This window comes from Comamonas sp. CMM03 (genome assembly GCF_019218715.1).
GTDB lineage: Bacteria > Pseudomonadota > Gammaproteobacteria > Burkholderiales > Burkholderiaceae_C > Comamonas > Comamonas terrigena.
This window is the reverse complement of sequence record NZ_JAHUXB010000001.1, coordinates 1,036,452-1,478,412: the sequence shown is the minus strand read 5'-3', so window position 1 is coordinate 1,478,412 and position 441,961 is coordinate 1,036,452. Positions and strand designations below refer to the sequence as shown.

The following is a 441,961-nucleotide window of genomic DNA, read 5'->3' as shown; positions in this document are numbered from 1 at the left end:
TGCAGCAGGGCACGGCCTTCGAGGTGCGCATTGACGAAACCGGCAAGACCTACCCCGCCAAGGTGCAGCGCCTGGCCGCGCGGGTGGACCCGGTGAGCCAGTCCATCAAGGTCAACGCCGCCATCCATGGCAAGTTCCCCGAGCTGATTGCCGGCATGAGTGGGCAGGTGCTGATGGCGCCGCCTGTGCAGAAGTAAGACCCCAGACCGCCGTGGAAGGAGCACCCTGTGCGCATGTCTACCAGATAGCCCGCAGCGTGCTTTGACCAAGAAAACCGGGCCGGGCCTGCTGCCACCGACACCATCGTTGTGCAGAGGGCTCCGGCCCCCCGTATTCCGTGCCAGTGCCCTTGCAAGTGCCGCCCGCGAGCCCGAGAAAGGGCCGCCCAGGCCAAAAGGAAGGATGATTCGATGACTGCCCACAACCGCCCCTTCTGGCGCCGCCTGGCGCAAGCTGCTGCCAAACCTGCGACGTCCGCAGCCGCTGCACCAAACCTCACCGCCCCTGCAGGGCTGAGCAGCAGCATGCGCCCCCTGGCGCTGGAGCAGCGCTTCATGTTCGACGGCGCGGGCGCAGCCGACGCCGCACACGCGGTGGCGGACGGTGCTGCCGCCACCGACGCGGCGGCAGATACCGCTGGCGCATTGCGCCATGCGCTGATGGCCGAGGCTCCTGCAGTCAGCAGCACGCGGCAAGAAATCACCTTTATAGACGGTCAAGTCCAGGACTACCAGCAACTGTTGGCGGGCATCAAACCAGGCACCGAGGTGGTGATGCTCGACCCCAAAGGCGATGGTCTGAAGCAAATCAGCGACTACCTGGCGGGACGCACCGGCATCGATGCCATTCATATCGTCAGCCACGGGCTGTCCGGACAGGTGACGCTTGGCAGCCTTACCCTCGATAAAGCAGGCCTGGACGCACGTGCAACCGATCTGGCACTGATCGGGCAGAGCCTCGACGTCGATGGCGACATTCTCTTCTACGGCTGCGATGTCGGCAGCGGTGCAGCCGGACAGGCGTTCGTCAACCAGATCGCCCAACTCACCGGCGCAGATGTAGCAGCCTCCAACGACGCGACCGGTTCCACCGCCCAGGGCGGTGACTGGACACTGGAAGTCACCAGCGGCTCGATCGAGGCAGTAACACCATTCTCTGCATCGGCCCAACAGGCCTTCAGCGGACGGTTGTTCGCGGGGACGCTCAATTTCAGCGGCCCGGATACATATCTCGGCATGACGGTAACGGATGGGCAAGCCAATTCCATTGACATTCCCGGTGTAGTGATCGAGATCTATTCGGCGGATTCGGGTAATACGAACAGTAACTCTCCGTGGGAGTACTACAGCAACATCTTCGGTCCAAACTCTGATGGAATCGTCGATAGCTCTGGTGACGGAACGCCGATCGTCATCATCCGCAGCCAGAGCGGAGCTGATTTCTCCTTCACCGGTATCAAGATCGTCGACTATCTGGGCACTCATCCGCAGATCACCTTCGAAGCCTTCCGTGATGGTGTCTCGCTGGGCAGCGTGACGCTGGCGACGGACAGTCTCGACTACATATCCGATTTCACCCAATCCAACGGGCTGACCGCGTCGATCTTTCAGAACGTCGACGAGATCCGTATCTCGGATCCCTCTTCCGGCGATGGCAAACTGTATGTCGCGCTCGACAACATCGGCATCGCCGATGTACCGCGCCCTGCCCTGGTGTCGGCAACGTTCTCGGACAACAACCTGAAGATCGGCGAGACTTCCACCGTCACCTTCACTTTCAACATGGCGGTGACTGGGTTCACCACTGCCGACCTGACCGTGCCCAACGGCAGCATCAACGGCTTGAGCAGCTCCGATGGCGGCCTGACCTGGACCGGCCTGTTCACGCCCAACTCAAGCGTCACCGACAGCACCAACGTCATCACCGTCAACCTGAGTGGTGTCACGGGAGTCAGTACCTCCCTTGCAGGTATCGGAACCGCTGACTCCAGCAACTACGGCATCGATACCCTGGCACCCAGCGTCATGTCGGTGACTTCCAGCACCGCCAACGGCACCTACAAGGCAGGGGATGTGATCTTCGTACAGGTGAACTTCGGTGAGAACGTCATCGTCACCGGCACCCCTCAGTTGACGCTGGAGACTGGCAGTGCTGACAGGGCAATCAACTACACCAGCGGTTCGGGCACCAATACGCTGACCTTCATCTATACCGTGCAAGCTGGCGACGCCAGTTTGGATTTGGACTACATCAGCATTGGAGCCCTGGTGCTCAATGGAGGCACGGTCCGGGATGCTGCAGGCAATGACGCCACGCTAACCCTGGCACAGCCGGGGACATCGGGCTCATTGGGAGCGAACAAAAGCTTAATCATCGATGCGGTCCCGCCGACCACCACGGTGTCCAGTATCAATTTCTCCAACGATACGGGGAGTTCAGGCAGCGACTTCATCACCAATGCTGCCTCGCAAACCATCAGCGGCACGCTATCAGCCAACCTGCAGTCTGGTGAGACGGTGTATGTCTCCATCGACAACGGCGCCACGTGGGCTGCCGCCAGCGCCACCGTGGGCCAGAGCAGCTGGTCGCTGGCTGGCGTCACCCTGAGTACTAGCAGTACCCTGCGCGTAAAAGTCAGTGATGCTGCTGGCAATGACGGCGCGGTGGGCTCCCAGTCATATACCTACGACACCACCGCACCCACTACCAGCTTCAGCGGCCTGACTTTCTCCAACGACAGCGGCACCATTGGCGACTTCATTACCAACAACGCCAGCCAGACCATCGCCGCCACGCTGAGTGCCAGCCTTGCCGCTGGCGACGTTCTGCATGGTTCACTGGATGGTGGCAGTACCTGGTCCGACATCACCAGCAAAGTCAGTGGCACGACGCTGAGCTGGAATGGCGTCACCCTGTCCGGCAGTGGCTCTTTGCAGCTGCGGGTGATTGATGCTGCCGGCAACGTGGGACCCGGGACCAGTCTGAACTACGTGCTGGATACCGGTGCGCCCAGCGCCCCATCTATGCCGATGCTGAACGGCGCCAGCGATACCGGAATCTCCAATGGCGATGGCATCACCAGCGACACCACTCCGACCTTCACCGGCGTGGCCGAAAGCGGCAGCACCGTGAAGATCTATGACGGCCCCACCTTGCTGGGCAGTGTGACCGCTACCGGTGGCACCTGGAGCTATACCTCCGCCACGTTGAGCGAAGGCAGCCACACCATCACCGCCACCGCCACCGACGCAGCCGGGAATGTGTCGGCTGCTTCTGCAGGCCGGGTGGTGACCATCGATGCGACAGCACCTTCCGTGAATACGGTCGTGGTACCCGCCAATGCCACCTATTTCACCGGCGATACCCTGAGCTTCAGCGTGAGCTTCAGTGAACCGGTCACGGTTGACACCGGTGGCGGGACTCCCCGCATTGCGCTGGTGGTGGGCAGCACCACGCGCTATGCATCCTATGTCTCTGGATCCGGCAGCAGCACCCTGGTGTTCAGCTACACCGTGGTCAACGGGGATACTGACAGCAATGGCATCACAGTGGGTGCACTATCGGGCAACGGCGGGGCACTGAAGGATGCTGCGGGCAATGATGCCACCCTGACGTTGAACAGCGTCGGCAGCACCGCTGCCGTACTGGTGGATGGGGTGCAGCCCGGCATCACCAGCGTCAGCGCCACAACCAGCGACGGCAGCTATGGTGCCGGCCAGACCATCTCCATCACAGTCAGCTTCAGCACGGCCGTGGATGTCAGCACCACCAATGGCCTGCCGACGCTGGCACTCAGCAGCGGGGGGGGGGCCAGCTATACCGGCGGGTCGGGCAGTGCCACGCTGACCTTCAGCTATACCGTGGCCTCAGGGCAGAACAGCGCCGACCTGGATGTGGCATCGACCCATGCGCTGCAACTCAATGGCGCCACCATCAGCGAAGCTGGTGGCAGCCACAGTGCAGCATCGATAGTGCTGGCTGTCCCAGGGACGGCCGGATCGCTGGGGGCGAACAAGGCGATTGTGGTTGACACCTCGGCTCCGACCGCCAGCGTACAAAACGTCTCTTTCTCTTCGGACACTGGGCCCAGTTCCAGCGATCTGGTGACCAGGGACCCAACCCAGACCATCAGCGGCACATTGAGTGCCAGCCTGGGCAGTGGCGAGTATGTGGAAATTTCGCTGGACAACGGGAACAGTTGGCAAAGCGCGTCGTCTTCTGCAAACAGCTGGAGCCTGGCTGGTCAAACATTGACTGGCAGTGGCACCTTGCAGGTGCGCGTGTCGGATGCCGCAGGCAATCACGGCGCAGCATTCTCTGCTGCTTATGTGCTGGATCAGACAGCACCTACAGTCAGCATCACCAGCAGCGCGAGCTCACTCAAAGCCGGAGAGTCGGCGACCATCACCTTTACCTTCAGTGAGCCTCCTGTTAACTTTCGTGCCGCTGATCTGACGGTGAATGGCGGCGTGATCAGCGGCTTTTCCGCCACGGCCAATCCATTGGTCTATGTGGCGACCTTCACACCAACAGCGGGAGTAAGTAACGGTTCCGCCGTGGTGTCCGTGGCTGGCGGCGGATACACCGATGTCGCGGGCAACCTGGGCTATGGAGCTGCACCGGTGGCTATTGCTGTCGATACGTTGACCCCTTCATTGGCCATCAGCAGCAATGTCGCAAGCCTGAAAGCAGGCGAAACCGCCCTGATCACGTTCACCTTCAGCGAAGCGCCACGGTGGTTTGACTCCGGTGATGTGAGCGTACAGGGTGGGGTCTTGAGCGGCTGGGCAGCTACCGCCAACCCCTTGGTGTATACGGCAGTCCTGACGCCTGTGCAGGGGGTGGACTCGGGATCTTTGACGGTGACTGTGGCTCCGGGCAGCTATACCGACGCTGCAGGCAACCCAGGCCAGGGAGGCAGCACGCCGACCATCGCCTATGACACGCTGGCCCCCTCTGCGACAGTGGTCAGCGTCCGGTTTTCCGATGATACGGGCGCCAGCAGTAGCGATCTGATCACCCGTGCTGCCAGCCAGACCATTGATGGCATGCTGTCGGCGCCCTTGGTGTCGGGTGAGTCGGTGCAAGTTTCGCTGGATGGAGGTGCCACGTGGATGTCAGCGGGGAGTGTTGGCAGCGACAGCTGGTCATTGGGCGTGGTGTTGACGGGCAGTGGTGTGCTGCAGGTGCGTGTGGTCGATGCCGCAGGCAATGCCGCTGCGGCGTTCTCCCGTGCTTATGTGCTGGATCAATCGCCCCCTACGGTGGTGATCTCCAGCAATGTGGCGACGGTCAACGGTGTGACGCCAGCGCTGATTACTTTCACTTTTTCCGAGCCCCCTGTGGGGTTTGGTGCCGGCAACATTACGGTGTCTGGAGGGAGTTTGAGTGGTTTGACGGCCACATCCAACCCCTTGGTCTATACCGCCACATATACACCGGCAAGCGGCGTCGCCAGCGGCTCGGCCACTATCGCGGTCAGTGGCTACATCGACGCTGCAGGCAACTTCGGCAGCAGTGGCGCCATTCCCTCGCTGCTGATTGATACGGTGGCACCGTCCGCAACAGCAAATGGGGTGATGTTTATCAATGACAGCGGTATCAATGGTGACCTGATTACCAACGTGGCAGTACAAACCATCAGCGGCAATTTGTCTGCCCCACTGGTTGCCGGTGACGAGGTTCAGATTTCTCTGGACAATGGGGCAAGCTGGATGACGGTGGGCACTTCCATCGGAGATACCAGTTGGTCTTTCATTGCAACGCTCAATCCAGGCAGCAATACACTGCAGATCAGGGTGAGCGATGCTGCAGGTAACCACAGTGCCGTGTATGCGCAGGCCTACGCCTATGACGACACTGCGCCAACTGCGACCGTCGTATCCCAGCAGACGGACAGCTTGATGCCCACCCTGACCGGGACGTCCGCGTTGGCCGCAGGGGACTCCATGACCGTGACCGTGGGTGGCGCGACCTACCAGGTAGTGCCTGTGGCTGGTGCCTGGAGCCTAGATCTGGCAACGGCCGTGCCCATCAGCGGTGCATTGAGTCTGATCGGCGGTCAGCAGTACAGCGTGGCCATCGCGACGCTGGATGTCGCAGGCAACCAGGGCAGCAGCAGCGGTACCTTGACGGTCCGTGCTCTGCCCCCAACGATACCGGTGACGCCCAGCGTTCCAGAACCGCCGATCGTTCCGGTGTTTCCTTCCACTCCTGTGTTGACAGACCCTTCGCTGCCCCTCGCCGTGTTCCCTCCGGACATGGCTGACACCCCCATCCCTGGGGGTCCCGCAGCACCGTGGATACTGCCGCAGTCCAGCGTGGCGAGCGATATCGGCATCAGCTGGCCAGGGCAGACGCCAGCGACGGTGCTGGACACCTTGCCGAGCTTTGGTCCGCTGTCGCCGATGCAGCAGACGCCGGATGTCGGCCTGACCTCTGCAGAGGGCTTCCAGATTGTGGCGCTGCCGGGCATGTCCGGCAGCAATGCACCGGTGGCTTACAAGCCGATCCCGGATGTGGTGGCCAGCAGCGGCGAGCGGATTGCGGTACAGATCAGCAGCGACGCGTTTGCCTACGCCGATGGCAATGCGGTGGTCACACTATCGGCCCGCATGGCGGATGGCACACCGTTGCCAGGCTGGTTGCGCTTCGATGCCCGCACCGGGCGCTTTGAAGGCACACCACCGCCCGGCTTTGAAGGTACGTTGAGCTTCAGGGTGACGGTGCGTGACAGCGAGGGTCGGGTGGCCACGCAGGTGTTCAAGCTGGTGGTCAGCAAGGACGGCAGCAAGGGCGCTTTCTGGCACGGTGATGGAAGTGCTCCGGCGGGCCGTGCGAGCCTGAGCGAGCAACTGCGCAGTGCGCGCAGTGGTGCTGCGGCGCGCCTGGCGGCCTTGTCCTGATCACAGATCCTGGCCAGCGGCACGCTGACGGTGAATTACGGCGCCCAGGGGGTGAACCGGGTCGGCATTCTGTCCGGCAACGTGGTGAATCTCAGCGGCACCAGCTTCGTCAATGAAGCCTTCTATCTCGACGCGGTGGTCTACGTACGCCGCCAGAGCCATTACGAGACCGACTGCTGGGACTGCAGCAAGACGCATTACTACGCTTCGGCCAGTACCGAGGAGGACTGGGCGCGGATGGATCCGGACTCGCCGTCCTACGACCCCGGCTATTACCGCAGCCGCTACAACCCAGCTCTGGGTTCAGACCCAGCCGCGATGGCCGCGTCCCTGACCAAGGAATCCAGCCGCTCCACCTACAAGACCATGGCCAGCGCTTACGTCTATGCCAATACGCTGAACGTTACCGGCGGCTCGGTCACCAACAGCGGCTCGGCCCGCCCGGTGACAACCACCAGCACCTCATCCACCATCCAGAGCGGTGGGAACATGAGCATCGCGGCCAAGGGGGATGCGACGTTTGTGGGGGCCACAGTGGAGTCCGGCGGCAATCTGGATGTGAGTGCGAAAAGCATTACCAACAAGGCGGCGCAAGACACCCAGGAAAAAACCACGTCCAGTAGCTCCCATCTTGCAGGGGTCTATATCGGCACGGCCGCACAGGCCAATGTGGCGGTAGAGGCCAATCTGAGCGCATCCACCGGCGTTGTGGTTGGAGGTGGGGCAGGCCACAAGGACAAGTCGGACAGCAAGGGCAGCACCAGCAAGGCCGGGGACAGCACGGCTACAGGCAGCAAGGCCACAGCCAGCACCGCCAAGACAGGCAGTGACGACAAGACCGCAGCAGCCAAGGACTCCGGTGGTCTGCTGGATGAGACGGGCCTGAAGGCGGACGCGAGTGCCAGTGCCAGCGCGGAAGTGACAGCAGGCGTGCGCTACCAATACAAGCAAGAGAGCGAAACTGAGGGCTCCGTTACCCAGGTCACGAATTCGTTCACCGCCAAGGGCAGTATTACGCGCACCGCCACCGACACCATCACCGACCAGGGAACCCAGATGGAAGCGGGCAAGAACATCAACCAAACGGCGCGCGTGATCAACGATGAAGCGGTAAGCGATTCCACCTACAGCAGCAAGGACGCGCAAAGCCATGATGCCCGCATTGGTGCGTATGCCGGCGCATCTGCCAGTGCGAGCGCCAGCGTGGAGGGTAAGGCCAGCGTGACAGGGAAGGTTGAATCCGAAAAGCCCGAAGTGGAAGCAGGGGCCAGTGCGGGCCTGGGCGTGAAGGCCAGCTACACCGGCAGCATCTCTTCCGAGTCGGAATCTTCCACCACGGCGGTGACGTCCCGCTACAAGGCCGGCGGCGATATATCTTCGACCTCGCAAGAAAAGACCACGCTGAGCGGCACAGCGATAGAGGCCGGCGGTAAGGGCGGGTTCCTTGGACTACAACGCGGCCAAGGACACCAAGACCTCGAGCAAGAACGAGCACGACATTGCCGGCCAGGCCACGGTGCGTGTCATCGGTACAGCAGGTGCGGATGTGGGGCTGAGCTATGACGGCAGCATCGAAAGCGAAAGCGCAACGACGGCGCGTGCAGGCAGCATCAAATCGGGGGGCGACACCCGCATCACCACCAAGGGGGATGCGAATTTCACCGGTACGGATATCGCCAGCGGGGGCAAGACGGCGGTGAATGCCGGGGGCGATGTCAATTTCAATGCAGCGCAGAGCACCACGGATTCGGCTTCCCATGAGATTGGCGTGAGCGTCAACGTCAGCTCGAGCAAGAAGAGCGACTCCATTGGGGCAGAAGCCAACTACGACATGTCCATTGGATCTAGCAATACGGCCAAGGGATCCAGCATTACTTCGGGAGGCGGGGTGGAGATCAGCTCGGGTAAGAGCGTCACCTTGGAAGGCACGGGCATCGAGTCCAAGGGGGATGTCAGCATCAGCGCGCGTGACAAGGTCGATCTGAAAGCGGCTGTCAGCAGTGAAACCAATGTCGGTTTGGGCATTGGTGTGGCCGTGGAGGCGAAAACCAAGAAGGAGGGCGCCGCCCCGTCCAGCGCGGACAGCAAGTCGGACAACAAGACCGGGACTGACAGCACCAAAAAGGCCGAGCCGGCAAAGCAGGAGCAGACCACCAAGGCGGCAGAAGCCGGCAAAACTGCCGAAGATGGCGCCGAAGAGGACAAAAACAAAAAAAAGGCGGAAACCGGCGTTGGCGTGGACTTCTATTCTGGAACGGAGTCCACCAGCACCTCCATCTCTTCCACCGGCAAGATCAGCATCAAGGCGGGCACTGTCGTGAACCAAGAAGCGAAGCTGGAAGGGGCTGAAGGCACGTCGGTGGCAGGCAAGCAGGTGCAGAAATCGGCGGTCAACGGCTCGATCTCGCTGGGGGTCAACGCAGGGGTTTCCACCGGGGATTGACCAACTCCGCGCGCGCTCTGCCGACAAGCCCGCAGCCTCCTGTTTGCCTTGTAGCAGGAGTGCCTGTGGGCTGTCTTCTCTGCCCGGAAGGCATTCCGGGTGGAAATGCCACATCCAAGCCCGGACACGGCCACAACGTGGCCGGTTTCGTGCGCCGTGCGGGGAGGATCGCAGGATGCCGGACACCATCGGATTGATGGTGATGGGGCATCAGCTTGGGCGTTGCACTATGTCTGGCGGATCCGGGCTGCCAGGCCACTGGTGGCGAACTCCTGAACGATGTAATCCACGAACACCCGGACCTTGGCCGGCACGAGCTTGCGGCTGGTGTAGTAGATCGACAGCGGCCGTGATTCGGCATACCAATCGGGCAGCACGCGCTCCAGCGCACCGCTTTCCAGCAGCGGCAACGCATGCGGCAGCGGCAGCAGGGCAATGCCCATGCCGGTGGCTGCAGCACGCGCCATGGCCTCGGGGTCGTCCATGACGATGGACGGGCGCACGCTGGCGACCAGTTCCTGGCCTTCCTTGCTTTTCAGGGCCCAGGGGATCAGGCGCCCGGTGGCCAAAGAGCGGCGCAACAAGCCGTGGTGGCGCGCCAGATCCTGCGGGTGCTGGGGGGCAGGATGGGCCTTGAGGTAAGCGGGCGCGGCCACCAGCAGGATACGCAGGCGCGCCAGTTCCCGCGCAATCAGTGCATCGGTCAGCTCGATACCGCCGCCAATGGCGACGTCGAACCCTGCCGCCACGATGTCGACCTGGCGGTTGTCGAAATGCAGATCGGGCAGCACGTCGGGGTAGCGGTGCAGGAATTCGCCCAGCAACGGGACAATGTATTCACGGCCCACCGTGTGGGCCAGTGCCACCTTCAGCGTGCCCGCCGGCTTGCCTGCGCCCTGGCGCAGGTCGGTCAGGGCGTCGTTGATCTCGCTCCAGGGCAGGCGCACCTGGGCATACAGGCGCTCGCCATCGGTGGTGAGTGCAAGGTGGCGGGTGCTGCGCTGGAAAAGCCGCACCCCCAGCCGGACCTCCAACTGACCCACGCTTTTGCTGATGGCGGCGGGCGTCAGCCCCAGCAGGCGTGCGGCGGCCGAGAAACTGCCTTCATCGGCCGAGGTGATGAAGGCGTCGAGGTGGCTGCGCAGTTCGGTCAACATGGCGCAATCTTATACAAATGGTTGAAATTGAATGCTTTGTTTAATGACTACCAGAAATAGGTGAGCCGGCTCACACTGCAGCCATCAACCACTCCCTTTGAAAGGAAACGCCATGAACACCACCTCCAGCCCGCCTCCGCAGCCTCTGCCGCCGTGGGCAAGCCCCTGGCCGGAAAAACGGCCTTCATCCATGGCGGCTCTCGGGGCATCGGCGCCGCCAGCGCCCGCCGCCTGGCCCGTGATGGCGCCCGTGTGGCCATTGGCTATGGAGCTTCTGCCATTGCAGCCGAAGCCCTTGTCGAAGAGATCAAGGCCAGCGGAGGCGACGCCATCGCCATCCATGCCGATGCCACCGATGCCGCTGCGCTGACCCGAGCCATCGACAGCGTTGCCCGCCGTTTCGGTCGCCTGGACATTTTGGTCAACAGCGCCGGGGTGCTGGCACTTGCACCGCTGGACCAGTTCACGCTGGAAGACTTTGACCGCACCGTGGCCGTCAACATCCGCTCGGTGTTCGTGGCATCGCAGGCCGCTGCCAAGCACATGCAGGAAGGCGGCCGGATCATCAACATCGGCAGCACCAACGCGCAGCGCATGCCGTTTGCGGGCGGAGCCGCCTATGCCATGAGCAAATCGGCCCTGGTGGGACTGGTCAAGGGACTGGCCCGCGACCTGGGCCCGCGCGGCATCACGGTCAACAACGTGGCCCCCGGCCCGGTGGACACGGACATGAACCCCGCAACCGGCGATTTCGCCGCGACGATGCACGGGTTGATGGCCATTCCGCGCCATGGCAAAGCCGATGAAGTCGCCGGCATGGTGGCCTACCTGGCCGGGCCGGATGCCGCCTTCGTCACGGGCGCGGACTTGCTGATCGACGGCGGTTTCGCGGCCTGAGGTAGGGCGGCAGCACAGCCGTACCTGCACTCCCCGCTGAATGCGTACCTGACGCTGGTCCAAAATACAAAAACCTCGCTATGCAGAACATAGCGGGGTTTCTTTATTTCAATGGTGCCGGAGACATGAATCGAACACGCGACCTTCTCATTACGAATGAGCTGCTCTACCGACTGAGCTACACCGGCAACAAGCAGAGATTATAGCGCGTTTTTATCGGCTTCGAGATGGTACCGGGTGATGCGTTCCACTTCGTTCTTGGAGCCCAGCACAACGCTCACGCGCTCGTGCAGCTGGGTGGGCTGGATCTCCAGGATGCGTTCGCGGCCGTTGGTGGCCATGCCGCCGGCTTGCTCGATCAGCCAGCTCATGGGGTTGGCTTCGTACATCAGGCGCAGCTTGCCGGGCTTGAGCGGCTCGCGCTTGTCCCAGGGGTACATGAAGACGCCGCCGCGGCACAGGATGCGGTGCACGTCGGCCACCATGGCGGCCACCCAGCGCATGTTGAAGTCCTTGCCGCGCGGGCCTTCCTTGCCGGCCAGCACTTCGTCCACATAGCGCTTCACGGGCTCGTCCCAGTGGCGCATGTTGGACATGTTGATGGCGAATTCCTTGGTGTCTTCGGGGATCTTGACGTTTTCCTCGATGAGCACGAAGGAGCCTTGCTCGCGGTCCAGCGTGAACATGGATACGCCGTCGCCCACGGTCAGCACCAGCGTGGTCTGTGGGCCGTAGATGCAGTAGCCGGCGGCCACTTGCTGGGTGCCGGGCTGGAAGAAGTCGCTGTCGTGCACGCCGGGGTGGCCTTCAGGCTTCTTGAGCACGCTGAAGATGGTGCCGATGGACATGTTGATGTCGATGTTGGACGAGCCGTCCAGGGGGTCGAACATCAGCAGGTATTCGCCCTGGGGGTAACGGTTGGGCACCACGTAGATGCCTTCCATTTCTTCCGAGGCCATGGCGGCCAGGTGGCCGCCCCATTCATTGGCTTCGATCAGGGTTTCGTTGGCGATGATGTCCAGCTTCTTCTGCACTTCGCCCTGCACGTTTTCGCTGCCGGCGGTGCCCATCACGTCACCCAGCTCGCCCTTGTTCACGGCAAAGCTGATGCGCTTGCAGGCGCGGGCAACGACTTCCAGCAGCAGGCGCAGCTGGCCAGGGATAAGGCCGTCCACGCGTTGCTGCTCGACCAGGTAGCGGGTCAGGCTGATGTTTTTCTTCATGGGTTGAACTCCTTAAAAATCCACGGGCCATCCGGCGCAAACCGGATCGCCTGGCGCAAGGGGCGGGCACGGTGCCGGCCTCTTGCGCATGTCAATGTGAGGCCTCAATCGGCCAGTGCGCGGGTGATGACTTCACGCACATCGTTGGATAGATTGGGCTTGGCGGCCACGCGCTCGATGGCGGCCTGGGCGGCTGTGCGGTAAGGCTCGGCCAGCTTTTTCCAGCGGTCCATCACCCGGGCCAGGCGGGCGGCCACCTGGGGGTTGAAGCCGTCGATCTCGATCACGCGGTCGGCCCAGAACACATAGCCCGCCGCATCGGTGCGGTGGAAGGCGCCCGGGTTGTTGCAGAAGCTGAAGATCAGACTGCGTGCGCGGTTGGGGTTCTTGATCTGGAAGTCCGGGTGCTTCATCAGCGTCTTCACGGCCGGCAGCACGTTGCCGCCGCGGTCGCAGGCGCTGCCTTGCAGGGCGAACCACTTGTCCAGCACCAGCGCATCCTGCTGGAACAGGGCGTGGAAGCGCTGCAGCGCTTGCGCCGCCAGGGGACTGGCGCTGTAGATCAGTGCGGACAGCGCGCTGGAACGGTCGGTCATGTTGCCGGCGTCCTTGCAGCGCTGGTAGGCCTTGCCGGGCCAGACGGTGTCACCGCTCTGGGCCGATGCCAGGCACAGCATGGTCAAGGCACGGCCCGCCAGGGCACGGCGTCCGGCGCTGACATGGTCGGGGCGATAGGCACCGGTGTCGCTGTGGGCCAGCCACAGGGCTTCCCAGTCGGCTTGCAGTGCGGTGGCCAGCTGCAGCTGCATGGCTTCGCGCACGGCGTGCACGCGCTGCGGGTCGACTTCGGCCAGCTGCTCGGCGATATAGCTTTCCGACGGCAGCGTGAGCACCAGGTCCTTGAAGGCCGCATCCAGCTTGTCATTGCCCAGCACTTCGCGCAGTGCCTGCATGAAAGCGGCGGGCAGCAGCTGGGCGCCGGGTTGGCTGGCGGCGTCTGCCGGTGCCGTGATGGCCTTGAGTGCGTAGCGCAGGCCCAGGCGCTGGCTGGCTTCCCATTGGTTGAACGGGTCGCTGTCATGCGCCAGCAGGGTCAGCAGCTCGGCGTCGCTGAAGTCGCATTCCAGCACCACCGGGGCGCTGAAGCTGCGTAGCAGCGAAGGCACGGGGGCTTCGGTCACGTTGGTGAAGACAAAGCTTTGTTCGGCTTCGGTCAGCACCAGCATGCGGCTCTTGGCGGCCTGTGCGGTGTTTTCGCCCTGCAGCTGCAGGGCGATTTCCTGGCCGCTGGCCGAGATCAGGCCCATCTGCACGGGGATGACAAAGGGCAGTTTCTCGGGCTGGCCCACGGTGGGGGCGCAGCGTTGCGACAGTGTCAGGGTGTAGGTCTGGGCGGCTGCGTCGTACTGGCCCACGGCTTTGAGGACGGGCGTGCCGGCCTGGCTGTACCAGCGGCGGAACTGCGGCAGGTGCTGGGCCAGTGGCGAGTCGGGGTTGGCGTCGGCAATGGCCTGCGAGAAGTCGTCGCAGGTCACGGCGTGGCCGTCGTGGCGCTCGAAATACAGCTTCATGCCCCGGGCAAAGCCTTCGCGGCCCACCAGGTTGTGCTGCATGCGCACCACTTCCGCGCCCTTTTCGTAGATCGTGACGGTGTAGAAGTTGTTGATCTCGATGTAGCTGTCCGGGCGCACCGGGTGGGCCATGGGGCCGGCATCCTCGGGGAACTGCACGGTGCGCAGCACGCGCACATCGTCAATGCGCTTGACGGCGCGCGCCGATGCGCTGCCCGCCATGTCCATGCTGAATTCCTGGTCGCGGAAAACCGTCAGGCCTTCTTTCAGCGACAGCTGGAACCAGTCACGGCAGGTGACGCGGTCGCCGGTCCAGTTGTGGAAGTATTCATGGCCGACCACGCTCTCGATGTTGAAGTAGTCGGTGTCGGTGGCCGTGGCCTGGTTGGCCAGAACATACTTGGTGTTGAAGATGTTCAGGCCCTTGTTCTCCATGGCGCCCATGTTGAAGTCGCTGGTGGCGACGATCATGAAGCGTTCCAGGTCCAGGCTCAGGCCGAAGCGCGCCTCGTCCCATGCAATGGAGTGCATGAGCGAGTTCATGGCGTGCTCGGTCTTTTCCAGATCGCCGGGGCGCACATAGACCTGCAGCAGGTGTTCGTTGCCTGCACGGCTCTTGATGTGCTGCTCGCGTGCGACCAGCTTGCCGGCCACCAGTGCGAACAGGTAGCAGGGCTTTTTGTGCGGATCGACCCACTTGGCAAAGTGGCGGCCGTCTTCCAGATCACCGGAATCCACCAGATTGCCGTTGGACAGCAGCACCGGATACTGGGCCTTGCTGGCGCGCAGGGTGACGGTGTACATGGCCATCACATCGGGACGGTCCAGGAAGTAGGTGATGCGGCGAAAGCCTTCGGCCTCACACTGCGTGAAAAAGGTGTCCTCGCTCACGTACAAGCCCATGAGCTTGGTGTTCTTGGCGGGCGCGCAGGTGGTGAAGATCTCCAGCTCCACGGGGGCATCGCCCTCGGGCAGGTTCTCCAGCACCAACTGGTCGCCTTCCATCTTGAACGAGGTACCGCCGCCGTTGACCATCACCCGGGCCAGGTTCAGCTCGTCGCCATCCAGGCGCAGGGCCTGTGCCGGTACATCCGGGTTGCGGCGCACGCGCATGCGGTTGAGCACGCGGGTCTTGGCCGGGTCCAGGTCGAATGTCAGCTCCACCGTGTCGATCCACCAGGCAGGAGCCTGGTAGTCGGCACGGTAGACGGCTGTTGCTTGTCCTTCACGCAGCATGGGGATTCCTTAAACGCCTTGCTTGAGCGAGGCTTCGATGAACACGTCCAGATCGCCGTCCAGCACCTTCTGGGTGGCCGAGACTTCAACATTGGTGCGAAGGTCTTTGATGCGGCTGTTGTCCAGCACGTACGAGCGGATCTGGTGGCCCCAGCCCACGTCGGTTTTGGTGTCTTCCAGCTTTTGCTGCTCTTCCATGCGCTTGCGCATTTCGAAGTCGTACAGGCGCGAACGCAGGCGCTGCCACGCCACGTCACGGTTGCTGTGCTGGCTACGGCCGTCCTGGCACTGCACCACGATACCGGTGGGGATGTGGGTCAGGCGCACCGCCGAGTCGGTCTTGTTGATGTGCTGGCCGCCCGCGCCCGATGCGCGGTAGGTGTCGGTGCGCACGTCGGCCGGGTTGATGTTGATCTCGATGGAGTCATCAATTTCGGGGTAGACGAACAGCGAAGCGAACGAGGTGTGGCGACCGCCGGACGAGTCGAACGGCGACTTGCGCACCAGGCGGTGCACGCCGGTTTCGGTGCGCAGCAGGCCAAAGGCGTATTCGCCTTCGATCTTGATGGTGGCGCTCTTGATACCCGCCACGTCGCCGGGCGTCTCTTCTTCCACTGTGGCCTTGAAGCCCTTGCGTTCGGCGTACTTCAGGTACTGGCGCAGCAGCATGCTGGCCCAGTCGCAGGCTTCGGTACCACCGGCGCCGGCCTGGATGTCGACGAAGCAGTTCAGCGGATCGGCTTCCTGGCTGAACATGCGGCGGAATTCCAGCTCTTCGATCAGCGGGCGCAGCTTGGCGGTTTCGGCCTCAATGGTTTCCAGACCGGCTTCATCGCCTTCTTCCCGGCTCATTTCGTAGAGTTCGGAATTGTCGGCGAGCTCGGTGGTGAGCTTCTGCAGGGTCAGCACGACGGAGTCGAGGGACTTCTTTTCCTTGCCCAGCTCCTGGGCCTTCTTGGGGTCGTTCCAGACCGCGGGGTCCTCGAGCGAGGCGTTTACCGTGCGCAGGCGTTCAAACTTGGCATCGTAGTCAAAGATACCTCCGAAGGTCCTCTGTCCGGGCGGACAGGTCTTCGAGGGCGGCGCCGATTTGGTTGATGCGTTCTGCTTCCATGGTCAATTCCTGTTCTGTTTGTAGAGTGGCAGGCGCAAGCGGCGCCTTAAAAGCGTGATTTTCGCATGGTGCACTCCCTGCTGCTGCAAGACGGCCCCACAAGAATGCGCGATACATGGATTTGCCGCCGCGACAGGGCAGCAAAACGGCCGCAGGAATGACAACAGGCCCCGCAGGGCCTGTGTGCATGGGGCGCACAGCGGCAGGCTGTGCTTTGGCGGTGCTTAGAAGCTTAGAAAGCTTCCCACTCGCCCTCATGCTGGGCGGTAGATGCCGCAGCCGCCGGGCGGCGTGGGGCGGCCGGTGCCAGGGCAGGGCGGGGCGCTGCGGCCACGCTCTTGGCGGGGGTCTTGGCGACGGGACGTGGGGCGGACACGGCGGCCGTGGCACGGGGAGCGGCCACGGGGCGGGTTGCCGTCAGATCCAGGGCGGCAGGGCCGTTGGCCAGCTTGAATACGCGCACGGTCTGGCTCAGTTGCTGGGCCTGCTCCTGCAGGGAGCTGGCGGCGGCAGCGGACTCTTCCACCAGGGCCGCGTTTTGCTGGGTGACCTGGTCCATCTGGGCGACGGCCTGGTTGATCTGCTCGATGCCCGAGGTCTGTTCGTCGCTGGCAGCGGTGATCTCGCCCATGATGTCGGTCACGCGCTTGACGCTGTCGACGATCTCGCTCATGGTCTGCCCGGCCGATGCGACCTGGGAGTTGCCTTCTTCCACCTTGCCGACCGAGTCATCGATCAGGTGCTTGATTTCCTTGGCTGCTTCGGCGCTGCGCTGGGCCAGGGTGCGGACTTCACCCGCCACCACGGCGAAGCCACGGCCCTGTTCTCCGGCGCGGGCAGCTTCCACGGCGGCGTTCAGTGCCAGGATGTTGGTCTGGAAGGCGATGCCATCGATCACGCCAATGATGTCGACGATCTTGCGCGACGAGGTGTTGATGGCGGTCATGGTGTCCACCACCTGGTTGACCACGGCACCGCCGCGTTGCGCCACCTGCGACGCACTGGCCGCCAACTGGTTTGCCTGGCGGGCATTGGCGGCGTTCTGCTTGACGGTGGAGGTCAGCTCTTCCAGCGAGGCTGCAGTCTCTTCCAGCGAGCTGGCCTGCTGTTCCGTGCGCGAGGACAGATCCTGGTTGCCCGTTGCGATCTGCTGGGTGGCTGTGGCGATGGAATCGCTGCCCTGGTGGATCTGGGCCACGATCTGCACCAGGCTGTCGTTCATCTGCTTGAGGGCTTGCAGCAGCTGGCCGGTTTCGTCGGTGGACGTGGCTTCGATGCGGCGGCTCAGGTCACCGCCAGCCACGGCCTGGGCCAGTTCCACGGCGTGGTTCAGGGGGCGCGAAATCAGACGGGCAATGAAGATGGCCAGCGCCAGGCCTGCGGCCATGCTGATGGCCACGATGGCCCAGATCAGGTTGCGGGATGCGGTGTAGATCTCGTCACCCAGCTTGTCGGCGGTGTCGGCACCCGTATTGATGTGTTCGAACAGGACATCGACCTTGCTGTTGATGCTGCGGCTGATGGTCAGCGCTTCACCACGCAACAGGGCCGTGGCTTCGGCGGTCTGCTGTTCGCGCGACAGGCGGATGGCCTTCTCATGCACCTGGTTGTACTGGCCCATGGCCTGCACGATTTCGGCGTGCAGGCGCTTGTCGTCATCGGTGTTCAGAAACTTGTTCAGCAGCTCCACGTTCTGTTGCAGACCGTCCCACAGCTTGGGCATGGTCTGCTCGTAGGTGGCAGCTTCCTCGGGGGAGGCGCTGAGCACATGCTGCTGTTCCTGCGAACGATAGCGCTGCAGCTGGTATTTGACCTCCATGGCTGTGCGGGTGGCCGGCAGCCACTGGCGGGCCAGATCCGTGCCGGTCTGGTTGACGCGGTCGAGCTGCACGATCGACAGCAGGCCGATCAGTGCGGTCAGCACCAAAATCGCAGCAAAAGAAAGCAACAGTTTGCTGGAGAGCTTGAGGTTATGAAAAAACTGCATGGTGGGGGTTGCAGCACGGGGCCGCTGAGAGTGCGCGAAGCTTTGTTAGAAACTGGAATGCCAACGCAGGCATGGGGGGACACCGCCATGACCGCACCACAAAAGCGTGTGCGGTCGGGCTGATTCTAGGGGGGCGCCAGCTTTGTAAAGGTTTGTTTGTAGGCGGCCACTTTGTTGCATGGTGCCGAGGGTGCTTGCTATCAAACCTGATGATGGCGAGGTGAAGGTGCTTGGGTGCAACTCTTTGATTTGATTGTTTTTGGTCCACCAAATGTGGAAACTACGCCATCAGTGGCGCTGATGGTTGTTGAGGCTGCGGCGCCACAGTCACCCATGCCTAAAGGTTATGACCATTTGGTAAAAATGGTCTATCAATGGGCGATTGCCCCGTTTGCTCTGTTTGATGCCGTCAAGTGCCCAACTTCCGGAGAACACCACGTGCCCTGGGAGTGTTGCTGTGGCAGACCAGGCTGCCCGTGTGCTTCGGGCGTGGCGGCATCTGCACACATGCAGCTTGCGTGTGCAGGCCATAAAAAAGGCCCCGGAACGCGATGTTCCAGGGCCAGCCCCGCACACGGGCGGACAGGTGCAGGGGCAAGGCGCATGGCACGCCTGTCAGTGGTGATCAGCTGCCGCGGGTGATAGGCACGTCGGCGTTTTTGCCATAGGTGCCGTACTTGCCCAGCTCCCACTTGGCAATGGCGTTGCGGTGGACTTCGTCCGGGCCGTCGGCAAAGCGCAGCGTGCGTGCGTGGGCGTAGTCAAAGGCCAGCGGGAAGTCCTGGCTCATGCCGCCGCCGCCGTGCACCTGGATGGCCCAGTCGATCACGTCGCAGGCCAGCTTAGGCGCCACCACCTTGATCATGGCGATTTCGGTGCGGGCCACCTTGTTGCCCACGGTGTCCATCATCCACGCGGCCTTGAGCGTCAGCAGACGGGCCATGTCGATGCGGCAGCGCGCCTCGGCAATGCGTTCCTGGGTGACGGTCTGCTGGGCGATGGTCTTGCCGAAGGCCACGCGGCTGCTGGCGCGCTTGCACATCAGTTCCAGGGCGCGCTCGGCCTTGCCGATCAGGCGCATGCAGTGGTGGATGCGGCCGGGGCCGAGGCGACCCTGGGCGATCTCGAAGCCGCGGCCTTCGCCCAGCAGAATGTTGCTGGCGGGCACGCGCACGTTCTCGAAATACATCTCCATGTGGCCGTGGGGCGCATCGTCATAGCCCATCACGGACAGCGGGCGTACCACGCGCACGCCGGGGGTGTCTGCGGCCACCAGAACCATGCTCTGCTGCGAGTGCTTGGGTGCCTCGGGGTCGGACTTGCCCATGGTGATGTAGACGGCGCAGCGGGGGTCGCCTGCGCCGGAGATCCACCACTTGTGGCCGTTGATGATGTATTCGTCGCCCTGGCGTTCGATGCGGGTGCAGATGTTGGTGGCATCGGACGAGGCCACTTCCGGCTCGGTCATGGCAAACGCGGAACGGATGTCGCCATTGAGCAGGGGCTTGAGCCAGCGCTCATGGTGTTCCTTGGTGCCGTAGCGGGCAATGGTTTCCATGTTGCCGGTGTCGGGCGCAGCGCAGTTGAACACTTCGGAGGCCCAGCCCACGCGGCCCATGATTTCGGCCAGGGGGGCGTATTCCTGGTTGGTCAGGCCGGCGCCGTCCACGCCGGCGATCTCGGCCGTGTCCTTGGGCAGGAACAGGTTCCACAGGCCTTGTTCCTTGGCTTTGTCCTTGAGGGCGTCCAGGAAGTGCAGGTGGCTCCAGCGCTTGCCGGCCTGGGTGTTGGCTTCCAGCTCGCTCCAGTAGGTGGCTTCATTTGGATAGATGTATTCATCCATGAAGCGTTGCAGGCGCGCTTGCAGCTCCTTGGTTTTGGGGGAGTAGTCGAAGTCCATGGTGTCTCCTTGAGGGTGGTGGGCGCACATGGGCGCGCGCTGCCCCCGGCAGCCGCATGCCGTTTTGCACAGTGGGGGGATGGGAAAACCGTCTGTTGCCAGGCGGAACGGATTAAGCCCGGTGTTTCTGGGCGTAGGACCAGGCCAGCTCCGCCATGGGGCGGGCCGTGTCGCCCGAGGCCTTGGCCTGGGCGCTGGATGCGGTGCCGGCTTCCACCCGCTTGGCAATGCCTTGCAGGATGGCAGCGATACGGAACATGTTGTAGGCGAGGTAGAAGTTCCAGTCGGCCTGCAGCTGTTCGGGTGTGGCCAGGCCGGTGCGCTCGCAATAGCGGCGCTGGTATTCGGCTTCGGAAGGGATGCCCAGTGCGGCCAGATCCAGCCCGCCGATGCCACGGCCCAGCGTGCTGGGGATGTGCCAGGCCATGCAGTGGTAGCTGAAGTCGGCCAGGGGATGGCCCAGTGTGGACAGCTCCCAGTCCAGCACGGCCACGGCGCGGGGCTCGGTGGCGTGAAACATCACGTTGTCCAGGCGATAGTCGCCGTGGACGATGGAGACCTTGCTCTCATCCCTGGCGCTGTCAGGCAGGTTGGCGGGCAGCCAGGCCATCAGCTTGTCCATCTCGGGGATGGGCTGGGTGATGGAGGCCACGTACTGCTTGCTCCAGCGGCCGATCTGGCGCTCGAAATAGTTGCCGCTCTTGCCGTAGTCCGCCAGGCCCTGGGCGGCAAAGTCCACGGTGTGCAGCGCCGCTATCACGCGGTTGAGTTCATCGTAGTAGGCGCCGCGCTGGGTGGGTGTCATTTCCGGCAGCGACTGGTCCCACAGCACGCGGCCTTCCTTGAATTCCATGATGTAGAAGGCGCGGCCGATGACGGATTCATCCTCACACAGGGCATACATGTGGGGTACAGGCACCTGGGTGCCCGCCAGGCCGCGCATGACCTTGAATTCACGCTCGATGGCGTGGGCCGACGGCAGCAGCTTGGCCACCGGGCCGGGCTTGGAGCGCATCACATAGCTGCGCCCCGGCGTGACCAGCTTGTAGGTGGGATTGGACTGTCCGCCCTTGAACATTTCCGCTTGCAGCGGGCCGGCAAAGCCTTCCACATGCTGCTGCATCCAGGCGGTGAGGGCCGCCATGTCGAATGCGTGGGTGTCCGAGACGGGCTTGGTTCCTACAAAGTGGTCAAATTTGCTCATAAGTCCTTACAGGTCGGTTTCCGCAATGCGCAGAAGCGCATTGCGGTCCCGCACCACCAGCCCACCTGGTTCGATGCGGATGCTCCCCTCGCGCTCCATGCCTTTGAGTTCCTGGTTCACACGCTGGCGCGATGCTCCGAGCAGCTGGGCCAGCTCTTCCTGGGCCAGCTGCAGTCCGATGCGGATTTCCTGGTTGTCCGACAGGCTGGGAATGCCATAGCTGCGTGCCAGATGCAGCAGCTGTTTGGCCAGCCTGGCACGCAAGGGCAGGGTGTTCAAGTCCTCGACCAGGCCGTACAGCTGGCGAATGCGCCGCGCCTGCAGCCACAGCATGGCTTCGTAGAACTCCACATGCGAGGCCAGAATGCGCTTGAAATCTGCCTTGGCCACACACACCAGCGTGGTCGCGCCATGGGCGTACACATCGTGCGTGCGCCGGTCCCCGTCGAAAATCGACACATCCCCAAACCAGATGCCCGGTTCCACATAGGTCAGCGTGATCTGCTTGCCCGTGATGGAGGTCGAACTCACGCGCACCGCCCCCTTGGCGCAGGCAATCCATTCCTCGGGCGGCTCGCCGCGGGCGCAGATGAGTGCACCATCCTTGAAACGTTTGACGTATGCGCATCGAAGTATGTCGTGCCGTAATGACGGGGATAGGGATGAAAACCAGCGTCCTGAGTTGATCGCTTCTCTTTCTTCGATAGTAAGAATCGGGTCGTCCATGGCCTGTCGTTTCTGTGACTGAAAACAGCTCCATTGTCGCGTCAGGGACGAGGTCTGATTTGGATCAGCAGGCCACAAACGGATGAAGTTGTCCGATACACGACAGCAGCATGGCGCGGAACGTACAAAACCAAGGGTTAACCCTTTTGATTTGGGGCCGGCTGGCCGCAGCGTGGAGCGCAAAGCCAAGGCGGGTTGTGCTCCGCCCAAGGGCGTGGCCGGTAGACAGAGCTTAGGAGAGGGCGCTGCAGGCACCCTGTAGGCAGTGCGGGATTGATTGCTAGATAAAATGGTTTGAATTGCAAATTATTTAATCTACAAAGCATTGATGCCACGCTCCACTGCCAGCCCTCGTCCCCGTGCCGTCAAAAAGTCGGCGCCCATGCCGCCTGTGGTGGGTTCGACCCAGTCCACCAAGGTGGGCCATACGCTCCCATCGAACCATGCTGAAGCACCGTTGTTCGGCTACACGCTGATGAGCCTGGGACGCCAGTGGCGCCGTGTGGTCCACCTGCGCCTGGCCGAGCTGGGGCTGACCGACGCCACCTGGGCGCCGCTGTTTCACCTGCATGCCGCAGGGCAGGGCATCAGCCTCAAGGCCCTGGCGCAGCGCGTGGGTCTGGACAGCTCTACCCTGGTGCGGGTGGTCGATCTGCTGGAAAACCGGGGCCTGGTGCGCCGCGAAACCGATGCGCACGACCGCCGCAGCAAGCTGCTGCAGGTGACCGAGTCCGGAAACGCCGCCGTGGCCGATGTGCGCGCCAAGCTGGTGCAAGTGGAAGGCCGTCTGTTGGACGGCATGGATGCGGCTACCTCGCAACTGCTGCTGCAGGGCATGCTGCAGCTACAGCAGCGCATGGCGCAGGAGCTGGGCGATGCGGTGGAGGATGCGGACGACACCGAGCCCACGATGGAGCGGGGGCGGTGATGGTGCAGGACGCTCACACATCCAGGTGGCAGCGCGGCCTGGCGGCCTGCGGTTTCCACCTGCCCACCCTGGTGTTTGCCTTGCGCACGGCACTGGCCGGTTTTGTGGCGCTGGCCGTGGCCTATGCCCTGGGGCTGGAACATCCGCACTGGGCGGCCATGTCGGCCTGGGCGTCCAGCCAGCCCATGCGCGAGCATCTGCTGTCGCGCGGCATCTACCGCTTTGCGGGCTCCGTGGTCGGTGTGGCCTTTGCCGTGGCGCTGGTGCTGATGGCGCAGGGCTCGCTCTGGGTGTTGGCCGTGGGGCTGGCCTTGTGGGGAGGGCTGTGCGCTTTTCTGGGCAATCTGCAGCGGGGCTATATGGTCTATGGCTGCATGTTGGCGGGCTATTCGGCCGCCATGGTGGTGCTGCTGCACCACGGCGGGGCCGAAGAGGTCTGGCCGTTCGCCTGGGACCGCATGCTCACGGTGGTGACCGGCGTGCTCGCCGCGCTGTGCATCTCCTGGTGTTTTGCTCCCCGGCGCAAGGCGGCGGTTCTGATCGCCCAGAGTCGCCACGCCCTGGCCGCCGTGCTGGACGCCTGCGTGGCCCGGTTGCGTGGCCACAGCGTCGCGCCAGGGCTGGACAATGCCAGCCTGCTGGTGCGTCTGGCCGAGGTGGAGGAGTTGCTGGAGCTTTACCCCGAAGGATCGCGCACCGCGCGCAACACCAGCAAGGCCATGCACTGGCAGCAGCACCAGGCGTTGGAGCTGGTCTATCAGCTGGGGCAGACGGCGCAGGACAGCACGGCTGTGACTGACGCCCTGGACCCGGTGTGGGCCTTTGCCGCGATACCTGACGACGCTGGCGCTTCGCCTGCGGCCCTGGCCGATGCACTACAGGCTTTGGCCCAGGTGCTGCGCCAGGCGCTGGCGGCCGACAGCGCGGCCGCACACCCGGTGGATGCTGCACTGCGTCAGGCGATTGCCGCTTGTGAAGCGCTGGTAGAGCGTATCCAGGCAGACGGCCATGCGGTGCAACCCGGGCTGAACGCCTTGTACCTACTGATGCAGGAGATGCGCCGCGCCGTGCGTGCCGAGCAGCTGGACCTGGGCGGACCTGCCCGTGCGGGCACGGCATGGGTCGACCGCCGGGTTGATCCCTTGCCACTGCACCGCGACTGGGTGGGCGCCCGCGAAGCCGCGATCCGCGCAGGCGGCACCTTGCTGTTTTTCGGCCTGCTGTGGGCCTGGACGGGCTGGAGCCTGATTGCCTTTGGCATGCTGGGCCTGTCGGTGATGCTGCTGGTGTTCTCGGCCTTCGAGAACCCGAACCGCACCATGGCCTTTGTGCTGCGCGGTCAACTGATAGGTGCAGCGCTGGCCCTGCTGTGCCAGTGGCTGGTGTGGCCCTGGGCACAGTCCGGCTGGCAGATGGTGTGGATGCTGCTGCCTTTTGCCCTGCTGGGCGGGCTGGTGTTTGCCCACAAGCGCACCGCCGCCGGTGCCATGGACACCAATATGGCCATGCTGATCCTGCTGGCGCCGGTCTTTCCGTATACACAGGACATGGGCAAGAGCGCAACCATGGCGCTGGCCGTGGTGTCCGGCCCGGCGTTGGCCTGGCTGGTCTATCGCTGCATCTACCCCACCAATGCCCAGCGCCGCATGCGCACGCTGGCGCAGATGATGGTGGCCGAAGTGCCTGCGCTGGCCCAGCGTATGGTTGAAGAGGGCAAGCCCGGTTTGCTGCCCAGTTTGCCGGCCAGCATGGCCGTGGCGCCCACCGGCTTCTGGCAGGCGCAATTGCACCACCGCCTGCTGCGCCTGGTGCGCTGGGCCGACAAGACCCAGCACCCGCGCCGCGCCACCTTGCCGGAGCTGGGCCTGGCCCTGCGCGCCACCCAGAGCACCATGCTGCAACTGCAGCAATGGCGGCGCGGCACCATTCTGGTCACCCCGCAGTTGCGCCGTACCGAACGCAGGGCTGAACTGGCATTGCGCCGCACGGCCCAGTGGGGTGCCGCCCACAGCCTGGAAGCACAGGCTGCAGCCGGCCAGCAAGCCGCCCAGGCCTGGCAGGCCCTGGCAGCGCAACCCGGCCTGCCGGCGCTATTGGCCACTGAGGCGCAGCGTGTTGCTCGGCGTTACTTGCCCGAGCTATGTGCGGCACGGCGGGATCTGCAGGTGCAGTAAGGGCTGCGTGAGTTTTGTGCAAAGAAAAAGGGCTTCGCAGGAAGCCCTTTTTTATGGCGTAGTGGTGGATGCGGTGATGCGGTGCATCCAAATCACCGGAGCCGCAGCTACTCATGCTTAGAAACTCTCCCAATCGTCTATGTCCTGGCCCACGGTAGCGGGCTTGGGGGCGGGCGCGCTGGCTGCCCCCGATGCGCCAGATGCACCAGAGATGGGGCGGCGCAGGGCCGGTGCAGCCGGTGTGCCGGAGCCCGACTGTGCGGGGCGGGAGAAGGGACGGACGGACGGCGTGGCGGACTTGTCCGGGACGGTGGATGGACTTGCTGGCTGGGTGTGGGCCACGGGCGTCGCCATGGCCGCCGGGCTAGGCTGCTCGTAAGCAGACAGCTTGAACACCGCCACGGTTTCCACCAACGACTGGGCCTGGGTGTTCAGGCTGCTGGCGGCGGCGGCCATCTCCTCCACCAGAGCAGCGTTTTGCTGGGTGGTCTGGTCCATCTGGGTCACGGCTTCACCCACCTGGGCCACGCCCTGGCTTTGTTCGGTGCTGGCGGCGCTGATCTCGCCCATGATGTCGGTCACCCGGCGGATGGCGGCCACCACCTCGTTCATGGTGGTGCCGGCTCGGTCCACCAGCAGGGTGCCCTGGCCCACGCGTTCCACGCTGGTGCCGATCAGCTGCTTGATCTGCTTGGCTGCGTCGGCGCTGCGGCCGGCCAGTGCACGGACTTCGCCGGCGACCACGGCAAAGCCCCGGCCTTGCTCTCCGGCGCGGGCGGCCTCGACGGCAGCGTTCAGCGCCAGGATATTGGTCTGGAAGGCAATGCCGTCGATCACGCCAATGATGTCGGAGATCTTGTGGCTGCTGTCGTTGATGCTTTTCATGGTCTCCACCACTTCGGCCACGATCTCGCCGCCCTGTGCTGCCACGGTGGAGGCGGTGACCGCCATCTGGTTGGCCTGGCGGGCGTTGTCGGCGTTCTGGCGGACGGTGGAGCTGAGTTCTTCCATGGAGGCCGCGGTTTCCTCCAGCGCGCTGGCCTGTTCTTCGGTGCGGCCTGACAGGTCGTGGTTGCCGGCCGCAATCTGCGCGCTGGCCGAAGCCACGCCCTGGGCATTGCTGCGCACGGTGGCCACGGTCTGGACCAGGCTGTGCTGCATGCGCTGCAGCGCCCCCAGCAGCAGCCCCATTTCGTCCTTGCGGTCCACATCGATCTGGGTGCTGAGGTCGCCGCCGGCCACGCGGTTCGCTGCGGCCACCGCCTGGCCCAGCGGGCTGGTGATGGAGCGCGTGAGAGCGATGGCAATCCACACGCCCAGTGCCAGGGCCGACAGCACCAGCACGCTGGCCACCACAATGGCCTGCTGGTAGGTGTTTTGTGCGTCCTTCCGTGCGGCTGCAGCACCTGCGCGGTTGAGCTCAACGTCGGCTGCGATGAGGTCGGTGGCGGCAGCAAACGCCTTGGCCGAATCCCCGACGGACAGGGCGCGGGCATCGGCAAAGCGCTCTTCGCCGGCTTCGGCCAGTTCCAGCAGTCGCTTGTCGACCGTCAGGTAGGCAGCCCATGCGGCCTTGATTTTCAGGTTCAGCTCTTGCTCTTCGGGGGAGGAGACCAGCTTGTCATAGGCCAGCATGGTGGAGTCCATCTTGGCGATGGCTTCGTCGTGTATGGCCCTTTGCGCCCGCTTGCCTTCGGGCGTCACTTCCAGCACCGAGCGCAGAGAGGCGCGGCGGGCGCTGTTGGCCAGTGCGCGCGCATCGCCCAGTGCTTGTACGCTGGGGAGCCAGTTTTCGGCGATTTCCTCGGTACCGTCATAGATTCTGGAGGCCTGGAAATGGGACGCGGCCCCCATGCTGCACAGCAGCAGCAAGATGATGGCAAAGCCTGCACTCAGGCGGGCGCCAATTTTGAAGTTGCCCAGGAAACCAGCCATGTTGAACGCCTCCAGATGAAAAATGCGCAGGCCTTGCTTGCCACGCCTGGCCCGCCAGGGTCGCGATTTTTTCGATTCTTGGGCATTTCCAAGTGGTCAGGCACTCCACTGGGAGGCAGTTGCATGGCCGACTGTCGATCTGGGGACGGGCGGCCGTACCGTTCGTGCTCCGCCTGTTGCCTTACCGCGTTAAGGCCTTTGCGCGACCGCTAGCAGTGGCCCACTGCGCGCCGTTGGTCCGTTGCCTGCCGTCCGCCGCCAGGGTGCCTGCTGGCACGCGGAATGCTGGGGTGGGTGTGTTGGGGCGGGTTTGCGCTGCCGTTCCGGGCCCGGGGTGGCTAGCGTGCCGTTGCTATCATGGCCCGCATGACGATCGTTCACCGCCGGGTGGCTGCCTGCCTGCTCTTGTGTTGGCTGTGGGTCTGGGGCGTGGCTGGCGCCCAGGCAGCGGAGTTGCGCGTGGGTTCCAAGCGCTTCACGGAGTCCTACATCCTGGCCCAGATCATGGCGCAGACGGTGCAGGCCAGCGGTACGGCGGTACAGGTGCGGCAGGGTCTGGGCAACACCGCTATCGTGTATGAGGCGCTGCGTTCGGGCCAGATCGATGTGTATGCGGAATACACCGGCACGATTGCGCAGGAGATCGTCAAGGACCCGTCCCATACCTCGCTGGCCGATCTGCAGCTTGCCCTGGCGCCGCTGGGGCTGGACGTGGGGGTGCCACTGGGTTTCAACGACGGGTATGCGCTGGCCATGCGCCGTGCCCAGGCGGAGCAGCTGGGCATTCGCACGCTCAGCGACCTGGCCCGCCACCCGGAGTTGCGCTTCGGCCTGTCCAATGAATTCCTGGGCCGGGCTGACGGCTGGCAAGGGCTGGCAGCCCGCTACCAGCTGCGCGCCCGGCCCACGGGGCTGGACCATGGCCTGGCCTATGGGGTGTTGGCCCAGGGGCAGATCGATGTGATGGACATCTACACCACCGATGCCAAGATCGACGCGCTGGGCCTGCTGGTGCTGGAGGACGATCGGCAGTACTTCCCACGTTACGACGCGGTGCTGCTGTTCCGCAAGGATTTTCACCGCCAGCAGCCTGACGCCTGGGCCGCACTGCAGACGCTGCAAGGCCGCATTAGCGAAGCGCAGATGGTCCGCATGAATGCCCAGGCCGAGCTGCAATCCCTGCCGTTTGACGTGATTGCACGCCAGTTTCTGGCCGGCGCGCAGGCGCCGCAAGGCGCGGCTGCAGCCGCGGGCGGCACAGAAAAGGCCGCAGTCAGCGGGGAAGAGGGGGGCAGGGCGGCTGCCAGCGGCGCCGCGGCGTCTGCAGTGCCCGGCGCAGCATCGCCCGGCCTGCTGCAGCGGTTCTGGCAGCGCCTGTGGGCGGACGATCTGTGGACCCTGACCGGCCAGCATCTGCTGCTGGTGCTGCTTTCGGTTGGGGCGGCGGCCCTGATTGCGGTGCCTGCCGGTGTGCTGCTGTTTCCGCATGCCCGGCTGCGGGCGCTGGCCCTGGGACTGTCGGGCGTGGTGCAGACCATCCCGTCGCTGGCGCTGCTGGCCGTGCTGATCGCCCTGCTGGGGGTGATCGGACGGGTGCCGGCGCTGCTGGCGCTGACGGCCTATTCCATCCTGCCGATCCTGAGCAACACCTGCGCCGGACTGGCCGAAGTATCGCCCGGCCTGCGGTTGGCGGGGTCTGCCCTGGGCATGACGCCTGCACAGCGCATGCGTTGGGTGGAGCTGCCGATTGCCCTGCCCACGGTGGTTGCAGGCCTGCGCACCGCCTGTGCCATCGCCATCGGCACGGCCACCATCGCAGCATTCATCGGCGCCGGCGGCCTGGGCGAGCGCATTGTCACCGGCCTGGCACTGAACGACAGCGCGCTGATGCTGGCCGGCGCCGTGCCCGCAGCGGTGCTGGCCCTGGCCAGTGAGCTGCTGTTCGAGCTGCAGCAGCGGTGGTTCCGCAGGGGCCGGAGGGAAAAATAGGGCGATTTGCAGGCCGGTTTCCAGGCCGTGGTGCAGGTGTAGGACCCCCAAGGTGGTTGGCCCAACCACCTTGTCTTCAGGGCCTCAGCCCCGGTACATCTCGCGGCGGGCTTTGCGCTGTTCCGGGGTCTCGTTCAGCAGCTCGTCCAGTACCTGCTGGCGTGTCTTGTTCGACGGCTGCTGCGACGGCGAGCTGTCGACCAGCGGGTAGTTGCTGTTGCGGAATACATTGGTGCCGCCATTCTTCAGGAACTCGGCCGTTTCCGCCTGGACCTGGGCCCGTGTCTTGTCGCTGCGGAAATGGTCGGGGTACACCACATATCCCGTCTCCGAAGTTTTCGGGTGGATGTAGCTGCTGGCAAAAGCAGTGTTGACGGCGGCCAGTGACAGGGTGGCGAATGCCATGGACAGGAGAATGGGAGTGCGTGTGGTGTGCATGAAGGTGTGCCTTTCAGTCAGGTTGCAATCACCTCGAAGCGATGGCTTGCACCATGGCTTTCGAGAGGGTTTCATTGTGAAAAGCACACGCTGACGGAAGGCACACAGGAAGATGACATTGCGGCAATGAACGCTCTGGGCGGCGTGCGGAAACAGCAAAGCCATGGCGGGTAGGCCATGGCTCTGGGGTCAGTCCGGTCCGGTCAGGACACGGACGGTCGGGAGGAGGGTGCCGTCTGCGGCAATTCCTCCTCGGACGGGTCGTGCCGGTGGACCAGGCGGTAGAGCAGCGGAAGCACCAGCAGAGTCAGTACCGTCGAGGACAGAATGCCGCCGATCACCACCGTGGCGAGCGGGCGCTGCACCTCGGCGCCGGTCCCGGTCGCGATGGCCATGGGGACAAAACCCAGAGAGGCCACCAGGGCGGTCATCAGCACCGGGCGCAGGCGCGAGAGTGCGCCCGCATGTACCGCTGCGGGGACGGCCATGCCGGTTTCGCGCAGTGCCCGGATGGACGAGATCATCACCAACCCGTTCAGCACCGCGACGCCCGACAGTGCGATGAAGCCGATGGCGGCAGAGATGGAGAGCGGGATGTCCCGCAGCCACAAGGCCAGGATGCCCCCGGTCAGTGCGAAGGGAATCCCCGTGAACACGATGAGCCCGTCGCGCACATTGCCGAACATGGCGAACAGCAAGGTGAATACCATCAGCAGGGCCAGGGGCACCACGATCTGCAGCCGCTGCTGCGCCGACTGCATGTTCTCGAACGTACCGCCCCAGCGTGTCCAGTAGCCGCTGGGCATGGGGATGGCGTCCAGCTCACGCTGCGCCTGTTCCACGAAGGAGCCGATATCGCGACCACGCACATTGGCACTGACGACGATGCGGCGCTTGCCATCCTCGCGGCTGACCTGGTTCGGCCCGGGAGACAGATCAAACGTGGCGACGGTGGAAAGAGGGACAAAGCCTGTCTTGCTGTCCGCCTGTGCAGGCAAGGCGATGGGAAGGCGTTCCAGCGCCGCAAGGTCGCTGCGCACCGATTCCGGCAGGCGCACCTGGATGTCGAAGCGGCGGTCGCCTTCGAACACGGTGCCGGCCTCCTGTCCGCCGATGGCGGTGGCAATGGTCTGTTGCACATCCCCCATGTTCAAGCCATAGCGCGATGCCTTCTCGCGATCGACCTGCACAGTGAGCATGGGCAGTCCGGTGGTCTGCTCGACCTTGACTTCCGAGGCGCCGGGCACCTTCTGCAGCATGGCAGCAATGGCCTGTGCCGTGCGCTCCAGCACCTGGGTGTCGTCACCGAAGACCTTGACGGCCACATCGCTGCGCACACCCGAGATGAGTTCGTTGAAGCGCAGCTGAATCGGCTGGGAGAATTCGTAGTTGCTGCCCGGAATGGCCTCCACCACCTTCTGCACGGCGGCCAGCAGGTCTTCGCGGCTGCGTTGCGGATCGGGCCATTGTTCCCGGGGCTTGAGCATGATGTAGCCGTCCGAGATGTTCGGCGGCATGGGGTCCGAGGCAATTTCCGCGGTGCCGGTGCGCGCGAACACGCGCTCGATCTCCGGGAAAGACTCCTTGAGGGTGCTTTCCAGCTGCATTTGCATGTCCAGCGATTGCGTGAGGCTGGTGCCGGGCACACGCAAGGCCTGGATCGCAAAGTCCCCTTCGTTGAGGTTGGGGGCGAATTCGCTGCCCATGCGCGAGGCGAGCAGCAGGCTGAGCACGACGGCCACGACAGCTGCCGCCATGACCACCACGGGGATGCGCATCACCCGGGTGAGCAGCGGTTCATAGGCTTGGCGGGCCCAGACCATGAGGCGGTTCTCCTTCTCCGCGACGCGTTTGCCGATGCACAGCGCAATGGCCGCAGGGATGAAGGTGATGGACAGCAGCATGGCGCCGGCAAGGGCCAGCACCACCGTGAGCGCCATGGGGTGGAACATCTTGCCCTCCACTCCCGTCAACGCAAAGATCGGCAGATACACCACCATGATGATGAGCTGCCCGAACAGCAAAGGCCTGCGGGATTCCCTGGCGGCGGCAAACACTTCGTGAAAGCGTTCACTGCGGGTGAGCAAGCGCCCCTTGAGCTCCTGCGCATGGGCCAGGCGGCGCACGCAGTTCTCCACGATGACCACCGCGCCGTCGATGATGATGCCGAAGTCCAAGGCCCCCAGGCTCATCAGGTTGGCGCTGATGCGGTACTGCACCATTCCGGTGAAGGTGAACAGCATGGACAGCGGAATGATGAGGGCTGTGATCAGGGCCGCTCGGATGTTGCCGAGGAACAGGAACAGCACCACCACGACCAGTGCGGCGCCTTCCACCAGGTTCTTCTTCACCGTGGCAATGGCTTTTTCCACCAAGGTGGTGCGGTCGTAGACCGTCACGATCTTCACCCCCTCGGGCATGCTCTTGCGGATGGAATCCATGCGTGCGTCCACCGCCTTGGAGACCACGCGGCTGTTCTCGCCAATCAGCATGAACACCGTGCCCAGCACGACTTCGCGGCCGTTGTCGGTGGCGGCGCCGGTGCGCAGTTCGCGTCCCAGTTCGACATCGGCCAGATCCCGGATACGCACCGGCTGGCCCTGGGCCGTGCCCACGATCACCTGCTGGAGGTCCTCGATGCCCTGGACCTGGCCGGGCGCACGGATGAGGTATTGCTCGCCTTCGCGCTCGATATAGCCCGCGCCAACGTTGGTGTTGTTGTTCAGCAGGGCCGTGACCAGCCTGTCCATCGAGATGCCATAGGACGCCAGCTTGTCCGGACGCGGCGCGATCAGGTACTCCTTGGCAAATCCGCCAATCGAGTTGATTTCCGTGACGCCGGGCACGTTGCGCAGCTGGGGTTTGATGACCCAGTCCTGGATCTCGCGCAGGTCCATGGGGGTGTAGGGCGTGCCGTCCGGCTTTTTGGCGCCTTCTTCGGCTTCCACGGTCCAGAGATAGATCTCGCCCAGGCCCGTGGAAATGGGGCCCATGCTGGGGGAGATACCGGACGGCAGCTTCTCGCGGGCCTCCTGGATGCGCTCATTGACCAGCTGGCGGGCAAAGTAGATGTCGGTGCCATCCTTGAAGATCACGGTGACCTGCGACAGTCCATAGCGCGACAGCGAACGGGTCTGCTCCAGCTGCGGCAGGCCCGCCATGACGGTTTCTATCGGGTAGGTGATGCGCTGCTCGGTCTCCAGGGGCGAATAGCCTGGTGCCTGCGTATTGATCTGGACCTGGACATTGGTGATGTCCGGCGCGGCGTCGATGGACAGACGCTGGTAGTTGAAGAGGCCGAGGATGGCCATGGCGGCCACGGCCACGATGACCAGCCAGCGCTGCTCGATGGCGAAACGGATGATGCGCTCAAACATGGGGGACTCCGGCTCAGTGCGTGTGCTCGGCAGACGCCTTGCCCAATTCGGCCTTCAGCAGGAAGGAGCCGTCCTTGACGTAGTCCTGTCCGGCCTGCAGGCCGGCGGTGACTTCGGTGGTCTTCCCGTCCGAGCGCCCCAGTTGAACGCGCTGGGCCTTGTAGCCCCCCTGCGCAGGAACGAAGACCACGTTGTCCTTGCCATTCGGGCGCTGGATGGCCTTGGCGTCGACCGCGACGGGAACCTGTGCGGCATCCGCGAGGACCTTGACCTCCACAAACAGACCGGGTCGCCACACGCCTTGGGGGTTGGCCAGCGCCACGCGGGCAGGGGCCGTGCGTGTCTGTTCCCCGATCAGTGCGCCGACATAGGCGATCTTGCCTTCTGCGGCCGACTCGAACGCCGTGGCCCGCACCGTCACAGGTGCGCCGACGATCACATAGGGTAGCTGCGGTGCCGCGACATTGATCTCCGCCCAGACGGCGCTGAGGTTCGACACGGTGAAGGAGGCGGTGCTTTCCGTCACCGATTCGCCCACGGTCAGGTGCTTTTCGACCACCACCCCTGCCAGCGGCGCGCGCAGCTCATAGCGGCTGGAGCCGCCCGATCCGCCGGAACCCGCGCCCATGGCTGCGAGCTTCTGCGAGGTGTTGGTCACGGCAATTTCGGCCTCCTGCAGGGCCTGGCGGGCCTGCAGATAGTCTTGCTCCGCCGAAATCTTCTCTTCCCAAAGCTGCTTTTCCCGCTGGAATGTGTTTTGGGCGAGCACCAGACGTTTCTGTGCCGTCTGCAGTTCGCTGCGCTGGTCCGAGACGGTGGCACTGTGGATCACTGCCAAAAGCTGTCCCTTGGCGACCTGTTCACCCAACCGGGCATGGACCGAGGCCACGATGCCGGCCACGCGCGGCACCACGTGTGCGGTGCGGTCTTCATCCAGGCGGATCTCTCCCGGCAGCAGGACTTCCTTGCGGATGGCGGCTGCACCGGCCTGGGCCAGGGTCACGCCCGCTTTCTTCGACTGTGCTTCGTTGAGCGGGACCAGGCCTTCCTCTTCTTCAGGGCCGTGTGCATCCTCCCCATGCGGGTTGGCAGCCGACGCGGTCTTCTCCTTGTCGGCCGTGTCGGTTTTGGCGTCGTGGTGTTCTTCGTCGGAGTGCTTGTCGGCTTCCTGGTGGTCGCCATGCTTTTCAGCTGGCTGGCCATGGTGTTCGCCATCCTGGTGCGCGTCGGCATCCGCGTGGCCGGACGCTGCGGCCGGAGTGGGGGTGCCCGGAGTCCGGAGGATGAGGGCGCCAGCCACCATGCCACAGGCCAGAATCGCTGCGACGGCGATCCAGTGTTTGGGAGCAGAGAGTGATGCGTCGAATTGCTTGGGTTCGGACATGTTCAGATTCCAGTGTGTGTGTCGGCCAGGGATTCCGTGCCCAGGAGGCGGTCTATTTCTGCGCGGGCTTTGTGTGATGCCATCCACTGGTCCAGCAGTTGGCGCTGGCTTTCGAACAGCGTGCGCTGGGCTTCCAGTACATCCAGGAAGCTGAACTTGCCCAGAGAAAAGCCACGTACGGCGATGTCGTAGGCAGACTGTGCGGTGGGCAGCACCTGGCTCTGGAGCAAGGACAGTTGCTGGTTGCTGCTGATCAGTTGCTGGCGTGCTGTGAACACCTGGGCCTGTAACTGCAGGCGCTGTTCCTGCAATTTCTGTTCGGCCTGGTCCACCTTGCGCAGGGCCTGGAGCTGGTTGCCTGCATTGCTGTCGAACAGCGGCAGCGGGATGCTGATGCCCAGCACCACCTGGTTGCGGCCGACCTCGTTGGCCCGCTTGACGCCCAGGCTCACGGTCGGGTCCTGCAGGCGCCTGGCGCGTTCGATGGCGGAGGCGGCCTGGCTCTGCTCCAGGGCGTGGCGCGCCTGCACTATGGCGGGGGCGGTGTTCAGCAGCGTATCCAGCTGGTCGGCTGTTGGGGCTTCCGCAGTGGCTGAGAAGTCACCGATGGCCATACCGATGTCCGCCGTCCGGCCGCCCCAGAGTGCGGCCAGATTCTGCTGCGCGACCACTACCGACGACCTGGCCTGCTGCAGTTCCAGGGCGGCATTGGCCTGTGCCACCTGGGCGCGGCTGGCTTCGAGCGGAGGCACTTTGCCGGCCTGGACGCGCTTGCGGGCTGCGTCGCTGGCCTGTGCAGCGAGATCGTGTGTCTTCGACGCGAACTGCACGCGTTGCTGGGCGAGCAGCAGTTCGTTGAAACCATTGACCACCTGGTAGCGGAGCAGGGCCTGCGTTTCGGCCACGGCGGAATGGGCTGCAGCCTTCTCGCTTTCCGCCAGGCGCATGCGCGCTGCACGTTTGCCCCCCAGCTCGATGACCTGGTTGATCTGGACCGTGCTGGAGCGGGTCTCGGAGCGGGTGTCTTCCTGGCTGAACGCCAGTTCGGGATTGGGGCGGGCCTGGCTTTGCAGCAGAGCGCCTTCGGTGGCGGCGGCACCGAAACGGGCCGCTTTCAGACCGGGGTTGGCTGCCAGCGCCCTGTTCCAGGCATCCGCCAGGGTCATGGATGTGCCGGTTTGCGCCGTGTGCTTGGGGGCTGGCGTCACCAGGGCCGGGGGCGGGTCTGTCGCGCTTGTCGTGGCGGATGCCCCGCTGGCAAGCGCCAATGCGATCCATGCCAGGGAAATCTTGCGTTGCGTACGTGCCCCGCCGGGAGCATGGGCCAGGGTTGCCATGTGTGCTTCTCCAGAAAATGGTCGCGCACACGGGCCTTCCTGCGGCCGGTACGGCTGCGGGTTTCCATGTGCGATGGCGCAGACTGTAGAAATCGCCAGCGAACACCAAGCCGTCGGCCAGATGACAAATTTGTAATCAATCGGAGGCGTGCAAATCCGGGAAAATGGGTTAGATGAGACTGCTGTTGATTGAAGACGAAGCCAAGCTGGGCGAGTACCTGCGCAAAGGTCTGGCCGAAGAGGGCTATACCGTGGACGTCGCAGTGAACGGCATTGACGGGCTGCATCTGGCGATGGAGCTGGACTACGACCTCATCGTTCTGGATGGCATGCTGCCGGGCATTGATGGCTTTGCCGTGCTGGCGGCGCTGCGGCAGTCCAAGCCGACGCCGGTGCTGATGCTCACGGCCCGTGCGGATGTCGAAGACCGCGTGCGCGGCCTGCAAAGCGGTGCCGATGACTACATGATCAAGCCGTTCGCCTTCTCCGAGCTGGTGGCGCGGATCCAGGTATTGCTGCGCAGGGCGCATGCCTACCAGCTGGCGCCTGAGCCCACGGCGCTGAAGGAGGGCGATCTGGAGGTCGACCTGATTCGGCGCAAGGCGGTCCGGGCCGGGGTGCGGCTGGACCTGACGGCCAAGGAGTTCAACCTTCTGGCGCTGTTGTTGCGCCGCCAGGGTGAGGTGCTGTCCCGCACGGAGCTGGCCTCGCAGGTCTGGGACATGAACTTCGACAGCGAAACCAATGTGGTCGAAGTGGCGGTGCGGCGCCTGCGCATGAAGGTGGACCAGCCCTTCGAGACGCCGCTCATCCATACGGTGCGGGGCATGGGCTATGTGCTGGAGAGCCGAGCCCAGCCATGAAGCAGACCGCTGGAGTGCAGCACCTCGGCAGGCAGCTTTCACGCTGGATGGCCTTGCTGTCGATGCTGGGGCTGGGGGCGGTCAGCATTGCCGTGTATCTGGTGTTTGACACCACACTGTCGGCGCGGCAGGAGGAAATGCTGGACCAGAAGCAGCAGGCGCTGGTCCATGTACTGGGTGACGACGACGTCGAACACCGGGATAAATCGCTGGCCCATGTGCTGACCGATTTTCTGGCCGGCCATGCCGACTATGCCATCCGCATTGTGGATAGCCAGGGCGCCACGCTGTTCGACAGCCGCGTTCCTGGCCTGGGGGCGGAGCATACGCTGCAGCGGACGTTCGCCGTCACCATCCAGTCCCGCACCACAGACCATGCGCAGGCAGCGACTGCCACGCTGGTGATGGACCGGCGTCCCGATGATGCCCTGCTGCGGGCGCTGGCCTGGGCGCTGTTCATTTCCATGATTGCGGGCTCGCTGCTGCTGTCCCTGTTCGGCGGCTTGCTGGTGCGCCGCAGTCTGCGTCCCATCCAGTCGCTGGTCTCGCAGATCGACGAGCTGTCGGCCAAGGACTTCGGCCGCCGCCTGGACGGCAGCGGGCTGCCGCAGGAGTTGCTGCCCATCGTGACGCAGTTCAATGCCTTGCTGGACCGGCTGGCAGACGCGTACCGGCAGCTGGAATCCTTCAATGCCGACGTGGCCCACGAGCTCAACACGCCGCTGTCCACGCTGATTTCCAGCACCGAGGTGGTGTTGCGCAAGCCCCGCACGGTGGAGGAGATGCGCGAGGTGCTGGAGTCCAACCTGGAGGACCTGCGCCGCATTGCCGCGATGGTGGGGGACATGCTGTTTCTCTCCCGGGCAGACCGGGGGGCGGGCACCCGGGAGGCCAAGGTGTTCAGCCTGGCCGCGGTGGCCGCCGATGTGGTGGAGTTCTATGAAGCGGTGGCCTTGGAGGCGGACCTGACGGTGGAAGTGCGCGGCGATGCGCAGCTGCAGTTCGATGCGCCACTGATGCGCAGGGCGCTGTCGAACCTGCTGAGCAATGCCACGCGGTATGCAGACAGCGGCTCGCGCATCGTGATCCAGATCGGCACCCAGGCGCAGCACGGGCACACGGAAGCCGTCATCTCCGTGACCAACACCGGTGCGGACATCGCCCCCCAGCACCTGCGCCATCTGTTCGACCGCTTCTACCGGGCGGATTCCGCACGTTACAACGCAGACCGCAACCACGGTCTGGGCCTGGCCATCGTGAAGGCGATTGCCAAGATGCATGGTGGAACCGTGTTTGCGCAGTCGGAAGGTGGAACGACCACGTTTGGCCTGGTCCTGCCGGTGGTGCCGGGGGCTTGAGGCCGGCGGGCGGGGGCCTGCCCGGTATCCAGCCATGCCCCGGGAGCGCCTTGCGCTGCAACGGCCTGGACCGGTTTCCCGCATACCATCGTGCCCACCCCGCCCGCTGTGCTGTGCAAGCGGCCGCGTCTTCCTCGTTCCCCCGGCACACACCACCGACTTTCACCATGGCAACCACCAAGCAACTGTTCTATTACCCCGGCAACGCCAGCATGGCACCTCACATCGTTCTGGAGGAAATCGGGAAGGCGTTCGAACTGGTGAAGGTGGAGCGCGAGGTGAATGCCCACAAATCGGCGGAGTATCTGCGCCTGAATCCCAATGGTCTGATCCCGGTGTATGTGGAAGGCAGCATGGTGCTGTACGAAACCGCCGCCATCTGCCTGCACCTGGCCGATACCCACCCTGAAAGCGGCATGGCACCTCTGCTGGCTACGCCCGAGCGTGCCGCGTTCTACAAGTGGCTGATGTGGCTGAGCAACACCTTGCAGACCGCGTTGATTGTCTATTTCTATCCCGAGCGCTGGGTGGATGCGGGCAACGAATCGGGTGCCAGGCAGGTGCAGGCCCATGCGGAATCGAAGATCGCCAGCCTGCTCGAACAGCTGGAAGCGCAGTTGCAACAGAGCGAAGGCCCTTGGCTGCTGGGGGCGCAGTACACGGTGCTGGACCCCTATGCGTTCATGCTGTGCCGCTGGACCCGGGGCTTTGCGAAGCCGGCGCGGACATGGCCGCTGCTCGGTGCCTATCTGCAGCGGATGCTGGCGCGGCCGGCCGTGCAGCGCATGATCGCCACCGAGGGACTGGCCGAGCCCCTGGTCTGACCGGGCCGCGGGGGCTGTTGGCAAGCTGGCCTTGGGCCGGCAGGGTGGCGTTTTGGCATAGTGTAGGGCTGGGAATCGTTTGCGATGAACCCGGTTGTGGCCCTACCATGCACCGCGGGCAGGGCACAGCAGGAGGCCTTGTCCTGGGGTGCGAAGGCTTGTACCTGCGCGCTGCGTTCCGGTTTCGCTTTGTGCTTTTCGTCTGTGCTTTTCGTTTGCGCTTCAGGAGGCCTTGATGAACATGAACTTGCCACGCATTCGTCCGCAATGTGCTGCGTTGTTGCTCGGTATGGCGGGGATTGCTGCCGCGTCCAGTGCCTGGGCTTGCACCCGACTGGTGTTTCACGGGGCCAATGGCCAGGTGGTGACCGCCCGCTCCATGGACTGGAAGAACGACATTGTCAGCAACCTCTGGGTGCTGCCGCGGGGCATGGAGCGCAATGGCAAAACAGGGCCCAACACTGTGCGCTGGACGTCCAAGTACGGCAGCGTCATCACCTCGGGCTACGATGTTTCGACCACCGACGGCGTGAACGAGGCCGGTCTCAATGCCAATCTGCTGTGGCTGGTGGAATCGGAATACCCCGCATTCGATGGCCGTGGCAAGCCCGGGCTGACGATTGCCGCATGGGCGCAGTATGTGCTGGACAATTTTGCGACGGTGCAGGAAGCGGTGACGGCACTGCAGAAAGAGCCCTTCACCATCGTGACAGACAATGTGCCGGGTGAGAACCGGCTGACCACGCTGCATCTGTCCATGTCCGACGCCAGTGGTGACAGTGCCATCGTGGAGTACATCGGGGGCAAGCAGGTCATTCACCACAGCCGCACATACCAGGTGATGACCAACTCGCCGATTTTTGAAGAGCAACTGGCGCTGAACACCTATTGGCAGCAGATTGGCGGCACGGTCATGCTGCCGGGCACCAACCGGGCTGCCGACCGTTTTGCACGTGCATCGTTTTATGTGAATGCCATTCCCAAGGACCAGACTCCGAACAAGAACCTGGCCAGCGTGTTCAGCGTGATCCGCAATGCGTCGGTGCCCTACGGCATCAGCACCCCGGGGCAACCCAATATTTCTTCCACCCGCTGGCGTACCGTGTTCGATCACCAGCGCAAGCTGTATTTCTTTGAGTCTGCACTGACGCCCAATACCTTCTGGGTGGATCTGAAGCAACTGGACTTCAGCCCACAAAGCGGCAAGGTGTTGAAGCTGGATCTGGGCCCGGATCAGGACCATACATTCTCGGGCAATGCCACGTCGCAATTCAAGCCATCGGCGCCATTTCAATTCCTGGGCATCTAGGCCTAGGGCACTGAAGCCCCCCAGGGCCGCCGGGTCCGGAGAGGGCGGGCGGCGGCCAAGGTCCTTTGCCCACAGCTTCGGCGGGCGAAGGGCGTGGCTATAGCTTCTTCCAGTCGCTGCAGGCCTGGGCGTCAGCTGACGGCGCCCTGCTGCAGGTCCGCATGCTGGACGATGCGGCCCTTGCCGGCATGCTTGGCGGCGTACATGGCTTCGTCGGCACTTTGCAGCAGCGTGGCCGTGGAACTGCCTGCGGTGCTGACGGAAATGCCGATGCTGATGCCGACCTGGGCCATGATGCCCTCGTGCAGGGCAATGGGCTGGCGCACTGCATCCATGCAGCGTTGCATCACCGAAAGCGCCTCCCCGGGGGTGTGCAGGTTGGCGAGCAGCACCACGAATTCATCACCGCCCAGGCGGGCCACGCAGTCGCCCGCGCGGGCCTGGGCCGTGAGCCGGGCGGAGACCACCCGCAACACTTCATCGCCGGCGTCGTGGCCCTGGGTGTCGTTGACCTGCTTGAAGCCATCCAGGTCCATGAAGCACACCGCCACCATCTGGCCGGACGTCAGCTCCTGGGTCAGGGTGTCTTCCAGCGCCCGGCGATTGGCCAGACCGGTGAGTGCATCGTGGTTGGCCAGGTGGGTGGCGGCCTGCTCGCCTTGCTTGAGGGCGTCGATGTCCACAAAGATCCACAGCGACTCGTCCGCATTCAGCAGGGTGCCGGAAGCGTCCACCCAGAAGCGCTTGCCGTCGGATGCCTGCAGCTGGAACTGCTTGTGAAACTTGCCGCGGGCCAGCAAGGAGGCGTAGGCTTTCTCGCCGATGAGCCGGTAGCTCGCATCGTCCGGATAGAACATGCGTGTGGACGCGCCATGCAGCGCCGAGGCGGGCTGTTTGAGCAGGCGGCGCAGGGCGGGGTTGGTCCACACGATGCGGCGTTCGCGCAGGCGGGCCATGCCGATCAGGTCGTTGTTGATGACCAGCTCCTGTTCTTTGCGGATGCGGTGTTCACGCTGCTGCAGGCGGTACAGGGCGACCGAACCCAAAGCGATCAGCAGAATGCACAGGCCGGTGAGCGCCCAGGCACGCCAGGCGGAGGCGCGCCACATGGCCATATAGGCTTCCGTGCCCAGCCCCGTGAACACCGTCAGAGGGTAGCCTTGCAAGCGCTGGTAGGCGGTGATGCGCTCCACGCCATCCAGCAGGGTGGGCGTGATATACCAGCCTTCCTCGCGGTCGCGGGCGATGGCGCGGTGGTATTCGGGCGAGACCGTGGCCTTGCCGATACCGGTTTCGGCATCCTGGCTGGCCCCTGGATAGCGCGCGACCAGCAGCGCCTGGTCGGTGCGCAAGGCCATGGCGCTGCTGGAACCAAACGACTGGCGCTGGAACAGATCGTGAAAGTGCTCGGACGCGACTATGGCATACACAATGCCCTGGAAGCTGCCGTCCTCGGACAGCAGGCGCCGCGCCAGCACGATGGACCATTTGCCAAAGGAGTGGCTGACCAGGGGCTCGGACACCACCATCTGGTCGGTTGTTCGAGCCTGGGCGAAATAGTCGCGGTCGCCCACCGAAAAAGGTTCGTCGATCTCGCTGGGGGTGATCAGGACCTCACCCTTGCTGTCGGTGGTGCGCAAGGCCGTGACAAAAGGGATGAGGGCGCGCTGCTCCTGCTGCATCTCGTACAGGGCCAGGTTGGCCGTGGGCAGGCCTTCGAAGCTGCGCGTGCGATAGCGGTTGGCAATGGAGGACAGGGCGTTGTCCACCAGCCGCACCTCGGCTGCCAGCTCCAGGCTCAGACTGCGCGCCTGGTGCCGGGTGACGGCAATGCCCAGGTCCATGTCGGCACGGTAATTGGCATGCATGCTGAACCAGGTGGCAAAGCACAGCAGGGCGGCCACCACCAGGTTGCCGAGCACGATGCGACGCAAAAGCGTGTGGGAGCGGAGGCTTGTCATCTGGATGCGCAAGGTCCCTGGAGGCACGCCGGGAGTCCAAACGTTTCGGGTCCCGGCCATGCTTCCAATCACCGGTTGAGTGGAAAGTCGCGGGCCGCCACTGTGCATTAAGCGGGTCTTCATCCGCAGTGGCTGCGAAGAGTTTATAAGCGAGGATGAGATTCCTTGGAAAGCCCTGTATGGGGGGAAAGCCTGCTTCCAAAATTGATTGCAGACTTTGGCAAGCCGCGGTATATCCGGCGTCTGGCCGATCCCGGCGCAGCAGCAAGGCGGTGGCCGTGTGCATGCCGCTTCCGGTCACGGTCCCGCTCCGGGGTGCGGGGCGACACGGGCGTACAGTGGGTTGCACGCCACAATCCAGGCAAAAAAAAGAGGACTTCAACCGAAGTCCTCTTGTGGCGATGGCGCTCGGGGGGGCACCGCTGCAGGTTCGCAGACCGGCTGGCGGTCAGGACTGGGCGGGCTGCGGCAGCCTTGCCATCAGATCCCGCGCGGCTGCTTGCGGATCGGGCGCATTCACCAGTGCGCGCACCACGGCAATGGAGCCGACACCGGTAGCTGCGATGTCGCCGAACTGTTCCGCGGCAATGCCGCCGATGGCCACCAGCGGGTAGGCCTGCATCAGCCGCACATAGGCCTGCAGACGGGCCACGCCCTGGGGGGCGGTGGCCATTTTCTTGAGCGTGGTGGGGAACACGGCGCCCAGGGCGATGTAGCTGGGCTGCACGGCATGGGCGCGCACCATTTCGGCGTAGCCGTGGGTGCTGACGCCCAGGCGCAGGCCGCTGGCGTGGATGGCGGCCAGGTGCTCGCCGGCCAGCGCGTCCAGGTCTTCCTGGCCGACGTGGATGCCGTAGGCGCCGGCGTCGATGGCTTCGCGCCAGTGGTCGTTGATGAACAGGCGGGCGTTGGTGCCCTGGACAGCTGCAACCGCTGCACGCACTTCGGCACGGATCGCAGCGGCGTTGTCGCTTTTGAAACGCAGTTGCACCGTGGGCACCCCGGCGCGGGCCATGCGGCCCACCCATTCGGCCGTGGGCAGCACGCCGTATAGGCCCAGCTGGCGCGGGCAGGCAGGGAAGGCTTGGGCGGGATCGGCACCGGCCAGGCCGAAGTCCCGGGGATCGTCCGGCCAGTGGGTGACGTCGAAGTGGTTGGTCCGCTCGGCCTGGCGCTGCCAGGCCTGGGCCAGGCATTCGGCATCGACCGCGATGAAGCCCAGGCGGCTGCAGGCCTGCAGGGCCGCCAGATAGGTAGGCTCCGTACGCAGTGCCGGCGGCGTGGGCTGGGGCACCAGTTCTACGGAGTTGGCATCGTGGTGCAGGCGCGCGCCAAAGGTGGCACTGTGGTGGTGGACGATGGCGTCCGCCAGGGCCTGGATCTCTGCAGTGTGCATGGTGTGGTCTTCCAGCGAGGGTCAGGCGTGGTGCCAGAACGGAGTGCCCAGCACCGGGGTGCTGGGCTGGGCGGCACGCTGCTCGGCCATGGCGCCAGCCAGGTAACCGTCGCGGCCGGCCTGCACGGCGTCGGCAAAGGCACCTGCCATGCGCACGGGGTCTTCCGACAGGGCCACGGCTGTGTTCAGCAGCACGCCGTCAAAGCCCCATTCCATGACGGTGCAGGCGTGGGAGGGGCGGCCCAGGCCGGCGTCGACGATCAGCGGCACGTTCAGGCGCTCGCGCAGTGTCTGCATGGCATAGGGGTTGGCGGGACCGCGGCCGGTGCCGATGGGCGCGGCCCAGGGCATGACGGCCTGGCAGCCCACATCGACCAGGCGCTGGCACAGCACCAGATCTTCGGTGCAGTAGGGCAGCACCTGGAAGCCGTCCTTGATCAGGATGGAGGCGGCCTCCACCAGGTTCAGGGTGTCGGGCTGCAGGGTGTAGTCGTCGCCGATCAGCTCCAGCTTGATCCAGGGGGTGTCGAACACCTCGCGCGCCATCTGGGCGGTGGTGACGGCTTCCTGGATGGTCATGCAGCCAGCGGTATTGGGCAGCACGGGCACGTTCAGCTTGCGCAGCAGCTCCCAGAAGCTGGCGCCGGTTTCGGCCACTTCGGCGGCGCTGCTGCCCTGGCGGCGCAGCGAGGCGGTCACCATGGCCGGTTTCGCACGGGCGACCGCCGCTTCCAGCACGGCGGGTGAAGGGTAGCGCGAGGTGCCCAGCAGCAGGCGGCTGTGGAAGGTCTGGCCGTACAGCGTCAGGCTGTCAGCGGAGGATGCGGTGGTGTCGGTCGACATGAAATACTTCTGTGTTGGCGTAGGGCTCCGGCGCCTGCTGGGCGAGGGAGCGGTCCATTGGACGCTGAATGGGGCCCGAGTCTGCGGTCAGCCGCCGGTCACGGGGGCAATGATTTCGACCTGGTCGCCTTCGGCCAGCGCATGGGCCGCATAGCGGCCACGGGGCACAAAGCCGGTGTTCACCGCCACGGCAAAGGGCGGCTTGGCCTGCCACTGGGCCACGGCATCGGCCACGGTGGCGTTGGCAGGCAGTTCCACGGATTGCTGGTTGATGGTGATGTGCATGGGCTCTCAGGTCGGGGCAAAAAGGCAAAAATCTACTACGGGTTAACCCGTGGAGGAGGCGGCGATATCGCTGTAAGGGCTGGATCAGGCCGCCTGGGCAGTGGTCTGGGCAGCGGTGTGCGGCAGGTGCACGGCCACATCGAATTGTCGGGCCAAGTCGGTGGCTCCGCTGCGCAAAACCTGCAATGTGATGTCCAGCATGGCCGGGGAGATCATGAAACCGTGGCGGTACAGGCCGTTGACCTGCAGCACGCGATCATCCAGCCAGCGCAGTGCGGGCAGGTTGTCGGGCAGGGTGGGGCGGCACTGGGTGGCGATCTCCAGAATGCGTGCCTCGGCAAAGCCGGAGTGCACGGTATAGAGGGCGCTGAGCAGTTCCATGGTGGAGCGCACACTGGCCGGTCCCATGTCGTCGGACTCGATCTCGGTGGCTCCGATCACAAACACATGGTCCTGCTTGGGGGCGATGTACAGTGGGTAGCGCGGGTGCACCAGGCGCGTGGGGCGCTGTAGCGTGACTTCGGGGGCGTGGACGCGCACGACCTCGCCGCGGATGCCGCGCAGCGCGCTCCACTCTGTGCGGGCGCCCAGGCCGCGGCAGTCCAGCACCAGATCGGGCTGGCCGGCACTGCCCGGGGCAAAGTCCGTGGTTTCACGGGCGGTGTGCCAGTGGAATTGCACGCCCAGGCGGGCCAGGGTGGTTTCCAGTGCGGCCAGCAGCTGGCGGTTGTCCAGCTGGCCCTCGCCGGGCAGGTACACGCCCTGCTGGAAGCGGCCCTGCAGTGCCGGCTCCACGGTGGCCATCTGGGCGTGGCTGACGCTTTCCAGCGCCGGCAGCGTGGGATTGATGCGGCGGTTCTTCTCGAACAGACCGCATAGGCGGCTGGCATCGGGTGCATCCTGGCGGTGCCAGACCACGAGGGTGCCGTTCTGCTGGAAGTAGACCGGAGCGTCGAGCTGGGCAATCAGCTCGGGCCAACGGGTGAGGGCGTATTGGCCCATGTGCACCACGCCGGGCTCGGTGATGGCCGATTCGGCCAGCGGGGCCAGCATGGCGGCGGCCACGCGAGCGGCGGCGCCGTCGGCTTCGGGGCCCTTGGCCTCGAACACTTCCACGCGGTGCCCTTCGCGCGCCAGCTCCAGGGCCAGCAGGCGGCCCATCAGGCCGGCGCCCAAAATGGCGATATGGGAAGGTGCAGTCAGAGCAAGCATGGCGGTGTCGTTTCGTCCAAGGCGGTTAGAAGGCAATCCAGGGACCAAACGGGGTGGCATAGCCTGCAGAGGGCGGCCACCGGCTGTGAAACTCCCCACGCCAGCATGACCTGGATCGGGTGTCGGGGTCGTCTGTGTGCCGGGTCGGCATCCAGGCGGCCCCAGGGTCTGTTCTCAGTCGCATGCGGCCCGTGCCGCTGTGCGGCGGGCCGATGGACACCCCTGTTTCGTCCGTGAGCAGGAATTACAGCACAAGCCGCATACCTGGGATGGCCTTGTCGGCACAAGCCTTGGCTTGGGTCATAATTTTTGCCCTATGACCCCTCAGACATCTTCTGCGCCGCACCCAACTTCGCGTTATGTGCGTGTGCTGTCCATTGCCGGCTCCGACAGCGGCGGTGGCGCCGGCATCCAGGCCGACCTCAAGACTTTCAGTGCCCTGGGCTGCTATGGCATGACGGCCATCACGGCCATTACCGTGCAGAACACGCTGGGCGTGACCGGCATCCACAGCATTCCGGTGGATATTCTGCGCGGCCAGATCGACGCCGTGGTGGAAGACATCGGTGTGGATGCCGTCAAGATCGGCATGCTGGCCACGCCGGAAGTGGTGCGCACGGTGGCTGACGCCCTGCGCCGCCACGGCCTGCAACAGGTGGTGCTGGACCCGGTGATGGTGGCCACCAGCGGCGACCGCCTGATTGCCGAAGATACCAAGGACGTGCTGGTGCGGGAGCTGTTCCCGCTGGCCACGGTGGTGACACCCAATCTGGACGAGGCCAGCCTGCTGATCGGCCGCCCCATCGATGGCATCGACGCGCTGGAGGCTGCTGCCAGCGACTTGCTGGCGCTGGGCGCGCCGGCCGTGGTGGTCAAGGGCGGACATTTGCCCGGTGACTGGGTGGTGGACCTGCTGGCTGCGCAGGACGGTCTGCGCCGCACGCTGGAGTCGCCCCGCATTGCCACGCACAACGGCCATGGCACGGGCTGCACGCTGTCGTCGGCCATCGCGGCCCATCTGGCCCTGGGCCTGCCGCTGGCCGATGCCGTGGCGCACGCGCGCAGCTACATCCTGGAGGCGATCCGCGCCGGTGCGGCCGTGCGTACCGGCCATGGCCATGGGCCGCTGAACCACGGCCACGCGCCCGTGGCCCAGATCATTCGCGCCAACTGAAAGCGTGCAGCGGCGCAGGGCGCCGGTGAGCCACGCTGTGGCGGACACGTAAAAACACCCCGCAGGCTGCGCGCCATGCGGGGTGTTTTTTGGTGGCCTGCGCAGGCCCAGGGGCAGGTGGGCTTATTTTGTGACAGGGTCGGTCACAAAACCGATCTTGCGCACGCCCGCAGTTTGTGCGGCAGCCATGGCCTGTGCCACGCGCTCGTAGCGCACTTCCTTGTCGCCGTGGATGTGCAGGTCGGGCTGCGGATCCTTGGCGGCTTCGGCCTGCAGGCGGGTTACCAGTTCCTCGTCGGAGATGGCTTCCTTGTTCCAGTGGTACTTGCCATCGGCAGTGATGGACAGGCTCACGTTCTGCGGTTTGACCTTCTCGGGCTCGTTACTGGCGCGGGGCAGGTCGACGTTGATCGAGTGCTTCATCACCGGGATGGTGATGATGAAGACGATGAGCAGCACCAGCATGACGTCCACCAGGGGCGTCATGTTGATTTCGTTCATGACTTCATCGCTGTCGTCTTGGGTGCCGAAAGCCATGGCTTACGCGCCTTTCTTGATGGGAGAGACGTTGTGGTGGCCTTGGCCGCTGTCCACGCGGGCGCCGGTCACGAAGTAGGCGTGCAGGTCGTGGGCGAAGGTGTTCAGGCCGTTGAGCACGTTCTTGTTGCCGCGCACCAGGGCGTTATAGCCCAGCACGGCGGGGATGGCCACAGCCAGACCGAAGGCGGTCATGATCAGTGCTTCGCCGATGGGGCCGGCCACCTTGTCGATGGAAGCCTGGCCCGAGGTGCCGATGGCCACCAGGGCGTGGTAGATGCCCCAGACGGTGCCGAACAGACCCACGAAGGGGGCGGTGGAGCCCACTGACGCCAGGATGGCCAGGCCGGCTTGCAGGCGGGCGGTGAACTCATCCACGCAGTAGCGCAGCGAGCGGGTCATCCAGTCGCTGATGTCCAGCGCGTCGTGCAGGTGGGCGCTGGTCTTGCGGTGGTGGGACTGGGCTTCACGGCCTTCCAGGGCCATGTAGCGGAAGGGGTTGGAGGGGTCGGTGTCCAGCTTGCTCAGACCGGCGCTGAAGTCTTCGCTGTGCCAGAAGTCCTTGGCCTGGCGGGCTTGCTTCTTGTACTTCACCAAGGCCAGGGTCTTGATGATGATGACCGCCCAGGAGGCGATCGACATGATCAGCAGCAGGATGGCCACGCTGCGCATGACGAAGTCACCTTGTGCCCAGACGTGGGCAATGCCGAATTGGGATTCCATGAAAACTCCTGAGATGAATGTTTATTCGAGAACGAAATTGATGGGGACGATGTTCCACATGCCTTCGGGGACGCCGTTGCGCTTGCCGGGCACGAATTTCCATCGCTTGACGGCTTCCAGGGCCGCCTTGTCCAGGCGTTCGAAGCCGCTGGACTTGTTGATTTCGAGCTGCTGGGGCTGGCCTTGCTCGTCAATGAAGACGCGCAGCACCACCTTGCCCTGTTCGTTCATGCGGCGGCTGATCGCCGGATAGGACGGACGGGGATTGTTCAGGTAAGCGGCGTTGCTGGACGGCAGCTGGATGGCTGGCGGCGCGGGCGGTGCCGGTGGTGCGGGCGGAGCCGGGGGGGCAGCCGGTGCGGCCGGCACGGGTTTGCTGGGCTCGCTGTCCAGCGTGCCGGTGGGCGCGTTGGGGGAGGGTGTGGGGTCCGCGATGGCCTTGGGCAGCGGCTGCTTTTGCACCGGTTTGGGGACCGGTGCCGGCTTGGGTGTGGGCTTGGGCGGTTGGGGTGTCGGGGGAGCCGGTGGTGGAGGGGCCGGAGGCTGTGGCTCGGGGGCGGGCGGCGCAATGAACTCGGCAATCACCTCGGCGGGCACGATCAGCGGCTCGGGAGAGTGGGTCAGTGCATGTTGCAGCGCCCAGATGCCGGCCACGTGCAGTGCTAGCACCGAGCCGGTGATGACCGCATTGCGGTGCATATTGCCGGTCGGCGCGAAACGTTCAGATGAAGACATAGGGATCAAAAAGCCGGCCACGAGGCCGGCACTTGCACAGGGTCTGGTTCACGACCCCTCGAAGACTAGCGGATTGCGGACCCATTCAGGTCAACATGGCGCAACCCGAGGAGATGGGCTAGCGCCGGAAAATCCACAGGGAGCACCCCAGGACCAGGATCAGACTGCCAGTGACGGTTGCGAGGAAGGCCATGCTTTGCTCTCCAAAATAGAGGTGGCAAGCTGAACCGGCTTGGCAGATTCATTGTGAATCGCAGCATGCGTGCCGCTGGAGCAGCATTTGTCCACCACGTCACGGGCACAGCTTTCGCAGCGTCCGCACTGGGTGGCCACGCCGAGTTCGAACTGAATCTCGTCGAAAGACATGCCCGCATGTGCGTGGCGTGCGATTTCGCGGTCAGAAACCCGGCGGCAAACACAAACAATCATGGTCTCAAGCAGATGTGGCTGGCTGTTAAAAGATGGGAATGATTATAAATAGGAATCTATCGCATTTGCAATGTCTATCTTGTTCATAGTCGTTGCAGAGGTTCCTGAAAGTGGAAAAGCGGGGGGAGGTGCCGCCCCCAGTGGGTGCGGTGCTCCTCTCTTCTATATAGGTAAGGGGCTGGAATGGCCCTGTACGTCCCAGGGGCGGGGCTATGGCGGGGGATGCCGGGGTCTGCGTAAATCTTAGGTAAATGAGAGCTATTTTTATTTGTTGGCCCTAGAATCGAGGGCTTCGTGGCGCAGGGCAGGGTCCGTGCGCACGCCATCTTTTTGTGTATGCAAGCCTCCCCTTCTTCCCAACGTGCCTACTGGTTGAAAACCCTGCATGAATGGCACTGGGTCAGCTCCGCCATCTGTCTGGTGGGCATGCTGCTGTTTGCCGTGACGGGCTTCACCCTCAACCATGCCGGCCAGATCGAGGCCAAGCCCCGCGTGGTCTCCCGCCAGGACCGGTTGCCTGACTCTCTGCTGCCGGTGCTGCAGCAGGCGGCCGAGGCACAGAAAGCCCAGCCGCAGGAAGGCGCCAGCCTGCCGGTCACCGTGCAGACCTGGGTGCGCGAGGTGCTGGGGGCAGAGACCCGCCAGCGCGCTGTGGAGTGGAGCGAGGACGAGGCGTATGTGCCACTGCCCCAGCCGGGCGGCGATGCCTGGCTGCGCATCGGCCTGCAGGACGGCGAGGCCGAGTACGAGCACACCGACCGGGGCTGGATCTCTTATTTCAATGACCTGCACAAGGGCCGCCACACCGGCACCGCGTGGAGCTGGTTCATTGATGTGTTTGCCGTGGCCTGCTTGGTGTTCTGCATCACCGGCCTGTTTATCTTGCAGATGCATGCGGGCCGCCGGCCCATGACCTGGCCCATGGTGGGGCTGGGACTGCTGATTCCCGCCTTGCTGGCCATGCTGCTGGTGCACTGAACATTGACCGAATCACTTGAGAGGGACATTCCATGACAACAAAAATCTTGCGATTCACGGCCGTGCTGAGCGCCGTGGCTGGCCTGCCCGCCATTGCCGGCAGCATGAATGTGGGCGTGGAAGTGCCGCGCCTGGACGTGGCCGAATACCACCGCCCCTATGTGGCCGTGTGGGTGGAGCGCGCCGACAACTCGGTGGCCGCCACGCTGTCCGTGTGGTACGACACCAAGATGCGCGATGCCGAAGGCATCAAGTGGCTCAAGGACATGCGCCAGTGGTGGCGCCGCACCGGCCGTGAACTGACCATGCCCATCGACGGCGTGACCCAGCCCACCAAGCCCGCCGGCAAGCACGCGCTGTCGTTTACCGAAGGCCGCAACCCGCTGCCCAAGCTGGCTCCCGGTCAGTACAAGCTGCAGGTGGAAGCGGCCCGCGAAGTGGGCGGCCGTGAACTGGTGACCATTCCGTTCGAATGGCCCGTCAAGCAGGCCACCAACCTGAACGTCAAGGGCAAGAGCGAGCTGGGCGACATTACGCTCGAACTCAAGCCCTGATCGGCCTGATCCGCTGTCTTTCCGCGCTGCTACCCAGCCTTGCTTCCCGGGTTTCCCGCTTTCTCTGTTTCGACCATCTATTCCAAGGAGTCACCATGTTTTCTGCTTCCCGCCTTGCCCTTGCGCTGTCGTTGGCCTGCGCTGCCGTGGGCGCCCAGGCGCACAATCTGTGGCTCAAGCCGTCGAGCACCGTGCTGTCCAAGGCCGACTGGGTGACGGTGGATGCGGCCGTCTCCAACGACATCTTCTTCTTCAACCACCGCCCCCTGGCCGTGGACAAACTGACCATCACTGCGCCCGACGGCAGCACCGTGCAGCCCCAGAACGTGGCCAAGGGTGAGCTGCGCAGCGTGTTCGACCTCAAGCCGGAAAAAGCCGGTACCTACCAGCTGAGCATCGTCAACCAGGGTGCCATGGGTTCGTACAAGGACGCCGCAGGCCAGATGAAGCGCCTGCGTGGATCGGTGGAAGACATCGTCAAGCAGATCCCTGCCGACGCCAAGGAGGTGATGGTGGCCGAAAGCGCCAGCCGCATCGAAACCTTTGTGACCATGGGCAAGCCTTCGGCACTGCGCCTGAGCGGCAAGGGCCTGGAGCTGGCCCCGGTGACCCACCCCAACGATCTGGTGGTGGGTGAGGAAGCCACATTCGCCTTCCATGTGGACGGCAAGCCTGCTGCCAACGTGGAGGTGGTGCTGGTGCTCGAAGGCAAGCGCTACCGCGATGCAGTGAACGAGATCAAGCTGGTGACCGACGCCAAGGGCCAGTTCAAGGTGAAGTTCCCCGTGGCTGGCATGTACTGGCTGGATGCCGACGTCAAGGACAACAAGACTTCGGTGCCCCAGGCCAAGGAACGCCGTCTGGCCTATGTGGCCACGCTGGAAGTGATGCCCTGATGGCGGGTTGCCATCTGCTCACGTGACAGTGGGCAGATGGCCCTTGTCTTGTGCAGCCCGCATGAAGTCCCCCGCACGCGCTCTGCCGGATCCTGTGAAGCCCGGCGTTCGCCAGGTGCCGCGCGTGCATTTCGGCAGCGGCATCTGGCAGCGCCCGGCACCGGCGGTGGCTGCTGTGCCTGCTGCCACAGCGGTGCCTGCGTCGTTTGCCACTGCTGGCTGGCAGGCCGCCGGAGCGCAGCGCATGCAGCTGCAGCAGGACCGCAGCCTGCAGACCCTGGGCGGTGCCACCATGGGCACCACCTGGTCGCTTCGGCTGGTCAACCCCGACTATGCACCGTTGGCGCCCGTATACGCCCTGGTCCAGTCCACCCTGGACGAAGTCATTGCGCAGATGAGCAACTGGGAGGCGGATTCCCGGCTGTCGCGCTTCAATGCGGCCGCACCCGGCAGCTGGCACGAGCTGCCAGCGGAGCTGGCCCAGGTCATCGATGCGGCCCTGCACTGGGCACAGGTATGTGATGGCGCCTGGGACCCGACGGTGGGCGCTCTGGTGGCGCTGTGGGGCTATGGCCCGCGAGCGCAGCCGCAGCAAGCGCACAGCGGGCAGCTGCCTTCGGAGGCCGAGGTCGCCCAGGCCCTGCGCCACTGTGGCTACCAGCGGTTGCAATGGGAACCTGCGCAGCGGCGCCTGCTGCAGCCGGGTGGCCTGCAACTGGATTTGAGCGGCATTGCCAAGGGCTTTGCCGTGGACTGGGTGGCTCAGCGCCTGCAAGCCGCCGGCTGGCAGCATGGGCTGCTGGAGATTGGGGGCGAGATCCTGGGCTGGGGCCAGCGCCCCGATGGGCAGCCATGGCGCGTGGCCGTGGCCGGTCTGCCGCCCGAAGCGCAGGGTAGTGCCACCCCGGAAGCCGTGCCCTTGCAAGGCGGTGCCCTGGCCACCTCCGGAGACCACTGGCATGTGTTCACCCAGGGCGGGCGGCGTTACTCGCACACTATAGACCCGCGTACCGGCCAGCCGGTGGCGCACGCCCTGACCAGCATCACCGTCTTTCACGCGGCCTGCATGCACGCCGATGCCCTGGCCACGGTGCTCACCGTGCTGGGGCCGCAGGCGGGCTGGGATTTTGCGCTGGCACAGCATGTGGCTGCCGTGTTCCACACCCACCCCGATGCGGCGCATCCCCAGGGGCAGCGGCGCAGCACGCCGGCATGGGATGCGCGTTTTGCCTCCGCTGGAGGCCTTGGACAATAAGTGTCGCCAGCGCACTGTGGAATGCCATACCCGGTGGCTAATGGATGGGGTTCTCTGCGGCAGGTGTACACACAGCTATGGTTTTGAGATCAGCATGATGGATTGGATTGTGACCCCGGCGCGTCTGGGTGGTGCGCTGGCGCTGGTGCTGGGCTATGCGGGCCTGTGCTCGGGCGTGGCCTGGCGGCTGCGACAACAGCGCCATGCGCTGCAGCGTGAGCGCCGCAGCCTGCAGCAAGGGGGCGGCGCTGATGGTGCGGCCATGCTGGTGGTCTACGCCAGCCAGACCGGTCAGGCCGAGGCCCTGGCCCACGATACCGCACGCACCCTGCACGCTGGCGGCTGCCCGGTGCAGTTGGTGCCCGTGCAGGAGCTGACGCTGGCGCAGCTGCAATCCTGCCGCCACAGTCTGTGGCTGTTGTCCACCACGGGCGAGGGCGATGCGCCCGACCAGGCACTGCCTTTTGTGCAGCAGTTGCTGCCCCAATCTGCGGCACTGCAGGGTCACGATGCCCGCATTCTGGCGCTGGGTGACCGTGAATATGAGCAGTTCTGTGCCTTTGGCCTGCGGGTGCAGGCCTGGCTGCAGGGCCAGGGTGCCCAGACCCAGGTGGTGTGCATGGACAGCGGCCATGCGCCGGCCCAGGCCCGTGCGCTGGCGGACTGGCAGGACGGCGTGGGTGCGCTGCTGCACGCTGTCACGGGCCAGGCGGCGGCCGGTTGGCAGTCGGCAGACAGCAGCCAGCATTGGGTGCTGCGCAGCCGCACGCATTTGAACCCGGGCAGCCAGGGCGGGGCGGTGTACCTGCTGGAATGGGCGCCCGAGAACGGCCAGCTGCCGCAGTGGGAGTCGGGGGATCTGGTGTCGCTCTGCCCCCCGGGCGAACCGGATGCGCCGCGCGACTACACCATTGCGTCGGTGCCAGCCGATGGTTGCCTGCAGCTGCTGGTGCGCCAGAGCGTGCGGGACGATGGCGAGCTGGGCGTGGCATCCCGCTGGCTGTGCGAGGAGATGGCGCTTGGCGCCACGCTGGCGTTGCGCATCCGCGCGCACAGCGGCTTCCGGCTGGAAGGCAATATGGACCGCCCGGTGGTGTTGATTGGCAACGGCACCGGTCTGGCGGGGCTGTACAGCCATATCAAGGCGCGGGTGCAGCAGCAGCAGTTTGACCACTGGCTGCTGTTTGGCGAGCGCAGCCCCGAACACGACAAACTGCTGGATGCACAGCTGCAGCAATGGGTGGCGCAGGGGCAACTGGCGCGGCTGGACCGTGCCTGGTCGCGCGATGTCGCGCAGCCTGGCTATGTGCAGCAACTGCTGGCCCAGCAGGCCGACCGCCTGCGCCACTGGGTGGAGCGTGGTGCCGCCATCTATGTGTGCGGCAGCCTGCAAGGCATGGCCAAGGGGGTGGACGATATGCTGCGTGAGCTGCTGGGCAGCGAACAGCTGCAGGCCCTGGCCGCCAGCGGCCGCTATCGGCGGGACGTGTACTGACGGGCCAGGCCTACGCCTGCACCCTGGTACGGTTCAACGCGGCTGCCACAACAGGTCGGCGCCGATCTGCCGCAGCTGGGCGCACCCGGTCTGGGCCATGGCCAGCTCCAGTTCGGAGCGCAGCAGGTACAGCATGTGCGCCGTACCCAGCGTACCGGCCACCGCCAGGCTGTGCAGTTGCGGCCGGCCGATCAGCACGGCATTGGCGCCCAGTGCCAGGGCCTTGAGCACGTCGGTGCCCTGGCGGATGCCGCTGTCCAGCAGCAGCGGCAATTGCGGGCCGACGGCCTGGCGTACATCGGCCAGCACATCGATCGGGGAGACCGCCGCATCCAATACGCGTCCACCGTGGTTGGACACCACGATGGCATCGGCTCCCAGTGCCGCCGCCTGGCGTGCTGCGCGTGGCGACAGAATGCCTTTGACGATCAGCGGCAGATGGGTGTGTGTGCGCAGCCATTCCAGATCGCTCCAGCGGGGTGCGCCGGTGGCCAGCGGTGTGCCAAACAGGATGTGATCGTCCATCAGGTCGCCGGTCTGCTGTGGCTGTGGCATGCCGCGCAGATTGACGGCTTCCACGCCGGGGGGCAAGGGGTAGCCCGAGCGTTTGATGTTGGCGTCCACCGTCCACACCAGGGCCTGGTAGCCGGCTGCTTCTGCGCGGCGTACCAGGGACAGCGTGTGCTGGCGGTCGGGCTGGCTGTAGAGCTGGAACCACAGCGGGGCCGTGCGGCCCAGTTCCTGGGAAGCGGCGTTGGCCGCCTGGGCGATTTCTTCCAGCGTGTAGCTCGACAGGGTGCTGACCACCATGCCGGTGCGCATGGCCATGGCTGCGCGCACGCTGGCAATTTCGCCTTCCGGGTGGGCCAGGCGGTGGTAGGCCACCGGAGCCAGCAGCACCGGCCAGTCGAAAGCCTGGCCCAGCAGCTGCAGGTGGGTATGGGCCTGGGACAGGTCCGGCAAAGGCTCGGGCAGCAGGCGGATGCGATCCAGTGCCTGGCGGTTGTGTGCCAGGGCCTGGGCCTGGTCGCAGCCGCTTTCGATGTGTGCCCAGGCATGGGCTTCGATATGGTGGCGTGCCTGGCGCGCATAGTCGGCCAGCGCACCGATATCGGAGGGGATGCGCGACAGCGCCGGCTGCACTGCCTGGCCCAGCGCGTTGAGCACGGGCGCTGCGGAAGGCATGTCTGTCATGCTTCGGACCACATGCGCAGCAGGTTGTGGTAGGTGCCGGACAGCGTGGACAGTCGGGGGTGCGCAGGCAGTTCGCTGCTGAGCTGCTGGATGGTCTGGTCCAGATCGAACAGCAGGCGGCGCTGTTCGGCCGACTTGATCAGGCTCTGGGTCCAGAAGAACGAGGCATAGCGTGTGCCGCGCGTGACCGGGTTCACGCGGTGCAGACTGGTGCCGGGGTAGACGATGGCGTCACCTGCAGCGAGCTTGACGGTCTGCTGGCCGAAGGTGTCTTCCACGACCAGCTCGCCGCCTTCATATTCCTCCGGCTCGCTGAAGAACACGGTGGTTGACACATCGGTGCGCACCTTGATGGCCGTGCCGGGGATGGTGAACAGGGCATTGTCGATGTGGTTGCCGTAGGTGCCGCCGCCTTCATAGCGGTTGAAGCGCGGCGGCAGCACCTTGCTGGGCAGGGCGGCGGACAGATACAGCGGATGGTGGCCCAGGCGGTCCAGGATCAGACTGCCCAGGGTCTTGCCCGTGGCACTGTCCAGCGGCAGCTGCAGATTGTTTTTGACTTGGGCGGCCAGGAAGCCGGCGGTGGTGCGGCCATCCTGCCAATCGGCTTGTTCAAGCGCTTGGCGGCATTGGCGCACATCTTCGGCGGACAGCAGGGCGGGAATACGCAGCAGCATGGCAGGAATAATCCTTCAAGACGGGACAGGGTACAGGCCGTAAGTGTGAATGCAAAAAGCCCCGTGGGCATGGTGGTCCACGGGGCTGTGACGGCGGCCTGCGCTACATCAAGTGCGCAGGCGGGTCAGGGGGCTCAGTACGTGAACTTGAGCGAAGCCACGGCAGAGCGGCCAGCCGCAATGTTGGCGTAGTGGGGCGAGCGCACGCCGCTGTAGTACACCTTGTCGCCCAGGTTGTACAGGTTCAGCTGGAATGCCAAGTTGCGGTTGATCTGGTAGCCCAGCATGGCGTCATAACGCGAGTAGCCGCTGACGCCCTTGGTCACGATGCCGCCACCAGGAGCGGTCGACAGGGCATAGCTGGCGTTGACGCTGCTTTGTGCATACACACCCAGACCCAGGGTCAGCTTGTCCGTGGGCTTGTAGCTGGTCCACAGGCTGAAGCTGTGCTTGGGGGTGTTGGGGAAGGCTTGGCCGTTGGCGGCATTGCCTGCACCCATGTCCTTTTGTTCGCTATCCATGTAGGTATAGCCGCCAAAGACGCTCAGGTTGCGCAGGATCTGGCCGGTAAAGCCCAGTTCAATGCCGTTGACCACCTTGCTGCCGGCCATGTAGTCCACGCCACCTTCGGTGATGCGAGCATTGGTCACTTCATTGCGGAAGACTGCGGCGGTCAGGCCCAGCTTCTTGTCCAGCAGATCCCACTTGGTACCCAGTTCCATGGAACGGGTCTTTTCGGGCTTCATGTCGGCTGCCCTGGCAGTCGTCATGACCATGTCTTCATTGGCATTGCCCAGAGCATTGCCCACAGGGCGGGTGGAAGTGCCGATGTTGGCGTAGATGCTGCCATTGGGTGCCGGCTTGTAGACCAGGCCCAACTGGTAGTTGAACAGGGTGTCGGAACGCGAGATGTCGTAGGCCGGGTAGGTGTTCGGCGCACGGCCACCGGCAGGGCCCGAAGCCGAGGTCTTGTAGTGGTCGGCACGCAGGCCCAGGTTCAGCAGCCACTGCTCATTGAACTTCAGCGTGTCGAAGCCATACAGGGCGATGGTGTCGACCTGGTTGGTCGTGGCTTGTGCTGGCAGGCTCCAGGCGAATGTCCAGGGGGCATTGGCACCGCTGGGGTTGCTCAAGGTGGTGCACCATGGGGCGACCGCCGAGGTGCAGGTACCGCCGCTTTGGATGGCGGCAGAACGGACTTCGGCTTTTTCCTTGGACAGTTCCAGGCCCAGTGCAAAGCTGTGGCCCACGGAGCCCGTCTGGGCCTTGCCCGTTAGCTCGGTCACGTTCTGCAGGGTAGTGGTTTCCGAAACGCGTGCGTTGCCGCGGCGCCAGACATAGCCATTGATGGCATTGCCCTTGCTGTCGTCGGGCTGCGTCCAGATGTAGTCCTGGTCGGTCTTGCTGTAGCGCAGGCTGTTGCGGATCTTGTTGGTGTCGGTGAACTTGTGTTCCACGGTGGCCGTGAACAGGTCGCTCGTTTCTTTTTCGTAGTCACGGTGGGTCAGGCCGTACCAGTTGGCGCGGTCATTGCCATAGGTGGGGCGCACCGTGCTGCCACCAGGCAGTTTGGCCATGGCCGTGTTGCTGTAGAGGTAAGGCACGCCACCGTCGGGAATATTGTCTGTCTTGAGGTGTTGCCAGGACAGCGTGACTTCGGTGGGCGTGCCCATGCCGAAGGTCACGGTAGGAGCAATGCCCCAGCGCTTGTTTTGAGGACCATCGCGGCCGGGAATGTCGGCGTCGTGCGCCATGGCATTCAGGCGGAAACCGGTGGTTTCACCCAACTTGCGGTTCAGGTCCAGCGTGGCGCGCTTGTAGTTGTCGGTGCCCAGGCCCACATCGCCGGAGACGAAATTGTCGTTCTTGGCTTTCTTGGTGGTCAGGTTGATGGAGCCACCCGCACCGCCACGACCGGCGTAGGCCGAGTCAGCGCCCTTGATGACTTCCACCGATTCCAGGTTGAACACTTCGCGGGTGCCGGCGGCGATGTCACGCATGCCGTCCACGAAGGTGCTGGCCTGGGAGTCCATGCCGCGGATGAAGGGCTGGTCACCGGAGGGGTTGCCGCCTTCGCCATTGCCGAAGGTGATGCCGGGGGTGGACTTCAGCGCATCTTTCAGGCTGGTGGCGCCGGTTTGCTTGATGATCTCTTCGCCGATCACCTGCACGGTCTTGGGGGTGTCCACCAAGGGGGCCGTGAACTTGCCCTGGGGCGAAGTCTGGGGGTTGAAGGGAGCGTCGGCCGTGGCGTTCACCTGCACGGAAGGCAGGGTGACTTCTTGCTGGGCCAGCGCGTTGCCGCCCATCAGGCACAGGCCAGCAGCGACCACGATCTGCGTGAGCTCGCAGTGCAGTGCGTTGATGTCTGTAGGTGTGTTTTTGAGTGTAGACATGTGAGCAAAGGTAGAGAAAATCCGGTCTCGGGTCGGCCCGAGGACGCTGGATTTTAGACACTACTGATAATTGTTCTCACTACTATTGCTGGGTTTGGAATGTAAACCTGATGTTTGTTGCCACTCTGCAACAAATGGCGGAAAAGCAGACTGCGATCCGGCTGGGGTTGGTGCTTGCTTTCTTTGTGAGTTAAGTCACACGGCGCTGCATGGAGCAGCGGCTGAGTACGCCGCATGACACGGTATGACAGACAGGGGTAAAACCATCACAGATCGCTGGGCACGGACGGGCCGGTGGGCGGTGGACGCACGGGGGCGCGCCAGACGCAAAAAAGCCGGCACAAGGCCGGCTTTTCGAATCCAGTGAAGGACGCTTTATTTGACGTGCTTGCCGATCAGGCCTGCCATCTCGAACATGGAGACTTGGGGCTTGCCGAAGACTTCCTTGAGCTTGGCGTCGGCGTTGATCATGCGCTTGTTGGCAGCGTCTTGCAGGTTGTTGGCCTTGATGTAGACCCACAGCTTGCTGATGATTTCGGTGCGTGGCAGGGGAGTGGAACCGACCACGGCAGCCAGAGCGGCGCTGGGGGTCAGGGGTTTCATGAAGGCTGCGTTAGGGGTGCGCTTTTTTGCAGGTGCTGCCGGTGCAGCGGTTGCCTTCTTTGCAGTTGCCATGGTTGCTTGTCCTTGTTGAGGAAGTGTGGTTCTCTTCGCCACGCTGCGGTCTTGCAGCAAGGCATCAGCAAATCCTACTGGGAAAATTTGCCCATTCCAAGCTGACTGGCCCCTTTTTTTGCCTCGAATTGTTGTGCAACGTCACTTTTGGCGGGTTTCCGGCACTGGCGGCACGCCCGAATGGTTGTTCAGGACGCCATGGCGACAAAAAAGCGGTGGCGGCTGCGCTAGCTTACGGAGGCAATTTCCAGGGGCGAAGGGCAGCGCTGGCGGCCCAGGAAGAGGTGGCTGGCGGACATCTGTGGAAGACTGTGGCCTGTGTTGTCGGGAGCCTGTCAGCGGCTGCCGGGATGATAGGGCTGCCCCTCCCGGTGGCTTGCACGTGCTGCCTGCGATCTGCCGTCGGCTGTCGTTTGCCGGCTTGCGTGTGGTCGCATGCTGCCCCTCTGTCAAGGGCCTCGGCGCCAACGCCGGGATCCGCCATCACGGGCGGCCCTACGGGTGATGACTATTGTTTTGGAGCTTTTTTCATGCGCACTGCCTCTGCCCACGGTCCTCAGGTTGCCACCTGCGATCTGTGCGATGTGTACAAGAACGACGAATCCGGCCAGTTCCGGGTGCTGCCGCCGGTCTTCCCCAGCTTTGGCGGGGTGGAGTCCTTTGCCGGCCCGGCCTTCACGGTGAAGTGCTTTGAAGACAACAGCCTGGTCAAGGCGGCGGTCGACTCCCCGGGCCAGGGCCGGGTGTTGGTGGTGGATGGAGGCGGCTCGGTGCGCCGTGCGCTGGTGGGCGGCAATCTGGCAGCAGCAGCCGGCCGCAACGGCTGGGCGGGGGTGGTGGTGTATGGTGCCGTGCGTGATGTGGCCGAGTTGCGTGCCGCCGCCGTGGGCATACGCGCGCTGGCGCTGATGCCGCTGCCCACGGAAAAGCGCAACGAAGGCCAGTCCGGCGTGGCCGTGCAACTGGCCGGGGTGACGGTGCGTCCCGGGGACTGGGTGTATGCCGATGCCGATGGCGTGGTAGTGGCCGACCGGGCAATTCACCCCGGAGCCTGAGCGTTCCGTCGCGGCGGCGTCCTGCGGGGCGCATGACGCTGGCGGTTGCTGGCGTCTCCTGCAAAGATGCCGAAGAGGTATCTGGGGGCGCCAGAGTGACAGATATTGCCCCTGGCGCTTCAGGCCGCGCGGTGTGCCACCCGCTGCAGCGGCAGCGACAAGGTCGCGACCAATCCCGGTGCGTCCGGAGCCAGGTGCAACTGGCCGCCAACGCTTTCGGCGATGCGCTGCACGATGGTCAGGCCCAGGCCGCTGCCCTGGGTGGCTGATGTCTTGCGCCAAAAGCGCTGCAGGGCCTGGGCGCATTCCTCGGCGCTCAATCCAGGGCCATGGTCCCGCACCTGGATCTGCAAGGTGGCGGTGGCAGTGCTGGCACAGGCCTCCACCCCTGTCGTGCCCGCCGTTCCGTGGCTTGTTGTGCCATGGGCCGGGTCGAGCCCTTCATCAACGCCATCGGTATCGCCAGCTGTACCCGTGCCGGCAGGCTGCAGGCTCAGTTGCAGGGTGATGGGTTGCTCGCCCAGGTGGTGGCGCAGGGCGTTGTCTACCAGGTTGGTGACGGCGCAGGTCAGCAGGGCGGGGGCCAGCGGCAGCTCCCAGTCGTGCAGTGCGGCGGGTTCCAGGTCGGTCTGCAGCCTGGGCGTGGGGGTGTCGCCCTTGTTGGCGCGCTGCAGCGATTGGCGGCAGGCCAGGTGCAGGGCCTCGGCGATGGCAGTACCCTCCGTGCTGGGGGGCGTGCCGGTGCTGGCGCTTTCCACGCGGGCCAGTTGCAGCAGCTGTTCCAGTGTGGCGTGCATGTGGTCAATGCCTTCACTGGCCTGCTTCAGAGCCTGGCTGGCGGGGTTGCCCGGGCTGCCTGGGCCGGGTGGTGCGTGGCGTTCCAGCACCAGCTGTGCCACCTGCACATGGGTTTTGATGGCGGTCAGCGGGGTGCGCAGCTCGTGGGCGGCGTCGGCCGTCCAGCGGCGCTCGTGCTCGATGGCGCGGTTCATGCGGCCCAGCAATTGGTTCAGGCTGCCCACCAGCGGGGCCAGCTCGGCCGTGTCCTGGCCGGTCTGCACGGGCGAAGGGTCCTGGGGTGGGCGGTGCTGCAGCTCTTCCCCCAGGCGGTGCAGCGGCTCCAGACCCAGGGTGCAGATCCACCAGGTCAGCAGCACCACGCCGGCCAGGGCCAGCACAAAGGGCACCACCAGGGTATAGACAAAGGATTGCACCAGCTGTTCGCGCACGTCCAGCCGGTCGGCGGTGGCAATGCGGATGCCGTTTTCCTCCAGCACATAGGTGCGCCAGGATTTACCGCCTTTTTCAATGCTGCCAAAGCCGGAGCGGGTGAGCGGGGTGAAGTCGGGGCTGTTGCTGGTCTTGGCCAGCGGCAGGATGTCCACCTCGCTGCGCACCAGGCTGACCTCGCAGGCCACGCCGTCGCGGGCAATCACCGACAGCAGGGCGTTGTTAGCGGGTGTGATGGCATCCACCTGCGCCGGCTGGAACTGGTGGACGATGCCCGACACCATGCGGGCGCTGGCGATCAGCCGGTCGTCCAGCATGGTGCGCAGCTCACGCTGCATGGTGGGAAACATCCAGGCCGCCACGCTGCCCCACAGCACGCACAGCGTCAGGCTCAGTCCCAGCACCAGGCGCAGGCGCAGGCTGGTGGGGGCCGGGGAGCGGCGCAACAGTTTCATGCCGGATCCTCAGAGACCGGGCTGGCAGTAGCGCGCGCCCAGCCGAAAGCCGATGCCGCGCACGGTGTCGATGATGTCGCTGCCCAGTTTCTTGCGCAGATGGTGCACATGCACATTCACCGTGTTGCTGCCCACATCCAGGTCAAAGCCGTACAGGCTGTCGTGCAGCTGGGCCAGGTTCAGAACCCGGCCTCGGGATTGCAGCAGCGCCGCCAGCAGCGCCCATTCGCGGCGGGACAGCTCCACCAGCTGACCGTTGCGCCAGACCTCTCCGGTGCCGGTGTTGACCTGGCAGTCGCCCAGCGCCATCAGATCGGTGGCACGGCCGCCGGCCCGGCGCAGCAGGGCGTGCAGTCGCAGCACCAGCTCCTGCAGGTCGAAGGGCTTGGTCAGGTAGTCGTCGGTGCCGGTCTGAAAGCCGGCCACCTTGTCTTCGATGGTGCCGCGCGCAGTCAGTATCAGCACCGGCAGCTGCAGGCCGGCGGCGCGCCAGCTGCGCAGCAGGGCCAGGCCGTCACCGTCGGGAAGGCCCAGGTCCAGCACGCAGGCGTCGAAATGGCCGGCGGTCAGATGGCGGTCGGCCAGGGCCAGATTGGGGGCAATGTCGCAGGCAAAGCCGTGCAGCTCCAATCCGGCCTTGATGCCACTGGCCACCAGGCTGTTGTCTTCCACGATCAGTATGTGCATGCCGCTGCCCCTGCGCGCCCGCGCGCACAAAAAAACCAGTGATTCTATAAATGCAGGGTTATCGCAGTATTAAGGGCGGGGTGCGGGGGCGGAATCTGGAAGCGAGTTAAGTGGCCGGTGCGGTGGCGCCCTTGCTGCTACACCCTGCAGCAATTGCAGGCGGCGGCAGCCTTGTCATCTTCCAAACTGTCCGCATGTGAAGGACGGGTTGCGTGGCATGTCGCTGCGGGACCGTCTGCCGGGGGAAAGAAAGGTCTGCCATGTGGAAGCTGGGTCGTCTGCTGTCGGTGTTTCGCAAGGAGCTGCGGCTCGCCTGGGCGGTGCTGCGGGATCCGCGTGCGCCCAAGGCTGCCAAGCTGGCCACGGTGCTGGCAGCGTTGTACGTGGTCAGTCCTGTGGATTTTGTATCGGACTTCATCCCCGTCCTAGGCTGGCTGGATGACGGTGTGATCGCCTATCTGCTGCTGCAGCTGGCCTTCAAGTTCCTGCCGCCCGAGCTGCTGGCCACGCTGCGGGCCCGGGTGGGGCAGCGCAGCCCCGGCAAGGCCACGCCCTGAGGCCAGGCGGCGCGTGCCTGCGCCCCCCTGGTGTTCCGCTTTATCGACGTGATCAGCCCACGGCGCGCGCCAGGATGGCTTTGGTCTGCTGTGCCAGCGGTGCCTGGTACTGTAGTGTCAGCTCGGGGCCGGGTTGGATCCGTCCGGGTTGGGTGGCCGTGGCAGGCGCGCCCGGCAGAGCCCCCAGCTGAAACAGCGCTGGCCGGTCCAACTGCTCTGCCCAGGCGCTGTAGGTGCGCCGCGCCGTGGCGTGCAGCAGCGCCAGGTGCTGGGGGAGCTGGGCCAGAATCTGCGGTGCGCGCTGCACGGCGGGGCCGGGGGCGCGGCGCAGTTCGTCCTGGCCTTCGCTGCACCAGGCGCGGACACTGTCCTCCGTGACTTCCAGGTGGCCCTGGAACGCCCAGTGGCGGCCATGCACAAAGCCCTTGTTCAGACAGAACGCGCCGTACATGCTGCGCGAGGCGCCTTGGGGCAGCTCGAACGTGTCGTAGTGCCAGTTGAACAGCGTGATCCGGGGCGGCAGCTGCATCAGGTCCTGCGCCTGGCGCGTGACCCATACGTTGCTCCAGCCGATGTTGGGGCAGGGATTGCGCCACACCCGCGCACCCATGGCGCGTGCCAGCATCTGTGCGCCAAAGCAGTGGCCCAGCACGGGCACATCGTGCGCCAGCGCGTTCTGCAGCAGGCAGCGCTCCTGTTCGATCCAGCGCAGCTGTTCGTTGGCACAGTGGTTGCTGCCCAGCACCACCACCCCGCGGTAATCCGCCGCCCGCACCGGCGCGTGGCCTTCCTGGCAGGGACTGATCAGTTCACAGGCAATGCCTTGCTGTTGCAAATGTTCCCAAAGCACCCCGGGGCCTTGTGCGGCTTCGTGCTGGAGGATGGCGACTGGTTTCATACGTCAATTGGCTGGGTGCTCCAGCCTGTGGTGGCGATGGCTGAAATCTAGGCATTCGGGCATCAAGCCCGTGTCGGGATTGCGCAGTAGGCCATCAAGATGGTGTCAAGCTGGCGCGGCCAGGCAGAGGGGCCGCAGGCCTTGCGCCAGGCCTGTCTTGCCCATGGCCCTGCTGGCGCGGTAGGCATTGGCCGGGCAGAGGTGATGAATCTGTATAAAAATACAGTTGCCTAACCGTTCCCGCCACTTTCTGTCATTTCCCGCCCGTGACTGCGCCGCAGCCTGCTGCCTTCCCGCCCCATCGCCTGTATTACCTGCACAACTTTCAGCGTGCGCTGAACTGGTTGGGGCAGCGCTATGGGGACCTGCTGGGTGAAGAGGAGGCCGGCTTTCTGGCTGGATTTGCCCTGCTGCCGGAGCCCACGCAGGCTCTGCTGGTGCGCATGGTGATGCGCAAGGGGCCGTGGTTTCGGGCCAGCAAGCTGGTGTATGCGGAAATCGGCGACAGTGCCCAGGCGGCCGTACCGCTGTTGCAGATGGGCTGGCTCAGCACTTCTGAGCCCATGGCGCTGGGTGAACTGTTTGGCCTGCACACCAAGTCCGAGCTGCTGGACATCTTGAAAGGCGCCGGGTTGGCGGCCACGTTGCGCAAGGCCGACATGCTGGCCGCGCTGGACGGGCAGACTGACCCTCAGCCCTATGCCGCCTGGCACCCCCAGGCCACGGACCCCGTTTGGCGCGTGATGGTGGGTGAGGTGTGTGAGCGGCTGCGGCTGATGTTCTTTGGCAACCTCCACCAGGACTGGTCGGAGTTTGTGCTGTCCGATCTGGGCATCTTCCGCTATGAAGCTGTGGCGCTGGATGCCGCCTCACGCGCTTTCCAGAGCCGTGCCGATGTGGACTTCTACCTGGCCATTTCCACCAGCCGCCAGGCACTGGATGCAGGGGGCGATGCCGGGGCGCTGCTGCAGTCGCTTGGGCAGCTTGAAAGCCCCCACCGCTGGCTGAACCAGCGCCGCGCCAAGCTGCTGCTGCGCCTGGGGCAGGCATGCGAGCGGGCGCAGGACTGGGAAAACGCTGCCCAGGCCTACACCGCCAGCGCCTACCCCGGCGCCCGCCACCGGCATATCCGCGTGCTGGAGCATATGCAGTGCTTCGGACAGGCCCTGGACCTGGCGGCCCAGGCCCAGACGGAACCTGAAAGTGAAGAGGAATCCCAGCGCGTGGCCCGCATGCTGCCGCGCTTGCGCCGCAACGCGGGCCTGGGCGGAGCCCCCCGCCAGGCTGCGTTGGCTCCGGCCGTGGCTGCGCTGTGCAGCGAGGTTGTGCTGGCGCGGCCAGCCCAGCCGGTGGCCGTGGAGTACGCATTGCGCGACCACTGGCACCGCGGCGAGGCACCGGTGTTCTATGTGGAGAATGCGCTTATCAACTCGCTGTTCGGCCTGCTGTGCTGGCCGGCGATTTTCGCGCCGCTGCCGGGCGCGTTCTTTCACCCCTTCCAAAGTGGACCGGCCGATCTGGGAGCCCCCGACTTCGTGGCCCGCCGCCAGCCCCTGTTCGATGCCTGTCTGGCCGAGCTGCAAGATGGCCGTTACCGCAGCACCATCCGCGGTCGTTTTGCCGGCAAGGCGGGCACGCAGTCGCCCTTTGTCTTCTGGGGCACGCTGAGCGACGCGCTGCTGGAGCTGGCGCTGGACTGCATTCCCGCCGCCCACCTGCAGCGGCTGTTTGACCGCCTGCTGCGGGATGTGAAGGCCAACCGCACCGGCTTTCCCGATCTGGTGCGTTTCTGGCCTGACCGCGCAGAGGGCGCAGGACGCTACGAACTGGTGGAAGTCAAAGCGCCGGGCGACAAGCTGCAGGACAACCAGATCCGCTGGCTGGACTATTGCGCCGCCCACGGCATTCCCGCGCGCGTCTGCCATGTGCAGTGGCAGGGGATTGGCGAAGGCGCATGAGCGACGCCGCTGCCCCGCCGACGGTGGCCGTGCGAGCGTTGTGCGAGTTCACAGCCCGCACGGGTGATCTGGATCTGCGCTTCACCCCGGCGCCCAGTGCGCTCGAAGGCATGGAGGGCCATGCCGTGGTGCAGCAACGCCGACAGGTCCAACCGGACAGCAGATATGAAGCCGAGGTCGCGCTCAGTGGCCAGTTTGAAGGCCTGCAGGTGCGCGGCCGGGCCGATGGCTTTGATGCGGCGGCGCAGCAGCTGGAAGAAATCAAGACCTACCGCGGCCCGCTGGACGCGGTGCGCCCCCACCACCGCGCATTGCACTGGGCCCAGGCCAAGGTCTACGGCCATCTGCTGTGCCAGGCACGCGGACTGGCGCGGTTGAACGTGGCGCTGGTGTATGTGCACACGCCCTCTCTGCAGGAAACGGTGCTGGTGCAGGACTGTAGTGCCGACGAGTTGCAGCAGTTTTTTGCCATGCACTGCCGCCGCTACCTGGACTGGGCGCGCAGCGAAGCAGGGCACCGCCAGCAGCGCAATGCGGCGCTGGCGGCAGCGGCCTTTCCCATGGCGGCGTTTCGCACCGGGCAGCGGCAACTGGCGGTGGCGGTCTACCGCACGGCCCGCAGTGCCGGTGGGGGCCGTTGCCTGATGGCCCAGGCCCCCACCGGCATTGGCAAGACGCTGGGCACCATCTTTCCCATGCTCAAGGCCATGGCGGGGCATGGCGCAGCCAGCGCTTCGAGCACTTGCAGCGGGTTGGACAAGCTGTTTTTCCTGACCGCCAAAGGCACGGGCCATGGGCTGGCATTGCATGCGCTGGAGCACATGCAGACGGCATTGGCCCAGGGACAGCACGAACCGTTGCGGGTGCTGCAAATGCGTGCGCGCGACACCAGTTGCGAGCACCCGGACAAAGCCTGCCACGGTGAGTCCTGCCCGTTGGCGCAGGGTTTCTTCGATCGACTGCCAGCGGCACGGGCTGAGGCCGTGGCCCTGTCCGCATCTGCGGAGCCGGTGCTCTGGGATGGCTCCACCGTGCGCCAGGTGGCGCTGCAGCATGGCATCTGCCCCTACTACCTGTCGCAAGAGCTGGCACGCTGGGCCGATGTGGTGGTGGCCGACTACCACTACTTCTACGACAGCGCTGCCATGCTGTATGCCCTGGCGCAGCAGCAGGGCTGGCGTGTGGGGGTGCTGGTGGACGAGGCCCACAACCTGCTGGAGCGCGCCCGCAGCATGTACACCGCACCGCTGTCGCAGTTTGATCTGGCGGCCGCCCGCCGCTCGACCACTTCAGCCACGGGGGCCGTCAAGAAAGCGCTGGATGCGCTGCAGCGCCAGTGGAATGCGCTGAACAAGGCGCAAGCCGTCCTGCCGCAGCGGGCAACGGATTCCGAAGCCGATGGGGCGTCCGGTGCACAGAGCCTGCCGCTGTTTGCCCAGGCGGCCGCGCAGACCGTGTCCGGCCTCCGTGAGCCCCGCCACACCGCCAGCCACACGGCCTACCAGAGCTATGCCGCCATCCCCCCCGCGTTGCTGGCGGCCGTGCAGCGTGCCATCGGGGCGATTGCCGATGTGCAGGCTGACCAGGCTTTGCCTGCTGGCGACCCGGTGCTGACGCTGTACTGGGCCTTGCTGCATTTTCAAGCCCTGGCCGAACAGTTTGGTCCGCATGCGCTGTTCGATGTGCAGCTGGCGCCGCCGCTGCTGGCACGCGGCGGGCAGCCACGCACACCGGTTTCCACGCTGTGCATACGCAATGTCGTCCCCGCACCGCACCTGGCTGCGCGCCATGCTGCGGCCCAGGCCACGGTGCTGTTTTCCGGCACGCTCAGTCCGCCGCAGTTCTACCGTGATCTGCTGGGGCTGCCGGCCGACACCGCCTGGCTGGAGGTGGACGCGCCGTTCGCCGCCCACCAGCTGCAGGTGCGCATTGCCCGCCACATCTCCACACGCTGGCGCGACCGCGAGGCATCGCTGGCGCCCCTGGCCGACCTGATCGCCCGGCAGTACGCCGGCCAGCCCGGCAACTATCTGTGCTTTGTCAGCAGCTTCGACTACCTGCAGCGCGTGGCTGCCAGCCTGCAGCGCCTGCACCCGCAGCTGCCGTTGTGGCAGCAGGAGCGCAGCATGGACGAAGCCGGGCGTGCGGCCTTTCTGGAGCGTTTTGTCGAAGGCGGGCAGGGGGTGGGCCTGGCCGTGCTGGGCGGCGCCTTTGCTGAAGGGGTGGACCTGCCTGGCACCCGCCTGATTGGTGCTTTTGTCGCTACGCTGGGGCTGCCCCAGGTCAATCCCGTCAATGAGGCCATGCAGCGCGCCATGGATGCCGCCATGGGTGCCGGGCGGGGCCATGACTACACCTACCTTTACCCCGGCTTGCGCAAGGTGGTGCAAGCCGCTGGCCGCGTGATCCGTACCGAGCAGGACCGGGGCGTGGTGGTGCTGGTGGATGACCGCTTCCAGCGCGCCGAGGTCAGGGCCTTGCTGCCGTCATGGTGGCGGGTGGAGTGAGCCACAGGAGCTCCAGCTCTGGTCAGGAAGTTCTGGGAATACAGCCGACGCGCTTGCGCCATTGCAAGAGATATTTGTTGGCGCGGCTGTTCCCTGGCACGACCTACCTGGCTAATTTTTAGGCGAATCCGGCATCACTGTGCGCTTGGATTCAGGGTCCTGGGGAATGTCTGGTTCGGTGTCTGGCGAGAATGGCGGATGGGGCGGATCATCGCCATCCTTCTCCTGCTCGGGGTATGGCTTGCCAACGGGATCCATTTCTTCGTCCTCGGGAAATGAGGGCTTGCGTGTGCTTGGTGTAGCCATACCTCACTCCTGGTTGTTTTTCCCGGACTTCGGTGCATGCACAGAAGGGGGGCTTCCCTTGGGCACGGATTGGGGGCCGGTATTGGGCTTGCGGTGTTGCTCGGCGATGATGGTCGGTTCGGCCGCTATACCTTCTCCGGGCGCGCGCTTCGGCGAACGATGCTGGCTGGCATCGGTGCTGCTGGTTTTCGTTGACATATTTGCCTCCTTCCTGAGAGCCGCTCACACCACCCCATACCCTGTTTCAGCTTTGTCGTACGAAGTGCGCTGCCAGCGGCTTTGTGCCCCGTCTCGGTTGCAAACCTGCGGTTCGAGGGGGACGTGTTGGCCACTCTGAGAAGCCGGCCCGGCCGGCTGCCGGGCAAAAATTAGCGCTGAGGCTGGTTTGGCTGGTCCTGCCCAGGTTGCTGGCGATTCGGGTTTTGCTGCTGCTGTTGGTCAGAGGGCTTTTGTCCAGGCTGTTGCTGACCAGGCTGCTGTTGGTTGGGGTTCTGCTGTTGATGTTGGTCAGGTTGCTGTTGATTGGCATTTTGCTGATGGGGTTGCTGCGACATGTCTTGAGCTCCTTCGGGTGAAACAACAGGTCGGGGTGACCTGCCTGTCCGTCAGCATGGAGCGCTGGCAGCAACTGATCTGTAGTCACAATCTGACAATGCGCTTCAGTTATGTAAGTGGATGCTCTTGGTTTATGCATTGGTATGCCTATAAGGGATTGAGTGCGCTTCTCACAGGTTGAGGTGCTTTGTAGACTTCTCTTACGTCAACGCTTTCATGCTCGGGTTCTAGGTGCCGTTCCTGGTGCGTCGTTGCCCGTCTTACCGTACGGGTTGCAGTGCTTGCGGTCTCAAGCTCCTTGTCTTGATTGAGTCCTGCTGCTCACCGGGCCGTGCTAGCCGTTCTAAGTGGACTGTGAAAAATGGATGACCAATGAAAAAAGCCCGCAAATGCGGGCTTCGGTATTCGGCGTTTCAGATAATTTACAGGTATGGAACTCCGTAATAGTCATTCACACGGCGGCGGTTTTCATCGGTGTAATCCCATTCCATACCGCGCGTATAACTTGGAGCGTCTTCCAGTTGTTCCTTGCTTACAGAGACAACGTAGCCGCCCATATTGGGTTCGTACTTCAGGCTGCTCCAGGGAATAGGGTAATTGTCGGTACCTATTCCCAGGAAGCCGCCAAATTCCATCACGGCGTAACGGACTTGGCCGCTGATCTTGTCGATCATCAGAGAGTCAATCGAGCCGAGCTTTTCGCCATTGGGGTTATAGACATTGGTCCCATTGACCTTGTCGGAGGAAATGATGCTCGATGCAGTATTGGGTGTAACCATGGCTATCTCCTAGAGGGGTTTACACACAAACGCTGAGGAAATGCGATGCCATCAAGGTGGCGATGCGAGGTGCGGACAATGTTGTGGAGAGAGCAATTTCTCTCTATTGATCCGCTTCAGCGCTTGGTACTTGCGAAGCAGAATGGCTTCTGGGTACAGATTAGGTCGCTCGTCGACGATAGGGAGTAGTCGATAGGTGTGCAGGACTGTAGGATCAGCACCTGCTCAAACCTGTCCAATGATATAACCATCTTTCGGCTGTAACTTATTGCATGGAAATGCGTGAAATGATCTCTGTCGTTTGGAAAAATAGTTCTCATACAGAAAAAATGAAGGGCTGTGAGCGCTGCAGCTATTGGGAGAAATGGGTGAAATTAATGCGGAAATTTTTTACAACCATTTTTCTTGCATGGGTCTGTGGAGCATCAGCGCAGGCAGACGGTGAGCCTGCAATCAATGAGGCACTTCTGCGCAATGCGTTGGGCGAAAGACTGAGTGGTACGGAAAGCGCCGAATTGAGGGCGCTGGAAATCATTGAAAGCAAAAAAGAGAAGGGCGATTTTCAGATATGTGGTGAAATAAAGGTGGGTGACAGCGGCACTTATACGCCTTTTCTGGTGTACATCGTCAATATGGAAAAGTACTCTGTGCTGGATATTTCGCCCAATGCGCGCAAACTGTGCACATTGGTCAAGAACGGAGATGTCTAAAGTTGCACAGCGCTCCTCGCACAAAGCATTGGCGGGGAGGTGGTGTACTCAGCCACTGTTTCATTTGGCTGCGCTTGTATCAGTCAAGGTTGTGATCGACCTACATCCATGGCGTGGCATTGGACGTACTCTGTACAGACTGTTCACCACACGAAGGAGTACACAATGAAGTTGTTTTCCCCGAATGCATCGACCATTCAGCGCGACCTGACCCGCCTGCTGCAAGACACGGGTGACGTGCTTGCCGCGCGCGCCAAAGAGGAACCCAAGTTGAAGGAGGCGGTGCAGTTCCTGGATCGTGGACTCAGTCGCGCTCGAAATGCGGCCAACGGAGCCGTGGATTATTCGAGGGATGTTGCTCGCAACACCGATGACTATGTCCATGATTCACCATGGCAGGCCATTGGCGGTGCATTGGCCGTGGGGGTTGTCATCGGCATGCTTTTGACCAGACGGTAAGTCCCACTCTGGTGTTGAATTTTTGTGAATAGAAAAGCCCGCATCATGCGGGCTTTTCTCTATATCGTGACCACAGACCGTATTCAGGTCCATGTGGTGCGAATGTTAATAAAGAATTTTATGGACGTGTGAGATTAAGGGCGAACCACAATGCTGTTCCTCACCCCCATAACACCTTTGGTGTTGCGTGTGATGGATTCTGCTCGATCTTTTTCTGCCTGGCTTTTGGCAAAGCCGGAGAGCTGAACTACACCCTTCATGGTTTCCACGCTGATGGAGGTGGCAGCAACAGTTTTATCCTCTGCAAATTTTGCCTTCACCGCTGTGGTGATGCCAGAGTCATCCATATAGGACCCAACGCTTTGTTGATTGCGGGCCACAGAGCAGCCAGTGACAGCCAAAACACCAGAGCTGAGTGCAATGGCGACAATCAGGGCGCGAGATGTGTTGCTTGCTTTCATGACGATTCCTTTCTGGGTTGGATGTCGGAAGTTATTTCTTGTTGATCAAACTTACGACGAATGTAATTACCGCAATCGCGATAAAGACAAAGAAGAGAATTTTCGCAATATCCACTGCACCTGCTGCGATCCCGCCAAATCCCAAAACGGCAGCGATCAGTGCAATGACCAAGAAAATAACAGCATAACGTAGCATGTTTGCCTCCTGTACTTAATTTTTATGCTGGGACGAAGAAAATATTTGTAAGGTTATTCAATAAATAGATGAAAGATATGGACTACACCATACGGAATTATCAGCCTGAGATCACTGTAATCAATATTACATTTACGCCTGCATAGTTCTTATAATAGATCTTCAAGTATGAAAATAATTGAATTTTCAAAGCAATAGCATTAGTGCGAATTTTATCAACCTTGCTTGGTTAATAGGCGTTGACGCAAAGACATGAAAGGAATCACCGCGATGAAAGACCCAAACAAGTGGAAAAAATCTGAGCGACCTGCCGATGCCGATGCCGATGCCGATGCCGATGCCGATGCCGATGCCGATGCCGATGCCGATGCCGCTGTGCAACGCCAACAAGTTATTCAGGCGACGCAGGATGCAGATGACCGCCAGGCTCCCACACGTAATGCGCGTGCAAAGCCAAAAGCCAAAGGCGCTCCAGGTCCGGGGCATGCCGAGCCGGCGCCTCCGTTGCCATCGCAGACGCTTGCCAAGCCAGGGCTGCAGGCCGACATGCCACTGCAGCCTCGGAGCCTTGCCAAGGACTATCGTGGCAGCGGCAAATTGGAAGGCAAGGTGGCAATCATTACAGGGGGCGATTCAGGCATCGGTCGGGCGGTCGCGATTCTCTTTGCACGCGAAGGTGCCCACGTCGCCATTGCCTATCTGAACGAAGACGAGGATGCCCAAGAAACCTGCCGCCTGGTGGAAGCCGAAGGTGGCACATGCCTGCCCATCTCGGGGGACGTACAAGATGCCGCATTTTGCGAGGGTATGGTTGCCAAGGCGGTAGCGAAGTTCGGCGGCATCAATGTGTTGGTAAATAACGCTGCTTTTCAGGAGCATGCCGAACACATCGAAGACATCACGGAGCAGCGACTCGAAGAGACTTTCAAGACGAACGTCTTTGGCTACTTTCATATGGTCAAAGCCGTGCTGCCTCATCTTGGTCAGGGCGACTGCATTATCAACACCGGTTCTGTGACAGGCCTTCGCGGCAGTAAGAACCTCTTGGACTATTCGGCCACGAAGGGCGCAATCCATGCGTTCACCAAGGCGCTTGCAAGTAACCTGGCCGAGCGCAATATCCGCGTGAATGCCGTCGCACCAGGTCCTGTCTGGACGCCGCTCAATCCTGCGGACAAAACAGCCGAAGACGTGGTGCAGTTTGGGGCCAAAACCGACATGCGGCGACCCGCACAACCTGAAGAAATCTCGCCGGCCTATGTTTTCCTGGCGTCTCAAGCGTGTTCCAGCTACATCACCGGCGTTGTGCTTCCCATCACAGGAACGGCTGCAGAAGGCTGAAATTGGGCTATCCAGCACTCCAGCCACCGCAAAGGCACGACCGTCCGTGCCGCATGCCTTTGCGTCGTGTGGTGCTGGCTTAAAGCCGGGCAGCTTGGCCTCAATTGACCATTGCCTGGCAGGCTTTAGCGCAGTGCTTGCATGCGTCAGCACACTGCTGGCAATGGTCATGTGCATGCTGCGAGCATTCGTTCGCACAAGCCAGGCAGACTTCGCTGCACACACGGCAAAAATGCCGAGCCATTTCACTGTCGCGGGCCATCGCATGCGCTGCAAGGCTGCAGATGGCTGCGCAATCGGTGTCGAGTGCAATGCAGCGCCGCATCATTTTCACGTCGTCTTCCTTGAGGCAAGCAGCCAGGCAGGCATTGCAGGCGGCAGCACAAGCGTTGCATGCGTCGATACAAGCCTGATATCGGGTGTGAATATTCATTGCTCAATCTCCAGTTCTCTGTTGACGATGCGATCCAGAGCCGCAGAAACTCTGTTCCATCCGATCTATTCGGCCCTGCCAGTGGTGCCAAGACCGAGCGCACGGTGACTCCGTAACCACTGGTGGAAGGCGCTGGCAGGGCCTGTACATCTCGTTCACGCAAGACTGCGCAATGCGGGCTCACGTTCCCAAAAGCGAGATACCGCGGCCTTCACAAACGCTTTGGTGTCACTCGGGTCCACTACGCCGGCGTCGGGCTTTACTCCAGCAGCGTCAAGGATGGCGTGTGTGCCCTTGCAGGCTGCGATAGCTTTAAGGTGACCAAAGGCATCGCGAAACCAGTTCTGCGCTGCCGCATGCTTGGCCAGTTTTTTGCCAGACTCCAGCGGGATGATGGAAGCCACCGCATCAAACTGGGCGGAGGGCGATCCGGCCAGTTGCCCATCGATGGCGGCTTCTTTGCCATCACTCAGCGTGATGCCACCCAGGCGCGGGGCAATCAACTTGACGCTGGCCTTGGCTGCCTCCAGCGCCTTGCGCATCGCGGCAACGGACTCGGCATTCGACCCTTCATCCACCAAAATGGCGACGCAGCGGCCTTCCAGCGTGTGCTTCATTCGGTCGATGATGCGGGTGGCCGGGCTGACCGGCAGGTCCTGCACGGGGACGGCGGGCTGCACTGCATCAGGCACCGGCGACAGGCCCAAGCCCTTGGCCACGCGCTGGCCCAGTTCCTCGTCAATCACGCGCAGCTGGCTGACCACCGCGCTGCGCACATGGGGTGTCTGCACCTTTGAAAGCTCAAAAACCAAGGCGCTGGCGATGTGGGCCTGCTCCAGGGCACTTTGGCTGCGGAAGAACATGCGTGCCTGGCTGTAATGGTCCGCGAACGATTCGGGGCGTACACGGCCTTTGCTGCCTACCGCAGCTTCGGCAAATGAGCGAGAGCCCTGAGCCAGCGAAGCACGCGGGCTGTCGGGTTGCAGGCTGGACGGTTCATAGGCCACGCGACCCTTGGGTACTTGCATTTGCATATGTCCGTCGCGCTGGTGATGGGCGAAGGGACATTTCGGCGCATTGATGGGGATTTGCGCAAAATTGGGCCCACCCAGGCGCGAGAGCTGCGTATCCAGATACGAGAACAAGCGGCCTTGCAACAGCGGGTCGTTGGAGAAATCGATGCCTGGCGGCACGTTGGCTGGGCAGAAGGCCACCTGTTCGGTCTCTGCAAAGAAGTTGTCGGGCCAGCGATTGAGTACAAAACGGCCGATTTTTTGCAGCGGCACAATTTCTTCCGGAATGATTTTGGTGGGGTCAAGGTGGTCATAGGGCAGTTTGCTGGCCTGCTCCTCGGTGAACAGCTGCACGCTCAGCTCCCAGGCAGGCGCTTGGCCGGCCTCCAGGGCTTCAAACAGGTCGCGGCGATGGAAGTCGTTGTCGGCGGCTTGCAGCGCCAGCGCTTCGTCCCACACGGTGGACTGGATGCCCAATTCGGGTCGCCAGTGGAACTTGACAAAGGTGCTGTCGCCCTGGGCGTTGATCAGCCGGAAGCTGTGCACACCAAACCCTTCGATGGTCCGCAGGCTGCGGGGGATGGTGCGGTCGCTCATGATCCACATCACCATGTGCATGGACTCGGGCATCAGCGAGATGAAATCCCAGAACGTATCGTGGGCCGAGGCCGCCTGCGGAAAGCCGCGATCGGGCTCCATCTTCACCGCGTGTACAAGATCTGGAAACTTCATCGCATCCTGGATGAAGAACACTGGCACGTTGTTTCCGACCAGATCCCAGTTGCCTTCGTTGGTATAGAACTTGATGGCGAAACCACGCACGTCGCGCGGAGTGTCCACGGAGCCAGCACCGCCGGCCACGGTGGAAAAGCGCACGAAGATGGGTACCTTCTTGCCCGTTTCGGTGAGCACTTGAGCCGTGGTGTATTTGGCCAGGGACTGACTCAACTCGAAGTAGCCGTGGGCCCCAGTGCCACGGGCGTGGACGATGCGCTCGGGGATGCGCTCGTGGTCGAAGTGGGTAATCTTCTCGCGAAGGATGAAGTCTTCGAGAAGGCTGGGCCCACGCTCATAGGCCTTGAGAGAGTTCTGGTTGTCAGGGACCGGGATGCCTTGCTGGGTCGTCATCGCCGGGTGGATGCCCCCGGCTTGCTGCTGCAGCTCGCCGGCATTCCCGCGTAGGTCGGTCACTGACGGCTTGGCACTGCTCTTTTTCGCTGCTGGCTTGGTCATACAAACTCCTTTGCTGGTGGGAGCTGTTAACTATGCAGCGCTGAGCTGTCAGCGGGGTAGGCGTGGGGGAGGCATTGCTGGGGGCGATTGGACTACAAAGGGGCTCCTGGAGTTCTCGTCCCTCAATGGTCCCTGTGAGCCCTCCGCACCGAATCGGCCAGAGTTGTGCAGCTGGTTTAACGCTCCTGTTTCCATCAGCACAGCAGTCTTGATGCACTGTTGGCGCTACTTCGAACAGATGGCTTCTGGCAAGCCAAGCCAATCCAATCCGGAAAGCAAGCGCGCCGTTGGCAATCGCTGGCCGTATGACCCGCGCCGGGCATCACTGGGGCGGGTGGTGCCAGTGGATGACCGTTCTCAGCGCGCAGATGCGGTCACCGCTGCCACCATGGTGGCGGGTGGCGGGTGGCGGGTGGCGGGTGGCGGGTGGCGGGTGGCGTGGAACGCTGGAATGGCCTTCACGGGTCCGCGCTAGAAATCGATCACCACCGATGGTGCGCTGCGCCGGGCCTCGCCGTGGTACACGGCTTCGATGTTGTTGCCATCGGGGTCCAGCACAAAGGCCGCGTAGTACCCAGGGTGGTAGGGCCGCTCGCCCGGAGGGCCGTTGTCGCGTCCGCCATGCGCCAGCGCCGCTCGGTGAAAGGCCTCCACCATGGCCTGGTTTCTGGCCTGGAAAGCCAGGTGGCAGCGGCCTGTCAGCACCCCCAGCGCGGCCGGGCTGCCGGCCGAGGACACCACCAGTTCGTCCGCCCAGAAGAAATCATCACTGGTGCCGATGATGGGGATCTCCAGCACAGCCAGGACGGCGGTGTAGAAGTCCTGGCTGGCTTGGAGGTCGCTCACCACCAACTGGATGTGGTCGATGAGGCGTCCGCGGTGCAGTTGGTTGGTTTCCATGGTCATCCTTTCACGCTCAATGTCAGGGTTGCAAGCGCAGTTGCCGGGCCAGCGCCGCCTGTGCGCGCGCCCCGGAAGCAGCATCGACCTGGCGGGTCATTACCTGCACCACCTGCTGCAGCTGGCTGGGCGTCAGTCCGGTGTTCAGGCTGATGCGCATATGGGCCTGCAATTGGCTGTCGACACCGGGCATGGCCGCCAGCATGCCGACGGTGGCGATTTCGCGGCTTTGCCAGTCCAGGTTGTCACGCGCAAAGATGTCGCCGAACAGGTGTGATTTTAGGAACACATCGATGGCCGGTGCAAAGTCAAACAGCGGGCCGGTGACCGGGCCTCCGGCAAGCCGGGTCTGGTTGGCGGTGCCCAGTGCCAGCAGGGCGTCGCCGGTGGGGACCACTCCGGGCTCTTGGCCCGCGGCGTCTTGCACGCCGCGCTGCCTGCGGGCATCAACCAGCTGCATCAGCTCACCCAGGGCATTCAGACTGCGTGGAAAGCCGGCATAGGCATAGACCTGCACCAGCAGCTCCTTGGCCTCCTGGATCGACATGCCGGCATCCAGCGCCTGCTCCAGTGCGGTGCGAAGTCGGGGCATGTCGCCCACTGCCGCCCAGGCGGTGACAGGCGCTATGGCCAACTGGCGGCCCGTCAGGCTGGTGCTGGGGGGCGCGTGCTGGGTGGTGGTTGGTTGCATGGAGGTCTCCTGTGCGTGGGAGGGGCTGGCCGATAGCGCCAGCACGGTGCCCAGCGCCATGACCAGCGGGGTTGCATGCGGGCGGGGAGTGGGGTGGTGGCGCTTCATGGTGCAGCGGTGCCGTGGTTTGTGCCCGCAGTGGCAGCAGCGATGGTGTCGGCACTCTGGTGCGTCTGTGCTTCTCGGTACTGTGCGTCGGTGACGTGCTCCATCCAGTCCACATTCTTGCCGTCGCTGTCGGCCGGAGTGACGGCCAGGTGCGTGAGCGCCGTGAACAGGCCCGCACCATGCCAGTGTTTGATGCCCGGCGGGCACCACACCACATCGCCCGGCTGGATGCGCTGGGCGGGCTTGCCCCATTCCTGGGTCAGTCCCACGCCGCCTGTCACCACCAGGTACTGGCCCTTGGGGTGGGTGTGCCATGCCGAGCGGGCCCCGGGTTCGAAGGTGACGTAGGCACCGGAAGCGTTGACCTGTTCGTTGGCGGCATACAGCGGGTCAATGCGTGCCCGGCCCGTAAAGAACTGGGCAGGCCCTGCCATGGCGTGCTGGCTGCCTGCTGCTGCAATGCGCTGGGCCGTCGGCAGGACGGCGGAAGCAGCAGCGGCGGCCGGGGCGGGCTCTGCGCTGGCCAGTGTGCTCAGGCCTGTGGCCAGCAAGGCAGTGGCAATGGGTTTCATGGAGCGCTCCTTTCTTAGTGCGGTCTGCGTGCAAACCTTGAAATCGTGCGATTCACTGTAGAAGGCGCTGGCTTGATTGAATAGACGGCAAAATCTGCATGAACTAGTGAAACTGACTCAACAATGATGTCCGAGAACCTGAATGACCTGCAGGCCTTTGTTGCCGTGGCGCGTGCGCAGAGCTTTACCAAGGCGGCGGCGCAGATGGGACTGTCGCGTTCCGCGCTGAGCCACAGCATGCGGGCGCTGGAAGAGCGACTGGGGGTGCGCCTGCTCACCCGCACCACACGCAGTGTGTCGGTCACGGAGGCGGGCGAGCGCCTGCTGCACACGCTGGCGCCCCGGCTGGACGACATCGATGCAGAGCTGGCCGCGCTGGCGGCATGGCGTGACAAGCCGGCGGGCACGGTGCGGATCTCCACACACGACCACGCCATCACCACCGTGCTCTGGCCCAGGCTGGTGCCGCTGTTGCATGCCTATCCCGATATCCAGGTGGAGTTTGCGGTGGACTACGCCATGACCGATATCGTGGCCGAGCGCTTTGATGCCGGGGTGCGCTCCGGCAACCAGCTGGACAAGGACATGATTGCCGTGCGCATCAGCCCGGACCTGCGCATGGCGGTGGCGGCATCGCCGGCCTATCTGGAAGGCCGCCAACTGCCACTCAGTCCCGCTGATCTGACCGGGCACCGCTGCATCAATCTGCGCCTGCCCACCTACGGAGGGCTGTACGCCTGGGAGTTTGAAAAAGGGGGCCAGGCACTGAATGTGCGGGTGGCGGGGCAGGTCACGGTGAACAACACGTTCTGGCTGCTGCGCGCCGCACTGGATGGCATGGGGCTGGCCTATGTGCCACTGGATCTGCTGCAGCCCCATTTTGAGCAGGGCACCCTGGTCCCTGTACTCCAGGACTGGTGGCCCAGCTTCCCGGGCTATCACCTGTATTACGCCAACCGCAGGCAACCCTCGCCGGCGCTGACGCTGGTGATCGAAGCGCTTCGGATGGAGAGCCGTTGACCCCATCCCGGATCCAGTTTGGGCCCGTCATGGCTTCGGGCTGCCGGGGCATGCCGGCCGTGCCGCGCCTGTTCAATCCCCGCTGACAAATCCCGCCTTCGCATGGCTGCCGTCACAAAACGGCTTGTTCGCGGAGTGCCCGCAGCGGCACAGCCAGGTGTCGGTCACCCGGGTGATGGTGCGGCCTGTGCCGCTGACCACTTCGAGCGGGCCGCTCACCTGCAGCGGGCCGTTGGTGGTGGGGTCTATCTGCAACGGACCGTTGCGTCGGGGCAGCGGGTTGGATTCCTGTGTGGACGGCTCCCCCGTGGCGGTGAAGCCGGCGGCAGTGTGGCTGCCGTCACAGTAGGGCTTGAGCTGCGACGCGCCGCAGCGGCACAGTGTGGCGCGCAGGCCGTCGGGTCGGCCGGCCACCACCAGTTCCGCATGGAAGGCCAGCGGCCCGTTCTCGCGCACGCGCACGGTGTTGACCAGCGGCGGCAGCTCCATGGCCGTGCCGTCCGGGTGCTGGCACTGGATGGCTCCGGAGGGGCAGTTGTGTGCCAGCTCCAGCACTTCATCTGGGGTGGCACGTTCGGGGTGGATCCAGGCGCCCTTGACATTGGGCACAAACACGTCCGGGCGGTCCAGCACGCAGTGGCGCGAGTGGATGCAGCGCTGGCCGTCGAAGGTGACGGTGACGTTGGTGGAGGAAACGGTTTCGCGGCCCATGGTGAGCTCCTGTTCTGGTCGTGGGGTGTGCGCTGCCGGCCCGTCCCGCGCCATGTCGCCCGGGCAGGCGCGAGTGCACCTGTCCATCGTAGGCAGGCACGCGCTGCAGCAGGCGTAGGCCTGTGCCGCTTGCAGCCCGATGTGGCACCGGCATGCACCGGCCTGTAGCGGTGGCAGACGGATGGCGGACGGGAGTGAGGGGAAGTCCCCAAGCTCTGTGGGTGCCCGCCCATGCCAGCATGGCGGCTGTGCGGCAGGTGGGGCCTGTTGTGTTGCGCCCTGTCCCATTTTTTCCTGCTGCCGGTGTGATGGAGGAGCTGGTTCATGTCTGTACTGCAAGTCCCTGTTTCGGCCCATGACCATGTCCATGGCCCGCGTGATGCCGCCGTGGTGCTGGTGGTCTATGGCGATTACCAGTGCCCGTATTGCGGCATGGCGGAGCCGACCTTGCAGCGCATTCGCCAGGAGCTGGGTGACCGGGTGGCGGTGGTGTTCCGCAACTTTCCACTGCCCATGCATGCCCAGGCGCTGCCGGCGGCCTTGGTGGTGGAGTTCGCGGGCCAGTACGACCGTTTCTGGAAGGCGCACGACTGGCTCTACAGCCACCAGGCGACCCTGGGACCACCGCTGTACGGGCGCTTGCTGCAGACGCTGCAACTGAATGCGGAAGAACTGGGGCCGGCCATGGCCGGCGGGCACCTGGAAGCCCGCATCCGTGCCGATATCGACGGCGGGGAGCGCAGCGGGGTGGACGGCACGCCAGCCTTTTTTCTGAACGGCGAAGCCATCCATATCCAGCACAGCCATGACGAGCTGTATGAGCAGGTCTTGCGCGCGCTGCGCTAGGGGAGCCCGATACGCACGCAACCGGATGTCAGGGCTGACCGTGTGCAGGGTGATGTGGGCGGAAGACGGCTTCGTCTCAGGCGCCCCACATGGTTCGATTCCAAGGTCAAGACGCCTGCCGTGGACAGGGCTGCACTGTGGCTTTTGCCCTGGGGGCGGTCAGGCATGGCACCATGCGGGTTTTGGATCTGGAGTGAGCGATATGAAGTTCTGGCTGGCAGGGGTGCTGGGTGCCCTGGTGGTGGCAGGGTGTGCAAGCAAGCAGGCACTGGTGCCGCAGGTGCAGCAGGGTGTGGATGCCAAGGGCGTCAAGACCGTGACCGTGGCTCCCGAGAAGGTGCAATGCAGCCGCCCGCAATGCCCCACGCTGGCGGCATCCTGGACCGCCGCCAAGAAGGGGCAGGCCGTGCTGAGCATTGGCTTGCCCAACCAGCAGGCTGCAGTGACGGGGGCGGATTTCCACTTTGGCAGCGGCGAAGTGCTGCGCGTGCGTTCGCGCTCGCAGACTGCAGCCATGCAGCAAGGCTATCCGGCCACGGCGTTTGACGTACCGCTGCGCACCATGGAGCGCCTGGCCTATTCGCCACGTACCTGGGTGCGCGTCTACACCGAAGGCGGCAATGTGGATGAAACCATCAACAGCGGCGAAGAAACCAGCCGCGCCTTCACGGCCATGAACTATTTCATGGGCGGCGTGGAGGCCGCTACCGGTCAAGGCCCCAGTGCCGATGTGAACACCGGTGGGCTGATGGACCGCCTGGGCTTGGGCGAAGACAAGGACAAAGAGCGCAACCGCTAATCGCTGAGCGGTGCCGCCTTCCGCGGTGGTATGCAAACATGGCGCCCTGTGTGGGCGCTGTGTGTTTCTGGAGGGTGGTTGTGCCAACTGAAGCGATTGCCCTCACTTCAACGGCCATGCCAATGGCAATGGCACCGGGGAAGCCACTGCGCATGGCCCGCAGGGGCGACCCACAGCCGCCGCTGCTTAATCCGGCATGCTGCTGGGCAGTTGCAGGCTGTCGCCGGTGACATAGAACTGGCCACCGGCAACATAGTGCAGGGTGCGCAGGTCGTCCGGCGCGGCATCGAATTTCCAGCGACCCTGCTGGAACACGCGTTCGTCGGCCCAGGCAGCCGTCACTTCGCCAATGAACAGGTCGTAGGCCTGCTGGTTGTGCGGCTCGGGGATAAGGCGGCACACCAGCCAGCCGGCGCAGCCGGCCACCAGCGGGGCGCCGGGTGCTGCGGGCGGGCGGAACAGCTCCACGCCGTGGCGCTGCAGCTTGTCCGGGTGCTGCACGGCGCTGTCGGTGCCCACATCCAGTGTCAGCCGGGCCTGGGCGCGGGTGGGCAGCTGCAGCACGAACTGGCCGCTGGCCTCCACCAAAGCCCGGGTGCGGGTCTGCTTGTCCAGCACCACCGTTACCTTGGGCGGAGCAAAGTCCAGCGCGCAGGCCCAGGCGGCGGCCATCACGTTGGCTTCGCCCGCGTGCGCGGCCGACACCAGCACCGTGGGTCCGTGGTTCAGCAAGCGGTAGCACTTGTCCAGTGGCACGCTCTGGCAGTGGGCGGGCAGGTGCAACGGGAGATCATCAAAGGAAGTCATGGCAGTGCGGGAAAGGGCGACAAAGCCAGCAGTGTAGGCGGCTGCCACTGGTGTGCCGTGGGTGGCGGGCAGGTGCTGGAAAAAGCCCGTCTGTCAGACCGGCAGGGCAGCGCCTGGGCGCATGGAGCGCAATGGCAGGCACCATGCGGAAATGCTCCACGGTGGCGTAGCCAATTCGGAGCAGCTATCGCGCATATTCAGGAGAAGCAGGACATGGGGGACACTATGGTGGCGCCCATATCCATATGGCTGCACTGTGCCTGATCACCTGCGGGTCTATGTGCACCACGAGAATTTGTATCGAGCTGCGGAATTTTCCGTGGAATACCACAAGTCGTGCTTTTTCGCCACAGCCAGATACCTTGCACTTCATTCCAAGTTGCGCACGTTATAGTGCTTTCATGGGTTCATGCTCGGGCCTGTTTCTTCCTTGTGGTGTGCCATATAGGAGAACGGATAGATTTTCAGTTTGAAAATGGCCCCGTATGCGGTTCCGTGTTTGGAATTGCACAGCTGTAGCGAAACCAGGCAGCCAGCTCGTTGCGGTATCTGGACGGCGCACAGGCAGGGTTTGAGCGTGGCACCATTTCATGGTGCTAGACTTTTGATTTTGAAACCCCATAATCAAGGACAAGTATTTTGGATACACCCATTTTGCAAACACTCACCAGCCTGATTCCCATGATGCTGATTCAGGGGATTTATGCCATCTTTGCAGCACAAGTTGCAAAGAGAACCCAAAGAAGCGTACCGCTGTTTGTCATTCTCACCCTGATTCCATTTTTGGGCATGCTCCTGTTTGTTTACGTCATCTGGTCTACGACTTTGTACGTACTGGATTCAATCAACGAGCTCAAAGAAAAATCGTGAATGCGCTGGCATGCGGTCTTGGAGGGTCCAAGATCGCATGCCTTGGCAGAACCGGGGTGCCCACAGGTGCTCATGGCTGCCCGGCCTGCCGGTGCAGGCGGTGCTTGCTGCGCCCGATTCGCTGCGCCTGGTAGATGCCGGCATGCCCGGAACACAGATAGGCGCTCACACAGGCAATGGCGGCAAATGGACCGATCTGCGCGCCGAACAGCTCCAGCGCCATCAGGATGGTGGTGATGGGGGTGTTTGCAGCCCCCGCAAACACGGCGACAAAACCGAGGCCGGCCATCATCGCAAGCGGCATGTGCAGCAACGGGGCCAGCGCATTCCCCAGCGTGGCACCAATGTAGAACAGCGGCGTGACTTCACCGCCCTTGAACCCGCTGCCGACAGACGTGGCGGTGAACAGCAGCTTGCCCAGGAAGTCCCATGGCCGGACGGGGGCGTGAAATGCCCGCAGGATGTCGGGGATGCCCAGGCCGATGTAGCGGTAGGCATCCAGCCCCCACACGGCCGTTGCAATGGCGATGCCGCCGATGAACGGGCGCAGCGGGGCAGAGGGAACGCGGTGTTTCATGAAGGCGCCGATGGCGCGGGTGGTTTTTGCAAACAGCATGCCGACGAGCCCGAAGAGGGCCCCGGCGATGGCAACGGCCAGCACGCTCCACCAGCCCACAGGCACGACGTCCAGCACCGCATAGTGGGTATGGTGGATGTCCCAGGCAAGCCCCACCTGGTCGGCCAGAATGGCAGCGACCACGCACGGGAACAGCGCGTCGTAACGCATGCGCCCCATCGCCAGCACCTCCAGGCCAAAGACAGCGCCCGCCAGCGGCGTGCCGAAGACCGAGGCAAAGCCTGCGCTCAGCCCTGCCATGAGCAGGATGCGCCGGTCGTGCGGTGCCAGCCGGAAAACAGCGGTCAGCTGGTCGGCGAGTGCGGCGCCCATCTGGACGGCGGTTCCCTCGCGGCCTACTGAGGCGCCGAACCCATGGGACACCACCGTGCTGGCCAGCACCAATGGCACCATGCGCAGCGGCACCACTTTTTCCGGCGTGTGGATCTCATTGAGGATGAGGTTGAGGCCGCCATCGACCGACTGGCCCACCTGGCGGTAGAGCATGCCCACCGCCAGGCCGGCGAATGGCAGCAGCCATACCACCCCATGGTGGGCATCACGCCAGGTGGTGGCATGGTCGAGCGCAAAAAGAAAAAAGGCGGAGGCGGTGCCGGCAAGTGCGGCCACCACACTGGCCAGGGCGAGCCACATCCCCATGCGGGGCAGCAGTGCGAAGGAGACGGGTGGGAAGAGTTTGGGCATTGGTCAACAAGGCGAAGGAATCGGCCTGACCAATGGGGGGACGTATACGCGAGCGCCTACAGCCCCGACCCAGGTCAGGTTCTGTAGACGTCATCAGCTGCATGCCGCAGCGGTTGAGGAGGAACGTCATCTCCTTGGCCGCCAGTATAGCGGCGCCAGCGGTGTGTGCTGGCTGTCGTTTTTTGAGGCCACTGGCTCACAGCCAGCGGCGCACCTGCTGGCAATAGCGATCGAACGCGGCCCCGAAACGCGCGCGCAGCGCGGCTTCTTCAGGGCGAATCTGGAAATGCTGCAGGTAGGCCATGAACACCATGACCGCGAGCAGCCCGGACAGCTTGCCCAGCCCTAGGGCAAAAGCCAGCAGCAGCAACGCAAAGCCCAGGTACATGGGGTTGCGTGTCAGGCGGTAGACCCCGCGCACCACCAGCGCCGAAGATGCGGCAGGGTTGACCGGGTTGACGGTGGTGCGTGCACGGCGGAATTCCAGCACGCCAGCCAGGCAGAAGCCTCCGCCCAAGACGGCCAGCACGGTGGCGGCCACCCCGGCGCCAGGCCGCCGGATGGGCAGCAGGTCAGGCAGCAGCCAGATGGCAGCGGCGAACAGTGCAAACAGTGCCAAAGGGGGGACGCGCAGAGAGAGCCAGGAGGTCGGCTGCGGTGAGGAAGGGCGGGTGGGCATGGGCGAGTCGATGAAGTGGTGGTGAAATCTTTGTGCTGCAAGCATAAAGATTTAAGTTACTTCAATGTCAACGGCTGTGATGACGTTGCAAACCTGCCGGGCGCCAATGGAAGGTGCATGATCGCCAGAGCAAGCCCCGCTGGGGCCGGTGTGCTGGGCATGCAAACCTTCTCCAGGACGCAGCAAGGCGCATGGGAGTGCCGTCGTGAACTTTGGCTGCAGCCCGCGCCCTGTTGTGCTTCAATGCTCAGCCCAGCTTTTGTTTTCTTCTGCCATGGCGAATTCCTGCGCCCTGGTGTGGCTGCGGCGCGATCTGCGCTGCGATGACCATGCCGCGCTCTATCACGCGTTGCGCCGCTTCGAGCGGGTGTATTGCGCCTTTGTCTTCGACACCGACATCCTGGACGCGCTCCCCCGCAAGCAGGACCGGCGCGTGGAATTCATCCACGCCAGCGTGCTGCAGTTGCACGGCGCGCTGCAGGCCTTGTCTGCCAGTGCGGGCGTTCCGGGTGGCGGGCTGATCGTGCGGCATGGCAGCGCTGCTCAATGCATTGTGCAACTGGCCCGCAGCCTGGGCGTGCAGGAAGTGCTGACCAACCGCGACTACGAGCCTGAGGCCATTGCACGGGACCAGCGGGTGGCCCAGGACCTCAGCGGGCTGGGCATCGCTTTCAGCGACTACAAGGACCAGGTGCTGCTGGACCGGGACGAGGTGCTGACGCAGCAAGGCCAGCCCTACAGCGTGTTCACGCCCTACAAGCGGGCATGGCTGCAAAAGCTGGACGCCTTTCAGCTCAAGCCATACCCGGTGGCGCGCTACGCCCGCCATCTGGCCCCGATCCCTGTGGAGGAACGCTTGCCGGCGCTGGAGCAGCTGGGGTTTGAACGCACCAATCTGCAGACCTTGCCTATGCCGGCGGGCATGGACGGTGCGCAGCAGCTGTTGCAGGACTTTCTGCCGCGCATGCATGCCTACCAGGAGGCGCGGGACTTTCCCGGCCGCAAGGGCGTGTCCTACCTTTCCGTGCACCTGCGCTTTGGCACGGTGTCCATCCGGGCGCTGGCAGGTCTGGCCCTGCAGCGTGCCGTACAAGGGGATGAGGGCGCACAGACCTGGCTGTCCGAGCTGGCCTGGCGTGATTTCTACTTCATGATTCTGTGGCACCACCCGCATGTGGTCACCCAGTCTTTCCGCCCGGAGTACGACCGCGTGCTGTGGGACGACGCGCCGCAGCTGTGGCAGGCATGGTGCGAGGCCCGCACCGGCTACCCCTTGGTGGATGCTGCCATGCGCCAGCTGCACCAGACCGGCTATATGCACAACCGCTTGCGCATGGTGGTGGCCAGCTTTCTGACCAAGGACCTGGGCATCGATTGGCGCCGGGGCGAGCGGCACTTTGCCGAGCACCTGAACGACTATGACCTGTCGGCCAACAACGGCGGCTGGCAGTGGGCGGCGTCCACGGGTTGCGATGCGCAGCCCTGGTTCCGCATCTTCAACCCCGTCACGCAGTCACAGCGGTTTGACCCGGATGGCCGCTTCATCCGCCGCTATGTGCCGGAGCTGGCCAGGCTGCCGGACAAGCACATCCATTTCCCGGCGGGAATGAAGCCGCTGGAGCTCCAGGCCTGCGGCGTGCAACTGGGCGTGGACTATCCGCACCCTGTGGTGGACCACGCCAGTGCCCGGCAACGGACGCTGATGCGCTTTCATTTTCTGCAAAGCGACCGGTAAGGCGAACGCGAACCCTGCGCAGAGCGAACGGCAGGGCGCTGCGGCGGTGAAACAAGATGCAAAACAAATCTTATACAATGAGATTAATTCTCATTAACGATTTGTACGCTGCGGATCTTGGGCCACAGCTACGCGAAGGGCATTGTGGGCACCGCAGAGTTCACGCTTCAAGGACAGGTCAAGACCTTGTACACCAACCACCATGGTTGGTTGCACGGCTGGCTGCGCTATAGCCTGAATGATGCGACAGATGCCGCAGACCTGGCGCACGACACCTGTGTACGGCTGATCGCCCGTCCCCGCAGTTTCACTACCGGCCCGGAAGCACCGGCCTATCTCCGCACCGTGGCCAACGGCCTGTGCATTGACATGTGGCGCCATCGCGAGATCGAGCGGGCCTGGCATAAAACCTGGTCACCCGGCCAGCGGGGCATGCACCGTCCGCCGAAGTGCATGCCGCTTGACACACCAGGAAGCCGCCCGCGAATGGGGCGTGTCTTCTCGCATGGAACCATTTTGATATGAAGTCCACTTTGACATCTCGCACTCCTTGGCATGCCGTGCTGCGCATCGCCGCTGCGGTCCTGGGAGGCTACATGCTGACCTGGGGCTTTATCGCGTTGGCGACGGCCGGCATGTTCGCGCTGGGCATGGAATTTCACGATGCAGAGCACCTCAGCTACCTGCTGGGGATGCTGCTGTATCTGACCGTCTTTCTCTGGGCGTTCGCAGCACCACGGCTGTCGCGCGTGTGGTTGGTTCTTGCTGGTGGTGGCGCACTCATGGCCGTGCTGGCTTCGCTGCTGCAATCGCAGTTGACTTAGGAGTGGAGCTGATGTTTCAAAGTTTTCGCCATGCCATGACCTGGCTGCACACATGGTTTGGTCTGGCCCTCGGATTTGTGCTGATGGCGTGTTTCTTTTTCGGATCGCTGTCGGTGTTCGACCGGGAAATTGACCGCTGGGCCATTCCGGCCTCGCGTTTCGCACCGCAGCCCATGCCGTCTTTTGACAAGGTGCTGCGACCGGTATTCGAGGATATGAAGCCCAGCCAGCAAAGCATCGAGTTCATGCGGGACAAGGTGAACGGGCCCATGCCCGAGCGTTTCGATACCGTGCGCAACTGGGGGGCTTACACCACGCACCGGGACCCGATGCTGAGCCTGTTTGCGGGCTATGTGGTGCCCAATGCCAAGAATCCCGATGACGGGGTCCGGGGCAACCGCACCATCGACCCACGCAGCGGCGGGGCTTTGCCGGATGACCAGCTCAAGGTCGGCAGCGGTTTCCTCTATCCCTTGCACTACAGCCTGACCTTCTACTGGAAGGGACTGGGTTTCTGGATTGTCGGATTCGCGGCCCTGATGATGCTGGTGGCACTGGTGACCGGCGTGGTCATGCACCGCAAGTTCTTCCGCGAGTTCTTCACTTTCCGCCCCAAGAAGGCGGTGCAGCGCAGCGTGCTGGACCTGCACAACATGATGGGCGTGCTGGCGCTGCCGTTTCACTTCTTCTTCGCCTTCACCGGGCTGGTGATCTTCGCAGGGATCTATTTCCCTGTGTCGCATACCCAACTGGAGCCGCTGCATGAGTTGCACGAGCAGCATGAGGCGCAGACCACAGGGCTGCCGCATGACCGTGCCGGCGTGGCGGCGCCGCTGGCTTCGGTGGATGACATGGTGCGTGAAGCCCAGCGGCGATGGGCCGCCAAGGGCATGGCCGGCGAGGTGGGGCTGCTCTCGCTGCGCCACGTGGGGGATGCCAATGGCTATGTCAGCGTCTTCCGTGCCGGTACGGACCGCATCGCGCTGGTGGGCGACGGCATCCATTTCAAGGCCAGTACCGGGGAGGTGCTGCGTGAAGACCCGCCCCGTACCGCGGTGGACAGCCTCAACACCTTTCTGACAGGGCTGCACCTGCAGCACTTCCGCCACTGGCTGCTTCGCTGGCTGTACGTGCTGGGCGGGTTGATGGGCTGCGTCTGCATTGCCACGGGTTTCATTTTCTTTGTCGAAAAGCGCAAGAAGCAGCATGCCAAGCAAGGTCGGCAGGGCAGCCGCATTGTGGATGCCCTGGCGGTGACCACCGTCACGGGCATGCTGATTGCCACCTGCACCATCCTGATTGCCAACCGCCTGCTGCCCGCATCACTGCCCAGCGGATGGCCGCCCCGAGGCGATCTGGAGCAATACCTGTTCTGGGCCGGATGGGTGGCAGCGATGGCGCACGCCTTCTGGCGCAGCGCACCCGTTGCCAGCGGACAGCCGAACCCTGCCTGGCGTGAGCAATGCTGGGCCGTTGCCGCCATGGCGGTGCTGGCCGTGGGACTTAACTGGATCACGACGGGAGACCACCTGTTGAAGACCGTGGGCGAAGCCTACTGGCCGGTGGCGGGCGTGGACCTGAGCCTGCTGGTCTGCGCGGCCTTGGCCGTGGTGGCTGCCCGCAAGCTGGCGCTGCGTGCAGCTGCCGTGGGTTCGGTGAACCGTCTGGAGGCCGCCCATGCTTGAAGGGCCGACGGCTGCGCTGTTTTTGCTGGCAGCCTGCCTGGCCTGCTGGGCGGGCATGGGCTGGTTGGCCCTGGCGATGGACGGGCATTGGGAACAGGTTTTCCAGGCAGAGCAGCCACAGAGCGTGGTGTGGCGGCTGCGTGCCCAGGGGGCGGCTGGGCTGGCGCTGGGCTTGGTGCTGTGCCTGCAGGCTGACCATGCATCGATGGCCGCATTGGTGTGGGTGATGATGCTGGCCGCTGCGGCCTTGTCTGTGGCCATGACGCTGTCATGGCGTCCGGGCTGGCTGGCATGGCTGGCCTGGGGGGCGCGCAGAGCCTAGAGGCTGCAAGCGGCGGGATCGGCCGCAGGCCCGCATGCGGGCGATTCCGGGTGTGAGAAGGGATGGTTCTCCCATCCAGCCAGGCATTGCTGCGGCCTGGCGAGGTAGCCAACAATGGAAAGGCCGGTGGTGCGCGCCATCCGTGCCGTTAGCAGCCATGCGCGCTTTGCTCCGATGTGATCAGGGCATTCACCCCTGCGCATGGCCTCAGCTCACTTTGCGGACCTCGGTGGCGGCAGGTTGCAGCACCGTGCCATCCGGGGCGTGCGGTGCCATGGGGGGCACCGGCTGGCCCGTGCGCTTGTCGATCAGCACCGAATGGCGTTCGCTGGGTGCAAACAGGTGCTGTTCGCCCCATTGGCGCAGCGCCACCACCACGGGGAACAGGCTTTCGCCCTGCGGTGTCAGCACATATTCCTGGTAGGCCGAGCCATCTGAGGCGTCCTGCATGGCCAGGATGCCGGCATCGACCAGCTTGCGCAGCCGGTCGGACAGGATGTTTTTGGCCATGCCCAGGCTGCGCTGGAAGTCGCTGAAGCGGCGCATGCCGTCGAAGGCATCGCGCACGATGAGCAGGGACCAGCGATCCCCGATCAGGTCAACAGAGCGCGCAACGGGACAAGGTTGCTGGTTCAAGGATTTACGGGCCGGCATGGTGTCTCCTGCAGGGTGGGCGGCAGCGGATTGTTTGGTTGCATTTTAAAACTACATGCCTTACCATCATTTTGGTTTTATTTTGAAACCAGATTGATTGAGCTTGGACCATGAAGGCCTGCACCGCACCACCATCACCCCCGCCGTTGCCACAGCGCTGTGCACCGGCGCAGTCTGCAGACATGCCCCGCGGCCTGGTCTGGCTGTTCGCCGTAGCCAGCGGCCTGAGCGTGGCGAATGTCTATTACGCGCAGCCCTTGCTGGATGCGCTGGCGCAGGACTTTGGCATCAGCCATGCGGCGGTGGGCGGTGTGGTCACGGCCACACAAACCGGGTGTGCGCTGGCGCTGCTGCTGCTGGTGCCCCTGGGCGACCGGGTGGAACGCCGCCGCCTGATGGCCCTGCAGTTGCTGGCGCTGACCGCGGCGCTGGTGGCCGTGGCCATGGCCCAGTCGGTTCCCGCATTGCTGGCGGGCATGCTGGCAGTGGGTTTGCTGGGGACGGCGATGACGCAGGGGCTGATCGCCTATGCCGCCAGCGCGGCAGCGCCCCAGGCGCAGGGGCGTGTGGTTGGCGCGGCACAGGGCGGGGTGTTCATCGGCCTGCTGCTGGCCCGGGTGTTTGCCGGGGGCATCAGCGATGTGGCGGGTTGGCGTGGCGTGTACCTGTGCGCCGCCGCGCTGATGCTGCTCATTGCCCTGCCGCTCTGGAGGCGGCTGCCCGTGTTGGCCGCAGCGCCCGATGCGATGGGCTACTGGCGCCTGATTGCGTCCATGCTGACGCTGCTGCAGGAAGAGAAGGTGCTGCAGGTGCGCGGGGTGCTGGCACTGCTGATGTTTGCGGCATTCAATATCTTCTGGAGTGCGTTGGTGTTCCCGTTGAGTGCGCCGCCCCATGGCTTCTCCCACACCGCCATCGGCGCGTTGGGCCTGGTCGGTGCGGTGGGGGCGCTGGCCGCCACGCGCGCCGGGCAATGGGCGGACCACGGCCATGCGCAACGTACCAGTGCCGCAGCGCTGGTGGTGTTGCTGCTGGCATGGTGGCCGCTGTCGCTGATGGAGCGTTCGCTGGGTGCGTTGCTGGTGGGCATCGTGCTGCTCGACATGGGAGGGCAGGCGCTTCACGTGACCAACCAGAGCATGATTTTCCGCACCCGGCCGGAGGCCCACAGCCGGCTGGTCGGCCTTTACATGCTGTTCTATGCGGTCGGCAGCGGCCTTGGGGCGATTGGCACGACGGTGACCTATGCCCGCGCAGGCTGGCAGGGCGTGTGCCTGCTGGGGGCAGCAGTCAGTGGGCTGGCGCTGCTGTTCTGGTGGGTGACGCGGCGGGTCACATCGCAGGAAATGCAGCAGGGATCGCCGCAGGCGCCGCTGCCGACCACGAAGCAGGAATGAGGCAGGTATGAAACAGGAAGGGGAGATGCTCCAATGAACGAACTGGAACTTTTGGCCCATGCCGATGTGCGCGGGCGCCGCTACACCGAAGGCAACGGCCAGCGCCGCGTGTTTCCGTCGGAAGAAGCGATTGCCGCCTTGGCGGCCTTTGATGAGTCGCTGCCCGCCCTGGGTTTGCAGGCGGAGGCGACGCTGGCGTTGCTGGACGATGTGGGGTCTCCTGCGACCACGGCATCCAACGGGCCGCGCTATTTCGGGTTTGTGATCGGTGCGGCATTGCCCGCCGCTGCGGCGGCGGAACGGCTGATGCTGGCGTGGGACCAGTGTGCGTCGACCTTCGACAACTCTCCGGTGTCGGCCACGGTGGAGCGTGTGGCCGCCCGCTGGGTGCTGGATGCTCTGGATCTGCCGCGGGACAGCGCCGTCGGCTTTGGCACCAGCGCCACGGCCTGTACCTTGACCGCCCTGGCAGCGGCACGGCGCGAGCTGCTGGCCCGGCAGGGCTGGGATTTCGACGGCCAAGGGCTGCATGGTGCGCCGGAGATCCGGGTGGTGGTGTCCGCGCTGGTGCACACCACGGTCAAGAAGGCATTGCGCGTGCTGGGCTTCGGGCTGAACCAGATCGTCCATGCGCCGGTCGATGCCCAGGGACGGGTGGACGTGGCGCAGCTGCCGGCACTGGATGCACGCACCCTCCTCTGCCTGCAGGCCGGTGAGGTGAACACCGGCGCCTTCGACCCCTTCGCGCAGATCCTGCCGCATGCCAGAGCGGCGGGGGCGTGGGTGCATGTGGATGGTGCTTTCGGCTTGTGGGCGCGGGCCTCCTCGTTGGCCCACCTGACCCAGGGCGTCGAGCTGGCCGACAGCTGGACGACCGATGCGCACAAATGGCTCAATACCCCTTACGACTGCGCCATGGCGATTTGCCGTGATGCGCGGGTGCTGGCCGAGGCCATGAACAGTGATGCGGCCTATTCCAGCGCCAGCGTGGATGCCCAGAAGAATCTGACGCTGGAGTTTTCACGCCGGCCCCGCGGGATTCCGGTGTGGGCGGCATTGCGCAGCCTGGGCCGGCAGGGCATTGCCGAACTGGTGGAGCGGCATTGTGCGCAGGCGCGCCGCATCGGGGAAGGCCTGGCACAGGCCGGGTTCGAGGTGCTCAACACCGTGACGCTCAACCAGGTGCTGTTCCGCTGCGCCACTGACGCACACACCCATGCGGTGCGCGCTGCGGTGCAGGCCTCTGGCGAGGCATGGTTCGGCGGCACGTTGTGGCAGGGGCGGCCTGCCATGCGCATCAGCGTGTCATCCTGGCGCACGCGGGACGAAGATGTAGAGGCACTGCTGGCCTTGCTGGAGAGGGTCGGCCGGGAAAGCGCTGTGGACCGGTGAACGGCCATGGTGTGCCGCCCGGCCAGTCAGGTCCAGGCGCTCCGGAAGGAGCGGGCTGGAGCGGTGTGCCCCGGCTGTGCCTTTGCTACTCCGCCAGTGCGTTCACGAGATCGGTTTCCAGCTCCAGCTGGGCGGTGTTGTTGCCCAGGGTGGGGCCCTGGATCAGAAAGCTGTCCTCCACCCGTTCGCCCAGGGTGCTTACCTTGGCCAGCTGCACGCTGACTCTGTGCTCGGCCAACACGCGGGCCACGGTGTAGAGCAGACCGGCACGGTCGCTGGCGGAGATTTCCAGCAGCCAGTGCTGTGATTTTTCGTCCGGCTGCAGCACCACGCGCGGCGGCATGGGAAAGCTGCGCACCCGGCGCGAGACACGGCGGCGCGCCGGGGGGGGCAGGGGGCCTTCGGCCTCGATGGCGTGGGGCAGGCCTTCCTCGATCAGCGCAGTCAGCTCGCGCCAGTGCACTTCCAGCGGCTCGCTGGTGATGACCTGGAAGGTGTCCAGCGCGTAGCCGTTGCGTGCAGTGTGGATGCGCGCGTCCAGAATGGAAAAGCCCGAGCGATCGAAATAGCCGCAGATGCGGGCAAACAGGTCGCTGCGGTCGGGCGTGTAGACCATGACCTGCACGCCTTCGCCGGCCAGCGACTGGCGCGCCCGCACGATGGGGGTGGGCGTGCCCACATAGCGACCCAGGTGGCGGGCGTGCCAGGCGATGTCGGCGGCCTCGTGGCGCATGAAGTAGCTCACGTCCAGCGTGTTCCACAGCAGCTTGTGCGATTCGTGTGGCTGGGCGCTGAGTGCCAGCTGCACCAGGGCTTCGCGCTTGCGCGCTTCCACCAGGGCCTCGGCGTCGGGCGCCCGCCCGCCCAGCATGCGCACGGTGGCGTGGTACAGGTCTTCCAGCAGCTTGCCTTTCCACGCGTTCCACACCTTGGGGCTGGTGCCGCGGATATCCGCCACGGTCAGCAGGTACAGGGCGGTGAGGTGGCGCACCGAGCCCACGCGGGCGGCAAAGGCGCGGATCACATCGGGGTCGGTGGTGTCCTGCTTTTGCGCCACCTGGCTCATGGTCAGGTGTTCGCGCACCAGGAATTCCACCATCTGCGCGTCGTCCGTGTCCACACCGTGCTGGCGGCAGAAACGCTTCACCTCGATGGCGCCGATCTGCGAATGGTCGCCGCCCCGGCCCTTGCCGATGTCGTGGAACAGGGCGGCGAGGTACAGCAGCCAGGGCTTGTCCCAGCCGCTGGCCAGCTGGGAGCAGAAGGGGTATTCGTGCACATGCTCGGCCATGAAGAAGCGCCGCATATTGCGCAGCACCATCAGCGTGTGCTGGTCCACGGTGTAGACGTGGAACAGGTCGTGCTGCATCTGGCCAACGATGCGGCGGAAGGCCCACAGGTAGCGCCCCAGCACCGAGGTCTGATTCATCAGCCGCATGGCGTGGGTGATGCCGCTGGGCTGCTGCAGGATCTGCATGAAGGTGGCGCGGTTGACCGGGTCGCGGCGGAAGGCGCCGTCCATCACGCCGCGCGCCGAGTACAGCGCGCGCAGCGTGCGCGCGGACAGGTCGCGCAGGCCGGGAGAGGTCTCGTAGGTCAGGAAGGTGGCCAGGATGGCCTGGGGGTCGCGGCGGTACAGGTCGTCGCTGGCGACCTCGACCAGGCCGTCCTTGTCGAAGAAGCGGTCATCGATGCGCACCATGGCGCCCTGGCTGGCGGGGTACAGGCGTTCCTCGATGTTCAGCAGCAGGATCTGGCTGAGCTGGGTGACCGCCTTGGCCGCCCAGTAGTAGCGGCGCATCAGGCCTTCGCTGGCGCGCACCGGCATGCGCTGGCCGGGGCGCTGGTGGCTGTGAAAGCCCAGCTGTTCGGCCACGGTGGTCTGCAGGTCGAACAGCAGGCGGTCTTCGTGCCGGCCGGTGGCCGCGTGCAGGCGGGCGCGGATGTGGCTGATCAGCGCTTCGTTGCGCTCCAGCTGCTGGGCTTCGAAATGCGTGGCGATGCCGCTCTGGGCCAGTTCCTTCCAGCTGCTGCCCAGGCCGGCGGCCTTGGCCACCCAGAGGATGGTGTGCAGATCGCGCAGGCCGCCGGGCGATTCCTTGCAGTTGGGCTCCAGCGCGTAGGCGGTGTTTTCGAACTTGTTGTGGCGCTGGCGCATCTCCAGCATCTTGGCGGTGAAGAAGGCGCGCGGGTTGAGCAGGGCGCGAAAGCGCTGCTGCATCTGGGCGAACAGGGCCAGATCACCGTCGATCAGGCGCGATTCCAGCAGCGCGGTCTGGATGGTGACGTCGGCCGCGGCCTCGTCCACACATTCCTCCACGGTGCGCACGCTGGAGCCGATTTCCAGCCCGGTGTCCCAGCAGGCACCGATGAACTGCTCCAGCTGGGCCTTGAACGGGCTGTCCTCACCGGCGGGGTGTTCGGGCACCAGCACCAGCACGTCCACGTCGGAGGCGGGAAACAGCTGCGCACGGCCATAGCCGCCCACGGCGATCAGGGCCACGCAATCCGGCAGGCCGGTCAGCTGGCGCAGCGCCTGCAGCTGCTGGTCGGTGCGCTCGGACAGCTTGTGCAGCAGCGGCCGTACGCTGCGTTTGGCGGGGGCAGGCTGCTTGAACTGCTCCACCAGCGCGGCCTTGTCCTGGCGGTAGGCGTTGCGCAAAGCGGTCAGATCGGAGGGGGCGGGGGCGAGCGTGGTCATGTTGGCAATGCAAGCAAAAAACGTGCGCAAATGGTGCGGCGCTGGGCAGGCGTGCACCGCACACGTGCACTGTAGCGGCTCTGCGGGGCGACGGGTCTTTGGCGCAGGCACTGGCCGGTCTGGCGGCGCAAAAAAGCCGCTGGACCCCCGAAAGGGTGCAGCGGCGGGCCGGGCAGCGCAGCAGGGGGCTGCGCGCAGCCGGGCTGGATCAGGTGCGCAGCGCGGTGATGAAGTCCGGCGGCGTGGGCGAGCCGTCCGACCAGGTCAGGATGTCGTAGCCGGTCTTGGTGACGGCCAGCATCAGCTCCCACTGGGCGGTCAGGCTGTGGTCCTTGGTGATCACGGTCCAACCGTCGGGCATGGCCTTGATGTCCTTCTTGCCCAGGTTGAGCATGGGCTCGATGGTGAAGACCATGCCTTCTTCCAGCACGACACCGGTGCCGGGGCGGCCGTAGTGCAGCACCTGGGGCTCGTCGTGGAACACCTTGCCGATGCCGTGGCCGCAGTACTCGCGCACCACCGACAGGTTGTGGCCTTCAGCGAAGGACTGGATGGCGTGGCCGATATCGCCCAGGGTGGCGCCGGCCTTGACCTGCTGGATGCCCTTCCACATGGCTTCAAACGTCAGCTGGCACAGGCGCTTGCCGGCAATCGTGCCGTCGCCCACGATGAACATGCGGCTGTTGTCGCCAAACCAGCCGTCGTCGGTGATGATGGTCACGTCCACATTGACGATGTCGCCCTTCTTGAGCGGCTTGTCGTTGGGGATGCCGTGGCAGACCACGTGGTTGACCGAGGTGCAGACATAGGCCGGGTAGGGCGTCATGCCCGGCGGCTGGTAGCCCAGGCAGGCGGTCTTGGTGCCTTGCTGGGCCATGCGTTCGGCGCACAGATCGTCGATCTGCTGGGTGGTGATGCCGGGTTTGATGTGGGGGGTGATGTAGTCCAGCACATCCGAAGCAAAGCGGCCTGCGACGCGCATGCGCTCGATGTCTTCGGGGGTCTTCAGTGTGATGCTCATGCTGCCAATTATCCCATTGCGGGCTTGAACCTGCAGGGGCAAGGGGCGGGAGTGCTTCGGGTTAGTGCTAGGCACGGTAAAATCAGAGGCTCACCGATTCAGCGCTTTGGCCGGCCCCTTCGCAACAGGGGGCGGGCCAGGGCGCCCTTCACCAGCCTTCACATAAACAGGCCGCCACGTGACATTGCATCTGACACAGTTTGAGGGTGGAAACGCCCTGAGCTCGTTCCGCGCCCAACAGCTTCTGACCGACCTGGTCGCCATCCACCCCAAGATCACAGGCGTGTCCGCACGTTTTGTGCATTTGGTGGCCACCGAGGGGACGCCTGTGCCCGCATTGGAAGAGCGCCTGTCGGCGCTCTTGACATATGGCGAGCCCTTTGAAGGCAGCGCCGATGGCGTGCCCTTCATCGTCACCCCCCGCATGGGCACGATCTCGCCCTGGGCTTCCAAGGCCACCGACATTGCCCGCAACTGCGGCCTGGAAGTGTTCCGCGTGGAGCGCGCCACCGAGTACCGCGTGACCCTGAAGTCGGGTCTGCTGGGCGGCACGCCCGAGCTGAGCACCGAGCAGACGGCCCAGATCGCTGCGCTGCTGCACGACCGCATGACCGAGTCGGTGTTTGCCACCCGTGCCGAGGCCGAAAAGCTGTTCTCGGCCCTGCAGGCCGCTCCGATGGAGTTTGTCGATGTGCTGTGCGGTGGTCACGCTGCGCTGGAAACCGCCAACAAGCAGTGGGGCCTGGCCCTGGCCGATGACGAGATCGAGTACCTGGTCAACGCCTTCAACGGCCTGAAGCGCAATCCCACGGACGTGGAGCTGATGATGTTCGCCCAGGCGAACTCCGAGCACTGCCGCCACAAGATCTTCAACGCCAACTTCACCATCGATGGTGTGGCGCAGGAGAAGTCGCTGTTCGGCATGATCCGCAACACCGAGGCTGTGTCGCCCCAGCACACGGTGGTGGCGTACTCGGACAACGCCTCCATCATGGAAGGCCACCAGGTCGAGCGCTTCATCGCCAAGTTCGATGCCGCTACCGGCACGGCACAGGCCCCCAGCTACCAGAAGCACAGTGCCACCAACCATGTGCTGATGAAGGTGGAAACGCACAACCACCCCACGGCCATTTCGCCCTTCCCCGGCGCATCGACCGGCAACGGCGGTGAAATCCGTGACGAAGGCGCGACCGGCCGTGGCTCCAAGCCCAAGGCCGGCCTGACCGGTTTCACGGTCTCCAAGCTGTGGGGCAGCGAAGTGGGCAAGCCCGAGCACATTGCCAGCCCGCTGCAGATCATGATCGAAGGCCCGCTGGGTGGCGCGGCTTTCAACAACGAATTCGGCCGCCCCAGCCTGACCGGGTACTTCCGTGAGTACGAGCAGCAGGTCGGCGATGTGACCCGTGGCTACCACAAGCCCATCATGATTGCCGGTGGTCTGGGTGTGATCGACGCCGAGCTGACCCAGAAGATTCTGTTCCCCGCCGGCACGCTGCTGATCCAGCTCGGCGGCCCCGGCATGCGCATCGGCATGGGCGGCGGTGCGGCCAGCTCCATGGCGTCGGGAACCAATGCCGCCGAGCTGGACTTCGATTCGGTGCAGCGCGGCAATCCCGAGATCGAGCGCCGTGCGCAGGAAGTCATCAACCACTGCTGGCAGCAGGGCGCGCAGAACCCCATCCTGGCCATCCACGACGTGGGTGCCGGTGGCCTGTCCAATGCCTTCCCCGAGCTGACCAATGACGCCGGCCGTGGCGCGCGCTTTGATCTGCGTGCGGTGAATCTGGAGGAATCCGGTCTGGCGCCCAAGGAAATCTGGTCCAACGAATCGCAGGAGCGCTATGTGCTGGCGATTGCCCCCGAGTCGCTGGCCCAGTTCACCGCTTTCTGCGAACGCGAACGCTGCCCGTTTGCCGTCATTGGCACGGCCACCGAAGAGCGCGAGCTGGTGCTGGAAGACACGGCCGTCGAGTCGGGCGACCAGAAGTTCCCCGTGAACATGCCCATGAACGTGCTGCTGGGCAAGCCGCCCAAGATGCACAAGGACGTGAAGACGGTGGAGCGCGAGCTGCCCGCCATCGACCTGACCGGCGTTCCGCTGGAAAAGGCCGTCATCGAAGTGCTGGCCCACCCGACGGTGGCATCCAAGCGTTTCCTGATCACCATCGGAGACCGCGCTGTGGGCGGCATGACCCACCGCGACCAGATGGTGGGCCCCTGGCAGGTGCCTGTGGCCGACGTGGCCGTGACGCTGGCGGACTTCCAGGGTTTCAAGGGCGAAGCCATGGCCATGGGCGAGCGCACCCCGCTGGCGGCCATCAATGCGCCCGCATCGGGCCGCATGGCCGTGGCCGAAGCCATCACCAACATGCTGGCGGCGCCGATCGAGCTGTCCAAGATCAAGATGTCGGCCAACTGGATGGCCGCCTGCGGCGAAGCCGGCGAGGATGCCGCCCTGTACGCCACGGTCAAGGCCGTGGGCATGGAACTGTGCCCGGCGCTGAACATTTCCATTCCCGTGGGCAAGGACAGCCTGTCCATGCGTACGCAGTGGAACGACAACGGCGTCACCAAGAAGGTTACTTCGCCTGTCAGCCTGATCATCACCGGCTTTGCATCGATCGACGATGTGCGCAGCACGCTGACTCCGCAGCTGGACGCCACCGAAGACGACACCACCCTGGTGCTGATCGATCTGTCGCGCGGCAAGATGCGCATGGGCGGCTCCATCCTGGGCCAGGTGCTGAACCAGTCCGGCAACGAAACGCCCGATCTGGACCAGCCCAAGGACCTGATCGGCATGGTCGATGCCGTGAACGCCTTGCGCGCCAAGGGCCAGATTCTGGCCTACCACGACAAGGGTGACGGCGGCCTGCTGGCGACTGTGGCCGAAATGGCCTTTGCCGGCCATGTGGGCGTGGCACTGAATGTGGACATGCTGATCACCGAAGGCGACGGCATCAGCGACAGCCGCATGGACAGCGGCGAAGGCAAGAACTGGGGCAACCAGGTGTCCGGCCGCCGCGAAGACCTGACGCTGCGCGCGCTGTTCAATGAGGAACTGGGTGCGGTGCTGCAGATCAAGACGGCAGACCGTGCCGAAGTGCTGCAAACCCTGCGCGAGCATGGCCTGGCCACCTGCAGCCACATCATCGGCAAGACCCGCCCTGTGTCGTCTGCCGTCGACATGGGCAAGGGCGAGCTGCAGGTCTGGCGCGATGCCAAGAAGGTGTTTGGCGCCACGCTGAGCGATCTGCACCAGGTCTGGGATGCCGTGAGCTGGAAGATTGCCCAGCAGCGCGACAACCCCGCCTGCGCCGACAGCGAACACGCTGCGGCGGGTGTGCCTGCAGACCCCGGCATGCATGTGCACCTGACGTTCGATCCGCAGGACAACGTGGCGGCGCCGTTCATCAACGTGGCGGCCAAGCCCCGCGTGGCAGTGCTGCGCGAGCAGGGCGTGAACTCCCATGTGGAAATGGCCTATGCCTTCACCGAAGCCGGCTTCGACGCGGTGGACGTGCACATGACGGATCTGCAGACCGGCCGTGCCCAGCTCAAGGACTTTGCGGGCGTGGTGGCCTGCGGCGGCTTCAGCTATGGCGACACCCTGGGTGCCGGCATTGGCTGGGCACGCTCCATCACCTTCAATGACCGCCTGTCGGCCGAGTTCCAGCAGTTCTTTGGCCGCACCGACACCTTTGGCCTGGGCGTGTGCAACGGCTGCCAGATGTTTGCCGAACTGGCCGACATCATTCCTGGCGCACAGGACTGGCCGCGTTTCACGCAGAACCTGAGCAACCGCTTTGAAGCGCGCCTGTCGATGGTCGAGGTGCTGGAGTCGCCCAGCCTGTTCCTGCAAGGGATGGCGGGTTCGCGCCTGCCGATCGCCGTGGCACACGGTGAAGGCTATGCCAACTTCAAGTTCCGCGGCAACCAAGCCCAGGTGCTGAAGGCCATGCGCTACGTGGACAACCACGGCCAGGCGACCGAACAGTACCCGTTCAACCCCAATGGCTCGGCCGGTGGTCTGACGGCAGTGACTACGGCCGATGGCCGCTTCACCGCCATGATGCCCCACCCCGAGCGCGTGTTCCGCAATGTGCAGATGAGCTGGACGTCGGGCGACAAGGCCGAATTCAGCCCCTGGATGCGTGTGTGGCGCAATGCGCGCAAATGGCTGGGTTGATCTGATCAGCGCCTGTCCATGAGAAAGCCCCGCAGTGTGAAAGCTGCGGGGCTTTTTTGTTGCCGCCAGCATGCGGCGAAGCATGCTGTGTTTGGGACGTGCAGTGTTAGTTGGATGAGCACGAGTGACTATTGCATTGGGCGTGGTGGTTTGGCATACACCAGCAAACGCCCCTTGTAGCCTGCTTGCAGTTCGGTCTCCGTGCGGTCCAGCCGGGTTTCCGTCACGCCATAGCCGCGTTCGGCCATCTGGCGGCTGAAGGCGGCGCGGTTGCCACGGTCAGGGTCGATGATCCAGATCTGCGCGCTGGCGCTGGCATGCTCGCAGATGTAGTTGGGCAGGCGCGCAAACTGATCCCGTTCGTACAGCAGGTCGCTGCCGATGATGAGATCGAACACCCCACGCACTGGAAGATCTGCCACGGGTGCAACAAAGCCGCCCGGCAAGCTACCCGCCAAAGCGGTGGTCTGGGCAGCTGCATCGAAATGGGCGGTGGCTTCGGCTGCTGCGGCAATCGATTCCAGCGCCCCCCATTGGCCCGCGCGGTATTTCATGGGCGGCAGGTCGTTCAGGCGCAGGTTCTCTTTCAGAAAGTCGCCTGCCAGCGGGTGGCAATCGCTGGCCGTGATGTCCGCCCCCATACGGTGGCACACCAGGCTGGCCAGACCCAGTCCACAGCCCAGCTCCAGAATGCGCCGGCCTTGGATCACGGGCTGCTGTGCCATGTGGTTGGCCAGCTCGCTGCCGGAGGGCCATAGCAGACCGAACAGCGGCCAGATGGCATCCGAGATGCCCAGGCGCAGTGCGGCGCCGTCGGGGTCGAAGAATTGTTGCCGGTCCAGCAGGGAGCGAATTTGCATGTCCTGCGCGCCATCGATGCGAATGGACTCTTGTTTGGTCAGATACCCGGGCATGGGGTGCGGCGCGTCAAAACGGCAGCCGCTCAAGTGAAGGTGTCTGCAGTATGCGGTGTGAATGGCAAAACCGGACACCTGGCAGCGAATGTCCTTGGTGTGGGGAAAGCACGTTGCGGAACATGTCCCGAGTTCCACCACCGGCAGTCGCCTTGAAAAGACACGCCATGGCCGGGCTGGGCTTGCCCATGCTGTTCGGCGGTGTGGCGGCCTTGGGGGACGATATTGCACGGATGACCAAAACGGAGGCTGGCAAAAGCACGTCCGTCCTGGACGATGCGGCCACTCAGACCCGGGTGGCCATGCCAAAGATGGCAGGATTGCCGGCAGGCGTGTATGGCGCAATGCGCTCAAGTGGCTGGGGTGATCCGGCATCCGGGATGCGTCGCAAGCAAAAGCCCCGCAGTGTGAAAGCTGCGGGGCTTTTCATAGGGGCACGGCGGGCTTTGTGCTAGCGGCCCTGCCCATGGCTGGCGGTCATGCGTCGCGCACGCGCAGTGCGGGACTGTGCCGGACCGGGTCTAGTCCGCCAGCACCACCCCGAGCTTGGCGAGTTTGGCTGCCAGCACATCACGGCGGCGGGCTGCTTTGGCTGCGGTTTCGCTGACGGTGGCGATGGTTCTGGGGCCTTTGGAGGCCGCGGCTTTCACCAGTTCCGCCTTTCGAGCGGCTTCGGCCGCGACTTTGCGGTAGCTGGCGATCAGTTCTGCGTGTGCAATGGGTTGGGTCACAGGATGTCTCGTTCAATGGGGCGCCCATTGTCACGGCAAAACGCTGCAAGCGTGCGGGGCGGGTTGCCTGGCGGCGTTCAGCCGCCGCAGCAGCGCCGTTTGAAGGCATGATGGCGGATATCGAAACCAATGGGGGCGTGTGATGGCGGGTGCAGGTCTGTTGATGTTGCTGGACGATATCGCCACGCTGCTGGATGACGTGGCGCTGATGAGCAAGACGGCGGCGGGCAAGAGCACGGCCATCCTGGACGACGTGGCCACACAGAGCAAGGTGGCCATGCAGAAGACGGCCGGGGTGCTGGGCGACGATCTGGCGTTGAATGCCGAGCAGGTGACGGGCGTGCGTGCCAACCGCGAACTGCCGGTGGTCTGGGCCGTGGCCAAGGGTTCGCTGCTGAACAAGGCCATTCTGGTGCCTGCGGCACTGCTGATCAGCGCGTTTGTACCCTGGCTGATCACGCCGCTACTGATGGTGGGCGGCGCCTTTCTGTGCTTCGAAGGTGTGGAGAAAGTGCTGCAGATGCTGCACAAGCGCCAGCAGCATGGTGTGCAGGAGGCGGTGCACGACGCCCAGGAGGCGGCTGAGAAGGGGGTAGCTCCGTCATCGGTGCATGCTGCCCGCGCAAAAGCCATGGATCCGGTGGCCTATGAAAAGGAAAAAGTCGCAGGCGCCGTGCGCACGGACTTCATTCTGTCTGCCGAAATCATGGCCATTGCGCTGGGCACGGTGTCGGCCAAGCCGCTGTGGGAACAGTTCACGGTGCTGGTGGCCGTGGCGCTGGCGATCACGGTGTTTGTCTACGGCATCGTGGCCTGTATTGTGCGGATGGACGATGTGGGCGAATGGCTGATGCGCAAGCCCGGTGCGGCTCTGCAAGGACTGGGCCGGGGGCTAATCGCTTCCACGCCCTGGCTGATGCGCGGCCTGTCCATTGTGGGCACGGTGGCCATGTTCCTGGTGGGCGGCAGTCTGCTGGTGCATGGCATGGCACCCATTGAGCACTGGCTGCACACCCATATCGAACCTTTGGGCGGCGCGGCGGCGGCCATCATCCCTTTGCTGGTGCATGTGGGGGTGGGGGCCGTGATCGGTGGCCTGGTGGTGGTGGTGGTGCACCTGTGGCACCGGCTGCGCGGTACGCAGCCTGCACACTGAACCCGGGCCTGTGGCGTGGCCCTGCTGTGGGAGGCTGGGGCCGCTTGGGTGTTGCACTGTCTTGGAGTGTTGCGGCTGTGCAACGCCCTGTGCGGGTGCCGCACAGGGCTGGAAAAAGCTTGAGCTAGGGCAAATGCCAGTTGTCAGCACTTTGTTTCAATCAAGTCCAAGGGGAAACCACCCCGATTCAGTGACCCAAAGGAAACACCAAGATGAAGAAGACTCTGCTGGCAATTGCCGCTCTGACTGCCCTGACCTCCGGTGCTGCAATGGCGCAGCAGCAAGACGGCAACTGGATGGTGCGCGTGCGCGCCGTTCACTTGGACAGCGCTAACAAGGACTCCACCGGTCTGGGCTTGTCGATCAACAACAAGACGATGCCCGAGTTCGACATCTCTTACTTCTTCACGCCGAACATCGCTGCAGAGCTGATCCTGACCTACCCCCAGAAGCATGACGTGCGTTCCAGCGCACTGGGCGGCAAGATCGGTACCCTGAAGCACCTGCCTCCCACCCTGCTGGCCCAGTACCACTTCACCAACTTCGGTGCCTTCAAGCCTTATGTGGGCGCTGGTATCAACTACACCCGCTTCTCCAGCGTGGACATTGCTGACGGCGCTGCCGACGTGAAGCGCAACAGCTGGGGTGGTGCCCTGCAAGTGGGTTTCGACTATGCGCTGGACAAGAACTGGTCCATCAACTTTGACGTGAAGAAGCTCTACCTCAAGACCGACGTGAGCCTGGCTGGTTCCAAGATCGGCACTTTCAAGGTCGACCCCGTGCTGGTCGGCGTGGGCGTGGGCTACCGCTTCTAAGCTGTACGCTGGATCCTTCCAAAAACCGCTGCCTTGGCAGCGGTTTTTTTATGCCTGCGCTGCCTCTCGCGGTCGGAATGCCCTGAGCCCGTAGAAATGGGTCGTCACGGTTTGGCGAGCAGTCGAAGTGCCGGTGATGGATTGGGGAAAGGCTGGTGGCGTGGGGATCAGGCGGTTGCTTTGGACAAGGTTGCCAGGCACACCGCCGACTTCAAACGCCCAGTGCCTGACCGACCAGACACAGCCCGCTGACCACCAGCAGGCCGCAGATCACCCGGCGCAAGGCGCTGGGGGAAACGCAGCGTGCTAAGCGATTGCCCAGCAGCACGCCGGCGACGGCTACACCCATCAGCAGCAACCACCGCTGCCACAGTTCGGCCTGTGACAGGCGCCCGGATGCGCCCATGGTCAGCAGCACGGTGCAGGCGCTGGCGGCAATCACCACCGGTGTGGTGGCACGCAAGGCCTGCATGTCGGGCAGTCGGCGGCTGAGCCAGGCGACGACCAAGGGGCCGGCCGTGCCAAACAGCATTTCCACCAGGCCGATGGCGCCACCCATGGCCGCAGCCCAAGGGGTGGAGGCTGCGCTGCCCGTACGCAGAGGGGCCGGAGCGGCGCGCAGTGCGTGCAGACCCACGGCGGCCACATAAGCCCCCAGCACCAGCAAAGGCCAGCGTGCCGACAGCACCTGGCTGAGCCACAGGCCGGCCAGGGCGCCGGCGACCAGGCCCGGCAGCAGGCGGCGCAGTTCGGTCATGTTCACCTGGCGCAGATTCAGCCCACCGTGCAACAGGGATGCAGGCACATCCAGCAGCAGGGTCAGGGCCACTACCTCCGGCAGCGGCCAATGCCAGGCCAGCAAAGGCACGATCACCAGGGCCGAGCCAAAGCCGGTGATGCCCAGCACCACATAACCCGCCAGCACGACGGCGGCGGGGTAGAGCAGCTCGGGCATCAGGCCACAGCGCCAGAGGTCATGGGCGGCATTGCAGCGGGCCAGCTCTCTGCCTGCTCCAGCCCGACATCGGCATCCAGCGGGTACATCGGACGGGGCAACTGCTGGAAGGGGAACAGGCTGTAGTCCGAGCTGCAGACACCCGGACCGCTGACCAGCACGATGTGCCTGGCAAACGGCTCAAAGCCGGCGCGGAAATGCTGGCGCGACTTGAGCAGCACGTACCTGGCCTGGGCTGGATCCACGCCGGCATGGGTAAAGACGCCGGTGTCGTAGGGCTCCTGCGGGCGCTCGGAGATGAAGATGCGCACCGTGCCTACACGCAGCACGGCCGTGCGGCCCAGGCTCAGGCGCATGCCGGTGTACATGGGGCCGGTGACGGTGTAGTCGCCATCGGTCAGCCGCTCCACCACTCCGCACAGCCGCAGTGGCTGGCCCTGCAATTGCAAGGCAGGCATATCGGTCTTGCCGCCCACGTCCAGCGTCACTTCGGCACCCACGCCGGCGTCAAACAGTGTGGCCACGCTGGCCGGGTCACAGAACGGGCCCGCCACCACATCTTCCAGGCCCTGTGCCAGCACTTCCTGCAGCACCGCCATGATGTCGGTGGTACCGCCGGCGCCGCAGTTGTCGCCGTGGTCCACCAGGATCACCGGGCCCTGCGGCAGGCGCTTGGCCTGGGCAATCGATTCGGCCACTGGCGCGGCGGGAAAGACAAAGTCCGCGCGGCGCGCCCAGGCCAGGGTGCATAGCTCGTCCAGCAGTTGCTGGCCTTGCGCCAGGCGATCGCGCTCGGTCACGATGACCACGGAGAAGCCGGCGCAGGGAATGTCGGACAGCGGAAAACCGCCAAACACCGAGGCGTTGCAGACCTCGCCGTCACGCTCAGCCTGCATGGCGCGGTCCATGATGTCTTTCATGGGCTGCATGGCCGGTGTCTGGCGCAGCATATGGGTCAGCATGGGCAGGCGGCGCCACAGCAGCACCGGGGCGCTGCGGCGCTCCAGCAGCGCGCGGATGCTGCGGCCCACGCGGGCCCCGGTTTCGTACACATCCACATGTGGGTAGGTGCAGTAGCCGGCGATGGCCGTGGCGTGGCGGATGAGTTCGCGGCTGAAGTTGGCATGGAAGTCCAGCGCCACGCCGATGGGCAGGCCTGCCGGGGTGCAGGCGCGCAGGCGGCGCAGCAACTCGCCTTCGGCGTCGGCATAGCCGTCCACCACCATGGCGCCATGCAGGTCCAGCAAGATGGCATCGCAGCCTTGCTCGGCGCTGTGCACCACGGTGTCGCACAGGTGCTCAAAGGCTTCGCGTGTCACCAGGCCGCTGGGCACAGCGTTGGCGCAGACGGCAAAGTCCACGTCAGCGCCCATGTCGCGGGCCAGATCGAGGTAGGCGGCGGCAGCGCTGTTGGTGCCCTCGCAGGCCATGCGGGCGGCATCGCCGTAGGCGGGGCCGTTCAAGGTGGTACCGCGGCGAAAGTCGCTCAGCTGCGTGGGTACGGGCGAGAAGGTGTTGGTTTCGTGGCGAATCAGTGCAATGACGAATTTCATGTGTCAGCCCGTTGCTTATTGTTTTTCCAGACCCGATTTCTCGACCAGCGCGCCGTAGCGCCTGGTTTCCTGCTGCAAGAAGGCCTTGGCCTTGGTGGGCTCCAGCAGCACGGTGTCCAGGCAGAGCATGTCCATGGTCCTGGTGAAGTCCTCCTCTTTGGCGCCGGCCTTGAGGATGTCGTAGAGCTTGTCGATGACGGGCTGGGGCGTGCCGCTGCGCATGACCACGGACAGGTTGGACTGCACGTTCAGTGCCTTGGGGTTCTGCTCACTTTGGGCTGTGGCCTTGGGAAATTCCTTGAGTGTGCGGCTTTGCAGCACGGCCACGGGCAGCACGCGGCCGCTGCGGGCGTGGGCGACGGAGGAGCCGACCACGTCCACATGCGCATCGGTGTGGCCGCCGATCAGGTCGGCCACGGCAGGGGGCGATCCGCGGTAGGGCACGATTTCGAACTTCAGTCCGTTTTCGCGGCGCCAGCTGTCCAGGGCCAGATAGGCGGCTCCGCCAATGGTGTTGACGCTGATGGACACCTTGCCAGGCCGGGCCTGGATGGCCTGCACCAGGTCGTCCAGGCTCTTGTAAGGCCCCTGTCCATTGACGATCAGCCAGTGCGGGTAGGTATTGAGCACGGTCACCGGGGTGAAGTCGCGGTCGCCGTCGTAGCGCGCGTCCTTGAGCAACCAGCGGTTGATGTTCAGCGTGTTGTCGCTGGCCAGGAACACGGTGTGGCCGTCGGCCGGCTCGCGCATCACGGCCAGGGCGCCGGGTACGGTGGCACCACCGGTGACGTTCTCCACCACCACGCTCACCTTGGGGAAGGCTTTGCCCAGCTTGTGGGCCACCAGGCGGCCCATGACGTCGGCCGTGCCGCCTGGCGGGTAGGGCACTACCACCTTGATGGTGCGGCGGGGCCAGTCGGTTTGCGCGTGGGCAGCGGACATGCCCAGCACGGGAGCGAGGCAGGTGGTGAGGGCCAGGCCAACAATTTGGCGGCGAGAGGGGTGCATGCGTGTCTCCTTGTTATGTATTGCCGGTATGCGAGGTAGGCAACGCGGCGGAGTATAGAAACGCATGTCGATAAGGTCTAATATATATAAGGTCTATTGTTTATATAAAAACTATATGGATGAGCACCGTCTGAAATGCTTTGTCGCGGTTTACGAGCAAGGCAGTGTGTCGGCTGCGGCCGAGCGCCTGCACATGACCCAGCCGCCTTTGAGCATCTTGCTGCGCAAGCTCGAGGAAGAGCTGAAAGTGAGTCTGTTCGACCGTAGCGGCCATCGCCTGGTGCCGACCGCCACGGGAGAGCTGTTCTATCTGCGTGCCAAGGCATTGCAGGCCAGTTTGCAGGCCGTGCGGCGTGAGCTGCGCGAGGCAGAACAGGGATCGCGCGGCACCGTGCACGTAGGCTGTGCCACGGCGGCCAGCCTGTTTCTGATGCCCCGGGTGATGGAGCAGCTGATGGCGTGTGATCTGAAGATCACCGTGCATGTGCACGAGGGCGAGACGGGCTACATGCTGCAGCGTTTGCGGGAGCGCAGCCTGGATCTGATCATCTGCCGCAGCCAGTACACGGCGCCGGAGCTGCAGAACCTGGAGATCATGAACGAGCCGCTGCGGGTGGCGCTGCCTCCACAGCACCCGCTGTGCGAACACGCGCAGGTGCCGCTGGCGGCGCTGCGCCATGAACGCTTTCTGCTGCACAGCTCACTGCTGGGCACGGGCATTTCGGACATGTTGCTGCGCGCCTGCCAGCAGGCCGGATTCACCCCGGAAGTGGCATATTGGGGCGTGGAGACCCTGCCCATGCTGTTGATGGTGCAAAAAGGATTGGGCGTGGCGTTTGCCCCCGAAAGCTTTGCCCAACTGGGTATGCAGGGTCTGCCCGCGCTGGTGCCGCTGCAGGATGCCGGGCTGCGCACGCACCTGAACCTGATCTGGCAGCGCGCGCATGCGCTGCCCCCCGCGGCCGAGCGGCTCAAGGCGCTGATTCTGGCGCAATGCGGGGTGCAGCCGGCAGGGTGAGGGGCGTGTTGCTCGGACTGCCGGCGCAGGGTGCGCGCCCATAAAAAAGGCACGCCGTAGCGTGCCTGGGTGTGGGTCCCTCTGCGCATGCAGAGGGTGGCCGGTGTGCCGCTTACTCGCGTTCGCCGCCCATGATGCCCAGCAGGGCAAGCAGGCTCTGGAACACATTGAAGATGTCCAGGTACAGCGACAGCGTGGCGCTGATGTAGTTGGTTTCGCCGCCGTCGATGATCTGCTTGAGGTCATACAGCATGTAGGCGGAAAAGATGCCGATGGCCAGCATCGAGATGGCCATCATGCCGGCGGTGGAGCCCACGAACACGTTGATGACCGAGCCCACCAGCAGCACCATGGCGCCGACGAACAGCCATTTGCCCATGCCCGACAGGTCGCGCTTGATCACGGTGGCCAGCGAGGCCATCACGAAGAACACGCCGGCCGTGCCCGCAAAGGCGGTCATGATCAGCTCGGAGCCGTTCTTGAAGCCCAGCACCATGGCAATCATGCGCGAGAGCATCAGGCCCATGAAGAAGGTGAAGGCCAGCAGCACGGACACGCCGGCGGCGGAGTTCTTGGTCTTTTCGATCGCGAACATGAAGCCGAAGGCACCGACCATGAACACGATCAGGCCCAGGCCGCCGGAGAGCGAGCGGGTGATGCCGGTGGACACGCCGATCCAGGCGCCCAGCACGGTGGGCAGCAGGCTCAGCGCCAGCAGCCAGTAGGTGTTGCGCAGCACCTTGTGGCGCTGCTGCTGCGAGATGGCAACGCCAGCAGTGTCCCAAGAGGTGACGTGATCATTCATGGATAGGTTTCTCCTGTGTGTGGCTGCCGTTCAGGCAGTCCAGTGAATATGAGGGTGGAGGAAGGAAAGCGCAAGGGCCATGCGCTGGCACCCGTGGATGGACCTGGGCATTTTTAGGTTGTAATGTTTTGCGCTCAGGGTCGCTTTCGGTCCGGGTTTGCACATTATGCTGGTTGCTTCCTACTCAGCGCAAATTTCTGCCTTACAGACCATGAAGACCAAGCACGAACTCGAACTGTCCGACGTCAAGAAGATCGCCGCCGCCGCCGAGGCCGAGGCCCTCAAGAACAAGTGGGCTGTGACCATCTCCATCGTCGACGATGGCGGCCACCTGCTGTGGCTGCAGCGCTTGGACGGCGCCGCGCCCATCTCCTCGCACATCTCGCCTGCCAAGGCCCGCACGGCCGCCGTGGGTCGCAAGGACACCAAGGCGTTTGAAGACATGATCAACAATGGCCGCACCGCTTTCCTGAGCGCGCCGTTTGTCGACGGCCTGCTGGAAGGTGGCGTGGCCATCGTCAAGGACGGCCAGGTGCTGGGCGCCGTGGGCGTGTCCGGTGTGAAGGCCAGCGAAGATGCACAGGTGGCCAGCGCCGGTATTGCGGCCCTGGGGCTGTAAGCAGCCAGGCTTTCCGCCTCGCCGGCTGCTGTGCGCTTTCAAGCGCACCGGCGGCCACCAACAAAAAGAGCGCTTCGGCGCTCTTTTTGTTGGTGGAGGCATCTGGGAGGCGGCGGTCATGGCCGGAAGGCCGCCCGATGCGCACTACATACCGCGTAACGGCAGCTTTATCCCGCAGTCCGCAGGCGTGCCTGACTGGCGTGGTTGACGTAGCTGGCGCGGCGGGTGCAGCCGTGAAGCATGGTCAAGCATGAAAAAAGAGCGCCGAAGCGCTCCTTATGGGGAGGGCGGGCAGGGCGCTCTCAGACCTGGGCCAAGGCCTGCTCCAGATCGGCCAGCAGGTCGTCGATGTGCTCAATGCCCACGGACAGGCGCACCATGCCTTCGGTGACGCCGGCCTTGGCCAGCTCGGCGGGGTCCAGCTGGCGGTGGGTGGTCGAGGCCGGGTGGGTGGCCAGCGACTTGGCATCGCCAATGTTCACCAGGCGCGTGAACAGCTGCAGGGCATCGAGGAAGCGCGCTCCGGCGGCACGGCCTTCGCTGCCCTTGAGGCTGAACGACAGAATGCCCGAGGCGCGGCCGCCCGACTGCTTTTGCACGATGGCATGGTCGGGATGGTCTTTCAGGCCGGCATAGCGCACCCATTCCACCTTGGGGTGGTTTTGCAGTGTTTCTGCAATCTTCTGCGTGTTTTCGCAGATGCGGTCCATGCGCAGGGCCAGGGTTTCAATGCCTTGCAGGATCTGGAAGGCGTTTTGGGGCGAGATGGCGGCGCCCATGTTGCGCAGCGGCACCACGCGGGCACGGCCGATGAAGGCGGCGGGGCCTAGCGCCTCGGTATAGACCACGCCGTGGTAGCTCACGTCGGGCTCGTTCAGGCGCTTGAAGCGGGCCTTGTGCTCGGCCCAGGGGAATTTGCCGCTGTCCACGATGGCGCCGCCCACGCTGGTGCCGTGGCCGCCCAGGTATTTGGTCAGCGAGTGCACGACGATGTCGGCGCCATGCTCAAACGGACGCAGCAGATAGGGCGAGGGCACGGTGTTGTCCACGATCAGCGGCACGCCATGCTGGTGGGCCACATCGGCCAGTGCACGGATGTCGGTCACGTTGCCCAGCGGATTGCCGATGGATTCGATGAACACGGCCTTGGTCTTGCCGTCGATCAGCTTGCCGAAGCTGGCCGGATCGCGCGGATCGGCGAAGCGCACCTCGATGCCTTGCTGCGGAAAGGTGTGGGCAAACAGGTTGTAGGTGCCGCCATAGAGCGTGCTGGCGGACACGATGTTGTCGCCGGCTTCGGCCAGGGTCTGGATGGCGGCAGTGATGGCGGCCATGCCCGATGCCACGGCCAATGCGGCAATGCCGCCTTCCAGGGCCGCAACGCGCTTTTCCAGCACGTCGGTGGTGGGATTCATGATGCGGGTATAGATATTGCCCGGCACCTTCAGGTCGAACAGATCAGCGCCATGCTGGGCGCTGTCGAATGCGTAGGCCACCGTCTGGTAGATGGGCACAGCCACGGCCTTGGTGGTGGGGTCGGGGGCGTAACCGGCGTGAACGGCAAGGGTCTCGAGGCGCATGGATGTCTCTTTCTGGTGGTCTGCGAAAAAGGAGTGGATCCAGGTATCGCACCGGCCGCGAGGGCCTGCTGTGACCGCTGGTCCGGCATAGCTGCGGCGATTATGCAAGGGGCCCTGCGCAGAACGAACCAAGCTTTAGCTATGTGCTTATGGCGCTGGCCCCACGGTCTTTCCGGATGGGTGGCAGCACTTGGATACACTTGTTTACCTTCTTCCTTCTGTGCAGGCCCTGCATCGGTGTTCTCTCTGCCCGACCGCTATTTCGCACTCCTGGTACCGCTGTGCGTGCTGCTGCTGGCAGCGGCACTGGTGGTGTGCTGGGGAGTACTGCGCCAGCAACGCCAGCAGCGCTATCTGCTGTGGCTTGCTGCGGGCTATGCGCTTAGCGCCATTGGCCTGGGCTGGCAGAGCCTGCTGGACAGCGCGCAGTTCGCCTTCTGGGCCCCCGTGACCGGGGTGCTGTACCTGGGGGGCGCGTGGTCGCTGGCGCGTGGCATTGCCGGGCGCTATGGGAAATCGGCCCACCCGCGCACGGCGCTGCTGATCGCCATGGTGGTGCTGGCCGCTTTGTACTACTACGGCCATGTGCAGGACAGGCTGCTGGTGCGCATGCACTGGCTCAATGCCGGCCTGGGTCTGATGCAGATTCTGCCCATGCGCGGCATTTTGCGCAGCCAGCTGCCGGGCAACCGGCTGGAGCGGGCCCTGCGCATGTCCTTTCTGGTGTTTGCCTGCTACACCATGGTGCGGCCCTTGCTGATCATGTTGCTGGTGCCGGGATTGCAGGGCAACGACATTCCGCGCTCGGGCTATTGGCTGATCACGCTGGCGGGGACACTGTTGTTTGCGCTGTGGTTCACCATGCTGGTGGTGGCCTGCACGGTGCGCGATGTGTTTGCCCAGCTGCATGAAGAGCGCAGCCGTGACCCGCTGACCAGGCTGCTCAACCGCCGGGCGTTCATGGAGACCGCCGAGGGAGTGCTCCGCGACCGCCGCAGCGGCCCCTGGGCCGTGGTGGTGGGCGATATCGACCACTTCAAGCAGGTCAACGACAACTGGGGCCATGCCTGCGGTGACCGGGTGCTGCAGCAAATCAGCCTGGTGCTGCAGCAGCAAGTGCGCCAAGGCGATCTGGTGGCGCGCTTTGGCGGTGAGGAGTTTGTGTTGCTGCTGCAGCGTGCCAGCCTGCTGGATGCAGAAAGCGTGGTGCAGCGCGTGCGCCAGCAACTGGACTCCTCCGATGTGCCTGGCCTGCCCAATGGCCGGCGGGTGACGGTCAGCTTTGGCATTGCTCCGGTACAGAGCCTGGAGCACCTGAGCAAGGCCTTGTCGCGTGCCGATGCCCTGTTGTATGAGGCCAAGCAGGCCGGTCGCAACGGGGTGCGGGTGGACGCCGAAGCCCAGGCTGCCGGCATGGTGGCGCCATAATCGGACTGACGGTGGAGCAATGAATGGCCGTGGCGATCGCTCTTGAAACAAGAGCTGCTTGTGCTTTGCTGCAGGGCGCTGAGGCGTCCAAAGCCTGCAGATTCTTGGCGCGCTGACAGGGGCTGCGACCGCGCCAGGACTCGCACGGGGAATGGGCGCCGACGCCAATGTGCACTTGTACAAGATCAAAGGCAGATGCGGTAGGGCACTCTTGCGCAAAGATACACTCAGATACATAGGGCTTACAAAGCCTGCGCCCCTTTTTCCACCGCCCGCATTGCCTGTGAATCTGCCTGCTGACCAGTACTTTGCCTTGATTGCACCCGCTTGCGTGATCTTGCTGGGCGGCGTGCTGCTGGCCTGCTGGTGGGTGCAACGCAACCAGACCCGTGCGCGGTTTCTGCTGTGGATGGCGGCCGGCTATGTGCTGCCGGCGCTGGCGCTGGGCGCGCAAAGCCTGATGACCAATGCCCAGCTGGGCCGGTGGTCGCTGGCCACCGCTGTGCTGTACCTGGCAGGGGCCTGGGGGCTGGCGCAGGGCATGGCGTTGCGCTGTGGCCAGGCGCACATCAACCGCTGGGTGGGGGGGCTGGCCGTGGTGGGTACGCTGGCCGTGCTGTATTACTTCTCCTACGTCGATGACGACCTGTGGGCACGGGTGCAGTGGCTGAACGTGGGGGTGGGTGTGCTGCAGTTCCTGCCCACACACAGCCTGCTGCGTGGACCGCGCGCTCGGGACCGGCTGGAAACCGCGTTGCGCTGGACCTATTTCTTCTTTGCTTCCTATACGCTGCTGCGCCCGTTGGGGGTGTGGCTGGTGGTACCCGTCGAGCATGTGGGTGAACTCACCCGCTCGGGCTACTGGCTGCTGACGTTGGCGGGCACCTTGCTGTTCACGTTGTGGTTTTCGCTGGTGCTGCTGGCCTGCGTGGTGCGTGATGTGTTCACCACGCTGCGCGAGGAGCGCAACCGCGATCCGCTGACCCGCCTGCTCAACCGCCGCGCTTTCATGGAGGCTGCCGAAGGCGTGCTGAACGACCGCCGTGTGGCACCCTGGGCGGTGGTGGCGGGGGATATCGACCATTTCAAACGGGTGAACGACAGCTGGGGCCATGCCTGTGGTGACCAGGTGTTGCAGTCCGTCAGCCAGGTGATGTTGCAGCAGGTGCGTGCGGGCGATCTGGTTTCACGCTTTGGCGGCGAAGAATTTGTGCTGCTGCTGCAGCGGGCCAGCCTGGACGACGCGGAAGGTGTGGTGGAGCGCATCCGCCAGCAGATGGCGTCGCCCCAGGGACCCTGTCTGCCCAATGGCCAGCAGGTGACGCTCAGCTTTGGCATTGCCCCTGTCCATAGCCTGCTGCACCTGACCAAGGCATTGTCCCGCGCCGATGCCTTGCTGTACGAGGCCAAACAGGCTGGTCGCAACCGCGTGCATGTGGACCGTCTGCTGCCGCCTTCGGTGCTGAACGATTTTCAGGCGCTGAAACGCTGACACCACAGCGCGGATCGCTGTCCCTACCGCGGCTCAAAGGCATGCAGGGCTTGCAATCCTCAGGAGCCGGTCCGGCTCAGCTTCGGCGGGGCTGGAAAAGCGCTGCAATGCGGCTGCGGACGGGAGCTGCACCTTGCATGCTTTGCGGGTCTTGTGTGCCAGATGGTGGTGCCAGGGCGGTGGGCTGGAGCCCGGACGACGGCTGCGGTGTGGTCGCTGGTGGGGCGGACTGCATGGGGGCCGACCCGGGTGCGCGGGGTGCGCGAGGGTGCCGGGGCGGGCGGGCCGCTGCAGGCGCGGGTTGGCGGGCCTGCCAGGCGGGCAGGGCGGCATGAACGACGGCCGGCCCGTGGGCATCGTTGGCCGCATAGCGCAACTGGCCGGGGCTGTACTGGCGCGCCGCCCAGTTGGAGGTGGACATCTTTTTGGACTTGTGGAAGTTCTGCCCCAGCACCAGCGCTACGGCCGCACGCACACCGGTGCTGTTGCCGTACCCGTACTGCTTGAACACCCGGTCCAGGTCCACCACGTTGTGCAGTTCACAGCCCAGGCGGCGCGGCAGGGTGGCTTTGTCGTTGTCCAGGCCAAAGCCCACCTTGCAGATGCCGGGGTGGGCCAGCAGTTCGCGGGCCAGCTCCAGCGCCTGTGGATGGTGCAGCTGCAGCAGCCAGGCTGCATCCGTGGTCGCCAGCTGCACCAGGTGCGGGCCGGTGTCGACCTGCTGGGTGCTGAATATGGGCTTGCTTTCCGTATCAAAACCCAGCGCGCTCTGGGCCAGCAGGGCCGTGCGGGCGGCGGCAAACTCGGCCTCGGTGGCGGGCAGGTGAATGGCGCTGTCCGGCAGGGCTGCAAACGCAGGCAGCAGCTGGCTTTCTTCTTTGGAGGGCGGTTTGAGGCGAGGCATGGTGCGCAATTGTCGCAGCTGCACCGGGCAGGCGCCGCGCAGATGCGCGGGCTGCCGGGCAGCCTGGGTTGGTGGCGTTGTCGCCCGCAGAGCTGCTTGCGCGCTTCGCTGCGGCGCGCGTACGGCCTTCACCGGGAGAGGCTAGTCAGGCCTGGGGCTTGGGCATCGGCGCGGGGCGTGTGCGGTAGAACTGCATGGGGTGTTCCTGCATTTCCTTGGCATGCTGGTTCAGCACCGATTTCTTCATCTTGCCCACCACGTGCATCTCGCAGGGTTTGCAGTCGAAGCGCAGTGTGAGCTTTTCCTTGCCGTTGATCAGCTGCAGCGGCTCAGCCTTGATGGTGCCCTTGACGCCGATCACGCCCTTGGCCTGCTTGGGGCACAGGCTCATGGAGAAGCGCACGCAGTGCTTGGTGATCATCAGCGAGACTTCGCCTTCTTCTTCCTTGCTTTCATAGGCGGCGTCCACCACCTTCACGCCATGCTTCACATAGAAGTCATGCGCCTTCTGGTTGAACACATTGGCCAGATAGCTCAGCGTGTCCTCGGGGAAAGGGGTGGGCGGCTCCACCGGCTTGGCGCGCGGCAGGCGGATCAGGCCGTCGGCGCGGGCCTGTTCCAGCCCGGCCAGCGCATCGCGGCGCAGCTGGTTCAGGGCCGAAGCGGGCACAAACCAGGGCTGGCTGACGCTCAGCGCGATGTCGTTGACCGCGAAGATGCTGGCGCCAAAGCGGCCCAGCTGTTCGCGCAGCGTGGCTTCGGCCTTGGCCGTGTCTGTGGCGGCCTGGTGGGCCTGTTCGATGCCGGCGGTGGCGGTGAAACCGTCTTCGTCGGTCAGCGTCAGCGCAAAGCCCGCAGCAGTTTCCTTGAACTCGGCCCACAGGCCGATGCGGCGTTCGCTGGACTTCTTCTCCAGTGTGCGCACCCAGTCCATATCGCGGTTGCGGTTGATTTCCAGGCCCTTGCGCAGGTCCTTGAACTCGGCAATCTCGTTTTTGGGAAAGACCCGCCAGATGCCTTTCTTGGCATGCACGCATTCGGCACGGTTGATGTGCACGCCCACCAGTTCCTTTTGCAGGTCGTAGTAGCACAGGCCGTCGCCGTTGTGCAGCTCGGTGGCCTTGTCGCTGGCTTCGATTTCGAACCACTTGTCGCCCACCTGGGTGACCCAGCCAATGGCACGGCCGGGGGTCTTGGGGGTGTCGAAGGCGCCGATGTCGTCCTTGCGTCCGTTGACAAAGTAGTCGGTGAACTCGCGGTTGAAGTTCTGGTCGGGATCGGGCTCGAACGTGAACGTGGTGCGCCCGGAGGAGGAGCGCGCCAGCGGCTGGTCGGAGAATTCGCGCTCTTCGATGATCTCGTCCAGCAGCTTGCGGTAGTGGGCCGTGATGTTCTTCACATAGCCCATGTCCTTGTAGCGGCCCTCGATCTTGAAGCTGCGCACGCCGGCGTCGATCAGGGCGCGCAGGTTGTCGCTCTGGTTGTTGTCCTTCATGGACAGCACATGCTTTTCGTGCGCAATGATGCGGCCGCCTGCATCCGTCACCTCATAGGGCAGACGGCAGGCCTGGTTGCAGTCGCCACGGTTGGCGCTGCGGCCTGTGTGGGCGTGGCTGATGAAGCACTGGCCGGAATAGGCCACGCACAGCGCACCGTGCACAAAGAATTCGATCGTGGTGCGGGCCGGGTCGGTGGCGGCGCGCACGGCGGCAATCTGCTGCAAGTCCAGCTCGCGCGCAATCACGATCTGGGACAGGCCCACATCCTGCAGAAACCGCGCTTTTTCGGGGGTGCGGATATCGGTCTGGGTGGAGGCGTGCAGCTGGATGGGGGGCAGGTCCAGCTCCAGAAGGCCCATGTCCTGGATGATCAGCGCGTCGGCCCCTGCGTTGTAGATCTGCCAGGCCATGTCGCGCGCGCCCTGCAGTTCATCGTCGCGCAAGATGGTGTTGAGCGTGATGAAGATGCGGCTGCCAAAACGGTGGGCATGCCGGATGAGCCGCTCCAGGTCGCGGATGTCATTGCCTGCCGTGGCGCGTGCGCCAAAGGCCGGGCCGCCGATGTAGACAGCATCTGCGCCATGGTTGATGGCTTCAATGCCGATATCGGCGTCGCGGGCCGGGGACAGGAGTTCGAGCTGGTGGGGCAGGAGGGACATAGGGCGCGGATTATCCCAGGGCCATGCCGGGAGCGGGCGAAAGCGGGGAATTGACCGTTCATCGGCAAAAATACCAAAAACCAGGGATGTGCACGTGTACGAGATTTACCTACAGTGGCACTGCCACCTTCGCGGGTGGAGTGGTGCCGGCCGCAGCCGCTGACAGGCGGTGCACGGTGCGTCCAAGAGAGCCCATTGTGGTGTTGACGGTCTGCTTGCCTGGTCTGTAGACCGTCACTGTCCAGGGGGAGGGGAGGCGCGCTGAGGACATTGCCTGTCGGGGGCCGCGGCCGGACCACTGTCTCTTTCAATAAGCTTGACGGGCGCCTTCGGGCGCCCTTTTTTTGTGCCCCCCGGCACATGCAGGCTCCAGGCTGGGCGGGGATAATCGCCGGCACATGCCTGCTTCGCCTCCGCTCCCCCCCGACGCTTCCGACGCCGCCGTCGATCACGCCCACTGGATGCGCCATGCCCTGCGCCTGGCGCAGCAGGCGGCGGAGGCGGGCGAGGTGCCCGTGGGCGCCGTGGTCGTGTACCAGGGCCAGATCGTGGGGGAAGGCCGCAATGCCCCGATTGCCAGTGGCGACCCCACGGCCCATGCCGAGGTGCAGGCGCTGCGCGATGCGGCACGCCGCCTGGGCAATTACCGGCTGGAAGGCTGTACCCTGTATGTCACGCTGGAGCCATGCACCATGTGCAGTGGCGCCATGCTGCATGCGCGCGTGGGTCGGCTGGTCTATGGCGCAGCCGAGCCCAAGACCGGTGCGGCGGGTTCGGTGCTGAATGTGTTCGGCTACCCCGCCATCAACCACCAGACCCAGGTGCTGCGCGGTGTGCTGGCCGAGGAATGCGCCGCCTTGCTGGCCCGTTTCTTCCAGCAGCGGCGCCAGGCACACCGGGCGGCGGCCGTGCACCCGCTGCCGGATACCGCGCTGCGCGTGCCCGACCGTGCGTTTGCCGATCTGCCCGACTGGCCCTGGCAGCCCCGCTACCGCAGCGACCTGCCCAGTGGGCAGGGACTGCGTCTGGCCGCCGTGGACGAGGGGCCGCAAGGTGCCACGCTGACCTGGCTGTGCCTGGCCGCCAGCCCGGGCTGGGGCTGGGCCTTTCGCCACCTGATTCCCGTTTTTCTGGCTGCCGGCCACCGTGTGGTCGTGCCGGATCTGCCGGGCTGGGGCCGCAGTGACCAGCCCAAAAAGCCCCAGGCCCACAGCGCCGCCTGGCACCAGCAGCTGTTACAGGAATGGGTGGAAGCACTGGATGTGCGCCACGCCGTGCTACTGGGGCAGGGCGATGCCGCCCGGCTGGGGCTGGCCGTGGCCAGCCAGCAGCCGCAGCGCTTTGTAGGCGCCTGGCTGCACGATGCATGGCCTACAGATGCCTTGCCCCCGGCCTGGTCGGACTGGCAGTTGCAGGCGGCTCGCAAACCCCGGTGGCCGGTGGGAGCGCAGCTGCAGCAGGCGTGGGGGCTGGCCCCCTCGGCGGTGGAACAGGCCGCATTCGATGCCCCGTTTGCGGCGGCCGGCCACCGCGCGGCACTGCAGGCGGCGCCACAGTGCCGCGCCGCCTTGCCCGCTGTGCCGGCCGGGTTGCTGCACGACTGGCTGGCGCAGGGCCGCTGCTGGGTCACCCGCACGCCGCAGGCCGCGATGCAGCACCCGGTGTGCAGCGCATCCGAATACGAGGCCGCCTGGAAGCAGGTGCTGCCTGCGCTGGCCGGGCACCCGCAGGCCATGCCGTCCAACCCCGGTCTGGACTGGGGCCGGTCGCAGGCAGACGGCGGCGCACGCCGCGCTGTGGAATACTTCCGTCCGTAGCCCGCAGGCCGTGCCTGTGCGGCGTGGGTGCCTTGCTGCTGTGGCAAGACCCTCTCTCGCATTCCCCTTTTTCACGGAGCGCGCCGCCTGCTTGCGGTGCGGACAAGCTTTGGCGACCACCCGCAAATCCACCGGAACCTCTCCCAGCCCATCCCCCCGCAAGACCCCGGCCACGGTGGCTCCGGCCGCTGCTGCTGCACCTGCCTATACCGCGGAGCAGACACCGGCACAGGGCCTGGGCATGGGGCATGCCTGTGGTGCAGACTGCGGGCATGACGGCCATCACGACCACGGTCACGATCATGGCCATGCCGACCATGTGCATGCGGCCGACGGCAGCTGCTGCGGCCACGACCACAGCCACGGTCCCAAACATATCTATGTGTACTCGCCCTCGGGTGCGGTGCGTGACAAGGCCGCATTCAAGCGCGGCATCCGGCAGCTGGAAGCCATGGGGCACCAGGTGGAAGTGGATGCCGATGCCCTGGCCAGCAGCCAGCGCTTTGCCGGAGACGATGCCACCCGCCTGGCCGCCATCCACCGCGCGGCCGCCAGCGGGGCCGATGTGGCCCTGATCTCGCGCGGCGGCTACGGCCTCACGCGCATCCTGCCGGGCATCAAGTACAAGACCGTGGCCAAGGCCATTGCCAAGGGCACGCAATTTGTGGGGCTGAGCGATTTCACCGCCTTCCAGCTGGCCATGCTTGCCCAGACCGGCGCCACGACCTGGGCGGGCCCGGTGGTCAATGCCGACTTTGGCGTGGACACCCGGGATGGCGGCGAGGTGGATGACATCATGCTCGACTGCTTTGCCGATCTGCTCAGCGGCCAGGGCGAGGGTGCCGGCTGGCAGATGCCCAAGGTGGGCGAGCTGCCCAACGGCAAGCCCCAACTCAAGGACTTCTATGTGTCCGGCGGCGCCACGCTGTGGGGCGGCAACCTGGCGGTGCTGGTGTCCCTGCTGGGCACGCCGTATTTCCCGCAGATCGAAGGCGGGGTGCTGTTCCTGGAAGATGTGGGTGAGCACCCCTACAAGATCGAGCGCATGCTGAACCAGCTGCTGCTGGCCGGGGTGTTGCAAAAGCAGAAGGCCATCGTGCTGGGGCAGTTCACCGAGTTCAAGCTCAACACCCATGACAAGGGCTTCAAGCTGCAGACCGTGATTGACTGGCTGCGCATGCAGCTCAAGCGCCCGGTGCTGCAAGGCCTGCCGTTTGGCCATGTGCCGACCAAGGTGCTGCTGCCCGTTGGGGCGCAGGTGTCGCTGTCGGTGGAAGGGCGCGATGCACTGATCTACTGGGGGCATACCCACTGAATTGCTTCCGGGGCCGGCGTACGCATGGTCCCAAGCAAGGTGCCCGTTGGCGGGTGTGGGGTGATGGATGGTTCAGAGGGGACAATCGATGTGGGAATTTGCGGCCTATCCGTTGCTGGCGCTGGTGTTCGTGGGAATCTTCAGCCGGGAAGTGATTGCCCCGGCATCGCGCAACCACTGTGACCGGCGCTGGCTGTTGATGTCCAGCGCGCTGGCCTGCAGCACACTGCTGGTGACCTTGCTGGTGGGACATTGGTTCTCGGACAGCATCCGCGCCGTGGCGCTGTTCGATGTGGGCCAGCGCTGGCCCGCGCCGCTGGTGGGCCTGGCCAGCTTCGGGCTGACCAGCTTTGTCTTTTACTGGTGGCACCGTGCCACGCACCGCTGGGATCTGCTGTGGCGGGTGTTCCACCAGCTGCACCACAGCGCCCCCCGGGTGGAGGCCTTGACCGCTTTCTACGCCCATCCCATGGACACGGCAGCAGCGGTGCTGCTGAGTGCGCTGTCCAGCTACTGGGTGCTGGGCGCCAGCCCGCTGGCGGCGGCGTTCGCCATCGGCCTGACCGGTGCCTTTGACCTGTTTCTGCACGCGGACATCCGCACGCCGCGCTGGGTGGGTTACCTGGTGCAGCGCCCGGAGATGCACACCGTGCACCACCAACATGGCCACCATGCGCAGAACTACGGCCTGCCGATCTGGGACCTGCTGTTCGGCACCTGGGCCAACCCGCCCGAGCGCGTGCAGCGCCTGGGCTTTGACGACGAAAAGGCCGCGCGCATCAGCGACATGCTGCGCTGGCAGGATGTGCACAAAAAACGCTGAAGGGTGCTGGCGCATGGCGCGCCGTTCCCTTCGCTTTCCATTTTTCCAACCAGGACAGACACCGCATGGGCAAAGCCGCACTGCAATGGACTGACGCGATGCTGGCCCAGCTGGGTCAGGAAAAAGACGCCGTGCTGGCCGAGCGCTGGGGTACATCGGCCAAGACGGTCAACCTCAAGCGCAATGCGCTGGGGATTCCCGCTGCGGGGCATTTCCAGTGGACGCCCGCAGCCCTGGCGCTGCTGGGTCAGCAGCCGGATGCGGCCGTGGCACAGCAACTGGGCATCAGCAAGGCCAGCGTGGTCGCCAAGCGCACGGAGCTGGGGATTGCCCCGGCCTCTGGCGCCACGGCTGCTACTGCTGCCTACGACTGGACACCCGAGGCCGTGGCCCTGCTGGGCACAGCGTCTGACGCCAAGGTGGCGGCCCAGTTGGGAATCAGCCGGCTGACGGTCTACCACGCCCGCGTGCAACGAGGCATTGCGGCAAGCCAAGGAAGCCGCAAGCCGGCGGATGCCAGCTGATACCTGCCTGATTTCTGCTGGGTGCGTGTCGGATGCCGCTGGAAGCGGTGCGGTGGCGTGCCGCATCAGGCTCCCTGCTGGAGATAAGGGCCAGCGCGCGGCCTGCCGTTCGGCCCAGACCACGGCGCAGGCGATGATGCCCAGGCCCAGCCATTGCCCGCCATCCAGGCGCTGGCCCAGCAGCAGCCCTCGATCAGCAGTGCCACGGCGGGGTAGAGGTACTGCAGCAGCGCCACGCGGCTGGTGGGCAGGCGGGCCATGCCGGCGTAGATCAGCATATAGGCCAGGGCCGTGTGGGCCAGTCCCAGGCCGGCCAGCCACAGCCAGCTGGCGCCCGATGCGGGCCAGCCGTGCTGCAGCGGCCAGACCCACAGCAGCACGGTGCCCAGCAGGCACTGCCACCAGGCCAGGGTGCTGGCGGTGACCGGCTGGTGTCGCTGCAGCCCCTGGGCGATCAGCGTGACGGCGGCGGTGCACAGTGCGCCCAGCAGGCACAGGGCTACGCCCAGCAGGTAAGTGGGGCGGGTGGCGTGGGCCTGGTCCTGCCACAGTGCCGACAGCGTGCCTGTGGCCAGCACCAGCCCCAGCAATGCCAGCAGCACGGCTGCCACGCGCTGGCGGCTGATCCGTTCCTGGCCGCGCAGGGCGCTCCACAGCAGCAGCCACAGCGGCTGTACATGGAACAGCACCACTGCCATGCCGGTGGAGGTGGCGGGAATGGCGGCAAAGAACAGGACCCAGGCCAGCACCATCAAGGAGCCTGCGGCCAGCACCCCGGGGGCGGTTTGGCGCGTCAGCCGAAGCTGGCCGCCCTGGCGACGCTACAGCAGCCACAGTGTCAGCCCCAGCAGGCCGAAGGCGCTGCGTGCCCAGGTGGCGGTCAGCGCACCGGCCTGGGCCTGGTGCAGGAACAGCCCGATGCTGCCCAGCAGGGCGTTGCCCCACAGAAAAGGTGCAGCCCCCGAGGCGCGGTGGACACCGGATGGGGTGGAGGCCGCAAGGGCCGTGGTACAGGCTGAAGAAGAGGAGGAAGGTGGCGACATGCCGCGCAGTGTGCGGTGCGGCATGCATGCCGAAAAGCGCATAATTTTGGCAATAGCTATTCGATAAACGAATGTAAGGAGACGGCTGTGGCCCTGCGGGATCTGCAAATCGACTGGCTGCACTGCCTGGTGGCCGTGGTGGATGCCGGTTCGCTGTCGGCTGCGACGGTGCAGTTGCACCGTTCCCAGTCTGCGGTGAGCATGCAGCTCAAGAAGCTGGAGGATGCCGTGGGCCACCGCCTGCTGGAGCGCGGGGCGCGCAGGCTGGAGCTGACGTAGCAGGGCCGGACCTTGCTGGGCTATGTCCGCCGCATGCTGGACCTGCAGACCGAGGCCCAGGCGGCGCTGCAGCCTGCGGTGCTGAGCGGCCGTGTGCGCCTGGGCGTGCCGGATGACTATGCGGCCACCTACCTGACCCCGGTGCTGCGCCGCTTTGCGCCCCGGCACAGCGGCGTGGAGATCGAGCTGAACTGCGAGCAGTCCACCGCGCTGATTCCGCGGGTGGAGCGGGGGGAGCTGGATCTGGCGCTCATCTCGCGCGACCACGCGCGGCGCGGGCGCTTGCTGTTCCATGAGCCCATGGTCTGGGTGGGCTCCCCCCTGCTGGAGCTGTGGCGGCGCGATCCGCTGCCGATTGCGGTGTACGAAGACATCAGCCTGGCACGGCGGGGCGCCATCCATGCGCTGGCGTTGCAGGGGCGGCGCTACAAGGTGGTCTACCACAGCTCCAGCCTGGCGGGGCAGCTGGCGGCGGTGGAAAGTGGACTGGCTGTTGCGGCCCTCACGCAGTGCAGCGCGCCCGCGCAGCTGCAGGTGCTGGGGCGGGAACAGGGGCTGGGGCCGCTGGCACCGATGCAGGTGGCGGCCTACCGCAGCAAGGCATCGCGGGGAAATGCAGCCGTGGACGAACTGGAGCGCCTGCTGGTGCAGACGCTGCGCATGGCGCGCGGTGTAGGCTGAGGTGTTCAGCCCCCCTTGGCGTGGCAGTGACTAGGGCCCTGATGGGGGCGTAGCTCCACCAGCCCCACCTGCATCACCCTCGGTACTGGCCTGCCAGCCGCCGCCCAGGGCTTTGTACAGCTGCACGCGGTTGTCCAGCTCGGCCTGGTGCAGGCGCACCACCTCCAGCTCGGCCGCATAGAGGTTGCGCTGGGCGTCCAGCTCCTCCAGGTAGCTGGCATAGCCGGCTTCATAGCGGTCATGGGCATAGCCCAGGGTCTGGTGCAGCACATCACGGCGCTGTGTGGCGTGCAGTGTCTGCTGGGCCAGGCGCTGGGTGCCAGTCAGCGCAGACTCCACATCGGCAAATGCGGCCAGCACGGCGCCGCGGTAGGCGTAGGCCGCCTGGTCGCGCTGGGCGGTTGCGGCGTCCAGCTGTGCCTGCAGACGGCCGCCGTTGAACAGCGGGGCCAGCAGGCTGCCGCCCAGGCTCCACACGGTCAGCGGGTTGTAGTTGAGCGAGTTGACCAGCAAGCTGCCCACGCTGGCACTGAGGTTCACCTGCGGCAGAAAGGCGGCGCGCTGGGCCTGCAACTGGTGGTCGCTGGCGGCCAGCAGGGCGGCGGTGCGGGCGATGTCGGGGCGGCGTTCCAGCAGCTGCGATGGCAGGCTGGACGGCACGGCGGGCAGCTGCAGATCCTGCAGGCGCTGCGTGGGTGCTGCGGCCAGCGCGGTGTTGCCGCCGGCCTGGCCGAGCAGCAGGTTCAAGGTGGCCAGCTGTTTGTCGACCTGCCATTGCAGCTGCTGCACCTGCTGCTGCACGCTTTCATGCTCGGCCTGGGCCTGGGTGACCTGCAGCTGCGAGATATAGCCCACGCGCTGCTGGTCCTGGGCCAGCTGCAGTGCTTTTTCCCGTGAGGCGACGGTGGCCTGGCTGATGGCCAGTTGCTGCTGCAGCGCGCGCAGGCCCACATAGGTTTGCACCGTGGTGGCGGCCACCGTCAGCTGCACCGCAGCGCGGTCGGCCTGGCTGGCCTGCAGCCGGGCGGCTGCGGCCTGGCTCTGCTGGGACAGCCGCCCCCACAGGTCCAGTTCCCAGCTGGCCTGTAGGCCGGGTTGCATATTGCGCGACTGGCTGGGGCCCAGCACGGTCAGGCTGCGGCCGGCCTGGGCGCCCAGTGTGGCGTTGAGCTGCGGGCTGCGCGCGGCGTCGGTGGCGGCCAGGTTGGCCTGGGCTTCCTGCACGCGCGCCGCGGCGGTCAGCACATCGGTGTTGTTCGCCAGCGCCTGCTGTACCAGTGCGTTGAGTTGGGTATCGCCCAGCTGCTGCCACCACTGGGCCGCGATGGGGGCGGTGCCGGCTTCGGCCGCTGTACTCCACTGCGCAGGCAGCTGCGGCCGGGCGTTGTCGGGCGCGGCGGGAGGCAGAGGGGCGCAGGCGGACAGCAGGGCGGCGGCCAGCACCGCCGCCAGCGTGGCTGTGGCTGGGGTGGAGCGGCGCATCATGGCTGCGGACCCTCTGCGGCGGGGACCGCCGGGGCCTGGGGCGCGGCAGCAGTATCCACATGGGCGATCACGGACATGCCGGGGCGCAGGCGCGCCGCGTCGGGCTGGCCGGCATCGATGGCGATCTTCACCGGCAGGCGCTGTACCACCTTGGTGAAGTTGCCGGTGGCGTTGTCGGCCTTGAGCACGGAGAACTCCGAGCCGGTGGCGGGCGCAATCTCCAGCACGGTGCCGGTCAGCTGTGCGCCTTCCAGGCCGTCCACGGTGAAGCGGGCGGGCTGGCCGATGCGCACATGGGCGGTCTGGGTTTCCTTGAAATTGGCCACCACCCATAGCTGGGGCGGCACCACGTACAGCAGCTGGCTGCCGGCGGCCACGTACTGGCCCTTGCGCACCGTCACTTCGCTCACCTGCCCGTCACTGGGGGCGTGCACCGTGGTGTTGTCCAGGTTGATGCGGGCCTGCTGCACCTGGGCTTCGGCCATCTGCACGGCGGCCTGCAGGGCATCGCGGTTCACGGTGGTGGCCTTGATGGCTTCGTTGCCGATGGCGATGTCGGCCCGGGCCTTGTCCACATTGCTGGCGGCCAGGCGGGCGGTGGCGCGCACCTTGTCGCGCTCGTTCAGCGACACCGAACCGCGGCTGGCCAGGTCTTCCACGCGGCGCAGTTCGGCCTGGGCACGTTCGGATTCGGCCTGCGCGGCCGACAGGGTGGCTTGCTTGGCCCCCAGTCCGGCGTGGTTCTGCGATTGGGTCTGGGCCGAATTCGCCAGCTGCGCCTTGGCATTGGCCAACTGGGCCTGGGCCTGGGCCAGCGCGGCTTCATAGCTGCGGGTGTCGATCTTGACCAGCGGCTGGCCGGCAGTGACGCGTTCGTAGTCCTTGACCAGCACTTCCGTCACATAGCCGTTGACCTGGGGCGCCAGCACCGTGACCTGGCCGCGTACATAGGCGTTGTCGGTGGAGATGTCGGCCGTCTGGAACGGGCCCACATTCCAGGCGCGCAGCACCAGCGTGATGCCGAGCACGCCGATCACCACGGCCATCAGCGCGCTGCGCAGCGTGGGGCGCTCTTTCTTGGGAGTGGGGGACGGGCCCGGGGCCGCGGCGGCAGGGGCTGCGGGCGGCGTGGGGGCAGAAGTCGGTGTGGAAGTGGGAGCGGTGCTCATGTTGTTGGGTTCGGTTATGGGGAGCAAAAAGGGGCCGGCGCAAGGCGCCGCAGGCATCAGCGGGCGTCTGCGGTGGCGGGTGGCGGCCGGGCCGCAGAGGCCGGTGCGGCAGCGGGTGCGGGGACGTCATCGGTATCGTCACCGTCATCGTCCGGCGTGGCATTGGCGGCGTCGGTACCGACTTCGCTGGCACTGTCCTGAAGGCTGCGGGCATGGCGTGCCGCCCGCGCGGCTGCGCGCCGGGCCTGGCCGATTTCCAGCAGGCACCAGGCCAGGTAGACAAAAGCCACCAGGGCGACGACGTGGAACACATCGTTGTAGGCCAGCACATTGGCCTCGCGCCGCACGGTGGCGGCCAGCTGGGCCGTGCCCTGGGCGGAGCGCAGCACGGGATCGGTGATGGTGGGGGCCAGAGCCTGCTGCTGCAGCTGCAGGCGTTGCGCCACCAGCGGGTTGGCCGGGTTGATCTGCTGCACCAGATCCACCGAATAGGACTGTTCGCGGTAGGTCTGGTAGGTGCCCAGCAGCGAAGATCCGATCAGTCCGCCCAGCGCCTGGGTCATGGAGATGGTCAGAATGGCCGTCAGCATGTGGCTGGGGCCATTTTTCAGGCCCTGCACCACGCCCAGCAGCATCAGCGGGCCCATGAAGATGCCCGAGCCCACGGCCAGCAGGAACTGGCTGAGATAGAAGTCGGCCGGGCGGTCCAGGCTGGTGCGGTGAAAGTCCAGGAAGGCGCCTGCCGCCAGCAGCACCAGGGCAGCCAGCAACTGCTTGGCAGCGTTGTCCAGGCCGAAGGTGGCCGACGACAGCACAATGCCCAGCAGCGTGCCGAAGAAGATCACCACGAACAGCGGCTGCATCTGGTCGGGCGTCATGCCCAGCGTGCGCATCAGGCCCACCACGCCATAGCTTTGCTCGGTGGTCAGAAAGCGCAGCACGATGGCACCGATCACAAAGCGGATGGTGGCGCTTTGTGTGAACCAGCGGGTGTAGAGCAACGGATTGGGGCGGTGGTGTTCCAGATAGAGACCGGCAAAGAGCAGGACGATGGCACCGCACAGCAGCCAGGCCAGCTCGGGCGCATTGAACCACCAGCGGGTGGTGCCTTGCACCAGCACGGCCACCAGCAGGCCCACGCCGGGAATCAGCAGTGCCATGCTCAGAAAATCGCGCTTGCCGAAGACCTGGATGTGCACCCCCGCCGGCAGCTTGAGCAGCACCACGGCGGCAAACGACAGCAGCGCCAGGCCGGCTTCCAGCATGTACAGGTTGTGCCACTGGCCGTGGTTGAGCAGGCTGGGCGACAGCATCCAGGCCAGGGGCGTGGCCAGCTGGCTCACGCCCACGCCCAGCACCAGCAGCTTGAGCACATAGGTGCGCGGCAGCGCCTGCAGCATGTACAGCGTGCCCAGCGAGGTGCAGGCTGCTGCTGCCAGGCCGCTGGCACCGCGCAGCCACAGCAGGCTTTGCGGGCTGCCCAGCAGCAGGTGCAGCACGCACAGCAGGGCGTACAGGCCCAGGCCGATCTCGGCAAACAGGCGCATGCCGTACTGCTGGCGGAATTTGTAGACCAGCATGTTGGCGGTCACATTGAAGGTGACGTAAGCGCCGGACAGCCAGGCAGCCTCGCTGGGTGTGAGCCCCATCTGCCCCTGGATGGTGGGCAGGTTGGCGGTGAACAAGGCATTGCCCAGGCCCCCGGTCAGCCCCACCAGCACGGCCACCAGGGCGTAGCAGACTCGCTCCCACGGCGCATGCCAGGGCATGGCGGGCGAACCGGGCAGGGCCGGTTTTTCGTGCTCCTCCCAGTCGGGGGGGCGGCGCAGGTAGACGGTTTCGGTCATGCGGCAGAAACGGCTGAAGCGGCAGAATCCACCGAAGCGGCGGCTGACGCGGCAGAGGCGGCCGCGGTGTCGGCATCCGGCTGCAGGCCGCGGCGCACAATGCCCAGCGCCTGGCGGGCCAGGCGGCGGCGTTCGGCGTCGGTGTTGCCCCGCAATGCTGCCCCCAGCATGCTGGACAGCAGGGAAATGTCCTGTGCCTGGATATCGGCGCGGATCAGACCGCTTTGCTTGCCGCGTTCCAGGGCCGGGCCGAACGCCGACCAAACCCGTTGGCGCAGGGCGTTGACGCGCGGGTCGTCCAGCTTGGCGGTGCGCCAGTAATCCGACAGCGCGGGCGAACCCACGATGCGGGCGGACAGGTATTCCAGCAAGGCGAAGAAGGCGTCCGGTCTGTCCTTCAGCCGATCGGCCTGGTCATGCAGGCGCTGGGCCGAACGTTCCATCAGGGCCAGCAAGATGGCGTGGCGATCGGGGAACTGGCGGTACAGCGTGGCGCGGCCCACACCGGCCTGTTCCACCACCAGCTCCAGCGGGGCATTCACGCCGTGTTGGGTGAACACGGTGTCCGCGGCATCCAGCAACTGGGCGCGGCGGGTGGCGGCATCGGGGCGTTTGGTGGGGCAGGAGGTCATGGGGGTGAATTTTCGGACAATTTTGTCCGTTTTGTTTTAGCGCCTGAGCAGCCATGGCGCGAAGCGGGTTATTGCCGGACCTGCCAGGTCCGAGGTGGATCTGCCCAGGGTGGTGGGCTACTGGGCTACAGGGCTACCGGGGCCAGTGCGGCCAGCGCGCCACAGCGGCGCAGAAAGTCGCCGCAGCGGTTGCTGCGCGGGCACCGTGGGTCCTGCCGGAGCGCCGCCGAATCACTCCTGCAGCTGCTGCAGTTCCGTGCGTCTAGGGCGTGCCACCAGTCGGCACCCGTGCGTGCGAGTCGGATGGGGCCGGGGTAGGGCGCGGTCAGCACACGCTGCACCGCGTGCAGATGCAGTGCAGCAGTGGCTTACGGCTGCAGGTCGCTCTCGGGCACCCGGGCGCAGCGCCGGACCAAAGCCAGCAGCTCGTTCGGTGCGTAGGGCTTGGTCAGGAAGGCCTGTGCCCCGGCGTCGATGGCTTTCTGGCTCACCGGACCGGCTTCGTGGGCGGTGAGCATCACCACCGGCAGCTGCTTGCAGCGGGCGTCGGCGCGCACGCGGCGCAGCAGTTCCAGGCCGTCCATCTCGGGCATTTCGATATCGGCCAGCAGCAGGGCCGGCAACTCGCCGTCTTCCAGCAGCTGCCAGGCCAGCAGGCCGTCGGCGGCGGTGGCCACGCGGTATCCCTGGGTCTGCAACAGGTGCTGGGCCAGGCGGCGCACGCTCATGGAGTCGTCGGCGATCAGCACCAGAGGCGGTGGCACTTCCGGGGCGCTGGCATTGTCGCTGGCGGCCACCGGCTGGGCGGACTGCAGCAGGCGACGCGCCTCGTGCGCTGCCAGGGCCGCATAGGGGTCGTACACCTGCAGCACCTGGCCGCTGGGCTGGGCAGCGGTGCCCAGCAGGCCGGGCAGGGGCACGGCCACATCGGCGGGGGGCTGCAGCGCCACTTCCTGTGTGCCCAGGACTTCATCCACCTGCAGTGCCCAGCGCGAGGTGTCGCTGCGCACCACCAGGGCAATGGACTGGCCGTCCACCGGCGGGGCAATGCTGCGGGCGGATTGCTGCCACACGGCACCGGCCCAGTACAGGGGCATGGGGCCGGTCACATCGTCGGGCAGCATGCCCTGGGCGACTGCCTCGTCCATCTGTGCGGCGGGGATGTGGCGCACGGCTTCGATGCTGCGGGCTGGCAGGGCAATGCTCCAGCTGCCGGCCCGCAGGGCCACGACCTGCTCCACCTGCGGTGGCGCGGGCAGGGTGATGGTGAAGGTGCAGCCCAGTCCGGGCTGGCTGTCGATGTGCAACTGGCCGCCGAGCTGCTGCACGCCGGCCTGCACGGCGTCCATGCCAATGCCTCGGCCGGAGAGTTCGGTGATCTGGGCGGCGGTGCTCAGGCCCGGATGCAGGATGAGTTCGGCTGCGCGCCGGGCGTCCACGGTCTCGCCCGGCTGCAGCAGGCCCAGGGCGAGAGCCTTGGTCTGGACGCGCCCCACCTGCAGGCCGGCACCGTCATCCTGCACGGTCAAGGTCTGGACCGGGCCCTGGGTGTGCAGGCGCACCGTGATCTGGCCTGCGGCGGGCTTTCCGGCGGCCTGGCGCCGGGCCGCAGGTTCGATGCCATGGTCCACACAGTTGCGCAGCAGATGCTCCAGTGCCGGTGCCAGCTGGTCGGCCACATTGCGCTCCAGCAACTGGTCGCCGCCTTCCAGTAGCAGCTGGGTGGGCTTGCCAGTGTCGCTGGCGGCCAATTGCACGGTGGCCAGCAGGCGTTCGTGCAGCTGGGCCAGCGGAGTCAGGCGCGCGTACAGCAGCGTGTGCTGCAGCGCGCGCAGGTGGCCGGCCTGGGTGGTGAGGGCGGTGTCCGCCGTCGCCAGGCCGTGCTGCAGCTGGCGCTGCACGGTGCCGATGTCGTCCACTCCGTCGCTGAGGCCGTGGATCAGATCGTGCAGCTCTTCATGCCATTCATAGGACAAGTCCATATCGCCGTGCAGCACCAGGGTGTCGGCCCAGGCGGCGCAGTCCTTGAGCTGGGCGCGCAGGCGCTGCAGGCAGCTTTCCATCTCGGCCAGCATCTGGTGGTTGTCGGCCACGGACTGCTGGGTTTGCTCGTGGGTGCCCCACAGCGCCTGGGCGTGGCGGCCCACGGTGTCAATGGGGCTGGCGCCCCAGTGCTGCAGCGAGCGCTCGGGGTGGCGCGCCGCCAGCTCTTGCTGCAGGGCGACGAAGGCGATGCGCAGCACTTCCAGGGGCTGTTGCAGGGCACTGGGGCCCAGCGGCCCGTCATTGGGTTGCGCCAGCAGGGCCAGGTCTTCCAGGGCATGCACCTGGCTGGCCCAGGCGGCGGCACCGGCCAGGCGGGCGCTGCCCTTCAAGGTGTGCAGGCTGCGCAGCAGGGTCTGGCGGGGCGTGCCCTGCTCGGCAGGTCGCTCCATCCACTGGTGCAGTGCGGTCTGCAGCGCAGGCCAGACGGCAAGCACCTCTTCCTCGAACACTGCAAAGCGCACGGGTTCGAGCTGGTCCACGCTGGGCAGGACCGAGGCCGGGACTGGCACGGCGGCAGGCACTTCTTCGTGCCCGATGGCCTGGTGGGTGGCCGTGCCGTCGATGAAAGTGGTGTGGCGGTCGGGGGCTGCCCCGTCGGCGTCGGTTTCGTCTTGGGCCGGACGGGTTTCGCTGTCCGGCGCTGGTGGTGTGGATACCGTATCTGCCAGGATGTGGTTCAAGGCTTCCAGCACCTGGGGGTGGGGGCGGCGCATGAAGCCGGCGGCAAACTGGTGCAGCAGGCGCAGCACTTCGTCGGCGGCATGCACACAGGCCTGGCGCTGTGCAGCCGTGGCGTTGCGGCGCAGGCGCTCCAGCACCATCTGCAGGGTGTGGGTGAGCAGCGAAATCTCGGTGCAGCCAGCGCCCCAGGCGCTGCGGGTCAGCGCGCGCGCCTGCTCTGCGGCTGTGGGGGGCAGGGGGGTGTCGCTTTCTGCCGCCCACGCGGTGATCTCGGTCTGCAACTGCTGGCTGAGGCCGTCGGCTTCGGTCAAAAAGCCCTGGTTGGGTTCTGCCCGGGGCTGACCGGCCGCACCTTGCAGCAGGGCGGCACCGGGTTGCAGCTCGGGCACGGCGGCTGCGGCCAGGCGTGTGGCCAGAGCGGTGCGGTCGTCCATGGGGGCGGCAGCCTGTGCCGCAGCGTCCTGCGGCGGTGGCACATCGGCGCTGGTACTGACGGCGTCTGCGGTGTCGGCTGTGGTTGCCAGTTCCGTGGGGAATGCTGTGTTTCCATCGTCTGCCGGGCGTTCTGCCTGCGCACTGTCCGTCACTGATTCGGAACGCTCCTGAGCGGTTTCCACTGGGGGAGCATCGGTGTCGGTGTCGGTGTCGGTGTCGGGTGCGCTGTGCTCGCCGCTGGCGGCTTCGGCTGTCGTGGTGCTCCCAATGCTGTCTGCAGGAGCGGCGGATGTGGCGTGCTCCTGCTCGGCAAGGGTTGCATCGACAACGCCTTCCGGCATGTTGGCGGGGTGCGGTGTGATGGCCTCGGCGAGCAGAACAGGCTCAGTGAGAGGCTCTGCTGCCGCTGGCGTGTTCGCTGCAGACACGGCCGCCACGGAGGCGATCTCGCTTGGCCCGGCTGCGTGGGGTACTACGGAAGATGCTGCCGCTGCAGGGGTCGCTGTGTTGTCCAGGGCGGTCGCACTGTGCGGTACCGCCGAAGTGTCCATCGCTTCGACGACGCCTGCGGTGGCGGGCAGAGCAGCATCGTGCGCTGCGCTGGTGGCAGCCGAGGCCGGGGTGGCGATGGAGAGGTCCCCGGCGGTTTGCGCCACCGGCTGTGGTATCGGTGCCCGCGCGGCGGGCGGGGCGGACGGTTCAGCGATGTCGGCCGGTGCCTCCGACGCTTCGGGCTCGTCGCCGAACACCAGGTGCGAAAGGTTCAGGCCTGCATCGTCTGATGTGGCAGATGGGCCGGCTGCAGGCGTGGTGGAGCGGGGCTCTGCCAGTGGATCGTGCAGCGGCGCAGCCACAGTGGTGGGGATGGCCAGGGCTTCGGCTCCGCGGCCCAGGTCCAGGGTCAGTGTGGTGTCACCGGGGGGCGTGACAGCCTGTGTGACCCGTGCCGGAGCGTCTGCGGGCAGCAGCTGGCAGCTGTGGCAGATGGCCTGCAGCACGGGCGGCAGGCCGTCCATCACCATGGCGGCGGTGTCGGCGGCCTGGGCGCAGTAATACAGCAGATCACGCACCAGGGTGTCGGGCGGCGGGGTGAAGGCGGAGTCGCCGGCCTTGGCCACGCTGGCGTAGTGCATCAGCACGCGCGAGGCCAGGCGCTTGGTGTAGAGGTCTTGCTCCAGCAGGCCATGGGCCGTGGCGTCAAAGCAGCCGGCCGCTGCCTGCCAGAAGGCAGTGTCGGCCGGTGCCGCGCAGGTCTGGGCCAGGCCCAGGCACAGGTCGCGCAGGCGGGCGGCAGCTGGGGCGTCGGCGTTCTTGACCACGGCCAGCACCTGCTGGTCCAGCAGAGCGCGGGTGGACGGGGCCACCCTGTGGGGCGGTACCTGCAGCGCGGCGGGCAGCGGCGCGGGAACGGGAGCCAGTTGCCAGAGCAGCTCCCACAGGTCGGCCGGGTGGGCGCTGTCCTTGCCGCCGAGCTTGCAGACGGCGCGGTAGGCCGGGAAAAGGTGGGCCACCTGTGCGTTGCGGCCGGCCTGCAGAGTCTGCAGGTGGGCCTGGGCGTCCTTGGCGGCCAGCAGCAGTACATCGCGGGGGAGCGGGCTGCCTGGCGCCGTGCCGGTCGGTGCGACGGGCTGGCGCAGCGCGGTTTCCATGGCCCGCAGCAGCCGGGCCAGGCCGGGTTGCTGCACCACGTCCAGTGCGCGGGCGGTCTGGTGCAGCAACTGGGCGGCCTGGGACGGCGCCAGGGGATAGGTCGATTGCAGCAGGGCCGGCAGCTCCTGCAGCATGGCGCCCAGCGAGGGCGGCACCTGAACACGGGCTCCTGCCAGGTTGGCAGAGGCCGGGGTGGGTGCAGCCGGGGGCGTCAGGAGATCGGTCATGGCAGTGGGGAGGCAGGCCTGGCGGCATGCAGCACAAAGTCGGGGGAAGGCAGGCGGCAGCTATGGTACGCGCCTGCGGGCAGCACGCAGGCAAATCCATGCAAGCTGCAAGCGTAGCGCGAGATGGGCGTGTAGACCGCTTCCTCCGAGCAATTCGCTGCGCCACTGCAGACCGTGGGCAGGGAAGTCAGGTCGCTGGCCGGCCCGGCATGGGCATCCGCGCGATCTGTTGGGGCTGTCAACCCGGGGTTGACCGGGGTGTAGCGGCCGCGCCGGGGCGGCTTATTCCGCGTACTTGCCGTTTTCCTTGCGCCGCTCGCGCATACCTTTGCGGATGAACAGGTTCACACCGGGCAATGCCAGAAAGGGCTGGCCCATGCCGCCGGCCACATGGGCGGCCAGGCGTTGGGGCAGATCGGCCAGCGTGGCCTGGATGGCGGGGACTTCGCTGGCATGGGGGTGTTCGTCCACAAATTCCTGCAGGTACTGCTGGACTTCGCGTTCCAGCCATTCCAGGTTGGAAGGCAGGGCGATGTAGGTAGGCTGCTGCTCGCCTTCGGCCTCGAAGCCGAACAGGTAACAACCGATGAAGTGGCGGAAGGTTTCGCCCACATCGGGGCCGCGGGAGAGCTTGCGCAGCAGATCAAAAGGCCACATGGCAGGAGGGTGTCCGTGGTGGGGCGCTGGCAGCATGGCTGCAGGGCCTGCAAAAACAGGAGCGCACGGGGCGCGCCGGATGGGAAAAATGGATGCCCAATGTAGCGCAAATGCCGCGTGCGCAAACACAAGCCGCGGCATGGGGCATAGGGCGGTATGAGACAGGCGCCGCGTTCAGGGCTGGCGCACAAGACGGCTGAGCTGGTCGAGCAACAGGTGCAGGTGGCGTGTGCGCAGGGTGTCGCCTAGCAGATCCACCTGCAGCAGGCTGTTCCAGGTGGCGGCGTGGTCGACACGAAAGCTCGACAGGGCGGAAATCAGGTAGTGGACGTCGACCGCCGTTACATCGGCGCGGAACACGCCTTGCGCCACGCCGCGCTGCAGAATGCGCTCCACCGGCTCCAGTGCGGCCTTGCGCAGCAGCTCGGTGTTGGAGACCTGGCCCAGCAGCTGGGCCCCCTGAAAGTTCTCCTGCAGCACCAGGCGGGTGAATTCCTGGTTCTGTTCGTGGTACTCGAAGCTTTTCTGCGCCAGCGCGTGCAGGGCCTGCAACGGCGGCAGGGCGTCGAGGTTGAGCTGTTCTTCCGAGGCCCGGATATCGCTGTAGCACTGGGCGATGACGGCCAGGTACACATCCTTTTTGTTGCCAAAGTAGTAGTACAGCATGCGCTTGGCGCAGCCCACCTTGGCCACGATGCGCTCCAGCCGGGCGCCGTCAAAACCGTAGTTGGCGAATTCGGTGCGGCCCGCTTCCAGCAGGGCCCGGCGCATGTCGGCGGCGGAGTCTGCCGCTGCATCGGGGGGCGGGCGGCCAGTGTCGCTGAGGTCGCTGGCATGGCAGGGTGCAGCCTGGGGTGTGGCCGGCGCCATGCCGTAAGCCTTGTCACTGTTGTGCTGCGCGTTCACCACCATCTCTCTTTGCAAGCTGTCGTCCACCAAAGCCTGCCAGCGTAGCACGCGCAGCGGCAGCGGGCGCCAGAGACAAAAAAAGCCATGACCCTTGCAGACCATGGCGTCGGGGAGCTGGCGCTGCGCGCATTCCGTGGAACAGAAAGTGCGCGCAGGGCCGGGGCTTACCTGGCGGTGCCGTCCGGCAGCGCGTAGGCGATCACATAGTCGCCGCGGTCGGGCGACTGGCGGGCACCGCCGGCCGAGATCACCACATACTGCTTGCCGGTCTTGGGCGACTTGTAGCTCATGGGGCCGCCCTGGCTGCCCACGGGCAGGCGGCTCTTCCAGATTTCCTTGCCGGTGGCCGTATCCCAGGCGCGCAGGTAGTAGTCCTGCGTGCCGGCAAAGAACACCAGGCCGCCCTGCGTGGCCAGGGTGCCGCCCAGTGTGGGTAGGCCCACGGGCAGCGGCAGGCGCATCTTGATTCCCATGGGACCGGTGTCCTGCACCGTGCCCACAGGCACTTGCCAGGCCACTTGCTGGGTCTTCATGTCGATGGCGGTCAGCGTGCCGAACGGCGGCTTCTGGCAGGGAATGCCCAGCGGCGACATGAAGCGGTCCTTCATCACCGCGTAGGGCGTGCCGCCCAGCGGCACCTGGCCCATGCCGGTGTTGGGTGCTTCGCCGCCGTCGGACAGCGCGGCATCCTTCTTCTGCGGCACCATCTGCACCCACAGGCCCAGGCGCATGTCGTTCACGAACAGCAGCTGGTTGGTCGGGTCGGCCGACAGGCCGCCCCAGTTCATGCCGCCCAGCGAGCCGGGGAAGCTCAGCGAGACATCGGTATCCGGCACGGTGAACAGGCCGTCATAGCGCATGGACTTGAACTTGATGCGGCACATCAGCTGGTCCAGCGGCGTGGCGCCCCACATATCGGCTTCGGTCAGTGTCTGCGTGCCGATCTGCGGCATGCCGACGGACAGCGGCTGGGTGGGTGCATATTTCTCGCCCGGGATGCTGCCGGGCTTGACGGCCACGTCTTCCACCTTGGTCAGGGGCTGGCCGGTCTTGCGGTCCAGCACAAAGATCTGTCCGGCCTTGGTGCCGACGACCAGTGCGGGCGTGGTGGCACCGTCGGGGTGGGGAAAGTCGATCAGCGTGGGGGCCATGGGAATGTCGAAGTCCCACAGATCGTTGTGCACGGTCTGGTAGACCCATTTTTCCTTGCCGGTCGCGGCGTCCAGCGCCAGAACGGAGGCGCCGTATTTCAGGTCGGCTGCCGAACGGGTGGCGCCATACAGATCGACCGAGGGCGAGCCCATGGGCAGGTACACGGTGTTGGAGCTGGGGTCGTAGGTGGTGCCCGCCCACACGTTGGCGGACGAGCGGGTGTAGGTCTGGCCGGGGCTGAGCAGCGCGTTCGGCGTGGCCGAGCCGGCGTCAAATGCCCAGCGCTGGGCACCGGTCACCACGTCGAAGCCGCGGATCACGCCGCCGGGCATGTCCACCTGCACGTTGTCGGCCACACGGCCGCCGATGACGATGGTGGTGCCTGCCACGGTAGGGGCCGAGGTCAGGGTGTAGTAGGCGGGGTTGGCAATGTTGCCCAGGCCCTGCTTGAGATCGACCACGCCATGGGTGCCAAAGTCATCGCACAGCGCGCCGGTGTCGGCGTTCAGGGCAAACAGGCGCGCGTCGATGGTGTTCATCAGAATACGGCGCTTGCAGCTGCCGGTGGCGGGCAGAGCCACGGCCTGCACCGGTGTCGAGCCCGGGACGCTGGGCTGGGCCAGGGGGGCTTCGGCATCGAAATAGGCCAGGCCGCGGCAGCGTTCCCACACGCCGCCCACATGGGAGTTGGTGTCATGGCGCCACAGCTGCTGACCGGTGTCGGCATCGAGTGCGATCACATTGTTGCTGGGCGTGCAGAGGAACACCTTGTCGCCCACCTGCAGCGGCGTCAGCTGGTCTTCGGCGCCTGCGCCGGTAGATTTGGGTACATCACCGGTGTGGAAGGTCCAGGCCACCTGCAGCTGGTTCACGTTGTCCACATTGATCTGGTCCAGCGCGGCAAAGCGGTCGTTGTTGCTGCTGTTGCCGTAGTGGTTCCAGTCCTTTTGTTCGCTGGCGGCATCCACGGGCTTGCGCGTGGCTGCAGCGGCCTGGGGGCTGACCTCGGGATGGATTTGGAACATGGAGGCAAAAGCGGCCAGACCCGCGATCAGCAGCACTCCGGCCGTGGCCAGGGGCGCTTTGGCGCGGGAGCCGGCAGGCACACCGCCCTGGCGCAGCAGCGGCATGCTGGCCAGCACCACCACGGCGCCAAAGGTCAGCGCCAGCAGGCGGGAGATCAGGCTCCAGTAATCCAGACCCACTTCGCACAGTGCCCAGACCACGGTCGCCGCAAAGGTCAGCAGGTACAGCCATGCTCCGCTGCGGTGGCGGCGAACGGTCTGCAAGCCGGAGGCCAGCAGGCCGATGCCCGCCAGCGCAAAGTACCAGCTGCCTCCCAGACTGATGAGCTTGGCACCGCCAACCACGAAGGCCAGGCCGGCCACGGCCAGCACTGCCCCCAGGATCCAGAGCCAAACACGCGCCGCCACCGGCCGCGCCTGCGCTTGATGAGTCATATCGAACCTCGCATGAAAACGGGCCTGGGCATGGAACCATGCAGGCCATTATTGTTGTGGGAAAAAAAGTCCATTCTTCATGGGAAATAAAGTCCATGTCGTGCTGGCGTGTACCGGATATTTCAGAAATTTGTGAAATTCAATGGCGGCGACCGCTGCTGGCGCATGTGCGCGATGGGCTGTCACGGGTTGGGGCGGGCGTGCCTGCGTTTGCGCGGCGCTTCGCTGGCGCCATGGACGGACGCGCACCCTGTGATGCCGCTAGCCGGGCCGTCTGGCTGCTGATACTGGCATGGGGACGCGTTTGGGAGGCAGGCTGTGCGTCAGTTCGTCAGTTGCCCGGCTGGAAATGCTGCTCGATGGCCCAGGCGCTGCGCAGCAGCAGCGGGCGCACGGTGTGCTCGACAAACTGCGGCGTCATGGTGCGGATGTCGCCCGAGGCGCTGAGAACCATCATGGGCATGCCCTTGCCCACGCGCAGCGGGGTGGCGATGGCACCGACCTCGCCCCGCCATTCCGAGTACGAGGTGCAGCAGTCGGTGGCTTCGTACTCTTCGCCGGCGCGGGTGATGGCGCGCTCGATGTCGGCATAGCCCTCGGGGTTGAGGTTTTTGACCCGCTCCATCACCGATCTGCGGGCTGCCGGGCGCGAACCGGCCAGGTAGGCGCGGCCCATGGCGGTGGTGTGCAGCGGAATGCGCGAGCCCAGGTTCAGCCGGATTGTGATAACCGAGGCATCGCTGCGTGCCGTTTCCAGATAGAGCATCGACATGCCTTCGCGCATGCCCAGGGCGATCAGGCAGCCGGTCTGGTTGGCCAACTCCTGCATGACGGGACGGCTGATTTCGCGCGCGTCCAGCCTCAGGAGCGTGGTGCCGCCCAGGGACAGCGTGGCCATGCCCAGCCGGTAGCGGTTTTGCACGCTGTCGTGGTGCAGAAAGTCCAGCAGCGTCAGGGTGTGCGTGAGCCGGGTGACGGTGGATTTGGGCAGGCGGCAACGCTGGGCGATTTCCTGGTTGCCCAGATGCTCCTCGCCCGAGGTGAAGCATTTGAGCACCTGCAGCCCCCGCGCCAGCGCAGTGACGAACTGGCGGTCTTCCTTGTGGTCGTCAATGGGCATCGGCAGTTTTCCGATGTCGCGGGAGGGCGTGGGAGGGCGCATGGGCAGGAGAGGAAATGCCATGTCCCTGGCTCCTGGCTGAAAGGCGTGGGCTGGGACATGGCTGGGCAAGCGGGCAATGCCGCGATTTTCAGGCGGATGTGCCGGCGTCCACCATGGCACGCAGGCGGCCGTTGATCAGCTCGTCGGTGGCTTCGCGCATGATGCGCTCGATCAGCTCGGCCACGCTGGGGATGTCGTGGATCAGGCCGGCCACCATGCCGCAGCTCCAGGCGCCGGCATCGACATCGCCCTGCACCATGGCCTTGGGGTAAATGCCGCCCACCAGCTCGCGGATGTCCTCGATGGTGGTGCTGGCGCCCTTGGCGGCTTCGATCTCCAGCAGCTTCTGCACGCCGGGGTTGTTCAGCACGCGTTCGGTGTTGCGCAGCGGGCGCATGACCAGGCGGGTGTCCAGCTCGCTGGCGGCAACGATGGCGTTCTTCACGTTCTGGTGGACCGGGGCTTCCTGGGTGCACAGAAAGCGTGTGCCCATGTTCATGCCATCGGCGCCCAGCGCGAGTGCCGCCACCAGGCTGCGGCCGTCGGCCATGCCGCCGGAGGCGACAAACGGGATCTTCAGCGCACGGGCGGCTGCGGGCAGCAGAATCATATTGGGCACGTCGTCCTCGCCGGGGTGGCCGCCGCATTCAAAACCGTCCACACTGACGGCGTCACAGCCGATGCGTTCGGCCTTGAGCGCATGGCGCACGGCGGTGCATTTGTGGATCACCTTGATGCCGGCGGCTTTCAGGGCGGGCATATAGGCCTCGGGGCTGCGGCCGGCGGTTTCCACCACCGTGATGCCGCCTTCGCGGATGGCGGCGATGTATTCCTCGTACGGAGGCTGGGTGAAGGAGGGTAGAAAGGTGAGGTTGACGCCGAACGGCTGGTCCGTCATGTCCCGGGTCTTGGCGATTTCCTGGGTCAGCTTCTCGGGCGTGCCCAGCGTGAGGGCGGTGATCATGCCCAGACCGCCGGCGTTGGAGACGGCTGCCGCCAGCGGCGCCAGGCCCACATAGTGCATGCCGCCCTGGATGATGGGGTGGCGGATGTTGAACAGTTCGGTGATGCGTGTCTTCATGGTGTGTGAGGGCGTGGAAAGGGTGTTGCAGGTGCGCCCCGTCAGGGCCGGGGCAGCGATGGTGCAGCGGGTGGAGCAGGGCGTCAGCTGCCGGAACGCTGGGCCAGGATTTCTTCTTCCACCTCGCGCAGGCGGTCCTTGCCGAAGAACATCTCGCCGCCGACAAAGAAGGTGGGACTGCCAAAACAGCCGCGCTCATAGGCCTGCTGGGTGTTGGCCAGCAACCGGTTCTTGACCTCGGGTGTGGCAATGGCGGCGGTGATGGCTGCTGCGTCCAGCCCGGCCTGCTGCAGCACGCTCTGGAACAGCTCGGGCTCGGCCATGTTCAAGGCACGTTCCCACATGGCGGCAAACATGGCGTCCACATAGGGGTCCAGGCAGCCCATCTGCTGGGCGGCGATGGCGCCGCGCATCATCATCAGCGTGTTGACCGGGAAATGCGGGTTGCGCTGGTAGCGGTGCAGGTCGTGCTTGCGGATGAAACGCTGGATCTCCAGCTGGTCGTAGGCGCGCTTGGTGGGGATGTCGGCAAACGCCTCCATGGGCGAGCGGTTGTTGGCCAGCTTGAAGATGCCGCCCAGCAGAATGGGCACATAGGTCACGGGCTGGCCGGTGCGCGCGGCGATGGCGGGCAGCACCTGGTGGCAGAAATAGGCATTGGGGCTGCCAAAGTCGAACAGGAATTCCACGGTCGGTTGGTGCATGGTGCAAGCTCCGGTCTGGGGATGGTGGTGACGGGGGGCGGCGGTTTACCAGCTCTCCAGCCAAGGGCGCAGTTCGGTCTCGTGCGTCCAGGCGTTGCGCGGCTGCTGGTGGATGGCCCAGTAGGCGTCGGCAATGGCTTCGGGGCTGACGATGCCGTCCTGCTTCTTGAGCGCATAGCGTTCGGGGAAGTTGCTGCGGATGAAATCGGTGTCGATGGCGCCATCGATGATGGGATGGGCTACATGGATGCCCTGGGGCCACAGCTCGCGTGCCATGCTCTGGGCCAGGGCGCGCAGGCCGTGCTTGGCGCCGGCGAAGGCGGCAAAGCCGTCGCGCCCACGCAGGCTGGCGGTGGCGCCAGTGAACAAAATTGTGCCCCGCCCGCGCGGCAGCATGCGTTTGGCGGTCTCGCGCCCCATCAGAAAGCCGGCAAAGCAGGCCATTTCCCAGACCTTGAAATAGACGCGTGCCGTGGTCTCGGTGATGCCAAAGCGCACATTGGCCCCGATGTTGAACACCGCCACTTCGATGGGAGCGATCTGGCTTTCGATGTGCTCGATCAGGCTGACCATCTCGTCTTCCTTGCGCGCATCGCTGCCAAAGCCGTGGGCTTCACCACCTGCGGCGCGGATCTCCTGGACCAGCGGCTCCAGCTTGTCGGCGCTGCGGCGGGTGACGCAGGCGATATAGCCCTCACGGGCAAAACGCTTGGCAATCGCGCCACCCGTGGCGTCTCCGGCGCCAATCACGAGGATGGCTTTCTTGTCACTCATGGCTTGTCTCCTGTGTGTGCAGATGCAGTGCAGCCGGTGGGGCATGCATGTGCCGCCATCCTTGCCACTGGGATCGATTGTGGAGGGCGTGGACCGTTTGCAACCGCCGGCGGCACAGATCAAGTTCCGCACAGCGGTTTTGCAGCGGCATGGACAGCTGCAGTCTGCCGCCCCATGAACCGGTCTGCGGCACAAGATGGTGCCTGTGCCATTAGCGCAGCGATGGCCAAATGACAAGGGTGTCTTTCTGGAGGTGATGTTCCGCATGGCGGTTTTGGAAAAGAGCCCACCGGGCCGGGGGCGCTCCTACACTTTTCCAGCGCAGCAGCCATGTCGGACCGCTGTGACCCCCACCAGACAGGAGACACCATGCCCGCAGACACTGTGGAGGCCGGCTTGACGGCCCCGACCCTTTCTTCAGCGCCGCGCCGCATCCATGAGGCGATTGCCCCCTGGGTGCAGCGTCAGCCCAGCCATCTGGCCGTGCAGGATGCCCAGCACTGCCTGAGCTACCAGCAACTGTGGGCGGCGAGCGATACACTGGCCCAGCAGCTGCAGCAGGCCGGGGTGGGCCCCGGCGACCGCCTGCTGGTGGTGGGCGAGAACTGCGTGGCCGCCTGCGCACTTTTTGTGGCTGCCAGCAAGTTGGATGCCTGGTCGAGCATCGTCAACGCGCGCTTGTCGGAGCGGGAAATTTCCCAGTTCAAGGAGCATTCCGGTGCCCGCCGTGTGGTCTACCTGACCCATGTCTCGCCCGAAGCTGTGGTCCATGCCCGCCATGCGGAGGCGGTAGGCTGGGACACCCCGGTGGGGGCACTGGGTCTGGGCCCGCTGAACGCACAGGCCCAGGCGGAGCCTTGCAGCGCCGATCCGGCAGAGCAGGTGGCGGCCCTGGTCTACACCTCGGGCACCACGGGCCATCCCAAGGGGGTGATGCTGACGCACGCCAACCTGCTCTTTGTGGCGCAGTCGGCGCGCGAGATCCGCGAGATCGGCCCGCGCGACCGGGTCTATGGCGTGCTGCCCATGGCCCATGTGGTGGGGTTGTCGACCCAGTTTCTGGGCAGTCTGTGCGCCGGCGCCAGCCTGCTGCTGGAAGCCCGCTTCAGGCCGGAGGCCGCCGCCCGGGCGCTGGGGGAGCAGGACGTCACCCTGTTCGTGGGCGTGCCGGCGCTGTTTGCCCGGCTGCTGGAATGGAGCCGCTCGCAGCAGCAGACGCTGCGTGCACCGGCTCTGCGCCTGATCGGGGTGGCAGGCTCACCGCTGACGCCCAGCCTCAAGGCCCAGGTCGAGCAGGCGCTGGGCCAGACGCTGCACAACGGCTATGGTCTGACCGAAACCGGCCCCACCATTGCCCAGACGCGCGGTGCGCCGCGTGCGGACTGTGCCGTGGGCCAGCCGATTCCGGGCGTGGAGGCCAGCCTGCGTGGCCCAGGCGGCCTGCCGGTGGCGGCAGGAGAGGTGGGCGAGCTCTGGGTGCGCAGCCCGGGACGCATGCGTGGCTACTACCGCGACGCCGTCACCACCGCCCAGGTGCTGGATGCTGCGGGCTGGTTCAACACCGGCGACATGGCGCGCCAGGGGGCGGATGGTGCGCTGGAGGTGGTGGGGCGCAGCAAGGAGCTGATCATCCGCTCGGGCTTCAATGTCTATCCGGTGGAAGTGGAGCAGGTGCTCAACAGCCATGCAGCCATTGTCCAGTCGGCCGTGGTGGGGCGCGAGGTGGCGGACAACGAAGAGGTGGTGGCCTTTGTCGAGGTGAAGGCCGGCATGGACCCCGACCTGCAGGAGCTGCGCCAGTGGCTGCGCGCACAGCTGTCGCCCTACAAGGTGCCCAGCGAGATCCGCATTGTGCAGGCGCTGCCGGCCGCACCCACGGGCAAGATCCTCAAGCATGTGCTGAAGCACTGGGCCGGCGGCCCGGCGGTGTGATACCGGCACCCGCAAACGGCAGAGACACACCACACCGAGACGCGCTGCACAGGCCTGCACACCTGAGCCGCACACCTGGGCGGCGCATCTGGGTGGCGCATCTGGCGCGCATTGAGCGCATCCCTTTCATAACTGGAGACCTTCCATGACCGATTCCCGCATGAGGCAGGGCCGCCGCCGCATGGCTGCTGCACTGGTGCTGAGCCCTTTGCTGGCCCCGCTGGCCGGACTGCAGCCCGCCCGAAGCTGGGCTGCTGGCGCCGCTGCCGGCTACCCGCGCAAACCGCTGAAGATTGCCATCGGCTTTGCGCCGGGTGGATCGACCGACGCCCCCATGCGCGTGCTGGGCGAGCAGGTGGCGCGTATCCTGGGCCAGCCGGTGGTGATCGAGAACAAGCCCGGCGCCGGCGGCGTGCTGGGGGTGCAGGGCATCCTCAACGCGCCTGCCGATGGCTATACGCTGGCGATTGCACCGGCCGGCATCTACCGCCTGCCGTACACCCAGAACATCCGCTGGAGCCCGGATACCGATCTGACCTATATCATCGGCCTGACGGGCTATGCTTTCGGCATCGTGGTGCCGGCGAACTCGCCGCTGCGGACCTTGCAGGACTATGTGGCCTACGCCAAGGCCCACCCGGGTGAGTTGACCTACAGCACGCCGGGCATTGCCACCACCAACCACCTGACGATGGAGCAGCTCTCGCGCCAGTTCGGCATGGTGCTGAACCACGTGCCGTACAAGGGCTCGGCCGACTCCCTGCAGGCGCTGCTGGCCGGGCAGGTGGCGTCGGCGGCTGAGACGTCGGCCTTTGTCCCCTATGTGGAGTCAGGCAAGCTGCGGCTGCTGGCGGTGTGGGGCGACAAGCGCATGGCGCGCTTTCCCGGCGTGCCCACGCTACAGGAAAGCGGTGCCGACATTGTGCAGAAGTCGCCCTGGGGGCTGGTTGGCCCCAGGAACATGGATCCGGCGATTGTGCGCACGCTGCACGATGCCTTCCACCAGGCCATGCAGAGCCCGGCATTTGTCCAGGTGCTGGAGCGCTTCGACATGGCGCCGGACTACCGCAGTCCGCAGGATTTCCATGCCTTTGCCCAGGCATCGATGCGCAAGGAGAAAGCCGTGGTCGAGATGCTGGGCCTGCAGGCGAAATAGCGGCCTGCTGGAGGCCGCAGGCTTCAATCGGCGGCGGTGCAGAAATCCTCGATCAGCCGCGCCACGGCGGCGGGTTGGTCGTGGTGCAGCATGTGGCCGGCGTCTTCGACCCGCGCCAGGCGGCAGTCGGGCACGGACTGCAGGCGCTGGTGGTATTCGGCCAGCGTGTAGCGCTCTTTCCACCAGCCGGCCAGGCTGTCGTCGCTGGCTTCCACCGCCAGCAGGGGCGCGGTGATGGCCGCGTAGTGGGCCAGGGCCTCGTCCACACGGAACAGCTGGGGGTTGACAATCTTGTGTGCAGCGTCGCCCAGGATGGCCCAGCGGCCATCGGCCTGCGGGGCCGACCAGTGCTGGGCCAGCCACAGGGCCTTGTCGGCCGGCAGGCGCGGGTTGGTCTTGCGCAGGCGCTGGGCCACCTCTTCCACGCTGGCATAGGTTTTGAGGGCGATGGTGCCGCTCTCAAGTTGCTGCAGCTCGTCCAGCCACTGGGCGGTGCGCCTGGGGGCCTGGGCGGGGCGGCTGGCAGGCATGCCAAAGCCTTCCAGGTTCACCAGGCGGCGAATGCGTGCCGGACGGGCGCCAGCGTAGAACATGGCCACATTCCCGCCCATGCTGTGTCCCACCAGATCGATGGCACCGTCTCCCGGCACGCAGTGGCGCAGCAGCGCGTCCAGATCGCCCAGGTAGTCGGCGTAGTGGTAGTTGTCGCAGGGCGCGGGCATGGGGCTGAGCCCGAAGCCGCGCCAGTCCGGGGCGATGATCTGCCGCCCCTGTGCAAACGCCTGGCTGAAGGCATCCACCACAAACTGCCAGGAGGCGGAGACATCCATCCAGCCATGCACCAGTACCAGGGGGGCGCTATCGGGCCGGGGCTGGCCCCAGGTGCGCACATGGTAGGAGAGGGTGCGCACCGGAAGGTGCTGGCTGGTGGCGGCGCGTTGGGGCTGGTACATGTCGGTATGTCGGAGCAAAGGCGGTACGGCTGTCAGATAAATGCCCGTGGAAGGGGTGAACGGTGCACGCGCCGGCGGTTGCGCGCACTACAGTAGCTGCAGCAAATCCTATAGCAACCGATGCGGCACGGGTGGGCGGGACTGTCCGGCGCGTGACGCACTGCGTGACATGGGGGGCCGGAGTGGAGAGACCAGTCAAGCTTGCCAGTTTTCGATGGGCTGCGGCCCTTTTTCTGTGCCTGTGCAGCGGCTGGCCGCCGGCACTGGCACAGGCCAAGACCGTGACGGTGGTGAGCTCGCTGTCGCAGGAAATGATGCGGGCCTACCGCCTGGCGTTCGAACGCCAGCATCCGGGCATCCGCCTGGAGATCGTGGCCAAGAGCACCGCCGAGCTGTTGCGCGAGGTGGAGCAGCGCCCGGCGGGCAAGCGGCCGGATATTGTCTGGGCCTCGTCCATCGAAGCCTTTGTGCTGCTGGCGCGCAAAGGGCTGCTGCAGCCTGCCCCCGAGCTGCGCAACCCCCAGGTGCCAGCCAAGGTGGGGCCGCATGCGCTCAACGATGCGAGCGGACGCTATTTTGGCCAGTCGCTGTCGGGCTACGGCATCATGTGGAACAGCGACTATCTGCGCCAGCGCCAGATCCGGGAACCCCAGGAGTGGCAGGATCTGGCCCAGCCCGCCTATGCCGGACATGTGGTGCTGAGCGCGCCTTCGCGCTCCGGTACCACCCACCTGATGGTGGAAAGCATGCTGCAGGGCCTGGGCTGGGAACAGGGTTGGGCGCTGCTGCTGCAGCTGGCGGGCAATGCGGCGGAGATCTCTCCCGACAGCTATGCCGTGCCCCGGGGCATTGCGCGTGGCAGCTATGGCGCCGGTCTGGTGATCGACGCGTTCGGCCTGGCGGCCAAGTACTCCGGCATGCCGGTGGATTTCGCTTACGCCACCATGGCCCCGGTGCTGCCGGCCAGCATCGGCCTGGTGGCCGGGGCGCGCAACCCGGACGAGGCCAAGCGCTTCATGGCCTTCACCCTGTCGCCACCGGGGCAGCAACTGTTGCTGGACCCCCGGATCAACCGCCTGCCGGTGCTGCCGGCCGCGGTGCTGCACGTGCCGGCGGGCTACCCGGACCCTTACCAGCAGGCCCAGCGCTCGCGCCTGCAGTTTGATGTGGAGCTCTCCAGCACGCGCTACCAGCTGGTGAGCCGACTGTTTGACCTGGTGGTGACGGAACCCCTGGCCGAGCTGCAGGCCGCGACCCGTGCCATCCATGCCGCAGACCGGGCCTTGCGCAGCCGGTCCAGCCGGCAGGGTGCGGCGTTGCTGGCATCGGCCCGCAAAGTGGCCTATACGCCGGTGGTGCCGGCCATGGAGGCGAGCAGCCGGCAATGGCTGGCGGCGGCGGGTGCCCCGGCCGATGCCCAGTGGGAGCGGCTGCAGGCCATCTGGAGCGAGACGGCACGCAACAACTACCGGCGTGCGCGCCAGCTCGCGGAACAGGCCCTGGCGCAGGCCCAGGCTGCCCCCTGAAGCCATCTCGCGGTACGGATTCCGCCCGGTTTGTCTGCAACCGGGCTGCCAGCTCCTTACACTTGAACACTATTGTGAAGAGCAGGAAAGCAAGCATGCAGCATGTCGAACTGGGCCGCAGCGGCCTGAAAGTCAGCCCCATCTGCCTGGGCACCATGACCTTTGGAGAGCAGGTGAACGAGGCGGATGCCCACCGCATCCTCAGCCGTGCGCTGGAGCGTGGCGTGTATTTCTGGGACACGGCCGAGATGTATGCCGTGCCGGCGCGCGAAGCCACCTACGGTGCGACCGAGACCATTCTGGGCAACTGGTTCAAGGCCAACCCCGGCCAGCGCGACAAGGTGGTGCTGGCCAGCAAGGTGGCCGGGCCCTCGCGTGGCATGCCCTGGATCCGCGAAGGCACGGGCCTGAGCAGTGCCGACATCGTGGCCTCCTGCGAGGGCAGTCTGCGCCGTCTGCAGACCGATGTGATCGACCTCTACCAGATCCACTGGCCGGAGCGCCATGTGCCTGCCTTCGGCGCGCTGTACTACGAGCCGGCCAAGGACAACTCGGCCACCCCGATCCGCGAACAGCTGGAGACACTGGCCAAACTGGTGCAGCAGGGCAAGATCCGCCATGTGGGCCTGTCCAACGAAACGCCTTATGGCGTGCACGAGTTTGTGCGCCTGGCCGAGGAATATGGCCTGCCGCGCGTCGCCAGCGTGCAAAACCCCTACAGCCTGCTGAATCGCAGCTGGGAAAACGGCATGGACGAGAGCTGCGACCGCCTGGGTGTGGGTCTGCTGGCCTATTCGCCGCTGGGCGTGGGCCTGCTGTCCGGCAAGTACGACGCCATGGGCACGCAGGCACCGGATTCCCCGCAGGGCCGCATTGCCAAGTATGAATCGGTGCGCAAGCAGCGCTGGGGTCGCCCCGAGGTGCTGCCCGTGGCCCGCCTGTACAACGCACTGGCGCGCCAGCACGGCCTGACGCCGTCGCAGATGGCCCTGGCGTTCTGCTTCACCAAGTGGCAGGTGGCCAGCACCATCATTGGCGTGACCAGCCTGGCGCAGCTCGACGAAGACCTGGCGATCTGGGGCACGCAGCTGTCTGCGGAACTGCTGGCGCAGATCGATGCCATCCGCTGGCAGCACCGCGACCCGGCGCAGTGACAGGGCGCCGCGCCCGCTGAAGCGGCGCTGCTTGCCTTGCGTACTTGCGCACCTGCGCTGCAAGGGACAGGGCTGTGTGCCGTACGGTGCCCAGGGCCGGCTCCCCTGATTCCATCGGTCTTCCACGCGCTTGTCGGGCGTGTGGGAGGCGAGGCTATCCATTCAGAGAATATGGCAAAAAAAGACAAAGCCCATGTGAGCGAGACCCCGGCCACACAGTTGCTCAAGGCGCACAAGGTGGAGTTCACCGAGCACCCGTATGAGTACGTGGAGCATGGTGGCACCAGTGAATCGGCACGCCAGCTGGGGCTGGACGAGCATGCGGTGGTCAAGACCCTGGTGATGCAGGACCAGGATGCCAGACCGCTGCTGGTGCTGATGCATGGCGACTGCACCGTGTCCACCAAGAATCTGGCGCGCCAGATCGGCGCCAAGAGTGTCGAGCCCTGCAAGCCCGAAGTGGCCAACCGCCACAGCGGTTATCTGGTGGGCGGGACTTCGCCGTTTGGCACGCGCAAGGAGATGCCGGTCTATATCGAGTCCAGCATCCTGGATTTGCCGCGCATCGCCATCAACGGCGGGCGCCGTGGTTTCCTGGTGCAGATCGCCCCCCGGGTTTGTGTGGAGCTGCTGGACGCCAAGCCGGTGCAGTGCGCGCTGGCACAATAAGCGCTTCGCGGACCGGCCCTGGCCGGCCCCGCCAAAACCGGAAAAACAACAAATACCAGCCGCCTGCCTTGGAGGGCAGGCAAGGATTTCTCTCTTGAACGCATTGCTTCCCTCCCTGGCCACCGTGCTTGCCTACCTGATCGGTTCGCTGTCGTTTGCCGTCATCGTCAGCCGCGCTTTCGGCCTCAGTGACCCGCGCACCTATGGCAGCGGCAACCCCGGCGCCACCAATGTGCTGCGCTCGGGCAGCAAGAAGGCGGCGGCCGTGACGCTGTTGCTGGATGCGCTCAAGGGCTTTGTGCCCGTGGTGCTGGTGAAATATGCCGGCCCACAGTTCGGGCTGGAAGAGGGCACGCTGGCGCTGGTGGCCATTGCGGCCTTCCTGGGCCATCTGTTCCCGGTGTTCTTCCAGTTCAAGGGCGGCAAGGGCGTGGCCACGGCGCTGGGTGTGCTGCTGGGCATCAGCGGCTGGCTGGGCCTGCTGGTGCTGCTGACCTGGCTGGCGGTGGCGGTCATCAGCCGCTACTCCTCGCTGTCGGCCCTGATCGCCTCCATTGCCGCGCCGGTGTACTACGTGCTGCTGGACGGCAGCCTGTGGTCGGCAGAAAAGCCGCTGCTGGCCGCCATCATCGCCATGTCGGCCCTGCTGCTGTGGCGCCATGCGCAGAACATCGGCCGCCTGCTCAAGGGCCAGGAAAGCAAGATCGGCAGCAAGAAAGACAAGGCCGCAGCCGCCAAGGGCAAGGCCGCCAAGCACTGAGCCTGGCCTTCCACCACCCCACACCGAAGCCCTGCAGCCTGCGCTGCGGGGCTTTTTGCTGGTGGGGGCGTCGCGGGAATGCCGCGGTGCAGGCGGAGGGCGGTGGGCCAAACCTATAATCAAAGGTTGTTCCGTGCCGTAGCAAGCAATTCGGCTCCTGGCACACCGAAACCCCCATATCCATGAGCACTCCCACTTTCTCCGTTGCCGACATCCGGAAGACGTTTCTGGACTTTTTCGCATCCAAGGGCCACACCATCGTGGAATCGAGCCCGCTGGTGCCGGGCAACGACCCCACCTTGATGTTCACCAACTCCGGGATGGTCCAGTTCAAGGACGTGTTCCTGGGCACGGACAAGCGCCCCTACAACCGTGCGACCAGCGTGCAGACCTGCCTGCGCGCCGGCGGCAAGCACAACGACCTGGAGAACGTGGGCTACACCGCACGCCACCACACCTTCTTCGAGATGCTGGGCAACTGGTCGTTCGGTGATTACTTCAAGCGCGAGTCGCTGAAGTGGGCGTGGGAGCTGCTGACCGAGGTCTACAAGCTGCCGGCCGACAAGCTGCTGGCCACCGTGTACGCCGAGGACGATGAGGCCTACGACATCTGGACCAAGGAGATCGGCCTGCCGCCCGAGCGCGTGATCCGCATCGGCGACAACAAGGGCGGCCGCTACAAGTCCGACAACTTCTGGATGATGGCCGACACCGGTCCCTGCGGTCCCTGCTCGGAAATCTTCTACGACCACGGTGCGCACATTGCCGGCGGTCCTCCCGGTTCGCCCGATGAAGACGGCGACCGTTTCATTGAAATCTGGAACAACGTGTTCATGCAGTTCGACATGGACGAGCAGGGCAACGTCAAGCCGCTGCCTGCGCCCTGCGTGGACACCGGCATGGGCCTGGAGCGTCTGGCGGCCATCCTGCAGCATGTGCACAGCAACTACGAGATCGACCTGTTCCAGCACCTGATCAAGGCGGCCGGCCGCGAGACCCATACCGCCGATCTGGAAAACCCCTCGCTGAAGGTGATTGCTGACCACATCCGTGCGACCGCCTTCCTGGTGGCCGACGGCGTGATCCCTTCCAACGAAGGCCGTGGCTATGTGCAGCGCCGCATCGTGCGCCGCGCCATCCGCCACGGGTACAAGCTGGGCCAGAAGACCCCGTTCTTCCACAAGCTGGTCAAGGACCTGGTCGCCACCATGGGCGATGCCTATCCCAAGATCCGCGAACAGGAAGCCCGCATCACCGAGGTGCTGAAGGTCGAGGAAGAGCGTTTCTTCGAGACCCTGGCCCACGGCATGGAAATCCTGGACAGCGCACTGGCTGGCGGCACCCAGGTGCTGCCTGGTGATGTGGCCTTCAAGTTGCACGACACCTATGGCTTCCCGCTGGACCTGTCCAACGACGTGGCGCGCGAGCGTGGCCTGTCGGTGGACGAGGCCGGCTTCCACGCGGCCATGGAGCAGCAGAAGAACCAGGCCCGTGCGGCCGGCAAGTTCAAGATGGACCGTGCGCTGGAGTACACCGGCGCTGCCAACACCTTCACCGGCTACGACAAGCTGGCCGAGCCGGCCACGATCGTGGCCCTCTACGCCGATGGCGTCAGCGTGAACGAGCTCCAGTCCGGTCAGTCCGGCGTGGTGGTGCTGGACACCACCCCGTTCTACGCCGAATCCGGCGGCCAGGTGGGCGACCAGGGCGTGATCGCCGCTGGCGACGCACGCTTTGCCGTGGAAGACACGCAAAAGATCAAGGCCGATGTGTTTGGTCACCATGGCCAGCTGGCAGCCGGCAGCCTGAAGGTGGGCGACGCCGTGCAGGCACAGGTGGACACCCAGCTGCGCGCAGCCACGGTGCGCAACCACTCGGCCACCCACCTCATGCACAAGGCCCTGCGCGAAGTGCTGGGCAGCCACGTGCAGCAAAAGGGCTCGCTGGTCAACGCCGAGCGCACCCGTTTCGACTTTGCACACAACGCGCCGGTGACGGCCGAGCAGATCCGCGAGATCGAAGCCCGCGTGAATGCCGAGGTACTGGCCAACAGCGCCACCGATGCCCGCGTGATGGACATCGAAAGCGCCCAGAAGACCGGCGCCATGATGCTGTTCGGCGAGAAGTACGGTGAAACCGTGCGCGTGCTGGACATCGGTACCAGCCGCGAGCTGTGCGGCGGCACCCACGTGCACCGCACGGGCGACATCGGCCTGTTCAAGGTGGTGGGCGAATCGGGTGTGGCTGCTGGCGTGCGCCGTATCGAAGCGGTGACGGGCGAGAATGCGCTGGCCTATCTGCAGTCGCTGGAATCCACCGTGGACCAGGCTGCGGCGGCCTTCAAGGCGCCCGCTGCCGAGCTGACCCACCGCATCGGCGGTGCGCTGGAGCAGATCAAGGCGCTGGAAAAGGAAATCGCCGCCCTCAAGGGCAAGCTGGCTTCCAGCCAGGGCGATGAACTGGCCACGCAGGCCGTCGAAATCAACGGCGTGAAGGTGCTGGCGGCCAAGCTCGATGGCGCCGACGCCAAGACCCTGCGCGACACCATGGACAAGCTCAAGGACAAGCTGGGTGCGGCCGTGATCGTGCTGGCGGCCGTGGACGGCGACAAGGTGCAGCTGGCTGCCGGTGTGACCAAGGCCGAAACCGCCAAGGTCAAGGCTGGCGAGCTGGTGAACTTTGTGGCCCAGCAAGTAGGCGGCAAAGGCGGCGGCAAGCCCGACATGGCGATGGCCGGTGGCTCGGACGCAGCGGCAGTGCCGGCCGCTCTGGCCTCGGTACAGGCCTGGGTGTCCGAGCGTCTGTAAAACATCGTCGCTGCGGCAGCGGAAAACCATGTTTTCCGGCCATGCATGAAAAAGCCCGCCATGCGCGGGCTTTTTTTCGTTATCGTTCTGGGTTTTGCTGTGACGGCCCGGGGTGAGGCTGCACGCGCCAGGAAACTCCACGATGCGATTGATTGCCCGCCTTGCGCTGGGATGTAGTAAGACACAGGACTGTCTGCGCCAGTGCGGGAGCTGGGCCGCTTTGCGTGCCATGACGACATGCCTGGCATTGCTGCTGGGTGTCGCGACGGGGGCGGCGGCGCAGCGCGTGACCTTCATCAACCCGGGAAAGAGCAGCGAGGGCTACTGGGTGACGGTGTCGCAGGTGATGCAACAGTCGGCACGCAGCCTGGGCATGGAGCTGGAGATCCTCTATGCCGAGCGCAATCGCCTGATGCCGATCACGCTGGCCAAGGAAATCGCACAGCGGCCGGCGCGCAGCAAGCCGGACTACCTGGTGGTCACCAACGACTACAGCGTGGGCCCCGAAATCCTGCGCTCGCTGGAAGGTGCCGGGATTCCGGTGTTCATGGTGTTCAGCGGCATCCCGGAGGATCTGCATGCCCAGACCGGCCGCCCGCGCGAGCGCTATCCGTTCTGGCTGGGCAGCATGGAGCCGCGTGCGGAAGATGCGGGCTATATGACCGCCCGGGCGCTGATCCAGAAAGCGCGCACCATGCCGCAACTGCGCGGCGCTGACGGCAAGCTGCACTTCATCGCGGTGGCCGGAGACCGCTCCACCACCGCCTCGGCGGCACGGAACAGGGGCATGCTGCGTGCGGTGCAGGAAGCCAAGGAGGTGGTGTTCACCCAGCAGGTCTATGGCGAGTGGCTGCGCGAGCGGGCGCACGAGCAGGCCAAGGTGCTGTACCAGCGCTATCCCGATGCCCGCCTGGTCTGGGCCGGCAGCGACCAGATGGCTTTTGGCGCCATGGAGGCCTGGCGGCAGCAAGGCGGCATGCCTGGCAAGGATGCCTTGTTCAGCGCCATCAACACCTCGCAGGAGGCCCTGGATGCCCGCAGGCGTGGGGAGCTGACGGCGCTTGCCGGCGGCCACTTCCTGGCGGGTGCCTGGGCGTTGGTGATGCTCTACGACCATTTCCGGGGCATCGACTTCGCCTCCGAGGGGCTGGAGCTGCATTACCCCATGTTCATGCTGCTGAATGAAGCCAATATTCCGGCCTTCGAGTCACGTTTTGCACAGGTGCAGACGCGTGTGGACTTCAAGGCCTTCAGCAAGTTTCACCAGCCGAAATTGAAGCGCTACGACTTCGACATCGGCCGTTTGCTGCGCTAGCCCGCGGCCTCTTCATGTCGTCTGCAGACACCACGCGCTTTCGCTCCATTTCCACGCTGCTGATCCAGCGCATTGTCTGGCTGTCGCTGGGCTGCATGCTGGCGCTGGGCGGGCTGCATGCCTGGATCGAGTTCCGGCATGAACAGGCCAGCTTCGAGCGGTCCATGCGCCTGCTGGCGGACAACAGCATGCGCAACCTGTCGATGGCACTGTGGGACATCGATCCCAGGGCCGTGCGTGAACAGGTCGACTGGATGGGCGCACTGCCGGAGGTGGCCCAGGTGCAGGTGCAGGCGCTGGCCACGGGCGAGACCTTCAGCAGCGGCCGGAATGTGCGGGACGTGCCGGCCACCGTGACGGTGCAGATCATGCCGCCGGACGGACAGGCGATTGCACTGGGGGTGCTGGAGATCTGGGCCGACCCGCAGTACTTTCTGTCCACCATGGCGCAGTCCACGCTGCGCGTGACCTTTGGCTATGCGCTGTTCACGCTGCTGATCTGCGTGATGGTGGCCTGGGTGCTGGGGCGCGAGCTGCGCCAACCGTTGTCCCAGATTGCGCGCTTTGCCGCCGGGCTCAAACCCAACGCGCTGAGCAAGCCGCTGCAGCTGCAGCGCCCGCAGCGCGCGCAGTCCGATGAGATTGACCTGGTGGTCCAGGGCTTTTTGCAGCTGCAGGGGGACGTGCGCAGCCACATCGACAATCTGGACGGGTTGGTGGCCGATCGCACCCAAAAGCTGGAAGTGCTGGTGGATGAGGTCAAGCGCCTGTCACTGACCGATGCCTTGACGGGCTGTTTCAACCGCCGCGCACTGGATGAGCGCCTGCCGTCCGAGCTGGAGCGCAGCCTGCGCTATGGCCGGCCGCTGTCGCTGGTGTTTGTGGACATCGACCATTTCAAGGCCATCAACGACCAGCATGGCCACGGCGTGGGGGACATCGTGCTGCGGGAAGTGGCGTTGCGCCTGCAGACGCATCTGCGCAGCCAGGTGGACTGGGTGGCGCGCTATGGGGGCGAGGAGTTTCTGCTGGTGATGCCGGAAACCACGGCCCGCGAGGCGCTGGAATCGGCGCAGCGGCTGGCCGATTTTGTGCGTACCGACCCTGTGTGGGCGCAAGGCGTGGCGCTGCAGGTGACAGCCAGCTTCGGCATTGCCCAGCTGCGTGGCCGTGAGACGCTGTGCAGCCTGCTGGAGCGGGCCGACAGCATGCTCTACCAGGCCAAGGCCGATGGCCGCAACTGCATCCGCATGGCGTTGTAAGTTGTTGCCCAGCGCATGGTGCTGCTGGAAAAGCAGCAGATTGAAAGCAGTGGGTGGGCGTTCCAGGAGGCTGCGGGGCGAGGCTAGAAAAGCTCGACGTCGTCGTGTGCCACCTGGTGGCCCAGGGCGCCTTCGGCCACCAGGCTCTCGTAGTGGCAGACCTGGTTGCGGCCGTGCTGCTTGGCGTAGTACAGGGCCTGGTCGGACTGTCCCAGGATTTCCACCGGCGAGCACAGGCGTGTGCTGGTAAAGCCCAGGCTGACGGTGATCTGGCCCAGCTGCGGGAAAGCGTGGGATTCCACGGTCTTGCGAAAACGCTCGAACACCTGGTGCGCTTCCTTCAGCGAGGCGGCGCGCAGCAGGATCACGAACTCTTCACCGCCAAAGCGGAAGATGCGGTCCTGGGTGCGGAACGAGGCGCGCAGCAGATTGGCCACCAGGATCAGCACCTCGTCGCCGAACAGGTGGCCGAAGCGGTCGTTGACCTGCTTGAAGTGGTCGATGTCCACCACCGCCAGCCACTGCTGGGGAACCTCGTCGCTCAGGCTGTGCGGCGCAGCGGCGACGCTGGCATTGGCTTCCAGGCTGGCAAAGCGGATGAACTGCTCGTCAAAGGTCTTGCGGTTGAGCAGGCCGGTCAGTGCATCGCGTTCGCTGTAGTCCAGCAGGCTCTGGTAGTTCTGGTAGACGCGGAAGATGCCTTGCAGCACCTCGATGCGTTGGGTGCTGAAAGGGCGGGACTGGGTGATCTCGAGGCAGGTGCGCGCCTTGTTGTGCATCCACACCGGCAGCCACAGCACATGGTGGTGGGGACCGTCGCTGTGGCGGGCACTGCTGCGGGCCTGCTGGATGCACTCGGCCAGCGGTGGCAGCGTGTGCAGGGGCTGGCCACGCTGGTCGCTGGAGGCTTCGCAGTCGGAAGACAGGATCTCGCCGTCCTGCAGCCAGGTGCGGGGGCGGATCAGGGTGCCTTCGGCCTGCTCGGACAACTCCAGCGCGCGCACATTGGTCACGTGGGGCAGCTGCTGCATGGTGGAGAGTACCGACACTTCCAACCGCACATGATCGCGGTGGCCGGTCATCTCAACCAGGTTCTGAAGAATTTGCATGCTGCCTTGTCGGACTCAATGAACTGGGGGGGCTATACGCGGCGGAAAACGACGTCCCACACGCCATGGCCCAGACGCAGGCCGCGGTTTTCGAACTTGGTCAGCGGGCGGTAGTCGGGTTGCGGCGCATAGCCTTCGGCAGTGTTGCGCAGCAAAGGTTCGGCGTCCAGCACTTCCAGCATCTGTTCCGCATAAGGCTGCCAGTCTGTGGCGCAATGGATATAGCCACCGACTTTCAGACGAGCGGTCAACTTGGCCACAAAAGCGCTCTGGATCAGACGCCGCTTGTTGTGTTTCTTCTTGTGCCAGGGGTCCGGGAAGAAGATGTGGATGCCGTCCAGGCAGCCTTCGGGCAGCATCTGCTCCAGCACTTCCACCGCATCGTGCTGGAGGATGCGGATGTTGGTGATGTCGTGCTCGCCAATGCGCTTGAGCAAGGCGCCCACGCCAGGCTCGTGCACTTCGCAGCACAGGAAGTTGTCATCCGGGCGGACACGGGCGATGTGTGCCGTGGCTTCGCCCATGCCAAAGCCGATTTCCAGAATCAGTGGCGCGGTGCGGCCAAAGGCGGCCTGCGCGTCCAGCGGGGCGTTCTGGTAGTTCAGCAGATAGCGGGGGCCCAGGTCTTCAAACGCCTTGGCCTGGCCGGTGGTCACACGGCCGGTGCGGCGGACGAAGCTGCGGATGGTCTTGGGGTGGAGCACACCGGCAGGCGCCTGGCCTTGCGGGGTGGGGGCTGCATCAGGGGCAGCGGGGGTATGAGGAGTATCGGTCACGGGCCGCATTGTAAAAGCCCTGCCAATTCAGGACCCATGTGTGCAAGGCGTCCGGGATTGTCGCGGGGCTCTCCACGGGCGACAAGCCCAGTACAGAGGCGGCTTGATATAGCGCAAACAATGGGTCGCTGAGATCCAGTGGTGTGGCGCCATGCTGCTTGGAGAGTTTTTCTCCATCGGGCATCAGCACCAGTGGCGTGTGCAGATAGGCCGGTGTCGGCACGCCCAGGGCATGCTGCAGCAGCATCTGGCGGGGGGTGTTGTCGGTCAGGTCTTCGCCGCGCACCACATGGGTGATGCCCTGCAGCGCATCGTCCACCACCACGGCCAGCTGGTAGGCATACAGGCCGTCGGCGCGCTGCAGGATGAAGTCGCCCACGGCCTCGGCGGGATGCTGGGTTTGCAGGCCCAGCCGCCGGTCCTGCCAGCGCAGGCAGCCATCTTCCAGTGCAAAGCCGGCCGGTGTAGCCCCGGCCGCCTGCCTCGCAGGCCAGTTCCGCACATATTCATCGAGCCGGAAGCGCCAGCTGCGTGCCGGTTTGCCGTGCAGGCCGTGGCGGCAGGTGCCGGGATAGGGGCGCTCCACATGGCGCACATGGACCACGCCCTGGGCCGCCCAGGCGGCTTCCAGGTCACGGCGTCCGCAGCCGCAGGGATAGGCCAGGTCGCTGTGTCGCAGCTGCTCCAGCGCGGCGGCGTAGTGCGCCTGGCGCTGCGATTGCCAGACCGGAGGGGCGTCGGGATACAGGCCGCACTGGGCCAGCTGCTGCAGGATGTACTGATCGGCCCCGGGTTGGCAGCGTGGTGGATCGATGTCTTCGATGCGCACCAGCCAGGTGCCGCCATGGGCGCGGGCATCCAGCCAGCTGGCCAGGGCGGCGACCAGCGAGCCCTTGTGCAGCGGGCCGGTGGGGGAGGGTGCAAAACGGCCGCAGTAGGGAGCGGCCGTGGTGGGCAAGGAGGCCGCAGCAGCGGCCGAAGGTGGGCAGGCAGAGTCAGGCATGTGCGGGCACAGGCCTGGCAGGCGGCACCATCACAGGGTGCCGGCCCGCAGGCCGCAGGAGATCAGGCTGGATTGTCCACCTGATCGGCAATGGCCAGCGCCAGATCCAGGCCGGAGAGGAATGCGTCTTCGACGCGCATGCCCACGCACCAATCGCCGCAGACGCCGAACTGCTCGTGCGAGTCCCAGGCAAACGACTGGCCCAGCGGGGTGCTGGTGCGGGCGTGGGGCCACAGACGCACATCCATGTGGCTGGGCTGCACGCGGATGCCCGTCACTTCGGTGAAAGCCTTGTGCAGCTTGGCCAACACGCGGGCCGGGCTGTCATTCTGGTGCTTGAGCGACCATTCGGCGCTAGCGTGCACGGTCCAGCGTTCCTTGAGCGAGCGGCCGGGCTTGGACGATTCGCGCGCCAGCCAGGCAATGCGGTGGTGGGTGCTGCTGGCCACGTTCCAGTCCGGGCCCAGTGTGGTCACGCCGGGCTGCATGGCCTGGGGGAAGGACAGCATCATGGTCCAGCAGGGCTCCATTTCCACTTCCGACAGCGGCAGGGTCAGCGGGCTTTGCACGCCGCTGCCGCGCAGCAGCAGGGTGGCTGCCGGCGCGGGGATGGCCAGCACCACGGCGTCGAAGCCGGCATAGACATTGGGGGCGTCATCCGGGCTGGAGACGCGCAGCTGCCATTGGTCCGGGTGCAGGCGGTCGCGTTCCAGGGCCTGCACCTGGGTGCGGGTGTGCAGCATGCCATGGCGCTCCAGCGGGGCGGCCCAGGTGCGCACCAGATCGCCCATGCCGGGGCAGGCCACCCAGTGGTGTTCCTTGCCATTGGGGCGGGCGACTTTCTTGCCGGTTTCGTCCAGCACCACGATGGTGGTGGCGCTCCAGGGGCGGCACAGGCCCGGTACGGTCACGTCCAGTGCCTGGGCAAAGCGTGGGTCGCGCACGGTGAAGAACTGCACGCCGGCATCGAAGCTGCCGTTGGCGGTGTCGACATGGCCCATGCGGCCGCCGGCCTGGGCTTCCTGTTCGAAGACCGACACGCGAAAGCCGGCCTGCACCAGGGTGCGGGCGCAGGCAGTGCCGGCCATGCCGGCGCCGATGATGGCGATGTGATAGGGGCGGGAGGGAGCGGGCAGAGGGGTGTCGTAGGCTGCGTTGCGCGGCATGGAGAGTCTCCGTTATGGGTATGGGGTGCGCGGCGCTGGGCGTGCACTCCGGTTCACACTCTACACTGCATCCGACCCGCCGCCGGGCAGGTGGGGGTGCCGTGAATGGGCCAGCAGGGCGTTGCGGGTGGTGGGGCTTTCCAGCTGTTCCAGCCACCACTGCAGGGCCCGGCCGGGGCGGGTGTGCGCCGAAGGTGTCCACGCATAGCGCAGCCGCATATTACGCGTGGGGCGGGCAACGTCCTTGACGCGGAGCAAGCCGGCTGCAACATAGGGCGCGACCATGCTGTCGGGCAGAAAGCCGCAGCCCAGGCCGCGGATCTGCGCCTCGATCTTGGCGGGCATGCTGCCCACCGTGAGGGTGTCCTGCCCGCCGAGCAGGCCCACGCTGGCAGCGTCGCGCACGCCGGAGTCCGCCACCACGATCAGCCGGTGGGCCAGTAGGGTTTCGTCGTCGATGGGTTCGGCGGCATTGGCCAGCGGATGGTGGGGTGCCACGGCAAAGCGGAAGATCATGTCGCCCAGATCACGGGTCTGCAGACTGGCGGTGTCACTGGACTGCACGCTCACGCCGATGGCCAGGTCGGCGCGGCCAGAGGTGAGGGTCTCCAGCGTCCCGGACAGAATGCCTTCCACCAGCTTCAGGCGCGTCGGAGGGTGCAGGGCGTAAAAGGCTTCGACCAGGTCCAGCAGGGTGGCACGGTGGATCACGCCGTCGACCACGATGGTCAGCTGCGGTTCCCAGCCGGTGGCCACGCGCTTGACGCGGTGGGCTACGGCGTCCATGTCCTGCAGCAGGCGGTCGGCTTCCTGCAGCAGGGCCTGGCCGGCTTCGGTGGGCTGGGCCTGGCGCGAGCGGCGGTCGAACAGCAGCACATCCAGCGCCTCTTCCATCTGGCGCACGCGGTAGGTCAGGGCGCTGGGGACCAGGCCCAGGGTGCGCGCGGCGGCGGCAAAGCTGCCGGTGTCGGCAATCACCTGCAGCATGGACAGACTGTCGGGGGTGAGCACGTCGCGGGGTTGGGGCATGGCAGTGCAGGATGCAAAAGATTTGAATGATGCCATCAAACCCATGTTGCCCCCTGCAACAGCCCCCGCCCTACAGTACATCCATGGGTTGCACAACAGCGCGCAGCCCGCCATTCACACAAGGAGCACCGCGATGATCCGCATCCACAAATCCGCCGACCGGGGCCACGCCGACCATGGCTGGCTGGTGTCCCAGCACAGCTTTTCCTTCGCCAGCTACTACGATCCGGCCCACATGGGCTGGGGCAATCTGCGCGTCATCAATGAAGACCGCATCGCTCCCGGCACCGGCTTCGGCTCCCATGGTCACCGTGACATGGAAATCGTCAGCTATGTGATGTCGGGCCAGCTCTCGCACAAGGACAGCATGGGCAACGAGCAGGTGATTGCGCCGGGCGAGGTCCAGCGCATGACTGCCGGCAGTGGGGTGGTGCACAGCGAGCACAACCACGCTGCCGGCCAGACCACGCATTTCCTGCAGATCTGGCTGCTGCCGCTGCGCCAGGGCATGGAGCCCGGCTACGAGCAAAAGCGCTTCACCAATGCAGAGAAAACCAATATCCTGCGCCTGGTGGCATCGCCTGAAGGCACCGAGAACTCCGTGCAGCTCAACGCCGATGCCCGTATCTACGCCACGCTGATGGACGGTTCCACCGCACTGCACCAGGCCCTGGATGCACAGCGCAAGGCCTATGTGTTTGTCGTTTCGGGCGCGGTGTCCATCAATGGACAAAAGCTGACAAGTGGGGATGCTGCGCTTATCGAGAATGAATCCAGTCTCACGCTGGACCAGGCCAGCCAGGCCGAGGTCTTGGTGTTTGATCTGGCCGCCTGATTGGTACAACTAGGAGCACGCAACATGATGTGGAATTCTTCTCAGAACGTCTTTGCGCTGGTCGGGCGCATCCTGATGGCTTTTCTGTTCATCCCGGCCGGATTCGGCAAGATCAGCGGCTTTGCCGGGGCTGTGGGCTATGCCGGGGCCATGGGCATGCCGATGCCCACGGTGGCCGTCGGCATCGGTCTGCTGATCGAGCTGGTGGGGGGCATCGCCCTGCTGCTGGGCTGGGGCACACGCTGGGCGGCCCTGGTGCTGGCGTTCTTTACGCTGGTGGCCAGCTTTTTCTTCCATGCCTACTGGGGGCTGCCGGCCGATCAGGCAGGCATGCAACAACTGCTGTTCAACAAGAACGTGGCAGTGGTGGGTGGGCTGCTGGCCTTCGCCGCCTTCGGTGCGGGCGCCTTCAGTGTGGATGGCCGTCGCCGTACCCTGTAAGCTGTGCTGCGCAATGCCGCCTTGCGGCGGTGTTGCCCACTTTCCAAAGGCGCCCACTGGGCGCCTTTTTTGTTGTGCGGGCGGCAGCACTCCAGGCGTGCTGATGGGTGCTGATGGGCAATGGACTGGTGGCCGGGGCGCATGGTCTGCCGCAGAGCCGCCATGCAGAGCCGGCCTGCACGCGATTTCGGGCGGTGGTGCTGGCGCCGCCGCGGGCAGTTTGGCATGCCGCGCCGCCCAAGGGTTGTGACGTGCTTTCAAGCCTGCTGCAATAAAAAAACGGTGCAGATAACTGCACCGTTGTTCTTGAGCGCTGGGGCTGGAGGCCGCTCAGGCGTACTCCACCGGGGTCAGCATGGTCTTGATCTTGTTGGCCAACTGGGCCACGGCCAGGGCTGCCGGGCAGCCAGGCATGCTGTGCAGCAGCAACTGGCGGCGCATTACCGATTCACGCACGGCCTTGTCGGCGGGAATGTCGCCCATGTGGATCAGGCGCATGGGGTTGCCGGATTCCGTGCTGACAAAGCGGTTGAGCACCTGTTGCAGCTGGCCAGTGATGGCGCGGCCGTCACCGGGGCGTGCGGCCTGGTTGATCACCAGGCGCATGTTGTGGCGCTTTTGCTGGGTGGTCAGCACCTTGATGGCGGCGTAGGCATCGGTCAACGAGGTGGGTTCGGGCGTGGCCACGATCAGCACTTCGGAGGCCAGCGACACGGAGAACAGCACCACGTCGGAAATGCCGGCGCCGGTGTCGAGCAGCACCACGTCGTAGCGGGGTGCCAGCGTGTCGATCACATGCATCAGCTGGTTGCGGATCTCCGGGGTCAGGCGGGAATATTCCACCATGCCGGAGCCGGCCAGCAGCACCGAGAAGCCACCGGGCGCGGTGATCACCGCTTCGTCCAGCGTGGCTTTCCCGGTGAACACATCGTGCAGCGTGACCTTGGGGTAGAGGTTCAGCACCACGTCCAGATTGGCCAGACCGAGGTCGGCATCCAGTACCAGCACACGCAGGCCGTGGCGGGTGAGGGCTGCCGCCAGGTTGGCGGAGACAAAGGTTTTCCCGACGCCACCCTTGCCACTGGTGATGGCAATGATGTGCGCACGCGAACCACGCGAAGACGGTACATGCGTGGACTGGGCAGTGGCTAACGGGGAAGGGGGGGACAGCACGTCGCTCATCTTATTGCTTTCAGTTGACGCTGCCGGCAGGCTCATCCACGGCGTTCCACGCCGCGGCATCTTCGGATACATCCGCCCAAGTGGACGGCATGTGGGTCAAAGGCCCAAATAGTAAGCTTTTTTCTTCTGCAGAAACGGTACTGTCCGGTTGTTCTTCGATATGCACGCAGTTGCGACCGCCACTTTTGGAGCGGTAGAGCTGTTGGTCCGCACGTTCCAGCCACAGTTTGCGGGTGCTGCGGATCCATTGGAGCGCGAAAGCGCCGCCAACACTCACAGTGACCTGCAGCTCCTGGGTGGGGGAAATGGGCACGCGCACGGCTTCGACCGCCCGGCGGATGCGTTCGGCCACCGATTTGCCGAACGCGGCATGGCAGGCCGGCAGGACGATGGCGAATTCCTCGCCACCAAAGCGCACCAGGGTGTCCATGGGGCGCACGCTGTCGGCCAGCACGCGGCTCACGGCTTGCAGCACCTGGTCGCCAGCCACGTGGCCATGGGCATCGTTGATGTTTTTGAAGTGGTCGATGTCCAGCATCAGCAGCAGGGCTGCTTCGCCCGAACGGGCCACCCGGTCCAGTTCACAGTCGATGACCGTGAAAAGCTGGCGGCGGTTGGACAGACCGGTGAGTGGATCTTTGAGCGACAGCTCGCACAGACCATCAATGAGGGCCTGCAGATAGCGAGCAGGCTCAGCGTCTGCAGGCAGCTGGCCGGCACCTACCAGTGCGCGCGCAGCTTCCAATTGCAGATCCTGCAGGGACACCATGGGGAAAGCCTTAGATCCAGTCACGAAAATTGTTCGAAAGTGTGACGGGAGTGTATCAGCCTCGCGCATACCCTGGCGGCACCGACGTTTTTGGCGTCGGAGTTGAAGGGGCCAGGGACGAGAGAGCTTGGGCATCGGTTCGGTACAGCACCAGGTCATCGCCGGGCACCAGTGCTCCGGCACGTACCAGTATCTGTTCCACGGGGAGTTTCATTCCCCCGATATGCAGGGCAATTCCCTGCTTTTGCAAGGACCGCCGCAGGCGCACGAACATTTCGACGCCTGTCACGTCGATGCGGTTGATGGGCAAGGCGGCCAGATACAGGATGCGGATGTCCGGGCGCTGTGCCAGCTGGTCGGTGATGTGGCGCTCCAGCGACTGTGCGGAGGCGAAATCCAGCTCGGCATCCATGCGCAGGGCCAGCACCTCCGGGGCGATGGCGGGCAATTGCCAGAGGTGGCGGTCGCGCAGGCTGCCGTCGGGGTGGGGTGCCACTTCGATGATGCGGGGGTGCAGGCGCTGGTACAGAAAATAGCCCAGGCTCAGCACAATGCCGGCAAACACCCCCCAGTACATCTGCGGTGCGGTCAGCAGCGTCAGCAGCAGGGTGGCCAGGGCAATGCAGCCTTCCACCCTGGAGATCTGGAACAGGTAGAGGATGGCCCGGGGCTTGATCAGGTTGACCACGGCCGTGATGACGATGGCCGCCAGCGCGGCCTGCGGCACATGGTAGAGCGCGGGAATGAACCACAGCACCACCACCACCACCAGCAGGATGGCAAAGAGGTTGGAGTAGCCGGTCTTGGCGCCGGCCAGCAGATTGACGGCCGAGCGCGAGAACGATGCGCTGGTGGCAAAGCTGCCGAACAAGCCGGCGCTGATCTTGGACAGGCCCTGGGCGATCAGGTCCTGGTTCTCGTTCCAGCGGGTGCCTGCCTGCTGGTGCTCGACCTGGGCGCTGGACGCGGTTTCCAGGAAGCTGACCAGCGAGATCACCAGCACCGGCAGGATCAGCGCGCTGAATTCCTCCCAACTGAGCATGCCGGGCCATGTGAGCTGCGGCAGGCCGCTGGGCAGATGGCCCACCACATCGCCACCGGCATCGGCATACCCCGTGGCCCAACTGACGATGCCGGTGAGGGCGATGATGACAATCGCCGACGGAAAGGCCGCGCGCCAGCGCTTGGCCAGCACCAGCAGCGCAATGCTGCCCACGCCATAGGCAATGGCGTGTCCATCAAAGTGCTGGAGCGAGGGTGTGTTCCAGACGGCACTCCAGGTGCTGCGCAGGCCCAGCACCGCTGGCAGCTGGGAAGCCAGGATCAGCAGCGCAGCCGCCTGGGTGAAGCCGGTCAGCACCGGGGCGGTGACCAGGTTGAGCAGCCAGCCGGCACGCACCAGCCCCAGTGCGGCCTGCACCAGACCGGCCAGGATGGCCATCCAGGCTGCCAGCAGCACCCAGTGGGCGGATCCGGGCTCGGCCAGCCCTGTCAGTGAAGCACCGATCAACAGCGCACTCAGGGCGGTGGGGCCGACGCCCAGCCGGGGAGAGCCGCTGAACAGCACCGCGACCAAAGCCGGGACAATGGAGGCATAGATGCCGGTGATCAGCGGCATGCCTGCCAGCGCAGCGTAGGCCACGCCCTGGGGAAGCAGCATCAGCCCGACCGTCAGGCCGGCCCAGAACTCCCCTTGCAGCAACGCGGCGGTGGGCCGGGGCCAGGCCAGAAAAGGGAAGTAGCGGGCGAGAGAGGTCAGCATGGCCCGATTGTGCGTGGTTTCACAGCAAAGCGCTGATGCGCGCTCGACAGGAGCGCAGTTGCTGCTATGGAATTGGATAGCACCATCCATCGGTTTTGTAGGTGTTTGTCCTACTCGCTGCTGAGAGTGCGCCTCACTCCATGCCATGTGGTAACCACGTAGAGTAGGCTGGCATGGCCTTGCGCCATTCCGATGAACTGTCAGAACGAAGGAGCAGACACCGTGAATAAATCGACCCAACGCATTGTGCAGATCATTGCCGTTTCGGCCCTGGCCTTTGGCCTAGCGGCCTGCAACAAGGCTGCTGACGAGGGGCAGACCGCAGGCCAGAAGCTCGACAGCGCCATCGCCAACACCGAAAAGGCGGCAGACAACGCGGCGGCCAATGCCTCCGCTGCCGCCACCAATGCCGCCGATGCGGCCAAGGACGCCGCCAAGGAAGCTGGCAATGCCATGGTCTCGGCAGCCGACTCGGCTTCGATCACGGCCGCAGTGAATGCGGGCCTGATCAAGGACTCCGAGCTGAGCGCCATCAAGATCAATGTGGACACCAAGGACGGTGTGGTCACGCTGACGGGCGAAGCGCCCAACCAGGCGGCCAAGGACCGCGCCGGTGACATCGCCAAGGCGGTGCAGGGGGTGAGTTCGGTGGCCAACAACCTGACCGTGAAGGCGGGTTGAGCCGGCTCTGCCTTGCCCCTGCTGTACCGGCATGCCGGTGCAGCCACAAAAAAAGCTGCGATGCGTCGCAGCTTTTTTTTATTGGCCAAACCCAGTTCAGCCCAGCCGCCATGGCCGGGCGGCTGGCAAGGGCGTGGTTAAAGCTCTTCGACGCGGCGTGCGGGGTAGCTGTCCCAGCTCTGGCAGCCGGGGCAATGCCAGAAATGGGTGCGGGCTTCAAAGCCGCAGGCGGCACAGCGATAGCGCAGCAGCGGTTTGCTGGCATGGTCCAGCGCTTTTTGCACGGCGGGGTGGAACTGTTCCTGCTCCAGCTTTTCGCCTGCCAGCCACTTGGTGGCCGCGACCAGCGAGGGTTCGCGGGACAGATGCTGCACATACCAGCTGCGGGCGTCGGCCTGGGCTTCGCTGTCTTGGGGCGATGCGGGGGCTGCCCCCAGCGCGACCAAGGCGTCCAGCAGGTCCAGCGACGGTGTCTGCTGGTAGTGCTGGCGCAGCAGGGCTGCGGCATCGGTGGTGTGGTTGCTGGCAGCCGCCACTTCCAGCAGCAGCGGCGCGGCCAGTGGCAGGCCCTGCGGTGTTTCGCGCGACAGCGTGACCAGGGACTGGAAGGCGTCCTCGGAGCGTTGCAGGCGGTGCAGCACCTTGGCCAGTTCGATGCGTGGGCGGATGGACTGGGGGGCGATGGCCACGGCTTCATGGAGTAGGTCCATGGCGGGCTCCAGCTGGGCGTGGGCGGCTTTTTCGCTGGCTTGCTCGCACAGGTAATGGGCCAGGCGGGCGCTGAAGTCGCCCTGGTTGGCGGTCTGCATGCGGCGGGCAATGTCCGCAGCCAGCGGCCAGTCGCGTGAGCGTTCATAGATGGCCAGCAGCGCCAGGCGGGATTCGGTCTCGTAGGGCGTGCCTTCCAGGCGGCGCAGGGCTTCTTCGGCACGGTCCAGCAGGCCGGCTTTCAGAAAGTCCTGGGCCAGACCGTGCTGGGCACGTTCGCGGTCGGAGGCGCTCAGGTCTGCCCGTGACAGCAGGTGCTCGTGCACGCGCACGGCGCGGTTGTATTCGCCACGGCGACGGAACAGATTGCCCAGTGCAAAGTGCAGCTCGGTGGTGTCGGGGTCGTTCTGCACGGCCTCGATGAAGGCATCGATGGCTTTGTCCTGCTGCTCGTTGAGCAGGAAGTTCAGGCCTTTGAAATAGGCCTTGGGTGCCTGGCGGTTTTCCGCGCGGATCTGGCGCAGGTCCAGGCGCGAAGCCAGCCAGCCCAGGATGAAGGCCAGTGGCAGGCCCAGCAGGATCCAGCTGAGGTCAAATTCCATGGATGCTCGAGGAAATGGTGTCGGAAGAGGTCACAGGTGCTGGCGTCTCGGCATTGGTGGGCGCCGGGGCTGGTTTTTGGGCGTGGGCCGCAGCCTTGCGGTGCTTCCACCAGCGCGGCACCATGCCGAGCACCCCGGCAATCAGGCCCAGGCCGAAGGCAGACAGTACTACCAGGACCAGAGGGGCCCGCCATTGCGTGCCAAAGAAGAAATGCACCGTGACTTCTTGCTGGTTGTTCAGCGCGAAGGCGAAGAGGGTGAAAAAAATGGCTGCCTTGAGCAGCCACAACAGGTATTTCATGCGCGCCCTTGTAGTGACGCTCTGATTCTAGAACCTTCGCTGCGCTTTTTGAGCCAGCGCAGCATGCGGATGCAAGGGCTCAGGCCTTGCGTTGCAGGAGGGTAGCGGTGTCGCTAGTGGCCACGGGCACGGGATGGTCCACATCTTCGCGCAGCGCCTTGCCGGGCTTGAAATGGGGAACGCGCTTGGCGGGAATCTGCACGGCTTCGCCGCTGCGGGGATTGCGGCCCAGGCGGGGGGGGCGGCGGGTGACAGAGAAGCTGCCAAAACCGCGGATCTCAATGCGCTGGCCACGCACCAGGGCGTCGCTCACGGCGTCCAGGATGGTTTTCACGGCCAGTTCGGCATCGCGCTGGGTCAGCTGATCGAAGCGGGCGGCCAGTTCCTCGACGAGGTCAGATCGGGTCATCGCACAAAAGTGAGGCTAGGGTGAAAAGCGCAGCGGGCGCCGAGAGAGCGCCCGCTGCTTGCGAATCCTCAGTGTTAGCGCAGGGCTAACACTGTGGGATTACTTGTCGGCGTCCAGCTTGGCGCGCAGCAGAGCGCCCAGGCTGGTGGTGCCGGCGTTTTCCTTGGAGGATTGGGCCGACAGGGAAGCCATGGCTTCTTGCTGTTCAGCTTGGTCCTTTTGCTTGATGGACAGCTGGATGTTGCGGGTCTTGCGATCCACGTTCACCACCACGGCGGTCACTTCGTCGCCTTCCTTCAGCACGGAACGGGCATCTTCCACGCGATCGCGGGAGAGTTCGGACACGCGCAGGTAGCCGATGATGTCTTCGCCCAGATCGATTTCAGCGCCACGTTGGTCCACGGTCTTGACCTTGCCGGTCACGATCTGGCCCTTGTCGTTCACGGTCACGAAGGTCGTGAAAGGATCGCTGTCCAGTTGCTTGATGCCCAGGGAGATGCGCTCGCGCTCCACGTCCACGGCCAGCACGATGGCTTCGACTTCCTGGCCCTTCTTGTAGTTACGAACAGCGGCTTCGCCGGTTTCGTTCCAGGACAGGTCGGACAGGTGCACCAGGCCGTCGATACCGGCAGCCAGACCCACGAACACGCCGAAGTCGGTGATGGACTTGATGGGGCCCTTCACGCGGTCGCCGCGCTTGGTGTTCTGAGCGAATTCTTGCCAGGGGTTGGCCTTGCATTGCTTCATGCCCAGGGAGATGCGACGCTTGTCTTCGTCGATTTCCAGAACCATGACTTCCACTTCGTCACCCAGGGTGACCAGCTTGGAAGGAGCAATGTTCTTGTTGGTCCAGTCCATTTCGGACACGTGCACCAGACCTTCGATACCGGGTTCCAGTTCCACGAACGCGCCGTAGTCGGCAATGTTCGTGACCTTGCCGAACAGACGGGTGGCCGAAGGATAACGGCGCGACACGCCCATCCATGGATCGTCGCCCATTTGCTTCAGGCCCAGGGACACGCGGTTCTTTTCGGTGTCGAACTTCAGGATCTTGGCAGTGATTTCCTGGCCGGCAGTCACCACTTCCGAAGGGTGACGCACGCGGCGCCATGCCATGTCGGTGATGTGCAGCAGACCGTCGATGCCGCCCAGGTCAACGAACGCACCGTATTCGGTGATGTTCTTGACCACGCCTTGCACGATGGCGCCTTCCTTCAGGGTTTCCATCAGCTTGGCGCGTTCTTCGCCCATGGAGGCTTCGACCACAGCGCGGCGCGACAGCACCACGTTGTTGCGCTTGCGATCCAGCTTGATGACCTTGAATTCCAGGGTCTTGTTTTCGTAGGGAGTCAGGTCCTTGATGGGACGGGTGTCGATCAGCGAACCGGGCAGGAAAGCGCGGATGCCGTTGACCAGAACGGTCAGGCCGCCCTTGACCTTGCCGGAGGTGGTGCCGGTCACGAATTCGCCGGATTCCAGCGCCTTTTCCAGCGACAGCCAGGAAGCCAGACGCTTGGCGGTGTCGCGCGACAGGATGGTGTCGCCGTAGCCGTTTTCGATGGAGCCGATGGCCACGGACACGAAGTCACCCACTTGGACTTCGACTTCGCCCTGGTCGTTCTTGAACTCGTCCAGAGGCACGTAGGCTTCCGACTTCAGGCCAGCGTTCACCACCACGAAATTGTGCTCAACGCGCACGACTTCAGCGGTAATGACTTCGCCAGGACGCATTTCGGTGCGTGTCAACGACTCTTCAAAAAGGGCTGCAAAAGATTCAGACATGTAGTTCCTTGACTGCAGACAGGTTTCCGACGGCACCATTGCCGACGTTTTTATGGCTGTAAGCAGAGGCTTGCAGGTGTCACCCTGCGGGTTAAAAGGTTGCAAACCGCAGCACCAGTGCGCATGAAAAAGGCGCGAATGTGGTGTGCGGACCCAGTGCTCAGCCTTGTGCGGCGGGCGCAAAAGGCTGGCGCGCTGCCCACCAGTCCATCACCTGTTGTACGGCTTCTTCGGCCGTGCCGGTGGAATTGTCCAGTTGCAGCGCGTCTTCTGCGGGCTTGAGGGGGGCGGCTGCGCGATGCATGTCGCGCGCATCCCGGGCTTCAAGGTCCGCAAAAAGCGCCTGCATATTAGCAGGAAGTCCCTTGGAAATCAACTGCTTATACCTACGCTCGGCGCGGCATTGCACGCTGGCCGTGAGGTAGACCTTCAGCGGTGCGTGCGGGAAGATCACGGTGCCCATGTCGCGGCCGTCGGCCACCAGTCCGGGCAGGGCGCGAAAGGCGTGCTGCACGCCCACGAGGGCGCTGCGCACGGCCGGGAAGGCCGAGACCTTGGAGGCGTTCATGCCGGCTTCCTCGGTGCGGATGGCCAGGGAGACATCTTCACCGTTGACCAGCACGCGCTGGTCGGAGGTGAATTCCAGCTGCTGCGCGGCAATCAGTGCGGCAATGCGTTCGGCGTTGGTGGCTTCCAGTGCCATGCCGGCGCGGGTGGCCACCAGACCGGTGATGCGGTAGAGCGCGCCGGAATCCAGCAGCCGGTAGCCCAGGCGTTCTGCCACCTGGGCCGCCACCGTGCCTTTGCCGGAGCCGGAAGGGCCGTCTATGCAGATCACCGGAATCTGCTGTGCCGGGGTGTCGCACACGGCAAACAGCGATTCAAAGAAATCCGGGAAGGTCTTGCCCACGCACTGCGGGTCTTCGATGCGCACCGGCAGGCCGGCCGGATTGAAGGCGGCCAGTGCGAAGCACATGGCCACGCGGTGGTCGTCATAGGTGTGGATGCTGGCGGCTTTCCAACCGGTGGCACTGGCGGGCGGGGTGATGCGGATGTAGTCCGCGCCTTCCTCCACCGTGGCGCCCAGCTTGCGCAGCTCGCAGGCCATGGCGGCGATGCGGTCGGTTTCCTTGACGCGCCAGCTGGCGATATTGCGCAGCGTGGTCGTGCCATCGGCATACAGCGCCATCACGCCCAGCGTCATGGCGGCGTCGGGAATGTGGTTGCAGTCCAGATCGATGGCCTTCAGCGGCCAGGTGCCACGGCCGACCTGCAGCCAGTTGGGGCCGCTTTCCACCTGCGCGCCCATGGCCTGGGCGGCCTCCACAAAACGGATGTCGCCCTGGATGGAATCCTTGCCCACGCCCAGAATCCGCACGCCCGTTTGGCCTGGCGTGGCGGCTGCCAGGGCGCCGAGTGCGATGAAGTAGCTGGCGGACGAGGCGTCGGCCTCCACATGGATGGCGCCCGGCGACTGGTAGCGGCTGCCGGCGGGAATCACAAAGCGCTGCCAGTTCTCGTTGTGCACCTGGATGCCAAAACGCGCCAGCAGCTCCAGCGTGATGTGGATGTAGGGCTTGGAGATCAGTTCCCCCACCACCTCGATGGTGATGGCCTTGTCTGCAGCCTGCAGGGGCAGGGCCATCAGCAGCGCGGTCAGGAACTGGCTGGACACGTCACCGCGCACCTGGATGGGGGCATCACTCCAGGCGCTGAAATCCGGTTGGCCGATTTTCAGCGGCGGGAAGCCTGCGTCCTTGAGGTAGTCGATCTGGCAGCCCAGCTGGCGCAGCGCATCGACCAGGTCGCCGATCGGGCGCTCGTACATGCGGGGCACGCCCGTCATTTCAAAGTTGCCACCCAATACGGCCAGGGCCGCAGTCAGCGGGCGCATGGCGGTGCCGGCATTGCCCAGGAACAGGGTGGCCGCCGTGCCGGCGGGCAGCCGGCCGCCAATGCCGGTCACGGCAATTGGCTGGCCGGGGGTGACGGCATCGGGTGTGATGGTGCAGCCCAACTGCTTGAGTCCGGCCAGCATCACGCGGGTGTCGTCGGAATCCAGCAGGTCGTGGATAGTGGTTGTGCCCTGGCTCAGCGCGGCCAGCAGCAGTACGCGGTTGGAAATGCTTTTGGAGCCGGGCAGGCTGACGGTGCCGCCGGCCGTGGCCAGCGCGGGAAGGTCCAGGAATGCGGTGCGGTACATGCAGGAGGAATTATCAAAAATACAGTCAGGCCGGCGTGCGGGCCGCCGGGGGCTGACCCATGGTCCAGTGCAGGCGGGCATCGCTGGCGTGGGTCAGCAGGGCTTGCAGCGCCTGGTCGTCATCGGCCAGCATGGCCTGCTCCAACTGCTGCAGCGCCTGCTGGAAGTGGCGGGACTGGGCCAGCACTTCTTTTTTGTTGGCCAGCAGCACATCGCGCCACAGGCGGGGCTCGCCGCCAGCAATGCGGGTGAAGTCCCGAAAGCCGGGGCCGGCCAGCGACAGGAAGTGGGCCGCTTCCGGCTGGGCCAGCACGCCGTTCATCATGGCAAAGGCCAGCAGGTGCGGCAGGTGGCTGACGGCGGCGAACGCGGTGTCGTGTGTTTCCGGTGCCATGCGGGTCACGCGGCAACCCAGTGCCTTCCACAGTGCTTCGGCATGCTGCAACTGGGGCGCCAGGGTGTGCTCGGTGGGGGTCAGCACCACCAGGGCATTGCGGTACAGGTGGACGTCGGCGTGTTCGACGCCGGCCACTTCCTTGCCGGTAATGGGGTGGGCTGGCACAAAGCTGCCGAAGCTGTTGCCCAGTGCACTGCGCGCTGCGTGCACCACATCGGTCTTGGTGGAGCCCACGTCCATTACCAGCGTGCGGTGGGTGACCTGCTGCTGGATGGATTGGAGCGTGGCTTCGGTGGCAGCCACCGGCATGGCCAGCAGCACCAGATCGGCACCGGAGGCAGCCATGGCTGCGGTGGGGGCGATGTCATCGATCACGCCCATCTGGCGGGCGCGTTCGGTGGTGGAGGGGGATTTGCTGTAGCCGACTACGCGCTTCACCAGACCGGCTTCTTTCAGTGCCAGCGCAAACGAGCCGCCCATCAGGCCGCAGCCGATCAATCCCAGTTGTTCAAACATGCGGGCGTGTCCTCAGGCTGCAGCCACCGGGTAGGTGCCCAGCACCTTGTAGAAGGCGCTCAGGCTCTGCAGCTCGGCCAAGGCCTTGGCCATGTTGGGCTGGGCGGGGTGGCCTTCCAGGTCGATGTAGAAGTAGTACTCCCACTGGCCGGTGCGGGCCGGGCGCGATTCAAAACGCGTCATGGAGACGCCGTGCGTCTTCAGCGGAACCAGCAGATCGTGCACGGCGCCGGGGCGGTTGGGCACGGAAATCACGAGGCTGGTGCAGTCCTTGCCCGTGGGGGCCGGGGTGGCCAGGGTGTGTGGCAGGCAGATGACGGCAAAGCGCGTGCGGTTGTAGGCGTCGTCCTGGATGGCGTGGCTGACGATGTGCAGGCCAAACTGCTGTGCGGCGCGTTCGCTGCTGATGCCGGCCCAGCCGGGGTTCAGCGCCGCGAGCCGGGCGCCTTCGGCGTTGCTGTCGACCGGGCGGCGTTCGGCGTGGGGCAGGTGCTTGGATAGCCAGGCGTGGCACTGTGCCAGGGCCTGGGGGTGGGCCGCCACCACCTCGATGCCGTCGAGCGTGTTGCTGGAGCGCAGCAGGTTGTGGCGGATCAGCATGCTCACTTCGCCCACGATGTGGCAAGGCGAGTTGCGGAACATGTCCAGGGTGCGGTTGACCACGCCCTCGGTTGAGTTTTCCACGCCCACCACGCCGTACTGGGCGCTGCCGGCGGCGGTGGCATGGAACACTTCTTCAAAGGTGTTGCAGTACAGGAAGTCGGCGGCGCCGCCAAAGTACTGCACCGCGGCCTCTTCGCAGAAGGTGCCTTCGGGGCCGAGCACGGCCACACGCTGGGGCGATTCCAGCGCCAGGCAGGCGGACATGATTTCGCGCCAGATGGCGGCCACATGCGCACCCTTCAGCGGGCCGGGGTTGTGGGTCTTGATCTTTTCAATGACTTGGGCCACGCGGTCGGGGCGGAAGAAGGTGGAGCCTTCCAGCTTCTTCAGGTCACCCACTTGCTCGGCCACGCGCGCGCGCTGGTTGACCAGCTCCAGCAATTGCTTGTCCAGGCTGTCGATTTCGTTGCGCAGCTTCAGCAGCTCGGGGCTGGCTTGGGGTTCTGTGCTCATGGCATCCTCAAAATGCAAAAGCCGCCTGTACGCATGCAGGGAACAAACGTTTGCCGCAGAGTGTTGCGGCAAATCGTGGTGCTGCACGCACCGGCGGCTTGTTTCTTATCTGTGCTGGGTGGTGGAGGTCAGGCGTCAGGCGCTGGTGCGCTCGAATTCACGCATGTAGTCGACCAGTGCCTGCACGCCCGCCAGCGGCATGGCGTTGTAGATGCTGGCGCGCATGCCGCCCACGGACTTGTGGCCCTTGAGCTGGAGCAGGCCGCGTGCCTTGGCGCCGGCCAGGAAGGCGTCGTTGCGGCTTTCGTCACGCAGCAGGAACGGCACATTCATGCGCGAGCGGTAGGCCTTGTCGACCTTGTTCACGTACAGCTGCGAGGCATCGATGTAACCGTACAGCAACTCGGCCTTGGCGATGTTGCGCGCCTCCATGGCGGCCACGCCGGTCAGGCTGCCTTCGGTCTGGCGCTGGAGCCATTGGAAGGTGAGACCTGCCATATAGATGCCCCAAGTGGGCGGCGTGTTGAACATGCTTTGGTTGTCCGCCACGGTCTTGTAGTCGAACGCCGTGGGGCAGACCGGCAGGGCGCGGCCCAGCAGGTCTTCGCGCACGATGACGATGGTCAGGCCGGCCGGGCCGATGTTCTTTTGCGCGCCGCCAAAAGCCAGGCCCACGCGGCTCCAGTCCACCGGGCGCGAGGCCACGTGCGAGGAGAAGTCGATCACCAGCGGGGCGTTGCAGCCCAGGGCTTTCAGGTCGGGCAGTTGCTGGAACTCCACGCCGTGGATGGTTTCGTTGCTGCACAGGTGCACATAGGCTGCATCGCTGCCCAGCTTCCAGCTGGCGGCGTCCGGCACGCTGGTGAAGTTGCTGGCTTCGCCGCTGGCGGCCAGGCGGTTGCTGGCGTACTTGCCGGCTTCCTTGAAAGACTTCTGGCTCCAGCTGCCGGTGACCACGAAGTCCACCGCACCGCCTTGCGACAGGTTCAGCGGAACGATGGCGTTTTCGGCCAGGCCGCCGCCTTGCATGAACAGGATTTTGAAGTTGGCGGGCACGGCCAGCAGACTGCGCAGGTCGGCTTCTGCCGCTTCGTAGATGCTGATGAATTCCTTGCCGCGGTGGCTCATTTCCATCACGCCCATGCCGGAGCCTTGCCAGTCCAGCATCTCGGCAGCGGCTTGCTGCAGGACTTCTTCGGGGATGGCGGCGGGGCCGGCGGAAAAGTTGTAAGGGCGCGTCATGGTCGGCTATCAAATCGGGCTGCAGCGCCACGGTAGTCGGCGCAGTCAGCTATCAAAAATGCAATGTTAGGCGAAAAAACACCCCACAGCTTGCGCAGTGGGGTGTGGGGCTTATTCCGCCGAGGGGGCCTCGGGGGTGTCATCGCCTTCGGTGGCTTCCCCGGGGGTGGCTTCCGGGTCGCCTTCGGCGTCGCTGTTGGCGTCGTTTTCGGCAATCCGCTGCAGGCCGCTGAGCTTGGCGCCTTCGTCCAGTGCAATCAGTGTGACGCCCTGGGTGGCGCGGCCCATTTCGCGGATCTCCGCCACCCGGGTGCGCACCAGCACGCCGGTGTCGGTGATCAGCATGATCTCGTCTTCGGTGCCGACCAGGGTGGCGGCCACGACCTTGCCGTTGCGTTCGGACTGCTGGATGGCAATCATGCCCTTGGTGCCGCGGCCGTGGCGGGTGTACTCACCGATGTGGGTGCGCTTGCCGTAGCCGTTTTCGGTGGCGGTCAGCACGCTTTGCGAGCCTTCGGCCACGTTGCCGGTGCCGTCGTCGGCTTCGGCCACCAGCATGGCGATCACGTTTTGCGTGTCGTCGATGTTCATGCCGCGCACGCCACGGGCATTGCGGCCCATGGGGCGGACATCGTTTTCGTCAAAGCGCACCGCCTTGCCGCCGTCAGAGAACAGCATCACGTCGTGCTTGCCATCGGTGAGTGCGGCGCCAATCAGGAAGTCGCCTTCGTCCAGGCCCACGGCAATGATGCCGGCCTTGCGCGGGTTGCTGAACTCTGTCAGCGGCGTCTTCTTGACGGTGCCCATGCTGGTGGCCATGAAGACGTAGTGGTCTTCGGGGAAGCTGCGGTTGTCGCCGGTGAGCGGCAGCACCACGTTGATCTTCTCGCCTTCCTGCAGCGGGAACATGTTGACGATGGGGCGTCCGCGCGAGCCGCGCGAGCCTGCAGGCACTTCCCAGACCTTGAGCCAGTACAGGCGGCCACGGTTGGAGAAGCACAGCAGGTAGTCGTGCGTGTTGGCGATGAAGAGCTGGTCGATCCAGTCGTCTTCCTTGGTAGAGGTGGCCTGCTTGCCGCGGCCGCCGCGCTTTTGCGAGCGGTATTCGGACAGCGGCTGGCTCTTGATGTAGCCGGTGTGCGAGAGCGTCACCACCATGTCGGTGGGGGTGATCAGGTCTTCGGTGGACAGGTCTTGCGCGCTGTACTCGATGGTGGAGCGGCGCATGCCCTTCTTGGATTGGCCGAATTCGGTCTTCAGCGTGGTCAGTTCGTCACCGATGATGGTGGACACGCGGGCGGGCTTGGCCAGGATGTCCAGCAGGTCTTCGATGGCGGCCATGATCTCGCGGTATTCGGCGACGATCTTGTCCTGCTCCAGGCCGGTGAGGCGCTGCAGGCGCATTTGCAGGATTTCCTGCGCTTGCGTGTCGGACAGGCGGTACAGACCGTCCTGGCCCAGGCCGAATTCGCGTTCCAGCGATTCCGGGCGGTAGTCGTCGGCATTGACCACCCCGCCGTCTTCGCGGGTGCGGGTGAGCATTTCGCGCACCAGCTTGCTGTCCCAGCTCTTGGCCATCAGCTCGGCTTTGGCCACCGGTGGGGTGGGGGCGTTGCGGATGATGGCAATGAAGTCATCGATATTGGCCAGCGCGACGGCCAGGCCTTCCAGCACGTGGCCCCGGTCGCGCGCCTTGCGCAGCTCGAACACGGTGCGTCGGGTCACCACTTCGCGGCGGTGCTGCAGGAAGACCTGTACCAGATCCTTCAGATTGCACAGCTTGGGCTGGCCGTCGACCAGCGCGACCATATTGACGCCGAAGGTGTCCTGCAGCTGGGTCTGCTTGTACAGATTGTTCAGCACCACTTCGGGCACTTCGCCGCGCTTGAGTTCGATCACCAGGCGCATGCCGGATTTGTCCGACTCGTCCTGGATGTGGCTGATGCCTTCGATCTTCTTTTCGTGCACCAGTTCGGCCATGCGCTCTTGCAGGGTCTTCTTGTTCACCTGGTAGGGGAGCTCATCCACGATGATGGACTGGCGCTGGCCCCGGTCGATGTCTTCAAAGTGCACCTTGGCGCGCATCACCACACGGCCGCGGCCGGTGCGGTAGGCTTCCTTGACACCATTGATGCCGTAGATGATGCCGGCGGTGGGGAAGTCGGGCGCGGGCACGATTTCCATCAGGTCGTCCACGCTGGCTTCCGGATTGCGCAGCAGGTGCAGGCAGGCGTCCACCACCTCGTTGAGGTTGTGCGGCGGAATATTGGTAGCCATGCCCACGGCAATACCGGCCGAGCCGTTCACCAGCAGATTGGGCAGGCGGGCGGGCAGGGTCAGCGGCTCGCTTTCGGAGCCGTCGTAGTTGGGGCCGAAATCAACAGTTTCCTTGTCGATGTCGCCCAGCATTTCGTGTGCGATCTTGGAGAGGCGGATTTCCGTGTAGCGCATGGCAGCGGCGCTGTCGCCGTCCACCGATCCGAAGTTGCCCTGGCCATCGACCAGCATGTGGCGCAGGGAAAAATCCTGGGCCATACGCACGATGGTGTCGTACACGGCGCTGTCGCCGTGGGGGTGATATTTACCAATCACGTCCCCGACGATACGCGCCGATTTTTTGTAGGGGCGGTTCCAGTCGTTATTGAGCTCGTGCATGGCATAGAGCACACGACGATGCACGGGCTTCAGGCCATCGCGCGCATCAGGGAGTGCGCGGCCCACGATCACGCTCATTGCGTAATCGAGGTAACTGCGGCGCATCTCTTCTTCTAGGCTGATGGGAAGTGTTTCTTTGGCAAACTGGGTCATGTACTCTTATACGGTGACGGCGAGGAGCGGTCATTTTAGGGTGAATGGCGTGTTGCTGCCAGGCAACACATGTCCGGTATTAGGCTTTTGTCCTACTGTTGGTGCCCAAGGGCCTTGGCTTTTGCTCTGTTACGTATGGCACAATCAAAACCAGCGTTCTTGGTGATGGTCACTAATGACGTCCTCAATTCCGTGGTCCGGCCACGGCTCAATCCCCAAGAGGAGAACCATGAAGAAACTGAACAAAGTAGCGATGCTGTTCGCAACCGCCGCCCTGGCAACTGCCGCTGGCGCTCAAGTCAAGGCAGCTAACGGTGGCAATGTCATCGACAACTGGCAGAACGGCACGGGCGAACACGTCTGGAAGAACGGCACGAACGAACTGTGCTGGCGCGATGCCAACTGGACGCCTGCTACTGCTGCTGTGGGTTGCGACGGTGCTCTGCAACCCGCTCCTGCTGTGGCTCCTGCTCCCGCTGCTGTTGCTCCCGCTCCCGCTCCCGCTCCCGCCGTGGCTTCGAAGGTGACCTTCGCTGCTGACGCTTTCTTTGACTTCGATAAGGCTGTTCTGAAGCCCGAAGGCAAGGCCAAGCTGGATGACGTGGCCTCCAAGGTCAAGGACATCAACCTGGAAGTCGTGATTGCTGTGGGTCACACCGACTCCATCGGCTCTGACGCTTACAACCAGAAGCTGTCGGTGCGTCGCGCTGAAGCCGTGAAGGCTTACCTGGTGTCCAAGGGCATCGCCAAGGACCGCGTGTACACCGAAGGCAAGGGCGAAAAGCAACCTGTGGCCGACAACAAGACCAAGGAAGGCCGCGCCAAGAACCGTCGCGTGGAAATCGAAGTGGTCGGTACCCGCGCCGCTCAGTAATCTTCGGATTGCCTCTAAAAAGCCCCGGCAACGGGGCTTTTTTTATTCCTGCTGATATGCCCGTGGATGGGTGACAATCTTTCACTATGAGCCAAAGTACCAATGTGGATCCAGCCGAGCTGGAGAAATTTGCCAGCCTGGCCCACCACTGGTGGGATACAGAGAGTGAATTCAAGCCTTTGCACCAGATCAATCCGCTGCGCCTGGCGTGGATTGACGGTCTTGCCTCGCTGAAGGGCAAGCAGGTGCTGGATGTAGGCTGTGGTGGTGGCATCCTGGCCGACTCCATGGCGCGCAAGGAGGCGCAGGTGCTGGGGATCGATCTGGCTACCAAGTCACTGCGCGTGGCGCAGTTGCATGCGTTGGAAGCCGGCACCACGGGCGTGCAATACCGCGAGGTGCCGGTGGAGGTGCTGGCGGAAGAGAAGCCGGGCGCCTTTGATGTGGTGACCTGCATGGAGATGCTGGAGCATGTGCCGGATCCGGCCTCGGTGGTGCGGGCTTGCGGTCAGTTGGTCAAGCCGGGTGGCTGGGTGTTTTTCTCCACCATCAACCGCAATCCCAAGGCGTATGCCTTGGCCATTGTGGCGGCGGAGTATGTGCTCAAGATGCTGCCGCAGGGTACCCATGAATTCGACAAGTTCATCCGCCCCAGCGAGCTGGCGCAATTTGCCATGGATGCGGGCTTGGTCGTTGATTCGGCCAAGGGGATGGAGCACAACCCTTTGACGGGGCGTTACTGGTTGAGTGGCGACACCAGCGTGAACTACCTGCTGGCGACACGCCGGCCCGTCCTGTGATGGCGGCGCCCTGGAATGGCGTGCGCGCCGTGCTGTTTGACCTGGACGGCACGTTGCTGGACAGTGCCCCGGATCTGGCCGCTGCAGCGAATGTATTGCGTCGCGATGCGGGCCTGGATGATTTGCCGCTGTCGCATTACCGGCCTTTTGTGGGCACGGGCGCACGCGGAATGCTGCGCATTGCGCTGGGTCTGCAGCCGGATATGCCAGAGTTCGAGCTGCGCCGCGAAGAGTTCTTTCAAGCCTATGAGGGTTTGCTGATGCAGCATTCGGGCCTGTTTGCCGGAGTGCCGCAGCTGGTGCAGGGGTTGGAGCAGCAAGGCCGTCCCTGGGGCATCGTGACCAACAAGTCCGAGCGCTTTACGCTGCCGATCGCCCGCCAGGAGGCGACGCTGGGTCGGGCGGCAGTGGTGGTCTGTGGTGATACCACCCCACATGCCAAGCCGCATCCGGCACCTTTGCTGCATGCATGTGAGCGTCTGGGCATCTTGCCGGAGCACGCCATTTACGTGGGGGACGATGAGCGGGACATGCAGGCGGCGCGTGCCGCAGGGATGCGCGGTGTGGCTGCGGATTACGGCTATCTGGGCGGCGTGGACAGTACAGCCGGCTGGAATCCGGATGCTGCAATTAAAAATCCCCTGGAGCTCTTGAAGTTGCTGGGTATGGACTAAGATACGGTCTATGGGGCTGTCCTGGTTTCGACGTGGGTTCGGGATCAGCGCGGTGCATGCCGAGCTTGAGTGACGCTCGTAAATCTCCATTCAAAAAACTAACTGCAAACGACGAACGTTTCGCACTCGCCGCTTAATCCGGTGAGCCTTGCAACAGCACGTTGATGGGCTGGGCAAGGGGGTAGAAATACCTCCAGGCTGCAAGGGAATTTACATCAGCTGGTTCTGCGCCGGGTACCTTGGTGTGGAACAAGAAAATAGGGTACTGGCCTTGTTTGCAGCGTGCGCCTGCGCGGCAAACCGGGTGAGATTCAAAACAGAACGCTAAGCATGTAGATCTGTCTGACGAAGGCTTGCGGACGCGGGTTCAATTCCCGCCAGCTCCACCATTCACAGCAACGCCACACAATGAAACCCATTGTGTGGCGTTATCTTTTTCAGCCCTGAATTGCCTCAGATTGCGCTGAAATTCACACCGATTTCACACCGATTTCACACCGATCCTGGAAGTGTTTTTGGTCGCTGGTAATCCTCGCGGATGAATTTGCCGTAGGTGCGGAAAACCATCTCCACATCCTCATGGCCCAGCTGCTGGGCCACGTACCAGGGGTTGGCGCCGGCCGTTAGCTGGGTAGAGGCGTAGGTGTGGCGGATCTGATACGGGTTGCGGTAGGGGATGCCGGCCCTGGCCATAAGTGGCAGCCATGCGGTTTTGCGCACCTGGGCATCCGTGGTCCAGGGGGCCAGCGTCACGGTGTTGAGCCACACACGCTTGCCGCGGTCGCCGCTGATGGCTAACTGATCGCGCAGGGCCTGCATGGCTTCGTCGTTCAAGTCCACCTCCCGCTTGCCTGCTGCGGTCTTTGGGCCCTTGATGACGCCCGCCACCTGGTTCTGGACGATGCGCGCGACACGCCGCTCCCAGTCAATGTGCTCCCATTCCAGGGCCTGCAGCTCACCGGGGCGCAGGCCCGTGTTGAACCAGAACAGGAAAGTTGGGCGCTCATCGGTGCGGCACGCATCCAGGATGGTCATGCGTTCGGCCTGGGTGAACGGCTGCACTACGTAATCGCTGGCCTTTGCGGTTTGGCGGATCAGCTTCACAAGGGCGATACGTTCAAAAGGGTTGAACTCGATGATCTCGTCGTTCAGTGCGTCCTCCAGCACCGAACGGAAGGGCACCAATAAGTTGCGGATCGCTTTGGTGGTGAGATCCATCTCGCTGATCCAGTCGCGCAGCAGCGAAGGTGTCACCTCGGCCGGGTGCATTCCATCCCATCGCTGCATGCGCTTGCTCAGGATGCTCTTGCGGTAGCCCTGGTAGGTGGACTTGGACATGTGGCCGTTCTCCACCTGGCGCTTGTAAATAGAGAGCTGGCGGTCCAGCAGCTTCTCCATCGTCAGCTCTCTGTCCTGCTCGGTGCGGGCCCGGCTGCTGTCCGGAAAGTAGGCTGCGTATTCGAACGTTCCATCGTCGATCTTGCGGCGGATCTCTGCACGCAGGTTTGCCGCATAGAGGATGCTGCCTTTGTTGATTGGCCCGGGCGGCAGCAGCTCACGGCACTGCTTGCCTTGCCAGGTGAATGCAATCTGTAGCCGCGATCCGCCCACCAGTTCGCGGATCATCACGCCTGCAGGGGTTACGAGAGTTGGTTTCTTATCCACTGGTCTGCTTCCTTCACATTGACATACAGGCGGCGCAGCACAACTGCGCAGTGCTGCCCGTCGCGCCAGATACCTGCGCGGCGGCGGTTATGGATTGCCATGGGCGTCACGCCCGTGAGCTGCTCGTATTTCTCGGCCAGAACCCACTCGGGATCTGCACCATTGCTGTTTGGTGTCGTGCTCATGGCTTCCTCAGTTCGGCGCCCTTGTGGCGCGATTGGTTGTGGGTGTGTCGATCCCATCACGCAACTCCCTGTGTTGAGATGGCCGCAATGGCTGCCGGTCGCATGGATGGCGCGGCGTCTACCAGTTCACCCAGCCACTCCTGCAGCACGTCTTCCTGCTGGTGGTGCTGCATGATTTGCAGGCCCAGGCGCTGGGCGATCAGGTATTCCAGGCTGGCGCCCTTGGACTGCTGCCAGCCGGGCAGCAGGTAGATGGCGTGGCAGGTCATCAGCTGGCTGACGCCCATGCGCATGTATGCGGTCCAGTGGCAGCTGGCGTCTACGTGTGGGTCGGGGTTTTCGGCTGGGTTTTCCACGTGCCATCCCTTGGCGCGCAGGCGGGCGGCGGCTTCGTGGAAGGCGGTGTAGTTCATATCCGGCAGACCAGACATGGGGCCGGCCACATAGATGCGCTGGTGCGGGCTTTCGTGCATCAGCCACATTTGCAGCGTGCTGATGCAGTGGAATTCGCCGCGGCGGACGAAGAAGCCGCCCAGGCGCTGGCATTCGTCCACGATCACGCGATGGGCCATGCGCCAGCCGGTGAAGAAGCTCAAGAACAGCATTGCGGGCATTAGTGCTGCGCGAAAAATCAGAATGAACATGGGTGTCGCTCCTGTGGTGTGGTCAGACCGTCAGCGGTTCGATGCGCTCCACGCGCAGCACGCCTTTGCCGCTGGCCAGGTGGGCCTGGGCTTCGGCATGGGTGGCGTTGGCTGCCTTGACGCGGATGGTGGGCAGCAGGCCGTCCTCAGCCAGGCCTTCCAGTGCTGCGGCGTCGGCGTTGGCTGGGATCAGGATGGCGCGGTAGCTTTTCAGCTCTTGGACGTTGTGTGCGGATTGCATGTGTGTTCCTTTGTTGCTATTGATTTGGTAGCGTCAGGCAGCGCCTGCCGCTTTGAAGGGCAGCACCTGGCCGCCGGTTTCCAGATCCAGCCGGGCCTGGGCGCCTTCCGCGGCGTTCTTGGCCAGGGTCAGGCGGCGGCGGGCGGCGGCAAACGTCTTGCGCAAGTCGGTGCTCACGGAGTTGACGTACTTGAAGCCAGCGCTCTGGTGCGTGGCGTTTTTGCTGGGCTCAGTGCGTTTTGCGGGCATGGGTGGGGCCTCCTGTGGGTGTCAGGTCAGAAAAACGGGGTGGGGGTGGTGCCGAGTGCGCGCCATTCGGCGTCGGATCGGGTGGGGGAACCGGGTGTCCAGTCCTCTTTTTCGTGTCGGCCGCGTCCAAAAAGCTGCCGGTGGAGGGTGTTCGTCAGCCGGGCCGTACAGTTATTGAAACGAGTCCAAGCGGGCGCCAGCGGCGCCCGGTCTGTGCCCTGCGCGGGTTCGGGGGCGGCCATGTCCAGCTGGGGCGCACCAGCGGCTGCAGGGGCTGCGCCCAGGGCTTCCTGCACAGCCGGGCGCCACGCCATGCGGCGGCTCACCAGCCAGCGGCCATGGCGGGTTTCAAGTCCCACCACGCGGCCCTGGCCTTCCTTGATTTCTTCGCCGTAGGCGTTGGTGGTGCCTGCCGGCACCGGGCGGCGGGCCAGGCCCATGTGCCACTGGCCACGCTTGCGGCAGTGCCCGCCCATGGATTCCATATACCGGCACCAGTCGGCGCGGATCACGCCGCCGCCTTCCACGGTGCCGGGTTCCTTGCCCCAGCGATGGCAGGCCAGCCAGGCGCGCCATGCGGTCGTATCGCCGTCACGGCCCACGCGCAGGTCTTCGATCTGGTCTTTGCTCACGCGGCGCAGTTCGCGCCAGACGGACACGCTGGGCATACCGATGGCCTGAAACTGGCGGATGCCCCATGTGGCGGCCCAGGCGTCCACCCGGCGGTGGCCGGGCATGTCGCAGGTTTCCACGTCGAACAGCTCACCCTGCACCACATCCAGGTGGTCGGCCAGGGCCGCGTGGCCCACGCTCTTGGCGATGTACTTAGCCACATAGCCCGCCGCACCGCCGCCGGTCATGCGCTTGATGTTGATGCGGTTGGTGCCGGCGCCCGGTTCGTCGCCGTCATCGCTCAGCCAGTAGCGGTGCAGGGCGGCCACGGTCTTTTGCAGCTGCACTTCATCCTCCACCCACACCATGGCGTGCCAGTGGGGCGTGGCGTCGTGGTGGGGTTCTGCCACGCGGATGCCGTAGAGGTGCACATCCCGGCGGCCCAGGTGGGAGCGTAGCTTGGCCCACATGCCGCACAGCCAATCCTGCGCATCGCGCGGGGTGCTGCGGCCGTCGTAGCGCTTGTTGGGCAGGGGCTGGCCATGGCGGCCCAGCTTCACCGGGTGAAAGCGGCTGGGGGTGGTCAGCGTCAGAAACAGGCCAATGTGCTGGCGGCGGTCGGCGTATTCCTCAGCGCCGCGGATGCGCGTCATCAGCTCACCGCCACGGATCACCGGGTTGGAGTTGGACAGGGCGGCCAGCTCACCCAGGTTGAACACCTGGCCTGCCTCGTTCCGGTACAGCGTGCGCTTGAGGGTGGCCGCATTGCGGGTTACCTGCTCGGTGCGGCGCTGCAGCCCCTTGTTGCTGACATAGCCGCCGTCGCGGCGGTTGACCAGCCCCAGGCGAATGGCCCCGGCTTCCACCACGCGGGCCACATGGCGGCGCAGTACACGGCGCCACCACGCAGCATCCAGCGTGCGCTTGATGCCGGCCTCACCGGCCAGGGGGCCGTGCTCACGCACACCCACGGCGCGGATCAGCATGTAGATGCTGTCCACACGTTCCTGCAGGTTCAGGCCTTCGCGCAGGGCGCAGGCGTCCAGCGTGCCCACTTCATAGGCCAAGGTCTTGGCCATGGTGCAGATCTGGCCGTCATTCAAGTCCCAGCGGCTGGCCTGACCAAAGTCCGCATCAAAGCGCTCCACGGCCTGCAGTGCGTCGTGGGCGTTCAGCCATTCGGGGCCGTCGTTGTCCATCTGGCCCAGGCCCGCCTTGTCCAACGCGGTGCGCCACTGGGGTGGCACCACCTTGCGCAGCACCTGCAGCGCACGGGTAACGTGCCAAGCCTGGGGCTTGTTGCGCTTCCAGGCGTCCAGGCTGTGGGTAGGGAGCTTGCGGGCCATGCTTACCGTCCTGCCAGGCTGGTGACTTTGGCCATGGCCGCGCGCATGGCGCGTACCTGGCCCTTGATGGCATTGCGCTCAGGCGGCGGTACTTCGCGCCAGTGGCGGTCTGCCAGGGCTGAAAGTCCGTCAAAGTCATCACCCACGCCGGCCAGGATCAGCAGGCAAACGCGCACGCCCAGGTCCATGGCGGCCCATTCGCGGGCCTCCACGTCGTCCCAACGGCCGCGGCTGGCGCGGCTGAGGGCTTCGTTCTGCAGCACACGCAGGCGGGCGCGGCAGTCTGCGGGCGACAGGCCGCGCAGGTGCTCGGCCACAGGCTCTGCAGGCATCAGGGCCGGCGCCAAGCTGGGGGCGTGCGGCGCTTCGCCACGCTGCACGCGCAGCATCAGGTCGGTGAATTGGCCCAGGGTGACTTCGGACAGGTTCACGCCGCACCCCCAACGCGCACAGCGGCCACATACCAGCCAAGGCCGTAGATGCTTTCCACGCTGGCCAGGGCCTGCACGCGGTTGGCGGCCAGCACCTGCATGCGGCGGCGCTGGTGATTGTGGTCAATGTGAGTGATGCGCCAGCTCATGCTGCACCGCCTTGCTTGGCGTTTGCGTGCTCGGCCTCACTGGCTTCACACATCAAACGCGCTGCCAGCTCAAACGCTTCACCCGGGGTCAGTTCAATCCAGAACATGGCGCTACGCCGATTCACCCCGGAGTAGCAGAGGTCGATAAACCAAGGCTTCACACCATGGCGCGTGCGGCCAACTTTCATTTCTTCGCAGCGGTTGCCGGTCTGGCTGCTTGGCAGCTCAGCAATTTGCAGGGCTTGCGTCATCGCTATGTGCTCCAGTTTTTGGGCGTAAGAAACCCCGCAGCGCCTGGAAACAGGCTCTGTCGGACGGGGTGGCAAAGGGGGAAGGGGGAGGGCGCTTTAGGCGCTGGTGGTGTCAGTCAGGGGGCGGCCCTCCGACTGGGAACAGGTCGCCTGTCACTGGGCGGGTGAACTGCGTGGCGTGCTCTGCGCTTGCTGCGTGGTCCAGGGTGGCGCGCAGCATGTCGCGGCGGACGTGGCTGGACAGGGGCAGGTTCACGCTGGGGTCTGGCGTGGCGCTGGGGCTGAGGGTGCGCACCACTTCGGTCAGCGCCACAAAGGTGTGGCCGCATTCGGGGTTGGTGCAGGCATAGGTGGATTCGCGGGTCAGCACGGTCATCTGCGCGCTGGTGCGGATGAAGCTGGGTTCCTTGCAGTGCGGGCACTGCAGGCGCATGGCTTCCTTGTGGCCGGCGCGGGCACGGGCGCCAACGGCAGCAGATCGCAACGCACTGTTACAGCCCTGCAAGGCTTTGCCCACAGTTTGCGTAGGTGGCTTTACCTGGGCTACGGGCTTGCCGCCGACGTAGACCGTGCGGGTGACGGCACCAGAATGAATGCCAGAGGGAGAGATAGCTTTCATGACTGCGGCCTCCATCACACCCGTGCAGCCTGGGCGGACTGCACGGTCCAGGCCAGCACATCGGCCGCCAGGCGTTCCATCACATGCTCGGGCAGTTGAAGCACACCGGTGCGGCGGTGCAGCTGTTCGCCCATGCGGTACAACAGGCGCGCATAGGCGGATGTGGAGAGGTCCAGGCCATCCGCCACTTCATGGGCGCGCTGGGTATCTGCCTTGGGCAAACGCAGCGGGATGGGCCTGTCGTGCTGGAGCAGGTCCAGCGAGCCGGTGCGGCGGCGCGAACGACGCGCAGGACTAGCGGTGGCAGTCATGTACTATTGGGATTGAATTGTTACAACGTAAGCGGATCATTGCTCACAATTGTGAGCGTGTCAATAGATGACGGATAACTTTAGTAATCCATATGGCGAACGGATCAAGTCCGAGCGCCTTCGCCTCGATATCCAGCAGCTGGCCTTTGCAGAGGCATGCGGGGTTTCGCGTGGCGGTCTACTGAAGTGGGAGAAGGGCGAGGCATCACCTAATGCAGCCGCACTTGCGGCGATGTCCGCCTTGGGCGTAGATGTGCTTTACGTTGTGACAGGTCAACGTGCTGGCGATGTTGAAACCACGCTGGCGCCTGCGGAGCGAGAACTGCTGCAGGCGTGGCGCCAGAGTTCAGAGCAGGGGCGTGCCCTGCTATCGGCAGCGGTCGATGTTTTGAAGCCCGTGTAAGTCACGGGTGACTGCAGCGCCCACGGCACAAAGAGGCCGGGGCGGGAGAGGGGAACTATGGCGTTCAAGCCATGCAAGGTATGCACGACAGAGGCAGCGCCTTTGTCACGGATTGCCCGTACTGCCGACCCGTGCACCAGCGATGCGCAGTAAGTCGCTGCTGACCGCTTTTCTGCTGGTCTTTCTGGTAGGCGCGATGGGTCATGCCCATGCCCGCAACTACCCCTGTTCTGGCAAGAAGGGCGGTGTTTCGCACTGCGCGGGCGACACCTTTGTGTGCAATGACGGATCTGTCAGCGGCAGCAAGCGCAGCTGCAGCGCGGAAATGGGCGGCGGCACCAGCCCGCGCCAACTGCTTACCCAACCCCAACGCAACAGCGCCACACCAGGAGACTGCAGCTGCCGCAGCGGCAACGTCTGCACCGGCCCGCGCGGCGGGCGCTATTGCATGACGGATGCGGGGAACAAGAGCTATCTGAAACGGTGATTTACCAGGCCATGGCACTGGTATGCCGTGGCGCACATTGAAGAGAGGGAAAGAAGCATGTCGCAACGTCTACTGGCCTGTCTTGTTTTGGCCATTGCAGCCACCGGCTGTTCCAAAAGCAACCCCGACGCTGCCAGCGCCACGCCGCTCAGCGAAGCGCCTCGCACGGTTGCCCAGTTGGATGAAGCCGGTTTGATAGCTGCTGTGGGCAGCCCAGCTGTGTATGAATACCCGCTGGAGGATGGGCGTGGCCTGAACTTCCGCGCCAAGGACTGCACGCCCCAGGATTGCCAGCCACCGTTCAAGCTGGAGTTTCGCAAGGGCCGCATCAACCTTTCATGGGAGCAGATCAGCGGCGATGCCAAGCTGGAAGCCCTGAATGCACAGAACGTGCAGTGGGCCGACCAAGTGCTGACCTATGCGCTGGGCAAAGAGGCCACCGCCAAGATCAAGGCCAGCATTGCAGCCGACACGCCACTGCGCGGTGAGGTGCTGCAGGGGCATAAGGTGAATGTGATGCCGGGTGGTGGGAAGCAGGTGCTGGTGACGATTACGCTTTGATGGCGGAGAGAGGTTGCAGAGTCTGCGGGCTGCATTCGGCCGTGACTATTCTGTTCATCTTTGGTCTTTGACGGCTCACTACAAGCTTTAATCTTGAAATTTTCCAGTTGCCCAAAAGCTTTGCTTATGATTAATCACCTTCATCATCTTGAATAGATTATCTCTTGGGTGAACTACAAGCATTTTCACCTATCGTATAAATGTAGTCAGGTTTGTGGAGGCAATATTGAAGCGTCTTGAAACGGTCCAATCTCATCGATTTTTACCTCTGGTGCTGGATCTCGAAGGACTCCGAGAGATTCTCACAGCCCTTGAGCCAGCGGAAGAGGTGAAACTTGTCGCCGATGGCATGGAGTACGATAGCGTCGATGAGCTTGCAAGCCATTTGCTTGGCAAGAGCCCGCGGGAGTTAACGGTGACCGCTCGTCGCCCGTATCTCACTGTCGAGCTATCACCCACAGCGACTCGCCTTTTCGCTGGCAGTAATGACCTAGCGTCATACGGTATGTTTGCGCGTGTCGCTGCTGTCCTTTCCTCCGCAGAGAGATCCCCTAGGTCGCTGTACAAAGATTTTCATGTCCTGTTGGTCTTTGTTGGTTTGCAAGCCCTATCTTACGTTCCTATATTTAAGACCTTTCAGTTGGGCTTATTCTGCGTCATGGGGCTGGTAATTAGTTGGTACTTTTGGATTTGCTTTATTCAGTTGCGTAGGCACGGATTACTACTCACTCATGAATCTAAAGATGGCAGAAGCTTCTACCAGCGCAATGCAGATAACATTCGTCTCGCGGTTGTATCCGCAATCCTTGGGGCGGTGCTAGGCGCTGCAGCCACAAAGCTTGCAGATCGACTCATGCCCACCGTTCAACCTGAAGCTGCACCGCATGCTTCCACTACATTGCAGCCTAAGGCCTAACAATTTGCTCACACCGTCGCCACTGTGAGAAGATGCTTGACTCTAGCGTTAATTAAACGGCCTTTACTACCAATTCTCTGGCCTTCTTAGCCAACTCCACAAGTTGATATGCATCTCCATTTCTGAGATGGTCTATTAAAGCGATTTTTCTCTTAAACCCGTTTAATGATGCGCCCATAACAACCCCAGAGTTGTTATCGGAGTTCAGCCAAAATCGGTCGTGAAATTCCGATGTTTTGATATCTTCAATTTCAATTTCAGAAGAGACGCGTTTTATCGCTTCATGCATTGCCGCAACGCCTTCGGGAGAACGTTTTTTAGGATCTGCAAAAAAGGTCACACGTTCTAGGTCGCGAGACAACTCTCGAATCATTTTCTCGAATAGATTTACTAGTTCTGGATCACCTTGGTGGTGATAGATATAGGCATCAGTGATGAATAAATTTTTGACACCATTCAACTTACGGACAAATCTCAGAACTAGGTCTTCAACCTCATCAATAGTAATGCCCGGATGGCTTACCGAGTCACACGTTATATGTGTCCAGAACATGCTGGAAACTCCATTCTCAGCAATGTGCTCTTTCACTAAGTCACCTACTGCGTACACATTTCCCTTAGAAACGATGTAGTTTTGGCTTATCTCAGGCGTACTTCGAATTAAATCAAAGAAACTAGATTCCGTTTTCGCTTGGGGAAGTCGTGAGACAAAGACTACTTGTGTTTTCATCTAAAAAACCTTTTTAAAGACTTTAAAATTAAAAATTGATAAGCATAGATTATCAATAATCAAATACTGCTATAGGTCCATTGCTGCCGGCGGATCAATCAAATTTATCGGTCTCTTCAAGCCGGGAGACAGGCTTGGACACAACAGCCACCTTACCGCGCCACTGGCACCTGATCCAGCTGGGTGGTGCACATGCCTGTGCGGCGCTCTTGCCGCATGCCCCAGGCGCCCACTTGCACCGCACTGCCCACCGCCACGGCGCCTTTGCCCCAACGCTGGTTGATGCGGTCCATGGCTTCCATCAGCGCGCTGTGGTTGCGGCACTTGGCGGAGGTTTCTTCAGGCAAAGGGAAAAGGTTGCTTACTGCCAAAAGCAGACAATCTTCGATGAAAGGTGAAGCCCGACGCGGATCATCCGAGCGGGCTTGCTTACGCTTTCTGCCAGTTGCACGGTCAAGCTCAGTCAGAGGCGAAACCTCTTATGGCTAAAACCATGATTTGTTGTGCGTATGTTCATGACAAATCACGACTTGGCTTCTACTGGAAGCCTAAACGGAGCCCCCAGTCGGTTGAACGCGTTCATTGCGGCGATCGTAATCGTGAGGTCAACCAGGTCTTTGGGCGCGAAATGTGCCGAGGCTGCGGCATATGCCTCATCTGATGCATGTGTTTCGCTGACATTCGTCACTTCCTCGGCCCAGGCCAGCGCAGCGCGTTCCTCTTCAGAGAATAGATGGTGCACTTCGTCCCATACGGGAAGCAAGGCAATCTTTTCGATTGACATGGTTTTTCTCAGATCGCGGCTGTGCTTGTCGATGCAATGGGCACAGCCGTTGATCTGCGAAACGCGTAGAAATACGAGGTGCACGAGCTCCTCTGGAAGGTTCGTCTTACTCGTGATGTAGTGGTGGATGCCAAATAACGCCTTCGCGCCATCAGGTGCAAGTTCTTGCCAATTCAAGCGAGTCATTTCTGTGCTTTCTGTTGTTGAAGGTTTGTCAAATCGCGGCCGGTGCTCGAAGTCACCACAGCCTCGTACCTCACCGCTAAGTTACCCTTGCAGGCAGCGGAAAAACAGGCCCAAAAACTGCTGAAATGACTGACCCAAGATGACTGCCCAAAATACGCCCGAAGTGCTTTCCATCCAGCTGGACGGCTCCTCCGTCGTACATATCGGCGATCAGATTCATGCAAGCCTACGTCAGGCGATCATGGATGGAAGGCTTGGAGCGGGCCAACGTTTACCTTCCGGTCGAGACCTTGCCAGGCAACTTGGCGTCGCTCGAGGCACCATCCGTGTGGCTTACGACCGGCTGATTGCCGAGAACTTGGTCTACGGCGCGGGCTCTGCAGGCACACGTGTATGCGCTCGGCAGTTTACTGACCGAAGTGACGACGAGTCTTCATTCGCCGGGCCTTTGGCTGGATTCACCCGCCCATATTCGAGTGCCCCGCAACCATTCCAAATGGGTGTACCCGCTGACGATGCATTTCCAGCAAAGCTCTGGGCCCGAATGAGGGCGAGGGCCGTCCGTGCCGATGCCAACAGCTACACGACCTACTCTGACCCGCGCGGCGAACCAGCGTTGCGCACGCAGATTGCGAGCCACTTGGCCGTCAGCCGACAAATGCGATGTCATCCGGATCAGATCATCGTCACCAGTGGGTATCGGCAGGGCATGATGGTCGTGCTGACGGCGCTGTGCGCGCACGGGCGCAAGGCGTGGATAGAGGAGCCTGGTTATCCTCTTGGAAGGCGTGCGCTGGAGCTGTTTGGGGTGGCGTTAGAGCCCATACTTGTTGACGCAGAGGGTCTGCGCGTGAGCGACGGCATCGCACGTGCACCCGAGGCTCGACTAGCGTTGGTCACACCTGGTCAACATGCGCCTCTGGGCGTGACCCTATCGCCGGCCCGCAGACACGCACTGCTGAGTTGGGCGACTGAAAGGGAGGCCTGGATCATCGAGGACGACTATCTCGGAGAACTTCAACTCGATGGGCGTGCCGCACAGGCTCTTGCCGCTGGTGAAGGTGCCGAGCGTGTGATTCATGTCGGCTCGTTCAGCAAGACGTTAAGCCCGGCGCTGGGTCTTGGTTTTGTGGTCGCACCTCTCTCTTTAGCTGAGCGATTCGTGGAGGTTTGCGCCGCGTTGTCACCGGCTCCAAATCGAAGCACGCAGTTGACACTTCTGGAGTTTCTGGCGGACGGGCATTTCCTGCGGCACCTACGCCAGATGAAGGACCTATACACCGAGCGGCGCGAGCTTGCGCTGGCGCATGTCAGCGAGTTTCTGCCGGGCTCAATGGCGGCAGGCTTAGGCGTGATTGCACCGCTTCCAGGGCTCACCAACGACAGGTCTTTTGTCGCCCTTGCCAAAGCGCAAGGCTTAGCGCCTTCGGCCCTCTCTGCCTGGTATCTGGACCGCACCCATGCGCAGCACGGTTTGCTGCTGAGCGTGACGAACCTGCACCGCGACAACATTGATGCTGCGTGCACAAAACTTGCGAATATCGTCGCAGCTCATTGAGTACCAGCCTGAACACACATACCGGTGGTGGAGGCAGAGTCGTTATGACCACTGCGCCAAGCTACTTATGGTCGCTAATTGTCGATTGCAGCCAGCAGACCAATCGATGGGGCAGGGATCCTCAATGGAGGATGCGTCAAGTTTCACCCTAGCGCGCCACCGGCACTTGATCCAGCTGGGTGGTGCACATGCCGGTGCGGCGCTCTTGCCGCATTCCCCAGGCACTCACTTGCACAGCACTGCCCACCGCCACGGCGCCTTTGCCCCAGCGCTGGTTGATGCGGTCCATGGCCTCCATCAGCGCGCTGTGGTCCCGGCCCGCAGGCTCTGCCTCTTCGGGCAGCAGTGAGGGCTGGTCCCGCGTCTGCGGGCTCAGGTCCAGCAGCATGACGCCGGCCTTGGCCAGCCGGTAGCCGGGCTGGTAGATCTTGCGCATGCCGCGCTCTGCTGCGGCCACCAGCACGCTGGTGTCGCTGCTGGGCTGCACCAGCTGCACGGTGGCGCTTTCTGAAAACCGGGGGTCATTGGCCCTGAATGGGCTGCTGTGCGCAAACACCAGAACGGCGCCGCAGCGGCTTTGCTGGGCGCGCAGCTTTTCTGCCGCCCGCTGGGCAAAGTGGCTGACGGCCTCCACCAGGGGCGCAAGGTCTGTCACCGGCCGCCCGAATGAGCGGGTGCAGGCGATCTGCTGCTTTGGGGGTGGGGCCAGCTCCAGGCTGATGCAGCTTTGACCGGACAGCTCAAGCACGGTGCGTTCCAGTACCACACTGAACTGGGCCCGGGCCATGGCCGGCGGCATGCGTGCCAAGTCCAGCGCAGTGCAGATGTTGTGCTCTGCCAGGCGCTTTGCAATGCGGCGGCCCACGCCCCACACTTCGCCCACTGCGGTCTGCTGCAGCAGTTGCTGCAGCGTAGCGGGCGGTAGCTCTGCCAGGTTGCACACGCGGGCCAACTCTGCCGGGTAGCTGCCGGGCTTGCGTTCTGCATCCTTGGCGATGTGGTTGGCCAGCTTGGCCAGGGTTTTGGTGGGCGCAATGCCTACGCAGGTGGTGATGCCGATGCCGCGCAGCACGCGGTCCCGGATGGCCCAGGCGCGGCGCGTGGCGTCCCGCACGCCTTGCAGGTTGATGAAGCACTCATCAATGCTGTAAATCTCTTGCTCAGGCCCCATGCCGGCGGCCAGGCTGTGCATGCGGTCGCTCATGTCGCCGTAGAGCGTGAAATTTGCACTGAGGGCGACCAGGCCGGCCTGGTCATGCAGGTGGCGGATCTGGAAGTAGGGGGCACCCATTTTGATGCCCAGGGCCTTGGCCTCTTCACTGCGGGCGATGGCGCAGCCGTCGTTGTTGGACAGCACTACCACGGGCAGGCCTTTCAGGCTGGGGCGGAATACGCGCTCACAGCTGACATAGAAGTTGTTGCCATCCAGCAGGGCAAACATGGCATGGTCTCATTCCGTGCGAAAGAGCTTGACAGCGCTGGTGACGACGCCCCAAACCTCAATGCTCTGCCCGTCCTTTGGCCTGATGTCGGGGTAGGTGGGGTTTTCCGGGCGCAGCATGAACTGGCCGTTGCGAATGTGCAGGCGCTTGCAGGTGAATTCCCCGTCCAGCTCGGCAATCACGATGTCGCCGTGGATTGGCTTGAGGTATTTGTCCACCACCAGCAGGTCGCCGTCAAAGATGCCGGCGCCTTCCATGCTGTCACCGGACAGCCGCAGGATGAAGGTGCACAGGGAGTGCTGCGTCAGTTTCCTGGCCAGGTCGATGCGGGTGACAGCAAAGTCCTCTGCCGGGCTGGGGAAGCCGCCACGCACGGGCGATACCGCCATGGGCAGCGGCATGGCGGTAACGATGGCTGGCACGGGCAGGCCGGCAAGTAAACGATTGCTGTACATGCATACAGTGTATGCGGATTCGCAAGCCTTCACTCACAGGGCCGCACGGCTGGTGCCCGGAAGGTGTGCGCCAAGCCCTTGCGGGCTTGGTAGCTTGCTCCGAATTGAGTAGGGCAGCAGGGCGAATGGGCTTCATGTCATGGACAGCAGCGGGAGGCCTAGCCAGACAAGGCCGCTGAGGATGACCAGCAGCAGGATGGTGATTGTTAGGTCCGGCTTCTCGTGCGCCATGGCGATGATGTTTTCAAGTGACTTCAAGCTGTTCTCCTCCTCTTTGGGTTCTGAAATAAGAAACGCCCCGCAAGCGGGGCGTTGTGGTTGGCTCTGCATGGAGCAGGGCGGCGTAGTGGATACGCTCGGTGGTTCAGGAAGTGATGGCGCAAGATTCCAGAGCAAGCCAATGATGGCGATCAGCACAAGAGTGACCAGCGTGGTGAAAGGCTTTTTGTGTGCCAGAGTGGTGATGTTTTCTAGGCGTTGCAAGGTTGATACCTCCTTTAGTTAGGTTCTGAAATGAAAAGAGCCCCGAAGTGGTGCCTTCGGGGCTCGGTGGTTGGAAGGAGCGTTGTTTACCTTCGCTATGTACTGCAACGCTAAGTCGCCCGCCTTCTCTATGGAGTGTCGGTCTATTAAATTAGCGAGGTTTGAGCCAAAGAGGTGAGCATGCGCCAGGTAGGAACGATCTGTGTTCCAGCGATGCTCTTGTGACTTGGAGGTTGGGCAGGCTGACGGCGTCGCTCTCCCATACATGACACTCTAAAGCGGGGAACGTGTTCTATGGCCCTTGCGGAAGGGGCCTGGGGTCTTGGGGGTTGAAGTGGGCCTCCTTTCAAGTGGAAATGAAGAAGGCCCTGCAGCAGAGCTTGCAGGGCCTTGGCGATGGAGAGCGGCAGCTCTTCTACTAGTCAGGGTCAACTGGAAAAGCGCAGTGGTTCCCGATGGTGTGGGTTAATTGAATGCACAAGGAGACCTTGCCACCCTGTTTCATCTGCGCTTGACTGCCTGGGCAGCAGTCGGTGAGCGTGTGGCAGACCGCTTTCACCTATCAGTCAAGTCCTATATGACTGGCTGAAGGGACTGACGCTTATCTCCTCCATGGAGTGTGACTCTAAAGCGAGGAGACTTCGCGACGACGGGTGGCCTTTGCGGTGGAGAAATGCGGTGCTTCCTATTGCGGGGGTCAATAGGCAAGCAGCTCTCTCCATAACAGGTCGTCCTAAGCGGCCGTAGCTGCTTCGCCACCACGCTCCATCTGCGCTTTGCTGGCCAGGCCGGCGTCTACTTGCTTCTTTCTATACGTGTCTCAATAAAACGCGTGGCGTTTCTATCTCCTTGTACGTGTTCCTCTAAAGTGCGTGTCGTTTGGATAGCTCAATACGAGGTGGTCTATTTAAAAGCGCAGATTTTTTTCCATCCCTTGCTGAATTTTGTCGATGGAGAGCAGCGGTTCTTCTATTGGCAGGACCCATCTGTGCGTGCGCCGCAGTTCACTAATAGTGCGGGTTAATCGGCCTTGGCGGCTTCGCCACCGCGTTCCATCTGCACCTTGCTGCCCAGGCCGCCGTCGCTGAGGGTGTGGCAGACCTCTTTGACCAGCCAGCCCTGGCCGTCGATGTCTTCCTTGAAGCCGGTCACGCGCACAGGGCTTTGGGGCATCAGTTCTGGGCGGCCCAGGGCCAGGGTCAGTTCGAACGTGGCCATGCCGCGCTCCAGGCGCTGGCGTTCGGCGCGGGCTGCGGTCAGGGCGTCCTGTTCGCTGGCGTAGGTTTCTTTCAGGGTTTTGACGTTGCGGGTTTTGTCGCCGGCAATGACTTCCTTGCGTTTGCCATTGACGCGGTCTGACCACCAAGCGCGCACGCCGTCGAATGCCTCGCGGGTGCTGCTGCTCCAGCGGTGCTGGTCCCCGCTGGCCCGGGTGATGTGGATGGTGGGCAGGCTTTCGCCCTTGCTGGTGGTGGTGCCGTTGATGGGCATGAACAGCAGGTGCTTTTTCTTGACGGTGGCCATGGCGTCGTATTTGCGCGCCAGGCGGGTCAGGAAGTGCATGTCGCTTTCGTTGGTCTGATCCTGGTGTGCAACTGCGATGGCTGCCAGCTTGGCGTCCACCTTGTGGCTGAGGCTGTTGCGTTTGGCCACTTCGGCCAGGATGGTGCCCAGGGTGGTGTTGTGCCAGCTTTTTTCTGCGCGTTTGCGGATCTCGCCACCCAGGTCCGCCGCGCGGGCGCGGATGGTGACTTTGTCCGGGGTGCCGGTGTGCTCTACCTCGTCCACCACAAAAGTGCCTTTGTCGATCAGCGGCTGGCCCTGCCAGCCTAGCTGCAGCTCTATTTCGGCTTCCTTGCGGGGCAGGGTGAGCTGGCCGTCACTGTCGTCCAGCTCCAGGTCCAGCTGGTCGGCGGTGTTTTCGCGCCCTTCTGTGAGCGTGAGGCTGATAAGCCGGGCATCGACGGTGGGGGTGATGTCTTTGCCGGCCACCACCAGGCGGTAGGCGGGGGCGGGGTGGCGGTAGCGTTCCTGGTCTGCCATGGTGGTGCTGGGTTATTCCTCACCGGCGGCCACGTATTGGCCGGTTTCGTCCACATCCACCTGCTGGCCGCCGGCTTCGTCGTCCACGCGGGTGAGTTGCAGGTCAAAGGCGATGCGGCGGGGCGTACCGTCTGGAAAGTGCAGGGTGCCGATTTCGTTGAGGCTTTCGATCACGTACTGGCCAAACACTTCACCGATGCCGGCCACCACGGCAAAGGCCTGGCCGCTGTCGCCCATGGCGCGCAGTTCGGCCACGCTGGCGTAGGTGCCGCACAGTTCTGGCGACACCCAGCCGCTGAGGCTGATGGTGTCGTCCCCCACGCCCACAAACTGGCGGGCCGCCCGGGCGCCCACCCGGCTGGTGCTGGGGTGGCGCCATGTGTTGCTGCGCTTGAATTCTTCATAGGCCAGGGTGTCCAGGCCAAACACGAATTGGCCCAGGGCCAGGAGCATGGATTGATTCATGTGGGTGGGCCTGCGTCAGTTTTGGTCATACAGGCCGCTGCGGCGGCGGGCGCCGGCGGCGCGTTCGCGCTTGTCCAGCTCGGCAGTCACGGCACGGGCAACGTCCTCGGGTGTCATGCCTGGGGTTGCGTGGATGACGATGTTGTAGTTGCCGCCGCCACCCGCCGCCGGCGCGACGGACAGGCTGGGTGCCATGGGGGTGCCGCGGCTGACCACGGGCATGGCGCCCGCCCCGTCTGGGCCGCCAGAGCCAACAATCGGGCCGTCTGCCTGGGCCACGGGCACCAGGGCGGCACCGGCCACTGCCAGTGCAGCGGTGCGCACGGCGGCCTGGCCTTTTTCCATGCCCACGGCGGCGCCTTCGCTGATCCAGCCGCCGAATTCGGTGAACACCTTGGAGGGGCTGGCGATGCCCAGCTTTTCCTTGAACCAGCCGGCCACGGCGGTGGCTGCACCCACCACGGTGTCTTTGAGGGCGCCCAGCTTGTTGGTGATGCCGCCAATGAGCCCATCCACGATGAAGCCGCCCAGCGACATGAACTGCTGCGGCACTTGGATGCCCAGCGCACCCAGCGCCATGGTGATGGCGGACCACAGCACACCCAGCGGGTTGAAGTTGAGCAGGGCCTGCAGCCACGCACCCACGCCATCGGAGAAGATGCCTTGGACCATGCTGACCATGCCGTTCCACAGGGTGCTGAGCGCGGAGACCAGGCCGGTCCACAGGCGCAGGCCGCCGGCCGCAATGGCATCCCAGTTCTGATAAATGAGCATGCCGGCGGTAATGAGCAGGCCGATGGGTCCCAGGAACCGCAGCAGCACCGGGCCAAAGCGCATGAGTACTGGCAGCAGCTTGGCGCCCCAGGTGAACATGCCGCGCAGCAGGGTGAGCGGGCCGGACGTGACGCCGATCTGGGCCAGCATCCAGCGCACGGCCATGCCCTTGGCGACGATCAGGCCCAGGGGGATGAGCAGGGCGCCCGTGGCGGCCAGGAAGGCGGCCAGGGCCAGCGCGCCCATGCCCAGCCAGCGCACCAGCTGCTGGTTTTCCTGCACCCACTTGTTGAAGTTGCCGCTGGCTTCGCCCAGCCAGTTGACCAGATCCTTCAGATCCGGGGCCATGGCCTTGCCAATGCTGGCCAGGGCGTTGGTGGCAGAGCCCTGGGCGGCTTCCACTACGTTGGTGAAGGTGCCCAGCTGTTCGTCCACGCGCTTCTGCAGGTCGGCCTGGTCGCCCATCTTGGCGGCGATTTCTTCATACCCGGCCTTGCCCTTGTCCATCATGGTGTTGAGCACCTGCAGGGTTTCGGCGTCATCGCCAAAGAGCTGCTTCATCACCGAGGTCTTGAGCACGGCGTTGTCGCCCAGGCCTTTGAGCTTGTCCAGCTGGGCGAACAGGTTGTCCATACCCAGGAATTCGCCTTTGTCGCCTGTGAACTTCAGCTTGAAGCCTGCCTTGGCGTCGCCCAGCAGGTCGTTGGCCTTGTCCAGCTTCTTGGTGTCCAGGCCGCCCTGGAACACCTTGCGGATGGCGTTGCCAGCGGATTCGCCGGCCATGCCGGTCTGGTCCATCATCACCAGCAGCGGGGCCATGCTGTTGGCGAATTCCAGTCCTTCCTGCCGCGTGATGGACATGATGGGGGACAGCTTGCTGAAGCCGTTGAGCATGTTGCCGCTGTCCACGCCCAGGTAGTGGGTGCGCTGTATGGTGTCCATCAGGCCCAGCATGTCTTTTTCGCTGGTGCGGGTGGAATCCTGCATCTTGGCGGCGAACTCTGCCGCCGCGGTGACCGGCATTTGCAGCTGCACACCCAGCAGGGCAGCGGCTTCGCCCGTGCCGCCCAGGATGCTTTGGGCAGACAGGCCCTGGCGGCGGAGCATGGTCATCATCTCGATGAAGTCCGCTGTGGTGCCGGGGAGGCGGTCCCCCAGCTTGGTGGCCAGGTCGTTGATTTTTTCAAACTCTTCGGGCACTGACCCGTCGGCCTTCATCATGCTGGCCTTGAGCTGGGTGGTGGCGTTTTCCTGTGGTGCAAATGCACCCATGGCCGCAGACACCGGGCGGGCCACTTGCTTGCCGGCATAGATGGATGCGGCACCAGCAACGGCCATGCCGCCGCCAATGGCCGCACCCTTGGCGGCCTGCTGCTGGATCTGAGCCAGCTTGCGCTGCTGATCGCCCTGGCGTTTGAGCGATTCGGTCTGCGCCTTGATGCGGGCTGTGGTGGCCGCGACGTCTGCGCCCATGCGCTTTTGCGCTTCGCTGACGCTGGTGATGCCCAGGGAGGTGAGGTTGGAACGCAGTTTGAGCAGGGTGGCCTGCTGTTCCTTGAACTTGGCTGTTTGCTTTTCGACGGCCTGCTGGCTGGCCTTGATCTGTGCCGTAGTGCCAACACCTGATGCACGCAGGGTCTGCAGGTTTTGAGACAGCACCTTGAGCTGGTTGCTGGTTTCCCGCAGGGCCTGGGATTGCTTTTGGAAGTTGCCCAGCGCCGCCTGCTGGGTGTTGAGCTGTTTGAGCTGTTCCCGCGCAGCCTTGAGGGTGGCCGCGGTTTCCTTGCTGCCCTGGCCGATACGCTTGAGCGGGGCCATGGCCTTGTCCACCAGGTCAAGGACCACGCGCAGGCGCATGTTTTGGTCGGCCACTGCTTATTTCTCCGGGGTGTTGAGGCGGTTGTGGATGGCAATGGCGCTTTCACGGCAGCGCATCAGCTCGGCGGGGTCCATTGCGTCCAAGACAGCGGGGGGCCAGTGGAAGAAGAAGGCCACCACGTCCATGGCCTCTTCAATCCGGTCGGGGAGCTTTAGCTGCGCTCCTTCCTCGGCACGAAAAAACTCACCAGTTCCGTGCCCAGCTTGACCAGGTCCACCGGGTCGATCAGGTCGAAGTCGGGTTTGACCAGTGGGGGTTCCGTGACACGGGGAAGCACGGTGTGCAGGGCGTCGGTGTTCAGGCTGAGCAGATCCGACAGGGCGATGCGGCGCAGGGGGCCGCCCATGGGTTTGCGGATGGTGATGACTTCGATCCGCTGGCCGCTGGGGCGGGTGATGGGTTCTTCCAGGGTGACGATGCGGATCTTGTCGTCCTGGGCGGCGGTGGACTGGGAGGAATCGATGGCTTGGGTGGCTGCGTCTTGGGTGGTGGTGTCTTTGGCGGGCATGGTTGGGGCTTTCTGGAAAAGGGGATTCAGGGGAGGGCGGGCATCAGATGCCCAGCAGCTGGCGCACGACGGCGAACTGGTCCACGCCGGCGAATTTTTCGATCATGCGGATGGCGTCGATCTCGATCAGCTCTTCACCGTCCCAGGTGAGGCGGTAGTAGTTGAGCGCGACCTTGCACTTGAATTCGGACTTGTCGCCGGCTTTGCCGCTGCCCATGTCGATTTCTTCCCAACGGCCACGCATGGAGACTTCGACCGCGCTGTATTGGCCGTCGTCGTCGCTTTGCACGGTGCCCACAAAGCGGATAGGCACGGCGTTCACACCGGCGGCGCCAAACTGGCGAATCACGTCTTTCATCCAGCCGCCGAAGGTGATTTCCGCTTCCAGCGCTTCCATGCCCATATCCGTCTTGGCGGGCAGGTTCATGCCGCCGGAGCGGTATTCCTCCAGCTTGCGGGTGAGTTTGGGGAGGACGATTTCCTCCACTTCGCCGGTGTAGTTGAGGCCGTCGGCAAAGACGGCAAAGTGTTTCAGGACTTTGGGCATGCCCATGGTGGTGTTCTCCTGCTAATCGGTGGTGGGCATTCAGGCCGCGGCCTGGACGTTGGCCGCGAAGTCAGCGAAGTAGCGGTCTGTGATGCGCTGCTTGAATGTGAGGTTTTCCAGCGGCGGCACGGGGGTGTAGTCGTAGTCGATGAGGGCCTGGCCTTCTTTCAGTGTGGGCGCTTCATTGACCGTGGCGTCAAACCAGGCGCTGCCGCCCAGCAGGTAGCCGCCGCCGATCAACTCACGGAACTTGGCGTTGACGCCATCCAGGATGTCTTTGATGAGGCTGGGGTGCAGGGGCTTGTCCACGGCCCACATGTGGGCCTCTGCAATGCTGTCGGCCAGCACATGCGCGGTGCGAACGGCGCTTTCAAATGCAAACAGCGGTTCGTCGCTGCAGGTGCGGCTGCCCCAGAAGCGGTAGCCGTCGCGGTTGATGAGGGTGGTGATGTCCGCACCGTTGAGCAGGCCGGCATCGGTGGCCGGGTTCTGCAGATCCCAGTAGATGTCTTTGTTGATGCCGGTGACGCCGTTGACCGCCACGTTTGACAGGGTCTTGTGCCAGCCGGTTTCCAGATCGATCTTGGCGCGCAGGCCCAGGGCATAGGCTTCGGCCCAGGCGTCCACGGTGGCATTGGATACGGTGTCCCAGCGCTGGAAGTCGCCATGGATCAGCATCAGTTCGCGCTTGCCGAATTCGCCGCGGTACAGGATGGCGTCGCCCACGGTGTCCTGGTAGGTGCCGCAATAGGCCATGCCGCGCAACTGCTCACCCAGCGTGGCCAGGGCCGTGGCCACCGGCTGGGTGGACAGGCCGGGTGCGCCCAGGATGCGGGGTTTGACACCGAGCTTGCCCTGCGCCGCCAGCAGGGCCTTCATGCCGGTGTAGGTGCCGTCCGCCGCCACGCCGCCAATGACGTTGCTGGTCAGGCTGGCGGCCTTTTCTTCCGGGGTTTCGCCTACGCCATCGGCCACGCGCACCACCACGGTGATGGGCAGGCACTGCTCGGCAATGGCATCCAGCGACTTGGCCAGGGTGCCCAGAACGCCCGCCTTGGCGATGGCGTTGCGCACGTGGGTGATGAGGACTGGCTTGTTCAGCGGGAAGGTTGCGTCATCGGCATCGGATGCGGTGGCAACCATGCCAATCACAGCCGTGGATACGGTGCGGATGGTGCGGATGCCTTCGGTGATTTCGAGGACACGCACGCCGTGGTGGTATTCGGTGGACATGGGCGCTTGAGGGGCTGGAGTTTGCGACCCCTCAATGGTCGCGGCCCGCCCGCGTGCGCGCCAGCGCGGGAGGGTGTAGGGGAGGGGTCTACATCACAAAGCCGGGGCGGGCTCGGTTTGGCCGTTGCTCCAGCCCTGCATCACGTCGTAGCTGGCCAGTTCTGCACGGGCCTGCGCCTCATCGGACCGCGCCGCCGCGACGATGGCGCCAATCTCTTCTTCATGCCATTGGCGAACACCGGTCAGAAAGCCGTGCATGCCCTGGAATTGCGCGTCCAGGGCAATGATGCGCTGGGCCAGTTCCTCACGCGGCATGCCGCGGGTCTGCGCACACGCATCCAGCCATGGCGTGGCTGCAGCAGAGCCGGAGACAACCGCCTGGGCCTGGGCAGTCTGGATGTACCAACTGCTGCGTTCTTCCTCGGGATACTTCGCGGTAATGAGGCCCATTTGGCGCTTGTATTCGGCATCGACCAAGGCCTGCAGGCCCGCAGCGATCACAGGAATAGGGTGGATGGGGTTCTGATGTGCGGCAAGCTCATCCGCTGACATAGGCGCGAGGTCGCGGGCTGCAATTTCTGCATCCTGCGAACCGTCTGCCAGAAGGGCAAACACTTCTCCGCCGGGGGATTTGAAAAATTTGTGCACCGGAATCATGCGATGACCTCGATCTGAAATTCACCCATGCTCGAGCGGACGACTTTGAAAGTCTCACCTTTGAGCAAGATGACGGATGCGGAAACAAAGCCCACCGTCAGAGGGCTGGAGGCAATGGCTTTTGCAATGCCATTGACGTGAATCTGTGCGCCGCCATTGGCTGCGTTGGTGGTTCCCATTACACGCACCTCACAAGTCCGCTGCACAGGGTTGGGGTATGTGATGTTTTCAAGGTAACCGGCGCCGGCTGAGCGGGTTTGCCCGTCACCCAGGGCTTTTTGCCGAGTTTCCAGCGCAGCGCCCAGCCCCTCCGGCGTGACGGCCACATCTGGGCGCACACCTTCCTTGGATTCGTCCACGGTGGCCAGTTTGACCAGGCCGCGTTTTTGCGGGGAGGCCACCAGGCTTTCTACCCAGGCACGGCTGGCAATGGCCACGGCCGGGTCGATGTTGAGCTTGACGGTGGCGGTGCTGCTGATTTCAACCACCATGCGCATGACCATCTCGCGGGCGGCACCTTCGGCCAGCACGGGCTTGTAGGTTTCCGGGTAGTTGCCCACGGCAATGCACTGCGCGCCATTGGCGCCGCCGTAGATGGCGGTTTCGCGCACGGTCCAGCCGCCCACGTCGCTGGGGACCACGGCTTCCACAATCAGCCAATTGGGGTTGTCGGGGTGTTGGGCAATGTCGGTGATGGCGAGGCGGTGCACTTCGCGCTTGAGGGCGGTCTGCGTTTGCATCGGAACCACGGGGGCGCCGCCGCCGTCGCCCAGGCACATGTGCGTCCAGGGCACGGTGGTTTGCGTGACTTGGGCATTGGCATGCAGTGCAGCGCCCAGGTTGGTGAGGAGGGTGTAGTAGGTGCTCACGGCTTAGTGCATGGGGTAGATGGTGGTGGTCAGGGCGTCATGCGCGGCAAAGGCCCAGCCTTGCGCAATCGCTGCGGGCGTGATGTCTTTTGACTGCATGGGGTAGACGGTGGTGGTGTCGCCAGCCAGCAGCTGCATGCCCACGGTGACGGTGCCGCGGGTTTGCAGGCTGGTGCGCAGGGTGCGCAGCACGCAGGCCTGGCGCTTGTATTCCTGGATCAGCGCGGCGGCGCGCTCCATGGCGGCCTGGGTGAGAGGGCGGTCCACCACGGCCACATCCACGTCGAATTCCGCCCAGTGGGCACCCTCGGGGTGTTCAATGACGCGCACGCTTTCCAGGCCGCTGCGCAGCAGGGCTTCGCGCACGGCCCAGGTGGTGCCCTTCTTTTGGTGCAGGCGCATGGACGCGGCCACCATGGCGCGTTGCTGGGCCTCGGTCCAGGCCAGGTCCCATTCGTCCACGCTCCAGGCCCAGGCCAGCCAGGGCAGCAGGAGGAGGGGACAATCCCAGGGGCTCCACAGCGTGCGGATGACTTCCGGCGTGTGCCGCAGGCGACCGGCCCTGGCCATGGCCCGCTCCAGCGGGGTGGCGTTGGGGGGTAGCAGGTGAGCGTCAGACATAGCTGCCCTCTGCAGGCTGGATGTCCACGCTGGTGCAGTAGGCCACCTGATGGGGCAGCACCACCACGTCGGCAACCGGCGTTGCCAGTGCTACCTTTTGCACGCCTTGTACATGCAGGGCGCCCAGGACGCCGCTTTCTGCCACGTCGTACCCCAGGCGGCGACAGCTGGCCAGGTAGGCAGCCAGGACGGCGCCCGCACGTTCCAGCGCGGATGCACTGGCGGGACCGGGATACAGGCGCAGCAGCGCCTTGACGGCGAAGTGCAGCACTTCGGCCGAGGCGACCTCTACGGTGTCGTTCTGGGGGCGCACATCGTCCGGGCTCAGGGCTGCAAGGACTTTCTGCAGCAGCTCTGGGCTGGCAGTTCCATCGCCCACACGGGAGAGCACGTACACCCGGACGGTGCCCGGGGTGGTGGTGATGGGCATGGCGTCCAGCACATCGGCATCCGCGCCCAGGGCGTGGAAGATGTAGCTACCGTGGCTGCCGGCGACGGTCAGCCCTTCAAACGCCATTTGCGCGCGGCGGCGCAGTTGGCCGTCGGTTTCACCCACCAGGCGCTGGACGCCGTTGTTGGCGGCGGCCACGTCCAGATCTTCATCCACGGCATAGGCCAGCATGACGGCCTTTGCGCTGTCGTTGATGCGGGCCTGCATGGCCACGTTTTCATAGGCCCAGCGCTGCAGGATCTTGGTGGCGGGTTCGGATTCCAGTTCCAGCACGTCGGCCATTTCTGGATAGTCGTCTGCCATGTCTGCCACCACCTGGGCTTTGAGGCGCGCAAATTCGGCTTCAAAGTCCAGCGGCAGCACCACGTTGGGGGCTGGCAGTTGGGACAGATCCACACTCATGCAGCACCCCGCAGCGGTAGGGCAGCAGACAGGCTCACGCTGCGGCCCTTGTAATCACCCTCCAGAGCCAGGATGGCCTGGCCGGGCTCCGGCCCGAAGTCCAGCCCCACGCGGGTGACGCGCAAGCGGGGTTCCCAGTTCATCAGCGCACTGGCAATGGCGGCGTAGCAGCGCAGGCGGGTGATGGAGTTGGCGGGGGCATCAATCAGGCTGAGCAGGATGCTGCCGTAAGTGCGCCGTTCCAGCCGGGAGCCGAGCGGGGTGGTCAGGATGTCCACAATGGACTGGCGCAGGTGCGCAATGCCGGTGATACGGCGGCCTGTAGTGCGGTCCATCATTGCGGGCCCCCGGTGTTGCCACCGTGCGCATCGGGGTGGGTGTGGGTGCTGCCGATGTTCTTGCCGTCGTGGGTGATCTGGCCGCCTTCAAAGTCCATGCCGCCTTGCACAGAGTTTCGGCCGCCGCCGCCGGCTTTGCCCGCTATGCCGCCATTGAATGTGAGCAGCTTTTGCACGGTGACAGCGCCGGTGAAAGTGGTTTGCGCACTGTCCACCGTGTATTCGGGCGTGGTCAGCGTGGTGCCTTCCGGCGTGATGTGCAGGGTGGACGCACCCACCCGCAGAGTGATGGCCTGGGCAATGTCCAGCACCAGGGTGCCGGCCTGGCGGTTGTGTTCCCAGTAGTCGGTGGCGCTGAAGTCGTGCCGCTCCACATCGGCGCTGTCGGCGCCTTGGGGCATGTCTTCACTGAAGCTGCCCACCAGGGCGGATGCTTGGCCCAGATCGCCGCCCGGAGAAAACAGCAGGCAGGGTTCACCAATGGCCGGAACGCGCCAGTGGCGGGTCTGCTGGCCGCCGCCGGCGGCCAGGCTGATCCAGGGCACCCAGTTGGTCAGCAGTTCGCCGGCGCGTACCCGGCAGCGTGCAGGGCGGCCAGGGCGCACTTCTTCCACACGCCCCTCACGGATGAGGTTGGCAAGCAGGCGGTACAGCTCTACCGGGCTGTGTTCTGGCGCTTGATCGGACATGCCAGCCATGGTGCCCAGCGCTACGCGCGGGCGCCAGCGCGCGCGCATGTAGCGGCAGGGTCTACACAATCAGCTGCCGGCGAGGCGGTCCAGAATGATGTCGCGCAGTTGCTCCAGCTGGTCCTGGCTGATGCCCAGAAGCGGGCGCTCCGGGTAGCTGTACTCGGCGCCACCTGGCGCCACGCGGTCGCGCAGGCCAAAGTGGTGCACGCGGGCAATGCGTTCTGCCCGGCCAATGAACTGCACCACGGCAGAGTCTGTAAATGCCTTGGTGCGCAGGTGGCGCGCCATGCGCATGCGGCGGAACATGGGGCCTTGGCGCAGGCGGCCTTTGGCATCGCGGCTGCGATTCTTGCGTGGTTCCCAGGCCTGGCCGTCCGGGCTTTGCTGGGCGGCCATGGATTGCTGGTTGGCCTTGCGCACGCTGATGGCCACTTCCCGGGCAAGTTGGCGGCGCTCTGCTGGTTGCAGGCGTGCAATCAGGGGGCTGAGCCAATCCTCCAGCCGGAGCAGATCGTCTGCCATGGGTCAGGGCGCCAGCGCTGGCCAGGCAGCCAACTGCTGGCCGTTAAGGTAGAGCGAGGTGACCGGGTCGTGCGGCATGTCTGCCGGGCCGGGTGGCTCTGCCCGGTGCAGTAGTTCAAACGCACCAGGTGCACCGCCTTCCAGGGGGCGGGCGTGTACGGATTCGGTGAGCTGCAGATCCAGCACCAGATCCAGCGCCTGGGTGTTGAGGTATTCCGCCTGTATGCGGATGGCTTGCCCCTTGGACTGGGGGTTGTTCAGCAGGTCGGACTGGTGGGCACGGAGCCAGACAAGGATGGGGCCCACCGCCGCGTCTGGGTGGCCGGTGAAGTCGCACAGCACGGTGCGCAGGGTGTAGTGCCACTGCCAGCCCAGGGCGGCGGTGCCGGTGGTGGCAATGCGGCCGTCCAGCACGAACATCATCAGCCGTTCGGGGTCGCGAGCGAATTCCGGCAGCGCGGCGGTAAGGTGGGCACGCAGGCTAGGGGGTTTGCGCATGGTCCAGCTCCTGCAGCTTCTGGCGCCAGGCGGTGAAGGCCTGCTTTACTTCGCCGTACTGGGCAATGCAGTGGTTGAGTTCGCGGATGGCCTGGTCCCCGTCGTGGCTGATGCCGGCAAGACTTGCTGCTGCCGCTGGGTCAAGTTCGGCGTACGTGGGGCCAGGTTCAGCGCCGGAAAGTCCGGGGGGCTGTATTCCAGCGGGCTGACAGCTGGCGGGCAGGACGACAGGGACGTGCACGCGGACAGTGCCAGCGCCAAGGCCAGCAAGATGGGTGTTGTGGGCTGCATCGGCTTCTTTCTGGTCATCGGTGAGCTGGTTTTCCAAGGTGGTGATGCGGTGGCGCAAGCTGGCTTCGGCCTCAGTGCGTTCGCCGCGCAGCCAGACGGTGGTGCGGGCGTGGCGGCGCTGCAGGTCTTGCAGTTCGACCGCGGCGGCACGGGCCACGCGGCGGCCTTCAAACAGCACGCCGGCGTAGAAGGACGCCAGCAGCACGGCGCAGATCAGGACGGCAACAGCCAGGCGGTCGGTAGAGGGGCGCAGCATCACAGCACCCCCGTGCATGCGGCGTGGCGCGCGAGCTGGCGGGTCCACACCCCCATGCAGCGCTTGTTGCCCGGGGTGCTGCAGTCATACCCGGCTGCGAACTTGTAGCGCAGGTAGGCCTGGCAGGCCGGGCCGTAGTTGCCGGCCACGTACTGGGCGCGCATGGTGCTGTTCCACCAGTTGGTGCAGCCGTACTGTCCAGCGAAGTCCACCGCCTGTTCAAACTCCACGGGGTGCATGGGCGTGTCGCCCAAGCTGCGCTTGACGCAGGCCACGTAGGTGTTCTGCAGCAGGTTGGCGGCCAGCTCACCCGCACGCTGGCGGGTGATGGGCGGATCTGCCAGGGTGACGCGGCGGCCATCTTCATAGTGGGTGGCACCGTGGCCGATGGTGGCCACATCGCCCTTGGTGGGGATGGTGGGGGCGGCAGTGAAGCCTTCATGCCCGATCCAGGCGACCAGGATGGCGGCGGTCAGGCCCAGGGCGGATGCAGGGGTGCGCTTATTCATGGCATTCCCCCTGCAGTTTGCGCATGCGGGCTTCGTGTTCCCGCTGCTGGCGGGCGTTTTCTTCGCGCTTGAAACCGGCTTCCACACGGCGGTAGTGCCAGTTGATGAGCAGGCCCACCACGGCAATGACCAGGCCGGCCACGGCAGCGAATTCGCTGGAGAAGAACCAGCCACCAGCGGCGCCCACTGCGCCACCGGCGGTGATTTTCTGGCCAAAGGCGGCGCTGCCAGCGGCTTCCACAACGGTGTCTGTTTTGAGTCCCATGGTTGCTTTCAGTCCCACAGCTGCACGGTGGGTTTGGTTTGGGGCACCGGAATGTCCGGCATGGTGACCAGCAGCCCCTGCGGCAACACCAGGCCGTGGCGGGTCAGGCCAGGGTTGGCCTGCATGACGGCTTCCACCACGGCGCGGGTGCGGCCGTAGTGGCGCCAGCACAGTGCGTCTACCGTTTCGCCTTGTTGGGTGCGGATTTGCGTGGCCATGGCTGGCGGGGTTACAGCAGATCCACGGTGCAGCGCGGGCGGGCCAGCAGATCTGCAATGGCCCAGCGCTGGTTGCGGCGGTGCTGGTCTACCTGGATGGCCAGGTCTTCCAGCACGCGGTCTGCCTTACCGGAGCCGGCGGGGATGGTGGAGAGGTTGCGGTAGGCGTCTGCCAGATCTGCCTGCAGGCATGCGTGCACAGCGCGGCGGTAGTAGAGGACTTTGGCGCTTTCGCCACCCATCTGGGGCGCAGGCACATTGGCCAGGCAGGCATAGCCCCAGCGGGTGCGTTGTTCATCCGCCCAGTCCTGCAGCTCTGCATTGACGCTGAGCATGGCGTCCATCAACGCAGGGCGCAGGCGGTCGGCCGTGACAGTGCCATCCAGCCGGCAGGCGTTGCGCACCTGGGCCGGGTCCATGTCTGGGAACCAGGTGCCATTGCTGACCACGGGCTCTTGCAAGGCCGCTGGCGGGTTGGCTGTGACGATGAATCCATTCATGGTGCAGGGCGCGGCGTTGCGGAGGGACAGGTGGGGTGGCGGGTTGAGCGGGTGGGCGGTGGTCCAGGACGTTGGCCGTGCGCGGCGGTGCCGGCGTGGCCGCGGCCCTGGAGCCGCCCGGCGCGGGGTGCGCTCAGTCGGGCGCCTGGTCGGCTGGGGCCTGCGCTTGCAGTTCCTTCCAGCGGCGTTCCAGGCGTTCCACATCTTTTTTGACGCCAATCTGCACATGCAGGGCGATGGCGCGCTGCAGCTGGGGCAGGGCAATGGCCACTTGCTCACGCTGCAGCTGCTTGGTGTCCACGTCATGCGTGGCGGTCTTGCCCATGGCAGCCCAGCCGATGGCCTTGTGCAGCTTGGCGCGGGCCTGGTCGTGGGTGTCGTGGTCTTTGGTGAGTTCGTCCACCTGGGCCAGCGCTACCATGGCATCGGTTCCGGCCAGCTTGCCGGCAATGGCGGCTTCGCTGATGTCGTCCAGCAGCAGGGTGGGCAGGTTGCGCTGGTACTGGTCGGGCAGTTGCAGGCCGTGGCGCAGGCAGTAGCCGGCCAGCTGCAGGCCCTGGCGCCAGTTGCCCACGTCCAGGTGCCACACCAGCAACGTGGTGACCACGGGGTCCTGGGCGCCGGCGTCTGCATCCAGCACGCCGTCCAGGTAGTTATCGAAGTCGGCCAGCATGGTGCGCTTGGCTTCGATCTTCTTTTCCACGGACTGAATGGCCTTGAGGGTGCGCAGGTGGGCGTGGAGCTGGGCCAGCATCAGTTCGTGTTCAGCCCCCTGCATGGGGCCATGGGGGTCTGCAGCCGCCGCCTGGGCGGCCTGCTGGGCAGCAAGGATGCGGGCGCGGTGCCGCTGGGCGGGTGTCTGGGGCATGGTGTTGGTGTGTGCGGGTCAAAAAAGGGCCGCCGCGCCGTGGCGGCAGCGGCCCAAGGGGACAGCGGGGGCGTCAGGCAGCGGATTGGATGTTTTCCACCAGGGCGCATTGGCCATATTTCTCGACCACATAAGCGTCATTGCTGGATTCATAGAACTCGACGCGATCGCGTTCCATCACATCCTTGATGCCGCGGCGGCGAGCACCGTTCTGGAAGTAGATGGATAGGTTGTCGAGGCGAGTCACCAGTACGGAACCTGGGGGGAAGTAGGGCGCCACGAGAGCCTGCAGGCCCCCCAGGCGGCGCTGGCTGACCACGATGTCAGCGGCCAGGCGCTCGGTGGGGGCGTCGTTCTTTTCCATCAGGGGAAAGAGCTTGTCGTGCATCAGGTCGCGTCCCACGATGGCGACCAGCCGTGGATCCTCTTGGCACCAGGGATCCAGCAGGGTCTTGGTGGCGTCATAGACCAGGGCATCCAGGTGGGCGTAGTCGCCACCGTTGCCTACCGTGATCTTGCCTTGCACTGCACCGTCTTTCAGCACCCGTTCCGGGGCTTTGGTGCGGATGTGCTCCAGCCAGCCGATGTTCACGTCCTGCAGCAGGGGGTATGTTTCGCGGTCGGTATCTGCATCGGCACGAACGCCATTCCAGCCAGTCATGATGCGGTCCAGGGCGCACTGCTGCATCACGTAGTTGCTGATGCGGGGCTGGAAGTCTTTGAACTGAGCCCATGCGTCCAGCGTGGCGTAGCGGAGGTGGGTGTCGTAGTTGGTTTGGACGCACTCATATTGCTCACCGGTCAGCCCGGCGACATCACGCGTTTGACGAGACTTGTTGCCGCTGGTGTTGGTGCGGCTGGCGATGGGGCCGCTCACTCCCAGGGCAAGCTTTTCGCCCTTCATATCTTTCACGCCGATGATGTTGATCATTCCCAGGAACGCGCTGGATTCCTGCAGCTTGCCTTCCAGCTTTTGCTGAACGCTGGGGGCGACGTTGAATTTGTCGGCAGCGCTGCCCACGCCGTTGTTGCGGGCTTGCTGGTCCATGTAGCCAGCGAAGTGCTGGCGGGTATCGTTGTGCATAGGGTTCCTTGGAATGGGGTGTGGAGGGGGGCGGGCCGGGCTCAGTAATCGGCCACGTCGCGACCAGCGCCACCGGTGGCGGCAGGGCGATGCGGGTCTGCGGACTGGGTGCTGAGTTGCTGCACCAAGGCGTCGTGCTTGCCTTCCAGCTTGGCCAGGCCTTGGCTGAACTTTTCCGATGCATCGGCAAAGGCCTGCAGGGTCTGGGGCACGGCGGCCAGTGCTGCGACCACTTCGGCTGGCAGGGCGCTGTGTTGCTGAACGGCAGGGGCGGCCGGGGCGGCAGGCGCAGCAGGCGCGGACTGGAACTTGTCCAGCAGGGCGGTGAACTTGGCCAAAGCTGCGGTCAGGACGCCGGTATCCGGGCTGGCGGGTTGCTCGGGCTCCAGCTCCAGGGCGAATTCCACGCCAGCCGTAAACAGCGTGTTGGGGTTGGTCTTACGGCCTGCCAGCGGGTTGGCGTTGGGGAGTTGGGCTGCGAACTGCAGCATTTCAGTGCCCAGGCTGGCCGGGGAGTCGGTGACGGCCAGGCCGATCAGGTAGGCCTCGCCGGTGCCGGCGAACTCAGGGTCCACCTCGATCGAGGTGTAGAGCTTCTGGCCCTTTTTGTTCATTGCCACCAGGGATTCCAGCGGCTGGATCTGCGCGAAGAGGGCCAGCTTGCCGTCCTCCACGGTGCGGGCCTGCACGCCCAGCACGTCGCCCTGGGCGGCAAAAGCGCTTTCGGGCAGCATGCCGCGCATGTGCTCGATCCAGACGCGGGCGCCGTACTTGGCGGGGCTGAAGTTCTTGGCCATCTGGTCGATCCAGTGGCGCTCGATCTTGCGGCCGTCAGTGGTGGCGCCTTCGGTGGCCACGCGGAACCATTTGGACTTGGACATGTGTGTGCTGCTTAGAGGGTGGTTGTTCGGTCCCTCTATGGTCTGAGCCTTGCCTGTAGGCGGCCAGCGCTTGGCGCTGTAGCGGCGCACTGCACATAAATGCGTGGGTGCGCCCGCGCGTTATGCCGCCCAAACTGCAGCCCTATGACGGCCACCAAGGACCGGCGGGCGCGTGTGCGCAGCGGTCAGCACAACCCTTTTCCCATTGCCAACACCCAGCAGCCTGATGCCCCGGCGCAGGAGCTGGATGTGCTGCGCGCGCTGACGGACCGCAGCCAGGACAAGCGCCGTTCAGCCCGCGCGCTGTACTGGATGGGCTGGCGGGTGACGCACATTGCCGAGCACCTGGAGGTGCCGCGCACCACGGTGCACGAATGGAAGAAGGCGGACACCTGGGAACAGGCCACGGCGGTGCAGCGCGTGGAAGGAACGCTGGAGATGCGCCTTTGCACGCTGATCAACAAGGACAGCAAGACCGGCGGCGACTTCAAAGAGATTGACCTGCTGGGGCGCCAGATTGAGCGCCTGGCGCGCGTGCAGCGCTACGAGAAGACGGGTAAGGAAGCCGACCTGAACCCGAACATTCTGGAGCGCAATGCCGGGCCGAAGCGCCCGCCTGAGCGCAACCCGCTGGGTGATGCGGCGCTGGAGAAGCTGAAGGCGGCATTCATTGACAGCCTGTTCAAGTACCAGCTGACCTGGTGGCAGAACAGCCAGGAACGCACGCGGGTGATATTGAAAAGTCGGCAGATTGGCGCGACTTGGTACTTTGCCCGCGAGGCGCTGATTGATGCGCTGGAGACTGGGCGCAATCAGATCTTTCTGTCTGCCAGCCGGGCGCAGGCGCAGATCTTCCGCCAGTACATCGTGGCGTTTGTGCAGGAGGTGCTGGACATTGAGCTGAAGGGCGACCCGATTGTGTTGCCCAACGGCGCCACGCTTTATTTCCTGGGCACGAATGCGCGCACGGCCCAGGGCTACCACGGCAATTTCTACTTTGATGAATTCTTCTGGACGCACCGCTTTGAAGAACTGAACAAGGTGGCCAGCGGCATGGCCATGCACAAGCACTGGCGCAAGACCTACTTCAGCACGCCCAGCAGCTTGCAGCACCAGGCCTACGCTTTCTGGAGCGGTGCGCGCATCAACCGCAAGCGCGCCAAGGCGGACCGCATTGAGCTGAACCTGACCCACGACTGGCTGGCGGGTGGCTTTACCGGTGAGGACAAGATCTGGCGCCAGATTGTGACGGTGCTGGATGCCGCCGCCGGTGGCTGCGATTTGTTCGACCTGGACGAGCTACGCTTTGAGTACAGCGACGAGGAATGGGACAACCTGCTGATGTGCGGGTTTGTGGACGAAAGCTTCGCCGTGTTCCCGCTGAGCATGCTGATGGGCTGCCATGTGGACAGCTGGGATGCATGGGCGCAGGACTTCAAACCCTTTGCCCTGCGGCCCTTTGGGCGCAAGCCGGTGTGGATTGGTTACGACCCCAGCCACACGGGCGACGCCGCTGGCCTGGTGGTGCTTGCACCGCCTGACGTGCCTGGCGGCAAGTTCCGCGTGCTGGAGCGCCTGCAGTTCAAGGGGGCGGACTTTGAAGGTCAGGCGGAGCAGATCCGCAAGCTGACCGAAAAATACAACGTGCAGCACATCTGCATTGACACCACGGGCCTGGGCCAAGGGGTCTACCAGATCGTGAAGAAGTTCTTCCCTAGCGTGAAGGCCTTGCAGTACAGCGTGGAGGTGAAGACCCGCCTGGTGCTGAAGGCGCAGAGCGTGATGCGCGCGGGCCGCCTCGAGTTTGACGCCGGGGATGTGGACCTGCAGCGCAGCTTCATGGCGATCAAGCGCGAGATGACGGCTAGCGGTCGCAACGTGACCTATGCCGGTGGCCGCAGCGAGGAGGCTGGCCACTCTGACCTTGCCTGGGCCTGCATGAATGCTTTGGACAATGAGCCACTGGAAGCGGTTGCCCTGGGCGGCAACGGCGGTGGCGCCACCATGGAGTTTTACTGATGACCACCCTGATGCCCGCAGCTGCGGAAGCCACAGCCCTGACCACCACCAGCCCGGCACGCATGGAGGCCTTTTCTTTTGGTGACCCGGAAGCAGTGCTGGACCGCCGGGAGATTCTGGACTATGTGGAATGCTGGGTGAATGGCGAGTGGTATGACCCGCCCGTCAGCTTTGACGGGCTGGCCCGGTCGTTCCGTGCAGCCACACACCATGAGAGCGCCATCCATTTCAAGGCCCAGGTGCTGGCCAGCACGTTCACCCCGCACAAGCTGCTGAGCCGGGCAACCATGCGGCAGTTGGCCACGGACTATCTGGTGTTTGGCAATGCCTACCTGGAGCGGCCGCGCAACATGCTGGGCGACGGGATGCAGCTGAAGCACGCCCTGGCCAAGTATGTGCGGCGCCACCAGGATCTGCAGCGCTTTGGCTTTGTGCGCACCTGGCAGCAGGCGCACTACTTTCCCAAAGGCAGCATCTGCCATGTGCTGGAGCCGGATGTGCACCAGGAGGTGTATGGGCTGCCCCAGTACCTGTCATCCCTGCAGGCAGCGCTGCTGAACGAGAGTGCCACGCTGTTCCGTCGGCGCTATTACACGAACGGCAGCCATGCGGGCTACATCCTGTACCTGACCGACCCGGAAACGAACCAGGGCGACGTGGATGCGCTGCGGCAGGCGCTGAAAAGCAGCAAGGGACTGGGCAACTTCCGCAACCTCTTTTTCCACAGCCCGAACGGCAAGGAGAAGGGGATCCAGCTGATCCCGATTGGCGAAGCCGCGGCCAAGGACGAATTCTTCAACATCAAGAACGTGAGCCGGGACGACCAACTGGCAGCCCACCGGGTGCCGCCCCAGCTGATGGGCGTGGTGCCGGCCAATGCCGGCGGCTTTGGCGATGTGGTGGCCGCGGCCCGGGTGTTTGCGCGCAATGAGGTGTACCCGCTTCAGGCGCACATTGGCAGTGCGATCAACGACTATATGGGCGAAGAGATCTGCCGCTGGACACCTTATGTGCTGCCCGGGGTGGACCAGGCTGGGCAGGGTGGGGTTGGTGTGATGCACTGACGGCCAAGCCCAAGATATGACAGAGAGCCCCGCACCGCGGGGCTTTTTTGCTTTCAGCCGGCGGCGGCGCAGTCTGCCAGTGTGCCGGCGGCCAGATCCAGCCTGCGCGAGAGCGGTTGCAGCAGGGTGTGAAGTGCATCTGCACTGATCTGCCCTTGCTGGGCTGCGGCCAGCAGCTCGCACAAGGCCGCCATGGCTGCGCTCACATCGTCTATCTCTCTCTGTAGCCGCTCATTTGCTGAGTTCTTGGAAGGCATGGATGCTCTCTAAACACTGTATGTTTATACAGTATATGCAGGCTAACTACATGTGAGCAAACGCTTTTCCTACTGTATGAAGCACGCATAGCCACTGGCCCTCCACCTGTGCACCCAGGGGCCGCCCGGCCCAGCTGGGGCCATCCAGGGGCCATCCAGGGGCCATCCAGGGGGCAGGAGGGCAGAGGGGGCAGGGGGGCGACCGGCGGGCACCCCAGCCATCCCCCCACAGCGCGCGGTCGAGACCCCGCCGCGCCTGCGCGCTTAATGTGTCACTTCCGACGGCACCGCCGGCCATGGGCACTTACGCGCCTAGCTTGATCCCGAACGGGATTGGAGGCACTGTGAGATTGACGGGTTTTGACGGGAAATACTCACACGACTCCTTTAGAGTTGCCGAAGGTGGAAGACTGGTGCTTCACCTGGCGAGCAAGGAGCGGAATCCGGCGTAGTAGACCGCCTGTGCTTGTTGTGGCTGATTGTCTGTGGCTGCTTGGAGCGCCAAGAAGAATTCACACCGATCTCACATATGAGAGTCCAAGCCATTGTTTGGGAATGATCGGACGCGGATTCAATTCCCGCCAGCTCCACCATACAAGACACCGCCACACACTGGAAAGCCTAGTGTGTGGCGGTTTTTTCTTGCCCCAAAGGGTCGTGTGGTGTCGCCAAATTCGCACCGATTTCGCACGGGATTCGCACCGATCACTCCCCGCTGACCAGGCGAAGTTCAGCCTCGGGCTTCTGGTGAACTTGTCGTAGGCGCGGACCACCATCGCTACGACCCCATAGCCTAGGTGTCGGGCTGCCTGCCAACGGCTGGCTCCAGGGTGGATGCAGGGTTGCGTCAGATCTGGCATGGGTCCGGAGCGCAATTGCCGGCCGCTTAGCGATCGCGGCGGCCATGCCGACTTCAGTGTCCGAGCGTCGCTTGCTCAGGGCCCAGGCGTATAGAACAACTCGTTGCTGCGCTGGTCGCATTGGTCGGCGCATCTGTGCTTGCGCTAATGAAGCATCTCGGAGCCAAGCTGATTCGGCGCAAGGGTAGCGTGGGAAAGTGGCATCAAAGACGGATGTCTTTGGCGGGGCTGGATTTTTGCTTTTTTAAAAGTTGATCCTTAGCCCATCCAGCTGACTGATTGCCTTGGTTGGCCCGGTCAAGTCAAAACGCATCACGGTAAAAGATCCACTTTGCACCGGCATGGTGAAATAGAGGATCCCAGATGACAATGCGTTATCCGTTCAAGATAAAGATGACTTCATCTTCTCTGTGACTTCTGGCGCTGGTTTGGGGTGACCAAACAGGAAACCTTGGAACTGAGAGTATCCGATATCAATGAGCATTTCGTGCTGGCTGTGTTCTTCCACGCCCTCAACAATAGCTTCCATTTCTAACAGTTCGGATATTTCAAAAATCTTCTTCAGCAGATTTTTGGAAGATTCGTTGGACTTGGCATCTCGAATAAATTGCTTGTCTATCTTTATTTTCTGCACCGGCAATGTCTTGATGATAGAAAGCGATGAGAATCCAGATCCGAAGTCATCAAGAGCCCATTGGACGCCGAAATCTTTAAGTTGCTGGATTTTTAATATCGCTTGCTCGGCATCGATGATCAAGGCTGACTCCGTCAGCTCAAGTTCAATCAGCTCAGGCCTGACCCCGAAATTTTGAACCACTTCGATGACGGTAGCGACGAAATCTTCATCAGCAAGCTGCACCGGACTCACATTGACCGCTATATATTTGTCTTTAAGCGAAGAATCATTTGACCATTCTGCAAGCAAACGACAGGATTGACGTAAAACCTCAAGCCCAATATCACGGATGACAAGGCTCTCTTCGGCCAATGGAATAAATTTATCAGGAGATAAAAGGCCTCGTTCTGGGTGGTTCCATCTTACCAATGCCTCAGCTCCCAAAGGCTTGCCTTTCGCATCCACTTGAACTTGGTAGTGAACCACTATTTCATTTTTTACCACGGCTTGAGCCAGGCTGAATGCGAGATCAACTTTCTCGTTTAAATTTTTGATGTAGATTCTTATTATGGATGCCAGTATCAACGTGGAAAATGTGTAGTTGCTGACGCAACCTATCATTCTAATATTTTCTGGCGGAGAGAAATTGGAAGAATCTATATCAAAAAGTCCTACTCCGAAAGCGGCAAAAAATACCAAACAAAGTCTGGGGAAAATAATTCCCATGTATTTGTCTTTGGGGTTAAATATAAATACAACTCCAATGGCGAGAGGGAGGAAATATACATGGGCAGAGCGCGGAATGTTTTCAAGAGGGCTGTCTATCAAAGATATCAATGTCACTATCAGCAAGAGTGCATGCGCCATTCCTGCAAGATATGCATAACTGAAATTTCTCGCGGAATAATATGAACATATTCCCACAAGAAAAAGCCCCAAAAAAATCAGCGCAAGGTCATTTCTGGAATACAAAAAATAACATGCAGTCCAGAATATACCCAAAACCGTACAAGCGATGGTATTGAGCTGCAAAAGGAGCTTGATTTTTATGACTTTATCACTTTGGGGAAATTTTTTCCCCAACCACTCTACCTCTCGGTAGTGGGAGGCTTTTGTATTATATTTATTAGTCAACGTACTTGCGCCTTGTAAATTTAAAGCAGTTGATATTTATTTTTAACAATGAGCGGCGCATTGTAAATTACAATTTGTTTCAATGCATTTGTTTTTGACTATAATTATAGTTGTTTTGATAGTTTGTAATTTTTATAGAAAAATAATTCTATTAATTACTAGCCCGGTGAAGCAGTGGTGGTTCTGATCGGCCGATAAGGCGCGCAGTCATTCTGTAGGAGGACTTCATGGGTTTCAACCCATCGCGCCAGCATCAAAAAAAGCCACGCAGCGGTTATGCTGTGTGGCTTGATTTGTTGCTCAAACGTTCCAGATGGCTATCAGAGTCAGCTTGTCTTTGGCAGTGCTTTCGGGTGCTGGTAATCCTCGCGGATGAATTTGCCGTAGGTGCGGAACACCATTTCCACGTCCTCGTGCCCCAACTGCTGTGCCACGTACCAGGGGTTGGCGCCGGCAGTCAGCAGCGTTGAGGCGTAGGTGTGCCGGATCTGGTACGGATTGCGGTAGGTTATGCCGGCCCTGGCCATCAGCGGCAGCCAGGCGGTTTTGCGCACCTGAGCATCCGTGGTCCAGGGGAGTAACGTCACTGTGTTGAGCCAAACCCGCTTGCCGCGGGCGCCGCTGATGGGCAACTGGTCGCGGAGGGCCTGCATGGCCTCGTCGTTCAAATCCATCTCCCGCTTGCCGGCGGCTGTCTTCGGACCCTTGATGACACCCGCCACTTGGTTCTGGACGATGCGCGCGACGCGCCGCTCCCAGTCAATGTGCTCCCACTCCAGCGCCTGTAACTCTCCAGGCCGAAGGCCCGTGTTGAACCAGAACTGGAAGGTCGGGCGCTCATCGTTTCGGCAAGCGTCGAGGATAGTCATACGCTCGGCGTAGGTGAATGGCCGAACGACGTAGTCACTGGCTTTGGCTGTTTGCCGGATCAGCTTTGCCAATGCAATGCGTTCGAACGGGTTGAATTCGATCACGCCGTCATTCAGTGCATCTTCGAAAACGGAACGCAGAGGGATGAGCGTGTTTCGGATGGCCTTTGAAGTGCAGTCCATCTCGCCAATCCATTCGCGCAGCATGCCGGGGGTGATCTCGGACGCCTGCACATTGTCCCAGCGCCGCATCCGGTCGCCGTTTATCACCTTGGCATAGCCGTTATAGGTGGATTTCGACATCTGCCCGTTTTTGACTTGGCGCTCGTAGGTCTCCAGCTGGTTTTGCAAGAGCGTTCTCATCAGTCCGGCGTTTTTCCTACTGACACCGGCCTTCGGGCTGTCGGGAAAGAATGCGGCGTAGTCGAAGTCACCGGCCTTGATTTTGTCGCGGATGTCTTCTCGCAGAACTGCTGCTCGTTGAATGCTGGACTTGTTGATAGGCCCAGGCGGTAGCATCTCGCGGCACTCTTTGCCCTCGAATGAGAACGCAATTTGAATGCGGTCACCGGTGACAAATCTGCGGATGGTTACGCCGGGTGGTGTTTCGAGCTTTGGTCTTTTATCCATTGGTCTGCTGCTTTGATGTTGACGTAGAGGCGACGGGAAACGACAGCAACCTGCTGGCCGATCTTCCAAGTGCCGGTCTTCTTCCGCTGCTTGACGGTTTCGCGGGTGACGCCTGTCAGCTCTTCGTACTTGCTCGCCAGCACCCATTCGGGGGCACTAGCGGCGGCGGGATTCTCGTGGGTGACCACGGTTGCCTGGTGGGTTGCTTGGTGTCTCATTGACTGCTCCAGAAAAGACAAAGCCCGCCGGGCATGGGCCGGGCGGGCTGGGGTTCAGGGAAATCAGGACAGGCGCAAGTCCTGTGCTCATGCCCCTGGTGGGGCGAGTGTCGCCCCGGCCGAAGCCAGGGCGGCTGGTTTACGGCTTGAATTCCAAGCCGTTGCGCACAGCATCACGCATACGCTGGTCCCGCACATCACCGGGAACCGGCTTGCTGTTGCGATCCTCGATGCTGGTGCTGGACTCCGTGAAGGCCGGGACCTGGCTGCGCTGCACCGTGCCCTTGGGGGCATACGACGGCTGGGCCATGTTGTAGATGGCCGCCAGGGCCAAGGCGGCCAGGAAGATCCAAACCTTGCGCAGCTTGATGCCCAGCAACAGGCCGGCGGCCACCACAAGGTAGGGCAGAAGGTTCAGCAGCAGGATCATTTCAGCTTGACCATTGGGGTGGAGTCGCCCAGGGTGGTGGTGGGCAACTGACCATTCCACTTATCGATCCAGGCGCGCTGATTCTCCAGCTTGCGCAGCTCCAGCACGCGGCCGTCCACCGACTGGGCCAGGACGGCTTGAGCCATGGCTTCAGTTTCCGCCTTCTCTTTTTCGATGGCGCGGTTCAGGCGGGCTTCCTGCAGCTCGCGCTCTAATTGGGCCTTGCTGATGGCCAGCTGAGCCTCTTCCTTCTGGATGGCTTCGCGACGCTCGGCTGCAGACTCCTGGGCGTCGGTGATGATCTTGGGGTACTTGAAGTTCGTGATGCCCACATAGCGCACTGAGAACGGGGTGCGCGCCTCGATCACTTTGCCCAGTTGCAGGCGCAGGTCAGCGTTGATCTTCTCGTTGCTCGAGGCAATTTCGCTGATGCTGAACTTGCTCAGGTACTCGCGCACCTCGGCCTGGATGATCTGGCTGGCGTAGGTGCGGTACACCTGCTCATTGCCAATCACAGAGATATCGCCATCATTGCCTTCAGGGCTGATCGCGTTGAACAGCTCGCCCGTCTTGGCCGGGTTGATGCTCAGCGTGGCGCGCACCGCGACTTCCAGGTTCAACTTGTCCTCGGGAATGAAGATGGACAGAGCTTCCTGGTAGGCCTTGTCCGAGACGTCCAGTAGGACGAGGCGGTCGCAGTAGGCCCAGCACGCGGAGAGGCGGAATTTGGACGTGGGGATCAGGGCCTCCTGGTAGCCGTCCTTGGTCATGATTTTGCCCACATGGGCGGGCGGCACTTCGACCTTGCTGCCGCAGGCCGCCAGGGTCGCCAGGGCAGCAACAGCCAAGAACAGTTTGAGCTTGCGCATAGTTCGCCGCCTCCTTCGCGGCATGAAAAAACCCGCTCGCTGCGGGTGATAAGGGGAAAGGCGGCCGGTGTTATGCGGCCGGGGTGATCAGATAGGCCTCACGGTCCTGACCACGAATCCACACTGGCTCCTTGCCGCGCCCGGTCCAAGTATCACCGGTTTCCGGGTTGCGGTACTTGGCCGGCACAATGCTGGTGATGCGTGGCTCGGCCTGGCTGGCGTTCGGGCGCGAGAGGGCGGAGGTCAGGCCGTGGCCATCACTCCTTGCAGGTGCTTGATCATCGCCCCCAGGATGTGCGGCACGCTGCCAGCAGGGTAGTGCTTGGCGGCCTTGATCGTCGTGGCCACAAAGCCGAGTTCAGCCAGGCCGGCGGCGTCAACTTTGATGGGCGCAATCAAGGCGTTGATTTGACCCAACGTCATCGTCCGGCCATCGTCGCTCGCTGCTGCAGCAGCACTGGTTTGCGCCGCAGCGATGGCATGCCGCGTGTCGATCTCGGCCACGCCGCTGTCTCGCAGGCCTTTGGCCAGTGAGCTTAGGTCATCCAACAGCGGGCCTGGCAGTTCATCGGCAGAACGTGCTTCATCAATACCGGCCTGCGCCTGAGCTTCGGCCTGAATGAGCTTCTCCCGCATTTCTGCATCGGCGCGCTGCTGCTCCTCCTGGCGAATGAGCTCGCGTTCAGCCTCTATCCGCTTGGCCTCGGCCGAGCGATGGTTTCCGATGCGCAGCGCGGCCAGGGCGTGGAAGTCCTCTGCGGCCTTGGTGCCCACGGTGGCGAAGTCGGCAAACAGGGCGATCCAGTCGCCGTCCTGTTGCACCAGGTGTGCGCGGTTGGCCTCCAAGCGCTGAGCCAGGCCGTTGGCCTGTGCCTTGGCGTTGGTCACCGCCACAGCTACGGCGTCCTGCATGTTGGCCAGGGACTTTTTTCCCTTGATGGTTTCCGCAAATCCGCCGGCCATTCGTGGCAGCCAGTCGGCACCCAGGCGCTTGTTGAGCGCTGCCACGTGCTGGTCCAGGTCCTGCTGGGCATCGGTCACCACTGCCAAGCGGCGGGCGTCTTTCTCGGCTGCCACCAGCTTCTCGCGCGCCAAGCGGGTGGTGCGCATCAGGTTGGCCAAGTCGTTTGCGGTGCGCGTGAAGGCCTCCACATCGCTGACCTGAGCCAGGGCGCTGGCCACGGCCGCCTTCATGGCTTCCTCGCCAGACTTCAGTGCCTTGCATTCAGCCTCGGCGTCAGCGAATTCCTGATCGGTGGAGGGCTTGACCACCATGCCGTCGATGAACGCGCGCACGGCTACTGCCACTTTGTCCAAGTTGGACACTACGACCAGGCTGCCCTGGAGCTGCACTGCCACGGCCGGCAGGCTCTCCACGGGCTCGGCCATCACGGCTGCCGGGCGCTCGGCGGTGGGGTCAAAGGCCGCCACGTCTTTCTCCAGCTGTTCCCAGCCGGCCACGATCTGGGAGCGCAGGGTTGGGTTCGGCTCATACCAGCAGTGGCGCTCCTCAACCAACGCCCACTCGCCAGTGTCGGCGTCCAGGCGCCACTCGCTGGCCATGAACAGGATGCGATCGCAGCCCGACACCATGGCTTGGTGCTCCATTTGCACCTGGTACTGCAGCGGCAGGTCGGCGCCGGTACAGCCAGGCGCCATGGCTTCGCGCAGGGTGTTGTTGAGCGCCTTGTGCTCGAAGGCCGTGTCGTTCATGAAGGTCAGCCCGTCGAACGATGCGCTGTCCTTGCCCACAGTGCCCACACAAGGAGAGAGCTCGTCGCCGATGATTTCCTCCGCCAGCGGCCGGGCCAGTGCCTCGAACTGGTGGCCGGCGTCGAACCGCCGCTGTGTGGGCGCGTCCACTTCCGGGGTGACGCCGGTTGCCAGTTCCTTGACCAGCTGCGCGCGGGTCTTGTAGCTGCTGCAGGCCATCATGGCCGGGGCATCGCTGGCGTTGAAGTGCGCACGGCGGTGGGCGTGCCATTCAGGGGTGCCCTGCACCAGATTCACTATTCGCATGCTCATGGCTGCTCCAGTTGCGCCACGCGGGCGTCAAAGATATCGGTGATGCGCAGTCGCTGCGCTTCGTCTGTGATGGCATCGAGCAGGCCGCCCAGCTCGTAGAGCTTGTCCAGGTCGGCGCAAGCCTGCAGATCTGCGGCCAGCTTGTCTGGGTCAACAGCAGGGGCGCCGGGCGTAGCCCCTTGTGCCGAGGCGGTCGGCTGGAGCTTGGTCGCCTTGTCGCGCAGCTCTTTCTCCTGCTCGGCCGTGACCTTGCCCTTGCTGCCTAGCCAGGCCAGCGCGTCATCGACGGTTTTGCCTTGGGCGATGCCATCCAGGATCTGCGGCAAGCGCGCTGCCCACTTGTCAGCGGGCCATTCGGGTTGGACTACCTCGGCCGGCCCCATGTGTCGTTCAACTGGCGCAGGGTTGGCCGCCATGTCCTCCAGTTCCTCTGCCACGGGCATGCCGCGCAGCACATCAGGGAACACGTCGCGCAGCGCAAAGGCACGCGCACGCATCTGACGCATACGCTTCGGGTACTGCGTCCAAGGGCCTTGCTTGTTGGTCAGCCCGGCCTTCTGTGCATCAGCCATGCTGAAGCTGCGTACCTGCTCAGGCCCACCCTTGCGCTTCACGCGGCAATAGGCTGTATTGCCGTCGTCATCTTCGGTGACGTACTCGCAGACGGGGCTGGCCAAGACCAAGGCAATGACCGCATCACCCCACAGTGCCGGCCGGCCGTTGATCACGGCCAGGTTCTGCAGCGACTGCAGAGGCTTGAGCCCCAGCTCAGCACCCCACTGCATGGCGATCAGGCAATTGCCCGGCTTGCCCTTGAAGTCCTTGGGCACCAGATCGCTCTCAGCCAAGTAGTTGGAGAAGGTCAGGGCCTGCTCAAAGTTTTGCGGGCTCAGATCGAACTGTGCGGCAGGGCGAAGGCTGCCTGCAGCTTGCTGGGGGGCGAGCGCATTGCTCATGGGATACCTCGATTCGTGGTGATGGTCAAAAGACGATGGCGGCGGCAGCGGCCAGCGCGAGTGCGCTGATGCCAAGCCACTTGAGCAGGTCCAGAAAATAAGAAACCCGCAACGAGGCGGGCTGATGGAGGGGAGTGGTGGTGTTCATGCAGCACCTCGCACACCGGCGGTGGTTATGCCCGCGATGACGTTGCCGGCGCGCAGCAGGCCGGCGGTGTAGGCCGCGTCACGGGTGCTGAAGGTGGCAGCACTGGGCTGGCCGTTCACGATGTAGATGAAGCGCATTGGATCTCGGCGGCCAGGGCGGCGACGATGGCCAGGGCCAGAATGAACAAAGCCCGCTTGATGGCGGGCTTCTTCTTGCGGCGCGGCAGGCGCTGGAGTTGGATGGTTGGACGCATGCTGGCTCTCAATCAGAGAAGCCAGCCCGGCGTTCCACCAGGGCATCTGCGCGCAGGGCCTGACGGTGCACGTCGTAGGCGATGAGGATGGCCTCGTCGATGCTCGGCTCCAGCAGCGGGGCGATGTTCACGCCACGGTGCCAAATGGCCGAGACAGACAGGTCAAAGTCATCGCCGTAATGGATCAGCGTGTCCAGCGTGACGCCCTCGACAGTCACCTGAAAGCGTGCAGTGTCGGGCTCATAGGGCGGCAGGCCATTTGCGTCGGAGGGTATGGCGCGCAGTGGGAGTCGTGCGTTCATGAATGCTCCTGTTTGAAAGCAAAAAGGTCCGCCGAAGCGAGCCGTTGAAATGAAAAATCCCGCTTGGAGCGGGCTGGGTTGTACAGGCACCGTTGCCTGCAGATACAGATATGCCAGGTGAACTAGAAGGACGGCGTGCGTAAACGCGGCCTAGGCCCTGCACCAGAGGGTAGGTGTTCAGTTCACTGGCTTGAACGGATGCGCTGAATCAGTCTCAAGCGTGACCTCCGGACAACATTTGCGCTTGTCTTGCCGCACGTCAAGTCGGACCATTGCGGCCGCTGATAGCGGGATCACAATCGAAGATAGAGGCTTGATAGGCAGTGAATATCTCTTGTCGTACGCTTGCCTCACCTCAACAACAGCAAACTGACGGGACCCATCTTGAGCAATCATGGTTCGCATATGAAGAGCATCCGTTTTGTTGACCGTCTGATAGATGGAGTGGTAACAAGTCTCATTCGGTCTAGGCAGCTTTTGCTTAAAACTGTTGTCGGCGTTTTTCTAATTGCTTCCATACTTATAGCGTCCACTTGGCATAACCTGCGCGAGTCGCGTGATTACCACGTTCAACGTGGCGTGGACGCCTCCATCAATCAGGCCCGCTTGTTGAGCTACGAGCTCAACACCGAGATGCGGCTGATCGATAACGCACTATCGACTATTGCGCACGAATTCCATCAGGCCGGGGCAACTGTACAAACATTTGAATCGGCCGTGACCAACCAGGCTGCTTTGCTTCCCTTCTCCAAAGCAGTGCGTGTGGCCGATGCCAATGGCATGGTGCGCCTGGGCCTTTTGCCGAATGAGCAGCCTTTTTCGATTGCAGACCGGGCCTACTTTGAAGAGGTCAAACGCTCTGACAAGATGGTCATCTCAGAGCCTTTGGTCAGCCACTCGTTTAAAGAATGGAGCGTGGTTCTTAGCCGAAGGCTGGAGGGTGAAAACGGTACCTTCAAGGGTGCTGTGTTCGTCGTCCTGGATGTAGAGCATTTCCGCAAACTTTTCCAGAAACTGACCCCTGGCGAAGACAGCGCAACCACTCTACGCTCGGCCGAAGGCCGTTTGGTGGCCCGTTACTCGCAAGCAGATCCAACCTCGCATATTGGCGTTGGAGGCACGCTGACCTCTACCGCGCTGAAGCAAACGGTGCGCCGTAACCCAGATCATGGCTGGTTCATTACGCCAACTGCGCTGGACGGCATTGAACGCATAACGGCTTACCAACGTCTTTCCTCCCCGTATTCGCTGACGGTCTACACCGGCATCAGCACCGAAAGCTACCTGCGACCTTGGCGAAGCGAAGCTGTACGGGCCTGGAGCCTGACGGGGCTTTGCGTGCTGCTCATGGCGCTTGGTGCAGGGAGCCTGTTTCTGCATCAGCAGCGAGAGCTGACTGACAAGTTGCGCAATGCAGAGTTGCTGAAAGAGCAGAACTTCTTTGTCGAAAATGACTTGATCGGCATGATCAAAGTGCGCGACCGGAAAATACTCTGGGCCAACAAGGCCATGGCACGCATGCTGGGAAAGCACGTGTCTGATTTGAACCAGCAATCCAAGCTTTGCATCTATCCAGACAAAGAAACATATGAGCAAATCGGGCGACTGTCTAGCGAAGCGCTAAGTCATAACAAGCACTTCCGCACAGAGGTGCAGTTGAAAAAAAGCAATGGTCAAACCTTCTGGGTGGACGCCAATGCCGCGCAAATCACGGAAACGGATACTGTGTGGATTTTTGTGGATGTTGACGCCCACAAAAAGCTCCAGCAAGAGACCGAGCACCAAGCCACCCACGATGCGTTGACGGGCCTGGCCAACCGTCGGCTTATGGTCATGCAGATGGAGCGCTTCATTGCACTTGCCAACCGCCACCTGAGCTCAGTTGCCGTTTGCTTTATCGATCTGGACGGGTTCAAGGCTGTCAACGACACCTACGGGCACGATGCCGGCGATATCGTTTTGCAGACCGTAGCCAAACGATTGAAGGGGGCAGTGCGTGAATACGATTGTGTTGCACGCCTTGGAGGCGACGAGTTTGTCGTTGTGCTGACTGGGCGTAACGATCGCGAAAGCGTTGTACACACTATGCAGCGCTGCCTGCAGGAGGTACTGGTTCCTATTGTGGTGGAAGACATTCATACAACCAAAGTGGGATGCAGCATCGGTATTGCCTACTATGAATTTGATAACGAGTCATGCGATTCGTTAATTGAGCGCGCTGATGAAGCCATGTATGTGGCAAAGCACGCAGGCAAAGGGCGCGTCATTGAATCGAACAGACGGCCGCTTGGTGAGAACCCAAATGAGAATTCGACAGCTGCCACATAGCGCTGCAAAAGGGTGATGGCTGCCGTGTACGCCCCGGTTTTTTTGCACTCAGTCACGAGAGACGCTGACTTCCACGGCTTGCTGGTGGGCAACTTCCAGTCACGCCATCAAGGAAGCCACTGGGCTTGCTTCATGGCCCTGCATGCGCTGCAGGAGGCGGCGTTTAATGCCCGCATGGCTACTGAGTTACGGTTTCTTTTTAATTACCGCTCGCCGCGGCTTTAAGCCCGATTTTTGAGGCTCTGGCAAAGGGGGGGCACCAGCAATCATCGGTCTTGGCGGTAGCTCGGAAATTGGCCGAGTAAATATTATCCCAATATCACGCCAAAATTCAATATTTAACTTATATGCAAGTAGTGAGAACATATAGACCTCCGGTCTATTTCGGCTGCAATTTGGGGACCGCCTTGTCCCCACCATATTTTCTAGTCAAATGTGCAGCCGACTATTTTGAACACATCTACTTTTCGCGTTTTCACTGTTTGCCGTAAATGGAGCCACTTTGTGGGAATTAGCCCCCTAGGTCGTCGGCTTCAAAAAAGTGAGAGTCCGACTTGGAATCACAACTTAGCGCAGAGGCTGGTCATGTTGTTCTTGCCCTGGCTGCGGCTGGTTGGGGTTTTGCTGTTGTTCACCCGGATTCGGTTGATTCAATTGCTCACTCATTACCGCTGCTTCTATTAAGGCCAATCGAAGGATTGACCTAACCTATTAGGGCCATTTAAAGAGTGAGGTGATGTAGGACAAGTAGTAGAGTAAAGCACTATATCGTAAGTAGACGCTACCAAAAATTAATTTAGGGAGGCGCGAATTCGCTGCATACAGTCCACTAATGGATCATTTCTTTGAAGTTCAACGGACCTGTTGGCATGCACTTGCAAGTCGGTAATTATCTGATCAATTTGTAAGAGTGCTAGTGCCATGTCGGGATGGCCATCTAAAACACAATCGAGAATCAGCCTTAACGAATTGGCTTCTAGCTGCAGGGGAGCAGATATCGCAATGCTGACGCTAGACATGATTCCTACCTTAGCATTCAAAGTATTTAGCAGATGCTGGCTTATAACTAACTTTGTTGTTTTTCTTTCACGCCAGGCTCTTTCTCTCTGTCCCCTTGCTGGCGCTCTACTTTTTCATGTGGCTCCGGTGCATCTTGTCTTACAGGTGCAGGCGAAGTAGGCGGAGCGACAGGCTCGGATTTCACCGGTGTTTTCGTCTCAATCATGGTTTTGCCTCCACGCTTTCCAAGAAGATCAAAAGCCCGCTTAAAGCGGGCTCATTAACTGCTGACCCTGAAGGCCGTGCAGTGCCCCCGAAAATCGAGGCGTTAGCAACTTGATTGCTTATTTGTGCTGCCCACTTGGCTTTTGGGCTGGCTGGCCTTGTTGAGGGGTCTTGGGGGAGGACTGTTCGGCTTGGCCGGGTTTTTTGCTCGGGGTCTGGCCGGGTTGTTGGTTGGACTGAGTCATTTGGATATTCCTTAACCATTTGCAGCGCATCGGGATGACTTGCTGCATCTTCACAATGAGGCTTTAGGGATAACCACGCTGTACCAATGCGTTACGGCCTAAGCCTTCGAGGATCAATAGTCCTCTTCTGCAGTTTTCTCGCGCTGCAGTTTGCGGACCTTTTTTATGGTTACTTTGGGTTGTTTGCTCGGGTCGACAAGCATGGTCAGTACATGCCAGTTCGGCTCGAACACATAGTCGTCACTCGAAGCTGTGTGACTGTCAAAGTCTGGTAGTTGGGGCAATCTGTCGCCTAAATAGGCTGCAGATTTCGAGGGGGGTGACATTTAGACCTCCGGTCTATCAAGGCGGATCAGGGCTGATCGCCTTTCTTCAGGGTACTCTCTTTCAGGAGCAAAAACCGTTCTGAGAGAATACTTACATTGTTCACCCCCATGGCCCGTGGCGCCTTTGGTGAGCGGGCCCTGGTCTTCGCCCTGGTGTTGCTAAGGGTAAGGCGTTGCACCAGATGGCTTTTTCCCCTTTTTCCGCGCTGTGTCGACCATGCTTGATGCTTCCCAGGAGGGAGGGGCGCGTGGGCCACCTTGATCGCGACCAGTGGCAGTTGCCCCTTGACCTCCAGCACCACAGACTGCACCGCTTATCTGAGGAGTTGCCATGCGCACAGGACATGACAAGGTGGATTGGTCCAAAGCCCCAAGGCTTGCGCGTTGGTGGGCTATCAACCAGGACGGGGTTGCACACTGGTACTGCGCGCCCGACATTGCTTGTTACTCGAGCTTCTGGTTTTCTGATGCGGTGCCAGCTCCCGCATTCAATTTCCGTGGCGACTACAAGAAGTCTCTGACTTCGCGGCCAGAACGGCGTACTTATTTTTGAAAATTCGCCTTGGGATTTTTGCCCGCTTCACCTTCTAGCGCACGGCTGCAGAAAACGATGCAGGCAAACGCTCAGGCCACAGCAAGGCATAAAAAAGCCCGCGACTTGCGGGCTATGCGGGAAGTGTGTGAGCTTTAAATAGCGAACGATGCGCGGTCTTTGTCGGCAATCCACTTCGGGGGTTTGCCGCGGCCAGTCCAGGTCGCACCGGTGGCGGGGTCACGGTACTTGGGGGCCACAGTTCCACGGGGGCCGGTTGCGGCCTTTTTGCCACCAAAGACATCATCAGCAGTCAGGCCGAATTGCGCCACCAGTTCACGCGCTTGCTTCACCGCGTGGGCCAGTTCGGCTTTACGCGCCTCGGCGATCTTGGCTTCCAGTTCGGCTTTTTGTTGAAGCAGGCTTTTGTAGGTGCTCATGTTGGAGATCCCCTTGTTTGAGAGTTTGCAGTTGCCGTTAGAGAGCTGCGCGTATTGCTCGCGCTTGGGCTTTGCCTTGTGTGCCTTCATTTAAGAAGCAGTGCCCATTCAGTGATTCCTAATATTATTAAGAATTCTTTAACTTGTGAAGTGTAGGGCATTCCATAATAAATCGTTCACCAAACCAGAGTATTTGCTTGACAAGTGCTCTGGTTTGGCCCGGGTTGCCCCGGGCGGAAGGTTTCGGGAATCAGGCTGGCGTGCACAAAGCAGGGCGTGTTTTGAACGGCTTCGCGTCCTTGGCGTCCGGCTGCACGGTCACCCACAGGCCCTTGGTGGTTTCGATGATCTCCTGCACTTTGCCGGCAATCGTGGCGGTGCCACGGATGGTGCGAGCTTTCACAGACTGGCCTTTTTTCAGTTGAGTCATGGTTGAGTTTCAAATTGCAGGGGAGGGCCGCCCTGCTATCGGCGTAAAAAAGCCAAGCGCTCTCTGGTGAAAGGGCTTGGCTTTTCCCCGGTGACCCGGGTGGATGGGTTGCCGCGCGTCCTTGGCTATCGATACCTGCTGTCCCAGGTGCAGGCGTGCGCGGCGGCTGGCATATCCCGAAGAGGGCCGGTACCAGCGTCCTGATTTACCGCTCAGGCGGGCGAGGGGCATGCTGTTTTGATCTGGCCCAGCTGGGCCTGGCTCGCGAGTGTTGGTTCTCGCGCCACCTGTCTTTTGCTTTCTGCCGACAGATCACAGGGGCAGGGCCTTTCGGCCTGTTCATCCTTCGCAGAGCCTCAAGAGCAGATTGAATGGGGCGGTCGTCTGAGATACTTGTCCTGGGTGCTGATAACACCCGCTGCGGCCATCAACCGCTTAAGGTGACAAGGTGCCAGCCACCGGATGGATATCCGGCTGCTCAGGAAGAGCCGGCTTGTGCTGTAAGCCGAACGTTTGCGATCAATCCTAGGTAGACCGCAGGCCGCGCTAGCAACGGCGCGTAATAAAGTCGAAGCGGGTTTTTGACCCGTGGCCACGGGTCTTCACCGGAGAAATCCATGAAGACTTACGTGCGTGTGAGCATCACCATCGATGTCGCCAAACGCCTGCGTGCAGTTGTTTGGCTAGTCGTGTTCCTCGTGATGCTGTGACCGAGTGGGGCAGGGCGGGCAACCGTCCTGCTTCCCGCTGAACTTCTTGCGCTCACTCATCGACCACCCCAATCAATCTGTTCTCTGGCTCGGTTTTTAAAGACCCGAGGTGCTGGCTAGATCACTTGGCACCCATCGCGTCTGCAACTCCTGTCTGCGCTCCCTTGGGAGCTAACCCCGCCTTTGCGTCCTGTCGGCTTCGGCCCCGTATCGCTGGGCCTTGGGTGTCTCGCGGTGTGTTGCTGCGATGGATGAATTTAACCACGGTTAAATGGTTGATGTCAACCAAAGTTCAATACTTATTAACTTTGGTTGTTGCTTGGAGCGACTAAGTGGGCATAGCAGAAAAGACGACACATCCAGGAGCGGACAGGTAATCCCGGCGGAGGGTAGGGGGCTGCACGGGAACAAGGCGGTTTGCTCGTCGCATCCGAGCCGGGTAAGGGCGGTGCGACCAAGAAAAAAGCCCCGACTTGCGGGGCTAACCTCTCAGAGCGAGAGGAGGGAGAACAGGAGACGGCTCACATTGTGCAGGGTCCTGAAAGTTGCGAGTCGGCCATTGATCGCGTGTGAGGGGGTGGCCTACAAAGTGAGGATGCGCTATATCTGCGCATAAAAAAGCCCACGTGGAGCGGGCTTGCTGTGGCTTTATATTGGAAGCTGAAGAGTATCTCTGTGACTAGGTCGCATTCCTTTAGAACACTATCAAGTCAGCCCAAACAGAGCTGCCGTAGGCAAAGCCGTGGCGCCAGGGAGAGCGCTTCATCAGTCCTTCCCTGAGCCAGCCTTCGGATCGGGCTTGAAGCTTCCAAAGTCAGGGATCTTTGGCGCAACCTTCTTTAGCTCTTTAGAAAGCTCTATGTCCGAGACCTTCCACACTGTCCCATCCTTCAGGCGCACTTGGCGGACATAGGCAATGGCCGTGAACGTTTCTTCATCACGGAAACTAATGGTTCCGTCGCTGCTACTCGCTCCGGGTTCAAGAGGGCTCCAGTCAGCGCTGTTCTTTCCCGTTACTACCCAGCGCGACCCAGTCATTCGTGAGTCGAACGCGTCGTACTTCAAGACGACAATCTCGAAAGCTACGACAGGTTGAGCGCCGATGTTCTTCCAGTCTGCATTCATTTCCATTCGAGAACCAGTACGGTCTCTTTGGACATTTCCAAAGCGAAAATTGGTGATCTCAACGTACGGCGACAAGTTCACCACATGCTCATTGCGGTCGATGAAGTTCGACATCGCTGCATTACTAGCTTGGTGCAGCATGCTGATAGTCATTGCTATCGTGAGCAGTATTTTTTTCATCCCTCTTTCCTTTTTTGCTTCTCTTGCTTACTTCTGGCGCCTGAATTTACGTCGGTGCTCCAACATGGTCCCAACAACAATCAAATGCTGCTCGTCGCTACGAAGCGTGGGGTAATCGTCGTTTAGGGGCACTAACTCAAAGACCTCCTGTCCGGCCTCACCAATGCCGCGCACGCGGTACTTCTTGAACGTGGCTTCTTGCTTGGTGTTTCGGGCCGCCACAAAGTCGCCAGGGCGGGGCTGCACCTCGGGGTCAATCAGGACGCGGTCACCTGGCCTGAACTCGGGCAGCATGGAATCGCCTTCAATTTCCAGATAGAAGGCCCATGGGGAGGCATCGTCCTCCCCGAACTCCACAGCGAATCCGTCGCCTGGCTCATATGGGCAGACCATTTCCTTCACCTTACCGGCCTGGATCTTGGAGATAACAGGATACGTACGCATGCCAGGGGGGGCGGGGCGTACGTTGGTATCGAAGGCGGCAGCTTTCTGGCCTTCGCCGGTCGCAAGCCAACCAGGATTAAGCCCAAGAGCATTTGCTGCCTTGATGTTGTTCTTGCTGCCGAATGAGCCTCCATCGCGAACTTTCGCGACAGCTTGATAGCTCACACCAATGGCATCAGCGAACTGCTGTATGCCCCATTTTTTTGCGTCAAGAGCTGGCTTGAGCCTGTCCCAGTATGTTGCAACCATGGTTGTAATGCTATCCATCCTTGCTTTAACTTGGGTTGACATTTGATGTTTAACCGTGGTTCAATTTGGCATGCGCAAAGTTGAAGCCATCAAACTTTTAGGCGGCTCGGTATCCGCCGCTGCAGACGCCGTCGGCGTCTCGTATCAGGCCATAGGTAAATGGCCGGAAGTTCTCCCAGCCCGGATCGCAGACCGCGTTCAAGCTGCCCTGTGGCGCATGCAGCAGGCCACGCCCGCCGCTGAGCCCGCCACCACCCAGGAGGTGAGCCATGGCTAGCCACAAGCCTCCCGCAGTGGATATGGCCGCAGTGCGGGCAGGAGAGCAGGGCGCACTAGCCACTGCTGTTGCTGCATGTGCTGCGCGCTGGTTCTGCATGGCTGATTCCCACATCGCATTTCGGCACCACGTATCCCACGTTGCGCGCGAGGCAGGCTCACCCAAGGCAGGCCTTCTGGCTGCGGCCATGGATCTGCGTGAGCTACTGGCCCAAAGCCCGGATGGTCGGCAAGCCCTGCGTGATTTCGGTTTTGAGCCAGTCCTTCAGGACGTCGAAGGTGAATGACATGCCGGGTTTGAGTACGTTTGCTTTCGCCTTCTTCCAGAGCGTTTCGTCGCGGATTGCGTCCGCGAATTCGCAGCCACTCCAAGTGAGGCGGAAAACAAAGGCGGCGGCTCCTTCGTCCATGTACTCGCTGACTGCTGCATGGACCAAGCCTGCTTCTTTCATCCATATGACGTGGAGCGAGAAGACATCCTGCTCCACATCGTCCAGGCCATCCAGCGTTTCGCCAATCGGCAAATCTTCCGCTGCAAGCGCAATGCGCCTGATCAAGTCCATGTCCCGCTTCATGCCCGCCCTCCCTGGTGATGGTTGTGTAGGAACTCCCATCGTAGCCCGGAGCAGGGCGGGCACCCGTTCCAAGCCAAACGCCAAGGAGGTGAGTCATGGCTGACCTGTACGCCGCTGCTAAAGCTTCTCGCGCCGCGCAATCTCGCTGTCCACCCGCTGAATGCCATCGAGAAGCATGAAGTACGCCTCTTCGAATGCGGCCGCAACGATGGCTGGAGTGAATTCGCTGTGCTCGTCTTCGAGGTTCGACAGCAGCGCTGCAGCGAGCGTTGCTGTTGGACCTATCAATTCCTGTTTCATGTCCGCTCTCTCTGGTGTTGGTTGTGTAGGAACTTCCATCGTAGCCCAGGGCAGGGCGGGCACCCATTCCACGCCAAACGCAGAGGAGACCCCCATGGCTGACCCGTACCGCTTTGGCGGCTCCACTTTTGAGTCTGTGCGGCGGCTGAAGAAGTGCCGCGAGAGGCATGGCTCCAGCCCGTTCGCTAGGGTGACGCGTGGTCGGAAGGCGGCTGCTGCAGTGTTGTCTTCGCACTTGCACTCTGCTGCCCCCGAAGCGTCTCGAGCATGTGAAGGGCGCGGTCCTTCTCGGTCTGCATCAGATCCAGATACGAATTGCTGACTCCGGTGGGTATGTGCATGTTCTCCCAAGATTCGAATCTGATCTCCACGTCCTTGCTGATTTCTTCCGCAGGGATTCGGGCCAAGAGGCTCATCACCAATAGCCGCAATCCATCGATCTGCGCTTGCAGTTCTTCTGGTTTTGTCATGTCCGCTCTCCCTGGGGTTGGTTGTGTAAGCCGCACCAGCATAGACCAGGGCAGGGCGGGCACCCCTACACATCGCGTTGCCCCAGCGCGATCGCACGCAGCGCGCGTGCCTCAATCCTTCCAAGCCACTTCTCGGCCCGTTCAATGGCTGCTTGCACCTGCTCTGGTGTCAGCGCTTCGGGCTTGGGCGGTTGTGGCTTGGGTTCCATCTCTCTCTTTCTTCGTTGGGCCAAGTGTCGGATCTACCCCGAGCGGCTGCAACGTCCGTTTTTCTGGAGCCCGGACATGAACTCCCTTGATGCATTACGGCGCATGGTTGCCAACTACCCGGGAGGCCGGGCAGCCCTGGCTGTGCGCCTGGGCAAATCTGATGAAGTGCTGCGCAAAGAGCTGAGCGGCGCCTCTGCTCACCACAAGATGGGCCTGGCTGATGCTGAGCAAATTGCCGAGATGTGCCGTGAGGCCGGCAGCCCGGAGGCCCATGCCCTGGGCACGGTGTTTTCGTTCAAGGCAGGGGTGCTCTCGCTGCCGGTGATGGATATGGGAGAGGGTGGCTTGTGCCTGTCCAGGACCACGGCCCACGCGGTGCACGAGACGGCTGATGTGCTTCTGGCCGTGACGCGCTCCAAGGCGGACGGGAACATCAGCGACAACGACAAGCGCGAGGTGCTGACTGAAATTGGCCAGGCGGTCTCTGCCCTGCAGGCCGTGGCCGCCGCGCTGAAGGCCGAGCACGCGGCCGACAACCGCAGCCGGGTGGAGTAGGGCCATGAATTACTACCCGTTCCACATTGGCGACTACCGCAGCGGGACCATGCACCTCACCAACGGGGAGGACTTGGCATACCGCCGCGCGCTGGATTGGTACTACGACACCGAAAAGCCTATCCCACTGGAAACCCAGTGGGTTTCCAGGCGTTTGCGAGTGGATACCAAAGATCTCGAAACAGTGCTCCAAGACTTCTTTGTGCTTACTGAAGACGGCTGGGTGCACGAGCGTTGCGACCAGGAGATTGCCCGGTTCCAGCAAATGCAGGCCAAGAACCGGGCCAATGGTGCCAAAGGAGGGCGTCCCAAGAAGCCAAAGGAAACCCAAAAGAACCCAGTGGGTTTGCAGTCGGTTAGCGATGGGGTAGCGGTCGAAACCCACTCGAAAGGCAACCAAGAACCAAGAACCAATAACCAAGAACCAGATATCCCCCCAACCCCCCAGGGGGTGGCGGGCGGTTTTCAGCCACCCGTGAACGATCCACCCGAACCGCACGAGCTGCCACGCCCCACCGGTGACAACAGCCACCCGCTGGCCGGCACGGTGTGCCAGCTGATGAAGCGGTTGGGGGGGGGGGTGGTCAACCCGGGCAATGCCAAGCTCAACGCGCTGCTGCACGCTGGCGTCACGGTGGGCCAGCTCGAGGACGCGGCGCACAAGGCCTTGGCGGCGGGCAAGAGCTTCAGCTATGCGCTGGGGATTGTGGAGCGCGAGGAGCGGGAGGCGCGGGATCTGCAAAAGCAGCTGAGCAAACCCCGCGTGGCTGGCGTGGACCCGCATGCACCAGTCGAAACCTTCGCTCAACGGGCGGCCCGGCAGCGCATGGAGGAGGTAGCGCCCATGGCGGCGCGCAAGGCTCCCGGCGCTGTGAGCAGCTTCGACATGGCCCAGAGCTTCATGAACGGTGGCGACGTGATCGACGTTGCGCCCAAGCAGGTTGCGATCGGAGGCCGGCATGCAGGATGAATCATTCCCCCGCGTGATCGACGCGATCTTTGCCAAATTGGCCGTTCGCTACGGGGCAACCTGGTTGCGGCAATGGGACGGCGTGGACATGAACCTGGTCAAGAGCGACTGGGGCAGCGAGCTTTCTGGCTTCGCGCAAAACCTAGAGCCGCTTCGCTATGCGCTGCGTCACCTTCCCGAGCGCTGCCCGAACGTGAGCCAGTTTCGAGCTTTTGCCAACAACTGCCCGCTGCCGGAGTTCCATCGTCTGCCGGCCCCACTGGCCAATGAGCGAGTGGTTGCAGAGCAGATCGCCAAGCAAACCGAACTCAAGCAGGCGCTGGCTCCTCGCATCGATCCCAAGCAGTGGGCAAAAACGTTGATCAATCGCCACAAAGCAGGAGAGAGGCTCAGGCCTGCTCAACTGCGCTTTGCGTGCGAGGCCCTGGGCATGGAGGTGGTCGCATGAATGCGGCAATGGAACAAATCAAGAGCCGCTGCCGTGTCAATGGCGGCTGCTGGATCTGGCAGGGCGCGCTGATTCGCCAGCGCCCTTATCTGAGCGTGCACGAGGGCGGGGTGCGCTTCAACCGCCGGGTGCACAAGCAGGTGCTGGAGCTGAGCGGGGTGATGGTGCCGGAGCAGGCGCGCATCACGCAGCGCTGTGGCAACCCCCTTTGCTGCGCGCCGGCGCACCAGATGCTGGAGGCACCGCGGGTACAGGCAGCTTTTTTGCAGGCCCTGCAGGGCAACCCCTGGGCGCCTTTGCTGTGGAGGGCAGCCCGTGTCTGAGAAGCTGGAGATCGATCTGTTCAGCCGGCAGCAGGCCTGGGTGGCCATCAAGGCGCAGCTGTTCCCGTTCTTGCGGAGCGCACTGCAGGGTTCCGGCCGCTGGATGCTGACCGTGGCGCGCCGCAAGCGCACCCGGGCGCAGAACCGCCGCTATTGGGGCAACGGTGTCCTGGCGCAGATTGCGCAGCAGGCGGTGGTCAACGGCCGGCAGTTCGACGCCGAGACCTGGCACGAGCTGCTCAAGCGCAAGTTCATCGGCGTGGTGGAGCTGCCCGATGGCTCCGTGGTGGGTGCCAGCTCCAAGAGCCTGAGCACTGCTGAGTTTGCTGAGTTTTGCACCCAGGTGGAGGCCTATGCCGCATCCGAGCTGGGCGTGACGTTTTACGACCTGTGGGAGGGCGCGTGATGACCTTCCGCCGCACACGCTGCCCGCACTGTAAGGGCAAGCTGGAGCAGGGCCAGCGGATCCACCCGGGCTGCATTGACGGGTACGCCGAGGCCCAGGCCGCCAAGGTCGCGCGCGCCGAAGAGAAGAAGGCCCGCATGGCGGCCAAGGTGGAGCGGGCCGAGACACGCAGGCGCAAGGAAGCACTGAAGACTTTGCCGGACCTCATCAAAGAGGCGCAGATCGCATTCAACGCCTTCATCCGTGAGCGCGACCGCCAGGCCGGCCATGCCTGCATCAGCTCCGGCCGCCCGCTGGACTGGTCCGGTAATGCCGTGGACGCAGGCCACTACCGCAGCACTGGTGCCGCATCGCACCTGCGTTTCCACGAGGACAACTGCCACGCCCAAAGCAAGCACGACAACCAGTTCCTGGCCGGCAACGCCGTGGACTACCGCATCCGCCTGGTCGCGCGCATCGGCCTGGCCCGAGTGGAGGCGCTGGAGGCAGACAACCAGGTGCGCAAATGGAGCCGGCAGGGGCTGATCGAGATCCGAGAAACCTACAAGACCAAGTTGAAGCAACTGAAAGAGAAGGCCAAATGCTGATGAAGACCAAGGGCTACGTTGACTACCAGCGAATTGCACCGGAACACGCTGCCATCCACGAGCGGCTGCAGAACTGGCGCCGCTGGGTGTCCGGCAAAGGCGCCTCCTGGACCGCGCACCCTATGTGGCGGCACCTGAAGGAAAAAGAGGAGCGCGAACGCGGCTCCATCACCCTGGCTGTGGATGCCATCGACGGGCATCTGATGGAGAAGGCGGTGTATGCGCTGCCGGAGCGGCACCGCTTTGCGATCCGCTGGTGGTATGTGTACAGCGGCAATCCGGTGAAGGCAGCGCGGCAGGCAGCGGTGAGCAAGGAGCGCCTGGCCGAGCTGGTGAAAGAGGGGCGGTCTATGCTGTGCAATCGCCTGCGGGCTGTTGACGGCATGGAGAATTTCAGATAACGTACGCGCATCGTTAGCACCAGCAAAGAACGAACCCGGTTTGCGCCGGGTTTGCTGCGACCTCTGGTTTCATTCGCAAAAGCCCGCTAGGTTCGCCAGCGGGCTTTTTATTTTTGCAGTCATTTTCAGAGATGTTTTCGCGATTACTCAGAATAGTCTTGCGAATCTTCGTCCGAATTATCAACTAAAGTGAATATTAGGGTGCCATAGCCGTAGTCCGAAGAAAAATCGATATCAGCTCGAAAGAGCTGAATCCCAGGATCTCCAAGACCATCTATGAACTCTGTACGAACGTAAAAACTCTTTTCTTTCGGGTGACGAGGTAGAGTTAGTACGGTCGAAAAATGTGAATTTTGGTCTAAGTAATCAGTATTTTTTCTAGAAAAATTTTCACTAATGCCAATGGTGAAAATGCGAAAATTAGTACATTTGTGGCCATAATTTATAATCTTAATAGTGTGCTGGCTTTCCGAGCCATGGCTCCCACCTATTGAAAAAGTGAAGCTCGGTTGAGCGCGGCGCTTACGCTCGATCTCCTCTCGCTTGGCCTTCTCACGCTGCTCCTTCAGACTTTCCAATTCGGCTTCCAGTTGACTCCGAGCCACATTCGCCAGGATCGTTTGTTGCTCGACCGAGTTTTTTAACTCTGCCGCCTGAAGATGCAGGGCTTCACTGTTTTGTCTGAGTTCTATTCCTTGCTGAAAATAACCGAGAACTAACCATAAAATGGCCAGCGGGCCAAATGAGCCTGCAAGGAAGTCTCCAAGCTCGTTGAGCGGCAACTCTTGTAATTTAGGCCAACGTCCGTGCGTTAGCCAAGCGAGGCCTCCGAGGTAGGCGATGGTAAAAAGCGCACCTATCCACCCAAGTATTCGTCCCATCCCTATTTCCTTTTGGTGTAAGTTTTTTAAAAACAGTTTATTGCAATCATAGTTTAACCATGGCTGCATCCGAAAATACCCAAGGCGTACCTGTGTTTTTGAGTGATCTGTCGCAGATCTAGAGTTAGGCAAAGTGCATTGCCTGCGACTCTGTCAGCAGTCCGTATGAGAGGTCATGTATGCTGATGCTTTTCGTAGCAAGAAGGATAGGTATGTCAGCGAATGGAGTTATTGAGGCGGCATGGCGAAAGGCATCCAACTCTCAAAGGCATGTCCGTGATATCAAGCTCAAGTATGCCGAGGTGCTGGTGGGGCTAGAGGAGGTGGCGAGCGAAGAGGCTCAAAATGTCCCTGATCTCTCTGTAGTTACGGAACAAGGGAGTGGCTCGGCTGTCGTGAAATCTTTTGCCGGTGAGTCGAGGATCCGGCTTGCTTGGGCTGTCAATAATGAACGGCTTGGCGGAGTGGCTGTTGTAGCAGCGCCCCTCAGAGGCGGAGACGGTGAGCACACGCTTTTGCATGTGCATATCCCAGCATATGACGATCCATACATAAATGTAGATGGCGGGGAGCGGGTGGTGTATTCGCCATTTCGGCCGAATGACTTCTTCTATACGGTCCTCATGACTATCGTGCGAAAGCAAATTGACATCAGTACGCTGCCGCAGGAAAACTGACGCTAGGCCACCTCCGGGTGGCTTTTTATTTAAGGTCCTGTAATGGCAACAAAACCGGAAAAGGCAAAGCTGGTTGCCATGAGCGGCATCGGCTGGCGCCCATATCCCATACTCAATCTTGACCGTTACGAGCCCGCCCATGGGGTAGCACAGTGGGTGCAAGAACACATCATGGCGAGTGATGGGCTGATCCATAACGAGGACCACGCCCATCTAATCGACGCTGACTTGGTGTTTCTCTGGGCCCCAGGTGGATTCATCAAGGCGACGAAGACCGTGATCGGTCAGGCCGAGGAAGTGATGATCCGCGCAGGAGGCTGGCAGAAGGGCCGGCAGGAACAACAGCTCTGCGACTGGTTTGGCCGGGTGCCCAGCTTCATGATCACTCTGGACGCCAGCTACTGCGCCCAGTGCTCGGATGCCGAGTGGTGCGCACTGGTAGAGCATGAGCTCTATCACATCGCCCAGCAGCTGGACGAGTTTGGCGCTCCCAAGTTCTCCAAGAGTGGTCTGCCCAAGCTCCAGATTCGAGGCCACGATGTGGAAGAGTTCATCGGCGTGGTCAGGCGATACGGTGCATCAGCTGATGTGCACAAACTGGTGAGCGCCGCGAACGCCGGCCCCGAGCTGCGATTGGGCAGCATTGCTCACGCATGCGGCACCTGCCTCAAGGCTGTCGCATAACACCCACCAACCTTAGACGGAGCCCGCATATGGCAAAGCTCAGTGAGGCGGAGAAGCGCTTCATTGTGCAAGCGCTCGCCTGTTACGACACCCCCAGCCAAGTCGCTGAGGCGGTGAAAGAGGAATTCGGCACGGTCATTGATCGCGGCCATGTGGGGTGCTACGACCCCACCAAGGCTGCCGGCAAGGACTTGGCCAAGAAGTGGCGCGACCTGTTCGATGCGACCCGCGAGGCGTTCAAGCGGGATGTGGGGCAGATTCCAATTGCCCAGCGTGCATACCGCTTGCGGACTCTGCAGCGGATGGTGATGAGGGCCGAGGGCATGAAGAACCTGCCCCTGGCCATGCAGATGCTGGAGCAGGCGGCGAAGGAGTGCGGCGACATCTATGTGAACCGCAAGCCAGAGGCAAGCGACGGCCAAGGCGGCGACGCGCCCCAGCCGGTCAAGGTCATCGTGCAGGTGCAGGACGCCCGTGCAGATGCAGACGGTTAGCCCGCGCCTGAATGTCCCGCAAGCCAAGTTCCTGAACCTGCCTCACAAGTACCGTGCCTTCGTGGCAGGGTTTGGTTCGGGCAAAACCTGGGTGGGATGCTCCGGGCTGGCATCGCACGCCTGGGAGTGGCCGCGCATCAATGCCGGGTACTTCGCTCCGAGCTATCCGCAGATCCGGGACATCTTCTTCCCGACGATGGAAGAGGTGGCGCACGACTGGGGCCTGCGGGCCGACATCAAGGAGTCGAACAAAGAGGTTCATCTCTTTTCCGGCCGGCAGTACCGCACCACGGTGATCTGCCGGTCGATGGACCGGCCCCAGGCAATCGTGGGCTTCAAGATTGGCCATGCCCTGGTCGACGAACTGGATGTGATGGCGGCCACCAAGGCGGAGCAGGCCTGGCGCAAGATCATCGCGCGGATGCGCTACAACGCCCCAGGGCTCAAGAACGGTGTGGACGTAACCACAACGCCCGAGGGCTTCAAGTTCACCTACCAGCAATTTGTAAAGGCGCTGCGGGACAAGCCGCAACTGGAAAGCCTGTATGGGCTGATCCAGGCCAGCACCTACGACAACGCCAAGAACCTACCGGCGGACTACATCCCGTCGCTGTTCGAAAGCTATCCGAAGCAGTTAATTGATGCCTACCTGCGTGGGGTGTTCGTCAACCTGATGTCGGGCAGCGTGTACCCGGAGTTTGACCGGGTGCAGAGCCACTGCTTTGAATCCATCCAGGAGGGCGAGCCGCTGCTGATCGGGATGGACTTCAACCGTCTGCATATGGCTGCTGTGGTCTATGTGGTGCGGGATGGTTGGCCGGTGGCGGTGGACGAGATCACAGACGGGCGGGACACGCCCTACATGGCGCAGCTGTTCAAAGACCGCTACGTCAGCAAAGGCCATGCTGTGACTGTCTACCCAGATGCCTCTGGCCAGAACAGCAGCAGCAAGAACGCCAGCGAGTCTGACCTGTCGATCCTGCGGGAGCATGGGTTGAGCGTGCGGGTGAATCCGACCAATCCTGCGGTGGCCGATCGCATCAACGCCGTAAACGCCCTGATCTTGAATGGAGAGGGGCATAGGCGTCTGAAGGTCAACACGCTGCGCTGCCCGAAGCTCACCGAGGCTTTGGAGCAGCAGGCATACGACAAAAACGGGGTGCCGGATAAGGCGAGCGGGGTGGATCACATCCTGGACGCTGCCGGCTACCCCATTGCTTACCAGTGGCCCATCGTCAAGAAAGTGGCCCAGGTGCAGCAATTCCGAATGTGAGGCCACGATGGCTCTGAAAGTAGATGAGCGCGATCCGAAGCTGGGCGCGATGGCAGCGCATTGGCCAACGATTGCAGCGCTGCTGGGCGGTACCAAGGCGATGCGCGCCGCCGCCAAGAAGTTTCTGCCCCAGCAACCGGCGGAGAGCAACGACGACTACCAGTACCGCCTGGAGACTTCCACGCTTTTCCCGGCCTTCGAGCGCACCTGCGGGGTGATGGCAGGCAAGCCTTTTGCCAAGGAGCTGACGCTGACCGGTGTGCCGGCGGCTGTCGAGGCGCTGGTGGGCGATATCGATGGCCAGGGCCGTAGCCTGCATGCCTTTGCATCGGAGTGCTTCGACCAGGCCGCGATCAAGTATGGCTATGGCGGGATCCTGGTGGATTGCCCCAAGACCCAGGGCGAAGCCAAGACGGTGGCCGACGAAAAGCGCCTAGGTGTGCGGCCTTACTGGGTGCACATCAAGCATGACCAGATCCTGGGTTTCAAGACTGCCAGCGTGGGCGGCAAGGTGGTGCTGACCCAACTGAGGCTGTCGGAGACGGCCGAGGTTCAGGATGGTGAGTACGGCACTAAGACAGTAAGGCGCGTCCGCGTGCTGAGCCCTGGCAAGTGGGAGCTGTGGCAGGAGGATGCCAAGGGCTACAGCCTGCAGGAGGAGGGGACTACCTCCCTGGGCCATATCCCATTCGTGCCGCTGTATGGCCTGCGGGCCGGCTTCATGCAGGGCTTGCCGCCACTGTCCAGCCTAGCTGACTTGAACATCAAGCACTGGCAGCACCAGAGCGATCAGGACGATAGCGCCCGCTTTGCCCGCAAGCGCCTGCTGGTGTTCACGGGTTTGACCAGTGAAGACAAGGTGACCATCGCCAGTGACATGGCTTTGCGCCTGCCGACCAATGCCGACGCCAAGGTGGTCCAGGGCTCGGCCGAGTCGGTGACGGTGGGGCGCTCCGAGCTGGAGGCCCTGGAGGCGCAGATGATCCAGACCGGTGCTGAGCTACTGGTGGCCCAGCCGGGCCAGCGCACAGCGACGGAGGCCAGCAACGATGCAGAGGCCAACAAGTCCATGCTGCAGCGGATCGTGGAGAACTTTGAAGATGCCTTGGACCTGGCGCTGCAATTCACTGCGGACTGGCTCAAGGTCGGCGAGGGCGGCACAGCCAGCCTGTTCAAGGACTTCGCGGCCAACAGCCTGAGCGACGCATCGGCTCAATTGGTGGTGACGATGGCGCAGGGCGGCCTGATCACCAAGGAAACGGGTCTCAAGGAGCTTCAGCGCCGCGGCGTGTTGAGCCCTGACCTGGATGTGGCGCAGGAAGCAGCCATGGCCAAGGAAGCCGAGCCGGCGCTTGGGACTGTGGGAGTTGAGTGATGGATTCCGTGAACGACCTGCTCTTGCAGGAGCACATCCGGCACCAGGTCGATCTGCAGGGGTACACCACCAACGTGTTGAGCCGCATCCTGGCCGTTCTGAACCGGTCGGACAAACGACTGGCTGCAGAGCTAGCAGTAGCGCTCGCGAGCTTGGACGCCACGCTGTTCTCCATGGAGCGCCTGGAGTCGCTGCTGACCAGCATCCGCAGCCTGAGCGCCGCGGTCTACGCCGAAATGGGGTTGGAGCTGACCAAGGAACTCAAGGAGTTTGTGGCCTACGAGGTGGCCTACCAGCAGCAGATGCTGGTGTCGCATCTCCCTGTGAGCGTGCACGTTGCCTCGGTGAGCGCCGAAGCCGTCTATGCCGCGGCCATGTCCCGGCCGTTCCAAGGCGTGCTGCTCAAGAACGTCTGGAGCGAGCTGAACGCCACCAAGATGAAGAGGGTACGCCAGGCCATTGCCCAGGGCTTTGTGGAAGGCAAGACCACAGAGCAGATCATCCGGGAGCTGCGAGGCACCCGGGCGAAGAGTTTCGAGGATGGACTGATCCAGAAGGACCGGCGCGATGTTGAGGCGGTGGTGCGTACAGCGCTATCGCATACGGCCGGCGTGGCCCAGGACAACGTGATGGAGGCCAATGTCGACCTATTGAAGGCCTTGCAGTGGTCGGCCGCGCTGGATCTGCGCACCAGCGCGATGTGCCGTATTCGTGACCGGTTGCTGTATTCGCCTGGCACTCACAAGCCCATGGGCCACAAGGTGCCGTGGCTGGCTGGCCCAGGGCGCCTGCACTGGCGCTGCCGCTCCGGCCAGGTGCCGGTGCTCAAGAGCTTCAAGGAGCTGGGCATCGACATCCCGGAGATCGAGGTGAGTGGTAAGACCCGAGCCAGCATGGATGGCCAGGTGGCGGCGGACACCAGCTATGCGGACTGGCTGAAGAAGCAAAGCGCCAAACGCCAGGACGAGGTGCTGGGCGCGACCCGGGGCCGGCTGCTGCGGGACAGCAAGCTGCAAATGGCAGACCTGTACACCGCGCGGGGTGAGCTGCTGACGTTGGAAGACTTGCGAAAGCGTGATGCAGAGGCTTTCCGACGGGCAGGGCTGTAGGCACAATGGAGTGATGCCGCTTGAGCTTGTTCCTCCCACACCGCCAGATCGCCTTACCGCCATGGTTGAGCGCATCAAGGCGATTGCACGCCCTGATGGCGCACTGATGTGCAATAAGTGCGGCGGCCTGGACACGATGATCATCCGCAACGGCGATCGCATCGTTGGAGGCAGGATCAAGCCTGGCACCGTAACGGACCACGGTGTCTGCCCGCACTGCTGGAAGCGGGGTATCTATAGCAATATGATTCCCGATCGGCCCAAGGTCGTGAAAGAGCCCAAACCGAGGCGGATCAAGCCAAAGGTAGTGAAGTGAAGAGAACCCAATACGAACAGATCCACATAAGAACGGCCGTTTGCCCTTGAATAGCTGTACTTCTACAGCGGCAGGCGGTCGGTGGAGTCTGTATGTTTCCGAAAGACCAAAGCCGCGCTGAAAGGCGCAGTCATGTCGCGCGCTTGAAAGCTGCAAGAGCCTCATACTGGGGCAACCAAGATGAGGGGTTAGAGCCTCGTCGTCTTGGAGCTGTTGTGCAGCATCCCTGTATCTGCTCCTGCTGGATGTGCGGCAATCCTCGTAAATGGTTCGGAGAGCGAACCATCCAGGAGCGCCGCTTTATGCAAGACCAAAACTAACCCCTGAAGCCAGCCTGTACCGCTGGCTTTTCTTTTTCCGCCCGCCTGGAGCAATCCCGGCGGGCTTTTTCTTGCCCAGAAGCTGGATGGCTGAGGGCGCAAAGGGCTGGATGGCCCACTCCACTGAGGCCGGATGGCCATATCACCTATGAAACTGAAGCTTGATGATCAAGGCCATGCAGTCCTGCAAGACGGCAAGCCCGTGTATGTGAAAGACGACGGCACCGATGTGGTGTTCGATGCCCTGGGCACCACCCAGACCATCGCGCGACTGAATGCCGAGGCCAAGTCCCACCGTGAGCGGGCCGAAACTGCTGAGAAGTCCCTCAAGGGCTTTGAAGGCATTGCAGACCCGGCCAAGGCGCTGGAGGCGCTGCAACTGGTGGCCAACCTCGACGCCAAGAAGCTGGTGGATGCCGGCGAGATCGAGAAGGTCAAAACCGAGATCGGCAAGGCATTCCAGGCGCAGCTGGACACAGCGAATGGTCAGGCCGCCAAGCTGGAGCAGCAGCTGTACGCCGAGATGATCGGTGGCAGCTTCGCACGCTCCAAGTTCGCTCAGGAAAAGCTGGCGATTCCGCCCGACCTGGTGCAGGCCTATTTCGGCAAGGCCTTCAGCATCGAAGAGGGCAAGGTCGTGGCCAAGGACGCGAACGGCAACAAGCTGTACTCGGCATCCAACCCGGGCGAGCTGGCCGGCTTCGATGAGGCCTTGGGCATGTTGGTCAACCAGTACCCAGGCAAGGATCACATCCTCAAGGGCACAGGGGCCAGCGGCGGCGGTGCTTCAAGTTCCGGTGGTGGCGGTGGGAAACCTCAAGGCAATTTCGGCGGCAGCAAAGCCGAACGGGTTGCCGCAATCAAACAAATGACATCCAACGCCCAGTAATGGGCAGAAAGGCATAGCCATGTCCTTGTCCGATATGAAGGTCTTCAACCAGCACCTGAAGACCGCGACCATCGAAACCCTGGCGCAAGACGTCGCCAAGTTCAACGCCGCATCCGCTGGCGCCATCCGCCTGACGACCCAAGGCATTGACGGTGATTTCCTGCAGGAAAGCTTCTGGGCCGGCCTGCACGGTGCACAGCGCCGCGTCGGCCGTTACGGCTCCAACGAAGAGCAGGCAGCAACCCCGCTGGCCCAAAAGCAGCACGATGCGGTGAAGATCGCCGGCGGCTTTGGTCCCATCCTGTGGGAGCCGGCCCAGATGAGCTGGATCCAGAAGTCTCCGGAAGAGGCGCTGGAGGTCATCTCCCGCAACCTGTCCGAAGCCATTGTGGCTGACCAGCTGAACACGGCCATTCGCGCTTTGGTGGCGGCCCTGGGCAACCAGCCTGCTGCTTTGAACGATGTGTCGGCTACCGCCGGGATCTCGTATGCAGCCATCAACGCCGGCCACGCCAAGTTCGGTGATGCGTCGAACCGCCTGATCGCCCAGGTGATGACCGGCGAGGTCTTCCACAAGCTGATCGGCCAGAACCTGGCCAATGCCCAGCAGCTGTTCCAGGCCGGCAACGTGACCATCGTGGACATCCTGGGCAAGGCGGTCATCGTGACCGATGCGCCGGCGCTGTATGCCGCGGGAACACCCAACAAGCAACGGGTGCTGTCCTTGGCCAATGGTGCGGCCGTGGTGACCGATGGCTCGGACCTGATCACCAACATCGAGACCGCCAACGGCAAGGAGCGCATCGAGACCTCCTTCCAAGCCGATTACAGCTTTGGCCTGAGCATGCTGGGTTACACCTGGGACACGGCCAATGGCGGCAAGAGCCCAAGCGATGCGGCCCTGGGCACCGGTGCGAACTGGGACCTGGTTGCCAACAGCATCAAGGCAACGGCCGGCGTGCTGACGGTGGGCGACGCGGCCAAGTAATCACCAAAGGGGCTCCGGCCCCTTTCTCTTTGGAGATTTGCATGAGCAAAGACGAAAAGCCCATCCACTACGAGCCGCACCCGGTCAGCAAAGAACGCAAGGCCGAGCTGATCGCCCAGGGCGTGCGCATTGTGGATGCTGCCTATGCGCCTGCTGGTTGGCAGCAAAACGATCATGTCGATAGCCTGGAGGCAGGCACCGGCAAGGCCTCCGTTTCGGAGCTGCGCGAAGCCCTGGCCGCCGCCGGCGTGGATTTCGACGTCAAGGCCAAAAAGTCCGATCTGCAGATGCTGCATGCGGCATTCGAGCGCTCTGGTCTGACCGGTGCTGAGTGGAACAACCTGGCCGACGAAGACAAGGCCGCCCGCACCGAAGGCTAAGCCATGGCACTCATCGTCGCGCCTGAAGATGGCTTCAATTCGCTGGTGGGCCTGGAGGATGCGGCGCAATACATGGCGGACTTTGGGCACAACTGGCCGGCTACCGCTGTGCCGCAACCTCCCGAAGGTGATGGAACTGCAGAGCCCGATCCAGCTGAGGTGCGCAAGGCCGAGGTGGCGCTGCGCCGCGCTACGCAGTACGTCCTGAGCAACTACGCCATCGATCCACAGTATCTCGCCCCAGTGGCCCATAAGGTCAAGGACGCCTGCTGTGAGGCCGCCTGGCGCGCGGCAAAGGGCGAGCTGCTCAAGGACACTGATGGCCGCGTTGTGACTGAAAAGACCGTGGACGTGATCACCACCAAGTACGCAGAGGGCAACCAAGGCGGCCAGATGCGCTACCCGGTGATTGATGCCTTGCTCAAGGGCATGACCATAGGCAGCGGCCTGGGCCTGAAGTTGGTGCGAGGCTGATCATGGCCTTTGACTACAACGAAGCCGCCGCCGATGCGCTGGAGGCTTTGGAAGAAGCTGGCCAGCCGGTGGTGGTGCACAAGCCAGGCGCCGGCGGCGGCTACGTCCCTGGCGTGGGCGTGGTGCCGGTCGAGCCGGCGCGGAACTTCGACGGTACTGGAGCCCTGTTCGGCTACAAGGCCCTGAACATCGACGGTGTGAGCGTGCTGCAAGGCGACCAACGATTGCTGTTGGCCCCGCAGATCGCGAAGCCGCCCCAGGTGGGGTGGGCAGTGACGGCCTCTGGCACCATGTACAGCATCGTGCGAGTAGAGCGCGTGGCTCCAGCAGGTGTGACGGTGCTTTACAAGCTGCAAGTGCGGGGTGCGTGATGGGCTTTGCTGCAGATCTCAAACGCCTGTGCGATGCGGCGGGCGACAAGGCTGAGCACGTGGTGCGCAAGGCCGCTCTTGACTTGGGCGGGCAGATGATCGACCGCTCACCGGTGGACACCGGGCGCTTCAAATCCAACTGGATGACGGGGATCGGTGTCATGGATACCAGCACCACAAGCACCTACGACGCCAATGGAGAGCAGGCGCGCAGGAAGCTGGTTGCAGAGGTCGCTGGCTGGAAGCCGGGCCAAACCATCTGGATCGTCAACAGCTTGCCATATGCCTATCGCCTTGAGCATGGGTGGTCGCAGCAGGCGCCGGCCGGCATGGTGCGCCTGGCCGTGCAGAACTATGCCGAAGCCGTGGCCAAGGCTGCCCGGGAGCTGAAATGAACTCCAACATCATCGACGCTGCCCTGGAGCAGCATTTGCTGGCCCTGCCGGATCCACCGCCCATTGCCTGGGAGGACGTGGCCTATACGCCCGTCACTGGCCAGGCGTACCTGCAAGTCAATCAGCTGCGCAACAAACCCATCGAGCACGGCTTGGCGCTGGATGTTCGTGAGGACCGCGGCATTTTGCAGGTGACGGTTGTTCATCCGGCAGGGCAGGGGAAGGTCGGGGCCATCGACCTGGCGCAGAGGGTTGCCGAGCACTTCAAGGCCGGCCTGGTGCTGGAGCTTGGGGCGCATTACCTGTTCCTGGACGCACATCCGGCCATTGCCTCTGGCTACCCTGATGGTGGCTGGTACCGCGTGCCGGTGTCTATCGCCTGGCAAACGTTGCCGCACTGAACCTCTCCGGCCTCTATTGCAGCGCCACCTTCGGGTGGCTCTGTATTTCCACTTTGCGTCCGCCTGGGCGCCTCTATGCCCACTTTGGGCGCAACTTCAACCCGCTTCGGCGGGTTTTTCGTTTCTGAAAGGGCCTGAAATGGCACGCACTCCCAATGGCACCGTTCACTCGGTAGCCACTGTCCTCGCCGCAGCGAAGACCATCACCGCCATCACCAATGCTACCGAGGCATCGTGCTCCAGCACGGCCCATGGCTACAGCGTGGGCGACATCCTGCTGATCTACAGCGGCTGGGGCCGGCTGAACTTTCGCGCTGCCCGCGTGAAGTCGGTGACCACCGATGCCTATGTGCTGGAAGGCATCGACACCAGCAACACCGAGCTGTTCACCCCAGGAGGTGGTGCCGGCTCTGCCCGCAAGGTCAGCACCTGGGTGGATCTGGATCGCACCATGAACCACAGCTCCAGTGGCGGCGATGCCAAGACCGTGAACGTCAAGTTCATCGAGTCTGATGTGGAAATCGTCCTGAACGATGGCTTCAACGCGGTGCAACGTACCTTCGACATGGACGCGGACATGATCGGCACGCCCGCGTACACGGCGCTGAAGATGCTGTCGGACACCAACGCCGACACCGTGGTGCGCCGCCGCGCCAAGACCGGCGCTACCTCGTTGATCCCCGCCAAGGTCTCCTTCAATGAAGAAGAAACCCTGACCGAAGGCCAGGCCGTGACCGTGAAGGGCACGTTCAACGCCCAGAACGTTTCCACGCGCTACGCCGGCTGATCCCTGCCTGCATTGCGCGGGCCTCCTCCTTAGCCCTAAGGGCACCCCCGCACCGACTTGGCCCTGTTCGCTCTTCGCTAGAGCGGCAGGGCCAGGCACGGGCATTCCTTCCTCTAGCGAAAGACACACATGAGCAAGACCGATCAAAAGTCCATCCCCGCAGTGAGCCTTAAGAGCCTGGGCGGCGCAGCGCCCGAGTTCTCCATGCCGGTGCAGATCAACCGCCGCGATGGCGCCTTGGTGGCCATCGCCTTCACCATCAAAGGGCTGCGCAAGTCCGAGTGGGCGGCACACCGCGACGCCTATCTAAAGTCCATCCGTGCCGAAGCCAAGCCTGAAGACTCGGAATTCAGCTTCGCAGGCCTGGTCAGCAGTGGCGTGAATGAAGCCGCGGACCTGATCCTGAAGGCTGCAACAGGCTGGGATCTGGAAGATGCGATGGACGCGAAAAACATCGTCGAGCTGGAAGACATCCTACCGGGCACTATCTCTGCCACGCTGAACAAGATCGACGGGGCTCTGTTCCAAGGCCGCCTGGGAAACTGAAGGCCATCGCTCGCGCCCTGTTTGAGCCGCCGGTTACGGAGTCTGAGGCGCGAAGCGAGGGGTTCGAGCTGGAGGACTACGAGACGGAGATCGTGGAGCTCTGGCCAGACAACACCCAGGTCTACGAGCTGTTCCGGCGCGTCGGCACGCGCTGGAGGCAGCCACCCATGGGTGGCGTACCCATTGGACTGCAGTGGGAGGCCATCTACCCGCTGATGGACCGGCTTGGCCTGGAAGATGAAGCCTGGAACGACCTGCACGAGTCGCTGATGTCGTTGGAGAGCTTTGCGCTGGAGGTGATGCGGGAGTTTGCGCCGAAATCTGAGTAGAAGACGATCTATCAGCGCGTTGGAGCAGCTCGAAGTGACTGGCTGTTCGGGTGGCATGAAGCCAAGAATTGACGCGGAGTTTTGAGCAGAATTTCTAGTCTAAGTATATTTTCTTGCGCAGCATTCTAGAGATGCGCACTAAAGGATGGCGCTCGCTCCTTGACGTTGCAGGAAAGATGTTTTGCTTGGCAGTAGGGTTCTCAACTAATCTTGATCTTCATCATTTCCCTTACTATCGATATGGAAGCTGTTTTCCATACCAGGATGTGATCAAGGGAGGTGATGATCTTGGGACTCTTAAATATAAAAATTGGAAAACGCTTGGCGTTTTCTTTCGGGGTGGTATTGGCAATTACTGCCGTTATATCTGCCATAGGCGTTTGGCGTTTGCAAGAGCTGGAAAAAGTAACTCAGCAGCTGACGCAAATAGATAATGAAAGAGTCAAAGCTACATCGGACTGGCGTCAAACAGTTGAATTAAATTGGGTGCGTACTCGGGCAGCAGTCACGACCACTGACAGGCGCCACTTTGATGCTCTGCTTGCAGAGATGGACAAGACGTCTCAAACAACGAATGCTGCACGGACCGTTGTGGAGCGATTGATTCGCACAGATGCTGGCCGCGAATTGGTTGCAGCGATCGATAAAGCCCGCGAAGCTTATCGTGGCCCTAGAAGCGATCTTCTGAAACGCAAGGCGAACGGGGAAGATGTAACTGACGATCTTGAGAAAGTGATTGCGCCTCTTGCCGAGGCATATAACAAGTCACTACAAGAGTTTGAAGCACGTCAGCAGATGCTGTATGAGCGAACTAGAGATGAAGCAACCGCACAAGCCAAACAAGGCCGGATCATCATCATCGTTTGTACTGTGATTGCATTAGTGATTGGCGTTGTGGCAGCAAGACTGTTAAGCCTCTCTGTGACGCGTCCTCTGCAGGTTGCAGTCCGAAGTGCAGAAAATATTGCGAATGGAGATTTGACACAGCCCATTCATTTTGAAGGCCGTGACGAGACTGCTGAACTGCTTAAAGCTCTGCAGAATATGCAAGCTAAATTGGCTGATGTGGTGGCAGGCGTGCGCTCTAATGCCGAAAGTGTTGCCACTGCGAGTGCACAAATTGCGCAAGGAAATAGCGACCTGTCTACCCGCACTGAAAGCCAAGCGAGTGCGCTGGAAGAGACCGCAGCTTCGATGGAGGAGCTTGGTTCGACCGTGCGTCAGAATGCCGACAACGCACTCCAAGCCAATCAACTGGCTCTAAAAGCTTCCACGGTAGCTGCCCAGGGCGGAGAGGTTGTCGCCCAGGTCGTGGATACGATGAGAGGTATCAATGACAGCAGCCAGAAAATTTCCGACATCATTGGAGTGATCGACAGCATTGCCTTCCAGACCAACATCTTGGCACTAAACGCCGCGGTGGAAGCGGCCCGTGCGGGTGAGCAGGGCCGTGGATTTGCGGTGGTGGCTTCCGAGGTGCGTTCGCTGGCCAGCCGCAGTGCGGAAGCGGCCAAGGAAATCAAACAGTTGATATCCGCCAGTGTTGACCAGGTGGCGAAGGGCTCCCAGTTGGTTGATCAAGCGGGCAGCACGATGACGGAGGTGGTCAGTGCTATTCGGCGGGTCACTGACATCATGGGTGAGATCAGCGCCGCAAGTAATGAGCAGAGCCAAGGCGTAGCTCAGGTTGGTGAAGCCGTTATGCAGATGGATCACACGACCCAGCAAAATGCCGCTTTGGTCGAGGAGAGCGCCGCCGCTGCTGGAAGCTTGAACTCTCAAGCTAGCCAGTTGGTGGGTGCGGTTTCCGTGTTCCGCCTGCCTGGTGGCCAGGCGCTGCAGCTGCTAAGTTCTGACCGTCAAGGTTAAGGAATAAAAAGCCCCTTTCGAGGGGCTTTTTCATTCATGCAATCTTATTGATTTCCCCAAATATTTCAGATGAGCGATTTTCTAGTTTGAAGAAATCGAACTCGTGAGCGTGAAATAGTCGATCGGTCCTCCGGGGCTGTGCGGAACTATCAGTGTACATATATATATGAAGGCGTCCTTCCGGCTGTTGTTGTGCGTGAATGCGTAGTTCCGCTAGCGTCATTAACCAAATTTTTTCTGTCGACAAATCTACCAGCGCTATGTAGTGTGCTGGCGAGTCGTTCGGGATCCACCAATCAAGAGCAAGCTTCCCCTTCCCCCCGCCAGGCTTCGACTTCAGGTTGGTCTTTACTTGAATAGTAATGGGGTGGGGAATGCGAGGGGAGTATGTCACTAAATCAATCCCAGTGTCTGTACTCATAGGCGCTGATTCAATGCCGCGTAAAAGCAAGTGATACTGCACAAGTAATTCCCCGCACTTGCCAATTTGTGCTTTAGCTAAAGACATAGATACTTGGATTGATGTGGGCTAAGAAGATATACAGGGCGAGAGACGCTGAGCTTCGACCGGGCAGTCCTACTGTTCCCGGGCGGCATCGTTGACCTACCAGAGGCAGATGTCGTTATCGTTATCTGGATTGAGAAGAGGTCAAGCTGGTGTCACCATGTGCACGCATCACGAAATGGTTTTGGGTTGTTTCTTGTGCTTATTGTGGGCGTATGCCCGGAGGTGGTTCCTCGCCGTGATTTCTGGCCGAAGGCCTCCCAACCACGTTTCTCTGGGGCCTTCTGGCAGATAGATGATGATGTTGTCGTCATCGACAAAGTCCCACTCTGCCTCGTAATTTGTGCCTTCGTAAAGGTAGCTAATCAGGTTCATAGTCACTCTTTTGCCTGTGGCTTTGTCAAGAAGTTGCTGCCGGTTGTGATAAGTGAACCTTAGCGATATGTTTCGTTAGATTCTTGAAGCGTACTAACACTCCGCAATGAGGGCAGGGGTGCATGTCGTCGTGGTCTTGCTGACGCAACGTTGGTCGCACGGCTTTGGCCGTGCCATTGAAAGACGTCCAGGTTGACGATTTCTTCATCGGCTCGTCATAGCCAGAATGCTGCTGGTCAGTCCGCGCGATGCCGTCCCAGGTGCACCAAGTCTGATCAATCGTATTGAAGTCAAGAATCGAGAGGGAGAACTTGCCGCGTCCTGTCTTGCGGATTCTCACGATTTCAGCCATGACGATCTCATTAGCTTTGAAATAGAAAGAGCACTCGCGGTCGGTAACGAACCCTGAAATTCGGTAGATCTCTTGAACTGGGGAGATCTCATGAATTGATGCACGCGTGAGCGGTTGCCACTCATTGAGGTGCCAAGACTTATGTGAGTCTGTTTTGCGCGAGGCAGCTGCGTTATCGGTGCAAGGGTGCTTAGGCCATGGCGGCCCGAGATCGTCGAAGAAAACGCGGCCCCCATAGGGTGACTGGTAGAAGTACACCGTATCGCCACAGACGGGGCATTTCGCTGCAGGTCTTGTGAAGCCCCCTGCCAAAGGTTGAGAGGTTCCATGCTGGAAGCCCAACTGGCGTGGCCTAGGCGTATTGTCCAAACGCCTTTGCATCGGATCAAACGATCCATAGCCACTCCAGCCCCCGCGAAATGCACAGCTACAGCCAGGAGGGTGGTTGTATCCGTTGCAACTCATGTAGATGGCGTTTGCAGCAAAAGGTGGGCGAGCAATGTCAGTTCTGACTTGACTGCTAACTAGATCTAGACGACTTCGAGATTTTTTTTAAAACCAGTGTCGGCATTGAGGGTGGATGAAGGAAGTTCTCAAGTTCCTCGATGAGGATCAAGCCGCTCTCCGCAGTTAGTAATGCGCTGGCATCAACCTCACGCTGCACATTTGTTAGCAAGTCTTTTGCATCTTTGATATCGGTTTTGCAGCGAGCTGCTAGCTCTAGAAGTCGCGCCTTGTGATCTGGCTTCAACTGCTCTTCTAAAGCGGGCGATTGCAAAAGCAAGGTGAGTGCTTCACTTAGGCTGTTCAAGTTAAGTTTCAAGACGCCTTTCTCTAGCGCAGCTTGACCCAGAGCATCTTCAAGAGTTTCAAGTATTCGGGGAACACTCTCTCTAGCAACTGATGAGGCGTTGAAGCTCCCCTCCAGCCGCGCCACGATTTCAGCGTTCATGGAGCGGCCTGACTGCTTGGATGCAGCTTCGATCTGGTCTTTGAGATCGGCCGGCAGCCTGATCTTCATTTGTGGGTCTTCACGGCTCATTGGCCGATGATAAACCACAGTGATCCACGTGGGTATTGCGCTGATGGATCACCGTGGTGCATACTGTATTCAGTGGATCACGGTGGTTCATTGAAAGGGAAGCATGCAAGGTAACAAATCACGAGCACCGTCCCCGGTGCGCATCCCCGAAGAGCTCAAGCAATGGTTAAAGCACAAGGCGGTCGACAACTTCCGTTCTCTGAACGGGGAGATCGTTGCCCGCCTAGAGCGAAGCCGCAAGGAGGATGAGGCCCAACATGCAAGCGTGGCCTGAAAAGAGTGAAGCCCTGACGGCGGCAACCGGCAGGGCTTCGAGTGAAGTAACCCAAGCTATCAAACAAGGATCCAACGTGATCAATTCTAAAGCACTGACCATCGGAACAACAAGTGTCCGCCAAGTGGGTGAGCTGTACTCGTTGAACGACTTGCATCATGCGAGCGGTGGAGCGGACAAGCATGCACCCCATCAGTTCACGCGGCTGGAGCAGACACTAGCCCTGATTGCCGAGATTAAATCCGCAGATCAGCGGAATTGCATCGAGACACGCCGTGGAAAGCGCGGCGGCACCTACGTCTGTAAGGAGCTCGTCATCGCTTACGCAGCCTGGATCAGCGCTGCATTCCACCTCAAGGTGATCCGCGTGTTCTTGGCGGCGGCCACGCCATTTAGCGTCCACGCCGACCAGACCCTGAGCCAAGAGCAAGCCGACACCTTGCGCAACATGCTGACCGGCAGCGTCAAGAAGTTGCCCCAGGCCAAGCAGGCTGGTGCGATGGTGAAGGGCTGGAGCAAGCTGAAGTCCCACTTCAAGACTGACTACCGCCACATCCCGGCGGTGGAGTTCCACGAGGCCGTGAACATCCTGGCGCGGCACATTGCCGAATGGGAGGTGGTGGACGACGCGCCGCAGCCGGTCACGGACAACGAGAAGATCAAGCATGCCTATGCCCTGGCATCCGAGGTGGCAAAGCAGGCTGCGATCACGGTGTTCAATGCAGTGGTGGATGACCAGGATGTGCACAAGCACGACCGCTGGATGTTCCACATGGACTGGCATGCACGCGATGGTGCGCCGGCGGCGTGGGCGAAGCCGGTGGAGGGGAGTGCGATGGTTGTTTCCATGGCCGACTTGCCCCGCAGACTGCTGGAGCCAAACGGCATGCTGCCGACGAACAAGGAGCTGGCCGACCTGGCCACGGCGTGCAACCAGCGCCTGGCGCAGCGCTTGCAGCATGAGGCTTCTACCGCATCGAGGCTTGCAGCATGAGCGCCGTCATCTACTCCTTCGCCGCGGCGAAGCGGGCTCAGGCCCGGAAGCGACGGCAGCCCAGTGCTGCGGAGGTAAGGCGCTGGCAGAGAGCAAATAAGAGCAGGGCTTGATCTTGTAACATCCCCTTCGAGTTTTATTTGGAGGGATGATGGAGTACTTGATAGTCTGGATTGCGTTGTGCTGCGCTGTTGGATATTGGGCGCACACAAAAGGCCGATTTGCTTTTGGCTGGGGGATGGTTTCGTTAATGTTATCCCCGCTAGTTGGAGGTCTGATTGTGGCTCTCTTGCCAAAAGCTGGAAAGGCTGCGTTGCCTAGAGACGAGTCGGGCCAGCCCATTACCTCGGAGACGCATGTGCGCTGCCCGGAGTGCCGTGAGGTTGTGCGGCGCGACGCGCGCAAATGCAAACACTGCGGATCAGCATTGAACCCCCAGTAAAAGACTCTCGCGACTAAGCCACCCATGGGTGGCTTTTTCATGCCCGCACGGTTCGTCCTGCGGGCATTTTTATTGGCTCGCTTCGGCGGGCCTTTTCCATTTTTGAGGCGCGCATGACAAATGAAGTGACAAGCATCGGCGTCGGCATGGAGACCGATGGCATTGAGCGCGGCATTAAGTCCCTCAAGACTCTGGCAGAGCAAGGGCCGAAGGTCGAGCAGGCAATGGCCGGCGTGGAGCGAGTGGTCAAAACCGCCGGCAAGACCTTGGAAGGCCTGCGGCAGTCAGCTCCGGACCTCAGCGGCGTAGCAGCTGGTGCGGCCAAGGCAGGGGCCGCCCTTGGCGGGCTGGGCAATGCCGCACGCAGCACCATCAAGAACTCGGAGGATCTGCGCCGCGCTCTTGATTCGCTGGGCGCGACGGAAGAGCAATACATCCGCAAGCTGATGGAGGAGGCCAAGACCATTGGCATGGGCCGCGGCGACCGCGAGGCTTATCTAGCGCAGTCGCGTGGGATGAGCGCGTCTGCCCAGGAGGTTGCGCGCGCTATCGGGAACAAGATCCAAGCTCTCAAGGCAGAGCAGGCGGCTACCGTTGGCGCAGTCAAAGGCGCGAAGGAGATGGCGTCTGCCAACGAGGTCCTGGCCGCGAACATGAAGTTGGCTGTTCGGGGCGTTCAAGCTTTGCTTGGTCTGCAGGTGGTTTCGTGGGCCAAGGAATCGGCAGTGGCCTTGTTCTCGGCCAGCGCTGCCGCCGAGCGTCTGCGCACTGGACTGGACTTCTCTTCTGCGCGTGGCAGCGCTGACGAGATTGCCTACTTGCGCAAGACAACGCATGCCCTGGGGCTGCAGTTCCAGAGCACGGCCCTGGCTTATATGCAGTTTCAAGCGGCTGCCAAGGGGACCTCGCTCGAGGGAGAGAAGGCGAGGGCCGTATTTGAGTCCGTTGCCAAAGCATCGACGGTTATGGGCCTGTCTGCCGAGCAATCGAGCGGGGTCCTGTTGGCCTTGCAGCAGATGGTGTCCAAAGGCACGGTGCAAGCTGAGGAGTTGCGTGGTCAGCTGGGCGAGCGACTGCCTGGCTCGCTCCAGATCGCTGCGCGGGCCATGGGCGTTACCACCGCCGAGCTCGGCAAGATGCTGGAGCAAGGGCAGCTCCTGGCAGATGACTTCCTGCCCAAGTTTGCCAAGGAGCTGGAGAGCAGCCTGGGAGGCGCCGCAGAGAAGGCTGCCCACCGGCTTGATGCGGCGACCAACCGGTTCATCGATGCGTGGGACCGTCTGAAGCAGAACGTTGGCGACAGCGGAGTAAGCAAGGCCGCTGCAGAGGGCATGAGTGAGTCTGCCGAGTCGCTGAATGCGATTTCCTTGGCGATGGAGCAAGCACGCATTCAAGGCGCTGGCTTCTGGGGGCAGATGGGCGCCGCCATTGGCGTGATGCACGATCTCACGAGCGTCACGGAGCGTGCCAAGGTCAACATGTATGACAACGCCGTTGCCACAGCGGAGGCCCAGAAGGAGCTTGAGCGCCTGCAGCGCATTGCAGCCATTCAAGGCACCAGCGCCTGGTTGCTCAAAGAAATCGGCAACGTCCAGCGGTACATAGGCGAGCTGCAGCAGGCCAGGCGAGAGAAAGAAGCCTTGCAAGGTGGCGCGCTTGTTGGCGCCTATACCGAAGGCATGGGCAACAGCAAGACCATTGTCCAGCAGCGCGCGAAGTTTGAAGCGTCTGAGCAGTTCTTGCTGTCCAAGTCGGCTGAGACCAGTGGGGTCACGAAGAAATTCATCGATGACCTGGCAGGCTACGCCGCGGCGCTTGATTCGGGAGCCATGTCTGCAACCGCATATGCAGCAGCCATCACCGACCTGAACAAGAAGCGCTACGAGTCCTCTGAAGCAGGCAAGGCTGAAGCCAAGGCGCTCAAAGCCGGCGCGGGTGAGGCAAAGGCTGCGGAAAACAGCTACCAAGGCCTGCTCAAGGCTGTGAATGAGCACATGGCTGCCGTCAAACTGCAGATGGACGGATCTGCCAAGCTGACCGAGAGCCAGAAGCTGCAGATCAAGTACGACGAGCTGCTGGCGCGCGGAAAGCAGGGCGCCAGTGCGGCGACCATCGCGCTGGTCCAGGCGCAGATCGCTGCGCTGGCCGTGCTGGAGAAAGAGCAGAAGGCCATCAAGCTGAACGTGGCCGGCTACCAGGAATACCTGGCATTGCAAGACGAGCTGGCAGACGATTACGTGAAGCAGGCCAAGGCGAAGGAGAACCTTCGTCTGGCGAGCGACCGGGCCGACCTGGAATTGCAAGATCAGATTGCCCGTATAGAGCTGGAAGCCCAGATGCTGGGCCGCACTGCCGAAGCGCGCCAGATTGCCGTAGCCCAGCTTGATGCAGAGATTGAGCGCCGCAAAGAGCTGGAGGCGCTGGCCAAGAATCTGGACCTTGACGAGTCGGTTCGTGAGGAAGAGCGCATCCGCATCAACGAGCGCTACGCCAAGAAGGTGGCGCTGGCTCAGCGCAAGGCGTATGTCTCGGAATGGGACAAAACATCCCAGCTCGTCGGCGACACCTTGTCCGACTACATCATGTCCGGTGGTAAGGATGCGGCCACGTACTTGAAGCGCCTGTTCAGCACGCTGGTGCTGCAGCCGATTGTGAAAGCCGGGGTCTCCAACGTGATGGGGGCGATTGGCCTGGGCGGAAGTGCTTCAGGAGCAAATGTCTCGGATCTGTCTACGGCCGCAAGCATGGTGCAGAACGGTCATTCGCTCTACAGCGCGCTGACTGGGTCCATGACCTATGGCCTGGGCACTTCGCTTGCCAGCGTAGGGACCATGATCGGCTCCAGCGCGGCCACTTCGTTTGGCGCGGGCATGGCTGCATCTGGCTTTACCGCCAATGCGTTCAGCACAGGAGCGGGGGTGATTGCGGCGGGGAACACTGGTGCTGGCCTGGGGATGATGGCGGGTGCGGCGATGCCATGGGTGGCGGGGGCACTTGCCATCTACAGCATTGCCAAGGCGCTGGACAACGGCGGTACGCCGCACGTGGGTGCCGGTGCTATCTATGACGATGGGGTGGTGACGGGCGACCGCAGCACGGTCAACGTCAACCAGGCTAAAAACTGGTCCGGCACCACGCAGACGGGGATCTCTTCGCTGGCATCGACGCTGGGCGGGATGTTTGACAGCCTGTCCGAGGCATTCGGGAAAGACACGGGATGGCGTGTCGAGACCGGTTTCTCTGGTGATGGTGACGACAAGTCGCGTGGCTTGCTGAGCATTTCCGATGCAAATGGCATCGCGATTGCAGGCTGGGGCGGCAAGTCGGGGCGCTACTCTTCAAACGTCGAGAAAGCCTGGGGCCAGTATCTGGAGGAAGTCTCGGGCAGCACGCTGGTGGCTCTGCGCAATATCGCGCCCGCCTGGGGCGATGCCATCATCGATGGGGCGACCGCCGAGTTAGACAAGCTGTCCGGTACCGACAAGTTCGAAGCCATTGCTCAACTGGCGCAGCAGATCGCCAATACCAAGGCGCAGCTGCTGGGCCTGGGCGATGCCATGGCCATGTTCAAGGACATGACCGATGCGGTGGAAGGCACGCTGCTGTCGGTGTCCGGGGGGATTGATGCTTTGGTGGCTAATGCCGGCCAGTTCTACGACCTCTATTACTCGGATGCTGAAAAGCAGGCGAGGACGATGGCACAGCTGCAGGAGGTGTTCACCAAATACGACGCGGAAGTGCCGGCCACTCGCGAGGAGTACCGTGCGCTCGTTGAGGCACAGATGGCCGCCGGGGAGAGTAGTGCAGAGTTTGCGGCCGTGCTGCTGGGGCTGTCTTCGCAGTTCGCTGCGATATCGGACACCTGGGCGAAAGAGCTCTCGGACATGTCGAGTTCCGTATCGGACTTCTTCTCGGACCTGCATGAGTCGCTTGCTTCTGCCCAGGCGGATGTGGCTGGTTCGCGCAAGGACATTCTTCGCGGCACTGGCGTGATGTCTGCTGATGAAATCGCTGCTGCGATTGCAGGTATCAACACCGTGGGCCCCAGCCAGGCGGAGATTGGTGCGGCTGATGTTGCTGCATCGGCCGCCGCAGCGGCTGCATCCCAGGCGCAGTCTGTGCGTGATGCCTATGCTGCGGCTGCCGGCCAGCAGCAGTCCACCTTGAGTGGTTTGCAGACCCAGCGCAGTGACGCGCAGGCACAGATCGACGCTGCCAAGAAAAATGCCGACAGCACTCAAGCGTGGGCGATGGACCAGTGGCTGAACCGTAGGGGAAGCCACAGTTATCGCAAGTACACAGTCACACAGATTCGTGACGATGCCCAGGCGGCATACGAGCGCACGCTGCAGCAAATGACCGGAGTGATATCCGGCCTGGATGCCGCGATTGCCCAGCAACAGGGTGTGTATGACAGCGCGGCAGCTTCCGCCAAGGCCTATGCGGACCAGTTGGCAGCGGCCCAGGCAGTGCTGGCGGCCACCCAGCAGGCCCAAGTGCAGGCACAGGTGGACTATGCGGCTGCAATGAGCGACTGGGTTGTGGAGGCAGGCAGTAGCGTTACCAAACTCAGTGAGCTGCGCGGCGAGGTTGTGGACTTCTACGAGGCCCAGGCTGCGGCCGTGCAGGCCATGTTGCAAAGCGCGGGGAACCTGCGCTCCGTCGTGGATCAAGTCCGCCTCGGGCAGCTGGATACAGCGCAGACGGCGACGGAGCTCGGAAACCGGTATGCGGTTGATTACGCCATGGCCTTAGCCACAACCGGCTCCACAAGAGCCGGGTACATGGACTCCATGGCGGGGAACCTGCAGAGCTTGTCTGAAGCACTCAAAGCCGAAGCGGTCACCGGTGCGGAATGGCGCATACAGACAGCAAAGCTGCTGGCGCAGGCCAGCAATGCGGCGGGGCTCCTGGAAGGCGATGCAGGGGCCGACGACTACCAAGATGTTGCCCTGGGGTTGCTGGACAGCATCGACACCGCACTGGAAAGCCTGAGCGCAGCCACCATTTCTGCCGAGCAGGTGATTGCGGATGCGATCAACGCCGGCACCGCGGCGCAGCTTGATGGACTGCGTGCCATCGTGGCAGCGCTGAAGGGCGACCCGATTCCTGCATTCGCCGCAGGCGGCTATCACGCCGGTGGTCTGCGGTGGGTGGGTGAGAACGGGCCCGAGCTGGAGGCCACGGGGCCAAGCCGCATCTGGAACCAGAGCCAACTGGCCGGCGCGCTGGGTGGAGGCGGGGGCAGTGAAGTGCTGGTAGCCGAGATCCGCGCACTGCGTGAAGAGCAGCGCGCCCAGGCAGCGACGATCGTGCGGCTGCAGCAGGACAACAACCGCTTGCTGATGCGCTGGGAAACCCAGGGTCTTCCAACAGAAAGGAATGAGGTATGAGCCTGGTGGTTGTGAAACCGCAGGTCGTCACCTCGGCGATGCTGGATTCCAGTATCCCGGAGGACGACTACGCAGCTTGGGAGGCGGGGACGGTATACGCAGCTGGAGACAGGGTTGTCTACGTCCACAAGGTGTGGGAATCCGTGCAGGCCGCGAACACCGGTAAGCCGCCACCGACTGACGCGACCTGGTGGGTGGAGATCGGGCCAACGAATCGCTGGAAAGCGTTTGACCTGTCCCATTCCACCAAGACGCGCTTTTCCGCAGCGGCCTGGTTTGAGATCACCCCAGGGCGGGCAGTCAATTCCGTGGCCCTGCTGGAGTTTGATGGGCTGCGTTCGGTGCGCGTGCGCGCAATCGACCCTGCATACGGGGTGGTCTACGACAAGACCACCCTGTTGTGGAGCACACCTGGAGCCTCTGGCTGGTACCCGTGGACCTTCGGTGAGCGGCGGGAGCGGCGCAACTTCCATGCGCTGGATCTACCGAGTTACCGCGGTGCCACCATTCGCATCGACCTGGAGGCCGCGAACGATGCCGGCATCGGTGTGATTCTGGTCGGCCAGCAGCAAAGCATCGGAATGGGTGTCATGTCCGGCGTGCGCATGGGGATGCTGGACTACTCGCGCAAGGTGGTGGACCAGTGGGGCGATGTCGAGCTGCAAAAGCGTGCATTCGCCCGGACTCGGTCGATCCAAGTCCTGGTCGACAACACGCAGCTCGACAACGTCGATCGCGTTCTGTCTGCCCTGCGGGCGACGCCACTTCTTTGGCTGGTGTCTGAGCGTTATGAGCAGACGAACGTGTACGGCTGGTACACCGATTACGACATAGGGATTCAGTACTCCCAATACAGCGAACTATCGCTGAATCTGGAGGGACTCACAGAGTCCTGACCCAACTTCCCCACCACAACCCGCTCCGGCGGGTTTTCTTTTTTTCTGAGGATGAATATGGTCACTCAAATTGACCCGATCAGCACGCCACCGACTCCGGCGGATACACCGGAAGATTTTGAGCAGAAGGCCTCTCAAGTCTGGGCAGATTTGTACGTGGCTGTGCCCAAAATGAATCTGCAGGCGCAGGAAGTTGAGGCACTCAGCCAAGCGACCGCATCTTCTCAGTCCGCTGCAAAGACGAGCGAGTCAAACGCTGCAGCGAGCAAAACTGCCGCGGCGAATTCGGCCACAGCCGCAAAGACCAGTGAGACAAACGCTGCATCGAGCAAGACCGCTGCAGCAAATTCCGCCACGGCAGCGGCGTCTTCTCAGACTGCAGCCAAGACCAGCGAGACGAACGCCAAGTCGAGTGAGACGGCGGCAGGTGCTGCACAGACTGCTGCGGCGAGTTCGGCAACGGCTGCTGCAGCCTCTCAGACCGCTGCCAAGACCAGCGAGACGAATGCTGCGTCGAGCAAGACCGCTGCAGCAAATTCGGCCACGGCAGCGGCCAGCTCTCAAACCGCCGCAAAGACCAGTGAGACGAATTCCAAGGCAAGCGAGACGGCTTCAGCAAACTCGGCTACTGCAGCGGCTTCAGCTGCAACACGTGCAGAGGATGCCGCCTCGGCAAACGTGAATAGCGTGCAGCGGACCGCTGCGGATGGCGCTGCTGTCTTTCCAGAAGGGGGAAACAGCCGCCGCCCAGGGGTGGATGCCACAACGGGTGGAATGCCTGCATCGGGTCTAGTCGCGCGCGGCAATACCCAAACCGCAGGCGACTACATAGCCGAGTACTGGGACCGGGCGGTGTCGGCATGGCGTACGTTCGCATCGCGCGAATGGGTGAACACGCTTGTCAATGCCGCAGTGGGTTCTGTCTATGTCTACCCCAATGGCGGCACCCAGGCCGCGCCGGCGAATGTGGCGCTCTACAGCCGCTACGTGAACGGAAACCCTTTCCCTGGGAAAGCTGTTCACTGCCGAGTGCAAGTGCGGGTCAATGGTGTCTGGGGTGAGCCGGGTGGATACATCTATGGCAACGGCGGTGGCGTAGATGCGGGCTATGGAATTTTGACGCGCCAATACGGTGACGAAATCATCACTCAGACAGGCAACGCTGCTTTGATGGCCGCTTCCCATCTTGACGGCAACCCGTTCGGCCTCACGACCAACATCGGCTCCTTGCCTTGCCGAATTCTTGTCACTCAAGCTAGGGGGTAATCATGGAAGAGGAAGAGCCTGTTTTTGTTTTCGCAATGCTGGGCGACAGCTTTCAGCAAGTGGGCGGCAAGTGCCCTGGTGGCTGGATCGTCATGGCGGGGCCGCGTCCTGGCGTTGGGTTTGTCGCACAGGCTGATGGGACTTGGGCAGAGCCTCCGTCCTTGGTGCCGGCATCCTGCACGCGTCGCCAGGGCCTGCTGGCGCTGCTGGCTTTCGGGTTCAAGCGCGCCGATATCGAGGCCCAGATTGCAGCCATCAACGATGAAACTGAGCGCGAAGAGGCGCAGATCGAGTACGAGGCCAATGTCTGGGATCGCGCCAATCCGCGCTTGCAACAGATGTGGGCTGCGCTCGGCGGTGCCCCGGCTCAGCTCGATGACCTGTACCGCCTCGCTGTGACGCTGTAAACGGTCAGGAACCACACCACCCGCCTCGGCGGGTTTTTTTACGCCCGGGGAGGGGTGATGGACGACTTCGGAAACGAACTGCCGGCACTGACGGCCCAGCAGGTGAACGAGCGTTTTGACAAGGGGAGCGAGCGCATGGCCGCAATTGAACGGGAACTGGGCAAGACACGCCAGGAGCTGGGAGAGCTCAAGCAGCAGCTGGCTGATCTGCTGGAATTCTTCACTGCAATGAAGGGCGCTTTCAAGGTGCTGAACTGGCTGGGCAAGCTGGCTCGGCCCACGGCCGCCATCGTGGCGTTGGGGGTCGCACTGACCGCGGCATGGAATGCGGCCCGGGGGATCTACCCGAAATGAACTACAAGCAGAAATTGATCGCCGCCATCGGGGCGGCCGCCGCGGCGGCCGTGGTGCCGTTCGTGGCCACGCATGAGGGCACCGTGCACCGCACGTACCGCGACCCCATCGGCATCGTGACGGCGTGCACCGGGCACACCGGACTCGAGCTGCGTATGGGGCAGACCTTCACGCGCGAGCAGTGCGAAGCCATGCTGTACCAGGACCTGGCCCAGCATGCCGATGCCCTGGGCTGTATCCGCCAGCCGCTGACCGATGGCCAGCGCGCAGCCTTCCTGTCGTTCGCCTTCAACGTGGGGGAGGGGGCTTTCTGCGGTTCCACCCTGGTGCGCAAGGCAAATGCCGGGGATATGGGGGGCGCCTGTGCGGAGCTGAGCCGCTGGACCTATGCCGGCGGCAAGCAGCTGCCCGGCCTGGTGCGCCGCCGGGCGGCCGAGCGCCAGCTGTGCGAAGGGGGCATTGCATGACGGGCCGCGTCAAAACCATCGTGGCCGCCCTGGTGCTGGCCGGAGCCTTTGCTGCCGGCTGGACCGCCCAGGGCTGGCGGGCAGATGCCGCAGCGGCCCGGGTGCAGGCAGAGCAATCGGGCAAGGCCGTGACGCAGGCACAGCAATCGCAGGCGGCCACGGAAAACAAAGCGGGCGCGCTGCTGCAGCATGCCCACGATCAACAGGACAACACCCATGACTACACGCAAAAACTGGCGCAGCTGGAGGCTGGCCGCGCTGCTGACACTGCCCGCATTGCAAGCCTGCAGCGCGCCGTCAGCGCTGCCGCCACCCGCGGCGCACAGCTTGCCGGTGACGCCGCTGCCTGCCGAGATCTCGCAGATCGACACCAGCAGCTCGCTGCCCTGGCTGGAGAGGGCGGAGCAGTGGTTGCAGGCCTTGCAGGCCTGGTCCGGCAGCGAGACGCTCAAGTAGAGCTGCTGCAGGGCCAGGTGGTGGAGGACAGGCTGCTAATTGATGAGTTGAAATAACAAAGCCCTCATGTGGAGGGCTTGACTTGTTGAGAGTTTTCTCAAGGGGAAGGTGAGAAGTGCGGAGTCTTCTGGACTATTACGGGGTGTCCATGGAACTCACGAGGCAAGTCATCCGGTACGCGCGCATTTGAATTCACCCAGACACGCAAAACGAACCCTGTTTTGGGCTCTGGCTCGGCAAAGATAGACACCGCACCAATAGGGGCGTTGATCTTTGCGAGCAGCAACTTTGCAATGTCTGTAGGAGTCATACGTCTAGCAATTATGGCCCGACACAAGTTCAACGTTAAACCTAGTCAGGATTGAGCGCAAGGGCAGGATCAATGAGCGCTTGCCGCCAGCTGCGCTGCTATCTGTCGAGCCTGCGAACACGATTCCTACTGCATGTCGCTTACCGTTGGCATCAACGTGAGTCACAAGGCTGCCAGAGTCGCCGCCGTCAGAAAACACATCGCCAATCCCATACGCAACGAACACATTCTCAAAATAGGCTGGACCTGAAAATCCATATTGCTGTGCTACATAGTTGACGGGTATTACACCGACAATTTCACCCATGATTGTTCCGTGTGTGTGGCCGGTCGTTCGACCAACCTTTTCAACTTTCATTCCGGTGGTGAGGTTTGCAACAGACGTTGGAGTGTCGTATGAGCCCCTTTGCATGGAGCTTATTAGCTGAGGCGCCGTGATTCGTATCAATGCTGCGTCACTATTTTGAGTGTGGTCAACTCCACTCGGATCGCCAAACAGCATTGGCAAATTTGTATGGTGAACACCGATAGTGAATGGATACGGATTGCCAGGGGTCACATCCAAGATGCCTGGAGCCATGACCGGCAATCCAATTGGTGCGTAGCTACAAGCTCCAGAAACGTGGTTATTCGACAACCCAAAAAGATCTCCGTTCGCATCTTTCACAAGACAACCGAGAGTCCCGGCCTCTCGATTGTTCCCTACAGACACAGAACTGCCGCATGTGTAGTGGTTCCCTGCCTTGGATGCATGTAGAGCGCAAGTGTTAGTTTGTGCAGCTACCGCAGCTGGAGAGACACTTTCAGTGTTGCCCTGGTGATAGCTAATCGTATGACCATTACAGAGCAGAGGGAGTGACTTTAGCTCCTTCACTGTTGGCGCCGCTTTGCGGAAAAAGATTGAGACTTTCTTTGCATCTTCGTCGATGCATAAGAACCTGATCTGTCGGTTCCGAAGTGTATTGATTGCCGAGGCATCAATACTTTGTCCAAAATTTGGCTCTGGATGGGAATCTTTGGGAAAGTAGGCATCCTCGGCAAGAAGGCCTTTATCGCGCGCCCAAGAGAGTATTTGAAGCGCCGTTTCTCGTGCTGAGAACTGTGGAATTACTGGCAAAGCTACTGGCTGTTGCAATACCGGTGGGGTTAGAGTGTGGATGGCTGCCGTCATGATTGAGAATGTTTGTTTCCATGATGTTACAACATCAATCTCTTTTCATCTATTGCACTTCGGTGCACTGCTAAACAGGGGAAAAAGTTTGGTGGAGATTCAGGCGAGCGGACGGGCAGCCATGGGGATTGGCCGGCCTGTGGAACACATGGGTAGACCATGCCACGGGAGAGGTGCACGAAAGCTTCACGATGCTGACCATCAATGCGGACGCGCACCCGCTGATGCGCCGCATGCACAAGCCTGACCCTAAGCTGCCGCCGGATCAGCAAGACAAGCGCAGTGTGATCCCGATTGAGCTTTCGGATGTGGATCGATGGCTGGCTGGCGCAGTCCGGGACGCGCAGGCCCTGCTCAAACTTGCCCCGCTGACGTGTTTGACGCAGAGCCTTTGATTTCGCCGTGAGCCTATGGCTGCCCGTCTTCGTTGATCATCGACCGCAGGGTCGACTGATCTTCGCACCGGCCGGCGGTGAGCAGGTGGCTGTGCCAGCTGCGCATGAACGAGTAGAACGTGCAGAAGTCGGTCTCCGTGCTTGGGAAGCCGGAGGGGTGGTCCTTCTCTGTTGTCCACAGCAGCCATTGGCTAAGCACCGCCGACCTGGCTGCGTCGCGCCGGGATAGAGCTGATTCGCTTCGCATGGCTGTACTGTAAATATATACAGTATTGTTGTGTCAAGAGCAGGGAATGGCGGTATAGGCCAGCGAAAGCAAAGAGCCCGGCACCGCAGTTGGTGCAGGGGCTCTCCTCGCTTTTGGTGTCAGTAGGTGTCGGTCGGTTTTTTAAATTCGCACGGCTTTCGCACTGATTGAGCGAGAACCCGCATGCAGCCTAGTGCGGACGCGGGTTCAATTTCCGCCAGCTGGGGCCATAACGTTCGAGGGCGTTCACTGATTTCCAGTGAACGCCCTTTGTCTTGGGTCAACCAACGTGCAACCCTCAGCATCCGTTGGCGTTGGTACCCGTGGTGCCGATCAAAGCGGATCGGCATCAAGCGCCAGGTGCACGGGGGCTTCTGGCGGATCTCAAAACACTGCGGTGGTGCTTAGAAGCTTTCCCACTCGTCGGTGGCGTCTGCGGTCTTGGTCAATGCCGCAGGCTTGGCGGGCGCTGGGGGCGCAGTTGGTGAGCTGCCCTCGATCTTGAAGGGGGCAGGGCGCGCTGAAGGTGCCGGCTTGCGGGCCTGTGGGGCCGAGCGTGGTGCTGCGGTGGATGGCGTGGTAGTCGCCGAAGCCTTGGTGGTCTGGGCTTCGCTGGGGTGGAGTTTGAAAACGGCCACGGCCTGCACCAGGTCCTGCGCCTGGCCATGCAGGCTGTTGGCGGCGGCCGACATTTCTTCCACCAGGGCGGCATTTTGCTGCGTGGCATGGTCCATCTGGGTGACCGCATCGCCCACCTGGATGACGCCGGCGCTTTGTTCCGAGCTGGCGGCGCTGATCTCGCCCATGATGTCCGTGACGCGGCGGATGCTGCTCACCACCTCGTTCATGGTGGAGCCAGCCTGATCGACCAGGGCCGTGCCTTGTTCCACGCGCTGCACGCTGGCGGTGATGAGTTCCTTGATCTCCTTGGCGGCTTCGGCGCTGCGGCCGGCCAGAGTGCGCACTTCACCTGCCACCACGGCAAAACCCCGGCCTTGCTCGCCTGCGCGGGCCGCTTCGACGGCGGCATTGAGGGCCAGGATATTGGTCTGGAAAGCGATGCCGTCGATCACGCTGATGATGTCGGCAATCTTGGTGCTGGATTGGCTGATGCCCTTCATGGTGTCCACCACCTGGGCCACCACCTGACCGCCTTGCACCGCCACGCTGGACGCGCTTTGGGCCAGCTGGTTGGCCTGGCGGGCATTGTCGGCGTTCTGCTTGACGGTGGAGCCCAGTTGTTCCATGGATGCCGCCGTTTCCTCCAGGGCACTGGCCTGGCTTTCGGTGCGGGCTGACAGGTCGAGGTTGCCCTGGGCAATTTCGGAGCTGGCCGTGGCCACGCTGTCCGAGCCCTGGCGGACGGTGCGCACCACGCCCGACAGGTTGTTTTGCATGTCGCGCAAGGCTGCCATCAACTGGCCGATTTCATCGCTGCTGGTGATGTGCACTTCTTGGCTCAGGTCGCCTGCGCCAATGCGCTGGGCGGTAGCGCGCGCGTTGTCGATGCCAGAGGCAATGCCACGCGACAGGCGCCGGCTGATGAAGACCGCAATGGCGATGGCCAGCACCACCAGGGCAGCACCCACCTGATAGAGCTGCAGGAACATGGCCTTGACCTCCGCCTCGGCGGTGGAGACGTTGCTGACTTCCGCATCGACCAAGACCTGGATGGCATCCACATAGGCATTGGTGGCGGGAATGAAGCGGTTTTGGACGAATGCCTGAATCGTCTGGTTGTCGACGGAGGCTTTCATCTGGTTCACCTCATCGCGGGTGCTCAACCAGACCTTGCGGACATCCACGACCTTGTCGGCAAGCTGTTTGGATTGTGGGTTTCGGACTTTTTCGAAGAATGCGCTTTGCTTGGCATTGGTCTCGCGGGTGGTGGCGGCCATGGACTCCTTGAAGAAGTCCAGCATGGCCGTGCCATCAGAATAGGCGACAGCCAGAGAGCGTGCCGAGTTCTGGCGCACGTCGCCCTGCCAGGCACTGGCGATCTTTAGCAGTTCGGCCGAGCGCTCCATGCGCACGGTGGCCTGGGAAATCATTTCCACACGCCAGGCCGTGGCGGCGGACAGCAGCAGCAAGATGGCAATCACGAGCGTAAAGCCCAGATTGAGCTGGCTGGAAATCTTGAGATTTTTCATGGTGTGGCAGCGAGTCTGTTCTTGTAGTTATGCGTTGGCTGGCGTCAGGCTGCTCAAGCCCATGTCCGCGCTGGTGACGAGTTTCTCGATGTCCATGAGAATAAGCATGCGGGTCTGATCGGCCTGTTCCACCGTGGCAATACCCATGATGTGCTGCGAGGACACGGCGCCATTGAACTCCGGTGCAGGCTTGATGTCTTGCGCTTGCAAAGCCACAACGTCCTGCACCGCATCCACGACCATGCCAATCACCCGGTCCGCCACATTCAAAACGATGGTGACGGTTTGGCTACCGTAGTGCACATCGGTCATGCCGAATTTGATGCGCATATCCAGCACTGGAACAATCACACCCCGCAAATTCAATACGCCCAGAATGAAGGCGGGGGCATTGGCCAGTCGGGTGGAAGGCTCATAGCCGCGAATTTCCTGGACTTTCAGGATATCAATGCCGTACTGCTCTTCTCCCAGCTGGAAGCTTAAAAATTCATTGTTGTTGGATTTCATGTCTCTGTGTGGTTGGGTTTATTGATTGCACGCAGAAGTATCCACGCACCGGGTGGTGTGAGAGCGGCGGATCAAAGAAGAAAAGGCGGCCCAATATGGCCCATGTGTGCTGCATGCACGGACCGCCTCTCACCGCCACCATGGCCATGGATGGTGTCTCCACCATGAAAAAGCTTTACTGATCCACAGCGCCGAATGACACGGGGCACCAGGTTTTGCTTCTGCGTGTAAAAGCCGAGAGGCTACGGTATCCATGGAGCGCATTGCGCATATTCCAGATGAATAAACTGTAACTTTCAGGCGATCAATTTTTGGCTATTGCCACAGGCCCTGGCGATGCCATTTTCTAAGAACAGTCCCCTGAATGGCTGCGTAGCGCCGCCATGGAATCTGGTGTGTGCGCTTTGCTTCGATATGGTTACTCTCCCGGCTGGCTGCCGCCGCCAACTACTTGGCCGGGCTGCGGCCGCAAGGGACGCATGAACCAGGATGGCAGGATCAGCACTCCGGGGCGCGACGACTGGGGTCAAGGAGGCCGGTCTGACCGTGTGGATAAGCCCCCGGCCCCCGGGGTATAGGGCCTTGCCTGCAGAGTGTGCGAAATCACATTAAAATCCTGGCAGTGGTCGCAGGTTTGCACGCTTGGCTGTGCAGACGTGGGTTGATTCCCGTTTGCGCCACCATTTCACAAAGCGCCACACAGCGTATTCGCTGGCGTGGCGTTTTTCATTGGCTGCTGCGCTGTCTGTGCCAACAGTACGGGCACCGGCCAAGGCAGTGGCCATGTATGTAGGGTGTGATACACCCACAGCAGCTATGGCAGCTGTTGATACGTACACTGTCAGGTTACGCGCCTGCTCCCCCACGGATTCGCACCATGAACGCCCCCATCGACGTCTCATTTTTTGAACGCGCAGCCAAGCCGCTGACCAGCTACAAACCGTACTGGGCCAAACGCTTTGGTCCGGCGCCGTTTCTGCCCATGAGTCGTGCGGAAATGGACCAGCTCGGCTGGGACAGCTGCGACGTGATTCTGGTCACGGGCGATGCCTATGTGGACCATCCCAGCTTTGGCATGGCCGTCATCGGCCGTGTGCTGGAGGCGCAAGGCTTTCGTGTGGGCATCATTGCCCAGCCGGACTGGACCAGTGCCGAGGCGTTCAAGGCCCTGGGCAAGCCCAATCTGTTCTGGGGCGTGACAGCGGGCAATATGGATTCGATGATCAACCGTTACACGGCTGATCGCAAGATTCGCAGCGACGATGCCTACACCCCTGGTGATGTGGCCGGCAAGCGCCCGGACCGGGCCGCCATCGTCTACTGCCAGCGCTGCCGCGAAGCCTACAAGGATGTGCCCGTCGTGTTGGGCGGCATTGAAGGGTCGCTGCGCCGTATTGCCCACTACGACTACTGGAGTGACAAGGTTCGCCGCTCCATCGTGGTGGACAGCAAGTGCGACATCCTGCTCTACGGCAATGCCGAGCGCGCGCTGGTGGAAGTGGCGCACCGCATTGCCGCGCGGGAGCCGGTGGAGCAGATCACCGATGTGCGTGGGACCTCGTTCTTCCGCCGCGCGTCCGAAGCGGGCTGGTTCGAGGTGGATTCGACCACGGTGGACGAGCCGGGCGAGGTCGAGCCTCATATCAATCCCTACATGACGACCAGTGAGCAGGCCGAGGCGCAAGGCCAGAGCTGCTCCAAGGAAGAGGTTGCGGCCGGAAATGCCGCAGGCAGCGGGGCTTCTGCCTGCGCCAGCGGTGCCGGCGATGCTCCCTCGGTCGCCAGCGTGCAGCCGATCCAGTTCGTTCCCAATCTGTCGCTGCGCAGCAAGTCCAAGCTGCCTCCGCGTGACCGTACTGTGCTGCGTCTGCCCAGCTACGAAGAGGTCAAGAGCGACCCGATTCTGTATGCCCACGCCAACCGTGTGCTGCATCTGGAGACCAACCCCGGCAACGCCCGCGCGCTGGTCCAAGCCCATGGTGAGGGCACGACGGCCCGCGATGTGTGGATGAACCCGCCTCCGATTCCGCTGACCACGGCCGAGATGGACTGGGTCTTCGGTCTGCCCTATGCACGCAGCCCGCATCCGGCCTATGCCGATGAAAAAGGCAGCCACGAAGGTGCCACCAAGATTCCGGCCTGGGAGATGATCCGCACCTCGGTGAACATCATGCGCGGCTGCTTTGGCGGCTGTACCTTCTGCTCGATCACCGAGCACGAAGGCCGCATCATCCAGAGCCGTTCGGAAGACTCCATCATCCAGGAGCTCGAGGAGATCCGCGACAAGGTCAAGGGCTTCACGGGCACCATTTCGGATCTGGGCGGGCCCACTGCCAATATGTACCGCCTGGGCTGCCGCGATCCCAAGATCGAGGCGGCCTGCCGCAAGCCCAGCTGCGTGTTCCCGGGTATCTGCCCCAACCTGCACACCGACCATGGCCCGCTGATCAAGATCTACCGCCGCGCGCGCAAGCTGCCCGGCATCAAGAAGATCCTGATCGGCTCCGGCTTGCGCTACGACCTGGCCGTCAAGTCGCCCGAGTACGTCAAGGAACTGGTGCAGCACCATGTGGGCGGCTATCTGAAGATCGCGCCCGAGCACACGGAGCAGGGGCCGCTGGGCAAGATGATGAAGCCCGGCATTGGCAGCTATGACAAGTTCAAGCAGCTGTTTGAAAAGTACAGCGAAGAGGCCGGCAAAAAGCAGTTCCTGATTCCCTATTTCATTGCGGCCCACCCGGGCACCAGCGATGAAGACATGATGAATCTGGCCATCTGGCTCAAGAAGAACGGTTTCCGCGCCGACCAGGTGCAGACCTTCTATCCCAGCCCCATGGCCACGGCCACGGCCATGTACCACAGCGGCCGCAATACCTTGACCCGTGTGCGCCGCCAGATGCGTGACGAGGCCGAAGAGCGCGTGGACATCGTGCGTGGTGAAAAGCGCCGCCGCCTGCACAAGGCCTTTTTGCGCTACCACGATCCGAACAATTGGCCGCTGCTGCGCGAGGCGCTCAAGGCCATGGGCCGTGCCGACCTGATCGGCAATGGCAAGCAGCACCTGATCCCGACCTTCCAGCCGCTGGTGGATGGCAGCTACCAGAGTGCGCGCAAGAAAAACAGCACGGCCACCAAAGGCGGCGGCACCGGTCTGGGCTACACCACCAACAAGGATGGCAAAGCCGTGGCTGTGCGCCAGCGTGTGCATAGTGCGCAGGAGCCCCAGGGTGATGTGCGCTTCCGCCGTGCCGAGCCCAAGCCGGGTCGCATGCTGACCCAGCACATCGGGCTGCCACCGCGCCCGGGCGTGGGCAAATCGCTGGGCGGCAAGAAACGCTGAGTGACCGAGAAGCCGCTTTTCTGCAAAGAGAACGCGGCTTTTTTTGTGGGTAGGGGCTGGTCGGATGCGGCAGCGGGCGGTGATGCAGCCGCCGCCCCAGCACAGCGCGTGAACAGCGTTTTATGGTGTGTCCTGGGACGCTGTGCCGAAACGCTTGGCACCTTGCGTGCTGGCGGCCGCAAAATATTCGTAGTTCCACGGCATGGGCTTGGCGATGCAGAAACCTTGTCCGTAGTCGACCCCCATTTTGCGCAGCGCATCGATGGTGGCCTCGTTTTCCACAAACTCGGCCACCGTGCGCTTGCCCATCATGTGGCCGATCTGGTTGATCATCTCCACCATCGCGAAATTGGAGGGGTTTTCCAGCATGTCGTGTACAAAGCCGCCATCGATCTTCAGGTAGTCCACGGGCAGGCGCTTGAGGTAGTTGAAGCTGGACATGCCGGCGCCAAAATCGTCCAGCGAGAAACGGCAGCCCAGGGCCTTCAACTCGGTAATCAGGCGGATGGCATTGTCCAGGTTGGCAATGGCGCTGGTTTCGGTGATTTCAAAGCACAGAATCTGCGGCGGAACGTGGAATTCCTCAATCTGCTGCTGGAGAAAGCCCAGCAGGGATTCATCGCCCAAGCTCATGCCGGACAGGTTGATGGCGCAGGTGTGTATCTCGCGCAGCTGTTTGGGGTAGCGTGCCAGGGTGTGCAGCGCATGGGTGACCACCCAGCGGTCCAGCGCCGGCATCAGGCCGTAACGTTCGGCTGCGGGGATGAAGTTGCCGGGCGGAATGATCTGCCCGTGTTCATCGGTCATGCGCAGCAGCACTTCAAAGTGCAGGCCGTGCTCGGCCCGGGTCTGGAGAGGCGCCAGGGTCTGGGCAAACAGGCAAAAGCGGTTCTGGTCCAGCGCGGTACGGATGCGCTCCACCCAGTCCATCTCGCCCATGTAGCGCTTGAAGGCATGGTCTTCGTGCTCGTAGGCCAGGACTTTGTTGCGGCCGCTTTCCTTGGCGCGCAGACAGGCCATATCGGCCATGCGCAGTAGATCCTGGGCGCAGGCATCCACACCGCTGATATGCACCATGCCAATGCTGACGCCGGTGCGCAGAATGCGCGTGCCCCACTGCAGGTGCAGGCTCTGGATGGCATGGCGCAATTTCTCTGCCACCACACTGGCCTGCTCCGGCGTGTAGTCGTGCAGCAGCACGGCAAATTCATCGCCGCCCAGCCGGGCCACGGAGTCGCTGTCGCGCGTCAGGCGGCTGATGCAGTGGCAGACTTCGCGCAGCACTTCGTCGCCCGCCGTATAGCCGGAGGTATCGTTGATCAGCTTGAACTGGTCCAGGTCCAAGTGCAGCAGGGTGGCCGGGCGCGACTGGTTGCGTGGCACGCTGAGCAGGCGTTCCAGGCGGGTGCGGAATTCGCTGCGGTTCTCCAGCCCGGTCAGCGTGTCGTGGCGGGACTGCCAGTTGAGCTGGTGCATGAAGTTCTGTTCGCGCGTGACGTCGTGCAGTACCAGCACGGCGCCGGCCAGCTGGCCTTCCTGCTGGATGGGAGAGCCCATCAGCTTGACGGCCAGTTGCTGCTGGTCGTTGCTGCGGCGTATCCAGCGTACGGCCTCATCGCGGAAGGGGTGGGGGGACTCCATCAGGCGCACAAACACCGGATCGCGGCCTTCCAGTTCGGTGCGCTCGAACACCAGCACCTTCTCCAGGGCCTGCCCGAGCAGGATGTCGGCGGGCTGACCCAGCAGAATTTCTGCCGCAGGATTGGCATAGACGATCAGCCCCTGGTCGTTCAGCGTGAGCACACCATCGCCCAGTGCCGCCAGCGTGGTGTAGCCGCGCTCGCGTTCGGAATGCAAGGCGTTTTCCACCGTGTGGCTTTGCGTCAGCAGCTTGTTCACAAACCACAAAATGGCCGAAATCAGCAGCAGCGCCGTGCCGAAGTTGATGGCCAGCAGCACCTGGGTGATCCTGCGGGAATGCACCCCTAGTGAGTCGCTGAAGGCCTGGCTCAAGGGCGCGATGCTTGCATCGATGTGGCTGATTTCCAGGTGCCAGGCCCTGCGCTGCAGCAGATCGATATTGCGCGGGTTGGTGGTGCGGGCAGTGCGGATTTCCATCGACAGCGTGACCAGCTGGTCCAGATAGGTGTCCGCAGCGCGCCACAGGCCTATCGTCTTGCGCATCCATTCCATGTCCCAGGTGAGCCGCAGAATGTCCGTGGCGGTGCCGATGTCGTCGCTGTGGACTTCTCCGCGCAGCAGCCCTTCACGCACCTGCTGGGTGTTGGTGGGGGAGCGGTCCAGGGCCAGTCTGGCCAGCCGGTCCCCCAGGGGGATCTCCAGCGCCTGGCGGAATTGCTGGTACGCCTCTTCATCGCCCTGGGCTGCGTAGCGGTCCAGATACAGGATGGCGTCTTTCTGGGCCTTGGACCAGGTGCTCTCGCCCGCCACGATGATGCGCGTGCCTGACAGCAGGTAAATGCTCGCGGTTGCCAGCAGCAGCTGCAAACAAATGGCCAGCACAAAAAGCCAGGTGCGGGCCAGGAGACTGCGTGCTTGGCTCCGGATGATCATGGGTGGGTGCGGAGGAATGGGCAGTGAATGGGCATGGGCGTGCTTACCTCGGCGACAAGGCGGTGCGCCCGGTCGCGTGGCTGCTGTGTTGCAGGGTGTTGTCGGTCTGGAAACCCGCCACCAGATGGCTAAGCCGCTGCGCCTGCTGTGCCAGTGCCTGTGCGGCGTGGCTGGATTGCTCTACCAGAGCCGCATTCTCCTGGGTCAGCGTGTCCACCTGCTGTACCGCCGAGCTGGCATGCTGCAGCTGGGTGGCCTGTTGCTGTGCGGTCTGACTGATTGCCTCGATCAGCGTGGCGACCTGCTGGGAGTGGCTGACCAGTTGGTCCATACTGTGGCCTGCCTGGCCCACCAGATTGGCTCCATGGTCGGCGTGGCCCATCGATTGTTCGATCAACTGGCGCACATCCCGGGCGGCACTGGCGCTGCGCTGGGCCAGGGCCCGTACTTCGCTGGCCACCATGGCAAAGCCCCTGCCTTGTTCCCCTGCGCGTGCGGCTTCCACGGCGGCATTCAGTGCCAGGATATTGGTCTGGAAGGCAATGGAGTCGATCAGCCCCACGATGTCACCGATCTTGCGCGCACTGCTGTGAATGGCTTCCATGGTGCTCACGACATTGCGCACCACGCTGCCGCAGGCATGTGCGCTGCTGGTGGCATGGCTGGCCATGGAGCGGGCGCTGTCGGCTTCGGCGGCGCTGTGGTGGGCACTGCTGCGGATGGCGTCCATGCTGGCAGCCGTCTGCTGCAACTGGCTCACCGCGGATTCAGCACGCTGGCCCAGGTGCTGGTTGCCTTGGGCGATGGTGTTGCTGGTCTGCAGCACCAGTGCGGCGGCGGCATGGGTTTCGGCCACCACCTCGTGCATGCGCGCCAGCGCATGGCGCACGGATTGCGCCGTGGGGCTGGTGACGGGCTTGTGCTGCACGTTCAGCGACAGCTCGCCGCTGGCGGAAGGCTGGCACAGGCTGCGCAGCTCGGCCGATTCCACTGCGTCGGTGCGCATGCGCAGCGCAATGCCCACTTCCACCGCTGTCTGTACCACCACAAACACTGCGTGCAGGACCACGCGCCCCACATCCGGCTGGGTCAGGCAGAACACGGGCAGGCCCAGCCACTGCAGGCGGTCAAAGGCCACATGGTGCACGGCAATGGCGGCGGCTGCCACCACGATGGGGCGCCAGTCACGGTAGACCAGCAAAAATGCCAGAAAAACGAACACACCGAAGTGCAGCTCGGTTTGCCCCATCGACAGCTGGATGTGCAGGGCCACCATGCCCATGCCGCACACTGCCAGCGTGCACCGGGACAGCATGGAACCGGGTGCCAGACGGTAGGTCACGGCAGCGATGGCCAGCAGAAGCAGGGCGGCGGTACTGCCGGCGCCCAGGGCGCCATAGATGCCACCCAGCGCTGCCGCGGCCACCGCCCCCAGACTCAGAATGCCCAGCACGGTCACATCCGCGCGGCATGCCATGGCATGCATGCTGGCATGCACTTCGTCCCGGGCTGGCTGCGTGACAGTCTTCATGGATGTCCCTTGTAGAGTTCCCTGCACCGCATGGAATGGGCGAGGGAGCCAGGACATTCACTGGTGCATGCTGTGGTGCACCGGCGCAACCCTCATCCAAGAGCAGGGCGGAATACGCCCCCCATGCAGCCCAGGGGCCGCTTGATTGGTACCGGCTGTGCGCAACTAACGCACGGCTTCAGTCCATTATTTGTTTCTATCTGCAAGGACATGTAGGGGAATGTCCTTTTCTACGGACAAGCGTTCTAAATCTGTACCAGCGGTGGTCTGCAGGAAGCGGGCGATTTGGTCGTGCACCGCCGGTGTGCGCATGGCCTGCACGCTGCCGTCGCACTCCACGCCTGCCAGGGCGCAGAGCTGGCGGGCAAAGTGGGGCTCCAGGGCGGCTACGGCTACATGCCCGTCGGCCGTGGCGTAGACACGATAGCCGGCATGGGCCCCGCCCACATCGCCGTTGGGAGTGGTCAGGCCCCAGTGCAGGGGCTGGGCCAGCCAGTGGGCCGCCTGGGCCAGGCCCACGTCGCGCACCACGCCGGTGCCGCTGCGTTCACGCTCCAGCAGGGCTTGCAGCAGGGCTTCGGCCGCGCTCAGGGCGCCGGCCATGTCGGCGTGCAGGCTGGTGGGCATGTGGCCGGGGCTGACCAGGCCGGCTTCGGCCTGGTAGGTCAGGTCGTGGCCGGGTTGGCTGGCTGCTTCGGCATTCAGATCCCCCTGGATGCGCACCATGCACAGCTGGGGGTAACGGGTGTGCAGGTGCTCCCAGTCCACTCCCAGCTTGACCAGGGCGCCCGGGCGGAAGGAGGTGATGAGCACATCGGTGACCAGCAGCTCCTGCTGCAGCAGCAGCTGGCCTTCCTCGGTTTTGAGATTGGCGTGCAGCACGCGCACACCCTGGTGCAGCTCGCGGTAGGCAGCAGGGCTGTACTGGGCCATGGGGTCGGCGCTGCTGCTGCCCTCGGGCGGTGGAGGCTCGAGCTTGGTGCAGATGGCGCCCATCTGGTGGCAGCGCAGCAGGGCGGCCGGCCCCGGCAGATTCAGCGCCAGGCTGAGGACGCGGATGCCTTGAAGTGTGGGGTGGTGTCTCATGGTGATCTTGTGGTTTTGATAAGGGCGGCAACGCTGCTGCGGATGGCTATCCGTCTTTATAGCCGGTATGCTGGCGCTGGCGTTCAGCCGCAGCGACAGCGTTTGCTCTGAAAATATGAGCCGCCTGTGCCCTGTGCAAGGGCTGTACAGGGCAAAAAACACATGGATTTCCCTGAGGCCGGCGCGGCACAGAGAGGTCTGCCTGCGCAATGCCGGGGGCGCAGGCATAAAAAAAGCCGCCCGAAGGCGGCTTGGCAGAACACGACCGGCTGCAGCGCAGTGCGCCGCAGCCGTCGCATCTTCAGATCACGGCAGCAATGGACTTGCAGACGTGGTCGATGTTCTTGCTGTTCAGTGCGGCCACGCACATGCGGCCGGTGTCGGTGCCGTACACGCCGAATTCATTGCGCAGGCGCACCATCTGGTCCTTGGACAGGCCGGAGTAGCTGAACATGCCGATCTGGGTGGTGATGAAGCTCATGTCTTGCTGCACGCCGGCAGCCTTCAGGCCGTCCACCAGCTTCTGGCGCATGGCCTTGATGCGCACGCGCATCTCGCCCAGCTCGGCTTCCCACTGGGCACGCAGCTCGGGGTTGTTCAGCACGGCGGCCACCACAGCGCCACCGTGGGTGGGTGGGTTGGAGTAGTTGGTGCGGATGACGATCTTCAGCTGCGACAGCACGCGGGCTGCTTCTTCCTTGTCGTTGGCCACCACGGACAGGGCGCCCACGCGCTCGCCATACAGGCTGAAGCTCTTGGAGAAGGAGGTGGAGACGAAGATGTTCAGGCCAGCGGCCACGAACTTGGCGATCACGGCGCCGTCTTCGGCCAGGCCGTAGCCAAAGCCTTGGTAGGCCATGTCCAGGAAGGCGACCAGGCCCTTGGCCTTGACCACTTCGATCACTTTGTCCCACTGGGCGGGGGTGATGTCATAGCCGGTGGGGTTGTGGCAGCAGGCGTGCAGCACCACCACGGTGCCGGGGGCTGCTGCGCTCAGGTCGGCGATCATGCCTTCGAAGTTGATGGCGCGGTTGGCGGCATCGTAGTACTTGTAGCAGTCCACTTCAAAACCGGCGTTCTGGAAGATGGCGCGGTGGTTTTCCCAGCTGGGGTCGGAGATCAGCACCTTGGCGTTGGGGTTGAGCTTCTTCAGGAAGTCTGCGCCGATCTTCAGGCCGCCCGTACCGCCCACGGCCTGCACAGTGGACACGCGGCCGGACTTGACCACGTCGGACTCGGCGCCGAACACCAGGGCCTTCACGCCGTTGTCGTAGGCAGCGATGCCGTCGATGGGCAGGTAGCCGCGGGCGGTGGGCTTGTCCATCATGGCCTTTTCAGCAGCCTGCACGCACTGCAGCAGGGGCAGCTTGCCGTTATCGTCGAAATACACGCCCACGCCCAGGTTCACTTTGTTGGGGTTGTTGTCGGCGGCGAATTGATCATTCAGGCCCAGGATCGGATCGCGGGGAGCCATCTCGACGGCGGTAAACAGAGACATGAAAAGTCCTTGATGGTGGAAATAAAGCGAGGAGCCCCCAAGTACTGCGGTAGTCTTGAGAGTTGCCCCGTTATTTTAGCCCCGGGCAGCGTCATGCGTTGAGCACATAACACCATGCAAGAAGCTATTGATACCGCGCCAGAAGGCACTTTTGTGCATTTCCCCGATTCGCCCTTCGAGCTGTTCCAGCCGTACCCGCCGGCAGGAGACCAGCCTGCGGCCATTGCCAAGCTGGTGGAAGGCATTGAGGACGGTGAGACTTTTCAGACCTTGCTGGGGGTGACAGGTTCGGGCAAGACCTTCACCATGGCCAATGTGATTGCCCGCATGGGGCGGCCGGCCATTGTGTTTGCGCCCAACAAGACGCTGGCTGCACAGCTGTACAGCGAGTTCCGCGAGTTCTTCCCGAACAACGCGGTGGAATACTTTGTCAGCTACTACGATTATTACCAGCCCGAAGCCTATGTGCCGCAGCGCGACCTGTTCATTGAAAAGGACAGCGCCATCAACGAGCACATCGAGCAGATGCGGCTGTCGTGTACCAAAAGCCTGATGGAGCGGCGCGATGTGGTGATCGTGGCCACCGTCTCGGCGATCTACGGTATCGGCGAGCCGGAGAGCTACCACCGCATGGTGATGACACTGCGCACCGGCGATACGCTGAGCCAGCGCGATGCGATCGCCCAGCTGATCCGCATGCAGTACCAGCGCAACGACCAGGAGTTCACGCGCGGCAAGTTCCGCGTGCGCGGGGATACCATCGATGTGTTCCCGTCGGAAAACTCGGAGCTGGCGCTGCGCATCGAGCTGTTCGACGATGAGGTGGAGAGCCTGCAACTGTTCGATCCGCTGACCGGGCGCGTCAAGCAAAGCATCCCGCGCTTTACCGTCTACCCCAGCAGCCACTATGTGACGCCGCGCGACAAGGTGCTGGCGGCGGTGGAGACCATCAAGCTGGAGCTGGCCGAACGCCTGAAGCAATTGGTGGGCGACGGCAAACTGGTGGAAGCCCAGCGCCTGGAGCAGCGCACGCGCTTCGATCTGGAAATGCTGTCCGAAGTGGGGCACTGCAAGGGCATCGAGAACTACACGCGCCACCTGTCGGGCTCGAACCCGGGCGATCCGCCCAGCACGCTGACCGACTACATGCCCAAGGACTCGCTGATGTTCCTGGATGAGAGCCACCAGATGATCGGCCAGCTCAACGCCATGTACAACGGTGACAAGGCGCGCAAGACCACGCTGGTGGAATATGGCTTCCGCCTGCCGTCGGCGCTGGACAACCGTCCACTGAAATTCGAGGAGTTCGAGCAGCGCATGCGCCAGGTGGTGTTTGTCTCTGCCACGCCGGCGGACTACGAAAAGACGCACTCCGGCCAGGTGGTGGACCAGGTGGTGCGGCCCACCGGACTGGTCGATCCGGAAATTGAAGTGCGTCCTGCCACCCACCAGGTGGACGATGTGCTGCAGGAAATTCGCAAGCGGTCGGACGTGGGGGAGCGGGTGCTGATCACCACGCTGACCAAGCGCATGGCCGAACAGCTGACCGACTACCTGACGGACAACGGAGTGAAGGTGCGTTATCTGCACTCGGATGTGGACACGGTGGAGCGTGTGGAAATCATCCGCGACCTGCGCCTGGGGGCTTTTGACGTGCTGGTGGGCATCAATCTGCTGCGCGAAGGCCTGGACATTCCCGAGGTGTCGCTGGTGGCCATCCTGGATGCGGACAAGGAAGGCTTTCTGCGTGCCGAGCGCAGCCTGATCCAGACCATCGGCCGCGCGGCGCGCAATCTTCACGGCAAGGCCATTCTGTATGCGGACCGGATCACGGATTCGATGCGCAAGGCCATCGACGAAACCGAACGCCGTCGCGTCAAGCAGATGGCGTACAACGAAGCGAATGGAGTGGTTCCGCAGGCCATTGTCAAGAGGGTGAAAGACCTGATTGATGGGGTCTACAGCGAAAAGAGCGGAAAAGAGGCCAAGCAACTCGAAGTACGCCAGCGTCAGGTCGAGGAAGTGCAGGAACTTTCCGAAAAGGAAATGGCCAAAGAAATCAAGCGTCTCGAGAAGGAGATGCTGGAGTTTGCGCGCAACCTGGAATTCGAGCAGGCCGCCCGTGCGCGCGATCAGTTGGCTGCGTTGAAGACGCGGATGTTGGGTGTCTAGGCATGCCGCCTGTCGGGGAAAACCGCGGGGCCGAGAAGGTCTCGCTATGCCCGCAAGCGACAAAACCATGGTATCCGACAAATTTGATGGGGTTTATGCTATACTCCTGTCAATAACTCAACAACAACACTCTTCGAAACAAAGAAGGGCTCTGGACCTTTTATAGGGCGGAGTAAGGGCGGAGACGGTGTCGGTACCAGGCATCCACTTGGCCGACGTTTCTGTAACCACAAGCCTGATTGAAGGAGCTCGCGATGCGTCTCACTACCAAAGGCCGCTTTGCGGTCACTGCCATGATCGACTTGGCCCTGCGCCAGAACAACGGTCCTGTCACCCTGGCGGCCATCAGCCAACGCCAGCAAATTTCGCTCTCTTATCTGGAGCAGTTGTTCGGCAAGCTGCGCCGCCATGAACTGGTGGAGTCGACCCGTGGTCCTGGTGGTGGATACACCCTGGCGCGCAAGGCGGCCGACATCACCGTGGCCGACATCATTGTGTCGGTGGACGAGCCCATTGACGCCACCCAGTGTGGCGGCAAGGAAAACTGCATGGGCGAAGCCGGCCGTTGCATGACCCACGAGCTGTGGGCCGCACTGAACCAGCGCATGGTCGAGTTTCTGGACTCCGTCACCCTGCAAAAGCTGGTGGACGAGCAGATCGCCAAGGGCGTTCAGATCGAGGACAAGCCGGTCGTGCGCCGTGCGATCTCGACCGCGCCGGTGGTCAAGCCCATCCGCGTGAACGCCCCGAATTCGGTTTTTGCCCTGGGCAACGCCTTCGCAAAATCCTGATTCGGCGGGTGCGTGCTGGTCCTTCGGGAGCGGCGCCCACCCGGACAACGGCCAATTATTTCGGCACATTCATTTCGGCATATTCAATTGCCAGCCTGATTTCATAGAGCCAGCCATGGACATGACCCCGCACTTCCCCATCTACCTCGACTACGGCGCCACCACGCCTGTGGATCCCCGCGTCGTGGACGCCATGATCCCGTGGCTGCGCGAGCATTTCGGCAACGCTGCCTCGCGCAGCCATGCCTGGGGTTGGGAGGCGGAGGAAGCCATCGAGAAGGCGCGCCAGCAAGTTGCAGACCTGATTGGCGCCGATCCGCGTGAAATCGTCTGGACCAGCGGTGCCACAGAATCCGACAATCTGGCCATCAAGGGTGCGGCCCAGTTCTACAAGGGCAAGGGCAAGCACCTGATCACCGTGAAGACCGAGCACAAGGCCGTGCTGGACACCATGCGTGAGCTGGAGCGCCAGGGCTTTGAAGTGACCTACCTGGATGTGCAGGAAAACGGTCTGCTGGATCTGGAGGTCTTCAAGGCCGCCATCCGCCCCGACACCATCCTGGTGAGCGTGATGGCCGTGAACAACGAGATCGGCGTGATCCAGGACCTGAACACCATTGGCGGGATCTGCCGTGAGAAGGGCATCATCTTCCACGTGGATGCTGCACAGGCCACGGGCAAGATGCCGCTGGACATGCAGACCATGCCCATCGACCTGATGAGCCTGGCTTCGCACAAGACCTACGGCCCCAAGGGCATCGGCGCTCTGTATGTGCGCCGCAAGCCGCGCATCCGCCTGGAAGCGCAGATGCATGGTGGTGGCCATGAGCGCGGCATGCGCTCGGGCACGCTGCCCACCCACCAGATCGTGGGCATGGGCGAGGCCTTCCGCATCGCCAAGGACGAAATGGCGCAGGACCTGGAGCACGCCAAGCGCCTGCAGCAGCGTCTGCTCGACGGCCTCAAGGATGTGGAGCAGGTCTTCGTGAACGGCGATCTGGAGCACCGCGTGCCCCACAACATGAACATCAGCTTCAACTACGTCGAAGGCGAGTCGCTGATCATGGGGATCAAGGGCCTGGCGGTGTCGTCGGGTTCGGCCTGCACCTCTGCCAGCCTGGAGCCCAGCTACGTGCTGCGTGCCCTGGGTCGCAGCGATGAACTGGCGCACAGCAGCCTGCGTATGACGATCGGCCGTTTCACCACGGAAGAGGAGATCGACTATGCCATCAGCACCATCCGCATCAACGTGGAAAAGCTGCGTGAACTCAGCCCCCTGTGGGAAATGTTCAAGGATGGCGTCGATCTGAGCACCATCCAGTGGGCCGCGCACTGAAGCGTCGCCAGCAGCACAGCACATACTGAAAATTCAAGAGGTAGACACCATGGCTTACTCTGACAAAGTTATTGACCACTATGAAAATCCCCGCAACGTGGGCTCCTTCGACAAGGGCGACGATTCGGTGGGTACCGGCATGGTGGGCGCTCCGGCCTGCGGCGACGTGATGAAGCTGCAGATCAAGGTCAATCCTTCGACCGGCGTGATCGAAGACGCACGCTTCAAGACCTACGGCTGCGGCTCGGCGATTGCCTCGTCGTCGCTGGTGACCGAATGGGTCAAGGGCAAGACGTTGGACGAAGCGGCTGCGCTGAAGAACAGCCAGATCGCTGAAGAACTGGCATTGCCGCCCGTGAAGGTGCACTGCTCCATCCTGGCAGAAGACGCCATCAAGGCAGCGGTCAACGACTACCGCACCAAGCACACTGCCACTGCGGAAGCCTGAAATGGCCATCACGCTGACAGAAGCGGCCGCACGCCATGTGGGGCGTTATCTGACGCGCCGCGGCAAGGGCATCGGCGTCCGCCTGGGGGTCAAGACCACGGGCTGCTCCGGCTTGGCCTACAAGCTGGAGTATGTGGACGGCGTGGAGGCCGAGGACATCGTGTTCGAAAGCCACGGCGTCAAGGTGCTGATTGATCCCAAGAGTCTGGCGTACATCGACGGAACCGAGCTGGATTTCGTGCGCGAAGGTCTGAACGAAGGCTTCAAGTTCCACAACCCCAACGAACGTGATCGTTGCGGCTGTGGCGAGAGCTTCCGCATCTGACGCGCTGTGAACGGCCTGCAGGCAGGCCGCCCATTCCTCCAAACCGCCACCGCAGCCGTGCTGGCGGTTTTTTATCGACATGAATCTGCAGTCTGACGATTTTGAACTGATGGGCCTGCCGCGCCAGTTTGCCCTGGATCGTGCACAACTGGATGCGCGCTGGAAGGAACTGCAAAAGCAGGCGCACCCGGACCGCTTTGCGGCCGAGGGCGCGGTGGCGCAGCGCGTGGCCATGCAATGGTCGGTGCGCATCAACGAGGCCTACCAACGCCTGAAGCAGCCACTCAAGCGTGCGGCCTATCTGTGCGAGTTGCTGGGCGCGCCGGTGCGTGCGGAAGACAACACCGCCATGCCGACGGCTTTCCTCATGCAGCAGATGGAATGGCGTGAAGCCCTGGATGATGCGGCCACGGAGGCGGACATCGACCGCCTGGAGCAGGAAGTGGCCGACTCCAAACGCGCCATGCTCCAGCGGTGCGAGCAATTGCTGGTGTCTCCCGAGGGAGCACAAAAAGCCGTGCAGGAGGTGAGATCCCTCATGTTCGTTGAGCGCTTTGCCCAGGACATCGATCGCCGCCGCGATCAACTGGGACAATAGGCTTCCTTCTTTTGTCGCAGCGCTGCAAGCGCGCTGCACATCTCTGTGGGGCAAGGGGGCACGCCGTGCCTGCCTTCCCTTGTGATTGCGAAGAATCCATGGCGTTACTGCAAATTTCTGAACCCGGCCAGTCTCCTGATCCGCACCAGCGGCGCATTGCCGTGGGCATTGACCTGGGAACCACCCATTCGCTGGTGGCTTCGGTGCGCAATGGCGTGGCCGAATGCCTGCCGGATATGCAGGGTCGTGTGCTGCTGCCTTCGGTGGTGCGCTATGCGCCCGAAGGCAAACGCCAGATCGGTTATGAGGCCCGGGGCCATGAGGTGGAAGACGCTGCCAACACCATCGTGTCGGTCAAGCGCTTCATGGGCCGCGGCCTGGCGGACATCGCCAACGCCGCACAGCTGCCCTATGTGCTGGAGCAGCCCGAAGACCAGGGCATGGTGGCCCTGTCGACACGGGCAGGCCGCAAGAGCCCGGTGGAGATCAGTGCCGAGATACTGGCCACCTTGCGCTACCGTGCCGAAGACAGTTTTGACAACGATCTGTACGGCGCGGTGATCACCGTGCCGGCCTATTTTGACGATGCCCAGCGCCAGGCGACCAAGGATGCCGCCCAACTGGCAGGCATCAACCTGCTGCGCCTGATCAACGAACCCACGGCGGCGGCCATTGCCTATGGCCTGGACAATGCCAGCGAAGGCGTTTACGCCGTCTACGACCTGGGGGGCGGCACGTTCGACATTTCCGTGCTGCGTCTGACGCAAGGGGTGTTCGAGGTGATTGCCACCGGTGGCGATTCTGCCTTGGGCGGTGACGACTACGACGCTGCGCTGGTGCAGTGGGTGCTGGAACGTACCCCGGTGCAGCCCGCCCACGGCGAAGACCGTGCAGCCCTGCGTGTGGCAGCCCGGGCGTGCAAGGAAGCCCTGACAGACGCAGACAGCGCCGCATTTGCAGCCACGCTGTCGGGGGGGGCGCAGATCGCCTTGGAGGTGACACGCGCCGATTTCGATGCCGCCACTGCACACCTGACCAAGCGTTCGCTGGCCGCCGTGCGCCGCGCCTTGAAGGACGCGGAACTGGTGGTCGAGGATGTCCAGGGGGTGGTGATGGTGGGGGGCTCCACCCGCATGCCCCAGGTGCAGCAGGCGGTGGGCGCTTATTTCAACCAGACGCCGCTGACCAACCTGAATCCGGATGAGGTGGTGGCGCTGGGCGCCGCCATCCAGGCCAACCAGCTGGCAGGCAACAACAGTGCCGGCGATCTGCTACTGCTGGACGTGATTCCACTGTCGCTGGGGGTGGAAACCATGGGCGGGCTGGTGGAGCGCATCGTGGCGCGCAACGAAACCATTCCCTCGGCCCGTGCGCAGGACTTCACCACCTACAAGGATGGTCAGACCGCCATGGCCATCCATGTGGTGCAAGGGGAGCGCGATCTGGTGGCCGACTGCCGCAGCCTGGCGCGTTTCGAGCTGCGTGGCATTCCGCCGATGGCGGCCGGTGCGGCGCGCATCCGCGTGACGTTCACGGTGGATGCCGATGGTCTGCTGTCGGTCAGCGCCAAGGAACAGCTCAGTGGTGTGGAAGCGCACATCGACGTCAAGCCGTCCTACGGCCTGTCGGATGCCCAGGTGGCCCAGATGCTGCAGGATGGCTTCAACACTGCTCAGGAAGACATGAAGGCCCGTGCGCTGGTGGAAGCCCGCGTGGACGCCGACCGCATGCTGCTGGCCACGCACAGTGCGCTGGCCGCCGATGGCGATGTGCTCAGCGCTGCCCAGCGTGCCGAGATCGACCAGTTGATGGACGCTTTGAGCCAGGCCAAGGGCTCGGACGATGTGGCCGTGGTGGAAGCCGCCACGCAGGCGCTGGCCAAGGGCACGGAAGCCTTTGCCGCCGAGCGCATGAACCGTGGCATCCGCGAAGCCCTGGCTGGCAAGAACGTGCAATCCATTTCCTAAAATCTGACCCCATGCCTGTTATCAAAATTCTTCCCCATCCCGAATACTGTCCTCAAGGCGCCCAGGTGGAGGCGCCTGCCGGTACCTCCATCTGCGAAGCCCTGCTGGACAACGGCATCAAGATCGAGCATGCCTGCGACATGAGCTGCGCCTGCACCACCTGCCACGTGATCGTGCGTGCGGGTGGGGCGTCGCTGAATGAAGCCGAGGAGGAAGAGGAAGACCTGCTGGACCGCGCCTGGGGCCTGGAGCCACAATCACGCCTGTCCTGCCAGGCCATCCTGGCGCAGCAGGACGTGACGGTGGAGATTCCCAAGTACTCCATCAACCACGCCAAGGAAAACCACTGATATGTCACGGCTGATCGTTCTCGATACGGAAACCACGGGTCTGTCGGCCGTCGACGGCGACCGCATCGTGGAGCTGGGGTGCGTGGAGCTGGTGAACCGCAAGCTCACCGGCAACAACCTGCACCTGTACTTCAATCCCGAGCGCGACAGCCATGAGGAGGCCTTGCGCGTTCACGGCCTGACCACCGAGTTCCTGCGTGACAAGCCCAAGTTCGCCGAGAAGGCGCAGGACATCCTGGCCTATCTGCAGGACGCCGAGCTCATCATCCACAACGCGCCGTTCGACGTCGGTTTCCTGAACAAGGAGCTCGATCGCCTGGGGCTGAAGCCGCTCAAGAGCTATGTCAGCGCCGTCACCGACACGCTGGCGATGGCCAAGGAGCTGTTCCCCGGCAAGCGCAATTCGCTGGATGCGCTGTGCGACCGCCTGGAAGTGGACAACAGCGGACGCACCTTGCACGGCGCCTTGCTGGATGCGGAGTTGCTGGCCGACGTCTACATCAACATGACCCGCGGGCAGGATGCGCTGCTGATCATGGAAGACGAGGCCCCTTCGGCTTCCCAGGTGAATACAGAGCTTGGCAGCCAGCAGCGTGTGGACCTGTCCCGCATTGCGCTGCAGGTGCTGCGCGCCAATGAGCAGGAGCTGGCCAGCCATGAGGCGGTGCTGGCCGAGCTGGACAAGTCCAGCGACGGCAAGACCATCTGGCGCACTGCGGAGCAGGCCGCCGCCTGATGCACACTGCGGTGTGCTGCCCGCGCGGGGTAGCATGCCGTGCCGCCATCGGCGTCAAATACCGCTGCTGCGCGTAGGCGTTCGCGGCAAAGCGTCCCAGGCAGGCTAGGATGCGGGGCTTATGACCGATACCCGCTCCCGCGATCTCATCACCCAGATCGTTCACCACCCCTACGTTCCCCCGGCCGATTTTGTCGCCCCCCAGCCGCCGGTGCACAAAGGCTCCACGGTGCTGTTCCCCAATGTGGCGGCCATGCGCGAGCGCCGCTGGCTGGACAAGAGCAGCTACACCTACGGCCTGCACGGCACACCCACCACCTACCAGCTGGAAGAGCGCCTGTGCGCACTGGAAGGCGGCTTGCAGTGTCTGTTGGTGCCCAGCGGCCTGTCGGCGCTGACCACGGTGTCGCTCGCGTTGCTGAATGCTGGCGATGAAGTGCTGGTGCCTGACAACGCCTACGGTCCCAACAAGGATTTCACCGAGATCGAGCTCAAGCGCCTGGGCATAGCCCATGCGTTCTACGATGCCATGAACCTGGCCGATCTGGAGGCCAAGATCACGCCCGCCACCAAGCTGGTGTGGCTGGAAGCACCCGGCTCGGTGAGCATGGAATTTCCGGATCTGGCGGCCTTGGTGCGCCTGTGCCGCGAACGTGGCGTGAAGACGGTGCTGGACAACACCTGGGGTGCGGGCCTGGCCTTCCGGCCCTTCGACCTGCTGGCCGACGGCGGCAGCCTGGGGGTGGACATCACGGCCCATGCGCTGACCAAATACCCCAGCGGCGGAGGCGATGTGCTGATGGGCAGCATCATCACCCGCGATGCCAATCTGCACATGCGCATCAAGCTCACCCATATGCGTCTGGGCATTGGCATTGGTGCCAACGATGCGGAACTGCTGCTGCGCTCTCTGCCCAGCGTGGGTCTGCGTTACCAGGCCCACGATGTGGCGGCGCGCGATCTGGCGCGGTGGCTGGGCCAGCAGCCGGCCGTGGTGCAGGTGCTGCACCCGGCGCTGGAAGAGGCTCCGGGCCATGTGCACTGGAAGGCGCTGTGCGGAGCCGCCCACGGCGGCCAAGGTGCCGCAGCAGGCCTGTTCAGCGTGGTGATCGACCCCAAGTACGGGCAGGACGCCGTGGACCGTTTCTGCGACAGCCTGCAGCTTTTCAAGCTGGGTTACAGCTGGGGCGGCCCCATCAGTCTGGTGGTGCCCTATGACATCGAGCGCATGCGCAGCCAGCCGCATGCGCAGCTCAAGACCGGGACCGTCGTGCGCTTTTCGATCGGTCTGGAGCAGGTCGACGACCTGCGTGCCGACCTGGCGCAGGCGCTGTCTCAGGCGTTTGCCTGATTGCACTGAGCGTGCGCCGCAAAAAAAGCCGGGCATTCATTGCCCGGCTTTTTTGTGGTCGCTGTCCGTGCCGTGTTCAGCGGCTGCCGGAGAGGTCCATTTCTTCGTAGCGCACGATGCGGGTGCCTTTGGCCCATTTGTAGCCGAACCAGATCAGCAGAAACAGCGGCAGGCCGATGTAGGTGGCGATGACGCCGGTCCAGTCGATGCTGTCCTTGGTGAAGGCTTCGTAGTTCTGGCCCAGGGTGATGACCAGGCACAGCACAAAGGCAAAGATGGGGCCGAAGGGAAAGGCTGCTGCGCGGTAGGGCAGCTGGTCCAGCTGGTAGCCCTGTGCTTCGCAGCCTTTGCGGAAGCGGTAATGGCTGATGGCAATGCCCAGCCAGGCCACAAAACCGCACATGCCCGACAGGTTCAGCAGCCAGATGTAGACCGCTTGCGGGCTGAAGATATTGGTCAGAAAGCACAGCGCGGCGACCACGGTGGTGGCGACCAGGGCCATGATCGGCACACCGCGGGCATTGACGTGGGCAAACAAGCGGGGCGCCATGCCTTGCTGGGCCAGCGCATACAGCATGCGGGTGGAGGCATACATGCCCGAGTTGCCGGCCGACAGCACCGATGTCAGCACCACGGCATTCATCACGGCCGCGGCACCCAGCAGGCCGGCGCGTTCAAACACCAGGGTGAAGGGGCTGACGCTGATGTCGCCCACATCGTTCTTCAGCAGTTGCGGATCGGTATAGGGGATCAGCAGGCCGATGATCAGGATGGAGAACACATAGAACAGCAGGATCCGCCAGAACACCTTGCGCACGGCGCGGGGCACGTTCCTGGCCGGGTCTTCGGATTCGCCGGCGGCAATGCCGATCAGCTCCGTCCCCTGGAAGGAAAAGCCCACAATCATGGCCACACCGATCAGCGCGGCAAAACCGCCGGCGAACGGCGCATCTCCGGCGCTGAAGTTGGCGATATTGCCCCACAGGCCTTCGGGCGCACCGCCTTGCAGGATGCCCAGGATCATCAGCAGGCCCACCGCAATGAAGACCAGCACCGTGGTCACCTTGATGGCGGCAAACCAGAATTCCGACTCGCCGAAGCCCTTGGCCGACAGGGCGTTGAGCCCCACCATCAGGGCCAGAAACAGTGCGCTCCACAGCACGCCGTTGCTCTCCGGGAACCAGTAGGCCATCACCAGCTGGGCGGCCACCAGGTCCACGGCAATCGTCACGGCCCAGTTGTACCAGTAGTTCCAGCCCAGGGCGAAGCCAAAGCCTTCGTCCACATACTTGGCGCCATAGGTGGCGAACGAGCCGGAGACTGGCAGGTGCGAGGCCATCTCGCCCAGGCTGGTCATCAGGAAGTACACCATCAGACCGACGACCATATAGGCCAGCAGTGCGCCGCCTGGGCCTGCTTGCGAGATGGTGGCGCCCGAGGCGACAAACAGGCCGGTGCCGATGGAGCCGCCGATGGCAATCATCGACATATGGCGCGGCTTGAGGCTGCGGTGCAGCGCGGAAGGCTGGCCGGAAGAGGAGGAATCTGCTGCCATGGGTGATGCAGTCGTATCGTCAAAAAAAGCAAGATCCCAGGCGGTGGCCTGGTTGCCCGCACCAAAGACAAAGGCCGCAGACAATGCGGCCTTGAAAGCTGGAACGGGGGCGTTCGGAGTCAGATTGTGCGCGATGGGGTGCATCGCCGGAGACGATGGGGTTAATGACCCTACAGGCAGTTTAGAGCTGCTAATGCCCGTCGCGTGCGTGCTGCCTGGGGCCCGGGGCGTGGGCACAACGCAGCGCTGTGGGTGATCCTGCTGGTTGCGGGCCGTGCTCTGCGCCGGCCATGAACGTTACGGCCCCTGGATGGCTGCCGCAGGGACCCAAACGCGGTTTAATCGCTGCATTGGCAATGCCCCCTGGGCTGGAGTTTTGCATGACCGATCACACGGCTTTGGAGATTCAACGCATCGCACCCCGCAGCAGCGACCTGGGCGAAGGCCTGATGGTGGCGCGCACCTTGCCCAGCCGGGCACGCCGCATGGTGGGGGCCTGGTGCTTTCTGGACCATATCGGCCCGACGCATTTTGCGGACGGCCAGGGTCTGCACGTGGGAGCGCATCCGCACACGCGGCTGCAGACCTTCACCTGGATGATCGAGGGTGAAATCCTGCACCGCGACAGCCTGGGCAATGAGCAGGTGATCCGACCCGGACAGGTCAATCTGATGACGGCGGGCCATGGCATTTCCCATACGGAGGATTCGGCGCAGCCCGGTCAGCGTCTGCATGCGGCCCAGCTGTGGATTGCCTTGCCCGATGCGGTGGCCGAATGCCCGCCGAACTTTGCCCATTACCCGCATCTGCCCCAATGGAACGACGCCCAGGCGCCCGCGGTGCGTTGCGCGCTGATGGCCGGTCAGTACGCCGGCCATACTGCGCCCACGGCGGTGCATTCCCCGTTGCTGGGGCTGGAGTTGCGCAACACCGGCAGCACGCCGGTCACGGTGGCACTGGCATTGGCACCGGGTTTCGAGCATGGGCTGATGGCGCTGGAAGGCGGCTTCACTCTGGCAGGCCAGGACTTTGCCATGGACGAGCTGGCCTATGTGGCCCCCGGGCCTGACCAGGCTGCGCTGCAGCTGGCGCCGGGCGCGCGCGTGCTGCTGCTGGGCGGCACGCCGCTGGGCGAGGCCGTGACCATGTGGTGGAATTTTGTCGGTCCGGATCTGGCCAGTATCCGGGGTTACCGCGCCGAATGGGAAGCGGCCAGCCCGCGCTTTGGCAGTGTGCCCGGCGGGGAAGGGCGGCGCATTGCGGCCCCTGCCTTGCCGTGAGCCACCCTGACGCCACACAGCAGGGGGGACGCCGTGCCCTGTGGCGCACCCAGCTGGGCATGGCGCTGTTCTGGCTGGCGGCGCTGGGTGCGCTTTACCTGGCCATGGACCGCTGGCTGCAGCCCGCTGCGATCACCGTGCAGGCCGATGGCAGCGTGCAACTGCAGCGCCACCAGAACGGGCATTTCTATGCCGCTGGCCATGTCAATGGCCAGCCGGTGCAGTTCATGGTGGACACCGGCGCGACGGCGGTGGCCGTGACCGATGCCCTGGCCGAAGCCGCCGGGCTGCGCGGCGGGCGGTCCGCCACTTTTTCCACCGCCAACGGCGACCGGCAGGGCCGGCTGGTGCGTGCCGACACGGTGGCCGTGGGGCCGCTCACGGTGCACCAGCTGACCGTGGGCACGGGCTACACCGGTGCCACACCGCAGTCCGCGCTGCTGGGGCAGAATTTCCTGCGGCACTTCGACGTGCGCATGCAGGGCGATGTGATGGAGCTGCGCCCACGCTGAGCCCACATTGAGTCCACATTGAGTCCACATTGAGCCTGCGCTCGCCGTGCGGCGGCGCTGTGAGGCCTGGCCGAGGATGGGGCTGCAGGGGCTGGCGCCCGGCTGAATGCGGACCGTTGGCATCCATGCCCGTGGGGTCTGCGCGTGGGGGCGGACATGCCCGCGCCATCATCACCCACCCTGCCACTTGCCATTAGCGGCATGAAAAAGCAGCCCGCAGGCTGCTTGGGATGGGGCGCAGGGGACGGATCAGCCCAGCAGCAGGGCGTCGTCCGCCAGTTTTTCGCCGCGCACCTTCTCGAACATGTGCAGCAGATCGGGCACGTCCATCTGGGCGCGCTCTTCGCCGCTGACGTCCAGCACCACGTTGCCCTGGTGCAGCATCACGGTGCGCTCGCCCACGTCCAGAGCCTGGCGCATGCTGTGCGTCACCATCATGGTGGTCAGCTTGCTCTCGGCCACGATGCGGGCGGTGAGTTGCAGCACGAAGTCGGCGGTGCGGGGATCCAGTGCGGCAGTGTGTTCGTCCAGCAGCAGGATGCGCGAGGGCTGCAATGCCGCCATCAGCAGGCTCACGGCCTGGCGCTGGCCGCCCGAGAGCAGACCGATGCGGTCCGTGAGGCGGTTTTCCAGGCCCAGGCCCAGCGTGGCCAGGCGTTCGCGGTACAGCTCGCGGTTCTGGGCCTTGACGGCGCTGCTCAGGCCGCGCGATGTGCCGCGGCGGTGGGCCAGGGCCATGTTTTCTTCAATGGTGAGGTCCTCGCAGGTGCCGGCCATCGGATCCTGAAAGACGCGGGCCACCCGGTGGGCGCGGTCCCAGACAGGGCGGCGCGTCATGTCTTCGCCGGCAATGTGGATGCTGCCCTTGTCCACGCTCTGGTCGCCGGAGATGGCGTTCAGGAAGGTGGACTTGCCGGCCCCGTTGGAGCCGATGACGGTGACAAACTGGCCGTCCGGAATGTCCAGCGACAGGCCGCGCAGCGCGCGGGTTTCGATGGGCGTGCCGGGGTTGAAGGTGAGTTCGAGTTTTTTGGCGCTCAGCATGGGTTCACAACTTTCTTCAATGGTGGGCGCATCAGGGCTTGCGGCTCCACTTGCGCTTGAGCTGGGGAATCACCAGCGCCACGGTCACGAGCAGGGCGGTCACCAGGTTCAGATCCTGGGCCTTGAGGCCTATGAAGTCGCTGTTCAGCGCTGCTGCAATGAAGAAACGGTAGACGATGGCACCCACCACCACGGCCAGCGTGCACCAGACGATCTTGCGCGAAGGCAGGATGGATTCACCCACGATGACGGCGGCCAGGCCGATCACGATGGTGCCGATACCCATGGAGATATCGGAGCCGCCCTGGGTCTGTACGAACATGGCGCCGGCCAGGCCCACCAGGGCGTTCGAGATGGCCATGCCCAGCAGGATCATGCCGCCGGTGTTCACGCCCTGGGAGCGGGCCATGCGGGCGTTGGAGCCGGTGGCACGAATGGCCAGGCCGCGTTCGGTGGCGAAGAACCAGTCCAGTGCCAGCTTGGCCGCGACCACAATCGCCAGCAGCAGCAGCGGGCGGAAGATGTAGTCGTCAATGCCCTCGGGCTGGAGCATGTTGAAGATGGTGGGGTCGTTGATCAGCGGGATGTTGGGGCCGCCCATGACGCGCAGGTTCACGGAGTACAGCGCAATCATCATCAGGATGGAGGCCAGCAGGTCCATGATCTTCAGACGCACATTCAGCCAGCCGGTGATCAGCCCGGCCACGGCGCCGGCCGCGGTGGCGGCCAATGTGGCCAGCCAGGGATTGATGCCGGCGGCAATCAGCACGGCGCAGACCGCGCCACCCAGAGGGAAGCTGCCGTCCACGGTCAGGTCGGGAAAGCGCAGCAGGCGGAACGAAATGAAGACACCGAGCGCCACGAGGGCGAAGATCAGGCCGATTTCGATGGCGCCGAAAAATGAGAACAGGGACATGGACGGGGGCAGGCGCCGGGCGCCACACTTGGGGGGGAATGAACAAAGGCAGGGCCAAGTGTACTTGGCGCCTGCCTTGGGTCTGCCCGGCAAGGGCAGACAACACTCAGGGGATGGAAGGGCCCGAAAGGGCTTACTTCACCACCTCAGCGGCGGACTTCACCAGTTCGTCGCTCAGCTTGATGCCTTGCTTCTCGGCAGCGCCGGGGTTCACGAACAGTTCCATCTTGGTGCTGACTTCAGGCTTGATGGCGCCGGGCTTTTCACCCTTGAGGATGCGCACCACCATGCGGCCGGTCTGCTCGCCCAGATCGCGGTAGTTGATGCCATAGGCAGCCACAGCGCCGCGCTTGACGGAGTCGGTGTCCGAAGCCACCAGCGGGATCTTGGCGTCCTGGCCGACCTTGACCAGCGATTCGTAGGCCGACACCACGTTGTTGTCGGTGTTGGTGTAGATCACGTCCACTTTGCCGATCAGCGAACGGGCGGCGCTGCCCACGTCCACGGAACGGGGGGCGGCGGCTTCCACCAGGGTCAGGCCCAGGGTGGGCAGCAGCTTCTGCAGTTCCTTGACCACGACCACCGAGTTGGCTTCGCCGGGGTTGTAGACCATGCCGATGCGCTTGGCGTTCGGTGCGACCTTCTTGACCAGCTCCATCTGCTTGTCCAGGGCCAGCAGGTCGGACACGCCGGTCACGTTGGTCTTGGACGGTTCCCAGCTGGGCACCAGCTTGGCGGCCACGGGGTCGGTCACGGCGGAGAACACCACGGGCACGGTCTTGCTGGCGGCGACCACGGCCTGGGCCGAGGGGGTGGCGATGGCGACGATGGCATCGGGCTTGTCACCCACGAACTTGCGGGCGATCTGGGCGGCGGTGCCGGTGTTGCCCTGGGCGCTTTGGTACTGCCACTTCAGGCTCTTGCCTTCTTCGTAGCCGGCGGCCTTCAGCGCGTCCTTGACGCCGTCACGCACGGCGTCCAGGGCCGGGTGTTCGACGATGGCAGTCACCGCCACGGACTTTTGCTCGGCCGCTTGTGCGGGGGCGATGGCAGCGATGGCCAGTGCCATTGCACCCAGCGGTGCCCAGGTCAGATGCTTCATGTAGCTATCTCCAGCTTTTGTTGGTTTGGAATGCCTGCTGTGTTTGCGAGAAGGGGCTGCGCAGGACCTTGCTGCTCCTCGGCGGGCAAGTCTAAAGCACGACCGTGCCTAATGGAGTGCGGCGAAACACTGGTTTGTGACGCTTTTCTGACGGCGTGCAGTTTTCCTGCAGGCCACGCTGCGGGTTTGCACTTAGATACAAGGGCTGCGCAAAAAAACACACGAAAAAATGCCCGTGCAGCCATATCTATGCTGTGTCAGAAGCTATGGTTTTTTCTGGTGCAGCCCGGGGTGTGCGGTGCACCAATCTGCTGCAATTTCCCGCAGTTCACGCACTCTTTGATGCCAGGCGCAGCGCGCGTGAGCGATGGTGGTGCGCGCGGAGCCGACCGCTGCTGGAGAAGATGGTCGCCGTGTCCGCCCCGGCTTTTTTGCACTCAGACAAATGAGACGCTGACTTTCACTGCTTGCTGGTGGGCAAATACCAGTCACCCCATCAGCAAAGGCCGCAGGGCATGCGCAGAGAAACAGGCATGGAACGGTGGCCTTTGCTGATGCGCCGCCTGTCCATCCGGGACTTGATGGCAGGCAGCATATTGTGTAAATGGCGTTCGGGGGCATGGAGTTCCCCGGGCGCGATGATAAACGGCCGCCATGGGCTGGCCGCCGCAGCCGTGCGCCGCTTCAGCGGTGCAGCTCGTATTCCAGCGCCCAGAAGTAGTCCCAGACATGGTGTTGACTGCGGTAGGCCCAGGGGGCCACGGCGGCCAGCAACTGCTCGCGGCTGGGGAAGTTCTTCAGCACCCGGTGCACCGATCCATCGGCCAGCGGGCGCAGCTGGTAGCTGTTGCCGGCTGCGTCGCGCTCGGCAATCGGGGTGCTGCTGCCGGGCACATACCGGTTGTCCATGAAGACTACGCGCGCGCCGGGTTGCAGCACCGCGTGCAGGCTCTGCAAAAAGGCGGGAATGCGCTCCAGCGGAATGTGCGACCACCAGAAACCGGCCAAGGCCGCCTCAAAGGGCAGGCCGCTGGCATCGTGCGCGGGTGGCTGGTAGGCATCGCCGATCTGCAGCTGCACCTGCGGAAAGCGTGCCGCTGGCATGCGCGTGCGGGCGATCTGCAGGGTCTCGGTGGCGCTGTCGATGCCCAGCACACGGGTGGCGTGGGGCGCGTAGAACGGTGTCCAGTAACCGGTGCCGCAGGCGATCTCCAGCACCGAGCGGCCGCTGAACACGCCGGGCAGCCAGGCTTCCATCTGGCGCAGATCGGCCTGGCGCTCAGGCTTGCGGTAGATCTGGTCGTATTCGCCGGCGCGGGCGGCGTAGTAGTCCTGCATGCCTTCCTCCTTCTGGTTGATTCTGGTGCATCCCTCCCGCACGCGCCACCCAGCGTGTTGCGTTGCGGTGGATGCCTGATTTCGGGCGAAAAAAAGGCCTGCAGAGCAGGCCGGGTGTGCACAGAGTGCCTGGGGTTTACATCCCCGAGTAGTTGGGGCCGCCGCCGCCTTCGGGCGTGACCCAGACGATGTTCTGTGTCGGGTCCTTGATGTCGCAGGTCTTGCAGTGCACGCAGTTCTGGGCGTTGATCTGCAGGCGCTGGGCATCGCCGCCCTTGTCGGTGTCGGCCACGAATTCGTAGACGCCGGCCGGGCAGTAGCGCGCCTCGGGGCCGGCAAACTTGGCCAGGTTGACGTTGACGGGCACCGAAGCGTCCTTGAGCGTCAGGTGGGCGGGCTGGTCTTCGCTGTGGTTGGTGTTGCTGATGAACACGCTGGACAGGCGGTCAAACGTCAGCTTGCCATCGGGCTTGGGATAGTCGATGGGGGTGCACTCTGCCGCGGGCTTCAGGTACACGTGGTCGGGCTTGTCGCGGTGCAGTGTCCAGGGGATGTTGCCCTTGAGGACGAACTGCTCCAGGCCGTTCATGATGGTGGCGGTGGACAGGCCCTTCTTGAACCAGGTCTTGAAGTTGCGGGCCTTCCACAGTTCGTCGTACAGCCAGCTGTTTTCGAAAGCGGTTTCGTAGGCGCTCAGCACATCGCCCTGGCGGCCGGCGGTCACGGCGTCATAGATGGCGTCGGCCGCCATCATGCCGGTCTTGATCGCGGCGTGGCTGCCCTTGATGCGGGACACGTTCAGGAAGCCGGCGTCGCAGCCCACCAGCGCGCCGCCGGGGAACACGAACTTGGGCAGGCTCAGAATGCCGCCGGCCGTGATGGCGCGGGCGCCGTAGGAAATGCGCTTGGCCGGCTTGATGCCCTTGGCCTCATCGCCTTCCAGGTAGTAGCGGATGTTGGGATGGGTCTTCCAGCGCTGCATCTCCTCGAACGGAGACAGGTAGGGGTTGGCATAGTCCAGACCCACCACATAGCCCAGCGTGACCAAGTTGTCTTCCAGGTGGTAGAGGAAACCGCCACCGTAGGTCTTGTTGTCCATGGGCCAGCCGCCGGTGTGCAGCACCATGCCGGCCTGGTGGCGGGCAGGGTCGATTTCCCACAGTTCCTTGATGCCGATACCGTAGGTTTGCGGGTCCTTGTCGGCGTCCAGCTGGTACTTGGCAATCAGTTGCTTGCCCAGGTGGCCGCGTGCGCCTTCGGCGAACACGGTGTACTTGCCGTGCAGCTCCATGCCCAGCTGGAATTCACCGGTGGGCTCGCCATCCTTGCCCACGCCCATGTTGCCGGTGGCCACGCCCTTGATGGAGCCGTCTTCGTTGAACAGCACTTCGGCCGCGGCAAAGCCCGGGAAGATTTCCACGCCCAGGGCCTCGGCCTGGTCGGCCAGCCACTTGCTGAAGAAGCCCAGGCGCACGATGTAGTTGCCTTCGTTGTGGAAGCACTGGGGCAGCAGGAAGTTGGGGGTGCGCAGCGAGCCCTTTTCGCTCAGGAACACCATGGCGTCGGTGGTGACGGGCTGGTTCAGCGGTGCGCCTTTTTCCTTCCAGTCGGGGATCAGCTCGTTCAGCGCCTTGGGGTCCATGATGGCGCCGGACAGCGTGTGCGCGCCGGGTTCGGAGCCTTTTTCCAGCACCACGACAGAAATGTCCTGGCCTTTTTCGGCGGCCAGCTGCTTGAGGCGGATGGCGGTCGACAGGCCTGCAGGGCCGCCGCCGACCACCACCACGTCGTATTCCATGGCCTCGCGTGGTCCGTACTGGGCCAAGATTTCTTCGTTTGTCATCGGGGTGTCTCGCTTATAAATAGTGAAAATCCGGAGGGCCTGAAGCCGCTGCTGCAGCGCCGCAAATTGCGGCTGATTCTATGCGTGCTGAAGGCATCTCCCAATAACTTGCGCGGCACTTACGGGGAGTCAACCCTGAAATATGACGGCTTGTCGGCATTTTTCTGACACCTTGGTGACGCATGGCGGTGGCCGCCTTGCCGCATTGCGAGGGGTTGCCTGCGCAGGATGCGAAGGTGGCGGGCCGGGGCAGGGGTTGTCCGCCGGCTGGCCCAGGGCATGCTGCCATAGGACAAGACAGTGCCATGCGCGGTGTCCAAAGCCGCACCGCACACCGTGCCGCACGCCGTGGCAGGTTTCCCCACAAAGAACGGGGAAGGCGAAGACCATCCATTGTGGGCAGTGACTGCAATAGAATGAATAAGAACCATTCTTGTTTGATTTGCAGCGGACCGACCGGCTCCTATATGCCTTCCAGCCTCCCACCTTCTTCGCGGGACATCGCCACCCTGTATCTGGACCACCACAGCTGGTTGCTGGCCTGGCTGCGCCGGAGGCTGTCGAACGCCTGCGACGCCGCGGATCTGACCCAGGACACTTTTGTGCGCATCCTGGGAGCCAGGGAGGTGGCTGCGATCGAGACGCCGCGTGCCTACCTGACGACCGTGGCCAAGGGCGTGCTGGTGAACTGGTACCGGCGCCAGGCACTGGAGCAGGCGTACCTGGAAGCCCTGGCGCTGCTGCCCGAGCCACAGGCCCCTTCACCCGAGCAACGCGCGCTGGTGCTGGAGACGCTGCAGGAGATCGATGCCATGCTGGACACGCTGGCGCCCGTGGTGCGCCGCACCTTCCTGCTGTCGCAGCTGGAGGGTATGAAATACGAAGACATTGCCCTGCAGCTGGGGGTGTCGCTGACCAGCGTCAAACGCTATATGGCCCAGGCGTTCCGCCAATGCCTGCAACTGGTGGAGTGAACAGGTTCATGGCCGGTGATGCAATGGATGCGCGCATTCTGGACGAGGCGGCCGATTGGCTGGTGCTGTGGCACGACCAGGGAATGACGGAGGCGGAATGCGCGGACTTCGAGCGCTGGCGCGCCCGCAGTCCCGCCCACCGCCAGGCGTGGGCCCGCGCAGAGCTGCTGATGGGGCGGCTGGGTGATCTGCCCCGTGACTGGGCCATGCCGGTTCTGGACCGCCCGGTACGCCATGCCCGCCCTTCACGCCGTCAGGTGGTGGCCAAACTGGCAGCCTTGCTGGCCGTGGCACCAACGGCCTGGCTGGGCTGGCAATGGGCGGGGGAGCAGGGCTGGACGGCCGATGTGCGCACCGCCACGGGCGAGCAGCGCCGCCTGACCCTGGCCGATGGCAGCCAGCTGCTGCTGGATACCCATAGCGCCGTGGACATTGTGTTTGATGGCCTCCAGCGTACGGTGCATCTGCGCACAGGGGCGATTGCGGTGGAAACCGCGCCGGACGCCAACGGCCTGCAGCGTCCTTTTGCTGTGCACATTGCTCTGGGACGGCTGCGGGCACTGGGGACACGTTTCACGGTGCGCCAGGAAGATGCGGTGGTGCACCTGGCGGTGACCGAGGGCGCGGTGGAGGTCACGCTGCACGGAGAGACGGCACCCCGCACCGTGGTGCCGGCGGGACAGCAGACGGTGCTGACGAAGCAGGGCGTCAGCGCACTGGCGCCGGTGTCGGTGCAGCAGCAGTCCTGGGTGCACGGCATGTTGATGGCCGATGCCATGGCGTTGAGCGATGTCTGCGCCGAGCTGTCACGCTACCGCAGCGGCATTTTGCAATGCGCGCCGGAGGTGGCGGGCCTGCGGGTGTCCGGAGCCTATCCACTGACGGATACCGACCGTGCGCTGGCCATGCTGCAAGCAACGTACCCCATCCAGGCGCACCAGCGCTGGCGTGGGCACTGGGTCACGCTGCTGGCGCGTTAGGGCGCGCGGCTTGCAGGGCTGCAGCGGCCTGCACGCCCTGGACAAAAAAATCTGCCCGTCCCCTGAGACTTTTTTTCGGCTCGCTTGTCAAGGGAAGTGAAACCGCTTTTTGCCCTTCACTTTTTTGCCAAGGACCGCTTTTCATGCCCGCATTTCAGGCTTCACGCCCTGTCTTCCACCCTGTTGCCCACGCCGTACGGCTGGTCTTGCTGGGCTGTGCCCTGGCGGCCGGTGCGGCCCATGCGGCGGACCCCGTGCCTGCAACCACGCCCATGGCTGCCCAGAGCTACCAGATCCCTGCAGGCCCGCTGGGCCGTGCACTGGCCGAGGTGGCCGCAGCCGCGGGTGTGGCGCTGTCTTTTGACCCGGCATTGACCCAGGGACTGAGCAGTCCGGGCGTGGCGGGCAGTTTCACGCCCCAGGCGGCTTTGCAGCGCCTGCTGGCGGGTAGCGGCCTGGAGCTGGTGCCGCGCCCTGGCGGCAGCTATACCCTGCAAAAACAGCCGCAGCCGAGCAGCCGCAACCAGGAGGGGGCCACGCTGGCCGAAGTGCGCGTGACGGCGAATGCCGAGCCCAGGGACGCCACGGAAGGCACCGGCAGCTACACCGCCCGGCGGATGCGTACCGCCACGCCCCTGGCGCTGTCACCGCGCGAGACCCCGCAGGCGGTGTCCGTGGTTACCAGCCAGCAGATTGAAGACCGGGGGCTGGTGTCGCTGGCCGACGCCGTGCAGGCCACCCCCGGCCTGACGGTGAGCAAGTGGGGCGGCGAGCGCTACCGTTTTTCCTCGCGCGGCTTCCAGATCAACAACCTGATGGTCGACGGCTTGCCCATGGAATATGAGGAGGCGGCGCTGTCCACAGGCGCGCTGTCCATGTACGACCGCCTGGAAGTCATGCGCGGCGCGGCCGGCCTGAGCGAGGGGGCGGGAACGCCGGGCGGCTCCATCAACCTGGTGCGCAAGCGCCCGACACGCGAATTCCAGGGTTCGGCCACGGTCAGTGCCGGCAGCTGGGACGATTACACCGGTTCGGTGGACCTGGGGGGGCCGTTGAACGAAGCCGGCACGTTGCGCGGGCGTGCCGTGGTCAGCCGCCAGGACCGGCATTCCTTCATTGATGACTACCAGAACCGGCGCACCCTGGCCTACGGCATTCTGGAAGCGGATCTGGCACCTTCCACCACCGTGAGCCTGGGCGCTTCGTACAGCAACGAGGACAATCCCGGGGTGGACTGGAACGGTCTGGGCACCATGCCCGACGGCAGCTTTCTGCCGATCCGGCGTTCCACGCGCATGAGCCCCAGCTGGTCTTTCTGGGACAAGCGAAGCACCACGGTGTTTGCCGATGTGGAGCACCGCCTGGGCAACGGCTGGAAGGCCAAGTTCGTGGCATCGGCCATCGACAGCGAGATGCACATGCTGGGGACCTATCTGCGTTCGGCCACCATCGATGCCGGCGGCCAGCCGCTGTTCAGCCTGGGTGGTGGCGGTTACGACTACGAGCGCACACAGCGCAGCTTCGATGGCCAGCTCTCGGGCGTGGTCACCGCCTGGGGCCGCAGCCACGATGTGGTGGTGGGCGCCAGCCACCGCCGCAGCCGCTGGGACGATGTGGGCGGTGGCGCCACCATCGACGGCAGTTTCACCCTGGCGACCTTCAATCCGCTGAACTGGGACCCGCGCAGCGTGCCCCTGCCCACGGTGGGTGCGTACGGCCTGTGGCGGCGCAAGGCCGACATGGAGCAGACCAGCGTCTACGGCATGACCCGCCTGGCCGTGACCGATGCGACCAAGCTGATCGTGGGATCGCGCCTGGACTGGTATGAGCGCAACCAGGTGCAGTTCGACGGCGACTATCCCTATGGAGAAACGCACCAGAAGGCCAGCCACAAGTTCACGCCGTATGCCGGGGTGGTGCATGCGCTGAGCCCGACCCATGCCGTGTATGGCAGCTGGACACGCATCTTCAATCCGCAAAGCTACAACACGGCCGATGGCGGCACGCTGGCGCCCGAGCAGGGCCGCAATCTGGAACTGGGGATCAAGGGCGAATACCTGGACGGCCGCCTGAACGCCAGCGCGGCGCTGTTCCAGATCGATCTGGAAAACCTGCCCGACGCGCTGCCCAGCTCCGCATGCACGGGACAGCTGACCACCTGCTACCAGCCTGCGGGCAAGGTGCGCAGCCGGGGTGTGGAGTTCGAGGTGGCGGGCGAGCTGGCGCGTGGCTGGCAGATGTCTGCCAGCTATACCTATGCTTCGGCCAAGCGGGTGGCCGCCGCCTCGGGCTACGACCCCACGGGAAGCTACAGCGTCGGGTCACGCTATGCCACCAATATGCCGCGCTATCTGTTCAAGCTGGCCACGAGCTACCAGCTGTCGGGGGCGTTGCACCGTTGGAAGGTTGGTGGTTCGGTCCATGTGCAGGACAGCATCTCCAGCACCTGGAATGTGCGCCAGGGAGGCTATGCCCTGGTCGGCCTGCACGCGGCTTATGCACTCAGCCGCCAGCTGGACCTGAGCCTGAATGTCAACAACCTGTTCGACCGCAGCTATTACTCGGGCATTGGTGCGGACAACGGGCCGAACTTCTTTGGCGACCCGCGCAATGTGATGCTGACGGCACGCTACCGCTTCTGAGCGCGCTGGCTGCGCCGCAGGATCACCTGCTGTGGGTGGTTCTCGGTACTTTGCTGGTTTCAGCAGCCGATGGGGCGTGCGGGCATTCCCTGGGCAGGATGGGGCGGTAAGCGCCTGCGCGGCAGGGGGCGTTGCCGGTTCCGGCGCCAGCGGGCCAGCGCGCAGGGGCCAGGCCCGTCCCGGACAACCCCCTTGGCCCGAATAAGATGGCCCTTTTTTCGATCTCGCGTGTCATAGCCTGAGAAGGGGGTATTTGCGCCCCCGTTTTTTCTGTCTGTTTCTCGCTGAGGGATTGTTGCGCCATGTCGCTTGCTTTGACCGCCCGTCCGGGCTTTTCCATGCTGTCGCGCGTGCTGGCCGCCGCGCTGGGGGGCTATGCCGTAGCCAGTGCCGTCGCCGTGCTGTTGGCTGCGGTTTTGCCCGTGGCGCGCGCGGAAGCGGTGCTGGCAGGCATGCAGTGGAGTTTTGTGGTCTATGTGGTGGCGGCGATCTGGGCGTTCTCGCCCGTGTCGCTAGCCCGTGTCTGGGGTGTGCTGCTGGCCACCGTGGCACTGCTGGTGCTGGTCAGCTGGGTCTGCGCCCGTGCCGGGACAGGGGGCTGAGATGGCCAAATCACCTTCTACCAGCGGCGTGGGTCGTGGCAGCTTTCGCCAGGCCCAGGCCTGGCTGCACACCTGGTGCGGGCTGTGGGTGTCATGGCTGCTGTTCGCGGTGTTTCTGACCGGCACGCTGGCCGTGTTCGAGGAGCCGATCACCCACTGGATGACCCCAGAGCACCATGCCGAGGACGCCGCGCAGGCGGCGGATCCGGCGGCTGAAGCCGGGGGCAACCTGTCCCAGCGCCTGGCCTGGGGGCTGGCCTATATGGAACAGCACCATCCCGACGCGGAGATGTGGGAACTGTGGCCGGCCGATGCCGAGGGCGCAGGGCGCCTGACCGTGTACTGGTTCGATGCCGCGCGTGCTTATGCAGAGGCCAGGCTGAACCCTGCCACCGGGGAGCCGCTGGGTGCCGTCGCGCGCACGGCCCGTGACACCCTGGGCGGGCACCATTTTGTGGACTTCCATTACCAGCTGCACGCTGGCAGGGCGGGGCTGTGGGCCGTGGGCATTGCGGCCATGGTGATGCTGGTGGCGCTGGTCAGCGGGGTCATCACGCACCGGCGCATTTTTCAGGATTTCTTCACCTTTCGCCCCCGCAAGGGCCAGCGCAGCTGGCTGGATGCGCACAACGCCACAGGCGTGCTGACGCTGCCGTTCCAACTGATGATTGCCTATACCGGGATCGTGATTTCGGGTCTGAGCTTCATGCCGGCCGGCGTGGTGACCTTCTACGGGGCGGGCAGTGAGGGGGTGCGGGCGCACATGGCGGCGCTGGAGGAGGGGGGCAAGCCCCCACGTTCCGGCCAGGCCATGGCGGTGCCCGATCTGGAGCCGTTTGCCCTGCGCGGCCAGCAACTGATGGGCCAGCCGGTGCGGGCCGTGGTGATCAGCCATCCGGGCGATGCCGCAGCGCGCATTGGCGTGTATGGCTGGAACCAGGAGGACAGCATGCGCCAGCGCCTGAGTGCCACCAGCGGCATGGTGATGTTCTCGGCCGCGACGGGCGAGGTGCTGCAGGTGCGGCTGCCCGGTGGGGTGGACGGTGGCGGTGCTTCGCTGGCGCAGTCGGTGCTGGGCGGCCTGCACCGGGTGGAGTTTGGGGGGCTGGCGCTCAAGTGGCTGTACTTTCTGTGTGGCCTGGCGGGCAGCGCCATGGTGGCCACCGGCGCCGTGCTGTTCATGGTCAAGCGCCGTACCAAGCTCCTGGGCGAGTTTGGCCGCGCCACCGCCCGCGTGTATGGGCTGATTGAAAGCCTGAATGTGGCGGCCATTGCCGGGCTGGCGCTGGCCTGCATCGGCTACCTATGGGCGAACCGGCTGGTGCCCGTGGAGCTGGCCCACCGCCATGACTGGGAACTGGCCACCTTCTTTGGCCTGTGGCTGCTGGCGCTGGTGCACGCGCTGTACCGCCCGCCCGCCAGGGCCTGGAACGAGCAATTGGGCGCGCTGGCCGCGCTGTGTCTGCTGCTGCCGCTGCTGAACTGGATGACGGTGGGCGACCAGCTGTGGGCCCAGTTCCTGCGCGCCGACTGGGAAAGCATGGGCGTGGAGCTGGTGGCACTGGCCTGTGGTGGTGTGGCCCTGCTGGCACTGCGCAGGCGCACCCAGCACCGGCCGGTCGCCACAACGCGCAAGGCGGCAGGGGGAGGCGTTGCCGCGGCTGGCGTGTCCGTACCTGCATCGGCTACCCGTGCCAAGGAGGCCGCATGAATACCGGACTGGCTTTTCTTCTGTCCTGGGCGCTTGCGCTGGCCGGCATGGCGGCACTGGCGCTGGCGATCGACCGCCACCACGAGCAGCTCCACGGCGACGGAGAGTTGTCCCGCCGGCGTGCCGTGCTGCTGCAGGTGGCGGGGGTGTTGCTGCTGGCAGCTGCCGTGGTGCCTTGTGTGCAAGCCTGGGGCGGCACGGTGGGGACGGTGGCCTGGTTGGGCTGCCTGTCAGTCGGCGCTTTGACGGTGGCCTGGGGGCTGAGCGTGTCCCCGCGCACCGTGGCTTGGCTGGCCCTGTTGGCGGCACCTGTGGCGCTGGCGGTGTGGCTCGGGTGCGGTGGGCGGGCGGCGTGAAGGTGTCAACGCGTAAAAAGCTGCAGCCAGGGCCGCAGCGGTGGCTATACCGTCTGTAATCCTGGCGACTGCCGGCTAGGGTATGCACGCCTGAAACCGCAGCGCCCGCTTTCTACACTGGCTTCTCATCCATCTGGAGGAGGCAAGTGCATGAAGCAATCTCGGCGTGGAGTTCTGGGCTGGGCCTTGGCGGCCTGCGGGGCGACGGTTGCGTCCGGGCCTGTGGCGGCTTGGGCACAAGGGGCGTATCCGAACCGGCCCATCAAATTCATCGTGCCCTGGCCGGCCGGCGGCAGCGCCGATATTGCCGGGCGCCTGTATGCCGACTTTCTGTCCAAAGAACTAGGCCAGTCCGTGGTGGTGGAAAACCGGCCCGGCGCAGGTGCCAATCTGGGGGTGGGTGTGCTGGCCAAGTCGCCGGCCGATGGGTACACGCTGGGCCAGGTGTCCATCGGCACCCAGAGCATCAACCAGTTCATCTATCCGGCCCTGGGCTTCGATCCGGTGGGCAGTTTCGAGCACATCGGTCTGCAGACCAAGCAGCCCAATATCCTGCTGGTGAAAAAAGACTCGCCTTTCAAGACGCTGCAGGAGCTGGTGGCCTATGCGAAAAGCAACCCGGGAAAGCTGAACTATGCATCGCCCGGGATTGGCTCGTCGCTGCACCTGAGCGGGGCGTACCTGGCTTCGCAGGGCGACTTCCAGTGGACCCATGTGCCGTTCAAGGGCAGCGCGGAATCGATCCCGGCACTGATCGGCGGGCAGGTGGATGCGGTGTTCGACAACCTCTCGTCCTCGCTGCCCCATGTCAAGGACGGCAGCAAGGTGCGGGCACTGGTGGTGACTTCGCAGCAGCGCGTGGCTGACATTTCCCAGGTGCCCAGCGTGCTGGAAACTGGGATTCTGAAAGACCCCATTTATTCGTGGTTCGGCATTGCCGCACCCAAGGGCCTGCCGCCCGAGGCGCTGCAGCGGCTGGTGGCCGCATCGGCCAGGATCTTTCAGCACCCGGATTACATCCACAAGCTCAAGGCCATCGGTGCCGAGCCCGGCGGGCTGCAGGGGGCGGATTACCTGAAGTTCCAGGTGGCTGAGCGCGCGCGCTGGAGCAAGGTGGTCAAGGACAACCAGATCAGCATCCAGAACTGAGCGTGCGCACATGTTCCGAGATGCCGCCGTGCGCCAGCTGCGCGGGCCATTGACGCCCGGGCGACAGACGGACTAGTCTGTCCCCAGGCACGCTTTAGGCATTGGAGGAATATCCTCCCGCGCTTGCTGCATGTGCGCAAGCAGCTATGGATTTGAAAGGAAACAAAAGATGAACGGTGCCGATCAGCTGTGTGACACCTTGCTGGCCAACGGGGTGGATGTGTGCTTTGCCAACCCCGGTACGTCGGAAATGCACTTTGTGGCCGCGCTGGACCGCAAGCCGCAGATGCGCTGCGTGCTCGGTCTGTTTGAAGGCGTGGTCACCGGCGCAGCCGACGGCTACGCGCGCATCACCGGCAAGCCGGCTGCCACGCTGCTGCACCTGGGCCCGGGCCTGGCCAATGGCCTGGCCAATCTGCACAACGCGCGCCGTGCACGTTCGCCCGTCGTCAATGTGGTGGGCGAACATGCCACCTACCACCAGCAGTACGATGCACCGCTGACCTCCGATATCGAATCGCTGGCACGCCCTATGTCGCACTGGGTGCACCGCATTGCAGCGCCGCAGGCGGTGGGCAAGGACACGGCCCGCGCCGTGGGCGAGGCACTGCGCAAGCCCGGCCAGGTGGCCACGCTGATCCTGCCGGCCGACTGTGCCTGGGGCGAGCTGCCCAAGGACACCCGGCCGGTACAGGCTCGCCTGCTGGCTGCACCCGCACCGGATGTGCAGCACATCGAACATGTGGCCCGTGCCATGCTGCGCGCCATCCAGGCTGAAGAGCAAGTGGTGCTGTTCCTGGGGCCACAGGCGCTGGAGCCCGAAGCGCTGCAGATTGCCGGCCGCATTGCCCAGGCCACCGGCGCGCGGTTGATGACGCCCACGGCATTTCGCCGCATGCAGCGCGGCCGCGGCGCCGTGGCGGTGGAGCGCCTGCCCTATGTGGTGGATGCCGGTCTGCAGGCCCTGGCCGAAGTGCAACAACTGGTGTTGCTGGGCGCGCCCCAGCCGGTGGCCTTCTTTGCCTACCCCGGCAAGCCCAGCACGCTGGCGCCGGCGGGCTGTGCCATCCACACGGCGTGCAGCCCGGAAGAGGATGTGCTGCTGGCGCTGCAGGCGCTGGCCACTGCGCTGGGCGTGGACCGCAAGGCGCCATTGGCCGTGCAGGCTGCCGGTCACATCCATGCGCCCACCAGCGGGCCGCTGACCGCCAGCGCTGTCAATCTGGTGGCGCTGCAGGCCTTGCCGGAAGGCGCCATCGTGGTGGATGAATCCATCACCTCCGGCCGCGACATTGCGGCGCACAACATGCAGGCCGTGCCCCATGACTGGCTGGTGATCACCGGTGGCGCCATCGGCCATGGCATCCCCACGGCGGTGGGGGCGGCCATTGGCGCACCCAGCCGCCAAGTGGTGGCTTTCCAGGCCGACGGCAGCGCCATGTACACCTGCCAGGGCCTGTGGACCCAGGCGCGTGAAAAGCTCAAGTGCCTGACCATCATCTACGCCAACCGCAGCTATGCCATCCTGCATAGCGAGATGAAGGCCGTGGGCACCCAAACCCCCGGTGAGAACGCACAGCGCATGCTGACGCTGGACCAGCCCGCCATCCGCTGGACCCAGCTGGCCGAATCCATGGGTGTGCCGGCGGTGCGCTGCGAGACGGTCGAAGAATTCAGGAAGGCCCTGCAGGCCGGGCTGGCGGAAAACGGCCCGTTCCTGATTGAGGCCGTGATCTAAGCTGGAGGGGGCTGTCGTCTGGAAGACGGCGGCAGTGCCTAGGGCCGGCGGCTCGCGCCTGGAGCCGCCTCGCATAAGGCGATCTCTCAACCCTTGGGGTCAGCCCGGAGGCCGGGAACCGCCTGGCGGGCTCGCCCGGAATTCGTCAAGGGCCGATGAATTCGCAACCCCCAGGGGTGGGCACACGGCCAGCAGCCGGTGCGCGGCTCTGCAGGTTGCAGGCAAGCCAACCCGGAAGCTCCGATGGATGGAGGGGCTTTGCAAACAGAAACCCCTGGGCTGCCGGATAGCCCAGGTCCTTGAGCAGGTTGCGCTGCGCATCGGTTTCCACCCCTTCCGCCACCACAGACAGGTGCAGGCTTTTGCCCACGCCCAAAATGGCGCTGCTCAGCGAGCGTGCCGCTTCGTCATGCTGCAGGTCGGCAACAAAGCTGGGGTCCAGTTTCAGTTCGCTGACGGGCAGGCGGCGCAGGTAGCTCAGGCTGGAATATCCGGCGCCAAAGTCCTTCATGGAAAGCCGCACCCCCTGCCTGTGGATGTCGTGCAGTGTTTTCAGCGTGGCGGGGTTGGCATCCTGCAGAATGCTTTCCGTCAGTTCCAGGGTGAGGTCCTGCGGTTGCAGGCCATGGCGGTGCAGCGTATCGGCAGTCATCTGTGCCAGATCGAGGTGCTGAAAATCCGTCGGCGAGAGATTGACCGACACAGCCGGCACGCCGACGCCTTCCCGGCGCCATTGCGCTAGCTGGCGACAGGCTTCATCCAGGGCCCAGCGGCCCAGCTCGGCCGTCAGACCGTGTTCCTGTGCCAGCGCGATGAACTGCGCAGGAGGAATTTCGCCGATCTCCGCATGCGTCCAGCGCGCGAGTGCCTCCACGCCGTAGAGTTCGCCGGTCGCCAGATCGATTTGCGGCTGGTACTGCAACCGCAGGCGCAGTTGCCGGCCTTGCAGGGCGCTGCGCAGTTCCATCTCCAGCATCAGCTTCTGCTGTGCCACACGGTTCATTTCGTGGCTGAAAAAACAGAACCTGCCCCTGCCCGTGCTTTTGGCCTGGTACATGGCCATGTCGGCATGCTGCAGCAGTGTCTCCAGATCCTGTCCATCGGCGGGAAAGAGGGAAATTCCGATGCTGGCAGAGATGGTCAGGCTGGTTTTCTTGATGGTCAGCGGTTCTGCCAGCAGCACCTGCAGGCGCTCGATCGTGCTGGTGGCATGGTCCGCATCGCATTGCGTCAGCACTGCGGCAAATTCATCGCCGGACAGGCGACCGACGATGTCGTTGGCGCGCAGCACCTGTTGCAACCGGGCCGCCATGGTGCGCAGCAACTCGTCACCGGCTCCATGGCCCAGGGAGTCGTTCACCTGCTTGAAGCGGTCCAGGTCAATAAACAGCACGGCCAGTTGCTCGTGGTTGCGCGCAGCCGAGGCGATGGCCTGGTCCGCCTTGGCGCGCAGCAAGGCCCGGTTGGGCATGCCAGTCAGCCCATCGTAGAACGCCAGCTGGCGAATGCGGTGCCGGTCCGATTCGCGCTCCAGTGCCAGGGCACACAAATGCGTACAGGCGTCGATCAGCTTCTGGTGAAAGTCCTGCGAAGCCTCGGCCCGTGGTTCCCGAAAATAGAAGGCAAACGTGCCAATGGGCTGGTGCTGGCTGTTGCGGATAGGCGTCGACCAGCAGGCCTGGTAGCCCAGCGGCAGCACCAGATGCCGGTACTCCTTCCAGAGCGGGTCCTGGGCGATGTGGTCCACGATGACCGGTGCATTGCGCCAGGCCGCCGTGCCGCAGGAGCCGGCGGCAGGACCGATGGACTGTCCGTCCAGAAGCTGCGAATACGATTGGGGCAAGCTCGCGCCCGCCAAGGGGTGCAGCAGTCCCTGGGCGTCCACTTCCAGAACCGAGGCCGTCACTTCCGGCGCAATCCGCTCGACTTCCTGGCAGACCAGTTCCAGAACCTCCGTCAACGGACGCTCGCGTGCCAAGGCCTCCAGGACGCGGTGCTGCAACGCCTCGTGCATCTTGGAGCGGGTGATGTCCGTGAGCATGGAGACGGTGTATATCCATGCACCCTGCGCATCCTGGATGGGGTTGCTGATGACCTTGACCCAGTAGCGCTGACCGCTTTTGCCCACCACAATTTCTTCCCGCTCCACGGACGTCCCGGCACGCAATGCGCCGTGGTAGTTTTCTGAAAATTCGGGCGGCAGGTGCGGTGCCAGCAGGCCGATGGGGGCCTTTCCCAGCGCTTCTTCGTTCTGCCAGCCAAACAGACGGGTGAAACCGCGGTTCACATGCAGGATGCGGGAGTCCTTGTCGCTGATGATCAAAGCCGCATCCGAGGTGTCCGCGATCAGCGTCAACCGCGTGAGATGCTCCTGCTGTGCCTGCTCTTTGACGTAGCGGTCCGTGATGTCGGTCGCAATCTTGAGAATATGCTGCACCTGACCCTGTGCGTTGAATACGGGGGAATAAGTGGCGTCCAGCCAGCAACTGCGGCCATCGTCGCGTATGCGCTCCACGGGACCGGAGAAGGGGTTTCCGGCACACAGATTCGACCAGATGGTGCTGTAGCGTCCGCTGTTGAGCAGGGCTTGCGGGCAGAAGCTGCGGTGCTTTCTGCCCCGCGCCATGTCATGCGACAGGCCAAACAGCTGCAGGTAATTGGCATTGGCATGGCGCAGCGTGCCATCGAGCTCGAACTCTGCAATGGCCATGACCCTGTCGAGTGCCATCAACTGCTCCGCGCCCAGATTGCGAGGAAAGTCATCCAATGGGGTTTCACCTTTCATGCGCTCCTCCGACCGAACCTTCTGGTGCCGACAACACACGCCACATGCACGAACTCCGCGTAAGTGGGCATTCATGTTAGGAGGGTTGTCAGAGCAGCAAATACCATTTAGCCATGGATAGGAAACGGGTATCTACGTGAAGAGCCCCATAGCCTGTGCGCGGCACAGACCGCAGGATGTGGAATGCATATGACTCTGATCGGCCTTCTCAGGCAGTGCTCCATCCGGCCAGGCTATGGGGAGACATGGGCACTGTGGACAGCATAAAAAATCCCGGACTCTCCGGGATTTGCTCTGGATACCTTTGGCGTGTGAGGATCGCTCCAGTGAGTGCCGTGCGCGGCGCGCAGCGTGCCGACGCTGATATGGGTCTATTCTGTTTCCAGCGCTCCAAACTGCCGGTACCCGCCGGTTTCCGGAAAGCTTCCCGCACGCTTTTGCTGGCCGGCCTGGAGGGCTTCCATCACATGGCGGTTGCTCCAGATGCCGGACTGCAGCCAGCCCATCTGGCGCAGGCTGTCCTGCACGCTGTGGTCGCGTGCGTAATGCAGGGCCTGCTTGGTGCCCCAGATGGTCACGGGTGGGTGCCGGGCAATCTCCCGGGCGCAGGCCATGGCGGCTTGCAGTGCGGCGTCAGGGGTGTCGAGCACGGCATTGACAAAGCCCTGTTGCAGGGCCTGGGCTGCGGGCCAGCGGCGACCGGTGTAGGCCAGCTCCTTGACAAGCCCCATGGGCAGCAGCTTGGGCAAGCGCTGCAGGCTGCCGATGTCGGCCACCATGCCGATGTTGATTTCCTGTACGCAGAAGAAGGCATCGTGTGTGGCGTAGCGGATGCAGGCACAGGCCACCATGTCCAGCGCGCCGCCAATGACGCCGCCTTGCAGCACGGCAATCACCGGCAGGCGCAGCTCTTCAATGCGGGTGAGTGTGGCCTGCATGTCCCACAGCATTTCGGCGAGTGCGGCGCGGCCTTCGGGTGTGCGGTCGTCCGGGGCGAAGCCGGGGTTGGCAAAGGTCTCCAGGGCCATGCCGGCCGAGAAGTGCTTGCCGGTGCTGCTGATGACCAGGGCGCGGGCCGTTTGGGCTTCCGGGCTGTGTTGCAGGTGGTGGAGCACGGCATCCAGCTCGCGCCAGAAGCCGGGGCTCATGGTGTTGAGGCTGTCCGGGCAGTTGAGCTGCAGGTGGGCAATATGGTCCTGCAGCGTCCAGCGAAAGTGGCGGAGAGCGGGAAGGGGTGAGGCAGTGGCGCCGGCTGCGGCGGTTGCTGCGGTGTTGGAGGCGGTCGATGTGGTCATGCGCTGCACTCTAGGCGGCGCTGCGGCAGTACACCACTGGCGTAAACACCGGATGTGCACCGGCCGTGCCAATCGCTGTGGTGCGGAAGACGCGCCTGCCGGTTGCGGCCCTCCGGCAGGCGCGTGGGCGACAGGCTGGCAGCAGCCTGTCTGCTGCGCAATCAGGCCGGGTCGATCTGCACGGTGAAGCCCTTGCCGGTGGCAATCACCTCGAGCAGGCGGTCGATATTGGGGTGCGCGCCGGGGCGGGCCTTGGCGTCTTCGGTGTGCTCGGCAAAGATCTGCAGGCCTTCTTCGGCCGCTGCCACATTGATGCTGCCGTGCTTGGCCGCCAGGGCGTTGTACACGGTGACCGAACCAGCCTTGCCCGGGGCGTTGGGGATGGTGGCGACCACGGCGCCGCTGTCGTCCAGCAGGTGCAGGGCGGCAATGTGGGTGATGGCGGGCAGCTGGCGCAGGTTGTCGGCAAAGGCCATGGTCAGGGCTTTCAATTCAAGAGGTCTGGAAAAACGCAGCCGCTGGAATCCAGGGCTGCGGCCGCTATTGTGGCCCGGAGTGGGGCAGCGGTTGGCGAAGCCCGGGGTCGTCTGGGTATATGCCGTTCATGAACCAGATCGTGGGGCTCTCGGAGAGGGAGACTTCGCTGGGTGGGCTGCTGGCTGCGGCCTCAAGACACCAAGACATAGCCCAGGCCTGCAGCCAGCAGCACCACCGCCACGGGCGGCACACGGGCCACGGCCAACAGCGCCAGGTACAGCAGGGCCAATGCGCAGTCCTGCCGGCTGTGGATGGCGCTGGTCCACACCGGGTCGTACAGGGCCGCCAGCAGCAGGCCTACCACCGCGGCGTTCACCCCCGCCAGCACGCGCTGGGCCACAGGGTGGGCGCGCAGCGCTGCCCAGAACGGCAGCGCGCCCAGCACCAGCAAGGCGGCGGGCAGAAAAATGGCCACCAGGGCCAGCAGGCCACCCAGCCAGGCCGACCATGCCCCCGATCCCAAGCCGAGCGGCAGCAGCGCACCCAGATAGCTCGCCAGCGTGAACAGCGGCCCCGGTACGGCCTGGGCGGCGGCGTAGCCGGCCAGAAACTGCTCGCTGCTCAGCCAGCCGGGCTGCACCACGCCGCCTTGCAGCAGCGGCAGCACCACATGGCCGCCGCCAAACACCAAGGCGCCAGCCTGGTAGAACACGCTGACGGCCTGCCACAGCGGTGACCGGGTGCCGTGGGCCAGCAGCGGCAGAACCAGACCCAGCAGCAGGCACAGCAGCAGCAAGGCCGCGCCGGTGCGGCGGGAGATACCAGTGTCGGGAGCGAGGTCGGTGACCACCGACGCGGGCAAGGCCGGCCGTACCCAGCGCCAGCCGATCAGCGCGCCCAGTGCAATCAGCAGCAGTTGCACGCTGGCGCCTAGGTGGGCGGACAGCCCCAAGGTCAGCACTGCCGCGCCGAACGCCAGGGTGGCGCGCAGCCGGTCCGGGCACAGGCTGCGGGCCATGCCCCAGACGGCCTGGGCCACCACCGCCACGGCCACCAGTTTGAGTCCGTGCAGCACGCCGTGGAACGCGCCCTCCTGCCCTACTGCGTGCGACAGGCCCAGGGCCAGGGCGATCAGCAGCAGAGCCGAGGGCAGCGTGAAACCCAGCCAGGCCGCCAGCGCGCCCCAGCCACCGGCACGCAACTGGCCCAGGGCCATGCCTACCTGGCTGCTGGCCGGGCCGGGCAGGAACTGGCACAACGCCACCAAGTCTGCATATTGCGCGTCGCTGAGCCATTGGCGCCGCTGCACGAACGCTGTGCGGAAATAGCCCAGATGTGCCGCTGGCCCACCAAACGAGGTCAGGCCCAATTGCAGAAAGACGACGAACACTTCCAGCACCTGGCGCCAGCGTGCGGGCGGCCGCGAGGTGGAGGCTGCGGGAGGAGATGGCATGCCATCGCCTGGAGTGTTGGGGTCCTGGGGCCCGGCTGTGCGGTCAGGATGCAGCGGCATTGCGAAGGTGACCGGGGCCACGGCGCGTGGGGGAGTAGAGGGGTAGGGCATGGCGGCACGAGAGAAGACGGCACCAGCATAGCGCCGACATATGAAAGTCCAGGGTCCGCTGTGCGGACGCGACCGCGGCGGCTGTGCCGGGGGGCATGGTCTTGCAGCAGCTTCTTTCCGGCACGGCCCTCGCTGGCCGCGCTGGCCACCGGGTGTGCGCACAGAGGTCGCATGCGGCGTGGCGCGGGTCACTCTGTTTCGGAACCGCTTTCTTTGCGCAGGCCTCCCAGCCCCATGCCGACGCCCATGCCTCCCATGCCACCGGCAGCCGCACCGCCACCACCACCTGCGCGGCCCCCGCCGGTTGCCGCGCCCGTGCCGCCTGCAGCACCGGTTGCGCGCCGGGCGTTGCCACCACTGGTGCTGCTGCGCGTGGGGCCCTGGTTGGGAATGGTGATGTGGGCGGGAATCGGCTCCAGGTCCAGTGCCGCACGGATGAACTGGCGCAGCGAGGCCACCAGCGGCGCGGTTTCGATGGCGCGGCCGGCCACCATGTCCTGCGCCGCCTGGGCGGCCAGACGCACCTGCTCTTCGGTGCCCAGCAGGATCACATCGGACAGGGCCGCTTCCACGCTATCGCGCGTGCGGCGCTGGCGTTCGCTACTGCTCAAGGTCGGGATGTCCTCACTGTCTTCGCCGCTGCCGTCTTCCGCTTCGGCGGCATCTGCCATGGTTTCCGCCCGGCGTGCGGCAGCGTGCACCTCACGCAGATGCACGGGGCTGACGGCCAGTTGCCCGGTGAAGCTACCACCCAGTGTCTTGTAGGCGGCCATCAGGGTTTTGAGCCGCTCGTTGATCTGGCGGTTTTCGCGTTCACGGCGCTTCTGGATGGTCTGCATGAAGACCAAGCGTATGCCCACCATCAGCAAGGTGATCAGCAGCAGGCTGGCCACGGTGGTGAGGATGGAGGACCAGGAACTGAAATCGATCATGCCGCCGCGCATGGTGTCTCCTCAGGTTGCAGACTGCAGCAGCACGCGCTGGATGTAATCCCATTCTGCCGGGGTGACTTCAGTGATGGACAGACGATTGCCCCGTTGCAGCACACGCATGCCCTGCAGCGCGGCATGTTCGCGCAACTCGGGGATCAGGATGGGACGGGTCTTGCGCAGGGCCTGCACATCCAGCAGCAGCCAGCGGGGCCGGTCGGGGCTGCTCTTGGGGTCGTAATAGGGTGAGGCTGGGTCGAACTGGCTGTCGTCCACGCGCAGACCGCCGGCGATGCGGGCCAGGCCGTAGATGCCGGGTTCGGCGCAGCTGGAATGCCAGTACAGCACACCGTCGCCCACGCGCATCTGGTCGCGCATGTAGTTGCGCGCCTGGTAGTTGCGCACACCATCCCAGGCAATGGTCTGCCCGGGGGCTGCGAGGGCGTGGTCGATGGAGTAGGCATCAGGCTCGTTCTTCATGAGCCAGTAGCGGGGCGTGGAGGCATCGGTCATGGCTGCAATGATCGCCGATTTGGTGCCGCAGGGGTGGGTTGGTGCCGCACGCGCCATGGGCGAAAAAAAGCAGGTGTACCGGGGTACTCCTGCTGTGGGGGCAATGACTACCGGGCCGCAGCGCCGGCGGCGGCCGTTGGTCGGCTCAGCGGGCCTTGCTGCGGACCAGGTTGTAGATGAACAGCAGGACGACTGCGCCGATGACGGAGGCAATCCAGCCGGCGGCTTCACCCTGGGCGTACAAGCCCATGGCTGCACCCAGATAGCTGGCCAGGAACGAGCCGGCAATGCCCAGCAGGATGGTCATGATCCAGCCCATGCCATCGTCGCCCGGTTTGAGCGCGCGTGCGATCAGGCCCACGATCAAACCCACAATCAAGGTTCCAATTAGCGACATCATCTTTGATCTCCAAAAGCAATAGGGGCCACTCTAAAGAGCGCGCGCAGCGTGGGTTGTCGGACAGGGGCTTTTTGATGGTGGGGCGCACCGCGCGTGTGCATTGTGACAAGGCCGGTGCAGGGACAGGCCGCCCAGTATGTCAAGAAACGTCCTGAGACCCAGGTCCCTATGGAGCGGATTGCTATCGAACAGGATAGAGGCGGGATGGACAGTCCGTCCGGCGCAGCGGGCGCAGGCCCGCTGCCTGGCTGCTGCTGTGCGCGTGCTCAGGCCGTGCAGGACTGCGGGGCGGTGTCGGTGAGCAGTTGCTGGTGGGCGTAGTGCGCAAAGCGCGGCAGCAGGCGTGCGGCCCAGGGCGTGCTGCACACGGGCCACTCGCTGGTGTCGGCGCTGGATAGCGCGTGGCTGTGCAGGCTGTGGCGCACATGGTCCACATAGGCTTGCATCACCAGCGCATCGAATTCCGGGTGGAATTGCACACCCCAGGCATGGGCCCCCCAGCGAAAGCCGTGGTGGGGTTCGTGCGGGTTGGCTGCCAGCACCTGGGCACCAGCAGGCAGGCGGCGTACCGACTGGTAGTGCACGGCATGGGCCTGAAAGCGGGCGGGGAGGTCGTGCCACAACGGATCCAGCGCGGCGGCGCGCTGCGCGTCAACGCGTACGGTGCCCAGCTCCAGGCCGGCGGGGTGCGGGGCGACCTGCCCACCCAGGGCCTGGGCCAGCAACTGGTGGCCAAAGCAGATGCCCAGCAGGGGCAGATCCTGCTCGGCCAGGCTGCGCAGCCAGTCCTCGCAGCGCAAGCACCAGTCGGCACCGTCGGTGACCATGTCGTGCGAACCCGTGATGACCAGGCCGGCCATGGCGCTGCGCTCCGGCCATTGCCAATTGGCTGCGGTGCAGGCGTGGGCATCCAGCACGCGGATGTCCAGCGGTGTGCCGGCCAGACCCTGGGTGATCCAGTCTTCAAAATCGCCATGCGCTGCCGCGAGCGCGGGCAGGGTGGACCCGGTTTTGAGGATGTACAGAGCTGGTGTGGCGGATATGGCAGGCATGAAGCATTCCCAGAACGTGTCAGATATGCATTTTTTGCATGCAAGAATCATGCCGTTTGTCTGCATGCCAGATGTCCGCACGCACTGGGGCAAGGGGGCAGTCGACCGGCAAAGAGAGCAGCCACTGCGCCAGTGCATCGCGCCAGACGGCGGGCTGACCCAGAAAGCTGGCGGTGTCCACGCGTTGCAGCTGTACCGGGGCATCCGGCGCGGTCTGCCATTCCAGCACCCAGGTGGGAAAGCCCTGGCCACCGGCGCGCTGCAGCCACTGGCGGCTGTCCAGAATGTGGTCGATCGTGCGGTCGCCCAACTGCATCACATAGGCCGCTGCAAATTGCTGGGGGTCCAGCCCGGCCTCGGCGGCGATCTGCTGCAAGGTGTCGGCATCGCTGATAGTGCGGCCTTCCACGTAGTGCGCGTGCTGGATGCGGTGCAGCAGATCCAGGGCGTGGACTTGTGGCTGGTCGCTGGCTTGGTCCATGGCCTGCACGGCCAGCAGGGCGGTGATGGGTGGACCGGAGTCCAGCGGCGTGCCCACCTGGTTCAGCAGGACGTCGGTGTAGGCCGAGCCAAAGGGTTGGCCGGTCAGCTGGGCAATGCGTTGGTCGTGCGGTAGCACGTGGTCGCGCCAGTCGGCCGTGATGCGCCGTGCGTGCGGGCCTGCCAGCATGCCGCCGGCATGCCACTGCACGACCAGGCCGGGCAATTGGCGTGCGGCATCCACCAGCGGTGCGGCGCCATAGCACCAGCCGCACAGTGGATCAAAGATGTAGTGCAGGGTGAGGGCGGTTCGGGCGGAGGTCATTCAGCTATGGGCGAGGGGTGGAGATTGCCCGCAGTATGGCCCAGCAGACATCACCCGCCACAGCGCAGCCTGCATGGGGCTGCACCGGCGGGGTGACATAGCCGATGCCCTGGATGCAATCGCTGCCACGCAAAGCCCACTCCGCAGGCAGCCCGAAGCGGCAGGCAGTGCGCAAGCATGCAAGCAGACGGGATGGCCTGTCGGCGCATCCGCTTGGCTGCGCGCACCGCCACTTTGCACCGCTTTCGGGCGACTGGTATGGACATTGTGTTGCACCTGCTGGGCCGTGTGTCCAGCTTTTTGCTGCGCTTGCAGGGGTTTCAACTGCTCTTTATTTGGCCCGGCTGGCTGGTGCTCAGGTTGCTCACACTGGGACGCTATCCGCAATTTCTGGGTCCGCGGCGCAATGCCACGGCATGTGAAGACGTGGAGCTGGTCAGCTGCACAGGGCTGGTTACCAGTGCAGCTGACCCTGGTGTGGTGGACGCACTCTGGGGCCGGGTAGCGCCGTTGGCTGCAGCGCTGCCAGCCTGTCGGGGTCTGGTTGGTGAGGGCCTGCGCCGAGGTAGATCGGCCTGGTGGGGCAAGGGCCTGCACAGGCCCTTTTTGGTACTTACAGCTTGCGCAGCCGTTCCAGTGCAGCACGCAGGGTGTCGTCCTGCTTGGCAAAGCAAAAGCGCACCACCTTCTGGTCGAAGCCGTCGCCGTAGAAGGCCGACAGGGGAATGGCAGCCACGCCCACTTCCTTGACCAGCCACTGGCAGAACTCGGCCTCGTTCAGATCGCTGATGGCGGAGATGTCTGCACACTGGAAGTAGGTGCCGGCCGTGGGCAGCAGCTTGAAACGGGTCTGGCTCAGACCTTCGGCAAACAGATCGCGCTTGCGTTGGTAGAACGCAGGCAGTTCCAGGTACGGGGCCGGGTTCTGCATATAGGTGGCCAGGCCGACCTGCATGGGGGTGTTCACGGTGAACACATTGAACTGGTGCACCTTGCGGAATTCGGCCGTCAGTGCGGCGGGAGCGGCCACGGTGCCGACCTTCCAGCCTGTCACGTGGTAGGTCTTGCCAAAGCTGGAGACGATGAAGGTGCGTGCAGCCAGGCCCGGGTAGCGCGCCGCGCTTTCGTGCTGGGCACCGTCAAACACCATGTGCTCGTACACCTCGTCGCTGATCAGCAGCACATTGGTGGGAGCCAGCAGGTCTTCGAGCTGCTGCATTTCTGCCGCCGTCCACACCGTGGCGCTGGGGTTGTGCGGGGTGTTGACGATCATCAGCCGCGTTCTGGGCGTGATGGCGGCGGAAATCTTGGCAAAGTCCGGACGGAAGGTGCCGGGCGTCAGCGGCACCCGCACGATGGTGCCGCCGGCCATCTCGATATTGGGGGCGTAGCTGTCGTAGCAGGGGTCCAGCACGATCACTTCATCACCGGCCTGCACGGTGGCCAGGATGGCGGTCAGGATGGCCTGGGTGGCACCTGCGGTGATGGTGATCTCGGTCGCCGCGTTGTACTGGCGGCCATGGAGGGTGTGGATTTTCGCGGCCACCGCTTCGCGCAGCTGGGGCATGCCGGCCATGGGCGGGTACTGGTTGTGGCCGGCGCGCATGGCATCGTTGACGGCGTCCAGCAGCGTGGGGTCGCAACCAAAGTCCGGAAAGCCCTGGCCGAGGTTGACGGCCTGGTGTTCGGCGGCCAGGGCCGACATCACGGTGAAGATGGTGGTGCCCACATGGGGCAGGCGGCTGGGAAAACTGGGGGTGTGCGCGGTGGTCATCGCTCAATCGCAAAAAGGCAAAAGCCCGGGGGCTAGGGGTCTAGCGCCGGGCTGGGGAAGGTCTCTGAGTGAACTGTACGCTCACAGTTCGTAATCGTTGACGTGGCCGGTCATTGCCCGCGCGATCAGGTCGCGGCTGAGGCGGTCGCTCAGGGTTTCGGCAAACTTATAGACGAAGTTGCGCAGGTAGGCGCCGCGCTTGAAGGCCACACGCGCCACGCTCTGACCGAACAGATGGCCGACGGGGCGGGAGACCAGGTCCACGCCCGGATCGTCACGCATGGCCATTTCGGCCACGATGCCGATGCCAAGGCCCAGGCGCACATAGGTCTTGATCACGTCCGAATCAATGGCTTCCAGCACGATGCGCGGGGTGATCTTGCGCGTGGCAAAGGCGGTGTCGATCTTGTTGCGACCGGTGAACGAGGGGTGGTAGGTGATCAGCGCTTCCAGACCGATGTCTTCCAGACCGATGCGTTCCTTGGTGGCCAACGGGTGGCCCTTGGGCACCACCAGCACGTGCTGCCATTCGTAGCAGGGCAGGGTGACCAGGTCGGGGTAATCGGCCAGCGATTCGGTGGCCATGCCAATTTCGGCCACTTCGTCCAGCACCATGCGCGCCACTTCATGGGGCGTGGCCTGGTGCAGGCTGATGGTGACCTTGGGGTAGGCGTCGCGCAGCTTGGCCACCGCATTGGGCAGCACGTAGCGCGCCTGGGTATGGGTAGTGGCAATGCTGAGGGTGCCGCTGTCCTGGGCACTGAACTGCTCGCCGATGCGCTTGAGGTTGCCGACTTCGCGCATGATCAGCTCGATGCTTTTGAGCACATGCTGGCCGGGCTCGGTGATGCGCTTGAGGCGCTTGCCGTGGCGGGCGAAGATGTCCACGCCCAGTTCTTCCTCCAGCTCGATGATGGCCTTGGAGACACCGGGCTGCGAGGTGTGCAGCGCTTTGGCGGCCTCGGTGAGGTTGAGGTTGCGGCGGGCGGCCTCTTGAACGAAGCGGAATTGGTGCAGATTCATAAGCGGATGTCGGCTGGCGTGGACATCATTATGAATGATTTATCTAAAGTTTTGGTTCTTTATATATGTGCTGCTGTGCGATTTGCGCCAACAGGCCGATGACCCGGGGGTCTTCGCCCACGGGGGTGGCGCTGTCCAGCTGCACGCCGGGGTGCTGCTGGCGGGCTTGCTCCAGCAGCAGGGGCAGGTCTTCGCGCGCGTGGCGGCCGGTGCCCAGAAATAGCGGCAGCACCGTAATGCGGGTGCAGCCCTGGGCGACCAGTTGCGCAATGGCGGCGGGCAGCGAAGGGCTGCTGATCTCCAGGTAGGCGCACAGGCAGAGCGCGCCCGGCTGTTCTGCCAGCAATTGATCGCGCACGGCCTGCATGGGGCGGTGCCACAGCGGGTCGCGCGAGCCATGTGCGAACAGCACCAGGCCCGCTCCCGGAGCGGCGGGGCCGGCGTCGCTGTGGGTAGATGGGTTCATCGCCGCAGCACCAGCCAGGTGAATGCACCCAGAGACAGCAACGAATAGATCACCCCGGGGGCTGCCGCTGTCAGCATGGGCTGCCAGTTGTTCAGATTGCCGGCGTAGCCAAAGACGTTGTTGAGCAGGAAGAAGCTGATACCGGCCATCACACCGCCGAACACATAGCCTGCCAGTCCGCCGGAGCGGAAATGCAGATAGGCAAAAGGCAGGGCCAGCACCACCATCACCAGGCAACTGAGCGGGTAGAACAGCTTGCGCCAGAACTCGATCTCGTACTTCTGCGCCGACTGGTCGTTGCTCTGCAAATGCTGGATGAAGCGGAACAGCTCAATGGTGGGCATACGATCGGGCTTGTGCACGGCCGCTGCCACCATGTTGGAGGTGAGGTTGGTGGCGAAGTCGTATTCTGCTTCGGTGTAGCGCTGCAGGCGCGCCTGTGTGGGTTCGGGGTAGCTGAACTCGGAGCGGCGCACCTGGCTGAGCTTCCACAGGTCGTTGTCCTTCACCTCGGCTTTTTCGGCATGGATCTGGCGCAGCATGCGGCCATCGGCATCGAACTCGAAAATACGCACGCCCAGCAACTCGTCGTCACGGATGTTGCGCACATTGATGGCCAGGGTCCTGCCGTCCTTGCGTTCCTTCAGCCAGGCTCCTGTCGCCCCGGAGGTGACGGTGCCGCCCTGGAACTTGGCCTGGGTGGCCGATGCGGCGCGTTCGGACAGCGGAGCGATGTAGTCCCCTATCAGAAAGGTAAGCACCACAAAGCCGGCGCCAATGGTGACCAGGGTGCGCAACGCCAGCCAGGGGCCCAGGCCGCTGGTGCGCATGATGGTGAATTCCGAGCTTTGCGCCAGGCGGGCCATCACGTAGATGGTGCCGATCAGCACGGTGATGGGCAGCAGCTCGTACAGGTGATTGGGCACTTCCAGCAGCACCACCAGCATGGCCTGGGGGACGCCGTACTGCTCGTAGCGGCCCACATAGCGCATTTCGTCGAGAAGGTCGAAGAAGAAGAACAGCGCCAGGAAGGCCAGGGTCACAAACGCCACCGTGGTGATGACGTCCTTGAAGATCATTTTGCGCAGTGTCTTCATGCCGAAGCTCCTTGCGGTACTTGGGCGCGGCGTTGCAGCAGTTGTCGGGGCGACCAGCGGTGGTGGCGAGTCATCAGGGTGGCCAGGGCGATCCCCAGGACCGCGCCGTGCAGGCCGAGCAGGAAGCCCAGCATGGACATGCGGCCGGAGACGACCCAGCTTTGGCCCACGGTCATCAGGTTGTAGTAGACCACGAATGCCAGCAGCGCGACGGCCAGGCTGGTGCTTTTGGCGGCACGCGGGTTGGCGTTGGTGATGGCCAGGGCCAGCAGCACAAAGTTGAGCGCTGCCAGGGGCAGGCCCAGGCGCCAGCCCAGCTCGGCCCGGTCCTTGGGCTCGTCAGAGGCCAGCAGCGCCGCCGTGGGCTGGGATTTGGTGGCCAGGGCTTCGGCGCTGGCGCTGCTGCCGTCCGACAGGCGCAGTGCGTATTCCTGAAACTGGCTGATGCGCAGCCCCGCGCCGTCGGGCTTGGTCTCGATGCGTTGGCCATCGGTCAGCACCGCCATTCTCACGCCTTGCTGCACGCGCAGATGGGCGCTCTTGGCAGAGGTCACAACCTCTTTGCCATTGCTGTTGTCGACGATGAAGACATTGCTCGCAGATTCGGAGGACACGGATTCCTTGTCGATGAAGAAGACCCGCTGGCCGTCCGAGGATTCCTGGAACTCTCCGGGGGCGATGCGGTCCACATCGCTGCGCTGCTCGAATTGCTCACGCATCTGCTGCACCTGCTGGTTGCTCCAGGGCCAGACCCATACGCCCAGCACGGCAACGATCAGCAGCACCGGCCAGGCAAAGCGCAGCAGCGGCTTGACCAGACTGGCCAGGCCGCGGCCGCTGGCAAACCAGATCACCATTTCGCTGTCACGGTACATGCGGGTGAGCGTGCCGACAATGGAGACAAACAGGCTCAGCATCAGGATGGTGGACAAATGGCTGAGCACGGTGAAGCCCATGACCAGCAGCACGTCGGATGGGCTGACATTGCCTTTGGCGGCCTGGCCTAATGTGCGGATCAGCATCATGGTCATGACCACGGTAATCAACACCACCAGGGTTGCGCCAAAGCTGCGGGCCAGCTCCTTGCGTATGGATGAATCGAATAACATCGGCGTTAAAGGAAAACACCGATTATGAACTTTGATCTCAAGGCCTTGAACTTGGCGGGTGCTGCCGCTGAAAAATGTGATGCGCTGGTGCTGCTGGTGCCCGACGCTTTCAAGCCCGGCAAGGACGCGCTGTCGCAGTGCGTGGCGCAGGCGCGCAAGGCAGGGGATCTGGACAATGGTGCCGGCAAGCAACTGGCGCTGTACCAGCCCGCCGGTGTGGCGGCCCGCCGCGTGCTGCTGCTGGGCGCGGGTACGGCCTCCGCCAAGGAAGTACGCACCGCGCTGACAGCGGCTGCCAGCACCCTCAAGGCCACGGGCTGCAAGCGTGCGGTGGTGTGCCTGTCGGCCCTGCCGGACGCGGCGGCGGTGACGGCCGCTGCCGTGCAGACGCTGGCCGATATCAGCTATGTGTACACAGCGACCAAGCCCGAAGCCAAGGCCCTGGCCTGGACACGTACCACCGTGGCCGTGCCCGACAAGGCTGCGGCTGCACCGACATTTGCCCTGGGCGAGGCCTTGGCCTCTGGCGTGGGCATGGCCCGCGAATGGGCCAACCGCCCCGCCAACCATGCCACGCCCACCATGCTGGCGGCGGCGGCCAAGGCCTTGGCCAAGCACGGCGGTATCCAGTGCAAGGTGCATGGCCCCAAGGAAGTGGCCAAGCTGGGCATGGGCGCTTTCATGGCGGTGGCCCAGGGCTCGGCCCAGCCGCTGCAGTTCATTGAACTGCACTACAACGGCGCAGCCAAGTCGCAGGCGCCGGTGGTGCTGGTGGGCAAGGGAATCACGTTCGACACCGGAGGCATCTCGCTCAAGCCGGCAGCGGGGATGGACGAGATGAAGTTCGACATGGGCGGCGCCGCCAGCGTGCTGGGCGTGTTCCGCGCGCTGGCCGAGCTGCGCCCCGCCATCAATGTGGTCGGCCTGATCCCGGCCTGTGAGAACATGCCTGACGGCACTGCCGTCAAGCCCGGGGATGTGGTCACCAGCATGAGCGGCCAGACCATCGAGATCCTGAACACCGACGCTGAAGGCCGTCTGGTGCTGTGCGATGCGCTGACCTATGCCGCACGTTTCAAGCCTGCCGCACTGGTGGACGTGGCAACGCTCACCGGTGCGTGCGTGATTGCCCTGGGCGGCATCCGCAGCGGCATGTACGCGACCAGCGATGCGCTGGCCGATGCCTTGCAGAAGGCGGGCGATGCCGCGCAGGACCTGTGCTGGCGCATGCCGCTGGACGACGACTACGCCGAAGGTCTGAAGACGACGTTTGCCGATGTGGCCAATGTGGCAGGCCGTGCAGCGGGCTCGGTGACCGCCGCCAAGTTCCTGCAGCGCTTTGTGGGCGACATTCCCTGGGCGCACCTGGACATCGCTGGCACCGCATGGAAAGAAGGCGCTGCCAAGGGCGGCACCGGCCGCCCTGTGGGGTTGCTGGTGCACTATCTGCTGGGCCAGGTGGCCACGGCAGCCAAAACAGCCAAGCCGGTGAAGGCCAAGGCGCCCCAGGCGGTGGTTGCGGACAAGGTTGTCAAGAGCGCTAAGCCGGTGAAAGCCGCCAAGGCAGTCAAAACCGTCAAGGCCGTCAAGGTGGCGCAGCCTGCTGCGGCATCCGACACGGCGCCGACGGCCAAGGCCGCGCTGACGCCAGTGGAAGCTGCGCGCGATTGAGAAGGCGGGTGCTGTGATGACCGAGGTGGCTTTTCACTTCAACGCGCCGGACAAGTTGGGCTATGTCTGCCGGTTTGTGCGCAAGGCACTGCGCCATGGGGCGCAGGTGACTGTCACCGCCCAGCCGGGCGTGCTGGCCCATCTGTCGGCACGGCTGTGGAAAAGCGCACCCAGCGATTTTCTGGCCCATGCCGGCCCTGGCGCTGATCCGCAGGTGCAGGCCTTGTCGCCGGTGGTGCTGGTGCAGCAGGCTGAGGCCTCGCCGCACCGCGACATCCTGCTGAATCTGGGCGAAACCGTGCCCGAAGGGCTGGAAGGTTTTGCGCGGGTGGTGGAGGTGGTGTCGCTGGACGATATGGACCGCGCCATGGCCCGCAATCGCTGGAAAGACTATGCCGCACGTGGTCTCGCCATCCAGCGGCATGATCTGGTGCTGAAAGGAATGTGATGGAGCCGTTTGGCCGCCAACCGCCGCGCTTTGTGCCGACGCTGACCGATGTGGTGCCGGAAGGCCTGCCGCTGGCGAAACCTGCGCAGCAGGAGCCGGTGCAGGAAGACCGCCTGGACACGCCGGGATTGCCGTCGGAGTCTGCCGCCGGCATGCCTGCGGGATCGGAGGACGTACCGCAGGCGGGTGCTCAGCCAGCAGCAGGCTCCGTGTCAGAACCCGTGCTGACGTCATTCGCGCCAGCTGGTACGGCAGGCATGTCCGTGCCTGCACAGAGGGACCCGGTGCTGGTGGAGCCGCCTGCGGACTGGCTTGGTGGGGAAGCGGATGCTGTGGCGGGTGGGTATGCCGATATGCCTTTGGTGCTGGATCTGCCCGAGCCCGCGACGGAGCCTGCATCCGTGCCAGCGTGGGATGCTGCAGCCCTGCACGAGATGCTGGTGGAGCGCATTCTGGCGCGGGTCCAGCCCCAGCTGGAGGCGCATCTGCGCGAAGTGGTGGCCGATGTGGTGTCCATGCATGCCCAGGCCATGTCGCGCAGCCTGCATGCTGCCGTCGAAGATGTGGTGCAGCACGCCGTGGCCGATGCGATCACTCAGGAGCAGATCCAGGCCCAACTGGGGATTCAGCCCCCTCTGTAGCGCCGAAGGTGTGCTGGTGGTGGGTGGTTCGTTGCTGCTCCGAAAAACAAAAAAGGCCTGCTGATGCAGGCCTTTTTGATAGGGACGTGGTCCCGTGGAATGGCTCAGCGCGGACCAAGCACCTCGGGGTTGACGATGTTGGTCGGCTTGCCTTGGACGAAATTCACCACATTGTCAAAAGCCGCGCCAAAGTACAGTTCGTAGTTGTCCTGCTCCACATAGCCGATGTGCGGCGTGCAGATGCAGTTCTCCATGCGCAGCAGCGCGTGGCCTTGCAGGATGGGCTCGGACTCGAACACATCCACTGCGCCCATGCCGGGGCGGCCGTGCTGCAAGGCCGTGGCCAGTGCGTCTGGCTCCACCAGCTCGGCCCGCGAGGTGTTGACGAACAGGGCAGTGGGCTTCATCAGCGACAGGTCGCGCAAGGTGATGCAGTGCTGCGTGTCGGGCGTGAGCTTGAGGTGCACGGACAGAATGTCGCAGGTGGAGAAAAAGTCTTCGCGCGAATGGGCCACCTGGTAGCCATCGGTCAGTGCCTTGGCTCGGGAGGTCTCGCGCCCCCAGACCTTGACGCCCATGCCAAAGGCCTTGGCGTAGCCGGCCACGATCTGGCCGATGCGGCCATAACCCCAGATGCCCAGGGTGCGACCGCGCAGCACGGTGCCCAGGCCGAAGTTGGAAGGCATCGAGGCCGCCTTGAATCCGGACTGCTGCCAGGCGCCATGTTTGAGGTTGGCGATGTACTGCGGCAGGCGGCGGCTGGCCGCCATGATCAGTGCCCAGGTCAGCTCGGCAGGTGCAACCGGGGAACCCACGCCTTCTGCCACGGCAATGCCGCGCTCGCTGCACGCCTGCAGATCAATGTGCGGGCCCACGCGGCTGGTTTGTGAAATCATCTTCAGCCGGGGCAGCTTCTCCAGCAGAGCGCGGGTGATGGGCGTGCGTTCGCGGATCAGCACAATGATGTCGGCATCACGCAGGCGCACAGCCAACTGGCCCACGCCTTTGACCGTGTTGGTGAAAACCTTGGCGTTGAAAGCGTCCAGACGGCTGGCGCAGTGGAGCTTGCGAACTGCGTCTTGGTAGTCGTCCAGGATCACGATATTCATGGGAGCGTGGCCTTATCAAACCGGGAGAAGTGAAACGCGTGGCAGGCAGCCGCAGTAGCGAATCTGCCGCACAAATGTGTATTCTCTTCCGAAACGTGCGTTAAAACCATGTGAAACCGGTGTGTGCACGTAAAACCGTGCGCCATGGATGCGGTGGATGTCAGCCGGGTGACAGCGGCGTGCACCGGCTGGGCTACAGAAGGCCGCAGAAAAGCTGTGCCCTTGGCAGCACAAATGCGCTGTTGGCTGGCAGCGGGCGGCGAGCTGGCCTGCTACGTTGGGCGGATGCAAAGTTGGAATCGATCGCAATGGCGCGCTGCCGCGCTGCAATGTCTGGCAGGCGTGCTGCTGGGAGGGCTGGGCGGCTGCGTCAGTGCACCGGCGCCGCTTGGAGCGGTGCAAGGGGAGAAATTCTCGGCTGAAGAGATATGGCAGTCCGACAGCAACCGCATGGTGACGCTGGCGATGCGCGACAACCTGGAAAGCCTGTGGCTGCTGGCGGACAAGCTCTATCAGCGGAACCCAAGGGAGTGGAAAAAGAGTGCCTCCAGCCGCGAAGCGGCAGTGGCGCAATTGCGCAAGGCGGTGCTGGAGCGTCAGCCATGGCCCGATCTGCAAGGCCAGCGTGATATCGCGGCCTTGTCGCTGGCGCTGCAGCCGCAATTTGCTGGGGACCGCGTGGCGGGCTTTGTCTATGCGGCAGCAGATACGGTGATCACCGCACATGGCAACAAGACCCGTTTCACTCTGGTTGATGGCCTGGATGCACAGCATGTCTTCAATGCCGCGCGCAATCTGGAAGCGGCCAACTGGATCCTCAACAGCCGGCGCAATGCCGATGGTTCATCGTTGCTGCTGTCCAACCACATCGACGACAGTCAACGCAATCTGAGCTTCGAGCGGGAGATGGGCAAGATCATCGGCAGGCTGGATCTGGTGGCCAGCTATGCCACGGAGCGTTACCGCCGCTCGGTCATCGGGTATGGGCAGGGGCTGGTGGCCGGGCCGTTTCTGCAGTTTCTGCCGGTGCGCTGAATGCGTGGCATACCAGTGGGTGCGCCGTTCGGTGGCAGAGACCGGCTGGCAGGCGTGCCACAATCGCTGCATTGCAAGGACAGACCGGTGCAGCCATTGCCCGGTTCTGGCGTTTGTATCGAGGCTCGATCGACTCCCTTGCGCCATGCCGGCTTGCCGGGGCGCAACACCGCTGCTGCATTGCTGCACCGGGTCGATCGTTCCGGGGCCGGGCGCCTGCTGTTGTTCTAACGCTTTGTCCCGTGTCACACCGCCAACCCATACGCGTCGCTGATATTGCGCAGTTTGACGCCATCATCGACGCCCGCACCCCGGCCGAGTTCGCGCTGGACCGCATTCCGGGCGCCATCAATTGCCCCGTGCTCAGCAACGAAGAGCGCGTGACCATCGGCACCATCTACAAGCAGGTCAGCCCTTTCGAGGCCAAGCGGCTGGGCGCCGCCATGGTTGCCGCCAATCTGGCGGGCCATCTGCGTGAGACCTTCGCCAATCAGCCGGCACACTGGAAGCCGCTGGTGTACTGCTGGCGCGGCGGGCTGCGCAGTGGCTCCATGGTGACCTGGCTGAGGCTGGTGGGCTGGGACGCGCAGCAGCTGGCCGGCGGCTACAAGGCGTTTCGCGGCCATGTGATTGCGCAGCTGGAGCAGCAGGTGCCCCGCTTGCATCTGCGGGTGCTGTGTGGTGCCACCGGCAGTGCCAAGACCCGCGTGCTGCATGCCCTGCAGGCGCAGGGCGCGCAGGTCCTGGACCTGGAGGGCATGGCCAGCCACAAAGGATCGCTGCTGGGAGGCCTGCCTGGCGTCGAGCAGCCCAGCCAAAAGCATTTCGACACCTTGCTGTACACCCAGCTGGCACAGCTGGATCTGACGCGCCCGGTGTTTGTGGAAGGAGAAAGTCCCAAGATCGGTCGCGTGGCCCTGCCGCTGGCGCTGGTGGAGCAGATGCGCCAGGCACCGGTGGTGGAGGTACGTGCCACACCAGAGGCGCGGCTGGCCTTTTTGCTGCGTGATTACGTCTATCTGGGCGACGACGCCGCGGGTCTGGCCTTCAAGCTGGGATTTTTGAAGGAGCTGCAAGGCCGGGAACGCGTGACGCGCTGGCAAGGCTGGGCACAGCAGGGCGATCTGCCTGCACTGTTTGCCGAGTTGATGGCGCTGCACTACGACCCGCAGTATGAGCGTTCCCAGTCCAAGCATTTTGTGCAGTGGGCGCAGCGGCAGGTGCTGGAAACAAACGATCTGACCGCACAGGGCATTGCTGCGCTGGCGGGTCAGATGTATGCCGGTCAGGAGTGAAGCGCAGCGAGGACGTTGCTGACGACACGCTGCCGCTGGCGCAGGGCCACGCGCAGCAGGTTTGGGGCGATGGCAATGGACAGCGGCGGGTGGCATGCAGCCACCGCCACTGGCCAGGAGCTCCTGGCATGAACAGCGCCGTGCGCGGGAGTAGGAGCGGGGCTGGTCTTGCGTTCCGTGTTCAATCGCGCTTGGCGCGGATCACCCGGCCGTCGGCCGCATCCACCTTGACCTCCATCAGCACGCCATCGGCCTGCAGCACGTTGACCTGGTAGCTGGTCGTGCCCCAGTGGTTGTCCAGTTCGGCACTGACTGCGGTGCCGGGGGTATGTGTGGTGGCAGACTGGATGGCTTGGGGCAGGCTGGCTTTGGCACTTTCCAGGCGCTGCAGGTCTTTGCGTTTGGCCTTGCCGTCGTTCTTGTACGGGGTGGCCTGGCCGGTCACGGCATTCACCCAGACCTCGACGCTCTCGCCATTGGGGGTGATGACTTCCAGCTCGTAACGGGCTCCTGCCTGATCGCCTTTGTCCAGTTCGGCTTCGATCACTGAGCCCGGCACGGCGCGGGTGGCGTTGTCGATGGCCTGGATCAGGCTGAGCTTGGATTGCGCCGTGAGCTGAAGCCATTCCGCGCCCGATTTGGCGCTGGCCAGGGTGCAGAACGCCGCCGTGGCAAGGGCAAGAGCGGAAATACGAGGTGGAAAGCGCATGCGGGGACTCCTTGTGCAGTGCAAAAAGAAAGGACAAGCTTAGGCGTCGCTGGCGGCCGGGGTGTGTCAGCCTAGACCGGCAATTGGCTCGCTGCAGGCGGGCAAGCAGTGCGGCAGCCGCATCCTCGCCTCGGAAATGCGTGCATCAGCGTGCCGGCGCAGGCGCTCGATGGTGTGGCGCTGACTTCAGTACAGCGCAACGGCCAGGATGTCGTGCGCCCTGGCCGTGCAATGGTCCGAAGAATGGCGGCGCCGTGCTTACAGCCCCAGCGCCTTGGCCACGTAGTCCGCGTCCTTGTCGCCGCGGCCCGACAGATTGACCAGGATATGCTGATCGGAGCCCAGCTGCGGCGCCTGGCGCATGGCCCAGGCCACGGCGTGGGCACTTTCCAGTGCAGGAATGATGCCTTCCACGCGCGACAGCGTCATGAAGGCGTTCAGGCATTCCTTGTCGGTGACCGACTGGTACTGCACGCGCCCCAGGTCTTTCAGATAGCTGTGCTGCGGGCCCACGCCAGGGTAATCCAGGCCGGAGGCGATGCTGTGCACGGCGGCAGGGGTACCGTCGGCATCTTCCAGCACATAGCACTTCATGCCGTGGATTTCGCCGGGCTTGCCCACTGACAGGGTGGCCGCGTGGCGGCCGGGCTGGTCTACCCCTTCTCCGGCAGGCTCTACGCCCACCAGTTGCACGCCGGCATCGTTCAAGAAGGCGGTGAACATGCCCATGGCATTGCTGCCGCCGCCCACGCAGGCGCTGACGTAGTCGGGCAGGCGACCATGCTTGGCCAGGAACTGCTCGCGCGCTTCACGGCCGATGATGCTCTGGAAGTCGCGCACCATCATCGGAAAGGGGTGGGGCCCGACCACCGAGCCAATGGCGTACAGGTAGTCGGTGGGGTTGGTCAGGTACTCGTCGAACGCGCTGTCCACAGCCTCCTTGAGGGTGGCCGCGCCGCGCGTGACGGGCACCAGCTTGCAGCCCAGGATGCGCATCTTGGTGACGTTGGGGTGTTCCTTTTCGATATCGACCTGGCCCATGTGGATTTCGCAAGGAATGCCCACCAGCGCACAGGCCGTGGCCAGGGCCACACCGTGCTGGCCGGCTCCGGTTTCGGCAATCACTTTCTTCTTGCCCATGAACCTGGCCAGCAGTGCCTCGCCCAGGCAGTGATTGATCTTGTGGGCGCCGGTGTGGTTCAGGTCTTCGCGCTTAAGGTGGATCTGTGCGCCGCCCAACTGGGCCGACAGGCGTTTGGCATGAAAGATGGGGCTGGGGCGGCCCACATAGTCGGCAAACAGGTCAGCCAGCTCATCCTGGAAGTCCTGGCGCTGGGTGATCTGCGCATAGGCGACGTTGATGTCGTCCATGGCCTGCTTCAGGTGCGGGGGCACCAGTTGGCCGCCATAGGGGCCGAAGAAGCCCTGTTCGTCGGGCATGGAAGAAAAAGCGGGCAGAGCGTTCATGAAGTGACGGCAAGAGTGGGTGAAAAGATCCCCATCTTGATAGCACGCCATGCTTACAGCAAGCCATGCGAGCTTGCCCGGCTTGTCAACGTGTGGCGATATCAGGTGATCAAGCCATCGTGGATTCGGGCGGAATCTCAGCTTCCACCAGCAACGCCAGCAGTTGCAGCGACTGTTGCCAGCCCAGGTAGCAGGCTTCTGCAGGAATCACCTCGGGCACCCCTTCCTGCACGATGTGGACCTCGGTGCCGCAGACCACGGCACGCAGGTCGACCGTGGTGGTCATGGAGCCGGGCAGGCTGGGGTCGTCAAACTGGTCGCTGTTGCGGATGCGGGTGTTGGGTACCAGTTCCAGGTAGGTGCCGCCAAAGCTGCTGCGCTCGCCGGTGCCCAGGTTGACGAAGGCCATCCGAAAGCGCCCACCCGTGCGGGCATCCATTTCCAGCACCTCGCAGACGAAGCCATGGGGCGGCATCCATTTGGCCAGGGCCGCAGGGCTGGTGAAGGCGCGGTAGATGCGCTCCGGCGGAGCCTGGAGCACGCGGTGCAAGCGGATGGTGTGGGCCATGTCCAGCTCCTGTGGGCGGTGTGAAGGCGCTCAGCCTAGCGCTTTGTCGCAGGTGTGGCGAGCCAAAGCCCTGGCTGTGCCGTGGCAAAGCGCACCGGCGGCCCAGGTGGGTGATGCTGGGCGGTGCGCCGGGAGCTGTCGCCTGCAGGACGGAAGGGCAGGGTTGCTGCCAGGGTTGGGGGGCGGGGCGCGCTCCTACAGTGTCCAGAACGTGCCGGCGATGGCTGCAATTGCGCAGCGAAGAGAACAGCGCCTGCACGTTGCAAAGGGGTAGTCCGCCAGCGGTGGCGGGGCCCATGTGAAAGGCAAGAGCATGCAACGCAGAACCCTGATCGCCCTGTGCGCTTCCCTGGCCGCAGTGGCCACCATGCCCCAAGCGGGCGCACAAGGCGCATACCCCAACCGGCCCATTACACTGATCGTGCCCTATGGCGCGGGCGGGGTGACCGATGTGATCGCCCGTGCGCTGGCACAGGGCATGTCCAAGCCGCTGGGTCAAACCATCGTGATCGAGAACAAGCCTGGCGCCGGTGCCTCCATGGGCGTGGTCGACATGAAGAACGCCAAGCCCGACGGCTACCGCCTGACGCTCACGCCGGTGGGCATCTTCCGCCAGCCCCATATACAGAAAGTGAATTTCGACCCTGTGGCCGATGTCAGCTATGTGGCGGCCTTCATGACCTATGACTTCATTCTGGCTGTGCCGGCCAATTCGCCCTTCAAGAGCGTGAAGGATGTGGTGGATGCTGCCAAGCGCGACCCAGGCAGCGTTGACTACGGGACCCCTGGGAAGTTCTCGGCCAACCACGTGACCATGGCGCAGCTGGAGCAAAAGACCGGAGCCAAGTTCACTCATGTGCCGTTCAAGGGAGATGCGGATTCCATCAACTCCCTGCTGGCCGGCCACACCAAGACGGCCGTGTTTGCCAACAGCGTGCAGCCGTACCTGACCAGCGGCAAGATGCGGGCGCTGGCCATTGCCTCCGACAAGCGCACCGAAGCCTTTGCCGATGTGCCCACCTTCCGCGAGCTGGGCTATGCATTTGACGTACCGTCGCCGCTGGGCATTGCAGGTCCCAAAGCGCTGCCCGCCGAGATCACGCAAAAGCTCGAAGCGGCCATCCAGTCCGCCATGCAGGAGCCCGCCTTCAAGCAGGTGGCTGCCAACTACGGCATCCGCCTGGAATACCGCAATGCCCAGGAGTACAGTGCCTTTGCCAAAAAGGCCTTTGCCGAGGAGAAGGACATCGTCAAAGCGATCGGACTGGACTGATGATTCCTGCGGGCTGCTGGGTGGTGCGTTCTGCACTGCCCGGCGGGCGCCGGGTCGGCATCCGCTGTCGGATCGCGAGGCCTTGCAGTGAAGGCCTTCCAAATCCCCAGGACATTGCTTGCTGCTATAGTGTGGCGCACTGCAGCAAGGTCCATGGACTGCTGGCAGCACATTCTGGCCTTCCGCTGGCACCGTACGGCAAGCGCTCCAAGGCCCATCGCATCAGACGATGACTGTACTTTCTGTCCTGCGGCTTCTGATCCGCTGGTCTTCCCGCCCTGAACCTTCCAGGGGCCGGAAAAATTTCTCCCTCGCACCCCAACGCGTTGAGCGGGCTTGCTTTTGAGTCCTTCCTTTTTGTACCGGTGTTCTTGCACCACGTTCTGTTGTTGAACCACTCCTTCTCTCTTTCCCAGGTCGTCGGTAAATACCTTCTGTCTCCTGGTTCGGTGCCCATGCCCGACGGGCACTACACCGCCTCCCTTTCGATTCGCAGCGGCCACGGCACGGCCACCCATGACCGGGTGTTCCGCTTTGTGCCGCAATTCCGCTCCGCCCAAGCTGCCGTGGCCTACGCCATGGAGCAGGGGATGTGTTTGTTGCGCCAGCCTGGTCTGCCGGCCTGAGCGCACAACACCTTCGGGATAGATCCCCCCAGTTTCATTCAGTCAGAGCCCTCATGTCGAAAGAAGATCTCATTGAAATGCACGGACAGGTGATGGAAGTGCTGCCGGACTCACGTTTTCGCGTGACGCTGGACAACGGCCATTCCCTGGTTGCCTACACCGGTGGCAAGATGCGCAAGTTCCGCATCCGCATCCTGGCGGGTGACAAGGTTTCGCTGGAGATGTCGCCCTACGACCTCACCAAGGGCCGCATCACTTTCCGCCATATCGAAACACGCTCCGGCGGCGCTCCTTCGGGACCGCGGCGCCGCTAAGTTCCGGGCGGTGCGTTCCTGTAGGGCGCGCCGCCCACCCTATGTCCATTGCAGCATCTGCTGCACGGTCATTTTTCCCCTGAAAGTTCAACCATGAACAACAAACTCTACGTCGGTAACCTCTCTTACTCCATTCGCGACAACGATCTGGAACAACAATTCGCCCAGTTCGGCAACGTGGCTTCCGCCAAGGTCATGATGGACCGCGACACCGGTCGCTCCAAGGGCTTCGGCTTTGTGGAAATGGCTTCGGAAGCCGAAGCACAAGCTGCCATCGAAGGTCTGCACGAGCAGTCCTGGGACGGTCGCAACATGATCGTCAACGTGGCCCGTCCTCGTGAAGAGCGTCCTGCCGGCTTCGGCGGCGGCGGCTTCCGTGGCAACAACGGCGGCGGCGGTTTCCGCGGCGGCAATGGCGGTGGTTACGGCGGCGGCCGTGGCAACGGCGGCGGCTACGGCTACTGAGCGAAGCGCTGATTGAGCGCCTGCAACACACAGAGAGATCTGGAATACCTGGTACTCCGACCTCTGTGCAGGCGCCAATGGGCCCGCAAAAAAGCTCCCCTGGTGGGAGCTTTTTTCATGGGTGCGTGGCAGGCGGCGCCATCTGAGATGTCGGTCGCAGCGGTGCACAGAAAGTCATTTCAGCGCCGTGCCGAGCCGCGTGTGGCGGCTCGCATGCCCGTGAGCCCGGGCATGGCGGCACGCATGGCATCCAGAAAGCAGCGCAGCCGTGCAGGGTAGAAAGCGGCCTGCGGGTAGACCAGGGAGACGGGCAGTGGCGCGGCCTCCCAGCCCTCTACCAGATGCTGCAGCCGGCCGGCGCGCAGATCGTCCTGGACCATCCAGGCCGAGGCAATGCCGACCCCCAGACCGGCCAGTGCGGCGCTGCGCAGGGCATACAGGCTGTCGGTGGACAGCCGGGGCTGGATGGCAAAGCGCTGCATGCCGTGCTGGGCATGGGTCAGACACACTTCGCGCTGGTAGAAGGTGTTGAGTGCCATCCACGGCCAGTCTGCCAGGTCCTGTGCGGCAGTGGCTGGCGGGTGCTGGGCGACCAGGGGCGGGGCTGCCACCACGATGCGGGGGACTTCGGCCAGACGCAGGGCGATGGCTGCAGGGTCCAGCACCTGGCCAACCTGGATGGCGCAGTCAATGCCTTCGGCAATAAAGTCGGCACGGCGGTCATGCAGCAGCCATTCCACCTGCACCTCGGGGTAGCGGCGCAGGTAATCTAGCAGCGGCGCCATGAGCTGGTCCTGGCCAAAGGCGTGGGGCACCAGCACGCGCAACTGGCCGCGCGGTACATCCTGCACGCCGCGCAGATCGGCCTCCATGGCCTCCCATTCATGCACCAGCGACTTGGCATGGGCGTAGCAGCGTTCGCCGTCCACGGTCAGCTTCATGCCGTGGGTGGAGCGTTGCAGCAGACGCAGGCCCAGCGTGCGCTCCAGTTGCTGCAGGCGGCGGCTGACGGTGGGTTGGGTGGTGCCCAGCTGCAAGGCTGCGGCCGAGAGGCTGCCTGCTTCCACGATACGCACCAGCGTGTGCATCAGCGCAATGCGGTCGCTGCCGGCAGAGAGAGTTGTTTCCATACGTAGAGCGTATAGCAGATCTGCATGCCAGACCACTACACAAGCGCCTGCTGACTCCAGATACTACGCAGCATTCGAAACAAAACCACAGATGGACACCATGTCATCCATTCAATCTACGTATGAAGAGCGTCCTACCGGCGCTACCGCGGCACCTGCTGCAGCCGTGCCAATCCCTGCACCACAGGCCATTGGCGCGCCGTTGCTGCTGTTGCTGGCTGCGGCCGCTGGCGTCAGCGTGGCGTCGCTGTACTACAGCCAGCCCATGCTGGGCCTGCTGGGGGCCGATATGCAGGCGTCCGCGAGCACTGCCGGCTGGGTGCCCACGCTGACGCAGCTGGGCTATGCGCTGGGCATTCTGCTGCTGGCCCCGCTGGGGGACCGGTATGACCGCCGCCGCATCATTCTGGTCAAGGCCGTGGCCCTGGTAGGGGTGCTGCTGGCCAGCGGACTGGCGCCCGGCATGGGCAGCCTGCTGGCAGCCAGCCTGGGCGTTGGCCTGGCTGCCACGATGGCGCAGGATGTGGTGCCTGCTGCAGCCACACTGGCCCCTGCCGCCCAGCGTGGCCGCATGGTGGGCACGGTGATGACCGGGCTGCTGCTGGGCATCTTGCTGTCCCGTGTGGTCAGTGGCCTGGTGGCCCAGCTCTGGGGCTGGCGCAATATGTACCTGCTGGCGGCATCGGCCATGGCCGTGCTGGTTGTGGCGGTGTGGCGCGGCCTGCCGCACTTTGCGCCCACCACCCAGCTGGGCTGGCTGGCGCTGATGCGTTCCATGTGGGAACTGTGGCGCCAGCATGCTGCCTTGCGCCGCGCGGCCCTGGCACAAGGCCTGCTGGCGGTGGGGTTCAGCGCCTTCTGGTCCACGCTGGCGGTGATGCTGCACAGCCAGTTCCAGCTGGGTGCCGCCGCTGCCGGTGCGCTGGGACTGGCCGGCGCGGCGGGCGCCCTGGCCGCGCCACTGGCCGGGCGCATGGCCGACCGCCGTGGCCCCGAACTGGTGACGCGCGCAGGCGCTGCACTGGCAGCGGCAGCCTTCGCCAGCATGGCCACCGCGCCCTGGCTGGGCGCACAGGGCCAGTTGCTGCTGATCGTGGCGGCGGCCGTGGTGTTTGACTTTGGTGTGCAGGCCGTGCTGGTGGCTCACCAGACGATTGTCTATGGCATTGCGCCCGAGGCGCGCAGCCGCCTGAATGCGCTGCTGTTTACCGGCATGTTCGTGGGCATGGCCGGTGGTGCAGCCCTGGGCAGCTGGGTGCTGGACCATGCGGGTTGGTTGGGCGTGGTGGCGCTGGCCACGGTGTCTGCCCTGGCCGCCCTGGCGGTGCGCTGCTGGCCCCATGCCCGTTGAGTGCTGCGGAAACCCTCGGCATGCGCCGTGAGGCCGCCCCGGGCGCATGGCGTGTGCCTTGTTCTCACGGGGCAGTGTGCGACTCTGCACCAAGGGTGCTATCGGTCTCAGGCCGGGCGGGGTAAGGTGCGCAGCACCTCGGCCAGCCGGCGCACGCCGGCTTCGAGCTCCATGGGGCTGTGGGCTGCAAAGCCCATCAGCACGCCCTGGTGGCGCGGTGTGCCGCTGTAGAGCGCAGACAGTCCTGCCAGGGTGATGCCGGCACGCGCTGCGGCAGCCACCAGCTGCGCTTCCGGCAGCCCGCCGCGCAGGTGGCAGGCCATTTGCATGCCACCTGCGGGCACCTGGGGCTCCAGCCAGTCGGCCAGATGCGTGCGCAGCAACCGGGCCAGCACATCGCGCCGGTGGGCGTAAACGGTGCGCATGGTGCGGATGTGGGCACCCAGGTGACCGCCTTCGATGAAGCGCGCCAAGGTCAGCTGGGCCAGGGGAGCGCTGTGCCCGTCCTGCAAGGAGCGGGCCACGGTCATGGGGGCCACCAGCGCGGGCGGCAGCACCATATAGCCCAGGCGCAGGCCTGGAAACAGCGATTTGCTGAATGTGCCGATATAGAGCGTGCGCCCGTGGGCATCCAGCCCCTGCACACAGGCCGTGGGCTTGCCCGCGTAGTGGAATTCACTGTCGTAATCGTCCTCGAGGATCCAGGTCTGGTGTTCCCGGGCCCAGGCGATGGCGGCCAGCCGCCGCTCCAGCGACAGCGTGGCACCGGTGGGGTACTGGTGCGACGGGGTCAGAAACATGGCCTGGGCGGAGGGTGCGGCAGCAAGGTGCTGCATCTGCATCCCATCGGCATCCAGCGGGACGGGTTGGCAGACCAAGCCGGCAGCATCAAAGGCCCTGCGTGCACCGTGGTAGACCGGGTCTTCGATCAGGATGCGGTCACCCGGGTCCAGCAGTACCTGAGCGCACAGGCCCAGCGCCTGCTGTGAGCTGGTGAGGACCAGCACCTGTTCGGGTGTGGCGCGGGCTCCGCGCTCCAGATTCACATAGTCGGCAATGGCCTGTCGCAGGGGCAGCATGCCCTGCGCCGGGCTGTGCTGCAGGGCGCGGTGGCCGTACTCCTTGAGCACCTGGCGCTGCAGCCGTTCCCAGGCTGGCAATGGAAAGTTGCGGGTCTCGGGCACGCCGGGCACAAAGGCATGGGGCGCCGGAAAGTCGCTGACGCCACCGGCGGCCAGCATGGCCTGGCCGCGCCGGCTCAGCTGTGGTGCTGTGGCGGTGGGGGGCACTGCGGGGCGGACAGGCAGGCTCCGCGCCTGCTGGGACACCCGGCTACCGCTGCCCACGCGCCGGGTAATGAAACCTTCGGCGTGCAGCTGGCTGTAGGCCGTTTCCACCGTATCGCGCGAAACCGCCAGCGATTGCGCCAGCGCGCGGGATGCAGGCAGGGGGCGCCCTGCTGCCAGCAGGCCATCGAGGATCAACTGCCGCAGGCCGCGCTGCAGGCGGGCGTGCAAGGGCAGGGCATGGTGGGCCGGATCGGCCATCCAGGCTTTGACGGATTCAAGCAAGGCGTGTTTGAACAATTGGTCTGGCTATTCGTGAAAAAGTGGTTGGAATCAGCATGCCATTGGGATTTTATAAACGGCGCATGCCCAGGCCACCGTCCAGCCAGGTTCCAGCTGCCGCACAGGCCAGGGCGCATTTGATCTGTTGGAAAGTTGTTCAGGCATGCCTCATATCCCGGCTCCCGTTTCTGTGTCCACGCGGCTGCGGCTGCGTGATGTGTTCCACCCTGCCGTGGCGGGGCTGGTATCGGTCATCGTCAACTACGGCGGTACCTTCATTCTGGTGTTTCAGGCGGCCCGGGTGGCCGGGCTGGATGCCGCGCACACGGCTTCCTGGGTGTGGTCGCTCTCCATTGGCGTGGGTCTGACGGGCCTGCTGCTGAGCTGGATGACACGTGCCCCCATCATCACGGCTTGGTCTACGCCGGCGGCGGCGTTTTTGGTGACGGCATTGGCCAGCACGCCCTATGCCGAAGTCGTGGGCGCTTACCTCGTATCGGCTGCGGCCTTTGTGGTGCTGGGGCTGTCGGGGGGCTTTGAGCGTGTCATCCGGCTGATTCCTCCGGGCGTGGCCACGGGGCTGCTGGCGGGGATTCTGCTGCCCTTCGGCATGCGGGCCTTTGGCGGCATGGCGGTGGAGCCGACACTGGCGCTGCTGCTGATCGTGGCCTATGTGGTGCTCAAGCGCATTGCCGCGCGCTATGCAGTGGTGGGCATTCTGCTGCTGGGGCTGGCGTTCCTGGTGCTGCAACAACGCGTGGACCTGGCGGGGCTGTCGCTGCAGTTGGCGGCACCGGTGTATACCGCACCGGCCTGGTCGCTGGACAGCCTGCTGAGCGTGGCCCTGCCATTGTTTCTGATCACCCTGACGGGGCAGTACATGCCGGGCATGCTGGTGTTGCGCAACGATGGCTTTGCCACCAGTGCCAACCCGATCGTGACTGTGACCGGTCTGGGCTCTTTGCTGATGGCTCCGTTTGGTGCGCATGCCTTCAATCTGGCGGCCATCACGGCAGCCATTGCCACGGGGCGCGAAGCCCATGAAGACCCGTCCAAGCGGTGGATTGCGGGAGTGACCGCAGGCCTAGCTTACTGTCTGGTGGGGGTGTTCGGGGTAACGCTGGCTGCCGTCTTCATGGCCCTGCCGGCTGCGTTCACCACCACGCTGGCGGGACTGGCCCTGCTGGGCACCCTGGGCGGCAGTCTGGCGGCCGCCCTGGCCGATGCCCGTACCCGCGAGGCGGCGCTGATCACCTTTCTGGCTGCAGCGGCCAACATCCAGTGGCTGGGCGTTGGCGGCGCGTTCTGGGGCCTGGTGATCGGTCTGCTGGCCCATGCCGTGCTGCATGGCCGCATGCCCTGGCGCCCGGGGAGTGCTGCACCGCTGGCAGCGACCTCCTCTGTCACCAAGGCCTGAACCTATGTCGGCTCCAAATTTCTTTCCCCCTGCGACCCGCACCGGCCATGACCAGCATGGTCGCTATCCCCAGGCCCTGACTCTGGCGGACTTTCAACACAATCTGGCTGCGGTCCAGGCCCGCATGGCGGCGGCCTGCCAACGCGCTGGGCGGGATGCGGCCAGCGTGCGGCTACTGCCGGTGAGCAAGACCAAACCCGAAGCCAGCCTGCGCCTGGCCCATGCGGCGGGTTGCCGGATGCTGGGCGAAAACAAGGTGCAGGAGGCCTGGGGCAAATGGGAGTCTTTGCAGGACCTGACCGATCTGCGCTGGTCGGTCATCGGCCATCTGCAAACCAACAAGGCCAAGCTGGTGGCGCGCTTTGCCAGCGAATTCCAGGCCCTGGACAGCCTGCGCCTGGCCGAGGCCCTGGACCGCCGCCTGCAGGTAGAAGGGCGCGCGCTGGATGTCTTTGTCCAGGTCAATACCTCGGGCGAGGCCAGCAAATACGGGCTGGCACCCGAGGCGGTGCCAGCGTTTCTGCGCGCCTTGCCCGCCATGTCTGCGCTGCGGGTGCGCGGCCTGATGACGCTGGCGCTGTTCTCCCGTGACAGCGCGCGGGTTCGCCAGTGTTTTGTGTGCCTGCGCGGGCTGCAGGACCAGTTGCGGCACAGTGCACCGGCGGGCATGTACCTGGACGAGCTGTCCATGGGGATGTCAGGTGACTTTGAAATAGCGATCGAGGAGGGCGCTACCGTGGTGCGCGTGGGCCAAGCCATTTTCGGTGCCCGGGCGGTGCCGGACCAGCTCTATTGGCCTGGACTTGCCGGTCCGGTGGAGGTGGAGGGGGGGGCAGGGCAGCCGCTTCACCCGAACTGAATGCCCTGGGCCAGAGGCAGCTCGCGCGAGTAGTTGATGGTGTTGGTGGTGCGGCGCATGTACTGTTTCCAGGCGTCGGAGCCGCTTTCGCGGTCGCCACCGGTTTCCTTCTCGCCGCCAAAGGCGCCACCAATCTCGGCCCCGCTGGGGCCGATGTTGACGTTGGCAATGCCGCAGTCCGAGCCGGCGGCCCCGAGAAACGTCTCCACCTCACGCAGATCGTTGGAGAAGATGCAGGAGGACAGGCCCTGGGGCACGCCGTTGTTCCAGTCGATGGCCTGCTCCAGCGTGTCGTAGGTCAGCACATAGAGCAGGGGCGCAAAGGTCTCGTGCTGCACGATGGGGGTTTGCGCCGGCATGTCCACCATGGCCGGGGCCACGTAATATCCGTGGGGGAACTGCTCTGCCAGCACGCGCTGGCCGCCGGTCAGCACGGTTCCGCCTTGGGTCTGTGCCTGGGCAAGGGAATGCTGCATCGCATCCCAAGCGGCACGGTCGATCAGCGGGCCCACCAGTGTGCCGGCCTGCAGCGGGTCGCCGATGCGCAGGCTGGCATAGGCTTTCAGGAGCTTTTCCAGCAGTGCGGCCTTGGCACTGCGGTGCACGATCAGTCGGCGCAGCGAGGTGCAGCGCTGGCCTGCCGTGCCCACGGCGCTGAAGACTATGGCACGCACCGCCAGATCCAGATCGGCCGCGGGTGTGACCACCATGGCGTTGTTGCCCCCCAGCTCCAGAATGCGCTTGCCAAAGCGGACCGCCACCTTGGGGCCCACGGCGCGGCCCATGCGGCTGGAGCCCGTGGCGGACACCAGAGCGATCTGCGGGCTGTCCACCAAGGCCTCGGCCACATCGCTGTGGCCGAGCACGATCTGCGCCAGACCCGGCGGAGCACGGTCGCCAAAACGGGCGATCGCCCGCTCCAATGCCTTGAAGGTGGCCAGGCCGGACAACGGGGCTTTCTCCGAGGGCTTGAAGACCACCGGGTCGCCGCATACCAGGGCCAATGCCGCGTTCCAGGCGAACACCGCGCTGGGAAAGTTGAAGGCGGTGATCACAGCGACCGGCCCCAGCGGGTGGTACTGTTCCATCATGCGGTGGCCGGGGCGTTCGGACACGATGGTCTTGCCATGCAGCTGGCGTGACAGGCCGACGGCGAACTCGCAGATGTCCACGCCTTCCTGTACCTCCCCCAGACCTTCCTGCAGGATCTTGCCCACCTCGCGCGAGACCACCTGACCGATATCGGCCTTGCTGCGGCGCAGCTCCTCGCCCCATAGCCGCACCAGCTCGCCGCGCACTGGGGCGGGCACCAGGCGCCATTGCTGAAAGGCCTGGGCCGCGCGATCGATCACGGCCGGCATGGCTGCCACGGGCAGTGCGGCCAACTGGGCCAGCGTTGCGCCGTCGATTGGGGAGCGCACGGTGATGTCATCGCCCTGGTGGGCGGCCAGATCGATGCCGCAGTGCGACAGTACGGTGGAAAAGTCGGTGGCAGAAAGCGCGGTCATGGGTGTTCCGTGGAAGAGGGGTGGGTGGGCATGTGTGGTGGCACGGGTTTCAGCCCGTGGTAGAAGGTCCAGGCCGCTGCGAGGTAGACCAGGGGGTAGGTCAGCGCGTAGGCCGCCAGTTCCAGGTAGGCGGGCAGGCTGTCTGCTGCAAAAAGCAAGGTGTGTACCAGTGCCGCCAGCAATGCGACCGTGTATGCCAGCAGCGCCAGATAGGCTGCGGCCGTGGCCGCCAGCAGCATGGCGCGCCGTCGTACCGGGACCTGCAGGGCACCGGCACGCAACTGCCGGGGGATGTGCAGCAGGCGGTAGACCGCCAGCATGAGCAGAAATGGCAGGGCGATGGCGGGCAGAACAAACATGGCAGCGGGCAGAAAGAGGCAGACCCCGGCAGGGTGATCAGGCGACGGTGTTGCCGGGCGGCGCGGAAGCGGGCAGCAGGGCTTCAACGTAGCGCCCCACACGGGTGTTGCGCAAGGCGGAAAGCGTGCATTGCTCCTGTCGCACAAAGCCTTGTTGCGGCAGCAGGCCCTGGGCACACAATTCCACTGCAGCCAGCGCGCCAGCGGCTGTGGTCAGTTCGATGGCGGTGCGCTGCTGCCCGCGCAGCGGTGCGCCGTAGAGCCGGGTGTTGTGCGTGAGCTGTTCCAGCCGACCGCTGCGCATGCCCGTGGCCGTGGCGGCCATCACCACCATGTCGTCGCGGCTGTGGGGGACAGCACCATCCAGCACCTGGCGCAGCAGATCGCGCCGCTCGATCAGGCGCAGACCGTGCAGCAGCAGGTGCATGGCGTCGCGGTGGCCCGGGTGGCGAATGGTCTTGTAATTCAGATTGCGCACGCGGCCGGCCAGTGTTTCGCACAGCGTGCCCAGGCCGCCAGAGGTGTTGAAGGCCTCGAACACCTGCCCGTCGAGGCTGAGGTTTTCCAGGCCTTCCAGGGGTTGCAGATTGGCGAGCTGGCCGCCCACGATGGCGTCACAGGGGTTGCAGTATTCGTTGATGACGCCGTCCACGCTCCAGGTGAAGTGGTAGCGCAGCGCATTCAGGGCGTGCAGCGTGATCGCGCCCACGCGCAGTTGCAGGTCATAGAGCTCGTCAAACTGCCCGGCCAGATGGCCACCCAGCATGCCGATCAGCCCCGGTGCCAGCCCGCACTGCGGCATCAGCACTGCCCGTGCCTGGGGTGCCAATGCGCGGATGGTGCGGGTGGCCGCCACATCCTCGGTCAGATCAAAGTAGTGCACGCCCCGCTGCGCTGCAGCCGTGGCCACGCGTGCTGCGCAGAAAAATGGCAGGGCATTGATCACCAGAGGGTGCTGGTTCAGCACCGAAGCGAGCGCCGCATCATCCTGCACATCCAGCTGCAGAGGATGCAGCTGAGGATCACCATGGGTCGAGGGGGGATGCATATCGGCCAGCGTGACCTGCGTGCCATACAACTCCACCAGCATGTCGGCGAGGGTGGCGCCGATCTTGCCGGCACCGAGGATCAACACCTTGTCCAGAGCAAACTGCATAGCAACTCCTTGTCCAAGCCACCCACCATCCCGGCGGTGGGGTGACGGCGCGCATGCCGTGCGTGTCAGCCCAATGTAGCGAGGGCCACGAAAAATGCAGACAGGGTCGTGGGGATAAATTTTCTAATGGGGTGTGAGAGCCGCTAACTGAATGAATTTGAATGGATGCTTGAAAGGGAACGCCAGAGAACAGGTGCCGCCGCACCGGTGCACAACGAAAATGCCACCCAATGCAGATTGGGTGGCATCGGCAGGCAAGCAAAGCCGACGGCTACGCCATCATTTCTTTTGCAGCATCTTGATCACGCTGGAGAAGTCCTCCCCTCCATGCCCCGCAATGCTGTGTGCGGCGTAAATGGCGCGGGCCATGCCGCCCAGTGGGGTGCTGGATTTGGTAGTGATGGCGTTTTCCTGGGCCAGCCCCAGGTCTTTCAGCATCAGATCCGTGCCAAAGCCGCCTGCATAGCCTTTGCTGGCGGGCGCGTTTTCGTGCACGCCGGGAAAGGGGTTGTATTTCTCCAGTGCCCAGTTGCCGCCGGAGCTGCGGCGCATGATTTCGCTCAGGACCTTGGGGTCCAGGCCATTGGCTACGCCCAGGGCAATGGCTTCGCTGGTGCCCACCATCAGAATGCCCAGCAGCATGTTGTTGCAGATCTTGGCAGTCTGGCCCGCACCCACGGCTCCGGCGTGGAAGATGTTGGCGCCCATTTTTTCCAGCAGGGGGCGGGCGCGGTCCAGCTGGGCGTCGCTGCCGCCGACCATGAAGGTCAGGGTGCCGGCAATGGCACCGCCAGTGCCGCCGGAGACCGGGGCGTCGATGAAGTCAATGCCCGCTGCTTCAGCGGCCTTGGCCACTTTCTGGCTGGTGGCAGCGGCTATGGTTGAACTGTCGATCACCAGCGCGCCCTTGGCGATGTGCTGCAGCAGGCCGGGGGCGTTGCCGTTGCCCAGGAACAGCGCTTCCACATGCTGGCTGGCGGGCAACATGGTGACGATGGCCTCTGCGCCCTGCACGGCGTCCTGCGCGCTGGTGGCGACATGGCCGCCGGCCGCCACCACCTTGGCGATGGCGTCCTGGCTCAGGTCAAAGGCTTTGACACTGTGGCCGGCCTTGACCAGGTTGATGGCCATGGGGGCGCCCATATTGCCGAGGCCGATGAATGCGATTTGCATGGTGCTGTCTCCTTGGGTGTGTAGGTATGGAAAAGGTTGGCGGTCGGTTCAGTGGTGGCTCACGTGCGGTGGCGTGCTGCCGCCTGGGGGGGGGGAGTGCGGGATGGAATGCTTTCGCCATCCGGGGTCAGTCCGCGGCGATGGCCGCGCCCTTGTCGGCCAACAGCGCGCGCAGGATGCTGCGGTGGCAGCGGGTTTCGTCGTCGCAATAGCAGCCAATGGCAAAGCTGGCCTGTTGCGACAGCGCGGCGAGCAGTTGCAGTGTGCGGTCAGCGCCGGCCTCGGCCATTTCCTTGCGGAAGGCTTTGTTGAACTGCTGCCAAGCCTTGAGATCACCACTCTTTTGCGCGGCCTGGCCCAGGGCCATGGTGTCGGCGCTGGGGGACAGCTCGGGGTACCAGCAGTCGTAGTAGTCGCGGCTGGCAAATTCCGCCTTGGGCACGCCCCGTGGCGGGCGTCGCACGGTACCAATGCGCAGACCTTCGCCCGGGGTGCGGGGGGTGCCGAGTTGGACGATGCGAAGGGGCATGGCGGGGTTCCTGGGGCTTGGCGGGTGAAAGTCTGGGATCGGCTGAACGCGGTGGGCGGGATGGCGGCGGCTTACATGTCGTCGTCATCAAACACCGAATGCTTGCGCGGCGTCACCGTTTTTCGGCTGCCGGTTATTGCAGGTGTTTTGGGCTGCTCAATCGCTTCTGGTGCTCTGGAGGTGCTCTTTTTTATAGAGCGCTTGCGTGCTGCGGCACCGCTTGTCTCTGCGGTGTTCCCCGCAGCGGTTTTCGGTTTGGCCTTCTTGGGGGTGGCCTTGGCCAGCGGGTTGAAGGCCAGGGCCGCGTCAATCCAGTGCTGCCACTGGGCGCGCGTGGCGTAGGCGGCGGGGCCCACCAGAAAATAGCCATCCATCAGCCCGCGGCTCGACAGTGGCCGCACACCCGGTGTCTCTGCGACTTCGGCGTGGGTTATGGGGGGCAGGCGCACCAGCAGCTCGTCATGCTCCACGCCCAGGCACATCTTGCCGTCCACCATGAACACATGGCAGCCGAACATGCGCTTTTCCTCCACATCGCTGCCTTGCTCGGCCAGGGCCTCGCGCACGGCGTCAATCAGTTGCAGCGTATCGTCGGACAGGGGGCGGGCGGGCATGGTAGGGGGGAACGGCTTCTACGGTATGGAAAGTGCGCAGGCGCACGCTACAGAAGGCTGCAGCGCAGCGCTTCAGCGGATGGCCTCGCAGGCATCGCCATCCAGCATGCGCCGGGCAATGATCACACGCATGATTTCGTTCGTGCCTTCCAGGATCTGGTGTACGCGGGCATCGCGCATCAAGCGCTCCAGCGGGTATTCGCGGATATAACCGTAACCGCCGTGCAGTTGCAGCGCTTCGTTGCAGACCATGAAGCCGGCGTCCGTGGCAAAGCGCTTGGCCATGGCGCAGTAGGTCGATGCGTCGCGCGCGCCGGCATCCAGCTTGGATGCGGCCAGACGCACCATTTGCCGTGCGGCGACCAGTTCGGTCGCCATGTCGGCCAGCTTGAACTGCAGGGCCTGAAAGCTGGCAATGGGTTTGCCGAACTGCTTGCGCTCCTGCATATAGGTTTGTGCCTGGGTGAGGGCGCCTTGGGCGGCTCCGACCGAGCAGGTGGCGATATTGATGCGGCCGCCATCCAGCCCCTTCATCGCGATCTTGAAACCTTCGCCCTCGCGGCCCAGCAGGTTCTGGGCAGGAATGCGCACATTGTCGAAGCTGATCACGCGGGTGGGCTGGCTGTTCCAGCCCATTTTTTCTTCCTTCTTGCCGTAGCTCACGCCGTCGGCATGGGCGGGGACGACAAAGGCGGAGATGCCAGAGGCGCCGGAGCTTGCGTCACCGGTGCGGGCCATCAGGACCAGCACGTCGGTGGCGCCGGCGCCGCTGATGAAGGCCTTGCTGCCATTGATGATGTATTCGTTGCCCACCAGCTCGGCCCGGGTCTTGAGCGAGGCGGCATCAGAACCGGCCCCGGGTTCTGTCAGGCAGTAGCTGGCCAGTTTGTGTCCGCTGGTAAGCGCCTCGCCCCATTCGCTGCGCACGGCATCGGTGGCCCAGGTGCCCAGCATCCAGGTGGCCATGTTGTGGATGGTGATGAAGGCGGTGGTGGAGGGGTCCACGGCAGCCAGCTCTTCGAACACCAGCGTGGCATCCAGCCGGGGCAGGGCCAGGCCGCCGGCATTTTCGGGCGCATACAGACCGCAGAAACCCAGCTCGCCTGCCTTGGCAATGGCTTCGCGCGGGAAGGTGGCTTCGCGGTCCCACTCGGCCGCATGGGGGGCCAGTTCGCTTTGGGCGAAGGCTCGGGCGGTGTCGGCAAAGGCGCGTTGGTCTTCGGTGAGTTCAAAGTCCATGGCGGGTGTCTCCGTTTCGTTGTTGTTCTGGGGGCGTGGCCAACGGATCAAAAGTCCGTGGGTCGCAGTTGGTCGCGCTGCCTGGATCCGTTCATTGCGGCGGCCTTTCGCCATGGTGCAGCCAGTGTTTCAGCGCGGTATGGCATGCTTCGGTGGCAGCCGTCAGGCAGCGGTGGTAGCGCGCCGGCCAGTCGGCCCGGTCTTCGTCGGCCGCATGGCGGGCCTTGCAGTCGCGCGTGCGCTGCCGGCTCCAGGCGGCTTGGTCCTGGCGCAGGGCAGGGCGTTCATGGGCGGAGAGGGCGCGCATCACGTCGGCATAAAGGATGTTCTGGGCCGTGTCCACTTCCTGAAAGTGCTGCACGGCGCAGGCGTTCAGGCTGGCAACGGCGGTGGATTGCGGGTCGCAGGCCGCACCGGCTTGGGCCCGTGCAGTGCCAGGGCACAGCGCAGAAACGGTCAGCAGGCTGGCGGCACACAGGCTGGCGAAGGACTGCAGCGGCTGGCCCGTGCTGGGAAATGCAGGCAGAGACATGTCTGCATCATCCCAGATTCCATGTGGCCAGCCGGACTTGCATGCCCGGCCCATGGACTGCAGTTGCTATCGTTTCTGCTGCTGCCGGCTTACTTCAGGCTGATGGTGGTGTTCACCCCGTGGCTGGTCGTGCTGTCGTCGAACCAGCGTGCGGTCACGGTCTTGGTCTGGGTGTAGAACATCACCACTTGCTTGCCATAGGGGCCCAGGTCGCCCAGCTTGGAGGCGCGGCTGCCGGTGAACGAGAACAGTGGCACGGGCACGGGGATGGGCACGTTGATGCCGACCTGGCCCACGTCGATTTCCTCCTGGAACTTGCGCGCAGCGGCGCCGCTCTGGGTGAAGATGGCCGTTCCGTTGCCATTGGGGTTGGCGTTGATGAAAGCGATGGCTTCATCGATGTCCGCCGCTTCGGCAATGCACAGCACGGGGCCAAAGATTTCCTGGTCATACACGCTCATGCCGGGCTTGACGCCGCTGAAGACGGTCGGGCCAACGAAGTTGCCTTTTTCATAGCCCTTGACACTGGGCTTGCGACCGTCCAGCTCCAGCTTCGCGCCATCGGCAATGCCGCGCTCGATCAGGCCTTCGACGCGCGACAGGGCGGCGCAGCTGACCACCGGGCCCACATCGGTGCCGGCTTCGGTGCCGCCCGAGACCTTGAGCGTCTTGGCCTTTTCCACCAGTTCGGGGATCCATTTCTGGGCGTCACCGACCAGCACCACCACCGACAGCGCCATGCAGCGCTGGCCTGCGGCACCGAAAGCGGCACCGGCCAGGGCGTTGAGCGACTGCTCCTTGTTGGCATCGGGCATGACGATGGCGTGGTTCTTGGCGCCCATCATGCATTGCACGCGCTTGCCGTTCAGGCTGGCGCGGTTGTAGACATGGGTGCCCACCTTGGTGGAACCCACGAAACTGATGGCCTTGATGTCGGGGTGGTCGCAGATGGCGTTCACCGCGTCTTCACCGCCGTGGATCACGTTCAGCACGCCAGGGGGAACGCCGGCTTCCAGCGCCAGTTCGCACAGGCGCATGGTGACCATGGGGTCTTGCTCGGAAGGCTTGAGCACAAAGGTGTTGCCGGTGGCAATGGCCATGGGGAACATCCACAGCGGAATCATGGCCGGGAAGTTGAACGGCGTGATGCCGGCGCACACGCCCAGTGGCTGGTTCAGTGTGTAGGTGTCGACGCCATTGGCCACGTTGTTGGCCAGTTCGCCTAGTTGCAGATTGCCGATGTTGGCGGCGTGCTCCACCACTTCCAGGCCACGGAAGACATCGCCTTCCGCATCCGGCAGGGTCTTGCCCTGTTCGGCGGTCAGGATGGCCGCCAGTTCCTTCATGTTTTCGCGGATCAGTTGCTGCAGCTTCAGGAAGATGCGGGCACGCGTGCCGATGGGGGTCTTCTTCCAGGTCTTGAACGCTTCCTTGGCATTGCTCACCGCCAGGTTGATTTCCTCGGGTGTGGCGAAGGGCACCCGGGCCAGCACTTCCTGGGTGGCGGGGTTGACCACATTGCGCCACTGCGTGGTCTTGGATTCGACCAACTGGCCGTTGATCAGCAGCTTGACGGTGGGGGCCAGCACGGCGGACTTGTCAGGGGCGTTCATGGGTGTCTCCTGGAATGGGTGTGAAGCCGAAGCCTGCCGTCCATGTCGGACAAGCCCCGAGGTGGATCCCATGTTAGATGTGCAAAATACTGCAAACAAGTGCTATTCATGCACTTAGGGTTTGCGTTTTTGCACAGGCTTTTCGAGAGAGATATCCGCTGTATGGCGCACAGGCCATGGCCGTGTGAGTTGATGCCGCACGAGGGGAGAACATGGATTGGGAGCAACTGCGCCACTTTGGCGCCTTGGCCCGGGCGGGCACGCTGGCAGGCGCGGCCCGCAGCCTGGGGGTGGAGCACACCACGGTGGCGCGGCGCGTGCAGGCGCTGGAAAAAGCGCTGGGCAAAAGCCTGTTTGCCCGGGGGGCGGACGGTCACCAGCTGACCGAAGCAGGCCGGCAGCTGTTGCCGGCCATCGAAGCCATGACCCAGGCGGCCCGCCAACTGGAGCATGCGGCCGAACTGGCCGTGGATGATGCCGAGGCCCCGAGCGGCCTGGTGCGTGTGGGCACCACCGAGGGCCTGGGCACGCAACTGCTGGCGCCAGCCCTGGCCAGGCTCACGCTGCAGTGGCCGCAGCTGTCGGTGGATTTGCTGGCGCTGCCACGCCTGCTGCACCTGTCGCGGCGCGAGGCAGACATCGTGATTTCCCTGGAGCGGCCCAAGCGCGGGACGGTGGTGGTCAGCAAGCTGGCGGACTACCGCCTGTACCTGTATGGCGAGCGTGAGTACCTGGCCCGCCGCCCGCTGGTGGCCCAGCGCGAGGATTTGCGCCACCACCGCTTCATCCATTACGTGGACGACCTGCTGTTTTCCAAAGAGTTGCAGTTGCTGGACCAGCTGTACCGGCCGGAGCGCTTTGCCTTTCGCTCGACCAGTATCACTGCCCAATACGAGGCGGTGCGGGCCGGCGCCGGGTTGGCGGTGCTGCCGGCGTTTCTGGCGGACCGGGACCCGACCTTGAGCCGTGTGCTGCCGCAGCAAGCCTGCTTTACGCGCACCTTCTGGATGAGCATGCCGGAAGAGCTCAAAGGCTTGCCACGCATCCAGACGGTGTGGCGTTTCTTGAAGGAGGCGGTGCAGCAGAAGCAGACCTGGCTGGGCTGAGGGTGGTCCGTTGGGGTGTTTTTCACCCGGGTGACCGCCCATCCGCACAACACCTAGGTTGATTCAGGTCATTTCTGTTTCAAAGTGTTGACGTTTTAGATAGAAAAGTCATCAATTCCGCCGTTCAACAACATAGAAAGGCACTATGCTTTTAAGTGGTCCACAGTTTTAGCCGCCTATCGTCTTATTCGTCTGTGTGATCTTCTCCTCCCCCTTCATGGCAGTTGCTCCTTCTTCGCGCACGTGGGTATCGGTCTGGCTGTTGCCAGGGGCTGTGCTATGCGGTGGTGGCTTGCTGAGCCTGGTGCTGGCGTGGATGCTGCAGCGCACGGTGCAGACCATGGCGCACGAGCGTGCGGTACACCGCATCGATACGCTGGTGCAGGGGCTGGAACACAGCGTCAACTCGTACGGCGAAATCGTCAAAGGCCTGCAGGCGCGCTTTTCGGTCAAGCCGTATCTGAGCCGTCAGGAGTTCGACGCCACCATGGTGGAGATGGATGTGCCGCGCCGTTACCCCGGCCTGCGCGCACTGACCTTCACCCGCATCCTGGCCCCGACCGAACTGGCCCACTTTGAAGCCAGCCTGCGCGCCGATGGCCAGGTGGCGCGCCAGGATCTGCGCATCCGCTTTGCGGCCGACCGCTCGGAGTACGCCGTGGTCGACTATGTCTGGCCGCTGCGTGGCAACGCTGCGTTGGCCGGACTCGATGTGTATCTGCAGCCCGAAAGCCTCTCGAGCCTGTTGCAGTCGCGTGCCACGGGCAAGGTGTCCATGACAGCGCCGTTCACTCTGTTGCAGGACGACAAGGATCCCACCGGGGTGCTGATCCGTGCACCGGTGTTTGTCACGCCTGCAGGCCAGGGTGAGCCGGTGTTCCAGGGGGCTGTCAACATCAGTCTGCAGACGCGCGAGCTGCTGCTGCATGCGCTGGACGCGGTGCAGCTCGATGGCGTGGCTGTGACGGTGGAGGACCTGGGGCGTGCCGATCAGCAGCCTGGCGGGGAAAACCTGCGCCGCACCATTTACCGTACACCCAATTGGGAGGTCTCCAACGCCACGCTGGCCCCGGTGTTGCGTGACATTGCCGTGCACGACCGTATCTGGCGGGTGCAGTTGCTGCCGCGCAGTGCGTTGCTGTCCCAGGTGGAGAGTGCCCACCCGTGGCTGATGGGGGCCGGCGGCCTGGGCGCGAGTGCCCTGCTGGCGCTGCTGGTGGCCTTGCTGGCCCGCCAGCGCCAACAGGCCCGCCAGGAGGTGGAACACACCCAGTCGGCATTGCAGGAGAGCATGGACCGCTTTCACGATCTGTTCCACCACTGCGGCATGGGGGTGAGCAAGGTGTGCTCGGAAACCGGGCGCCTGCTGCAGGTGAACCAGCGCTACTGCGAGATTCTGGGTTTCAGCGAAAAAGAGCTGCTGCGCACCAATGTGCTGGAGCTGAGTGCGCCTGAGGATGTGGACGACACGCGCCGGCTGCTGAGCGAGCTGCGCCAGGGCCTGATCTCCAACTATCTGCAGTCCAAGCGCATGCGCCGCAGCGATGGACAGCTGATCTGGGTGGAGGTGGCGGCTTCTCCGTTGTTGGATGGCCAGCAGGAGCTGCTGGGTCAGCATATTTCGGTGGTGCAGGACGTGTCCGAGCGCCGCCAGCTGCAGGCCGCACTGGAGCAGCGCGAGGCGCGGCTCAGCGCCATGCTGCAGGCGCTGCCAGTAGGCATGCTGATGGTGGATGCGCAGCAGCGCATTCTCTCCATCAACGACCGTTTCACCGCGCTGACCGGCTATGGACCGCAGGACTTGCAGACATTGGATGACTGGTGGAAGGTGATCCAACCCGATGCATCGCAGCGCCAGACCAGCCGGGCCTGGGTGGAGTCTGCCCGGCGCGAGGCCATGGTGCAGGGGGTGATGCCCTGCTGCGAGCTGGCCGTGCATTGCAAGGACGGCAAGATCCGGGCCCTGGAGCTGTCTGGCAGCCCGGTGCAGAGCGATTTTGTCTTTACGCTGATGGACCTGAGCCAGCGCAAGCAGGCCGAAGAGAAGATCCGCAACTTGGCGTTGTTCGACATGCTGACCCAGCTGCCCAACCGCCGCCAGTTGCTGGAGCGGGTGCATGACGCGCTCCAGCACTGTCCGCGCCAGAACTCTGCTGGGGCCTTGCTGCTGCTGGACATCGACAATTTCAAGACCCTGAATGAAACCCAGGGCCATGACCAGGGCGATGCGCTGCTGCTGCAGGTGGCGCAGCGCCTGTCGCACTGTCTGGCCCAGGGCCCGCATACGGGTTACACCCTGGCCCGCCAGGGCGGGGACGAATTTGCCGTGGTGCTGGAGAATCTGCCGGCCGATCCGCTGCAGGCCGCCCAGCAGACCGAAAAACTGGGGCGCCGCATGATGGAAGCGCTGCGCGAGCCTTTCATCCTGGGTACTGCGCCTTGCCACGTCACTGTCAGCATGGGGGCCACCACGTTCCATGGCACCGGCGAGACGGTGGAAGAGTTGCTCAAGCGGGCAGACCTGGCGATGTACGAGGCCAAGAGTGCCGGACGCAACGCGCTGCACTTCTTCGACCCCAGCATGCAGTCCGCGATCCGCGCCCGTGCGGAGATGGAAGCCGATCTGCGCAACGCGATCGAGCAAAGCCAGTTCGATCTGTATTACCAGCCCCAGGTGATGCACGAGCAGGTGGTGGGTGCTGAGGCACTGCTGCGCTGGCGGCACCCGGTCAAGGGTTTCATCTCGCCTGCACTGTTCATTCCGCTGGCCGAGGACAACGGCATGGTGCTGCAGCTGGGCCGCTGGGTGCTGCACACGGCCTGCCGCCAGCTGGCGCAGTGGGCGCAGCGCCCGGGCCTGGCGGAGTTGGCGCTGTCGGTCAATGTCAGCCCGCTGCAGTTCCAGCAGCCGCAGTTTGTGCAGGATGTGGAGCAGGCACTGGCCTCGCACGGCGTGCGCCCTGACCGCCTGAAGTTGGAGCTGACCGAAGGCATGCTCCTGTCCGATGTGGAGGACACCATCCGCAAGATGGAGCAACTGCGCGGCCTGGGCGTGGCCTTCTCGCTGGACGACTTTGGTACCGGCTATTCCTCGCTGTCGTATCTGAAGCGTTTGCCGCTGGAGCAGCTCAAGATCGACCAGAGCTTTGTGCGGGAAGTGCTGACCAATGCCAACGACCAGGCGATTGCCAAGACCATCGTCGCCCTGGCCAGTTCGCTGGGGCTGCGGGTGATTGCGGAAGGCGTGGAAACCGCAGCACAGCGCGATTTTCTGGATGCCAACGGCTGCCATGCCTGGCAGGGCTATCTGTTCAGCCCGGCCGTGCCGGTGGCGCAGTTCGAAGCCTGGGTGGCCCAGTTCAGCGAGGTGGGGCACAGCGCCATCGCCTGAGTGGCGTGTTGGCAAAGGGGACGGTGACTCATGGTTGACGTCCTGCTACTGGCTGCGTCCGGGCCTGCGCTGCACCGCCAGGCTGCGCAGCGGTTGTGTGATCACCTGCATGTGCTCCTAGGGAAATCAGTTCCAGCGGCTCTTTCCATCAGCACTGCATGCTATGGTTTGTGCATTCCTTTTACACCGGACGCCACCATGTCGTGGCGGTTCTGCCTTTCCCATGCGCACATTTGCCCTGTACCTGCTGACGGCCCTGGCCGAAATCGTGGGCTGCTATCTGCCATGGCTGTGGCTGCGCCAGGGAGGCAGCGCCTGGCTGCTGTTGCCGGCGGCTGCCAGCCTGGGCCTGTTCGCCTGGCTGCTCACCTTGCATCCCGACGCCTGCGGGCGGGTGTACGCCGCCTACGGCGGGGTGTATGTGACGGCAGCACTGCTGTGGCTGTGGGCCGTGGACGGTGTGCGGCCCAGCGCCTGGGATGTGGTGGGTGGTCTGGTCTGCCTGGGCGGCATGGCCATCATTGCCTTTGGGCCGCGCAGCGCCTGATTCGCCGCCCCTGGCGCAGGCTGCGCGGCTGTCCTGGGCTGCCGCGCCATGGCCGTGTTCGGGGTGGAGCCGGCACAGAGGAGCACGATGCAGTGCGTGGCGCCCAGGCATGAAGCCAGAAAAGTCCCGCCCAACGTGCAGTGACGTTGCTTCCGAATCGATAGCTGCTTGTCTTTTCTGTGAAAGGATAAAGCGCACATTTGGCTTGAAGTATGTTGGCGCGACCCCTGCGGTTGGCCTGCAGCCAAGCGCGGTATCATGCGGGCCTGTTTTCCGCTTCGCACTCTCCCATACCATTTCTCTGCCACCGATCTGACCCGTGCGCCTTAATTCCATCAAGCTTGCTGGCTTCAAATCCTTTGCCGAACCTACCAACTTTCTGCTGCCTGGGCAACTGGTGGGCGTGGTGGGGCCGAACGGCTGCGGCAAGTCCAACATCATGGATGCGGTGCGCTGGGTGCTGGGGGAGTCCAAGGCCAGTGAGCTGCGTGGCGAGTCCATGCAGGATGTGATCTTCAACGGCACCACCCACCGCAAGCCGGCCAGCCGCTCCAGCGTGGAGCTAGTGTTCGACAACGCCGACCACCGTGCTGGCGGTCAGTGGGGACAGTACACCGAAATCGCCGTCAAGCGTGTGCTCACGCGTGACGGCAACAGCAGCTATTTCATCAACAACCAGCCGGTGCGTCGCCGTGACGTGCAGGACGTGTTCCTGGGCACCGGTCTGGGCCCGCGCGCCTACGCCATCATTGGCCAGGGCACCATCAGCCGGATCATTGAATCCCGCCCCGAAGAGCTGCGCCTGTTTCTGGAAGAAGCGGCGGGCGTGTCCAAGTACAAGGAGCGCCGTCGCGAGACCGAAAACCGCCTGTCCGACACGCGCGAGAACCTGACCCGCGTGGAAGACATTCTGCGCGAGCTGAACGCCAACCTCGAAAAACTGGAAAAGCAGGCCGAAGTGGCCGCCCAGTACAACGCGCTGCAAGGCAGCGTGACGCTCAAGCAGCAGCAGCTGTGGTTCCTCAAGCGTGCCGACGCCGAGGCCGACATGGCCAAGATCCGTACCGAAGGGCTGGAAGCAGTCAACGAGGTGGAATCGCGCATGGCCGAGCTGCGCAACATCGAGGCCGATCTGGAGACCATCCGCCAGGCCCACTATGCGGCCGGCGACACCGTCAACCAGGCCCAGGGTAAGCTGTACGAAGCCACGGCGGAAGTGGGGCGGCTGGAAGCCGAGATCCGCTATGTGGTGGAAGGCCGCCAGCGCGTGGAGCAGCGCCTGCAGCAGCTGGGCGAGCAGATTGCCGCCTGGGGCACGCGCCGCGAAGAGGCCGAGATCGAACTGGAAACCTTGGCCGGCCAGGGCATGGATGCCGAAGAGCAGGCCGAGATGCTGGCAGCCCAGCTCGAAGAGCAATCGATGCAGCTGCCCGATCTGGAGGATGCGCACCGCACTGCCCAGACCAAGGCCAACGAGCAACGCCAGCTGGTCACCCAGGTACAGCAGCAAATCCAGGTGCTGGCTGCCGAGCAGCGCAGCACCAGCGAACAGTCTCGCCAGCTGGAGACCCGGCACGAACGCCTGCGTGCCGACCGCAATGCGCTGGCTGCACCGGACGAAACCCGCGTCACCAACCTTCGCCAGCAGTATGAAGAAGCGGCCGAGCTGGCCGAAATGGCCGAAGCGGCGCTGGTGGAGCTGCAGGACAGCGTGCCTCAGCTCGACGATGAGCGCCGCCAGCGCCAACAGGCGCTGAACCAGGAAGGCGCCCGCCAGGCCGATCTGGCTGCGCGCATGGAGGCCCTCAAGGCGTTGCAGGAAAAGGTCAAGACCGATGGCAAGCTCCAGCCCTGGCTGGCCAAGCACGGGCTGGACAGTCTGCAGGGGCTGTGGAGCCGCCTGCATGTGGAGCCCGGCTGGGAAAACGCCCTGGAAGCCGCACTGCGTGAACGCATGGGCGCACTGGAAGTGGGGCGCCTGGACATGGTGCGTGGCTTTCTGGGCGCCGGCGGGCACGATGCGCCGCCCGCCCGGCTGGCCTTCTACAACAAGCCATCGGACACCGCTGCGCAGAACGGACAAGGCGTCAACCGCCTGTCTGACCTGCTGCGCATCAGCGATGTCGGCCTGCAGGCCGTGCTGGTCGATTGGCTGACCGGTTGCTACACCGCACCGACGCTGGACGAGGCGCTGACCCGCCGCGCCAGCCTGCAGCCCGGTGAAACCATTTACGTGCCCACCGGGCACGCCGTGACGGCACACAGCGTGAGCTTTTACGCCCAGGATTCCGAGCAATCCGGTCTGCTGGCCCGGGCGCAGGAAATTGAGCACCTTGAAAAGGAGCTTCGTGCACAGACGTTGATCCACGAAGAATCCCGCATGGCCCTGGCCCGCGCAGAAAGCGCCTATGCCGACGCGTCGCAGCGCCTTGTGACGGCACGGCGCGAAGCATCGGAGGCCAAGCAAAGCGCGCACGAGTTGCAGGTGGAATCGCTGCGACTGAGCCAGCTGGCCGAGCAGGCGCGTGCCCGCACGGCCCAGCTGGACGCGGACCTGGGGGAAGTGGCGTCCCAGCTCGAAGAGCTGCAGGAGCGCTCCTTGGCGGCCGAGGCCCGGTTTGAAGAGCTGGACATGCAACTGGCCGACAGCCAGGAGCGCCATGCCCAGCTGGACGAGCGCGTGATCGAGTGCGAACGCAAAGTGGCCGAATGCCGCGAACAGCAGCGCACGTTGGAACGCCGCGCGCAGGAAGCCACTTTCAGCCAGCGCAGCGTGGAAGCGCGCAAGGGCGAGTTGCAGCGCACCATGGAAACTGCGATGCAGCAGAGCAAGGCCCTGGCCGAGGAGCGTGAGCGCGCCTTGGCCGAGCAGGGGCGCTTGAACGATGCGGCAGCCCAAGGCGGTCTGCAGGATGCATTGAATCTGAAGATGGAGCGCGAGCAGGCCCTGGCTGCCTGCCGCAGCGAATACGACGACCTGACCAACAAGCTGCGTGCCAGCGACGAGCGCCGCACCCAGCTTGAGCGCAGCATGGATCCGCTGCGCCAGCGCATCACGGAATTCCAGCTCAAGGAGCAGGCCGCACGCCTGGGGGTGGAGCAGTTCGAGGGCTTGTTGACCGAGGCCAATGCCGATCTGGCCGCCGTGGCCCAGTCCATTGCGGAAGGCAATGTGCGCCTGCATGGCCTGCAAGGCGACATCGACCGCCTGCACCGCGAGATCACCGCCCTGGGGGCCGTCAATCTGGCCGCACTGGAAGAGCTGCAGATCGCCCGGGAGCGCAAGACCTTCCTGGATGCGCAGATGGACGACCTGACCCGTGCCATGACGACGCTGGAAGACGCGATCAAGAAGATCGATGGCGAAACGCGCGAGCTGCTTTCGGGCACTTTCGACACGGTGAACCGCCACTTCGGCCGCATGTTCCCGGAGTTGTTCGGTGGCGGCAATGCCAAGCTGATCATCACCGGCGACGAAATCCTGGACTCGGGCGTGCAGGTCATGGCCCAGCCACCGGGCAAGAAGAACCAGACCATCCACTTGCTGTCGGGCGGTGAGAAGGCGCTCACCGCGATTGCGCTGGTGTTCGCCATCTTCCAGCTGAACCCGGCGCCGTTCTGTTTGCTCGACGAGGTGGATGCCCCCCTGGACGATGCGAATACCGAGCGCTATGCCAAACTGGTGGCCAGCATGAGCAAGGGCACCCAGTTCCTGTTCATCAGTCACAACAAGATCGCCATGGAAATGGCGCAACAGCTGATCGGCGTGACCATGCAGGAGCAAGGTGTCTCCCGCATCGTGGCCGTGGACATGGAGTCCGCGCTGTCCATGGCCGAGGCTTGAAAACGAAACAGACCCATTCATGAGTACCCTGCAAATCAGTCTGGCCGTCGTGGGCGTTGTCCTACTCGGCCTGATCGTGGCCTACAACGCATGGAACACCCGCCGCCACGCCCCCAAACGCGCGGACCGGGACGAACAAGCCCGCCAGGGCGCCGAAGATGCGGCCCGCTTCGAGCCTGCGCTGGACGGTGTGGACGTGACGGATCTGCCCCCCCATATGCGCCCGGCCGCCACCCAGCCGCTGAGCACTCCGCTGCACGATCCGCTGCTGGATGCCATGCCGGACAAGCCGGAATTCGAGGCACCCATCGCTGCGCCGCAGCCGGACAAGGCCGTGGCCCCGGTGACCCATGGTGCAGGGGTGGAGGAGCCATCTCCGACACAGACTGCAGCTGCGGCGCCGGTGCACCAGCCATTGCCGGCCGAACGCAAGCTGGCGCTTGATGGCCTGATCGATGCCATCGCGCCCATCCAGATGGAGCAAAGCGTCTCCGGCGAGGCGGCACTGCAGGTGCAGCCCACCACGCGCCGGGCGGGCAGCAAGCCTTTCCGCATCGAAGGCTTTAACGAGGCCACGCGCGACTGGGAAAGCGTGCGTGCCGGCCAGCGCTACAACGCCTTCCAGGCGGGCGTGCAACTGGCCAACCGCACCGGTGCACTCAACGAGATCGAGTTCTCCGAATTTGCCGCCAAGGCCCAGACCTTTGCCGATGCCCTGAACGGCGCGCTGGAGCTGCCCGACATGCTGCACGAGGTGGGCCGGGCGCGCGAGCTGGACCAGTTCGCCAGCGAGCACGATGCGCAGCTGAGCTTCATGCTGCGCGCCCGTACCGCCGCCTGGAGCCCGGGCTATGTGCGCCAGCATGCCGGTCAGCTGGGCTTTGTGATGACCAATATGCCGGGCCGCATGATGCTGCCGTCGCCGGTGCCCGGCAATTACCCGCTGCTGGTGCTGGCGTTCGATGCCCAGGCCGCCCAGGCCGCCGATCTGGACCGCACTGCCTTCCATGAGGTGATGCTGAGTCTGGACGTCCCCCAGGTGCCGCGCACCGAGCAACCGTTTGCCAAGCTGCGCGAAGTGGCGCAGGCACTGTGCGAGGCCATGGATGGCGTGCTGTGCGACCAGAACGGCCAGCCGCTGCACCCCCAGGTGCTGGAGCCCATTGCCGGCGATCTGGAGCAGCTGTATGACCAGCTGGACCAGCGTGAACTGTCGGCCGGCTCCATGCTGGCGCGCCGTTTGTTTAATTAAGGCATCCACCTGAGTCGCACGCAGCGGCGTCCTTCGCACCTGCATCGCGTGGCGATAGAGGTCTGGGGCTGGCCGCGTCGCTGCGCCGCGGTCCTTGCGTGCGTCTCTGGCGAGACCGCACTCGTTGCGCAGGGCCGGCCCGGGCTTTACGCCACCGCTCTTTCGGGCGAGGATGGGGGAGCCCGCATGCCTGCCGCGCGCAGCGTATTGAACCATTGAAGTCTGATGACCGAAAATTTTGACCTTTTTTCGGGTGAAACGCCCAGTGCAAGCGCTACGCCGGCTCCCAATGCGGTGGTGGCCAAGGTGCAGGCGCTGCGTGCCCAGTTGCAGCAGTGGGCGCATGAATACTATGTGCAGGATGCACCCACCGTGCCCGATGGCGAATACGACCGCGTGTTCCAGCAGTTGCAGGGCCTGGAAGGGGCGTATCCGCAGCTCATCACCCCGGATTCCCCCACGCAGCGCGTGATCGGTGCCGTGCTCGACGGCTTGACGCCGGTGCGCCACGTGGTGCCCATGCTGTCCATCCGCACCGAGACCGATACCGAAGCCACAGGCGCCGAAGCCTTTGATGCCCGCATTCGCCGCGAACTGGAGCTGGACGACAGCGCGCCGGCGGTGGAATATGTGTGCGAGCCCAAGTTCGACGGCCTGGCCATGAGCCTGCGCTACGAGCAGGGCAGCCTGGTCCATGCCGTCACGCGCGGGGACGGCGAGGTGGGCGAGGAGGTGACGCACAACATCCGCACCATCCGCCAGATTCCGTTGACCCTGCCGACAGGTGTGGGCGGCGTACCGCCGGTACTGGAAGTGCGCGGCGAGGTGTATATGCGCCGCGCCGACCTGGAAAAGCTCAATGCCCGCCAGGAGGCCGCAGGTGCCAAGCTGTTTGCCAACCCGCGCAACGCCGCGGCCGGTGCCGTGCGCCAGCTTGACAGCAATATCGCCGCCCAGCGCCCGCTGTCCTTTTTTGCCTACGGCATGGGGGATGTCACGCCGGTGGCGGAAGGGGGGCCACAGTTTGGCACCCATTACGCCCTGCTGCAGCAGCTCAAGGCCTGGGGATTCCCGGTGGCGCCGCAGGTGCAGATCGCCCATGGTGCTTCCGAACTGGTGGCGTTTCATGCCCGCATGGGGGCCGAGCGCGCCACGCTGCCGTACGAGATCGATGGTGTGGTCTACAAGGTCAACAGTCTGGCCCTGCAGCGCCAGTTGGGCTTTGTCACGCGCGAGCCGCGCTGGGCCGTGGCCCACAAATACCCGGCGGAAGAGATGCCCACCGTGATGGAAGGCATCGATGTGCAGGTGGGGCGTACCGGCAAGCTCACCCCTGTGGCGCGTCTGGCGCCGGTGGCGGTCGGTGGGGTGGTGGTGACCAATGCCACTTTGCACAACCTGTTCGAGACGCGCAAGAAAGGCGTGCGCGTGGGGGACACGGTGATCGTGCGCCGCGCGGGGGACGTGATTCCCGAGGTCGTCGGCAGGGTGCCCGGTACGCGGGCCGCCTATGTGCCCAATTTCCGCATGCCCGCTGCGTGCCCTATCTGCGGCAGTGCCGTGGTGCGCGAAAAAGGCGAGGCCAACCACCGCTGCACCGGCGGGCTGTTCTGTGCTGCCCAGCGCAAGGAAGCGCTGCTGCATTTTGCCGCCCGCCGTGCCATGGACATTGAAGGTCTGGGCGACAAGCTGGTGGACCAGCTGGTGGATGGCAATTTGGTGCGCACGCTGCCCGATCTGTACAAGCTGGGTTTGACATCGCTGGTGGCACTGGACCGCATGGCCGAAAAGTCGGCGCAGAACGTGCTAGATGCGCTGGAGAAGTCCAAGTCCACCACGCTGCCGCGTTTTCTGTTCGGGCTGGGCATCCGCAATGTGGGGGAGGCCACGGCCAAGGATCTGGCGCGGCACTTCGGCCTGCTGGACGCCATCATGGACGCCAGCGTGGAACAACTGCTGGAGGTGCGTGACGTGGGTCCCATCGTGGCGGACAGCATCCATACCTTTTTTGCGCAGCCCCACAACCGTGAGGTGGTGGAGCAGCTGCGTGCCTGCGGGGTGCACTGGGAAGAGGGCGCACCGGCCGAAAAGCCGGCACAGATCCTGGCTGGCATGACGGTGGTGCTGACTGGCACCCTGCCCACGCTGACGCGCGATGCCTCCAAGGACATGCTGGAAGCTGCGGGTGCCAAGGTGGCCGGCTCGGTCAGCAAGAAGACCAGCTACGTAGTGGCCGGGGCAGACGCCGGCAGCAAGCTGGCCAAGGCCGAGGAGCTGGGCGTGAAGGTCCTGGACGAAGCAGGCATGCTGGCCTTGCTACAAGGCGGCAACGCGGACGGAGGCGCCTGATGGCACTGACCCGGCGTACTCCCAAACTGGGCCTGGCGCTGGGCAGCGGCTCTGCCCGTGGCTGGTCGCACATTGGCGTGCTGCGGGCGCTTCGGGATGCGGGCATACAGCCCGATGTGGTCTGTGGCAGCTCCATCGGCGCGCTGGTGGGTGCCGCCTATGCCGGTGGCGAACTGGAGCGCTTTGCGGACTGGGTGCAGGGCCTGGGCATGCGCGATGTGTTCGGCTTCATGGACTTCAATCTGGCCGGAGGCATGCTCAAGGGGGAGAAGCTGATCAGCTTCTGGCGCCGCAATTTCGCCGATTTCGATATCGAGAACTCTCCCATTCCGTTCGGGGCCGTGGCCACCGACCTGCATTCGGGGGCCGAGGTGTGGATGCGCCAGGGCTCGATCGCCGATGCGGTGCGTGCTTCGATCGCACTGCCCGGTCTGTTCACGCCAGTGCTGCGTGAAGGGCGCTTGCTGGTGGACGGTGGTCTGGTCAATCCGGTGCCCGCATCGCTGGCGCGTGCCATGGGGGCCGACATTGTGATCGCTGTGGATCTGAACGTTGATCTGATGCAACGCCACATGCAGCCACTGGCGGTGCAGGAGGCGCCGCCACCGATTCCATCACCACGCCACCAGCAGGTGGAGGATGGTGACGAGGAGGGAGGCGACATGTTGAACAGGACGCCGCCTGACCCTGTGCCACCAGCCGGTGGCACGGCGGGGGAGGAAGGTGGTGCTGCCGTGCCGCCCCCTGGCAAGCCCTGGTCCCGGCGGCTGACCTCCTGGATCCCTGGCTTGGGTGCGCCACCGGCCGTTGCCAACAGCCCGCTGGTGGATGGCATGCGCATTCCGTCGGTGCTGGATGTGGTGATGACCAGCGTCAACATCATGCAGATGCGCATCACGCGCAGCCGCATGGCCGGTGACCCGCCCGAGCTGGTGATTGCCCCGCGTCTGGCACATCTGGGTCTGCTGGACTTCCACCGCGCCAAGGAGGCGATGGATGCCGGCTATGCCGCAACGCAGGCCGCGCTGCCGGGCTTGGCTCACTGGCTGCGGCAGTAGGGCATTAGGACGGTATTAGGCTCCAAATGTGGAGGGCTGGCGCCGCGCACCGCGTGGGTGCGCTGGCGGTGCATCAGGCCAGAACCTGGCGACGGGCACGCACTTGCTGCGTGGCCGCACCGATGGGCTGGCCCGATGCCGGAACGGCGCGCTCCCGTCCCCAGGCCCGGATGCTCTCGATCTGCTCCGGCGCTGTCTTGGACAAGGGCACCACATTGGTGAAGCTGCGGCGGAAAAGCTCTGCCGTCACGACCTCGTCACCGCGCAGGTAAGCCTCCTTGACCACTTCGCGCACGGCCGACTCCAGGTCGGAGCCGGCAAAGCCATCGGACAGTTCCACCATTTCGTCCAGCAGCGCCGCAGGGACTTCCTGTCGCAGGCCGCGCTGGGTGTAGATGCCGATGATCTCGCGGCGCTCTGTCGGGGTGGGCAGATCGACAAAGAACAGTTCATCAAACCTGCCCCGGCGCAGCAGTTCCGGTGGCAGCTTGGACACATCGTTGGCAGTGGCAACCACAAAGACGCGGGCCAGGGATTCCTGCAGCCAGTAGAGGAACTGGCCGACCAGGCGGGTGGCCGTGCCGCCATCGCCGCTGCCTCCGGCGCCTGCCAGGCCTTTTTCAATTTCGTCGATCCACAGCACGCAGGGCGCCACATGATCAGCGGTGCTCAGCGCGTCCTTCAGGCGGGTCTCGCTTTGCCCCAGGTACTGCCCATGGATGGTGGACAGATCCAGGCGGTACAGCGGCAGCCCCCAGTTGGCCGCAATGGCCTTGGCGGACAGCGATTTCCCGCAGCCGGGCACGCCCACCAGCAGCACGCCACGAGGTGGCCGGATGCCGCGCTCACGCAGATCCGCGGTGAGAAGGGGCTGCTCCTTGTCCAGCCAGGCTTTCAGGCCTCCCAATCCCCCCACGTTCAGGCTGCTGCTGCGCACATTTACACGCTCGATACCGGAGATGTCGGCAAAGATGCGGTCCTTGGCATGCATCACCTCGACCATGTCGGCCTTGGTGATGCGGCCGTTGGCCAGCAAGGTCGCAATGATGTTCTCCGCTTCGATGCGCGACACCCCCGCGAGTGCGGCGGCGGCACGGCGCTCGTCGGCATCGTCCCATTCGATGGGGAAATGTTCCCGGTAGGCGTTGAGGTTGTCACGAATGATGCCGAGCATCTCATCTTCAGTGGGGGCGGAGAGCACCAGCGACATGCCTGCGCGCTGCAACTGACCCCAGACCGGCTTGGTGGTGATCACGATGACCGAACCGCTGTTCTCGGCCGCCAGCATCACGACATCCAGCAGGTGGCGCGCCGCCGGTGTGTCGTCCTCAATGTCCGAGACTTCGGTCAGGGTCGCGGTGAGATTCTGGCGCTGGGCGAACTGCTGGCTGGCGAAGTCCACAGCACCCGTCACGGAGCGGTCGTCGTTGACGGAGCGGTTGCTGCCAAGCTCGCGTGTTCCCTGGGACAGCGTGTGCACATAGATCGGAGCCTGCAGCGTGGAGCCGACGTCGCGCAGCAGTTCCAGGACCCGGCTGCGCTCGGCGCTGCGGATGGAGATGAAGGGGATGCGGGCCTTGAGATAACGCGTCAGCGTGGCTTTGAATTCAGCGGTGTCGCTCATGGAAGCAATGGTCAGTTCAGGATGTTGCGCCTGCGGGGTGCAGCCGCTGTGGCAGGGGACAGGGTGGCGGCTGTCGGCGGCGCGGTATGAAGGGGGCTGGAGGACGCAGGGGTGCGGTCATAGCCTGTTAACGGGTTGTTGCGCAACAGGGTGGCCAGTTGTCCGCTGCGGTCGGCCTTGGCCGTGTCTTCCAGCGATTTCTGTGCGCGCTCGGCAAATCTGAGAATTTCACTTTGCAGGTGCTGCTGCGTAGCCGCGGGTAGCACCGGCAGTTGGCACAGCCGGTGGACAAAACCCAGTTGCACGCGCCCCTGGAGCACGGCGCGCACGATCAGGGTTTCCTGCGCCCCCAGCCGCAGATCGCGTGCCAACCGGTCGGAGCAGCGTTGCAGCCGGCGCTGGACTTCTTCGCTGATCCGTTTGCCCAGCATGGGGGCCACCCCTGCAGTCCATTCCAACTGGCCATTCTCGAGCTGCTGCAGGCAGGCTGCATCGTTGTCCTCTTTCGCCAGGGCATCCAGGCACTGGCTCCATTGGGCATAGGACTGCGGGGCATCGCCCGCAGCCGGTTCTGCCGCAGACGATGCCGTATCAGCAGGGCGGGAGAACCAGCCCCGCATCACTTGATGCGGCGCACAAAGGGCGAGCCTGGCAGGAGATCCCAGTCAGGCAGCGCTCCCGCCAGTGCGTCGCGATCGGTTTGTGGTTCGACGGGCTGCGGTGCGGGCGCTGGGTGTGCGGAAGGGGCCGCGCGGGGAGCACTGGAGGCGTTTGGCACATCGGGTGTCACGGTGGACAAAAGGTCTCGGGGCATAGGGAATCCTGGTGTGATTAGGCGGCCATGACGCGGCGCACATTGTCGTGACCGGACAGCAGGTGCTGCGCGGGGCTGATGCTTTCCAGCAGGGCTGTCACATTCGCAGAAACGCCATCGCGCTGTGCCAGGTCGCGGCGCAGCTCCACAGTCTCTGCCATGCAGGCGCGCAGTGCCTGCGCCGACTGGGTTTTCAGGCGCGCGAAATCCTCACGGATCTTGATGCGCAGCTTCTGCACGGTGCGGTGGCCCAGATAAGCCCAGCCCAGTGCTGCCAACCCCAGCACCAGCGAGACCATGCCGTAGGACACGCTCATCAGTACCAGAACGGCACCGATGGCAACGGCGCCCCAGTGCTTGAGTCCCAGCTTGGCGCCTGCCAGCGCCTCGGCTTCGCGTTGGTCCAGATGCGAGGCCAGGCTGGCCAGCAGCTCGGCCTCGTTTTCTCCGGCACTGGTCTGGCCGCTCCAGTCTTCAAGCTGCAGCTCAATGCGTTGTGGCACTTTCTGCCGCGCCTTGGCCGTGACATCGCTGTGGGCATCCAGAATCCAGTCGCGCGAGTGTGCAATCGCAAAGCGTTGCGTGGCCCGCGTGACATGCGAGGTTTCGGGGTGCATGGCTGCATTGGTCAGCAACTGGGTGAAGTCCACCTGCGTGTCCAGCGTTTTGCTTTGCAGGTCGTAGCGGCTCTGGGCGGCACGCTTGTCGCCGCTTTCCTCAATGATCAGCCGGCACAGCTCTTCCTGGCGGCGCAGTGGAAGCTCCTCATCGTCAAAGCGGGTGACCAGCTTGGTCAGCAGGTCGTCCACTGCCACCAGCACGCTGCTGGCAGGCTTGATCTCCCCTTGGAAGACCTGTTCGAAATGCTGCAGCACCGCCGATTGCATGGAGGCTTCGTTGAGCGACGTGCCCAGCGCACCCCAGGTAGGACTGAAGCGCGACAGATGGGGATAGTCGTCCGCATGGTCTGCATGGGGGGTCTTGGAGCGCAAGGCGTCGCTCCACTGGCTGCGCTGCGCCTCGGCAAATCCCGCCTGCTGCGACAGTTCTTCGATCCAGGCGGTGATGCGCTTGGAGCACAGCTGTGTGGTGTCGGCGTTGAAGACACCATTGGCCATGGCGTCGACCATCACCACGGTCTGGCGGTCGAGCTGGTGTGGATTCTGGAGTCCGAAGTAGCGGTCCAGCCAGGTCCGGTTGGCTTCGCTGCGGCCGGCACGGCGGGAGATCAGGGCAAAGAACAGCGAGGTCTTTTCGTCGTCACGGCGCACCGCTTCGGCCAGTGCACGCTGGGCCAGGTCGCGATTGTCTCCCAGCCAGGCGGCCAAGGCCACCAGGGCCGGTGCCAGCCAGTAGCGGGGGGTGGAGAGCATCAGCTCTTCCGTCGCACCCCGGATGGTTTCCTGGCGCACCAACTGAATGTCGGAGGCTTGCAGGATGCCGGTGGCCTGGCGGCGCACCACGGCATTCTGCCCGAAGGTGTTTTCGATTTCCTGGCGGATCTTCACCTGGCGGGTTTCGGCCAGCGACAGTTCCTTGGCCTTGAGGTCGGCTTCGACGAAGTCCGCGAAAGCCTGCTCCAGGCGCGACAGTTCGGCACGGGTCTGCGACAGGTCGTGGCCGACGTTGTCCACCTGGTTGGAGACGGTGCCGATATCGCTTTGCAGGGAGCGAAGCGACCCGAGAATCAAGGACAGGTCTGCAACCTGGATGATGCGTTCAGAACTCATAGGGCAAGCAGGAGGAGGTCAAAGGTCAATGAGCGCGGTCTGCCCGGACGAGCTGACCGCGATAAGGCGGGATCCATACACTTCAATGAAGGCGTAAGCCGGGTGCTGGGCCAGGCTGCGCGCCCGCTCCAGCGTAGCGGGCAGGCTTTCATGGGTCTTGTAGTGCTGGATGATGCTGCCGCTGCAGTCCAGGGTATGCACCTCATAAGGTGCGCCCAGATAGCAGCGGGACACGATGCCAAAGGGCAGGGCATCGATCGAGACATCGGGCAATTCATTGCGGATGGCATCGATCAACGCCTGGGTGGCGGCTGGGCTGTGCACATGGCCGCCGGCATCGAGCTGCGTCACGGCCTGCACATAGGCCGAGGAACGCTTTTGCCGCAAGCGGGCCTGCAGCGCGGCACCGTTCAGGGGAGTCTGTAGCGGGGTGGTGGTGGACAGCTCCAGCGGGGTCTGGGAGGCTGCAGGGCGAAGTCCGAGCAGTGAACGGGCCATTGGGCAAACATCAGCCGTGCCAACAGCGGCACGGCCTAGTTTGTAACATAACGTGCTTACCGAATCGTGTCGAAACGGGGTTTCAGGCGTTTTCTTCCCTGCCTGGATGGCGATGTGCGTCTGCAGCAGCCGTTGCACTCGCCTGCCCCTGCAGCGTGTGCAGCAGGGCCGCTGCACTCAGGCACTGGATCAGCAGGCTGCCGCCGTTGGCCTTGACCAGGGCATCCACCAGCCGGTGCTGGGAGGGGGCCATGGCGGGCGCAGGGATGACCTGGCTGTCGGCAAAGCGGGCCACGCCCTGCAGGTCGCTGACCAGCAGGCCCAGGCGGCGCCCGGCATGCTCCAGCACGACGACCTGGCTTTGCGCGGTGACGCGGGTGGGTTTGCCGTGCAGCAGGGCGTTCAGGTCGAACACCCAGACATAGCCGGTCAGCGCACCGCGGCTGCGGCGGGCCATGGTGCCCACACAGTGGGGAATGCGGCCGGCCGACACCGGGGCGATGGCGGCGGCGGGCAGGGCTTCGAGCACGCAGGCGGCGTCCAGTGCCATCAGGCTGCTGCCGACGAAGAAGGTGGCCATCTCCCGCAGCTGCTGGCCTCCTTGGGCAGGCGCCATGGAATCGATGCAGGTGCTGCGGCGGCGCACGGCGGCGATGGCATCTTCCTGTTCGGCCCCGAAAGGCTGGACGGCCACGGCCAGCACCTCTTCGCGGTAGCCGTCGCTGCGCTTGAATTCACGGTAACCGCTGCCTGCCGTGGCGGCCACGATGCAGTACTGGCCTGCGTGCACCATGGCGCGTGCGGCGCTCTGGCCGGCAGGCAGCTGCAGCAGGTCGACTGGCAGGGGCATGCGGCTGCCCACAGGCTGGGCCGTGTCGGTGGAGGCCAGCACCTGACCCAGGCGATCCAGGTAGAGCACGCGGGTGGCGCTGTCAGCAGTCGCTGCGTTGTGCGGCGCGGCACTGTCCAGCATGGACTGCAGCTCGCGTTCGGCATTGAAGACCAGACCGATGCCGCCCAGCACCTGCCCGTCGTCGCTGCGCAAGGCCGCGTGGTAGGCGTAGGTGGGGGCCTGGCTGCTTTCGAGGGCGCTGGGCCGCCAGGGGCTGACGTGGTAGGCCTGCGGGCCAGACAGGGCCAGTACCTGGGTGAGTGTGTCGGCCTCGATGCTTTGGCCCAGCAGTGGATGCTGCAGGACGTCGTCGGTGGTGTTCTGCCAGCCGGCAGGTGCTCCTGCGGGTGTTTCGCCCCGCAAGCTGGTGGCCACGATGCGGCCGCTGCGGTCATACACCACCAGCTGGCTGTAGACGGTGTAGAGGCTATGGATGTGGCTGAGCTGGGCACAGACTTGTTGCACCTGGGTGTCCGTGGTCTGGCCGCGTTGCACGGCCAGCAGCAGCGCAGGCAACTGGGGCGTCAGCGCCCACCAGCGGCAATCGTTGGCGCGCTCGTACAGGTTGCGGTCCAGCAGGTCCACCAGCAGGCGGCTGAGCAGGGTGTTGTCGCGCAGAGCTGCATTCAGCACCGTGTCGTACAGCGCGCGGATGGACTGGGTGAACACCTCGTTGGTGCGTGCCCCGGTCTCGCCGATCTGCTCCAGCACGGCCTGCAGACGGGTGCCGTCGCTGCCGTTGTCGGGCGTGTCGCCGGCGGTCATCACCTGGCCATTCCAGACCACGCGGCGGATGGTGTCCGCCGCCGTGATGATGGCATGCAGCGGCGGGCAAAAACGGTGGGCATGGGCCAGCAGACCCTGAGCCACATAAGGGTCCAGATGTTCCAGCAGATGCTGGCTCTGGTTGGCAAAGGCCTGCTCCACTGGAATCATGATCTGGCCTTGCCAGCCGTCAGGGCCAGGGTAGCCCTGGTAGCCGGCCGATGCGGCGGTCTGCACCAGGTAGGTGCGTCCAGCATGGATGTGCAGACTTGGCGCACTGTTGTGGTACGTCGGGACAGGGCTGTCGGCACCAATCCAGTGCGGGTCGCTGCTGGCCAGCACCTGCCCGCTCCCATTGACCAGCAGGCCCACGCTGCGCACGCCATTGTTGCTGCCTTGCAGACCAGCGGCGCGTGCACCGAAGATGCCGCGCATTTCGCCATCGAAGTCAAAGCTGAGGCACAGCACGCCAATGGGTTCACCCGTCTGTGGGTGCAGCATGCGCTGGGAATAGATCAGCGCGTGGGTCTGGTGGGGACGCAGGTCGGTGGCGCGGAAGGTTTCCACATAGCTGCTGCTTTGCAGCGTGCGCGCCAGCAGCGGGTCCTGGCTGCCTTCCACGGGCGAGTCGCCATCGGTCTGGGCCAGCACCGTTCCGTCCAGGCCTACGAGCAAGATCTCGTTATAGACCGTGTACTTGCTGCGGTAGGCGCGCAGGCGCTCCTGCACGCCCACACCGTCGGCCAGGCCGGCCACGTAGCGGCAGAGCATGCTGTCGGTGGCCAGAAAGCCCACGTCGGCCGTGCGCTCGTACAGGTTGCGCACCAGGGTATCGATCACGTTCTGGGCCTGCGTGGCCAGGGCGGCCATCACCCCGGTGACGGACTGGTGGACCATGGAGTGCACCAGATCCTGTTCCAGCTGCTCAAAGCCGGCACGCGTGGCGGCCATCATCGGCAGGATGGCATGGGCTTCCTGCGGGCAGTTCATCTTGGCTGACGACTCGATCAGCCGCCACATCAGGTTCAGCTCGCGCAGCGAAGCCTCGCAGCGCGTGACATTCCGCATATAAGGGATGAAGGCATCGGTGTGCAGCTGGGGGGCTGCAGAAGATGCGGCGGCATTGTGGCTGGAGGTCGTCATACGGGTCCTTGTCTCTTGTTGGTGTGTGCCTCGGTACGCGTGATCTGCATCAGCAAAAGCCGGGCCTGGGGTAAACCCATGTCAAGAAACTGCCAGCAATGTGAGCAGCATGCGCAGGGTGATCTCGCGGGTTTTGTCGCCGTGCCGTGTTCGGGTGCCGCCAAGCCCCTTACCATCGGCGCCTATGAGTTCCCAGTACGAAAACCTGCCCCAGCCGGGCGATTACGCCGCCTTCTTCAAAGTGAGTCCTGCGGAGGTGCCTGCGGAGCGCCTGGTCCGTGCCAACCGTCTCAGCGGCATGGTCCGTGCCGTGGCGCAGCCCGTGCCGTCGGACGCCACGGTGGCCGGTGGTGCTGTCGAGGCGGCACCCCCTCTGGAGTCGAGCGTGGCTGCCGCCGCCGATGCGGTCCCGGCGGCCAAACCCAAGGCCCCTCCCGTGCAGCGCGAATGGGTGCCGGCACAGTTCGGTTTTGTGGCGCACTGGGTCAAATCCGCATCAGATGCCCGACTGCGCGCGCCCAAGCAACTGGTGGCGCGCAACGACACGGTATCCACCGTGCAGGCCTATCGCGACGCCTGGCTGGCTGGGCAGCGCTGCATCATTCCGATGCAGGCGTTCTTCGAGGACGATCTGCGCAGCGGAAAACCGGTGTCCACCCGCATCTCGCGCGTGGATGGCGAGCCCATGGGCGTGGCCGGAGTGTGGTCCCGTTGGCAGGATCCGGACAGCGGCGCGGAACTGATCAGCTACGCCATACTGACCGTGAACGCCAACAGCCATGCACTGATGCACCGCTACCAGCACCCGGGAAGCGAAAAGCGCATGCCGGCGATTCTGAACGAAGGCTCGTACGACGCCTGGCTGACTGCCCGCCAGGACAAGGCGCGCGAGTTTTTGCGTGCCTATCCGTCCAACTGGTTGACGGCCAACCCGGTGGAGCGCAAGCAGGACAAGAAGCCCAAAGGCTGGCTGGGCTGAAGAGGCCATTCAACGCGGTACAGGGGCTCGCCACGGAGCGCTGTGCCGCGGCCGTCGCCGCCAGATTGCAAGTTCCTGCCATGGTGTACCTAGGGCAGTGCCCGGCGTTGGGTGGACGGACATGAAAAAGCCCGCAGGATTCCGGCGGGCTGGTGCAGACGGTTGTGAGTGGACGATCAGACCAGATCGATGGCGTGCACCTGGTCGCTCATGCCGTTGTCGCGGTCGGCAAACCAGCGCTGCAGCGTGGTGCTCACGGTGCGAAAAGCAATTTCGTCCCAGGGAATATCTTCTTCGCGGAAGAACCGTGCCTCAATGGTTTCCGGCCCTGGGTTGAGTGCTTCGCTCAGCACTTCGGCGGTGTAAAACAGGTGCACCTGGCCTACGCGCGGCACATTGATGACGGAAAACAGCCGCCCCATGCGGATCTGGGCGCCGGCTTCCTCATCCGTCTCGCGTGCTGCGCCCTGGCTGGTGGTTTCATCCAGTTCCATGAAGCCGGCCGGCAGCGTCCATTTGCCCCAGCGTGGCTCGATGTTGCGCTTGCACAGCAGCACGCGGCCATCGGCCAGCACGGGAATGGTGCCCACCACGTTCAGCGGGTTCTCGTAGTGGATGGTGGCGCATTGCGGGCACACGGCGCGGGCACGCGTGTCGCCGTCGTCGGGCACGCGGTAGGTCACGGCATGGCCGCATTCACGGCAGAACTTGATGGGGCTGCGCAAGGTCATGTCTGGAATAGAGGGGAAGTGTGGCTGTGATGCTTGCTGCGTGAGCGTTAGTAGCTATGAAAACATGAGTTCTCGGCTGCGCTGACGTGCCCAAATGGACCGCGGGGCCCGGCAGATCGCAGGGATCGCCGGTGCACCACGAAGACGCCGCACGAAGCCGCAGACGTACGGGACGGTACGCTCAGCTTCGCAACGACGTCTCCAGGGTGGGCCGCGTTTACGCCATGCGCACGCGGATGGACTCCAGTCCGTCCACGCCGCCGGCCATCACATCGCCACGCACCACGGCACCCACGCCTTCGGGCGTGCCGGTCATGATGAGGTCGCCGGGTTGCAGCTCCCAGGCTTGCGACAGGATGGCCACGGTCTCGGCAATGTTCCAGATCAACTGGTCCACATTGCTTCGCTGGCGGTCGGCGTCGTTCACTTGCAGCCAGATGCCGGCAGTGGTGACGTCACCCGCTTGGGCGACTGGCGTGATGGGGCCGATGGGAGCGCTGTAGTCGAAGCCCTTGCCGATGCACCAGGGACGGCCCTGCTTCTTCATCTCGCCTTGCAGGTCGCGGCGCGTCATGTCCAGGCCCACGGCGTAGCCGTAGATATGCTCCAGCGCCTGGGCCACGGGAATGTCCTTGCCACCCTTGCCAATGGCCACCACCAGTTCGATCTCGTGGTGCAGGTTGTCGGTCAGCGTGGGGTAGGGCATGTCCACCGTTTGGCCGGCGGGCACGGGCAGCACGGCGTCGGCCGGCTTCATGAAGAAGAACGGCGCCTCGCGGCCGGTAAAGCCCATTTCCTTGGCGTGTTCGGCGTAGTTGCGGCCCACGCAGTAGACGCGGTGCACGGGAAAGAGCGCTTCGCTGCCGGTGACGGGCAGGCTGGCAACAGGAGCAGGGGGGAGAACGTACTGTTGGGACATGGTTGTTGGTCAATCTAACGTGTTGTCTCGGGGCACGGGCAAAGTGGCGCTGCGGCCTTTCTACCCTGCTTGCAGTGTGCCACGGCGCCAGCACGGTGCAGCCCAAAAGGCGACACGGCCTGCGCTATGCTGCGGCCCATGCAGCTCTACAACTACTTCCGCTCCTCGGCCTCGTTCCGTGTGCGCATTGCTCTGGCACACAAGGGGCTGCCGTATGACTACCACGCCGTGCATCTGGTGCACGGCGCGCAGCGGGCGCCGGATTACCTGGCGCACATGGGAGACAGTCTGGTGCCGGCCCTGGACATCGGTGGCGGTGCCGCCTGGTTGAACCAGTCCATGGCCATCATCGAGTACCTGGACGAGACTCATCCCCAGCCCAGCCTGCTGCCAGGCGATGCGCTGGCCCGTGCACGCATCCGCGGTCTGGCGCAGATGGTGGCTTGCGATATCCATCCTTTGAACAATCTGCGGGTGCTGCGCTGGCTGGTGCATGAAGGCGGTTTGAGCGACGACACCAAGAACCTGTGGTACCACCACTGGGTGCGCCAGGGCCTGGAGGCTTTCGAGCGCGAGCTGGCGCTGCTGGCGACCGAGCGCGCGCGCCTGGGTATGGCGCCGTCCACGCTGTGCTGGGGTGACAGCCTGACCTTGGCAGATTGCTGTCTGGTGCCGCAGATCTTCAATGCCCAGCGCTTTGGCGTGCCCCTGGACGGCCTGACTGCTACCCTGGCCGCCTATGAAGCCGCGCTGGCGCAGTCCGCCGTGCAGGCAGCGCAGCCCTCGGCCTGCCCGGATGCGCAGCCTTGAACGGCGGTGTTGCGCCGAATATGGAGCTTGAATGTGGTGTGTGAACGAGAAGAATGACGATGCGTGAGAGTGCGATGATGCCTGGGTCCCACCCCTGGCTGGTGCCCGAATGGCCGCAGATCGCGGGTGTACAAGCCCTGTTCACCACCCGTGCAGGCGGGGTGAGCCAAGCACCGTTTGGCAGCCTGAACCTGGGTGACCATGTGCGCGACGACCCTGCCGCTGTGGCTGCCAACCGCCACATCCTGACCGAAGCCATCCAGCGCAGCAGCCCAGGGGCGCGCCCGGTGTTCTTGCAGCAGGTGCATGGCTGCGATGTGGAGGCATTGCATGCCCATACCACCGACGGAGTAGCAGCAGACGCCTGCGTGAGCGATCAACCGGGCGCGGTGTGCACCATCATGGTGGCCGATTGCTTGCCGGTGCTGCTGGCCCACCGCCATGTGCCGGTGGTGGCCGCAGCCCATGCGGGCTGGCGCGGACTGGTGGGGCAAGACGGTGTGGGCGTATTGGAGACGGTGTTTGCCCGTTTTGCAAGGCAGGTACAGGCACGTCAGGCACATCTGGCGCCTGCAGCCCTGCCACGTGCTGCTGAAGCAATGTCGGTGCAGACGGTGGCTGACATCGCAGCCGATACCCAGGTCTGGCTGGGGCCGTGCATCGGCCCCACGGCGTTCGAGGTGGGCAGCGAAGTCCGTCAGGCGTTCGTCACTGCATCCGCGCAAGCGGCCAGTTGCTTCACCCCTGGCGCGGTGTCGGGAAAATGGTGGGCCAACCTGCCAGGACTGGCCCGCCAGCGCCTGCAGGCGCTGGGTCTGACGGGTATCTATGGAAATGACGGCAGCACGCCCTGGTGCACGGTCACCGACAGCACCCGCTTTTTCTCCCATCGCCGTGATGCTGCGGTGCTGGGCAGTACGGGAAGGATGGCAGCATGCATCTGGCTGGAAGGGCAAGCGCCTGCAGCGCGAAGCTGAGGATCATCATGCCCAGCCGGCTGGGCTACCCCGGACACCGTGGCGCCCCTTTGGGGCGTGATCGCAGCGATTGATCGCCGGCCCTGCGCCGGTGGGTACGCACAGTTTTCAATTGCTTGCAACTTGCCTGGATGGCCCGGGCGCACTGTGGCGTGCGCGCTGCAAGTGGCATGCCGTTGGTCGGCATCCGTCTTTCAGGGGGGCTGTTCTGTCGGGGTGGTGGCGTTCGCTGGCCGGACCTCGGCAGGGACAACGGGAGCGGAGTCAATGCCCGTCGTGGCCGGCACCTCGATCGTTCCGGTCGGTGTGGGCTTGGTGGTGGTTGCAGGTGGCTCTTGGGCAGCATCCCAGGCTTGCTGCTCGGCTTCGCGCCGGGCTTTCAAGCGGCGTTTTCGCTCGGGGGTGGCCATGATGTAGCCCACGATGGCCATGGGGAGCAGGCCATACAGCACAAACGTCACGATGCCGCCCAGCACCGAACCCACGGGGTTGGTGGCTTCGGCAATGGCCATCATCAAGGTGACATAAAACCAGGCAATCAGGATCAGGTACATGGCGCCAAGCATAGGGCAGAGGGCGGTATGCACACCGGAAAACGCCGTGAATCGGGCTTGATGTCTGTCAACGTCTCTCCAAGCAAGGCACAGTGCGGCGCTGGGTTGCGTTGTCAGCGCCTGCCGCCTCGGCAACAATGGATGCAAGCCCGTTGGCGACACACGGCATGCGGGCTGACAGCGACAGCAACACCAAGGGGACAAGGCAGGCATGAATTCTGAACCTATCTGGGGCCAAAGCGCCCAGGCTTTCCAGCAGTTCTTTGGCGAGCATTGGGCCAAGACCCTGCAATCATTCCAGCAGATCGATCCCAAGGCGCCCGGCCCCGTACCGTCGGTGCAGTTCGAGCCGGGCAAGCTGCAGGCGCTCCAACAGGAATACGTCCGGGAAGCCACGGCCTTGTGGGCCGCCGGCATGAAGGCCCCCGTGCCCAAGGACAAGCGCTTCAGCGCCGCACCCTGGGAACACAACCCGCTGGCGGCGTTCTCGGCTGCCAGCTATGCGCTCAACGCCAAGGTGCTGACCGGCATGGCCGATGCGGTGCAGGCGGACGAAAAGACCCGCCAGCGCATCCGCTTTGCCGTGGAGCAATGGGTGGCGGCCATGGCGCCCAGCAACTTTCTGGCGCTGAACCCCGATGCCCAGCAAAAAGCCATCGAAACGCGTGGTGAGAGCATCGCCAAGGGCGTGCAGAATCTGCTGCACGACATCCAGCAGGGCCATGTGTCCATGACGGATGAGAGCGTGTTCGAGGTGGGGAAGAACGTGGCCACCACCGAAGGCGCGGTGGTGTATGAGAACGAGTACTTTCAGCTGATCGAGTACAAGCCGCTGACGGCCAAGGTGCATGAGCGCCCCTTCCTGATGGTGCCTCCCTGCATCAACAAGTACTACATCCTGGATTTGCAGCCCGACAATTCATTGATCCGCTATGCCGTCAGCGAGGGGCACCGCACCTTCGTGGTGAGCTGGCGCAACCCCGATGCGGCCATGGGCGACCGCACCTGGGACAACTACATCGAAGACGCCATCCTGCGTGCCATTGCCGTGGTGCAGGAGATTGCCGATGCGCCCAAGATCAATGCGCTGGGTTTCTGCGTGGGAGGCACCATGCTGGCCACCGGCCTGGCGGTACTGGCCGCGCGCGGAGAGCACCCGGTGGCCAGCGCCACCTTCCTGACCACGCTGATCGACTTCCAGGATACCGGCATCCTGGATCTATTCATCGATGAGAACTTCGTCAAATACCGCGAGATGCAGATGGGCCAGGGTGGGCTGATGGCCGGTCAGGACCTGGCGTCCACCTTCAGTTTCCTGCGCCCCAACGACCTGGTCTGGAATTACGTGGTGGGCAACTACCTGAAGGGTGAAACGCCTCCCGCGTTCGATCTGCTGTACTGGAACAGCGATTGCACCAATCTGCCGGGTCCCTGGTACGCCTGGTATCTGCGCAACTTCTATCTGGAGAACAACATGGTGCAGCCGGGCAGGCTGACCGTGTGCGGCGAGCAGATCGACCTGCGCAAGCTCAAGCTGCCGGTGTATGTCTACGGTTCACGCGAAGACCATATCGTGCCCATCACCGCGTCCTATGCGTCCACCCAGGTCCTGCCCGGCCCCAAGCGCTTTGTGATGGGAGCCTCCGGTCACATTGCGGGGGTGATCAACCCGCCTGCCAAGAAGAAGCGCAGTCACTGGATTCGGGAGGACGGTGCACTGCCGCCCACCCATGCTCAGTGGCTGGAAGGGGCGCAAGAGCAGCCCGGCAGCTGGTGGGAAGACTGGGCCGGCTGGCTCAAAGGCCACGCTGGCAAGCAAATTGCTGCGCCCAAGCGCTACGGTCAAGGCACCAAATACAAGGAACGCATGCCAGCACCCGGCAGCTACGTGCTGCAAAAAGCCTGAGGTTTCGCTGCCGCAGCCCTGGAGGACAGGGCAGAATGTTGCGGTGCAATATCTGAAGCAGCCGCTGCACGGCCCTCGGGCTGTCGTCGGCTGCGTAGCTCAACCACCCCGATACGGAAAAACACAAGAGGAAGACCATGGAAGACATCGTTATCGTTTCTGCTGTCCGCACCCCCGTTGCCAAGTTTGGTGGCGCCCTGGCCAAGGTGCCTGCCACCGAGTTGGGCGCCATCGTCATCAAGGAGGCTCTGGCCCGTGCCCAGGTGGGCGCTGACCAGGTGGGCGAAGTGATCATGGGTCAGGTGCTGACCGCAGGCGTGGGCCAGAATCCCGCTCGCCAGGCCATGATGAAGGCCGGTGTTGCCAAGGAAACCCCGGCGCTGACCATCAACGCCGTGTGTGGCTCCGGTCTCAAGGCCGTGATGCTGGCCGCCCAGGCCGTGGCCACGGGTGACAGCGAGATCGTGGTGGCCGGTGGCCAGGAAAGCATGAGCCTGTCGCCCCATGTGCTCAATGGTTCGCGCGACGGCCAGCGCATGGGTGACTGGAAGATGAGCGACACCATGATCGTGGATGGCCTGTGGGATGTGTACAACCAGTACCACATGGGCATCACGGCCGAGAACGTGGCCAAGGAAAACAGCATCAGCCGCGAGCAGCAGGACGCGCTGGCGCTGGCCAGCCAGCAAAAGGCGGCCGCAGCACAGGACGCCGGCAAGTTCAAGGACGAAATCGTTCCCGTGGTGATCCCGCAGCGCAAGGGCGACCCCGTGGTGTTTGCGGCCGATGAGTACATCAACCGCAAGACCAATGCCGAAGCCCTGGGCGGCCTCAAGCCTGCTTTCGACAAGGCCGGTACGGTGACCGCGGGCAACGCCTCGGGCCTGAACGACGGCGCTGCTGCCGTGGTGGTGATGAGTGCCAGCAAGGCCAAGGCCCTGGGCCTGAAGCCACTGGCCACCATCAAATCCTACGCCACCAGCGGCCTGGATCCCGCCACCATGGGCATGGGCCCGGTGTTTGCCACCCGCAAGGCGCTGGACCGCGCCGGCTGGTCTGTGGGGGACGTGGATGTGTTCGAGCTGAACGAAGCCTTCGCAGCCCAGGCCTGTGCCGTCAACCATGTGTTGGGCATTGATGCCGCCAAGGTCAACGTCAACGGTGGCGCCATCGCCATCGGGCACCCCATTGGTGCGTCCGGCTGCCGCGTGCTGGTGACCTTGCTGCACGAAATGCAGCGCAGCGGCGCCAAGAAGGGCGTGGCCGCGCTGTGCATCGGTGGCGGCATGGGCGTGGCCATGGCGCTGGAGCGTTAAAGGCTGGCCTGCACACGCGATGCGCAGTCGCTGCGGCCTGGCAGCAGCCAGGCCGTGGCGGCGCACCATCGGGTATGTCCCGGTGGGCAGAGGGGGAGGCTTGAGCCTACTGTCTGCTCTGGTGTTGATAGCGCGAAATCCAATCTAATTGCCGTGATTGGTACTTACCTCAAGGTTTCCCTGCGCCAAAGCAGGTAGAGTGTTAGTGGAAAACTATCGATTAACAGGAGAATATGTATGAGCCAGAAAGTAGCGTATGTGACCGGAGGTATGGGTGGCATTGGTACGGCCATCTGCCAGCGCCTGCATCGTGAAGGTTTCAAGGTCATTGCCGGCTGCGGCCCGACACGCGACTTTCAAAAGTGGTTGGATGAGCAAAAGGCACTGGGCTACAACTTCCACGCGTCGGTTGGCAATGTGGGTAACTGGGAGTCGACGGTCGAGGCCTTTGGCAACGCCAAGGCCGAGCACGGCAGCATCGATGTTCTGGTGAACAACGCCGGTATCACCCGCGACCGCATGTTCCTGAAGATGACCCCCGATGACTGGCAGGCGGTGATCGAAACCAATCTGAACTCCATGTTCAACGTGACCAAGCAGGTCGTGGGTGACATGGTGGAAAAGGGCTGGGGTCGCATCATCAACATCAGCTCGGTCAACGGTGCGAAGGGCCAGGCCGGCCAGACCAATTATTCGGCCGCCAAGGCCGGCATGCATGGTTTCACCATGGCCCTGGCGCAAGAGCTGGCCAACAAAGGCGTGACGGTGAATACCGTGAGCCCGGGTTATATCGGCACCGACATGGTCAAGGCCATCCGCCCTGACGTGCTGGAGAAGATCGTGGGCACCATCCCCGTGAAGCGCCTGGGTGAACCCGGCGAAATTGCCTCCATCATCGCCTGGCTGGCATCGGACGAGGGCGGTTATTCCACCGGTGCCGACTTCTCGGTCAACGGCGGTCTGCACATGCACTGAGCAACTGGCGGTCTTTCCGGGCCGCTTGTATGCGTGGGGGAGTTGGACATGTCCAGCTCCCTTTTTTTTCTGTGTGGATGGTCCTGGCTTGCAACATGACATCCTGCACGGTGTGCAGCAGATGACCTGGCCAGCAGGACACACATGAAAAAAGCCCACGCAAGTGGGCTTTTTTACAGGTGGAACAACGTTGAAGACGGCGCAACACTCAAAGAACAGATCCAGGGCATCCGATGGGCGAATGGGGTTCCCGGGATCGGGCCAGCGTCATGGCCGCTCAGCCTGCAATCGGATTACAGGCGTGCGGGTGCGCGCTTGCGGTCACGTTCGTCTTCAGGCCATGCGGACAGGATGTCGGTCAGGTTCATACGGTTTTCACTCCTTGTGCATCTTTAACGCGTGGCCCGCAGCACGGGTTGACGGTCAGGATGCAAGCAGGTGCATGCAAAAGTGAACGAGTGTGTAAACGCCCCAGGTTGGTGGGATGCCGCGCACCATCATGGTGCCAGTGGCGTTGTCGTGTGACGTGGTAACGGTGGTGGCGCTGAAGTTTTGTCGTCAGCGGTGGTGTGTGCTTGTCCGGTAGCGACAACAAAAAACCCGCCAGAGGCGGGTTTCAGAGTGGGTAGTGTGTCGTATCTCAGCGCACAAACTGTGCAGCGGCAGCGGTCGGCAAGTGCCGGCACGGCATTTGCTTACAGACGTGCAGGTGCGCGCTTGCGATCACGTTCGTCGTCAGGCCAGGCAGACAGAATGGCGGGGGTTTGCATACGAATTCACTCCTTGTGCTGCTTTAACGTCCGTTATGCAGGCCGGGTTGACACACTGCGCGCAAAAGAGCGTCGAAAATGACAGGGGAAAGGTGAGTAGATCTGGCTTTCAGGGCCGGCATCGCCCGCATCTTGCTCTGGCGCCGGTGGATGGCGTTGTGTGTTGCACCAGCTCGGCACACTGGCAGGCTCCATGAAGCACAAAGCCCGCCGAAAGCAGGTTCAGGCGGGCTGGGTTGTGTAGCAAGGTGCGCGTAGAAAGTGGTGTGCCGGGCAGGGAACGCGCTCCCTGGTAAGCAGCCAGCATGCACGTGCTGGCGCGGTGCCTGTGGCAGGCTGTCAGAAGCGGGCTGGTGCGCGCTTGCGATCGCGTTCGTCGTCAGGCCAGGCGGACAGGATGGCGGTGGTATGCATCTGGGTATTACTCCTTGTGCACCTCACAACGCGGCCCCGATCACCCCGGTTGACACATTTTGGAAATATTTCGTTGCTGATATAAAAATTTTTAAACTGTATACAAATACAGTTCGCTGCAAAGCATTGGAACAGGCCGCCGCCTACAATCCACGGCTGTAGCTGGATAGGCATTTCCATGCGCTGCTGTCAGCGTGTTGCTTGATGCGCCTATCCGTCCCCTGTGTTCTGCCAGGCGGGTGCCGCCTTGCATGGCGCGCTGCGCTGGCGGTTGGAAGTTTCCATGTCTTTGCATACCTGGTTGTTGTTTGTTTCTCTGGCAGGCGCCGTGATTGCGGCGCCCGGCCCGTCGGCGTTGCTGTGCGTGACGCATGCGGCACGCCATGGGGTGCGTCCGGCACTGGCCACCATCGTGGGCGGGATGACGGCGTCGATGACGCTGATGGGCCTGTCCGCGCTGGGTCTGGGGGCGGTGATTGCCGCATCGGACACGCTGTTTCACATCATCAAATGGGCAGGGGCCGCCTATCTGCTGTATCTGGGAATTGCCACCTGGCGCAGCCATGGTAGCGGCGCAGCGGATGATGCCGCTGTGCAGACGGCCGCCAACGCCAGTCCTGGCGCTCAAGATCACCAGCAGGCCGACCGGTCCATGTGGCGCACCTGGCGACCCCTGTACCGCAAAGGCCTGATCGTGGGCATTGGCAATCCGAAGGACCTGCTGTTCTTCAGTGCGCTGTTTCCGCAGTTCATGGACGCCAGTCTTCCCATTGCAGGGCAATTGGGCGTGCTGGCGTTGACCTGGCTGGTGCTGGACGGCGCCATCATGCTGGGCTATGTGCTGTGTGGTGCCACGTTGCTGGCGCGCCTGCAGCAGGGCAGCGCGGGCCGCTGGTTCCAGCGTGTGACCGGCGGCGCTTTCATTGCAGCCGGTGGGGTGCTGGCTGCGTCCCACCGCTGAAGGCGTTGGAGAGGTGGCGCTGAGCGAACTGGCAGCGCCTGTCAGGGGATTGCCACCGGGCGATGGCAACAGGCCAGCAGCCCGGAACTGGACATCTAACCAGTCCCGGTTGCAGGCCTCGTGCCTCAGGCCAGACCCGCGGCCTGGGTCAGCCCTTCGATTTCTTCGGTCAACTCCAGCCAGCGCTCTTCCAGCGCGTCCAGCTCGCTGTTGATGCTGCTGAGCTGCTTGCCTGCTTCCACAATGTCGGCACCGGACCGCCCGGGCATGGCCAACTCGGCTTCCAGCGCGTCGCGCTGGGCCGTCAGCTGGGGCATTTTCTTATCGATCTGCTCCAGCTCTTTCTTGAAAGGCTTGGTCTTTTCCGACAGCTGCTGGCGTGCGGCGGCAGCCAGCTTGCGCTGCTCCCGCTGGTCGCCTTGCGGGGCAGGCGCCGCAGATGGTGCCGCGGCGATTTCCACAGGTGCTGCCACCGGAGCCACCACGGCAGCGGCTGGAGCCGGTGCCGCAGCTGCCTGCTGCGCCTGGGCTTCTGCATGCTTGGCTTCTTCGCGCAGGCGCTTGGATTCTTCCAGCAGGTAGCGCTGGTAATCGTCCAGATCGCCGTCGAAGGGGCCGACCACGCCGCGGCCCACCATCCAGAAGTCTTCGCAGACGGCACGCAGCAGGTGACGGTCGTGGGACACCAGCATCACCGTGCCGTCGAAGTCGTTCAACGCCATGGCTAGGGCTTCGCGGGTTGCCAGATCCAGGTGGTTGGTAGGTTCGTCCAGCAGCAGCAGGTTGGGGCGCTGCCAGACGATCATGGCCAGCACCAGGCGGGCTTTTTCACCGCCGCTCATGGTCCCCACGGTCTGCTTGACCATGTCGCCGCTGAAGTTGAATGTGCCCAGGAAGTTGCGCAGATCCTGCTCGCGGCTGGGTTGCTTGGCATCCGGACCCAGATCGCGTGCCAGGCGGATCATGTGCTCCAGCGGGTTATCGCTGGGGCGCAGCACGTCCAGCTCCTGCTGGGCAAAGTAACCGATGTTCAGGCCCTTGCCTTCCGTCACTGAGCCGGCCAGCGGCTTCATGGTGCGGGCAATGGTCTTGACCAGGGTGGATTTACCCTGACCATTGGCCCCCAGAATACCGATGCGCTGACCTGCCAGCACCGAGCGGTTCACGCCGGTCAGGATGGTGGTGGTCTGGCCCTCGTCGTCGGTATAGCCAAAGGCCGCATCGCTGATGGCCAGCATGGGGTTGGGCAGGTTGGCGGGCTCCTTGAATTCGAAGGTGAATTCGGCCTCGGCCAGCACCGGGGCAATCTTTTCCATGCGTTCGAGCTGCTTGACCCTGCTTTGTGCCTGCTTGGCCTTGCTGGCCTTGGCCTTGAAGCGGTCGATGAAATGCTGCAGGTGGGCCATCTTTTCCTGCTGCTTGGCAAAGCTGGCAGCCTGCAGTTCCAGCTGCTGCGCGCGCAGTTCTTCGAACTTGCTGTAGTTGCCGCCGTAGCGCGTGAGCTGGCCCTGCTGGATCTGCAGCGTGACGTTGGTGATCGCGTCCAGGAACTCGCGGTCGTGGCTGATCACGATCATGGTGCCCGGGTAGCGCTTGAGCCAGGCTTCCAGCCAGACCAGGGCGTCCAGGTCCAAGTGGTTGGTGGGTTCGTCCAGCAGCAGCAGATCCGACGGGCACATCAGGGCGCGCGCCAGCTGCAGGCGCATGCGCCAGCCGCCGGAAAAGCTGTCCACAGGCTGGTCCAGCTCGCTGGTCCTGAAGCCCAGACCCAGGATCAAGGCCTGGGCCCGTGCCTCCGCGTCGTGGGCGCCGGCATCATGCAGGTCGGAATAGGCCTGGGCAATGGCCATGCCGTCGTCGCTGGCCTCGGCTTCTGCCAGCTGGCGCTGCACTTCGGTCAGGCGGGTGTCGCCCTCCAGCACAAAGGCGGTGGCGCTCTGGTCGGTTTCTGGCATGTGCTGGGCGACTTCGGCCATGCGCCAGCTCGACGGAATGTGGAAGTCACCGCTGTCCTCGTGCAGCTTGCCGCTGAGCAACGCAAACAGGGACGATTTGCCGGCCCCATTGCGGCCGACCAGACCCACGCTTTCGCCGGGATTGATGGTGGCCGAGATATTGTCCAGCACCACTTTGGTGCCTCGGCGCAGGGTGACGTTGCGAAGGGTAATCATCAGCGAGTACGAAAAAACGCACCCGCCGGCGAGCTGTGCTCACGGCGGGTGGAGGGGTTGTGCGATGGGGCGCAGGCCTGGCAGTGGCTGCGCCGGGCTTTCCGGCAGGCCTGCCGATCGAGGTTCCAGCGGGGCTGCGCGGTAGAGCGATAGCCTCTATTGTGCCAAGAGCTTGGCCTGGGCGAGCAACGCGGCGCGGGTAACCAGCAGAACCTGGTCCTCGCCAGCGCTGGTGTCCAGCCAGAACACCGGCAGCAGCGGGAAAGCCGCTTCAAAAAATGCGCGTTCGTTGCCGATTTCCAGCACCAGCACCGCGTCTTCCGTCATGGCGGCGGGCGCCGCGGCAAACAGGTCCCGGATGAAATCCATGCCGTCGGTGCCTCCGGCCAGGGCCAGTTCGGGCTCGGCACGGTACTCGGCGGGCAGCTTGGACATGCTGTCCGCATTCACATAGGGCGGGTTGCACAGGATCAGATCCCAGGGGCCGGGGACTCGGGACAGGCCGTCGGTTTCCACCAGCGTCACGCGCTCCTGCAGTCCGTGTTTGTCGACATTGATGCGGGCCACGGCCAGTGCATCGGTGGACAGGTCGGCGCCAGTCACTTCGACTTCGGGGTAAGCCATGGCCGCCAGACAGGCCAGTGAGCCGTTGCCGGTGCACAGGTCCAGGACCTTGCGCGTCTTGTCAGAGAGGAAGTGGTCGATGCTGCCGTCGGCCAGCAGCTCGGCAATAAAGCTGCGCGGAACGATGGAACGCTCGTCGATGTAGAAAGGCACACCCACCAGCCAGGCTTCTTGCGTCAGGTACGCGGCGGGCTTGCGGCTGGTGATGCGCTTGTCAAACAGCTCGGCAACCTGTGCGCTCTGCTCGGCTGTAACAGCTTGGTTGTCGATGGCGTCCTGCTCGTCTTCCAAAGGACTGTCGATGGGCAGGCCCAGCTGCCACAGCACCAGCCACGTCGCTTCGTCGTGTGCATTGGCTGTGCCGTGGCCAAAGCCTACGCCGGCCTGGGTCAGACAGCTGGTGCCGCTGGCAATCAATTCACCCACGGTGGTGCCGTGGGGCAGGGTATAGGAAGTCGTCATGTCAGAAAGTAAGGTGCGCGCAGCTTATTCGGAGGCTGGCGCGAAGGCTTTTTCAGCGGTGTGGGCTGCCAGTGCCTGGGCATGCAGGTTTTCCAGCGTGCGGCGGTAGATGTTGGTCAGCGGCTGCACATCGGCGATGGCAATGTGTTCGTCAATCTTGTGGATGCTGGCATTGGGCGGGCCCAGCTCGATCACCTGGGGGCAGATCTGGGCGATAAAACGCCCATCGCTGGTGCCGCCGGTGGTGGAGAGTTCGGTGGTCATGCCGGTTTCGGCGTGGATGGCGGCCTGCACGGCGCCGACCAGATCGCCCGGGGTGGTCAGAAAGGGCTCGCCGCCCAGGGTCCATCCCAGGTCGTATTCCAGTCCATGGCGGTCGAGCACTGTCTTGACGCGCTGCTTGAGGGATTCGGCCGTGCTTTCGGTGCAGAAACGGAAATTGAAATCCACCACCACTTCACCCGGGATCACATTGCTGGCACCGGTGCCGCCGTGGATGTTGCTGATTTGCCAGCTGGTGGGCGGGAAGAAGGCATTGCCCTGGTCCCAGGTGGTGGCGGCCAGTTCGGTCAGTGCCGGCAGCGCCTGGTGGATGGGGTTGCGTGCCAGCTGTGGGTAGGCAATGTGACCCTGGATGCCGTGCACGGCCAGACGTCCGCTGAGCGTGCCACGGCGTCCGTTCTTGATCATGTCACCGGTCTGGTGGACGGCAGTGGGTTCGCCCACGATGCAGTAGTCCAGCTTTTCGCCGCGCTGCTTGAAAATCTCGACCACGGCCTTGGTGCCATCGATGGAGGGGCCTTCCTCGTCGCTGGTGAGCAGGAAAGCGATGTCCAGCAGGGGCTCTGGGGTGGCCGTCAAAAACTCCTCCACTGCCACTACGAAGGCGGCGATGGAGGTCTTCATGTCGCTGGCGCCGCGTCCGTAGAGCTTGCCGTCGCGGTAGCTGGGAATGAAGGGCTGGCTGCTCCACTGGGATTCCGGTCCTGTGGGCACCACATCGGTGTGGCCGGCAAACACCAAGGTCTTGACCGCCGCTTGGCCGCCTGCCGCGGGCTTGGCCGACCGTTTGGCCCACAGATTGTGGACACGGAACGTGTCCGGGCCACTGTCCAGGCGCTCGCAGGCAAAGCCCAGTGGCGCCAGGCGTTCGGCCAGCAGTTCCAGGCAACCGAGGTCTTGGGGGGTGACAGAGGGTCGGCTGATCAGGGCTTCAGCCAGCTGCAGGGTGGGGGACATGTCGAAAACGCTTCCTCGAAGCCCAGGCCCCGGGCGCACGCACTCAAGGTCTGGGCATATGGGTATCCAGCACGATGTCGCTGACCGGGGCCGCAGGGGCGGCGTCGGCGGCAGGGGGCTGGAAGCTCGGTACGGCCTGCTGCACAGAGGCCGCGGCAGCCGTTGGGGGGTCATTTTGCAGGCGCCACATCAAGTTGGTGTGCGAATCTGCATTGGACAGACCTTCCTTACGGTCTATTTTGCCGCTCAAAACGAGCTGTGCGAGGCTATCTTCAAAGGTTTGCGAGCCTTCGTCCATGGATTGATCCATCGCATCCTTGATTCCGGTGAAGTCGCCTTTCTCGATCATGGTGCGCACCTGGGGGGTGTTCACCATGATTTCGGCGGCCGGAATGCGGTGTCCATCGGGCTGGCGCACCAGGCGCTGCGTGACCACGGCGCGCAGCGCCGAGCCCAGATCGCCCAGCAGGGAGGCGCGCTCCTCCACGGGGGAGAAACCCAGAATACGTTGGAGCGCGTGGTAGCTGCTGTTGCCATGCAGCGTGGCCAGGCACAGGTGGCCGGACTGTGCGTAGGCAATGGCGGCGGACATGGTCTCGCGGTCGCGGATTTCACCGATCAGGATCACATCCGGGGCCTGGCGCAGCGCATTCTTCAGCGCAATCTGCTGGCTTTGGGTGTCGGTGCCCACCTCACGCTGGTTGACGATGGATTTCTTGTTGCGCAGCTGGTATTCGATGGGGTCTTCAATGGTCAGGATGTGGCCGGAGCACAGCTCGTTGCGCCGGTCGATCATGGCCGCCAGCGTGGTGCTCTTGCCCGATCCGGACGCGCCGGCAATGAGGATCAGGCCATGCTTTTCCATGACCAGATCGCCCAGGGCAGGCGGCATGTGCAGGCTGTCGAGCGAAGGCACCTGCTGGGCCAGAAACCGCACCACCACCGCCACCGAGCCGCGCTGGTGCATGGCGCTGATGCGAAAGCGGCCCACGCCCTGCAGCGGCACGGCCAGGTTCAGCTCGCCGGTGTTGGCCAGCACATCCATGTCCTGGGGGGTAACGATTTCAGCCAGCAGTGTGCGGGGCGCCTCGGGGGTGAGGATCTGGCTGTTGACGGGCATGCATTCGCCGTCAATCTTGATCAGGGCCGGGGAATTGGCGGACAGATAAACGTCCGATGCCTGTTTGTCGGCCATCACGCGAAGAATGCGCTCCATCATGCTCATGGGGTGAACCTCGGAATCCGGTGGTCTGCACCGTGCATCGCTGTCGTGGCGTGCACGCTCCCTTGCATGTGAAGCCCCGGTACGGTCGCAGCGTCAGCGCACGACCGGGAGAGTCAGGCATGCCCTCCTATGGTGCCTGAACACCATGGAAGGCAGCAGCGCGGCGATCAGTCGCGCAGCAGATCGTTCAGGCTGGTCGTGGAACGGGTCTTGGCGTCCACCGTCTTGACGATGATGGCGGCGTACATGGAATAGTCCTTGCCGTCCTTGGTCTTCTTGGGCAGGTTGCCCGACACCACCACGGAGCCCGCAGGCACGCGGCCGAAGGTGGTTTCGCCGGTTTCGCGGTTGAAGATGGGGGTGGACTGGCCGATGTACACGCCCATGGAGATCACGGAGTTCTCTTCTACGATCACGCCCTCCACCACTTCGGAGCGGGCGCCGATGAAGCAGTTGTCTTCAATGATGGTGGGGTTGGCTTGCAGGGGTTCCAGCACACCACCCAGGCCCACGCCACCCGACAAGTGGACGTTCTTGCCCACTTGGGCGCAGGAGCCGACGGTGGCCCAGGTGTCAACCATGGTGCCTTCGTCCACGTAGGCGCCGATGTTCACGTAGGAAGGCATCAGGATCGCGCCCTTGGCGATGAAGGAGCCGCGGCGGGCGACGGCAGGGGGCACCACACGCACGCCGGTGGCGGCGATTTCGGCTTCCGACAGACCTTGGTACTTGGTGGGAACCTTGTCGAAGAAGTTCAGCGCGCCCGACTGGATCAGGGCGTTGTCCTTCAGACGGAACGACAGCAGCACGGCTTTCTTGAGCCACTGGTGCACGGTCCACTGGCCCACGCCTTCACGGGTGGCTACGCGCATGCGGCCTGCATCCAGTTCGGCGATCACATGTTCGACCGCGTCCACCACTTCCTTGGGGGCAGAGGCGGCCGAGATGGAAGCACGGTTTTCCCAGGCGGAATCAATGATTTGTTGGAGTTGTTGCGTCATAGCTTGTGCTTAGTTGGAATGGGAGTGGATGAATTGGACGATGCGGCGTGCAGCGTCCACGCATTCGGCGGTTTCGGCCACCAGGGCCATGCGTACGCGGCCGGCGCCGGGATTGTGTCCCTGGGCGTCGCGGGCCAGGTAGCTGCCGGGCAGCACGGTCACATGCTGCTCGGCAAACAGGGCACGGGCGAATTCGGTGTCGCTCATGCCCAGCTGGGCAGGCACGCCGGCCCACAGGTAGAAGCTGGCGTCAGGCAGACGCACGTCCATCACATCGGCCAGCAGCGGGGTCACGGCCGCGAACTTCTCGCGGTACATGCGGCGATTGTCTTCGACATGGGCCTCGTCACCCCAGGCGGCAATGCTCGCCATTTGCACGGTGGGGCTCATGGCCCCGCCGTGGTAGGTGCGATACAGCAGGAAGGACTTGAGCAGTTGCGCATCACCGGCCACAAAGCCGCTGCGCAGGCCCGGCACATTGCTGCGCTTGGAGAGGCTGGTGAAAGCCACCAGGTTGCGGAAGTCGCTGCGGCCCAGCTGCTTGGCCGCTTCCAGGCCACCCAGCGGTGCGTCATCGCGGAAATAGATCTCGCTGTAGCACTCGTCCGAAGCAATCACAAAACCATAGCGGTCGGACAGCTCGAACAGCTTTTTCCATTCGTCCAGCGGCATCACCGCGCCGGTGGGGTTGCCGGGGGAGCAGACAAAGATCAGCTGCGTTTGGGCCCAGACCCCGTCCGGCACCGCATCCCAGTTGACCGCGAAGTTGCGGCCGGCCTCGCTGGCGGCGTAGTAGGGCGTGGCCCCGGCCAGCAGGGTGGCGCCTTCGTAGATTTGGTAGAAAGGGTTGGGGCAGATCACGGTGGCGCCGGCACGCGTAGGGTCGATCACGGTCTGCGCAAACGAGAACAGTGCCTCGCGCGAGCCGTTGACTGGCAGCACCTGGGTGGCTGCATCCAGCTGCACGCCATAGCGGCGGCCCATCCAGTCCGCACAAGCCTGGCGCAGGCGGATATCGCCCGCCGTGGCCGGATAGTTGGCCAGACCACCCAGGTTGGCCGTCATGGCTTCCTGGATGAAAGCCGGTGTGGGGTGGCGGGGCTCGCCCATGCCCAGGCTGATGTGGGGGAGGGAGGCGGGCGGGGTCACGCCCGCGAACAGTTGGCGCAGCCGCTCGAATGGGTAGGGCTGCAGTGTGGAGAGCAGGGGGTTCATGATCGAAGCATTATCGGGTGCCCTCCGGCGGGGCGCGGAGACTTTTCCCGACACTAACGACGTTTTTTATCGCCATTACGACAGTGCTATTGCGGAAAACCCCTGCGCCCAGGGGTTTGCGCCGCTGTGCACAGTCGCGTACAAACAGGCGCACACGATACAAGAAACATAAAGAAACATCCAAGGGGGACACCATGGCTCGGCTTTTCTTTGCACCCGCTTTGTGGCTGCTGCGACGCATGGGGTTGCGGGCCAAGTTTTTTGCGCTGGGGCTGTGCGGGCTGCTGGCGCTGGGCGTGGTGCTGTGGAGCGGCAACATGATAGCCGGGCCGACCGTGCAGTCGTTGCTGGCGGTGGCAGTGATGCTGGTATTCCTGTACGGTGTGGGGGCGCTGTATGTGGACCTTTCCCAGGGCTTGCGCCGACTGTTGCAGGTGACAGCACAGGCCACCGAAGGTGACTTGACCAGCCGAGCCCAGTGTGACGGCCGCGATGAACTGGCGGCCCTGGGCAGCCAACTGGACAAGATGGTGGTGTCGCTGTCGGCCATGGTGGCCGATGTGCGCAGCAACGCCGCACTGGTGGCCCAGGCCGGTCACCACCTGACGCAGGACCAGCATGCGCTGTCGGTGCGTACCGAACAGCAGGCCGCCAGTGTGGCCCAGACCGTGGTCAGCGTGGAGCAGGTCACGGCTGCCGTGCAGAACAATTCCGACGTGGCCAAGACGGCCGACCAGCATACGCTGGAGGTGCGCAAGGCCGTGGAGCAAGGTGCGCAGGCCATGGAGCGTGCGGTGCACTCGGTGGAGGCCATCGAGCAAAGTGCCGGCCGCATGAATGAAATCATTGGTGTGATTGACGGCATCGCCTTTCAGACCAATATCCTGGCACTGAATGCGGCTGTGGAAGCCGCCCGCGCCGGTGAGCAAGGGCGTGGTTTTGCCGTGGTGGCCGCCGAGGTGCGCACCCTGGCGCAGCGCTCGTCCGAAGCGGCCAAGGAAATCAGCCGGCTGATCGGCAATTCCGTCAGCCAGGTGGGTGCCAGCACCACCATGATCCGCCAGGCCGGCAAGGAAATGGGGCACATTGCCGAAGGGGTGCGAAGTGTGGCCGGTCATGTGACTGCCATCACCGAAGCCGGCGCCCACCAGGGGACGGGGCTGGCGCAGATCAGCCAGGCCGTGCATGAGATTGACCAGGTCACCCAGGACAATGCCCAGATGGTCGGCCACGCCGTGCGCCAGGCGCAGTCGCTGGAAGAACGCGCCATGACGCTGACGCGTGCTGTTGCACGCTTTCGCCTGCAGCAGGGCACGGCCGAGGAAGCCGTCACGCTGGTGGAGCGCGCCCAGGCCTTGCGTCGCATGGGCATGCCGCTGGAGCGTTACTGGGCATCGTTGACCGACCCCAAGCAACCGTTCCACGACCGGGACATGTATGTGTTTGTGCTGGATGCCCACGGGAAGTACATGGCCTTCGGTGGCAATCCCGAGCGCGTGGGCACCCGCGTGCAGGATGCCAAGGGGGTGGATGGTCAGCAACTGCTGAACGACATCATCCACCAGGCCGAGCAAGCGCCCGGCTGGGTGGAATACGCCTATGCTCACCCGGTGAGCGGCGCGATCCTGACCAAGATGTCCTTTGTCTGCAAACAGGATGGCGTGTACCTGGGCTGCGGGATCTACAAGGCGTTTACGGGAGCGTGAATGGCCCCTGCCCCTTGGCGTTGCGGCTGGGGCCGGCAGACTGAAATGTGCAGACCGGGCTGAAGAGGCCTGAGACACGTCAACGGCCCGGCGGTTTGGTGCTGTTGGCCTATGGCTTGGATGGTTTCCCTGACACAGCTGTAGCAGCAGGTGCACGCAGTGCCCGTGCCTTGGCCAGTGCCGCGGCGATGGCGGCTTTCTTCGGATCGACCACATGGGCAGAGCTGGTCGCCGTGTCTGAACTACCTACCGCACTGCCTTCCGCATTGACTGCGCCGCTGATGGATCCTGAACTTTCCTCCGGCGTGTCGGGTTGCGCGGTGGTTACGGGAGGCTCCGGGCGTGTGCTCACTGCCGTGGTGGCGCGTTTGGCGGCCAGCCGCGCGCGGTGCACGGCATAGCGTGAGCGGGCATGGTCGGCCTGTGCGGTGGACCAGGCTTGCCATCCCGTGGCCTCCCCGCTGACCACATCCAGCTCGATGCAGTCCACCGGGCACACCGGCAGGCACAACTCGCAACCGGTGCAGTGGGCACTGATGACGGTGTGCATATGCTTGTTGGTCCCCAGGATGGCGTCGGTCGGGCAGGCCTTGATGCACAGCGTGCAGCCGATGCACCAGGCTTCGTCGATGCGGGCCACGGTCAGCGGCCCCTCCACCCCAAAGCTGCGGTTCAGGGGCTGGACGGCCTGGCCGGTGAGGGCGGCCAGGCGCTGCACCCCTTCCATGCCGCCAGGCGCGCATTGGTTGATGGGAGCGCCGTCTGTGGCGATGGCCTGCGCATAGCTGGCGCAGTCCGGGTAGCCGCAGCGGGTGCACTGCGTTTGCGGAAGCGCCTGGTCAATGAAAAAAGCCAGTCCCTGCAGGGCTGGCTGTGGAGGAGAGGGCTCGGCCATGGGCCGGTATTATCGGCGGCTGCGGCGCTTGCTGTGTACAGGCGTGGCGGTGACGTTCAGCGCTGCGGGGGTTTCCGGGGATTCGGCCTTGGTGCGGGCTGGACCTGCAGCCAGCGCGATCTTGGTGGTGGGTGTGCCGGCCTGGTGCTGCAGCACGAAATCGCGCAGTGCCGGGTAGACGTTTTCGCGCCAGCGGCGGCCGCTGAAGATACCGTAGTGGCCGGCGCCAGGCACTTCCAGGTGCTTGCGCTGGTCGGCAGGAATTTGCGTGCACAGGTCGTGTGCGGCACGGGTCTGGCCGGAGCCGGAGATGTCGTCCAGCTCGCCTTCCACCGTCAGCAGGGCGGTGCCGCGGATGTCCTGCGGGCGCACGCGCTCGGTTTCCCCGGCAGGGTTGACCACATCCCAGGTGCCATTGACCAGCTTGAAGTCCTGGAACACGGTGGCAATGGTTTCCAGGTAGTAGTCCGCATCCATGTCGAGCACGGCGTTGTACTCGTCATAGAACTTGCGGTGGTGTTCCACGCTGGCGTCGTCGCCCTTGATCAGGTCCTTGAAGTAGTCATAGTGGCTGGTGGCGTGGCGGTCGGGGTTCATCGCCACAAAACCGGCGTACTGCAGGAAGCCGGGGTAGACGCGGCGGCCTGCGCCCGGGTAGTTGTCGGGCACGCGGTAGATCACATTGTTCTCGAACCACTCGAAGCTGCGCTGCGTGGCCAGGTTGTTCACCGACGTCGGTGAGCGGCGCGCATCGATGGGTCCGCCCATCATGGTCATGGTCAGCGGCGTGGTTTCGCCGCGGCTGGCCATCAGTGACACGGCCGCCAGTACCGGCACGGTGGGCTGGCAGACGCTGACCACATGGCAGTGCCCGTACTTGCCCTGCAGGTGGCGGATGAATTCCTGCACATAGTTGACGTAGTCGTCCAGGTGGAATTCCCCTTCGGACAACGGCACCAGACGGGCATTCTTCCAGTCGGTGATGAAGACCTTGTGGTCACCCAGCATGCTGTTGACGGTGTCGCGCAGCAGGGTGGCGTAGTGGCCCGAGAGTGGGGCCACGATCAGCACGGCGGGCTGCTCCAGCAGCGTATCCAGCGTGGTGGGGTCATCGGAGAAGCGTTTGAAGCGGCGCAGCTCGCAGAACGGCTTGTCGATTTCCACGTGTTCGCGGATGGTCACATCAACGCTGTTGACCTTGACGGAGCGGATGTCGAATTCCGGTTTCTCGTAGTCTTTGCCAAGGCGGTAGAACAGATCGAAGGCCGCCACCATGCGCTGCGAGTACGGCAGCTTGCTGTAAGGCAGCATGGGGTTGCTGTAAAGCTTGGCCGTTGCCTGGGCGAAGTCGGCAAACGGTTCGACAAGGGCCCGCTGGGTTTCGTAGAGCTGGTAGAGCATGGGGCAGTCGCTTTATGGATGTTGCACTGCAATATATCAGTACTTTCAAACGGCGTCAGGCCGTAATTACCCCGTTTTGCCGTCGCGGTAGAGACAAAAGGATTGCCAGAAAACTGCCTGGGGTCTAGAGCAGCTTCCTTGTCAGGGCTTGGTGTTTGCGATAGCAAACACTTCGCGGGCGGAGAGTTGTTTGAGGCGGTGGTCGCTCCACACCTGGCGCCAACGGCGGGCGCCGGGCATGCCGTGGCGCAATCCCAACATGTGGCGGGCGATGGAATACCACCCCGTGCCGTGCTTGGCCGCTTCCTGCTCCATATAGCGCACCATGGCCTCCTCCACTTCCACGTGGGAGAGGGTGCTGGGTGCGGCGCCAAAGTACAACTCGTCCCAGCGGCTGAGCCACCAGGGGTTGTGGTAGGCCTCGCGCCCCACCATCACGCCGTCGACATGCTGCAGCTGCTCTTGCACGACGGCATCGGTGGCAATGCCTCCGTTGATGGCAATGGTGAGCTGCGGGAAGTCGCGCTTGAGCTGGGCCACCACGTCATAGCGCAGCGGCGGGATCTCGCGGTTTTCCTTGGGCGACAGGCCTTTGAGCCAGGCATTGCGCGCGTGGACGATGAAGACATTGCAACCGCCTTCGGCCACGGTCCCGATGAAGTCGCGCACGAAGCCATAGCTCTCGTCCTTGTCGATGCCGATGCGGTGCTTGACGGTGACAGGCACATCCACGACATCCACCATGGCCTTGACGCAGTCGCGCACCAGCGTGGGCTCATGCATCAGACAGGCGCCGAAGGCCCCGCGCTGCACACGTTCGCTGGGGCAGCCACAGTTCAGGTTGATCTCGTCATAGCCCCATTGCGCACCTAGCCTGGCCGCCTGGGCCAGGTCGGCTGGTTCGCTGCCACCCAGCTGCAGGGCGAGCGGATGCTCCTGCTCATGAAAGCGCAGATGGCGCGGCACATCGCCGTGCAGCAGCGCCCCCGTGGTGACCATCTCGGTGTAGAGCAGGGCATTGCGGCTGAGCAGACGGTGCAGGTAGCGGCAATGCCGGTCTGTCCAGTCCAGCATAGGAGCAACACTCATGCGCCATGGCGATGTAACCTGTTGATTTTTATCTGTATTGTTTGTGTTCATTGTGAATTTCGGATGCCGGGCAGCACCGAAGTAGCGCCCCGGAAACCACCCAAGTCCCGATGTCTGGCATGCCGTGCTGCAAAAACGATGGGCAGCACCGGGGCAGTGGGTGCCATCACCGCCTGAAAAAGGGGAACCGCGCAACTGCGTATGCAGCGCAGATCCGTCTCAAGGAGAAGGGCGTTATTGTGCACACCGGGAGGCAGATTTTCATGCGCAAGGCTTTGGGCCGGGAGTGGCCAAAGCGCAGGGGGCGGAGTTGTGGCATGCCCGTGCAATATGAATGCTGCGCCAAGATCACTGTGCGAGAAGGGGCTGCATCCGAGATATGTGGGGTCATCTCCCCAACTTTTCACAGCAAGCTCCAGGCAGGATATCGCCGCCCCCGTATTCGCTAACGTGGATAAGCAGTGCAAGCCTTTGCCATGCCCCAAAAAGAAACCCCGCACGGGTGGCGGGGCTGGAGAGATAGAGGACACGGTCTCAGTGCGCGGACTGGCCCATGCGTGGCGGAGCAGTGGGCAGCCGGGCCAGCTTCTGAGAGCAGTCACCACACACATGGCATGCATGAAAAAGGCGGGCACCAGAAGCCGGTTTCTTTTGGCTGCATTGGATGCAGTCGATGGTGTGGGCTAGGTCTTGAAGCCGCATGGGGGGCTGGCCTTTCTTGGGACTGCGCATGGATCTCCTTTGGCTTGTGCGGCGGCAATGGCGCGTTGAATGCCGCAGTGGCGGGGTTGCTTGTTGCCACGGTGGCGCGGGCTTGTTACATGGCTGTGACTGGCGGGTGTGGGTTGGTATTCGCAGTGCAGCAAAAACAATGCCCGCGCGGCGTGGGCCGGGCGGGCTGGTGGATAAACGCAGAGGTAGTTCTGGTTCCAGCTCTAGCGCTTGTGCTTGATATATGGACTGCGATCTAGGCAACTATCTTGCGGCGGTCCTACCACCACATCACGCGCTGTCATTCAGCTTCGGGGGGCAGGCTGCCGTCTGTGGGCCGCGCTTTCGCGCGTCATCACAGGCATTGCCTGTGATGACGCGGTGAAGCCGGTCAGCCTTTGTGAGCCCTGCGCTTGCCAAATGCTGCAGAGGTCATCAGAACAATGCCCAGTGCCAAAAGGATAGGGCCCAGCGTCCACTGCCCGGCCCATTGCATTGCGCCCAGCCATCGGCATAGGCCGTGCGGTGTCTGGCATTGGGCTTTGCCATGCGGGGCGGCTCGGCAGGGACTCGCACCTCCCGGGCGCAGGGAAGGGGGGAACGCTTCAGTACAAGCGCGGGCCGAAGCAGAGAGGCTGACGACTTCCCCGCAGCCCAAAGCACCCATGTGCGGCGGTGGGCACACATTGACCAAGGAGCGGGAGCGCTGTTCTTCCTATGCAGGGCGAAACCGTGCCATTGCCGTCCAGCTTTTTGCGTCCGGGTCTTTGTGGAAGCCGCTGTGGCCCGGTGAAAGCCTGGCCTGTGGACGCTCGGCAGATGTTTCTGGATTGTGTCCTTTATGTATCAATTTTGATAGCTAAAAATGCAGTCTGAATAAGCTTTTCGGTTCATATAATGAATTGTTTTGTGAGGGAGTGAGGAAGAGAAATGCGTGTGCGATGGTTCCATGTGGGGGTGCTGTCTGCCTGTCTGGCGGCGGCCTTGGGGGCACAGGCCCAGCCCAGCGAGACGGTCAGCGCCGCAGAAGCCGGACAGCCCGTGGCCCAGTTTGAGCTGGGTTCCATCTACTTCAATGGCAAAGGCGCAGAGCGCAACCCCAAGGAGGCATTGCGCTGGTTCCGTCTGGCGGCCGAGCAAAACCATGCCCAAGCCCAGTACATGCTGGGCCTGGTGAAACTGCTGGGCGTGGGAGGGGTGGAGAAAAACCTGAAGGAGGGCATGGCCTGGATTCAGAAATCCGCTGCCAACGACAATGTGGATGCACAGAACATGCTGGCCAGCCTGTATCTGCAGGCCAAGGATGTGCCGCGCGATCCCGCTGCTGGAGTGGCCTGGCTGGAGCGCGCAGCGCAGCAAGGATCGTTGACAGCGCAGAAAAACCTGGGTTTTGTGTACCGCAAGGGGGAACTGATCCCGCAGGACCTAAAGAAGTCTTTCCAGTGGAACATGGCCGCAGCCCAGCAATCCGACATGCTGGCCCAGTTTGTGGTGGGAGAGATGTACTACCTGGGCGAAGGCGTGGAACAAAACCATGCCGAAGCCGCGAAGTGGCTGACACCGCTGGCCGACAAAGGGGCGCAGAACGCCAAGCTGATTCTGGGCAAGATCTACTTTGAAGGGCAGGGCGTGCCCCCGGATTACAAGCGCGCCGTGCTGTTGCTGCACGATGTGGCCATCCGCGGATCGGGCCAGGCCTTTTTTGAACTGGGCCGCCTGTTCGAGCAAGGAGAAGGCGAGTACCGCAACGAAAAAGAAGCGGTGGCCTATTACACCCAGGCGGTCAAGTACAAGCACACCGCGGCCGCGAAACGGCTGGCCGAAATTTCTGCCGAATCACCCAGCTCCGGAGAGATGGTCCAGTCCATGGAATACGTGGAGAACCTGAACTCCGCTGTGCGGGGCAACAAGCTGGCGCAGTACAACATTGGTGTCTTCCAGTATCTGGGCAAGGGCTTTGAACAGCCCAATTACGCCGAGGCGGTGAAATGGTTCACTTTGGCAGCCAACCAGGGATATGCCAAGGCCCAGTACAACCTGGGCACCATGCACGAAAACGGTGAAGGCGTGACCAAGAGTCTGGCCCAGGCCCTGAAGTGGTACCGCTTGGCCGCTGAGCAGGAAGATGCCCCGGCCCAATATGCCCTGGGAACCATGTACCGCGACGGCCTGGGGGTCAAGAAGAATGCCAAGCAGGCGCGGCGCTGGCTGCAGCGCGCCGCAGACCAGGGCTATGGCCCAGCCAAAAGCGCTTTGGCACGCCGTTGAGCACCTGGGAGCGATGCCGCACGGTCCATAGGAAGCAGGGCAGCCGAATCCAGTCGTACTGCCCACGGCATGGAAATGACCGTAGCAGTGAAGAGGGGCTCCGCGTCAGATCATTGCGAGAGATCTTGCCAACCGTGCGGCGCACGCAGGGCTTTGCATGCGCACGTGCACCAGGCCAGGCCAGGCCTGAAATGCGAAGTGGTGGGGGCTGTTGGCAACCGGGTGGAGCCGCACAGCTTGCATCTTCCATGGCTTGCGCTGAGGCTCGCATGCTGCGGGCTCTTCATCCTTGGGTTCTTTCTTTTTATATTGAATACAGCTTACATGAAATGTATCAAAGCACTCAAAACCCACCGAACCTCATTCCAAGTCCACAAACTGCTGCAGGTGGCCTAGAGCATGAGGGGTCTTCAAGCCGGCACGTTGCAGCACCTCCGCCTGGGGCAGGCCGGATTGCAGCCACTGCACGATGACGGTGTTGCGGATCACCTGAGGCCCCATGCGAGGCGGCCGTTCCTGAGAAGAGCAGGCGCTGGCAGCCTTCAAGGTCTTGCTGACCAGATGCAGCACGGTGTGGGTGGAGAGCGCGGGCGCCTTGCGCGTACAAAACAGGGCGGGTTGCTGTGCCATCGGTGAATAGCCTGCCCGGTAGCCCAGCCAGACCCGCAAGGCCTCGTCCAGCTGTGATGGAACCTCGAGCGTGCGGGATTGCATGGCGCGCAGCCCGGTGATGCGCAGACCGTGAATGCGGGCGGAAGACGCCTTGGCGGCTCCTTTGTCCGCATGGTTGGCAGGCTGAGCCAACGTAGCGCCTGCTTTGGCAGAGGCATCCCCCCACAGCACATCCTCCAGCACCAGGGCGCGCACCTCTTCGGAGGAAAGCCCCAAATGCACCAGCACCAGCAACACCGCACGGTCACGGGCGGAAATCAAATCGGTGGCGGCAGGAATCTGGCGCAGCAAAGCATGCCATGTCCGCGGGCTCAGGATCGCACCCTGCGGGTCTTCGCTGGGAGGTTGGTCCAATTCGGACACCGCATCCAACGGATTGTGTGCGATCCAACCGTGCAGCAGCGCATGGTCGTAAATGCGCTCCAGAACACGCCAGTAGCGGCGGCGGGTGATGTCGCTGGGCAGATCCAGTTGCTTTTGGCTGCGCGTGGACTGGTTCAGAAACTGCAGTACCTGTACCGCCTGGGCCTGCTGCCAGGGTTGGAGTGCCTTGCCTTCGGCTGGCCGTGTGGCATCGGCCGATGCTGCCAGCAGTTTGAGCCACGCGCCCCAGATAAAGCGGTAGGGCGCAGCCGCCGCCTCGCTCAACGGTGCCCAGGGGTCGGCGCTGCAGGCTGACAGCCAGTGCTGAAACAGCGCATCGCCAGTCGGCGCGTCAAAGGCTGGAAGGAGCTTGCGGGGCTGCATTCCTCTATTTTAGGAGCGCGTAATTCAAAGTATGCATAAGCTGGAGCCCGATTTCACGGAAATTTCTGAAAGCAAGTGCCACCTTGGGCAGCTTAGCTTACCCAGAGATAGGTCTGCCATCGCCTGCACGCCCTTGCGGGCGTTCAGCGCCGTGTTGCCCACCAGTGTTGCAGCAGCATGCCGGCCAGCATGGCAGCCACAAAAAGCCAGACTTCAGACTGCAGCGTAGCCAGGTTCATCACGGCGGGTCCGGGGCAAAAACCTGCCAACCCCCAGCCGGTGCCAAACAGCGCCGCGCCAGTCAGCAGGCGACGGTCCACGGCCGAGGCTGTGGGCAGCTGCATGGGCTCGCCCAGCAGGCTGGTCTTGCGGTGCTTGGCCCAGGTGAATGCAACCAGGCCCACGGCAATGGCGCCGCCCATGACCAGGGCCAGCGATGGATCCCAGGTGCCGAAAAAGTCCAGAAAGTTCTGAACCTTGGCTGGATTGCCCATGCCTGACAGGATCAGTCCCAGGCCAAACACCAGGCCTGCGCCCAGGGCCACCAAAGAACGGGTGATGTTTCGCATGGCAGCTTGGAATTGCTGTGATGGCATAGCAGTCTTTTAGGCGATGTGGAGTACATGGCGCAGCACAAACACCGTCAGCGCACCGGTGAGCATGAAGGTCAGCGTGGCGGCCAGTGAACGTTGCGACAGGCGAGACAGCCCGCACACGCCGTGGCCGCTGGTGCAGCCTGACCCCAGGCGCGTGCCAAAACCCACCAACAGGCCGGCCAGCACGATCAGCAACGGGTTGCGTGGCAGTTCCATGGCGGGCAGGGGGGCAAACCACTGCCACACCAGCGGTGAGCCGATCAGACCCAGCACAAAAGCCAGGCGCCAGCCCCAGTTGCTGGTTTGCCGCCAGGTAGTCCATTGCAACAAGCCGCCCACAATGCCGCTGATACCGGCAATACGGCCCAGCAACACCACCATCAACGCGGCGGCCACACCGATAAGCACGCCTCCGGCCAGCGAGGATCCGGGCGTGAATGCGTTCCACAGAATTGTCATGCCTGCTCTCCAGGGGCGCAGAAAAGTTGGTGAATGGCCTGCATCAGCTGCAGAGCTCGGTTGTCGGCCAGTTGGTACCAGATGAATTTGCCTTCGCGCCGCGTGCTGACCAGGCCTTCGCGGCGGAGCACTCCCAGCTGCTGGGACAGCGTGGGCTGGCTGATGCCGGTCAACTGCTCCAGCTCGCCCACAGTGCGCTCCTGCTGTGACAACTGGCACAGCAGCATCAGCCGGTCTACGTTGCCCAGTACCTTGAGCATTGCCACTGCCTCATCGGCATGGGTACGCAATGCATCCTGATCCAGCGTGGCAGTGACAGACAGCTCAGATGCAGCAGGAGGGGGTGAGGCTTCGTTCAAGGACATGGTCGGCAGCAGGGCAACATGCGATGGATCAATACTATATAAAAAAGTAAATTGTCATGGAGCACCAGGCGATAGCCGCCTTCGATACCTGCAGGGCAACGCCGCGTGTCCGGAGGCGGTGTCCATGGGAATCCGCCGCCGGATTGCCTCCGCGCCAGCCCCAGACAATGACCAGGACTGGCGCGCTGCGCCTGCATGGACGCATGGCCGGGATGAACTCCCACCCCCGGCATCGACCACGGACTGCCTCCGAATTCGCAGGGAACGCGGTCCATCGCTTCCATCGGTTCAGGGTCTTTTGAAGCGGGGCGCAATGGAGGCAATGAGTCATGCACGGCCGTGCATGCCGCCACTTTGCGCGAGGGCCGTGTCTATGGGTTACATCGCGCCCGGGCTCATCGCTTGCAACTGCTGATGCCCAGCAGCGGATATGCCGGGCAGAAGCGAAAGATTCCGGTCAACAAGGGCAGTATGCCCAGCCAGCCCCACCATCCCACCGTGCCGGTGGCAGCCAGGGCAATCAGTACCAGGCCGATGGCGATGCGCAGAATGCGGTCCAGGCCGCCTACATTGAACTTCATGGTCTTTTCCTTTCAAGGATGGCTACAAAAAATGGGTGGACGCAGGGCAGGGCCTTGACAGCACGGAGGTCCCAGCGGCATCGCCAGACAATATGTTTTTGTATATTATATAAAAACATAAATTAATCAAGCGATCGCTGACCTCGTTGCTACAGCCCACTACCATGCCGGCATGCAGTGCGCGCAGAGCACCGCTCCCCCAGCCAACCTCAGAGCTGTCATGACCACTGAACGCATGCATATCCAAGGCTTCTATGACCCTGTCACCGGGACCATCAGCTATGTGCTGGCCGATCCCCAGGCCTGTCAGGCCGCGGTGATTGATGCCGTGCTGGATCTGGACCCCAAGTCTGGCCAGCTCTCCACCACTTCGGCCGATCGCATTGCCGATTACCTGCATGCCCAAGGTTGGCAGTTGCAGTGGATTCTGGAAACCCACGCCCATGCTGACCACCTCTCGGCTGCGCAGTACCTGCGCCACCAACTGGGAGGCCAGGTGGCCATGGGTGAACGCATACGCGATGTGCAACGGGTGTTCCGCAGCGTGTTCCACTTCGAGCCAGGCTTTGTGCCCGATGGCCGCCAGTTCGACCGCTTGTTTGCGGCCGGCGAGGTCTTTCAAGTGGGGCAACTGCCTGTGACGGCGCTGTGGGTGCCGGGCCATACGCCAGCGGACATGGCCTACCAGGTACAAGGCCGCCAGGGCGAAGCCTCTGCTGCCTTTGTAGGGGACACACTGTTCATGCCGGATGTGGGCACAGCCCGGGCCGATTTCCCTGGCGGCGATGCAGCCCAGCTGTACCGTTCCATCCACCGGTTGCTGGCTTTGCCGGGCGATACGCGCTTGTTCATGTGCCATGACTACCCCCCGGCAGGCCGCGGACCGGCCTGGGAGTGCACGGTGGACGATCAGCGCCGCAGCAACATCCATGTGCACGACGGTGTATGCGAGGCCGACTTTGTGCAGATGCGCCAGGCACGGGATGCCACGCTGACCATGCCCACGCTGATCCTTCCCTCCGTGCAGGTGAACGTGCGCGCCGGCAAGCTGCCGCCTGCACAGGACGATGGGCGCACCTACATCCAGCTGCCCGTCAATGCGCTGGGTGCCGGGGCAGGCCTGCCGCTGCCTCCGGGCCTGGGGCAAGGCCCCGGTGCAGACAGTTGAAGTGGTGCACACGCAGGCGCAGGTCAGCGGCTACGCACCTGTGATCGGTCAGCGCTTTCTCCACTTTGGAAGGCGCAGTCAGCGCCAACACAAAGAGTTCGTTGCTCTGGCCATTCGTATGACCCAGCTGCGCCCGGGCTGCATGCACTCTCACTTCAAAAGACTACGCCTCCCGCCTGAAGCTGGAGGCAATGCTGGCGGTTGGCATCTACAGAGGCGCGCCCCGGAGCGGAGACATGCCACCGCGGCCGGGAATGCCAGGGAGAGGATGCTTGGCCGATCACCGCCTGAACATGCCCTGGAGCAGAAAGAGAACAGCCCCAGCACGCCATGCGCGCTTGGGCTGTTCTTTGGCGGGTCCACGTGCTCAGCGCTTGGCCTTGCGTGTATCCGGCAACAATACAGTAGCCAAGCCTAGCAGCGGCAGGAATGACACCAGACCATAGACCCAGACAATGCCATGCGTGTCGGCCAGCTCGCCCAGGCCAGCGGCGCCGATGCCGCTGATACCAAACATCAGCCCGAACATCAGGCCAGAGACCATGCCCACGCGGCCGGGCACCGCTTCCTGCGCATAGACCACCAGTGCGGCAAAGGCGGATGACATCACCAGGCCGATCAGAATGGCCAGCACTGCAGTCCACACCAGTCCCACATGGGGCAGGGCCAGCGCAAACGGTGCCACACCCAGGAACGAAATCCAGATCACTGCCTTGCGGCCGATGCGGTCGCCCACCGGGCCGCCAGCAAAAGTGCCTGCAGCCACGGCCGCCAGAAAGACAAACAGATAGAGCTGGCTGTGCTGCACGCTCAGTCCAAAGCGCTCCATCAGATAGAAGGTGAAATAGTTGGTGAAGGCGGCGATGTAAACGAACTTGGCAAACATCAGCAGGCAGATCACCACCATGGCGCGCACCACGGCAGCGCGGCCCAGGCCTTGCTGGACACCTTGCCTGGCCAGACCTTTGGCGGTGGCTGTGCCGTGCTGCAGCACCCAGCGGGTGAGGCGGTACAGCACATAGATGGCTGCCAGTGCCACCAGCATGAACCAGGCCACTGCACCCTGACCGTAGGGGATGACAATGGCCGCGGTCAGCAGTGGGCCTATGGCCGAGCCGGTGTTGCCCCCCACCTGGAAAGTGGACTGCGCCGTGCCAAAGCGCCCGCCAGAGGCCAGCCGTGCAATGCGCGAGGCCTCGGGGTGAAACGTAGCCGACCCCACCCCCACCACGGCGGCGGCGGTCAGCAGCATGGCGTAGCTGCCTGCCGTGGCCAGCAGGGCAATGCCGATCAATGTCATCACCATGCCGCAAGGCAGCAAATAGGGCTGGGGGTGCTTGTCGGTATACAGGCCGATCCAGGGCTGCAGCAACGAGGCTGTGACCTGGTAGACCAGGGCGATCAGGCCGATCTGTCCAAAGCTCAGCGCGAAACTGGTTTTCAGCAGCGGGAAGATGGCCGGCAGCATGGCCTGGATCAGGTCGTTGAGCAAATGGGCCAGCGCGGCGCCGCCTACGATGGGCAGCAGAAAGCCCTGCGGGCGCGCGAGTGCGGCAGGGGCTGGGTTTGCCTGGGGTGATTCAGCAAGGGTGGCGGAAGGGGGAGTCATGGCGCAAACAGCTTGGGACATGCAGGGGGCACGATGGCCTGGCCCGCACGGCCCGGGGTTCCAAAAACCGTGTCTGCCGGCATGGCAACCCACGGAACTGCCAGCGTAGTGCGCTACAGCGTGGCTGTCGCACGCTTATCTGCCAATTTCTGTAGAGTTTCTGCCATGAGCGCAGATCCATCGCACCACTACCTCGCCTATGACCAGCTCCCCCAGCCGGTGGTGGCCATGGAAAGCCGCTGGCGCCACGGCATGTCCACAGGCTGGCACAGCCATCCCCGGGGGCAGCTGCTGTACGCCACGGAAGGCGTGATGGTCATCCACACCGATGCCGGCTCCTGGGTCATTCCGCCCAACCGGGCGCTGTGGATGCTCACAGGCCTGCGCCACTGCGTCACCATGTCCGGTGATGTGGTCATGCGCACGGCCTACATCAATGTGGATCAGGTATCCGCCATGCCCGCGCAAAGCTGTGCCATCAATGTGTCACCGCTGCTGCGCGAACTGCTGGTGGAAGCAGTTCGCATTGCCCCAGGTACTGCGCCATCGCCACGCCATGCCCGTGTACTGGAGTTGCTGATCGACGAGATACAGGTCTCGCCCACCTTGCCCCTGCATCTGCCACTGCCGCAGGACGCGCGGCTGCACCGCATCTGCACTGCATTGATGGCGCACCCGGCCGATGCCGCCAGTGCCGCGCAATGGGCCGCCAGCATCCAGGTGGCAGAGCGCACCTTGCACCGTCTTTTTGCGCAGGAAACCGGCATGACCTTTGCCCAATGGCGTGAACAGGCCCGGCTGTTGCACGCGCTGCGGCGTATTGCCTGCGGAGACAAAGTGATCGACATCGCGCTGGACTGTGGCTACGCCAGTCCCAGTGCATTCACCGCCATGTTCCGCCGGCACTTTGGGGTGACGCCTTCCGGCTTCTATCGCTGAGCAGCAACGGTGTTCTGAGTTCAACTCGAAAAGTTGGCCAGCAGGCTTTAGGGATGAATGGCTCTGGAGAGCCTTTTTTATTTCTGAGTTCTTCCATGCAAAGTGAATAGTTTTTTCACTTCCAAGACATGGCGTTTCTGTATCTTTTACATCCACGCCAATATTCCTCCTCGGCCAATGCAGTAGCAACTGCATTGGATGCTTTATAAAGAAAATTTATCAAAATATAAAAGTTAATTGGCGGAATCATTAATTGTAAGATATTTTGATTTAAATCAAAATATCTTCTTGTGTTGTAAATAATCTCTTCTGCGCATCATGAAGTAAAAATTGAATTTCAGAGAAAACTGAGTCAAAATGAAAAATGTAATTAAAGTTTAGGCGTATCTGTTTCGGTTTTTATTTTATTTTTCGTTCGGTACACGAACCGTTATCTGAAATACGCTACGTTGTAATAGTCAATAATCCTCACAACCTTATGTGCCTACAGTCTATCCCGTCAACCCTAAAACAGCAGGAGTAAAAAATGACGGTTCGTCATTGGGGCGGATATGTCTCAGTAGATTTTGACTGCGATGGAAATAACATTGAACCGTTACTATGGTGCTTGAGGTTTTTGATTGTAGACCACTTGCCTTTAGATTATTGGTTGAGTCGAATTTTCCCTGCCATAGAGAAACGTTATGCAGGAGGAGATCCTGGTTGGGAAATTACTAATGTTGACTTAGATACGGGGGATGTGCTGTGTGATTCGAGGGGGAGAATAGTTTATCGCGTATGGATTGATGAAGCTATTAGTTATCTTGAGTCGGGTGTTGGATTTTATGAAGAGGATATCGTCAAACATCATGTACGCCGCACACTAGAAAATTTCCGTGCTGTGCATCCTGCTTATTCAATCGAAATTGATGCGCTAGTGCGAAAGTATAAAATTTATTAATCTGAGAGTCAGTTCTATATTAAAACACTGGATACACAGATATTCAAAGACAACAGTACAGCTATTAATCTCGCAGTCTTGAAAAATCCAGTTGGCGCTACAGGGACTGCGGCAGCTAGAGTTGATGGTACTGCATCTCTCAGACTTCTTCTTACTGATAGTAATTATTTTGACTAGCACCTAAAGTTTGGTTCTCAAAAAGTAGCTGAAAAGTTATTTACTGATGTTCTTGGCAGCACACCTTCAGCTGCTGGAAGAGCTTTAGCGATGATTGATTTGGCTGGAGAGGATAATGCATTCGTTGAACGGATAATAATTGATCTCTTTGGAATGTCTAAAGACAGTAAAGATAAAATGAAGAAAACGATACATTTGGCTTTCTTATTAATAGGAGTTATTATTTCCGTATGCTTTTTTAATGGATGGGGAAATTTTTTTGGGTACTTAGGACTATTATTATTTTCCGTATGGAATATTTATGCATATACAAACTTAAAAAATATGATTTCTTTGCCAATGATGGCTGAAAATGTCAAGATAAACGGAAGCTCGAGTGCTAGACTTTTTTTGTTCTTATACTCATTAATTACGCCGATAATTCTATTTTTTGCATATATACACAAAAGTATTGATGCATAGTTAATTACTCAGTATATATCGTGGCTTAGTGATGTAAAGCATATGCGATTTTTTGAGATGCTGAATTTTATAAGTCTGCGCCAGACAAAAAAAAGCATGGTACAAACACGACACTCCAACAGCAATGGGATCGCGCAATGAATGGCGTAAATCCTCAAGCAGGTGGATCTGGATCTAAATCAGATACATAAAATTTTTTTATGACACTGACATGAATGACGCCATCGAAAAGGCGGAAAATGTATGCTGAAAATCCTGATTATTACCCTTCCAGATTTAAACGTTAGTTATGTCATGCCTGATCTCTTGAAAATTGGTGTTAACAGATGATTGATATCAGTTTGAAGCACGCTGCTTCTATTGTTAGGCCTCTAGATGAAGAAGTTGCATTAAATTATGGATATTATGATGAGCTTTCATCACTAAATTTAAGCATAAAAGATGAAGCTGAGTATGCAATTAAAAAATGGCTTGTCCCCAGCTACTTAAATTCTGAAAATTACAGAGAGACGGAGCATGGTCTTTTTTTGAGAAAAGAGGCATGTCGATTTCGAATTACTTTAAATCATCCATTTGGGGCAGCGTGGCTTCCAGGAATTGATATTTCTGGAGATGTTTATGTAAAAGATGTTTGCGCACGAAGAAAATATCAAAATGATTTAATGAAATTTCAACTGCTTCTATGGGAGCATAGATTTCCAAATGAGTCATTCAAAACTGCAGACTTGGAAAATTATCGCAATCGCATAGACTCAGGATTTAAAGATTTTCCAGATTATCCTGAAAAATGGGGAGAGCCTGAGTATGCGGCTTGGCCGTGGAAAGATCTGGTTGCTTGGATTCAAGATGACAATTGATATTTTTTCTTCGATAGGATAGCCTCTAAGGCTTCAAAGAGATATGCATGTTAACTATGAGTTAAATTATTAAAAAAATTAGATTTTTGTGATTGATAATGAACGATTATAGTTTTGAAAGAGTAATCAGAATAGCTTTATAGTTGTAATTGATTTGGTTCGCTGAATCCTTCGGGCGCCAGCCTGATAAGCAGAAGATTAGTTATTGACAGGCACCATAATATTGGTAGATATATGGCGAATTTCTTGCCTGTACTAATGTAATATTTATATATTATGATGATTCCAAAAAATATAGCACACTCTCTTCAAGATGCATTGTATTTGACGAGTTTAGATGGCTACTGTCCAGATTTGTTTGTAGGCGGTCGTTCCGATAGAAGACCAGATAATTCCAACGATATATGGGAGTCTAGTGTCGAGTTGATTTATCGATGCTTGAAATCTAACCTTCTGCGTATCGACCCGGGGTGGATGAAAGCAATGGACTTTGGTGACTTTAATTTTTTTGTCAAGAGACTGGCGCAACATGATCCATTTGATTTTTCAGATTTCAATGAAAATGGAGCAACCTACTGGTTGGACCCTCTTTTATATGCAACGGAAAGATCTGAAATATTGCTTTCAAGATACCATATAGATGATTTAGGGAAAGATTTGTGCTCCAATTTTATTGGAGAGATAGAAGATATTTTTCTAGGAAATAACGTTCCCTGGGGACGTAATTTTGTATTTAATAGCTACAGGTAACTTATATAAATTTATGAAGAAAATAGTATTTTTTTGCTTCCTCGCTGCACTCTTAAGCGCTTGCGCCAGTAACCCTCCTACCAGTCAAACTGACTACAACCCCAAAGAGCAGTCCCGCATTCGTCTCTATGGTCAAAATGGAAAGCCAACGCTGATGCGCTATAGCCTCAATGGCCAAGAGATCAAAGTTAATGTGGGCGGCGGCATGGGGGATGCTTTCAGCTCTTTTGTCGGTACGGCCAAAAGTCAAAGCATTGGAATTCCATCCACCCGGATCAGCAACAATGTGGGGGATCAGAATGGAATTCTGACCAAAGCTTTTTACAAGGAGTTTGCCGTGCCCAGCACCAGCGCGCTGCGGATTCAAAGCAATTTGATTGGTATGGCCAACTTCAGTCCAAGCGGGCAAGCCGTTTCCTACAGCCCCCGCTGCAGCAGCAAGGAGTTCTCCTTCCAGCCAGAAGCGGGTAAAGATTACGAAGTGGCTTCCATCGTGAACCAGCAAGGCTGTGCTGTGGTGGTTTTTGAAGTGCAGGCGAATGGGGAAATCAAGCCAATCACCCGGTAGGACTGAAGAGGTGCAAAGTCCCGCACAAAGGGCTGTGGTGGTCGCCACAGTCCTTTTCTGGCAAGTTGTCTGAAGCACAGGCTTCATGCCGGTGTCCACTGTCCTGCTGGCGGTATGGCACATAGGTGCTCGCCCACCTCAACGAAATTCAGGCTTCAGGGAGAAGGGCCGGCCGCAATTCTGGTGGAGGAGCGATCATGGCGATCGCATCTAGTACCGCTGCAGCCGTTGATGGATAGGCCGCAACCCACAGCAGACTTCAGCGCACCAGGTGAATCAGCCATTCACCGGCTGCGCCGGTGTGTCCAACAGCAGAGAACACCAGGTCAGCCAGCCGCCAAATTTGAAAGCCGCCTGTGGCAGGTTGCCCACCAGGGCAAAGCCCTGCTTTTCATGCCGCGCACGGTGACCTGTGTTGGCGGTGTTGATGGCGCCAATCTGCGCCTGTATGAGGTCAGCCCTGACCACGCCCAGTTTGGATAACCGAATTGCTCTACCATGTACTTTGTGGGTCAATTAAGAGTATTGACCTGTAACATGCAATGCTAAAAGGCCTTATTGCAACATCTACCAGGATGTTGGGCAAGCTCGACATCAATCTAGTTATGAAATTTTTTTCGGTTTGAGATCGGTGCCGCATATCATCTCTGGATGATTAACCGAGAGTTGATAAAATTATTAATGACCAAGTGAAAGTAGAATACAGTATCAGATATGGACTGGCTCCCAATATACCAGGAATTTATTGATGAAATTAACATTTACATGGGAGAAAATATCAGGTGATATTGATCCCTTCTGTGAGTCTTCCGATAAAAATGAAGATGGAATCAGTCTTCTTGCGTGTTTGCTCATGGATGATGGAGGGCGAAGATATATAGAAACACTATCATGGGTCCATGATGGAATTTTAAAGGTTGACTCTGTCACGCGAGGGTATTTATCAAACTCAGATTGGGACCGCGAGGCATGGGGTGCAAAAGTAGATGGTAATGAAGTAAAAATTTATTCTTTGCATAATGAATATTATTGCGAATTAGTTGCTGTTTCTACATTCCGCATGGCATTAGAAGCTTGGGCGAATTTTATTCAATCTGCCCCTGATATGGCGGTAAAAAAAGAAATTTCACTATAATTATTATTTAGGTAATGCTATTAATAGCTGGCGTATCAATAATTTGATTGGAATGAATAAATTCAGCCAACGCGGACATGAATTTAAAGACAGTATGCAGCCGTAGTAAAGGATTTACTTTATGGCCGAAAACTGGTAAATATTATATGAATGGACCCAGCATCAGTTATTACGGTCGTGCTATTTTTTAAAAGCTAAGAGGGATGGACGTTACTAGCGGTGTGAAGATCAGCATGAAATGCTGTGGTTGTTGTGGCAAACTGTCCTCTAACAGCTTCTTTGAAGCACTAATTCTATGCTAGCCTATAATTATCTTGTTAGCAGCACGCAACATAGGCCATCCGGAGGCATGCGAGATATCTGGTTTGAGGACTCCGTTATGCGGAAATTAGGCATTTCTTCAAAATTCCAACTAAAAGGTGGTGGGTATGGATATTTTTATTGGGGAAAGAGATAAGTTTCAAATACACATGAGAGATATAATGACTGATGGATGTTTTACATACAGTGCATCAAATAAGGTTGTATTGCATAGTAATAATATTGTCAAGGCATATGATGAAATACACTCTCAAATGGATGTGAATCTTATCCGATATGGTCAAGAAGATTTTTCATTTCTTTCAAATGAGATTATAAAAAATACTCCTTTTATTGTGTATTCAGGTAGTGATGGATCATTTGAAAATTTATTAGCACAAGACAAATTATTTATGATTGATGCCATATGTGGCGCAAAGAAAAACAATCCTTTATTTAATTTGGATTTAGAAGAGTCAATATATGAAATAAGCTATTTGAATAATAAATGTTTCCCTGCTGTCATATTCGATTTGTCATCTTCAAAATATGATTTATTAGGACCTTTTATATATAAATTAGGAGAGGCCGGAAAAATTATATGGAATTGCTTTGGCGAGTTTTTTGAAGTGGATATTGATCTTTCCTATTTTTACGCTGTTTATTATAAAGTAGCAGAGATAATTAATTTGAAGATGAATACTTAGAAGTTTTCAAAAGAATTCTATGAAAGCTCAATAGGAAATGTGAAATTTATTCCTGTGGAGATTGATGGGGAGATATTCAATTAGGGGTTGTCGGACGGTTTGCTGCATAAAAATTGATTTTTGCTAAATGAAACAAAAAAATGTCTTCGAGTCGCTTAGGTTGGACCATCTCATCGCTATATTTTTACTTAGCACAATTTGCATTGTTTTTATTATTGAGTTGATAGTAGGTCCTTTTATCAAGATCATATTTTTTAATGAGTCATATCATCTTCCATCTTTAGAAAGATTTTTAGGTTAGTATTATTTATTGTATTTACAAGTGTTTCGTCTGGATTGCTTTGTTGGATTTATGAAAAATTTTATCTAAGATAATAAATGCAGAGACATTAATACAGGTGTTAGCTACGCGACTTTGGCAATTCCGGGAGGTGTTGCAGGGGGCTTATAGGCACTGGATTACGGGCATCAGGTCGAAGCGAATTAACCAGTAGATCAGCCATGGATGAGATTGTTAAATTTGGCTCTCAGGAGGCTGCATAAAAATTCATTGCAAATGTTTTATGCATTCTGTTAATACTGCGATCAGAATTAATTCTAATGTCAATCGTTCTGCTGACTGGGATGCATTTGTGAAAATAGTAAATAAGACCTATTAGGTGAAAAGATGAGAAAAAATAAAAAATATTTTAAATATATAACTATCGCAATGGGGGCGTTTTTATTATTTGTTTTTTTGCTTGCGAAGTTTAATTTCGGCGAGTATATATTGCTGACATACTGGTTTTATATTTGTGGTAAGAATATTCACGGTTATTTTTATGATGGAAGGATGTTCGCATTTGGTGGGGCTGATGTTTCAAAGGGTGAAAATAATGATGAAGCAAGAGTATTTTTTCTCTATATGACATTGATATTGTATTTTGTCCTTTTGTCGAGTATAGTTTTCACGTATTGGTGAGTCCAATTTTCAATGGCGTTGTTGCATAAATCGCCTGCTAGGGTCAGGTAGCCTCGGGCGATGAGTCAGTCCCGCAGTCCAAGCCTCGCTACCGCACCACCACTGAAAGCAATACAACACAGCGCTCAAAGCTCGTGGTTCCCTGAGCATCTGCCTGGATAAGACCATTTTCTGGTTTGCCGCTGCCAGCGGAAAACGCGGGCGCAGCCCGCAGTTCTCGGATACAGCGATTCAGTTCTGCCTGACCATCAAGAACCTCTTTGGATTTGCCTTGCGCTAGGCCACAGGCTTTGTGCAGTCACTACTGGCGTTGTCTGGACTGCCGTGGCCAGTTCCCGACTTCAGCATGCTGTGTCGCCGCCAGCGCAGCCTGGATGTGCAAGTTGCATACCGACCGAGCTCGGCAGGTCTGCTTCGGCTGGTCGACTCCACAGGCACCAAGTTCTTGGGCTAAGGCGAGCGGAAATGCAAAAAGCATGGCCGGAGCGTCGCCGCCAGTGGCGCAAGCTGCACATCGGCATCGATGCCCAGACCTTGCAGGTGCGGGCCATCTGCGAACCCTCCAACAACGTCACTGACGCTGCAGTGCTGCCACCGTTGTTGGAGCAAATTCCGGGTGATAAGCCACTTCTGATGGTGGCGGGCGATGGCGGCTATGACACCCAGCCCGTACAAGCGGCGGTCATTCAGCGCAATGCCACGCCCATCATTCCTCCGGGAAAGAATGCCAGGATGCGTAAGGGCGATTGCCGCATGCAGGTGCTTCGGTCGCAAGCGCTGGAAAGACTGGAGTGATTACCACCGACGCAGCCTAGTGGAAACCAAAATGAATTGCATCAAACGGCCGGGTGAACGGGTGATGTCATGTTCGTTTGAGCGCCAGGTCAACGCGCTGCACATCCGCGCAGCCATCCTCAATCGGTTTATTGAACTGGGCTGCCCGCAGACGGTGGCTGTTGTAAGCCATGTCTGGGGTTGGGGAAAGTCTGGCCTGGGGCTGATTTATGCAACAGCGCCCGCTGACTCCATGGCAGGCAGGTCGCAACCCACAGCAGACTTCAGCGCACCAGTGAATCAGCCATCCACCGGCTGTAACGGTGTTTCCAGCAGCAGCTGGTAGAACACCAGATCCAGCCAGCCGCCAAATTTGAAAGCCACCTGCGGCAGACTGCCCACCAGGGCAAAACCCAGCTTTTCATGCAGCGCACGGCTGCCGGTGTTGGCGGCGTCGATGGCACCAACCAGTGCGTGCACATTGCCGCGCGTGCGGGCCTCGTCGATCAGCGCGTGCATCAGTTGCCGGCCCAGGCCACGCCCGCGCTGGGTGTGGTGCACGTAGACCGAATGTTCCATGGTGTATTTGTAGGCCGGCTGTGGGCGAAACGGTCCGTAGCTGGCGAAGCCCAGCAGGGTTCCTGCAGCGTCTTCCAGACCCAGCACAGGCAGGTTGCCGGTGTGCTTGCTGGCAAACCAAGCGGCCATTTGCTCGGGTGGGCGCGGGTGGTAGTCATACAGCGCTGTGGAGGTGGCGATGGCGTGGTTGAAAATATCCAGAATCGCGCCAGCGTGGCGTTCGGGGGTGCAGGGCACCAGGTGCAGATCGTTCATCGCAAGGTCCTGGCAGCGGAGGCTGCCGTGAAAGAAGGGGATGCCACCGTCAATGCCAGCACATAGCGGGCAGGGCGGTCGCCGGGGTTGGCAAAGACGATGGGCTGGTTGACCGCCATGGCTAGGCAGTCGCCGACCGCCAGTGTCCAGGTCTGGTGGCCTACGGTCAGCGTCATCCTGCCTTCCAGCAGCCACAGTTGCTGATGGGGCGCAAGGTGCGCGGGCAGGTGGGTGGCGTTGTCAAAGGTCACGCTCTGGCCGGCAGGAAAGGTCACTTCCACCAGTTCCAGCGGTGCCCCCAGGCCGGACGGCGTGAGGTGGCGGCGTTGGTAGCCGCTGCCAGGGTCGGTCCAGCAAGCCTGTTCGGCATGGCGGGCCAGCGGTGAGGGGGGTGTGTCGGCGGGCACGGCATCGAACAGCGTAGCCAGCGGCACATCCAGTGCAGAGGCCAGCTTGCTCAGCACTGCTGCCGTGGGACTGGTTTGGCCGCGCTCGATCAGGGAGATCATGGAGCGGCTCACGCCGCTGCGCTGTGCCAACAGATCCAGTGTGGCGCCCCGTGCCTTGCGCAAGCCACGCACACGGGCAGCGAGAAGGGTGTCGATGTCCATGAATCCATTATGCAAGAAATAAATTCCAACATCATGGAATTTTCCGCCCGATGACTTGCGTGCGCGTACCGGGGCTGCAGAGATCTTGGCGGGCAGGCAACCGTTGACCGCGCCAGCGTGAAAAGTTGCGCAGGCCTGGCTCGCAGGCACCGCTGTGCTGTTGTCCCGGCAACGCGTGGCAGTGCCTGCGCTTTGCATGGCAGCAGACCATGCTGGAGCGACTGTCTCGCCCAGCTTCTTGGAGCCCCAATCTCCAGGGCTGAGCATGGCAAGACGTCTGCGTGGCCCATTTCCCAATTTCCAGCCGCATCTGTCACCAGCAAGACAAAGCCGTCGCACAACAGATAATGCGCTGCACCAGCCTGGTGCTACGATTTATCGTGAATATGCGCAGACATATTCATTCAAAAATAATCGGATTGGAGACAAATCACCATGCTATTGCGCTATCCCCTGAATGCCGTATCTCTGGCCTTGCTTTCAAGCTTCTGTACAGCTGCCATGGCCGACGGCCTGCCCAATGTGCACAGCAAGGAACGTATTGGTACCGTACAGCAGGTGTACGACGGTGCACTGCTGCCGGATGTGCAGGCCAACACCTTCCGCAATATCGACCGTTTGTTTTCAACCCGCACCATCCACAAGGGGAAGACGGTTTATCCGCTGCCAAAATCCGATGTACAGCTGAAGAATTTCAGCTTTGCATCCAATGGCAAGAACTACGACTTGTACGATTATGTTTCGATCAACCGGGTCAGCGGCTTGCTGGTGATCAAGAACGGCAAGATCGCATTCGAAGACTATGAGCTGGGCAACAGCGATCAAACCCGCTGGATGTCCATGTCGGTGGTCAAGTCCATCACCGCAACGTTGGTGGGTATTGCCATTCAAGACGGGTTCATCAAAAGCATCGACGATCCGGTGACCCGGTACCTGCCCGAACTCAAGGGCAGTGCCTACGACGGTGTGTCGGTGCGCAATCTGCTGCAAATGGCTTCCGGCGTGCAATGGAACGAAACCTATACCGACCCGGCTTCCGACCGCCGCAAGATGCTGGAAGTGCAGAACGCCCAGACGCCCGGGGCCGTGCTCAAGCTGATGGCCCAGTTGCCCCGTGCAGCGGCCCCCGGTACGCGCTGGAACTACAGCACCGGCGAAACCCATGTGGCCGGCGCCCTGGTGCGCGCAGCCGTGGGCAAGCCTGTGGCGCAGTATTTGTCCGAGCGTGTGTGGGCCAAGTTTGGCATGGAGTCCGACGCCACCTGGTGGCTGGAATCTCCCAATGGCCTGGAAGTGGGGGGCAGCGGCCTGTCGGCCACGTTGCGCGACTATGGGCGTTTTGGCCTGTTCCTGATGGGGGGCGGTAAAGTGGGCAGTGAGCAGTTGTTGCCTGCCGGCTGGGTGGCCGATGCAGGCAGCCCCAAGATGGTGGACGGCAAACCGGTAGATTACGGCTACATGCTGTGGCCCATTCCCAAATCCCAGGGCACGCCCAACGAGGGTGCCTTTGAAGCACGCGGCATTTTTGGCCAGCATGTCTACATGAACCCGCGCGAAAACACGGTGATCGTGGTGTGGGGTGCCTTGCCCAAGCCCACGGGCAAGAACACCATCAATGACAATGATTTCTTTGCTGCAGCGGTGCAGGCCTTGCGGTAAGGCATCGGCTAACAATGAAAAACGCCCGAAAGGGCGTTTTCCTGTTTTGAATATAATTATTGCTGGTTCTTGTAATTTTAAATATTAATCTTTTGAGAATATGTGTAAAATTAATTTACATGACATATGTGAATCAAAGTATTATATATTAATTTAAATTGCTTATTTCACTGAGATTGCTCTATATTGATTAATGCCATCGCGGATAGTGAATTATGATTCACGGTGTCGTTGTCTATTGTTAATTCATGGCTGAATGCAAGCTAGTATCAAGAATATAAATGCAGCATCTGGTTTTTCTCATGCACTGAATAATCCGATACATGTTGCATTGAAAATGCAGCCACCAACGCCTCAAGCGCGCGTGCCAGGGGCACCTGTGGATTCATGGCCTGTTCCGATGGCTGGTGCACTGGCCAACAGCAAGCATCGGTGTACGGCGAATCAACAGCCGCCCACACTTTCCAAGGCTTGCTATTTGCCCTCAGGTCTTACACTCTGATCGTTTATTACGCTGAGCGACTGTGCCGCAACGGGCCGGCGCAGCTTTTCCGATCCCTATGTGAGCAAAGTGCTGTCCCGCGGGCCGGGGCGCTTTGCGGCGGCAGTTCTGTACAGGCCCTACTTGGTACCCCTTCACTTTTCCATGGTTGCAACCATTCTTGTCGGCATGCTGTGTGCACACCTGCTGTGCTTTGCAGCGATGTTCCTGCTCATCAGCAAGCGCTTGCATGGCAAGAAGATGGGGCTGGACTTTTTTGCCGTGGGCAATCTGCTGTTGGGGTTGGCCTATGTGCTGCAGCTGGTGGAGGGGGGGCCGGCCTGGAGTGTGATGAGCGTGGTCAATCACACGCTGACACTGGCGTCCCCGGTGGCCTTCTGGCTGGGGGCCATGCGTTTCTTTGGGCGGCCCGTACCGTTGCTGAGGCCGCTGCTGGTGTTTGCGGCCCTCTACAGCCTGGCCCAGGTGTTGGTGCAGTGGAGCCTGGGGCCGGTGGCGCGCTACGCCATGCTGTCGGGCGTTTCGGCACTGATGTTCCTGTTGATGGCCGGCACCGTGGTCTATGGCGTGCGCACCTTTGCCAAGGACCTGTACGGCGAGATGGTGTTTTTTGCGGCACTGATCTTCGGCATCTGTGTGCTCAATGCAGTCAAATTCGTCAAATTGCTGAGTGGCGGACTGGCTGCGCTGCAGATGGATGCCGATTTTCAGCTGGTGTTCTATATCTACATGTCTTTTCTCGCGACGGTGCTGCCGCCATCCATCATCTGGCTGGTGCTGCGCAGGCTGACCGATGAGCTGCGCAATCTGGCAGCGCGCGACCCTATGACGCAACTGCTCAACCGCCGTGGGCTGAATGATGCGCTGCAGCTGTATTTCAACTCCCGCAAGGCCGTGCCGGCGCATGCGCTCATGGTGGACGTGGACCACTTCAAGCGCATCAATGACCGCTACGGCCACCAGGCGGGCGACACGGTACTGTGCCATGTGGCGCAGGTGTTGCGCCACACAGTGCGCCGTGGCGATCTGACCGGGCGCATTGGGGGTGAAGAATTTGTCGCCATCTGCCTGGACAGCGATGTGGATGGCGTGATGCAACTGGCAGAACGCCTGCGGGCCGCCATCGAAAACCAGGCCGTTGCCATGGCGGGCGGGGAGCAGATGCTGCACTGCACGGTCACCGTGGGGGTGTCGCACCACTTCATGGGTGCGCAAGGTCTGGAGGCGGCCATGCAGGAGGCCGATGCCGCCTTGTACCGTGGCAAGGCAGCCGGGCGCAACCGGGTGGAACTGGCCGCCTGCGCCCAGAATGGCTTGCCCGTCCAGCGCACAGACGGCCCATCCGACACAACCAAGACGGTGATGTAGCCTGCGCGTTGCACGTCCTGTGGGGCGGACGGCGCAGGCGTTATTGAGTCACAGACTCCGGCAGGGCGGGCGAGGCAGCGGAAGGCGCGTCGGTGTCAGGCACCGTTGCCTTCAGCAATGGCTGCAGATGCTGGGCCAATGTCGCGGTAGAGAGCTCGCCCACGCGCAACGCGCTCTGGCGGCCTTGGGCATCGACAAACACCGTGGTGGGCAGCGCACTGCTGCGCAGCAAGCGGCCCAGTTCCTGGCGTTCATCCAGCAGCACCTGGGCGGGAGGTAAGCGGTGCTGGGCCGCGTACTGCAGCACGGTTTCCGGGGACTCTCCCTGATTGACCCAGAGAAAGCGCACGTCCGGGTGTTCACGCTGGGCTTGCAGCAGGGCAGGCATCTCGCGGCGGCACGGCGGGCACCAGGTGGCCCAGAGGTTGATGACCAGGGGTTGGCCTTCCTGCTGGGCCAGTTGATCCAGCTGCACGGTGCGTGCGTCCAGCGCCACGGCGGAGAAGGTGGGCAGGGGTGCCTGACCGGGCGCCATGGCCTGACGCAGCCCTTGCGCACCCAGCCACAGCACCAGAGCACCGGCAATGCCCACCATGGCGGCGGGGGCCAGCGCATGGCGCTTCAGCCACAGCGTTGCCCCATACAGCAGTACGGCGACCATGCCCACGCTGGCAGTCCAGCCTCCGTCGCGGATGTCAAATGCCGCCCAGGCAGGCTGGGCGTAGTGGGGCGCGAACTCCAGCACAAAGGCGGCGCGCGCCGCCAGCAAGCCGCAGACCAGCAGCAGCCAGCCATGCCAGCCCCATACCTGCTGGCTGCGCGCGGCGCGCCGCTGGGCCAGTGCATCGCCCAGCCACCAGGCGGCAAACAGTTGCAAGGGGGCAAGGGGCAGGGCCAGAGGGCCGATGCGCAAGACTTCTTCCATCACATATCCGGGTCAAGAGGGAGGGGCGGGCGGGGAGCCCGGCCGCACAGCCTACCGTGGCACACAAAGCAGGGTGCTGCGGCATGGATTGCAGTGCACCCGCCGCCAGCCGGCAAAGGGCGCAGAGCTTCAGCAGTGGTCGTGGCGTCAGGCGGCAGCTGGCGTGGGAATGCAGCTGGCGCGGCGGCCGTGCCGAAGCGCATCGCAGACCAGCGGGCCATAAAAAATCCCCCGGCCCAAGGCGACCGGGGGGAAGCACAAGCGTCAGCCTGGACGCTGCCCACCATGGGTAGGCGCCAAGCTGGCGGGCAGATTGGGCCCCGCTTGCGTTATGGGGAGATTAAGTACCGATCGCACAAGCCTCACTACGCCTTTGCCCAGCCTGGTTCAGGACCCAACCAAAGCTGGGATGCAGCGCGTGCCAGCGGCTTCAAAGTACGGGGTGTGGCCTGCGCTCCGGGCGTGTCTGCTGGCCCGATTCGGGCTGCCCCGAGCCAACCACCCGTGCCAAGGGAGGCGATGAAGGCCCGGCACCCGCCTGACCCAGCCAATACAGGCCAGTCGTTCAGATGCCCTTGCCCAGCAGCTTTCCGTTGACTTCCACGCCGTACAAGGAATTGGGGCTGTTGTGAAAGACCTCGCGCGTGCGGGCGATATCCCCATTGAAGCGGGGATCCTGCGGGCGCTCGAAGCTGTTGATGAAGGTGGCCACCTCCCAGGCTTCCTGCTCGCTCAGGTCGTTGTGCAGACCATATGGCATGTTGGACTTGATGAAGCTGGCCGCCTTGTCGATCTCGTGCATGCCGGCTCCCCAGTTGTAGGAGTCCTTGCCCCAGAGGGCCGGAAATACCGTCACGCCGTCTTTCTTCTGGCCCTGGCCGCTGTCGCCGTGGCACAGCGCGCACTTGGCCGCATAGACCTTCTGGCCCGCTTCAAAGGTGGGCGCCACCTCGGCTTGGGACAATTTCTGGAAGCCGGCGCCGGGCAATTTTTCGCCAAGGGGGGCTTTTTGCGCCATCCAATAGGCATAGGCTTCCACCGCTACCAAAATGTCGTGGCCATCGTCCGGTGCCTTGCCGTTCATGGAATACATGAAGCAACCACGCACGCGTTCGGCAAAGGTGTCGACATGGTCCGTCTTTTTGCGATAGGCCGGGTACAGCGGGTAGGCCCCCCACATGGGCGCCGCGTTCTTCAGGCGACCGGCGTCCAGGTGGCAGTTCACGCAGTTGAGCGAATTGCCGGAAAAGCCTTTGGCATTCTCGGGCGTGCGCAGGAAGATGGCTTCACCGCGCTGGATCCACTCTCCCATCTTGCTGTCCGGAATCGCGCGCGCATCGGGCACGCTGTATGCCGCCGGTTGCAATACGGCTTGCGCGGTCTGGGCCTGCTTGGCGGCCTGGGCGGCTTTCTCGGCCGCAGCGCGTTGTGCCTTGGGGGTGTCGGGGAGGCTGTAGGCAATGCCGCCGATGGCGGCCACCAGCGGGATGGCGCAAAAAGCCACTGCCAAAGCAGCGCCCAGCGTACCGCTGGCGTGCTGGCGGTCTGCCGTGGTGTGCACAGAAGAGTCCGTGGTCATATCCGGGGTCTGCCTTTCAGTGGGAAGCGGCAGCGCTGCCGTGCTGTTGTTGGTAATAGGCCGCAACGTCCTGGATATCCTGGGGGCTGAGCTTCTGGGCAATGGAGCCCATCAGGCCCAGCGGGCCGGCCTGGCGGCTTTTGTTCTTCCAGGCATCCACCTGGGTTTGCATATAGGCCGCGCTCAGATGGCCGATGGCGGGGAAATCCACACCCACGCCAGTGCCGCCCGGTCCATGGCATTTGGCGCAGGCAGGAATGCCGTCTTCCCAACGGCCGCGCTCCACCAGCCAGGCGCCATTGCCATCCTTGGCTTTGGGCAGGGGACCCACTTTGCTCTGGATGGGGAGTTTCAGACTGGCGTAATAGGCCGCGACGTCGGCTTTTTCCGCGTCGGTCAGCGCACGGGCATTGGGCTCCATGGTGGGTGCCTTGCGTCGGCCGGCCGCAAAGTCGTGCAACTGGCGTTCCAGATAGCCTGCAGACTGACCAGCCAGCGGCGGGAAGGAGGCCGTGCCTTCACCGTTGCTGCCGTGGCAGGACGCGCAGGCGGCAGCCCCCTGGGAGCCACCGTTGGCAGCAATCTTGGCGCCGGCGTTGACATCGGCAGCCCATGCGGAAAAGTGGCAGGCTGCGAGCAGGGCGAGGCAGGCCAGCCCGTGGGGAGGGGCCTTGGGGACAGACATAGGGATGACAGAATGGAGAGAGGGGAGAAAAGCAGGGGCCAGCCGCGTGGCGGGAGCCCCAGGCGTGTGCATGCCCCGCAGGCGCACAGACACCCGACAGGCATTGACCCGTTGAAGGTTAGGGGTAAGGGATTAAGTGCAGATTAAGGGCCGTGCACTCGGTCCGAATGTGCCGCTCACCTCGCCGGGCCGGACACAAGGATGGTCCTGGCTGTGCACATCAGCGTGCAGCTGGCCGGGCGGATGGTCCCCATGCTTCCAGGATGCATGGTCCGGCCGGTGCCGGGTGCCATCGTCCCGCGCATCACCGGCCGGGGCTGTATAGGCCTGCGCGCCATGGCGGCAGGCAGGAAGTGGCACTATTTGGCGGCCGGCACACTGGCCGCGCGCCCGGGTAAGGGCACCGTGGCCACCAACACGCTGGCCAGTGCAATGCCCAGGGCCAACAACTGCAGCGGCTGCAGCGATTCACCCAGCAGCAGCACCCCGGTGAGGGCGGCACTCACCGGCAGCAGCACGGTGAAAATACCGCTTTGCGAGGCGGGCACGGTGCGCAGCCCCGTCATCCACAGCCACACGGTCCACATGCTGGCAGCCAGCGCGTACAGTAGCAACAGCCACCACATGCCGCTGGCCACGGCAGCAAAGTCAAACTGCAGCGCCATATAGATGCCCATGGGCGTGGACAGCGCCAGACCCCACAGATTGATGATGGCCGTGATGCGCTTGGGTGGTAGTGCCGCCGTGAGTTTTTTGCCGATGACGGCATATGAGGCCTCGCACAGCACCGCGGCAACCAGCAGCAGATGCCCGATCAGGCTGCGGCTGCCTTCCGTGGACAGGCTGTTGCCATCCGCCTCCGTACCATGTGCACCCGGGTGGCCAGGTGTAAGTGCCAGCAAGGCAATGCCGGCCACCGCCAGCGCAATCGCCCACCAGGTGCGGGCGTTGGCTTTTTCCTTCAGAAAGATCCAGCTGAACACGGCCACAGCAGCCGGGATGGCCGCCATGATGACGCCGGCCGACACGGCACTGGTCAGGCTGACGCCGGTGATCATGCACAGCGTGAACAGAAAATTGCCGAAAAAAGACTCCAGGAACAGCAGCCCGCGCGTCTGGCGGGTCATCGGCACTTCCACCCCGGTCTTGCGCAGCCACGGCGCCATGGCCACGGCGGCAATCCCGAAACGCAGCCAGGCCAGCAAGAACACAGGGATGGCTGCCACCAGCGGTTTGGTCAGTGCCACGTAGCAGCCCACCATGGTCATGCTCAGGCCCAGACAGAAATAGGCCACAGGTTTGGAAGGCGGATGGGACATGGTGCAACGGGGCGAAGGCAAGGGAGAGAGACCGTGGGAGGGCGCCAGAAGGCGGTGCCGGGCGAAAAGCGGATCCCTGGTGTAGGGAACAAGCCGGACTGTTGCCATCAGGCGCAAGCAAAACGCCTGCCATCATGCCGCAAGCGGTCAGGGCCGTGGGTCTCCTGCGTGCGTGTGCGCCTTGCGTATGGGTGGCTTGGTGTCTGGTTCAGCGCATGCGATCGTCCGACTGCGCCGTCGGCAGCCGTTGCAGCCCGTGCTGGAACCAGCCAATGCGTTCGGTATGGCGCACATCCAAAGCCGGCACGTAGGGTTTGATGTCCAGCACCGGCGTGCCATCCAGCATGTCGTTGCCGGTGAAATGCAGGCAGCCTTGCTGCACGCGTTCCAGGTGCACGATGGACAGTCCCAGCCAGTTGGGGCGCGCCGGCGCCCGTGTGGCAAAGACGCCGTGGCTGTGGTCATCCATGAAAGGCACGACCTCCAATTTTTCGACTGCCTGGTGCAGATGGGTGATGAGCATCAGTAACTCAAAGCCTTCGATGTCGCGCAGGCCGGGCTGGTAGTGCGCCAGCAGCTCCAGTTGCCCTGGGACATTGGCCGCCTCCACGGTCTGGATGGGCATGCCCTGAGGGCTGTGAAAGGGGCTGCGCACAAAGCCGATGGGCTGCAGAGTGATGGGGCAGGAAAGCGTGTCAGGAGCGGTCATCGATGGCAGAGGTGGTTTGCGCAGCGTGTGGTGTACGGACCGGCGATGCAGTGGCGGCGCGCTTTGGTCGAGTGAAATGCAGCGGATTATTTCGCTATTCTTATTTTGAATAGCGAAGGGTATTATCGCCCTCTATCAAAGGAATAGGGGAGATAGCAGGACATGTGTCACACGGCCCGCCGAGCCCCTTGGAACGCCCAGAACCTGCGCTGCAGCATGTGCGCGCGTATTTTTTGCATGACCGATATCCACCGCAAGCCACGCAAACCTGGAAGCGGCCGCAAGGCCATCTACGATGCGCCCATGGGCCGCGTCAATCTGCCGATGACCGCTGTGCAGCGGGCAAAGCTGATGCGCCTGGGCGGGGCCGCCTGGGTGCGCCAGCAGATCGATGTATCACCCGAGCCGCCGCGCCAGGAAGCTGCAGGCTGAACGCATGCCATGCGTTCGGAATGACGCCCCGCCATGGCGTGGTATGGCGGATGCTTGGGGCTTGTGCCACCAGAGGAGATGCAGAGGGAGAGCGGCTGCATCGCAGCCTGCCCGACCCAGGCGGCCTCGGGTGCGCATGGTCCCCAGCGACGCAGGTGCCCGGAGCTCTCGCTCTAGCTGTTCAGAAAGTCCAGTAGCACCTGGTTGAATTCCTTGGCGTGTGAGAGGTTGCAGCCATGCGGCCCGCCCTGGATCACATGCAGCTTGCTGCCTGGGATGGCCTGATGCGTGCGTGCACCGCTGGCTTCCAGCGGAACGATCTGGTCGCTGTCTCCGTGCAGTACCAGCGTGGGAATGCGGAACTGGGCTAGATCGTCCCGAAAATCGGTGCGCGAGAAGGCGCCAATGCAGTCGTGCGTGGCCTTGGGCGAAGCCATGGCGGCAATCAGTTTGGCGTATTGGCGCTGGGCTTCGCTGACCAGCAACTCACCGCCCTTGGGGGTGAAGAATTTCTGCGTGAATTCATCCAGAAACGCCAGGCGGTCGGCGCGCACGGTGCGCTCGCGGTCAGCAATGTCCTTGTCGGTGCGCAGACCGTCGGGGTTGTCGGCCTTCTTGAACAGGCAGGGCTGTACGGCCGCCGCAAACACGGCCTTCGCCACCTGTGCCGTACCATAGGTGGCCACGTAGCGGGCCACTTCGCCGCCGCCCATGGAAAAGCCCACCAGCGTGGCGCCCTTGAGCTCCAGTGCCGTGATCAGCGTGTGCAGGTCCTGGGCCAGCGTGTCGTAGTCATAGCCTTCCCAGGGCTGGCCCGAAGCGCCGAAGCCGCGCCGGTCATAGCTGATGACACGGTAGCCGGCCTCGACCAGCGGCATCATCTGGGCTTCCCAACTGCGGCTGCTCAGTGGCCAGCCGTGGATCAGCACCACAGGCGGGCCATCACCGACATCTTGGTAGTACAGGTGCAAGCCGGGCTGGTTGGAAGCGGTAAGAGGCAGATACGGCATGGCGAACTCCTTGCGGGCGGAAAGGAACGCACAGCGTTGCAAACCACGGGCCGATCGTCTGTAGGCCATTCCTGACAGTGCGCTGCAGCAAGGCTGTGCGCTTGACCGTTGGACATCTCTCCCAGGTTGCGGCCCTGGTCAGTCTGCGCTGTGTTGTGCGATTTTTTCTGCACCTCTCCTTAGGTGGTCTGCCGCGCCTGCGCATGGTTGTGCAGCACGCCGCCTGAACAGGGGAGGCGGCGTCTGCATGGCGTGGTGCCGAACAGCGGCACTCAGTAGCCGCCTTCCTGTACATACGCACGGTTGGCCCGTTCCCAGGCCGCGCGGATGGGGTGCTCGGCATCCGGCCATTTCAGCCGACTGTGGGCATGCTCGGCATCCCAGCGGCGCTCCCATTCCTGGCGGGTGTAGCTCCATTCCTCATGGCCCTGGCCGCTCTTGCGGCTGTGGTACCCGGCGCGATAGGCCGGAGCGTAGTCATCGTAGGTGTAGGCGTCCGAGTAGTACGGTTCATGCTGGTAGGCATCGCGCCAGTAGGTCTCCTCGGCATCTGGCACCAGGGCCTGGGCCACGGTGTTGCCCGCCAGTCCGCCCACGACGGCCCCCACCACGGATGCCACTGCCGCCGCCCACGGGCCGCCAGCCAGGCCCACTGCGGCGCCCAGGGCCGCGCCACCCGCCACGCCCAGTCCCGTGCCGACGGGGTGATCGCGGCTGGGCTCATCGGTGACCAGATCCACGGGGCGGCGGTGCGAAGTATGGAGATATGTCATGACAGCCTCCTTGCCGGGCCCTGCACGCACGCTGTGTGGCAGTGTCCTGGCTCCATGCTACGCCTGTGGCGCCGCCATGGCACAGCTCCCTTGTTAGGTGAGGTTGCTTGTGTGGCCGCTTCCGGGCCATGTTCCTGTATCGGCGTATCTTTGCTCGTCGGACTACAGCTTGTCCGCTGCGGCATGGAGAGGTAAGAGCGCCGGCCTACATGCCGGGCGCAGGCACAAAAAAGCCCGCCAAAGGCGGGCTGTGGAGGTTGCATGCAGCCAGTGCTGCCATGTGCAGGGCCTCTCTCAGGCGTGCTTCAGGCGGAACACGCTGACCATCTGCGACAGATCGCCGGTCTGCTGCTGCATGGACTGCGCAGCTGCGGTGGACTCCTCCACCAGGGCCGCGTTCTGCTGGGTCACCAGATCCATTTCGGCTACGGCGCGGTTGATCTGCTCGATACCGGAGGTCTGCTCCTGGCTGGCCGCAGTGATCTCGCCCATGATGTCGGTCACACGCTGCACGCTGCTGACGATCTCGTCCATGGTCTGGCCGGCCTGGCTGACCTGCAGGCTGCCTTCCTCGACCTTGTCCACCGAAGCCTGGATCAGTTGCTTGATTTCCTTGGCCGCTTCGGCACTGCGCCCGGCCAGCGAGCGCACTTCGGATGCCACCACCGCAAAGCCACGGCCTTGCTCACCCGCACGGGCTGCTTCCACGGCGGCGTTCAAGGCCAGGATATTGGTCTGGAAGGCAATGCCATCGATCACGCCGATGATGTCGGCAATCTTCTTGGACGAGGTGCTGATGGCGCCCATGGTCTCCACCACCTGCGACACCACCAGACCGCCCTTGACGGCCACGTCCGAGGCGGACAGGGCCAGCTGGTTGGCCTGGCTGGCGTTGTCGGCGTTTTGCTTGACGGTCGACGTCAGTTGCTCCATCGAGGCGGCCGTCTGCTGCAGCGAACTGGCTTGCTCTTCGGTGCGCGAAGACAGATCGTGGTTGCCCGAAGCAATCTGGCTGGATGCGGTGGCAATGCTGTCGGTGCCCTGGCGCACCTGGCCGACCAGACGGCCCAGGCTGGCATTCATGTCGTGCAGGGCCTGCAGCAGTTGGCCGGTCTCATCGGTGCCAGTCACGCGGATGTCGGTGCTCAGGTCGCCATCGGCCACACGGCGGGCCACGGTGACGGCATTGCGCAGCGGGGCGGTGATGCCCTGCGTCAGGCGCCAAGCGCTCACGGCACCAATGGCCAGGGCCAGCACGGCCAGAATCACGAAATAGGTCTGGCTGGTGTTTTCAATGGCCTGCACTTCGGCGGCCTTGGCGTCCAGGCCGGAGCGCTGCAGGCTCAGCAATTCGCTCAGCAGCTTCAGATAGCCCTGTGCAGCAGGCACAAAGGCGTTGACCAGCGTGGCTTCGGCTTCCTCCGACAGCCCCTCGGCCTTGAGCTGGCTGACCTTGTCGCGGCTGGCGATATAGGTTTTGCGGATGGCCATGATCTTGTCCATGATTTCGCGCTCGGCCGGCAGGGAGATCAAAGGCTCGATCTGCTTGAGCACGTCGGCCGTACCCTTGGCCGTAGCGGCGGCATCGGCAGCCAGGAAGGGCACCAGGCTGGCATCGCTGCTCTTGGCAATGGCCGTGGTGCGGGCCACCGCCACGCTGACATTGCTGTTCCAGTCACTGATCAGGCGCTCCTTGGTCAGCGGCTCCTGCATCATCTGCTGCGTGGCTTTGCCCACGGAGTGCAACTGCCACATGCCGATGGCCGTGATCACCACGGCAAATGCCAGCACCACGGCAAAGCCCAGGCCCAGGCGGGCACCGATATTGAACTTGGAAAAATTCATCGCTTCCATCCATTCCAGAAAAGAAGTCCGCGCAGCCTGAAAGAACACCGTTACGTTGACGGTAGTGGCTGTGGAGCGGAGGGGGAAAAGTTATGCGGAATGGCAGACGCCTACCGCAAAAGTAACAGAACGTTATAGGGATTATCCCGTGAATTGCTTGTGGTGCGATGAAATTTTGCGCTGCATCAAAAATCACTATGGATCACGCAGAGGCCCATAGAAAAGCACAAAGCAGTTGAAAGCCATGCAGGCACAGCATTTGTTTCCGCCTATTCAACCCGGGCAGTTCAAAAACGTCATGAAACACCGATGCGGCGGCGTGGAGAAAAAGAGCCCCCTAGAGCACTGCCCTGCCTTCATGCGAGGCACTGGCATAAAAAAGCCCGCCAAAGGCGGGCTGTGGAGATGGCATGCAGCCTGTGCTGCCAGGTGCAGGGCCTCTCTCAGGCGTGTTTCAGGCGGAACACGCTGACCATCTGCGACAGATCGCCGGTCTGCTGCTGCATGGACTGCGCAGCTGCGGTGGACTCCTCCACCAGGGCCGCGTTCTGCTGGGTCACCAGATCCATTTCGGCTACGGCGCGGTTGATCTGCTCGATACCGGAGGTCTGCTCCTGGCTGGCCGCAGTGATCTCGCCCATGATGTCGGTCACACGCTGCACGCTGCTGACGATCTCGTCCATGGTCTGGCCGGCCTGGCTGACCTGCAGGCTGCCTTCCTCGACCTTGTCCACCGAAGCCTGGATCAGTTGCTTGATTTCCTTGGCCGCTTCGGCACTGCGCCCGGCCAGCGAGCGCACTTCGGATGCCACCACCGCAAAGCCACGGCCTTGCTCACCCGCACGGGCTGCTTCCACGGCGGCGTTCAAGGCCAGGATATTGGTCTGGAAGGCAATGCCATCGATCACGCCGATGATGTCGGCAATCTTCTTGGACGAGGTGCTGATGGCGCCCATGGTCTCCACCACCTGCGACACCACCAGACCGCCCTTGACGGCCACGTCCGAGGCGGACAGGGCCAGCTGGTTGGCCTGGCTGGCGTTGTCGGCGTTTTGCTTGACGGTCGACGTCAGTTGCTCCATCGAGGCGGCCGTCTGCTGCAGCGAACTGGCTTGCTCTTCGGTGCGCGAAGACAGATCGTGGTTGCCCGAAGCAATCTGGCTGGATGCGGTGGCAATGCTGTCGGTGCCCTGGCGCACCTGGCCGACCAGACGGCCCAGGCTGGCATTCATGTCGTGCAGGGCCTGCAGCAGTTGGCCGGTCTCATCGGTGCCAGTCACGCGGATGTCGGTGCTCAGGTCGCCATCGGCCACACGGCGGGCCACGGTGACGGCATTGCGCAGCGGGGCGGTGATGCCCTGCGTCAGGCGCCAGGCGCTCACGGCGCCAATGGCCAGGGCCAGCACGGCCAGAACCACGAAATAGGTCTGGCTGGTGTTTTCAATGGCCTGCACTTCGGCCGCATTGGCGTCCAGGCTGGAGCGCTGCAGGCTCAGCAGCTTTTCGAGCTGCTGCAGATAGGCCTGGGCCACCGGCGCGTAGTCATTCGCCAAAGCTGCATCCGCCTCGCTGGTCAGGCCTTCGGCCTTGAGCTTGCCCACTTTGTCGCGCGTGGCCAGATAGGCTTTGCGGATCTCCAGAATCTTGTCCAGGATCTCTCGCTCGGCCGGCATGGAGATGCGCTTTTCAAACTGATTCAGCAGCTCCACCGCGTTCTTGGAGGAGGCAGCGGCCTCCGCCGCAAAGAAAGGCACCAGGCTGGCGTCGCTGCTCTTGGCGATGGCCGTGGTGCGCGTCACCCCCACCGTGACAAATTTGCTCCAGTCGCTGATCAGGCGTTCCTTGGTCAAGGACTCTTCCAGCATCCGCTGCGTGGCTTTGCCCACGGAGTGCATCTGCCACATGCCGATGCCGGTGATTACCACGGCAAACGCCAGCACCACGGCAAAGCCCAGGCCCAGACGGGCACCAATGTTGAGCTTGGAAAACTTCATCGCATTCATCCATTCCACAGAAGACGTTCACGCAGCCGGAACGGGAACCATGCCATCGGCGCAGGAAAGAGCAGGAAAGCGCAGCAAGCTGTGAATTACCGCAAAAAGTAACTGAAAGTAATACCGATTATCAGAGAATTGCGTAAAGAATGGCGATGAATGGTGTCGCGCAGGCGTAAGCCTGTCTGCTTGCGCTGTGGAATGGCATTGCGTGTCCGCAGGCGGAGCCTGCCCAGGAACACAGTCCAGCGATGCGGCCACTGTGCCAGTCCGATAAACGCACTGCCCCCGAGTGCTTCCGCCATAGCATATCTGTGCGCGGCAGGCCTGGCGTTGCACGGTGCAAGACAGGGGGCCAACTTCGCCGTGTGCCGCTGCGATCAGACAAAAAACGGCCCCCGGCACCAGATGGCGGCGGGGGCAGAGTAGGTGTGGAGGCGCTGCCGGCTGTTCGCTCAGCATTGCTGCGCCATCGGTGGAGCCACACCGTCTGGTCCGGCCCTCAGAACAGATCAGCGCAGGCCGGTGCCCTCGCCTTGGTCGTCCTTGCGCTCGATCAGTTCGATCTTGTAGCCATCGGGATCCGTCACAAAGGCAATCACGGTGCTGCCGCCCTTGACCGGGCCTGCTTCACGTGTCACGTTACCACCGGCAGCCTTGATCTTTTCGCAGGCGGCATAGGCGTCGGGCACGCCCAGCGCGATGTGACCGTAGGCATTGCCATGGTCGTAGCTTTCGGTGCCCCAGTTGTAGGTCAGCTCGATCTCGGCCTGACCCGGGTTGCCGCCTTCAAAGCCCAGAAAGGCCAGCGAATACTTGTACTCGGGGTTTTCCGAGGTGCGGATCAGCTGCATGCCGATCACGTTGGTGTAGAAGTCAATCGAGCGCTGGAGGTTGCCCACGCGCAGCATCGTGTGGAGGAATCGCATAGTCATGCTGCACATTGTGCCTGCAGTCGTCTCATCCATGCTGCGCCAGGGCTCCGTCCAAACAAGCAGGCCGCGGCACCGGGGATAAGGTGTCGCGGCCTGATTCAGGTGCTTCGGCGGGGAAGTACTTCACATCTCCATATGCCGACGGTTTATCAGCGCTGTCATGTGACTGGTGTTGCGGCCATCGTCAGCGCCGCTCCCATGGCTTTCAGTGTGCGCCGGATGCTACAGAAAATGTTGCTTCAAATTTGCAGATTGCCGACCGCTACAGAATTTTGTTTTGTATATTTCAGATAAGCCGTAAAATTTTCTAATGGATGCTTTGGATCGAAAAATTCTGGCGGTATTGCAAACCAATGCACGCGCGAGCCTGCAGGAGGTGGGGCAGGCCGTCGGGCTGAGCGCTTCGCCATGCTGGAGCCGCATCAAGCGCATGGAGGAGGCTGGCGTGATCGAGGGCTACACCGTGCGCCTGAACCCCCAGGCGCTGGGTCTGGCCGACACGGTGCTGGTGATGGTCACGCTGGACAGCCATTCCGACAATACGCTGGAAAAATTTGGCGAAGTGCTGGCAACCATTCCCGAAGTGGTGGAAGCGCACCTGGTGTCTGGTGAGTACGACTATCTGCTGCGCGTTGTGGTCAAGGACACCCGCGATTACGAGCGTCTGCTGCGCGAAAAGCTCTACAAGATCAAAGGCATACGCCACAGCCAGTCCAGCTTTGTGCTGCGTACGCTCAAGCGCTCCGACCTGCCCTTGGGCGTGTGAAGGGCGGGGCGTGGGAGGCGGCTGCGCAGGCTTCAAGCCCAATCGTTTGCCAGCACCATCGGAGCTTGCCAGGCATGCTCACAAAAATTTGCAGAAACCGTTCGGCTTGTCATTGCTGGAGGGTGGGGGCTGTGCTGAAATGGCTGCGCGCCGGTCATCGGCGTGATTGCACACAACACACACCATGAAAAACTGCATCGTTCTGTCCGCACTGGTTCTGGCTGCTTCGCTGGCATCTGCTGCCGACAAGGCTCCCACAGCCCAGCAAAACCTGATGGGCACCTGCAATACCGAAGCCGCTGGCAAGAAGGGTGATGAACGCAAGGAGTTCATGAAGTCCTGCCTGTCCGACGGCAAGAAGCGCCAGCAGGAACGCATGAAGTCCTGCAATGCCGACGCCACCGGCAAGAAGGGCGACGAACGCAAGGCCTTCATGAGCGAATGCCTGAAGAAGTAAGCGGCGCAGTCGGCGCCTCTACGCCCCCCACCGTATCAGCGGTTTTTCAGGGGGCGGCTATTCTGTCGCCGGGGCGGGCGTGATGCCACTGCCCGCGGGCCTGACCGGGTGTTGTGCGAGGCGGGCAGCAGCCAGCAGAGTGGCCGCCGTGTGCCCCTGGCGCGGGTAAAGCGCCCAGCCACAGCTGGCGGACACCTGGATCACGATGGACGACAGTTCCACAGGCAGCTGCAGTGCACCGATCAGGCGGTTGCACATGATGTGCAGCCCTTCCTCATCCTTCAGCCCTGCCAGCACCACGACCAGCTCATCACTGCGCCCCCGTGCCAGCGTGTCTTCGCCACGCAGGTAGCCGCGGATGCGGTAGGCCACCTTTTCCAGCAGCTCGTCCCCCACACTGCGCCCATGAATTTCATTGATGCGGTGGAAATGGTCGAAATCGATGCTGATCACTGCCAGCTGCGTGCTATTGCGTTTGGCCGAAGGGATGGCGTGGGCGATGTGCTCGATCAGCAGCAATTCATTGGGCAGACCGGTCACGCTGTCATAAAGGGCTTTGTGTTCCAGCGCCAGCTGGGCGCGGGGGTGGAGGCTGACATCGCTGATCACCGCCACATAGTGTGTCAGGCGCTTGTGCTCATTGAGCACCGCGGTCAAGGACAGGCGCTGCGTCCAGTCACTGCCATCGGCGCGGGGCAGAACGACTTCACCTTGCCAGTTGCCATTGGCTGTGACCGCCTGCCAGATGGCCGGCATATTAATGGCCGGCTTGGCACCCTGGTACAGCGCATCGAACGGCGTGTGTACACATTCTGCGCGCGACAAGCCGGTCAGATGGACAAAGGCCGGATTGGTTTCCACTACCAGGTGGTTGGCGTCAATGATGGCAATGCCTTCGCAGGTGTGGTCAAACACGCTGGCGGCAATGCGCAGCTGTGCCTCGGTGCGTTTGCGCTCGGTCAGGTCATAGGCAAAGCCCACAAAGACCGGCCCGTCCGGGGTATCGGCCTGGCCGATGGACAGGCGCAGCGGGATATGGCGTCCATTCTTGTGCATGCCCAGCACTTCGCGGCCGGTGCCGACGATGCGCCGCTCACCGTTCTGGTGATAGCGTTCCAGATAGCCATCGTGTTGTTCCGCCAGGGCGGAGGGCATCAGCAGCTTCAGATTGCGGCCGATGATGTCGCTGGCTTTCCAGCCGAAGATCCGTTCGGCAGCGGGGTTGAAGCTTTGCACCAGACCCTGGCCATCGATGGTGATGACGGCATCCACTGCGGTGCTGGCCATAGTCTGCAGACGTGACTCGCTGCGCTGCACCTGCAGCCACAGACCGCGGTAACGCAATGCAGCACTGGCCAGTGCCATCAGGCCGAACATCACTGCGCAGATACCGATGACCAGCAAGGCCAGGCCATGGCTGAAGCTGGTATCGTCCAGGCCCGGCTGCACGGTGTTCCCCACAAAGCGGGCTGCCGACATGGAGATGTAGTGCATGCCCGTGATGGCCCCCCCCAGCACCACCGACGGCAGCACCAGCCGCTGCCAGATGGGGCTGTGGCTGCGATGGACCATGCGGTTCCACAGCACCAGTGCGCTCACTGCCATGAGTATGGCAACGGCCAGCGAAGCGGCGAACAGCCAGGGGTCGTAGCGCAGATCGGCGGACATGTGCATGGCCGACATGCCGCTGTAGTGCATCAGCGCAATGCCCATCCCTACCACCACGCCGGCCGCCAGCAGCCGGAGCAGGCTGGACTGCGGGGCCAGCAGGTGGCGCAGCGCCAGCCAGGACGCAAACAGCCCGGGGAGCATGGATGCCAGGGTCACGCCCAGGTGGTAGTGCACATCCACCGGCAGCTCCAGGGCCAGCATGCCGATGAAATGCATGGACCAGATGCCCAGGCCCAGCGTGCCGCAGCCGCACAGCAGTGCCACCTGCCGTTGGAAGCGACCCGGAGCATGCATGCCGGCCTGCACCAGGTACAGCGCCAGCACCGAGGCGGCAATCGCCACGGCAATCGACAGAATCACCAGCAAAGAGTCATGCCGCACATGCAGCAAATGCTCCGGCTGGCCTTGCAGCAAAAAGAAATTCGAAAGCAACGTGACTCCTTGGTGCAGTGGCATGTATGCGGCACGTGCAACGTGGCGTCCAGGTCCTGCAGCGCCGCACACAGCATGGCCCACACAGTGTCCACATGGCGGTGCGTGCGCGGGGCGCAGGACGGGACGTCGCTCGGCAGCAGCAGTGCCAGCTTAGGGGTGGGCAAGAAGGGCGCCAATCCCGTCGGGCCGAATGGATGCCCGAGATGACAATTGGTGGCATTTACCGCGTGACGACGCAGCCCACAGGCAAAAAGCAGTCTGTCAGGCGGCCGCGCGCAAGCCGTTGCGGAAATGCAGTTGCATGGCCCGGCGCGCGCCTTCGCTGTCGCGCTGGTGCAAGGCCTGGAGAATGTTGCGGTGCTCCTGCAGGCTGTCGTGGATGCGGCCGGTCTTAAACAGGGACTGGTGGCGGTTGAGTTTCATCACCTTGCGCAGGTCATCCACCACCTGGTTGCGCCAGCGGTTGTTGGCCACAGTGAGCAAGGCCATATGAAAACGCTCGTTGACGGCAAAGAAGTGCTCCGCATCGTCGACAGCGGCCTCCAGCTCATCGTGCAAGGCCTGCAGCTCTGCCAGCTGGGCAGGGGTGGCCAGGGTCGCAACCACGCCGGCCGCATCGCTCTCCAACAAGGAGAGCAGGTGGTACACGTCCTTGAGATCGGTCTCCGAGACCTCGGTCACATAGGCGCCGCGGCGAGGCTTCATGGTCACCAGGCCTTCGGCGGCCAGCACTTTCAACGCTTCGCGCAGCGGCGTGCGGCTGATGCCGAATTCCTCGGCGATCTTGAGCTCATCGATCCAGCTGCCGGGTTCCAGCGCACGTTGAAAAATGCGCTGCCGCAATTGTTCGGCAACTTCAACATACAGAGCACGGGGAGTAAACAGGGCAGGGGAATGGGACATGTGCCGCTAATTGTAAAGGCTCGTCAGTTTCGGTTCGGGTTGTGCATTCATAATTATGAATAATGTACACTCTCGCGCATTGAGCGATTCACTGCAACCTTTTTTGGATCATCGTTTCCCATGAGCCACGATTCCCAAGCCGCGCAGGGCGCAGCCCAGCCTGACGATTTCACCCAATCCAGCCTGAGAGACTGGGCCAAGGCCGCTGCCAAGGCGGCTCCTGGCGGCGATGTGGAAGCCCTGAACTGGGTGACGCCGGATGGCATCACGGTCAAGCCCTTGTATACGGCCGAGGACACGGCGGCCTTGCCCTATACCAATACGCTGCCGGGTTTCGAGCCCTATATCCGCGGCCCCCAGGCCACCATGTATGCCGGCCGCCCCTGGACGATCCGCCAGTACGCAGGCTTTTCTACCGCCGAAGAGTCCAACGCCTTCTACCGCAAGGCACTGGCAGCCGGCGGTCAAGGCGTGTCGGTGGCTTTCGATCTGGCCACGCACCGCGGCTATGACTCCGACCATCCCCGCGTGACCGGTGACGTGGGCAAGGCCGGTGTGGCGATTGATTCGGTCGAGGACATGAAGGTGCTGTTCGACCAGATCCCCCTGGACAAGGTGTCCGTCTCCATGACCATGAACGGTGCCGTGCTGCCGGTGCTGGCCGGCTACGTGGTGGCGGCAGAAGAGCAGGGCGTGAGCCAGGACCAGCTGGCCGGAACGATTCAGAACGACATTCTGAAAGAGTTCATGGTGCGCAACACCTATATCTACCCGCCCAAGCCTTCGATGAAGATCATTGGCGACATCATCGAGTACACGAGCCAGAACATGCCCAAGTTCAACTCGATCTCGATTTCGGGCTATCACATGCAGGAAGCCGGCGCCAACCAGGCGCTGGAGATGGCTTTCACGCTGGCCGACGGCAAGGAATATGTGAAAACGGCCATTGCCAAGGGCATGGACGTGGATGCGTTTGCCGGTCGCCTGTCCTTCTTCTGGGCCGTGGGCATGAACTTCTACCTGGAAGTGGCCAAGATGCGTGCCGCGCGCCTGCTGTGGTGCCGCATCATGAAGGGCTTCGATGCCAAGAACCCCAAGAGCCTGATGCTGCGCACGCACAGCCAGACCTCGGGCTGGTCGCTGACGGAGCAGGACCCCTACAACAACGTGGTGCGCACCACGATCGAAGCCATGGCCGCCGTGTTTGGTGGCACCCAGTCCCTGCACACCAATGCACTGGACGAGGCGATTGCCTTGCCCACGGAATTTTCTGCCCGCATTGCCCGCAACACCCAGCTGATCATCCAGGAAGAAACCCACATCACCAATGTGATCGACCCCTGGGCGGGTTCTTACATGATGGAAAAGCTGACCCAGGAAATGGCTGACAAGGCCTGGGCCATCATCGAGGAAGTGGACGCCATGGGCGGCATGACGGCCGCCGTGGATTCCGGGTGGGCCAAGCTCAAGATCGAAGCCGCGGCGGCCGAAAAGCAGGCCCGCATCGATTCCGGCAAGGAAGTCATTGTCGGCGTCAACAAGTACAAGCTGGCCAAGGAAGATCCGGTCGACATTCTGGAAGTGGACAACGTCAAGGTGCGTGACAGCCAGATTGCCAGCCTGAAGAACATCAAGGCCAAACGCGACCAGCAGGCGGTGGATGCCGCCCTGGCCGCGCTCACCGCGGCGGCAGACACCGGCAACGGCAATCTGCTGGACCTGTCCATCAAGGCCGTGCGCCTGCGCGCCACCGTGGGTGAAATCTCCGACGCGCTGGAAAAGTCCTTCGGCCGCCACCGCGCCGATACGCAAAAGGTGACCGGTGTGTACGCTGCCGCTTACGACTCGGCCGAAGGCTGGGACAAGCTCAAGGAAGAGATCAACACCGCTTCCGGCGCCCTGGGCCGCCGTCCCCGCGTGATGATCGCCAAGCTGGGCCAGGACGGCCATGACCGTGGGGCCAAGGTGGTGGCCACCGCCTTTGCCGACCTGGGCTTTGACGTGGACATGGGTCCGCTGTTCCAGACTCCGGAAGAGTGTGCCCGCCAGGCCATCGAAAACGATGTGCACGCCGTGGGTGTGTCCACGCTGGCAGCCGGCCACAAGACCCTGGTGCCGGCCATCATTGCCGAATTGAAAAAGCAGGGCGCGGACGACATCATCGTCTTCGTCGGCGGGGTGATCCCGGCCCAGGACTACGACTACCTGTTCAACGCCGGCGTCAAGGGGGTGTATGGCCCCGGCACGCCAATCCCTGCCAGCGCCAAGCATGTGCTGGAGCAGATCAAGCAGGCCCACAACCTGTAATCTGTCGCTGATACCGAGACAGAGCAAAGGCGATCTGCTGTGACCCCTGAGCAAATGCAAGACGGCATTCTGCGCGGCAATCCTGCCGTGCGGCGCCGCGCCATGGCCAAGGCCATC

Annotated in this window: 403 protein-coding genes, 1 tRNA gene, 1 other RNA gene, 4 pseudogenes and 1 riboswitch (1 of these 410 running past the window's edge); of the genes and pseudogenes, 174 read left to right on the top strand and 235 right to left on the bottom strand. The window is 63.2% G+C overall.

Annotation, left to right across the window (positions count from 1 at the left end; genetic code table 11):
* From KW830_RS06720 to KW830_RS06705, 4 genes and pseudogenes are all read left to right on the top strand, one after another.
* A pseudogene (locus KW830_RS06720) lies at positions 1-197 on the top strand (efflux transporter periplasmic adaptor subunit); the annotation flags it as partial.
* A 327-nt stretch (positions 198-524) separates the two neighbouring features.
* Positions 525-6,905 carry an Ig-like domain-containing protein gene (locus KW830_RS06715; protein ID WP_218332565.1) on the top strand — a complete coding sequence of 2,127 codons (6,381 nt, stop codon included), beginning with the start codon at positions 525-527 and terminating at the stop codon, positions 6,903-6,905.
* Positions 6,906-6,935: 30 nt separating this feature from the next.
* Entirely contained in the window at positions 6,936-8,468 is a 1,533-nt protein-coding gene (locus KW830_RS06710) for a hemagglutinin repeat-containing protein (protein ID WP_218332564.1), read from the top strand.
* Positions 8,350-9,348 carry a hemagglutinin repeat-containing protein gene (locus KW830_RS06705; protein ID WP_218332563.1) on the top strand — a complete coding sequence of 333 codons (999 nt, stop codon included), beginning with the start codon at positions 8,350-8,352 and terminating at the stop codon, positions 9,346-9,348. The genes KW830_RS06710 and KW830_RS06705 overlap by 119 nt, the downstream gene beginning before the upstream one ends.
* A 227-nt stretch (positions 9,349-9,575) precedes the next feature.
* Here the strand turns inward: KW830_RS06705 and KW830_RS06700 are convergent, their stop codons facing one another.
* A complete protein-coding gene (locus KW830_RS06700) occupies positions 9,576-10,505 on the bottom strand; it encodes a LysR family transcriptional regulator (protein ID WP_218332562.1) in 930 nt (309 codons plus the stop codon).
* 153 nt (positions 10,506-10,658) lie between these two features.
* Here KW830_RS06700 and KW830_RS06695 point away from each other — a divergent pair, with 153 nt between their 5' ends.
* Entirely contained in the window at positions 10,659-11,402 is a 744-nt protein-coding gene (locus KW830_RS06695) for an SDR family oxidoreductase (RefSeq protein WP_218332561.1), read from the top strand.
* Between the two features lie 112 nt (positions 11,403-11,514).
* Here the strand turns inward: KW830_RS06695 and KW830_RS06690 are convergent.
* The 8 genes from KW830_RS06690 to KW830_RS06655 all read right to left on the bottom strand — a co-directional run bounded on the left by KW830_RS06690 (position 11,515) and on the right by KW830_RS06655 (position 22,363).
* Positions 11,515-11,590: transfer RNA gene (locus KW830_RS06690), tRNA-Thr, on the bottom strand.
* A 12-nt stretch (positions 11,591-11,602) separates the two neighbouring features.
* Positions 11,603-12,625, bottom strand: a complete 1,023-nt coding sequence (locus KW830_RS06685; RefSeq protein WP_066534869.1) for a class 1 fructose-bisphosphatase — start codon at positions 12,623-12,625, stop codon at positions 11,603-11,605.
* A 104-nt stretch (positions 12,626-12,729) separates the two neighbouring features.
* Positions 12,730-15,438 carry an aminopeptidase N gene (gene pepN / locus KW830_RS06680; RefSeq protein ID WP_218332658.1) on the bottom strand — a complete coding sequence of 903 codons (2,709 nt, stop codon included), beginning with the start codon at positions 15,436-15,438 and terminating at the stop codon, positions 12,730-12,732.
* 3 nt (positions 15,439-15,441) lie between these two features.
* A protein-coding gene (gene prfB / locus KW830_RS06675) for a peptide chain release factor 2 (RefSeq protein ID WP_115594698.1) occupies positions 15,442-16,546 on the bottom strand; the annotation gives its coding sequence in 2 pieces (ribosomal slippage) (positions 15,442-16,464 and positions 16,466-16,546; 1,104 coding nt in all).
* Between the two features lie 232 nt (positions 16,547-16,778).
* The gene (locus KW830_RS06670; RefSeq protein ID WP_218332560.1) at positions 16,779-18,533 is read right to left on the bottom strand and encodes a methyl-accepting chemotaxis protein; all 1,755 of its coding nucleotides are present in this window, start codon (positions 18,531-18,533) and stop codon (positions 16,779-16,781) included.
* Between the two features lie 625 nt (positions 18,534-19,158).
* Complete coding sequence (locus tag KW830_RS06665) at positions 19,159-20,433, bottom strand: acyl-CoA dehydrogenase family protein (RefSeq protein ID WP_066534862.1); 1,275 nt, start codon at positions 20,431-20,433, stop codon at positions 19,159-19,161.
* A 112-nt stretch (positions 20,434-20,545) separates the two neighbouring features.
* On the bottom strand, positions 20,546-21,637 hold the full coding sequence (locus KW830_RS06660; RefSeq protein ID WP_066534854.1) for a phosphotransferase: 1,092 nt from the start codon (positions 21,635-21,637) through the stop codon (positions 20,546-20,548).
* Between the two features lie 6 nt (positions 21,638-21,643).
* Complete coding sequence (locus KW830_RS06655; RefSeq protein ID WP_066534849.1) at positions 21,644-22,363, bottom strand: Crp/Fnr family transcriptional regulator; 720 nt, start codon at positions 22,361-22,363, stop codon at positions 21,644-21,646.
* Between the two features lie 328 nt (positions 22,364-22,691).
* On the opposite strand from KW830_RS06655, the gene KW830_RS06650 reads away from it, so the two are divergent.
* Positions 22,692-23,291: a MarR family winged helix-turn-helix transcriptional regulator gene (locus tag KW830_RS06650; RefSeq protein WP_255578123.1), complete on the top strand. Its 600-nt coding sequence runs from the start codon at positions 22,692-22,694 to the stop codon at positions 23,289-23,291.
* Complete coding sequence (locus KW830_RS06645) at positions 23,291-25,465, top strand: FUSC family protein (protein WP_218332559.1); 2,175 nt, start codon at positions 23,291-23,293, stop codon at positions 25,463-25,465. The genes KW830_RS06650 and KW830_RS06645 overlap by 1 nt, the downstream gene beginning before the upstream one ends.
* 117 nt (positions 25,466-25,582) lie before the next feature.
* Here the strand turns inward: KW830_RS06645 and KW830_RS06640 are convergent, their stop codons facing one another.
* On the bottom strand, positions 25,583-27,400 hold the full coding sequence (locus KW830_RS06640) for a methyl-accepting chemotaxis protein (protein WP_218332558.1): 1,818 nt from the start codon (positions 27,398-27,400) through the stop codon (positions 25,583-25,585).
* A 366-nt stretch (positions 27,401-27,766) separates the two neighbouring features.
* Between KW830_RS06640 and KW830_RS06635 the strand changes: the two genes are divergently transcribed.
* Positions 27,767-29,389, top strand: a complete 1,623-nt coding sequence (locus KW830_RS06635; protein WP_218332557.1) for a glycine betaine ABC transporter substrate-binding protein — start codon at positions 27,767-27,769, stop codon at positions 29,387-29,389.
* A gap of 84 nt (positions 29,390-29,473) precedes the next feature.
* Here KW830_RS06635 and KW830_RS06630 read toward each other — a convergent pair whose 3' ends face one another.
* From KW830_RS06630 to KW830_RS06615, 4 genes are all read right to left on the bottom strand, one after another.
* Positions 29,474-29,794, bottom strand: coding sequence for a DUF4148 domain-containing protein (locus KW830_RS06630; RefSeq protein WP_218332556.1), 321 nt, complete (start codon positions 29,792-29,794; stop codon positions 29,474-29,476).
* Positions 29,795-30,030: 236 nt separating this feature from the next.
* Positions 30,031-33,204, bottom strand: a complete 3,174-nt coding sequence (locus tag KW830_RS06625; protein ID WP_218332555.1) for a CusA/CzcA family heavy metal efflux RND transporter — start codon at positions 33,202-33,204, stop codon at positions 30,031-30,033.
* A gap of 13 nt (positions 33,205-33,217) precedes the next feature.
* Positions 33,218-34,588 carry an efflux RND transporter periplasmic adaptor subunit gene (locus tag KW830_RS06620; protein ID WP_218332554.1) on the bottom strand — a complete coding sequence of 457 codons (1,371 nt, stop codon included), beginning with the start codon at positions 34,586-34,588 and terminating at the stop codon, positions 33,218-33,220.
* 2 nt (positions 34,589-34,590) lie between these two features.
* Positions 34,591-35,925, bottom strand: coding sequence for a TolC family protein (locus tag KW830_RS06615; protein ID WP_218332553.1), 1,335 nt, complete (start codon positions 35,923-35,925; stop codon positions 34,591-34,593).
* Between the two features lie 173 nt (positions 35,926-36,098).
* Here KW830_RS06615 and KW830_RS06610 point away from each other — a divergent pair, with 173 nt between their 5' ends.
* The 4 genes from KW830_RS06610 to KW830_RS06595 all read left to right on the top strand — a co-directional run bounded on the left by KW830_RS06610 (position 36,099) and on the right by KW830_RS06595 (position 40,279).
* Complete coding sequence (locus KW830_RS06610) at positions 36,099-36,788, top strand: heavy metal response regulator transcription factor (RefSeq protein WP_066534828.1); 690 nt, start codon at positions 36,099-36,101, stop codon at positions 36,786-36,788.
* A complete protein-coding gene (locus KW830_RS06605) occupies positions 36,785-38,146 on the top strand; it encodes a heavy metal sensor histidine kinase (protein WP_218332552.1) in 1,362 nt (453 codons plus the stop codon). Before KW830_RS06610 ends, KW830_RS06605 begins: the two co-directional genes overlap by 4 nt.
* A 167-nt stretch (positions 38,147-38,313) precedes the next feature.
* Positions 38,314-38,970, top strand: a complete 657-nt coding sequence (locus tag KW830_RS06600; RefSeq protein WP_218332551.1) for a glutathione S-transferase family protein — start codon at positions 38,314-38,316, stop codon at positions 38,968-38,970.
* Between the two features lie 235 nt (positions 38,971-39,205).
* Positions 39,206-40,279, top strand: coding sequence for a linear amide C-N hydrolase (locus KW830_RS06595; protein ID WP_218332550.1), 1,074 nt, complete (start codon positions 39,206-39,208; stop codon positions 40,277-40,279).
* Between the two features lie 131 nt (positions 40,280-40,410).
* Here the strand turns inward: KW830_RS06595 and KW830_RS06590 are convergent, their stop codons facing one another.
* The 5 genes from KW830_RS06590 to thiO form a co-directional block, all read right to left on the bottom strand.
* Positions 40,411-42,240 (bottom strand): diguanylate cyclase domain-containing protein, encoded by a 1,830-nt coding sequence (locus KW830_RS06590; protein ID WP_218332549.1) that lies wholly within the window; start codon positions 42,238-42,240, stop codon positions 40,411-40,413.
* Between the two features lie 448 nt (positions 42,241-42,688).
* The gene (gene thiE / locus KW830_RS06585) at positions 42,689-43,636 is read right to left on the bottom strand and encodes a thiamine phosphate synthase (protein WP_218332548.1); all 948 of its coding nucleotides are present in this window, start codon (positions 43,634-43,636) and stop codon (positions 42,689-42,691) included.
* 21 nt (positions 43,637-43,657) lie between these two features.
* Positions 43,658-44,479, bottom strand: coding sequence for a thiazole synthase (locus KW830_RS06580; protein ID WP_066534803.1), 822 nt, complete (start codon positions 44,477-44,479; stop codon positions 43,658-43,660).
* A gap of 87 nt (positions 44,480-44,566) precedes the next feature.
* A complete protein-coding gene (gene thiS, locus KW830_RS06575) occupies positions 44,567-44,764 on the bottom strand; it encodes a sulfur carrier protein ThiS (RefSeq protein WP_066534798.1) in 198 nt (65 codons plus the stop codon).
* An 84-nt stretch (positions 44,765-44,848) separates the two neighbouring features.
* Positions 44,849-45,976 (bottom strand): glycine oxidase ThiO, encoded by a 1,128-nt coding sequence (gene thiO, locus KW830_RS06570; RefSeq protein WP_218332547.1) that lies wholly within the window; start codon positions 45,974-45,976, stop codon positions 44,849-44,851.
* A 316-nt stretch (positions 45,977-46,292) separates the two neighbouring features.
* On the opposite strand from thiO, the gene thiD reads away from it, so the two are divergent.
* Entirely contained in the window at positions 46,293-47,150 is an 858-nt protein-coding gene (thiD, locus tag KW830_RS06565; protein WP_218332546.1) for a bifunctional hydroxymethylpyrimidine kinase/phosphomethylpyrimidine kinase, read from the top strand.
* 123 nt (positions 47,151-47,273) lie between these two features.
* On the opposite strand, the gene KW830_RS06560 is transcribed toward thiD, so the two are convergent.
* From KW830_RS06560 to KW830_RS06545, 4 genes are all read right to left on the bottom strand, one after another.
* Positions 47,274-47,687: a biopolymer transporter ExbD gene (locus KW830_RS06560; RefSeq protein WP_066534792.1), complete on the bottom strand. Its 414-nt coding sequence runs from the start codon at positions 47,685-47,687 to the stop codon at positions 47,274-47,276.
* A 3-nt stretch (positions 47,688-47,690) separates the two neighbouring features.
* Positions 47,691-48,410, bottom strand: a complete 720-nt coding sequence (locus KW830_RS06555) for a MotA/TolQ/ExbB proton channel family protein (RefSeq protein WP_218332545.1) — start codon at positions 48,408-48,410, stop codon at positions 47,691-47,693.
* Positions 48,411-48,431: 21 nt separating this feature from the next.
* Positions 48,432-49,145 carry an energy transducer TonB gene (locus tag KW830_RS06550; protein WP_218332544.1) on the bottom strand — a complete coding sequence of 238 codons (714 nt, stop codon included), beginning with the start codon at positions 49,143-49,145 and terminating at the stop codon, positions 48,432-48,434.
* 159 nt (positions 49,146-49,304) lie between these two features.
* The gene (locus tag KW830_RS06545; RefSeq protein ID WP_083520358.1) at positions 49,305-49,574 is read right to left on the bottom strand and encodes a bacterioferritin-associated ferredoxin; all 270 of its coding nucleotides are present in this window, start codon (positions 49,572-49,574) and stop codon (positions 49,305-49,307) included.
* 336 nt (positions 49,575-49,910) lie between these two features.
* On the opposite strand from KW830_RS06545, the gene KW830_RS06540 reads away from it, so the two are divergent.
* From KW830_RS06540 to KW830_RS06520, 5 genes are all read left to right on the top strand, one after another.
* On the top strand, positions 49,911-50,552 hold the full coding sequence (locus KW830_RS06540; protein ID WP_218332543.1) for a PepSY-associated TM helix domain-containing protein: 642 nt from the start codon (positions 49,911-49,913) through the stop codon (positions 50,550-50,552).
* A 32-nt stretch (positions 50,553-50,584) separates the two neighbouring features.
* Positions 50,585-51,106, top strand: coding sequence for a DUF2271 domain-containing protein (locus tag KW830_RS06535; protein ID WP_218332542.1), 522 nt, complete (start codon positions 50,585-50,587; stop codon positions 51,104-51,106).
* Positions 51,107-51,201: 95 nt separating this feature from the next.
* Positions 51,202-52,002, top strand: coding sequence for a DUF4198 domain-containing protein (locus tag KW830_RS06530; protein WP_218332541.1), 801 nt, complete (start codon positions 51,202-51,204; stop codon positions 52,000-52,002).
* 61 nt (positions 52,003-52,063) lie between these two features.
* Complete coding sequence (locus tag KW830_RS06525) at positions 52,064-53,257, top strand: FAD:protein FMN transferase (RefSeq protein ID WP_255578119.1); 1,194 nt, start codon at positions 52,064-52,066, stop codon at positions 53,255-53,257.
* 94 nt (positions 53,258-53,351) lie between these two features.
* A complete protein-coding gene (locus KW830_RS06520; RefSeq protein WP_255578118.1) occupies positions 53,352-54,752 on the top strand; it encodes a sulfite reductase subunit alpha in 1,401 nt (466 codons plus the stop codon).
* Between the two features lie 33 nt (positions 54,753-54,785).
* On the opposite strand, the gene KW830_RS06515 is transcribed toward KW830_RS06520, so the two are convergent.
* The 4 genes from KW830_RS06515 to KW830_RS06500 all read right to left on the bottom strand — a co-directional run bounded on the left by KW830_RS06515 (position 54,786) and on the right by KW830_RS06500 (position 59,694).
* Positions 54,786-55,937 (bottom strand): alpha-hydroxy acid oxidase, encoded by a 1,152-nt coding sequence (locus tag KW830_RS06515; protein ID WP_218332540.1) that lies wholly within the window; start codon positions 55,935-55,937, stop codon positions 54,786-54,788.
* Positions 55,938-55,942: 5 nt separating this feature from the next.
* Entirely contained in the window at positions 55,943-56,623 is a 681-nt protein-coding gene (locus tag KW830_RS06510) for a Fe2+-dependent dioxygenase (RefSeq protein ID WP_218332539.1), read from the bottom strand.
* Positions 56,624-56,757: 134 nt separating this feature from the next.
* Complete coding sequence (locus tag KW830_RS06505; protein ID WP_218332538.1) at positions 56,758-59,019, bottom strand: TonB-dependent siderophore receptor; 2,262 nt, start codon at positions 59,017-59,019, stop codon at positions 56,758-56,760.
* A gap of 375 nt (positions 59,020-59,394) precedes the next feature.
* Positions 59,395-59,694, bottom strand: coding sequence for an SWIB/MDM2 domain-containing protein (locus KW830_RS06500; RefSeq protein ID WP_066534759.1), 300 nt, complete (start codon positions 59,692-59,694; stop codon positions 59,395-59,397).
* Between the two features lie 530 nt (positions 59,695-60,224).
* Between KW830_RS06500 and rraA the strand changes: the two genes are divergently transcribed.
* The gene (gene rraA, locus KW830_RS06495) at positions 60,225-60,749 is read left to right on the top strand and encodes a ribonuclease E activity regulator RraA (protein WP_218332537.1); all 525 of its coding nucleotides are present in this window, start codon (positions 60,225-60,227) and stop codon (positions 60,747-60,749) included.
* 119 nt (positions 60,750-60,868) lie between these two features.
* Here rraA and KW830_RS06490 read toward each other — a convergent pair whose 3' ends face one another.
* Together KW830_RS06490 and KW830_RS06485 are read right to left on the bottom strand one after the other, a co-directional pair.
* Positions 60,869-62,434 carry an ATP-binding protein gene (locus KW830_RS06490; RefSeq protein ID WP_066534753.1) on the bottom strand — a complete coding sequence of 522 codons (1,566 nt, stop codon included), beginning with the start codon at positions 62,432-62,434 and terminating at the stop codon, positions 60,869-60,871.
* 9 nt (positions 62,435-62,443) lie between these two features.
* Entirely contained in the window at positions 62,444-63,121 is a 678-nt protein-coding gene (locus tag KW830_RS06485) for a response regulator (protein ID WP_218332536.1), read from the bottom strand.
* A 260-nt stretch (positions 63,122-63,381) separates the two neighbouring features.
* Here KW830_RS06485 and KW830_RS06480 point away from each other — a divergent pair, with 260 nt between their 5' ends.
* Positions 63,382-63,678, top strand: a complete 297-nt coding sequence (locus KW830_RS06480; protein WP_066534748.1) for a YkvA family protein — start codon at positions 63,382-63,384, stop codon at positions 63,676-63,678.
* Positions 63,679-63,730: 52 nt separating this feature from the next.
* Here KW830_RS06480 and KW830_RS06475 read toward each other — a convergent pair whose 3' ends face one another.
* Entirely contained in the window at positions 63,731-64,576 is an 846-nt protein-coding gene (locus KW830_RS06475) for a type 1 glutamine amidotransferase (protein ID WP_218332535.1), read from the bottom strand.
* 266 nt (positions 64,577-64,842) lie between these two features.
* Here KW830_RS06475 and KW830_RS06470 point away from each other — a divergent pair, with 266 nt between their 5' ends.
* Complete coding sequence (locus tag KW830_RS06470; RefSeq protein WP_218332534.1) at positions 64,843-66,534, top strand: VRR-NUC domain-containing protein; 1,692 nt, start codon at positions 64,843-64,845, stop codon at positions 66,532-66,534.
* Positions 66,531-69,041: an ATP-dependent DNA helicase gene (locus KW830_RS06465; RefSeq protein ID WP_218332533.1), complete on the top strand. Its 2,511-nt coding sequence runs from the start codon at positions 66,531-66,533 to the stop codon at positions 69,039-69,041. The genes KW830_RS06470 and KW830_RS06465 overlap by 4 nt, the downstream gene beginning before the upstream one ends.
* A 309-nt stretch (positions 69,042-69,350) precedes the next feature.
* Here KW830_RS06465 and KW830_RS06460 read toward each other — a convergent pair whose 3' ends face one another.
* The 3 genes from KW830_RS06460 to KW830_RS06450 all read right to left on the bottom strand — a co-directional run bounded on the left by KW830_RS06460 (position 69,351) and on the right by KW830_RS06450 (position 70,681).
* Positions 69,351-69,545, bottom strand: a complete 195-nt coding sequence (locus tag KW830_RS06460) for a hypothetical protein (RefSeq protein ID WP_218332532.1) — start codon at positions 69,543-69,545, stop codon at positions 69,351-69,353.
* A 170-nt stretch (positions 69,546-69,715) separates the two neighbouring features.
* Positions 69,716-69,901 carry a hypothetical protein gene (locus tag KW830_RS06455; RefSeq protein WP_218332531.1) on the bottom strand — a complete coding sequence of 62 codons (186 nt, stop codon included), beginning with the start codon at positions 69,899-69,901 and terminating at the stop codon, positions 69,716-69,718.
* Positions 69,902-70,324: 423 nt separating this feature from the next.
* Positions 70,325-70,681: a PRC-barrel domain-containing protein gene (locus tag KW830_RS06450; RefSeq protein WP_218332530.1), complete on the bottom strand. Its 357-nt coding sequence runs from the start codon at positions 70,679-70,681 to the stop codon at positions 70,325-70,327.
* Between the two features lie 287 nt (positions 70,682-70,968).
* Here KW830_RS06450 and KW830_RS06445 point away from each other — a divergent pair, with 287 nt between their 5' ends.
* Together KW830_RS06445 and KW830_RS06440 are read left to right on the top strand one after the other, a co-directional pair.
* Positions 70,969-71,391, top strand: a complete 423-nt coding sequence (locus KW830_RS06445) for a hypothetical protein (RefSeq protein WP_218332529.1) — start codon at positions 70,969-70,971, stop codon at positions 71,389-71,391.
* Positions 71,392-71,556: 165 nt separating this feature from the next.
* On the top strand, positions 71,557-71,850 hold the full coding sequence (locus tag KW830_RS06440; RefSeq protein ID WP_172591818.1) for a YqjD family protein: 294 nt from the start codon (positions 71,557-71,559) through the stop codon (positions 71,848-71,850).
* Between the two features lie 134 nt (positions 71,851-71,984).
* Here KW830_RS06440 and KW830_RS06435 read toward each other — a convergent pair whose 3' ends face one another.
* Together KW830_RS06435 and KW830_RS06430 are read right to left on the bottom strand one after the other, a co-directional pair.
* Positions 71,985-72,311 (bottom strand): BON domain-containing protein, encoded by a 327-nt coding sequence (locus KW830_RS06435; RefSeq protein WP_083520355.1) that lies wholly within the window; start codon positions 72,309-72,311, stop codon positions 71,985-71,987.
* 31 nt (positions 72,312-72,342) lie between these two features.
* Entirely contained in the window at positions 72,343-72,507 is a 165-nt protein-coding gene (locus KW830_RS06430; RefSeq protein WP_083520354.1) for a DUF1328 domain-containing protein, read from the bottom strand.
* A 252-nt stretch (positions 72,508-72,759) separates the two neighbouring features.
* Here KW830_RS06430 and KW830_RS06425 point away from each other — a divergent pair, with 252 nt between their 5' ends.
* Positions 72,760-73,848, top strand: coding sequence for an SDR family oxidoreductase (locus KW830_RS06425; RefSeq protein ID WP_255578117.1), 1,089 nt, complete (start codon positions 72,760-72,762; stop codon positions 73,846-73,848).
* A 100-nt stretch (positions 73,849-73,948) separates the two neighbouring features.
* On the opposite strand, the gene KW830_RS06420 is transcribed toward KW830_RS06425, so the two are convergent.
* From KW830_RS06420 to KW830_RS06400, 5 genes are all read right to left on the bottom strand, one after another.
* Positions 73,949-74,281 carry a four-helix bundle copper-binding protein gene (locus tag KW830_RS06420; RefSeq protein WP_218332528.1) on the bottom strand — a complete coding sequence of 111 codons (333 nt, stop codon included), beginning with the start codon at positions 74,279-74,281 and terminating at the stop codon, positions 73,949-73,951.
* A gap of 155 nt (positions 74,282-74,436) precedes the next feature.
* Positions 74,437-76,527 (bottom strand): catalase, encoded by a 2,091-nt coding sequence (locus tag KW830_RS06415; RefSeq protein ID WP_218332527.1) that lies wholly within the window; start codon positions 76,525-76,527, stop codon positions 74,437-74,439.
* Positions 76,528-76,998: 471 nt separating this feature from the next.
* Positions 76,999-77,427: a VOC family protein gene (locus KW830_RS06410; protein WP_218332526.1), complete on the bottom strand. Its 429-nt coding sequence runs from the start codon at positions 77,425-77,427 to the stop codon at positions 76,999-77,001.
* A gap of 22 nt (positions 77,428-77,449) precedes the next feature.
* A complete protein-coding gene (locus tag KW830_RS06405; RefSeq protein WP_255578116.1) occupies positions 77,450-78,118 on the bottom strand; it encodes a carboxymuconolactone decarboxylase family protein in 669 nt (222 codons plus the stop codon).
* A 104-nt stretch (positions 78,119-78,222) separates the two neighbouring features.
* Entirely contained in the window at positions 78,223-78,798 is a 576-nt protein-coding gene (locus KW830_RS06400; RefSeq protein ID WP_218332525.1) for a cupin domain-containing protein, read from the bottom strand.
* Positions 78,799-78,921: 123 nt separating this feature from the next.
* On the opposite strand from KW830_RS06400, the gene KW830_RS06395 reads away from it, so the two are divergent.
* On the top strand, positions 78,922-79,818 hold the full coding sequence (locus KW830_RS06395) for a LysR family transcriptional regulator (RefSeq protein ID WP_218332524.1): 897 nt from the start codon (positions 78,922-78,924) through the stop codon (positions 79,816-79,818).
* Between the two features lie 72 nt (positions 79,819-79,890).
* Here KW830_RS06395 and KW830_RS06390 read toward each other — a convergent pair whose 3' ends face one another.
* Entirely contained in the window at positions 79,891-80,529 is a 639-nt protein-coding gene (locus KW830_RS06390) for a CDGSH iron-sulfur domain-containing protein (RefSeq protein WP_218332523.1), read from the bottom strand.
* Positions 80,530-80,853: 324 nt separating this feature from the next.
* Between KW830_RS06390 and KW830_RS06385 the strand changes: the two genes are divergently transcribed.
* Positions 80,854-81,375, top strand: coding sequence for a thioredoxin domain-containing protein (locus tag KW830_RS06385; RefSeq protein ID WP_218332522.1), 522 nt, complete (start codon positions 80,854-80,856; stop codon positions 81,373-81,375).
* A gap of 202 nt (positions 81,376-81,577) precedes the next feature.
* Entirely contained in the window at positions 81,578-82,174 is a 597-nt protein-coding gene (locus KW830_RS06380) for a hypothetical protein (protein WP_218332521.1), read from the top strand.
* Between the two features lie 186 nt (positions 82,175-82,360).
* Here KW830_RS06380 and KW830_RS06375 read toward each other — a convergent pair whose 3' ends face one another.
* Positions 82,361-82,951 carry a flavin reductase family protein gene (locus KW830_RS06375; protein ID WP_370626099.1) on the bottom strand — a complete coding sequence of 197 codons (591 nt, stop codon included), beginning with the start codon at positions 82,949-82,951 and terminating at the stop codon, positions 82,361-82,363.
* Positions 82,952-83,620: 669 nt separating this feature from the next.
* Here KW830_RS06375 and KW830_RS06370 point away from each other — a divergent pair.
* On the top strand, positions 83,621-83,851 hold the full coding sequence (locus KW830_RS06370) for a hypothetical protein (protein ID WP_192333202.1): 231 nt from the start codon (positions 83,621-83,623) through the stop codon (positions 83,849-83,851).
* A 70-nt stretch (positions 83,852-83,921) separates the two neighbouring features.
* On the opposite strand, the gene KW830_RS06365 is transcribed toward KW830_RS06370, so the two are convergent.
* Together KW830_RS06365 and KW830_RS06360 are read right to left on the bottom strand one after the other, a co-directional pair.
* The gene (locus tag KW830_RS06365) at positions 83,922-85,172 is read right to left on the bottom strand and encodes a voltage-gated chloride channel family protein (RefSeq protein ID WP_218332519.1); all 1,251 of its coding nucleotides are present in this window, start codon (positions 85,170-85,172) and stop codon (positions 83,922-83,924) included.
* Between the two features lie 77 nt (positions 85,173-85,249).
* A riboswitch (Fluoride riboswitch) is annotated at positions 85,250-85,315 on the bottom strand.
* A gap of 53 nt (positions 85,316-85,368) precedes the next feature.
* Complete coding sequence (locus KW830_RS06360) at positions 85,369-85,851, bottom strand: isoprenylcysteine carboxylmethyltransferase family protein (protein ID WP_255578114.1); 483 nt, start codon at positions 85,849-85,851, stop codon at positions 85,369-85,371.
* 274 nt (positions 85,852-86,125) lie between these two features.
* Here KW830_RS06360 and KW830_RS06355 point away from each other — a divergent pair, with 274 nt between their 5' ends.
* The 5 genes from KW830_RS06355 to KW830_RS06335 all read left to right on the top strand — a co-directional run bounded on the left by KW830_RS06355 (position 86,126) and on the right by KW830_RS06335 (position 90,417).
* A complete protein-coding gene (locus KW830_RS06355) occupies positions 86,126-87,586 on the top strand; it encodes a deoxyribodipyrimidine photo-lyase (protein WP_218332517.1) in 1,461 nt (486 codons plus the stop codon).
* Between the two features lie 186 nt (positions 87,587-87,772).
* Complete coding sequence (locus tag KW830_RS06350) at positions 87,773-88,111, top strand: sigma factor (RefSeq protein ID WP_255578113.1); 339 nt, start codon at positions 87,773-87,775, stop codon at positions 88,109-88,111.
* Positions 88,108-88,410 (top strand): iron uptake protein, encoded by a 303-nt coding sequence (locus KW830_RS06345; protein WP_066534670.1) that lies wholly within the window; start codon positions 88,108-88,110, stop codon positions 88,408-88,410. Before KW830_RS06350 ends, KW830_RS06345 begins: the two co-directional genes overlap by 4 nt.
* 11 nt (positions 88,411-88,421) lie before the next feature.
* Positions 88,422-90,095: a PepSY domain-containing protein gene (locus KW830_RS06340; RefSeq protein ID WP_218332516.1), complete on the top strand. Its 1,674-nt coding sequence runs from the start codon at positions 88,422-88,424 to the stop codon at positions 90,093-90,095.
* Positions 90,088-90,417, top strand: coding sequence for a DUF3325 domain-containing protein (locus KW830_RS06335; protein WP_066534668.1), 330 nt, complete (start codon positions 90,088-90,090; stop codon positions 90,415-90,417). Before KW830_RS06340 ends, KW830_RS06335 begins: the two co-directional genes overlap by 8 nt.
* A 207-nt stretch (positions 90,418-90,624) precedes the next feature.
* Here KW830_RS06335 and KW830_RS06330 read toward each other — a convergent pair whose 3' ends face one another.
* Complete coding sequence (locus tag KW830_RS06330) at positions 90,625-91,071, bottom strand: helix-turn-helix domain-containing protein (protein WP_218332515.1); 447 nt, start codon at positions 91,069-91,071, stop codon at positions 90,625-90,627.
* A gap of 110 nt (positions 91,072-91,181) precedes the next feature.
* Between KW830_RS06330 and KW830_RS06325 the strand changes: the two genes are divergently transcribed.
* Together KW830_RS06325 and KW830_RS06320 are read left to right on the top strand one after the other, a co-directional pair.
* Positions 91,182-92,468 (top strand): MFS transporter, encoded by a 1,287-nt coding sequence (locus KW830_RS06325; RefSeq protein ID WP_218332514.1) that lies wholly within the window; start codon positions 91,182-91,184, stop codon positions 92,466-92,468.
* A gap of 33 nt (positions 92,469-92,501) precedes the next feature.
* Positions 92,502-93,860, top strand: coding sequence for an aminotransferase class V-fold PLP-dependent enzyme (locus tag KW830_RS06320; protein WP_218332513.1), 1,359 nt, complete (start codon positions 92,502-92,504; stop codon positions 93,858-93,860).
* A gap of 85 nt (positions 93,861-93,945) precedes the next feature.
* Here the strand turns inward: KW830_RS06320 and KW830_RS06315 are convergent, their stop codons facing one another.
* On the bottom strand, positions 93,946-96,561 hold the full coding sequence (locus KW830_RS06315; protein WP_218332512.1) for a [protein-PII] uridylyltransferase: 2,616 nt from the start codon (positions 96,559-96,561) through the stop codon (positions 93,946-93,948).
* A 208-nt stretch (positions 96,562-96,769) separates the two neighbouring features.
* On the bottom strand, positions 96,770-97,582 hold the full coding sequence (gene map, locus KW830_RS06310) for a type I methionyl aminopeptidase (protein WP_192333220.1): 813 nt from the start codon (positions 97,580-97,582) through the stop codon (positions 96,770-96,772).
* Between the two features lie 178 nt (positions 97,583-97,760).
* On the opposite strand from map, the gene purL reads away from it, so the two are divergent.
* Entirely contained in the window at positions 97,761-101,771 is a 4,011-nt protein-coding gene (gene purL / locus KW830_RS06305; RefSeq protein WP_218332511.1) for a phosphoribosylformylglycinamidine synthase, read from the top strand.
* Between the two features lie 128 nt (positions 101,772-101,899).
* On the opposite strand, the gene KW830_RS06300 is transcribed toward purL, so the two are convergent.
* Positions 101,900-102,685 (bottom strand): methyltransferase, encoded by a 786-nt coding sequence (locus tag KW830_RS06300; protein WP_066534646.1) that lies wholly within the window; start codon positions 102,683-102,685, stop codon positions 101,900-101,902.
* A 521-nt stretch (positions 102,686-103,206) separates the two neighbouring features.
* The gene (locus KW830_RS06295; RefSeq protein WP_066534643.1) at positions 103,207-103,416 is read right to left on the bottom strand and encodes a hypothetical protein; all 210 of its coding nucleotides are present in this window, start codon (positions 103,414-103,416) and stop codon (positions 103,207-103,209) included.
* 142 nt (positions 103,417-103,558) lie between these two features.
* Between KW830_RS06295 and KW830_RS06290 the strand changes: the two genes are divergently transcribed.
* Together KW830_RS06290 and KW830_RS06285 are read left to right on the top strand one after the other, a co-directional pair.
* Positions 103,559-104,572: a DUF808 domain-containing protein gene (locus KW830_RS06290; RefSeq protein WP_066534640.1), complete on the top strand. Its 1,014-nt coding sequence runs from the start codon at positions 103,559-103,561 to the stop codon at positions 104,570-104,572.
* A gap of 212 nt (positions 104,573-104,784) precedes the next feature.
* On the top strand, positions 104,785-105,387 hold the full coding sequence (locus KW830_RS06285; protein ID WP_192333224.1) for an OmpW family protein: 603 nt from the start codon (positions 104,785-104,787) through the stop codon (positions 105,385-105,387).
* A gap of 211 nt (positions 105,388-105,598) precedes the next feature.
* On the opposite strand, the gene KW830_RS06280 is transcribed toward KW830_RS06285, so the two are convergent.
* Genes KW830_RS06280 through KW830_RS06270 form a run of 3 tightly spaced genes read right to left on the bottom strand, consistent with a single transcriptional unit; the run spans position 105,599 to position 108,903 of the window.
* Positions 105,599-106,342: a sulfite exporter TauE/SafE family protein gene (locus tag KW830_RS06280; protein WP_218332510.1), complete on the bottom strand. Its 744-nt coding sequence runs from the start codon at positions 106,340-106,342 to the stop codon at positions 105,599-105,601.
* On the bottom strand, positions 106,342-107,895 hold the full coding sequence (locus tag KW830_RS06275) for a M81 family metallopeptidase (protein WP_192333227.1): 1,554 nt from the start codon (positions 107,893-107,895) through the stop codon (positions 106,342-106,344). The genes KW830_RS06280 and KW830_RS06275 overlap by 1 nt, the downstream gene beginning before the upstream one ends.
* A 15-nt stretch (positions 107,896-107,910) precedes the next feature.
* Entirely contained in the window at positions 107,911-108,903 is a 993-nt protein-coding gene (locus tag KW830_RS06270) for a tripartite tricarboxylate transporter substrate binding protein (RefSeq protein WP_218332509.1), read from the bottom strand.
* A 115-nt stretch (positions 108,904-109,018) separates the two neighbouring features.
* Here KW830_RS06270 and KW830_RS06265 point away from each other — a divergent pair, with 115 nt between their 5' ends.
* The gene (locus KW830_RS06265) at positions 109,019-109,921 is read left to right on the top strand and encodes a LysR family transcriptional regulator (protein ID WP_066534628.1); all 903 of its coding nucleotides are present in this window, start codon (positions 109,019-109,021) and stop codon (positions 109,919-109,921) included.
* Positions 109,922-110,033: 112 nt separating this feature from the next.
* Here the strand turns inward: KW830_RS06265 and KW830_RS06260 are convergent, their stop codons facing one another.
* Positions 110,034-110,726 (bottom strand): Bax inhibitor-1/YccA family protein, encoded by a 693-nt coding sequence (locus KW830_RS06260; RefSeq protein ID WP_218332508.1) that lies wholly within the window; start codon positions 110,724-110,726, stop codon positions 110,034-110,036.
* Between the two features lie 211 nt (positions 110,727-110,937).
* Here KW830_RS06260 and KW830_RS06255 point away from each other — a divergent pair, with 211 nt between their 5' ends.
* Positions 110,938-111,345, top strand: coding sequence for a heme-binding protein (locus KW830_RS06255; protein WP_218332507.1), 408 nt, complete (start codon positions 110,938-110,940; stop codon positions 111,343-111,345).
* 302 nt (positions 111,346-111,647) lie between these two features.
* On the opposite strand, the gene KW830_RS06250 is transcribed toward KW830_RS06255, so the two are convergent.
* Positions 111,648-112,925, bottom strand: a complete 1,278-nt coding sequence (locus tag KW830_RS06250; RefSeq protein ID WP_192333229.1) for an O-acetylhomoserine aminocarboxypropyltransferase/cysteine synthase family protein — start codon at positions 112,923-112,925, stop codon at positions 111,648-111,650.
* Between the two features lie 237 nt (positions 112,926-113,162).
* Here KW830_RS06250 and KW830_RS06245 point away from each other — a divergent pair, with 237 nt between their 5' ends.
* Together KW830_RS06245 and KW830_RS06240 are read left to right on the top strand one after the other, a co-directional pair.
* The gene (locus tag KW830_RS06245) at positions 113,163-114,353 is read left to right on the top strand and encodes a GGDEF domain-containing protein (RefSeq protein ID WP_272970105.1); all 1,191 of its coding nucleotides are present in this window, start codon (positions 113,163-113,165) and stop codon (positions 114,351-114,353) included.
* 283 nt (positions 114,354-114,636) lie between these two features.
* Entirely contained in the window at positions 114,637-115,845 is a 1,209-nt protein-coding gene (locus KW830_RS06240; RefSeq protein ID WP_172591816.1) for a diguanylate cyclase, read from the top strand.
* Positions 115,846-115,921: 76 nt separating this feature from the next.
* Here KW830_RS06240 and KW830_RS06235 read toward each other — a convergent pair whose 3' ends face one another.
* Positions 115,922-116,749 carry a 3'-5' exonuclease gene (locus KW830_RS06235; protein ID WP_218332505.1) on the bottom strand — a complete coding sequence of 276 codons (828 nt, stop codon included), beginning with the start codon at positions 116,747-116,749 and terminating at the stop codon, positions 115,922-115,924.
* A 145-nt stretch (positions 116,750-116,894) separates the two neighbouring features.
* Positions 116,895-118,907: a U32 family peptidase gene (locus tag KW830_RS06230; RefSeq protein WP_218332504.1), complete on the bottom strand. Its 2,013-nt coding sequence runs from the start codon at positions 118,905-118,907 to the stop codon at positions 116,895-116,897.
* 398 nt (positions 118,908-119,305) lie between these two features.
* On the opposite strand from KW830_RS06230, the gene tadA reads away from it, so the two are divergent.
* The 4 genes from tadA to KW830_RS06210 all read left to right on the top strand — a co-directional run bounded on the left by tadA (position 119,306) and on the right by KW830_RS06210 (position 123,386).
* Positions 119,306-120,724 (top strand): tRNA adenosine(34) deaminase TadA, encoded by a 1,419-nt coding sequence (gene tadA, locus KW830_RS06225; protein WP_218332503.1) that lies wholly within the window; start codon positions 119,306-119,308, stop codon positions 120,722-120,724.
* 241 nt (positions 120,725-120,965) lie between these two features.
* Positions 120,966-122,039, top strand: coding sequence for an LD-carboxypeptidase (locus KW830_RS06220; protein WP_218332652.1), 1,074 nt, complete (start codon positions 120,966-120,968; stop codon positions 122,037-122,039).
* A gap of 88 nt (positions 122,040-122,127) precedes the next feature.
* On the top strand, positions 122,128-122,862 hold the full coding sequence (locus KW830_RS06215) for a sterol desaturase family protein (RefSeq protein WP_255578111.1): 735 nt from the start codon (positions 122,128-122,130) through the stop codon (positions 122,860-122,862).
* Between the two features lie 65 nt (positions 122,863-122,927).
* The gene (locus tag KW830_RS06210; protein ID WP_218332501.1) at positions 122,928-123,386 is read left to right on the top strand and encodes a hypothetical protein; all 459 of its coding nucleotides are present in this window, start codon (positions 122,928-122,930) and stop codon (positions 123,384-123,386) included.
* 65 nt (positions 123,387-123,451) lie between these two features.
* Here KW830_RS06210 and KW830_RS06205 read toward each other — a convergent pair whose 3' ends face one another.
* Complete coding sequence (locus KW830_RS06205) at positions 123,452-124,135, bottom strand: DMT family transporter (RefSeq protein WP_280000478.1); 684 nt, start codon at positions 124,133-124,135, stop codon at positions 123,452-123,454.
* A 72-nt stretch (positions 124,136-124,207) separates the two neighbouring features.
* Entirely contained in the window at positions 124,208-124,429 is a 222-nt protein-coding gene (locus KW830_RS21275; RefSeq protein ID WP_255578110.1) for a hypothetical protein, read from the bottom strand.
* A gap of 87 nt (positions 124,430-124,516) precedes the next feature.
* Here KW830_RS21275 and KW830_RS06200 point away from each other — a divergent pair.
* Positions 124,517-125,389 (top strand): annotated as a pseudogene (locus tag KW830_RS06200) (LysR family transcriptional regulator).
* Positions 125,390-125,419: 30 nt separating this feature from the next.
* On the opposite strand, the gene KW830_RS06195 reads toward KW830_RS06200, so the two are convergent.
* The 12 genes from KW830_RS06195 to KW830_RS06140 all read right to left on the bottom strand — a co-directional run bounded on the left by KW830_RS06195 (position 125,420) and on the right by KW830_RS06140 (position 143,460).
* On the bottom strand, positions 125,420-126,871 hold the full coding sequence (locus KW830_RS06195) for an efflux transporter outer membrane subunit (protein ID WP_218332651.1): 1,452 nt from the start codon (positions 126,869-126,871) through the stop codon (positions 125,420-125,422).
* Positions 126,871-128,043: an HlyD family secretion protein gene (locus tag KW830_RS06190; RefSeq protein ID WP_218332500.1), complete on the bottom strand. Its 1,173-nt coding sequence runs from the start codon at positions 128,041-128,043 to the stop codon at positions 126,871-126,873. The genes KW830_RS06195 and KW830_RS06190 overlap by 1 nt, the downstream gene beginning before the upstream one ends.
* A 56-nt stretch (positions 128,044-128,099) precedes the next feature.
* Positions 128,100-129,890, bottom strand: a complete 1,791-nt coding sequence (locus tag KW830_RS06185) for an MFS transporter (RefSeq protein WP_218332499.1) — start codon at positions 129,888-129,890, stop codon at positions 128,100-128,102.
* On the bottom strand, positions 129,887-130,522 hold the full coding sequence (locus tag KW830_RS06180) for a TetR/AcrR family transcriptional regulator (RefSeq protein ID WP_218332498.1): 636 nt from the start codon (positions 130,520-130,522) through the stop codon (positions 129,887-129,889). Before KW830_RS06180 ends, KW830_RS06185 begins: the two co-directional genes overlap by 4 nt.
* A gap of 368 nt (positions 130,523-130,890) precedes the next feature.
* Complete coding sequence (locus KW830_RS06175) at positions 130,891-135,561, bottom strand: response regulator (RefSeq protein ID WP_218332497.1); 4,671 nt, start codon at positions 135,559-135,561, stop codon at positions 130,891-130,893.
* A 282-nt stretch (positions 135,562-135,843) separates the two neighbouring features.
* A complete protein-coding gene (locus tag KW830_RS06170; protein ID WP_218332496.1) occupies positions 135,844-136,218 on the bottom strand; it encodes a hypothetical protein in 375 nt (124 codons plus the stop codon).
* 174 nt (positions 136,219-136,392) lie between these two features.
* On the bottom strand, positions 136,393-137,124 hold the full coding sequence (locus KW830_RS06165; RefSeq protein ID WP_370626095.1) for a TetR/AcrR family transcriptional regulator: 732 nt from the start codon (positions 137,122-137,124) through the stop codon (positions 136,393-136,395).
* Between the two features lie 167 nt (positions 137,125-137,291).
* Entirely contained in the window at positions 137,292-139,739 is a 2,448-nt protein-coding gene (locus KW830_RS06160) for a membrane-bound PQQ-dependent dehydrogenase, glucose/quinate/shikimate family (RefSeq protein WP_218332495.1), read from the bottom strand.
* A 331-nt stretch (positions 139,740-140,070) separates the two neighbouring features.
* Entirely contained in the window at positions 140,071-140,922 is an 852-nt protein-coding gene (locus KW830_RS06155; RefSeq protein WP_218332494.1) for an IclR family transcriptional regulator, read from the bottom strand.
* Positions 140,923-140,989: 67 nt separating this feature from the next.
* Positions 140,990-141,982, bottom strand: a complete 993-nt coding sequence (locus tag KW830_RS06150; RefSeq protein WP_066534583.1) for a nitronate monooxygenase family protein — start codon at positions 141,980-141,982, stop codon at positions 140,990-140,992.
* Positions 141,983-142,065: 83 nt separating this feature from the next.
* Positions 142,066-142,686, bottom strand: a complete 621-nt coding sequence (locus KW830_RS06145) for a 2-hydroxychromene-2-carboxylate isomerase (protein WP_066534581.1) — start codon at positions 142,684-142,686, stop codon at positions 142,066-142,068.
* A gap of 45 nt (positions 142,687-142,731) precedes the next feature.
* Complete coding sequence (locus KW830_RS06140) at positions 142,732-143,460, bottom strand: SDR family oxidoreductase (protein WP_066534574.1); 729 nt, start codon at positions 143,458-143,460, stop codon at positions 142,732-142,734.
* Between the two features lie 369 nt (positions 143,461-143,829).
* On the opposite strand from KW830_RS06140, the gene KW830_RS06135 reads away from it, so the two are divergent.
* Together KW830_RS06135 and KW830_RS06130 are read left to right on the top strand one after the other, a co-directional pair.
* The gene (locus KW830_RS06135) at positions 143,830-145,392 is read left to right on the top strand and encodes a class I adenylate-forming enzyme family protein (RefSeq protein ID WP_218332493.1); all 1,563 of its coding nucleotides are present in this window, start codon (positions 143,830-143,832) and stop codon (positions 145,390-145,392) included.
* A 145-nt stretch (positions 145,393-145,537) separates the two neighbouring features.
* Positions 145,538-146,548 carry a tripartite tricarboxylate transporter substrate binding protein gene (locus KW830_RS06130; RefSeq protein WP_255578108.1) on the top strand — a complete coding sequence of 337 codons (1,011 nt, stop codon included), beginning with the start codon at positions 145,538-145,540 and terminating at the stop codon, positions 146,546-146,548.
* A 23-nt stretch (positions 146,549-146,571) separates the two neighbouring features.
* Here the strand turns inward: KW830_RS06130 and KW830_RS06125 are convergent, their stop codons facing one another.
* On the bottom strand, positions 146,572-147,501 hold the full coding sequence (locus tag KW830_RS06125) for an alpha/beta fold hydrolase (RefSeq protein WP_218332492.1): 930 nt from the start codon (positions 147,499-147,501) through the stop codon (positions 146,572-146,574).
* Between the two features lie 281 nt (positions 147,502-147,782).
* On the opposite strand from KW830_RS06125, the gene KW830_RS06120 reads away from it, so the two are divergent.
* The 7 genes from KW830_RS06120 (at position 147,783) to KW830_RS06090 (ending at position 156,994) form a co-directional block, all read left to right on the top strand.
* Positions 147,783-149,027 (top strand): ABC transporter substrate-binding protein, encoded by a 1,245-nt coding sequence (locus KW830_RS06120; RefSeq protein WP_370626094.1) that lies wholly within the window; start codon positions 147,783-147,785, stop codon positions 149,025-149,027.
* A gap of 95 nt (positions 149,028-149,122) precedes the next feature.
* A complete protein-coding gene (locus tag KW830_RS06115; protein WP_218332491.1) occupies positions 149,123-150,181 on the top strand; it encodes an aldo/keto reductase in 1,059 nt (352 codons plus the stop codon).
* A 171-nt stretch (positions 150,182-150,352) separates the two neighbouring features.
* Complete coding sequence (gene ybaK / locus KW830_RS06110; protein ID WP_218332490.1) at positions 150,353-150,850, top strand: Cys-tRNA(Pro) deacylase; 498 nt, start codon at positions 150,353-150,355, stop codon at positions 150,848-150,850.
* A 94-nt stretch (positions 150,851-150,944) separates the two neighbouring features.
* Positions 150,945-151,610, top strand: coding sequence for a glycerol-3-phosphate 1-O-acyltransferase PlsY (gene plsY / locus KW830_RS06105; RefSeq protein ID WP_066534563.1), 666 nt, complete (start codon positions 150,945-150,947; stop codon positions 151,608-151,610).
* A gap of 182 nt (positions 151,611-151,792) precedes the next feature.
* Positions 151,793-154,417 carry an alanine--tRNA ligase gene (gene alaS / locus KW830_RS06100; RefSeq protein ID WP_218332489.1) on the top strand — a complete coding sequence of 875 codons (2,625 nt, stop codon included), beginning with the start codon at positions 151,793-151,795 and terminating at the stop codon, positions 154,415-154,417.
* A gap of 229 nt (positions 154,418-154,646) precedes the next feature.
* Positions 154,647-155,732 carry an ABC transporter substrate-binding protein gene (locus tag KW830_RS06095; protein ID WP_218332488.1) on the top strand — a complete coding sequence of 362 codons (1,086 nt, stop codon included), beginning with the start codon at positions 154,647-154,649 and terminating at the stop codon, positions 155,730-155,732.
* A 14-nt stretch (positions 155,733-155,746) separates the two neighbouring features.
* A complete protein-coding gene (locus tag KW830_RS06090; RefSeq protein WP_218332487.1) occupies positions 155,747-156,994 on the top strand; it encodes a GGDEF domain-containing protein in 1,248 nt (415 codons plus the stop codon).
* Between the two features lie 83 nt (positions 156,995-157,077).
* Here the strand turns inward: KW830_RS06090 and KW830_RS06085 are convergent, their stop codons facing one another.
* From KW830_RS06085 to KW830_RS06065, 5 genes are all read right to left on the bottom strand, one after another.
* Positions 157,078-158,103 (bottom strand): GGDEF domain-containing protein, encoded by a 1,026-nt coding sequence (locus KW830_RS06085; RefSeq protein ID WP_066534553.1) that lies wholly within the window; start codon positions 158,101-158,103, stop codon positions 157,078-157,080.
* 32 nt (positions 158,104-158,135) lie between these two features.
* Positions 158,136-158,888, bottom strand: a complete 753-nt coding sequence (gene trmB, locus KW830_RS06080) for a tRNA (guanosine(46)-N7)-methyltransferase TrmB (protein WP_218332486.1) — start codon at positions 158,886-158,888, stop codon at positions 158,136-158,138.
* Positions 158,845-159,882 carry a tRNA glutamyl-Q(34) synthetase GluQRS gene (gluQRS, locus tag KW830_RS06075; protein WP_218332485.1) on the bottom strand — a complete coding sequence of 346 codons (1,038 nt, stop codon included), beginning with the start codon at positions 159,880-159,882 and terminating at the stop codon, positions 158,845-158,847. Before gluQRS ends, trmB begins: the two co-directional genes overlap by 44 nt.
* Positions 159,883-159,944: 62 nt before the next feature.
* Entirely contained in the window at positions 159,945-161,048 is a 1,104-nt protein-coding gene (locus KW830_RS06070; RefSeq protein ID WP_218332484.1) for an NAD(P)/FAD-dependent oxidoreductase, read from the bottom strand.
* A gap of 60 nt (positions 161,049-161,108) precedes the next feature.
* Positions 161,109-162,077, bottom strand: coding sequence for a LysR family transcriptional regulator (locus tag KW830_RS06065; protein WP_066534548.1), 969 nt, complete (start codon positions 162,075-162,077; stop codon positions 161,109-161,111).
* A 133-nt stretch (positions 162,078-162,210) separates the two neighbouring features.
* Between KW830_RS06065 and KW830_RS06060 the strand changes: the two genes are divergently transcribed.
* Together KW830_RS06060 and KW830_RS06055 are read left to right on the top strand one after the other, a co-directional pair.
* Positions 162,211-162,912, top strand: coding sequence for a pirin family protein (locus KW830_RS06060; RefSeq protein WP_218332483.1), 702 nt, complete (start codon positions 162,211-162,213; stop codon positions 162,910-162,912).
* A 27-nt stretch (positions 162,913-162,939) separates the two neighbouring features.
* A complete protein-coding gene (locus KW830_RS06055; protein WP_218332647.1) occupies positions 162,940-163,353 on the top strand; it encodes a DoxX family protein in 414 nt (137 codons plus the stop codon).
* Positions 163,354-163,683: 330 nt separating this feature from the next.
* Here KW830_RS06055 and KW830_RS06050 read toward each other — a convergent pair whose 3' ends face one another.
* From KW830_RS06050 to KW830_RS06040, 3 genes are read right to left on the bottom strand one after another with little or no spacing between them, the layout of a single operon-like run.
* Positions 163,684-164,535 (bottom strand): MinD/ParA family protein, encoded by an 852-nt coding sequence (locus tag KW830_RS06050; protein ID WP_115594675.1) that lies wholly within the window; start codon positions 164,533-164,535, stop codon positions 163,684-163,686.
* A 10-nt stretch (positions 164,536-164,545) separates the two neighbouring features.
* Entirely contained in the window at positions 164,546-165,304 is a 759-nt protein-coding gene (locus KW830_RS06045; protein WP_218332646.1) for a GGDEF domain-containing protein, read from the bottom strand.
* A gap of 55 nt (positions 165,305-165,359) precedes the next feature.
* On the bottom strand, positions 165,360-167,066 hold the full coding sequence (locus KW830_RS06040; RefSeq protein WP_218332482.1) for a SulP family inorganic anion transporter: 1,707 nt from the start codon (positions 167,064-167,066) through the stop codon (positions 165,360-165,362).
* Positions 167,067-167,258: 192 nt separating this feature from the next.
* Here KW830_RS06040 and KW830_RS06035 point away from each other — a divergent pair, with 192 nt between their 5' ends.
* Positions 167,259-167,747: a BON domain-containing protein gene (locus KW830_RS06035; protein ID WP_218332481.1), complete on the top strand. Its 489-nt coding sequence runs from the start codon at positions 167,259-167,261 to the stop codon at positions 167,745-167,747.
* A gap of 137 nt (positions 167,748-167,884) precedes the next feature.
* Here KW830_RS06035 and lapB read toward each other — a convergent pair whose 3' ends face one another.
* The 9 genes from lapB to gyrA all read right to left on the bottom strand — a co-directional run bounded on the left by lapB (position 167,885) and on the right by gyrA (position 179,831).
* The gene (gene lapB, locus KW830_RS06030; protein WP_066534534.1) at positions 167,885-169,057 is read right to left on the bottom strand and encodes a lipopolysaccharide assembly protein LapB; all 1,173 of its coding nucleotides are present in this window, start codon (positions 169,055-169,057) and stop codon (positions 167,885-167,887) included.
* The gene (locus tag KW830_RS06025) at positions 169,047-169,358 is read right to left on the bottom strand and encodes a lipopolysaccharide assembly LapA domain-containing protein (RefSeq protein ID WP_218332480.1); all 312 of its coding nucleotides are present in this window, start codon (positions 169,356-169,358) and stop codon (positions 169,047-169,049) included. Before KW830_RS06025 ends, lapB begins: the two co-directional genes overlap by 11 nt.
* Positions 169,359-169,437: 79 nt before the next feature.
* Complete coding sequence (locus tag KW830_RS06020; RefSeq protein WP_218332479.1) at positions 169,438-169,767, bottom strand: integration host factor subunit beta; 330 nt, start codon at positions 169,765-169,767, stop codon at positions 169,438-169,440.
* Positions 169,768-169,866: 99 nt separating this feature from the next.
* Positions 169,867-171,588, bottom strand: coding sequence for a 30S ribosomal protein S1 (rpsA, locus tag KW830_RS06015; RefSeq protein ID WP_083520340.1), 1,722 nt, complete (start codon positions 171,586-171,588; stop codon positions 169,867-169,869).
* A 121-nt stretch (positions 171,589-171,709) separates the two neighbouring features.
* Positions 171,710-173,752 carry a bifunctional 3-phosphoshikimate 1-carboxyvinyltransferase/cytidylate kinase gene (locus tag KW830_RS06010; protein ID WP_218332478.1) on the bottom strand — a complete coding sequence of 681 codons (2,043 nt, stop codon included), beginning with the start codon at positions 173,750-173,752 and terminating at the stop codon, positions 171,710-171,712.
* 25 nt (positions 173,753-173,777) lie between these two features.
* Positions 173,778-174,665, bottom strand: a complete 888-nt coding sequence (locus tag KW830_RS06005; protein WP_066534522.1) for a prephenate dehydrogenase/arogenate dehydrogenase family protein — start codon at positions 174,663-174,665, stop codon at positions 173,778-173,780.
* 12 nt (positions 174,666-174,677) lie between these two features.
* On the bottom strand, positions 174,678-175,781 hold the full coding sequence (gene pheA / locus KW830_RS06000) for a prephenate dehydratase (RefSeq protein WP_066535995.1): 1,104 nt from the start codon (positions 175,779-175,781) through the stop codon (positions 174,678-174,680).
* A 135-nt stretch (positions 175,782-175,916) separates the two neighbouring features.
* Positions 175,917-177,023, bottom strand: coding sequence for a 3-phosphoserine/phosphohydroxythreonine transaminase (gene serC, locus KW830_RS05995; RefSeq protein ID WP_066534520.1), 1,107 nt, complete (start codon positions 177,021-177,023; stop codon positions 175,917-175,919).
* Positions 177,024-177,134: 111 nt separating this feature from the next.
* Positions 177,135-179,831 carry a DNA gyrase subunit A gene (gyrA, locus tag KW830_RS05990; RefSeq protein WP_218332477.1) on the bottom strand — a complete coding sequence of 899 codons (2,697 nt, stop codon included), beginning with the start codon at positions 179,829-179,831 and terminating at the stop codon, positions 177,135-177,137.
* A gap of 229 nt (positions 179,832-180,060) precedes the next feature.
* Here gyrA and ompA point away from each other — a divergent pair, with 229 nt between their 5' ends.
* The 4 genes from ompA (at position 180,061) to ssrA (ending at position 182,568) form a co-directional block, all read left to right on the top strand.
* Positions 180,061-180,705: an outer membrane protein OmpA gene (ompA, locus tag KW830_RS05985; RefSeq protein ID WP_066534514.1), complete on the top strand. Its 645-nt coding sequence runs from the start codon at positions 180,061-180,063 to the stop codon at positions 180,703-180,705.
* Positions 180,706-180,791: 86 nt separating this feature from the next.
* Positions 180,792-181,505, top strand: coding sequence for a bifunctional 2-polyprenyl-6-hydroxyphenol methylase/3-demethylubiquinol 3-O-methyltransferase UbiG (gene ubiG / locus KW830_RS05980; protein ID WP_066534512.1), 714 nt, complete (start codon positions 180,792-180,794; stop codon positions 181,503-181,505).
* Entirely contained in the window at positions 181,505-182,179 is a 675-nt protein-coding gene (locus KW830_RS05975; protein ID WP_218332476.1) for an HAD-IA family hydrolase, read from the top strand. Before ubiG ends, KW830_RS05975 begins: the two co-directional genes overlap by 1 nt.
* Positions 182,180-182,191: 12 nt before the next feature.
* Positions 182,192-182,568, top strand: a transfer-messenger RNA (tmRNA) gene (gene ssrA / locus KW830_RS05970).
* 103 nt (positions 182,569-182,671) lie between these two features.
* On the opposite strand, the gene KW830_RS05965 is transcribed toward ssrA, so the two are convergent.
* The 11 genes from KW830_RS05965 to KW830_RS05915 all read right to left on the bottom strand — a co-directional run bounded on the left by KW830_RS05965 (position 182,672) and on the right by KW830_RS05915 (position 188,882).
* Positions 182,672-183,805: a site-specific integrase gene (locus KW830_RS05965; RefSeq protein ID WP_218332475.1), complete on the bottom strand. Its 1,134-nt coding sequence runs from the start codon at positions 183,803-183,805 to the stop codon at positions 182,672-182,674.
* A gap of 14 nt (positions 183,806-183,819) precedes the next feature.
* Entirely contained in the window at positions 183,820-184,029 is a 210-nt protein-coding gene (locus KW830_RS05960; RefSeq protein WP_218332474.1) for an excisionase, read from the bottom strand.
* Positions 184,030-184,085: 56 nt separating this feature from the next.
* Entirely contained in the window at positions 184,086-184,634 is a 549-nt protein-coding gene (locus KW830_RS05955) for a DUF4406 domain-containing protein (protein ID WP_255578106.1), read from the bottom strand.
* A gap of 61 nt (positions 184,635-184,695) precedes the next feature.
* The gene (locus tag KW830_RS05950) at positions 184,696-184,914 is read right to left on the bottom strand and encodes a hypothetical protein (protein WP_218332473.1); all 219 of its coding nucleotides are present in this window, start codon (positions 184,912-184,914) and stop codon (positions 184,696-184,698) included.
* A gap of 33 nt (positions 184,915-184,947) precedes the next feature.
* Positions 184,948-185,163 (bottom strand): hypothetical protein, encoded by a 216-nt coding sequence (locus KW830_RS05945; protein WP_218332472.1) that lies wholly within the window; start codon positions 185,161-185,163, stop codon positions 184,948-184,950.
* Between the two features lie 26 nt (positions 185,164-185,189).
* Entirely contained in the window at positions 185,190-187,121 is a 1,932-nt protein-coding gene (locus KW830_RS05940) for a replication endonuclease (protein WP_218332471.1), read from the bottom strand.
* Between the two features lie 2 nt (positions 187,122-187,123).
* The gene (locus KW830_RS05935; RefSeq protein WP_218332470.1) at positions 187,124-187,552 is read right to left on the bottom strand and encodes a hypothetical protein; all 429 of its coding nucleotides are present in this window, start codon (positions 187,550-187,552) and stop codon (positions 187,124-187,126) included.
* The gene (locus KW830_RS05930; protein WP_218332469.1) at positions 187,549-187,701 is read right to left on the bottom strand and encodes a hypothetical protein; all 153 of its coding nucleotides are present in this window, start codon (positions 187,699-187,701) and stop codon (positions 187,549-187,551) included. The genes KW830_RS05935 and KW830_RS05930 overlap by 4 nt, the downstream gene beginning before the upstream one ends.
* Positions 187,698-187,952, bottom strand: a complete 255-nt coding sequence (locus KW830_RS05925; protein WP_218332468.1) for a hypothetical protein — start codon at positions 187,950-187,952, stop codon at positions 187,698-187,700. Before KW830_RS05925 ends, KW830_RS05930 begins: the two co-directional genes overlap by 4 nt.
* A 112-nt stretch (positions 187,953-188,064) precedes the next feature.
* A complete protein-coding gene (locus tag KW830_RS05920) occupies positions 188,065-188,385 on the bottom strand; it encodes an ogr/Delta-like zinc finger family protein (RefSeq protein WP_098066411.1) in 321 nt (106 codons plus the stop codon).
* Positions 188,386-188,585: 200 nt separating this feature from the next.
* Positions 188,586-188,882, bottom strand: a complete 297-nt coding sequence (locus KW830_RS05915) for a hypothetical protein (protein ID WP_218332467.1) — start codon at positions 188,880-188,882, stop codon at positions 188,586-188,588.
* A 67-nt stretch (positions 188,883-188,949) separates the two neighbouring features.
* On the opposite strand from KW830_RS05915, the gene KW830_RS05910 reads away from it, so the two are divergent.
* The 3 genes from KW830_RS05910 to KW830_RS05900 all read left to right on the top strand — a co-directional run bounded on the left by KW830_RS05910 (position 188,950) and on the right by KW830_RS05900 (position 191,249).
* Positions 188,950-189,285: a helix-turn-helix transcriptional regulator gene (locus KW830_RS05910; protein WP_218332466.1), complete on the top strand. Its 336-nt coding sequence runs from the start codon at positions 188,950-188,952 to the stop codon at positions 189,283-189,285.
* 544 nt (positions 189,286-189,829) lie between these two features.
* Complete coding sequence (locus tag KW830_RS05905; RefSeq protein ID WP_218332465.1) at positions 189,830-190,333, top strand: hypothetical protein; 504 nt, start codon at positions 189,830-189,832, stop codon at positions 190,331-190,333.
* 226 nt (positions 190,334-190,559) lie between these two features.
* Complete coding sequence (locus KW830_RS05900) at positions 190,560-191,249, top strand: hypothetical protein (RefSeq protein ID WP_218332464.1); 690 nt, start codon at positions 190,560-190,562, stop codon at positions 191,247-191,249.
* Between the two features lie 52 nt (positions 191,250-191,301).
* Here KW830_RS05900 and KW830_RS05895 read toward each other — a convergent pair whose 3' ends face one another.
* The 3 genes from KW830_RS05895 to KW830_RS05885 form a co-directional block, all read right to left on the bottom strand.
* Positions 191,302-191,979 (bottom strand): hypothetical protein, encoded by a 678-nt coding sequence (locus KW830_RS05895; RefSeq protein WP_218332463.1) that lies wholly within the window; start codon positions 191,977-191,979, stop codon positions 191,302-191,304.
* Between the two features lie 152 nt (positions 191,980-192,131).
* The gene (locus tag KW830_RS05890) at positions 192,132-192,326 is read right to left on the bottom strand and encodes a DUF4113 domain-containing protein (RefSeq protein ID WP_218332462.1); all 195 of its coding nucleotides are present in this window, start codon (positions 192,324-192,326) and stop codon (positions 192,132-192,134) included.
* Between the two features lie 176 nt (positions 192,327-192,502).
* Entirely contained in the window at positions 192,503-192,949 is a 447-nt protein-coding gene (locus KW830_RS05885; protein WP_066533791.1) for a carboxymuconolactone decarboxylase family protein, read from the bottom strand.
* A 139-nt stretch (positions 192,950-193,088) separates the two neighbouring features.
* Here KW830_RS05885 and KW830_RS05880 point away from each other — a divergent pair, with 139 nt between their 5' ends.
* Positions 193,089-194,507: a PLP-dependent aminotransferase family protein gene (locus tag KW830_RS05880; protein WP_066533790.1), complete on the top strand. Its 1,419-nt coding sequence runs from the start codon at positions 193,089-193,091 to the stop codon at positions 194,505-194,507.
* 148 nt (positions 194,508-194,655) lie between these two features.
* Here the strand turns inward: KW830_RS05880 and KW830_RS05875 are convergent, their stop codons facing one another.
* The 26 genes from KW830_RS05875 to KW830_RS05750 all read right to left on the bottom strand — a co-directional run bounded on the left by KW830_RS05875 (position 194,656) and on the right by KW830_RS05750 (position 214,258).
* A complete protein-coding gene (locus KW830_RS05875) occupies positions 194,656-195,948 on the bottom strand; it encodes a Y-family DNA polymerase (RefSeq protein WP_218332461.1) in 1,293 nt (430 codons plus the stop codon).
* 9 nt (positions 195,949-195,957) lie between these two features.
* Positions 195,958-196,404: a LexA family transcriptional regulator gene (locus tag KW830_RS05870; RefSeq protein ID WP_218332460.1), complete on the bottom strand. Its 447-nt coding sequence runs from the start codon at positions 196,402-196,404 to the stop codon at positions 195,958-195,960.
* A gap of 132 nt (positions 196,405-196,536) precedes the next feature.
* Positions 196,537-196,887 (bottom strand): hypothetical protein, encoded by a 351-nt coding sequence (locus KW830_RS05865; RefSeq protein ID WP_218332459.1) that lies wholly within the window; start codon positions 196,885-196,887, stop codon positions 196,537-196,539.
* A 1,020-nt stretch (positions 196,888-197,907) separates the two neighbouring features.
* Positions 197,908-198,930: a contractile injection system protein, VgrG/Pvc8 family gene (locus KW830_RS05860; protein WP_218332458.1), complete on the bottom strand. Its 1,023-nt coding sequence runs from the start codon at positions 198,928-198,930 to the stop codon at positions 197,908-197,910.
* A 12-nt stretch (positions 198,931-198,942) separates the two neighbouring features.
* Complete coding sequence (locus KW830_RS05855; protein ID WP_218332644.1) at positions 198,943-199,383, bottom strand: phage tail protein; 441 nt, start codon at positions 199,381-199,383, stop codon at positions 198,943-198,945.
* A 27-nt stretch (positions 199,384-199,410) separates the two neighbouring features.
* Positions 199,411-202,041 carry a phage tail tape measure protein gene (locus KW830_RS05850; protein WP_218332457.1) on the bottom strand — a complete coding sequence of 877 codons (2,631 nt, stop codon included), beginning with the start codon at positions 202,039-202,041 and terminating at the stop codon, positions 199,411-199,413.
* Positions 202,042-202,044: 3 nt separating this feature from the next.
* Positions 202,045-202,173 (bottom strand): GpE family phage tail protein, encoded by a 129-nt coding sequence (locus KW830_RS05845; RefSeq protein ID WP_218332456.1) that lies wholly within the window; start codon positions 202,171-202,173, stop codon positions 202,045-202,047.
* A 26-nt stretch (positions 202,174-202,199) separates the two neighbouring features.
* Positions 202,200-202,556, bottom strand: a complete 357-nt coding sequence (locus tag KW830_RS05840; protein WP_218332455.1) for a phage tail assembly protein — start codon at positions 202,554-202,556, stop codon at positions 202,200-202,202.
* Between the two features lie 43 nt (positions 202,557-202,599).
* Complete coding sequence (locus tag KW830_RS05835) at positions 202,600-203,109, bottom strand: phage major tail tube protein (protein ID WP_218332454.1); 510 nt, start codon at positions 203,107-203,109, stop codon at positions 202,600-202,602.
* A 33-nt stretch (positions 203,110-203,142) separates the two neighbouring features.
* Positions 203,143-204,336: a phage tail sheath protein gene (locus KW830_RS05830; protein WP_218332453.1), complete on the bottom strand. Its 1,194-nt coding sequence runs from the start codon at positions 204,334-204,336 to the stop codon at positions 203,143-203,145.
* Between the two features lie 93 nt (positions 204,337-204,429).
* Entirely contained in the window at positions 204,430-204,993 is a 564-nt protein-coding gene (locus tag KW830_RS05825) for a hypothetical protein (RefSeq protein WP_218332452.1), read from the bottom strand.
* Positions 204,990-205,862: a phage tail protein gene (locus KW830_RS05820; protein ID WP_218332451.1), complete on the bottom strand. Its 873-nt coding sequence runs from the start codon at positions 205,860-205,862 to the stop codon at positions 204,990-204,992. Before KW830_RS05820 ends, KW830_RS05825 begins: the two co-directional genes overlap by 4 nt.
* Before the next feature lie 3 nt (positions 205,863-205,865).
* A complete protein-coding gene (locus KW830_RS05815) occupies positions 205,866-206,483 on the bottom strand; it encodes a phage tail protein I (protein ID WP_218332450.1) in 618 nt (205 codons plus the stop codon).
* On the bottom strand, positions 206,476-207,336 hold the full coding sequence (locus KW830_RS05810; protein ID WP_218332449.1) for a baseplate J/gp47 family protein: 861 nt from the start codon (positions 207,334-207,336) through the stop codon (positions 206,476-206,478). Before KW830_RS05810 ends, KW830_RS05815 begins: the two co-directional genes overlap by 8 nt.
* Complete coding sequence (locus KW830_RS05805) at positions 207,333-207,674, bottom strand: GPW/gp25 family protein (protein WP_370626093.1); 342 nt, start codon at positions 207,672-207,674, stop codon at positions 207,333-207,335. Before KW830_RS05805 ends, KW830_RS05810 begins: the two co-directional genes overlap by 4 nt.
* On the bottom strand, positions 207,671-208,411 hold the full coding sequence (locus KW830_RS05800; RefSeq protein WP_218332448.1) for a phage baseplate assembly protein V: 741 nt from the start codon (positions 208,409-208,411) through the stop codon (positions 207,671-207,673). Before KW830_RS05800 ends, KW830_RS05805 begins: the two co-directional genes overlap by 4 nt.
* A 21-nt stretch (positions 208,412-208,432) precedes the next feature.
* Positions 208,433-208,888: a phage virion morphogenesis protein gene (locus KW830_RS05795; RefSeq protein ID WP_218332447.1), complete on the bottom strand. Its 456-nt coding sequence runs from the start codon at positions 208,886-208,888 to the stop codon at positions 208,433-208,435.
* Positions 208,889-208,891: 3 nt separating this feature from the next.
* Positions 208,892-209,386, bottom strand: coding sequence for a phage tail protein (locus tag KW830_RS05790; protein WP_218332446.1), 495 nt, complete (start codon positions 209,384-209,386; stop codon positions 208,892-208,894).
* Entirely contained in the window at positions 209,370-209,933 is a 564-nt protein-coding gene (locus KW830_RS05785) for a hypothetical protein (RefSeq protein ID WP_218332445.1), read from the bottom strand. The genes KW830_RS05790 and KW830_RS05785 overlap by 17 nt, the downstream gene beginning before the upstream one ends.
* Entirely contained in the window at positions 209,933-210,442 is a 510-nt protein-coding gene (locus tag KW830_RS05780) for a lysozyme (RefSeq protein WP_218332444.1), read from the bottom strand. The genes KW830_RS05785 and KW830_RS05780 overlap by 1 nt, the downstream gene beginning before the upstream one ends.
* Complete coding sequence (locus KW830_RS05775; protein WP_083520276.1) at positions 210,435-210,707, bottom strand: holin; 273 nt, start codon at positions 210,705-210,707, stop codon at positions 210,435-210,437. The genes KW830_RS05780 and KW830_RS05775 overlap by 8 nt, the downstream gene beginning before the upstream one ends.
* An 8-nt stretch (positions 210,708-210,715) precedes the next feature.
* On the bottom strand, positions 210,716-210,925 hold the full coding sequence (locus tag KW830_RS05770) for a tail protein X (protein ID WP_192333298.1): 210 nt from the start codon (positions 210,923-210,925) through the stop codon (positions 210,716-210,718).
* Positions 210,926-210,936: 11 nt separating this feature from the next.
* Positions 210,937-211,425 (bottom strand): head completion/stabilization protein, encoded by a 489-nt coding sequence (locus KW830_RS05765; protein ID WP_218332443.1) that lies wholly within the window; start codon positions 211,423-211,425, stop codon positions 210,937-210,939.
* 133 nt (positions 211,426-211,558) lie between these two features.
* A complete protein-coding gene (gene gpM / locus KW830_RS05760; RefSeq protein WP_218332442.1) occupies positions 211,559-212,293 on the bottom strand; it encodes a phage terminase small subunit in 735 nt (244 codons plus the stop codon).
* A gap of 73 nt (positions 212,294-212,366) precedes the next feature.
* Complete coding sequence (locus KW830_RS05755) at positions 212,367-213,377, bottom strand: phage major capsid protein, P2 family (protein WP_218332441.1); 1,011 nt, start codon at positions 213,375-213,377, stop codon at positions 212,367-212,369.
* Between the two features lie 41 nt (positions 213,378-213,418).
* Entirely contained in the window at positions 213,419-214,258 is an 840-nt protein-coding gene (locus tag KW830_RS05750) for a GPO family capsid scaffolding protein (protein WP_218332440.1), read from the bottom strand.
* Between the two features lie 144 nt (positions 214,259-214,402).
* Between KW830_RS05750 and KW830_RS05745 the strand changes: the two genes are divergently transcribed.
* Positions 214,403-216,277, top strand: coding sequence for a terminase large subunit domain-containing protein (locus tag KW830_RS05745; RefSeq protein ID WP_218332439.1), 1,875 nt, complete (start codon positions 214,403-214,405; stop codon positions 216,275-216,277).
* Positions 216,277-217,341: a phage portal protein gene (locus KW830_RS05740; RefSeq protein ID WP_218332438.1), complete on the top strand. Its 1,065-nt coding sequence runs from the start codon at positions 216,277-216,279 to the stop codon at positions 217,339-217,341. The genes KW830_RS05745 and KW830_RS05740 overlap by 1 nt, the downstream gene beginning before the upstream one ends.
* A gap of 53 nt (positions 217,342-217,394) precedes the next feature.
* Here KW830_RS05740 and KW830_RS05735 read toward each other — a convergent pair whose 3' ends face one another.
* The 13 genes from KW830_RS05735 to KW830_RS05680 form a co-directional block, all read right to left on the bottom strand.
* Complete coding sequence (locus KW830_RS05735; RefSeq protein ID WP_192333304.1) at positions 217,395-217,598, bottom strand: DUF1484 family protein; 204 nt, start codon at positions 217,596-217,598, stop codon at positions 217,395-217,397.
* Positions 217,599-218,840: 1,242 nt separating this feature from the next.
* Positions 218,841-220,208 (bottom strand): bifunctional diguanylate cyclase/phosphodiesterase, encoded by a 1,368-nt coding sequence (locus KW830_RS05730; protein WP_218332437.1) that lies wholly within the window; start codon positions 220,206-220,208, stop codon positions 218,841-218,843.
* 326 nt (positions 220,209-220,534) lie between these two features.
* Positions 220,535-221,707 carry a site-specific integrase gene (locus KW830_RS05725; RefSeq protein ID WP_218332436.1) on the bottom strand — a complete coding sequence of 391 codons (1,173 nt, stop codon included), beginning with the start codon at positions 221,705-221,707 and terminating at the stop codon, positions 220,535-220,537.
* A complete protein-coding gene (locus KW830_RS05720; protein ID WP_218332435.1) occupies positions 221,668-221,925 on the bottom strand; it encodes an excisionase in 258 nt (85 codons plus the stop codon). The genes KW830_RS05725 and KW830_RS05720 overlap by 40 nt, the downstream gene beginning before the upstream one ends.
* A gap of 139 nt (positions 221,926-222,064) precedes the next feature.
* A complete protein-coding gene (locus KW830_RS05715) occupies positions 222,065-222,355 on the bottom strand; it encodes a hypothetical protein (RefSeq protein WP_066534503.1) in 291 nt (96 codons plus the stop codon).
* Positions 222,352-223,224: an SPFH domain-containing protein gene (locus tag KW830_RS05710; RefSeq protein WP_192333321.1), complete on the bottom strand. Its 873-nt coding sequence runs from the start codon at positions 223,222-223,224 to the stop codon at positions 222,352-222,354. Before KW830_RS05710 ends, KW830_RS05715 begins: the two co-directional genes overlap by 4 nt.
* Positions 223,225-223,294: 70 nt before the next feature.
* On the bottom strand, positions 223,295-223,471 hold the full coding sequence (locus tag KW830_RS05705; RefSeq protein WP_218332642.1) for an H-NS histone family protein: 177 nt from the start codon (positions 223,469-223,471) through the stop codon (positions 223,295-223,297).
* On the bottom strand, positions 223,468-225,249 hold the full coding sequence (locus KW830_RS05700) for a YqaJ viral recombinase family protein (protein WP_218332434.1): 1,782 nt from the start codon (positions 225,247-225,249) through the stop codon (positions 223,468-223,470). Before KW830_RS05700 ends, KW830_RS05705 begins: the two co-directional genes overlap by 4 nt.
* The gene (locus tag KW830_RS05695) at positions 225,246-226,205 is read right to left on the bottom strand and encodes a recombinase RecT (protein ID WP_218332433.1); all 960 of its coding nucleotides are present in this window, start codon (positions 226,203-226,205) and stop codon (positions 225,246-225,248) included. The genes KW830_RS05700 and KW830_RS05695 overlap by 4 nt, the downstream gene beginning before the upstream one ends.
* Before the next feature lie 25 nt (positions 226,206-226,230).
* On the bottom strand, positions 226,231-226,353 hold the full coding sequence (locus KW830_RS21270; RefSeq protein WP_255578101.1) for a hypothetical protein: 123 nt from the start codon (positions 226,351-226,353) through the stop codon (positions 226,231-226,233).
* Complete coding sequence (locus tag KW830_RS05690; protein ID WP_218332432.1) at positions 226,350-226,490, bottom strand: hypothetical protein; 141 nt, start codon at positions 226,488-226,490, stop codon at positions 226,350-226,352. Before KW830_RS05690 ends, KW830_RS21270 begins: the two co-directional genes overlap by 4 nt.
* Entirely contained in the window at positions 226,469-226,606 is a 138-nt protein-coding gene (locus KW830_RS05685) for a hypothetical protein (protein ID WP_218332431.1), read from the bottom strand. The genes KW830_RS05690 and KW830_RS05685 overlap by 22 nt, the downstream gene beginning before the upstream one ends.
* Before the next feature lie 8 nt (positions 226,607-226,614).
* Positions 226,615-226,908, bottom strand: coding sequence for a hypothetical protein (locus KW830_RS05680; protein ID WP_218332430.1), 294 nt, complete (start codon positions 226,906-226,908; stop codon positions 226,615-226,617).
* A gap of 405 nt (positions 226,909-227,313) precedes the next feature.
* Here KW830_RS05680 and KW830_RS05675 point away from each other — a divergent pair, with 405 nt between their 5' ends.
* Complete coding sequence (locus KW830_RS05675; RefSeq protein WP_218332429.1) at positions 227,314-229,236, top strand: diguanylate cyclase domain-containing protein; 1,923 nt, start codon at positions 227,314-227,316, stop codon at positions 229,234-229,236.
* 1,066 nt (positions 229,237-230,302) lie between these two features.
* Here the strand turns inward: KW830_RS05675 and KW830_RS05670 are convergent.
* The 5 genes from KW830_RS05670 to KW830_RS05650 form a co-directional block, all read right to left on the bottom strand.
* Positions 230,303-230,461, bottom strand: coding sequence for a hypothetical protein (locus KW830_RS05670; protein ID WP_218332428.1), 159 nt, complete (start codon positions 230,459-230,461; stop codon positions 230,303-230,305).
* A gap of 1,257 nt (positions 230,462-231,718) precedes the next feature.
* Positions 231,719-232,003 (bottom strand): H-NS family nucleoid-associated regulatory protein, encoded by a 285-nt coding sequence (locus KW830_RS05665; protein WP_218332427.1) that lies wholly within the window; start codon positions 232,001-232,003, stop codon positions 231,719-231,721.
* Positions 232,004-232,253: 250 nt separating this feature from the next.
* A complete protein-coding gene (locus KW830_RS05660) occupies positions 232,254-232,433 on the bottom strand; it encodes a hypothetical protein (protein ID WP_218332426.1) in 180 nt (59 codons plus the stop codon).
* Between the two features lie 1,475 nt (positions 232,434-233,908).
* Positions 233,909-234,448 carry a hypothetical protein gene (locus tag KW830_RS05655; RefSeq protein WP_218332425.1) on the bottom strand — a complete coding sequence of 180 codons (540 nt, stop codon included), beginning with the start codon at positions 234,446-234,448 and terminating at the stop codon, positions 233,909-233,911.
* Between the two features lie 27 nt (positions 234,449-234,475).
* Entirely contained in the window at positions 234,476-235,141 is a 666-nt protein-coding gene (locus tag KW830_RS05650; protein ID WP_218332424.1) for a LexA family transcriptional regulator, read from the bottom strand.
* Positions 235,142-235,211: 70 nt separating this feature from the next.
* Between KW830_RS05650 and KW830_RS05645 the strand changes: the two genes are divergently transcribed.
* Positions 235,212-235,418 (top strand): Cro/Cl family transcriptional regulator, encoded by a 207-nt coding sequence (locus KW830_RS05645; RefSeq protein ID WP_218332423.1) that lies wholly within the window; start codon positions 235,212-235,214, stop codon positions 235,416-235,418.
* 202 nt (positions 235,419-235,620) lie between these two features.
* Here the strand turns inward: KW830_RS05645 and KW830_RS05640 are convergent, their stop codons facing one another.
* The 4 genes from KW830_RS05640 to KW830_RS05625 form a co-directional block, all read right to left on the bottom strand.
* The gene (locus KW830_RS05640) at positions 235,621-235,992 is read right to left on the bottom strand and encodes a DUF2513 domain-containing protein (RefSeq protein ID WP_218332422.1); all 372 of its coding nucleotides are present in this window, start codon (positions 235,990-235,992) and stop codon (positions 235,621-235,623) included.
* A gap of 117 nt (positions 235,993-236,109) precedes the next feature.
* A complete protein-coding gene (locus tag KW830_RS05635) occupies positions 236,110-236,292 on the bottom strand; it encodes a hypothetical protein (protein WP_218332421.1) in 183 nt (60 codons plus the stop codon).
* 185 nt (positions 236,293-236,477) lie between these two features.
* The gene (locus KW830_RS05630; protein ID WP_218332420.1) at positions 236,478-236,762 is read right to left on the bottom strand and encodes a hypothetical protein; all 285 of its coding nucleotides are present in this window, start codon (positions 236,760-236,762) and stop codon (positions 236,478-236,480) included.
* A gap of 65 nt (positions 236,763-236,827) precedes the next feature.
* A complete protein-coding gene (locus KW830_RS05625) occupies positions 236,828-236,971 on the bottom strand; it encodes a hypothetical protein (RefSeq protein WP_218332419.1) in 144 nt (47 codons plus the stop codon).
* Positions 236,972-237,047: 76 nt separating this feature from the next.
* Between KW830_RS05625 and KW830_RS05620 the strand changes: the two genes are divergently transcribed.
* The 7 genes from KW830_RS05620 to KW830_RS05590 are packed head-to-tail and all read left to right on the top strand — an operon-like array spanning position 237,048 to position 240,662.
* Positions 237,048-237,527, top strand: coding sequence for a phage regulatory CII family protein (locus tag KW830_RS05620; protein ID WP_218332418.1), 480 nt, complete (start codon positions 237,048-237,050; stop codon positions 237,525-237,527).
* 4 nt (positions 237,528-237,531) lie between these two features.
* Complete coding sequence (locus KW830_RS05615; protein WP_218332417.1) at positions 237,532-238,497, top strand: YdaU family protein; 966 nt, start codon at positions 237,532-237,534, stop codon at positions 238,495-238,497.
* Positions 238,498-238,510: 13 nt separating this feature from the next.
* Positions 238,511-238,945, top strand: coding sequence for a hypothetical protein (locus KW830_RS05610; RefSeq protein ID WP_370626092.1), 435 nt, complete (start codon positions 238,511-238,513; stop codon positions 238,943-238,945).
* An 8-nt stretch (positions 238,946-238,953) separates the two neighbouring features.
* Positions 238,954-239,268: a hypothetical protein gene (locus tag KW830_RS05605; RefSeq protein WP_218332415.1), complete on the top strand. Its 315-nt coding sequence runs from the start codon at positions 238,954-238,956 to the stop codon at positions 239,266-239,268.
* Positions 239,261-239,674 carry a recombination protein NinB gene (locus KW830_RS05600; RefSeq protein WP_218332414.1) on the top strand — a complete coding sequence of 138 codons (414 nt, stop codon included), beginning with the start codon at positions 239,261-239,263 and terminating at the stop codon, positions 239,672-239,674. Before KW830_RS05605 ends, KW830_RS05600 begins: the two co-directional genes overlap by 8 nt.
* Positions 239,674-240,261: a recombination protein NinG gene (locus KW830_RS05595; RefSeq protein WP_218332413.1), complete on the top strand. Its 588-nt coding sequence runs from the start codon at positions 239,674-239,676 to the stop codon at positions 240,259-240,261. The genes KW830_RS05600 and KW830_RS05595 overlap by 1 nt, the downstream gene beginning before the upstream one ends.
* Positions 240,255-240,662: a hypothetical protein gene (locus KW830_RS05590; RefSeq protein ID WP_218332412.1), complete on the top strand. Its 408-nt coding sequence runs from the start codon at positions 240,255-240,257 to the stop codon at positions 240,660-240,662. Before KW830_RS05595 ends, KW830_RS05590 begins: the two co-directional genes overlap by 7 nt.
* 143 nt (positions 240,663-240,805) lie before the next feature.
* On the opposite strand, the gene KW830_RS05585 is transcribed toward KW830_RS05590, so the two are convergent.
* Positions 240,806-241,543 carry a YqkE family protein gene (locus tag KW830_RS05585; protein WP_218332411.1) on the bottom strand — a complete coding sequence of 246 codons (738 nt, stop codon included), beginning with the start codon at positions 241,541-241,543 and terminating at the stop codon, positions 240,806-240,808.
* 179 nt (positions 241,544-241,722) lie between these two features.
* Here KW830_RS05585 and KW830_RS05580 point away from each other — a divergent pair, with 179 nt between their 5' ends.
* The 18 genes from KW830_RS05580 to KW830_RS05495 all read left to right on the top strand — a co-directional run bounded on the left by KW830_RS05580 (position 241,723) and on the right by KW830_RS05495 (position 255,220).
* A complete protein-coding gene (locus KW830_RS05580; protein ID WP_218332410.1) occupies positions 241,723-242,220 on the top strand; it encodes a hypothetical protein in 498 nt (165 codons plus the stop codon).
* A 42-nt stretch (positions 242,221-242,262) separates the two neighbouring features.
* Positions 242,263-242,904, top strand: a complete 642-nt coding sequence (locus KW830_RS05575; RefSeq protein ID WP_218332409.1) for a putative metallopeptidase — start codon at positions 242,263-242,265, stop codon at positions 242,902-242,904.
* Between the two features lie 29 nt (positions 242,905-242,933).
* Entirely contained in the window at positions 242,934-243,398 is a 465-nt protein-coding gene (locus KW830_RS05570; RefSeq protein WP_218332408.1) for a DUF2280 domain-containing protein, read from the top strand.
* Entirely contained in the window at positions 243,385-244,671 is a 1,287-nt protein-coding gene (locus tag KW830_RS05565) for a terminase large subunit domain-containing protein (RefSeq protein ID WP_218332641.1), read from the top strand. The genes KW830_RS05570 and KW830_RS05565 overlap by 14 nt, the downstream gene beginning before the upstream one ends.
* Before the next feature lie 7 nt (positions 244,672-244,678).
* Positions 244,679-246,046 carry a DUF4055 domain-containing protein gene (locus tag KW830_RS05560; protein ID WP_255578098.1) on the top strand — a complete coding sequence of 456 codons (1,368 nt, stop codon included), beginning with the start codon at positions 244,679-244,681 and terminating at the stop codon, positions 246,044-246,046.
* Positions 246,046-247,155, top strand: coding sequence for a phage head morphogenesis protein (locus tag KW830_RS05555; protein WP_218332407.1), 1,110 nt, complete (start codon positions 246,046-246,048; stop codon positions 247,153-247,155). The genes KW830_RS05560 and KW830_RS05555 overlap by 1 nt, the downstream gene beginning before the upstream one ends.
* A 61-nt stretch (positions 247,156-247,216) precedes the next feature.
* Complete coding sequence (locus KW830_RS05550) at positions 247,217-247,471, top strand: hypothetical protein (RefSeq protein WP_255578097.1); 255 nt, start codon at positions 247,217-247,219, stop codon at positions 247,469-247,471.
* 468 nt (positions 247,472-247,939) lie between these two features.
* A complete protein-coding gene (locus tag KW830_RS05545) occupies positions 247,940-248,680 on the top strand; it encodes a DUF6651 domain-containing protein (RefSeq protein ID WP_218332405.1) in 741 nt (246 codons plus the stop codon).
* A 19-nt stretch (positions 248,681-248,699) separates the two neighbouring features.
* On the top strand, positions 248,700-249,668 hold the full coding sequence (locus KW830_RS05540; protein ID WP_218332404.1) for a major capsid protein: 969 nt from the start codon (positions 248,700-248,702) through the stop codon (positions 249,666-249,668).
* 41 nt (positions 249,669-249,709) lie between these two features.
* A complete protein-coding gene (locus tag KW830_RS05535) occupies positions 249,710-250,048 on the top strand; it encodes a hypothetical protein (RefSeq protein ID WP_218332403.1) in 339 nt (112 codons plus the stop codon).
* A gap of 3 nt (positions 250,049-250,051) precedes the next feature.
* Positions 250,052-250,522 (top strand): DnaT-like ssDNA-binding protein, encoded by a 471-nt coding sequence (locus KW830_RS05530; RefSeq protein WP_218332402.1) that lies wholly within the window; start codon positions 250,052-250,054, stop codon positions 250,520-250,522.
* Between the two features lie 2 nt (positions 250,523-250,524).
* On the top strand, positions 250,525-250,893 hold the full coding sequence (locus KW830_RS05525) for a hypothetical protein (protein WP_218332401.1): 369 nt from the start codon (positions 250,525-250,527) through the stop codon (positions 250,891-250,893).
* Positions 250,893-251,288, top strand: coding sequence for an HK97 gp10 family phage protein (locus KW830_RS05520; protein WP_218332400.1), 396 nt, complete (start codon positions 250,893-250,895; stop codon positions 251,286-251,288). Before KW830_RS05525 ends, KW830_RS05520 begins: the two co-directional genes overlap by 1 nt.
* On the top strand, positions 251,285-251,689 hold the full coding sequence (locus KW830_RS05515; protein ID WP_218332399.1) for a DUF4128 domain-containing protein: 405 nt from the start codon (positions 251,285-251,287) through the stop codon (positions 251,687-251,689). The genes KW830_RS05520 and KW830_RS05515 overlap by 4 nt, the downstream gene beginning before the upstream one ends.
* 139 nt (positions 251,690-251,828) lie before the next feature.
* Positions 251,829-252,476 carry a phage tail protein gene (locus KW830_RS05510; protein WP_218332398.1) on the top strand — a complete coding sequence of 216 codons (648 nt, stop codon included), beginning with the start codon at positions 251,829-251,831 and terminating at the stop codon, positions 252,474-252,476.
* 129 nt (positions 252,477-252,605) lie between these two features.
* The gene (locus KW830_RS05505) at positions 252,606-253,022 is read left to right on the top strand and encodes a phage tail assembly chaperone (protein ID WP_218332397.1); all 417 of its coding nucleotides are present in this window, start codon (positions 252,606-252,608) and stop codon (positions 253,020-253,022) included.
* 17 nt (positions 253,023-253,039) lie between these two features.
* Positions 253,040-253,351 (top strand): DUF1799 domain-containing protein, encoded by a 312-nt coding sequence (locus KW830_RS05500; RefSeq protein WP_218332639.1) that lies wholly within the window; start codon positions 253,040-253,042, stop codon positions 253,349-253,351.
* A gap of 288 nt (positions 253,352-253,639) precedes the next feature.
* Complete coding sequence (locus KW830_RS05495; RefSeq protein WP_255578176.1) at positions 253,640-255,220, top strand: methyl-accepting chemotaxis protein; 1,581 nt, start codon at positions 253,640-253,642, stop codon at positions 255,218-255,220.
* A 34-nt stretch (positions 255,221-255,254) separates the two neighbouring features.
* On the opposite strand, the gene KW830_RS05490 is transcribed toward KW830_RS05495, so the two are convergent.
* The 4 genes from KW830_RS05490 to KW830_RS05475 form a co-directional block, all read right to left on the bottom strand.
* On the bottom strand, positions 255,255-255,728 hold the full coding sequence (locus KW830_RS05490) for a hypothetical protein (RefSeq protein WP_218332395.1): 474 nt from the start codon (positions 255,726-255,728) through the stop codon (positions 255,255-255,257).
* Between the two features lie 168 nt (positions 255,729-255,896).
* Complete coding sequence (locus KW830_RS05485) at positions 255,897-256,100, bottom strand: hypothetical protein (protein WP_218332394.1); 204 nt, start codon at positions 256,098-256,100, stop codon at positions 255,897-255,899.
* A gap of 25 nt (positions 256,101-256,125) precedes the next feature.
* Positions 256,126-256,452 (bottom strand): hypothetical protein, encoded by a 327-nt coding sequence (locus tag KW830_RS05480; protein ID WP_218332393.1) that lies wholly within the window; start codon positions 256,450-256,452, stop codon positions 256,126-256,128.
* Positions 256,453-256,972: 520 nt separating this feature from the next.
* Entirely contained in the window at positions 256,973-257,494 is a 522-nt protein-coding gene (locus KW830_RS05475; RefSeq protein WP_218332392.1) for an Arc family DNA-binding protein, read from the bottom strand.
* Between the two features lie 103 nt (positions 257,495-257,597).
* On the opposite strand from KW830_RS05475, the gene KW830_RS05470 reads away from it, so the two are divergent.
* The 10 genes from KW830_RS05470 to KW830_RS05425 all read left to right on the top strand — a co-directional run bounded on the left by KW830_RS05470 (position 257,598) and on the right by KW830_RS05425 (position 268,499).
* On the top strand, positions 257,598-257,768 hold the full coding sequence (locus KW830_RS05470; protein WP_218332391.1) for an Arc family DNA-binding protein: 171 nt from the start codon (positions 257,598-257,600) through the stop codon (positions 257,766-257,768).
* A 76-nt stretch (positions 257,769-257,844) separates the two neighbouring features.
* The gene (locus tag KW830_RS05465; protein ID WP_218332390.1) at positions 257,845-258,762 is read left to right on the top strand and encodes a KilA-N domain-containing protein; all 918 of its coding nucleotides are present in this window, start codon (positions 257,845-257,847) and stop codon (positions 258,760-258,762) included.
* A gap of 148 nt (positions 258,763-258,910) precedes the next feature.
* Entirely contained in the window at positions 258,911-259,204 is a 294-nt protein-coding gene (locus tag KW830_RS21525; RefSeq protein ID WP_370626091.1) for a zinc ribbon domain-containing protein, read from the top strand.
* Positions 259,205-259,317: 113 nt separating this feature from the next.
* Positions 259,318-264,597, top strand: a complete 5,280-nt coding sequence (locus KW830_RS05455; protein ID WP_218332388.1) for a tape measure protein — start codon at positions 259,318-259,320, stop codon at positions 264,595-264,597.
* Complete coding sequence (locus KW830_RS05450) at positions 264,594-265,493, top strand: carbohydrate-binding protein (RefSeq protein WP_218332387.1); 900 nt, start codon at positions 264,594-264,596, stop codon at positions 265,491-265,493. Before KW830_RS05455 ends, KW830_RS05450 begins: the two co-directional genes overlap by 4 nt.
* A gap of 57 nt (positions 265,494-265,550) precedes the next feature.
* Positions 265,551-266,759 (top strand): hypothetical protein, encoded by a 1,209-nt coding sequence (locus KW830_RS05445; RefSeq protein ID WP_218332386.1) that lies wholly within the window; start codon positions 265,551-265,553, stop codon positions 266,757-266,759.
* 2 nt (positions 266,760-266,761) lie between these two features.
* On the top strand, positions 266,762-267,166 hold the full coding sequence (locus tag KW830_RS05440; RefSeq protein WP_218332385.1) for a hypothetical protein: 405 nt from the start codon (positions 266,762-266,764) through the stop codon (positions 267,164-267,166).
* A gap of 57 nt (positions 267,167-267,223) precedes the next feature.
* The gene (locus KW830_RS05435) at positions 267,224-267,520 is read left to right on the top strand and encodes a hypothetical protein (protein WP_218332384.1); all 297 of its coding nucleotides are present in this window, start codon (positions 267,224-267,226) and stop codon (positions 267,518-267,520) included.
* The gene (locus tag KW830_RS05430; RefSeq protein ID WP_218332383.1) at positions 267,517-267,987 is read left to right on the top strand and encodes a lysozyme; all 471 of its coding nucleotides are present in this window, start codon (positions 267,517-267,519) and stop codon (positions 267,985-267,987) included. The genes KW830_RS05435 and KW830_RS05430 overlap by 4 nt, the downstream gene beginning before the upstream one ends.
* A 20-nt stretch (positions 267,988-268,007) precedes the next feature.
* Positions 268,008-268,499, top strand: a complete 492-nt coding sequence (locus KW830_RS05425; RefSeq protein WP_370626090.1) for a hypothetical protein — start codon at positions 268,008-268,010, stop codon at positions 268,497-268,499.
* Between the two features lie 258 nt (positions 268,500-268,757).
* Here KW830_RS05425 and KW830_RS05420 read toward each other — a convergent pair whose 3' ends face one another.
* Positions 268,758-269,924 (bottom strand): S1 family peptidase, encoded by a 1,167-nt coding sequence (locus KW830_RS05420; protein ID WP_218332381.1) that lies wholly within the window; start codon positions 269,922-269,924, stop codon positions 268,758-268,760.
* A gap of 128 nt (positions 269,925-270,052) precedes the next feature.
* On the opposite strand from KW830_RS05420, the gene KW830_RS05415 reads away from it, so the two are divergent.
* Positions 270,053-270,319 carry a hypothetical protein gene (locus tag KW830_RS05415; protein WP_218332380.1) on the top strand — a complete coding sequence of 89 codons (267 nt, stop codon included), beginning with the start codon at positions 270,053-270,055 and terminating at the stop codon, positions 270,317-270,319.
* A gap of 651 nt (positions 270,320-270,970) precedes the next feature.
* Here KW830_RS05415 and KW830_RS21460 read toward each other — a convergent pair.
* Together KW830_RS21460 and KW830_RS05405 are read right to left on the bottom strand one after the other, a co-directional pair.
* On the bottom strand, positions 270,971-272,716 hold the full coding sequence (locus KW830_RS21460) for a methyl-accepting chemotaxis protein (RefSeq protein WP_218332379.1): 1,746 nt from the start codon (positions 272,714-272,716) through the stop codon (positions 270,971-270,973).
* Positions 272,717-272,743: 27 nt separating this feature from the next.
* Positions 272,744-273,223, bottom strand: a complete 480-nt coding sequence (locus KW830_RS05405; protein ID WP_218332378.1) for a chemotaxis protein CheW — start codon at positions 273,221-273,223, stop codon at positions 272,744-272,746.
* An 877-nt stretch (positions 273,224-274,100) separates the two neighbouring features.
* On the opposite strand from KW830_RS05405, the gene KW830_RS05400 reads away from it, so the two are divergent.
* Positions 274,101-276,563 carry a YgiQ family radical SAM protein gene (locus tag KW830_RS05400; RefSeq protein WP_218332377.1) on the top strand — a complete coding sequence of 821 codons (2,463 nt, stop codon included), beginning with the start codon at positions 274,101-274,103 and terminating at the stop codon, positions 276,561-276,563.
* 120 nt (positions 276,564-276,683) lie between these two features.
* Here the strand turns inward: KW830_RS05400 and KW830_RS05395 are convergent, their stop codons facing one another.
* The 4 genes from KW830_RS05395 to KW830_RS05380 form a co-directional block, all read right to left on the bottom strand.
* Entirely contained in the window at positions 276,684-279,071 is a 2,388-nt protein-coding gene (locus tag KW830_RS05395; RefSeq protein ID WP_370626089.1) for an EAL domain-containing protein, read from the bottom strand.
* A 109-nt stretch (positions 279,072-279,180) separates the two neighbouring features.
* Positions 279,181-280,668, bottom strand: coding sequence for a methyl-accepting chemotaxis protein (locus KW830_RS05390; RefSeq protein ID WP_218332375.1), 1,488 nt, complete (start codon positions 280,666-280,668; stop codon positions 279,181-279,183).
* A 186-nt stretch (positions 280,669-280,854) separates the two neighbouring features.
* Positions 280,855-281,754 (bottom strand): CoA transferase, encoded by a 900-nt coding sequence (locus KW830_RS05385; RefSeq protein WP_218332374.1) that lies wholly within the window; start codon positions 281,752-281,754, stop codon positions 280,855-280,857.
* Positions 281,755-282,055: 301 nt separating this feature from the next.
* Complete coding sequence (locus KW830_RS05380; RefSeq protein ID WP_218332373.1) at positions 282,056-283,252, bottom strand: amino acid aminotransferase; 1,197 nt, start codon at positions 283,250-283,252, stop codon at positions 282,056-282,058.
* A gap of 114 nt (positions 283,253-283,366) precedes the next feature.
* Between KW830_RS05380 and uvrB the strand changes: the two genes are divergently transcribed.
* From uvrB to KW830_RS05330, 10 genes are all read left to right on the top strand, one after another.
* Entirely contained in the window at positions 283,367-285,424 is a 2,058-nt protein-coding gene (uvrB, locus tag KW830_RS05375; protein ID WP_218332372.1) for an excinuclease ABC subunit UvrB, read from the top strand.
* Between the two features lie 254 nt (positions 285,425-285,678).
* Positions 285,679-286,215 carry a Fe-S cluster assembly transcriptional regulator IscR gene (iscR, locus tag KW830_RS05370; protein WP_066534422.1) on the top strand — a complete coding sequence of 179 codons (537 nt, stop codon included), beginning with the start codon at positions 285,679-285,681 and terminating at the stop codon, positions 286,213-286,215.
* 115 nt (positions 286,216-286,330) lie between these two features.
* A complete protein-coding gene (locus KW830_RS05365; RefSeq protein ID WP_066534419.1) occupies positions 286,331-287,551 on the top strand; it encodes an IscS subfamily cysteine desulfurase in 1,221 nt (406 codons plus the stop codon).
* Between the two features lie 49 nt (positions 287,552-287,600).
* On the top strand, positions 287,601-287,999 hold the full coding sequence (gene iscU, locus KW830_RS05360; protein ID WP_066534417.1) for a Fe-S cluster assembly scaffold IscU: 399 nt from the start codon (positions 287,601-287,603) through the stop codon (positions 287,997-287,999).
* Position 288,000: 1 nt separating this feature from the next.
* Positions 288,001-288,324: an iron-sulfur cluster assembly protein IscA gene (gene iscA / locus KW830_RS05355; RefSeq protein WP_066534414.1), complete on the top strand. Its 324-nt coding sequence runs from the start codon at positions 288,001-288,003 to the stop codon at positions 288,322-288,324.
* 79 nt (positions 288,325-288,403) lie between these two features.
* The gene (hscB, locus tag KW830_RS05350) at positions 288,404-288,922 is read left to right on the top strand and encodes a Fe-S protein assembly co-chaperone HscB (RefSeq protein ID WP_066534411.1); all 519 of its coding nucleotides are present in this window, start codon (positions 288,404-288,406) and stop codon (positions 288,920-288,922) included.
* A 98-nt stretch (positions 288,923-289,020) separates the two neighbouring features.
* Positions 289,021-290,889 carry a Fe-S protein assembly chaperone HscA gene (gene hscA, locus KW830_RS05345; protein WP_066534408.1) on the top strand — a complete coding sequence of 623 codons (1,869 nt, stop codon included), beginning with the start codon at positions 289,021-289,023 and terminating at the stop codon, positions 290,887-290,889.
* An 11-nt stretch (positions 290,890-290,900) separates the two neighbouring features.
* Complete coding sequence (gene fdx, locus KW830_RS05340) at positions 290,901-291,239, top strand: ISC system 2Fe-2S type ferredoxin (RefSeq protein ID WP_066534401.1); 339 nt, start codon at positions 290,901-290,903, stop codon at positions 291,237-291,239.
* A gap of 1 nt (position 291,240) precedes the next feature.
* Positions 291,241-291,975 carry a DNA polymerase III subunit epsilon gene (gene dnaQ / locus KW830_RS05335; RefSeq protein ID WP_192333334.1) on the top strand — a complete coding sequence of 245 codons (735 nt, stop codon included), beginning with the start codon at positions 291,241-291,243 and terminating at the stop codon, positions 291,973-291,975.
* Positions 291,976-292,096: 121 nt separating this feature from the next.
* The gene (locus KW830_RS05330) at positions 292,097-293,326 is read left to right on the top strand and encodes a PLP-dependent transferase (RefSeq protein WP_066534397.1); all 1,230 of its coding nucleotides are present in this window, start codon (positions 292,097-292,099) and stop codon (positions 293,324-293,326) included.
* Between the two features lie 76 nt (positions 293,327-293,402).
* Here the strand turns inward: KW830_RS05330 and KW830_RS05325 are convergent, their stop codons facing one another.
* Complete coding sequence (locus KW830_RS05325) at positions 293,403-294,881, bottom strand: amino acid permease (RefSeq protein ID WP_066534394.1); 1,479 nt, start codon at positions 294,879-294,881, stop codon at positions 293,403-293,405.
* Between the two features lie 380 nt (positions 294,882-295,261).
* Between KW830_RS05325 and KW830_RS05320 the strand changes: the two genes are divergently transcribed.
* Together KW830_RS05320 and KW830_RS05315 are read left to right on the top strand one after the other, a co-directional pair.
* A complete protein-coding gene (locus tag KW830_RS05320) occupies positions 295,262-296,161 on the top strand; it encodes a pirin family protein (RefSeq protein WP_218332371.1) in 900 nt (299 codons plus the stop codon).
* Positions 296,158-296,673, top strand: a complete 516-nt coding sequence (locus KW830_RS05315) for a TIGR02281 family clan AA aspartic protease (RefSeq protein WP_272970076.1) — start codon at positions 296,158-296,160, stop codon at positions 296,671-296,673. The genes KW830_RS05320 and KW830_RS05315 overlap by 4 nt, the downstream gene beginning before the upstream one ends.
* 249 nt (positions 296,674-296,922) lie before the next feature.
* On the opposite strand, the gene KW830_RS05310 is transcribed toward KW830_RS05315, so the two are convergent.
* From KW830_RS05310 to KW830_RS05290, 5 genes are all read right to left on the bottom strand, one after another.
* The gene (locus KW830_RS05310) at positions 296,923-297,717 is read right to left on the bottom strand and encodes an ABC transporter ATP-binding protein (RefSeq protein ID WP_066534390.1); all 795 of its coding nucleotides are present in this window, start codon (positions 297,715-297,717) and stop codon (positions 296,923-296,925) included.
* Between the two features lie 31 nt (positions 297,718-297,748).
* Positions 297,749-298,633 (bottom strand): ABC transporter permease, encoded by an 885-nt coding sequence (locus KW830_RS05305; protein ID WP_066534388.1) that lies wholly within the window; start codon positions 298,631-298,633, stop codon positions 297,749-297,751.
* 133 nt (positions 298,634-298,766) lie between these two features.
* Positions 298,767-299,735 (bottom strand): ABC transporter substrate-binding protein, encoded by a 969-nt coding sequence (locus KW830_RS05300; protein ID WP_066534387.1) that lies wholly within the window; start codon positions 299,733-299,735, stop codon positions 298,767-298,769.
* A gap of 684 nt (positions 299,736-300,419) precedes the next feature.
* Entirely contained in the window at positions 300,420-301,073 is a 654-nt protein-coding gene (locus tag KW830_RS05295; RefSeq protein WP_218332370.1) for a class I SAM-dependent methyltransferase, read from the bottom strand.
* 136 nt (positions 301,074-301,209) lie between these two features.
* Positions 301,210-302,916 (bottom strand): electron transfer flavoprotein-ubiquinone oxidoreductase, encoded by a 1,707-nt coding sequence (locus tag KW830_RS05290; RefSeq protein WP_066534385.1) that lies wholly within the window; start codon positions 302,914-302,916, stop codon positions 301,210-301,212.
* Between the two features lie 467 nt (positions 302,917-303,383).
* On the opposite strand from KW830_RS05290, the gene KW830_RS05285 reads away from it, so the two are divergent.
* From KW830_RS05285 to KW830_RS05250, 8 genes are all read left to right on the top strand, one after another.
* Positions 303,384-303,890: a sigma-70 family RNA polymerase sigma factor gene (locus KW830_RS05285; protein WP_218332369.1), complete on the top strand. Its 507-nt coding sequence runs from the start codon at positions 303,384-303,386 to the stop codon at positions 303,888-303,890.
* A gap of 8 nt (positions 303,891-303,898) precedes the next feature.
* Positions 303,899-304,870, top strand: coding sequence for a FecR domain-containing protein (locus tag KW830_RS05280; protein ID WP_370626088.1), 972 nt, complete (start codon positions 303,899-303,901; stop codon positions 304,868-304,870).
* 143 nt (positions 304,871-305,013) lie between these two features.
* On the top strand, positions 305,014-307,512 hold the full coding sequence (locus tag KW830_RS05275) for a TonB-dependent siderophore receptor (protein ID WP_218332368.1): 2,499 nt from the start codon (positions 305,014-305,016) through the stop codon (positions 307,510-307,512).
* 302 nt (positions 307,513-307,814) lie between these two features.
* On the top strand, positions 307,815-308,114 hold the full coding sequence (locus KW830_RS05270) for a hypothetical protein (RefSeq protein ID WP_218332367.1): 300 nt from the start codon (positions 307,815-307,817) through the stop codon (positions 308,112-308,114).
* 1 nt (position 308,115) lies between these two features.
* Positions 308,116-309,825, top strand: coding sequence for a PepSY domain-containing protein (locus KW830_RS05265; protein WP_218332366.1), 1,710 nt, complete (start codon positions 308,116-308,118; stop codon positions 309,823-309,825).
* Positions 309,822-310,181 (top strand): DUF3325 domain-containing protein, encoded by a 360-nt coding sequence (locus KW830_RS05260; RefSeq protein ID WP_218332365.1) that lies wholly within the window; start codon positions 309,822-309,824, stop codon positions 310,179-310,181. The genes KW830_RS05265 and KW830_RS05260 overlap by 4 nt, the downstream gene beginning before the upstream one ends.
* 150 nt (positions 310,182-310,331) lie before the next feature.
* The gene (locus KW830_RS05255; protein WP_218332364.1) at positions 310,332-311,330 is read left to right on the top strand and encodes a tripartite tricarboxylate transporter substrate binding protein; all 999 of its coding nucleotides are present in this window, start codon (positions 310,332-310,334) and stop codon (positions 311,328-311,330) included.
* 169 nt (positions 311,331-311,499) lie between these two features.
* Positions 311,500-313,068 carry an acetolactate synthase large subunit gene (locus KW830_RS05250; RefSeq protein WP_218332363.1) on the top strand — a complete coding sequence of 523 codons (1,569 nt, stop codon included), beginning with the start codon at positions 311,500-311,502 and terminating at the stop codon, positions 313,066-313,068.
* A 145-nt stretch (positions 313,069-313,213) separates the two neighbouring features.
* Here the strand turns inward: KW830_RS05250 and KW830_RS05245 are convergent, their stop codons facing one another.
* From KW830_RS05245 to lptF, 14 genes are all read right to left on the bottom strand, one after another.
* A complete protein-coding gene (locus KW830_RS05245; RefSeq protein ID WP_066534370.1) occupies positions 313,214-315,853 on the bottom strand; it encodes an EAL domain-containing protein in 2,640 nt (879 codons plus the stop codon).
* A gap of 371 nt (positions 315,854-316,224) precedes the next feature.
* A complete protein-coding gene (locus KW830_RS05240; protein WP_083520332.1) occupies positions 316,225-317,148 on the bottom strand; it encodes an enoyl-CoA hydratase-related protein in 924 nt (307 codons plus the stop codon).
* A 161-nt stretch (positions 317,149-317,309) separates the two neighbouring features.
* A complete protein-coding gene (locus tag KW830_RS05235) occupies positions 317,310-317,624 on the bottom strand; it encodes a DUF2322 family protein (RefSeq protein ID WP_066535975.1) in 315 nt (104 codons plus the stop codon).
* A gap of 191 nt (positions 317,625-317,815) precedes the next feature.
* On the bottom strand, positions 317,816-319,078 hold the full coding sequence (chrA, locus tag KW830_RS05230; RefSeq protein ID WP_066534369.1) for a chromate efflux transporter: 1,263 nt from the start codon (positions 319,076-319,078) through the stop codon (positions 317,816-317,818).
* 299 nt (positions 319,079-319,377) lie between these two features.
* Positions 319,378-320,133 carry a hypothetical protein gene (locus KW830_RS05225; RefSeq protein ID WP_066534367.1) on the bottom strand — a complete coding sequence of 252 codons (756 nt, stop codon included), beginning with the start codon at positions 320,131-320,133 and terminating at the stop codon, positions 319,378-319,380.
* 9 nt (positions 320,134-320,142) lie between these two features.
* Complete coding sequence (locus tag KW830_RS05220; RefSeq protein WP_218332362.1) at positions 320,143-320,631, bottom strand: EVE domain-containing protein; 489 nt, start codon at positions 320,629-320,631, stop codon at positions 320,143-320,145.
* 145 nt (positions 320,632-320,776) lie between these two features.
* Complete coding sequence (locus tag KW830_RS05215) at positions 320,777-321,031, bottom strand: GlsB/YeaQ/YmgE family stress response membrane protein (protein WP_066534365.1); 255 nt, start codon at positions 321,029-321,031, stop codon at positions 320,777-320,779.
* 266 nt (positions 321,032-321,297) lie between these two features.
* Complete coding sequence (locus KW830_RS05210; RefSeq protein ID WP_218332361.1) at positions 321,298-322,083, bottom strand: glutamine amidotransferase; 786 nt, start codon at positions 322,081-322,083, stop codon at positions 321,298-321,300.
* Positions 322,084-322,102: 19 nt separating this feature from the next.
* The gene (locus KW830_RS05205) at positions 322,103-322,888 is read right to left on the bottom strand and encodes a DsbA family protein (RefSeq protein WP_218332360.1); all 786 of its coding nucleotides are present in this window, start codon (positions 322,886-322,888) and stop codon (positions 322,103-322,105) included.
* Positions 322,889-323,501: 613 nt separating this feature from the next.
* Positions 323,502-324,662 (bottom strand): pyridoxal phosphate-dependent aminotransferase, encoded by a 1,161-nt coding sequence (locus KW830_RS05200; protein ID WP_218332359.1) that lies wholly within the window; start codon positions 324,660-324,662, stop codon positions 323,502-323,504.
* An 81-nt stretch (positions 324,663-324,743) separates the two neighbouring features.
* Positions 324,744-325,685, bottom strand: a complete 942-nt coding sequence (locus KW830_RS05195) for a CysB family HTH-type transcriptional regulator (protein ID WP_115594668.1) — start codon at positions 325,683-325,685, stop codon at positions 324,744-324,746.
* Between the two features lie 43 nt (positions 325,686-325,728).
* Positions 325,729-326,151 (bottom strand): sirohydrochlorin chelatase, encoded by a 423-nt coding sequence (locus tag KW830_RS05190; RefSeq protein ID WP_218332358.1) that lies wholly within the window; start codon positions 326,149-326,151, stop codon positions 325,729-325,731.
* Positions 326,148-327,248 (bottom strand): LPS export ABC transporter permease LptG, encoded by a 1,101-nt coding sequence (lptG, locus tag KW830_RS05185; protein WP_066534356.1) that lies wholly within the window; start codon positions 327,246-327,248, stop codon positions 326,148-326,150. The genes KW830_RS05190 and lptG overlap by 4 nt, the downstream gene beginning before the upstream one ends.
* A complete protein-coding gene (lptF, locus tag KW830_RS05180) occupies positions 327,245-328,357 on the bottom strand; it encodes an LPS export ABC transporter permease LptF (RefSeq protein ID WP_066534354.1) in 1,113 nt (370 codons plus the stop codon). The genes lptG and lptF overlap by 4 nt, the downstream gene beginning before the upstream one ends.
* 24 nt (positions 328,358-328,381) lie before the next feature.
* Between lptF and KW830_RS05175 the strand changes: the two are divergent.
* From KW830_RS05175 to KW830_RS05165, 3 genes and pseudogenes are all read left to right on the top strand, one after another.
* Positions 328,382-329,878: pseudogene (locus KW830_RS05175) on the top strand (leucyl aminopeptidase); the annotation flags it as partial.
* 166 nt (positions 329,879-330,044) lie between these two features.
* Positions 330,045-330,476: a DNA polymerase III subunit chi gene (locus tag KW830_RS05170; protein ID WP_066534350.1), complete on the top strand. Its 432-nt coding sequence runs from the start codon at positions 330,045-330,047 to the stop codon at positions 330,474-330,476.
* A complete protein-coding gene (locus tag KW830_RS05165) occupies positions 330,476-331,117 on the top strand; it encodes a hypothetical protein (RefSeq protein WP_218332356.1) in 642 nt (213 codons plus the stop codon). The genes KW830_RS05170 and KW830_RS05165 overlap by 1 nt, the downstream gene beginning before the upstream one ends.
* A gap of 104 nt (positions 331,118-331,221) precedes the next feature.
* Here KW830_RS05165 and KW830_RS05160 read toward each other — a convergent pair whose 3' ends face one another.
* Positions 331,222-332,226: a D-2-hydroxyacid dehydrogenase family protein gene (locus KW830_RS05160; RefSeq protein WP_066534346.1), complete on the bottom strand. Its 1,005-nt coding sequence runs from the start codon at positions 332,224-332,226 to the stop codon at positions 331,222-331,224.
* A gap of 285 nt (positions 332,227-332,511) precedes the next feature.
* Here KW830_RS05160 and KW830_RS05155 point away from each other — a divergent pair, with 285 nt between their 5' ends.
* Together KW830_RS05155 and mnmH are read left to right on the top strand one after the other, a co-directional pair.
* Positions 332,512-333,261 (top strand): hypothetical protein, encoded by a 750-nt coding sequence (locus tag KW830_RS05155; protein ID WP_255578092.1) that lies wholly within the window; start codon positions 332,512-332,514, stop codon positions 333,259-333,261.
* Between the two features lie 242 nt (positions 333,262-333,503).
* On the top strand, positions 333,504-334,556 hold the full coding sequence (mnmH, locus tag KW830_RS05150) for a tRNA 2-selenouridine(34) synthase MnmH (RefSeq protein WP_066534345.1): 1,053 nt from the start codon (positions 333,504-333,506) through the stop codon (positions 334,554-334,556).
* A gap of 181 nt (positions 334,557-334,737) precedes the next feature.
* Here the strand turns inward: mnmH and KW830_RS05145 are convergent, their stop codons facing one another.
* The 3 genes from KW830_RS05145 to KW830_RS05135 form a co-directional block, all read right to left on the bottom strand.
* On the bottom strand, positions 334,738-335,265 hold the full coding sequence (locus tag KW830_RS05145) for a PepSY domain-containing protein (protein WP_218332355.1): 528 nt from the start codon (positions 335,263-335,265) through the stop codon (positions 334,738-334,740).
* 258 nt (positions 335,266-335,523) lie between these two features.
* On the bottom strand, positions 335,524-336,732 hold the full coding sequence (trpB, locus tag KW830_RS05140; protein WP_218332354.1) for a tryptophan synthase subunit beta: 1,209 nt from the start codon (positions 336,730-336,732) through the stop codon (positions 335,524-335,526).
* A gap of 109 nt (positions 336,733-336,841) precedes the next feature.
* Positions 336,842-337,300, bottom strand: coding sequence for an SRPBCC family protein (locus KW830_RS05135; RefSeq protein WP_066534342.1), 459 nt, complete (start codon positions 337,298-337,300; stop codon positions 336,842-336,844).
* 313 nt (positions 337,301-337,613) lie between these two features.
* Here KW830_RS05135 and KW830_RS05130 point away from each other — a divergent pair, with 313 nt between their 5' ends.
* The 4 genes from KW830_RS05130 (at position 337,614) to KW830_RS05115 (ending at position 339,978) form a co-directional block, all read left to right on the top strand.
* Positions 337,614-338,573, top strand: a complete 960-nt coding sequence (locus tag KW830_RS05130; RefSeq protein ID WP_066535967.1) for a tripartite tricarboxylate transporter substrate binding protein — start codon at positions 337,614-337,616, stop codon at positions 338,571-338,573.
* A gap of 326 nt (positions 338,574-338,899) precedes the next feature.
* The gene (locus KW830_RS05125) at positions 338,900-339,199 is read left to right on the top strand and encodes a hypothetical protein (protein ID WP_255578192.1); all 300 of its coding nucleotides are present in this window, start codon (positions 338,900-338,902) and stop codon (positions 339,197-339,199) included.
* Positions 339,200-339,252: 53 nt separating this feature from the next.
* Positions 339,253-339,513 (top strand): translation initiation factor IF-1, encoded by a 261-nt coding sequence (gene infA / locus KW830_RS05120; protein ID WP_066534340.1) that lies wholly within the window; start codon positions 339,253-339,255, stop codon positions 339,511-339,513.
* Positions 339,514-339,606: 93 nt separating this feature from the next.
* Complete coding sequence (locus KW830_RS05115) at positions 339,607-339,978, top strand: RNA-binding protein (protein ID WP_066534338.1); 372 nt, start codon at positions 339,607-339,609, stop codon at positions 339,976-339,978.
* Positions 339,979-340,157: 179 nt separating this feature from the next.
* Here KW830_RS05115 and KW830_RS05110 read toward each other — a convergent pair whose 3' ends face one another.
* Entirely contained in the window at positions 340,158-341,108 is a 951-nt protein-coding gene (locus tag KW830_RS05110) for a LysR family transcriptional regulator (RefSeq protein WP_066534336.1), read from the bottom strand.
* Positions 341,109-341,208: 100 nt separating this feature from the next.
* Between KW830_RS05110 and KW830_RS05105 the strand changes: the two genes are divergently transcribed.
* Positions 341,209-342,459: an MFS transporter gene (locus tag KW830_RS05105; RefSeq protein ID WP_218332353.1), complete on the top strand. Its 1,251-nt coding sequence runs from the start codon at positions 341,209-341,211 to the stop codon at positions 342,457-342,459.
* A gap of 107 nt (positions 342,460-342,566) precedes the next feature.
* Here the strand turns inward: KW830_RS05105 and KW830_RS05100 are convergent, their stop codons facing one another.
* Positions 342,567-344,045, bottom strand: a complete 1,479-nt coding sequence (locus tag KW830_RS05100) for a PLP-dependent aminotransferase family protein (protein ID WP_218332352.1) — start codon at positions 344,043-344,045, stop codon at positions 342,567-342,569.
* Positions 344,046-344,190: 145 nt separating this feature from the next.
* Here KW830_RS05100 and KW830_RS05095 point away from each other — a divergent pair, with 145 nt between their 5' ends.
* Complete coding sequence (locus KW830_RS05095; protein WP_218332351.1) at positions 344,191-345,444, top strand: benzoate/H(+) symporter BenE family transporter; 1,254 nt, start codon at positions 344,191-344,193, stop codon at positions 345,442-345,444.
* A gap of 4 nt (positions 345,445-345,448) precedes the next feature.
* On the top strand, positions 345,449-346,303 hold the full coding sequence (locus KW830_RS05090) for a YggS family pyridoxal phosphate-dependent enzyme (protein WP_218332350.1): 855 nt from the start codon (positions 345,449-345,451) through the stop codon (positions 346,301-346,303).
* Here the strand turns inward: KW830_RS05090 and KW830_RS05085 are convergent.
* The 9 genes from KW830_RS05085 to KW830_RS05045 form a co-directional block, all read right to left on the bottom strand.
* A complete protein-coding gene (locus tag KW830_RS05085) occupies positions 346,291-347,811 on the bottom strand; it encodes an aldehyde dehydrogenase family protein (protein ID WP_218332349.1) in 1,521 nt (506 codons plus the stop codon). The genes KW830_RS05090 and KW830_RS05085 overlap by 13 nt on opposite strands.
* A complete protein-coding gene (locus tag KW830_RS05080) occupies positions 347,808-348,170 on the bottom strand; it encodes a hypothetical protein (protein ID WP_066534326.1) in 363 nt (120 codons plus the stop codon). Before KW830_RS05080 ends, KW830_RS05085 begins: the two co-directional genes overlap by 4 nt.
* A gap of 37 nt (positions 348,171-348,207) precedes the next feature.
* Entirely contained in the window at positions 348,208-349,326 is a 1,119-nt protein-coding gene (locus tag KW830_RS05075; protein WP_066534323.1) for a saccharopine dehydrogenase family protein, read from the bottom strand.
* A 279-nt stretch (positions 349,327-349,605) separates the two neighbouring features.
* Positions 349,606-350,499, bottom strand: a complete 894-nt coding sequence (gene mmsB / locus KW830_RS05070; protein WP_066534322.1) for a 3-hydroxyisobutyrate dehydrogenase — start codon at positions 350,497-350,499, stop codon at positions 349,606-349,608.
* A 127-nt stretch (positions 350,500-350,626) separates the two neighbouring features.
* Positions 350,627-351,028 (bottom strand): DUF488 domain-containing protein, encoded by a 402-nt coding sequence (locus tag KW830_RS05065; protein WP_066534320.1) that lies wholly within the window; start codon positions 351,026-351,028, stop codon positions 350,627-350,629.
* Between the two features lie 71 nt (positions 351,029-351,099).
* The gene (locus KW830_RS05060) at positions 351,100-351,642 is read right to left on the bottom strand and encodes a TfoX/Sxy family protein (RefSeq protein WP_066534319.1); all 543 of its coding nucleotides are present in this window, start codon (positions 351,640-351,642) and stop codon (positions 351,100-351,102) included.
* A gap of 72 nt (positions 351,643-351,714) precedes the next feature.
* Positions 351,715-352,881 carry an acyl-CoA dehydrogenase family protein gene (locus tag KW830_RS05055; RefSeq protein ID WP_218332348.1) on the bottom strand — a complete coding sequence of 389 codons (1,167 nt, stop codon included), beginning with the start codon at positions 352,879-352,881 and terminating at the stop codon, positions 351,715-351,717.
* A gap of 91 nt (positions 352,882-352,972) precedes the next feature.
* Complete coding sequence (locus KW830_RS05050; RefSeq protein WP_218332347.1) at positions 352,973-353,413, bottom strand: lysozyme inhibitor LprI family protein; 441 nt, start codon at positions 353,411-353,413, stop codon at positions 352,973-352,975.
* Between the two features lie 89 nt (positions 353,414-353,502).
* Entirely contained in the window at positions 353,503-355,026 is a 1,524-nt protein-coding gene (locus tag KW830_RS05045; RefSeq protein ID WP_066534316.1) for a CoA-acylating methylmalonate-semialdehyde dehydrogenase, read from the bottom strand.
* Positions 355,027-355,238: 212 nt separating this feature from the next.
* On the opposite strand from KW830_RS05045, the gene KW830_RS05040 reads away from it, so the two are divergent.
* The 7 genes from KW830_RS05040 to KW830_RS05010 all read left to right on the top strand — a co-directional run bounded on the left by KW830_RS05040 (position 355,239) and on the right by KW830_RS05010 (position 368,573).
* Positions 355,239-356,132 (top strand): LysR family transcriptional regulator, encoded by an 894-nt coding sequence (locus KW830_RS05040; protein WP_066534315.1) that lies wholly within the window; start codon positions 355,239-355,241, stop codon positions 356,130-356,132.
* 217 nt (positions 356,133-356,349) lie between these two features.
* Positions 356,350-359,523, top strand: coding sequence for an EAL domain-containing protein (locus KW830_RS05035; protein ID WP_218332346.1), 3,174 nt, complete (start codon positions 356,350-356,352; stop codon positions 359,521-359,523).
* A 223-nt stretch (positions 359,524-359,746) separates the two neighbouring features.
* The gene (locus tag KW830_RS05030) at positions 359,747-360,070 is read left to right on the top strand and encodes a YnfA family protein (protein ID WP_218332345.1); all 324 of its coding nucleotides are present in this window, start codon (positions 359,747-359,749) and stop codon (positions 360,068-360,070) included.
* 319 nt (positions 360,071-360,389) lie between these two features.
* Positions 360,390-363,914, top strand: coding sequence for a chromosome segregation protein SMC (smc, locus tag KW830_RS05025; protein WP_218332344.1), 3,525 nt, complete (start codon positions 360,390-360,392; stop codon positions 363,912-363,914).
* A 19-nt stretch (positions 363,915-363,933) separates the two neighbouring features.
* Positions 363,934-365,166, top strand: a complete 1,233-nt coding sequence (locus KW830_RS05020) for a cell division protein ZipA C-terminal FtsZ-binding domain-containing protein (RefSeq protein WP_218332343.1) — start codon at positions 363,934-363,936, stop codon at positions 365,164-365,166.
* Between the two features lie 225 nt (positions 365,167-365,391).
* Positions 365,392-367,515 (top strand): NAD-dependent DNA ligase LigA, encoded by a 2,124-nt coding sequence (gene ligA / locus KW830_RS05015; RefSeq protein ID WP_218332342.1) that lies wholly within the window; start codon positions 365,392-365,394, stop codon positions 367,513-367,515.
* A complete protein-coding gene (locus KW830_RS05010; RefSeq protein WP_218332341.1) occupies positions 367,515-368,573 on the top strand; it encodes a patatin-like phospholipase family protein in 1,059 nt (352 codons plus the stop codon). Before ligA ends, KW830_RS05010 begins: the two co-directional genes overlap by 1 nt.
* Positions 368,574-368,646: 73 nt before the next feature.
* Here KW830_RS05010 and KW830_RS05005 read toward each other — a convergent pair whose 3' ends face one another.
* The 5 genes from KW830_RS05005 to KW830_RS04985 form a co-directional block, all read right to left on the bottom strand.
* Positions 368,647-370,197 (bottom strand): AAA family ATPase, encoded by a 1,551-nt coding sequence (locus tag KW830_RS05005; RefSeq protein ID WP_218332340.1) that lies wholly within the window; start codon positions 370,195-370,197, stop codon positions 368,647-368,649.
* An 11-nt stretch (positions 370,198-370,208) separates the two neighbouring features.
* Positions 370,209-370,817 carry a hypothetical protein gene (locus tag KW830_RS05000; protein ID WP_218332339.1) on the bottom strand — a complete coding sequence of 203 codons (609 nt, stop codon included), beginning with the start codon at positions 370,815-370,817 and terminating at the stop codon, positions 370,209-370,211.
* 211 nt (positions 370,818-371,028) lie between these two features.
* A complete protein-coding gene (locus tag KW830_RS04995; protein ID WP_218332338.1) occupies positions 371,029-372,741 on the bottom strand; it encodes a hypothetical protein in 1,713 nt (570 codons plus the stop codon).
* 18 nt (positions 372,742-372,759) lie between these two features.
* Entirely contained in the window at positions 372,760-373,239 is a 480-nt protein-coding gene (locus tag KW830_RS04990; protein WP_066534294.1) for a hypothetical protein, read from the bottom strand.
* Positions 373,240-373,321: 82 nt separating this feature from the next.
* Entirely contained in the window at positions 373,322-376,039 is a 2,718-nt protein-coding gene (locus KW830_RS04985; protein ID WP_218332337.1) for a chemotaxis protein CheW, read from the bottom strand.
* A 184-nt stretch (positions 376,040-376,223) separates the two neighbouring features.
* Between KW830_RS04985 and KW830_RS04980 the strand changes: the two genes are divergently transcribed.
* Positions 376,224-377,018, top strand: a complete 795-nt coding sequence (locus tag KW830_RS04980) for an SOS response-associated peptidase (protein WP_218332336.1) — start codon at positions 376,224-376,226, stop codon at positions 377,016-377,018.
* A gap of 176 nt (positions 377,019-377,194) precedes the next feature.
* On the opposite strand, the gene KW830_RS04975 is transcribed toward KW830_RS04980, so the two are convergent.
* Both KW830_RS04975 and KW830_RS04970 read right to left on the bottom strand, forming a co-directional pair.
* Entirely contained in the window at positions 377,195-377,749 is a 555-nt protein-coding gene (locus KW830_RS04975) for an NUDIX hydrolase (RefSeq protein WP_066534287.1), read from the bottom strand.
* Positions 377,750-377,966: 217 nt separating this feature from the next.
* Positions 377,967-378,668 (bottom strand): fumarylacetoacetate hydrolase family protein, encoded by a 702-nt coding sequence (locus KW830_RS04970; protein WP_218332335.1) that lies wholly within the window; start codon positions 378,666-378,668, stop codon positions 377,967-377,969.
* A 138-nt stretch (positions 378,669-378,806) separates the two neighbouring features.
* On the opposite strand from KW830_RS04970, the gene maiA reads away from it, so the two are divergent.
* Both maiA and KW830_RS04960 read left to right on the top strand, forming a co-directional pair.
* Positions 378,807-379,478 carry a maleylacetoacetate isomerase gene (maiA, locus tag KW830_RS04965; RefSeq protein ID WP_218332334.1) on the top strand — a complete coding sequence of 224 codons (672 nt, stop codon included), beginning with the start codon at positions 378,807-378,809 and terminating at the stop codon, positions 379,476-379,478.
* A 77-nt stretch (positions 379,479-379,555) separates the two neighbouring features.
* Positions 379,556-380,455, top strand: a complete 900-nt coding sequence (locus KW830_RS04960) for a polyphenol oxidase family protein (protein ID WP_255578090.1) — start codon at positions 379,556-379,558, stop codon at positions 380,453-380,455.
* A gap of 194 nt (positions 380,456-380,649) precedes the next feature.
* On the opposite strand, the gene KW830_RS04955 is transcribed toward KW830_RS04960, so the two are convergent.
* Entirely contained in the window at positions 380,650-381,009 is a 360-nt protein-coding gene (locus tag KW830_RS04955) for a hypothetical protein (RefSeq protein ID WP_218332332.1), read from the bottom strand.
* A gap of 211 nt (positions 381,010-381,220) precedes the next feature.
* Between KW830_RS04955 and KW830_RS04950 the strand changes: the two genes are divergently transcribed.
* The 4 genes from KW830_RS04950 to KW830_RS04935 all read left to right on the top strand — a co-directional run bounded on the left by KW830_RS04950 (position 381,221) and on the right by KW830_RS04935 (position 387,351).
* Positions 381,221-382,915 carry an alpha/beta hydrolase gene (locus KW830_RS04950; RefSeq protein ID WP_218332331.1) on the top strand — a complete coding sequence of 565 codons (1,695 nt, stop codon included), beginning with the start codon at positions 381,221-381,223 and terminating at the stop codon, positions 382,913-382,915.
* 137 nt (positions 382,916-383,052) lie between these two features.
* Positions 383,053-384,231 carry an acetyl-CoA C-acetyltransferase gene (locus tag KW830_RS04945; protein WP_218332330.1) on the top strand — a complete coding sequence of 393 codons (1,179 nt, stop codon included), beginning with the start codon at positions 383,053-383,055 and terminating at the stop codon, positions 384,229-384,231.
* Positions 384,232-384,468: 237 nt separating this feature from the next.
* Positions 384,469-385,206, top strand: a complete 738-nt coding sequence (gene phbB / locus KW830_RS04940; protein ID WP_066534281.1) for an acetoacetyl-CoA reductase — start codon at positions 384,469-384,471, stop codon at positions 385,204-385,206.
* Positions 385,207-386,673: 1,467 nt separating this feature from the next.
* Positions 386,674-387,351 carry a LysE family translocator gene (locus tag KW830_RS04935; protein ID WP_083520402.1) on the top strand — a complete coding sequence of 226 codons (678 nt, stop codon included), beginning with the start codon at positions 386,674-386,676 and terminating at the stop codon, positions 387,349-387,351.
* 125 nt (positions 387,352-387,476) lie between these two features.
* Here KW830_RS04935 and KW830_RS04930 read toward each other — a convergent pair whose 3' ends face one another.
* The 6 genes from KW830_RS04930 to dapC all read right to left on the bottom strand — a co-directional run bounded on the left by KW830_RS04930 (position 387,477) and on the right by dapC (position 395,288).
* Positions 387,477-389,522, bottom strand: a complete 2,046-nt coding sequence (locus tag KW830_RS04930; protein ID WP_066534279.1) for an ABC-F family ATP-binding cassette domain-containing protein — start codon at positions 389,520-389,522, stop codon at positions 387,477-387,479.
* 156 nt (positions 389,523-389,678) lie between these two features.
* A complete protein-coding gene (gene prmB / locus KW830_RS04925) occupies positions 389,679-390,608 on the bottom strand; it encodes a 50S ribosomal protein L3 N(5)-glutamine methyltransferase (RefSeq protein WP_066534273.1) in 930 nt (309 codons plus the stop codon).
* Positions 390,609-390,632: 24 nt separating this feature from the next.
* Positions 390,633-391,847, bottom strand: a complete 1,215-nt coding sequence (gene dapE / locus KW830_RS04920; RefSeq protein ID WP_066534271.1) for a succinyl-diaminopimelate desuccinylase — start codon at positions 391,845-391,847, stop codon at positions 390,633-390,635.
* Positions 391,848-391,890: 43 nt separating this feature from the next.
* The gene (locus tag KW830_RS04915; protein WP_218332329.1) at positions 391,891-393,072 is read right to left on the bottom strand and encodes a PilT/PilU family type 4a pilus ATPase; all 1,182 of its coding nucleotides are present in this window, start codon (positions 393,070-393,072) and stop codon (positions 391,891-391,893) included.
* Between the two features lie 167 nt (positions 393,073-393,239).
* The gene (dapD, locus tag KW830_RS04910) at positions 393,240-394,073 is read right to left on the bottom strand and encodes a 2,3,4,5-tetrahydropyridine-2,6-dicarboxylate N-succinyltransferase (RefSeq protein WP_066534269.1); all 834 of its coding nucleotides are present in this window, start codon (positions 394,071-394,073) and stop codon (positions 393,240-393,242) included.
* A 9-nt stretch (positions 394,074-394,082) separates the two neighbouring features.
* Entirely contained in the window at positions 394,083-395,288 is a 1,206-nt protein-coding gene (gene dapC / locus KW830_RS04905; protein ID WP_066534268.1) for a succinyldiaminopimelate transaminase, read from the bottom strand.
* Between the two features lie 194 nt (positions 395,289-395,482).
* Between dapC and KW830_RS04900 the strand changes: the two genes are divergently transcribed.
* Positions 395,483-396,994, top strand: a complete 1,512-nt coding sequence (locus KW830_RS04900) for a methyl-accepting chemotaxis protein (protein WP_255578088.1) — start codon at positions 395,483-395,485, stop codon at positions 396,992-396,994.
* Between the two features lie 109 nt (positions 396,995-397,103).
* Here the strand turns inward: KW830_RS04900 and KW830_RS04895 are convergent, their stop codons facing one another.
* The 3 genes from KW830_RS04895 to dusA form a co-directional block, all read right to left on the bottom strand.
* Positions 397,104-397,889, bottom strand: a complete 786-nt coding sequence (locus KW830_RS04895; protein ID WP_066534262.1) for an RnfABCDGE type electron transport complex subunit B — start codon at positions 397,887-397,889, stop codon at positions 397,104-397,106.
* A gap of 9 nt (positions 397,890-397,898) precedes the next feature.
* Positions 397,899-399,290: a polyhydroxyalkanoate depolymerase gene (locus KW830_RS04890; protein WP_066534259.1), complete on the bottom strand. Its 1,392-nt coding sequence runs from the start codon at positions 399,288-399,290 to the stop codon at positions 397,899-397,901.
* A 141-nt stretch (positions 399,291-399,431) separates the two neighbouring features.
* Positions 399,432-400,430, bottom strand: coding sequence for a tRNA dihydrouridine(20/20a) synthase DusA (gene dusA, locus KW830_RS04885; RefSeq protein WP_083520329.1), 999 nt, complete (start codon positions 400,428-400,430; stop codon positions 399,432-399,434).
* A 1,590-nt stretch (positions 400,431-402,020) separates the two neighbouring features.
* Between dusA and KW830_RS04880 the strand changes: the two genes are divergently transcribed.
* On the top strand, positions 402,021-403,358 hold the full coding sequence (locus tag KW830_RS04880; protein ID WP_218332328.1) for a tetratricopeptide repeat protein: 1,338 nt from the start codon (positions 402,021-402,023) through the stop codon (positions 403,356-403,358).
* A gap of 360 nt (positions 403,359-403,718) precedes the next feature.
* Here KW830_RS04880 and KW830_RS04875 read toward each other — a convergent pair whose 3' ends face one another.
* The 5 genes from KW830_RS04875 to KW830_RS04855 form a co-directional block, all read right to left on the bottom strand.
* Entirely contained in the window at positions 403,719-404,777 is a 1,059-nt protein-coding gene (locus KW830_RS04875; RefSeq protein WP_066534256.1) for a tyrosine-type recombinase/integrase, read from the bottom strand.
* Between the two features lie 143 nt (positions 404,778-404,920).
* Positions 404,921-405,346, bottom strand: a complete 426-nt coding sequence (locus KW830_RS04870) for a YeeE/YedE family protein (protein WP_255578087.1) — start codon at positions 405,344-405,346, stop codon at positions 404,921-404,923.
* A gap of 36 nt (positions 405,347-405,382) precedes the next feature.
* Complete coding sequence (locus KW830_RS04865; RefSeq protein ID WP_218332327.1) at positions 405,383-405,832, bottom strand: YeeE/YedE family protein; 450 nt, start codon at positions 405,830-405,832, stop codon at positions 405,383-405,385.
* Positions 405,829-406,197 (bottom strand): helix-turn-helix transcriptional regulator, encoded by a 369-nt coding sequence (locus KW830_RS04860; RefSeq protein WP_218332326.1) that lies wholly within the window; start codon positions 406,195-406,197, stop codon positions 405,829-405,831. The genes KW830_RS04865 and KW830_RS04860 overlap by 4 nt, the downstream gene beginning before the upstream one ends.
* 395 nt (positions 406,198-406,592) lie before the next feature.
* Positions 406,593-406,778 carry a DUF2892 domain-containing protein gene (locus KW830_RS04855; RefSeq protein WP_066534252.1) on the bottom strand — a complete coding sequence of 62 codons (186 nt, stop codon included), beginning with the start codon at positions 406,776-406,778 and terminating at the stop codon, positions 406,593-406,595.
* A gap of 220 nt (positions 406,779-406,998) precedes the next feature.
* Here KW830_RS04855 and KW830_RS04850 point away from each other — a divergent pair, with 220 nt between their 5' ends.
* The gene (locus KW830_RS04850) at positions 406,999-407,946 is read left to right on the top strand and encodes an MBL fold metallo-hydrolase (protein WP_218332325.1); all 948 of its coding nucleotides are present in this window, start codon (positions 406,999-407,001) and stop codon (positions 407,944-407,946) included.
* 367 nt (positions 407,947-408,313) lie between these two features.
* Here the strand turns inward: KW830_RS04850 and KW830_RS04845 are convergent, their stop codons facing one another.
* Complete coding sequence (locus tag KW830_RS04845) at positions 408,314-409,555, bottom strand: MFS transporter (RefSeq protein WP_370626087.1); 1,242 nt, start codon at positions 409,553-409,555, stop codon at positions 408,314-408,316.
* Positions 409,556-409,720: 165 nt separating this feature from the next.
* On the opposite strand from KW830_RS04845, the gene KW830_RS04840 reads away from it, so the two are divergent.
* The 6 genes from KW830_RS04840 to KW830_RS04815 all read left to right on the top strand — a co-directional run bounded on the left by KW830_RS04840 (position 409,721) and on the right by KW830_RS04815 (position 414,248).
* The gene (locus KW830_RS04840) at positions 409,721-410,494 is read left to right on the top strand and encodes a helix-turn-helix transcriptional regulator (protein ID WP_218332323.1); all 774 of its coding nucleotides are present in this window, start codon (positions 409,721-409,723) and stop codon (positions 410,492-410,494) included.
* Between the two features lie 526 nt (positions 410,495-411,020).
* Entirely contained in the window at positions 411,021-411,434 is a 414-nt protein-coding gene (locus KW830_RS04835; RefSeq protein WP_218332322.1) for a hypothetical protein, read from the top strand.
* 267 nt (positions 411,435-411,701) lie between these two features.
* Positions 411,702-412,073 carry a hypothetical protein gene (locus KW830_RS04830; RefSeq protein ID WP_218332321.1) on the top strand — a complete coding sequence of 124 codons (372 nt, stop codon included), beginning with the start codon at positions 411,702-411,704 and terminating at the stop codon, positions 412,071-412,073.
* A 326-nt stretch (positions 412,074-412,399) separates the two neighbouring features.
* On the top strand, positions 412,400-412,930 hold the full coding sequence (locus KW830_RS04825) for a hypothetical protein (RefSeq protein ID WP_218332320.1): 531 nt from the start codon (positions 412,400-412,402) through the stop codon (positions 412,928-412,930).
* A gap of 276 nt (positions 412,931-413,206) precedes the next feature.
* Positions 413,207-413,680 carry a hypothetical protein gene (locus KW830_RS04820; protein WP_218332319.1) on the top strand — a complete coding sequence of 158 codons (474 nt, stop codon included), beginning with the start codon at positions 413,207-413,209 and terminating at the stop codon, positions 413,678-413,680.
* Between the two features lie 13 nt (positions 413,681-413,693).
* On the top strand, positions 413,694-414,248 hold the full coding sequence (locus KW830_RS04815; protein ID WP_218332318.1) for a hypothetical protein: 555 nt from the start codon (positions 413,694-413,696) through the stop codon (positions 414,246-414,248).
* Positions 414,249-414,524: 276 nt separating this feature from the next.
* Here KW830_RS04815 and KW830_RS04810 read toward each other — a convergent pair whose 3' ends face one another.
* Positions 414,525-414,764, bottom strand: coding sequence for a hypothetical protein (locus KW830_RS04810; protein ID WP_218332317.1), 240 nt, complete (start codon positions 414,762-414,764; stop codon positions 414,525-414,527).
* A gap of 232 nt (positions 414,765-414,996) precedes the next feature.
* On the opposite strand from KW830_RS04810, the gene KW830_RS04805 reads away from it, so the two are divergent.
* The 3 genes and pseudogenes from KW830_RS04805 to KW830_RS04795 form a co-directional block, all read left to right on the top strand.
* Positions 414,997-415,383: a DUF5376 domain-containing protein gene (locus KW830_RS04805; protein WP_218332316.1), complete on the top strand. Its 387-nt coding sequence runs from the start codon at positions 414,997-414,999 to the stop codon at positions 415,381-415,383.
* Positions 415,384-415,811: 428 nt separating this feature from the next.
* Positions 415,812-416,390 (top strand): hypothetical protein, encoded by a 579-nt coding sequence (locus tag KW830_RS04800; RefSeq protein WP_218332315.1) that lies wholly within the window; start codon positions 415,812-415,814, stop codon positions 416,388-416,390.
* A gap of 1,041 nt (positions 416,391-417,431) precedes the next feature.
* A pseudogene (locus tag KW830_RS04795) lies at positions 417,432-418,309 on the top strand (IS5 family transposase); the annotation flags it as partial.
* Between the two features lie 116 nt (positions 418,310-418,425).
* Here KW830_RS04795 and KW830_RS04790 read toward each other — a convergent pair.
* Positions 418,426-418,959 carry a GNAT family N-acetyltransferase gene (locus KW830_RS04790; protein WP_218332314.1) on the bottom strand — a complete coding sequence of 178 codons (534 nt, stop codon included), beginning with the start codon at positions 418,957-418,959 and terminating at the stop codon, positions 418,426-418,428.
* On the bottom strand, positions 418,956-419,570 hold the full coding sequence (locus tag KW830_RS04785) for a helix-turn-helix domain-containing protein (protein WP_218332313.1): 615 nt from the start codon (positions 419,568-419,570) through the stop codon (positions 418,956-418,958). The genes KW830_RS04790 and KW830_RS04785 overlap by 4 nt, the downstream gene beginning before the upstream one ends.
* 435 nt (positions 419,571-420,005) lie before the next feature.
* Here KW830_RS04785 and KW830_RS04780 point away from each other — a divergent pair, with 435 nt between their 5' ends.
* Both KW830_RS04780 and KW830_RS04775 read left to right on the top strand, forming a co-directional pair.
* Positions 420,006-421,229, top strand: coding sequence for a serine hydrolase (locus tag KW830_RS04780; RefSeq protein ID WP_218332312.1), 1,224 nt, complete (start codon positions 420,006-420,008; stop codon positions 421,227-421,229).
* 646 nt (positions 421,230-421,875) lie between these two features.
* A complete protein-coding gene (locus tag KW830_RS04775; protein WP_218332311.1) occupies positions 421,876-423,099 on the top strand; it encodes a GGDEF domain-containing protein in 1,224 nt (407 codons plus the stop codon).
* Between the two features lie 40 nt (positions 423,100-423,139).
* On the opposite strand, the gene KW830_RS04770 is transcribed toward KW830_RS04775, so the two are convergent.
* The 5 genes from KW830_RS04770 to tsaA form a co-directional block, all read right to left on the bottom strand.
* Entirely contained in the window at positions 423,140-424,024 is an 885-nt protein-coding gene (locus KW830_RS04770) for a TlpA disulfide reductase family protein (RefSeq protein ID WP_218332310.1), read from the bottom strand.
* Positions 424,025-424,589: 565 nt separating this feature from the next.
* A complete protein-coding gene (locus tag KW830_RS04765) occupies positions 424,590-425,603 on the bottom strand; it encodes a c-type cytochrome (RefSeq protein ID WP_218332309.1) in 1,014 nt (337 codons plus the stop codon).
* Between the two features lie 16 nt (positions 425,604-425,619).
* Positions 425,620-426,288, bottom strand: a complete 669-nt coding sequence (locus KW830_RS04760; protein WP_218332308.1) for a cytochrome c — start codon at positions 426,286-426,288, stop codon at positions 425,620-425,622.
* Between the two features lie 359 nt (positions 426,289-426,647).
* The gene (locus KW830_RS04755; RefSeq protein ID WP_218332307.1) at positions 426,648-427,607 is read right to left on the bottom strand and encodes a DMT family transporter; all 960 of its coding nucleotides are present in this window, start codon (positions 427,605-427,607) and stop codon (positions 426,648-426,650) included.
* A 208-nt stretch (positions 427,608-427,815) separates the two neighbouring features.
* Complete coding sequence (gene tsaA, locus KW830_RS04750; protein WP_218332306.1) at positions 427,816-428,316, bottom strand: tRNA (N6-threonylcarbamoyladenosine(37)-N6)-methyltransferase TrmO; 501 nt, start codon at positions 428,314-428,316, stop codon at positions 427,816-427,818.
* Between the two features lie 237 nt (positions 428,317-428,553).
* Here tsaA and KW830_RS04745 point away from each other — a divergent pair, with 237 nt between their 5' ends.
* On the top strand, positions 428,554-428,748 hold the full coding sequence (locus tag KW830_RS04745; protein ID WP_066534228.1) for a hypothetical protein: 195 nt from the start codon (positions 428,554-428,556) through the stop codon (positions 428,746-428,748).
* Positions 428,749-428,921: 173 nt separating this feature from the next.
* On the opposite strand, the gene KW830_RS04740 is transcribed toward KW830_RS04745, so the two are convergent.
* From KW830_RS04740 to gloA, 5 genes are all read right to left on the bottom strand, one after another.
* The gene (locus KW830_RS04740; protein WP_218332305.1) at positions 428,922-429,758 is read right to left on the bottom strand and encodes an alpha/beta fold hydrolase; all 837 of its coding nucleotides are present in this window, start codon (positions 429,756-429,758) and stop codon (positions 428,922-428,924) included.
* 272 nt (positions 429,759-430,030) lie between these two features.
* Positions 430,031-430,531: a hypothetical protein gene (locus KW830_RS04735; RefSeq protein ID WP_066534226.1), complete on the bottom strand. Its 501-nt coding sequence runs from the start codon at positions 430,529-430,531 to the stop codon at positions 430,031-430,033.
* Positions 430,532-430,825: 294 nt separating this feature from the next.
* Positions 430,826-432,376, bottom strand: a complete 1,551-nt coding sequence (locus tag KW830_RS04730) for a methyl-accepting chemotaxis protein (protein ID WP_066535939.1) — start codon at positions 432,374-432,376, stop codon at positions 430,826-430,828.
* A gap of 443 nt (positions 432,377-432,819) precedes the next feature.
* Complete coding sequence (locus KW830_RS04725; RefSeq protein ID WP_218332304.1) at positions 432,820-434,370, bottom strand: methyl-accepting chemotaxis protein; 1,551 nt, start codon at positions 434,368-434,370, stop codon at positions 432,820-432,822.
* Positions 434,371-434,882: 512 nt separating this feature from the next.
* Positions 434,883-435,299 (bottom strand): lactoylglutathione lyase, encoded by a 417-nt coding sequence (gene gloA / locus KW830_RS04720; protein WP_066534223.1) that lies wholly within the window; start codon positions 435,297-435,299, stop codon positions 434,883-434,885.
* Between the two features lie 316 nt (positions 435,300-435,615).
* On the opposite strand from gloA, the gene KW830_RS04715 reads away from it, so the two are divergent.
* Both KW830_RS04715 and KW830_RS04710 read left to right on the top strand, forming a co-directional pair.
* Complete coding sequence (locus tag KW830_RS04715; RefSeq protein WP_066534222.1) at positions 435,616-436,071, top strand: Lrp/AsnC family transcriptional regulator; 456 nt, start codon at positions 435,616-435,618, stop codon at positions 436,069-436,071.
* 184 nt (positions 436,072-436,255) lie between these two features.
* Positions 436,256-436,528: a PsiF family protein gene (locus KW830_RS04710; protein WP_066534220.1), complete on the top strand. Its 273-nt coding sequence runs from the start codon at positions 436,256-436,258 to the stop codon at positions 436,526-436,528.
* Positions 436,529-436,585: 57 nt separating this feature from the next.
* On the opposite strand, the gene KW830_RS04705 is transcribed toward KW830_RS04710, so the two are convergent.
* Both KW830_RS04705 and KW830_RS04700 read right to left on the bottom strand, forming a co-directional pair.
* Positions 436,586-438,631, bottom strand: coding sequence for a bifunctional diguanylate cyclase/phosphodiesterase (locus tag KW830_RS04705; protein WP_218332303.1), 2,046 nt, complete (start codon positions 438,629-438,631; stop codon positions 436,586-436,588).
* Between the two features lie 264 nt (positions 438,632-438,895).
* The gene (locus tag KW830_RS04700) at positions 438,896-439,537 is read right to left on the bottom strand and encodes a GntR family transcriptional regulator (protein ID WP_066534214.1); all 642 of its coding nucleotides are present in this window, start codon (positions 439,535-439,537) and stop codon (positions 438,896-438,898) included.
* Positions 439,538-439,657: 120 nt separating this feature from the next.
* On the opposite strand from KW830_RS04700, the gene scpA reads away from it, so the two are divergent.
* Together scpA and meaB are read left to right on the top strand one after the other, a co-directional pair.
* Entirely contained in the window at positions 439,658-441,844 is a 2,187-nt protein-coding gene (scpA, locus tag KW830_RS04695; protein WP_218332302.1) for a methylmalonyl-CoA mutase, read from the top strand.
* Positions 441,845-441,883: 39 nt separating this feature from the next.
* Positions 441,884-441,961: the beginning of a methylmalonyl Co-A mutase-associated GTPase MeaB gene (gene meaB, locus KW830_RS04690; RefSeq protein WP_218332301.1), read on the top strand. 933 nt of this gene lie beyond the right edge of the window; the window shows 78 of its 1,011 coding nt (coding positions 1-78); the start codon lies at positions 441,884-441,886; its stop codon lies off the right edge, out of view.

Coding starts and splice junctions, on each gene's coding strand:
- KW830_RS06715 (WP_218332565.1), top strand. CDS start 525: ATGCGCCCCCTGGCGCTGGAGCAGCGCTTCATGTTCGACGGCGCGGGC.
- KW830_RS06700 (WP_218332562.1), bottom strand. CDS start 10,505: ATGTTGACCGAACTGCGCAGCCACCTCGACGCCTTCATCACCTCGGCC.
- KW830_RS06685 (WP_066534869.1), bottom strand. CDS start 12,625: ATGAAGAAAAACATCAGCCTGACCCGCTACCTGGTCGAGCAGCAACGC.
- KW830_RS06670 (WP_218332560.1), bottom strand. CDS start 18,533: ATGCAGTTTTTTCATAACCTCAAGCTCTCCAGCAAACTGTTGCTTTCT.
- KW830_RS06665 (WP_066534862.1), bottom strand. CDS start 20,433: ATGGACTTCGACTACTCCCCCAAAACCAAGGAGCTGCAAGCGCGCCTG.
- KW830_RS06660 (WP_066534854.1), bottom strand. CDS start 21,637: ATGAGCAAATTTGACCACTTTGTAGGAACCAAGCCCGTCTCGGACACC.
- KW830_RS06655 (WP_066534849.1), bottom strand. CDS start 22,363: ATGGACGACCCGATTCTTACTATCGAAGAAAGAGAAGCGATCAACTCA.
- KW830_RS06650 (WP_255578123.1), top strand. CDS start 22,692: ATGCCACGCTCCACTGCCAGCCCTCGTCCCCGTGCCGTCAAAAAGTCG.
- KW830_RS06645 (WP_218332559.1), top strand. CDS start 23,291: ATGGTGCAGGACGCTCACACATCCAGGTGGCAGCGCGGCCTGGCGGCC.
- KW830_RS06640 (WP_218332558.1), bottom strand. CDS start 27,400: ATGGCTGGTTTCCTGGGCAACTTCAAAATTGGCGCCCGCCTGAGTGCA.
- KW830_RS06635 (WP_218332557.1), top strand. CDS start 27,767: ATGACGATCGTTCACCGCCGGGTGGCTGCCTGCCTGCTCTTGTGTTGG.
- KW830_RS06630 (WP_218332556.1), bottom strand. CDS start 29,794: ATGGCATTCGCCACCCTGTCACTGGCCGCCGTCAACACTGCTTTTGCC.
- KW830_RS06625 (WP_218332555.1), bottom strand. CDS start 33,204: ATGTTTGAGCGCATCATCCGTTTCGCCATCGAGCAGCGCTGGCTGGTC.
- KW830_RS06620 (WP_218332554.1), bottom strand. CDS start 34,588: ATGTCCGAACCCAAGCAATTCGACGCATCACTCTCTGCTCCCAAACAC.
- KW830_RS06615 (WP_218332553.1), bottom strand. CDS start 35,925: ATGGCAACCCTGGCCCATGCTCCCGGCGGGGCACGTACGCAACGCAAG.
- KW830_RS06610 (WP_066534828.1), top strand. CDS start 36,099: ATGAGACTGCTGTTGATTGAAGACGAAGCCAAGCTGGGCGAGTACCTG.
- KW830_RS06605 (WP_218332552.1), top strand. CDS start 36,785: ATGAAGCAGACCGCTGGAGTGCAGCACCTCGGCAGGCAGCTTTCACGC.
- KW830_RS06600 (WP_218332551.1), top strand. CDS start 38,314: ATGGCAACCACCAAGCAACTGTTCTATTACCCCGGCAACGCCAGCATG.
- KW830_RS06595 (WP_218332550.1), top strand. CDS start 39,206: ATGAACATGAACTTGCCACGCATTCGTCCGCAATGTGCTGCGTTGTTG.
- KW830_RS06590 (WP_218332549.1), bottom strand. CDS start 42,240: ATGACAAGCCTCCGCTCCCACACGCTTTTGCGTCGCATCGTGCTCGGC.
- thiE (WP_218332548.1), bottom strand. CDS start 43,636: ATGCACACTGCAGAGATCCAGGCCCTGGCGGACGCCATCGTCCACCAC.
- KW830_RS06580 (WP_066534803.1), bottom strand. CDS start 44,479: ATGTCGACCGACACCACCGCATCCTCCGCTGACAGCCTGACGCTGTAC.
- thiS (WP_066534798.1), bottom strand. CDS start 44,764: ATGCACATCACCATCAACCAGCAATCCGTGGAACTGCCTGCCAACGCC.
- thiO (WP_218332547.1), bottom strand. CDS start 45,976: ATGCTTGCTCTGACTGCACCTTCCCATATCGCCATTTTGGGCGCCGGC.
- thiD (WP_218332546.1), top strand. CDS start 46,293: ATGACCCCTCAGACATCTTCTGCGCCGCACCCAACTTCGCGTTATGTG.
- KW830_RS06560 (WP_066534792.1), bottom strand. CDS start 47,687: ATGGCTTTCGGCACCCAAGACGACAGCGATGAAGTCATGAACGAAATC.
- KW830_RS06555 (WP_218332545.1), bottom strand. CDS start 48,410: ATGGAATCCCAATTCGGCATTGCCCACGTCTGGGCACAAGGTGACTTC.
- KW830_RS06550 (WP_218332544.1), bottom strand. CDS start 49,145: ATGTCTTCATCTGAACGTTTCGCGCCGACCGGCAATATGCACCGCAAT.
- KW830_RS06545 (WP_083520358.1), bottom strand. CDS start 49,574: ATGATTGTTTGTGTTTGCCGCCGGGTTTCTGACCGCGAAATCGCACGC.
- KW830_RS06540 (WP_218332543.1), top strand. CDS start 49,911: ATGCAAGCCTCCCCTTCTTCCCAACGTGCCTACTGGTTGAAAACCCTG.
- KW830_RS06535 (WP_218332542.1), top strand. CDS start 50,585: ATGACAACAAAAATCTTGCGATTCACGGCCGTGCTGAGCGCCGTGGCT.
- KW830_RS06530 (WP_218332541.1), top strand. CDS start 51,202: ATGTTTTCTGCTTCCCGCCTTGCCCTTGCGCTGTCGTTGGCCTGCGCT.
- KW830_RS06525 (WP_255578119.1), top strand. CDS start 52,064: ATGAAGTCCCCCGCACGCGCTCTGCCGGATCCTGTGAAGCCCGGCGTT.
- KW830_RS06520 (WP_255578118.1), top strand. CDS start 53,352: ATGATGGATTGGATTGTGACCCCGGCGCGTCTGGGTGGTGCGCTGGCG.
- KW830_RS06515 (WP_218332540.1), bottom strand. CDS start 55,937: ATGCCTTCCGCAGCGCCCGTGCTCAACGCGCTGGGCCAGGCAGTGCAG.
- KW830_RS06510 (WP_218332539.1), bottom strand. CDS start 56,623: ATGCTGCTGCGTATTCCCGCCCTGCTGTCCGCCGAAGATGTGCGCCAA.
- KW830_RS06505 (WP_218332538.1), bottom strand. CDS start 59,019: ATGTCTACACTCAAAAACACACCTACAGACATCAACGCACTGCACTGC.
- KW830_RS06500 (WP_066534759.1), bottom strand. CDS start 59,694: ATGGCAACTGCAAAGAAGGCAACCGCTGCACCGGCAGCACCTGCAAAA.
- rraA (WP_218332537.1), top strand. CDS start 60,225: ATGCGCACTGCCTCTGCCCACGGTCCTCAGGTTGCCACCTGCGATCTG.
- KW830_RS06490 (WP_066534753.1), bottom strand. CDS start 62,434: ATGAAACTGTTGCGCCGCTCCCCGGCCCCCACCAGCCTGCGCCTGCGC.
- KW830_RS06485 (WP_218332536.1), bottom strand. CDS start 63,121: ATGCACATACTGATCGTGGAAGACAACAGCCTGGTGGCCAGTGGCATC.
- KW830_RS06480 (WP_066534748.1), top strand. CDS start 63,382: ATGTGGAAGCTGGGTCGTCTGCTGTCGGTGTTTCGCAAGGAGCTGCGG.
- KW830_RS06475 (WP_218332535.1), bottom strand. CDS start 64,576: ATGAAACCAGTCGCCATCCTCCAGCACGAAGCCGCACAAGGCCCCGGG.
- KW830_RS06465 (WP_218332533.1), top strand. CDS start 66,531: ATGAGCGACGCCGCTGCCCCGCCGACGGTGGCCGTGCGAGCGTTGTGC.
- KW830_RS06460 (WP_218332532.1), bottom strand. CDS start 69,545: ATGTCAACGAAAACCAGCAGCACCGATGCCAGCCAGCATCGTTCGCCG.
- KW830_RS06455 (WP_218332531.1), bottom strand. CDS start 69,901: ATGTCGCAGCAACCCCATCAGCAAAATGCCAATCAACAGCAACCTGAC.
- KW830_RS06450 (WP_218332530.1), bottom strand. CDS start 70,681: ATGGTTACACCCAATACTGCATCGAGCATCATTTCCTCCGACAAGGTC.
- KW830_RS06445 (WP_218332529.1), top strand. CDS start 70,969: ATGATCTCTGTCGTTTGGAAAAATAGTTCTCATACAGAAAAAATGAAG.
- KW830_RS06440 (WP_172591818.1), top strand. CDS start 71,557: ATGAAGTTGTTTTCCCCGAATGCATCGACCATTCAGCGCGACCTGACC.
- KW830_RS06435 (WP_083520355.1), bottom strand. CDS start 72,311: ATGAAAGCAAGCAACACATCTCGCGCCCTGATTGTCGCCATTGCACTC.
- KW830_RS06430 (WP_083520354.1), bottom strand. CDS start 72,507: ATGCTACGTTATGCTGTTATTTTCTTGGTCATTGCACTGATCGCTGCC.
- KW830_RS06425 (WP_255578117.1), top strand. CDS start 72,760: ATGAAAGGAATCACCGCGATGAAAGACCCAAACAAGTGGAAAAAATCT.
- KW830_RS06420 (WP_218332528.1), bottom strand. CDS start 74,281: ATGAATATTCACACCCGATATCAGGCTTGTATCGACGCATGCAACGCT.
- KW830_RS06415 (WP_218332527.1), bottom strand. CDS start 76,527: ATGACCAAGCCAGCAGCGAAAAAGAGCAGTGCCAAGCCGTCAGTGACC.
- KW830_RS06410 (WP_218332526.1), bottom strand. CDS start 77,427: ATGGAAACCAACCAACTGCACCGCGGACGCCTCATCGACCACATCCAG.
- KW830_RS06405 (WP_255578116.1), bottom strand. CDS start 78,118: ATGCAACCAACCACCACCCAGCACGCGCCCCCCAGCACCAGCCTGACG.
- KW830_RS06400 (WP_218332525.1), bottom strand. CDS start 78,798: ATGAAACCCATTGCCACTGCCTTGCTGGCCACAGGCCTGAGCACACTG.
- KW830_RS06395 (WP_218332524.1), top strand. CDS start 78,922: ATGATGTCCGAGAACCTGAATGACCTGCAGGCCTTTGTTGCCGTGGCG.
- KW830_RS06390 (WP_218332523.1), bottom strand. CDS start 80,529: ATGGGCCGCGAAACCGTTTCCTCCACCAACGTCACCGTCACCTTCGAC.
- KW830_RS06385 (WP_218332522.1), top strand. CDS start 80,854: ATGTCTGTACTGCAAGTCCCTGTTTCGGCCCATGACCATGTCCATGGC.
- KW830_RS06380 (WP_218332521.1), top strand. CDS start 81,578: ATGAAGTTCTGGCTGGCAGGGGTGCTGGGTGCCCTGGTGGTGGCAGGG.
- KW830_RS06365 (WP_218332519.1), bottom strand. CDS start 85,172: ATGCCCAAACTCTTCCCACCCGTCTCCTTCGCACTGCTGCCCCGCATG.
- KW830_RS06360 (WP_255578114.1), bottom strand. CDS start 85,851: ATGCCCACCCGCCCTTCCTCACCGCAGCCGACCTCCTGGCTCTCTCTG.
- KW830_RS06355 (WP_218332517.1), top strand. CDS start 86,126: ATGGCGAATTCCTGCGCCCTGGTGTGGCTGCGGCGCGATCTGCGCTGC.
- KW830_RS06345 (WP_066534670.1), top strand. CDS start 88,108: ATGAAGTCCACTTTGACATCTCGCACTCCTTGGCATGCCGTGCTGCGC.
- KW830_RS06340 (WP_218332516.1), top strand. CDS start 88,422: ATGTTTCAAAGTTTTCGCCATGCCATGACCTGGCTGCACACATGGTTT.
- KW830_RS06335 (WP_066534668.1), top strand. CDS start 90,088: ATGCTTGAAGGGCCGACGGCTGCGCTGTTTTTGCTGGCAGCCTGCCTG.
- KW830_RS06330 (WP_218332515.1), bottom strand. CDS start 91,071: ATGCCGGCCCGTAAATCCTTGAACCAGCAACCTTGTCCCGTTGCGCGC.
- KW830_RS06325 (WP_218332514.1), top strand. CDS start 91,182: ATGAAGGCCTGCACCGCACCACCATCACCCCCGCCGTTGCCACAGCGC.
- KW830_RS06320 (WP_218332513.1), top strand. CDS start 92,502: ATGAACGAACTGGAACTTTTGGCCCATGCCGATGTGCGCGGGCGCCGC.
- KW830_RS06315 (WP_218332512.1), bottom strand. CDS start 96,561: ATGACCACGCTCGCCCCCGCCCCCTCCGATCTGACCGCTTTGCGCAAC.
- map (WP_192333220.1), bottom strand. CDS start 97,582: ATGAGCATCACACTGAAGACCCCCGAAGACATCGAGCGCATGCGCGTC.
- KW830_RS06300 (WP_066534646.1), bottom strand. CDS start 102,685: ATGCCCGGGTATCTGACCAAACAAGAGTCCATTCGCATCGATGGCGCG.
- KW830_RS06290 (WP_066534640.1), top strand. CDS start 103,559: ATGGCGGGTGCAGGTCTGTTGATGTTGCTGGACGATATCGCCACGCTG.
- KW830_RS06285 (WP_192333224.1), top strand. CDS start 104,785: ATGAAGAAGACTCTGCTGGCAATTGCCGCTCTGACTGCCCTGACCTCC.
- KW830_RS06280 (WP_218332510.1), bottom strand. CDS start 106,342: ATGCCCGAGCTGCTCTACCCCGCCGCCGTCGTGCTGGCGGGTTATGTG.
- KW830_RS06275 (WP_192333227.1), bottom strand. CDS start 107,895: ATGAAATTCGTCATTGCACTGATTCGCCACGAAACCAACACCTTCTCG.
- KW830_RS06270 (WP_218332509.1), bottom strand. CDS start 108,903: ATGCACCCCTCTCGCCGCCAAATTGTTGGCCTGGCCCTCACCACCTGC.
- KW830_RS06265 (WP_066534628.1), top strand. CDS start 109,019: ATGGATGAGCACCGTCTGAAATGCTTTGTCGCGGTTTACGAGCAAGGC.
- KW830_RS06260 (WP_218332508.1), bottom strand. CDS start 110,726: ATGAATGATCACGTCACCTCTTGGGACACTGCTGGCGTTGCCATCTCG.
- KW830_RS06255 (WP_218332507.1), top strand. CDS start 110,938: ATGAAGACCAAGCACGAACTCGAACTGTCCGACGTCAAGAAGATCGCC.
- KW830_RS06250 (WP_192333229.1), bottom strand. CDS start 112,925: ATGCGCCTCGAGACCCTTGCCGTTCACGCCGGTTACGCCCCCGACCCC.
- KW830_RS06235 (WP_218332505.1), bottom strand. CDS start 116,749: ATGCCTCGCCTCAAACCGCCCTCCAAAGAAGAAAGCCAGCTGCTGCCT.
- KW830_RS06230 (WP_218332504.1), bottom strand. CDS start 118,907: ATGTCCCTCCTGCCCCACCAGCTCGAACTCCTGTCCCCGGCCCGCGAC.
- tadA (WP_218332503.1), top strand. CDS start 119,306: ATGCCTGCTTCGCCTCCGCTCCCCCCCGACGCTTCCGACGCCGCCGTC.
- KW830_RS06220 (WP_218332652.1), top strand. CDS start 120,966: ATGGGGCATGCCTGTGGTGCAGACTGCGGGCATGACGGCCATCACGAC.
- KW830_RS06215 (WP_255578111.1), top strand. CDS start 122,128: ATGTGGGAATTTGCGGCCTATCCGTTGCTGGCGCTGGTGTTCGTGGGA.
- KW830_RS06210 (WP_218332501.1), top strand. CDS start 122,928: ATGGGCAAAGCCGCACTGCAATGGACTGACGCGATGCTGGCCCAGCTG.
- KW830_RS21275 (WP_255578110.1), bottom strand. CDS start 124,429: ATGTCGCCACCTTCCTCCTCTTCTTCAGCCTGTACCACGGCCCTTGCG.
- KW830_RS06195 (WP_218332651.1), bottom strand. CDS start 126,871: ATGCGCCGCTCCACCCCAGCCACAGCCACGCTGGCGGCGGTGCTGGCC.
- KW830_RS06190 (WP_218332500.1), bottom strand. CDS start 128,043: ATGAGCACCGCTCCCACTTCCACACCGACTTCTGCCCCCACGCCGCCC.
- KW830_RS06185 (WP_218332499.1), bottom strand. CDS start 129,890: ATGACCGAAACCGTCTACCTGCGCCGCCCCCCCGACTGGGAGGAGCAC.
- KW830_RS06180 (WP_218332498.1), bottom strand. CDS start 130,522: ATGACCTCCTGCCCCACCAAACGCCCCGATGCCGCCACCCGCCGCGCC.
- KW830_RS06175 (WP_218332497.1), bottom strand. CDS start 135,561: ATGACCGATCTCCTGACGCCCCCGGCTGCACCCACCCCGGCCTCTGCC.
- KW830_RS06170 (WP_218332496.1), bottom strand. CDS start 136,218: ATGTGGCCTTTTGATCTGCTGCGCAAGCTCTCCCGCGGCCCCGATGTG.
- KW830_RS06160 (WP_218332495.1), bottom strand. CDS start 139,739: ATGACTCATCAAGCGCAGGCGCGGCCGGTGGCGGCGCGTGTTTGGCTC.
- KW830_RS06155 (WP_218332494.1), bottom strand. CDS start 140,922: ATGGCATTTCCTCTCCTGCCCATGCGCCCTCCCACGCCCTCCCGCGAC.
- KW830_RS06150 (WP_066534583.1), bottom strand. CDS start 141,982: ATGAAGACACGCATCACCGAACTGTTCAACATCCGCCACCCCATCATC.
- KW830_RS06145 (WP_066534581.1), bottom strand. CDS start 142,686: ATGCACCAACCGACCGTGGAATTCCTGTTCGACTTTGGCAGCCCCAAT.
- KW830_RS06140 (WP_066534574.1), bottom strand. CDS start 143,460: ATGAGTGACAAGAAAGCCATCCTCGTGATTGGCGCCGGAGACGCCACG.
- KW830_RS06135 (WP_218332493.1), top strand. CDS start 143,830: ATGCCCGCAGACACTGTGGAGGCCGGCTTGACGGCCCCGACCCTTTCT.
- KW830_RS06130 (WP_255578108.1), top strand. CDS start 145,538: ATGACCGATTCCCGCATGAGGCAGGGCCGCCGCCGCATGGCTGCTGCA.
- KW830_RS06125 (WP_218332492.1), bottom strand. CDS start 147,501: ATGTACCAGCCCCAACGCGCCGCCACCAGCCAGCACCTTCCGGTGCGC.
- KW830_RS06115 (WP_218332491.1), top strand. CDS start 149,123: ATGCAGCATGTCGAACTGGGCCGCAGCGGCCTGAAAGTCAGCCCCATC.
- ybaK (WP_218332490.1), top strand. CDS start 150,353: ATGGCAAAAAAAGACAAAGCCCATGTGAGCGAGACCCCGGCCACACAG.
- alaS (WP_218332489.1), top strand. CDS start 151,793: ATGAGCACTCCCACTTTCTCCGTTGCCGACATCCGGAAGACGTTTCTG.
- KW830_RS06095 (WP_218332488.1), top strand. CDS start 154,647: ATGACGACATGCCTGGCATTGCTGCTGGGTGTCGCGACGGGGGCGGCG.
- KW830_RS06090 (WP_218332487.1), top strand. CDS start 155,747: ATGTCGTCTGCAGACACCACGCGCTTTCGCTCCATTTCCACGCTGCTG.
- KW830_RS06085 (WP_066534553.1), bottom strand. CDS start 158,103: ATGCAAATTCTTCAGAACCTGGTTGAGATGACCGGCCACCGCGATCAT.
- trmB (WP_218332486.1), bottom strand. CDS start 158,888: ATGCGGCCCGTGACCGATACTCCTCATACCCCCGCTGCCCCTGATGCA.
- gluQRS (WP_218332485.1), bottom strand. CDS start 159,882: ATGCCTGACTCTGCCTGCCCACCTTCGGCCGCTGCTGCGGCCTCCTTG.
- KW830_RS06070 (WP_218332484.1), bottom strand. CDS start 161,048: ATGCCGCGCAACGCAGCCTACGACACCCCTCTGCCCGCTCCCTCCCGC.
- KW830_RS06065 (WP_066534548.1), bottom strand. CDS start 162,077: ATGCCCCAACCCCGCGACGTGCTCACCCCCGACAGTCTGTCCATGCTG.
- KW830_RS06060 (WP_218332483.1), top strand. CDS start 162,211: ATGATCCGCATCCACAAATCCGCCGACCGGGGCCACGCCGACCATGGC.
- KW830_RS06055 (WP_218332647.1), top strand. CDS start 162,940: ATGTGGAATTCTTCTCAGAACGTCTTTGCGCTGGTCGGGCGCATCCTG.
- KW830_RS06050 (WP_115594675.1), bottom strand. CDS start 164,535: ATGAGCGACGTGCTGTCCCCCCCTTCCCCGTTAGCCACTGCCCAGTCC.
- KW830_RS06045 (WP_218332646.1), bottom strand. CDS start 165,304: ATGGTGTCCCTGCAGGATCTGCAATTGGAAGCTGCGCGCGCACTGGTA.
- KW830_RS06040 (WP_218332482.1), bottom strand. CDS start 167,066: ATGCTGACCTCTCTCGCCCGCTACTTCCCTTTTCTGGCCTGGCCCCGG.
- KW830_RS06035 (WP_218332481.1), top strand. CDS start 167,259: ATGAACTGTCAGAACGAAGGAGCAGACACCGTGAATAAATCGACCCAA.
- lapB (WP_066534534.1), bottom strand. CDS start 169,057: ATGGAATTTGACCTCAGCTGGATCCTGCTGGGCCTGCCACTGGCCTTC.
- KW830_RS06025 (WP_218332480.1), bottom strand. CDS start 169,358: ATGAAATACCTGTTGTGGCTGCTCAAGGCAGCCATTTTTTTCACCCTC.
- KW830_RS06020 (WP_218332479.1), bottom strand. CDS start 169,767: ATGACCCGATCTGACCTCGTCGAGGAACTGGCCGCCCGCTTCGATCAG.
- rpsA (WP_083520340.1), bottom strand. CDS start 171,588: ATGGTGCCGTCGGAAACCTGTCTGCAGTCAAGGAACTACATGTCTGAA.
- KW830_RS06010 (WP_218332478.1), bottom strand. CDS start 173,752: ATGTACCGCACCGCATTCCTGGACCTTCCCGCGCTGGCCACGGCCGGC.
- KW830_RS06005 (WP_066534522.1), bottom strand. CDS start 174,665: ATGTTTGAACAACTGGGATTGATCGGCTGCGGCCTGATGGGCGGCTCG.
- pheA (WP_066535995.1), bottom strand. CDS start 175,781: ATGAGCACAGAACCCCAAGCCAGCCCCGAGCTGCTGAAGCTGCGCAAC.
- serC (WP_066534520.1), bottom strand. CDS start 177,023: ATGACGCGCCCTTACAACTTTTCCGCCGGCCCCGCCGCCATCCCCGAA.
- gyrA (WP_218332477.1), bottom strand. CDS start 179,831: ATGACCCAGTTTGCCAAAGAAACACTTCCCATCAGCCTAGAAGAAGAG.
- ompA (WP_066534514.1), top strand. CDS start 180,061: ATGAAGAAACTGAACAAAGTAGCGATGCTGTTCGCAACCGCCGCCCTG.
- ubiG (WP_066534512.1), top strand. CDS start 180,792: ATGAGCCAAAGTACCAATGTGGATCCAGCCGAGCTGGAGAAATTTGCC.
- KW830_RS05975 (WP_218332476.1), top strand. CDS start 181,505: ATGGCGGCGCCCTGGAATGGCGTGCGCGCCGTGCTGTTTGACCTGGAC.
- KW830_RS05965 (WP_218332475.1), bottom strand. CDS start 183,805: ATGATCCGCGAACTGGTGGGCGGATCGCGGCTACAGATTGCATTCACC.
- KW830_RS05960 (WP_218332474.1), bottom strand. CDS start 184,029: ATGAGCACGACACCAAACAGCAATGGTGCAGATCCCGAGTGGGTTCTG.
- KW830_RS05955 (WP_255578106.1), bottom strand. CDS start 184,634: ATGCTGTTCTTGAGCTTCTTCACCGGCTGGCGCATGGCCCATCGCGTG.
- KW830_RS05950 (WP_218332473.1), bottom strand. CDS start 184,914: ATGCAATCCGCACACAACGTCCAAGAGCTGAAAAGCTACCGCGCCATC.
- KW830_RS05945 (WP_218332472.1), bottom strand. CDS start 185,163: ATGCCCGCAAAACGCACTGAGCCCAGCAAAAACGCCACGCACCAGAGC.
- KW830_RS05940 (WP_218332471.1), bottom strand. CDS start 187,121: ATGGCCCGCAAGCTCCCTACCCACAGCCTGGACGCCTGGAAGCGCAAC.
- KW830_RS05930 (WP_218332469.1), bottom strand. CDS start 187,701: ATGAGCTGGCGCATCACTCACATTGACCACAATCACCAGCGCCGCCGC.
- KW830_RS05925 (WP_218332468.1), bottom strand. CDS start 187,952: ATGACGCAAGCCCTGCAAATTGCTGAGCTGCCAAGCAGCCAGACCGGC.
- KW830_RS05920 (WP_098066411.1), bottom strand. CDS start 188,385: ATGCGCCTGCAGTGCCCGCACTGCAAGGAACCCAGCTTCATCCGCACC.
- KW830_RS05915 (WP_218332467.1), bottom strand. CDS start 188,882: ATGACTGCCACCGCTAGTCCTGCGCGTCGTTCGCGCCGCCGCACCGGC.
- KW830_RS05910 (WP_218332466.1), top strand. CDS start 188,950: ATGACGGATAACTTTAGTAATCCATATGGCGAACGGATCAAGTCCGAG.
- KW830_RS05905 (WP_218332465.1), top strand. CDS start 189,830: ATGTCGCAACGTCTACTGGCCTGTCTTGTTTTGGCCATTGCAGCCACC.
- KW830_RS05895 (WP_218332463.1), bottom strand. CDS start 191,979: ATGAAAACACAAGTAGTCTTTGTCTCACGACTTCCCCAAGCGAAAACG.
- KW830_RS05885 (WP_066533791.1), bottom strand. CDS start 192,949: ATGACTCGCTTGAATTGGCAAGAACTTGCACCTGATGGCGCGAAGGCG.
- KW830_RS05880 (WP_066533790.1), top strand. CDS start 193,089: ATGACTGCCCAAAATACGCCCGAAGTGCTTTCCATCCAGCTGGACGGC.
- KW830_RS05875 (WP_218332461.1), bottom strand. CDS start 195,948: ATGTTTGCCCTGCTGGATGGCAACAACTTCTATGTCAGCTGTGAGCGC.
- KW830_RS05870 (WP_218332460.1), bottom strand. CDS start 196,404: ATGTACAGCAATCGTTTACTTGCCGGCCTGCCCGTGCCAGCCATCGTT.
- KW830_RS05860 (WP_218332458.1), bottom strand. CDS start 198,930: ATGGCAGACCAGGAACGCTACCGCCACCCCGCCCCCGCCTACCGCCTG.
- KW830_RS05855 (WP_218332644.1), bottom strand. CDS start 199,383: ATGCTCCTGGCCCTGGGCCAATTCGTGTTTGGCCTGGACACCCTGGCC.
- KW830_RS05845 (WP_218332456.1), bottom strand. CDS start 202,173: ATGGACGTGGTGGCCTTCTTCTTCCACTGGCCCCCCGCTGTCTTGGAC.
- KW830_RS05840 (WP_218332455.1), bottom strand. CDS start 202,556: ATGCCCGCCAAAGACACCACCACCCAAGACGCAGCCACCCAAGCCATC.
- KW830_RS05835 (WP_218332454.1), bottom strand. CDS start 203,109: ATGGGCATGCCCAAAGTCCTGAAACACTTTGCCGTCTTTGCCGACGGC.
- KW830_RS05830 (WP_218332453.1), bottom strand. CDS start 204,336: ATGTCCACCGAATACCACCACGGCGTGCGTGTCCTCGAAATCACCGAA.
- KW830_RS05825 (WP_218332452.1), bottom strand. CDS start 204,993: ATGATTCCGGTGCACAAATTTTTCAAATCCCCCGGCGGAGAAGTGTTT.
- KW830_RS05815 (WP_218332450.1), bottom strand. CDS start 206,483: ATGTCTGACGCTCACCTGCTACCCCCCAACGCCACCCCGCTGGAGCGG.
- KW830_RS05810 (WP_218332449.1), bottom strand. CDS start 207,336: ATGAGTGTGGATCTGTCCCAACTGCCAGCCCCCAACGTGGTGCTGCCG.
- KW830_RS05805 (WP_370626093.1), bottom strand. CDS start 207,674: ATGATGGACCGCACTACAGGCCGCCGTATCACCGGCATTGCGCACCTG.
- KW830_RS05800 (WP_218332448.1), bottom strand. CDS start 208,411: ATGCGCGCGCGCTGGCGCCCGCGCGTAGCGCTGGGCACCATGGCTGGC.
- KW830_RS05795 (WP_218332447.1), bottom strand. CDS start 208,888: ATGGCAGACGATCTGCTCCGGCTGGAGGATTGGCTCAGCCCCCTGATT.
- KW830_RS05790 (WP_218332446.1), bottom strand. CDS start 209,386: ATGCGCAAACCCCCTAGCCTGCGTGCCCACCTTACCGCCGCGCTGCCG.
- KW830_RS05785 (WP_218332445.1), bottom strand. CDS start 209,933: ATGCTGCGCCCCTCTACCGACCGCCTGGCTGTTGCCGTCCTGATCTGC.
- KW830_RS05780 (WP_218332444.1), bottom strand. CDS start 210,442: ATGAATAAGCGCACCCCTGCATCCGCCCTGGGCCTGACCGCCGCCATC.
- KW830_RS05775 (WP_083520276.1), bottom strand. CDS start 210,707: ATGGGACTCAAAACAGACACCGTTGTGGAAGCCGCTGGCAGCGCCGCC.
- KW830_RS05770 (WP_192333298.1), bottom strand. CDS start 210,925: ATGGCCACGCAAATCCGCACCCAACAAGGCGAAACGGTAGACGCACTG.
- KW830_RS05765 (WP_218332443.1), bottom strand. CDS start 211,425: ATGAATGGATTCATCGTCACAGCCAACCCGCCAGCGGCCTTGCAAGAG.
- gpM (WP_218332442.1), bottom strand. CDS start 212,293: ATGCCCCAGACACCCGCCCAGCGGCACCGCGCCCGCATCCTTGCTGCC.
- KW830_RS05755 (WP_218332441.1), bottom strand. CDS start 213,377: ATGCACAACGATACCCGCCAGCACTTCGCTGGCTACATGGACCAGCAA.
- KW830_RS05750 (WP_218332440.1), bottom strand. CDS start 214,258: ATGTCCAAGTCCAAATGGTTCCGCGTGGCCACCGAAGGCGCCACCACT.
- KW830_RS05745 (WP_218332439.1), top strand. CDS start 214,403: ATGACGGCCACCAAGGACCGGCGGGCGCGTGTGCGCAGCGGTCAGCAC.
- KW830_RS05740 (WP_218332438.1), top strand. CDS start 216,277: ATGACCACCCTGATGCCCGCAGCTGCGGAAGCCACAGCCCTGACCACC.
- KW830_RS05735 (WP_192333304.1), bottom strand. CDS start 217,598: ATGCCTTCCAAGAACTCAGCAAATGAGCGGCTACAGAGAGAGATAGAC.
- KW830_RS05725 (WP_218332436.1), bottom strand. CDS start 221,707: ATGGATAAAAGACCAAAGCTCGAAACACCACCCGGCGTAACCATCCGC.
- KW830_RS05720 (WP_218332435.1), bottom strand. CDS start 221,925: ATGAGACACCAAGCAACCCACCAGGCAACCGTGGTCACCCACGAGAAT.
- KW830_RS05715 (WP_066534503.1), bottom strand. CDS start 222,355: ATGATCCTGCTGCTGAACCTTCTGCCCTACCTTGTGGTGGCCGCCGGC.
- KW830_RS05710 (WP_192333321.1), bottom strand. CDS start 223,224: ATGCGCAAGCTCAAACTGTTCTTGGCTGTTGCTGCCCTGGCGACCCTG.
- KW830_RS05700 (WP_218332434.1), bottom strand. CDS start 225,249: ATGAGCATGCGAATAGTGAATCTGGTGCAGGGCACCCCTGAATGGCAC.
- KW830_RS05695 (WP_218332433.1), bottom strand. CDS start 226,205: ATGAGCAATGCGCTCGCCCCCCAGCAAGCTGCAGGCAGCCTTCGCCCT.
- KW830_RS21270 (WP_255578101.1), bottom strand. CDS start 226,353: ATGAACACCACCACTCCCCTCCATCAGCCCGCCTCGTTGCGGGTTTCT.
- KW830_RS05690 (WP_218332432.1), bottom strand. CDS start 226,490: ATGCGCTTCATCTACATCGTGAACGGCCAGCCCAGTGCTGCCACCTTC.
- KW830_RS05685 (WP_218332431.1), bottom strand. CDS start 226,606: ATGCGTCCAACCATCCAACTCCAGCGCCTGCCGCGCCGCAAGAAGAAG.
- KW830_RS05680 (WP_218332430.1), bottom strand. CDS start 226,908: ATGAACGCACGACTCCCACTGCGCGCCATACCCTCCGACGCAAATGGC.
- KW830_RS05675 (WP_218332429.1), top strand. CDS start 227,314: ATGAAGAGCATCCGTTTTGTTGACCGTCTGATAGATGGAGTGGTAACA.
- KW830_RS05670 (WP_218332428.1), bottom strand. CDS start 230,461: ATGATTGAGACGAAAACACCGGTGAAATCCGAGCCTGTCGCTCCGCCT.
- KW830_RS05665 (WP_218332427.1), bottom strand. CDS start 232,003: ATGAGCACCTACAAAAGCCTGCTTCAACAAAAAGCCGAACTGGAAGCC.
- KW830_RS05660 (WP_218332426.1), bottom strand. CDS start 232,433: ATGACTCAACTGAAAAAAGGCCAGTCTGTGAAAGCTCGCACCATCCGT.
- KW830_RS05655 (WP_218332425.1), bottom strand. CDS start 234,448: ATGAAAAAAATACTGCTCACGATAGCAATGACTATCAGCATGCTGCAC.
- KW830_RS05650 (WP_218332424.1), bottom strand. CDS start 235,141: ATGGTTGCAACATACTGGGACAGGCTCAAGCCAGCTCTTGACGCAAAA.
- KW830_RS05645 (WP_218332423.1), top strand. CDS start 235,212: ATGCGCAAAGTTGAAGCCATCAAACTTTTAGGCGGCTCGGTATCCGCC.
- KW830_RS05640 (WP_218332422.1), bottom strand. CDS start 235,992: ATGAAGCGGGACATGGACTTGATCAGGCGCATTGCGCTTGCAGCGGAA.
- KW830_RS05635 (WP_218332421.1), bottom strand. CDS start 236,292: ATGAAACAGGAATTGATAGGTCCAACAGCAACGCTCGCTGCAGCGCTG.
- KW830_RS05630 (WP_218332420.1), bottom strand. CDS start 236,762: ATGACAAAACCAGAAGAACTGCAAGCGCAGATCGATGGATTGCGGCTA.
- KW830_RS05625 (WP_218332419.1), bottom strand. CDS start 236,971: ATGGAACCCAAGCCACAACCGCCCAAGCCCGAAGCGCTGACACCAGAG.
- KW830_RS05620 (WP_218332418.1), top strand. CDS start 237,048: ATGAACTCCCTTGATGCATTACGGCGCATGGTTGCCAACTACCCGGGA.
- KW830_RS05615 (WP_218332417.1), top strand. CDS start 237,532: ATGAATTACTACCCGTTCCACATTGGCGACTACCGCAGCGGGACCATG.
- KW830_RS05605 (WP_218332415.1), top strand. CDS start 238,954: ATGGAACAAATCAAGAGCCGCTGCCGTGTCAATGGCGGCTGCTGGATC.
- KW830_RS05595 (WP_218332413.1), top strand. CDS start 239,674: ATGACCTTCCGCCGCACACGCTGCCCGCACTGTAAGGGCAAGCTGGAG.
- KW830_RS05590 (WP_218332412.1), top strand. CDS start 240,255: ATGCTGATGAAGACCAAGGGCTACGTTGACTACCAGCGAATTGCACCG.
- KW830_RS05585 (WP_218332411.1), bottom strand. CDS start 241,543: ATGGGACGAATACTTGGGTGGATAGGTGCGCTTTTTACCATCGCCTAC.
- KW830_RS05580 (WP_218332410.1), top strand. CDS start 241,723: ATGCTGATGCTTTTCGTAGCAAGAAGGATAGGTATGTCAGCGAATGGA.
- KW830_RS05575 (WP_218332409.1), top strand. CDS start 242,263: ATGGCAACAAAACCGGAAAAGGCAAAGCTGGTTGCCATGAGCGGCATC.
- KW830_RS05570 (WP_218332408.1), top strand. CDS start 242,934: ATGGCAAAGCTCAGTGAGGCGGAGAAGCGCTTCATTGTGCAAGCGCTC.
- KW830_RS05565 (WP_218332641.1), top strand. CDS start 243,385: ATGCAGACGGTTAGCCCGCGCCTGAATGTCCCGCAAGCCAAGTTCCTG.
- KW830_RS05560 (WP_255578098.1), top strand. CDS start 244,679: ATGGCTCTGAAAGTAGATGAGCGCGATCCGAAGCTGGGCGCGATGGCA.
- KW830_RS05555 (WP_218332407.1), top strand. CDS start 246,046: ATGGATTCCGTGAACGACCTGCTCTTGCAGGAGCACATCCGGCACCAG.
- KW830_RS05550 (WP_255578097.1), top strand. CDS start 247,217: ATGGTTGAGCGCATCAAGGCGATTGCACGCCCTGATGGCGCACTGATG.
- KW830_RS05545 (WP_218332405.1), top strand. CDS start 247,940: ATGAAACTGAAGCTTGATGATCAAGGCCATGCAGTCCTGCAAGACGGC.
- KW830_RS05540 (WP_218332404.1), top strand. CDS start 248,700: ATGTCCTTGTCCGATATGAAGGTCTTCAACCAGCACCTGAAGACCGCG.
- KW830_RS05535 (WP_218332403.1), top strand. CDS start 249,710: ATGAGCAAAGACGAAAAGCCCATCCACTACGAGCCGCACCCGGTCAGC.
- KW830_RS05530 (WP_218332402.1), top strand. CDS start 250,052: ATGGCACTCATCGTCGCGCCTGAAGATGGCTTCAATTCGCTGGTGGGC.
- KW830_RS05525 (WP_218332401.1), top strand. CDS start 250,525: ATGGCCTTTGACTACAACGAAGCCGCCGCCGATGCGCTGGAGGCTTTG.
- KW830_RS05520 (WP_218332400.1), top strand. CDS start 250,893: ATGGGCTTTGCTGCAGATCTCAAACGCCTGTGCGATGCGGCGGGCGAC.
- KW830_RS05515 (WP_218332399.1), top strand. CDS start 251,285: ATGAACTCCAACATCATCGACGCTGCCCTGGAGCAGCATTTGCTGGCC.
- KW830_RS05510 (WP_218332398.1), top strand. CDS start 251,829: ATGGCACGCACTCCCAATGGCACCGTTCACTCGGTAGCCACTGTCCTC.
- KW830_RS05505 (WP_218332397.1), top strand. CDS start 252,606: ATGAGCAAGACCGATCAAAAGTCCATCCCCGCAGTGAGCCTTAAGAGC.
- KW830_RS05490 (WP_218332395.1), bottom strand. CDS start 255,728: ATGTCTTTAGCTAAAGCACAAATTGGCAAGTGCGGGGAATTACTTGTG.
- KW830_RS05485 (WP_218332394.1), bottom strand. CDS start 256,100: ATGAACCTGATTAGCTACCTTTACGAAGGCACAAATTACGAGGCAGAG.
- KW830_RS05480 (WP_218332393.1), bottom strand. CDS start 256,452: ATGGCTGAAATCGTGAGAATCCGCAAGACAGGACGCGGCAAGTTCTCC.
- KW830_RS05475 (WP_218332392.1), bottom strand. CDS start 257,494: ATGAGCCGTGAAGACCCACAAATGAAGATCAGGCTGCCGGCCGATCTC.
- KW830_RS05470 (WP_218332391.1), top strand. CDS start 257,598: ATGCAAGGTAACAAATCACGAGCACCGTCCCCGGTGCGCATCCCCGAA.
- KW830_RS21525 (WP_370626091.1), top strand. CDS start 258,911: ATGATGGAGTACTTGATAGTCTGGATTGCGTTGTGCTGCGCTGTTGGA.
- KW830_RS05455 (WP_218332388.1), top strand. CDS start 259,318: ATGACAAATGAAGTGACAAGCATCGGCGTCGGCATGGAGACCGATGGC.
- KW830_RS05450 (WP_218332387.1), top strand. CDS start 264,594: ATGAGCCTGGTGGTTGTGAAACCGCAGGTCGTCACCTCGGCGATGCTG.
- KW830_RS05445 (WP_218332386.1), top strand. CDS start 265,551: ATGGTCACTCAAATTGACCCGATCAGCACGCCACCGACTCCGGCGGAT.
- KW830_RS05440 (WP_218332385.1), top strand. CDS start 266,762: ATGGAAGAGGAAGAGCCTGTTTTTGTTTTCGCAATGCTGGGCGACAGC.
- KW830_RS05435 (WP_218332384.1), top strand. CDS start 267,224: ATGGACGACTTCGGAAACGAACTGCCGGCACTGACGGCCCAGCAGGTG.
- KW830_RS05430 (WP_218332383.1), top strand. CDS start 267,517: ATGAACTACAAGCAGAAATTGATCGCCGCCATCGGGGCGGCCGCCGCG.
- KW830_RS05420 (WP_218332381.1), bottom strand. CDS start 269,924: ATGACGGCAGCCATCCACACTCTAACCCCACCGGTATTGCAACAGCCA.
- KW830_RS21460 (WP_218332379.1), bottom strand. CDS start 272,716: ATGAAAAATCTCAAGATTTCCAGCCAGCTCAATCTGGGCTTTACGCTC.
- KW830_RS05405 (WP_218332378.1), bottom strand. CDS start 273,223: ATGAAATCCAACAACAATGAATTTTTAAGCTTCCAGCTGGGAGAAGAG.
- KW830_RS05400 (WP_218332377.1), top strand. CDS start 274,101: ATGAACGCCCCCATCGACGTCTCATTTTTTGAACGCGCAGCCAAGCCG.
- KW830_RS05390 (WP_218332375.1), bottom strand. CDS start 280,668: ATGAAGACTGTCACGCAGCCAGCCCGGGACGAAGTGCATGCCAGCATG.
- KW830_RS05385 (WP_218332374.1), bottom strand. CDS start 281,754: ATGAGACACCACCCCACACTTCAAGGCATCCGCGTCCTCAGCCTGGCG.
- KW830_RS05380 (WP_218332373.1), bottom strand. CDS start 283,252: ATGTCTCTGTTTACCGCCGTCGAGATGGCTCCCCGCGATCCGATCCTG.
- uvrB (WP_218332372.1), top strand. CDS start 283,367: ATGCAAGAAGCTATTGATACCGCGCCAGAAGGCACTTTTGTGCATTTC.
- iscR (WP_066534422.1), top strand. CDS start 285,679: ATGCGTCTCACTACCAAAGGCCGCTTTGCGGTCACTGCCATGATCGAC.
- KW830_RS05365 (WP_066534419.1), top strand. CDS start 286,331: ATGGACATGACCCCGCACTTCCCCATCTACCTCGACTACGGCGCCACC.
- iscU (WP_066534417.1), top strand. CDS start 287,601: ATGGCTTACTCTGACAAAGTTATTGACCACTATGAAAATCCCCGCAAC.
- iscA (WP_066534414.1), top strand. CDS start 288,001: ATGGCCATCACGCTGACAGAAGCGGCCGCACGCCATGTGGGGCGTTAT.
- hscB (WP_066534411.1), top strand. CDS start 288,404: ATGAATCTGCAGTCTGACGATTTTGAACTGATGGGCCTGCCGCGCCAG.
- hscA (WP_066534408.1), top strand. CDS start 289,021: ATGGCGTTACTGCAAATTTCTGAACCCGGCCAGTCTCCTGATCCGCAC.
- fdx (WP_066534401.1), top strand. CDS start 290,901: ATGCCTGTTATCAAAATTCTTCCCCATCCCGAATACTGTCCTCAAGGC.
- dnaQ (WP_192333334.1), top strand. CDS start 291,241: ATGTCACGGCTGATCGTTCTCGATACGGAAACCACGGGTCTGTCGGCC.
- KW830_RS05330 (WP_066534397.1), top strand. CDS start 292,097: ATGACCGATACCCGCTCCCGCGATCTCATCACCCAGATCGTTCACCAC.
- KW830_RS05325 (WP_066534394.1), bottom strand. CDS start 294,881: ATGGCAGCAGATTCCTCCTCTTCCGGCCAGCCTTCCGCGCTGCACCGC.
- KW830_RS05320 (WP_218332371.1), top strand. CDS start 295,262: ATGACCGATCACACGGCTTTGGAGATTCAACGCATCGCACCCCGCAGC.
- KW830_RS05310 (WP_066534390.1), bottom strand. CDS start 297,717: ATGCTGAGCGCCAAAAAACTCGAACTCACCTTCAACCCCGGCACGCCC.
- KW830_RS05305 (WP_066534388.1), bottom strand. CDS start 298,633: ATGTCCCTGTTCTCATTTTTCGGCGCCATCGAAATCGGCCTGATCTTC.
- KW830_RS05300 (WP_066534387.1), bottom strand. CDS start 299,735: ATGAAGCATCTGACCTGGGCACCGCTGGGTGCAATGGCACTGGCCATC.
- KW830_RS05295 (WP_218332370.1), bottom strand. CDS start 301,073: ATGCAGGACTACTACGCCGCCCGCGCCGGCGAATACGACCAGATCTAC.
- KW830_RS05290 (WP_066534385.1), bottom strand. CDS start 302,916: ATGACAAACGAAGAAATCTTGGCCCAGTACGGACCACGCGAGGCCATG.
- KW830_RS05285 (WP_218332369.1), top strand. CDS start 303,384: ATGCCTTCCAGCCTCCCACCTTCTTCGCGGGACATCGCCACCCTGTAT.
- KW830_RS05280 (WP_370626088.1), top strand. CDS start 303,899: ATGGCCGGTGATGCAATGGATGCGCGCATTCTGGACGAGGCGGCCGAT.
- KW830_RS05275 (WP_218332368.1), top strand. CDS start 305,014: ATGCCCGCATTTCAGGCTTCACGCCCTGTCTTCCACCCTGTTGCCCAC.
- KW830_RS05270 (WP_218332367.1), top strand. CDS start 307,815: ATGTCGCTTGCTTTGACCGCCCGTCCGGGCTTTTCCATGCTGTCGCGC.
- KW830_RS05265 (WP_218332366.1), top strand. CDS start 308,116: ATGGCCAAATCACCTTCTACCAGCGGCGTGGGTCGTGGCAGCTTTCGC.
- KW830_RS05260 (WP_218332365.1), top strand. CDS start 309,822: ATGAATACCGGACTGGCTTTTCTTCTGTCCTGGGCGCTTGCGCTGGCC.
- KW830_RS05255 (WP_218332364.1), top strand. CDS start 310,332: ATGAAGCAATCTCGGCGTGGAGTTCTGGGCTGGGCCTTGGCGGCCTGC.
- KW830_RS05250 (WP_218332363.1), top strand. CDS start 311,500: ATGAACGGTGCCGATCAGCTGTGTGACACCTTGCTGGCCAACGGGGTG.
- KW830_RS05245 (WP_066534370.1), bottom strand. CDS start 315,853: ATGAAAGGTGAAACCCCATTGGATGACTTTCCTCGCAATCTGGGCGCG.
- KW830_RS05240 (WP_083520332.1), bottom strand. CDS start 317,148: ATGACCACATCGACCGCCTCCAACACCGCAGCAACCGCCGCAGCCGGC.
- KW830_RS05235 (WP_066535975.1), bottom strand. CDS start 317,624: ATGGCCTTTGCCGACAACCTGCGCCAGCTGCCCGCCATCACCCACATT.
- chrA (WP_066534369.1), bottom strand. CDS start 319,078: ATGCCATCTCCTCCCGCAGCCTCCACCTCGCGGCCGCCCGCACGCTGG.
- KW830_RS05225 (WP_066534367.1), bottom strand. CDS start 320,133: ATGCGCGGCGGCATGATCGATTTCAGTTCCTGGTCCTCCATCCTCACC.
- KW830_RS05220 (WP_218332362.1), bottom strand. CDS start 320,631: ATGACCGATGCCTCCACGCCCCGCTACTGGCTCATGAAGAACGAGCCT.
- KW830_RS05215 (WP_066534365.1), bottom strand. CDS start 321,031: ATGATGTCGCTAATTGGAACCTTGATTGTGGGTTTGATCGTGGGCCTG.
- KW830_RS05210 (WP_218332361.1), bottom strand. CDS start 322,083: ATGCCTGCCATATCCGCCACACCAGCTCTGTACATCCTCAAAACCGGG.
- KW830_RS05205 (WP_218332360.1), bottom strand. CDS start 322,888: ATGACCTCCGCCCGAACCGCCCTCACCCTGCACTACATCTTTGATCCA.
- KW830_RS05200 (WP_218332359.1), bottom strand. CDS start 324,662: ATGACCACCGCGCACACCCCCAGTTTTCCCAGCCGCCTGCCCCATGTG.
- KW830_RS05195 (WP_115594668.1), bottom strand. CDS start 325,685: ATGAATCTGCACCAATTCCGCTTCGTTCAAGAGGCCGCCCGCCGCAAC.
- KW830_RS05190 (WP_218332358.1), bottom strand. CDS start 326,151: ATGAACCCATCTACCCACAGCGACGCCGGCCCCGCCGCTCCGGGAGCG.
- lptG (WP_066534356.1), bottom strand. CDS start 327,248: ATGAAGACACTGCGCAAAATGATCTTCAAGGACGTCATCACCACGGTG.
- lptF (WP_066534354.1), bottom strand. CDS start 328,357: ATGTTATTCGATTCATCCATACGCAAGGAGCTGGCCCGCAGCTTTGGC.
- KW830_RS05170 (WP_066534350.1), top strand. CDS start 330,045: ATGACCGAGGTGGCTTTTCACTTCAACGCGCCGGACAAGTTGGGCTAT.
- KW830_RS05165 (WP_218332356.1), top strand. CDS start 330,476: ATGGAGCCGTTTGGCCGCCAACCGCCGCGCTTTGTGCCGACGCTGACC.
- KW830_RS05160 (WP_066534346.1), bottom strand. CDS start 332,226: ATGAATATCGTGATCCTGGACGACTACCAAGACGCAGTTCGCAAGCTC.
- KW830_RS05155 (WP_255578092.1), top strand. CDS start 332,512: ATGCAAAGTTGGAATCGATCGCAATGGCGCGCTGCCGCGCTGCAATGT.
- KW830_RS05145 (WP_218332355.1), bottom strand. CDS start 335,265: ATGCGCTTTCCACCTCGTATTTCCGCTCTTGCCCTTGCCACGGCGGCG.
- trpB (WP_218332354.1), bottom strand. CDS start 336,732: ATGAACGCTCTGCCCGCTTTTTCTTCCATGCCCGACGAACAGGGCTTC.
- KW830_RS05135 (WP_066534342.1), bottom strand. CDS start 337,300: ATGGCCCACACCATCCGCTTGCACCGCGTGCTCCAGGCTCCGCCGGAG.
- KW830_RS05130 (WP_066535967.1), top strand. CDS start 337,614: ATGCAACGCAGAACCCTGATCGCCCTGTGCGCTTCCCTGGCCGCAGTG.
- infA (WP_066534340.1), top strand. CDS start 339,253: ATGTCGAAAGAAGATCTCATTGAAATGCACGGACAGGTGATGGAAGTG.
- KW830_RS05115 (WP_066534338.1), top strand. CDS start 339,607: ATGAACAACAAACTCTACGTCGGTAACCTCTCTTACTCCATTCGCGAC.
- KW830_RS05110 (WP_066534336.1), bottom strand. CDS start 341,108: ATGGAAACAACTCTCTCTGCCGGCAGCGACCGCATTGCGCTGATGCAC.
- KW830_RS05105 (WP_218332353.1), top strand. CDS start 341,209: ATGTCATCCATTCAATCTACGTATGAAGAGCGTCCTACCGGCGCTACC.
- KW830_RS05095 (WP_218332351.1), top strand. CDS start 344,191: ATGCCTCATATCCCGGCTCCCGTTTCTGTGTCCACGCGGCTGCGGCTG.
- KW830_RS05090 (WP_218332350.1), top strand. CDS start 345,449: ATGTCGGCTCCAAATTTCTTTCCCCCTGCGACCCGCACCGGCCATGAC.
- KW830_RS05085 (WP_218332349.1), bottom strand. CDS start 347,811: ATGACCGCGCTTTCTGCCACCGACTTTTCCACCGTACTGTCGCACTGC.
- KW830_RS05080 (WP_066534326.1), bottom strand. CDS start 348,170: ATGTTTGTTCTGCCCGCCATCGCCCTGCCATTTCTGCTCATGCTGGCG.
- KW830_RS05075 (WP_066534323.1), bottom strand. CDS start 349,326: ATGCAGTTTGCTCTGGACAAGGTGTTGATCCTCGGTGCCGGCAAGATC.
- mmsB (WP_066534322.1), bottom strand. CDS start 350,499: ATGCAAATCGCATTCATCGGCCTCGGCAATATGGGCGCCCCCATGGCC.
- KW830_RS05065 (WP_066534320.1), bottom strand. CDS start 351,028: ATGCCCCTTCGCATCGTCCAACTCGGCACCCCCCGCACCCCGGGCGAA.
- KW830_RS05060 (WP_066534319.1), bottom strand. CDS start 351,642: ATGCCCGCCCGCCCCCTGTCCGACGATACGCTGCAACTGATTGACGCC.
- KW830_RS05055 (WP_218332348.1), bottom strand. CDS start 352,881: ATGGACTTTGAACTCACCGAAGACCAACGCGCCTTTGCCGACACCGCC.
- KW830_RS05050 (WP_218332347.1), bottom strand. CDS start 353,413: ATGTCTCTGCCTGCATTTCCCAGCACGGGCCAGCCGCTGCAGTCCTTC.
- KW830_RS05045 (WP_066534316.1), bottom strand. CDS start 355,026: ATGAACGCCCCTGACAAGTCCGCCGTGCTGGCCCCCACCGTCAAGCTG.
- KW830_RS05040 (WP_066534315.1), top strand. CDS start 355,239: ATGGATTGGGAGCAACTGCGCCACTTTGGCGCCTTGGCCCGGGCGGGC.
- KW830_RS05035 (WP_218332346.1), top strand. CDS start 356,350: ATGGCAGTTGCTCCTTCTTCGCGCACGTGGGTATCGGTCTGGCTGTTG.
- KW830_RS05030 (WP_218332345.1), top strand. CDS start 359,747: ATGCGCACATTTGCCCTGTACCTGCTGACGGCCCTGGCCGAAATCGTG.
- KW830_RS05020 (WP_218332343.1), top strand. CDS start 363,934: ATGAGTACCCTGCAAATCAGTCTGGCCGTCGTGGGCGTTGTCCTACTC.
- ligA (WP_218332342.1), top strand. CDS start 365,392: ATGACCGAAAATTTTGACCTTTTTTCGGGTGAAACGCCCAGTGCAAGC.
- KW830_RS05010 (WP_218332341.1), top strand. CDS start 367,515: ATGGCACTGACCCGGCGTACTCCCAAACTGGGCCTGGCGCTGGGCAGC.
- KW830_RS05005 (WP_218332340.1), bottom strand. CDS start 370,197: ATGAGCGACACCGCTGAATTCAAAGCCACGCTGACGCGTTATCTCAAG.
- KW830_RS05000 (WP_218332339.1), bottom strand. CDS start 370,817: ATGCGGGGCTGGTTCTCCCGCCCTGCTGATACGGCATCGTCTGCGGCA.
- KW830_RS04995 (WP_218332338.1), bottom strand. CDS start 372,741: ATGAGTTCTGAACGCATCATCCAGGTTGCAGACCTGTCCTTGATTCTC.
- KW830_RS04990 (WP_066534294.1), bottom strand. CDS start 373,239: ATGGCCCGTTCACTGCTCGGACTTCGCCCTGCAGCCTCCCAGACCCCG.
- KW830_RS04985 (WP_218332337.1), bottom strand. CDS start 376,039: ATGACGACCTCCAGCCACAATGCCGCCGCATCTTCTGCAGCCCCCCAG.
- KW830_RS04980 (WP_218332336.1), top strand. CDS start 376,224: ATGAGTTCCCAGTACGAAAACCTGCCCCAGCCGGGCGATTACGCCGCC.
- KW830_RS04975 (WP_066534287.1), bottom strand. CDS start 377,749: ATGACCTTGCGCAGCCCCATCAAGTTCTGCCGTGAATGCGGCCATGCC.
- KW830_RS04970 (WP_218332335.1), bottom strand. CDS start 378,668: ATGTCCCAACAGTACGTTCTCCCCCCTGCTCCTGTTGCCAGCCTGCCC.
- maiA (WP_218332334.1), top strand. CDS start 378,807: ATGCAGCTCTACAACTACTTCCGCTCCTCGGCCTCGTTCCGTGTGCGC.
- KW830_RS04960 (WP_255578090.1), top strand. CDS start 379,556: ATGCCTGGGTCCCACCCCTGGCTGGTGCCCGAATGGCCGCAGATCGCG.
- KW830_RS04955 (WP_218332332.1), bottom strand. CDS start 381,009: ATGTACCTGATCCTGATTGCCTGGTTTTATGTCACCTTGATGATGGCC.
- KW830_RS04950 (WP_218332331.1), top strand. CDS start 381,221: ATGAATTCTGAACCTATCTGGGGCCAAAGCGCCCAGGCTTTCCAGCAG.
- KW830_RS04945 (WP_218332330.1), top strand. CDS start 383,053: ATGGAAGACATCGTTATCGTTTCTGCTGTCCGCACCCCCGTTGCCAAG.
- phbB (WP_066534281.1), top strand. CDS start 384,469: ATGAGCCAGAAAGTAGCGTATGTGACCGGAGGTATGGGTGGCATTGGT.
- KW830_RS04935 (WP_083520402.1), top strand. CDS start 386,674: ATGTCTTTGCATACCTGGTTGTTGTTTGTTTCTCTGGCAGGCGCCGTG.
- KW830_RS04930 (WP_066534279.1), bottom strand. CDS start 389,522: ATGATTACCCTTCGCAACGTCACCCTGCGCCGAGGCACCAAAGTGGTG.
- prmB (WP_066534273.1), bottom strand. CDS start 390,608: ATGACGACTTCCTATACCCTGCCCCACGGCACCACCGTGGGTGAATTG.
- dapE (WP_066534271.1), bottom strand. CDS start 391,847: ATGTCCCCCACCCTGCAGCTGGCTGAAGCCCTGATCAGCCGACCCTCT.
- KW830_RS04915 (WP_218332329.1), bottom strand. CDS start 393,072: ATGAGCATGATGGAGCGCATTCTTCGCGTGATGGCCGACAAACAGGCA.
- dapD (WP_066534269.1), bottom strand. CDS start 394,073: ATGACGCAACAACTCCAACAAATCATTGATTCCGCCTGGGAAAACCGT.
- dapC (WP_066534268.1), bottom strand. CDS start 395,288: ATGAACCCCCTGCTCTCCACACTGCAGCCCTACCCATTCGAGCGGCTG.
- KW830_RS04900 (WP_255578088.1), top strand. CDS start 395,483: ATGGCTCGGCTTTTCTTTGCACCCGCTTTGTGGCTGCTGCGACGCATG.
- KW830_RS04895 (WP_066534262.1), bottom strand. CDS start 397,889: ATGGCCGAGCCCTCTCCTCCACAGCCAGCCCTGCAGGGACTGGCTTTT.
- KW830_RS04890 (WP_066534259.1), bottom strand. CDS start 399,290: ATGCTCTACCAGCTCTACGAAACCCAGCGGGCCCTTGTCGAACCGTTT.
- dusA (WP_083520329.1), bottom strand. CDS start 400,430: ATGAACACAAACAATACAGATAAAAATCAACAGGTTACATCGCCATGG.
- KW830_RS04880 (WP_218332328.1), top strand. CDS start 402,021: ATGCGTGTGCGATGGTTCCATGTGGGGGTGCTGTCTGCCTGTCTGGCG.
- KW830_RS04875 (WP_066534256.1), bottom strand. CDS start 404,777: ATGCAGCCCCGCAAGCTCCTTCCAGCCTTTGACGCGCCGACTGGCGAT.
- KW830_RS04870 (WP_255578087.1), bottom strand. CDS start 405,346: ATGCGAAACATCACCCGTTCTTTGGTGGCCCTGGGCGCAGGCCTGGTG.
- KW830_RS04865 (WP_218332327.1), bottom strand. CDS start 405,832: ATGACAATTCTGTGGAACGCATTCACGCCCGGATCCTCGCTGGCCGGA.
- KW830_RS04860 (WP_218332326.1), bottom strand. CDS start 406,197: ATGTCCTTGAACGAAGCCTCACCCCCTCCTGCTGCATCTGAGCTGTCT.
- KW830_RS04855 (WP_066534252.1), bottom strand. CDS start 406,778: ATGAAGTTCAATGTAGGCGGCCTGGACCGCATTCTGCGCATCGCCATC.
- KW830_RS04850 (WP_218332325.1), top strand. CDS start 406,999: ATGACCACTGAACGCATGCATATCCAAGGCTTCTATGACCCTGTCACC.
- KW830_RS04845 (WP_370626087.1), bottom strand. CDS start 409,555: ATGACTCCCCCTTCCGCCACCCTTGCTGAATCACCCCAGGCAAACCCA.
- KW830_RS04840 (WP_218332323.1), top strand. CDS start 409,721: ATGAGCGCAGATCCATCGCACCACTACCTCGCCTATGACCAGCTCCCC.
- KW830_RS04835 (WP_218332322.1), top strand. CDS start 411,021: ATGACGGTTCGTCATTGGGGCGGATATGTCTCAGTAGATTTTGACTGC.
- KW830_RS04830 (WP_218332321.1), top strand. CDS start 411,702: ATGATTGATTTGGCTGGAGAGGATAATGCATTCGTTGAACGGATAATA.
- KW830_RS04825 (WP_218332320.1), top strand. CDS start 412,400: ATGATTGATATCAGTTTGAAGCACGCTGCTTCTATTGTTAGGCCTCTA.
- KW830_RS04820 (WP_218332319.1), top strand. CDS start 413,207: ATGATGATTCCAAAAAATATAGCACACTCTCTTCAAGATGCATTGTAT.
- KW830_RS04815 (WP_218332318.1), top strand. CDS start 413,694: ATGAAGAAAATAGTATTTTTTTGCTTCCTCGCTGCACTCTTAAGCGCT.
- KW830_RS04805 (WP_218332316.1), top strand. CDS start 414,997: ATGAAATTAACATTTACATGGGAGAAAATATCAGGTGATATTGATCCC.
- KW830_RS04800 (WP_218332315.1), top strand. CDS start 415,812: ATGGATATTTTTATTGGGGAAAGAGATAAGTTTCAAATACACATGAGA.
- KW830_RS04790 (WP_218332314.1), bottom strand. CDS start 418,959: ATGAACGATCTGCACCTGGTGCCCTGCACCCCCGAACGCCACGCTGGC.
- KW830_RS04785 (WP_218332313.1), bottom strand. CDS start 419,570: ATGGACATCGACACCCTTCTCGCTGCCCGTGTGCGTGGCTTGCGCAAG.
- KW830_RS04780 (WP_218332312.1), top strand. CDS start 420,006: ATGCTATTGCGCTATCCCCTGAATGCCGTATCTCTGGCCTTGCTTTCA.
- KW830_RS04775 (WP_218332311.1), top strand. CDS start 421,876: ATGGTTGCAACCATTCTTGTCGGCATGCTGTGTGCACACCTGCTGTGC.
- KW830_RS04770 (WP_218332310.1), bottom strand. CDS start 424,024: ATGGAAGAAGTCTTGCGCATCGGCCCTCTGGCCCTGCCCCTTGCCCCC.
- KW830_RS04765 (WP_218332309.1), bottom strand. CDS start 425,603: ATGACCACGGACTCTTCTGTGCACACCACGGCAGACCGCCAGCACGCC.
- KW830_RS04760 (WP_218332308.1), bottom strand. CDS start 426,288: ATGTCTGTCCCCAAGGCCCCTCCCCACGGGCTGGCCTGCCTCGCCCTG.
- KW830_RS04755 (WP_218332307.1), bottom strand. CDS start 427,607: ATGTCCCATCCGCCTTCCAAACCTGTGGCCTATTTCTGTCTGGGCCTG.
- tsaA (WP_218332306.1), bottom strand. CDS start 428,316: ATGACCGCTCCTGACACGCTTTCCTGCCCCATCACTCTGCAGCCCATC.
- KW830_RS04745 (WP_066534228.1), top strand. CDS start 428,554: ATGACCGATATCCACCGCAAGCCACGCAAACCTGGAAGCGGCCGCAAG.
- KW830_RS04740 (WP_218332305.1), bottom strand. CDS start 429,758: ATGCCGTATCTGCCTCTTACCGCTTCCAACCAGCCCGGCTTGCACCTG.
- KW830_RS04735 (WP_066534226.1), bottom strand. CDS start 430,531: ATGACATATCTCCATACTTCGCACCGCCGCCCCGTGGATCTGGTCACC.
- KW830_RS04730 (WP_066535939.1), bottom strand. CDS start 432,376: ATGAATTTTTCCAAGTTCAATATCGGTGCCCGCCTGGGCCTGGGCTTT.
- KW830_RS04725 (WP_218332304.1), bottom strand. CDS start 434,370: ATGAAGTTTTCCAAGCTCAACATTGGTGCCCGTCTGGGCCTGGGCTTT.
- gloA (WP_066534223.1), bottom strand. CDS start 435,299: ATGCGATTCCTCCACACGATGCTGCGCGTGGGCAACCTCCAGCGCTCG.
- KW830_RS04715 (WP_066534222.1), top strand. CDS start 435,616: ATGGATGCTTTGGATCGAAAAATTCTGGCGGTATTGCAAACCAATGCA.
- KW830_RS04710 (WP_066534220.1), top strand. CDS start 436,256: ATGAAAAACTGCATCGTTCTGTCCGCACTGGTTCTGGCTGCTTCGCTG.
- KW830_RS04700 (WP_066534214.1), bottom strand. CDS start 439,537: ATGTCCCATTCCCCTGCCCTGTTTACTCCCCGTGCTCTGTATGTTGAA.
- scpA (WP_218332302.1), top strand. CDS start 439,658: ATGAGCCACGATTCCCAAGCCGCGCAGGGCGCAGCCCAGCCTGACGAT.